Source organism: Halomonas sp. PAMB 3264, assembly GCF_031954245.1.
In the GTDB taxonomy this organism is placed as follows: Bacteria; Pseudomonadota; Gammaproteobacteria; order Pseudomonadales; family Halomonadaceae; genus Vreelandella.
Map to the genome: position 1 here is coordinate 228,074 of NZ_CP134866.1, position 456,959 is coordinate 685,032.

Here is a 456,959-nt window from a genome sequence, read left to right on the forward strand (position 1 = left end):
GTGCGATTTACTCTTCCATATTCTCGGGCGTATAGGTCACGCCGTTGGCGGCCTGGATGGTGCGAATCACCTGCCAGTTATCCTTGTAGTTGATCGGGATGAACTTCTCGACGCCGTCGAACTCCTCGCCAAGCTCGGTGCCGGCGAAGTCGAAGCTGAAAAATGCCTCTTCGATCTTTTCGACCAGATCCGGGTGCAGGTTGTAGGCGTAATTGTAGGAGGTGGTGGGGAAACGGTCGGACTCATAAATTAGGCGTACGTCCTCCTCATCGTAGAGTCCGCGGGCGGCCATGCGCTCGACCACTTCCGAGGCCACCGGGGCGGCGTCATAATCGCGCGCCACCACGCCGAGCATCGACTGGTCATGGCTGCCGGAGTAGACGACCTCGTAATCCTCGTCCGGAGTGACGCCGAGCTCGGGCAGAAGCGCCCGAGGGGCGAGGTTGCCAGAGTTGGAGGTCGGCGAGGTGTGCGCAACGCGCTTGCCCTTGAGATCCTCGACGGTTTCGATGTCGGAGTCGACGTGGGTAAACAGCTGAAGGGTGTAGCCGAACTGGCCGTCGTCGGAGCCCATCAGCGCAAATGGCACCGCACCGGCCAGGTTGACGGCAAAGGGCGTGGGGCCGGTCGAGAAGCCGGCGATATGGAGTCGGCCGCTGCGCATTGCCTCGACCTGGGCGGCGTTGGACTGCACGGCGAAAAAGCGCACGTCGCGCCCGGTCACCTTGGACAAGTGCTCAATGAAGGGCTGCCAGATATCGGAATAGATGGCCGGATCCTCGACCGGGGTATAGGCGAAAATCAGCGTGTCCGGGTTGGCCCATTCGGACTCATCGGCGGGGCGGTCGGCGACCATGTCGCCATTTTCATCGCAGTAAATGGCGTCGAGGTCGCCACGTTCGCACTCGGCAAACGCTATGGATGAGAGTAGCGCAAGAGGCAGTGCCGCCGCCCATGACAGCGCGGGCCTGGAGGAGAGAAGCTTGTTCATGGAAACCTCGGAGGTAGTTTGTTTTTATAAAGACGTGTTACGACGGTTTTTATGACCGGCGCGCACTTTCGAGCGTTATGGCGGCGGTCAGCGCGCTTTTTGGTTTCGTTACTGCGCATTTAATGCTTGTTTTTCGAAAACGACGCTTCTTCAACCTAGGGTTTGTGACAAACATATGTCAAGTACTTTACAGGGCACCTACTACCATTGGCGCAACCGCTATCTGCTGATGCGCCACGGCCATAGCCAGGCCAACGAGCAAGGACTGATCATTAGCTCCCCTGAGCGCGGACTCGACGCCTTCGGGCTTTCCGAAACCGGCGAGCGCCAGCTTGACGAGGTAGTGAAAAATTGGGTCTGGCCGACACCCACGCGCATCGTGCACTCGGATTTTCTGCGCACCACTGAGACGGCGCGCCGGGTGGCGGATGCGCTGGGTGTACCGATAGAGAAAGACGAGCGCCTGCGCGAGCGCTACTTCGGCGAGTTCGAGGGGCAGAAAGCGGCGCTTTATGAGGGCGTCTGGGTGCTCGATGACCGAAACGCCGAGCACGCTGCGCACGGGGTCGAGCCAGTCGCCCGGGTGGCGGCGCGCATGCAGGCAGTGATCGAGGCGTGGGAGGCGCGCGTAAGCGGCGAAACGATTTTGCTGGTCAGCCACGGCGACCCGCTGCAGATACTGCTGACCGCGATAGCCGGCAAACCGCTCACCGGCCATCGCGACCAGACACCGCTAGAGCCTGCCAGCATCACGCTGGTCGACAAAAGCGCCTAGGCTCTGTCTGCAAAGTGCCTGCGCTCGACAATACGGCGTTAAAAATTGGCTCAGAATGCTCATTTACACGGTGTAAACTCCGCTTCTTCGCCAATTTTTGCCTTGTCTTGTCTTCGCTCACCGACTTTTCAGACAGACCCTAGTGGCCGAGGATCTGGCTCAAGAATAACTGGGTGCGCTCGGACTGCGGGTCGTTGAAGAACGGCTCCGGGGCGTTCTCCTCGATGATCTGGCCCTGGTCCATGAAGATCACCCGGTCCGCTACGGTCTTGGCGAAGCCCATTTCGTGAGTCACGCAGAGCATCGTCATGCCTTCCTCGGCGAGCTCGACCATGACATCGAGCACCTCCTTGATCATCTCCGGGTCGAGCGCCGAGGTGGGCTCATCGAATAGCATCACGTCCGGGTGCATGCACAAGGAGCGGGCGATCGCCACGCGCTGCTGCTGGCCGCCAGAGAGCTGGCCCGGGTACTTTTTCGCCTGCTCGGCGATGCGCACCCGCTCCAGGTACTGCATCGCCTCGGCCTCGGCCTCGCGGCGTGATTTTTTCTGCACCCACATCGGCGCGATGCAGCAGTTCTCCAGCACCGAGAGGTGAGGAAACAGATTGAAGTGCTGGAACACCATGCCCACGCTTCTGCGCACCTGCTCGATACGCTTGACGTCCTGGGTGAGCGGTACGCCGCCGACGACGATCTCACCCTGCTGATGCTCTTCCAGATGGTTGATACAGCGGATCATGGTGGACTTGCCCGAGCCCGAAGGCCCGCAAATGACGATGCGCTCGCCGCGCTTTACGTCGAGGTCGATATCACGCAGCACGTGAAAGTCGCCGTACCACTTGTTGACGCCGCGCATCTCGACCATCGAATCCTGAGGTTTTAAAGCTGCTTCACTCATGAGGTTATCCTTGAAAGGGGGCGGCGTTAGCGCTTGTGGCCGGTGTTGAGGCGGCGTTCGAGATACTGGCTATAGCGCGACATGCTGAAACAAAAGATCCAGAACACGAACGCGGCGAACACGTAGCCCTCCAGCGAAAAGCCCAGCCAGCGCGAGTCGGACAGCGCCGCCTGCACGATGCCCAGAAGATCGAACAGGCCGATGATCATCACAAGCGTGGTGTCCTTGAACAGCGATATGAAGGTGTTCACGATGCCGGGAATCATCATCTTCAGCGCCTGGGGCATGACGATCAGCCCCATGCGCTTCCAGTAGGTCATGCCGAGCGCGGCGGCGGCTTCGTCCTGGCCGCGCGGAATCGCCTGCAGCCCGCCGCGGATGACTTCGGCCATGTAGGCGCTTTGAAACAGCGTGATCCCGATCAGCGCGCGGATCAGCCGGTCGACGGAGAGATCCGAGGGCAGAAACAGCGGCAGCATCACCGAGGCCATGAACAGCACGGTGATCAGCGGCACGCCGCGCCAGAACTCGATGAACACCACCGAAAAGCTCTTGACGATCGGCATGCTCGAGCGCCGCCCGAGTGCCAGCACGATGCCGATCGGCAGCGCCCCGATCATACCGACCGAGGCCAGCAGCAGCGTCAGCATCAGCCCGCCCCAGCGGTGGGTCGGCACCCGCGGCAGGTCGAAGTGGCCGCCGTGAAGCAGCACGTAGGCAATCATCGGGAACACCACCAGCGCGAACACCGCCACCCAGCGCTTGAGCGGCAGGCGCGGGATGGCAAGCCAGGCGATCAGCGCGAAAAAGCCGACGAAGACGATGTTGGCGCGCCAAAGCTCCGAGCGTGGGTAGAGCCCGTAGATGAACTGGGTAAAGCGCGCCTTGACGAATACCCAGCAGGCGCCTTCACGGGTGCAGTCTTCGCGCGTGGTGCCGACCCAGTTGGCGTCGATGAACGCCCACTGCACGGTAGGCACCACCAGCAGGTACAGCACGTAGAGCCCGACCAGCGTGAACAGCGTATTGAGCGGGCCGTTGAAGAGATTGCCGCGCAGCCACGCCGCAGGGCCAATGGTGCTTTTCGGCGCCGGGCGCTGGGCGATCATGGTTTTATTGTGAATCATGGAGTGTCATCCTCGCCTAGCGTTCGACCAGCGCCACGCGGGCGTTGAACCAGTTCATGAACAGGGAAACCGTGAGGCTGATGGTCAGATAGACCGCCATGGTCATGGCAATGACCTCGATGGCCTGGCCGGTCTGGTTCAGCGTGGTACCGGCGAACACCGACACCAGATCCGGGTAGCCAATGGCCGTCGCCAGCGACGAGTTCTTGATCAGGTTCAGGTACTGGCTGGTGAGCGGTGGAATGATCACTCGCATCGCCTGAGGCACTACCACCAGCCGCAAAATCAGATTGCGCGGCAGGCTCAGCGCCTGGGCGGCTTCGGTCTGGCCGTGGGAGATCGCCTGGATACCCGAGCGCACGATCTCGGCGATGAACGAGGCGGTGTAGATCGAAAGCGCCAGCCATAGCGCCAGAAACTCCGGAATCACCGTCACGCCGCCGCGGAAGTTGAACCCGCCCAGCGCCGGTACGTCCCAGGTGATCGGCACGCCGGTGGCGAGCAGCACCAGAAGCGGCAGGCCGATGAGCAGTAAAAGCGACAGCCAGTAGGCGGGCAGGCGCTTGCCGGTGGCCTCGTGGCGGCGCTTGTTCCACACTATCAGCGCGATGCTGGCCACGATCGCGACCAGAAACGCAGCGGGAATCAGCCCGAAGCCGGACTCGAACAGCGGCTTGGGCAGGTAGAGCCCGCGCACGTTCAAGAAGATGACGTCGCCAAGCGCCATGCTCTCGCGAGCGCCGGGGAGCGTACGCAGCACCGCGAAGTACCAGAAAAAGATCTGCAAAAGCAGCGGGATATTTCGAAAGGTTTCGATATAGGCGGCGGCCAGCTTGGCGATCAGCCAGTTGGGCGAGAGCCTGGCGATCCCGACGATGAAGCCGATGAGGGTCGCGGCCAGTACGCCAAGCCCGCCCACCAGCAGCGTGTTCAAAAGCCCGACGAAAAAGGTACGCCCGTAGGTGCTCTGCGAGGAGTAGTCGACCAGGCTCTGAACGATGCCAAAGCCTGCGGTGTTGTCCAGAAAGCCAAAGCCCGTGGTGATGCCGCGGGCGGCCAGGTTGTCCTGGGTGTTGCTCACGATGTAGAGCAAAAAGACGGCGACGGCCGCCACCACCAGCACCTGAAAAATGAGCGCGCGCTTGGCGCGATCTCGCCAGAAGGGGGGCTTGTGGCCCCCCGGGCGAGCGGTTGGTCTTGCTGACATGAAGGCGTCTCCGCGATACGGCAGGATCGATCAAACGGCCCGCCGGGCGATGCACGGCGGGCCGGGTATTGCGAGACGCTTAGCGAATCGGCGGTGCGTAGTGGAAGCCGCCCTGGTTCCACAGCGCGTTGACGCCGCGTTCGATCTCGAGCGGGGAATCCATGCCGACGTTTCGGTCGTAGCTCTCGGCGTAGTTACCGACCTGGCTGATGATGTTGTACGCCCAATCGGCTTCAAGGCCCATGCCTTCGCCGTAGTTACCGTCCTGACCCAGGATACGCGCGACGTCCGGGTTTTCGCTGTCCATCATGTCGTCGACGTTTTCAGAGGTGATGCCGTACTCCTCGGCGTTGAGCATCGCGAACAGCGACCACTTGACGATGTTGAACCAGGTGTCGTCGCCCTGGCGTACCACCGGGCCCAGCGGCTCTTTCGAGATGATGTCCGGCAGGATGACCGCGCCTTCCGGGTCGTCGAGCTGGATGCGCAGCGCCGCCAACTGAGAGGTATCGGAGGTCAGTACGTCGCAGCGCCCGGATTGGAAGCCGCCCACGGTCTGCTCGGAGGTGTCGAAAACGATCGGGTCGAACGCCATGTCGTTGGCGCGGAAGTAGTCCGCCACGTTGAGCTCGGTGGTGGTGCCGGACTGAATACAGATCGCCGCACCGTCGAGTTCATCGGCGCCACTGAGCCCTAAGTCGCGGTTGACCATGAAGCCGATACCGTCGTAGAAGGTGACGCCGGCGAAGTTGAGGCCGAGTGTCGTGTCGCGGGTGGTGGTCCAGGTGGTGTTACGCGACAGCACGTCGACCTCGCCCGACTGCAGCGCGGTGAAGCGCTCGACGGCGTTGAGCGAGATGTAGTTGACCGCGTCGGCATCGCCCAGTACCGCGGCGGCCACGGCGCGGCAGATATCGACGTCGAGCCCCTGCCACTCGCCGCTATCGTTGGGGGCGGAGAACCCCGGCAGGCCATCGCTCACGCCACACTGCACGGCGCCTCGTGAGCGCGTATCTTCCAATACGTCCGCCTGAACGCTCGCGACACCGGATAGGGTAAGAGCGCCGGCAGAGGCCAGCAGTACCGCGTTTTTCTTATTGAACATGGTGTTTCCCGTCCTGTTATTTGAATATCGTTATACATGCCGGTAGTGCATGACACCTCTAACGCTAGCAAGGAAGATGCCAGAAAGGACCTGGCGACTCATTCAGCGCTTTTCAACGCAAAAGCGCCAACGTTATGACCAAAGTGGTGGTGTAAAACGGTGCGGAATCGGCTACGCATCGCTCTCTTTTGGTGCGGCTTCCAAACGTTTGTTTGAAATTCGTCGAGCAAAAACAGCCAAATAGCGCCGGCGCGCCTAGCGAATGGGCGGGGCGTACTGCACACCGCCATCTTTCCACAGCGCGTTTAGCCCGCGGCCGATATTAAACGGTGAACCCGTGCCAACGTTGCGATCGAAGGCGTCGGCGTAGTTGCCGACCTGCTTGATGATTTGATAGGCCCAGTCGGCGTCAAGTCCCATGCCCTCGCCAAAATCGCCGTCGCGGCCCAGTAGGCGCATTACCTCAGGGCTTTCGTCATCGAGCATGTCATCGACGTTGGTTTGGCTCACGCCCAGTTCCTCGGCGTTGAGCATGGCATAGAGCGACCACTTGACGATGTTGAACCACTGATCGTCGCCCTGGCGCACCGCCGGCCCCAGCGGCTCTTTCGAGATGACCTCGGGCAGCACCACCGCCATGTCCGGATCACGAAGCTGCATGCGCTGGGCGTAGAGCTGCGAAGAGTCCGAGCTCAGCACGTCGCAGCGGCCCTCCTCGAAGCCGATGATCGACTGCTCCGGGGCGTCGAAGACCACTGCTTCGAAGGTCATGTCGTGGCGGCGAAAGTAGTCGGCCAGGTTGAGCTCGCTGGTGGTGCCGGACTGGGTGCACACCGCCGCCCCGTCGAGTTCGCGCGCGCTTTGCACCCCCAGGTCGCTTGCCACCATGAACGCCTGACCATCGAAGTAGCTCACCCCGGTGAAGTGAAGGCCAAGGGTCGTGTCGCGACTCGAGGTCCAGGTCGTGGTGCGAGCCAGCACGTCGACTTCACCGGACTGGAGCGCGGCGAAGCGCTCGACGGAATCGAGCGGCACGAACTCGACGCGTGCGCCTTCGCCAAGCGCGGCGGCGGCCACCGCCCGGCAGATGTCGGTATCCAGCCCCCGGTAGGTATCCTCGTCGTCCAGCGCCGAAAAGCCGGGCTGGGCGGCGTTGACCCCGCAGCGCAGCGACCCGCGCTCCTTGACCGTCTCCAGCGTATTGGCCTGGGCCAGGCCCGGGAGTAACAGCGCCGCGGCCAGCACGCCGGCCATACCGCTGCATCGATGGAGTTTGTTCATTGTTATTGCTCCCTCTGATTGGAAAGTCGCGCGATCTACAAATACCATCAAAAAGACCGGGCAGTGCCCGGTCTCGTCAACGTTTTGGCCGCTCGATGAGCGTTAGGCGAAGGCGGCGCGCATGAACGGCGGCAGCGCCAAGGCGCCGCGATGAGCCTCTACCGTGTAGTACTGTAGCGGCATTTCGTGGCCTGCGGCAGCCTCTTCACGGAAGGTTTCAACGCTTGCCCCCTTGCCGGCCAGCGTCACGCTCCACCAGCCGGACGGATAGACCGGCTGCGGGAAGGGGAGGGTCGCCACGCTTTCAAACCCTGCCGCCTGCATGTCCGTGCGCAGCTCGCGAATGATCGAGCCCGAGTGATAAAGCGGCGACTCGCTTTGCTGCACCAGCACGCCGCCGGGCTTGAGAATCCGGTGGCAGCGCTTCAAAAAGTCGGTCTTGAACAGCCCTTCCGCCGGGCCGACCGGGTCGGTGGAGTCGATGATCAGGACATCGATGCTTTCGTCCTCGGCGTCATTGACCCACTTCACGCCGTCGGCGAACAGAAGCTCGGCACGCGGGTCACTATTGGACTCGACCAGCGCCGGGAAAAAGCGCTCGGAAGCTTTAGTGACTTCCTCGTCGATATCGATCTGGGTAACCTTCTCGACGCCTTCGTGGCGCAGTACTTCCTTGAGCGTGCCGCAGTCGCCGCCGCCGATGATCACCACGCGCTTCGGGTCTTTGTGAGTAAAGAGCGCCGGATGAGCGATCATTTCGTGGTAGAGGAAGTTGTCGCGGTCGGTCAGCATCACGCAGCCGTCCAGCACCATCAGGTTGCCGTAGGTTTCGGTGGCGTACACCTCGAGGTGTTGATAGTCACTCTGCACGTCCCAAAGCTTCTCGGTGATCTTCATCGAAAAGGCGCTGCCGTGACTGTCGAATACTTCGGTAAACCATTGGTCCTGATTGAAATCGCTCATCGAACGTCTCCGGTGTCGTTCTGGTGATACTGCGGACTGAGTTCGTGAAGCGCCTCCATGAAGGCGCTCACGTTATCCGGGTTGGTAAACTGGCTGATGCCGTGGCCCAGGTTGAATACATGGCCCGGCCCATGGCCGTAACTCTCCAGCACCCGCGCGACCTCGGCGCGAATGGCGGACGGGCGGGCGAAGAGCACGTTGGGGTCGAGATTGCCCTGAAGCGCCACCTTGTGGCCGATACGCGCGCGGGCATCACTGAGTTCGGTGGTCCAATCGAGCCCCACCGCGTCAGAGCCGGCGCAGGCGATGTCCTCGAGCCACTGCCCGCCGTTCTTGGTGAACAGGATCACCGGCACCCGGCGGCCTTCGTGCTCGCGAATCAGACCCGAAACGATCTGCTCCATGTAGCGCAGCGAGAACTCGAGATAGGCGGGCGTGGAGAGCGAGCCGCCCCAGGTGTCGAAGATCTGCACCGCCTGGGCGCCGGCGCGAATCTGGGCGTTGAGGTAGTCGGTCACCGCGTGGGCCAGCGTATCCAGCAGCTGATGCATGGTGTCCGGGGTGTCGTAGAGCATGGTTTTCAGGTGGCGAAAATCCTTGCTCGAGCCGCCTTCGACCATGTAGGTGGCCAGCGTCCAGGGGCTGCCGGAAAAGCCGATCAGGGGCATGCGGCCGTTTAATTCGCGGCGGATGGTGGAGACCGCGCGCATCACGTAATCAAGGTCGCGCTCGGCGTTGGGCACGCTCAGCGCGGCGACTTCTTCCGGAGTGCGCACGGTCTTTTTAAACTTGGGCCCTTCGCCGGTTTCGAAATAGAGCCCCAGACCCATGGCGTCAGGGATGGTCAGAATGTCGGAGAACAGGATGGCCGCGTCCAGCGGGAAGCGCTCCAGCGGCTGCAGCGTGACCTCGCAGGCGAACTCCTGGTTGCGGCACAGATCCATGAAGCTGCCCGCCTGGGCGCGGCGCTCGCGGTACTCCGGCAGGTAGCGTCCGGCCTGGCGCATCATCCACACCGGGGTGCGGTCGACCGGCTCTTTGGCGAGCGCACGAAGAAAGCGGTCGTTGTGCAAGGGAGGGGGAGTCGCAAAGGAAGACATAAACGCCTGCTCTTGAGAAATTTGCCCTATTGTAGGCGAGGTGGTGCACTGTGGGATAGCCGGCTCGGCGCAGGCCGTGAGACCGGCGCGCCTTTTTGATAGACTACCGCGCTTTGATACTCACATCGTTGACGGCTCCAGTCGATTTGCGAGGTAATCCGTGACCATCCGCTTCATTTCCGCTTGTCGGCTCCCCACGCCCTGGGCCACCTTCACCATGCACGGCTTCGAGGACGAGGCGACGGGCAAGGATCATATCGCCTTGACACTGGGCGACGTGACAAGCGATGAGCCGGTGCTGGGGCGCGTGCATTCGGAGTGTTTGACCGGCGATGGGCTTTTCTCGATGCGCTGCGACTGCGGCTATCAGCTCCAGGAGGCGCTCAAGCGCATCGCCGCAGAGGGGCGCGGGGTGCTCTTGTATCTGCGCCAGGAAGGGCGCGGCATCGGGCTTTTGAACAAGATTCGCGCCTATGCGCTTCAGGACCAGGGCGCCGATACCGTCGAGGCCAACGAGCAGCTGGGCTTTGGCGCCGACCTGCGCCGCTACGATCTGTGCGTACCGATGCTCGAGCATCTGGAGATCAAGGCGCTCAAGCTGATGACCAACAACCCGCGCAAGGTCGCCGCGCTGACAAGCGACGGCGTCAACGTCGTCGAACGCCTGGCCATCACCACCGGACTCAACCCGCATAACGAGCAGTACCTGGCCACCAAGGCTGGCAAGCTCGGCCACATGATGGCGCTGGGCGACTTTACCCAGGCCGACAGTGTGGATATCGAACGTAAAAAGTAAGTGATTGATGTTACTTGACTCCCGGGGTGCTTCTGCTCAATCTTGCCTAATGACTCATCAAAAGGCATGACATGACTCAGATACCCCGTCAGCTGTCGATCGTATTGGTGGAAGACGACCCCGGCGATGCCACCCTGATTCAGTACACCTTCAAGTACGATCATCAGGAAAGCGAACTGGTCTGGGTCGAAAGCCTGGCGGCGCTTGCCGATGCGCTTGAACAGGCGAGCCGCCCGCCCGACGTCATTTTGCTGGATCTCAGCCTGCCCGATACCAGCGGTATTCAAACCGTTTTGACGTGTAAACAGACCGTCGGCGCCATTCCTATCGTGGTGCTGACCGGCTACGACGATGCCGAGTTTTCGCTTCAGGTGCTCGAAGCTGGCGCCCAGGACTACCTGATCAAGGGCAAGATCGACGCCGACTCGCTCAATCGCGCCATTCGTTATGCCATGAGCCGCGCCAAGCTGGAGCAGCGGCTGGTGCTGTCCGAGGAGCGCATGGCCGCCGCTATCAACGGCGGTAAGCTCGGTGTATGGGATTGGCTGTTCGATAGCCAGACTTTCATCTACAGCGACCGCTGGCTGGAAACGCTCGGCTATCACCGCGACGATGCTGACCTTCCCTCGGACGCCAACGCCTGGTTCATGCGCGTTCATTCGGAGGATCGTGAACGCATCGAGCTTGCCATCGAGCGCCATGTTCAGGGCGAAAATGCCCACTATGAGTGCGAATTTCGCATGCAGCACCGTAGCGGCCACTGGGTGTGGGTGCTGGAGTCTGGCCATATCGTTAGCCGCGACGCCTCCGGCAAACCGCTTCGCATGGTGGGTGTTCAGCAGGACATCAGTGCGCGCAAGGCCATGGAAGCAGAGCTGACGCGACTTGCCATGCACGACGAGCTGACGGGTCAGCTCAACCGGCGCAGCTTCATGGACCTGGCCGAGCGTGAGCTTGCCCGGGTCAAACGCAAGCCCGGCTACGTCACCTGCATGGTGATGTTCGACCTGGATCGCTTCAAAAGCGTCAATGACCGCTACGGCCACGGCGCCGGCGATGCCGTACTGAAACGCTTTGCCGATACCGTCAGCGCAGAGCTTCGTAAGATGGATGTGTTTGGCCGGCTCGGCGGCGAGGAGTTTGCAGTGATGTTGCCGGATACCGATGTCAGCGGCGCCCAGGTCGCCGCCGAGAAGCTGCGTCGCGCCGTCGAGGCGATGGCGGTACGCGTGCCAAGCTTCGGCGAGCCGCTCAAGGTCACCACCAGTATCGGCGTGGCGGTGTTAAAAAGCAGCGACACACTCCCCGATAGCGCGCTCGCCCGCGCCGACAGCGCCCTCTACGAGGCCAAAAACAGCGGCCGCAACCAGGTGTGTATTAACGTTTAAGACGATTTGGCCGATACGCATTGAAGGACCCTATCATCGAAGGACCTTGTCAATGCGAGGAGTCGGCGTGAACTCACGGCGTGCAGCCAACAAAGTACAAAGAGCGGTCTGGTGCCGTGGGCTTTGGTGCGTGGGTACGTTTTATCCTGTGGCGCTGTACGCCGGTGATGCTGCTCCCCCGAACACGGCGACTTTTTTCTCAGACGATTGGTTGATGGCAGCGCTTCTGGCGGGGCTTGCCGCTTCGCTGTTGCTGCTGGCCTACGTCTACGGGCGAAGCCGTCAGCACCTTCGCATTCTGCGTCGCCAGCAGCAGGCGCTCAACGGCATTCTGTGGGGTACCTCGGCGGGTTCCTGGGAGTGGAACGTCAAAACCGACGAGCTGCATCTCAACGAGCGCTGGGCCGACATGCTCGGCTATACGCTCGAGGAGCTGGCGCCGGTTACGATCGCCACCTGGGAGCGGCTTTGCCACCCGGAAGACCTTGAGCGAGCGCGCCAGGCGCTTTCGACTCACATCGACGGGAGCGCCGAAAGCTACGGCGTCGAGATTCGCCTGCGCCATCGCGACGGGCGCTACCTATGGATCTACTCGCGCGGGCGCGTTCTGGCCCGGGACCCGGAGGGCGCGCCGCTGTTGATGGCGGGTATCCATATCGACATCGATGCACGCAAGGAGGCCGAAACCCAGGCGCGCGTCATCCATGAGCGTCTAACCAAGCTCAGTGCACGCCTGCCCGGCACGATCTATCAGTTCTGGCGGGGCGTGGATGGGTCCATGAGTTTTCCCTACGCAAGCGAGGGCATGAAGGAGGTCTATGGTATTACGCCGGAAGAGGCCAACCGGGACGTTAATAAGGTTTTTGCGATTATTCATCGCGATGATCTGGCAAGTGTATCGGCCAGCATTGAGGTCTCTACCAACACGCTAACGCTTTGGAGCGAGATATTCCGCGTCCATCACCCCGCTAAAGGGCTTTGTTGGATCGAAGGGAACGCCGTTCCTGAGCGGCTAGAGGATGGCAGCACGATGTGGCATGGCTACTTGCGTGACATTACCGAAAGCCACGAGCTGCAAAAAGAGCGCGACGTTTACCGTGAGTCGCTGGAAAAATCCAACGCTGAACTCGAGCACTTCGCCTACGCCGCCTCTCACGATTTGCGCCAGCCGCTTCGCATGGTGACCAGCTACGCCGGGCTTTTAAAGCGCCACCTGGGCGATCAGCTCGACGCCGACGGCCAGACCATGCTGCATTACATGAGCGATGGCGCCAAACGCATGGATGACATGCTGCTCTCGCTGCTGGAGTACTCTCGTATTGGCCGCCAGGGGGAATCCTTCACCGAAGTGGCGCTTCGCGAGACCCTCGATGAAGCGCTGCACTTTCTCGCCCCGGCGGTGGTAGAGGCCAGCGCGACGATCCGCATCGAGGGCGAGTGGCCCAGGCTTCGCGCAAGCCACGATGAAATGACGCGGCTGTTTCAAAACCTGATCGGCAACGCGCTCAAGTATCACGCCGGTGACACGTCAGTCGAGGTGCGCATCGACTGCCTGCGACGTGAAGAGGGGGTTTATATCACCATTGCCGACAACGGCATCGGCATCGACCCGAATCAGATCCCTCGGTTATTCAAGGTGTTTCAGCGTTTGCACGGGCGCGACGAATTCGAAGGCACCGGGGTGGGGCTGGCGCTGTGTCGCAAGATCGTCGAGCGTCACCAGGGCCGTATTTGGGTGACCTCGGCGGGCAAGGGCACGGGGAGCTGTTTTCATGTCGTGCTGGCCGAGGAGGTGGCCGCGTGAAGCGCCTTTTCGTGTCAGGCCGATACGCGCAACTGGCGCTGACTTTTCTGCTCGCTCCGTTGACCGCCTGGGGGCAAACCACCTTCGATGAGTTTTTTCAGAATAGCCCTTCGCCGATGTGGATGGTGGCTGTCGACGATGGCGAGATTGTGCGTGCCAATCCCGCCGCCAAGGCGTTCTATGGCTACCCGAATCTGGAGAAGATGCAGATCGATCAGATCAACACCTTTACACCGGAGCAGCTTCGCGCCGAGATCCAGCTGGCCAGCCGTCAGGAGAGAAACCATCTGATTTTCCGCCATCGGTTGGCAGATGGGTCGACCCGACTGGTCGGCGTTTACACCCAGCCCTATCAGTGGCAGGGCGAAGCCGTGCTGCTCTCCTCACTTTATGACATGAGCGCGGTGGATGGTGTGACCGGTCGGCGCTATGTCGCCACGATCGAAGAGCAGGTCGACCTGCAAACGATGGAACTCGAGCATGCCCGCGAGCGAACGCGCTGGCTCTGGATCGGCAGCGCCCTGGCACAGGGCATCGTGATCGTGCTGCTGGCTCTTGCCCTATGGCGCCTGCGTGGCGCCCAGCGTGAGCGCACGCGCCTGATCGACGAGCTATCGTTTCGCAATCACGAGCTCGAGCGCATCAGCCAAGCCATGGCGCATCACTTTCAGGAGCCCAGCCGCCGCCTGGTCAGTTTCTCCCATCAGTTGAAGCGCCTGCCGCCGGAGGTGCTCGACGACTCCTCGAACGTGGCGGTGGGGTTCATCAACACCCAGGCGCAGCGGCTGAGCGAACTGGTCAGTGACGTGCAGCGCTATTTGAGCCTGGATCAAACGCCCTTGACCCTTGAACGTCTCGACGTCGAGCGCATTATTGACGAGCTTTATCAACGAGACCCACTTCTGGGGCCGCTGCGCGACCAAAAAGCGCTATTGATCGATCATCCGCTGCCCGAGGCCTTTTTCGATCGCAAGCAGCTGGGCCTGATCTTCAAGCTGCTGCTGCATAACGCCTGGCAGTATCGTCAGCCTTCGCGCCCCCTGACGGTCGAAATCAGCGGGAAAGTGGTCAGGGGGCGCGCTCAGTACCGCGTGGCCGATAACGGCCAGGGCATCGCGCCGGAGTATCGCCGGCAGGTGTTCGAGATGTTCAATCGGCTCGTGCCCAATGGAGATGCCTATCCCGGTACCGGGGTGGGGCTTGCGATTTTAGTGAAGCTGCTGCGCAAGGCGGATGGCCAAATAACAATAGAGGATGGCAGGGACGGCGGTGCGTGTTTCGTGTTCGACCTGCCGCTGCCCGGGGAGAAGCGTCAATGAGTGAGCCGTTTGTCGTACTGCTGGTGGAAGACGAACCCGCTGATGTGCACTTGAGCCGGATGGCCTTTCGCGAGGGCCAGATGCTGGTGGAGGTGTTCGACGTCGGCGACGGTGTCGAGGCGCTGGCGTTTTTGCAGCGGGAAGGGCGATATGCCGATGCGCCGAAACCGGATCTGATTTTGCTGGATCTCAACATGCCGCGCATGGATGGCAAGACGTTTTTGAAACGCATCAAAACGATCGAGGCACTGCGCCGGATTCCTGTGGTGGTATTGACCACCTCGGAGGCCGAGGCGGACATTTTCGCCTCCTACGACCTGGGCGCGGCGGGGTTCATCGTCAAGCCGATGGACATCGAGCGGTTCATCGCCTCGATTCGTTCGCTAGAAGAGTACTGGCTAACGCTGGTGCGTCGGCCTGCTTGAGGCCTGCCTCTCAGGCGTTTCGCAGCCGGTTGCCCAGGCAAAACCCCAAAAGCCCGAGCAGCGTGATGCCGAGCGTCGTTTCGAGCGTCGTGGCCCACTTCAGCCAGCGGCTCGAGAGCTCGGCATCGAGCGAGGCGGTCATCGCCTGGGCGCTGAACAACAGCGCGTCGTTGAGCGTGTTCAGCGTTTCGCCTTGTGCGCCTGCCACGCCGGTCACCGCGTAAAGGCCGGCGAAGGCGAGCATCACGACCAGCAGCGTTACCATCACGCGCAGCGGGCTTTCACCAAAACCGGCGACCAGATCGGCGCTGGTGCCCAACAGCCAGCGCAGCGTTGCACGAAAGAGCCCCGGGCGCGTTGGCGTATCCAGCTCTCGCTCGATGCGCCGGCGCCGCCACACCTGGTCCGGGCGTACCGCCCGCGTTTCCAGCCGACGGGCGTGATAATAGGCCCAGCCCGCATCCCGCGTGCTGCCCTTGGCACTCCAGTGGGCCGACAGCGCGCGATAGATATCCGCCGCCTCGCGATGGCGGCGCGACAAATGCAGCGGGGTACGTCGTGGATCGTCGCCCCGGCCGCGCGCCGCCAAATCGGCGTGAAACGCGGCGAAGTCCTCCTCGCGCTCCTGCAACAGCCCGCTTTTGAATCCTTCCTCAATCGCCGCTCGCGGTAGCGCCACGCCGTCGAACACCGCCAGATGCAGCGAGCAGGCGCTGATGTCCGAAGCCTCGAAGACGGTATTCATCCCCAGTCGCGCCCGGTAGAAATCGCAGCCCTTGAGCCGTGCGCGCTTGAAAGAGACGCGCTCGAACTCGGCGTAGCGCAGGTCGCAGTCGATCAGTTCGGCCTGTTGAAACTTCACGTCGCGAAGCTGTGCGTTGGTGAAGGTACAGCGAAAGAGCCGCGCGTCGCGAAAATCGAAGCGTTCGAGTAGCGTGGCGTAGTGCGGATTGCCGAAGTCGACCTCCTCGAGCGCGCACCCGACGAAGTCGACCCAGTCGTTCTGGCGAGCGGCGAGCCGCTCATCGACCTGTGCCGCGCTCAGCCGCTTCACGGAGCGCTTTCCAAACCGAAGTGCTGGCGTGCGATGCGGGCCACCGCCAGCGGGTCGCCATCCTGGAGCGTGGCCAGCGGTGTCGGCAGCGCCACGCCTTCCGGCGCCGGCGTGCCGCGGTCGAGCAAAATCGTCGGGATGCCGAGCTGACGGGCGCCCAGCACGTCATCAAAAGGGTTGTCGCCGACGTAGATGACGTTGTCCGCAGGGCAGTCGAGCGCCTCGAGGGCGGCGCGAAACAGGGCCGGGTCCGGCTTGCAGGCCAACACGTCAGAGCTGAACAGCACGAGCTCGAAATCGTCCCAAAGCCCGAGCATGGAAAGCTCGGCCTCGGTGTAGGCGCGCTGGGTGTTGGAGGCGATGGCAAGGCGAAAATCTGCGGCACAGGCGTCGAGCATCGCGCGCGTGCCCGGCCATAGGCCGATCTCGCGGGTCGTGATCTGACGATAGGTCAGGGCGAGCTCCGAGGCCAGCGCGTCGCGGCGCGCGGCGGGCACGCCTGCCTCGGCAAGCAGCGCCTCCCACACCCGGCGCACGTCGACGTCCGGCGCTTCGCCGCCGGCGGCCTCGAGCTGGCCTCGGGTAATCGCCCAAAAGCGCTGCTCGAGCCTGGGCGCCTCAATGAAGACCTGGCGGTAGCGCAGCCAGTCGGCGAGAAAGGCGAAGGTGCCCGCATCGACGTGGTCACCGTCGAAGACGAGCAGGGTTTTGAAGACGTCGAACAGCAATACGGGCCTGGAGGCGGGCATCGTTGATTCCCTTGAAAGCGAGGCCGTCATTGTAGGTCGGCGCCAAAAGTGTGACCAGCGCCCATCAAACGGGTTAGCCGGTCGGCTCGCTGCCGGCTTTTTCGGCGGCGGCTTTCTCTTGTGCGACGGCGCGGGCCATGGCGGGGCGCTCGAGCTGTGCGGTCATGTAGTGCTCGAGCGTTTCCGGCAGGCGGTACTTCATGCTCTTCGCCCAGCTCAGCGTATGGGCCAAAAACAGATCTGCCAGCGTGAAGTGCTCACCCACCAGATATGTCTGACCCTGATAGCGGCGCTCGAGCGCCTTGAGCGCGCGCGCAAACTCCCAGGCGCACGTAGGGATGACCGCCGCCACCCGGTGCTCTTCGGGCAGTGCGAAGGTGTGCTTGGCGTGATTCCAAAGCGGCTGTTCAAGCTCCGTGGTCACGAAGCAGAGCCACTGGTCGACCTCGGCGCGCCCTTCGGCTGAGTCGGGCAAAAGGGGGGCGTTGCCGTAGCGCTCGGCCAGATAGCGGCAGATGGCGACAGACTCGAACAGCACCAAATCGCCGTCCTCGAGCACTGGGACCTTGCCCTCCGGATGGCGCGCCAGGTGCGCCTCGGAGCGACCTTCACCCTTGTCCAGCGCCACGTGCTGGCAGCGATACTCGACGCCAAGCTCCTCGAGGGTCCAGGCCGCGCGCAGCGAGCGGGAATGGGGATATCCGTAAAGTGTGATCATGGGTCACCTGACTTGAAACAAGAGTGCCAGTGGTTAAAGGGCGATCAGGGAGCGTCGCTGATGTCACCGTAGCCGACAACACTATCCTCTTCGATCCATTCGATCCGGCCGTCGTTATCCAGCCGTACGCCGTAGCAGCTGACGTCGTCGCCGCCGTAGTCGAAGCACATGGTGTCGCCTTCGATACTGGCCTGGCCCGAGTAGCCGTCGCCGACGATTTCACCGTTGGGCAGGTAAATCTCGCTGTACGCCTGGTCTCCCGCCATGGCGCCCTGCACCTGATGGCCCCAGATCAGCTCACGAATTTCGTTGCCGGTCAGGCGCTCGCCGACGGTTTGGGCGAGCGCCTGACCCGCTGAAACGCCGCTAACAATGAGGGCAATAGAAGCCAGTGAAACGGATAGACGCATGGTGAAATCTCCATTGGTCGAACAGTGAGCCGACGCCGCCGGGCGCGACCGATTTAATTCGCCTCGCGCGCGCTTTTGATGCGCTCGAAGGCGTTACTGATCTCGCTGGTGCGCTGCTGGGCCATGTCGCGCATGCTCTCGGGCAGGCCCTTGCTGGCCAGCTTGTCCGGGTGGTTCTGGCTCATCAGGCGCCGGTAGGCCTTTTTGATTTCGGCGTCGCTCGCCTCTTCGCTGACGCCGAGCACCCGGTAGGCATCCTTCAATGAGGCTTCGCTGGTCGCCTGGCCGTTGCTCGCGGCGCGCTCGAGCATCGCTTCGAGCTGCTGAATCTCGGTGTCGCTGCAGCCGATGCCGCGGGCTACGCGCATCATCATCGCACGCTCGTCGTCGTGAATCTCGCCGTCGGCGGCGATGGCGTTGAGCTGTACCTGCAAAAAGATCTGACGCAGCATCGGCTGGCGGCGAGTCAGCTGCCCGACCGTGGCAAGCTCCGCCTCGAGGTCGAAATCGTCGCCGCGCCCGCGCTCGAAGGCGGCGCGCGCCTGGCGGCGCTGGGCGTCGTTAAAACGCATCTGGGTGAACAGGCGCTCGGCGATGTCGCGCTCGCCGTCGCTGACGCGACCATCGGCCTGGCACAGACAGCCCATGACCGAAAACACCGACTCCAGATACCCCTGCTCGATTTGCACGCGGGCGGCCAGCAGCCGGCGCACGGCGCGCTGGGCGATCCAGAAGCCGAAGGCACCGCCCATCAGTAGCCCCACCGGGCCGAACAGGGCAAGGCCCAATAATCCAAACAGCAGCGTCGAAATCGTTAGAAATACCATGGCTCTCTCAAAACGGGTGAAAAAAGGGCGGGCTAAGCGGTTATCCAGCGCCACTATATCGAGAATTGAGAGTCAGTATAGAAGGATTGGTTTCTCTCGCTTGACCTTGTCGGACTTTTGTCCAGACTTTATGAGCTTGATAACGGTCGGCGGCCACGCCAATGGCCGCCCCGAATGCCTTGCCAGGAGATGCGCAATGACCTCGCCCAGCAGCCAAAAGCCTGCCGATAAAAAAGCCCGCGAACACGACCCGGACGTGGGCACGTATCGCAACCCGGCCGGCGGGTGGGGCGCGCTCAAGGCGGTGGGCCAGCATCTTCTGCACAGCCGCTCGCCGGCGACCAACGCTCGTTCGCTGTTGAAGCTCAACCAGCCCGACGGCTTCGACTGCCCCGGCTGCGCCTGGGGCGACCCGGAGCATGGCTCGTCGTTCGAGTTTTGCGAAAACGGCGTGAAAGCGGTGACCTGGGAGGCCACGGCCAAGAAGGTCAAGCGCGACTTCTTCGCCCGCTACAGCGTCACCGAGCTCAAGAGCTGGGATGACTATCGCCTCGAGGATCAGGGCCGGCTGGTCGAGCCCATGGCCTACAATGCCGAGACCGACCACTATGAGCCGATCGGCTGGGACGAGGCGCTCACGCTGATCGCCGATGAGCTCAAGGCCCTGCCCACCCCGGATGACGCGATCTTCTACACCTCCGGCAAGGCGTGTAACGAATCCGCCTACGTGTTCCAGCTGCTGGCGCGTCTTTACGGCACCAATAACCTGCCGGACTGCTCCAACATGTGCCACGAGGCGAGCGGCGTGGCGCTGGGCGATGCGCTGGGTACCGGCAAGGGCAGCGTGCGGCTGGAGGATTTCGAGCACGCCGAGGCGATCTTCGTGTTCGGCCAGAACCCGGGCACCAACCACCCGCGCATGCTGGGGACGCTGCGCGAAGCCGCCGAGCGCGGCGCCATCATCGCCAGCTTCAATCCGCTTCACGAGCGTGGCCTCGAGAAATTCGCCGACCCGCAGAAGCCGCTGGAGATGCTGCACAACGGCAGCCACCGCATCAGCTCGCACTACTTCTGCCCGAAGCTTGGCGGCGACATGGCGGCGGTGCGCGGCATTGCCAAGGCGCTGTTCGAGCGCGAGGCTGGCGGCGAAACGGTGCTCGACCACACCTTTCTCAGCGAGCACACCGAGCAGCTCGAGGCGTACCAGACGCTGGTCGAGGCGACCCCGTGGGGGGCAATTGAGGCGCAGTCCGGCCTCACCCGGGCCGAGATGGAGAAGGCCGCCGAGCTTTACGCCCGCTCGAATGCCACGATCATCTGCTGGGCAATGGGCATCACTCAGCACGAGCACTCGGTGCCCACCGTGCGCGAGATCGTCAACCTGCTGATGTTACGCGGCAATTTGGGCCGGCTCGGTACCGGCACCTCGCCGGTGCGCGGCCACTCCAACGTCCAGGGCGACCGCACCATGGGCATTTTCGAGCAGCCCTCCGACGAGCTTCTGGACGCCCTCGAGGCGCGCTACAAGCGTTCCATGCCGCGCGAACACGGGGTCGATTCCGTGGCCGCGGTCGCCGCGATGCGCGACGCGCCGGGCAAGGTGTTCGTGGGGCTGGCGGGTAACTTCACTCGGGCGATTTCGGATACCTTCGTGGCCGAGGCGGCGATGAGCCAGTGCCGGCTGACCGCGTTCATCAGCACCAAACTCAACAGAAGCCACCTGATCACCGGCGAGAAAGCGCTGATTTTGCCCTGCCTTGGGCGCAGCGAAATCGACAAGACCGGCGGCAAGACCCAGCTGATCACCGTCGAGGACTCCATGAGCATGGTGCACGGCTCCGCGGGTATCAATCGCCCGGCAAGCCGCCATCTGCCTTCGGAAATTGCGCTGTTGACCCAGCTTGGCGAGAAGCTGGTGGGAAGCGAGGCGGTCGACTGGGCGGCGATGCGAAACGACTACGACGTGATTCGTGAGCACGTCGCCGAGGTGATTCCCGGTTTTGACAACTTCAACGAGCGGGTGCGGGTGCCGCGCGGTTTCTGGCTCGGCAACCCCACCGCCGAGCGCACGTTCCCGACCGAAAGCGGCAAGGCCGTGTTCTCCGACGCGCCGCTGCCAAAAGACGTGATGCACCAGCGCATGGCCGCCCGCGAGGGCTGGCTGACGCTTCAGACCATGCGCTCTCACGATCAGTACAACACGACCATCTACGGCTACAACGACCGCTATCGCGGCATCGAAAATGGCCGCCAGGTCGTGTTTCTGAATAAGGCGGACATCGAGCGCCTGGGTGTATCCGCCGGGCAGTGGGTCGATCTGGTGGGCGAATCCGAAGACGGCGTCCAGCGCCGGGTCGAGGGCTTCAAGGTCGTGGCTTACGACACCCCGGCCGGCTGCGCGGCGGCCTACTACCCGGAAACCAATCCGCTGGTGCCGCTTTCCCACAAGGGCGAAGGCAGCCATACCCCGGCGTATAAATCCATCGCCATTCGCCTGGAACCCAGCGCCCGCATTGCCTGATGGAAACACTCGAACGCGCGCTTGAGAACCTGCAGCGCGCCTACCCGGCGCTCGACGCGCTGCAAGCGCTGGTGCTGCTGGCCCTCGATGAGCAGGGCAAGTTAGGGATTTCCAGCGCGCGGCTGTCGCGGCGCCTGGAAATCGAGCACGCGCTGATCCGCCGCGCGCTGGCCGAGCTCGAAGCCCAGGGCTGGGTGCGCCTCACTTCAAGCGGCGGGCCGTCACCGGCGCTGCGCATCGAGCTTGTGCGCTCCTTATCGAACACGTTGACTTAACAGTCGCGCTGGCGTCGCCGCCACCGCCTGCCAGGCTGACGAAAGCGCACTATCTCAAACCCTCGCACACCTCAAAATCCAACAGGGAGTAGGATGATGAACAAACACCCACTGGGCCGCTCCGGCATCGAAATCGCGCCGCTCGCGTTTGGCGGCAACGTGTTCGGCTGGACCGCCGATGAGAAACGCTCGTTCGAGCTTTTGGACCGCTTCGTCGAGCGCGGCTTCAACGCCGTCGACACCGCCGACGTTTACTCGTCCTGGGCGCCGGGCCACGAAGGCGGTGAGTCCGAGACGGTGCTGGGCAAATGGCTCAAGCAGACCGGCAAGCGCGACGACATCGTGCTGATGAGCAAGGTGGGGCTTTGGGAGGCGCGCAAGGGGCTGGGGGCGGCCAATATCGAAGCGGCGGTGAACGACTCGCTCACGCGGCTGAACACCGACTATCTCGATGTCTACTTCGCCCATACCGACGACCAGGATACGCCGCTCGAGGAGACGCTCACCGCGTTCTCGAAGCTGATCGAGGCGGGCAAGGTACGCACGATCGGCGCGTCCAACTACTCGGCCGGGCGCCTGCGCCAGGCGCTGGACGTCTCGAAAGCGCAGGGCCTACCGCGCTACGAGCTGATCCAGCCGCTTTACAACCTCGTCGAGCGCGACAAGTACGAAGGCGAGCTGGCAACGCTTGTACGTGAGCAGGAGATTGGCGTGGTGAGCTACTTTTCGCTCGCCAGCGGCTTTCTCACCGGCAAGTACAAGACGCTGGAAGACACCAAGGGCAGTGACCGCGAGCAGTTTCTCGGCCACTACTTCGATGCGCGCGGCAAGCGCGTGCTGAGCGAGCTTCTGAGCGTGGCCGATGAACTTGGAGTCAAGCCCGCCCAGGTGGCGCTGGCCTGGCTGCTCGCCCGAAACGGCGTCACCGCGCCGATCGCCAGCGCCACGAAGCTCGAACAGCTCGACGATACGCTGGATGCGGTCGAGCTGGTACTTCCCGTTGAGGCGATCGAACGCCTGACGAAGGCGGGCGAGTAGCGCACTCGGCGCGCGTGTAAAACCAGACGCCGCCAGCCGGCAGGCCGCTCTGACGGCCGGTGGTCGTTGGGGCTAGTCGTTTAACGCCGCAAGACGCTTTTCGATCGCCGCCTGAATGCCGGCCGCGTCCAAGGCGCAGTCGCGCAGAAGCTCGTCCGGGGTGCCGTGCTCGACGAAGCTGTCGGGCAGGCCCAGGTGCAGCACGTTGGCCGTTACGTTTTCAAAGTGCAGTAGCTCGCTGATGGCGCTGCCGGCGCCGCCGGCCACCACGTTCTCTTCGAGCGTCACCAGAAGGTCGTGCTCGGCGGCGGCACTCAGCGCCGCGTCGCGGTCCAGCGGTTTGATCGAGCGCATGTTGATATGCGTGGCGCTTAAGCGCTCGGCGACTTCCTCGGCCGGGCCGTTCATGCTGCCAAACGCCAGAAGCGCCACCCTGGGGCCGTCGCCGTCGGCGCGTCGGCGCGTGTCGGCGCGGCCGATGGTTAAGGGCTCCAGGTGCTCGGGCACTGCTACGCCGGGGCCGGTACCGCGGGGGTAGCGCACCGCCGCCGGGCCTTCATGCTGGTAGGCGGCGCTCAGCATGGCGCGACACTCCGCTTCGTCCGCCGGGGCCAGAATCACCATGTTGGGCACGCAGCGCAGAAACGAGATGTCCATGCTGCCGTGGTGGGTCGGGCCATCCTCGCCGACCAGCCCTGCGCGGTCGATGGCAAAGGTGACGTCGAGCCCCTGCACCGCCACATCGTGAATCAGCTGATCGTAGCCGCGCTGCAAAAAGGTCGAGTAGATCGCTACGACCGGCTTCATGCCCTCGCAGGCCATGCCGGCGGCCAGCGTCACCGCGTGCTGCTCGGCGATCGCCACGTCGAAGTAGCGCTCGGGGTACTCCTTCGAGAAGCGGATCAGATCCGAGCCTTCGCGCATGGCCGGGGTAATGCCCATCAGCCGTGCATCATGAGCGGCCATGTCGCATAGCCAGTGGCCGAACACGTTGCAGTACTTCTGCTTGGGTGCGGCCGGGGCGGCGGCGGGCTTTTTCGCCTCGGCGTTGGCACCGCGCGGTTTTTCCAGCTTGGTGATGGCGTGATAGCCGATCTGGTCGGCTTCCGCGGGCAAAAAGCCCTTGCCCTTGACGGTCTTGATATGGAGAAACTGCGGGCCGCTCTGTTCGCGCAGCGCGCTCAGCGTATCGGTCAGCGCTTCCAGATCGTGGCCGTCGATGGGGCCGACGTAGTTGAAGCCAAGCTCCTCGAACAGCGTGGCGGGGCTGACGAAGCCCTTCATGTGCTCTTCGGTACGCTTGGCGAGCTTCAAGGCGCCGGGCAGGTGCGAGAGCACCTTCTTGCTCTCTTCGCGCATCTTGAGATACGGCTTGCTCGACAGCATGCGCGCCAGATACGTCGCCAGGCCCCCAACGTTTTCCGAAATCGACATCTCGTTGTCGTTGAGCACCACCAGCATGTTGGCATCGACATGGCCGGCGTGGGTCAGCGCTTCAAACGCCATGCCCGCGGTCAGGGCGCCGTCGCCGATGATCGCGCAGACGCGGCGGTCTTCGTTTTGCGCGCGAGCGGCCAGCGCCATGCCGAGCGCCGCCGAGATCGACGTGCTCGAGTGGCCCACACCGAAGGTGTCGAACTCCGATTCGGCGCGGCGCGGAAAGGCGGCCAGGCCGCCGTGCTGGCGAATACCGGTCATCGCCTCGCGCCGCCCGGTCAGAATCTTGTGCGGGTAGGCCTGGTGGCCCACGTCCCACACCAGCCGGTCTCTGGGCGTATCAAAGACGTGATGCAGCGCCACGCTGAGTTCGACCACGCCAAGGCCCGCGCCAAAGTGGCCGCCGGAAACGCCCACGCTGTAAAGAAGGTAGGCACGCAGCTCGTCGGCAAGCTCGGCGAGCTGAGCGTCGTTCATGGCGCGCAGGGCGGCCGGGTGATCAATGGCGTCGAGCAAGGGCGTTGCCGGGCGCTCGCGGGAAATCTCGTCGAACAGCTTCATGGGCATGTAGTCACGGTCATTTTTGTACAGACACTGTCGAGACAGCGCTCGTTTAGTGGTCGCGCTCGATCATGTAGGCGGCAAGCTCGATCAAGGGCGCGGCGTCCTCGCCCAGCGCCTCAAGCGCCGTTTGGGCCTCATCGACCAGCTCGCGCGCCTTCTGCCGGGCCCCCTCAAGGCCCAAAAGGCTCGAATAGGTAGGCTTGGCGCGCGCGGCGTCGGCGCCGGAAATCTTGCCAAGCGTGGCCGTATCGCCGGTCACGTCCAGCACATCGTCATGAATTTGAAAGGCTAGCCCAATGGCGCGGGCGTAGCGAGCCAGCGCCTCGAGGCGCGGGTCGTCCTCGTCGACGGCGCAAAGCCCGCCCAGGCGCACCGCGGCTTCGATCAGCGCGCCGGTCTTGTGCGCGTGCATGTGCTTGAGTGCTTCGACATCGGGAAGCCCGCCCACGGCGGCCAGATCCAGGGCTTGGCCGGCCACCATGCCCTGGCGCCCGGAGGCGACGGCCAGGGTGGTCACCATGGCGGCCAGGCGCGGCGGGCGCGGGCGCGCCAACACCTCGAAGGCGAGCGCCTGCAGAGCGTCGCCGGCGAGAATCGCGGTGGCCTCGTCGTACGCCTTGTGCACGGTGGGCTGGCCGCGGCGCAGGTCGTCGTCGTCCATGGCCGGCAGGTCGTCATGGATCAGCGAGTAGGCGTGAATCAGCTCGATGGCGGCGGCCGGGGCGTCGAGCGCTTGGTCATCGGCGCCCAGCGCCTGGCCTGCCAGGTAGACCAGCAGTGGGCGCAGGCGTTTGCCGCCGACCAGCAGGCCGTGGCGCATCGCGGCGTCCAGGCGCGCATCGACGGCGCCGTCGGCCAAAAGCGCCTTCAGGGTGGCGTCGACTCGGGCGCGGCTGATGTCGCGGTGCTCGCTCAAGGAGATGGGGCGCTCGCTTACCATGGGGGCGTATCCTCGGCGTCGTCGGGGGAGGCGCTCGCCGCGGCGTCGGCCGGGCTCTCGAAAGGCGTTATCGTGAGCTTACCGTCGCCGTCTTCGCTCAGCGCGCGCACCTTGAGCTCGGCGCTGTCCAGGCGCTTCTGGGCGTCGCGGGTAAGCTGCACGCCCTCTTCGAACGCGGTCAGCGCCTCTTCCAGAGAGAGTTCGCCTGATTCCAGCCGCTCCACCAGAGTTTCCAGGCGGGAAACCGTGGCGGCAAAATCCTGTGAAGGGGGAGTGGTATCGCTCATTGACCCGTGCCTGCCTGTTGGCGCCCATGCGTTGGGCGGCGAGTGTGCCTGCTATCGAGGCCACAGTATACACCCAGACCCAGAGGTGGTCTGCCCTTGCGCCCGCGGCGCGGCGCCTGCAACGTGCGCCGCGTTCATTTTGAAAACGCACACTTTTCATCCAGCCCAGGCGCCGGGAAAGGCGCGGGCTGTGCTACCATGTCCGCCTTTCATGAACCGATAAACGGCGCGCGTCGCCGACCATAGAGGTTGATTCAGTCATGGCCAAAACGTCCCTGGACAAGAGCAAGATCAAAATCCTGCTACTCGAGGGCGTCCACCAGAGCGCGGTGGACAATTTTCGCAACGCCGGATATGAAAATATCGAGCACCTGCCCACTTCGCTGGACGAAGAGGCGCTGATCGAGAAGATCCACGATGTTCACTTCATCGGCATTCGTTCGCGCACGCAGCTCAACGAGCGCGTGTTCGCCGCGGCCGAGAAGCTGGTGGCGGTTGGCTGTTTCTGTATCGGGACCAATCAGGTCGATTTGAACGCCGCGCTCAAGCGCGGGGTGGCGGTATTTAACGCGCCGTACTCCAATACCCGCTCGGTAGCGGAGCTCGTGCTGGCCGAAGCGATCATGCTGCTGCGCGGCATTCCGGAGAAAAACGCCCGCGCCCACCAGGGCGGCTGGCTGAAATCCGCCGCCAACTCCCACGAAGCGCGCGGCAAGACCCTGGGCATCGTCGGCTACGGCAGCATCGGCGCGCAGCTTTCGGTGCTGGCCGAGTCGCTGGGCTTCAGCGTCATCTATTATGATGTCATCACCAAGCTCGGCATGGGCAACGCAAGCCAGGTGGGCAGCCTCGAGGAGCTTTTGAGCCGCTCCGACGTGGTCAGCCTGCACGTGCCGGATCTGCCCTCCACGCGCTGGATGATCACCAAGAAAGAGATCGCGGCGATGAAACCCGGGGCGATCTTCATCAACGCCTCGCGCGGAAGCGTCGTCGAGATCGAGCCGCTGGCCGAGGCGATCAAGTCCGGTCATCTCAATGGCGCGGCGGTAGACGTCTTCCCGGTCGAGCCCAAGGGCAATAGCGAAACTTTCGAAAGCCCGCTGCGCGGTCTCGAGAACGTCATCCTCACACCGCACATTGGCGGTTCGACCCTGGAAGCCCAGGAGAACATCGGCATCGAGGTGGCAGAGAAACTCACCACCTACTCCGACAACGGCACCACTATCACCTCGGTCAACTTCCCCGAAGTGGCACTGCCCGCACACCCGGACAAGCACCGCCTTTTGCACATTCACGACAACGTGCCCGGCGTGATGTCCCAGATCAACCGCGTGCTCTCGGAAGACGGTATCAACATCTCCGGGCAGTACCTGCAGACCAACGAAAAGGTCGGCTACGTGGTGATCGACGTGGACAAGGCCTACGGCCCCCAGGCGCTGGAGGCGCTCAAGCAGGTCGAGCATACGCTGAAGATTCGCGTGCTCTACTCGGCGCACAATAGCTAAGCCCCGCAGGCTGATCACCGCTTCAAACCGGCCTCCTTCGGGAGGCCGGTTTTTTTATGCACCGTGTGCAGGCGTTACGCCAGATCGAACAGCAGCACATCGGCGCCGGCGGCGTCGGTCAGCTCGAGCGGCTCCGTGGGGTCGAGTGCGGCGGCGTCGCCGGCCCGCAGGCGCGTGCCGTTGACCGTGAGCTCGCCCTTGACCAGGTGCAGCCACGCATGGCGATGGGGCGGCGAGGCGGGCAGGTCGCCGTCGAACAGGCCGGTATACAGGTTGACGTCCTGATGCAGGCTGATCGACCCATCACGGGCGTTTTGCGAAGCGAGCAGGCACCACCGCTGCTCGCGCTCGGCGCGGGGGAAGTGCTTTTGCGCGTAGCTCGGCGCCATGCCGGGAGTGGCGGTTTCGATCCAGATCTGCAGAAAGTGCAGGCCTTGAGTGCTTGAGGCGTTGTACTCGCTGTGGCGCACGCCGGTACCGGCGGACATGCGCTGGACGTCCCCCGGGCGCATGGTTTCGCCATTGCCCAGGCTGTCCTCGTGCGCCATCTCACCGTCGAGCACCCAGGAGATGATTTCCATGTCGCGGTGCGGGTGAGTGCCGAAGCCGTGACCCGGGGCGACGCGGTCCTCGTTGATGACCCGCAGCGTGCGAAAGCCCATGTGCGCCGGGTCCATGTAATTGGCGAACGAAAACGTGTGGTACGAGCGCAGCCAGCCGTGGTCGGCGTAGCCGCGATCTTGAGAGCGGCGAATTTTCATGAAGGTTCTCCGTGTCGATCCAGGGCATTAACCAATGCCGCTCACTATACGCCCGCCGCCGCGCGGGCAAAGTGATGCTTTTCTCTCGATCGCGTCGATAAAATCGATCGATACCCGGCAAGCCCGCTTGATCTGCGTCAATCCGCCAGGCTGCCCTCGGGCAAGGCTTTGCGTTAGAATGGGTGCGTTTTTTGACCCGGTCCGCCCTTTGCGAGGGCGACTACCAGGAGAGTTTCATGACCCAACCTTCCTCGACGGCCCCCATCGTGGTGGCCGCGCTGTATAAATTCGTCACCCTGAACGACTTCGAGGCGCTGCGCGAGCCGCTTAGACAGACCATGGTCGATCACGGCGTGAAAGGCACGCTGCTGCTCGCCCGCGAGGGCATCAACGGCACCGTGGCCGGCTCGCGCGAGGGCATCGACGCGCTGCTCGAGTGGCTGAGTAGCGATGAGCGCCTTGCGGATCTCGACCACAAGGAGTCCTTTTGTGACGAGATGCCGTTTTATCGCACCAAGGTGAAGCTCAAGCGCGAGATCGTCACCCTGGGCGTCGACGGCGTCGACCCCAACGACACCGTGGGTACTTACGTCGAGCCGGAGCAGTGGAACGACGTGATCAGTGATCCGGAAGTGCTGGTCATCGACACGCGCAACGACTACGAAGTGGAGATCGGCAGCTTCGAAGGCGCCATCGACCCCAAAACCGCGACCTTCCGTGAGTTTCCCGAGTACGTTCGCAAGCATTACGACCCGGCCAAACACAAGAAGGTCGCCATGTTCTGCACCGGCGGCATTCGCTGCGAGAAGGCGTCGAGCTTCATGCTGAACGAGGGCTTCGAAGAGGTGTTCCACCTCAAGGGCGGCGTGCTGAACTATCTCGAAAAAGTACCCGAGGAGCAGTCGCTGTGGCGCGGTGAGTGTTTCGTGTTCGACAACCGCGTCACCGTGCGCCACGACCTGAGCGAAGGCGCTTTCGAGCAGTGCCACGCCTGCCGCCGGCCGATTTCCGAAGAGGATATGGCGGATGCGGCTTATGAGCCTGGCATCAGCTGCCCGCACTGCATCGACTCGCTGCCGGAGAAGACCCGCGCGGCGGCCCGCGAGCGCCAGCGCCAGATCGATCTGGCCAAGGCCCGCGGCGAGCCCCATCCGCTTGGCCATGACCAGCGCCAGCGCGCCTGAGCCGCTCTACCCTTTCGATTCTCGTTCGATAGCGCCGGTGGGCGCTATCGGCGTTTTAAACGCCAGAATGGGATTTATTTCCGCAAACGCGACATTCACCTGGCCTCGCGTTATCCTGCTCGTTTTGCGCGGCGAGCGCTGCGCGGCAATCGAGTCAAGGAGAACGTACGGTGAGTGAGGCCAAGCGCAGGTCCGTAGGACGCCCGGCCGGGGCCGCGAAAGCCAGCGGTGGGCACAGTCAGTCGCTGGTACGCGGCTTGACGCTGCTCGAGCATCTGGCGGCAAGCCCGCTGGGGATGGCGCTTTCCGAGCTCGCCGAGACGGCACAGCTGGCGCCTTCGACCACCCACCGCCTGCTTCAGGCGCTGCAGAGCCAGGGCTTCGTCACCCAGGAAGGCGAGCAGGGGCTTTGGCGCATCGACGTCAAGACGTTTCGCATCGGCAATAGCTTTCTCGAGGCGCGTGACGTGGTCGCCACCAGCCGCCCGTTTCTGCGCCGCCTTACCATGGAGACTGGCGAAACCGCCAACCTCGGCATTCGCGATGGCGCCACGGCCGTGTTTCTCGCCCAGCACGAATCCACCCAGATGATGCGCATGATCACCAAACTCGGCTCGCGCGCGCCGCTGCACGCCTCCGGCGTGGGCAAGGCGCTGTTGGCCGGCATGAGCGACGACGAGCGCGCCGAGCTCCTGAAAGGCGATGCGCTGTCGCGCGTCACCCCCAATACCTTCTTCGACCCCGAGGCGATCGAGGCGGAAGTGCGCACCATCCGCGCCCAGGGCTTCGCCTGCGACCGCGAAGAGCACGCCATTGGCCTTCACTGCGTGGCGGCCTGCATCTTCGATGAGCGGCGCATGCCGCTGGCGGCGATCTCCGTGTCCGGGCCGATGGCGCGCATTCCCGAAGAGCGCCTGATGGCGCTGGGGGCGCTGGTCCGCGAGGCGGCGAACAACATCACCGCCCGGCTCGGCGGCCGGCTGCCCTGACATTTCGGCGTAGCCGGATGCTCTCTGCTGGCGTCTGACGCCCGTGTTCAGCCTTTTCTGGGTCGCGCTCTTGAGCGCCACGCTCTTGCCCGGCGGCTCCGAGGTGTGGCTTGCCCGCCAGTGGTGCCAGGGCGAGCCCTGGGCGGCGCTTTGGCTGGTGGCCACGCTCGGCAACACCCTGGGCAGCCTGATCAACGTGGCCCTGGGCCGCTACGCCCGCCGATTCCAGCACCGGCGCTGGTTTCCCGCCTCTTCCGCCCAGCTTGCCCGCGCCAGCCGCTGGTATCAGCGCTTTGGCGCCTACAGTTTGCTGCTGAGCTGGGTGCCGATCATCGGCGACCCGCTCACCGTGGTGGCCGGGCTTTTACGCCTTGAGTGGTGGCGTGCGGTGGCGCTGATCCTGCTGGCCAAGGGCGCGCGCTACGCGTTGGTGCTCGCATTTGCCGCGCAGTGGCTGGCGCCTTACTGCCTTTAATGCCCGCGGCGGATAACTCGCCAAAGGCCGCCCATGTTACCCTGCCACGCGCTGTGTGGGGCGCTATAAAAAGGCGCGGTGCTGGACGCGGCGCGCCTGCCCGCTATGATTTGCATAACGCGGCTAAGCCGTTAGATTGAATACACTACTTCACCCAAAGGGAGACTCCGGTGTGACGCCATCACGTTTACTACCCTGGCTGGGCGTTTGGCTGCTTGCGCTTTTTGCCATGATGAGCCCGGCGCTGGCTCAAACCACGCTTAGCGCCGACGACGAAACTGCCGACTCGCCTCCCTCCTATGAGGCGCTGGCCGACCTGCTCGAAAACGATCAGGCGCGTCAGGAGCTCATCGAACGTCTGCGCAGTGAAGCCTCTTCGCTGCCGGGCGGGCTCGATGCCGAACTCTCGCCGGAAGCCGCCGCCGAAGGGGGCAATCTGGCGCCGGAAGAGGTGTCGCTGCCACGCCAGCTCGCCGAGCTCACCAGCAGCGTGGTGGGCAATATCGGCTCCCAGCTCGAGCAGGCGGCGGGCGTCGTCACCGGAATCTTTAGTGGCCAGGGCGGCAGCACCTTCGACAGCGCGGCCTTCATCACCGCGGCGATCAATCTGGGCATCGTGATCGCGTCCACCTTCATCGTTTTCATGCTGTTTCGGCGGCTGGCGAAGTCGCTGTTCACCAAGCTCAGCGGGTGGTCGCAGCACGGCGAGCGCTCGATCTCGATTCTGCGTCTGATCGGCTGCGTGATCGTCGCCGCGCTGATCGATGCGCTGATCATCGGTGCGGCCTACGTGGCGGGTAATTTGATCGCGACCTTCGCCGTGGGCGAAACCGGCGAGCTCTCCACGCGCGCCTCGCTGTTCCTCAACGCCTTCCTGGTCATCGAGCTGATCAAGGCCGCGTTTCGCATGCTCTTCTCGTCGCGCTATGAAGGGCTGCGCCTGCTGCCCATCTCGGCGAAAGAGGCCGGCTATTGGAACAGCTGGATTGCCCGGCTGGTTGGCATGGTCGGCTACGGCCTGATGGTCGTGGTTCCGCTGATCAACTTCTATATCGCCCCGGCGCTGGGCCAAGCGGTCGGTACGCTGATCATGGTGCTGGCGTTCATCTACGCCGTGGCCGTGGTGCTGAGAAACCGCGTGCGCCTGCGCGACAACCTGAACGGCATGAGCCATCAGAGCACGATGGCGGCGAGCCGCGTCTCCCTGAAGCTCTTTGCCCGTACCTGGCATCTGTTCGCGCTGCTCTATTTCCTGATCGTGTTCGTGCTGGTGCTGGTGCGCCCGGGCGACGCGCTGCCCTTCGTGCTGTTCGCCACGCTCAAGACGCTGGTCGCGGTGGTCGTCGGTATTCTGCTTTCGAGCTTCTTGACCCAGTTCATCGGTCGGCGTATCGAGCTCTCCGATGACTTGCGCCGCAAGCTTCCGATGCTCGAACACCGGCTCAATAGTTACATCCCCAACGCGCTGCGCGTGATTCGCGTCATCATTCTGGTGGCCGTGATCATGGTGGTACTGGATGCCTGGGGCGCCTTCAATCTGGCCGCCTGGTACGCCTCCGAGCGCGGCGTTTTGATCGTGGGTCGGTTGATCAGCATCGCGGTAATTCTCATCGTCTCGCTGGGTATTTGGCTGGCGCTGGCGAGTCTGATCGAGCACAAGCTCAACCCGGAAACCGGTGGCGGCGAGCCCTCGGCGCGGGCCAAAACGCTTTTGAGCCTGTTCCGTAACGCCCTGGCGATCGCCATGGTGACCATCACCGGCATGATTTTGCTCTCGGAAATCGGCATCAACATCGGCCCGCTAATCGCCGGTGCCGGGGTGCTGGGTCTGGCGATCGGTTTCGGCGCCCAGAAACTGGTGCAGGACGTGATCACCGGCGTGTTCATCCAGATCGAAAACGCCATGAACACCGGCGACGTGGTCACGGTGGGCGGTATCACCGGCACCGCGGAGCGTTTGAGCATTCGCTCGGTGGCGATTCGCGATCTCTCCGGTACCTACCACATCGTGCCCTTCTCGAGCGTGGATACCGTCTCGAACTACATGCGCGAGTACGGCAACCACGTAGGCGAGTACGGCATCGCTTACCGCGAGAGCATCGATTACGCCATCGAGCAGCTCCAGCTCGCCTTCGAGGATCTCAAGGCCAGCGAAGAGCACGGCTTCAAGCTCTTGGCGGACATGACCGTGGCCGGCGTGACCGCACTTGCCGACAGCTCGGTGAACATCCGGGTCGTCATCAAGACCACGCCGGGCGATCAGTGGGGCGTGGGCCGGGCCTTCAACCGGCTGGTCAAGATGCGCTTCGACGAAGCCGGCATCGAGATCCCGTTCCCGCACACCACGCTCTACTTCGGTGAGGACCGCGACGGCAAGGCGCCGCCCGCGAACCTGCGGATTCTGGACTCGACCGCCAGGGAGAAGAGCGCGGTGCAAACGCCCCTCTCCGAGGCGACGCCGCCCAGCCAGCAGACCAGCGAGGCGGACCACAAGACGCCGCACCACGACGACGTGGACGACGCCGACGAGACCTGAGTCGTTCAAGGACTCGTCAGTACGACCAGCGGGGCCGCCTTCGGGCGGCCCCGCTGCGTTTGGACTGCTCATGTTTTCCCGGGTTGGGCCGATAACGTCTAAAAGCGGTTCCCATTGCGAGGGCCCGGATCACCTCCATGTTCAGCCTTGTCACCAACGTCTCGTCGCTGACGGCGCAAAAGCATCTGCGCATCAACCAGCAGGCGATGCAAACCTCCATGCAGCGGCTTTCGTCGGGGCTGCGGATCAATAGCGCTAAAGACGATGCGGCGGGGCAGGCGATCGCCAACCGGATGGGCGCGCAGATTCGCGGTATGGACCAGGCCATGCGCAACACCCAGGACGGCATTTCGATGGTGCAGACCGCCGAAGGCACCCTCGATCAGATCAACGACAACCTGCAGCGTATTCGCGAGCTTTCCGTGCAGGCGGGCAACGGCACCTACAACGCGAGCGACCTGCGCTCGCTGCAGGACGAAATCGACCAGCGCCTCGAGGAGATCGACCGGCTCGCCGGGCAGAGTGATTTCAACGGCGTGGGGTTAATGGAAGATAAGACCCTCAACATCCAGGTGGGCGCCAACAGCGGCGATACCATCGGTGTGCGCTTGCAGGCGATGGGCGTGGACGCGCTGGGACTCACCGGTTTCAGTGTGCTCAGAGACAGCGCCACCGACAACCCCACCGGCGTCCTCGATACCGCCCTCGGCAAGCTCGACCGCCAGCGAAGCTATTTCGGTGCAGTGCAAAACCGCTTCGAAAGCGTCATCGAAGGTCTCGACAACTCGATCGTCAATCTCTCCGCCGCCCAATCGCGCATTCAGGACACCGACTACGCCCGCGAGGTCTCACACCTGGTTCGCGCCCAGATTCTCCAGCAGGCAGGCATAGCGATCCTCGCTCAGGCCAATCAGCAGGGGCAGATGATCTTGCGGTTGTTGCAGGGGCTTTAGCATACTGCTGTGCACTAGCCACTCGAGGTCGAGGTGTTCATGCAAACTCCCAATATGGTGTCATCCGATACGATTCGCACGCGTTTTTCGAGCGCCATGTCGGTCATGTATCAGGCAGAGGTGCCTCAGTACGGCACGCTGCTCGAGCTGGTCGTCGAGGTCAATCGCGAAACGCTCGAACACTCGCCAACGCTTCGCCGCCGGTTGCAGGCCCAGGGCGAGCTCGACCGGCTCGATGTGGAGCGCCACGGCGCCATTCGAGTGGGCACGGCCGACGAGCTTGCCACGCTTGCGCGTCTGTTCGCGGTGATGGGCATGATGCCGGTCGGCTATTACGATCTGTCAGAGGCGGGCGTGCCGGTTCATTCGACGGCCTTTCGTCCGGTGGAGGATGAAGCACTTTCGCGCAATCCCTTTCGCGTGTTCACCTCGCTCCTGCGTCTGGAGCTGATCGAAAGCGAGTCCCTGCGCCAGCGCGCGGCTGATATCCTGGCCAAACGCGATATCTTTACTCCCAAAGTGCGCGAGCTGATTGCCCTGTTCGAGGCTCAGGGCGGGCTGGATGACGCGCAAACCGATCAGTTCGTCGAACAGGCGTTGGAGACCTTTCGCTGGCATCAGGACGCAACGGTGGATCTGGCGACCTATCAGGCGCTTTGCGACGAACACCGGCTGATCGCCGATGTGGTCTGCTTTCGCGGTCCGCACATCAACCACCTGACCCCGCGCACGCTGGATATTGACGAGACCCAGCGGCGCATGCCGGACAAGGGCATTTCACCCAAGGCTGTGATCGAAGGGCCGCCGCGCCGGCAAAGCCCGATTCTGCTACGCCAAACCAGTTTCAAGGCACTGGAAGAGCGTATTCGCTTCGAAGGCGATACGGCGGGCACCCATACGGCGCGCTTTGGAGAGATCGAGCAGCGCGGCATGGCGCTGACGCCAAAAGGACGCGCACGTTACGACGAGCTATTGAGGCAGGCGCGCAGCCAGACCGCCGGTCTCGACAACGAAGCGCATCAGCGCGTGCTGGAAGAAGTATTTTCAGCGCTTCCGGATAGCGATGAAGCGATGCGCCGTGAAGGGCTTGCCTACTTCCACTACCATCTGACCGAGGCGGGAAACAGCGCTCGAGCGGTGGGCAAAACCGATGTACAGACGTTGATCGCGCAGGGGCTGATCGAGGCCCAGCCTATCACCTACGAGGATTTTCTCCCCGTCAGCGCGGCGGGCATCTTTCAGTCCAACCTGGGGGAGGGGCAGCAGGGAACGTATCGGGCAAACGCCAACCGCGAGGCGTTCGAAGAGGCGCTGGGCGCCCCCGTGACCAGCGAGCTTGCGCTTTACGCCGAGCGCGAACGCGCTTCACTGGCGTTCGCGCTCGAGCGGTTGGGGGCACGTCTTGCCGAGTGAGCGTCAGTCGATAATTCCCTGCTCGCGGGCCATCGCAAACGCGGCTTGCGGGCCGTTCCAGAGCGAAGGCAGCAGGAACAACGAGACCGGCACGGCGGTGATGACGATGAACTGCTGGAGGGCGGCGATCTGGCCTTCGCGCATGGCCAGAAGCACCGCGGCCATGATTGCCATGATCACGCCCCAGAAGGCGCGCAGAAAGCGGCTGGGCTCGTCGTGACCGGCGCCGACCATGGCGATGGAGTAGCTCATCGAGTCGCCGGTCGTGGCGACGAAGATCGTGGTCAGCAGCAAAATCGCCAGCGCCATCCAGGTGCCGCCGGGCAGCGCTTTGGCCACGGTGAGCGTGGCGATGTCGAACTGGAAGGCCTGCAGGGCATCGCTTAAATCGATCGCGCCGGTCATTTGATAGAAGATGCCGGAGCCGCCGAGCAGCGTGAACCACACCGTGGTGGCAATGGGCGCGATGACCGACACGGCGAGGATCATTTCGCGAATGGTACGCCCGCGGGAAATTCGCGCGACGAAAATCGCCATCAGCGGCGCAAAGGCGATGAACCAGGCGTAGAAGAAGACGATCCACCACTGCATCCACTCCGCCGGGGCGGTTTCCGCGGTCATGGTGACCATCTTGAAGAAGTCGCCAAGATAAGTGCCCATGCCGGCGAAGTAGCTGTTGAACAAAAACAGCGTCGGGCCGAACACGAAGATTACCGCGCCGATGATGAGCGCCAGGATGACGTTGAAGCGGCTAAGAAGCTGCATGCCTTTCTGCACGCCGCTCACCGACGACAGTATGTAGACCACGCCCAGTACGACCAGCACGGCCAGTTTGGTATAGAAGTTGTTGGGCAACCCGAACAGGTCGTGCAAGCCAAAGCTCACCTGGGTTGCCAGAAAGCCGACCGGCCCGACGGTGCCCGCGACCACCGCAATGACGCAGCAGGCGTCGATCAGCCCACCCAGCGGGCCGCGCAGCAAGCGCTCGCCCAGCACCGGATAGAGCAGGGTGCGCGGCTGCAGCGGCTGGCCTTTCACGTAGTGGGCGTGGGCCAGCACGATCGCGGTGAGCGAGCCCAGAATCGCCCAGCCGACGAAGCCCCAGTGGGTGAAGGATTGCGCCAGCGCCCCGGGTACCGCGGCGGGCACGCCCGGGTCGGTGTCGAAGGCCGGCGGCACGACCACGAAGTGGTAAATCGGCTCACCGGCGGCGAAGAATACGCCCCCGCCGGCCAAAAGCGTACACAGAATGATCGAGATCCACTTGAACGTGCTCAATTCTGGTGCATCCAGGTTGCCAATTTTGGCCTTGCCCGCCGGTGACAGCGCAAGGCCGATGGCGATGAAGAAGGTCACCAACATCATGAATTGGAAGTAGGTACCGAACTTGAGCGCGCTCCAGGCGAAGCCCTGGCTGATGGTGTCGGCGACCAGGTTCAGGTCATAAAACGAGAAGGCAAGGAAAGCGACGATAAATCCGATACTTAGGATAAGTACTACGGGGTCGCCTAGCGTAGAACGCCTGCGGCTGTCAGCGTCGTGAGCCGATGGTTTCATCAAGAAGAACACCTTTGGTGGGACGAGAAGAAAACGCGTCAGTGCGTAAATCGCGGGTAAAAAAAAGCGCCATTGGGGAAATGGCGCGAGGACAGGAAACAGTGTTTAGTATACAAGCCGAGTAGACGAAAGTCGAATATGTTTTTCTTTGGTGCGTAAAAAAAGGTTCGCGCACCGTTTGGGCGCGCCCGTGACACGGTGGATCCTTCGTGGCGCACTTCAAGCTTCTGAATTCATTGAGATTACCTAGGTCTGGCAGCGTTGCTGCAACGCTCAGACCATTTTCATTTGTATACAAGGTGCTCTCGATGACTCATCGCAATAGCTCGTTCGGGGTAAAAAAAGCGCTCTGGCTAGGCCACGCCTGCGCACTGGCGCTGGTGCCCTCGGTTACGTTGGCCGACACGCCGATTCGTTTTCAGCTGGATTGGCGCTTCGAGGGCCCGGCCGCGCCTTTTTTGATGGCCGAGGAGAAGGGCTATTTCGCCGAAGAGGGCCTGGACGTACAGATCGATTCCGGCAGCGGCTCGGCCGGGGCGGTCAATCGGGTGGCCTCCGGCGCCTACGAAATGGGCTTTGGCGATTTGAACGCGGTGATCGAGTTTCTGGCTGAAAACCCGGAGGGCCCCGGTGTTCACGGGGTCTACGTGCTCTACGACGGCACGCCCGCGGCGGTCTTTGCGCGCAAGGACCGGGGCATCGACACCCCGGCGGATCTGGCCGGTAAAACCATCGCCGCGCCCACCTTCGATACGGGCTACCGCGCCTGGGACGCCTTTGCCGCGGCCAACGATCTCGCCCCGGACGCAGTGGAATGGCAAAACGTCGATCCCACGCTTCGCGAAACGCTGCTGATGCGCGGCGACGTCGACGCCATTACGGGCTTCTACTTCACCAGCCTGCTGAATCTGGAAGAGCGCGGCATGAGCGAAGAGGATCTGACGATCATGGCGTTCCCCGAGTTCGGCGTGCCGATCTACGGTAATGCCATCATCGCAAGCGACGCCTTCGCCCAGGCGCATCCCGAGGCGGTGGAAGGCTTCTTGCGCGCCTTCAACCGGGCGCTGGCGGAGACGATCGACGACCCCGAAGCCGCGGTGGCGTACGTCAGCGAGCGCGATGGCTTGATCGATACCGCCGTCGAGACCAAGCGTTTGGAGCTTGCCATCGAGAGCGTCATCGACACGCCCTACACGCGCGCCAACGGCGTGGGGGATGTCGACGATGAGCGCCTGGGCCAGGCGATCGAGCTGGTCGCCGACATTTACGATTTGCCCACCGTGCCGACGCCGGAACAGGTGTTTAGCTCACGGTATCTTCCCGCTGCCGAGGACCGGGCGCTGTTTTCGGAGGCCGAGTAATGGGGCAGGCGTTCGTTCACTTTGACGATGTCAGCCTCTCCTATGACGGCGTGGAAAACGCCATCGAGCAGATCGACCTGTCGATTCATGAAGGTGAGTTCGTCGCTTTCGTGGGGCCATCGGGGTGCGGTAAATCGACCTTCATGAAGCTCTGCACCGGGCTCAAAGCCCCAGGTAGCGGCACCGTGAGCGTGGACGGTGACCCGGTGACCGGCCCGCTCAAGATCACCGGCATGGCGTTTCAAAACGCCAATCTGCTGCCCTGGCGCACCACGCTCGATAACGTCCTGCTGCCGCTGGAGATCGTCAAACCCTACCGCCATCAGTTTCGCCGCCGCCGCGACGAGTTCGTCGGCTGGGCGCGCGAGCTTCTGGAAACCGTTGGGCTAAAAGGCTACGAGGATAAATACCCCTGGCAGCTCTCCGGCGGTATGCAGCAGCGCGCCTCGATCTGCCGGGCGCTGATCCACCGGCCGAAACTGCTGATGCTCGACGAGCCCTTCGGCGCGCTCGATGCCTTCACCCGAGAAGAGCTCTGGTGCGTGCTGCGCGATTTGTGGGAGGCGCAGCGCTTTACCGTGGTGCTGGTTACTCACGACCTGCGTGAAGCCGCGTTTCTGGCCGATACCGTCTACGTCATGAGCCGCCGCCCGGGCCGGGTGATCGAGCAGCGCGCGATCGACCTGCCGCGCCCGCGCTCGATCGACTCCACCTACGAAAAGCCCTTTATCGATCTGGTACACGCATTGCGAAGCCGGATCGGCGACGTGCGTGCAAGCTAAAAGGTGTCTTATGAAACGACCGGGTAAAACCACCGAGCGGCTGGCGCCCTGGATCGCCGTGGCAGTGCTGGTGCTGGTATGGGAGGCCGCAGTGCGGCTTTTCGATGTACCAGGCTTCATCTTCCCAAGCGCGCTGGACACCGCCCAGGCGCTCGTCGACTACGCCGGGCCCATCGGGCGTCACTCCTGGCAAACCTTCTGGACCACGCTGATCGGCTTTGGCCTCGGCGTGGCGGTGGGGCTGGTGCTGGGCTTCATCATCGGCTCGTCACGTTTTCTGTATAACGCCTGCTACCCGCTGCTGGTCGGCTTCAACGCCATTCCCAAGGTCGCCTTCGTGCCCATCCTGGTGGTCTGGTTCGGCATCGGCTCGATCCCGGCGATCCTGACCGCCTTTTTGATCTGCTTTTTCCCCATCGTGGTCAACGTGGCCACGGGCCTTGCCACGCTGGAGCCGGAGATGGAGGACGTGCTGCGCGTGCTCGGTGCGCGGCGCATCGACGTGCTGCTCAAGGTCGGCATGCCGCGCTCGCTGCCCTACTTTTTCGCCTCGCTGAAGGTGGCGATCACACTCGCCTTCGTGGGGACCGTGGTGTCGGAAACCGTGGCGTCGAATCAGGGGATTGGCTATCTGATGATGAGCGCCGGCTCGCAGATGCGCATGGGGCTGGTGTTTGCGGGCTTGATCGTGATCAGCGCCATGGCGATGGTGATGTACGAGCTGTTCGCGGTGCTGGAAAAGCGCATGACGGCCTGGGCGCACCGCGGTCAGTAAGGGGGGATGCGTACCGCCTTACCAGCGGTACAGAAGCGAGGCGCTGGTGGTGTTGTCGGTGCGCTCGATGGTATCCGGCGGCGGCTGTGAGTTGTGCTTGATCTCGTGGGACAAGCGCATCGAGATGCGCGGCGTCACCCGAGCGGTCAGGGCGGTGAAGGAGCGTGAAGTGGTGTTTTCCGACGTGTACTCGACGGACATCTCCTGCTCGAAATCCGTGCCCTCGGCGAACCCGAAACGATACGCCAGCGCAGTGTAGGCGACGGCCAGGCGCTGATCGTCGTACTCGCGCGGCCGGTCATTGCGATAGCCCGGGCCCGCCTCGAGCGACAGCGACTGTCTATCGCCTGCAAGCAGCTGGCGCCCGTAGCCGCCGATCACCGAGAGCTGCTGGTCGTAGCCGGCGAAGCGGTCCTTTTCCCAGCGGGCGAAGCCGAACAGATAGTGCGGGCCGTTGAAATCAAAGCGTTCGCGCCCGGCCAGCAGATACTGCTCGGCGCTGGTTTCGCCATCCTTGGTGACGTTTCTGACTTCGCCGCGCAGCGAGTGGGTCAAGTCGCCGGTCAGCCAGGTCAAGCGGGTCTTGCCGATCAGCGTCTGGCTGTCGGTATTGCCCGAAAGATGGGTGAAGCCGAGTTCGGCATCGCCGGTGAAGTTCGGTGAACTGTCATCCGGCGGGGGCGGGGCGTAGAACGGGTTGGCCAGCGCTGCACCAGCCAAGAGCGGCCAGCTCACCAGTACACTGCTTCTCAATAAAGTAAGCACGTTACCTTCTTTTCCAGAATCCACGAAAGCGAACCACGCCCGGTCGCGCAAAAGCGCCATAGATTACCCCGGCTTTGGCCTGCGTGCCATAATGACGCTTTTGCGCCCGCTGAGTTCCCCCCATGACGTTGTCACGGCCTTCGCTTGCCGATTTGAAACCCGGCCAGCGGCCCCGCTCACGGCGCCGCTGGTACAAACGCAGCTTTCGCCTGCAGGTCATGCTGCTGGTGGGACTGTTGCTGGCCGGTATGCTGCTGGCCCAGGGCACGTATCTGAATCACCGCAAGGCCGACATCGTCACCGCCCAGATGGGCGAGCGGGCGCTGGCGGTGGCGAACACCGTGGCGAGCATGCCGAGCATCGTCGCCGCCTTTGACACCGACGACCCGGCGCGCATCATCCAGCCCCTGGCCGAGCGGGTGCGCATGGAAACCGGCGCCCGCTACGTGGTGGTGGGCAATACCCAGTCGATTCGCTACTCCCACCCCGTGCCACAGCGCCTTGGCCAGCGCATGGTCGGCGGCGACAACGACCAGGCGCTTCGCGATGGGCGATCCTACGTCTCCGAGGCGACTGGCACGCTGGGCACGGCGATGCGCGGCAAGGCGCCGATTCGAGACGAGGCGGGCAACATCATTGGGCTGGTCTCGGTGGGCTTTCTGGTCGACCGGGTGGAGATGGATGCGGCGCGCTACACAAGCCTTGGCTGGATGCTGGTGGGCCTGATGATTCTGCTCGGTTTCGCCGGGGCGTACGTGCTCTCCCAGCACTTGAAAAAGGTGATCCTCGGGCTCGAGCCCTACGAGATCGCCCGGCTCGCGCTTGAGAAAGAGGCCATTTTGCAGTCCATCCACGAAGGCATTCTGGCGGTGAACCGGGAAGGAAACATTACACTGGTGAACCAGCAGGCGCGCCGGCTAATGGAGCTGCCCGATGACCAGGCGCTGCTGGGCCAGCCGATTCGCGAGGTGGTGCCCAACTCGAGGCTTTTAGAGGTGCTCAAGCGTGGCGAGCAGGAGTTCGACCAGCAGATGTGGCTGGGTGATCATCCGGTGGTGGTCAACCGCGTGCCGATCATCGACGAGGGCGAGGTCGAAGGGGCGGTGGCGACCTTTCGAAGCCGGCGCGAAATCGTCGATCTATCCGAGGCGCTGACCCAGGCGAGTCGCGATGTCGACATGCTGCGCGCTCAGGCCCACGAATTCTCCAACAAGCTCTACACCATTTCCGGGCTTTTGCAGCTCGGGCGCATTCAGGAGGCGCTCAAGCTGATCCACCAGGAGAGCGAGCGCGCGCAAAAACAGATGAGCTTTTTGATGAGCCACGTGGGCGACACGGTGCTAAGCGGCACGCTTTTAGGCAAGCTGACCCGGGCCCGTGAGCTTGGCGTGGCGCTCGAGATCGACGAGCAGAGCTCGCTCTCTCAGCCGCTGACCCCGAGCGGCCAGGAGGCGATGATGACCGTGGTGGGGAATTTGCTCGACAACGCTTTCTTTGCCGCGCTTCACGGCCCCCGCGCGGATTCACCGACGGTGCGGCTGTTCTTTACCGATCTGGGCGAGCAGCTCGTCATCGAGGTGGACGACAACGGTCCGGGCGTGTCCGCCGAGCACGTCGAGTCGATTTTCAGCGAGGGCTTTTCGACCAAGACCGGCCAGCACCAGGGGTTGGGCCTGGCCCTGGTCGCGCGGCTTTGCCGGCAGTACGGGGAAAGCGTCACACTCGAGGAGAGCGAGCTGGGCGGAGCCTGCTTCATCGCCGTACTGAACCGTTCGCTGTGCGTGCAGGCCGGGCCCGAGCCGCCCGTGGTAGACTGCTAAGCCAGCGCGACGCATCACGTCAGTGCCATAACGACAATATTAATAAAGACAATATTAATAAAGACAACATCCATAACGACATCGACCCTGGAAGCGCTATGGCGGCACACGAGTACGGTATCCTGGTGGTGGAGGACGATTTTCGTATCGCCGATATTCACCGCGCATTCATCGAACAAAACGACGGGTTCAAGGTGGTTGGTCAGGCGCGAAGCGGCATTGAAGCCCGTGAGCAGATGGCGCGCCGCGGCGACAGCGTCGACCTGGTGCTGCTGGATGCTTACCTTCCGGACGTTCAGGGGCTCGAGCTCCTTTGGGCGCTGCGCCGCGATCATGTCCACGTGGAGATCGTCATGGTCACCGCCGCCCGCGAGGTAGAGACCATCAGCGAGGCGCTGCGCGGCGGCGTTTTCGACTACCTCATCAAGCCCGTCGAGGCCGAGCGCATGCAGCAGATGCTGGCGCGCTTTCAGCGCGAGCGGGCCCAGCTCGCCTGTCGCCAGCAGATGAGCCAGGCCGAACTCGATCGCATGCTGGCGCGCGTGCAGCCGCCCGCCCCGCCGGTCGCCGGGCGCAGCCTGCCCAAGGGAATCGACCGCCTGACGCTTCGCGCGATCGTCGAGGCGCTGCAGCACGCCGACCAGCCGCTGGCCGCCGCTCAGGTCGCCAGGGCCATGGGGGCCAGCCGCTCCACCGCGCGGCGCTATCTGGAGTATCTGGTGTCGGTGCACGTGGTCGAGGCGGAATTGGGCTATGGTGATGTAGGCAGGCCCGAACGCCGCTACCGCTTACAGCGCACCAGCACCGAGTATCTCGAAACGCTGTAATGGTTGCCGCCGTTCCCGCCTTCAACGCCTGGGCCGGCGCTCGTGAACACAATGAACAAAATGCCCACAATGCTCTTTTTGTGCATTATGTTCAGAAGCTTGTTGCCAGGTCCTATCCTCTTCTAACGTCTCGCCGTTACGCGTTGCATGATCAGCGCGGTGCATCATCACAATAAGTGCTGCGCACGACTTAATAAGCACCACAACAATAGATCACCTTCAGGAGAGCGCCATGACCCTCACGTCCTCATTCAAGTACGTCACGCTGCTGGCTCTGCCGCTGGCCGCCGCTTCCGTCGCCACCACCGCCGTCGCCTTCGATCCCACGGGTAAGGTCGAGTGCATCGCGCCGTCCGACCCGGGCGGCGGCTGGGACTTCACCTGCCGAAGCGTCGGTAACGTGATGCAGGAGCTCGACCTGGTGCCGGCCAACGTGCAGACCATCAACATGGCTGGCGCCGGCGGCGGCGTGGCGTTTGCCCACGTCGTGAGCAAGCGCGCTGGCGATGACCAGCTGCTGGTCGCCGCCTCTACCGCGACCACCACGCGCCTGGCCCAGGGGCAGTTTCCGGGGCTTTCCGCGGACATGGTCAACTGGGTCGGCGCGTTGGGCGCCGATTACGGCATCATTGCGGTATCGGCAGACTCTGAATACCAAAATCTCAACGACCTGATGGACGCGCTGAAAGAGGACCCGCGCAGCGTTAAATTCGCCGGCGGTAGCGCCCGGGGCGGCTGGGATCATCTCAAGGTGCTGATCGCCGCTCAGGCCGCCGAGGTCGAGAATCTACCGCGCGTCGCTTATTTGTCCTACAACAACGGCGGCGAAGCGCTGACCCAGGTGATCGGTGGCCACGTGGATGCCTTCACCGGCGACATCACCGAAGCCCAGGGCTTCATGGAGTCCGGCGATCTGCGCGTGCTGGCGGTGCTTTCCGAAGAGCGCCTGCCCGGCGAGTTCGCCGACATCCCCACCGCGCGTGAGCAGGGCATCGATGCGCTCGGCCCCAACTGGCGCGGCTTCTACATGCCTGCCGATATCTCCGACGACGCCCTGGCCTACTGGACCGACGCCATGGATACGATCTACGAGAGCGAAGAGTGGCAAAGCGTCATGTCGCAAAACGGCCTGATGCCGTTTCACATGACCGCCGGCGAGTTCGAGGAGTTCGTGCTCAATCAGATCGATGAAATCGAACAAATTTCCCAGGACATCGGGCTGATTCAGTAATGACCTTCAACGACCGCATCTTCGGGGTCCTGCTTATCGTCCTGGCCGTCGCGTACGGCTGGGCCGCCTCGCAGTTTCCCGTACCGTTTGGTGGCGGCGAGGCGGTGGGGCCGGACACGTTCCCCAAGCTTTTGGCCGTGGTATTGGCGATCTCCAGTCTCTACCTGATCGTGCGCCCCGACCCGGATAACGCCTGGCCCTGGAGTCGCACCGGCGTCGAGCTGATCGTCGCCGTGGTGGTGCTGATTCTCTACGCGATGCTCTTGCAGCCGCTGGGCTTCATCATCAGCACGACGCTTGCCGTGGGCACGCTTTGCTGGCGCATGGGCGCACCGTCCGTGAAAGCTTACGTGACCGGGGCTGTGGCCGGGGTGATCGTCTACTTCCTGTTCAGCTACGGGCTGGATCTCGCCCTGCCGCTGGGGCTGCTCTCCTTTCTGGAGGTGAACTGATGGAAACCCTTGGCTTTTTGATGGACGGGTTCGGGGTGGCGCTACAGCCCCACAACCTGATGTTCGCCCTGTTGGGCGCTTTTCTGGGCACCCTGATCGGCGCGCTTCCGGGGCTGGGCCCGGCCAACGGCGTCGCCATTCTGATTCCGCTGGCCTTCAGTCTTGGGTTGGCGCCGGAAACCGCGCTGATCATGCTGACCTCGGTTTACGCCGGGGCGATGTACGGCGGGCGTATCTCGTCGATCCTGCTCAACATTCCCGGCGACGAGCCGGCCATGATGACCTGCCTGGACGGCTATCCCATGGCCCAGAAGGGCAAGGCCGCCGAGGCGCTGGCGATCTCTGCCATCGCTTCCTTCATCGGCAGCCTGGTGGCGACCGTGGGCTTGATTCTGCTGGCGCCGCTTTTGGCCAACTTCGCGCTGACCTTCGGGCCGGCGGAGTACTTTGCGCTGTTCATGCTGGCGTTCGCAACGCTGGGCGGCATCACCGGCAAGAACCCGATCAAGACGGTGGTGGCGGCGTGCCTGGGGCTGATGATCGCGACTGTCGGGATCGATAACACCGGGGTGCAGCGCTATACCTTCGGTGTGCTCGAGCTGTTCGAGGGCGTCGACTTCATCATCGCCATCGTCGGCCTGTTCGCCATTTCCGAGCTTTTGTTCTTCATCGAGGAGCGCGCCGGCGGTGGCAAGGAGAACATGAAGGTCAACAAGCTCGCGCTAAGCTGGCGGGAGATCCGCGAGATTCTGCCCTCGAGCTTTCGCGGCGGGGTGCTGGGCTTCGTCGCCGGCGTGCTGCCGGGTGCCGGGGCGTCGCTTGGAAGTTTCATCAGCTACACGCTGGAAAAGAAAGCGGTTGGCAAGAAAGGCCGCTTCGGCGAAGGCGACCCGCGCGGCGTGGCCGCCCCGGAGGCAGGCAACAACGGCGCCTCGAGCGGCGCACTGGTGCCCATGCTGACCCTCGGTGTGCCCGGTAGCGGCACGACTGCGGTGCTGCTGGCGCTTTTGATTTCGCTGAACATCACCCCCGGCCCGCTGATGTTCACCCAGAACGCCGATATCGTTTGGGGCGTGATCGCGGCGCTGCTGATCGGTAACTTCCTGCTTTTGGTGCTCAACATTCCGCTGGTGGGCATCTTCGTGAAGCTTTTGTCGATTCCGCCGATGTACCTGCTCCCGGTGGTGACGATGGTCGCGTTCGTGGGGATCTACTCGATCAGCAACACGACGTTTGACCTTTACTTCATGGTGGCCTTCGGCGTGGGCGGCTATATCCTGCGCAAGCTGGAAATACCGCTGGTGCCGGTCATTCTGGGACTGCTGCTGGGCCCGGAAATGGAGAAGAATCTGCGCCACGCCATGGAAATTTCCGACGGCGACTGGATGATCCTGTGGGACAGCGGCCTGGCGATCGGTCTGTGGGCCTTCGCCGGGGTGGGGCTGATCCTGCCGTATCTGCTGGGCCCGCTGCTGCGCCGGCGTATGCATAAGCCCATTGAAAAGGGCACGCCGGAGAGCGATTGATCCAGCTGCTCGCAAGGCTCTGAAAGCGGGGCGTCGACACCAGTCGGCGCCCCGCTTTTTTGTGGGGGCCGTGTGTTGAGCGCGAGCGCACGCTAATGGTGCGCGTGATCATAGTGGTGCAGCCTGTTTGCCCGCCGCTGCGAAAACGCCGCGCTCTTTTAGTGCGTAAGGGGTGCGCGCAATTTTAAATCGCGTGTTTAAGTTTATGATTAAAAATGCATAAGTGGTTAATGCTCCGAGGTGGCGCACTCCTTGCAAAGACATTGAGCTAGTGGTCATCGGGCGGCTGCGCTCGATGGGGCTCAATAACAATCCCCGCGCAAGGGGTGCAAGGAGATTCACGTGGTCCATCCAACGCACAATTCGCTCGCCCGCCGTTTCGTCACCTCGCTTCTCGCCGCCGCCGTCATGGGCGCCGGCGCTCAGGCCGTTGCCCAGGAGAGCGACGACCCGATCAAGGTCGGTATCCTGCACTCGCTCTCCGGCACCATGGCGATCAGCGAGTCGACGCTGAAGGACACCGTCGAAATGCTCATCGAGCAGCAGAACGAGGCGGGAGGGCTGCTGGGCCGTCAGTTGGAAGCCGTGGTGGTCGACCCCGCTTCCAACTGGCCGCTGTTTGCCGAGCGCGCCCGCGAGCTGCTGGCCCAGGAAGAGGTGGATGTCATCTTCGGCAACTGGACCTCGGTTTCCCGTAAAGCCGTGCTGCCGGTGGTCGAGGAGCTCAACGGCCTGCTGTTCTACCCGGTGCAGTACGAGGGTGAAGAGTCGTCCGAGAACGTCTTCTACACCGGGGCCGCGCCCAATCAGCAGGCGATTCCCGCCGTCGACTACCTGATCAACGAAGTCGGCATCGAGCGCTTCGCGTTGGTGGGCACCGACTACGTCTATCCGCGTACCACCAACCGCATCCTCGAGGCCTACCTTCAGGACGAGCACGGCGTGGCGGAAGAAGACATCATGGTCAACTACACGCCCTTCGGCCATTCGGACTGGCAGAACATCGTCTCCGAAATTCGCCGCTTCGGTGAAGAGGGCAAGCCCACCGCGGTCGTCTCCACCATCAACGGCGACGCCAACGTGCCGTTCTACCGCGAGCTCGCCAACCAAGGCATCGACGCTGCCGACATTCCGGTCATCGCCTTCTCGGTGGGCGAGCAGGAGCTTTCCGGTATCGACACCGGTCCGCTGGTCGGCCACCTGGCCGCTTGGAACTACTTCATGAGCGTGGATACCGACGAGAACTACGACTTCATCGACGCCTGGATCGCTCACACCGGCGATGAGATGTCGGTGACCAACGACCCGATGGAAGCGCACTACATTGGCTTTAACATGTGGGCCGAAGCGGTGCGCAAGGCCGGCACCACGGATGTCGACGCGATCAAGGACGCCATCATCGGCGTGAGCGTGCCGAATCTCTCCGGCGGCTATGCGGCGATGATGCCCAACCACCACATCACCAAGCCGGTGCTGATCGGTGAAATTCAGGACAACGGCCAGTTCGACATCGTCTGGCAAACACCTTCTACCGTGGCCGGCGACGCCTGGTCCGACTATCTGCCGGGATCGCGCGATCTGATCGCTGACTGGCGCAAGCCACTGGCGTGCGGCAACTTCAACGTCGTCAACGGCACCTGTGGTGGCAGCACCGCAGCGGAAGAAGCCGAAGCGGCGCTGGCCGAGTAACGCTCCCTTCACCCGGGCCGCCGTCGCGGCCCGGGGCACGCCACCTCCCACTGACACTCAAAGGAACAACCCATGAGGCGCTTCCTTTTCTGGGCGTTCGTGTGCCTGCTGGCCGGTTTTCTGCCAAGTGCCGCAGCACAAACCGACGCGCAAGACCGTGACCCCGGCTATTCGCTGCTCGAAACTCTCGACGTGGATTCCTACCGCGACAAGGGCGAGGCGATATCAAGCATCCTGCAAGGCGACGACGAGCGCGCCCGCGGCTGGCTGCAGGCGCTGCTCGACGGCCGCCTGCAGCGCACCGATGACGGCCGCTTCGTCATCGTGCTGAACAATACCGGGCGCAGTTGGCCCGTCGAAGACGCGCTGAGCGGTGAGCCGCTGGGTGAGATGTCGCGCCGCGAGCTCGACCGTATCGGGATCAACAACGCGCTGCGCAATCAGCTTAGAAGCGCGATTGCCGTGGTGGATCTCTACTCGCCCAACGTCGAGCGCCGACGCACCTCCGCCGACCGCCTGCTGGGCGAGGTGGACGATGAGCTTTTCGAGACGCTGACCCCACTGATCGAGGAGGCCGAGGACGACTACGTGCGCCGGCGCCTGGCCCAGGCGGTGGCGATTTACCAAACCGAAAACGGGGAGATGGCAGGGGTCGAGGCGCTGGCCGGAAGCCTGCATCCGCGCGCTCGGGTCGCGCTTAATCGCGCCACCAATGCCGAGAACCCGGCGGTGGCGGACGCCGCCCGCTCAGCCCTTGCAAGCGTCGAGCAGAACTTGAAGATCAACCGCGGCGTCGAGACGCTCTACTTCGGCCTGAGCCTTGGCTCGGTGCTGGTGCTCTCCGCGATAGGGCTTGCCATCACGTTCGGGGTGATGGGCGTGATCAACATGGCCCACGGCGAGCTGATGATGCTGGGCGCCTACACCACGTGGATGATGCAGCAGCTTCTGCCCGGCCAGCCCGGCCTTGCGCTGATGCTCTCGATACCCGCCGGCTTTCTGGTGGCCGCACTGGCCGGTATCGCCATCGAGCGTAGCGTCATTCAGTTTTTGAAAGGCCGCCCGCTGGAGACGCTCTTGGCCACTTTCGGCATCAGCCTGATCCTGCAGCAACTGGTACGCACGGTAATTTCGCCGCTCAACCGCACGGTGATCACCCCGGAGTGGATGAGCGGGTCGCTCGTCATCAATGACGCCCTGTCGCTAACGCTCAATCGCATGTTCGTACTTGGCTTTGCGCTGCTGGTTTTTGTCGGGCTGATGCTGATCATGCGCCGCACGCGCCTGGGGCTCGAGGTGCGCGCCGTGACGCAAAACCGCGCCATGGCGCGCTCGATGGGAATTCGCGCCACCCGGGTGGATATCCTGACCTTCGCACTCGGCTCCGGCGTGGCCGGGCTTGCCGGCGTTGCGCTTTCCCAGCTCACCAACGTGGGGCCAAACCTTGGCCAGAACTACATCATCGATTCGTTCATGGTGGTGGTATTCGGCGGGGTGGGCAATCTCTGGGGCACGCTGGTCGCGGGGCTGTCGCTTGGCGTAATCAACCAAGTCCTCGAGCCCTGGGCGGGCGCGGTGCTGGCCAAGATCATCGTGCTGGTATTCATCATTTTGTTCATTCAAAAGCGCCCGCGGGGACTCTTCCCGCAGAAGGGCCGCGCGGCGGAGGGTTAACCGATGAGCTTTCAGGCAACCTCGAGCCGCTTCTGGCTCGCCCGCCCCTTCACCGAGCGCGCGACGCAAATCTTTCTCGGCGTGCTGCTGGCCGCGCTCGTCATCGTCACCGTGCTGCACGTGGCCGTGCCGCAAGGCCACGCGCTGCACGTGAACGCCTACACGGTGAACCTGTTCGGCAAGTACTTGAGCTATGCGCTGCTGGCCGTGGCGGTGGACCTGGTGTGGGGGTATCTGGGCATTCTGAGCCTGGGCCACGGCGCCTTTTTCGCCATCGGCGGCTACGCCATGGGCATGTACCTGATGCGCCAGATCGGCGATCGCGGCACCTACGGCGACCCGGTACTGCCGGACTTCATGGTATTTCTCAACTGGGATAGCCTGCCCTGGTACTGGCTCGGCTTCGACATGGCCTGGTTTGCGTTTGCCATGGTGCTGCTCGCCCCGGGGCTTTTAGCGCTGATCTTCGGCTTTCTGGCGTTTCGCTCGCGGGTGACCGGGGTGTATCTCTCGATCATCACTCAGGCGCTCACCTTTGCGCTGATGCTGGCGTTCTTTCGCAACGAGATGGGGTTTGGCGGCAACAACGGCCTGACGGATTTTCGCGAGATTCTGGGTTTCAACCTGCGAAGCAGTGACACGCGCCTTGGCCTATTTTTGGCGTCCGGGGTAGCACTGGCGCTGGGCTATCTTCTCTGCCGGGCCATCGTGACCAGCAAGCTTGGCCGAGTCTGCGTGGCCACCCGCGATGCCGAGGCGCGTACGCGCTTCATCGGCTACCGGGTCGAGCGCTTTCAGCTCTTCGTGTTCGTGGTGTCTGCCATGCTCGCGGGTGTGGCCGGGGCGCTTTACGTGCCGCAGGTCGGCATCATCAACCCCAGCGAGTTCTCGCCGCTGTTTTCCATCGAGATCGTGCTGTGGGTGGCGCTGGGCGGGCGGGCCACGCTGTATGGCGCGGTGATCGGCGCGATTCTGGTCAACTACGCCAAGACCGTGTTCACCGGCGTGATGCCGGATGCCTGGCTGTTTGCTCTTGGCGGGCTCTTCGTGCTGGTCACGGTGCTTTTGCCCAAGGGCGTGGCCGGGCTCTTGTCCCACCGTCGCCAACGCGATGCCACCTACTCACCGGAGGCGAGTGCATGAGTTTTTTCGAGTCGCTCAAAGAGCGCGACCGGGTCTTCGATTTCATGACCCCTCAGGCATCCACCGTGGACGTGCGCCACGGCCCGATCCTTTACATGGAGGACGTCACCGTCAGCTTCGACGGCTTCAAGGCAATCAACAAGCTGAACCTGACCATCGATGACGGCGAACTGCGCTGCATCATCGGCCCCAACGGCGCGGGCAAGACCACCATGATGGATATCATCACCGGCAAGACCCGGCCCAATGAGGGCAGCGTTTGGTTCGGTAGCCGGCATAATCTCTTGAAAATGAACGAACCCGAGATCGCAAGTTTGGGAATAGGACGCAAGTTCCAGAAGCCCACGGTGTTCGAGGCGCTCAGCGTGTTCGAGAATCTGGAGCTCGCCATGGCCGCGGACAAGCGCATCTTCCCAACGCTCACCGCACGCATGACCGGTGAGGCGCGCGATCGCATCGACGAGGTGCTCGGGACCGTCGGGTTGGCTGCTCTTCGATTCCAGCCGGCGGGCATTCTCTCTCACGGCCAAAAGCAGTGGCTCGAGATCGGTATGCTTTTGATGCAGCGCCCGCGACTGTTGCTGGTCGATGAGCCGGTGGCCGGCATGACCGAGCAGGAGATGGAGCGCACCGCCGAGCTTCTGACGCGTCTCGCCGGCAAGCAGTCGGTAGTGGTGGTCGAGCACGACATGGGCTTTGTGCGCTCCATCGCCCGCAAGGTGACGGTGCTCCACCAGGGCAGCATACTGGCCGAGGGCAGCATGGATCAGGTCGCAAGCGACCCGAGCGTGGTCGAGGTGTACCTGGGTGCGGACGACGAGGAGGCCGCCTGATGCTCGCGATCGAAAAGCTTAACCAGTTCTACGGCGAAAGCCACACGCTATGGGATCTGGATCTCGACGTGCCGAAGGGGCAGTGCACCTGCGTGATGGGCAGAAACGGCGTGGGCAAGACCACGCTGATGAAAGCGATCATGGGCGAGGTCGCGGTCAAAAGCGGCGCGCTCAAATTTCAGGCGGAAGGCGGCGAGGTCGAGCTGACCCAAAAGGCGATCGAGGCGCGCTCGCGCTTGGGGATTGGCTTCGTGCCTCAGGGCCGGCAGATCTTTCCCATGCTGACCGTCGAGGAGAACCTGCGCACGGGCCTTGCCGCCCGGGGCGACGGGCTGAAGAAGATCCCCGCGCGAATCTATGAGCTCTTCCCGGTGCTCGAAGAAATGAAGCACCGCCGCGGCGGCGATCTCTCCGGCGGTCAGCAGCAGCAGCTCGCCATCGGACGCGCCCTGGTGATCGAGCCCAAGCTCTTGATTCTGGACGAGCCCGGCGAAGGCATTCAGCCCAATATCGTCGCCCAGATCGGCCAGGTGATCCGCCAGCTGATCAAGGAGGACGGCCTGACGGTACTGCTGGTCGAGCAGAAGCTGCCCTTTGCCAGAAAATACGCCGACCGCTTCGTGATCATGGACCGCGGCCGCCCGGTGGCAAAAGGTGAGATCGGCGAATTATCCCAGCAGTTGATCAAACAGCACCTGACGGTGTGAGTTATCCACAATGGGTTTAGTCCACAAATAAAGCGCCCGCCAGATGGTGGGCGCAATTTTATGTACAAGAGCGTCGTTCGTTAGTGCTCTGCCAGTTCGCGGTAGAAGGCCGGGTTATCCTGAATGGTGGCCAGCACCTTGGCCGCCAGCCCTGTTGGATTGCGACGGCGATTTTCCCAGCTTTTGATGGTATCGACACTGGTGCCCATCGCTTGGGCGAACTCGGCTTGGGAAACAGCGAGTATCGCCCGAATCTGTTTGACATCCGCTACTTCGAAACGCGTGACGCGGTCGGCTTGGCGTTTCTGCGTCTTTATATCGACGGCTTCTTCCAGGGAGTTCTTGAGCTCGTTGAAAATACTCACGTTGTACGCTCCTCCTTCAACTGTTTCGTCAGCTTTTTAAGCACCGCTTTTTCGGCGTCCGTCAGGCTGTCCTTGGTGCTTTTGGGATAGGCGAGAATCAGATAAATAGTGTCAAAAGTGGCCAGAAAATAGATGACTCTAGCGCTACCGCTTTTGCCTTGACCCTCTAAAGCCATGCGCACTTTGCGAAGCCCGCCCGTCCCCTGAATCAGGTCGCCCTTGCTTGGCTGGGCGATCAGCGTTTTCTGAAGCTCCTTTTATTCATCGTCCGTGGCCAGCTCGCGAATTTGCCGCGTGAATAGCGAGGTTTCGATGAATTCGATTGCGTGGCTCATTCCAGTAACCCATGGCAATCATCTTTCTTTATAGTGTACTTTGTACACCTTTGGCTAGCATGGTTCAAGGGGAACTCACTACTCGGACAAGCCCAAAGGCGGCTCCACCGGCGCCCGCCGCTGTTTGAAGGCGCGCGTGACCAGCCCGTAGCGCGGCCCGAACAGGAAGGCGAGGATCAGGAACGCGCCGGTCATTACCGCCATCATGCCGCCGATCGAGACGTTCAGGTGCACGGCGAGGAAGTAGCCACTAATGCTCGAGGCGATCGAGATCAGCGCGCCGATGAGAAACATCATCCACAGCCGGTCGGTGAGCAGGTACGCCGCCGAGGCCGGAACGATCGCGAAGGCGATGAACAGCACCGCGCCCACGGCGTCGAACGCCGCCACGGCGGTGGAACTGGTCAGCATCAGGAGCACGTAAAAGAGGATCGTCGGCATGAAGCCGAAGGTCTTGGCCAGCGCCGGATCAAACGTGGCGAGCTTCAGCTCCTTGTAGAAGAGCCCGATGAAGGCGTAGTTGATCAGCGTCATTGCGCTCATCGACACCAGCGCTTGAGGAATGGGGAGGCCAAAAAGCTCGACGGTGTCGAGCCAGACGAAGCCGATTTCGCCGAGCAGGACGGTGTGGGTGTCGATGTGAACGTCCTGGGCATAGAGGTTGAGCAGCAACACGCCGATGGAGAACAGCGCCGGGAACACGAGGCCAATGGCGGCGTCCTGCTTCACTCGCTTGGTGCTGGCGAGCGCCTCGGTGAGAAAAACGGTCAGAAGCCCTGTCAGTGCGGCGCCAATGAGCTGCACCGGGCCGCTTTGCTGTTTGGTCAGTATCCAGACGATGACGATGCCGAAAACGATCGAGTGGCTGATCGCGTCCGACAGCATGCTGTTGCCGCGCAGCACCAGAAAGGTGCCCACCGCGGAAGAGGCGATGCCGACCATGGCGCCGACCAGAATGATCGGCAGCGCCGTGCTGTTCAAAAGCTCTGCGATCATGGCGTGGCCTCCTCGAAAGCGGCGACCACTTCCCGGGCGCGGGCGTGGCCCGACGCGGTCAACGCCACGCCTGCCTTGTTTGACGAGCGGGCAACGTGGCCCTGACGGGTGAGCGTTGCCAGCGTGCGCCGGGCGCTGGGGCTCAGGCGCGGCGGCGTTTGTGGATGCTTGTGAAGGGCGTAGAGCAGCTGCTGGATGTGCAGCTCGCGCTTCTGGCGATAGTGCTTCACGATGCCCCACAAAAGCCCTCGGCCGGGCGCCAGCGCCAGCGACAGCAGCACGATGGCGGTAGCGGTCAGTACGATCAGCGGGCCGGTGGCAAGTCCGCGCGACAGCGTGCTGATGGTGGCGCCCGAAACGCCGCTAATGATGCCAACGCCAGCGGCGATCACCAGCATGCCGCCCAAATGGCGGCTCCACTGCCGCGCTGCTGCGGCCGGCGCCACGATCATCGCAGCCATCAAAATCACCCCGACCATTTGCAGGCCGACCACCACGGCGAGTGCCACCATGGCCGTGAGTACCGCCTCGATGGCCGCCGCGGGCATGCCGAGGGTACGGGCATACTCGGGGTCGAAGGTAACCAGCTTGGCCTGTTTCCAGAACGCGGCGAGCAGCGCGAGGGTGGCCAGCGTAATGGCGCCCATCACCCACAGATCCGAGCGCAGCGTTGCCGCGGCCTGGCCGAACAGAAACGCCTCCAACCCCCCCTGGGCGGCGTTGCGGGTGCCCTGAATGTAGGTGAGCAGCACGATACCCACGGCGAAAAAGAGACTCAGGCAGACGCCCAGCCCGGCGTCGGTTTTAAGCCGGCTTTTACGTGTGAGCAGCAGCATGGTGAGCGCGGCCAGCGTGCCGGTGACCAGCGAGCCGATAATGATGCCGCCCAGATCGCGGCTGCCGGTGATGATGAAGCTCAGACATATTCCCGGCAGTGCGGCGTGGGAGATGGCGTCGCCCAGAAGGCTCTGACGGCGCAGCACCGCAAAGCAGCCCAGCGGCCCGCTGATCAAGCCCAGAAGCGAGGCGCCGATCACCACGTTTTGAAAGGTGTAGTCCGATAAAAGCTCAAGCCAGTGCATGCATCACGTCACTTTGGAGGCGGGGAACATCAGCGATTCGCTGTCGCCGAGCAGGGCGATCTGGCCGCCGTAGGCCTTGCGCAGATGATCGATCTTGAACACGTCGCGCGCCTGGCCGGCGGCGATCACGCGCACGTTCAAAAGCAATAGCCAGTCGAAGTACGTACTCACCGTTTGCAGGTCGTGATGAACGACGATCACCGTTTTGCCTTCATCGCGCAGGCGGCGCAGGATGTCGATGATCGCCCGCTCGGTGGTGGCGTCGACCCCGGCCATGGGCTCGTCGAGAAAGTAGACGTCGGCTTTTTGCACCAGCGCGCGGGCCAGAAACACCCGCTGCTGCTGACCACCGGAGAGCTGGCTGATCTGGCGGTTGGCAAGCTCGCTCATGCCGACCATCGCCAGCGCTTCCATGGCCTCGCTGCGCTCGCGTCGGCCCGGGCGCCGGAGCCAGCCAAGGCGCCCGTAAAGCCCCATCATCACCACGTCCAGCGCCGTGGTGGGAAAGTCCCAGTCCACGCTCGAGCGCTGCGGCACGTAACCCACGCGCTTGCGTTGGGAGGCGTAGGACTTGCCGTGCACCCGCACCTCGCCGGAAAGCGACGGTACGAGCCCCAGAAGGCTCTTGATCAGCGTGCTTTTGCCCGCCCCGTTGGGGCCAACGATGCCCGCCATGACGCCGGCGGGAATATCCAGCTCGATATCCCACAGCACCGGCTGGTTATGATAGCTCACGGTCAGGTTCTTGATACTGAGTGCCGGCTCAGCGTTACCGGTCGTTGTCATCAAACAGTGCCTTTGATCGTCAGGTGTCGAGCTGCCATTCGCTTGCCCAGCCCTCGAGCGCTTGTGGCAGGGGGGCGAGGGAGCCGCCCAGCGCCTCGACGATGTGTTCGGTATTGCGGTAGATCATGCCCATGTAGGTGCCGTCGACGGTGCCGTCGTCGCCCATGGCGTCGGAGTAGAGCTCGCCGCCGACCACGACCTCATGACCTTTTTGGCGCGCCGCGTCGATCACCGCCTGAATGGTGCGCGGGTTGATGGTGCTTTCGACGAATACCGCCGGCACGTTGCGCTCTACCACACTATTGGCCATGTTGCGGATATCGGCAATGCCGGTTTCGGTTTCGGTACTGATGCCCTGGATGCCCTCGACGTCGATATCGTAGGCGCGGCCAAAATAGCTGAACGCGTCGTGGGCGGTGACCAGTACGCGCTGCTCCTCGGCAATGGAAGCGATGCTCTCCTTGACCCACTCGTGCAGCGCGAGAAGCTTGGTTTCGTAGCGCTCGGCGTTGGCCTCGATGGTCGCGGCACACGCCGGGCGCGCCTCGATCAGGGTGTCGCTCAAGGTCGGGACGATGTTCGCCCAGAGCGAGACATCCATCCACAGGTGCGGGTCGACCCCGTAGGCGCCCTGGGACGTGATCAGCGCATCCTCCTCGATCGACGCGGGGGCAACGGCAAGCGTCGGCGTGCGTGTGGCAAAGTTCTCCAGCACCGAGCCAAGCTGGCCCTCCAGCGCATAACCCGAGTAGAGAATTTGCTCGGCGCCGCGCAGCATGGCCACATCGTTGGCGCTGGCCTGGTAGAGATGCGGGTCGACGCCTGGGCCCATCATCGCCTCGACGCTGATGCACTCGCCGCCCACGTTCTGGGCGACATCGGCAATCATGCCGATGGTCGCCACCACGTTCAACGGCGGCTCGTCGGCCAGCGACAGCGAGCTCAGCGGCAGTAGCGCCATAGCGGCAACGAGACGTTGTACGGCCATGATGGATCCTCGCGGTGATCGAAAAGCGGGCGTTTTTTTGCGTCTGGTAAGAAGTATAGCCTTTGCTAAGTTTCCTGCCAGCGGCGCTGCCTGTCAAGCGATGCAAGAGCGAGAAGACGTGCCCCGGCCCCCGGGAAAAGGGCCGGGGAAAAGGATCAAGCGCCGCGTGCGGCGAGGCGGCGCTGCTGCAAAGGACGCACCACAAACCCATCGATGAGCAGCATGACGAGAATCGCCGCGCCGGTCAGCGGAAAGAGCACCCCGCCGCCGACGAGAATCGCCAGAATGCCGCGAAACGCGCGCTTGTCCCGCGGCAGCGGCGGCACGCCCAGCCCGCCTTTCGGGCGACGCTTCCACCACATGACGCCGGCGCTGACGCACAGCAGGATGATCGCCACGCACACCGCCAGAAAGAGCAGCTGATTCGCTCGCCCGAACTGCTGACCCATGTGCACGTTGATGCCGAACTCCAGCCACCGCCCAAGCGGGCCGTAATCGGCGTAGCGCATGTCCACGAGCGGCTCGCCGGAGTAGCGGTCCAGATGCACCACCCGCTGCTGGCTCACATCGTCCGGGTAGACCGAGCCGGAGTAGACGCCGGTCGGGGTAGTGGGCAGGCTGACCGCAAAGCCCGAGTGCAACCCAAGGCGCTCGAAGGTGGCCACGGCCTCGTTCAGGCCGATATCCGCCTGGCCCGTCGACTCGGTCGATTCGGTCGATTCGGGCACTTGCGCCTGCTCCAGCGACCAGCTCGTCGGCGCCTGCTCGCTCAGTTGCGTGCTGGACATTGGCACCTCGGTTCGAACCCCGGCGGGGTAGCCGAAGTTGTTGCCGTTGGCCCACTGGTTCACCTGAGCGCCCCACACGCCGGACCAGGGCATGCCGGTGATCGCCAGAAACAGGATGAAGGCGCCGACGAACAGCCCCGTCACCGCGTGCAGGTCGCGCCAGAAGACACGCTTTTGCGGCGCGCCGCGTACGCTGACCACACCGCCCCTGGCGTTGGTGCGTGGCCACCACAGATACACGCCGGTGAGCACCAGCAAAATCGCGAAGCCGCCGGTGATCTCGATCAGCTTGCGCGGCGTGGCGCCGAAGAGCTTGAAGCTGTGCAACTTTCGCACCGTCCACATGATCGTTCCGCGATCGTCCAGTGCGCCGAGCACGCGCCCGGTGTAAGGGTTCACATACACCGCCAGGCGCTCGTCGTTGGTCGTGCGCACGGTGACTTCCGCCGAGCTCTCCGGCGTGGCCGGAGCCGTGTACTTGAGCGCCGTACCCGGATGCGCGTCGAGGGCAGCGCTCACCTGAGCGGCGGGCGTTTGTACGCTTTGCTGCACCGCGACGCGTTTGACGTCGGCGTGGACGATGGCATCGATCTCGTCCTTGAAGAGATACAGCGCCCCGGTGATCGAGAGGGTGATCAGAAAGGGCAGCACCAGAAGGCCCGCGTAGAAGTGCCAGCGCCAGATGGCGCGGTAGAGATCGAACGGCGTCTTCGCCGCCGATCGGGGGTCGACATGAGCAGTCATTACGGCTCCTGCAGCGCCCGCTCGAAGGGGCGCCCGAGTGATAGCGACACGCACCCGGCGGCCAGGGGCGGCCGTCAGGTCGTCAGAATCGGGTCATGCAAGCTGATGGGTGTCGTCAGGCGAGCGGCGGGGCGCGGACAGGCGCATGCAGGTAGTTGTCGAAGGACGCGAACCCCTGATGCGGCGACTTTGGCCGCGGGGCGTGGTGAACGAATGCCTGCCGCGCAATGGCGGGCAAAAACGCATGAGCCGAGGGAAACTGCTGCCACAGCGAGCAGTAGCCGCACTCGTGAAACCAGGTGAAGATGGGCTCGATCGACGGCTCAGGCGACGTTTCTGGGGCGGCGTGAGAGCGGTGCGCCGAGGATGGGTGGTCGTGGTGCGCGCCGGAGGCGGCGTGTCGATGCGCCTCGTGATGACCGGCCTGGGACTGCGAAATCAGCGGGCCGATCAGCAGCAACAGCATGGCCGTGAGCGCCGCGTAAAGCGCAACGCGGTACCAACGACGATGGGTAAAGCGCTGAAGTGGCAAGATGAGGACCCTTGGCAAGCAAGCCGCGCTCAAGGCGCAGCGCTTTCGATAGCGGGCCTTGAAGTGAAAGCGGCCCGATTAATCGTGCCATGGTAGCGTAAAAACGCTGTCTGTTAAGAGCCCATGGTGTGGCCTTTTGCCTCGGCCCCGTTATCCCGCGGCTTGCGCTTTTGTGGTGCTTATTTAGTCTTGGTGTTCAATTTTGGTGCATTGAGTTAGCGAGGTTTAGGGAGTCTGCCCCGGCAAAGGGCCGCTTGGCCGCCTTTCACCATTTTGGCGCATTACTTGCATTGCTCAGCAATATGAACCAATCGATCAAAAGCGACCGCCTGATGGCGGTACGCGATAGCAACGCACCACCCACACCCTCCGGCCACCGTTTCGACGACCAGCGCCGCTGGGCGGCGTCGCTTGCGCTGCGTTTTGCCCAGCGCGACGGCGCCACGCGCATGACTCAGGCGCGCCACCAGGGCCCGCTTCGCGTGCAGCGCCCGTTCTACCCGGAAGGCCGCGGTGAGGCCTGCCATATCTACGTGCTGCACCCGCCTGGTGGTTTGGTCAGCGGCGATGCGCTGAGCATCGAGGCACAGGTGGAAAAGGGCGCCCACGCGCTTCTGACCACCCCCGCCGCCAACAAGCTCTACAAGGCAGACAGCCAGGGCGTGGCCTGGACCCAGCACACTGCGCTTACCGTGGAGGATGGCGCGGTGCTCGAGTGGCTCCCCCAGGAAACCATCGCCTTCGATGGCTCGAAAGGTGAGCAGCGCACCCATATCGCCCTTCACGGCAGCGCCAAGTGTCTGGGCTGGGAGGTGATGGCGCTGGGCCGCCCGGCCAGTCAGCTTCCGTTCGTGTCCGGGCGCATCGAGCAGCACTTTCGCCTGACGCTGGATGGCAAGCCCCTGTGGCTCGAGCGCCAGCCGCTGGACCCGCTGCACCCGCGTTTCGTCGGCCGTTGGGGCCAGGGCGGCGCCACGGTGCAGGCCACCCTTTGGGCGATAGGACTCGAGGACGGCCCCGCCGCCATCGAGGTGCTGCGCGAGACGCTTGCGGCCGAGCCAAACTGGGCAGTGACGCTTCGCCATGGCGTGCTGCTTTTGCGCTACCTGGGCGGCTCGCGGGTGGATGCCTGGGCGCTTTGCGAGCGGGCCTGGCAGCTTCTGCGCCCGCGCTTGATCGACCGCGAGGCCCACACGCCGCGCATCTGGCTGACCTGACGCTTCATCTTTTTGAGAGGATAACGCCGCATGGAACTGACCCCGAGAGACAAGGACAAGCTGCTGCTGTTCTCCGCCGCGCAGCTAGCCGAGCGTAGAAAGGCGCGCGGTTTGAAGCTCAACTACCCGGAAGCCGTGGCGCTGATCAGTTTCGAGATCATCGAAGGCGCCCGCGACGGCAAAACCGTGGCCGAGCTGATGAGCTTCGGCCGCGAGATATTAACCCGCGATGACGTCATGGAGGGCGTGGCCGAGATGGTCGACGAGGTGCAGGTCGAGGCAACGTTTCCCGATGGCACGAAACTCGTGACCGTTCATACGCCGATCAACTAGCGTTACACCCCTTGGAGGCAGCCATGATTCCTGGTGAGTATCAGTTAAAAGAGGGTGAGATCGAGCTGTGCGCCGGCCGCGAGCGCATCACCGTGGAGGTCGCCAACACCGGCGACCGGCCCATCCAGCTCGGCTCTCACTACCACTTTGCCGAGGCCAATCCGGCGCTTGAGTTCGACCGCGCCAAAACCCGTGGCTACCGGCTCGACGTGGCCGCTGGCACCGCGATCCGCTTCGAGCCGGGTCAGAGCCGCGAGGTCACGCTAATTCCGTTCGTCGGCAAGCGCGAGATCTACGGTTTCCGTGGCGATGTCATGGGTGTGCTGGAAGGAGACACGCAATGACCACGAACAGGATTAGCCGTCAGGCTTACGCCGACATGTACGGCCCCACGGTGGGCGACCGCGTGCGCCTGGGCGACACCGAACTCTGGATCGAGGTCGAGCGTGATGCCACCCACTACGGCGACGAGGTGAAGTTCGGTGGCGGCAAGGTGATCCGCGATGGCCAGGGCCAGAGCCAGCGCGTCGATTCCGCGGTGATGGATACCGTCATCACCAACGCGCTGATTCTCGACTGGTGGGGCATCGTCAAGGCGGATGTCGGCCTGCAAGCCGGGCGTATCGCTGCCATTGGCAAGGCGGGCAATCCTGACACTCAGCCGGAGGTGGAGATCGTCATCGGCCCGGGCACCGAGATCATCGCCGGTGAAGGCAAGATTCTGACCGCCGGCGGCATCGACGCCCACATTCACTTCATCTGCCCCCAGCAGGTGGAAGAGGCGCTGATGAGCGGCGTGACCACCATGCTCGGCGGCGGCACTGGCCCCGCCACCGGCTCGAACGCTACCACCTGTACGCCCGGCGCCTGGCATATCGGCAAGATGCTCCAGGCGGTGGACGATCTGCCCATGAACATCGGCCTGCTCGGCAAGGGCAACGCCAGCCTGCCGGAAGGGCTCGAGGCGCAGCTCGAGGCCGGCGCCATGGGGCTCAAGCTTCACGAGGACTGGGGCACCACGCCGGCGTCCATCGACACCTGCCTGAGCGTGGCGGAGAAGTACGATGTCCAGATCGCGATTCACACCGATACGCTCAATGAGTCGGGCTTCGTCGAGGATACGCTCGCGGCGTTCAAGGAGCGCGGCATTCACACCTACCACACCGAAGGGGCGGGCGGCGGCCACGCGCCGGACATCATCACCGCCTGCTCGCTGGAGTACGTGCTGCCGTCCTCCACCAACCCGACGCGCCCCTACACGGTCAACACCATCGACGAGCATCTGGATATGCTGATGGTCTGCCACCACCTGGACCCGAATATCCCCGAAGACGTCGCCTTTGCCGACTCGCGCATTCGCCGGGAAACCATCGCCGCGGAAGACATCCTGCATGATCTGGGCGTGATCTCGATGATCGCCTCGGACTCCCAGGCCATGGGCCGGGTGGGCGAGGTGGTCTGCCGTACCTGGCAGACCGCGCACAAGATGAAGGTGCAGCGCGGCCTGCTGCCGGAAGACGAAGCATTGGGCGCCGACAACCTGCGCGCCAAGCGCTACATCGCCAAGTACACCATCAATCCGGCGATTACCCACGGGATCAGTCACGACGTGGGGTCTATCGAGGTGGGCAAGCTGGCCGATCTGGTGCTCTGGAAGCCGGCGTTTTTCGGCGTGAAGCCCTCGCTGATCTTGAAGGGCGGGATGATCGCTGCGGCCCCCATGGGCGACCCCAACGCCTCGATCCCGACGCCCCAGCCGGTGCACTACCGCCACATGTTCGGCGCCTTTGGCCGCGCGGCGAGCCAGACCCGGCTCAACTTTGTCAGCCAGGCCGCCATCGATGCGGGAATCAAGGAGCGCCTGGGGCTGCAAAGCGCGCTGTCGGCGTGCAAGAACGTGCGCGGGGTGCGCAAGAAGGACATGAAGCTCAACGACGCCTGCCCGGAACTGACCGTGGACCCGCAGACCTATGAAGTGCGCTGCGACGGCGAGCTTCTGACCTGCGAGCCCGCCACGGAGCTGCCGCTGGCGCAGCGGTATCACCTGTTCTAGGAGCGGTCGCTAGCTGGAGCTACTCCTGCAGGGTGCGGGCTCGCCCTTGTGGGAGCTGGATTCATCCGGCGATGGAAGGCGCTAGCCTTCTCTTGATGAGGTGCCCCCTTAAAGAGGTCGCTAGCTAAAGCTACTCCTACGGTGCACGAACGTATTGTAGGAGCCCGATTTATTAGTGGTCCGACACTTCGGAGATGGAAGGCGTTAGCCTTCCCTTGGTGAGGTGCCACCGTCGGTCGCTAGCTGAAGCTGCTCCTACGGGTGGCTGGACGAGACAAGGCGCGCCACTTATTGAATGGCTAAGAGGTCGATCATGCTGAAACTGATAGAACGGTTAGGCCCCGTGGAAGCGAGCGCCGCCAGCGATACGCTCACGCTGCCCTTCGAGCTGCGCATCCGTGGCCGCCTGAAGGCCGAAAGCGACGCCGGCCAGGCACTGGGGCTGTTTCTCGATCGCGGCCCGGTACTGCGTGACGGCGAGGGGCTGAAAGCCGAGGACGGCACCGTGGTGCGGGTGCGCGCTGCCATCGAGCCGGTGGTCACCGCGCGCGTATCTGCTGGCCTTCCGCTGGCGCGCTTGGCCTATCACCTGGGCAACCGCCACGTGCAGCTGGCGCTGGGCGAAGACGAGAAGGGCGGTTGGGTGCGCTTCCCGCCGGATCACGTGCTGGAGGAGCTGGCAACGCTTCTGGGCGCGCGCCTCGAGCACCATAACGATACCTTCGACCCGGAGCCCGGCGCCTACCAGCAGCTGGGCCATGCTCATGCGCACGACCACGGCCACCACGACAGTGAAGAGGTTGAGGTGGCGCACGAGCACTCTCACGAGCACTCTCACGAACATTCGCATGAGCATTCGCATGAACATGGCCATGACCACACCCATGGCCACTGAGTCCCAAAACGATCTGGCGCTGCTGGGGCTTTTGCAGCTGGTCAGCCCGGCGCTGCCGATCGGCGCCTTCGCCTTTTCCCAGGGGCTCGAGAGCGCGTTTGAGCTTGGCTGGGTGGACGATGAAGAGAGCCTGACCGAGTGGCTGTCCGGCGTGCTCGACGACGGCCTGACCCGCTGCGAGCTGCCGGTGATCGCACGCCTGTTCGAGGCCTTCGAGCGCGGCGACGCCGCCGACGTTGCCGAGTGGGACGCGTGGCTTGCCGCCACCCGGGAAACCGCCGAGCTTGCCGCCGAGGACAGCCGCCTCGGCGCATCCCTCAAGCGGCTACTGGGCAGTCTTGAACTACTGCCCGACGGGAACTTGCTGCCTGATTCGGCCGGTTACGTAACGCTTTTCGCCTACACCGCCTTTACACGTGGCGTAAGCCCGCGTCAAACCCTGCTCGGCTTTGGCTGGGCGTGGCTCGAAAACCAGCTGGCGGTGGCGTGTAAGGCGCTGCCGCTCGGTCACACGGCCGCCCAGCGCATCATCGAGCGGCTGCGCCCGGCAGTCTCCCGCGCCGTGGACCAGGCGCTAACGCTTGATGACGACGCGCTCGGCCCGGTGCTGCCCGGCGTGGCGCTGGCAAGCGCGCTGCACGAAACCCAATATTCCCGATTGTTTAGAAGCTAGCGTTCAGAAGCTGATTCGATTGATACAGGAGAACGAGATGACACACTGTTTACGCGTTGGGGTCGGTGGCCCGGTGGGCTCCGGCAAGACCGCGCTTTTGAAGCAGCTCTGTTTGGCGCTGCGCGATCATTACGATATCGCCGTGGTGACCAACGACATTTACACTCGCGAGGATGCGGATTTTCTGCTCAAGCATAACGCGCTAGCGGCGGACCGTATTCTGGGGGTCGAGACCGGCGGCTGCCCGCACACCGCGATCCGCGAGGATGCCTCGATGAACCTGGCGGCGATCGACGAGCTGCAGGGTCGCCATCCGGGGCTCGAGCTGGTGCTGGTGGAGTCCGGCGGCGACAACCTCTCGGCGACCTTCAGCCCGGAGCTTTCCGATCTCACGCTCTACGTGATCGACGTCTCCGCCGGCGACAAGATTCCGCGCAAGGGCGGCCCGGGTATCACCAAATCGGATCTTTTGATCATCAACAAGATCGACATCGCCGAGCAGGTGCACGCCTCACTCGAGGTCATGGAGCGGGATTCGAAAAAGATGCGCGGCGAACGGCCCTTCGTATTCACCAATCTTTACGACGGTGTCGGGCTCGAGGAGATCATCCGCTTCATTCTGGACAAGGGGATGCTGGAGGAGCGCCGGCCCGAAAGCGCGAGCGCGTAAAAACAGGTCGGCGTACAGGCAATAAAATGGCTGCCCTGGCCAGGCGGTTAAATGGTCAGAGCAGCCCAAACGGTGCGGCATATCCGTGTCCAGGTGGGCCGTTCCTGGCCTCAAGGCTCCCACAGTGAACCTCACGTCTCTCAATCGCCTTAACTCAGGTTAATAAGAGGCGTTTTACACCGCTTGTAGCCTGCTTGATTGCTTAACCAGCGGTTATGAAAGGGCAAATGCACGCTTCAAGGTTTTTTGACAGCGCCCATCTTCAGCTGGCCTGACGCTCGCTTAGCCGCTCGGCGAGCAGCATGGCCGCCTGTTTGGCCACCGGCGAAAAGCTCGTCGCGTCACTCTGCACGCGCTCGGCCAGGCGCTTTTTCATCGCCCGCGCCCAGAAGGTTTCCAGGTGGCGGCAGGTGGCGCTGGCCGCGGTGTCGTCATCGCGCCCGCCGCTCAGGTTAGCGGCGATCTGGTTGACCATGTGAATCAGGTTGTCGTCGTTGTTCGACATGACGTTGCTCCCTTGGAAGGTGCCGCGCTCGGGCGGTGATAGATCACGTGGCGGTGGCGGCGGGCGAAGCCCACGAGCAGCAGCTTCGCCGCCTGGGCCTGGCGCACGGCGAGCGCCGTGGCTGCGGAAACCGCCACCAGCGCGCCGATGCCGGCGCTGGCGCACTTGTGCACCATTTCATAGCTGGCCCGGCTGGAGACCAGCACGAAACCGTTGTCGAGTGCCGCTTTCTCGCGCGCCAGCGCGCCGATCAGTTTGTCCAACGCGTTGTGGCGGCCCACGTCTTCGCGCACGCAGAGAATCTCTCCCTCCAGGCTGCACCAGGCCGCACCATGCACCGCGCCGGTGGCGGCTTTCAGCGGCTGGTGGGTGGAGAAGGCGTCGAGCGCACGGGCGATGGCGGCATCCGTAAGGGTCGGCGCGCGGACCTCGGGAATCGGGCGGATCGCCTGATCGAGCGCCTCGGTGCCACAGAGCCCGCAGCCGGTGCGCCCGGTCATGCTACGCCGACGCTCCTTGAGCGCCATCAGGCGCTCGGTGGCAATCGTCAGGTGAACGGCCAGGCCGTTCACCTCCTCACGGATCTCCCAGTCGTAGCACTCGTGCGGGTGGGCAATGATGCCCTCGGTCAGGCTAAAACCGAGCGCCAGATCCATTAGTTCGTTCGGGCTTGCCATCATCACCGCGTGGGAGATGCCGTTGTAGATCAGCGCGACCGGCACTTCTTCGGCCAGCGCGTCCTCATCGACATCAGCCTGCCAGCCGCTTTGGTGGCGACGCACCTCGACCTGCAGGCGCGTTAGCGCCTGCTCTTCGCGCTCGGTAGCGTTCACGGCGCCTCCTGCTGCGCCTTCGCCAAATGGCGCTTTTGGGTCTGATCGAAGGCGTTGAAGCGCTGCTGCCAGGCGGAGGGCTGGCTGACTTTTTCTACCTGCACGGCGGTCACCTTGTATTCCGGGCAGTTGGTGGCCCAGTCCGAGTTGTCGGTGGTGATCACGTTAGCACCGCTGCCCGGGTGGTGGAAGGTGGTGTAAACCACGCCAGGCTGCATGCGCTCGCTAATGCGCGCGCGCAGCACCGTCTGGCCCGAGCGGCTGGTGATGCCGAGCCAGTCGCCGTCGCTCACGCCGCGAAGCTCGGCGTCACTCGGGTGCAGCTCCAGCACGTCCTCGTTATGCCAGTGCTGGTTGTGGGTCCGCCTTGTCTGGGCGCCGACGTTGTACTGGCTCAAAATCCGCCCGGTGGTCAGAAGCAGCGGGAAGCGGCGGTTGGCGCGCTCTTCGGTAGCCACGTACTCGGTGATCGCAAAGCGGCCAAGCCCGATCGGGAAGTTGAGCGCGTGCATGGTCGGCATGCCCTGCGGGTTTTCGTCGTTGCAGGGCCACTGGAGGCTTCCGTACTGCTCGAGTTTTTCGTAGCTCACCCCGGCAAAGCTCGGCGCAAGCGCTGCGATCTCGTCCATGATCTCGGACGGGTGGGCGTAGTTCATCGGGTAGCCCAGGGCGTTGGCGAGATCCTGAGTCACTTCCCAGTCCTGCTTGCCGGCCACCGGCGGGGTCACCTTGCGTACGCGGTTGATGCGCCGCTCGGCGTTGGTGAAGGTGCCGTCCTTCTCCAGAAAACTCGAGCCCGGCAGCAGCACGTGGGCGAACTTGGCGGTTTCGTTGAGGAAAATATCCTGCACGATCAGGCAGTCCAGCGAGCGCAGGGCGGCTTCGACGTGCTGGGTGTTGGGGTCGGACTGGGCGATGTCCTCGCCTTGCACGTAGAGCGCCTTGAAGGTGCCCTCGATCGCCGCGTCGAACATGTTGGGAATGCGCAGCCCCGGCTCATCGTCAAGCTGCACGCCCCATTTGGCCTCGAAACGGCCGCGGGCGTTGGGGTCCGCCACGTGCTGGTAGCCCGGAAGCTCATGAGGGAAGGAGCCCATATCGCAGGAGCCCTGCACGTTGTTCTGGCCGCGCAGCGGGTTCACGCCCACGCCTTCGCGGCCAATGTTGCCGGTGGCGAGCGCCAGGTTCGCGATGCCCATGACCATGGTCGAGCCCTGGCTATGTTCGGTCACACCCAGGCCGTAGTAGATCGCGCCGTTGGGAACGGTTGCGTAGGTGCGCGCCGCCTGACGGACGGCGTCAGCGGGCACGCCGGTGATGGGCTCAGACGCCTCGGGCGAGTGGCGCTCTTCACTGATGAACGCGCGCCAGCTCTGGTAGGCATCGGTATCGCAGCGCTTGGCGACGAAGTCCTTGTCTTCCAGGCCTTCGGTAATCACCACGTGGGCCAGGGCGTTGACCAGCGCCACGTTGGTACCCGGGCGCAGCGGCAGGTGCTGGGCCTCTTTCAGGTGCGGCGTTTTCAGCAGATCGATGCGGCGCGGGTCAGCGACGATCAGCTTCGCGCCCTGGCGCAGGCGCTTACGCATCATCGAGCCGAACACCGGGTGGGCATCGGTGGGGTTGGCGCCGATCACGATGATCGCATCGGACTTCATCACCGAATCAAACGTCTGGGTACCCGCAGATTCGCCTAGCGTGGTTTTCAGGCCGTAGCCGGTGGGCGAGTGGCAGACCCGGGCGCAGGTGTCGGTATTGTTGTTGCCGAACGCCGCGCGGATCAGCTTCTGCACCAGATAGGTTTCCTCGTTGGTGCAGCGCGAGGAGGTAATACCGCCGATGCTTTCGCGGCCATGCTCGGCCTGAATCGCTTTCAGGCGTTTGGCGGCGAAGCTGATCGCCTCTTCCCAGCTCGCTTCGCGCCAGGGCTGGTCGATGGAATCGCGAATCATCGGCGTGGTCAGCCGGTCCGGGTGAGAGGCGTAGCCGAAGGCGAAGCGCCCCTTCACGCAGGAGTGGCCGTGGTTGGCGTCGCCGCCCTTGTAGGGCACCATGCGTACGAGCTTGTCGCCCTTCATCTGGGCCTCGAACGAGCAGCCCACGCCGCAGTAGGCGCAGGTGGTGACGACGCTGCGATCCGGCACGCCGTGGTCGATTACGCTGTTGTCCATCAGCGTGGCGGTCGGGCAGGCCTGCACGCAGGCGCCGCAGGAGACGCAGTCCGAGTCCATGAACGCCTCGTCCTGGCCGGCGGAAACCTTGGAATCGAAGCCGCGCCCGTCGATGGTCAGCGCGAAGGTGCCCTGCACCTCGTCGCAGGCGCGCACGCAGCGCGAGCAGACGATGCACTTGCTCGGGTCAAACGTGAAGTAGGGGTTGGAGGTATCCCTGGGTTTGTCGAGGTGGTTCTCGCCTTCAAAACCGTAGCGCACCTCGCGAAGCCCGACGCTTCCCGCCATGTCCTGCAGCTCGCAGTCGCCGTTGGCGGAGCAGGTCAGGCAGTCCAGCGGGTGATCGGAAATGTAGAGCTCCATCACGCCCCGACGAAGCTTCGCCAGGCGCTCGTTTTGCGTCGTGACCTTCATGCCCTGAACCACCGGCGTGGTGCAGGAGGCCGGCAAGCCCCGGCGGCCTTCGATCTCGACGGCGCAGAGCCGGCAGGAGCCAAACGCCTCGAGGCTGTCGGTGGCGCAGAGTTTGGGAATGCTGATATCGGCAAGGGCGGCGGCGCGCAGCACAGAGGTGCCTTCCGGCACGCTCAAGGTGATGCCGTCGATTTCGACGCTGACCGAGGCCGCGCCCGGGCGGGCAGCGGGGGTGCCATAGTCCTTGGAAAAATCGACGCTGTTGGCCTGACGCCGTGGATCGAAATGTTCAATCATGAGTGTTCTCCGCTGGCTGGACGCTGGAAGTCCTCGGAAAAGTGCTTGAGCGCGCTCTGCACCGGGAAGGGGGTCATGCCGCCCATGGCGCACAGCGAGCCATCCACCATCGTCTCGCAAAGGTCACCGAGCAGGGCAAGGTTGGCGTCGCGGTTCTCGCCCTTGCGAATGCGGTCGATCACCTCCACACCACGGGTCGAGCCGATGCGGCACGGCGTGCACTTGCCGCAGGACTCTTCCTTGCAGAACTCCATCGAAAAGCGCGCCTGCTCGGCCATGTCGACGCGATCGTCGAACATCACCACGCCGCCGTGGCCCACGCCTGCGCCGACTTCGGCGAAAGTTTCGTAATCAAGCGGCATGTCCCACTGGCTTTCGGGCAGGTAGGCGCACAGCGGCCCGCCCACCTGCACCGCGCGAAGCGGCCGCCCGCTCAACGTGCCGCCGCCAAACTCCTCCATCAACGTACGAAGCGTCGTGCCAAAGGCCAGCTCGATCAATCCGCCGCGCTTGACGTTGCCCGCCAGTTGCAGCGCCAGCGTCCCGCGCGAGCGGCCCATGCCGTAATCGGCGTAGGTCTGGCCGCCTTCGGCCAGAATGAACGGCACCGCGGCGAGTGACAGCACGTTGTTGACCACGGTGGGCCGGCCAAAGAGGCCCTCGATGGCGGGCAGCGGTGGCTTGAAGCGCACCAGGCCCCGCTTGCCTTCCAGGCTTTCCAGCAGCGATGTCTCCTCGCCGCAGATGTAGGCCCCGGCGCCCAGGCGTACTTCCAGATGGAAAGTGCGGCCACTTTCGCGCAGGTTCTCGCCCAGATACCCCGCCGCCACGGCGCGGCTTATAGCCTCATCAAGGATCTCCTTCGCCAGCGGGTACTCCGAGCGCAGGTAGATATAGCCCTGGGTCGCGCCTACGGCGAGCCCGGCGATGGTCATGCCCTCGATCAGCATGTAGGGGTCGCACTCCATCGCCAGCCGGTCGGCGAAGGTGCCGGAGTCACCCTCGTCGGCGTTGCAGACGATGTATTTTTGATCAGAAGGCGCGTCCAGCACCGTCTGCCACTTGATGCCGGTGGGAAACGCCGCGCCGCCGCGCCCGCGAAGCCCGGAGGCCTTCACTTCATCGACGATGGCCTGGGGCGAAAGCGAAAGCGCCGCCTCGAGCCCGGCGAAGCCCCGGTGGTCGCGATAGTCATCAATCGACAGCGGGTCGGTCACGCCGATGCGCGCAAAGGTCAGGCGCTGCTGGCGGGCGAGATAGTCGATGTCATCCACCGGGCCGAGCGCCAGCGGGTGGCTGACACAGCCTTCGAGCAGGCCGCTGTCGAGCAGGCTGGGCACATCGGCGGGCGTGACCGGGCCATAAGCGACGCGGCCTTTCGGTGTTTCGACCTCGACCATCGGCTCGAGCCAGAAAAGCCCGCGGGAGCCGTTACGCACGATATCGATGCCTTCGTGGCGAGCGGCGGCTTCGCGCTCCAGGCGGCGCGCAACGGTGTCGGCGCCCAGTGAAAGCGCGGTGGTGTCGCGGGGAACGAAAACGCGGATGCTCATGCGCTGATCTCCAAAGGCCGGGTTTGCAGCTCATCGACAAGCTCGTCGAAGGCGTCCTGGGTCACGCGGCCGCGGACCTGGCCATCGACGCTGATCGAGGGCCCGCAGGCGCAGTTGCCGAGGCAGTAAACGGCCTCTAACGTGATTTCACGATCCGGCGTGGTCTGGTGATAATCCACGCCCAGGCGCGACTTGGCGTGAGCCTCGAGCGCCCGGGCGCCGACGGACTGGCACGCCTCGGCGCGGCAGATCTGCACCACATGGCGCCCCGGCGGGGTGGTGCGAAAGTGATGGTAAAAGCTGATGACACCGTGGATTTCAGCCTTGGTCTGCTGGAGCGAGGCGGCGATCAGGGGGATCGCGTCGGTCGGGATGAAGCCGAAACGGTCCTGCAGGGCGTGAAGAATCGGCAGCAGCGCGCCGGGCTTGTGTTTGAGCGCGTCGATCTCGGTTTGAATCGACGCCGACGACCATTCTGGAGACGGCTTCATCGTGTCTCTCCCGGTACGGATTGTTTGTTATCAATATGCACGCTGATGCTTATTTGAAATCGATTTTAAAAGGCGTGCACCACGGTCAATGTCACGCTAGCATCAAGCCCATAACGACAAAATATGAAAGATGCTGCCAATGAAGAAAATCACCGTGCTTCCTACCTGGTGCTTTCGTGACGATGCGGGAAACCAGCTGGATTTACAGCTACTTCGCCTTCTGGGCGCGGTTTACCGGCGGGGTAAGTTAACCCAGGCCGCCGAGGACGTGGGTATCTCATACCGGCACGCGTGGAACTTATTGCGCCAGGGGAGTGCGTTTTTCGGCGTGGCGCTGGTCGAGATGCAGCGTGGTCGCGGCGCGCAGCTCACGCCGCTGGGTGAAAAGCTTCTATGGGCGGAGCAGCGCGCGGTGGCGCGCCTGGGCCCGCAGCTCGAAAGTCTCGGCTCTGAGCTGAATCTCGCCATCGCGCGCGAACAGCAGGGCCAGGTGTCGGTGCTGCGCCTGCACGCCAGCCACGGCTTCGCCGTCGAGCTTCTGCCCAAACACCTCACGGCGCTGCCGCTGGACTTGCAGTACTGCAGTCCTCAGGAGTCGCTCGCTGCGCTTAACCGCGGCAGCTGCGACGTGGCGGGCTTTCACCTGCCCCGCGGCGCGGTGGGCGAGCGCATTCGCGCCACCTACCAGGGCCTGCTGAAACCCCAGGAGCATCGGGTGATCGGCTTTATCACCCGCACCCAGGGGCTGATGGTAGCGCCGGGCAATCCGCTTTGTATTCAGGGTGTCGCCTCGCTGACAGCCGAGGGCGTGCGCTTCGTCAACCGCCAGGCCTCTTCCGGCACGCGCTCGCTGCTCGATTGCCTGCTGAGCGAGGCGGAGGTGGCAAGCGTCGCCATTCGCGGCTTCGAAGTCGAGGAGTTCACCCACTCCGCCGTCGCCGCTTACGTGGCCGCCGGCATGGCCGACGTCGGCTTCGGCGTACAGGCCGGCGCCGAAAAGTTCGGCCTCGATTTCATCCCGCTGGCGGTGGAGGATTACCTGCTCGCCTGCCACCACCACGCCCTGAAGGAGCCACGGCTCCAAAGCTTTCTCGAGGTACTCAGCGGCGAAGCATTCCAGCAGGCCGTACAGGCCCTGCCCGGCTATCGCCCGAGCCGCTGTGGCGAAGTGATGGAGGTGGAGAGCGTGCTGGATGTCGATTCGCAAAGCGAGTGAAAGACTTGAGCGGAGTTGGAAAAAGCGCCATTACTATCAGGTGGACCTAACGTCAGGGGGCGTTATGCGAGACAGATTCTCGAGTACGTTAAAGAACAAGAACATGGCGTATATCGCCCCAAAAAATAGGGACGACAGCACGAAAAGCACGCGGCGCGTAGCCTTCATCCTGCTGGAAAACTTTTCGATGATGGCGTTTACCGGCGCGGTGGATGCGCTGGTGACCACGAACTTAATGAAGTCCTCGACGCTCTACGAGGTGCTGGTGGTGGGCGAGCGAGCGGCGACGGTGTCCGATTTGGGCATCGAGGTATCGACGGATATGACGCTTGCGGATTTCGATAGCGCCACGCTGGACGTCGACGTGGTGATCGTTTGCGGTGGGCTGCGCGTCAAGGCCCAGACAACACCGCTTTTGCGCAGCCGGCTCAAGAGCGCGGACGGCCACGGCGCAATTCTGGGTGGGCTCTGGAACGGCGCCTATTTTCTGGCCGAGGCGGGACTGATGAGCGGCTATCAATGTGCGTATCATCCGGACGGCCGGGCGATGATGGCGGAGCAGTTCTGGGATGTGTCGGTGACCAGCCGCAGCTTTATCGTCGATCGGAACCGGCTGAGCTGCGCCGGGGCCAGCAGCTCGCTGAGTATGATGCTCGAAGTGGTTCGCTCCGACTGCGGTAACGCGGTCGTCGGCGCTGTCGAGGAGATGCTCAGCTGCGACAAGGGTCTGGACTCGCCGGATATCTCTACACTTCGGGTCGATCAAAACCACACCCTTCCGGAGAAGCTCAAGATCTCGCTGCAGCTGATGAAGAACAACATCGAAGAGCCCCTTTCGATTGCCGAGATCAGTAACTGGGTGAACATTTCCCGGCGCCAGCTCGAGCGCATGTTTTCGATCTACGTCAGCGCAAGCCCGTCACGCTACTATATGGAGCTTCGCCTGACCCGGGCGCGTCAGCTTCTACAGCAGACCAACAAACCGCTGGCGGAGGTGGCGGTGGCCACGGGCTTCGTCAGCATCTCGCATTTTCGCAACTGTTTTTATCAGCTCTTCGACATCACGCCGGGGCAGTTTCGCAAATCCTGCCAGCAGGGTGACCAAGGCGCCTGAGCGCCGTCGCCGCTTTTTGAACATAAAAAAGGGAGCCCATGTGGGCTCCCTCGACGCGCAGATACTATATGGTCAGTTTCCCGACCAGCCCATGAAAATCGGCACGTACACCACCAGCAGCAAGACGCCGATCAGCCCCAGTAGATAGGGAATGATCGCGCGGGTGATGCGCTCCAGCGGCAGCTGGGTCACCGATGACGCCACGTACAGGTTGATCGCCACCGGCGGGGTGATCATGCCGATCGAGAGCCCCACCACGATGATCAGCCCGAAGTGGATCGGGTCGATCCCGAGCTGTAGCACCAGCGGCAGCAGCACCGGGGTGAGAATGATCAAGGCGCTGGCGGTTTCGATGAACACGCCGGTGAGCAGAATCACCGCAACGACCAGCAGCATGATCACCAGCGGATTGGTGGAGAGCGACAGCACCGACTCGGCGATGGCGCCGGGCACCTGCCAGCTCGATAGCGTCCAACTGAGTACTGCCGACATGGCGATCACCAGCATGATCACCGCCGTGGTCATCGCCGAACGGATCAACAGCCGGTACGCCTGGGCCACGTTCAAATCGCGGTAGACGAATAGCGACACCAACAGCGCGTAGTTCACCGCTACCACGGCGGCCTCGGAGGGGGTAAAGATCCCGGTGAAGATACCGCCCAGAATGATCACCGGGGTCATCAGCCCCCAGCTGGCGGACTTGAAGGTGCGCCAAATGGTGGCAGGCGACAGCGGCGTACCCTTGGGGTACTGGCGCTTGTAAGCCTGCACCAGGGCGATCGCCATCAGCCCCACCCCCATCGCCAAACCCGGTAGAAAGCCGCTCAAGAACAGCTCGGACACCGACTGCTGGGCGATCACCGCGTAGATGATCATCGGCACCGACGGTGGTATGACCACACCGATGGTGCCGCTCGCCGCGATCAAACTCGCTGCGGAGGCCGGTTCATAGCCCTTGCGCTTGAGTTCCGGCACGAGACTCGACCCCACCGCCGCGGTGGTGGCCGCGCCGGAGCCCGAGATCGCGGCGAAAAACATGCCTGCCATGACCGAGACGATCGAGAGCCCGCCGCGCAGAAAGCCCACCAGCGAGTCGGCGAAGCTCACCAGCCGCTCGCTCACCCGCCCCTGGGCCATCAAATCGCCGGCCAGAATGAACATCGGAATGGCGACCAGCGCAAACGAGTTGATGCCCTGGAACATCTGCTGGGTGACCACCATCAGCGGCACGCCGCCCTGGTAGAGCGCGTAGAGCGAGCTTGCGCCGATGGCGAAGGCGATCGGCACGCCCAGCAGCATGAGGAGAAAGAAGAGCCCGAAGAGAAGAAGCGTCATGGTGTCTGCTCTCCCATCGGTTTTCGCGGCTCGCCCTCGAGTACGATTTCGAAAAGATCCACCAGCGCGTACCAGGCCATGAGCGCCGCGCTGACCGGCATCACCGCGTAGACATACGACATCGGCACGCGAAGCGAAGCGGATTTTTGAAAGCTCTGCACCTGCATGTAGCGGTAGCCGATCACGATCAGCGTGATCATGAAAGCGATCACCGCCAGCACGGCGAGAAAGCGCGCCGCCCGGCGTAGCGTGAGCGGCAGGGCGTCGACGGCGAAGGTGACGGCGATATGGTGGCCGCGCTGAAACGCCAGCGTGCCGGCGAGAAAGGTGATCCAGATCAGCAGAAAGCGGGCGACCTCTTCGGTCCAGCCCGCCGCGGTGAAGAACACCCGGGAAACGATCTGCAGCGTGATCACGACGATCAGCGCGGCCATGCCGAGAAACACCACGGGCTTGAGCACGGCGTCCAGGCCGCGCTCGATGGCCCGCAGAACGCTCACCACGGGGTCAAGCAACGAGAGCGACGAAGTCGATGGCGGTCTTGAGGACATGGCGGCTTACTCGAGGGCGGCCTGAATGCGCGGCAGGTAGTCGCCGAACCGATCGCCGTAGCGCTCGTACACCGGCGCTACGGCCTCGCGGAAGGCGTCGATATCCGGTGACTCATTGATCTCCATGCCGGCTTCGCGCAGCGCTGTGAGCTGCTCGGCTTCAGCCTCGGCGTTTTGCGCGCGCGCGTAGGCGGACGCCTCACGAGCGGCGTCCTGCACCAGCGTCTGCACCTCGTCGGGCAGCGCGCTCCACTTGGGCAGGCTCATCACAAACAGCGCCGGGGCGTAGATGTGACGCGTCATGGTGAGATAATCCTGAGTCTCGGCCAGGTCAAAGGCGTAGATGGCGTTGACCGGGTTCTCCTGGCCATCGATGGTGCCCTGCTGAAGTGCGGTCAGCGCTTCGGTCCAGGCCATCGGCACGGCGTTGGCGCCCAGGGTGCGAAAGGTGTCCACGTAGACTTCGTTTTCGATCACGCGCAGGCGCAGCCCGTCCAGATCCGCCGGCTCGTTGATCGGGTTGCGGCTATTGGTGATATTACGAAAGCCGCGCTCGGCAAACGCCAGCCCCTTGAGGTTCACGCCTTCGAGCTTGTCGAGAATCTCCTGGCCGATCTCGCCGTCGAGTACGTCATACGCCTCGTTGGCGGTGGGGAACAGAAACGGCAGTTCGAACACCGAAAACTCGTCGACGAAGTTGGCCACCGGGCCATTGGTGATCACGCCCATGTCCACGGTGCCGATCTGCATGCCTTCCAACAGCGTGCGCTCGTCGCCGAGGCTCGCGTTGGGGAAAATCTCCACGCTGACCGCGCCGTCGCTCTGCTCATCCAGAATTTCCTGAAAGCGCGTGGCGGCGAGGTGGTAGGTGTCGTCGCTATTCACCACGTGGGCCAGGCGCAGAGAGGTTGAGGGAATATCGGCGCTGGCGGTGGCGATGCCGAACAGGCCGGCGGCAGCCAGAACGAGCAGACGGGGCGTGAGACGAGAGGGGGCGTGTTCCACGTGAACTCCTTGAGAGCGCTGTTTTAATCGTTGGAGGGCATTTTTGCCGGGGCACTTTATCATAACGGCGCCAGACCATGCGGAGGCGGCTGGCGCTTGAGCCAACATGGCGTTGGCGGTAGCCTTCATGGCCCCGCACACGTCATCAATGCTTTCGCGGGAGGCGATGACAGGATAACGTTGCATTCGCTTTGGCTAAATTAAAACAGGCGGGCCGGCTTTTCAGGCCTCGCTCGACAGGTAGAGATCATGAACACGCTGATTAACGAGCTTGAAAACATCGTCGGTAAAAAAGGCATTCTGCTGGGAGACGACGTCGCCCAGCGAAGCGTCGACTGGTTCACCAAGGCCCCCTGCGAGGCCATGGCGATCATTCGGCCGCAGACGACGCAGCAGCTCAGCCAGGTGATGGCGGCGTGTCATTCGGCCAAACAGGCGGTGGTGACCCACGGCGGCCTGACCGGCGTCGTGCATGGCGCCGTCGCCAGCCCCAACGAGCTCGTGGTTTCGCTCGAGCTGATGAACCAGATCGAAGAGGTCGACGCGGTAAGCTCGACCATGCGCGTACAAGCGGGCGCGACCCTGCAGCGCGTGCAGGAAGCCGCCGACGATATCGATATGCAATTCCCGCTGGATCTCGGCGCGCGCGGCTCCTGCACGATTGGCGGCAACATCGCCACCAACGCCGGCGGTATCCGCGTGATTCGCTACGGCATGATGCGCCAGCAGGTGCTGGGCCTTGAAGCGGTGCTCAGCGATGGCACCGTGGTCAGCTCGATGAATACCATGCTCAAGAACAACGCCGGGTATGATTTGAAGCAGCTCTTTATCGGCAGCGAAGGCACCCTTGGCATCGTCACCCGTGCGGTGCTGCGCCTGCAGCCCAAAATGCCCAGCGAGCAGACCGCGCTGGTCGCGGTGCCGTCGTTTGAGGCGCTCACGCGGCTTTTGCAGTTCGCCTCAAAAGAGCTTGCCAACAGCCTGAGCGCGTTCGAGGCGCTGTGGAACAATCACTACGCGCTGATGACCAGCGAGGCCACCAAACACGCCGAGATTCTCGCCGGCGACTCGCCCTTCTACGCCATCATCGAAACCCTTGGCGCTGATGAAGAGAAGGACGCCGAGGCCTTTGCCGCGGTGCTCGAGAAGGCGCTGGAAGAGGAGCTGATCACAGACGCGGTGCTGGCGAACTCCAGCACCCAGCGCCAGGGCATCTGGGATATTCGTGAAGACATCGAGACGCTGGTATACGAGCTGAACCCGATGTTCTCCTATGACATCAGTCTGCCGATCGCACACATGGACGCCTACGTCACCACCCTCGAGGAGAAGCTCGAGGCGCAGTGGCCGGGCGTTGCTAAAATCGTGGTCTTTGGTCATCTGGGCGACGGCAACCTGCACATCATGATCACCGTGCGCGACCCGAGCCCGCACAGCCGCCGCGCGGTAGAAGAGATCGTTTACGGCACGCTCAGTCAGTACAGCGGCTCGATCTCCGCCGAGCACGGCGTCGGGCTCGAGAAGCGTGACTACCTGAGCATCTCCCGCACGCCGGAAGAGATCGCGCTGATGAAGCGCATGAAACTCGCGCTCGACCCGAAGGGGCTTTTGAACCCGGGCAAGGTTCTGGCCTGATCACCTCGAGGCGCTTGGAGCCGACAAGGCCACCGCGACGGTGGCCTTTTTTTGTGACGCTGGCGAAAACGCCTACTGGGCGATCGCCTCGCGAATACGCGGCAGGTAGTCACCAAAGCGTTCGCCGTACTGCTCGTAGATCGGCTCGACGGCGCTCTGGAAGGCCTCGATATCCGGCGATTCATTGATCTGCATGCCGGACTCCTTGAGCGAGGCGAGCTGCTCGGCTTCCATGTCGGCGTTGAGCGCGCGCTCGTACTCCGCAGCTTCTTGAGCGGCGCCTTCCAATACCGTTTGAGCCGCTTCCGGGAGCTGGTTCCAGGCGGGCAGGCCCATCACGAAGATCGCCGGCGCGTAGGTGTGGCGCGACAGCGTCATGTAGTTCTGGGTCTCCTCCAGGTTGAAGGAGTGGATCACGTTGACCGGATTTTCCTGCCCGTCGATGGTGCCCTGCTGCATGGCGGTGAGTGCCTCGGTCCAGGCCATCGGCACCGCGTTGGCGCCCAGCGCCCGGAAGGTGTCGGTGTAGACCGGGTTCTCCATCACGCGGATGCGCAGCCCGTCCATATCGTCCGGTGTATTCACCGCGCGCTCGCTGTTGGTCAGGTTGCGAAAGCCACGCTCGGCATAGGCCAGTCCCTTCAGGTTCACGTCCGCGAGCTTATCCAGAAGCTCCTGACCGATTTCACCGTCCAGCACGCGGTAGGCGGCCTCGGGGGAGGGGAAGAGGAAGGGCAGCTCGAATACCGCCATCTCCTCGACGAAGTTGGCCACCGGCCCGTTGGTGATCACACCCATATCGACCGTGCCGATCTGCATGCCTTCGAGCAGCGTGCGCTCGTCACCGAGGCTCGCGTTGGGGTAGATCTCGATATCGACCTTGCCGCCCGTGCGCTCCTCTACCAGCTCCTCGAATTTGGTCGCGGCCATGTGAAAGCCGTCCTGCTCGTTGACCACGTGGGCCAGACGCAGCGTGACCGGGTCCATGTCGTCGAAATCATTGGCGTGGGCGCTGCCCGCCGCCGCCAGAGAGACCGCAAGGGTCAGCGTGCTCAGCGTGAATTTTTTCATGTTATTGGGTTCCCGATGGGTTGCGAAAAGCGTGCCCGTTCAGCATGCCCCAGGGCGCCTCGGGCGGCAATGCGACCCCCGTCTAAAACCGCCCGCCGCTGGACAGCGCCCGCCCACACAGGTAGGATACGCCCCCTACGCGCCCGTAGCTCAGTTGGATAGAGTATCGGCCTCCGAAGCCGAGGGTCGCAGGTTCAAATCCTGCCGGGCGCGCCAGAATTGCTAAAAAGCCCACGACGTTGTCGTGGGCTTTTTTGTGTTTTCCCTTCTCACTCCACCCGACTAATCGCCGCCCGATCCGGATCCACGTACCACTTGAGCCCCAGCCGCGAGTTACGCTCGAGCTCGGCAATCACCTGCGCGCCGAGTAGCAAGATAATGGCGCCAACCTCCAGACTCAGCAGCACGATGATGAGCGCGGCCAGCGAGCCGTAGATGGCGTTGACGAAGGATAGATGCGCGAAGTAGTAGACCAGCAAGAGCCGGACCCCTTCCCACAAAAGCGCGGCGACGAAGCCGCCGATGATCGCGCGCTTTAGGGCGATCTTGACCACCGGTAGAATCTTGTAGACGGCGCTGAAGAGCAGAAACACCCCAAAAAAGCTGATCAGGTTGAGCACCGGCCCGGAGAGACCGGCCAGCGGCAGTTGCTGAGCAAAGAGCGCCAGCGCCAGCGTATTGAGCGAGCTGATCAGCGTGACGACCAGCGTGAGCGCCAATAGCCCCGCGCCGAGTACCAGCATGAAGGCGTAAGGCAGCAGCACCGATACCCAGAGGCGCCGCTGTGGGGTTTCCGAGGTGTGAAAGATCAGCGCCAGCGCGTCTTCGAGCATGCGAAAGGCAAACGAGCTTAAAAGCAGCAGAATCGGAAAGCTCAGAATGCTGATGACATCGCGCGAATCCAGTAGCCCGCGTACCGCGTCCATCACCACCTCGGCGTGCGCTGGGGCCAAGTGGCGTGCCTGCACCGAGAGCACGTTGAGCAGATGCTGCTCGTCCACCACGCGGGTCAGCATCACGCCCAGCAGGGCGAAAAGTGGCACGATGGAAAGCAGGATGTTGTAGCCCACGCCGCCGGCCAGCAGGATGCCGCGGTTGTGCAAAAAGTGCGTGAGCACCCGCCAGGCGAAGGCCGCAAGTCGGGGGATCAGGAGCAGAACGCTCTCGAGCAGTGTGCGATGTCGAACCATAGCGAGCCACGCTCCTTGTGCCCCAAACGGGAAAAAGATGCCGATACGCTGCGCCAGCAAGAGAGAGGCGAGCGCATGCGCTCATCTTACCCGTTTGACGGCGTTGAGCGTTAAAACATTGGTGCGCAAGACAAACGGGTGCGGCCCACGCTCGCGTGGCTAAAGAGATAAACCCGTGCTGGCGGCGGTGGTTACATTACGGGTTGGTCGGCGTTGTGAGAAGGCGCTGAAAACTTTCTGGTGACATGGGCTTGGCCAGGTAGAAGCCCTGTGCCTGGTCGCAAGTGAGCGCCGTCAACCGGCCCAGCTGCTCGGCGGTTTCGATCCCTTCCGCCGTAACGGTCAGGGAGAGCGCGTGGCCCATGCTGATGATGGCGTCCACGATGGCCTGGCTGCTCTGCGACTGATCCAGCCCCATGATGAAGCTGCGATCGATCTTGATGCCGTCGAAAGGGTAGCGGCGCAGGTAGCTCAGCGAAGAGTAGCCGGTGCCGAAGTCGTCCATCGACAGCCGTACCCCAAGCGCCTTGAGCTCGAGCATGGTGGTCAGCGCGGACGTAGCGTCCTCGAGCATGACGTTTTCAGTGATCTCAAGCTCCAGTCGGTGTGCCGCGATGCCGGTTTCCCTGAGCACGCGATCGATACGCTCGACCAGATCCGAGCGCTGAAACTCCACGGCGGAGAGATTCACCGACACGATCAGCGCCTCCTCCCAGGACAGGGCATTTTGGCAAGCTTCTCGCAGCACCCAATCACTGAGCTCGAAGATGAATCCAGTCTCTTCGGCTAAAGGAATAAAACAGGCGGGGCTCAGCAGCTCGCGGGTCGGATGCGCCCAGCGCACCAGCGCCTCGGCGCCCAGCACCGCTTGCGAGAGCGCGTCGTAACGCGGCTGGAAAACGATGCGAAACTCGCCCCGGCAAAGCGCCTGACGCATATCGATTTCCAGCTGCCGGCGCTCCATAAGGCGCTCAGTCATCGTCGGCTCAAAAAAGCAGAAGCGGTTACGGCCGCCTGCTTTTGCCTCGTAAAGCGCAATATCGGCGTAGCGTAAGAGCTCCTCGGCGCTGGAGCCATGTTCCGGGGCGGCGACAACGCCGATACTGGTGCCTATGTTGACCTCGCTGTCGCCGAGGCTAATCGATTGGTTGATCTGCTCGATCATGCGCTGACACAGACGCTCGGCGTGCTCCTTCGTATGGCAATCGGGGGCCACGATGACGAACTCGTCGCCCCCCTGACGTGCGATGAAATCGTTTTCACGAGTGCAGCGGCGGATAGCGCGGGCTACCTCCTTGAGCACGGTATCGCCGGCAGCGTGACCGAACGTGTCGTTAACCGGTTTGAAGCGGTCAAGGTCCAGGGCAAACAGGAACATCGGCTGGCTGGCGCTTGCACTGATGCCAGGGCAGTGATCGAGATAGTCATGTAGGTAGTGGCGGTTCGCCAGTCCGGTCAGCGCATCGTGATGACTGATGTGCTCGATGTGGGCTCTCGCCTCGATTTCTGGGGTGATGTCGCACACGGTGCCCTGATAGCCCTGAAGCCGCTGCGCCTCGCGCACTTCACAGGCGAAGAGTTGGCAATGGCGCCGCTGGCCCTGGCTGTCGCGCAGGTCACAGGCTATCGGCTTGCGTCCAGGCGCGTTGCCGTGTTTCGCCGCAGAGGCAAGCCTGGCAGGGTCGTGGCCGAGCAGGTCACCCAAGGGGCGGCCAATCCAGTCGTGGCACGCAAGGCCAGTGAGTTGCGCAAAGCGCTCGGAGAGATAGGTCAGCGTTTGTTGGGCGTCGGTTTCCCAGATCCAGTCCGATGACGCCTCGGAGATGTTCTTGAACCGCTGCTCACTGATACGCAATTCGTGCTGCGCCCGCTCTATTTTTTCGCTCGCCTGATGAACGCGTCGACGCAGGCGCACGATCAGCAGCGTGGTCAGAACGCCCAGCAGCAACAGCATTGGCAAAAAGCGAACCAGAACCGAGCGGCCCATCGCTTCGCTTTTCCATTGAAAGGTGACACCTTCGCCGATCCCTCTTTGGAGTGCCAGCGAGGGGGAGGGCGCCCGAGTGATACCCGGTACCGCCGCCAGCTCGCGCAGGTTGAAATCCTGCGCGAGCTCCAGAAGGTCGGCCTTGCCCAATATATCGACGAACACCAGGTAGGAGAGCTGATCGAACTGTTGATAAGTGCTGTCCGGCCGGATGACGGCGGCGTAGGTAATGGCGGGAGTGCCGTTGACCGAAAAGTAGGCGTAGGAAATATCATCTTCCAGCGAGGCCGTTTGAGCGCGGTCAAGCAGCGCTACCAAATCGCCCGTGATCCAGTCGCGGGCGGTGACATCGCTGCGGGCGCCGTTGACAACGGCGTAGCGCGTTGCGCCCGTTGGCCCCACAATGAAAACGCCTTCCAGGCCGTACGTCTCAAAGAGCGACGGGCCGATATTGTCGCGCTCGAAGGTCCAGTTCGTATCGATGGTATCCTGGGTATAGCGATAGGCGTCGAGCCAGAACGCGTAGTCCGCCAGTGCCGTGCCGGTCTTGTCCTCGCGGCTCTGGAGCGCTCTTGCGGCGTAGACTTCGCTTTGGCGCACCTGATGAGCATCCAGGGAAAGCGCCAGATAAACGAGCGTTGCTCCCGCTGCCAGAAACAGTGCGCAGATGACACCAATGAATACCCGCGAGGCGCCCCGGGTAGCGGCAGCGTAGTGCGCGTCATTCCTGAAAGGTGTCGATGCGTTTTCGGTCATTGAGCGCTCGGTAACCTGTAAGAAAAGTGAAATGCCCCCGGCCTATTAAATCGACCCGTAACCGACGATCTTTAATTCTGCAAGGCATGAACGCCGCTGTCAGGGACCTGCGCACATGCGTGGCGAAGGGGAAATCCGGGTTGCGGAGTGTGAACAAAATATGAACGTCTGCATCACGCTCGAGTAAGGTAGTGCGCCGTAGAGTGATCACCACTGGATGAGACAGCCCTGCACCAACAGGCATCTTGTACAGCGAAGCGTCATTTCATTGAAAAGGATGATCACCATGAAAAAGACAGCAATCGCCATCGCTATTACCGCTGCCGCCACGCTGGGTCTTGGCCAAGCCGCCATGGCCGACCAGAACGACTATCAGGAAGCGCTCGACCAGGCCGCGTTTGCCGACATGATCCAGCAAGCCGAAAGCGCCGGTGTCGCCTCGTTTCGTGAGCTACAGATCGACGAAGAGCGCGGCACGATGGAGTTTGAAGTCGAAGGCTGGGATGCCGACGGCCAAGCGTTTGAACTGACGCTCAATGGCGAAAGCGGTGAGGTCATGCACGAAATGACCAGCGAGACCCAAGTCGCGCCCTGGGGGCTGGACGCGCAGCAGCTCAATAGCGTGCTCGACCGCGCAAGTCAGGACGGTTTCGACCGCTTCGAAGATATCGATTTGGATGAAGACGGCTCGGTCGAAGTCAGCGGCTTCGACGGCGACCAGCGCGAAATGGAGCGCAGCTACGGCCTTGACGAGTTCAAAGGCGGCCAGTAAACGTCGAGCGTAAATCATAGCGCTGCTTTACGATAGCGCTCTCACCGCCCCGTCGGCTCAACGCCGACGGGGCGGTGGCGTTTTAGAGAAGTACGTTCAAGCGTCGACCGGCACGAGGCGTACTTGGAGGATATCGAAGGTTTCCCATACTCGTCCCAGGGTATAGGGGGGCTGGCCGATCCACTCGTCAAGCACCGAACGATTCTCGAAATTGACGTGAATCGTAGAGCCGATCATGCGCCCTTCGTCATCCAAGCACCTCCCCCAGATGCCTGCCGAGCAGCAGAAACACCTGTACGTGGCTACCGATCGTTCAGGGTGCTGGGTGTATCGGAAAGTCGGGCACAGCCAGCCCATGAAGGATGCACGGGCGTTCATTAAGCGGGTGGAAGAGAAGAGTCCCTTTAATATCCTGACAGTAGTGCTGACCGATAACGGCATGCCTTGGCAATCATCATTTTATGGCCCCCTCAGGAAAGCGACGATAGGTTAAAGAAGCTCCTTTGCTGCTCGCCTCATCATTTCTACTAACCATTGAATACCGGGATCCTGATCACGATAGGCATGCCACTGAATACGTTCTTCAAGCATAGGAATGTCGAAGGGAAGAGGGTGAATATCTATGGGTAATGATTCTTTATAAGTCTCTGCAAGTTGCTCGTGCACAGTGGCAATACGGTCGCTGCCCATAATCAAGTGAGGAAGCGAAGAAAACGTATAGCTGGTTAAAGCGATGTCGCGTTCTATACCCAGTTTTTCAACCCACTTTTGTTCAAACGTTGCAGCTCCAGTCGAAGGTACCATCTTTACATGGCGTGCGCCGCAGTAGCGTGCCAGGTTCATTTCCTGGCCATGATGCCGGCTTTGAGCACACGTTATGCATACGTATCTTTCATTGAAAAGGTGCTCATTAGGATGCTCGGTCGAGAGGAGTGGCTCAGGCGCCACCAACAGATCGGCATCGCCTTTTTCGATCGCTAAGTGAGGTGTTTCAATCTGAGGTAAAAAGCTGAACGAAATACCTGTTGACTTTATATCGATTAGTTCTAGCACCCTGGGGATCAACGTGGACATGACGAAATCCGATAGGATGATACGAAATTTGCGGGTAGATTGACTCGGGTCAAATAAGATATCTGTCGATACTGTAGCCTCTACACGTACCAAAATATCGCGTACAGAGTGCTTCATTGATTGCGCGCGGGGGGTTAGTTCCATTCGACGTCCTACCTGCACAAGGAGAGGGTCATCGAAGTAGCCTCTTAATCTTGTCAAGGCGTTTGACATGGCAGATTGGGTAAGATTCATACGCTCTGCCGCTTGGCTGACCGACTGAAGAGCTAGCATATGGTCCAAGGCGACCAGTAGATTAAGGTCCAACTTGTTGAAATGCATATCTAAACTCAAATTTTATAGTATTTTTAAGGTATTTATGGCGTGCATGGATTGCATGTTTAAAGCTGGTATCGCGAATTTGTGTATCAATTGCATGAATATAAGGCGGGTTGATCATTTGCTCATATGATTAATTAGTCGAATAACGAAGAGTCATTTTTCACCTTTTATCAAAATTTGTAGTTTTCGTACGTAAGGGAGCGGTTTGCCTGCGTAACCATTCCCTAAAATAGGTGCATGCGCCGTCAATATTCTCCGGCCTATAAGGAGGCAAACGGAGTGCAGCATGAAAAAATCAAGGCACAGCGAGTCCGCAGGTGACGTCTCGGTGTGTGAACGCAATGTGAACGTATGCATCACGCGCGAGTAAGTTAGCGCGCCGTAGAGTGCTCTCCACTGAATGAGACAGCCCAGCATCAACAAGCTATCTTGTACAGCGAAGCGTCATTTCATTGAAAAAGGATGGTCACCATGAAAAAGACAGCAATCGCACTCGCTATCACCGCCATCGCCACGCTGGGTCTTGGTCAAGCTGCCATGGCCGAGCAGGACGACTACCAACAAGCGCTCGACCAGGCAACGTTTGCCAACATGATTGAGCAAGCCAACAACGCCGGTGTCGCCTTGTTTCGTGAAATTCAAATCGATGAAGAACGCGGCGCGATGGAGTTTGAGGTCGAAGGCTGGGATGCCGGCGGCCAAGGGTATGAGCTGACGCTTAACGTCGAAAGCGGGGAAGTCATGCACGAGTCGTCTAGCGAGACCCAAGTTGCCTCTTGGGGGCTGGACGAGCAGTCGTCCACCCCGACCCAGGTCGCGCCCTGGGGGCTGGACGAGCAGCAGCTCAACAGCGTGCTCGACCGCGCAAGCCAGGACGGTTTTGACCGCTTCGAAGATATCGACCTCGATGAGGACGGCTCGGTCGAAGTCAGCGGCTTCGATGGTGACCAGCGCGAAATGGAGCGCAGCTACGGCCTTGACGAGTTCAAAGGCGGCCAGTAAACGCCGAGCGTAAATCATAGCGCTGCTTTAGGATAGCGCTCTCACCGCCCCGTCGGCTCGATGTCGACGGGGCGGTGGCGTTTTAGAGAAGTACGTTCACGCGTCGACCGGCACGAGGCGTACTTCGCGGATATCCAAGGTTTCCCAAACCCGGCCCAGGGTATAGGGGTCCTGGCCGATCCACTCGTCAAGCGCCGAACGATTCTCGAAAGCGACGTGAATCGTGGAGCCGATCATTTGCCCTTCGTCATCCAGAATCGCACCGCCGCTTAAAAAGCGTCCTTGTGCGATCAGCTTTTTAACCCCTGCTAAATGCGCCTCACGATTCGCCATTCGGCGTGAAAGGGCGTCTTCATCGGTAAAGTCGTAGGCCGTGATGACATACTGCATGAAGCTTTTCCTCGTTGGATGACTCATTTGAGCGGGCTGCCATGATAAATAAGGTAGCCGCTAGACTGCTGTCTATAATTAGCGTCTGAGTCTAAAACCGTTGCGCTCCATGCAGTAGCGAAGCATTTCCTGCTCTTTTTGCGCTGAGAGATCGCGCATGCCAATTTCATATCGGCATTCGGCAAGAGCGCTTCGAGTGATTTCCTTATCTACACCTTCTTTGTACCAGTGGGGCTTTGAGGGCGTAGCGCAGCCTGAAAGAATGATCACCAAGCCCGCCGCAAAATAGGTTCTTGCGAAACATTTCATGGGTTCGTTTCCTTATTGGAATTTAATTTTTCTCATTAAAAGGTACTATAAAGGTTTCTTCGGATAATTGTCCATTGTGACAACAAGGTCGTTTACGGATAACGGTAAACAAGCGCGCCTGATCCGCACGATGCGAAACGAAGCTACGTGCTGGAGCGAGCAACGGCTTGGCGGACGGCTCACGTGTCGGGCACTTCTCGCCCTATGCGGCGGCGCCAAGGCGAGAAAAAGGGCGATACCTCTTGCGCTTTACTCTTCCGGGTTTGACGCTCTAACAGAAACCGTTAAGGTAATTGTTGACCTTCTGGGGAATCCCGCGCGCTTTAAATAGGGGCACTTGGCGATAGCGTAGCTACCTTCATCCCCGGTGGTCATCTGCTTCGATGAAGGATTACTCACGCTTTAGTATTAAGTTAAGATAAGTCTTTCAGGGTGCACGGGGAGAGTAAAAACCTGCCCTATTGTATCAATTCCTTACGTTGGCAGACGCGATGGAACACCTCGTTTTTCCCCGGATGATCGCCGCCCCATTTAAACTCGCCAGTTCGTTTTTAAGGCCCGCGCCGCCATGTACACACCTAGCCTGCTCTCATTAGATGAATTCCCGGTGGGGTGCCTGGTGACGGATGCGCGGCGCCGGGTGCTTTACAGCAATCAGTACATGATGGAGCAGTATGGCCACTCGCCCGCGGCGCTGGCGGGGAGGGAGCTGTTCGATCTTTTCAGCAAGGCGTCGCAGATTCTTTGTGAGTCGTTCATCGTTCCGGCGCTGGCGCGAGAGGGGCAGTGCGAAGAGATTCGCTTGACGATGAGGTCGCCCAGTGGCCAGAGCCTGCCGGTGATGGTCAGCGCAGTGCACGATGACGCCTGTCAGCGCTGTTTCTGGAGCATCGCCAATGCCCAGCGCTCCGAGCAGCTCTACGTGGAACTGAAGAAGACCCAGCAACTGCTGGAGCAGAAGGTGGCGCTTCTGCGTTCGCTCTCGCACGCCGACCCGCTGACGGGGCTGCCCAACCGGGCAGCCTTGAGCAAACATCTGGATCACAAGATCGACCGCGCCCGCCCGGGGAGCGCCGGTTTCGCGCTGGCGCTCATCGATCTGGACGGCTTCAAGGCGATCAACGACCGCCATGGCCACGAGACCGGCGACAAGGCGCTGCAGCAGGCCGCCAGGCGCTTGGCCGACACGCTGCGCCAGCAGGATCTGGTCGCACGGTTCGGCGGCGACGAATTCGTCGTGGTGCTCGATGGCCGCTTTTCCCGGGCGCTGGATGAGCCGATCTGGAACCGGCTGACGCAACGGCTGGCAGCGCCGCTATTGATCGATGGCGTGTCGCTGAGTCTTTCGGCCAGTATCGGTATCACGTTTTATCCGCAGTCCAACACGCTGGAGCCCGACCAGCTGATTCGCCAAGCGGATCAGGCGATGTATCAGGCCAAGCTGGCGGGCAAGAACCAGGTCTGCCTTTTCGACAGCGACGGCGAGATCGTTCAGAAAGAACGCCATGCCGCGCTTTCAGGCCTCGACGAGGCGCTGGTCGCCGAACAGTTTCGGCTCTTCTATCAACCCAAGGTCAACATGCGAACAGGGGAGGTGCTGGGCGCCGAGGCGCTCATCCGCTGGCTGCATCCCGAGCAGGGCCTGCTGGGCCCGCAGGCGTTTTTGCCGGTGCTCTCGAACACGCCAAGCGGCATTCGGCTTGGGCGCTGGGTGATCATGACGGCGCTGCTGCAAATGCAGACGTGGCGCGAACAGGGCCTGAACCTGAGCGTCAGCATCAATATCGATGGCTACCATTTACAGCATCCGCAATTTTTGCAGGAGCTGGGCACGATGCTGGCGGACGTACCCGAGGTGCCGAAAGCAAATATCGAACTGGAGGTGCTGGAAACCAGCGCGATCGAGGATGCGGCGCAGGCGGCCATGATCATCAACGCCTGCCGCGCGCTGGGGCTCAAGGTGTCGCTGGACGATTTCGGTACCGGCTACTCCTCCCTGAGCCAGCTGCGCGACTTGCCCGTGGATACGCTCAAGATCGATCGCAGCTTCGTGCAGAACATGCTCACTCGCCCCGGCGACTTGGCGATCCTCAAGGGGGTGATCGGCTTTGCCGGCGCTTTCGAGTGCGGCGTGATCGCCGAAGGGGTGGAAACGCTGCAGCACAGTCAAAAGCTGGTGGCGCTGGGCTGCGAAGCGGGCCAGGGCTACTATATCGCCCGCCCCATGCCCGCTGACGAGTTCCCCGGCTGGGTCGAGCGGTGGACACACAGCGAGTTTGATCAAAAGTACGGCACACAAGCGCACGGCACACAGGATAATTGAGGAGTCATTGGGTTTGCTGAACAGGACATCCATCACGGCGCGCAATAACGTGACCGTGACAGGAGAAGGGGCAAAAACGCTCGTGCTGGCCCACGGCTTCGGCTGCGATCAGCGGGTGTGGCAGTACGTCGTGCCCGCGCTTTCAAAGCGCTACACGCTGGTGCTGTTCGACTACGTCGGCTCGGGGCGCTCGCAGCTGTCGGCGTTCAGCCAGGCGCGCTACGCCACGCTGGAGGGGTACGCGCAGGACGTCGTGGAGATCTGTAAGACGCTCGATTTAAGCGACGTTCATTTCGTCGGCCACTCCGTCAGCGCCACGATCGGGCAGCTGGCGGCGCTCGAGATCCCCGAGCGTATTGCCAGCCAGATCATGATCTGCCCCTCGCCCTGTTTTCTAAACGTGGGGCCGGAGTACCAGGGCGGCTTCGAGCGCGCCGATCTCGAAGAACTGATCGAGCTGATGGATCGCAACTACATCGGCTGGGCTCACTATCTGGCGCCGCTGGTGATGGGCCCGGAAAGCTCGGAACAGCTGATCGGCGAGCTCTCGGAAAGCTTCTGCTCCACCGATCCAGTCGTGGCCAAGGTATTCGCCAGGGCGACCTTCTTCGCCGACTACCGGCACCTGCTTCCCCGTGTGACGCCTCCGGCGCTGCTGCTGCAAAGCCAGGTCGACTCACTGGCAAGCCCCGCGGTGGGGCGCTACATGCATGCGCGCATGCCGCAGAGCACGCTCCGGGAGCTACCGTGCGTCGGGCACTGCACTCACATGACCCACCCGGAGACCATCATTCGTGAAATCGATGCCTGGCTTGGTCAGTCTAGCTGAGCAATAGTTCGCCCTCGATGGGCACGAACTCGCTCGCCGCGCGCATCAGCGAGGCGGCGGTGAGGGCGGCCACGCCGTACACTTCGACGCGCTTACCGTGCACCCGGCGAATCTTCTCGGCCAGCAGGTCGAAGTCGCCGTCGCCCGACACCAGTACGATGACATCGGCCCGCTCGGCGTACTCGATGGCGTCGAGCGTAATGCCCACGTCCCAGTCGCCCTTGGCGGAGCCATCGCCGCGCTGAATGAAAGGCTTCAGTTTGACCTCGAAACCGATATGGCGCAGCGCGTTTTGAAACTTGCGCTGCCCCGAATCTCCCTTGTCGGTGGCGTAGCAAAAGGCCGCGACGACCTCGCGATGGGCGCTCGCCCGGCGGTAGAAGGCGCTGTAGTCGAAGTGCTTGCCGAAGGCGTCGCGCGCGGTGTAGTAGACGTTCTGGGTATCCACGAAAAGGGCGACGCGGGTCATGAAAGGCTCGTTTGAAAGAGGGAGAAGGCCCGGACAAGTGAGGCGGGGCGCGTCTGACGTTTCATTATAGCGGCTAGTGCCACCCTTCGAGAAACCGGCCGCGTGGGCGCCTTCAGCAGAGCCGGCGGAAAGCGATGAGCGGTATGTCGCCCTCAGGGTCGTCCACCAGCCGCGCCTCGACGCCGAACAGCGCGCGCAAGAGCGTGGGGGTCAGCACTTCACGCGGCGGGCCGAGCGCCACCACGCGGCCCTCCAAAAGCGCCAGTACCCGGTCGCAGCGCAGCGCGTGAGACAGATCGTGCAGCGCGACCACGGCGGTGATCGGCAGCGCCTTGATCAGCGCCAGAATGGCGAGCTGGTGGTGGATATCGAGATGGTTGGTGGGCTCGTCGAGCAGCATCAGCTGCGGTTGTTGCGCGTGGGCGCGGGCGATGTGCACGCGTTGGCGCTCGCCGCCGGAAAGCGAGGCCCAGAGCCGGTCGGCCAGCGCCTCCATCTCCACCGCGCCAAGTGCCCGGTCGACGGCGGCGGTGTCCTCGGCGCGCCAGTGGCCCAGCCGCCCAAGCCAGGGCGTGCGACCAAGCTCCACCGCGTCGCGGGCGGTGAGCCGCTCGTCGGTGTCCGCCTGCTGCGCTACCAGCGCCATGCGCCGGGCGATCTGGCGCCGGCTCAAGCGCGAAAGCGGCGTACCCTCGAAGCGCACCTCGCCAAGGCCTGGCGGCAAAAGCCCGGCCAGCAGGCGTAAAAGCGTCGACTTGCCCGCGCCGTTGGGACCAATCACGCCCAGGGTTTCGCCGGAAAAGACGTCGAGATCGACGCCGTCGACAAGCCTGCGCCCGGATGCCGAGAAGCTCACGCATTGGGCGCTCAGTAGCGGCGGGGTGGCTTGACTCATTGCCGCCCCCGCACCATCAGGTAGGCAAACGCCGGCGCGCCGACCAGCGCGGTGATCACACCGATGGGCAGCACCTGGCCGGGAATCACCACCCGGGAAACGACATCGCACAGCACCATGAACACCGCCCCGCACAAGGCAGTCGCCGGTACCAGCCGGCGGTGGCGCACGCCGACCAGCAGCCGGCAGGCGTGGGGCACCACCAGCCCGACGAAGCCGATCGCGCCGGTGATCGACACCATCACCGCCGTCGCCAGCGCCGCCGTGCCGATCAAGAGCCCCTTCGTCGCGCGCAGATTCACACCGAGTGAGGCTGCGCTTTCCGCGCCGAAGGCGAAGGCGTCGAGCGAGCGCACCTGCCCAAGCGCCACCGCTAGACTCGCCCCCGCCACCGGCAGCGCCAGCCAGGCGTCCGGCCAGCGCACGCCGGACATATTACCCAGCAGCCAGAACATGATGCCCCGGGCCTGCTCGGCGTTGGCGGAGTGGGCGATGATGAAGGCGGTCAAGGCGTTGAACAGCTGCGCCCCGGCGATACCGGCGAGAATCAGAATGCCCGCGCCGCGCACGCCCTGGCCGCCGCCGGCCAGATGCGCCAGCAGCGCCACGAAGCTGAAGGCGGCAAGTGCCCCGGCGAAGGCGCCCATGGACATCGAGATCATTCCCGCCCCGAGGCCCGCCACGGTCACCGTGACCGCGCCGGTGGAAGCGCCCGCCGAGATGCCCAGCAGGTACGGGTCGGCCAGCGAATTACGTAACAGCGCCTGCAGAATCACCCCGGACACTGCCAGCCCCGCGCCGCAGCACGCCGCCACGACGGCGCGCGCCAGGCGGTAGTGCCACACGATCGCCTCGTCGAGGGTGGAAAGCGGCCGGTCGATCATGCCAAGCTTGCTCGCCAATACGTTCAGCACGGTAGAGAGCGGGATGCGCGTCTCGCCGATCGAGGCGCCGACCAAAAGCGCCGCGATCAAACAAAGCGGCATCAGCCAGACCCACCGCGCGGAACCTGCGCCGATACGTGTCGCCCCCATCAGGACGACAGATCCATCTCGGCCAGCGCCTCGACCAGCGTCTCGAGGGCGTAGATGCTGCGAATCGACGGATCCATGGCGTGGGCGTCGATCTCGACCAGCCGGTCCTGCTCGACGGCCTCGAGCAGCCGGGTGACCGGATCGTTTTGCAGGAATTCGCGTTTCACAGCGATGTCGTCGGCGGGAAAGCGGCGCCGATCCATGCGCGCGGCAGCGATGAAGGTGGGGTCGGCGCGGGCGATGCTCTCCCAGCCCACCGTCGGCCACTCCTGATCAATACGCACCACGTTGTCGATGCCAAGCGTCGTCATCATCCAGTCCGGCACGCTGTTGACGCCGGCAACGTACGGATCGATCCCCAGGTCCGCCGAGGAGTACCAGAACACGCCGCGAAGCTCATTCGATAAATCGAGTGCCTGGGCGGCCTCGATCGCGGCGGTTTCTCGCGCCTGAAGATCGCTCACCGCGCTCTCGCCGCGCTCGGCAACGTCGAAAATATCAGCCAGCGTTTCGATACTCTGGTACACCAGCGCCGGGTCAAACAGGCGTTCGCGGGCGCCATCCATGCTCTGATGGTTGTCCTTGCCCACACACTCGGTGGGCAGCGTCCAGAGCGGCACGCCGGCGTCGTCGAACATCGCGGACGTACCCACGGCGCCGGCCGGGCCGACCATCCACTCGTAGGCAGATATCACCAGGTCCGGCTCTTGCGCCAGCACGCTCTCGAAGCTCGGCGCGTTGTCGGACAACCGCTCGACGTCGGCATTCGCCTCGGCAAACGTCTCGAGCACCGGATTGACCCAGAGCGAGGTGCCCGCCACGTGCTCTTCAAGGCCCAGCAGGTAGAGCATCTCCGTCGGCGCCTGGCCGATGGTGACCACGCGCGCCGGCGCCTTTTCCAGGATGATGTCGTGACCACAGCTTTCGAGCGTTAGCGGGTAGGCGGTGGCGGCCTGGGCGTGCGGGGGCGCGCCCAGAGAGACGCACAGCCCTGCCAGGGCCAGCGCCGGGGATCGCTTCAACATCATGTACACTCCCGTGCATGATCGGCGCGCGTATGGCGCGGCCTGGTTGTGAGGATGCGTCGGCAGGTCTCCTGACTCACGGGTCGTCGCTAGCTCGCCTTCCCGGACGGATGTCCAGTGGCACGTGTGAGCATTGCTCGCCGCCTACAGTTGCGGGGGCAGTTCCGGTTCGCGCGAAGCGCTTCGGATTCCCTATCAAGTTCCGTACGGAACACCGACGCCGGCCATTCTAGAGAGCGCTGCAAAGTAGGGCAATCACGGCCCGCGCCGCGGTGGCGCTCGCCCGGCGCCTTGCCTACGCTGATAGCGACACCAGGGAGCGCGCCCATGACGTATGATGCGAACAAAAGTGATATCCATGACATCGAGCGCTCGCGCTGGGCGGCGGTGCTGGTCGGCATCGGCGCCATGGCGGCGCTCGATGAAATCGTCTTTCACCAGCTGCTGCAGTGGCACCACTTTTTCGACTTTTCCACCCCCGCGTTCGGCATTCTTTCCGACGGCCTTTTGCACGCCTTTGAGCTCTTGGCGGTGGTGGTCGGCGTGTTTCTACTGCTGGAGCTTTCCCAGCGGGGACGCTTGAGCGTGGCCTGGGCGAAGGCGGGGTTCTTTCTGGGGATGGGCGGCTTTCAGCTCTTCGACGGCCTCATCAACCACAAGATTTTACGTCTGCACCAGATTCGCTACGGAGTGGACCCGCTGATGTACGACCTGGTCTGGAATGCCTTCGCGATCGGGTTTCTGCTGATCGGGGCGTGGTTCTGGCGCCGCGCCCGCGTGTTGCCCGCGCGCTGAATGCACGCCGGCCACCCCGCTTCGCCGCTCGACTGGCTGCCGTTTTTACTGGTCGTGCTCGTCACCTGCCAGTATCTGGCGGCGGCCGGGCTTCAGCGGGCGGGCGGGTCTGGCTGGAGCCTCTGGCGCTGCGGCTTTTTCCTTCTTGGCAGCGCACTTCTGGCCATTGCCTTCTGGCCTTCGTTGATGGCCTGGGCGCATGGTGATCTGGTCGGCCATATGACGCTGCACCTTTTGATCGGCATGTTTGCGCCGCTTTTCTGGGTGTTGGCCGCGCCGATGACGCTGCTACTCAAAACGCTGCCCCAGGCGGGCGGGAAATGGATGGTGAGGTTCCTGCACAGCCGTTTCATGCGCCTGGTGACCCACCCGGTCACCGCAACGCTGCTCAACGTGGGCGGCATGTACGTACTCTATTTGACGCCGCTCTACGCCGCCTCGCTGGAAAACTCCCTGCTTCACTACATGATTCACCTGCACTTTCTGCTTGCGGGGTATCTCTTCTGCTGGGCGATCCTCGCCGAGCCCGACGCCTCGCCCCACCGGCTAAGCCTGCGCTTTCGTCTGATCGTGCTATTCGCCGCGATCGCCACCCACAGCCTGCTGGGCAAGCTGATGTACGGATGGGGCTTTCCCCGCGACACCGGCCACACCCTCGAGCACGTCCAGGCCGCCGCCCAGTGGATGTACTACGGCGGCGACTTGGCCGAGGTGTTATTGGCGGTAGTGCTGATGACGTTCTGGTTGCGGCGGCCGGCGGGGCGGCGCGAGGCCCTGCTGGGCTCGCATCCGCAGACCGATTAGGCGATGGGCGCCTCGGCCCTGGACAGCGCCGCGCGGCCCTTGTCCAGATACTCCCGCATCTGCTCCTCGGGCACCATCGAGCCGCCGGTGGCCCAGACCAGGTGGGTGGCCTTGGCGAGGTGGCCGGCAAGGCCGAGGGTGTCGAGCGTGGCGCGGTCGGCGCGGGCCAGGTGCGCGAAGCCCGGCAGGCCCGCGACGGCGGAGGGTTCCAGCGCCAGCTTTTCGTGCTTTTGCGTCAGGGCGACCAGGGCGTAGAGCTCCTCGTCGCTGACGGTGTAGAGCGCGTCGAGCATCGGCTCCATGAGCGTGCCGACGAACGCCGAGGGGCGCCCGACTGCCAGGCCATCGGCGCAGGTGAGATTATCGAGGCCGATATCCTGAACGCTGATGGCGTTGTGCAGTTCGGTGGCCATGCCCAGCAGCATGCAGGGTGACGACGTGGGCTCGGCGAACACGCAGTGCACTGCGTCACCGAAGGCGTGTTTCAAACCGAAGGCGACCCCGCCCGGGCCGCCGCCGACCCCGCAGGGCAGGTAGACGATCAGCGGGTGCTCTGCATCTACCCGAATGCCTTCTGCGTCGAGCTGGCGTGCCAGGCGCCGGGCGGCGACGGCGTAGCCGAGAAACAGCGCCGTCGAGTCCTCATCGTCGACGAAGTGGCAGCGCGGTGTGGCCAGCGCTTCCTCACGACCCTGGGCAACGGCGACGCTGTAGTCGGACGGATGCTCGACTACGTCAACCCCTTTCTCGCGCAGCAGCGCCTTCTTCCAGTGCCTGGCGTCGGCGGACATATGCACCGTGACCTTGAAACCGAGCTGGGCGCTCAGGATGCCGATGCTCAGCCCCAGATTGCCGGTCGAGCCCACCACGATCGAGTGGTGCGCGAACAGCGTTTTGAACGCCGCCGTGGCGAAGCAGGCGTAGTCGTCGGCGAGTGCAACCAGTCCGTGCTCCAGGGCCAGGGTTTCGGCGTGGAGCAGCACTTCGTGAAAGCCGCCTCGGGCCTTGATCGAGCCCGAAATCGGCAGGTGGCTATCGCACTTGATCCAGAGGCTTGCCGGCGCGGAGACCCGCCAGCGCTGGGCGGCGGCGAAGGAGAGTGTATCGGCGCGGTGTAGCGGCGACTCGATGATGCCCCCGGCCGCGGCGGTTTCCGGAAACACCTGAGCGAAGTAGGGGGCGAAGCGCTCAAGCCGTGCGGCGGCTTCGTCGATGTCCGCCGCGCGCAGCGGCAGCGTGTCGCGAACGCTCTCAAACATCGTGCGTTTCGAGTTGACCCAGAAGGTCGCCTCGCGCTGGGTAAGCGCGCGCAGCAGCGGGTCGGTGCCGGCGCGGGCGAGCGTCTGCCAGTGGTCGAGGGCGTGGTCGGCCATACGGTGTCCTTTTGTTCAGTCGGCGTAAGTAAAGCGTCAGGTTCGCGCTAGAACCCCATGAAGCCCTCGGCATTCTTCAGTGGCGCCGCCTCCATCAGATAGTCCAGATCGACCCGGGGGCGTGCCAGCGCGGCGTCGTCCTCGAACAGCGTTTCGAGCTCACGGGCGAAGGCCAGGGTCTCCAGGTCGCTGCCGCGCCGGCCGATGATCTGAAGCCCAAAGGGCAGGCCGCTTTCGTCGCGACCGGTTGGCAGCGTCACTGAGGGGTGGCCGGCTAGCGTCGAGGCGTAGGCCATGGAGAGCCAGTGGTAGTAGCTCTGGGTTGGCTCGCCATCGATCTCGGTGGGGTAGAGTTCGTGCCAGTCTCGCGGGCTGATGGTGGTAGTAGGCGCGAGCACGAAGTCGTAATGCTCGAAAAACGTCTGCCAGTGGCGGTAGAGGTGCTGCTGGTTGGTCAGCGCGCGCACCACGTCGAGCGCCGAGTAGCTTTCGCCCTCGCGCACGTTGTCGCGCACGTTGGGGCCGACCAGCTCCGGGTACTGCTGCAAGAGCTCGCGGTGCATGCCGGAAAAGCAGAGCGCGCGAATCACCGCGAAGGTGTCGTCGGCTTCCGGGCATTCCGGGTGGGTGTCGTCGAGCCGGCCGAACACGTGGCCAAAGCGGGCGAGCTTGTCGCTGAAGCTTCGACGCACGAGTTTTTCGGTCATGGCGAAGCCGAAGTCCGGCGTGAAGGCGACGCGCTGACTGCAGAGATCCACTCGGGGCAGCTGACGAAACGCTGCCGGCGTGTGAACGGCTTGACCGTCGACCACCGGCGTCCAGGGATCGCGGCGGTCCGGGCGAATCATCGTCGAAAGCATCAGCGCGGCGTCCTCCACGGTGCGCGCCATGGGGCCGTTCATCGACATCGGAAGCCAGGCCTGGGCACGGTTGCCCGGCACGAGCCCAGGAGTGGGTCGAAAGCCCACCACGCCGCAAAACGCCGCCGGGTTGCGTAGGCTGCCGCCGGTGTCGGAGCCGGTGGCAAGCGGTGCCATGCCGCAGGCCAGGGCCACGGCAGAGCCGCCGGAGGAGCCCGCGGCGGAGCGAGTCACGTCGAACGGATTGGCGGTCGCACCATAAACGGCGTTGCGGGTGTTGCCCCCGGCGCTCCATTCAGGATTGTTGGTCTTGCCGACCATGAGCGCGCCGGCCTCGCGCAGTTGCGCCACCATCGGGTCGTCGCCCTGGGCGACGTTGTCGGCGTAGATCCGGCTGCCGAAGGTGGTGGGCAGGCCGGTCACATCGACCATATCCTTCACGCACAGCGGCAGGCCATGCAGTGCCCCGAGACGCTCGCCCTGGTCGATGGCGCGCTGGGCGCTCTTCGCGCCCTGGCGCCAGGCGTCGACATCCTGGGCCACCAACGCGTTGACGGCAGGGTTGATCGCTTCGATACGGGCCAGACAGCTCTCGGTCAGCTCCACGGCGGAGAGCTTTTTGGTACTCATCAAACGTCGCGCCTCGACGGCGCTCAGGTCACAGGCATTCATCGATATCGCTTCCTTGTAGCAAAAAATCGGCCGGGCGGCCCGTGTCACGCGACCGGGGCAAAGGCGGTGAAATCCCAGCTTCGCCCGGGCGCGACCTCGATCAGCTGGCGGGTGTAGTCGGCGCGCGGGTTGCCCAACACCTGCTCGGCGGGGCCGTATTCGACCACCTGGCCACGCTGCATCACCAATACGTCATCACAGATCTGAGCGGCGACGCGCAGGTCGTGGGTAATGAACAACACCGCCACGCCTAGACGTTCCTGAATGTCGTCCAAAAGCGCTAGTACCTGGGCCTGCACCGAGACATCCAGCGCCGAGACGGCTTCATCCGCCACGATGACGTCCGGCTCCATCGCCAGCGCCCGGGCGATGGCGATCCGCTGACGCTGGCCGCCGGAAAACTGGTGCGGGTAGCGCTCGATGGCATCCGCCGGCAGACCCACGAGTTCCAGCAGTTCGCGCGCCCGGGCCAGGGCCTCCCGGTACGGCTTGCCGTAGTTGGTTGGGCCTTCGGTCAGGCTCTGGCCGATGGTCAGACGCGGGTTCAGCGAGCGGTAGGGGTCCTGAAACACCATCTGAATGCGCCCGCGATGCGGCTTGAGGCTTCGCGAGCGAAGAGCGGCGATGTCCTGGCCGTTGACGCGCACGGTGCCGCCGGTCGGGGTGATCAGGCGCATCACGCAGCGCGCCAGCGTCGACTTGCCGGAGCCCGACTCGCCGACGATGCCCAGCGTACGCCCGGCCTGGAGCTCGAAGCTGACGTCATTGACCGCGTGGGTGGCCGCGCGGCGCGGTTTCAAAAAGCCCAACAGGCCGCGTTTGGGCGCAAATTCCTTGTGCAGCTCGGTAACACCGAGCACGCGGCGTTCGCTCTTGACGGGGCGGGCGGGGCGCGGGGTCAGGCTGGGCACCGCTTCCAGCAGGCGCCGGGTGTAGGCGTGCTGCGGGCGGCCGAGGATCTGGCGCACCGGGCCGGTTTCCACGATCTCGCCGGTCTTCATGACGCAGACACGGTCGGCGATATCCACCACCACACCCATGTCATGGGTGATGAACAGCACCGCGGTGCCGTGGCGCTCTTGCAGTTCGCGAATCAATTTGAGTATCTGGTGCTGGGTGGTGACGTCCAGCGCCGTGGTGGGTTCGTCGGCGATCAAGAGTCTGGGCTTCAAGAGCAGCGCCATGGCGATCATGATGCGCTGGCGCTGTCCGCCGGAGAGCTGGTGGGGAAAGCTGTGATATATGCGCTCGATATCCGGCAGGTGTACCTGGGCCAACGCGTCCAGCACCTGGGCGAAGCGCTCGGCACCGGATAGCGAGGTGTGACAGGCCAGCACCTCGTCGAGCTGCTTGCCGACGCTCAGCACCGGGTTGAGCGCGGTCATCGGCTCCTGGAAGATCATCGCCATGCGGCTGCCGCGAAGCTGGCTCAGGCGCTTGGGCGTGGCCTCTAAAAGCGATTCGCCGTCCAGAGTGATGCGCCCGCCGGTGGCGATGAGGCTTCGCTTGGGTAAGAGCCCCATGGCGGTCAGCGATGATACCGATTTGCCGGAGCCGGACTCGCCCACCAGACACAGGGTTTCGCCGGCGTGAATGTCGAAGGAGACGCTCTTGAGAATGCGCTTGGGCGTCTTGTCGGTGGTATCGACTATCAGCTGATCGACGCTCAGTACGGGAGGCTCAATTGGCATCTCAACTCTCCTTGCGCTTCATGGTGGGGTCCAGCGAGTCGCGCGCCGCGTCGCCCAGTAGGTTGATCGACAGAATGCACAGCGACAGCAGAAAGCCCGCCCAGAAGATCAGCGACGGCTTGAGCTGAAAGTAGATGCGCCCGTCGGACATGATGTTGCCCCAGGTGGGGATTTCAGAGCTTAGCCCTACGCCCAGAAACGACAGCGTGGCCTCGGTCAGAATCGCCGCGGCGCACACGTAAGTGCACTGCACGATGAGCGGGGCGAAGGTGTTGGGCATCAGGTGGCGCCAGAGAATCGTGCGAGTGGGTGTGCCCATGAGCGTCGCGGCTTCCACGAAGGCCTCTTCCCGCGTGGCGAGCACGTTGGAGCGCACCAGACGTACGATCTGCGGGATCTCCGGTACCGTGATCGCGATCATCAACATCCAGAGATTCGCCGAGGTGAGCGAGACGATGGCAATGGCCGCCAGAATGCCGGGAATCGCCATCAGCCCGTCCATGAAGCGCATCAACACCGCGTCGATGGCGCGAAAGTAGCCGGCAATGAGGCCCAGCGGCAGACCGATCAGAAGTGTGAGCGCCGCCACACCGACGCCGACGGTGAGCGAGACGCGGGCGCCGTACACCACGCGTGAAAAAAGATCGCGGCCGTAGGCATCGGTACCCAGCCAGTAGGTGGCATTGGCCTCCTGTAGCCGGTTGGCGGGATTGATCGCAGTCGGATCAAAAGGGGCGATCAGCGGGGCCAGCAGCGCCATCAGCGTAATGACGATCAAAATGATGGCGGCGATCCACGTGGTGGTGCGCGGGCGCAGGTGCAGCAGTCGAGAGGTCACGGCGTGCAGTGATGGGCGCATGCCGAACCTCCGGGGATAGGTATAGGTGGTCATCAGTAGCGGATCCTCGGATCGGTCACGGCGTAGGAGAGATCGATCAACAGATTGATCAGCACGTAAAGCCCGGCGGTCAGCAGGATGATCGCCTGGATCACGGGGTAGTCCCGTGCCAGCACGGCATCGATGATCAACCGCCCGAGCCCGGGGATGTTGAACACGCTTTCAGTGACCACCACTCCGGAGACCATCAGCGCGAAACCGGTACCGATGACGGTGAGAATCGGCACGCCGGCGTTTCTCAGCGCGTGGCGAAACAGCACCAGCCGCTCGCCCAGGCCCTTGGCGCGGGCGGTGCGGATGTAATCCTCCTTGAGCACTTCGAGCATGCTGGCGCGGGTCATGCGCGCGATCAGCGCGATATAGACCGACGACAGCGTCAGCGCTGGCAGCACCAGGCGGCTGGCGAATTCAGTAAAGCCGTGTTCCAGGCTGCGATAGCCCTGTACCGGCAGCCACCCCAGGTTGATCGCGAACACCTGAATGACGATGTAACCAATCACGAAGACGGGCACGGAGAAGCCGACCACGGAAATCGACATGACGAGATTGTCGATCCAGCTTCCCTGACGCCAGGCGGCGATGACACCCAGGGGCACCGAGATCAGCACGGTGAAAACGATGGCCGCCACCGCGAGGCTAACGGTAGGCGCAAGGCGCTGGGTGATCATCGACAGCACCGAGGTCTGGGAGATCAGCGAGGTGCCGAAATCTCCCTGGAGCATGTTGCCCATCCAGATGACGAACTGGGTGTAGATGGGCTGGTCGAGCCCGAGTGCTACGCGAATGCTCTCCACCTGGGCGGGGCTTGCCATGTCGCCGGCGATGATCACCGCCGGGTCGCCCGGGGCCAGGCGCAGTAGAAGAAAGACGCTGAGCGCGACTACCAGCATTACCGGTATGGCCGCCAGCAGTCGGCGAATGAAGTAACTGAGCATGGGAAACTCCTCACATGGGCAGGCAGAACCCCCCGCCCGCCGGCGGGGGCGGCGGGTCATTCGGCCTTGTGCATGCCCCAGAACACCGGGATGGGGCCGGCGACGACATCGCTTAACTCGTCACGCCAGGAGATCACGTTCTGGAACTGGCCCAGGGGCACGAAAGTGACCTGCTCCATGGCCTGGCGCTGAATATCCTCGGCAAGTGCTTGACGCTCGTCGCCTTCAATCGCGAGAGCAAACTCGTCGAGCAGCGCTTCCATGTCCGGGTCCGTGGGCCAGCCGAACCAGCTATCCTCTTCGCCGGTGCTGATCAAAAGCGGGTTGATGCTCGGCGACCAGAGACTATCCACGCCGAAGTTGGTGAAGATCATGTCCCAGCCGCCGTCGCTCGAGGCCTCGCGGCTGGCGCGCTGGCTGACCAGGGTCTGCCAGTCCATCTGGCGAAGCTCGACGTTGAAGCCGGCGGCTCGAAGCGCCTGGGCGACCACCAGCGGCTGCGGCGTCAGCGTGGCCACATCCGAGGGCTGAAGCAGCACGATGGGCGTGTCGTCGTAACCCGCCTCCTCGAGCAGCGCGCGCGCCTCGTCCAGACTGCCGCCGCTGGTCAGTGACTCGCCGCCGGCCTCACTCGAGAGTGCAGTATTACAGCCGTAGACCGACGCGCAGGTTTCATAAAATCGTGGGTCGCCGACGAGAGCTGCCATCACGTCGTCCTGACCGATGGCGAGCAGCGCGGCGCGGCGGATGCGCTCGTCGTTGAAGGGAGGGTGGAGGAAGTTCATGCGGGCGAGTGTCAGCATGCCGAGCGGGTCGAGCACCTCGGCGTGAATCTCGGGGTTGCTCTCCAGAAGCGGCAGCAGATCGAAGGGCGTGCGTTCGATGTAGTCGATATCGCCGCTGTTGATGGCGTTGACCATGGTCTGCACGTCCGGCATGTGGATCCACTCCACCCGGTCTACAAACACTTCCTTGCTGCCCGCGGTGCCGGAAGGCGCCTCGTCGCGCGGCACGTACTCGTCGAAGCGTTCGTACACCGCCTTGACGCCGGGCTGGAAGGCGTCGCTCACGAAGCGAAACGGTCCGGAGCCGATCTGGTTGGGCAGCGGCTGGCCCGGCTCGATCGAGGCGACCGCCTCGGGCATCATGAACGCGGCCACCGCCGAGGGCTTGGCCAGAAGGCCGATGACATCGCCAAGCGCGGTGGTCAGTTTGAGCTCGACGCGATGATCGTCCAGCGCCGTCAGGCTCTCGAGATGATCGAAGATCAGTGTGCCGCCCGGGTCGAAGCTCGACCAGCGCTCGAGCGAGGCGATGCAGTCCGCCGCGGTCACGGGGCTTCCGTCGTGCCAGGTCAGCCCCTCGCGCAGGGTGAAGGTGTAGGTGAGGCCATCCTCGGAGACCTCCCAGTCCGCCATCTGCGGCTGCGGCGTCAGATCCGCATCCAGCCCAATCAGCGTATCGTAGATCATATAGCCGTGGTTGCGAGCGATGGTGGCACTGCTCGATACCGGGTCGAGTGCGCGCAGCGCCGAGTGCATCACGGCGTTGACGGTGGTGTCGGCGCTGGTTTGTGCGCTGAAGGATAAGGCACTGGCCAAGCCCAAAGCGGTCAGCAGCGTTTTTTTGGGGAAACGGGCAGGGAACGTCGGATTCATCGCAATCTCCATTGGTATTGTTGGCGGCTGGCGATTACCACGTTGATGGTGGGCAGATCGGCGCTTGTTATTGGTGGGGCGCCTTGTCGATCTGCCTCGGGCGGTGCTTCTTTCTCGATACTAGTGCTGGCAAAGCCCATCACGTTAGCGGTATTTTTCGAAAGCGGTATTGCCTTTTAAGCAATACCCGAACCCGTCCCGACCTGGAGGTTTTCAATGAACGAGCGGCTTCTGATCGACCCCGCGCTGCGCTATTTTCTGGAAATCGTGCGCCACGGGTCGATCAACAAGGCCTCCCAGACACTGCACGTGGCGCCCTCGGCGGTCAGCCGTCAGATCGCACGATTGGAGTCGGAGCTTGGCAGCCAGCTCTTCGAGCGCCACCCCGCCGGCATGCGCCTGAGCCCCTCCGGCGAGCTTTTGGCCGCTCATGCGCGCAAGGCGCGTCTGGACGCCGCCCGGGTGATCGAGGAGATCACCGGGCTCGAGGGTATTCAGCGGGGAACGGTGCGCATTGCCAGCATCGAGGGGCTGGCGAGCTATCTTCTGCCTCACGTGATTAGCCTCTACCGCGAAAAACACCACGGCATTCATTTCGACGTCATGGTGACGTCCTCGACGGACGTGATTCAGCGGGTGTGCGAGGGGCTGGTGGATATCGGACTGACCATCTCACCGTCGCCGGAGAAGAACATCAAGGTGGAAAAGCGCGTCATGGCGCCGATTCACGCGGTCATGCACCGCTCGCATCCGCTCGCCGACAAAAAGCAGGTGTCGCTTGCGCAGCTGGGAAGTTTCGATCTGGCGCTGCCCACCGAGAACACCACCATCCGCCAGCTCTTCAACGTCAGCTGCAGCCGTCAGGGACTTCTGATCGAGCCGGTGATGACCAGCAACTTCGTCACGACGCTGGTGCACTTTGCGATGTGCCAGGGCGGCATCACGCTGATCGGTGACGTGTCGATCCGGCATCTGGGTGAGTCCGCCGAGCTGGTGTCGCTGCCGATTCGCGATCGGGAAATGAGCGGACGCACGCTGGAGGTGCAAACGCTTGCCGGGCGCGTGCTGCCCAAGGGCGTGGCGGACTTTCTGGGGGATCTGTGCCAGGCACTGGAAACGCAAACGCCGTAACGCAGGGCGTCACGGCGTCGCTCGCGAAGGCGTTGGTCAGGCGTGGGCTTTGCCCGCCGCCAGCACGTACAGAAATTCAAGCCCCAGGGTCGCGGCGGCAAGCGAGGTGATGTCGCCGTGATCATACGCCGGGTTCACCTCGACCACATCCATGCCGACAAGCTCCATGCCGACCAGCCCGCGAATGACCTTCAATAATAGGTCGGTCGACATGCCGCCGCACACCGGCGTCCCGGTGCCCGGGGCAAACGCCGGATCGAGGCCGTCGATGTCGAGGCTTACGTAGGCCGGGTGGTGGCCGACGCGGGCGCGGATCTTCTCGAGGACGGCTTTCGGACCGTGGTCGTTCACCCAATCGGCGTCCAGCACTTCATACGGATGATTGTGGCGGTCATAGCTTGTCCGAATGCCGATCTGCAGCGAGTGCTCCGGCACCACCAGGCCTTCCTTGAGCGCGTGGTGAAAGATGGTACCGTGATCGAAGCGCGTGCCCTGCTCGTAGGTGTCGGTGTGGGCATCGAAGTGGATCAGCGCCAGCGGGCCATGCTCGCGGGCGTGCGCGCGCAGTAGCGGCAGGCTGATGTAGTGATCGCCGCCGAGCGTCAGCATTTTCTTGCCGGCACCGAGCCAGCGCCCGGCGTGGCTCTCCAGGTTGTCCACCAGGCTTTCCGGCTCGCCGTAGGCGTAGTCCAGGTTGCCCGCGTCAACCACGCAAAGGCGCTCTTCCAGGGCAAAGTCCCAGGGCCAGCGCTTGCCTTCCCAGATCAAATTCGCCGTGGCCTGGCGAATGGCGTTGGGGCCCATGCGCGTGCCGGCGCGCCCCGAGCAGGCGAGATCGAAGGGCACGCCGCTGATCACGACGTCCGCATTACTCGCTTTTGGGTCAGTGGCTTTTTCCACGTTCATGAACGTCGAGATAACATCGCCGAACAGGCTTGGCATGATAGGGGACTGGGCCACTCGCGGGCGCCTCCTCGAAAGGGAGTGAAGGCGAAGACGATAAAAGGTTTTGAGTAATGAATGAAATGAATGTTTAGAATCGGATCATTCGCAATATGAATGGTGATTCGCCATGAAGTTGTTTCGGCATTTCGATCTGAACCTGCTGCGCGTTTTCGTGACGCTCATGCAGGAGCGTCACGTCACTCGGGCGGCGCTAAAGCTGCATCTTTCCCAGCCCGCCATCAGTCACGCGCTCAAGCGGCTGCGCGAAGGGCTCGACGATCCGCTGTTCGTTCGCATCGAGCAGGGCATGCAGCCCACGCCACGGGCCGAGGCGCTGCTGCCGACCGTCGTGCAGGCACTGGCGCTGCTCGAGCAGGGGCTCGCCCCGCCCGCAAGCTTTGCCCCGGCGACCAGCGCGCGCCACTTTACCCTGGCCACCACGGACTACTTCGAGGAGGTGATGTACCCGCTATTTTTGAGCCGGCTGCTCGGCCAGGCGCCGGGGCTGAGTTTCTCGATCGAGCTGATCACGCCTGACGCACTCGACGAGGGTCTGAAAAGCCGCCAGGTGGATATGGTGGTCGGGCTCGATAGCCGCGTCGAGCTGCCTACCGGAGTGGTGAGTACGCCGTGGCTCGATGAGGAGTGGGTGTGTTTGGCCGCGGCAGACAATGTCCAGGTGGGGGCATCGCTAACGCTTGGCGACTTTGCCGCACTTGCCCACGTCGAACTCGCCGACATCAGCGGGCTCGGGTTGGGGCCCATCGACGGCTGCCTGCGTGCGCACGGATTGAGCCGGCGGGTGATCTCGCGCAATCTCAACTATATCGCCGCGGCCCGGGTCGTGGCGCTGACCGGGGCGATCATGACGCTGCCCCGGCACATGGCCGAGCGCTTCATCGCGCTACTGCCGGTGCGCCTGGTCGAGGCGCCGCCGGAGCTTGGCGCGCTGACGCTCACCCTGATCCAGCACGAGCTCTACGCGCGCGAGCCCGCCACGGCCTGGTTGTTCGATGAGCTTCGCGCCTTCGCCGCAAGCCAAACGGCTTCGGGCTGGCCCGATTCTTGCCCGTAACGTTCGGGCCCACGGCATCGAACCCGGTGACGTGTGGCTGGCAGGGCGTGGCTATACGCTTTGCCCGGCGGATGCGGTAGGCTCGAAGGAACGCGTTTTGTATACGAGCGTCGCCACGTCGTTTCACAACGCAATTTCATTTCGATCAGGAGGCGTTATGGCGCTGGATATTGTCGTCATTGGTGCGGGCATGGGCGGGTTGAGCGCGGCGCTGGCCTTCAAACGCCAGGGCCACCGCGTGCAGGTCTTCGAGCGCGTCGAACAGATGCGCCCGGTGGGAGCCGCGATTTCGCTATGGCCCAACGGGGTAAAAGTGATGCATCGGCTGGGGCTGGGCAGCGCCATCGAACAGATCAGCGGCGAGATGACGCGCATGCGCTACCTGAGCCACGAGGGTCACCTGTTAAGTGATTTCTCGCTCACCCCGCTGTATGAGGCGGTGAATCAGCGCGCCTGCCCGATTTCCCGCGCCGCGCTTCAAAAGACCCTATTCGACGCCGTGGGCGCCGAGCATATTCGGCTCGGGCGCCACTGTGTGGATGTTGAAAGCGATGATGAGGGTGTGACGGCCGTGATGGAGGATGGCGAGCGTGTCAGCGCTGATCTGCTGGTCGTGGCCGACGGCACGCACTCAAGGCTTCGCGATAAAATCGTCGGGCAGCGGGTGGCGCGCCAGTACGTGGGCTACGTGAACTGGAACGTGCGCGTGGCGGCCACCGAGGCGCTGGCGCCGCTCGAAAGCTGGGATCAATACGTGGGCGAGGGCAAGCGCGTGTCGCTCATGCCCATGGGGACCGGCGGTAACGACGAAGGGCAGCAGGAGTTTTACTGCTTTTTCGACGTGCCGATGGCGGCAGGCTCGCAAAGTGACCCGAGTCGCTATCGCGACGAGCTAAAGACGCATTTCAAGGGTTGGAGCCCGGCGGTGCAGGCGCTGATCGAACAGTTCGACCCCGCTCGCATGGCGCGGGTCGAGATTCACGACATCGAGCCGCTCGAGCGGCTGACCAATACGCGGGTGGCACTGATGGGCGACGCGGCCCACGGCATGGCGCCGGACCTTGGGCAGGGCGGCTGTCAGGCGATGGAGGATGCCTGGGTGCTGAGCGAGGCCGTCAGCGCCGCGCTTGATGAAGCGCCTGATACCACGACGGCGCTTGCGACAGCGCTCGAACGCTACGACGGCGCGCGCGTCGAGCGGGTTGGGGAGATCGTGGCGCGCGCGCGCAAGCGGGCGGCGATGATTCACGGCGAGAACCCCGCCGAGACCCAGGCCTGGTACGAGGAGCTTGGCCGCGAGGATGGCCACGGCGTGCTCGAAGGGATTCGCAAAACGGTGGCGGGCGGCCCACTTGCGTGACCGCCCGCCGAATTTGCACGATGAACGTGCGTGATGCGCTTGCCTGAGGCTTACATGACGAACTGGACGACGATATAGCCCACCGACAACAGCGTCAGCGTGGCGATCGCCAGCCAGCTCCAGGCATTAATCAGTTTGGAGGGGCGAAGTGATACCGGCACGGTGGCGCCGTTAGCGGTGAAGTGGTTGAGTGCGGCGAGAATTGGGCTCAACAAAAACGCCACCACCATCACGAAATCCATGAACAGGCGAAAGTTGCCCATTAGCGTATAGAGAATGACCGCGGCGAACAGCGAAAGCCCGATCAGCGAGATCAGAAACGCCGGGCTGCCCTCGATCGTGCGCGACTCTTCGGTCGCGCCCACCGGGCGGGTGAAGGTGTACCAGGAAGCACTGATCATGCGCGGGAAGCCGTCGAGCACGGTCAGCAGGGTGGTGAGCATGACAGTAAACGCGGAAATGCCCACGACCACGCCGCTCCACTCGCCGAGTGTGTTGGTGTAAAGGCTGATGACCTGGCTTGCAAAGCCGACCGCGCCGTCCGCCGGGGTAATGCCTTGGCTATGCATGACGCCGGCGCCCATGATCACGAAGCACGCTGCCAAAACGCCGGCGCCGATATAGCCGATGTTGAAATCGATCTTCTCGGCGGTCGTGTCGCTACGCTTGCCCTGGGTTTTATTGCGCGCCTCGGACCACAGCGAGTTCATGACCGCCAGCGTAATGTCCGAAGGCATCAGGCCCAGCACCGCGACCAGCGTCACGAAGGTCGCCACGCTCCAAAGCGGCGAGGCCGCGGTGGCCGGATAAAAGGTCCAGTCCACCAGCGGCAGGGCAACGATGGCGGCCAGTACCGTGGTCACGCTCAAAATCACCACGAACACCTTGTTGACCCAGTCCAGCAGCCGGTAGCCGCCGGCGAAAGTGAGCACGCCGCACAGCGCGATCAGAATCACCGCCACCGTGGGCGGGCTGAGGGTCAGCGGCACGATGCTGCCGGCCAGCCCCGCCGTGGTGATCGCAATGGCGGCGATGATGATCGCGGTGACCGGAATCTGCACCAGCGCGAAGAGCCCCACCACCGAGCGGCCGAAGGTCTGACGGTAGCCTTCGACCAGCGACTTGCCGGTCACGCTGACATAAAACGGGCCGAAGAAAAACGACGGATACTTCAACAGCACCGCGAGCAGAATAAATCCTAAAAGCCCTACGCCGTACTCGGCGCCGGCGCGAGTGGATTGCACCACGTGGGAGGTGCCGATGGCCGCGCCGGCAAACAGAAAGCCGGGGCCAAGCGCGGCCAGGTACTTTTTGGCGCGCGACGGTGAGCGCGCCACGTCGTCACGCAGTGAAGCGGAGTCTTGAGAGGGCATTGGGAGTTCCTTGTGAGCCGGATAACCAGCCAGGCGGTATGATTGTTATGGCCTTCGCTGAGCGTGGCGCTATGGTAGCCTGGCTCGCCTGCGCTTTCATGCCGCATTTGACCATGGTGGTAGATCTGTTAAATATGAAGGGCGCACGCTTCACCCCCTCCTTTCACCCTCTTCAATAGGCCGGCCCATGCTCATCGCACTCGTTTACGGTTTGATCTTCGTCGGCGTCACCGCCACGCTCTATCAGCTTTACGCGGTGAACTACGCCATCAATTTCGACAACGCACAAAAGCTCTCCTCCACCAATCGCGCAAAGCTTGCGCGGCTGGGCGCGGCGGCAGGGCATCGTGGGCGGGGAGAAAATGCGCAAGCGGAAACCTTCGATCACGCTGTTGATGCGACCCTGGGCGAGCACTTCGATAAAACGCTGGCGCGTGAGGCGATCGAAAGCAACGATGAGAACGCCGCACGCGCGCTGCTACGCCGCCACGACGATCTACGCTTTGGCTCACGCGTAAGCGCCCGCATGGGGCCGTTGGGCCGCGCTCATTTGCCCCGGCGCGACTGGCGGGCGCTGTTCATTACGCTGGTGATCATCAATAGCCTGATCGCGCAGTTTTTGGGCGGCATGAGCATCTATACGCTGCTCTACCCGGTGCAAGCGCCGGCGCTTGTCTGGCTCAACGAGCCGGCGATCCTGATGGGGCTTATTTTTTTGCTTCTGCCGGTGAATCATCTGCTCGGTCAGCTGGATTTCTACCTGAACGATCTTTACCGTATTGGCCAGCTCACACGTCAAAAGGGCGCAACAGCGCGTTTCGTCTGAGACGCCTTCATATTAGGCTTGAGAGTGGTTAAGGTAGCAGGCTCATTAAATAGATGAAGACCCTGTTCATGAGCTCAAAACGCTACCCCGAGCAGCGCCTGCTGGCGGCGCGCAAGCTGCACCCGAAGTTCACGCCCGTGGTCTTCGCCTTCTACATGTCCTCGATCATGGCGTTTTTGATGACCATCGTGATCACGGCCGTCAACGCGGGGATGGCCGAGGGCTTCATGTCGCTGGTCTGGCAGGCCTACCAGATAGCCATGCCGGTGGCGTTCGTGTGTATCCTGATCGTGCGCCCGGTAGTCGCCCGGCTGGTGCAGTGGACCGTGCGCTCGGTGTAGCCCGCTGGATGCATCAATCGTTGACCTGCCGCCAGGAGCGCCGACCAAGCGGCGCCTCATTGAGTTCGACGGTAATCACGCCGGTGTCGCCGGCATCCGGGTTGCCGGTGAACAGCGTCTCTTCCCCGTCACCGTTTTTAATGCCCACCAGGCGCTCGCCGCTGCCTAGCTGAAGCCCAACGATCGCATCACCGTTGAGCAAGAGGCCGGTATCGATTTCGCCATCCCTGTTGAAATCGAAGATAGTGCCGCCGCCGCTGCCGCCGCTCTCGGCTACAAGCGAGAGAAAATAGCCCACGCGGCGCACGTTACACGGATTCGTGGTGTCGGGCCGCATGGTTGAAAAACGCACCCGACGGGGCAAGCCGCTCGAGAACGATGGCGAGGCAATGACGCGCTCACCCGCTGGCAGCACCATGCGCCAGCCCAACTGGGTCGTCAGTGGTTTATTGGTCGTGGCACGCACGGTCATACCGCTCTGAGTGCCGGTCGCACTGATTTCTTGCACCAAAAGCTGTCCGGATGCGACTGAAGTCGTGCGACTCTCCTGATCACGAATACCGATCAGCTGCTGCACGCTCTGATCGTTGCCGTCCTGGGTTCTGAAGTAGCTGCCGGTGCCGAAGATGACCATCAATCGGTTATCGGCCCCGCCGCTCAAGGTGACCGCCGGCGCTGATGTGATCGGCTGGGTACGCGCGCCGGTATAGAGTTTGGTGATCGTGCCATTTTGGGTAAGCGGGAAGCGCCACAGATTGCCGTTCAAATCCCCGGCGTAGGCAAAGCGGGCGCCGCCGTTGAACGTGGGCCATGCGGTGACCGTGGGCGTGGCCAGTCCATTGGGGGTATCCAGGCTGCCTTCGCCGGTGTCGAGTCGGGCGACGAGCGCGCCTGTCTGCAGGTCGACTACGTAAAGCGCGGCCTTGTAGCTTGTGCTGTTGTAACCGTTGCCGAAAATGGCCACCCAGCGGCCGTCGCTAAGCTGGGTGATGGTGGGCTCGCTCACGCCGCTGCCAAGCTCCGGTCGGCGAAACTCCCACAGCACGTTTTGCGCGCCCATATTAGTCGGATTGCTCACGTCCAGCGCGAACACTGTACGCCCGCCGGCACCCATGGTGCCGACCGCGATGGCACGTTTATTGCCGTTTGACAGCGTAATTTCCCGCGCCGCGGGGGTGCCATCCATGAAGTAGCGGTGGCTATAGCCCGTGCGGGTCAGCTCGCGAAGCGGGGGGGAAGTGCCTTGGGTAAGCTCGGCGGGCAGGTAGGCGAAAAGTTCACGGCCGGTATTGGCGTTAAAGCCGTGCAGCATGCCGTCGTTAGCGGCGACCAGTAGAAGTGGCGGGCGCGACTCGCGCCCAGGCAGTAGCACCGGGCTTGCGTTGATGATGTCGCCCAACGGCGACTGACGGATGCGCAGTCCGGTCTGGTTAGACCCTTGGAACCAATTGACTTCGGCTTGAGTAAGGCCGCTGGTGCTTGTCGAGAGTAAAGCGCCGGCCTTGCGCTGACCTGTAGGCTGGTGCGAGGTGAGCAGTCGTCGGCTGCCGACCTGTTGCGCAAGCATCGTTTCGGCATCCCAGCGTGGGGTGCGCTGGCCGCGCTCGTTTACAGCGGAGGCGACCAGCCGCCCCGACCAGTCGCCGCTTCGGTAGCCCGCGCTGTAGACCAGGTTGTTGCCTTGCAGGTCGAAGGTGTCGCTACTGACCGCCGAGGCGGTGCTCGACTGCGACGAGCTGATGATGCGACCCAGCACCTGACGCATGACCTGGTTGAGCGAGGCCTCGTCGTTGGCGAAGTAGGCGCGCTCGGTGCCGCCGGCTTTAGCCAGCTCGCCCAACGGGTCGGTGGGTACGCCCGGCAGATTGTTGATGTCCGGCGGCAGGTTGAAGCCCACTACGTAGGTGCGCACCGGGTTAGGCAACGCACTTGCGGTATCGCTGTAAAGGCGGCGAATGGCGTTCTGAGCATCGGTCAGTGCCTGGCTTACGTTATTGCCTAGCGAGCGACCGGTACGGTCTACCGAAGGCAGGCCGTCGGTGAGCCAGATGTTGGCGTTAACCAGGCACTGGCGAGCCGTTGTGTTGCTCATGTTCGGAATCGTAATACCTGATTGGCGCCCCTGCGCGCTGCTAAACGAGGTGCCACTGCTGGTGTTGTTGAGAAAGTAGTCCCGCACGGTGTACATGGTGCCTTCGATAGGCGTTAGACCGGTGGCCAGCAAAGGCCAAGCGGGATCGGTCATCGGGTTCCCGAGGCCGTTCCAATCGTGGCGCTGGGGCTGCAGTTTGGTGAGAATCGACTGCCAGTGTGCATCGTTGATCGAACCGTTCGCGTTCAGCCCGCCGATAGGCACGTGCAGGTAACCAAGCCCGGGCGAAGAGGCGGTACGCCACTCGAGTTGGTTTAGCGCTAGCGAGGCGATATGCGGACCCCAATTAGGGATGCCGCGCTGGCGAAGACTGTCGACCAAAGGGAGATTGTAGGTGCCGACGATGGGAGTGCGCCCTAGAAAACCCGTGTAACCCACGATAACGGGGTCGTCGTACCAGACCCGGTTGGGTTCGACCACGGGCCGGCCAGTGTTATAACCGGCAAATCCTCTGAAGCGCTCGACCACTTGGTCCGAGGTCGCTGTCGAGTTCTGAATACTGTACCAGTACTCTGTCACGTCCCGAGTCGGCACGCCGGTGGAGAACGTCTCCTCGAAGCTATAGCCCGGCACGCCCACGTTGAAGAAGGTGTAGTAGCTACTGTTAGGCAGGCGGGCACGATAGCGCTTGGTCGAGGCGTCCCATGCGCCGGTAAAACCTGGATTGTACCAACCTGGATTGGGGTCGGTGGAGTAACGTGCCGCTAGCGCCCGCTCGGTCAGCCGCCACACCACGGTGCGACCATTGAAAGCGTCGTCGCGGGTGCGGGAAGCCGGGTTCTGCTGATACGCCATCAGCCCCAGGTTGATATCCCCCCGATACCGGTCGATCAGATCACGACCCACCTTTTTCATAATGCTCGATTTGCTCAACGGCGAGCGCGCCCCCGCCGGGCATTGGGACGCGTTGAACGTCGTGAGCTGGCAAGCGGCTAACGTTTCACGATCGCCCAGGGCGTTACCAATCGCTACGCGCCCATCAAGCCCTTCCTGTCCACTCTCGGAGTTGTCCAGAATAAGCAGAATGTTGGGCGGAACCTGGCTGACCACGTTGAGCGGCGCGTTGGAGAGCCCGGTTCTGTCCGCGGGAACCACGTAGTTCTCGTCTACCGTCCCTTCGCCGCCGCTGATCGGCGTAGTCGGCGTAGGGGCGGGCTGGGTGGGTTCCTGCGGCGTCGGCTGGGTCGGCGTGGGCTCTGTCGGTGGCGGCGGGTTGTAGGTCGTACCGCCCCATGCCGGTGCCGTAGCCAGCCACATTAACAGTGCCAGCCAGCGCGTAAGTAAAAGCCGAGTACCGCTATGTTGGGACATGATCGATTACTCCACGCGAACGTAAAAGGCTTCGAGCCTGACGCTGGTATCCGTCAAGCGGCCACTTCCTCGAGCTTCGAGACGATAGAGGACCTCAAGTGTTTCGACCCCTTGGCTGGTAACGCGTGAGCCGATCACTTCGCCGGTTTGCTGAGGCATTTGATACTGCCCTTCGATGGTGGCACTTGCGCTATCTGCCGTGTAGGACGTCCACGTCGCTGGGGGCTTATTGCCTCTTTCCAGTACGCGCTCGGCCTCCTGCAGCGCGGCCTCGGCGGCCTGCAACGCCACGCTGTAATCCTGCTGATTGAGAGCCATGCTTCCCTGAGTCATGGCGCCCTGCATCGACGAGAGGCTCACCAGCGTCACGATCGTGAGAAAGATCAGGCTGAGTATCAGCGCCATGCCGCGCTGGGCCACCGGATAGAAGTCATCGTTTTTCACGACCGATTCCTCAGGTCGATGGTGGTCGTAAATACCTGATACAGGCGTCCATCGTTGGCGGTGAACGGGTTCGAACGGAAGTTACCGGTTTCGATAGTCGTCGGGGTTTGGCGCAAGTCGGTGCGCTCGCTCTGCACGATCAGGCTTACGCGCACCGCGCGTACGTTCTGCCACTCGTTGGCGTCCACGTCATTGACGGTGACGTAAGCATCGTTTTTCAAAAAGCGGGCGCGCAGCGCGACCACGTGGCTGGCGAGCACTTCGTTGACCGGCGTGGCGGTACTCGTATCCAAACGCATTAGCGAGGGTCTATCGGCGTTGGTCGGATCGCGGCCCAGGTAGTAAACGCCGCTGGTCAGCGCGGTCAGTGTGACAGCCTGGTTCTGGGTATAGGGCAAGGGCGCCGCCTGCGCGCTGCCCGCGGGCCAGCCCGTGGTACTTTTTTGTAGCTGGTCGGGCTGGCTGGCCGCATTGAGAAAGAGCTCGCAGCGCTGCGCGCTTTGAAGCAGCAGCATTTGGCCAGCCGCGTTATGAGCGGGCGCGAAGCTGAATGTCTGGTTGGATACGCCCGTAATACGGCCTTTTATCGGTGTGCCCGCCGCGCGATAAGCGATCACTTGAGCGTTGGCGAGGGGCTGCTCAAAGGTACTCGAGAGCGTCGTGTTCTGGGGAGAGGCAAACCCCTGCAGGCCAGGGGCGGGCGCGATGTTCGTCGTGCGCGCAAGGCTTGGAATGCTCACGTTGATCTGGCCCGGCGCGCAGCCACCTCTGAAGTCTGCCTGACGAAGTTCGCGGGCCAGTGTCTCCAGCGCGAAGCGCCCGGTATCCTGCATGTTGGCCAGTGCCGTAGTCACGCGATAATTCTGCTGCGAGGCGATGAACAGCTGGGTGGCACCCAGAATCACCAGCACCCCGATGACCATGGCGACCAGAAGCTCGATGAGTGTAAAGCCTGTTTGTTTTTGGAAGACGCCACGAGCGGTATTCATTTCATAGCTCCGTGACCAGCTCGATCGTGCGTTTGCCGCTCGAGAAAGGATTGTTGAAGCGCACCGCGACGCTGACCTGACCATTCACTTCGATCTTGCCCTCGCCTTCGGGCAGCACCGCCTCGAGGTCGCATATCCACGTGGCGGTATCGTTGGCCACAAGCCCCGGGCCACTGCAGTCTTCGCCAACGTCTTCGTCAAAGTCCAGGTTATAGGCGCTAGCCTCATCGGGGTTGGCGCGAATCCGGTCCATCATGTCCTGAGCCATGTTGGTGGCTTGGGTTTCCAGGTAGGCGCTTCGCTGCTGAGTCAGTGCATTGGTTTGCAGCGCCACCACGCCCAGAAGGCCCACCGACATGATCAGCATGGCCACCAGCGACTCGATGAGCGAAATACCCTGCTGTGTCCGTCTCATATGGCTTCAGCCTCGCATCAGGTCGTGCACGCCCTGGGGGTGTCCTGTACGCGCGAAAGGCCGCTGGGTTCAAGACGGATACAGCGGCCTTTTCCATCGGCTTGCTCACCCAGCCAGATCGATATCCAGACGGTCTCGGGGCGGCTTCGTTGCAAGCGCCCCAAGCTGTTGAACGCCAGCCCCCCCGAAATGGGCTTTTTGGCCGCATCGAGAACTTGAATCTCAAGCCCCCGGGTGGACTGCGGCCAGTAGCGTAGCGCTTGGCTTCCAGACGCGACCTGCCAACCCGCACTCCATCCTTCGGGCAAGGGCGTAAGCGTCACGCTTTGATTGCGGCGAACCGCCTCGCTTCGTGCGTAATTCATGGCGGTCTTGAACTCATTGGTGGCGCTCACGACACGGTTGATCTCGATCATGCGCAGGAAATTGGGAAATCCGACGCCCAGCAGAATCCCCATGAGAGCCAGCGCCACTAAAAGCTCCAACAGCGTAAATCCTTTCAGGTAACGGTTACGGGCCATGGCATACTCGCTATCGGACCGAGCAGAGCCACTGTGCAGAGGGCTGCCATTGATCGATATGAAATAGTTAATTCGCTTCTAGCATTAAAGTACCAGATGAAGATCAAGGGTAGCGTTGAAATACCCGGGGTGAATAGGCCCATTTGCGTCGATACGTTCACTAGCCTTACGGTATCCCGCATTACTGATACCGACTTGTTCATCACCTCTTGACGTCATGTGACCGGGGCAGCCAGTGCGGCCCCGGTTGTCTCAGGTGCTCTCTTTTACCAGGAGAGCGATATTAAAACGCTTCCCACTCCGGTTCGGCCACCGAGGGTTTGGCAAGCGCTTTGGGCGCTGCCGGTGTTTGAGGTGGTATCAATGAAGAGGGTTTGGCCGGGTGCCGGGTTGCGACGTGGGTGGTGTGATCGAGAATGAACTCACCCATCAACCGATCCAGCTGCTCGGCATTTTCACGCATGCCTGCTGCAAGCGAGGCGCTCTGGCTGACCATGGCGGCGTTTTGCTGGGTCATGGTGTCCATTTCCGCTACTGCCGTATTCACCTGCTCGATGCCTGCTGTCTGCTCGCGAGCGCCCGCGGTGATTTCGCCGACCACGTCGGAGACCTGGGTGATGCTGCGGTGAATCTCGCGCATCTGCTGGGCGGCGTGGCGGACGATATCGTTACCCTGCTGGGCGTGATCGACCGAGACGTCGATCAGTGTGCGAATCTCCTGAGCCGCGCTGGCCGAGCGGCTGGCCAGGGTGCGAACCTCGTTGGCCACCACCGCGAACCCACGGCCCTGTTCGCCGGCGCGAGCGGCTTCTACCGAGGCGTTGAGCGCCAGAATGTTGGTTTGAAAGGCGATGGAATCGATCAGTCCGATAATGTCGCTGATTTTCGTCGAGGACTCGCTGATGGAGGCCATCTTCTCTTCCATGCGCGCCATCGACTCGGTGCCCCGCTGGGACGCACTGGCCGCCTCCACGGCGAGTCCGCTGGCCTGTTCGGAGGCCTGGGAGGTATGGGCGACCGTCGAATGAATTTGCTCCATCGAGGCCGAGGTCTCCTGAAGATTGGCGGCCGCCTGGTCGGTGCGCGTGGAAAGCTCCTGGGTGCTATCGGCCATGTCCACGGCGGTGCTCAGCACCGTCTGGGCGTTGTGGCGTACTTCTGAAAGCGTGGCCTGCATGCGCTCGGCGAAGGCGTTGAAGCCCTGGGCCAGATCGCCCACTTCATCCTGGGTATCGACGCTCAAGCGGCGGGTCAAATCGCCCTTGCCCTGGGCGATATCCTTCATGGCCCGTGCGGTGTGCTTGATGGGGGCGAGCGCGCGGCGCGCGGCGAACGCCACCACGATCAGCAGCAGGCCGAACAGCACGACGCCTGCGATCAACAGCGACATCAAAAGCTGGTGGGTGACGCCGGTAAAGACCGACATCGGCACCGTGGTGCCGACCACCCAGGACGTCTCATCGACCGGGCTCCAGATCAGCGTTTTGCGCTCGCCGCTGGGCATGACGATCTCGCCGGTGCCCGGCTGGCCGCTGAGAATATCGCCGCTGAGCGCGCTCAACCCTTCGTAATCATGGGTTTCATCGCCATCGGCGTAGTTGAGTGTGAGCCGGTAATCCGCGTTGGGGTGTGCAATCACGCGGCCCTGGCTGTCGATGAGCCAGCCGTAGCTGCCTTTTCCGACATCGATATCGGTGGTCACGCTCGAGAGGGTATCGAGCGATAGGGCGATGCCGATGATCCCCACGCGCTGGCCCTGCTCGTTAAAGAGTGTTTCCACCATGAGCGCGGCGGGCTCGTTGGTTGCCTTGGAGACGAAGGGGTCGAGCAGCATGCGATCCGCCGTGGCATCGGTCATCAGCGCCTGGAAATAGGGGCGCTCGGCGATATTGAGCACCATCCCTTCCTGGTTGATGGTATTGCCCTGCGCGTCAGAAACGAACAGGGACTCGATCGTGCCGTCGGTTTGATAGCGTTTGGCAAGCCAGTCCACATGTCTCTCCAGCGGTGCGCCCCGGCTCAGGCGCTCGTCCTGGGCGAGTACGTTCAGCCATTTGCGATAGCCGTTCAGCCACTGGCTGACTTCGTCGGCCCGGGCGTCCACCTGACGCATGGCCGTGTTGTCGATCAGCGATGGAATGGCCCGGCTCAACTGGGCTTGAACGATGATGCCCAGCACGATAGCCACCCCGCATAGCGGCAGCGCCACGGCGAACAGCAGCTTTTGGGTCAACGACAGGTGAGAAAGCTTGCGCATTGATGGCCTCGGTTTTTACGACATTATTTGACGGCGTGGTTGTCACGAATCGTTTTACGGCATCGTTTTACGACCGGGGCACAACACGACCTCGTACGCTGGCGAATCGGTCGAGCGGAGAAGCTTGCCCAGGGCTACGGCACCCGTTGTAATAACGACTCACGAGGCGACGACTTTAATAAAAATGTTCGCATTTAATTAAAATGGCGAAATTTTGCATTATGTTATGGGGTTTCGGCGTTTACCTGAGTATCAGGGAAGCGTTTACGGCGACCTGGCGTGTATGCTTGCTCGCTGGACTTAAAAACAACACAACGAGGTGACCTATGGCGCGGGACAAGTGGATAGGGGCTATCGCGATGCTGGTAGTGCTGTGCTGCCTGGTACCCTATACCCTGCTTTCAAACGTGGCGGCCTGGTACGGCAGCTTTCTTTTTTGGAGCGTGGCGGGCGTCGTCGTGATTGCGCTGAACGTGTTCATTACCAAGGGGTTCAAGGAGCACGATCGTGACTGAGTCGATGATCTGGATGGCCATTGCCGCTTATCTTGCGGTATCGGTGATGATCGCCTTTCTCTCCCGCCAGAAGGGCGTGGAGAGCATGTCGGGCTTCTTTTTGGGCAATCGGCAGATGAACGGCTTCGTCTCGGCGCTGAGCTACAGCGCGACGACCTACAGCGCCTTCATGATGGTAGGGCTTGCCGGGCTGACCTACGCCGGCGGCGTGGGCGCGCTCGGTTTCGAGATCATCTACTTCGCCGGGGTGTCGCTGGTGGCGATTTTCGGGCCGCGCTTCTGGGCGGTCGGCCGCGCGTTCGGCTTCGTCACGCCCAGCGAAATGCTCGGTTTTCGCTATCACAGCAAGGCCGTGGCGCTGTCGATGTCGATCGCCAGCTGTATCTTTTTGATTCCCTACTGCGCGGTGCAGCTCGCGGGGGTGGGGTATCTGCTGGAGGGCATGACCAACGGGGCGATCGGTTTTACCACCGGGGTGTTGCTGGCCACCGCGATCGCGATTTTCTTCTCTTATGTGGCGGGCATCCGCTCGGTCATGTGGACCGATTCGCTGCAGGCGCTGGTGATGATCGTCGCCTCGACGCTGGTCGCGCTGTTGGTCATTCAGGCGCTGGGCGGTTTTGGCGAGCTGTTCGATACCCTTGCCCGCGAACACCCTGACGCCTTGACCGTCCCCGGTTCCGGACTTTTCAGCCTGACCACGTTTCTGGGGCTGAGTATCCCGTGGTTTTTCTTTAGTCTCTCCAACCCTCAAGTGAGCCAGCGGCTGTTCATGCCGGCGTCGCTTTCGGCCATGCGCCAGATGCTGATCGGCTTCATGGTGTTTGGCTTCGTTTATACCCTGGTGTCCATCCTATGGGGCTTTTCCGCGCTGACGGCCTTTCCGGGGCTCGAGCGAGCGGATCTCGCCACCCCCACGCTGTTGGGCTCCGACTTCATTCCGCCGCTTCTGGGCGTGATCGTGATGGTCGGTATTCTGGCGGCGGCGGTCTCTACCATCGACTCCATCATGCTGACGCTGGCCTCGATGCTCTCGCGGGACGTGTATGCGCACGTAAAAAATGATGTGAGCGAAAAGCGCCAGCTGCTGGTCGGCAAGTTCGTCGTCCCGGTGATCGCGCTATTGGCGCTGGGCTTTGCCGAGCTTCAGCTCGATTTGATCGCGGTGCTCTCTGTGGCTGCCTCGTCGGGGCTGGTCGCCGTGGTGCCGGCGATCATTGGCGCGTTTTTCTGGCAGCGCGGTACGGCGTTCGGCGCGCTTTTGAGCATTCTGGGCACCAGCGCGTTCGTTCTCACGATGTACGCGACCGGCAACGCGCTTTGGGGGCTACCGGCGGGTATCTGGGGCATCGCCGTCGCAACGCTGTTGTTCGTCGGTGGGAGCCTTTTGACCACGCCCCACGAGCCGTCCCGGGTGGCGTTTTTAGACGCGGTGAACGACGTACTGACCAAAAGACGCTAACCCGCAGTCCTTATACTTTGCGAGAAGCGCCCAAGGCCGCGGGCGATAGGGCTATAGGTGATAGGGCTATGGGTGATAGGGCTATGGGTGATAGATCGATGGGTGACAGGACGACGGTTTAAGCGTCTTAGCCGAAATGCGAATAGTGATGAACGTAATATTACTACATAGTGGCTGGTTTTGAGATTGCGGGTGGTTTTGAAATTACCGGTGCCTGGGTAGATAACACTGCTGGACAACAAGAGGCGGCTCTGTACCGGGCCGCGTTTCGATGCCGCGCCGACGTTTGGCGAGTAGGCGCGGCGGGGCTTTCTCATTCAGGGGAGACGACGAGTGAAAATAGGCGCACTAAAAGAGAGCAGCCGGGGCGAGGCGCGGGTCGCCCTCACCCCGGAGAGCGCGGGGCAGATTCAAAAGCTGGGCCACGAGTGCCTGATCGAGACCGGGGCCGGCGTGGCCGCAGGCTTCGACGATCAGGTTTACCGCGACGCCGGGGTGATGGTGGTCGATACCGCCCAGGCGATTTTCGAGGCCGCCGAGGTCGTGATCAAGGTGCGCGAGCCTTCTGATGAGGAGGCCGAGCGCCTGCGCGAGGGCCAGACGTTGATTTCCTTCTTCTGGCCGGCCCAGAACGAGGCGATGCTCGAGAAGTGCCGCGCCAAGGGCGCGACGGTCATCGCCATGGACATGGTGCCGCGCATCTCGCGGGCGCAGAAGATGGACGCGCTCTCTTCCATGGCCAACATCGCGGGCTACCGCGCGGTGATCGAGGCGGGCAACAACTTCGGGCGCTTCTTCACAGGCCAGGTGACCGCCGCGGGCAAGGTGCCGCCGGCGAAGGTGCTGGTGATCGGCGCCGGCGTGGCCGGGCTTGCCGCCATCGGCACTGCGACCAGTCTCGGTGCCGTTGTGCGCGCCTTTGACGTGCGCCCGGAAGTCTCCGAGCAGATCGAATCGATGGGCGCGGAGTTTCTGTTTCTCGACTTCGACAACGCCCAGGACGGTTCGGAAAGCGGCGGCTACGCCGCGCCCTCGAGCCCGGAATTTCGCGAGAAGCAGCTCGAGTGCTTCCGCGAGCAGGCATCCGATGTCGACATCGTCATCACCACCGCGCTGATTCCCGGCAGGCCTGCGCCGAAGCTCTGGCTCGAGGACATGGTCGCGGCCATGAAGCCGGGCTCGGTAGTCATCGATCTCGCCGCCGAGAAGGGCGGCAACTGCGATCTGACGAAGCCCGATGAGCGGGTGGTGTCTGATAACGGCGTGATCGTGGTCGGCTACACCGATTTTCCCTCGCGCATGGCCACACAGTCATCGCTTTTGTACGCCACCAACATTCGCCACATGCTGACCGACCTGACGCCTGAAAAGGACGGCGTGATCGATCACAACATGGACGATGACGTCATTCGCGGGGCTACGGTCACGCACCAGAATGACGTCACCTTCCCGCCGCCGCCGCCGAAGGTGAAAGCGATCGGCGCGTCCAAGCCCAAGCCAAAGGAGAAAGAGCCCACTGCCGAGGAGAAGAAGGCTCTAGAGACCGCCGCCTTCAAATCCCAGACCAAACGCCAGGCCACGCTTCTGGCCGTGGGCGGGGCACTGATGCTGCTGCTCGGCCAAGTCGCACCGGCCTCGTTCATGCAGCACTTTATCGTCTTCGTGCTGGCGTGCTTCATCGGCTTCCAGGTGATCTGGAAAGTGAGCCACTCGCTGCACACGCCCCTGATGGCGGTGACCAACGCGATTTCCGGCATCATCATTTTGGGGGCGGTGCTACAGATCGGCTCCGGTAGCGCGATCGTCACGCTCATGGCGGCGATCTCGGTGCTGATCGCGACCATCAACATCGTGGGGGGCTTTCTGGTGACACGCCGGATGCTCGCCATGTTCCAGAAATCCTGAGCGGCGGAGAAACGGTATGCTGAGTCAAGGGTTCGTATCCGCCGCGGCGATCGCGGCGAGTGTGTTGTTCATCCTCTCGCTGGGCGGGTTGAGTAATCAGGAAAAAGCCAAGCGCGCCGTCTGGTACGGTATCGTCGGCATGGCGGTGGCAGTGCTGTTCACCGCCTTCGGCCCCGGTATCGGCGGCTATGGCTGGCTGATTCCGATGATCGCGATCGGGGCGGCGATCGGTGCCTATCTGGCGCGCAAGGTCGAGATGACCGAGATGCCCCAGCTGGTGGCGGCGCTGCACAGCTTCGTGGGCCTGGCGGCGGTGTTCGTCGCCTGGAGCGCGGATCTCGAGCGTCGCCGGGTGCTGGCGGCGCGCGCTGCCGACGGCGTGATGCAGGAGTTTTCGGCGTTCGCCGCGCTGGTGGCCACCAAGGCGCCAGATGAGCTGACGTTCTTGCAGGTCGAGGTAGTGCTCGGCATCTTCATCGGCGCGGTGACCTTTACCGGCTCGGTGATCGCGTTCGGCAAGCTCGCCGGCAAGGTCGATGGCAAGCCGCGCCAGCTGCCCGGCGGGCATCTGCTCAACGCGGGTGCGGCGGTGCTCTCGCTGCTGCTGGCCATTTTGTATCTCAACGGCGCCGGCTTCTGGACGCTGTTGGTACTGGCGGGTTTGGCGTTCTTCATCGGCTACCACCTGATCATGGGCATCGGCGGCGCCGACATGCCGGTGGTGGTATCGATGCTCAACAGCTACTCCGGCTGGGCGGCGGCGGCGATCGGCTTCACGCTCTCCAACGACCTGCTGATCGTGACCGGGGCGCTGGTGGGGTCGTCGGGCGCGATTCTCTCCTACATCATGTGCAAGGCGATGAACCGCAACTTCGTCAACGTTATCCTCGGCGGCTTCGGTGGAAGCCAGGGCCCGGCGGCGGAGATCGAGGGCGAGCAGGTGGCGATCGACGCCGGCGGCGTGGCCAGCGCCTTGAACGATGCCGATAGCGTCATCATCGTGCCGGGTTACGGCATGGCGGTCGCCCAGGCACAGAGCGCGGTGAGCGACCTGGTGCGCAAGCTGCGCGCCGCCGGCAAGGAGGTGCGTTTCGCCATCCACCCGGTCGCCGGCCGCCTGCCGGGACACATGAACGTGCTGCTGGCAGAGGCGAAAGTGCCCTACGACATCGTGCTGGAGATGGACGAAATCAACGACGATTTCGCCTCGACGGACGTGGTGATCGTCATCGGCTCCAACGACATCGTCAACCCGGCGGCGCAGGAAGACCCGAACAGCCCGATCGCCGGCATGCCGGTGTTGAAGGTCTGGGAGGCCAAGCAGGTGTTCATCTCCAAGCGCGGCCAGGGCACCGGCTACTCCGGCATCGAGAACCCGCTGTTCTACAAGGAGAACAGTCGCATGTTCTACGGCGATGCGCGGGAAAGCCTGAATACGCTGTTGCCGCTGGTGGACTGAGTTCACCGGGCCGGAACGAAAAACCCGCGATCCAGGATCGCGGGTTTTTTTATGGGCCGCTGTTGACGGACAGCCCTTCAAGGGTAAACGTGACATCGGTCCGAGGCGTTAGAACTCTTCCCACTCCGCCACTTCCGGCTGTGATTTGCGCGACGCGACGGGCTTGGCCGGCGAGGGCAGCGCGGAGGTGCCCTGAGACGCAGAAGGCCCTGCTGAAGCGCGTCCGGTAGAGGAGAGCGCAGAGGCGAACGAAGGCGACTCGTTGCCCAGCACGAACTCGCTCATCAGCCGGTCCAGGCGCTCGGCGTTTTCGCGCATCTGCGCGGCGAGCGAGGCGTTCTGGCTGACCATGCTGGCGTTTTGCTGGGTCATGGTGTCCATCTCTGCTACCGCGGTGTTGACCTGATCGATCCCCGAGGTCTGCTCGCGCGCACTAGCGGCGATTTCGCCCATCACGTCCGTGACCTGAGTGATGCTCTTGTGGATCGCGCCCATCTGCTGGGCGACCGCATCGACGATCTGGTTGCCTTCCTGGGTGTGGCTGACCGAGACGTCGATCAGCGCGCGGATATCCTGAGCGGCGGTGGCCGAACGGCTGGCCAGGGTGCGCACCTCGTTGGCGACGACGGCAAAGCCGCGACCCTGCTCGCCGGCGCGCGCCGCCTCGACCGAGGCGTTGAGCGCCAGGATATTGGTCTGGAAGGCGATCGAGTCGATCAGGCCGATGATGTCGCTGATCTTGTGTGAGGATTCGTTGATCGCCTGCATCTTGGTCTGCATCTGGCGCATCGACTCGTTACCGCGCTGGGAGGCCCCGGCGGCTTCGAAGGCGAGGCCATTGGCCTGCTCGGACGCTTGCGAGGTATGCGCGACCGTCGAATGAATTTCCTCCATCGACGCGGAAGTTTCCTGCAAATTGGCCGCCGCCTGCTCGGTCCGCGACGAAAGCTCCCGGGTGCCATCGGCGATGTCGCCGGCGCCGATTAGCACCGTCTGCGCGTTATTACGCACTTCCAGCAACGTGCCCTGCATGCGCTCGACGAAGGCGTTGAAGCCCTTCGCCAGATCACCCACTTCATCCTGCGTCTTGACCTCCAGCCGGCGCGTCAAGTCACCCTTGCCCTGGGCGATATCCGCCATGGCGCTGGCGGTATGTTTGATGGGCGCCAGCGCGCGGCGTGCAGCCAGCGCCACCACGACCAGCAAGAGCCCGAAGAGCACCAGCCCGACAATCAGTAGCGAAAGCAAAAGCCCGTGGGTCACCGAGGTGAACACCGTCATGGGGATGGTCGTACCCACGACCCAGGACGTGCCGTCGACGGGGTTCCACATCAGTCGCTTGTGCTCACCGTTTGGCATGGTGATCTCGCCGGCACCTGGCGTGCCATCAAGCATTTGCGCACTCAAGGCACTCAGCCCTTCATAGCCGTGGGTCTGATCGCCTTCGGTGTAGTTGAGTGCCAGGCGATATGACTCTTCCGGATGGGCAATGACCTGGCCTTGGCTATCGATCATCCAGCCGTAGCTGCCTTCGCCGACATTGATGTTCGTCGTGATATCGGAAACGGCGGACATGGCCACGGTAATACCCAAAAGGCCGATGCGGTTGCCGCTATCATCGAACACGGTATCGACGATCAGCGCGGTGGGTAGTCCGCTCACCATGGAAACCACCGGATCTGCCAGCAGCGTATCCGCGGTGCCGTCGACGACCAGCTCGCGAAAATAACCCCGCTCGGAAATATCCAGGCGCACGCCGGCGTGAGTCAGCGTATCCCCCTGAGCGTTGGCAAAAAACAGTGACTCGATAGCGCCATTGTCGGGATAGCGTTTGGCAAGCCACTCGAGATGGGAAGAGAGTGGAACGTCTTCGGCCAGCCGCTCATCCTGAGCAAGCGTTGCATTCCAGCTTCGCAGCCCATTGATCCAGCGACCTATCTCGTCGGCACGCGCGTCTACCTGACGAGCGGCAGTATTGTTGATCAGCGACGGTATCGCCTGATTAAGTTGAAAATTGACCACCACGCCCAGCACGAGCGCCACGGCCAGCAAGGGTAACGCGACCGCGAAAAGCAGCTTTTGCGTTAACGAAAGACGAGCAAACTTACTCATTGATATCCCCAGTAGAAAAAAGTCGGGCGCCGCCGAGCCGGCGCGAGCATAGATACATTGTTAGTGTTTTTACTTAACTGATAACGGCGGATCCGTGGGTAACTTGAGCTAAAAGGTCGGCATCTTGCTTTATTTTCGTTTAAAGATCGTTGTTGTTTTTTGGCTTAAAAGTATATTGGCGCTGGAGACAGTGGACTCGATCCAACCGTCGGTACATCTACTCTCATAACACCGCCTTCCTTGTTCATCGATCGTGCCGATATGGTTTATACCGTAATCGGCTCTTTAAGAAGCCTTCTAACCGACTCGGCGGTGAAGGGCGGGCGAGTAAAACGAATACCGGTTGCGTCAAACAGCGCGTTGGCAATCGCCGGAGCGCCGGGCAGCGATGTAGACTCGCCCACTCCGAGCGGCGGCTGGTGGGGCTGCTCAATCATCAAAAGCTGTATGTCGGGTAACTCTGAAAAGCGCAAAATGGGGTAGCTTCCCCATTCACGATTGACCGGCATGCCTTGCTCGAAAGAAACGTACTCCTTGAGGGTGCGGCTGAGCGTTTGAATGATGTTGCCTTGTACCTGATGACGTACTCCCGCCGGATTCACTATCAGCCCAGCGTCTTGGGCGACGTACAAGCGCTCGATGACGATACGACCGCTAGCAGGGTGAACCTTGAGTTCGACGACCCAGGCAGCGAGTGCTGCTCCAAATCCCGGAAACTTGCTGTGCACATACTGGGCGTAGGCGAAACCCCGGCCGTAGTGCCAGCCGTCGTTCGAGCGCGGCGTGCTGAATGCCGGTCGAGCATCCCAATGCGCGCGCTCGGCCAGAGCGCTCACTAGCTCCACCGCTCTTGGATCGTTCAAGTGGCGTACTCGAAAGGTCACCGGATCTTCGCCCGCTTTGTAGGCCAATTCATCGATGGCGCTTTCGTGGGCGAAGGCGTTGGGCATGGCGGAGACGCCTCGTAACCAGGAGGCGCGTACCAGTGTAGGCACGTCGTCTGAGGCGATATAGCGATGGCGGTAGCGGTACGGGGGAACCGAGGTACGATCGCCCATTTGAAACGGTACGTCGCTCGGCGCTTGGGTGCCCGTCAGCAAAAGCGCCAGCGTCGGCGCGTTATTGGAAGGATAGCGGGTAACGAACCGATAGCCTTCAAGTTCGCCGTAGTCATTGATGCCGGTATCGACCTCCATGCATTGAGCCGCGCCCTTGGGTTCCCATAGATGCTCCTGTTCGCGTGTGAGCTGAACGCGCACCGGCTTGCCGACGGCCCGGGAAAGGAGCGCTGCGTCGGCGCCCACATCGTCGGCGCAGTTGCGCCCGTAGCAGCCCGACGCCTCCATGCGGGTCACGGTGATGACGCCTTCGTCCAAACCCATTAGGCGCGACAGATCCGCGCGCAGGCTGTGCGGGTTCTGGGTGCCGGACCAGACTTCGATTTTGCCCTCACGGTAATCGGCCACCGAACACGATGGGCCGATCGAGCCGTGAAGCTGAAAGGGCCAGAGATAACGGCGCTGCACGCGATGCGTTGCCGTGTTTAGCGCCGCGTCTACCTCGCCTTCTTCGAGCAGCACGCGCCGGGTGGCCTTGAGCCCGACAAGTGCCTGCTCGACATTCTCCAGGTCGGGTAACGACTCGGGCGTGCGCCAGGTCACCTTAAGCCGGCGGGCGGCCCTGGCCGCCTGCTCTTCGCGCTCGGCCACCACGCCAACGAAATCGCCGATCACGACGACCTCGATGACGCCGGGCATGAGCTTGACCGAGGCAACGTCGACGGAGATTAGCGAAGTGCCCACGAAGGCCCCGCGGTCATGGCCCGCGTAGGGTGGCCGTATCACCCTCCCATGCAGCATGTCGGGCACACGCACATCATGTACAAAGGTCAGCGCCCCGGTGGCTTTGCCGGGAATGTCCACACGGGCGCAGGAGTGACCCACCAGTTGATAGGTATCGGCGGATTTCAACGGCGCGTTGATATCGAGTTTCAAGGCGTGGCGGGCGCCTTCGAGCAGTGTGGCATACGCTACTGCTGGCAAGGCACCTCCTTCAGTCGTAATGCAACCATCGCGGCAGACCAAAAGTGCACGTTCGACACCGAAATACCGCGTTGCAAGATCCAGCAGGTGTTCGCGCGCTTGAGCGGCGGCACGGCGCAAGGGTTCGGCGGTGATCTGGATGGTGGCGCTGGCAAGCGTTGGGCCCTGATTGGGCACTTCAAAAGGGTTGCCCAGCACCATGGTGACCGCGTTGAGTGGCGTACCGAGCTCCTCGGCGACGATTTGGGCCAGTGCGGTGCGAATCCCCGTGCCTAGATCCACATGCCCGTTGAACGCCAGCACGCGACCATCGGCCAGGATGGCGACGAAGAGCTCCGGCTCGGTCGGTACGAAATCCGAGTGGGTACCCGGTTGGCCGGGCGCCGGTATGGGCGAGGGCAGCGCGTCTCGATAAACGATGAGCAGGTCATTATCGTTCAAGAGTGCTTGACGGTCGTAATGAACGCCACTGTGGTCGTTGCTGCTCAAGGGAGCCTCCCGCGTTATTGTCATTGAAACGCCGTTAAAACCATTATTGAGAACCTTGATGAAATGCTCGGCTGGGGATCAAGGGTTGCTTGCATTTAATAGGAAATTATAATGTACACACCATAAATAGTTGGCATATGTCGTATGTTTGCCTTGCGTGAAAAGAATTTTCTTTATAAGCCCCGGCTTTTCAGTGCCACCGCTTACTTTTCACATCGTTTAAAAATCAACGTTTACTCCAGGGAGTTTGAATGACATCGGATCGTTCAGCGCACGATGGCACACACCACGACCATGCCACGCCATCGCAACAGGGATACGACTTCTCCGAGCAGGTCGGACATTTATTGCGCAAGGCGTATCAGCGCCACATTGCGATCTTTCAGCGTCATACCACCGATAAGCAGCTCACCGCCATTCAGTTCGTGACGCTATGTACGGTCATGGAGCGCGGTCCTAGCTCCTTGACCGATATCGTCAATGCGACGGCCATCGATCCCGCGACCATTCGAGGCGTGATCAAACGGCTCAAGGCACGTGGCTGGGTGAGCTTGAGCACGGATCCTTCTGATCAGCGCAAGGTGATGGTCGTGATTAGCGAGGCGGGTGAGGAGCTGGTGGAAGCGATGGTGCCCAAGGCCAAAGAGACCAGCGACGCCACCATGGCGAACCTCAACCCGGCCGAGCGTATCGCGCTGATGCACCTGCTGGAAAAAATGAATGCCGATACGCTGCCCTAAGACCGCGCTTTGCCTGTCCGCACAGCACTGCGTCACGGTAGCTTCGCTCGCTTGATATCCTTGCCAAGGCGCACCCAAAGCGGGGCCAGTAGCGGCAAGGCGATGGCCAGAATCGATAGGCCGATCAGGCCCAGGGCGATCGGGCTGTGTAGAAACACCTCCCAGGAGCCCCGTCCCAGCAGCAAACTGCGACGCAGGTTCTCCTCGAGTAAAGGCCCGAGAATCAAACCGAACGCCAGCGGCGCGGCAGGCAGGGATAACAGATACAGCACGTACCCCACCGCGCCGAATGCCAACATGATGTAGACGTCCGCCATGCTGCTGCGAATCGCATAGGATCCCACCACACAGAGTAACGCGATGCCGATGAGCAGCGTATGAGAAGGAATGCGCAGCACCCAAGGCAGCCAGCGCATCAGCAAAAGGCCGATGACCAGTGTGAGCAGCAGCGCGATAAAGAATCCGGCGTAAAGGCTCGAGACGAACTCCGGGTTGTTGGCAAATAGCATCGGCCCCGGGCGCAGGCCATGGATCAGCAGTGACCCCATCAACACCGCCGTGATCGCGTCCCCCGGTACGCCCAGGGTCATCATGGGGATCAATGTACCGCCGATGCTCGAGCTATTGGCGGCTTCGGGCGCCACCACACCTTCGATGGCGCCATGGCCAAAGCGCTCCGGGTGTTTGGAAAAGCGTATTTCCTGGGCGTAGGCGATGGCCACCGCAATCGCCGAGCCGGCGGCGGGAACGGCGCCGACCAGCGCGCCAATCAACGAGCCGCGCAGCATCGATGCCCAGCGCTTGGCGATCTGGCCAATTCCGGGCAGCGGCATGGCCGTGGCGCTTGCGTCGACCTCCGGGGTGGGGCGGTGAGTTCCGTGCAAGTGCCTGAGCACCTCGGCAAGACCAAACAGCCCCACGCACAGAGGCACCAGCTCGATGCCGCCTTGCAGGCCGCGCGTGTCGAAGGTGAAGCGCGATACGTCCGTTAAGGCGTCAAAGCCGACCATGCCACATAAGAGTCCGATGGCACCGACCAAAAGTCCGCGCACCGTCGAACCTGGCGAAGCGTAAGCTAAAAGCACCAGACCGAATACCGCGATCGCCGTAAACTCCGGGCTTCTAAAGCTCATGGCGATCGAGGCAAGCAGCGGTGCGATGAGCACCAAAAGCACCAAGCCAACGACCCCGCCAATGGAGGAGGCCACCAGTGCATAGACCAGAGCTTCCTTGGCCCGGCCTGCGCGCGCCAGCGGATGCCCGTCCAACTGGGTGACGATGGCGCCGGGCGTGCCGGGAATATTGATCAAAATGGCCGAGATCGAGCCGCCATAGACACTGGCAACGAAGACACAGAGCAAAAACAGAATGGCAAATGCTGGGTCCATGCCAAAGCTTAATGGCAATAAAATGGCCAGCGCCATGGTGGAGCTTACCCCGGGCAGCGCACCAAGCACGATGCCCAGCAGGGTGCCCAGCACCGCCAGCGTCAACCCCCAGGGGGATAGCAGCGTCGTCAATAGCGCCGTGAAGAAACTATCGATCAGCATAATCGTCTCCTGGCTTGGGCATCATAGCGCCACCCCGAGCAGTGTGATGAAGATAAGGTGCAGCGAAAGCGCGAGCATCGCGGCCATGGTGATACCCACCAGTAGAGCGCGGCGGCGCTTTGCATGGCGGCGATACTCGAGCCAGACCAGCCACGGCGCGGCAAACAGCCAGGCGGCTACCATGAAGCCCAGCCAACTCTCGACGCTTGGCAATACCAGCAGCGAGGCGAGTAGCGCCGCGGCATGGGCGTGGCGGCTGAACGCGGCGTCTGGCGTTTGCCGCTCGGCAGGTGAACGGCGTTTCGACGCCCAGCCGGCCATACCCTTGAGCAACAGCAGCACGCCGCCGAACATAATTAGGCTCAGTATGACCAGTGGTAAAAGCGCCGGCCCCGGGTCGGGGCCTCGGCCCAGGCTATCCAGCAACTGCGGGTTGGTATAAAGGTCGAAAAAACCGGCCAGGGCGACGGTGCTGAACAAGAGCCCGCAGGCCAGGTCGCGCCGTGCAACGCGATCGATACGAGAGGCAAACGAACGCATGGTGTTATCTCCCAAGACAAGACGAACCAGAGCTTGCGTGCTTAGCGCGTCAGCTCGGCATCCACCAACCCGGCGGCTTCGAGAATACCGTAGACCTCGTCGGCGCGGTCACTAAGGTAGCGATTCGTGGCCTCTCGGTCCTTGGGAGCAATCACCAGGCCCACATCGCTGGCTGCTGTTTGAAAATCGTCATCCTCGAGCAGCGTGTAGAAGGCTGAAGCCAAGGCGTCACGGCGCTCATCCGAGACATCTTGAGGCAGGTACAGCATGAAGAAGTCCTCCGCCGTGAAGTCGTAGCCCTGCTCCTGGAAGGTAGGGATGTCCGGGGCGAAGGGATGGCGTTCGGTGGCGGCGACCCCCAGCAGTTTGAGCTGACCCGACTCGTGCTGGTCAGCGAGCAGCGGTATCGGTAAAAGTGCCGACATCACCTCACCAGAAAGCAGCGCCGAAAGCGTCGGTGCGTAGCCCTGATAAGGGATCTTGGTCAGTTCGACGTCGAACTGCGCCTCGAGCATGCTGGCCGCGATAAAGGAGAAGCCGCCGGGGGAATCGTTGCCGTTGATGATCGCACCCGGCGCGCCTTCGAGCATGTCGAGGTAGGCGTCCAGGTCCTCGATGCCAGTGCCACTTCCTACCGCAAGGGCAGCGGGTTCCGGGCCGATGAAGACCAGCGGATCGAGTTCGTCTAGGGGCGTCGCATTAGGGTTCATGTAACTCTGGGCAATGGCATGGGTGCCCATCATCCCCAGGGTGTAGCCATCGGCGGCGGACTCGGCCACGTGGCGAACCCCGGTAGAGCCGGCAGCGCCGGTTACGTTTTGCACCACCACGGGCACGGAAAGCACGCGGCTAGCGTGGTCGGCCATCAGGCGTGCGGCTAGGTCATACGCACCGCCAGCGGGCCAAGGCACGACGAGAGTGAGGGCGCGGTCGGGAAATTCATCGGCCAGGATGCTGGAGCTCAGGGCCAGGCCCAGGGTGGAAGCTACGATCAAGCGGCGAAAGGTCATGTCGGTTACCTATCAAGGGGTCAGGGGGGATCAACGCGAAGCGTTTGTTGTGGTTGTTGGTGAGTGAAGGCGTGCGTTGAGGGGGCTCCTTTTTTTAAGTGGTGAATAATGAGTCGTTGGTCGGAAACGCCCGAAAAATAGCGGTCTCTCGGGCGTTTTGGTCAGCGTTTCTGGAGATGATCGATGGCCGTTTGCCGATCGATGACGTCACCGTACTTGCTGTCGATATCGAACAGGTTCGCCTCGTGTGGGTCCGGGTGGCGGTCGCCCACGCAGTCGCGCACGACCATGACGCGAAAGCCGTATTGCAGCCCGTCAACGGCAGTGGCGCGAATGCAGCCGCTGGTCGAGCAGCCGGTGACGATAATCGTGTCGACCTCCATCGCCACCAGCATCGAGGCAAGCGAGGTGCCGAAGAAAGCGCTGGCGTACTGCTTGGTGATGACCGGCTCCGTCGGCGCGGGCGTCACTTCGTCGCAAAACTCGGCAAACGGATTGCCCGCCACCATGGCGCGCATCACCGGTGATTTCTTCACCCAGACACCACCGTCGATCTGCTCGGGGGCGTGGTAAAGAATGTTGGTGTGGATGATGGGGGTGGCGCTTTGCCGGGCGGCGTCGAGCAGCGCCGGCATATTGGCCACGGCCTCGACCACCCCGGGAGCGTAGAGCGGCGACTCTTCCAGCACGTAGCCTTTCATGAAGTCCACCACCAGCAGCGCTGCTTTCCGCCCGAAGCCAATCCGGCCGTCCCATACGCCCCGGTAGTTGTCCTGAACCGAGCTGTCCTGTGTCGCCATGACCGTTACTCCTGATAAGCGCCCGAGAGCAGCGCCCCGGCGCCGGGCACGATCGGTTCGAGATCCAGCGCCTTGAGCATGGCGTAGGTGGTGGCGATAGCGGCGGTGATCACCGGCTTACCGGTCAGCGCCTCGACCTTGGGCACCGCCGCAAGCGAGGGCATCTGGACACAAGCCGATAGCACGATGGCATCGATGTCGGTCAGATCGAGACTGGCCACGATATCCGGCAGGTTGGCCGGGTCGTGGCGCGCCACGTCCAGGTTATTGGGAATTTCCAGCGCCCGATAATCGACGACCTCGATGTTCTCCTGGCGAATGTAGTCCACCACCATCTCGGTGAGTGGTTTCATGTAGGGCGCCACGACCACCACGCGTTTGGCTTTCATCACGTGCAGGCCGTCGACCAGCGCGCCAGCGCTGGTTACGATGGGCGTATCGCTGTCGTTTTCCTGGGTGCGGGTGCGCAGGCGTTTCTGAGACTCGCGGTGATAGCCCGGCCCCATGGACATGATGGCCACGAGACAGGCGTATCCCATGACGTCTACGGCGGCGTCGGAAAGCTCCAGTGCGCAGCGGTCGGATTCGCCATCCATCGCGGCCAGCTCGTCCTTGCTGACGTTTTTCATGCGCATACGGCTGGAGTGGAACGTGAAACGTTCCGGCCTGATCAACTGACGCGCGGTCAGCATTGCAGGGATTTCCGTCTCCATGGTGATGTTGGAGCTCGGCACGATCTGGCCGATACGGTAGGTCTTGTTATCAGAAGTCATGGCAGCGCTCTCTTAAAGTGAAGTGCCAAGAAAATCGTCGAAGGCGGTGAAGAAGCCCTCGAAATCGTCCCATGGAATCATGTGGCCGGCTTTGTCGGCGGTGGTGATGCGAATCGACGGCAGCAGAGTCTGAATCTCTTCACGATCTTCTGCCTGGATCACTCCCCCCTTGCCTGCACAGATCAAAAGCGTTGGTACCTCGATGCTTGGGAAGTCCTGATGGATATCGACGGTGTGGAACTCCTCGAAGGTCTGCACGATGGCGGGCGTGTAACAGGTATGCAGCCACTCAGCGCGTAGGCGAAGCTGTTCCTCGCTCCAGGTGGGGCAGTAGGTGCGCATGGTGTCGATGTCGGCGCCTTCGGTGCAGTCCTTGATGGAGTCCACGTACCAAGGCAGCTTACTGGGATACTCTCGTCGACCAGGGCCGGAGACCGGCGGGTCGATCAACACCAGCTTGTCGATACCGCTGGCACCCCGATTCATGGCGCGAAGCGCAAAGCGCGCGCCCATGGAGTGTCCGGCCAGAACAACGTTCTTGAGACCCAAGGCTTCGACGAGGGCCACGACGTCATCGGCGCAGGTGTTGGTATCGTAGGCGATCTCTGGGCCGGTCGAGGACAGCCCGCGCCCGCGAACGTCGAGCACGTAGGTATCGAAATGGCGACCCAGCCGCTCAGCCACGAACGCCCAGGTAATGGCGGGGCTGGTGATGCCCGGGATGATCACCAGCGGTTGGCCGGTGCTTGAGGCCTCGCCACCAAAGCGCAGATAGTGCTGACGAATACCGTTGGCGTGAACGTTGGCACCGTACTGATATGTGCTGTTAGAGGTCATGTCGGGCTCTCCTCGTTGGCGGTGTTCGGTGTTTTCAGCGGTGTTTCGAATACGTCGTAACCAAAGACCCAAGCCGGGTCCTCTTCTTCACGAAGCCAGGTATTGTCGTGGGACACCTTTTGCACGCGAGAGGCGCGCTCGAAGCGGTTAGAGCGGTAAAGCTCGAAAGCCGCGTGGTAGTCGTCTGCGCCCACTTCTTCCAGGCAACGCACCAGCATGGCGGCGTCTTCAATGGCCATGGCGGCGCCTTGGGCCATGTGCGGCTTCATGGGGTGGCAAGCGTCTCCCAATAGCACCAGACGGTTGTCGTGCCAAAGTGGCAAGGGGTTACGCTCCAGAAGCGGCCATTTGGTGACCGATTCGGTGCATTCGATCAGCGCTTGAACGGTCGGGTGGTACCCCTTGAAGGCCTCGAACATCTCTTCCTGAGAGCTGTCGACGAAAGACGTGCCGTGGTTCCAATCGGGCTCCGGCACGCCGGTCACGTAGTAGTACTCTTTTTCATCGCCGGTCACGAAATAGACCATCATGTGGCGATCCTCGGACCACCACTTTACGCAGGCTTCGAAATCCAGGTTATACGCCTTGAGCTTCTCGGCAGAGATGATGGCCCGATGGGCGACCCAGCCGCTGTAAATCGGTGCTTCCGTACCCAGTAGCTTTTCGCGAATCTGCGAGTTGACGCCGTCAGCGCCGATTACCAGATCTGCCTCTTCGACCGTACCGTCGGCGAAGGTTAAACGGACCTTGTCGCCGTTGTCGTCGACGTCGGTCACGCGCTTGTCGAAAAAGAGCTGGTCCTGATCAAGAGTGTCGACCATGAGTTCGTGTAAGTCGCCGCGGTGCACGGTGATATAAGACGCCCCGTAGTGCTCCAGGGCGTATTCGCCCAAGGGGATGCGCGACTGATATTCACCGGTCATGCCGTTACGGCTGAACCAGTAATCCGGGTGAGACCCCATGGCATCGAGCTTGTCTTCGATGCCGATGCGACGCATGACCTTCATCACGTTGGGCCCTAAGTGTATGCCTGCGCCCAAGCGAGAAAAGGACGGGGCCTGTTCGTACACCTTGGTGGGATAACCAGCCTGTTGCAGCAAGGCGCCCGCCGCGGCGCCGCCCAAGCCTGCACCAATAACGGCAATGGTGGGTTTATCGTTCATGGAGTCGTTTCCTCGCTTTTTATTGGCGTATGGCTGGCGCCATGAGAGCGCCTAAGGCCTCTTAAAAGTAGCCATTATCTCTTTTTAAATAACGTATACACCATTTATTTTTTGGTCAAGGAAAAACGCACGTCAGTTATCTAAACTCTTCGTATAGTGTGTTTAATTTATAAGTTAATGAATTTAAACATTATTAATTAATTTATAGGTTTTTTTAATTAAGACTTGATTGTAATGCAGCGGGAATGATATACGTTTTATATGCCTTATTTAAGACGTATGCACTGTTAATGCCCAGGCTTTAAAGGTATGCACTTCTATGGTGCCGAGTCGATTTCCCAACCATCGGGTCGGCTTGAAAAAACGCTGCTTTAAAAGCGAATAGCGGCATCGCTTGGCTGCACTAAAACGCAGATCTGCTAAGCAGTAGAGCTTAAGACGCACCACCAACGACAGACGACTTCAACAATAACGATGGTCATCCCCTATGACGCTGAAGTTAAACGTAAATGGCCAGCACCATACATTGGCCGTTTCTCCGGATACGCCGTTGCTGGCCGTTCTGCGCAACGACCTGGCGCTGAATGGGCCGAAGTATGGCTGTGGACTCGGCGAGTGCGGGGCGTGCAGCGTGCTGGTCGACGGCGTCGCGGCGCGCGCCTGCGTATTGACGGTAGCCGCGGTGCAAGGCTTCGAGATCACAACGCTTGAAGGGCTTGCCGAACATCAGCGCCTGGATCCGGTGCAGCAGGCTTTTATCGACGCCCAAGCCGCCCAGTGCGGGTATTGTCTGAACGGTATGATCGTTAGTATTCGCTCGTTGCTTAACCATACCGCCACCCCTTCCGACGAACAGATACTGGCCTCGCTCGATCACAACCTATGCCGCTGCGGTACTCACCTGGAAATTCTGTCGGCGGCGCACCTGGCCGTGGAGCTTGAGGCCGACCGGCGGGGAGGCCTGGATGCGTAAGTCGCTGGGCGCTTCATCTTCAGCACAAAAGACGCTGCCCGCTCAATTGCCCGGGCTTCGTTATGGCGTGGTGATTCGCCCGCCTGCCTATGGCTGGACCGGCGAGCGCTTCGAAAGCGCCCGGTTGATAAGCGTCGATGACACTTCGATTGGTGCTTTGGGGTGCGAGACACGTGTTGTCGTTGAAGGTAATTTTGTCGGGGTGGTCGCAACGACCTTTGAGGCCGCGCGCAATGCGGCCCAGCACCTGGTGCTTCGCTGGGAGAAGCCTGCCTCGGTGGCTAATACGCAGCGCGAAACCCTTCTTGAAAAACAAAACACAGAAGACGCGTTTGCCCGCGATTATGGTTGGCCAAGCCGCTTGCGCTGGGGCGAGATACCGGAATGGGTGATCGCTGAAAGCCGCGACGCTGCATTGAATGTATGGACGCGAACCGCCACCCCCGAGGCGCTGCGCCACGATCTGAGTCTGGCCACATCGGTCGATGGTACGGCGATCACATTGCATGCCCCGGATGGCAAGGCACTGGCTACAGGGCTGGGTCGCCACTGTGGTGACGACGCCGCCGTGGATGCGGCGCTGCTGGCGAAGGCGGTCGGCGCCCCGGTGGCCGTATGGCTTAGCGCGGCGTACGAAGCCGACGTGAAAGCGCTGGGTCGGGCGCAGCGTATGATGCTGAGTGCGACGCACCAAAATGATGCAACCATTTCGCATTATCGGTATCGTCAGGCCTACGCCAACGGCGAAGTCGCGGCCGTTGGGCTACTGCTGAGCGGGCGGGCGACCCTCGGGGCGCAGACCGAACGTAAAACATTGCTTTTTACCCCCTACCGTTTCGAAAAATCGCACCTGTCGGCGCACACCGGTGAGCGGCCCGCGGCCAATATGACGCTTCAGGACGTGCAGCAGACCTTTGCTCGCGAGGCGTTCGTCGATGAGCTCGCCCACGCGAGGGGGGAGGACCCGTTAACGCTACGTTTGGATCACCTGGACGATGACCGGGGTAGCGAGTTGCTTACTTCTGTGGCTCGTCAGGCCGGCTGGCCGAAGAAAGAGCCAGCAGAGCCATCCGCGAGCGACGTCTTGAAAGGGCGAGGCTTGGCCTACGCCCAGCTTCCCGACCGCCACCAGCGCTTGGAAAGCGGTGTGCGCTCCGCTTGGATTGCCGATGTCGACGTCAACCGCGTGACCGGCGATGTCCGGCTGACGCGGCTGGTGGTAGGACAGGATAGCGGCGACGAGGTGGACACGGCACACCTTCAGCAAACCCTCCAGGAGCGGGTGCTGGGCGAATCGCGCGGGCTGCTCGGCCGCGCCCCGACCTTCGATGAGTGGGGTGATGGTCAGACGCCGGAGACTTCTTCAAACGCGCTCGCGACGCGCACGACAGAACTTTCGACGTCATCGTTCTCAAAGCCTGCGGATTCATCCACCTTGCCCTTGGTCCTGGAGGACGCCGAATTTGCCCCCGGCGTCGCCGTTATCGCCAATGCGCTGTTCGATGCCACCGGCGTGCGTTTTCGCGAGCCCCCCTTCACCGCCGGGCGCGTGCGCCAGGCCCTTGACGAACAGGATCCCGAATGTCGAAAAGGCTTACCGCCCGGTGCGAAGCCACCGCGCAAGAAGGCGACTCGGCGGCGCTGGCTCGCGGCGGCGGCGCTGACGACGGTGGCGGGCAGTGCGGTCATGGCTTGGCCGTGGAAAGGAGCGATCACCCCGATCACCCGGCCCGGTGCCAACCTCTACTCTGTCGAGACCATCGAGCGGGGACGGCTGGTTGCGGCGGCGGGCGACTGCGCCGCCTGCCACACGACCGAGAGTGGGGCCACCAATGCCGGCGGACACGCCTTCGAGACCCCCTTCGGCACACTTTACAGCACCAACATTACCCCAGACGAAGCGACGGGCATCGGTAGCTGGTCCTTTGCGGCCTTCGAGCGCGCCATGCGCGAGGGGGTCGGTCGCGACGGGCGCCACCTCTATCCGGCGTTTCCCTACACCGCGTTTGCCAAGACCAGTGATGCAGATCTCCAGGCGCTTTACGCTTACTTGATGGCACAGCCGGCGGTGTCTGCGCCGGCACCGAAAAACGCGCTGACGTTTCCTTTCAATGTGCGTGCGCTCATGGCGCCTTGGCAGGCGCTCTATCATGACCCCACGCCCTTTCAGCCAGATCCTACCCAGAGCGAGCTATACAACCGTGGCGCCTACCTAACCGAGGGGCTTGGACACTGTAGCGCCTGTCATAGCCCGCGCAATGCAATGGGCGCCGAGAAGCAGGGCGAGCAGTACCTGGCGGGCGCCGTAGTAGATGGGTGGGAGGCGCCGGCGCTCAATACACTGTCGCGCTCGCCGGTGGCCTGGAGCGAAAGCTCGCTCTTCGATTACCTGCGCCATGGGCGCTCCGAGCTGCACGGCGTTGCCTCAGGGCCGATGGCGCCGGTGGTAGCCGGGCTCGGCGAGCTGCCAGAGTACGACGTTCGCGCAATTGCCCACTATGTGGCGCAGCAGATGCAAGCGCCGGCCGAAGACGCCTCTTCGGCTCGAGCCGAGGCCCAGCGCTTGACCGCCGCCACGAGCGCTGAGCCTGCAGGCATGGAAGAGGGGGCGCAGCTTTTCCAGGGCGCCTGCGCGGCCTGCCATGTGGATAACGGCGTGCCTGGGTTTACCAAGGCTTCAACCTCGCTTGCACTCAATACCAATCTGCACAGTGACCGGCCTGACAACGTCATTCAATCGATCATGGGCGGTGTACACGATACCGCCGTTCCCGGTACGGGCAGCATGCCTGGTTTCGCCGACAGCTTTAGCGATACACAGGTCGCAACGTTAACGGCTTATCTACGGGCGCGCTTCGCGCCCGAGGCGCCCATGTGGCAACAACTCGAACAACGCGTCGCTGAAACACGCCAACCTCACTAAAACAACACGACCTTTCTTCCTAACGATACAAAACGAGGTGGATCATGAAACGAAGCAAGTGGATATGGGCCGTCTGGCTGGTGGTGCTATTGAGCTGCCTTGTGCCGTACACCCTGCTGACCAATATCAACGCGTGGTACGGCAGCTTTTTGCTGTGGAGCTGTGCAGGGCTCGCCATCATTGTGCTGAATGTTCATATCACCAAGGATTTCGAGGAGCACGACAATGACTGAATCGATGATTTGGTGGTCCATCGGCATTTATCTATTGATCGCGGTCGGTATCGCCTTTCTATCTCGCCAAGGCCCGGCGGAGAGCATGTCGGGTTACTTTCTGGGCAACCGGCAGATGAACGGGTTCGTCTCGGCGCTGAGCTACAGCGCCACCACCTATAGCGCTTTCATGATGGTAGGCCTTGCCGGACTTACCTACGCCGGCGGGGTCGGGGCGTTGGGCTTCGAGATTATCTATTTCGCCGGCGTTTCGTTGGTGGCGATCTTCGGCCCGCGTTTTTGGGCGGTCGGTAAGAAGTTCGGCTTCGTGACCCCCAGCGAGATGCTGGGGCACCGTTATAACAGCAAGCGGGTAGCCATGGCCGTTTCCGTGGCCAGCTGTATTTTCCTGATCCCCTATTCCGCCGTACAGCTTGCCGGTGTTGGCTATCTGCTGGAAGGCATGACCGATGGTGCGATCAACTTCACGACGGGCGTGGTGATGGCGACCGCGATCGCTATCTTCTTTTCCTATATAGCGGGCATCCGTTCAGTGATGTGGACCGACTCATTACAGGCGCTGATGATGATCGTGGCATCGACTCTGGTGGCGTTTCTGGTCATCCAGGGGCTGGGCGGCTTTAGCGGACTGTTCGGCACGCTTCAAGCCGATCATCCTGCCTCGCTCAGCGTGCCGGGATCCGGGCTTTTCAGCTTCGTTACCTTCATGGGGCTATGCATTCCCTGGTTCTTTTTTAGTCTTTCCAACCCGCAGGTGAGCCAGCGCCTGTTCATGCCGTCTTCGCTGCGCTCGATGCGCCAGATGCTGATTGGCTTTTTGGGGTTCGGCTTCATCTACACACTGGTCTCGGTGCTTTGGGGCTTCTCCGCGCTCGCTGCCTTTCCGGGGCTCGAGCGAGCGGACTTGGCCACGCCCTCGCTGCTGGCCTCCGAGTTCGTGCCGCCTTTGCTGGGTGTGATCGTCATGATCGGCATCATGGCCGCGGCGGTGTCGACCATTGACTCGATCATGCTCACGCTAGCCTCGATGCTCTCGCGTGACGTCTATGCCAATGCCAAGCCCGGTGTCGACGAGAAGCGTCAATTGATGATGGGGAAAATCGTCGTACCGATCATTGCACTGCTTGCGCTGGGCTTTGCCGAACTGCAGCTGGATTTGATCGCCGTATTGTCGGTGGCCGCCTCTTCCGGGCTGGTCGCTATGGTGCCTGCGATCATCGGCGCCTTCTTCTGGAAACGCGGTACCGGCGCTGGCGCTCTGGCGAGCGTGGTAGGTACCAGCGTTTTCGTACTTGGCATGTATGCCACCGGTAACTCTCTGCTTGGCCTACCCTCTGGCATCTGGGGCATCGTCGTCTCTACGGTCTTGTTCATTGGCGTGAGCCTCGCCACTCAACCCGACCAGGCTTCCGCAGATGCCTTTCTGGGCGCGATTACCGACGAACTGGGCCGTAAAAAGCGCATGTCGGCTAATACTTCGAGCAGCGCTGACAGCAAAGCCACCGTCTGATGCATTGAACGGGGCTTAACCGCCCTCTGCGCTGACGCAGAGGGCGCACCCTCATCGACGCTCTTCAGGAGGCGTTATGGATCACGCAAGCTTTACCGAAATTTGTATTCACCAATTGAAAATGTCCGGGGTCAAATCTGACGAACGGCTCATCGTGCTCACCCAAGGCAACGAGCGTCTTGATTACGCCGATGCGTTCATGGCCGCCGGCCGGCGCTTGGGCGCCAATATGTATCATATGCGCCTGCCTCCACCCTCCGTGATGGGTGGCTGGAACGTGGGAACCACCGGTCTCGCCGCCATGCCGGATGCCGTTGAAGCGCTGAAAAACTGCGATATGCTCATCGACTGTATCTTTTTGCTTTTTTCACCGGAGCAGATGGCTATTCAGGACGCGGGGACGCGCGTGCTCACGGCGGTGGAACCGCCGGAATTGCTGGCGCGCATGCTGCCTTCCAGGGAGCTCAGAGAGAAAGTCGAGATTGGCGCAGCGATGCTTGAAAAAGCCAAGGTCATGCGCATTACCTCGCCCCACGGCACGGACGTAACCTATAAGTTGAACACTTATCCAACGGTTGCCGAATACGCCTGTACTGATGAACCGGGGCGGTGGGATCACTGGCCCTCGGGCTTTGTGTTCACTGGCGGCGACGATGACGGTGTCGACGGCACGATCGTGGTGGCCCCTGGCGACATTCTATTGCCTCAGAATATGTACGTTCGTGAGCCGATTACCTATACCATCGAAAAGGGTTGGATCACTGATATTCGCGGCGGCTTGGATGCCGAGCTGGTCAAATCCTACATGGAGAGTTTCGACGACAAGCGCGGGCTCGGCATGAGCCATGTGGGCTGGGGGATGAACCCGAATGCCAAGTGGCATCGTATGGTGCCCGGCGAATTTCCCGGCGGTATGGGCATGGAGCCGCGCAGCTTCTACGGTAATGTGATGTTCTCTACCGGCCCCAATAACGAGCTTGGCGGCCCCAACGATACGGCCTGTCATTTGGATATCCCCATGCGAGGCTGTTCGCTGTTTCTTGACGATGAGCCGATCGTGGTTGATGGCGATATCGTGGTCAAGGAAATGCAAATGCCCGGGCGCTGACGCTTGAAGCAGTACGCAAAAGGCACCCAAGGGTGCCTTTTGCGTTTTGAGTACTACCGTTCAGCGCGCCCGCTCCAAGCTCTGCACCGTCAGATCCAGCGCCTTGTACATATCGAGCCGGGCGGACAGGCCGATATCCGGGTGGTTGAGATCATGGGCGCGCTCGGAGGGCAGGATCGGGGCGGTTAGATCGTCGGCGTCGGTGGGTTCGAAATCGAACTCCTCGCCGATCGGCAGGGCGCTGCGGCGTAACAGGATTCGCAGCTGCGCTGGCGTCAGGGTCGGGTCGATCGACATCATGGCTGCCAGCAGGCCCGTCACCAGCGGTGTGGAGTAAGACGTGCCGCAGTGCGGCTCACCCTGCTCGCCCTCGCGGGCCGTGGAGGCGCGCACGCAGGCGGCGGCGGTGATATCCACGCGCATGTCGATGTTCGAGGCGTCGCGCTTGATCGCGTAGCGGACGTCCTCGACGGCGACCTCTTCGCCGCTTCGCTCGTGACCGCCGACCACGAACAGCTGGTCGGTGACGAAGGAGGAGGGCAGGCGGTAGTCGTCGCGCCCGGAGAACGACGAGGCGTTACCCGCCGAGTTCACCACGACCACGTCCGGGTGCTCGCGGCGTAGCCATAAAAAGAACTCCTCGAGCAGCTCCTCATAGCCGTCCATGGCGATGCCGGAGCGCACCAGCGAGTCGACCTCGTCACCGTTGATATCGACGGTCCCCACGCGGTGAATGCCAAAGCTCCAGTTGAGGAGGCGGGCGCCGTCCTCCACCAGGTTGACCGAGGCGGCCACGTTGGCGGTGATGCCGGCATCCGAACCGCGGTCGACGATGACATCGAAGCCGGGGCCGACGCTGTCGAGCCCGCGTAAAAAACCGCTGTTGCCACCCTCGTTCCAGGCGGCGGCCAGAATGCCCGCCACCGTGGTGCCGTGGCCGTCGGGTTCGGCGGCGTCGGTGGCGTAAACGCAGGTGCGCGTTGCGCTCTGGCGGCAGTCGCCCAGGTAATCGGCGAAGTCCGGGGTATCGAAATCGACGTTGCGCTCGATGACGCCGATACGCACGGGGTGGGTGTCGATATCGTCGTGATCCGGATTCAGGCGCCGCTGATAAAAGTTCACCGCGTCCAGAAAACGGTTCGCCGCCCACTCCTGGTCGTGAGCCTCGGGCGGGGGGCTGGCGTCCTGCTCGATACCGTCTTCAGTACTCTCTTCGGCGTTCGACTCTTCCACCACCACGGCATCCACGCTGAGCTCGCTGCCGAGCCTGAGCACCAGCGCGTCGCGGGCGACCAGGTCCTCTACGGGCAGGCGCAGCTGGTAGGTGTTGAGCGGCGGGATCTGGCCGACGACCTCGGCGCCGTACTTCTCGGCCAGTCGCTGCGCCTCCTCCAGGCCGTCGTACTCCTCTTCGATGATCAGGCTGATCAGATCGACGTAGCTTGTGACACCGTCCATGTTCTCGGCGACTTCGTCGTCGGTGGCGGCGATCACATGACTCCCCTGAAGGCTCAGCCAGACCGGGTTGCTTTGACGTTGGCGCTGTTCGAGCCACAGCGGGGCGCTTTGTGTCTCGCCGTCAACCGTGACGCGAAGCCTTTGCCCTTGGCGCTCGATGCGAGAGGGCACAAGGGGTGAACCGCTCAGCATGAGCTGAACGTCATCGTCTTCAAGCCCGCTGGCCACCAGACAAAACGTTTGTGTCGGCTGGCTGAAGCGCTCGCCACAGGGCTGAAGCCTTTCGATGCGAAGCGGGTTCTCGGCGCTGGCGCTCGACGTGCTCACGGTTAGCAGTGCGACCAGGGGTAAAACGGCGTACTTGACGACCATGTCGCGAAATCCTTTACATCCATGAAGGGCAACAGCATAAGCGCGCCGCTTTAACTTAACGTGAACGGTTCACCCGGGGTTAGTCCCAAACGCCGAGCTGGCGCCGGTGAATCATCTGCGCTTGAGTGGCAGTGATTGGTCGAAGCCGTACCTCGGTGCCGGGCAGGCACTGGGCCAGGCGCGCGCAGGCGCTGGGGGTGAGCGCGCCGATGCGCGGATAGCCCCCGATGGTCTGGCGGTCGTTCATCAGCACGATCGGCTGGCCGTCCGGAGGCACCTGGATCGCGCCCAGCGGAATCCCTTCGGAAACGATACCGGAAGGTCCGCTCAAAAGCGGCGTGCCGGTCAGGCGGATGCCCATGCGGTCGGCGCGATCATCCACGCTCCAGCGCTGGTTAAAGGTGTGAAAGAGGCTTTGGCCAGCGAAGTGCGAGGCCTGAGCGCCGAGCACCAGGGAAAGCGGCCCGGGGGTATTCACCGGCAGCACTGCCTTCGAGGGCAGTGCGCGCGAGGCGACCCCGGCGCCGTGCCAGGTCAATCGGTCGCCCGTTTTCAAGGGCTTGCCGTCATCCAGGAGCCCGCCCATCTGTTCGCGCACGGTACAGGCGCGGCTGCCGAGAATCTCGGGGGCATCGAGCCCGCCGGGAAAGGCGAGATAGGCGCGTAGTCCGGTTTTTGGCTGACGAAAGACCAGGCGCTGGCCGGCGCGAAGCTGAAAGCAGGCGTTGGGCGCGAGCGGCGCGTCGTCGAGGCGCGCGTCCAGGTCAGCACCGACGAGCGCCAGCGTCACCTCTTTTTCGGCCTCGAGTGTCAGGTTGCCCCCCAGCACGATTTCGAGCGCGGCGCTGTCCGGGGCGTTGCCGAGCAGCCAGTTGGCCCAGCGATAGGAGATCCAGTCGGCGGCACCGCCCTGGGTCACGCCCAGGTGGCTGACGCCGAAGCGTCCGGTATCCTGTATCAGCGCGAGCGGCCCTGCCTGGCGTACGATCACGCCCTGGTGGTTCGCGTTGTTGCTCACGGGCGCTCCTCCAATGGGGTGCTGTCGCCGCCGGCGGCTTCGAACTCGGCGCGTGTGACGGCCTTGAAGCGCACCTTGTCGCCGGGGCGTAAAAGCGGCTCGCCCTTTTTGGCGTACTCGAACAGCGGCACCGCGGTGCGGCCCAGTATGTTCCAGCCGCCGGGGGAGCGTAGCGGGTAGATAGCGGTTTGGCGCTCGGCGATGCCGACACTGCCCGCCGCCACCCGCTGACGCGGGGTCTTCAGCCGCGGTGTGGCGAGCGCTTCGTCCACCAGCCCCATGAAGCCGTAGCCCGGCGCGAAGCCCAGCGCAAAAACGCAGTAGTCATGAGCGCAGTGACGCTCGATGAGCGCGTCCACCTCTAGCCCGGCGCGCTGCGCCACGAGGGGAAGTTCCGGGCCGACGCTTTCGTCGTACCAGACCGGGATCTCGTGAAGCGTGCCGTTTTGGGACTCCGCCGGTGCCAGATCGGTCAGCGCCTTTTCGATGGCCTTGCGCGCGTCGGCAAATGACAGCCGTCGGCAGTCGTAGTGAACCAGCAGCGTCGTGTAGGAGGGCGTGAGGTCGATCAGAGCGCCGCCCATTGCCTGGCGCAGAGCGCTATCCGCCGCCATGATCCACGCCATGTTGTCTTCATCGATGGTCTCGAAAAGACGCACGGTGATGGCGTCCATGGCGGCGGTTTCAAGACGCGGCCTCACACCGACTCCAACGCGTTGAAGGCCTCGCGAATGGCCCGCACCGCGGCCACGGATTCCGGGTTGTCACCGTGTACGCAGAGCGTATCGCAGGCAAGCGTGAGCGAGGTGCCGTCGCGGGCGGTCAAGGGCTCACCCCTGGCAAGCGCCGTGGCCTGAGCGACGATGGTCGCGCGGTCGTGATGCACGGCGCCTTCCAGACGGCGCGAGGCGAGATGGCCGTTGGCCTCGTAGGCGCGGTCGGCAAACGTTTCGAACCAGAGTGTCACGCCCATTCGTTCGGCGAGCTCGCGCTGACCCCGGGTATCGGCGGTAGACATCACCATGAACGGGAGCGTCGCGTCGAAGGCTTTCGCGGCGCGAAGCGCGCCTTCGAGAAGCGCGAGGTTGGCGGCCATGTCGTTGTACATCGCGCCATGGGGTTTGATATAGGCAAGCTCGGCACCTTCGGCGCGGCAGATGCCGGCTAGCGCCCCTGCCTGGTAGAGAATCATGTCCTCGACCTCGGCGGGCGAGCAGGCCATGGAGCGCCGCCCGAATCCCATCAGGTCCGGATAGCCCGGATGCGCGCCAATGCGCACGCCATGCTCGGCGGCCAGCGCCACGGTGCGGCGCATCACGTGGGGATCAGAAGCGTGGTAGCCGCAGGCGATGTTGGCGCAGTCCACGAAAGGCATCACCTCGGCGTCCAGCCCCAGGCGCCAGTTGCCGAAACTTTCGCCCATGTCGCAGTTGAGCAGGGGGAGGGCCATGATGTCTCCTGTCGCGGTGTTGAAGGCAGTGAATGCCGTTTTGGACGTCTTTCCAATATAGGGGAGAGGCTTTTTTGATTGCCAGCCATTTTTCTGCGAATGCTATCGTATTGAAACGCCGGACAATGCTGGCCAGCGGTGCGAAGCGTTGAAATAACGCACGATATTAGCGCCTACACTGAGAAAACCGGGCTGCCCGCTTGAGCCGCGATATTCACCGCCATGGAATCGACGAGGATTTTGACGAGGGTTTTCGAACCCTTTGGTGCGTTTTATGGCGCGATGCAAGCGAGCTGCCAGACGGCAGTGCTGTTTGGCCTTGATGTTGCATCGATAGCGCATTCACATTCGAGTGTCTGCTTCAAAAACAACGACCCGATAGGGAACAAGAGGAACTCTCCATGCGTATTCGTGCCACCCAATCGCTGCTGCTGATATCTGCTTGCGCCTTCGCCTCGAGTGTACAGGCGGCGCAGTGGACCATGGCGACGCCTTACGGCGATGCCAGCTTCCATACCCAAAACACCAAACAGTTTGCCAAGGATGTCGCCGAAACAACCGACGGTGAGCTGACAATCACCGTTCATAGCGGCGGTTCGCTGGTGGCCCACGGCGAGATCAAACCGTCGGTGCGTCGCGGCACCATCGATGCCGGCGAAGTTTTCCTGTCGGTGCTCTCCAACGATAACCCGATTTTTGAAGTGGATACGCTGCCCGGTGTGGCCGGCAGCTACGATGAGGCCTTTGCGCTTTGGCAGGCAACCAGGCCGATGATCACCGAGCTCTTTGCCGAGGAGGGCCTGATTCCGCTCTATGCCGTTGCCTGGCCGTCTCAGGGGATTTACACCAGCGAGCCGTTGACCGACCCGGCGCAGTTCGAAGGACTCAGGGTGCGCGCACCGAACATCAATACCCAGCGCTTCGTCAGCAATCTGGGCGGCAGCCCCACCGAAACCGAGGAGTCGGACATTCCCACTGCCTTCAGCACCGGCCGAGTGGATGCGATGATCACCTCGAGTTCGACGGGCAACGCCATGACGGCCTGGGACTACGTCTCGGACTACACCGACGCCAACCTGTGGCTGCCGAAAAATATCGTGTTTATCAGCCAGCGAAGCTTCGACCGCCTGGACGAAGAGACGCAAAGCGCACTGATGGACGCGGCGGCCCGGGCCGAAGAGCGGGGCTGGGAGGCGAGCCGTGAAGACAATCAAATGAGCCTCGAAGCGCTCGAGGAGAACGGCATCGCGGTTTCAACGCCCAATGAAGAGGTCTCGGCGGCGCTGCAGCGCGCGGGCGACGCACTGTTCGAAGATTGGCGCTCACGGGCGGATGACGAGGCCGAGCAGGCGCTGAGCGACTATCGTGAACAGGTCGGTCGTGAACAGGCCGGTCGCGAATAAATCGGTCGAGAACAAACCCGTTGAAAGCGAACGGGTCGCTCAACCGACGAGCCAGGCATGAGCTTTACGCCGGTGCCCGGCGTCGGCGTTTTTACGAGGCGCTACGATGGTGTTCAAACTCGATAGGCTTTACCGGCTTGGCGCCTGGGGGGCGGCGGCGTGCATGATCGCGATCTGCACGCTGATCACCTTTCAGGTGCTGTTTCGCCTGCTGGATGCGCTGCTGGTGCTGGTTGGGCAGAGTCGGCTCGGCATCAGTATTACCGGCGTTTCCGAGATGGCGGCGTATCTGCTGGTGGGGGCCACGTTTCTAGGGCTGGCCTACACCTTCACCCACCACGCACACATTCGCGTGACGCTGGTGATTGCCCGGCTGCCTTCACGGCTGCGCGTATGGTTTGAGGTGTTTGGGCTGCTCGTGGCGCTGATCATCAGCGTGATGCTGTGTTACGGGCTGGTGAGCCTCGCCCGCGAAAGCCTTCAGTACAACGATGTCTCGTCGGGCTTTTTGTCGCTGCCGCTGTGGATACCCCAAAGCGTGCTGATTCTGGGCGTAGCACTTCTGTGCCTGGCGCTTCTGGAGGCGCTGCTCATGGCCGTGCACATCGGCGTACGTGACCCGGCAAGCTTTCGCGAGGCGACGGCCACTGACGACAGCGAGATGCACTGATCATGGCTTGGCATTTGTCACGACCCTACCAGGCAGGTTCAAGGCGACGAGCACGCATGATCGAGAACGATACAGAGTGGGAGACGCGCTCGTGCTATCACTCAGCCTGATAACGCTGGTCACGCTCTTTGCGCTGCTGGGAAGCGGCGTTTGGGTGGCCTTTGCGCTCATGGGAACGGCCTGGATCGCGCTGGCGTTTTTCAGCCCCTTCGACCCTAACCCGATACTGGCCTCGGATTTCTGGGGCGCCAGTTACGGCTGGGATTTGACTGCGCTTCCGATGTTCATCTGGATGGGGGAAATCCTCTTTCGCTCCGGGCTTGCCGACAACATGTTTCGCGGCCTCTCGCCCTGGCTGAACCGGCTGCCCGGGCGCCTTTTGCATACCAACATCATCGGCAGCGGCCTGTTCGCCGCCGTCTGCGGCTCCTCGGCGGCGACCTGCGCGACCGTTGGCAAGATGACGCTGCCGGAACTCGAACGGCGCGGCTACGATAGCCACATGGCGATCGGCACACTCGCCAGTGCCTCGACGCTGGGACTATTGATTCCGCCTTCCATCGTGTTGATTGTCTACGGGGTCGTGACGGAACAGTCGATTTCGCGGCTCTTCATGGCCGGCATCGGGCCGGGGCTGATGATTCTGGCGCTGTTCATGAGCTATCTGGTGCTCTGGGCGCTGATCAAGGGGCGCAGGGACGGGTTGACCGGCGCCGATGAAGCCGATATGCCGCTTTCCCAAAAGCTACGCAACACCCTGGCGCTGATGCCGATTCTACTGCTGATCGGCGGCATCATCGCCTCGATCTACGCAGGTCTTGCCTCACCCACGGAGGCGGCGGCGGTGGGCGTGACGCTTTCGATCGTCATCGCGCGCATCAACGGCCATTTCGATCGCCGAATCTTTGCCGATTCGCTGTTCGCCGCGGTGCGTACGGCGTGCATGATCGCCTTCATCATCGCTGGCGCCTCGTTCTTGACCTCGGCGATGGGGTTTACTCAAGTCCCCATGCGCCTGGCGCAGGCGATCGGCGAGATGGGCCTCTCACCGACGCAGCTACTGGTCGCATTGACGCTTTTACTGCTGGTAATGGGATGCTTTCTGGACGGGATCTCGTTGATTCTGCTGGTGACATCGATCATCATGCCGGTCATCAGCGCAGCCGGGTTCGATTTGATCTGGTTTGGTATCTATCTGGTGATCGTGGTGGAAATGTCGCAGATCACCCCGCCGGTAGGCTTCAATCTATTCGTGATCCAGAGCCTGACGGGCAAGGATATTCTCACGATCACACGCGCAACGCTGCCGTTTTTCCTGCTGATGCTGCTGGCCATCGCGCTGATGCATCTGTTTCCCGCGATCGCGCTCTACTTGCCTCGTGTCATGACGGGGTAGTCAGCGTAACGCCTTGATCACTGGCCGTAGATCGACACGCCGCTGCGCCCCGAGCGCTTGATGTAGTACATGCTTTGATCGGCGGCGGCGATGAGCTCGTGTTCGCTTTCGAATACGCCGTCTGACAGGCAGGCGATGCCGATGGACACGGTGATGTAAAGCGGCTTGGTATCGTGGTAGGCCATGGCCTCTTTTTCCAGCAGCGTCATGATGCGCTGAGCGAGGCGCAGCGCGCTCTGCGCCGTTTCATCGGGCATGATGATCAAGAACTCTTCACCACCGTAGCGTCCCGCCACATCGGAGGCATCCACCAGCGCCAACAGCGCCTTGCCAAAGCACTGCAGCACCTCATCGCCGACCCGGTGGCCGTAGCGGTCGTTGAGCGTCTTGAAGTGGTCAAGATCGATGAAAACGACCGACATGGTGCGCTTTTTTTGACGGCACTTTGCAAAGCGCTCCTTGAGCTGCTCTTCGAGCCAGGCGCGATTGGCCAGCTGGGTCAGAGGATCAAGGCGGCTATGCTCGAGCAGGGCGTCATGCTGCTGCTCGAGCTTGTGAAAACGCTGCTGCTGCGCTTCGAGCCGAGCGCTGATGGCCAGCGCGTGCTGAAACAGTAGCTGCTTGGCCTCGCTCAGCACGGCCTGACTGTCGATGGGCAGCGGTACCGCCAGTTTGAGAAGGTCGCTTAAAAGCTCAATTTGCTGATGCATGCGATGAAAAAGCGATTCAAGCAGGGCGACGTGCTCCGACTGCGCCGAGGAGAGCTCAAACAGCAGCGTGGAGAAGGATTGAGGCGCGTTGGGTGACAGCCAGGCATCTGCCAGCGGCCCGGAAAAGCGCACGCACAGCGCCACCGGGTCGTCGGTGAAAACAGTGTCATGGCTTTCGTCGATCATCTGAACCAGGCTCTCTGGAAGCCCCCACTTGGCCGCAAGCCAGGCACCGATGAGCGTATGATCACAGCCAAATCGCTGACGCTCCTCCTTGGCCAATTCCATGTGGGACAGATCACGCTGGGTGTAAAGCGTCGCTGCCTCTTCGGGGTAGGCCAGTTGAAGTGCCAGAATGCCGATATCCTGTAAAAGCGCTGCGGTGAACACCTGCCCCAGGCGCTCAGGGCAGCACTTTTGTGCAAGTTGGCTCGCGATCGCCGCCGAGGCGATCGCTCGCTGCCAGGTCGGCAGAGCGATGTCGCTGGTCTGCTCATCCTTGAACAGCGCAAAGCTCAAAACGGTGGCAAGCGTGGCGTCGGTGCCCAGCCGCTGCGTCGCCTCGAGACTCGTGATGGCGGGGTTGGGCGAGCGCACGTGGTGCGCGGTGTTCGCCACGGCGATCAGGCGCGCCGTCAGGGCCGGATCGTGTTCGATCACCCCGGCATACTCCTTGAGCGAGGCATTGGGCGCGCGCGCGATTTCCAGCACCTGCATCACCACGGCCGGAAGCGATGGGAGCGAGGCGGTCTGCCGTAGTGCTCGGCTTAGAAAACGGGGCAGCTTGTCGGTCAAGGATTGATAAAGCGACTGATTCGGCGCCGAGTGGCTCTTCATTCTTTCTCCATACGCACTGCCTCAGCGCAATAAACGGTTATCATGATTCGTTGACCAAAGCATATACTTTTAGTCGCTTCCCGTCGCCTCGTACGCCTTTTCAATGTGCGTGAAGTGCCTATTTATAGAGTGGAAATCATCAGGGCTAAACGGTAAAAACGTTGTTTCGACTGCGCTAATTCCAAAGGCGGGTTTGCTCATGCAAAAAAAGGATGAGACGGCAGAGACTTTTCGTCCACTGGCGAAAGGATTTGGGCGCGAAGACGCCAGGCGGTTTTATCTTTTAATGGCAGAAAAGCTGGCGCAGCTTTTACACATGGATCATGTGCTGATCGCCGAATATGTGGGCGCGCGTAGCGCCCAGGCCCTTGCCTTCTGGTCACAGGGACAATCCAGCAGTCACTTCACCTACTCGCTCGAGGGCACGCCCTGCGAGACCATCAGTGAGCATGCCCCCTGCCACTATCTGGAAAAGGTGCAGACGCTTTTCCCCCGGGACGAGCTGTTGACGTCGCTCAACGCGCAAAGCTATGTCGGCTTTCCCGTGTTTGGCTCAAACAGCGCGCTGCTCGGGTTCGTGGCAGTACTGGCGAACCGCGCGATTACCTGGGGGGCGTTCGAAAACGACATACTGATGATCGCCGCGGCCCAGCTGGGGACGGAGCTCGAGCGTCAGAAAACCGCGCTCGCGTTGAAAAAAAGCGAGCGGCTCTCCCGGGAAAGCGAGCGACGTTTGAACACGCTGCTTAACCATCTGCCGGGCATGGCTTACCGCTGTCTCAATAATCGCCGCCGTGATCTGCAGCTCGTAAGCCTGGGCGCTCGGGCATTGACTGGCTATTCGATCGAGGCGCTAAAAGCGGGTCAGAGCGTCACGCTGGGCCATTTGATTCATGACGAGGATCGCGAGCGGGTATTTACCGAGCTTTATAACGCGCTCAAGGCGCGTAACCCCTACCGGGTCGTGTACCGGCTTCGCCATCGAGATGGCTGCTACCGCTGGGTATGGGAGCAGGGCCAGGGCGTATTCGATATCCAGGGCGCGACCGTTTGTCTGGAAGGCTTCATTTGCGATATTACCGAGCAGCACGAATTCGAGCGCGTACAAAACACGGTCGTCCAGGTCGCCTCGTCGGTCACCTCACGGGTGAACGGGCACTATTGCCAGCAACTGATCGCCACGCTCATTACGCTGCTGGAGGCGGATGGCGGCTTCATTGCGCTGCTCGATAAGCCGCTGAGCCTTAAAACGCTTGATGCCCAGGCGCTTGACGAGCACATTGGCCGGGCGAGGATCACCACGGAAAGTCTGGTCGTGCGAGGTATTTCGCTACCGGCGCACGCCTTTGGTCTTCGCGGTTCGCCCTGCGAGCGGGTCGTGCGCGACCAGGAGGCGGTCGTTCAGGACAGCGGCGCCATGGCGCTGCCAGCGGTCGAGCTCTGTGCCAAGGCCTGGATCGGGCGGCGGCTCGATAACGCCGCAGGCGAGGCGATCGGTGTCATGATGGTGTTTTACCAGACGCCGCTCAGCGCCAACGCTTTTGCCACCTCGGTGCTGCGAATTCTCTCCAACGGTGCCGCCGCGGAGCTCGAGCGTCAACGCGATCATCGTCGCATCGAGTATCTGGCCTATATCGATACCACTACGGGCCTACCCAATCGGGCCAGGTTCATGGAGCGTTTGGCCGCCTTCGCCGCGCGCGTTCATGCCCTGTCGCTCGTGCTGCTGGATATCAAGGATTTTCGTGAGATTAACGATCTTCACGGTCACGCGGTGGGCGATGAGCTATTGATCGCCGTCGCAAGGCGGCTTCAGGCGGCCGCGCCGTCTGGAGCGTTCATCGCGCGACTATCGAGTAATGAGTTTGCGGTGCTTTTTGATAAAGCGAAGGGCAAGGCGCTCGACGCGACCGCCCTGCAGCTGGAAAACGCGGTGTGTCAGCCCGTATGCCTTGATCACCTAACGCTGTCGATCGGGGTCAATATCGGCCTGGCGCATTACCCCGACACGGTCGAGGCGCCTGACGATCTTTTCAATGCCGCCACCCTGGCGCTGCATCACGCCAAGCGCACGGCCCAGACGCGCTGTCGCTATCAGCCGGCGCTGCGTGTCGATATCCAGCGCCGCCAGGAACTCACCGAGCGGCTACGGCTGGCCATCAGCGAGCAAACGCTGGAGCTTTATTTTCAGCCGCAGCTGGATCTTGTGAGCGGCGAGCTGGCCGGGGCAGAAGCGCTATGCCGCTGGCACGACGTCCAGTGGGGCTTTATCAATCCTTGCGAATTCATCGCGCTGGCCGAAGAGCGTGGGCTGATCAATCTGCTGGGTGAGTGGGTGCTGGCTCAGGCCGCCACCCAGCTAAAAGCCTGGGCGAGTGCGGGCACACCGCTGACGGGGCGCCTGTCGGTCAACGTCTCCGCTCAGCAGTTCGCCAACCCGCAGCTGTTGGAGAAAGTGAAGCGATTGACCCAGGGCGTTGCGCCGCAAGCGCTGGGTCTGGAGCTGACGGAAAGTGCCGTCATGCGCAGCCCGGATCAGGCCGTTTTGACAACGCAAGCGCTGCGCGAGGCGGGCTATACCATTGCCATCGACGATTTCGGCACCGGCTACTCCTCGCTCTCCTACCTGCGCCGCTTTGCCGCGGACGTGCTCAAGATCGACATCTCGTTCGTGCGTCATATCGTCGATAATCCGCAGGACCGGGCCATCACCCAAACCATCATCGATATCGCCAAAACCCTGGGGATCAAGCCGCTGGCTGAAGGGATCGAAAGTGAGGCCCAGGCACGGCTACTCACCGAGATGGGGTGTCACCAGGGGCAGGGGGACTGGCTGGGCGAGCCGCTTGATGGCGATACGTTTGCCCGGCGGTGGCTGGGCGCCTGAGCCAAGCAACGAATAAACTTATTTAGAAAGCTCCAAGCGCCTGACCGATCAGATTGGCGCCCACCAGCAGCATGGCGATGATGACCAGCCGATAGAACAGTACGTCGTTGACGCGACTTTGCAGCCAGAGTCCGCTACGCACGCCTATCCACGCCACGGGCACCAGTAAAAGCGACGCCCAAGCACTGGTCAGGTTGACCTCCCCCAGCCACACGTAAGGCCCCAGTTTGATGGCGTTGACGATGGCGAAGGCCACCGCGCAGGTAGCGATAAAGGTCTCCTTGGCAAGCTTGCGCGGTAAAAGGTACACGTTGAGCGGGGGTGCGCCGGCGTGGGCGATGAAACTTGTGAAGCCGCAGACGCTGGCCGCCGGTAGCGCCCAGCGCGTCGAAATGGGCTTTTTGGCGACGGGCTTGAACAGCATGTACACCGCGAATACCAGCGATAATCCCCCCAGCACCAGCCGCACGCCCTGATCGCTGAGACTGCCGAACAACAGCGTGCCTACCGCCACGCCGATGAAAAGCCCCGGCAGAAAGCGCCACACTTCCGCCATGTCGTGCTTGCCCCACCACGCTTTCACCGCGAACACGTCCATCACCAGAAGCAGCGGCAGCAAAAGCCCCGCCGCCTGGGTCGGGCTGATTACGAGCGCCATCAGCGGCACCGACAGCGTACCAAAGCCGCCGGCAAACCCGCCCTTGGAAACGCCGGTCAGGTAGACCGAAAAAATGATGAACAGCCAGGCGAGAAGTGAAAAATCGGGGAGCATGAAAGCCTTGACGGTTGAGCGCGACCCCAGGATCGCGCGTCCATTGAAAAACGATAAATATGCTATCGGCTCGCCTCGTATGCCAGTACTGCCTTCCAGGCCCCTATTCCAGCTTGGAACGCATGCCGAGACGGCCTGTTCACATCGAATCAGACCCCGCACGTGGCAGGGCCTGAGCGCCTTATTAACGGCGATCGCTTAAAGAATGATCACCGTCGCCAGGCCCAGAAACGATAGAAAGCCCACCACGTCGGTCACGGTGGTCAGAATGACGGCACCCGAAAGCGCTGGGTCGATGCTCAGGCGCTTGAGAATGAGCGGGATCAGTACGCCCGAGAGATTCGCCAGGCTCATGTTAATGAAAATCGCCAGCGTGATGACCAGCGTGATGAGCACCTCGCCAAACCAGAGATACGAGATCGCACCGACCACCAGCGCCCAGACCAGGCCGTTGCTCATGCCGACCCATAATTCCTTGTTGTAGAGCCAGCGCTTGTTGTTCCCGGCCAGCTGACCCAGCGCCAAGCCGCGTATCACCACCGTGAGCGTTTGGCTGCCGGCAATACCGCCCATACTGGCAACCACCGGCATCAAAATCGCCAGCGCCACGATCTGATCCAGCACCGCCTCGAACTGGCCGATGACGAAGGCGGCCAAAAAGGCCGTCATCAGGTTGATGCCGAGCCAAATGCCGCGGCTTTTGGCACTGCGCACGATCGGGGTGAACACCTCCTCCTCATCGCTGACCCCGGACATGTGTTTCAGCGTCATGTCCGCGTCGTCCTGGGTGATTTCCAGCACGTCGGCGGTGTTGAGCTGACCCACCAGCAGACCGTCGCTGTCGCACACCGGCGCGAAGGGGAGTTCCTTAGAGCGCAGTAGCGTCGCGGCATCGCTGATTTTCATCTGATCGTTCAGGGTGAAGAAGTCATCCATGAACTCATCGACGATCGCTTCCTGGGGCTGCTTGATCAGATCGATCAGCGTCACCGTCCCCAGCAGTCGCTTATCCTTATCGGTCACCATGATCTGCTGCGACTCCTCGTCGAGCAGGTGATGAATGCGGATATAGCGCTGCACCGCCTCCAGCGACACCCCTTGCTTCACATTCACCGTTTCCGGATCCATGTAGCGGCCCACGACGTCCTCTTCGTAGGCATGCAGGTTCTCTACCTGGGCGCGAATGTTGTCATCCAGGCTGGCATAAACGGTCGTCTTGACGTCTTCGTCGGCGACCTCGAGCACCTCGGCCACGTCCTGGGCATCCAGCCCCCGGACGAGATTTTCGATATCGCTGACCGACAGGTCTTCCACGTAGTCGGCGCGAATGTCCTCATCAACACTCGCCAGCACCTCACCGAGCAGCGCCTCGGGAATATAGGCCCATAACAGATTGCGGGTTTTGGCAGGAAAGGACTCGAGCAGCCGCGCAATGTCCCACGCGTCGAGCTCGTTAAACAGCGCGCTTAGCGCTTCGGTGTCATCATCGTCGAGGCGCTGCTGCAGATAGAGCAGCTGCTCCTCGGCGTTGGTGTATTTTTCTTCCTCGTCCATAGGGTCCCTCCCTGGGCACTGGCGGGTGGAAGCCACTCACGTCGTGGGCGGATGGCATTCACATCAGTTTATGGCTCGAACGGCTTGAAAGCCATACGGTTTGGGTGATGGGATGCTGAGAATGACGAGAGCGCGAAGAGAGAAGTACCTGAAAACAAAAAAAGCGAAGTGTGCAGCTTCGCTTTTTAAAGAGGGCTTGTGATCGAGGCGTTTGAGCGATGAGTTTTTTAGTCGCGCGGATAGCGCGCTTCGAGTTCGGCGACCTGCTCTGGCGTCAGAATGCGCGGATTTTCACCGCGCAGCAGCAAAAACAGCTTCGCGGTTTCTTCGAGCTCCTCGGTGGCGTAGACCGCCGCTTCCAGATTCTTTCCCGCCACGACCGGGCCGTGATTGGCCAGCAGCACGGCGCTATGCTGGCCCGCCAGGCCGCGCACGGCATCCCCCAATTTTTCATCGCCCGGCACGTGGTAGGGCACCAGCGGCAGTTTGCCTACGCGCATGGCGTAGTAGGCGGTGATGGGAGGAATGCAGTCACAAGGGTCGATACCGGGCAGGCAGGAGACCGCGACCGAATGAGTGGAGTGCAGGTGGACGATCGCACCGGACTGCGGGCGCTCGTCGTACATGGCGGTGTGCAAGAAGTGCTCCTTGGTCGGCTTGTCACCGCTCAATAACTGCCCGTTTTGATCCAGGTGCGATATGCGCGCCGGGTCCAGTCGGCCAAGGCAGGCGTTGGTCGGCGTCATGAGCCAGCCGCCGCTTTCCAGGCGCACGCTGATATTGCCGCTCGAACCCATGGTCAGGCCGCGATCGAACAGTGATTTTCCCAGTGTGCTGATCTGCTCGCGCAGCTGGTTGTGCTCGTGAATACTCATGGCAACACCTCGAAAGCGCGTGTGAAAAAGTCGACGCCGCCGAAATTGCCCGATTTCAAGGCAAGCGAAAGCGGCGCGGCGTGGCCTTCCAGCTGTGCCTGGGTCCAGGGCACGCCCGGGTCGATTTGTTCGCCAATGCGAAGCGCGGTAATTCCCAACGCGGATACCACCGCCCCCGAGGTTTCGCCCCCGGCGACCAGCAGGCGCCCCACGCCCTTGTCGACTAGCGAGACGGCCAACTGGCTGAGCGCTTGCTCAACGAGGTGGCCGGCCTTCGCCACGCCGAGTTTTGCCTGGGCAGTCTTTACTTTTTCCGGGTCGGCGGAGGCGTAAATCAGCACCGGCGCGTTTTGCTCGATACGCGACAGCGCAAAATCATGAGCATCTTGCCAGTGAGTGTTATCCCGTGACAGCGCCAGCGGGTCGATGGCAAAACCGCCTTCTGGAGAACGCGTCAAAAAGTCATCGACCTGGGCCAAAGTGGCGCGCGAGCAGCTTCCCGACAGCACCAGCGCACTGCCGGAGGCAGGCTCGAGCCGGCCGGGCTTGGAAATATCTGCAAGCCAGCCCTTGTGACGATACTGCGCGGGCAGGGCCTGACCTAGCCCAGAGCCACCGGTGACCAGTGGCAAGTCGACGGTGGCACCGGCCAGCGTTTCAAGATCGCTTTCGTCCACGCTATCGCAAATGACGTGACGCACTTCATCAGCTTTCAGGTCAGCCAGGCGCTGGCGCGTGGCTTCCGGGCCCTGGGTCAGTACGGCGCGGTTGATGAGACCCACTGTGTGCGGGGTCTGGCGAGCAAGAACGCGCACGAGATCCGCATCAGTCATGGGCGTGAGCGGATGGTGCTGCATGCCGCTGTCGTTCAAGAGACGATCACCGACGAACAGGTGGCCCTGGTAGACCGTACGACCGTTGATCGGAAACGCTGGCACCATTATGGTCTGCACGGCGCCCAAATGATCGAGCAAGGCATCCGCCACCGGGCCGATATTGCCCTGATCGGTCGAATCGAAGGTCGAGCAGTACTTGAAAAAAATCTGACGCGCGCCCAGTTCGCGCAGCCAATCCAGGGCGGCGACGGAGTCGGCGATGGCCTCCTCTGAGGCGCAGGAGCGCGATTTGAGCGCCACTACGACGGCATCGACATCGGACAGATCAGGCAGCGAGTCCGGCACCCCGATTACCTGCACGCAGCGCATGCCGCCGCGAACCAGGTTGTTGGCCAGGTCGGTCGCCCCGGTAAAATCGTCGGCGATGGCGCCCAGTACGATGGTCATGTTGCTTCTCCTTGAGTCGCTGTGCGGCGCCGTGCGCGTTTGATGAGTGGCATGACGAGCGTAGCTGTCAGCAACACCAGTGCCACCGCCAGCAGCGTGGCACTGATCGGACGATCCAGAAAGATGTCGAAGCTCCCTTGCGACATCGATAGCGACCGGCGCAGCTCGCTTTCGGCGATAGGGCCAAGTACCAGCCCCAGAATGATCGATACCATGGGAAAGTTGATCTTTTCGAGCAGATAACCCATGACCCCAAAGCCTAACATTAGCCAGACATCGAACATGGAGTTACGTACCGAGTAGGTGCCCACCACGCAACACATGATGATAATCGGGCCGAGTGCCGAGTAGGGTACGTTCAGAAGTTTTGTGAACAACACGATGAACGGTTTGGAAAAAAGCAGGATCATGAAGTTGACGATGAAAAGCCCGGCGAATACCGCGTAGATCAAATCGCTACTGGTGAGCATGAACATCGGCCCCGGCTGCAGGCCGTGCATGATGAAGGCGCCCAGAATGACGGCGGTGGTACCGCTTCCGGGAATACCCAGTGCGAAAAGAGGCACCAACGCCCCCATGGCGGCCGCGTTGTTGGCGGATTCCGGGGCTGCGATACCTTCCGGGGCACCCTTGCCGAATTTTTCCGGATGCTTGGACCAGCGCACCGTTTCGCTATAGCTGACCATGGCCGCCGTGCTCGCCCCGATGCCGGGCAGAATGCCGATGATGACGCCGATGATCGAGGAGCGCGACAGCGTGGCGCCGATCTGGCGCAGAATGGGCATATCGAAGATTTTGACCTTCACTTTCGTGAGCGGCTGGTGGCTTTCGTGATCCAGGGTCCGCTTCATGACTTCGGACACCGCAAAAAGTCCCACGATGACCGGAATCAAGCCCACGCCTTCCGCCAGGTTGAGGTTGCCAAAGGTGTAGCGGCTGGTGCCGGTGAGCGGGTCGATGCCGATGGTGGCGATGAAAAGCCCAAGTGCCGCACCGATCAAGCCAAAGATGAGGCGTCCGCCTAATGATGCCACGACGGTCAAACCCAGCACGGCCAGCGCAAAGTACTCCGGCGACGAGAACTTGATCGCCATGTTCGCCAGAAGGGGCGTAAAGATGATAAGTGCGATGGTGCCGACGATGCCGCCAATGGCCGAGCTTAGCACGCCGATCCCCAGCGCCTTGCCCGCTTCACCGCGCTGGGTCATCGGGTAGCCATCGAAGGCGGTCATGACCGCTTCTGGCGTGCCCGGCGCGCGGTAGAGAATGGCGGTGATCAGTCCTGAGAACACCGTAGCCCCATAGATCGCGGTCAGTACCATGAAAGCGGTGGTCGGCTCCATGCCGTAGGTCACCGGCAGTAGTATGACGACCAGAATTACGCCGCTGATACCCGGCAGCGCGCCGCCGATGAAGCCGATGAAAACGGCGGAGGTTAACAGCAGCAGGTTCAGTGGTTGCATCACCACGGCTAACCCGGCCAGGAAATTTTCTAGCATGATCGACTCCCGGAACAATTAAGGGGTAGTGAAGCAGTCTCAGGGCATGGGGATGCCGAGCAGGGAGACGAAGACGCCCTGCATCAGCACGACGGCCACGACCAGCGTGATGGCAATGGTGATCCACGAGCGGGCGCCCAGCAGCAGCGTGCCGGCGAGCGTGAACACCACGCTCGCAATCAAAAAGCCGGCGACCTGCATCAACAGGGTGTATCCGACGGCGGCGGCGATGAACCACCAGTGGCGCGTACGTCCTATCGAGAAGGCACCGCTATTATCGCTGGGACGCTTTTCTTCAATATCGACGTTGGCACGGGCACGGGCACGGGCACGGGCGCGGTCGCGCCAGGTCAGCGCCAGCAGCGCGATACCCAGTACGGACAGAATGATAAGCAGCGTCAGGGGCCAGACCCGCGGGCCGATGAAGGTAGAGACTTGAGCAGAGCTTGGGAATTGCAGGGTGGGGTAGAGCCCCACGACTGCGAGTAACACGATCCCCAGAGCAAAAATAGAGATTCTGGCGTGCATGGTAAATCCTGAGCGGACATGGGAAGACCGGCCTCGAAAGGCCGGTCCTTGATGCGAATGAAGAGTGGCGCGTCAGGCAAGCCTGGGCGCATCACTCGTTTTCAAGCAGGCGCGAGTAAAGCGTGAAGTTGTTTTCCAGACGCTTGCGGTACTCATCACCGTTCATCCAGCCTTCGCGATAGTCGAGATTGACCCGCTCGGCGTACTCCTGGTATTCCTCGGAGTCGTAGACCTCCTTGAGGATCTCTTCCAGACGCGCAACGATCGGCTGTGGCGTTTCAGCGTTGACGAACACCGCTCGGTCGTTGCCGTCGGTCAGATCCCAGTTGTGCTCCATCGTGGTCGGAACGTCCGGGTAATCCTCGAGGCGCTCATCGCTGAAGACCAGAATGGGGGCCATTTGACCTGCATCGATATAGCTCAAAAGCGGGCTGAGCGATGTCGTGGTGGCGTCGATATTGCCGCCCAGTACGTTGGCCGTTGCATTGCCCGTGCTGTCGTAGGGAATGAAGTTCATGTCCAGACCCGAGGCATCCGCCAGCGAGAGAAACGCCATGTGATCGGGACTTGCGGTGTGCGTCCCGCCAACCGTGACCTCGCCCGGATTTTCCTCGGCGTACTGTTTGAATTCCTCGAAGCTCTCGAACCGCTCCGGGTTAACGAACAGGGCCATGACATCGGACTGCATACGAGCAACGGGGGTCAATTGATCCAGACCCACCGGGTTTTGACCCGCCGCCAGAGAGGTAATGAACGTTGTCGAGGCAAAGTCCAGCGTATGGCCATCGGGGTCACCGTTCGCCGCGCGCTGGTGGGCAAGCGCACCCGAGGCGGCTGGCAGGTTGATGACAGTGATGCGTGCACCGTCTACCGCCTCTTCGAACATGGGGCGAACGACGCGGGCGAAGTTATCGGTGCCGCCGCCGGCGCCGGCGGCCACCAGAAACTGGATGGCCTTGCTGGGATAGGCCTCTGCCTCTTCATCAGCCTGAACGGTAGTGACAGTTCCCACGAGCGCGAGGCCAAGGGCAGCGTGCTTGAAACGAAGTTGAGTCGGCATGTTTTTCTCCAAAGCGGTTATTGTTGCTTTTAGCGGTTATCTACATGGAACAAGGGCAGCAAGGATCGCTACCCCGATGGCGATTCGGAAGGTTATCCGGCAAACAGCTCGTCCTGCTTGAGGCGAAGTTCCTTCAGCTTGCTCTCCGGTAGCTCCACATCGGTCAGCGTGATCGGTTGGCCAGCATCGATATCACGGATGATTTTTGCACCGGGAAGCAGATAAAACGGTACGTTGGCACTACCGGCCAGCGCTTCGGCGGGATGAATTTCCGGGCGCAGACCTTCGATGTGGCGGTGATGACCCTTCATTTCGAGCAGCTGACCGGCGGCGATGGCCTGAGTGGCGCGCGCCGTCAGATCGAACTTGGGCGTGGTGGCATTACCGCCGCCCGAGGGCAAGCCGTTGAGTACCGCATCGAGAAGCGAAATGGGGGCTTCGAGACCCAGTAGGTGGCGCGGCAGATACACCATGGCGCTATCGCCGCTTTGGCTCAACACGTGGCCCTTGTCGCGAAGCAGTTGCCAGACGTGGGGATCCTCGCAGCGCACCACCACGAAAACACCGCCGGCAAAGCTCAGCTCATCCGGGCGGCGCAGACAGTTGAACACCTCCAAACGTCGATTGCCTCGAAGGACACCGCCGTGAGCCTCGGTATCCAGCAGCGTGGGCACTTCGATGGTACGCAGCACCATGGCATGAAATTCGGGTAGGTCGGGCTGCAGGCCGGTGGCGTTGGCCACGTTGACCATTTCGCATAGATCCGGCACTGAGATTTGGGGAATGTCCGAGAGCACATCGCTGCGTGCGCTGACCGTTGCGCGAGCATCGTTTTCATCCAGTGCCCAAAGCGAGGTCATGTCGGCGGCGCTGTACTCGTTTCCATTGCAGGTGACCGTTGCTTTCGCTTCATCCCAGATGAAGTCGTACTCGCTACTCTTGCCAGCCGAAATAATTTCAAACCCAAGCGTTTCAGCCCAAGTCAATAGACCGACCAAAAGGCTGGGCTGGTCACCATCGAGAGGAGTGAAAAGCACGCCGTGCTGTTGAGCCAAGCGCGTAAGATACGGTCCGACGACCGATTCGGTTTCCTTGGTGGCGATACCGACATGTTTACCCGCCAGAATCGCGCTCTCGGCATACCGTGCGCCCACATCCGGAATGCCGGTCGATTCGACGAGGATGTCGAAGGGTAGCGTTTGCACAGTATGGAACGCCGCGGTCGCTATAAAATGCCCTTTCGACCACGCGCTTTCAGCTTCTTCACGAGAATGGCATACCATTATATCGGCGGCATCAATGCCCGCATGTTCCAAGGCTTCCTTGGCTCGTTCGGGATTGATATCGATGGCGATGCGCGCCGAAAGATTTTTCATCTTACGTGCCTGGCGCAATACGCCGCGGCCAAAGTCGCCGGCGCCCGCAATACAAGCCTCTACGGTATTGTCGCTTTCAAAATGGTTCAAGTAATTCATGGGTAAAAAGCAGTTCCTGGCGCAGGGCCGTGAGTAGAGGTAGTGCAGCATGGCGCTTTTTAAGCATTCGGCCACGCGGCAAACGATAATAGGATGGGAAGAATTTAGTGGTATACCATTTGGAAGGTCAACGACACGGGACTTCTACTTTAGTCGCTATTTATTTTTATGATATGTAAGTTTATGAATATACTGGTGAATTAAAAAAGCGCTAGGTGTATTGGTTTTATTTGAAAGGTAGTTTTTGGTATGCCAATCTTACCCATTGCCAACAACCGTGAATAACGCCATGGAAGAGACCGCTCGGACGACGCACGCTGGCCTGGTTGAAAAGGTGGCTCACTACCTGCGCGAGCACATCGTGATGGATCATTTTCAGCCGGGTCAGCGCCTGCCCGAGCGTACACTCGCCGTCGAGCTGAATGTGTCGCGTACGCCGCTGCGCGAAGCGCTGAAAATCCTGGCGGCCGAGGGTCTTGTGGTGATATCACCGAACCGGGGCGCCGTAGTGGCCGATGTCAGTGCCTCTGACATGAAGGAAAAGGCGTATGTTTTAAGCGTACTGGAGCAAGCGGCGGCGGAACTCACTTGCGCGGTGGCAACCGATGACGACATTGCCGAATTTCAAGCGCTGCATTACGAGATGAAAGCAGCGTTCGTGAGGCGGGACCGGCAGAACTACTTTCGCTTGAACCAGGATATCCACAACCGGATCGTATCGCTTTCAGGTAACTCGACGCTGATCGATATGCACGCGAATTTGAGTCGTCAGCTGTACCGTGTTCGCTATCTGTCGAATCAAAGAAACGAAAAGTGGGCCACCGCCATGGAGGAGCACGAAGCGATTCTGGCGGCGCTGGAGGCGCGCGACGGCAAGCGAGTCGGAGACGAGTTGCGTAACCACTTGGGGAAAACCTGGGTCAAGTACGCCAACGGTGAGCCGGTCGAGCATTCCGGTCAATAGTTTTCAAGTCAAGCGTTGTAAGGTTTTCGTCAACTGTCTAAAGGGCCGGGTTTGCTTGGTAGTGCTCTATAAAAAGTTCACGAAAAATGCACAGTCATTCAATAGGCGTTTACAGCGTCAACCGGGACTTTTTCGATGTGTATCTCATGGTCGGCCTTGGCCTGCTGGGCTTTTTTCTGAACCGTTTCGGGTTTGGCGTGGCACCGGCGGTAATCGGTTTGATACTGGGGAACGTGGCCGAAACCAATCTACGCCGTGGGCTACAGGTTTTCGACGGCGACTGGACACCGTTCTTTACCCGCCCGGTCAGTGTGGCGTTACTACTTCTGGCGGTGGTGTTTTTGGTGATGTCGCTGCGCAGTTCCTGGAAATCCGCGCCATCAAGTTGATCGAGAATAGGGAGTTTATGTCATGGCAAAGCAAAACCTGGTAGTTGTTCACGAGCTGTATCCGGAACTGATCGAGGTGTTGGGCGCATCCTATAACCTGACGCACTTTACCCGCTTGTCCAGCGAGCAGGACAAGGCCGATTTTGAGCAGGCCATGGAGCACGCGGACGCCTATCTTGGCTCGAACGTGAAATTTACCGAGGCGCTGTTGGATAAGGCGCCCAACCTGAAAGTGGTCGCCAGTGTCTCGGTCGGTGTCGATAGCTATCCCATCGAGGCGATGCATCAGCGCGGAATCGTATTGACCAATACGCCGGATGTGTTGACCGAGTCGACCGCAGACACCGGTTTTCTGCTGATGATGATGGCCGCGCGGCGTGCCGGTGAAATGCTGCGCAAGGTGCGCAACCACGAGTGGACCTCGTCGCTGGCGCGCCGTGACTTCGGTGTCGATGTGCACGGTAAAACGCTGGGCGTCGTTGGGATGGGGCGCATTGGCCAGGCCGTTGCCAAACGAGGCCACGACGGCTTTGGCATGCAGATCAATTACTATAACCGCTCGGCCAAACCCGACGTGGAAGAGACGCTGCAAGCGCAGCGCGTTGATCTGGACACCCTGTTTCGGGAGTCGGATTTCATCTGTGTGACGATCCCGCTGGATGCGCAGACCGAGGGGTTGATCGGCCAGGAGCAGTTCGCGCTAACCCGCCCGCACGCCGTGTTTGTAAACATTTCACGCGGCAAGGTCGTGCGCGAAAGCGAGCTGATTGCCTGTCTGCAGGATGGCACGCTGCACTGTGCAGGTCTGGATGTCTACGAAAAAGAGCCGCTCTCTACAGAGTCTCCGCTCATGGCGCTGGACAACGCGGTCTGCTTGCCCCACATCGGCTCCTCCACGTTTCAAACGCGAAACGCAATGTGCGATTTGGCTGCGGACAATGTCAATCGCGTGTTGAGCGGCGAGCAGGCGGTGACGGCTGTATAAGTGACTCGCGGCTTGTTGACTCGCTCGGCTCATGCGCCGAGCGAGCAAACCCCTCGATTTTGCGGCTACGAGCGCTAACCGGTTCTGGTTCGATCAGCGTTTAATCACCAGGCACAAAAAAAGCACCCGAAGGTGCTTTTTTTGTGGGGTGTTGGTGGAGGCGGCGGGAATTGAACCCGCGTCCGCCAGCACTCGCCCATTGGCTCTACATGCTTAGATTTCGTCTTTTGCTTTAGCGCGACTGGCTCCGACGATCAGGATCCAGCTACGCGAGCCTTCTAAGGTTTAACGGTTGACGAGAAGACACCGCCAACCGCGGTCCTATCAGCTTTAGCTCATATCCCCTTGGCGATGAATAGGCACATCACCGCAGGGCCAGACAAGAAGCTAGCAGGGTTTAAGCTGCCAGCGCGCCTTGAGCGTAGTTTTCGTCGTTTGCGACTATTTTTCGTGATGTGGTATTTACGAGATACATCACGCTCTCGGCATGCACCGCAGGGTTTGTCACCGGCGTCGAAACCATGTCGCCCCCAGAACTGAGCATTCTAACGTGCTCAACGTGAATTGACCAGCTACGCGCGGTTATGTTCCCGCATGATTCGTCCTTTTTGACGATTCCAGTCGCGATCCTTTTCGGTGGCACGCTTGTCGTGCAGCTGTTTACCGGTCACCAGCGCCAGCTCGCACTTGACCATGTTGCGCTTCCAGTAAAGCTTCAGCGGTACGCAGGTGTGGCCCTTGTCCTGAGTGACCGAGAAGATCTTGGCGATCTCCTTGCGGTGAAGCAGCAGTTTACGCGTGCGGGTCGGGTCGGCGATCTCGTGAGTGCTGGCGGTGTTGAGCGGCATGATGTGACTACCAAGCAAAAACGCCTCGCCGTTACGCACCAGAATGTAGGTATCGGTGAGCTGCGCTTTACCCGCGCGCAGGCTTTTGACTTCCCAGCCGGCCAGCGACAGACCCGCCTCGAAGGTTTCGTCGATATGGTATTCGAACCGCGCCTTCTTGTTTTGAGCGATCACGCTGCTGCTGGGGCCCTTGGTCTTGCCTTTCTTAGTGGCCATGAAACCTCATCGTTAATCTGTCGGTAGCCCCCCTTCGTTATTGGGGGAGGCGTGGTACCATTCAAGGTCTGAAATAATGTTTCCCATGATACGCTGTGGGCACTGTGAAGTCAGCGGAGAGGTCAATGCCAACCGTTAATCGTTCCGCCCTGGTGCGGCACACCCCCCAACAGATGTTCGATCTGGTCAATGACTTCGAACACTACCCGGAATTTTTGCCCGGGTGCCGTCGTGCCCGATTGCTCGAGCGCGACGAGTCGCACCTGATCGGAGAGATGACGCTGGGTCGTGCTGGCGTCGAACAAACCATCACCACGCGTAACGATCTTTACGCACCAGAGCGTATCGAACTTTCGCTCGTCGACGGGCCGTTCAAGCGCCTGAAAGGGCGGTGGTTATTCACCCCCATGGGAGAAGACACCTGCAAGGTTAGCCTGGAAATGGAGTTCGAGTTTGCCAATCGGCTGCTAGGCATGGCTTTTGGCAAGCTGTTTCAGCAAATTGCCGGGCAGTTGGTCGATGCATTCACCAAGCGCGCGGATGAACTCTATGGCCGCTGAGCAGCTGTTCGCCGTTGAGGTGGCGTTTGCCACGCCAGCCAAACAGCACCTGGTCGTGGTCGAGGTCACACCCTACACCACCGCCCGCGAAGCGGTGATGAAAGCCAACCTCCCGACACTATTTCCCGAGCAGTCAGAAGACGTGTTTGCTCACGCTCCCCTGGGTATCTTCGGCAAGGCGCTACGCGAGCCGCAGCGCCACACGCTGAGTCCGGGGGATCGCATCGAAGTGTATCGCCCGCTCGAGATCGACCCGAAGGCCGCCCGCCTGGCGCGTGCCGAGCGCCAGGCAAGGCGGTAGCCTTTCTTACTCCGTCACGATGACCGGGGTTGGCTCCGGTGTGGCGGCGGGTGTGGCCGCCGGTGCGTTCTCCGGGGTGGGCGTCGGCGTTTGCTGGTTCGGCGTCAGAAGCGGCATGACCGGGTCCGTGGTCTCCAGCGCCGGGCCGGCGCCGCGATTGGCACTGATCGACGGGGAGCGGGAGAGATCGCCCTGCTGCTCAATGTTAACGAGTCGACCTGTGTCATCGAAGGTCAGCGTGACGCGGCGCTGCTCCACCCCAGCGTAGGCCTTGTCCAATCGGTAGACGTAGTCCCACTCGCGGGAGTCGAAAGGCGCCTCCAGAAGCGGGCGTCCCATTACGTAGGTGACCTGCTCCTGGGTCATGCCCGGCTGTAGCTGGCTGACCATTTCCTGGGTCACCAGATTGCCCTGGGGGATGTCGCGCTTGTAGACGCCGACGTAGCTGCAGCCGCTGACGACGGTCAGGGCAACGGAAAGCGTAATGATACGAGTCAATTTTTGCATTTGGTCCTGTTCTTCACTATCGTGGTTTCGGTCGATGATACCCGACCTAACCTGTTACTGCGAAGAGCAACCATGGCCGATCAGAACCATGAACTACGCAAAGCCGGGCTAAAAGTGACCCTGCCGCGTGTCAAGATCCTGCAGATTCTCGAAAATGCTTCGGGCCAACACCACCTTAGCGCAGAAGAAGTGTATAAAACACTCATCGATGCGGGCGAGGATGTGGGGCTTGCGACCGTCTACCGCGTACTGACTCAGTTCGAGTCGGCGGGCCTTGTGATTCGTCACAATTTCGACGGCGGCCATGCGGTTTTCGAGATGACCCAGGAAGACCACCACGACCACATGGTGTGCCTGGAAAGCGGTGAGATCATCGAGTTCGTCGATGAGGTCATCGAACGGCGTCAGCAGGAGATCGCCGAAGAGCACGGTTTCGAGCTGATCGACCACGCGCTGGTGCTCTACGTGCGTCCCAAAGCCTGATACGCACAGTACTTTCGGCCGTATAACAAAAACGGTGCACGCCAAAAAACGCCCCTGCCGCGATCGCGGCAGGGGCGTTTTGGTTTTTATCGAACGTCGCTTTTCAGTGCGGTGGGCGCTGGCTGGCGTTGAGCATTTCGCGGGCGTGGGCCAGCGTCTGCTCCGAGAGTTTGACCCCGCCCAGCATGCGCGCCAGCTCGCTCACCCGCCCTTTTTCATCGAGCAGCGCCATGTGCGTCAGGGTGCTGTCGCGTTTGGCCTGCTTTTCGATATGCAGGTGCTGATGCGCCTGGGCGGCCACCTGGGGCAGGTGGGTAACGGTCATCACCTGGCCCTTTTCACCGAGCCGGCGCAGCAGTTGGCCGACGATTTCGGCCGTAGCGCCAGAGATGCCCACATCCACTTCGTCGAACACCAGACTCGGGATGGTGGAGTGGCTGGCCGCGACCACCTGGATGGCCAGACTGATGCGTGAAAGCTCACCGCCAGAGGCGACCTTCGTCAGCGGCCGGGCGGGTTGGCCAGGGTTGGCGCTGATCAAAAACTGTACCTGATCCAGCCCGTCCTGAGCGGGCGTTTCGCGGCTCGAGACGGCCACCTCGAAGCGCGCCTTGCCCATGGCCAGAAACGCGAGCTGCTGCTGCACTTCCTTGCCCAGTTTGCCGGCGGCTTTTTGACGCGCCTCGGAAAGCGCCCTGGCGTCCTGACGGTAGCGCTCACGGTATTCGGCGACCTGACTGCTTAGCGACTCGAGGTCTTCATCGCTTGCCTCCAGCTGGGCCACTTCGCGGGCAAGCGACTGGTGCAGCGCGTAGAGCTCCTCCGGGGCGACGTGATGCTTTCGCGCGATGCGGTGCACATCCGTAAGGCGCTCGTCGACCCACGACAGGCGCTCCGGGTCGAGCTCGGTGACACTGGCAAAGCGGGCGAGCTCGCCCGTGGCCTCTTCGACCTGAATGCGGGCGTCCGAGAGCATCGCTAGCGTGTTGGCCAGCACGCCCTTGTCGCTGCCAGGCAGGGCGCTGAGCCGGGCATAAGCCTGATTGAGTAGCGAAAGTGCGCCGCCGTCATCGCTTTCGCAGCACTCCACGGCGAACTGGGTTTCACGCAGGGTCTCCTCGGCGTGGGCAAGCGTCGACTGCTCCTCTTCGAGCACCTCGAGTTCACCTTCGCCCAGCGCCAGCTGGTCGAGCTCCTCGACCTGGTAGCGCAGAAGCTGGCGGCGCGCTTCGACTTCGCTCCCCGCTTCGCTGCGCTTTTTAAGCCGTGCGCGGGTCGCGCGCCACTCCTTGAAGGTTTCGGCCAGCGCCTGGCGTTTACCCTTGAGACCGGCGTAGTCGTCCAAAAGCGCCAGGTGAGTCTCTTCGCGCATCAGCGCCTGGTGGGCGTGCTGGCCGTGGACCTGAATCAGCAGCTCGCCAAGCGTCTTGAGATCGGCAATGGTCGCCGGCTGGCCGTTGATCCACGCCTTGGAGCGGCCGCTGGCGGTCACCACGCGGCGAAGCAAGCACTCCTGAGAGGAGAGTTCGCGCGCCTCGAGCCACTCGGCGGCGGCGGGCAGGCGGGCAATGTCGAAGTTGGCCGAAAGGTCGGTGCGTTCGCGGCCGTGGCGCACGCTCCCCGCGTCGGCGCGCTCGCCCAGGCAAAGCCCCAGGGCGCCGAGCAGGATGGATTTACCCGCCCCGGTCTCCCCGGTGATGGCAGTCATGCCGTCGGTCAAATCGAGTTCCAGACGGTCAACGATGGCGTAATCCTGAATGACGAGCTGAGTCAGCATAGGGCCTCCCGGGCAGGGCTCTATAGAAACTGGATGCTTATACAATGATTGTTGTTTTATACAGTAGTCGATAACTCACTTCAATGCCCCTCTTGAGATGCCAAACAAGGCCCCCATATAGCGTGCATACGCATTAATGAACCCGTTTAACTCACACACTTTATTTCAACCAGCGGGCGCTTACGCGCCGCGACCGCATTCAGGAGTACGGCATGGCGAAAGAACCGCAAACCCCGATCGATGACGAGCTGGCCCGCCAGGAGCAGGACGCCGAAGTAACCGAGCAGGCCGACGAAGAGCGCCTGATCGAAGGCGATCTCGAAGGTGTACTGGACGATGAGTCGCCGCTGGGTACCGAAACGTTCGACGAAGGCGTGAGCAACCCGGAAGCCGAGGTGCTGGCGGCCCGCGTCGAGGAGCTCGAACAGAGTCTTTCCGAGGCGAAGGATCAGTCGCTCAGAGCGTCTGCCGAGGCCCAGAACGTGCGTCGCCGCGCCGAAGCGGAAGCGGAGAAGGCGCGCAAGTTCGCTCTCGAGAAGTTCGTCAAGGAGCTGCTGCCGGTGGTGGATAGCCTGGAAAAAGCGCTGGACAGCATGCAAGAGGATGCCTCTGACGCGCACCGTGAAGGTGTGTCCATGACGCTCAAGATGCAGCTCGACGTGCTCAACAAGTTCGGCGTCGAAAGCGTCGAACCCAGTGGCGAGCCCTTCGACCCGCAGGTTCATGAGGCCCTGACCATGGTGCCCAACCCGGAACTCGAGCCCAACACGGTAATGGAAGTCGTGCAGAAGGGGTATTTGCTCAACGGACGCCTGGTGCGCCCGGCGATGGTCGTGGTCAGCCAGAAAGCGGGCTAGTCGAGTTGGGGGATAATGCAAATTCCCCCCTTGAAAAGTTCACGGCGGCCCCCAGATAAAGGCCAACCCGCGGTAATCACCGCAGACCGATTGCAACAGTTTTTGTCACCACCGAATTCGAGGTTTTTGCTATGGGACGTATTATTGGTATTGACCTGGGCACCACCAACTCTTGCGTGGCGGTTCTCGACGGCGACAGCGCCAAGGTCATCGAAAACGCCGAGGGCGGCCGCACCACTCCCTCCATCATCGCTTACACCGATGACGGTGAAACGCTGGTCGGCCAGTCCGCCAAGCGCCAGGCGGTCACCAACCCGGAAAACACCCTGTACGCCATCAAGCGTCTGATCGGCCGTCGTTTCAAGGACGACGTCGTTCAAAAAGACATCAAGATGGTGCCGTACAAGATCGCCGAAGCCGATAACGGCGACGCGTGGGTCGAAGTCAAAGGCAAGAAAATGGCACCGCCGCAGGTCAGCGCGGAAGTGCTCAAGAAGATGAAGAAGACCGCCGAAGACTACCTCGGCGAAACGGTCACCGAGGCGGTCATCACGGTGCCAGCTTACTTCAACGACAGCCAGCGCCAGGCCACCAAGGATGCCGGCCGCATCGCCGGTCTCGACGTCAAGCGCATCATCAACGAGCCGACCGCTGCGGCCCTCGCCTATGGCATGGACAAGTCGCGCGGCGACAAGACCATCGCGGTCTATGACTTGGGTGGCGGTACCTTCGATATCTCCATCATCGAAGTGGCCGACGTCGACGGTGAAACCCAGTTCGAAGTACTCGCCACCAACGGCGACACCTTCCTGGGCGGCGAAGACTTTGACCTGTCACTGATCAACTACCTGGTCTCGCAGTTTAAGTCCGACAGCGGCATCGATCTGTCCGGCGACAACCTGGCCATGCAGCGCCTGAAAGAAGCCGCCGAGAAAGCCAAGATCGAGCTCTCAAGCGCCCAGCAGACTGACGTGAACCTGCCTTACATTACGGCAGACAACACCGGTCCCAAGCACTTGAACGTGAAAGTGACCCGCGCCAAGCTCGAGTCACTGGTCGAAGAGCTGGTTCAGCGCTCGCTCGAGCCGTGCAAGATGGCGCTGAAGGACGCCGGTCTTTCTGCCTCTGAAATCGACGACGTCATCCTCGTCGGCGGTCAGACGCGCATGCCGCTGGTTCAGCAGAAAGCCGCTGACTTCTTCGGCAAGGAAGCACGCAAGGACGTCAATCCGGACGAAGCCGTGGCCGTGGGTGCCGCGATTCAGGGCGGTGTACTCGGTGGCGACGTCAAGGACGTGCTGCTGCTCGACGTGACCCCGCTGACGCTGGGTATCGAGACCCTTGGTGGCGTCATGACGCCGCTGATCGAGAAAAACACCACCATCCCGACGAAGAAGACCCAAACCTTCTCCACCGCGGATGACAACCAGACGGCCGTGACCATTCACGCCGTGCAGGGTGAACGTAAGCAGGTTTCGCAGAACAAGTCGCTCGGTCGTTTCGATCTGGCCGACATTCCGCCGGCGCCGCGCGGCGTGCCGCAGATCGAAGTGGCCTTTGATCTGGACGCCAACGGCATCCTGAACGTCTCCGCGAAGGACAAGGCGACGGGTAAAGAGCAGTCCATCGTCATCAAGGCCTCGAGCGGTCTGTCGGACGAAGAAGTCGAGCAGATGGTGCGCGACGCCGAAGCTCACGCCGACGAAGACAAGAAGTTCGAAGCCCTCGTGCAGCTACGTAACCAGGCCGACGGCATGATTCACGCCACGCGCAAGACGCTGGAAGAAGCCGGCGACAAGGCGACCGATGAAGAGAAGCAAAACATCGAAACCGCCATCAGCGACCTGGAAGCCGCGGTGAAAACCGACGACCAGGACGACATCCAGAAGAAACTGGATGCGCTGACCGAGGCCTCTGGCCAGCTCGCGCAGAAGATGTATGCCGAGCAGGCAGATGCCTCTCAGGCTGCGGAAGGTCAGGAGGGCGAACAGGCCCAGTCCAAGCCGGAAGACGACGTTGTCGACGCCGAGTACGAAGAAGTCAACGACGAGCAGAAGAAGCAGTAACCGCTCTTTCTGTAAGGATCGCAGCAACGCGGGAGCCAGCTCCCGCGTTGCTGTTTCCAGGACCAAAACGATGATCACGGTTCGTACCGTCAAGAGCATACCCTAACCAGGAGGCGTAGGACCCATGTCCAAGCGCGATTACTACGAAGTCCTGGGTGTCGAAAAAGGGGCCGATCAGAAAGAGATCAAAAAGGCCTACCGCCGCCTGGCGCAAAAATTCCACCCTGACCGTAACCCGGATGACGAAACCGCCGCCGAGAAATTCCGCGACGTATCCGATGCCTACGAAGTACTCAGCGACGAGCAAAAGCGCGCTGCCTACGACCAGTTCGGCCATGCCGGCGTCGATGGCCAGGGCGGTGGCGGCTTTGGCGGCGGCGGTGGCGGCGCGGGGGATTTCAGCGATATCTTCGGCGACGTGTTTGGCGACATTTTCGGCGGTGGCGGCGGGCGTCGTCGTGGGCCCAACGCGCCGGCGCGCGGCTCGGATCTGCGCTATAACCTGGAGCTCGATCTGGAAAACGCGGTCGCTGGCACCACCGTCGACATTCGCGTTCCGCGCCATATCACCTGCGATCGCTGCGATGGCGACGGCGCCGAACCCGGCACCAGCAAGGACACCTGTCCGACCTGTCAGGGCATGGGCCAGGTGCGCATGCAGCAGGGCTTTTTCGCCGTGCAGCAGACCTGCCCGACCTGTCACGGCTCCGGCATGCAGATCAAGGTGCCGTGCCACAAGTGCAACAGCGAAGGCCGCGTGCGCGAAACTCGCACGCTCTCGGTCAAGATTCCGCCCGGCGTGGATACCGGCGACCGCATTCGCTTGAACGGCGAAGGCGAATCTGGTGTGAACGGCGGCCCGGCTGGCGATCTTTACGTGCAGGTGGCGATCAAGTCGCACCCGATCTTCCAGCGCGACGGCAAGCACCTGCAGTGCGACGTGCCGATCAACTTCGTCGACGCCTCGCTCGGCGGCGAGCTGGAAGTGCCCACACTCGACGGCCGCGTGAAGCTCAAGATTCCGCCGGAAACCCAAACCGGCCGGCTGTTCCGCCTGCGCGGCAAGGGCGTGAAGCCGGTTCGCGGCGGCGCCCCGGGCGATCTGCTCTGCAAGGTCGTGATCGAAACCCCGGTGAATCTGAACGAAGAGCAAAAGGACCTGCTACGTCAGCTCCAGAAAAGCTTCGACGACAGCAACAGCCACAGCCACTCGCCGAAGAAAACCGGCTTCTTCGACAGCGTGAAGAAGTTCTTTGAAGAGATGAAGCCGTAGGAGCATGCCTGCATGCCCGTCGCGACGGTGCAACTGTTCCGCTAGCGTCGCGATACGTTCGCCATTAGCGTACTAAGTCCCCGGTGCCCACCGGGGACTTTTTTGTTTTCGAGGAAGTCGGTCATGACTGGATTACAGGATCGCCCGGGGCTGGGCATTTTCTTACGCGTGTTGTCAGGCGTGATGTTCACCGGCATGTTCGTGTGTATCAAGGCGGTGAGCGAGGCGGTGCCGGTGGGCCAGTCGATCTTTTACCGCTCGCTGTTCGCGCTGATTCCGATCGTGATCTTTTTGGCGATTCGCCGGGAGTTTCCTCAGGGGCTTGCGACCCGGCGCCCGCTTGGGCATCTGTTGCGCTCGGGATTGGGAGCGGCGGCGATGTTCTTCTCGTTCTCGGCGGTGGCGTTCTTGCCGGTGGCGGAAGCCACACTTCTGGTGCAGCTCTCACCGATCTTCATGGCGGTGGGGGGCGTGCTGCTGCTGGGCGAGAAATTTTCGCTCTATCGCATGGGGGCCATCGCGCTGGCGCTGGCGGGCATGGCGGTGCTGGTCGTGCCGGAGCTAAGCGCGGGCAGCGGCGATGGGCGGCTTTTGGGCTACGCGCTGGGCACCGCCGGGGCGCTCTTGACGGCGGGCGCGCTGCTCACCATTCGGCATATCTCGCGCACCGAAACCGCCGGCTCCATCGCGTTTTACTTCATCGTGGTGTCGTCGCTGGCGGGGCTTGCCACGTGGCCGCTGGGCTGGGCCGACCTGACCGAGACCGAGTTCGCCCTGCTGGTGCTTTCGGGGCTGTTTGGCGGGGCGGGGCATATCGCCATGACGCTGGCGTTTCGATACGCCGAGGTGTCGAAGCTCGCCCCCTTCGAGTACGTGGCGCTGGTCTGGCCGATCGCCGCGGACTGGGTGCTGTTCGGCATTCCCATCTCCAGCGGTTTCATTTTGGCGCTGCCGCTGATGCTGGCCGGCGTGGCGCTGGCCTCGCTCGAAGGCCGGCGCTTCAAACGGCCTCTTCGACGATGAGCTGGGGGCGGCCCTTCGAGCAGGGCTCGATGCGCGCCGCCACCCGGTAGACCTGGCGCAGAAGCGCCGGGGTGATGACGTCCTCGGTGGCACCGCAGGCGATCAGGCGGCCATAATCCAGCACCATGGCGGCGTCGGTGAAGCGCAGCGCATGATTCAAGTCGTGAAGCGCGACCAGAATCAGCATGCCGCGCTCGTCGGCCAGCCGTCGCAGCACGGTGAGCAGGTTGATCTGGCGGTTCAGGTCCAGCGCCGAGGTGGGCTCGTCGAGCATCAGGATTTCCGGCTCCTGCACCAGGGCCTGGGCCGCACTCACCAGCTGGCGCTGGCCGCCGCTCAAATCCCCGATATCGCGCCCGCCGAGCGAGGCGATGCCGAGCTCGGCAAGCGCCCGGTCCACCTGCTCGAGATCCTCCGGCTGTACCTTCAGGCTTCGCCCCTGCATGCGCGCCAGCAGCACCGATTCATACACGCTCAGCACCGCTTTCGCGCCGGTGTCCTGGGGCATGTAGGCCACCGGGCGCTCGGCGGTTGTCTCTTCGATGCTGACCGTGCCGTCGCCTGCCACCAGCCCCAGAATACGGCGAAACAGCGTCGACTTGCCTGCCGCGTTGGGGCCCAGCAGCGCGACGACCTGGCCGCCGTGAAAGCGGGGCGTGGAGATGTCTTCGACGATGGTGCGCCGCCCGTAGCGGGCCGATACGCCGTCAAGCGTGAGAGTTACCATGAGCGAGTCACCATGACGTCTTCTTGTGGTTGAGCACCAGAAACAGGAAAAACGGGATGCCGACCAGTGAAGTGATAATGCCGATCGGAATGATCGTGCCGGGGATGATGAGCTTGGAGATCACCGAGCCCACCGAGAGAATCAGCGCGCCGCACAGCGCCGAGCCCGGCAGGAAAAAGCGCTGATCCTCGCCCAGCAGCATGCGCGCGATGTGCGGCCCGACCAGCCCGATGAAGCCGATGGTGCCGACGAACGCCACCGCCACGGCGGAAAGAAGCGACACCAGTACCAGCACTTCCAGGCGCAGTGAGCGCGGCTTGACGCCCATGCTTTCAGCCTTGGCGTCGCCCAGGCGCATGGCGGTCAGCGCCCAGCCGTGGCGCGCCAGAAGCGGCAGGATGGCGGCCAGTATGCCAAGCGCAATCCAGAACTTGGGCCAGGTCGCCTTGGTCAGGCTGCCCATGGTCCAGAACACCACCGCGGCCACCGCTTCCTGGCTGGCGAAGAATTGGATCAGCGCCATGAGCGAGTTGAAAATGAACACCATGGCGATGCCCAGCAGCACGATGGTTTCCACCGTGACGCCGCGCTTGAGGCTCAGTGCGTGGATCAAAAACGCCGTGAACATCGCCATCACGAAAGCGTTGATCGGCACCACGAACTCGATGGAGGCGGGCACGATGGCGACGCCAAAGGCCAAGCCCAGCGCGGCGCCGAAGCTCGCGCCGGCGGAAATACCCAGCGTAAAAGGGCTCGCCAGCGGGTTGCTCAGAATGGTCTGCATCTGCGCGCCGGCCACTGACAGACTCGCGCCCACCACCAGCGCCATCAGCGCTACCGGCATGCGAATCTCCCAGAGAATCACCCGCGCCTGGTCGCTGACGCTTCCCGGCGTCAGCAGGGCGGCGATGACTTCCGTGAGGCTGTAGCGCGCAGGCCCAAGCGCCAGATCGACGCACAGGCTGAAAAACAGGGCGACCACCAGCGCTGCAAGGATCAGCTGGCGGCGCACGACCTGGCTTTTATAGTGGCTGCGCCCCTGGGTCGTCGGCGCGGCCACGGCGCTGTCACTCATCATTCAGGGACATCCAGTAGCCGGGTTCATAATCGATTGGTAGAAAGCGCTCGTGAAGCTCTTCCATGGTCGCTTCCGGGTCGAGATCCTCGAACAGCTCTGGATGCAGCCACTTGGCCAACTGCTGGATCGCGACGAAGTAGTAGGGGCTGTTGTAGAACTGGTGCCAGATGGCATGCACGTTGCCGTCCGCTACCGCCTGTACGCCGGTCATGGCGGTGCGCTCGGTCAATGCTTCGAGCTTGTCGCGCGCCGCGTCCATGTCGGCACCCGGGCCCATGCCCACCCAGGCGCCGCCGGGCACGTAGGCGTCCCAGTTGCCGCCGGTCACCACCACGTGTTCCGGGCTTGCAGCGATGATCTGCTCCGGGTTGAGCGTGCCGAAGCTGCCGGGAATGATACCGTCGGCGATGTTGCTGCCACCGGCGAGCTCGACGTACTCGCCGAAGTTGCCGGGCCCGAAGCTCATGCAGCACTCGTCGGAGTAGCCGCCGGCGCGGTCGATGAACACGCTCGGCCGCGCCGGGTCGGCCTCATCGATAACGTCCGTTACGCGAGCGAGCTGCTCCTCGGCGAAGTCGATGAACGCCTCGGCGGCAGCGTCGTCGCCCATGATCTGGCCGATCAGGCGCATCGAGGGAATGGTGTGGGCCACCGGGTCTTCGCGGAAGTCGACGTAGACGATCGGGATATCGAGCTGGGCGAGCTTGTCGTCGTAGCCGGCATCTTCGGTGGCGGCCTTCGCTTCGAGGTTCATGAAGACCACGTCCGGCGAAAGCGAGGCGGCCTGCTCTACATCAAATGTGCCGTCCTTGAAGCCGCCGAAGGTGGGAATGTCGGTCATCTCGGGAAAGCGCTCGGCGTAGCGGGCATAGTTGTCCGGGTCCGCCTGGGAGAAGTCCTCGCGCCAGCCCACCACGTGCGTGAACGGTGCCTCGGGCTCGAGCAGGCCCAGCAGATAGATTTGACGCCCTTCGCCCAGGATGACGCGCTCGGCGGGGCCCTCCAGGCTAACGCTGCGCCCGGCAATGTCGACCACCTCGATGGGGTCGGCCAGAGCCGGCAGAGCGCCAAGCGTCGTGGCCAGCGTCAGCGACGTTAATAGGCCCGACGTTAAAACCGTGGACTTTGAAAAAGTGACGTTCATGGGCGGGTTCCGAAGAGTGAGTAAGGATGACCCCAACAGTCGTTCGACGTTCCGGATGGTTCGGCAAACTGGGTATGATTCGCATTTACATGGCGGCATTATCGAGAAATCTTGTGAAGCTGTACAGGGTCTGGCACGAAACTGTTCTGAATGGCGCAACGAATCGTTGCGCGCCCGCCAGTAGGCTCGGCGTGTATCGAAGGCGGTGAAATTGAGATAATGTGAATGTTTCTTGTTAAAGGAGAGCTGCATGCCGATTTCTCGCGCCGAAATTGCCACCCAGTCCGGTGGACGCCTGATCAACCGCCTCTGCAAGCACTGGTCGCACAAGCTCGAGGTCGAATACACCGAAAGCGATGCCAGAATCGTCTTTGCGGAGAAGGGCACCTGTCTGATGCACGCCGACGCCGACAAGCTCTCGGTGTCTATTGAAACGCTCGATGAAGCCTCTCTCGACCAGCTCGAAGGTGTGGTCGAGAACCACCTCGTGCGTATGGCGAAAGACGAGACGCTGGAAATCGTCTGGGAGAACTGAGTCCGGCGTCGAGCGCCTCTGATATACTCGCGCCATTTCACCCAACCGGGCCGCGCGCCCTCAAGGAGATTACATGACGCGAGTCGCTATCGTGGGCGTTGCCGGGCGCATGGGCCGCACGCTGGTCAGCGCCGTGAATGAAGATGCCGGCGCAACGCTTGCCGGCGGTATCGTCGAGCCGGGAAGCTCGCTGACCGGCGCCGATATCGGCGAGCTTGCCGGCACCGGTAAAAACGGCGTCGCCGCCGTCGACTCACTCGATGCGATCAAGGACGATTTTGACGTGCTGATCGATTTCACCGCCCCGCAGGTGACGCTTTCAAACCTTGCGTTCTGCGCCAAGCACGGCAAGGCCATCGTGATCGGCACCACCGGCATGAACGATGACGAACTTGACGCGCTCGATGGCTACCGCGACCGCGTAGCGATGGTGTTTGCCCCCAACATGAGCGTGGGCGTGAACCTGACGCTGAAGCTTCTGGAAACCGCCGCCCGGGCGCTGGGCGACGAAGGCTACGACATCGAGGTGATCGAAGCGCACCATCGCCACAAGGTCGACGCGCCGTCCGGCACCGCCATCCGCATGGGCGAAGTCGTCGCGAAAAGCCTCGACCGCACGCTCAAGGAGCACGGCGTGTTCGAGCGCGTCGGCCAGTGCGGGCCGCGCAGCGACACCGAGATCGGCTTTGCCACCGTGCGCGCCGGCGACATCGTTGGCGAGCACACGGTGATGTTCGCCACCGAAGGCGAGCGCATCGAGATCACCCACAAGGCCTCGAGCCGCATGACCTTCGCCAAGGGCGCGGTGCGCGCTGCGCGCTGGGTAGCGGGACAACCGGCCGGTCGCTTCGATATGCAGGACGTGCTGGGGCTGGCGGACGTTTGAGCCGTCATGGTGGCCAAAAGGGCTAGCCCGGGCGGCGAAAATGCTGTAACATTCCAAAAATTTTGGCCGGGCGATAGACATGTGAGCAAGAACTAAACGGCAAAGCGCTGCGCTTGTTGCACTGGCCTCACTTGAAAGCCGTTCGTATCACATGGCCCTGCCACGCAAGAACAACAAGCGGGATGAAACCGATTTTTACATTGTCGGCTTCGTCCCGCTTTTTTACGACCCGACGTTTGCCCGCAAACGCCGACACCGGATCGCCGAGCCTGCGCCCACAGGCTCCCACCAGCATGGGAGAACGAGCCTTGAATAACCCCGCATTGAGCAAACCCGCAATACTGGCCCTGGAAGATGGCAGCGTGTTCCACGGCATTGCCATCGGCGCCGACGGCGTTACGAGCGGGGAGGTGGTGTTCAATACGGCCATGACCGGCTACCAGGAAATTCTCACCGACCCCTCCTATACCCGCCAGATCGTCACGCTCACCTACCCGCATATCGGCAACACCGGCATCAACGCCGAAGACGTGGAGTCCGCCTCCATCGCCGCGGCGGGCCTGGTGATTCGCGATCTGCCCCTGATGGCGAGCAGCTTTCGCAGCCAGCAGAGCCTGAGTGAGTACCTTGAGAGCCAGAACGTGCTGGGGATCGCCGAGATCGACACCCGCCGCCTGACGCGCATTCTGCGCGACAAGGGCGCACAGAACGGCGCGATTCTGGCAGGCGCTGAGGCCGAAGGTGACGACGCCGTCGAGCGAGCGCTGGCGGCCGCGAAGGCGTTTCCGGGGCTCAAGGGGATGGACCTTGCAAAGGAGGTCTCCTGCAAGGAGGCCTATGAGTGGAGCGAAGGCGAGTGGACCCTGGGCGCGGGCTACGCCGATACCACGACCATTGAGCGCCCCTACCACGTGGTGGCGTTTGATTACGGAGTGAAATTCAACATCCTGCGCATGCTGGCCGCTCGCGGCTGCCGCCTGACGGTGGTGCCGGCGCAAACCCCGGCGCAGGAGGTGCTGGCGATGAACCCGGACGGCGTGTTCCTGGCCAACGGCCCCGGCGACCCGGAGCCCTGCGACTACGCCATCAAGGCGATTCAGGAAGTGCTCGAAACCGACACGCCGGTGTTCGGCATCTGCCTGGGCCACCAGCTGCTGGCGCTGGCAAGCGGGGCAAAAACGGTGAAGATGAGCCATGGCCACCACGGCGCCAACCACCCGGTGCAGGATCTGGACACCGGCACGGTCATGATCACGAGCCAGAACCACGGCTTCGCCGCGGACGAAGCGACGCTGCCCGCGAACGTGCGCGCCACGCATCGCTCGCTGTTCGACGGCACGCTGCAGGGCATCGAGCGCATCGACCGCCCGGCGTTCAGCTTTCAGGGGCACCCGGAAGCGAGCCCCGGCCCGAAGGACGTGTCGCCGCTGTTCGACCGCTTCATCGACCTGATGCAGGCGCGCCGCTGATCCATCCGGCGCTTTAACCGTTTATTTCGCTGCTCATCGCCACTTTTTTGCGGGAACCGTTATGCCCAAGCGTACCGATATCAACACCATTCTCATCATTGGCGCCGGCCCGATCGTCATCGGCCAGGCCTGTGAATTCGACTACTCCGGCGCCCAGGCGTGCAAGGCGCTGCGCGAGGAAGGCTTCCGGGTCGTGCTGGTGAACTCCAATCCGGCCACCATCATGACCGACCCGGCCATGGCGGACGCCACCTACATCGAGCCGATCACCTGGCAGGCGGTGGAGAAGATCATCGAGGCGGAGAAGCCCGACGCCATCCTGCCCACCATGGGTGGCCAGACCGCGCTCAACTGCGCGTTGGATCTGGAAAAACATGGCGTGCTCGAAAAGCACGGTGTCGAGATGATCGGCGCCAACGCCGACGCCATTAATATGGCCGAAGACCGCGACCTGTTCGACCAGGCGATGAAGCGCATCGGCCTCGAGTGTCCGAAGGCAAAAGTCGCCCACACCATGGATGAAGCCTGGGAGATTCAGGCGGAGCTCGGCTTTCCGACCATCATTCGCCCCTCCTACACCATGGGCGGCTCCGGCGGCGGCGTGGCGTACAACAAGGAGGAGTTCGAGGAGATCTGCACCCGCGGGTTCGAGCTTTCCAACAACCATGAGCTCTTGATCGACGAGTCGCTTTTGGGGTGGAAGGAGTACGAGATGGAGGTCGTTCGGGACAAGAACGACAACTGCATCATCGTCTGCGCGATCGAAAACTTCGACCCGATGGGCGTGCACACCGGCGACTCGATCACCGTGGCCCCGGCCCAGACGCTGACGGATAAAGAGTACCAGATCATGCGCGACGCCTCTCTGGCGGTGCTGCGCGAGATCGGCGTCGAAACCGGCGGCTCCAACGTCCAGTTCGGCATGGACCCGCAAACCGGGCGCCTGGTGGTCATCGAGATGAATCCGCGGGTCTCGCGCTCGTCGGCCTTGGCCTCCAAGGCCACGGGCTTCCCGATCGCCAAGATCGCCGCGAAGCTCGCCGTCGGCTACACCCTGGACGAGCTGCAAAACGACATCACCGGTGGCGCGACCCCGGCCTCCTTCGAGCCGTCCATCGACTACGTCGTCACCAAGATTCCGCGTTTCACCTTCGAGAAGTTCCCCCAGGCCAACGACCGCCTGACCACCCAGATGAAGTCGGTTGGCGAGGTGATGGCGATCGGCCGCACCTTCCAGGAATCCCTGCAGAAGGCGCTGCGTGGCATGGAGACCGGCAACGACGGCCTCGACCCGATTTTCGAGCAGTTCACCGATGAGGCGATGGCGCAGATCAAGGGCGAGCTGCAGGCCGCTGGCGCCGAGCGCATCTTCTTCGTGGCCGACGCGATGCGCGCCGGCATGAGCGTGGAAGAGGTCTTCGCGCTGACCAACATCGATCGCTGGTTCCTGGTTCAGCTGGAAGACTTGATCCTGACCGAGAAGGCGGTGGCCGAGCGTAACCTTTCCGACTTCACTGCTCAGGAGCTCTACCGCCTCAAGCGCAAGGGCTTTGGCGATGCGCGGCTGGCCAAACTCCTCAATGTCAGCGAAAAGGCGTTCCGCCAGGCCCGCCAGGCCGCGGGCATTCGCCCGGTCTACAAGCGGGTCGATACCTGTGCGGCCGAGTTCGCTTCCAGCACCGCCTACATGTACTCCACTTATGAGGAGGAGTGCGAAGCAGACGTATCCGATCGCCAGAAGATCATGGTGCTCGGCGGTGGACCGAACCGCATCGGCCAGGGCATCGAGTTCGACTACTGCTGTGTTCACGCGGCGTTTGCCATGCGCGACGACGGCTATGAAACCATCATGGTCAACTGCAACCCGGAAACCGTCTCCACCGACTACGACACCTCGGATCGCCTCTATTTCGAGCCGGTGACCCTCGAGGACGTGCTCGAGATCGCGGACAAGGAGAAGCCGGTCGGCGTGATCGTCCAGTTCGGCGGCCAGACGCCGCTGAAGCTCGCCCGCGAGCTCGAAGCCGCCGGCGTACCGATCATCGGCACCACGCCGGATGCCATCGACCGCGCCGAGGATCGTGAGCGCTTCCAGCAGATGATCGACAAGCTGGGGCTCAAGCAGCCGCCCAATGCCACTGCGCGCAGCTTCGACGATGCCTTCGCCAAGGCCGAGACCATCGGCTACCCGCTGGTGGTACGGCCAAGTTACGTGCTCGGCGGGCGCGCCATGGAGATCGTCTACGACGCCTCCGAGCTCGAGAACTACATGACCAACGCGGTGAAGGTCTCCAACGACTCGCCGGTGCTGCTGGATCACTTCCTGAGCGCGGCGGTCGAGGTCGATATCGATGCGGTTTCCGACGGTGAGCAGGTCGTAATCGGCGGCATCATGCAGCACGTCGAGCAGGCGGGCGTCCACTCCGGTGATTCCGCCTGCGCGCTGCCGCCCTACTCGCTGCCAGCGGATGTGCAGGACGAGATGCGCGATCAGGTCAAGCGCATGGCGGTCGAACTCGGCGTGAAGGGGCTGATGAATGTGCAGCTTGCCTGGCAGGACGGCGAGATCTACGTCATCGAGGTCAACCCGCGCGCCTCGCGTACCGTACCGTTCGTGTCCAAGTGCATCGGCACCTCGCTTGCTCAGATTGCCGCGCGCTGCATGGCCGGCACCACACTTGCCGCCCAGGGCTTCGAGCGCGAAATCGTGCCGCACTTCTACAGCGTCAAGGAAGCGGTGTTCCCGTTCAACAAGTTCCAGGGCGTCGACCCGATCCTTTCGCCGGAGATGAAGTCCACCGGCGAGGTAATGGGTTCCGGCGAGACCTTCGCCGAGGCGTTCTTCAAGGCGCAGCTTGGCGCCGGCGAGGCGATTCCGGCCCTCGACGGCCCGCGCAAGGCATTCCTTTCCGTGCGCGAGCCGGACAAGGCAGGGATTATCGAAGTCGGGCGTTCTCTGCTAACATTGGGCTTCACGCTATGTGCCACCCGCGGCACGGCCGCCGCACTCGAAGCGGCCGGTCTCGAGGTCGAGCACGTCAACAAGGTATATGAAGGTCGCCCCCATATCGTCGATTCGCTCAAGAACGACGAGATCGCCTATATCGTGAACACCACCGAAGGTCGTCAGGCAATCAACGACTCTTCGATCATTCGCCGTACTGCTCTCGCGCGCAAGGTGCCCTATGCGACCACTTTGGCGGGCGCCAATGCCGTTTGCATGGCGCTGGAGTACGGCCGGGAGATTACGGTGCGGCGCCTTCAGGATTTGCATGCAGGAGCGAGTCAATGAACAAGGTCCCGATGACCGTCGCGGGCGAAAAAAGCCTTCGCGAAGAGCTCAATCACCTCAAGGGCGAAGCGCGCCCTACGGTGATTGCGGCCATCGCCGAGGCGCGTGAGCACGGTGATCTCAAGGAGAACGCCGAGTATCACGCCGCCCGCGAGCAGCAGGGCTTCATCGAAGGGCGCATTCAGGAGATCGAAAGCAAGCTCTCCGGCGCCCAGGTGATCGACGTGACCAAACTGCCCAAAACCGGCAAGGTGATCTTTGGGGTGACCGTGTCGCTTTTGAATCTCGATAGCGACGCCGAGGTGACCTACCGGATCGTCGGCGAGGACGAAGCCGACATCAAGTCCGGGCGCATCTCGGTCACCTCACCGATCGCCCGCGCGCTGATCGGTAAGGAGGAGGGCGACGTGGTGGTGGTGAAAACGCCAGGTGGCGACGTCGAGTACGAAATCGAAAGCGTCGAGCACATTTAGCTCGCTCGAAGGCCGGCGCGCAAAGCGCCGGCCCACGAAAAAGCCCGAAGAGCATGACTCTTCGGGCTTTTTTGATGCCGCCAGGTTTTGCCAGGGCGGTGCTTGCCGGTGCGACGCGGCGCCGAGCAGGCGTTAGTGGCGGCCGTGATGGTTCTCGAAGCGGGTCACGTTGGAGAGCTTCGGGTTGGCCTTCGGGTTGTGGCGATAAAACAGCGCCATTTTGCCGATGGTTTGAATGAGTTCGGCGCCGCCTTCGGTGGCAAGCTCCTGAATCATCGCTGCGCGGTCGTCCCGCTCGGGCAGGGCCAGCTTGACCTTGATCAGCTCGTGGTCTCTGAGCGCGCGGTCGAATTCGGCGAGCAACGTCTCGGAGATGCCGTTTTCAGAGACCGTCACGACAGGGTTCAGGTGATGGCCAATGCTGCGAAATGCTTTCTTTTGTGCCTGTGACAAGCTCATGGTATCTTGCGGTATCCCGGTTTGCGCTTAACGCTCCATCTTACGGTGAAACGCCGTCGAGTGAAAGCGCCCCTCCCGGCACTTTCTCACATTCACCCTTCACGCCCAGATATAGACGCCCCATGCAGCAAAAGCCCCCAGGTCAAAAACGCGCCGCCAGCAAGACCAGCGCCAGCTGGATGAAGGAGCATTTCGACGACCAGTACGTCAAGCAGAGCTGGCAGGACGGCTACCGCTCCCGGGCAAGCTACAAGCTTCTGGAGCTCGACGAGAAGGACAGGCTCTTTCGTCCCAACATGACGGTGATCGATTTGGGCGCCGCCCCCGGCGGCTGGAGCCAGGTCGCCGCCGAGAAGGTCGGCATCGACGGCGTGGTGATCGCCTCCGACATTCTCGAGATGGACGCTTTGGCCGGCGTGGACTTCGTTCAGGGCGATTTCACCGAACAGAGCGTGCTGAACGCGATCCTCGAAAAGCTCGGCGACCGCCGGGTGGACCTTGTGATGTCGGACATGGCCCCCAATATGAGCGGTATGGCCGCCATCGACCAGCCCCAGGCGATGTATCTGGTCGAGCTCGCCCTGGAACTTGCGCGAGAAACCCTGCCCAAGGGCGGTACGTTTCTGGCCAAGGTGTTTCAGGGCGAGGGCTTCGATGCCTACCTCAAGGAGCTCAAGGGGTCGTTCGACCGCGTGGTGACGCGCAAGCCCGGTGCTTCCCGTGCACGCTCTCGGGAAGTCTACTTCCTGGCCCAGGGCTTTCGCGGTTAACGCCCGTAATACGAAAAACTTATCAAGGCGATTGCCGAGCCGGCAGGCGCAAAGCGTGTCACACTGCTCAAAAGCGGGATGGCACGGATGGCCCAAAGTCGAACGTGCTTTGGCAATGGTTGAACGTAGTACTCTAGTGTAAGGTCTGAGTATCGACGGTTAACTGACGGATTCTTGTAATGAGGGTAGCCCCTTGAACGATATGGCGAAGAACCTGATTCTGTGGTTGGTCATTGCGGCCGTGCTGCTGACAGTGTTCAACAATTTCAGTACGGAAAGCGCACCTCAATCCACCAACTACTCTCAGTTCGTGCAGCAGGTGCAAAATCAACAGGTCCGCAGCGTGACCATCGACGGCTACACCATTCAGGGTGAGCGTACCGACGGTTCGCAGTTCCAGACCATCCGGCCGGCAGCGGAAGATCCGAAGCTGATGGATGACCTGTTGAGCAACAACGTCACCGTGGTGGGCAAGGAGCCTGAGCAGCAGAGCATCTGGATGCGCCTGTTGATCGCCAGTTTCCCGATCCTTTTGATCCTCGCCATCTTCATGTTCTTCATGCGCCAGATGCAAGGCGGTGCTGGCGGCGGTAAAGGCGGGCCGATGAGTTTCGGCAAATCCAAGGCCAAGCTGCTCTCCCAGGATCAGATCAAGACGACCTTCGCCGATGTCGCCGGCTGCGACGAGGCCAAGGAAGAGGTCGAAGAGCTCGTCGACTTCCTGCGTGACCCGACCAAGTTCCAGCGTCTGGGCGGCACCATTCCACGCGGTGTGCTGATGGTGGGCCCGCCGGGTACCGGTAAGACGCTGCTGGCAAAATCAATCGCTGGCGAAGCGAAAGTGCCGTTCTTCTCGATTTCGGGTTCCGATTTCGTCGAGATGTTCGTGGGTGTCGGTGCCTCGCGCGTGCGCGACATGTTCGAGCAGGCCAAGAAACAGGCGCCTTGCATCATCTTCATCGACGAGATCGACGCCGTGGGTCGCTCGCGCGGCGCCGGCATGGGGGGCGGTAACGACGAGCGTGAGCAGACGCTCAACCAGCTGCTGGTGGAAATGGACGGCTTCGAGGCCAACGAAGGCATCATCGTGATCGCCGCGACCAACCGCCCGGATGTGCTCGACCCGGCGCTTCTGCGCCCGGGGCGTTTCGACCGTCAGGTGACGGTTGGTCTACCCGATATTCGTGGCCGTGAACATATCCTTGGCGTTCACCTTCGCAAGGTGCCGCTGTCGGACGACGTCAAACCCGTCATCATCGCCCGGGGGACGCCTGGCTTCTCTGGCGCTGATCTGGCTAACCTGGTCAACGAGGCGGCGCTGTTTGCCGCGCGTCGCAACAAGCGTCTGGTCAGCATGGAAGAGCTCGAGCTTGCCAAGGACAAGATCATGATGGGCGCCGAGCGCAAATCCATGGTCATGACCGACAAGGAGAAGCTCAACACCGCCTATCACGAATCCGGCCATGCGATCATTGGTCTGGTGATGCCCGAGCACGACCCGGTCTACAAGGTGACGATCATTCCGCGCGGACGCGCCCTGGGTGTGACCATGTTCCTGCCCGAGGAGGATCGCTACAGCCTGTCGCGCCAGCAGATTATCAGTCAGATCTGCTCGCTGTTCGGTGGCCGTATTGCCGAGGAGATGACGCTGGGTGCCAACGGCGTGACCACCGGTGCCTCCAACGACATCAAGCGGGCAACCGAACTGGCCCACAACATGGTCGCCAAATGGGGGCTTTCCGACGAGATGGGCCCGATCATGTATGACGAGGACGAGTCACACCAGTTCCTCGGCGGCCCCGGGCAGGGCGGCAGCAAGCTGAAATCCGGCGAAACCACCACGCGTCTGGACAAGGAAGTACGCAAGATCATCGACGACTGCTACGAGCAGGCGCGCCAGATTCTGCACGACAACCGTGACAAGCTGGACGCCATGACCGAGGCGTTGATGAAGTACGAGACCATCGATGCCAGTCAGCTCAAGGACATCATGGAAGGCAAGGACCCGCGTCCGCCGGAAGGCTGGGACGACGGTGACTCCTCTGGTGGCGGTACCCCGGTAGGTGGCGACAAGCCGCAGCCCAAAGCCGACGAGCCGGACACCCACGCTTCCGACGACGACAGCGAAGAGGATGACGACGAGCCGCGCCGCCGCCCGTCCGACCCGCTGGGCGGCCCGGCTGGCCCCTGATCAAAAGAGCCGGTTCATCATCGAGGCGCCCCGCGGGGCGCCTTTTTTTTGCTATGCTGAGCGCCCTCGAGCCGCAACGTTTTTATTTACAGGCTGTGCCATGAAATCAACTACCCCAGCGCTCTTGCCCGAAGCGGCGTCGTCACTGCAGTGCGGTCGCCATCGGCTGGATCTCTCCTTTCCCCGCGTCATGGGCATTCTCAACGTCACGCCCGACTCCTTTTCCGATGGCGGCCGTCACGTCGCGCTCGACGATGCGCTGCGCCACGCCGAACAGATGCTCGCCGAGGGGGCGGCCATGATCGACGTGGGCGGTGAGTCGACCCGGCCGGGGGCCGAGGCGGTGCCCGAGCAGGAGGAGCTCGACCGGGTCGCGCCGGTGGTCGAGGCGCTGGTGCGCGAGCTCGACGCGCTGGTCTCCGTCGATACCAGCAGCGCCCTGGTGATACGCGAGTCCGCCGCCCGCGGGGCGAGCATGATCAACGACGTGCGCGCGCTGGAGCGCGAAGGGGCGCTGGCCGCCGCCGCGCAGAGCGGGCTACCGGTTTGTCTGATGCATCGTCAGGGCGAGCCCCAGGCGATGCAGCACGCCCCGCACTATGAGGTGCCCGTCGAGCAGGCCGTCGCCGAGTTTTTGAGCAAGCGTGTAACCGCCTGCGACGCCGCCGGGCTGCCCCGTGATCGACTGCTGCTCGACCCGGGCTTTGGCTTTGGTAAAAGCGTCGAGCACAATCTACGCCTTTTGAACCGCATGGATGCACTCGAGGCGCTGGGGCTGCCGCTGCTGGTCGGCATGTCGCGCAAGAGCATGATCGGTAAGGTGCTCGGCCGTCCGGTCGAGGAGCGCCTGTTCGGCGGGGTGGCGCTGTCGGCGATGGCGGTCGAAAGAGGCGCAAAAATACTACGAGTGCATGATGTCGGCCCCACCGTGGATGCCGTTACCATGGCGTGGGCAGTTTTACAGGAAGGCTGCGAGCCGTCGATCAACAAGGAACACCTCTCATGACACGACGTTATTTCGGTACCGATGGTATTCGTGGCACGGTGGGCGAGGCGCCCATCACCGCCGATTTCATGCTCAAACTCGGCTGGGCGGCAGGCCAGGTGCTGCGCCGCGAGAAGGGGCGCACCCGCGTGCTGATCGGCAAGGACACCCGCATCTCGGGCTACATGTTCGAATCCGCCTTGGAGGCCGGGCTTTCCGCCGCCGGCGTCGATGTCTCGCTTTTAGGCCCCATGCCGACACCGGGCATCGCGTACCTCACCCGCACCTTTCGCGCCGACGCGGGCATCGTTATCTCCGCCTCGCACAACCCCTTCGCTGACAACGGCATCAAGTTTTTCTCCGCCGAGGGCAAGAAGCTTGCCGATGAGGTGGAGGACCGCATCGAGGCGATGCTGGACGCACCGCTCGACACCGTGGGCGCCGGCCAGCTTGGCAAGGCCGCACGGATCGACGACGCCGCCGGGCGCTATATCGAGTTCTGTAAGTCGACGCTGCCGGATCGCTTGAGCCTGCATGGCTTGAAAGTCGTGCTCGACTGCGCCCACGGCGCGACCTACCACATTGCCCCGAGCGTGTTTCGCGAGCTGGGCGCCGAGGTAAGCGTCATCGGCTGTGCGCCGGACGGACTCAACATCAACCGCGACGTGGGCTCGACCCATCCAGCGGCGCTGCGCGCGGCGGTCATTCAGCAGGGGGCGGATCTGGGGATCGCTTTTGACGGTGACGGCGACCGCGTGCTGCTGGTCGATGCCGACGGCCGCGAAGTCGATGGCGACGACATTCTCTATCTGATCGCCCGCGACCGCTTCGACCGCGGCCTGCTACAGGGCGGCGTGGTGGGCACGTTGATGAGCAACTTCGGCCTCGCCATGGCGCTGGAAAAGCTCGGCATTCCCTTCGAGCGCGCCAAGGTGGGTGACCGTTTCGTCATGGAGAAGATGGCCGCCAACGGCTGGGAGCTGGGTGGCGAGTCGTCTGGCCATATCGTTTGCGCCCACGCGCAAACCACCGGTGACGGCATCGTCTCGGCGCTGCAGGTGCTGGCGCTGATGATGCGTGAGCAAAAAACGCTGGTGACGCTGTTACGTGAGTTCGAGAAGGTGCCCCAGGCGCTGGTCAACGTGCGCCTGCCCGCCGGCACCGATGCCAGGGACGTCATGAAGGCGCCGGAGCTCGACGCGGCGGTAAGCGGGCTCGAGGCGGAGCTTGGCGACCAGGGGCGGGTGCTGCTTCGTCCGTCGGGTACCGAGCCGTTGATTCGCGTGATGGTCGAGGGGCGCTCGCACCTGGATGTCATGGGGCTTGCCAAAAACCTCGCCCAGCGCGTCGAAGCGCTGCTGGCCTGACGCGACGATTCACCAGAAAAGGCCCTGATGTTGACAGCGGTTGTCTTGACAGGGCCGCTCCTATACCATTTCGCCCCACCTTGAGAGAGGACAACGAATGCGCACACCATTGATCGCCGGTAACTGGAAGATGAACGGCTCCACGTCGTTGATCGAGGACTTTGGCCGCAAATTTGCCGATGCGACATTGTCCGAGGCGGTCAGGGTCGTGGTGATTCCGCCTTTTCCCTACCTGGAGGCGGCCCGTCAGGCGTTTCGCGATACGCCGCTCGCGCTTGGCGCGCAGACGCTCAATCCGGCCGATTCCGGGGCGCATACGGGCGAAGTCAGTGGTCGCATGCTGACCGAGCTCGGCGCTACCTACGTACTGGTTGGCCACTCTGAGCGCCGCGAGCTCTACGGGGAAAGTGATGAGCAGGTGTTCGACCGCTTGCTTGCCGCGCTGAGCGTGGGGCTCGTGCCGATCCTGTGCGTGGGCGAATCGCTTGAAGAGCGTGATGCTGGACGGACCATGGACGTGGTGCTGCGCCAGGTAGGTTACGCCATGGCAAGGCTCGACCCCGAACAGCGTCAAAAGGTCGTCATCGCCTATGAACCCGTTTGGGCCATCGGTACCGGGCGTACGGCGACCCCGGAGCAGGCTCAGGAAGTGATGGCCGGCATCCGCGCCTATCAGGCAGAATTCAATACCGCGCTTGCCGAGCAGCTCACGCTGCTTTACGGCGGCAGTATGAATGTAAAGAACGCGGCTGAGTTACTTGCCCAGCCCGATATCGACGGCGGTTTGGTGGGCGGCGCTTCGCTCAAAACCGATGATTTTTTCGCTATTTGTCAGTCAGCAGGATAACGCCATGCAAGTTGCAATTTTAATGGTTCACGTGGTCATCGCGATCGCGCTCGTTGTACTTATTCTGCTTCAGCAGGGTAAAGGAGCCGATGCCGGCGCCTCCTTTGGCGGTGGTGCATCGCAAACCGTCTTTGGCTCGCGCGGTAGCGGTAACTTCCTGTCGCGCACCACCGGCGTTCTGGCCGCGGGTTTTTTCGTCACCTCGCTGGCGCTCGCCTACTACGCGACCCAGGCGGGACAGTCGCCAGAGGCCGGTATTCCGGACTCGCGTTTGATCGAGCAACAACAAAGCGTGCCAACGCTTGACGAAGGCTCGGAAAGTGTGGATAATGCAGCGCCAGTGCTAGAGGGAAACGGCGAGTAAGTAGTTGAGCCGCTTTCATTTAGCCTCCCCTGATGCCGAAGTGGTGGAATTGGTAGACACGCTATCTTGAGGGGGTAGTGACCTTACGGTCGTGCGGGTTCAAGTCCCGCCTTCGGCACCAACGAGATACCTGTAACGGGTTCTCAGCGTTCGACGCAGCTGGCAACAGATGTCGTTTGAGCGAGCAGTATCTGCGGCGAGAAAGGCGCTTGACGAAAGCAGTGCAAGTCGCTAGTATCGTCCAGCTTGATTGATGCGGGGTGGAGCAGTCTGGTAGCTCGTCGGGCTCATAACCCGAAGGTCATCGGTTCAAATCCGGTCCCCGCTACCATCTTCTACAAACGGTGTATGCGCAGCGACGTTTTCAGAATGCTGGCAACCACATCTCACCGGTTTGTCGAAATGGTTTTACAGGTTTCTTTTAAAAAGCCCCTTCCTGTGAAGGGGCTTTTTGTTAGTAGCGCCTTTGCATCGCGGCGCTTTTGACAGTTTAAGAGTAGCTTTTTGCGAGCCAAGCGTGTCTGGCGTGCCGGCAGGGCCGGGCGGTCGAAGACACATTTTCAGGTAACGCCAATCAGCCACCTAGCTTTTCTCATGACTCCTGGCCAGGTGCCTGATGCAACGGCTAAAGGAGCTTCGTCTGTGGCCACGAAACATGCAGCGCTGCACGCGCTGGTCGAGCCCGTTGTTGCCGCCATGGGCTTTGAGCTATGGGGCATTGACCATCTTTCTCAGGGCAAGCACTCCCGGCTTGTGATCTATATCGAGCGTGAAAGCGGCGTCAGCGTCGAAGACTGCGCCGATATCAGCCGCCAGGTCAGCGCCGTTTTGGACGTCGAAGACCCGATTCCTGGCGAGTATCGCCTGGAAGTCTCGTCGCCGGGCATGGCGCGTCCCTTGTACACTCTGGATCATTTTACGCGCTTTCAGGGCCACCAGGTCGCGCTCAAGCTGCGCACCGCCTTCAGTGGTCGGCGCAAGTTTCAGGGCCTGCTTGCCGGGGTGGAAGGCGACGAGGTGTTGCTTCAGCTTGACGACGAAGAGTACTGCTTTCCCATCGAAAGTATCGATGCTGCACACATTGTCCCGCAGTTCGACGACTAGGCTCGACGATTAAAAAAACGGCGGCCCCCCGGTTTGGGCGAGGCATAAAGGACAGGTTTACTGGCGAGGCATACGCATGAGTAAAGAAATTTTAATGGTCGTTGACGCGATCTCCAACGAGAAAGGCGTTTCGCGCGACGTCATTTTTGAGGCGGTCGAAGCGGCGCTTGCCAGCGCCTCACGCAAGCGTTTCGAACACGAAGAAGCCAACGTGCGCGTATCGATCGATCGCCGCAGCGGTGACTACGATACCTACCGTTTCTGGACGGTGGTCGAGGACGACGAGTTCGAAACCCCGGATTACGAAATCAAGCAGACCATCGCCGAGCAGCGCGATCCGCCGCTGGCGTTGGGTGACATCGTCGAAGAGAAGATCGAGAACGCCGTCTTTGGCCGTATCGCCGCGCAAACCGCCAAGCAGGTCATCGTGCAGAAAGTGCGCGAAGCCGAGCGCGCCGAAGTCGTGCGCCAGTACGCCGACCGCGAAGGCGAGCTGGTCGCCGGTATCGTCAAAAAGACCACTCGCGATGGTTTGATCATCGATCTGGGCGAGAACGCCGAGGCGTTTTTGGCGCGTAACGAAATGATCCATGGCGAACGCTACCGCATGAACGAGCGGGTACGGGCGCTGCTGGTCAAGGTCGACGCCGACGCGCGCGGTGCCCAGCTTCAACTCTCGCGCACCAATCCGCAGTTCATCATCGAGCTGTTCAAGATCGAGGTGCCGGAAATCGCCGAGCAGCTCATCGAGATCAAGGGCGCGGCGCGCGATCCGGGCTCGCGGGCCAAGATCGCGGTCAAGACCAACGACCGGCGCATCGACCCGGTCGGCGCCTGTGTCGGCATGCGCGGTTCGCGCGTTCAGGCGGTCTCCTCGGAGCTGCAAAACGAACGCGTGGATATCGTGCTGTGGGACGATAACCCGGCTCAGTTGGTCATCAATGCCATGGCCCCGGCGGACGTCGCCTCCATTCTGGTGGACGAAGACGCCCACGCCATGGACGTCGCCGTCGCCCAGGACAACCTCGCCCAGGCCATCGGCCGCAGCGGTCAGAACGTGCGCCTGGCCTCGGAGCTCACCGGCTGGCGGATCAACGTCATGACCGAGGACGAAGCCGAGTCCAAGCGCGAGCAGGAAATCGATAGCCTCGTGGACTCCTTCGTTCACCACCTGAGCGTGGACGAAGACGTTGCCCGCCTGCTGGTCGAAGAAGGGTTCACGACGTTGGAAGAAGTCGCCTACGTGCCGCTTGAAGAGATGCTCGAAATCGAGGAGTTCGATGAAGAGCTGGTCGAAGAGCTGCGCGCACGTGCCAAGGACGAGCTACTCACCATGGCGATCGCCTCGGAAGAAGCACTCGATGGTGCGCAGCCGGCGGACGATCTGCTTGAAATGGAGGGCATGGAGCGCCATCTGGCCTTCATTCTCGCCAGCAAGGGCATCGTTACCATGGAGGATCTCGCCGAACAGTCTGTCGACGATCTGGTCGATATCGAGGAGTTAGACGAAGCGCGCGCAGCGGCACTGATCATGACTGCCCGTGCGCCCTGGTTTGAAGACGATAGCGAAGCGGCTTCGAACACACAGTAAACAGGTCACGGGCTTGGAGGGTCACAATGTCGGATATGACAGTTAAAGATTTTGCAGTAAAGGTGGGCCGCGACGTGCCCCGCTTGCTAGAGCAGATGAAAGAGGCGGGACTCAAGCACGCCTCGGAAAGCGATGCGGTGTCCGAAGAGGACAAGCAGACGCTCTTGAGCTTTTTGAAGAAAAGCCACGGCGGCAGCGACACCGCCGATGCGGGTAAAAACCGGATCACTCTGACGCGCAAGACGCGCAGCCGCATCAAAACCGGCGAGCGCGGCAAGACGATCGAAGTTCAGGTCAGAAAGAAAAAGACCTACGTCAAGCGCGCCGAAGAAGAGAAGCCGAAAGCCCAGGAGCCGGTCCACAGCGGCCCGCGTCAGCTGGTCGGTGACATGGCCGAAGCCGAAGCCGAGCGCAAGGTGCAGCAAGCGCGTGAAGCCGAAGAGCGCGCCGCCGCCGAAAAAGCCCGCGCTGAAGAAGCCGAGCGTCAAAAGCAGGCCGAAGCCTCCAACAAAGCCGTCGCTCCCGAGATCGACGTGCCGGAGCTTCAGATCGACGACAGCGCGCCCTCGGAAGAGATGCCTCCGGCACCGCCGAAGGAAGGCCGTACCGACCGTCGCACCGCGCCGCCGAAGAAAGCCGCGGCGAAGAAGAAGGGGCGTGACGAGGACGATGATCGCGGCGATCGCGAAGAGCGTAAGCGTGGCGGCGGGGCCAAAAAGGCCAAGCGCTCCGAACGCCGCGGCGGCCGCCGTGGCCCGGGCGGCAGCGGCAACGGCAAGCACGGCTTCCAGAAGCCGACGCAGCCGATCGTGCGTGAAGTCTCGATCCCCGAGTCGATCAGCGTTGCCGAGCTTGCCGACAAGATGTCGATCAAGGCCAACGAAGTGATCAAGGCCATGTTCACCATGGGCGCGGCCGTGACCATCAACCAGACCATCGATCAGGACACCGCCGCGATCGTCGTCGAGGAGATGGGCCACAAGGTCAAGCTGGTCAAGGACGATGCGCTCGAAACCGAAATGATCGAGGGTATCTCCTACGAAGGTGAAGAGATCACTCGTTCGCCGGTCGTGACCGTCATGGGGCACGTCGACCACGGTAAGACGTCTTTGCTCGACTACATTCGTCGTGCCAAGGTCGCCACCGGCGAAGCCGGCGGTATCACCCAGCACATCGGTGCCTACCACGTGGAAGACAACCACGGCGGCGTCACCTTCCTGGATACTCCGGGTCACGCGGCGTTTACCGCCATGCGTGCTCGCGGTGCCAAGGCGACCGACGTGGTGATCCTGGTGGTGGCGGCGGACGACGGCGTCATGCCGCAGACCATCGAGGCGATCGAGCACTCCAAGGCCGCCGAAGTCCCCATGGTCGTGGCGGTGAACAAGATCGACAAGACCGGCGCGGATTTCGACCGTATCCGTAACGAGCTCTCCCAGCACGGCGTGATTTCCGAGGACTGGGGCGGCGATACACAGTTCGTTCACGTTTCCGCGAAAACCGGTGATGGCATCGAAGAGCTGCTGGAAGCGATCCAGCTGGTCTCTGAGGTGCTCGAGCTCAAGGCCGTTCCGTCGGCGCCTGGTAAGGGTGTGGTCGTCGAATCGCGCCTGGACAAGGGCCGCGGTCCGGTCGCCACGGTGCTGGTACAAAACGGCACGCTCAAGCGCGGCGACATCGTGCTGGCCGGCCTGCACTATGGCCGCGTGCGCGCGCTGACCAACGAGCTCGGCCAACAGGTCGAGGAAGTGGGTCCGGCCATGCCTGTGGAAATTCAGGGCCTGGACGGTACGCCGGACGCCGGTGATGACTTCATGGTCGTGGCGGACGAGCGCAAGGCGCGCGAAGTGGCCAACTTCCGTCAAGGCAAGTACCGCGAAGTACGCCTGGCGCGTCAGCAGAAAGCCAAGCTCGAGAACATGTTCAGCCAGATGGGTCAGGACGAAGTGGCCAAGGTCAACATCGTACTGAAGGCCGACGTGCAGGGCTCGCTTGAAGCGATCCGTGGGGCGCTCGAAGAGCTCTCCACCGATGAAGTTCAGGTGGCCGTGGTGTCTTCCGGCGTGGGTGGTATCACCGGTACCGACGCCAACCTGGCGCTCGCCTCCGAGGCGATCGTGGTCGGCTTCAACGTCCGTGCCGACGCCGCTGCCCGCGAGATCATCGAACGTGAAGGTCTGGATCTGCGCTACTACAGCGTCATCTACCACCTGATCGACGAGGTCAAGCAGGCGATGAGCGGTATGCTCGCGCCGGAGTGGAAAGAAGAGATCGTTGGCGTTGCCGAAGTTCGCGACGTGTTCCGCGCGCCGAAGATCGGTGCGGTAGCCGGCTGTATGGTCGTCGAAGGCACCGTGTCACGCAGCAAGCGTATCCGCGTACTGCGTGAAAACGTGGTCATCTATGAAGGCGAGCTCGAGTCGCTGCGCCGCTACAAGGACGACGTGCAGGAAGTTCGTAACGGCGTCGAGTGTGGTATCGGCGTGAAGAACTACAACGACGTCCAGGTCGGCGACAAGATCGAAGTCTTCGACCAGGTCAAGGTCGAGCGCACCCTGTAAGGGCCGCGAGGAGCAATCATGCGCGAATTCAAGCGTACCGACCGGGTAGCCGACCAGCTCCAGAAGGAGCTGGCGGTACTCATCCAGCGTGAAATCAAGGACCCGCGCCTTGGCATGGTGACGGTCAGCGGCGCGACCGTCAGCCGCGATCTGGGCTACGCCGACATCTACGTCACCCTGTTGGGTGAACAGGCGCCCGAGCGTATCAAGGAGAACCTGCAGGTGCTCAAGCGCGCCAGCGGTTTTTTGCGAAGCCAGATTGCCAGGCGCATCCAGCTTCGCCATGTACCGGAGCTGCGCTTTCATTTCGATGAAAGCGTGGTGCGCGGTCAGCAGCTCTCCTCGCTGATCGACGAGGCGGTCTCCACTGACCGCGCGCGTCAGGGTGAGGAAGGCGAAGACGCCCAGGACGAGGAGCCGCGCTAATGGCGCGTCGCCGCAAGGGGTTGCCGGTCAACGGCGTGATGCTGCTGGATAAGCCCAAGGGCCTTTCCAGCAACCACGCGCTACAGCGCGTACGTCGTCTGTTTGAGGCGCAAAAGGCGGGGCACACCGGTACCCTCGACCCTATGGCGACGGGCCTTTTACCGATTTGCCTGGGCGAGGCGACCAAGTTTTCCGCCCACCTGCTGGAAGCCGACAAGATGTATCGTACCCGAGTCGAACTCGGGGTGATGACCGATACCGGCGACGCCGAAGGCGAGGTGCTGGAGCGTCGCGACGTGCCCGCGCTCACCGAGGGCGATATCGAGGCCGCGATCGCGCGCTTTCGTGGAGAGATCGACCAGGTGCCGCCGATGTACTCGGCACTCAAGCACCAGGGTAGAAAGCTCTACGAGCTTGCCCGGGAAGGCAAGGAGGTCGAGCGCAAGGCGCGGCGCGTGTGCATTCACGAGGCGCGCTTGATCGGCTTCGACGGCGCGGCCTTCGAGCTCGAAGTAAGCTGTAGCAAGGGCACCTACATTCGAACGCTGGCCGAAGATATCGGCGCGGCACTCGGGTGTGGCGCCCACATCAGCGCCTTGAGACGGCTCAGGACCGGGCCGTTTGATAGCGAAGCGATGTGGACGCTCGAGGAGATCGAGGCGCTCGCCGATCAGCCCACCCGCGAGGCGAAGCTCATGCCCGTGGACGTGCTGGTCGACCATTTGCCGGCGCTGACGGTAGACGATACCGGTCACCAGCGTCTTTCTCACGGCCAGCCCGCGGCGCTCGACGCCACGGCGCTGGGCCTGGAGAATTTGGCACGTCTTTATCACGCCGACGCGTTTATCGGGCTCGGCGTTGTAAAGGGGCCGCAGGAAGTGGCCCCGAAGCGGCTGTTGAGTACGGTCGCTCGTTCGTAAATTCGTCGGAGAATCGTTGCAAGGATGCGGCGATCTGCGCGAAAATAGCCTTGAGACTGCAAATATGCGTGGTCTCACCCATTCAATGTTAAGCATATTGCTGACTGGAGAGACAGATGGCACTAACCGCTGAGAAAAAGGCCGAGATCGTCAACGAATACGGCCGCGGCGAGAGCGACACCGGTTCCCCCGAAGTGCAGGTTGCCCTGCTGAGCGCCAACATCAACGGCCTGCAGGACCACTTCAAAACCAACAAGCAGGATCACCACTCCCGTCGTGGTCTGATCCGGATGGTAAACCAGCGTCGTAAGCTGCTGGACTACCTCAAGCGCAAGGATTTCGAACGCTATCAGTCTCTGATTCAGCGTCTGGGCCTGCGTCGCTAAGACGCTTTGCCGCTCTTTGGGGTGGCAAGCGCTGCGTGCAGTCGAAACGGGCCGCCTTCTGGGCGGCCCGTTTTTTTATGCCTGTACGGTGCGCGGCCTATTTCGGGTTTCTGGTAGCCGTTGACGGCGACAGCGCCTAGAATAGTGGCAGTCAAAACGACCCCAGAAAAGACAAGTAGCTATTTCATGTTAAAGGAAGTCGCCGTGAATCCGGTAAAAAAGACGTTTGAGTTTGGTCGCAGCACCGTCACCCTGGAAACCGGGCGCATCGCCCGCCAGGCAAGTGGTGCCGTCATGGTCACCATGGATGACACCGTGGTGCTGTGCACTGTGGTGGCAAAGAAGGAAGTGAACCCCCATCAGGCGTTCTTCCCCCTGTCGGTGCATTACCAGGAAAAGACCTACGCGGTCGGCAAGATTCCCGGCGGTTTCTTCAAGCGTGAAGGGCGCCCCACCGAGAAAGAGACGCTCACCTCGCGCCTGATCGACCGGCCGATTCGTCCGCTCTTTCCGAAGGGCTTCATGAACGAAGTGCAGGTGATCTGTACCGTTCTCTCCACCGATCGTAACCACGACCCGGACATCGCCGCCATGCTCGGCACCTCGGCGGCGCTTTCGATCTCCGGCGTGCCGTTCAACGGCCCGATCGGCGCGGCGCGCGTCGGCTTCAGCGAAGAGCAGGGTTACTTTTTGAACCCGACCGTCGAAGAGCTCGCCACCTCCGAGCTCAACATGGTCGTCGCCGGTACCCAAAACGCCGTGCTGATGGTCGAGTCCGAAGCCCAGGAGCTACTCGAAGACGAGATGCTCGGCGCCGTACTTTACGGCCATCAGGAGATGCAGGTCGCCATCAGCGCCATCGACGAGCTTACCCGGGAAGCCGGCAAGCCGCGCTGGGAGTGGCAGGCTGCCCAAGAGAACGCCGCGCTCAAGAGCGCCATGGCCGAGCAGTTCGAAACGAAGGTGGGCGAGGCCTACCGCATCACCGACAAGATGGAGCGCCAGGACGCGCTGGCCGGGCTGAAAGAGCAGGCCATCGAAGCGCTGGGCGCCGTCGAAGGTGAACCGGTCAATGACAAGTTCGACCGCGACGAAGTAAAGGGTGCCTTCTCGAGCCTCGAGAAGCGCGTGGTGCGCTCGCGCGTGGTGAAAGGCGAGCCGCGTATTGACGGCCGCGACAACACCACCGTGCGTCCGCTTTCCATCGAAGTCGGCGTGTTGCCCAAGACCCACGGCTCGGCGGTGTTCACTCGCGGCGAAACCCAGGCGATCGCGGTGGCCACCCTCGGCACGCTGCGCGACTCACAGCTGATCGAGTCGCTGGAAGGCGAGCGCAAGGACCGCTTCATGCTGCACTACAACTTCCCCCCCTACTCGGTGGGCGAAGCGGGCTTCATGGGCGGGCCGAAGCGCCGTGAAATCGGCCACGGCCGTTTGGCGCGCCGTGGCGTGCAGGCGATGCTGCCGTCCGAAGAGGAGTTCCCCTACACCATTCGCGTGGTCTCCGAGATCACCGAGTCCAACGGCTCGAGCTCCATGGCCTCGGTGTGCGGCTCCTCGCTGGCACTGATGGATGCGGGCGTGCCGCTGAAGGCGCCGGTCGCCGGTATCGCCATGGGCCTGGTCAAGGACCCGGAAGGTTACGCGGTGCTGACCGATATCCTGGGTGACGAAGACCACCTGGGCGACATGGACTTCAAGGTCGCGGGTTCCGAAGAGGGCGTCACCGCTCTGCAGATGGACATCAAGATCGAAGGCATCAACGAAGAGATCATGGAGACCGCGCTGCAGCAGGCCCACCATGCGCGCATCGCGATCCTCGAGCAGATGAACGCCGTGATCAACCACAGCCGCACCGAGGTGTCCGAGAACGCCCCGTCGATGGCCACCATCAAGATCGACCCGGAGAAGATTCGCGACGTCATCGGCAAGGGCGGCGCCACCATTCGCAAGATCTGCGAAGACACCGGCGCGTCGATCGATCTCGACGATGATGGCACCGTGCGCATCTACGCCGAAGACAAGAAAGCGGCCAAGGCCGCGATCGATACGGTACTGGCGATCACCGCCGAAGCCGAGATCGGCAAGCTCTACAACGGCAAGGTGGTTCGGATCGCCGACTTCGGCGCGTTCGTGAACATCATGCCAGGCACCGACGGGCTGGTACACATCTCGCAGATCGTTGCCGAACGCGTCAATAACGTGCGCGACTTCCTCAACGAAGGCGACGATGTGGTGGTCAAGGTCCTCGATATCGACAACCGCAACCGCGTGAAGCTCTCCATCAAGGAGATCACCGAGGAAGAGAAGGCGGCCTTTACCGCTGAAAGCGAAAACGCCGCCGAGTAATTCTCGCCGCGGTGCTCACTCCGCCCCCGCAGCCCCTGGCTGCGGGGGCGGAATCGTTTGGATACGCAGGACAGGAGAGGGCATGGAGCAGCAAGCAAGGTGGTGGGCGGTCATCGCGGTCATGAGCGGCATATTTCTACTGGTGACCGCCGAGCAGTTGCCGATCGGGTTGCTCTCCCAGGTCGCGTTGGATCTGGGCGTTACCGAGGGCACCGCCGGGCTGATGGTCACGGTGCCCGGGGTGGTGGCGGCGCTCTCGGCACCGCTTCTGCCGGTGGCGGTGGGGCGGCTCGACCGGCGGGTGATGCTCACCGGCCTGATGATCATCATGACGCTTGGAAGCGTGCTCTCGGCGATGGCGGAAAGCTTTATGCTACTGCTGGCCGCACGTGCGCTGATCGGCATGAGCATCGGCGGTTTTTGGGCCATCGCCGGCAGTATCGCACCGAGGCTGGTGCCCGAGGAGAAGGTCGCCCGCGCGATGACGATCATTTTCGGCGGCGTGACCGCGGCCTCGGTGCTCGGCGTGCCGCTGGGCACGCTGCTGGGTGATATCAGCAGCTGGCGCTGGGTGTTCGGCGGGCTCGGCGCTTTTAGCCTGCTGACCGCCGGGCTGATCTGGTTGTGGCTGCCGACGCTGCCGCCTCGCGAGCCGGTACGTCTTGGCATGCTCTTCCAGCAGGTGTTCAACCGCGGCGTGCGCGTTGCGGTACTCACCACTGCCTGTGTGGTCGTGGGCCACTTCGTCGCCTACACCTTCATCAGCCCGATTTTGCAGAACATCAGCGGCATCGAACAGCGCAATGTCAGCACGCTGCTGTTGCTCTACGGCGCCGCCGGCCTCATCGGCAACGTGGTGGCGGGCATGAAGGCCGCGCGCAACCCCTACGCCGCCGTGCTGGCCATTCCGGTGCTGTTGCTGCTGGTAGTGGCGAGCTTTCCGCTTCTGGGCACCCGTCCGATCAGCGGCGTTCTGCTTTTGATGGTGTGGGGGGCGATCTTTGGCAGTATCTCGGTGAGCATTCAGACCTGGATACTGCGTACCGCGCCGAATACCGAGGCGGCCACCGCGCTGATGGCGTTCGTGTTCAACATGTCGATCGGCCTTGGGGCGCTGATCGGCGGACGAGTGGTCGACGCCACCAGCCTGCCCACCACCATGTGGGCCGCCGCGGCGCTGTTTCTGGTCGGCGTGGTGCTAGTCGGGCGCACGCCGTCGCGGCTGGTCAACGGGGGGCGGATTCGCTGATCCGCACGTGCAGGCAATAGAAAACCCCGCTTTCAAGCGGGGTTATTTGTTTTATCTGTACTGGCACACTGTCAGTTGAGGCCAGAAGTGACCCGTAGCGAGGGTCTTTCGCCAGGGAGGGCGAAAGTAGCGTACAGGGACGTATTCACAGCGCCCTCGCGTAGGGTCGCTTCTGGCCGGAGCACAGAAGCTTAAGGACGCTCGATCGCCAGCGCCACGCCCTGACCGCCGCCGATGCAAAGAGTGGCGAGGCCCTTTTTGGCATCGCGGGCGATCATCTCGTGAATCAGCGAAACCAGTACGCGACAGCCCGAGGCGCCGATGGGGTGGCCAAGGGCGATGGCGCCGCCGTTGACGTTCACTTTCGAGACGTCCCAGCCAAGCTCCTTGTTGACCGACATCGCCTGAGCGGCAAAGGCTTCGTTGGCCTCGACCAGGTCCAGGTCCTCAAGGCTCCAGCCCGCTTTCTCCAGGCAGCGCCGGGTCGCCGGTGCCGGGCCGATGCCCATGATCGCCGGATCCACGCCGGCGTTGGCGTAGGCCTTGATACGTACCAGCGGCTCGAGTCCCAGCTCTTTCGCCTTCTCGGCGGAGCAGACCATGACCACCGCGGCGCCGTCGTTGAGCGACGAGGCGTTGCCCGCCGTCACGGTGCCATCCTTCTTGAACGCGGGCTTCATGCCGGCGAGCTTCTCGGCGGTCACTTCGCGCGGATTCTCGTCGGTATCGAACACGATCGGATCGCCCCGGCGCTGGGGGATTTCGACCGGCACGATCTGGCTTTTGAACTTGCCTTCCTTGATCGCGTTGGAGGCGTTCTGCTGCGACTGGGCAGCGAATTCGTCCATCTGCTCGCGGGTGATGCCGTACTTCTCGGCCAGATTTTCTGCGGTGATGCCCATGTGGTAGTCGTTGAAGGCATCCCACAGGCCGTCATGCACCATGGTGTCGATCGCCTTCCAGTCGCCCATGCGCTGACCATTACGCGAATTCGGCAGCACGTGGGGAGAAAGCGACATGTTCTCCTGGCCGCCGGCAATGATCAGGTCGGCGTCGCCGCAGAGAATCGCCTGGGTCGCCAGATGAACGGCCTTGAGACCGGAGCCGCACACCTTGTTGATGGTCATCGCCGGGACGGAGTCCGGCAGCCCCGCCTTGATCGAGGCCTGGCGCGCCGGGTTCTGGCCCACGCCCGCGGTCAGCACCTGACCGAGCAGCACTTCGTTGACCTGCTCCGGTGGGACGCCGGTGGAGGCGAGGATGTCCTTGATGACGTATGAGCCGAGATCACTTGCAGGAATACCCGCGAGCGAGCCGCCGAAGCTACCCACCGCGGTGCGCCGCGCGGCGACAATGACCACTTCTTGCATGACAGAACTCCCGATATGAATAAGGCCGTGGGCCTGTGAACGCGCTCGTTTGTTTCAAGCGTTAGCTGTTTCAAGCGTTTGGTTATTTTAAGCGCCTGATTGTTTCAACCTGGTTGTTTCAAGCGTGTTCTTTCAGCATAGGGAAAGTTGTGCGTTGCGACAATACGCCTTTGGCTCGCGCGCCGCCGGGTTGAGTAGGCTATTGGCCCAGCGTGACGCGGACGTTGTCGATCAGCCGCGCCGGGCCGAGCTTGGCCGCGGCCAGCAAAATGGCCTCGCGCGTTTGCGGGGTGACCGGGCCGAGCTCGGCGCTTTTGAGCTCCACGTAGTCCGGCGCAAAGCCGGCCGCCCCGAGCGCCTCAATCGCCCGGTCCAGCACGTTGGGCGCCGGCTCGCCACGCTCGAGTGCCGCCCTGGCCGACATGAGCGTTTGGTAAAGCGCCGGGGCGGTGGCGCGCTCGGCCTCGCTTAAATAGCCGTTGCGCGACGACAGTGCCAGCCCGTCCTCGGCACGCTGAGTCGCCACGCCGAGAATCTCGATTGGCAGGTGCAGATCCGCCGTGAGCTTTCGAATGACCGCCAGCTGCTGGTAATCCTTCTCGCCGAACAGGGCGATGTCTGGCTGCACCAGGTTGAACAGCAGTGTCACGACGGTCGCCACGCCATCGAAGTGGCCAGGGCGTGCGCCTCCGCAGAGCCCTTCGGACACCAGAGGCACCTGCACGCGGGTCTGGCCCTCTAGCCCGTTGGGGTAGAGCGCGGCGGCGGACGGGGCGAACAGCAGGTCGCAGTCGGCCTCAGTAAGTTTGACCTGGTCCGCTTCGAGAGTGCGCGGGTAGGCGTCGAGATCTTCGCTGGGGCCGAACTGCATCGGGTTGACGAACAGACTCGCCACCACGACATCGGCGTGGCGGCGCGCGGTTTCCACCAGCGCCACGTGGCCGGCGTGAAGATTGCCCATGGTGGGCACCAGCGCAATGCGCTTGCCGGCGCGGCGGTGCTGGGTCAGCGTGGCGCGTAAATCGCCCAGGTCGTGCAGTGTGCGCATGATGAAATCGCCTGACAGTGAAGCTGAAAAGTTAACAATGGGGCAAGGCCGCGTTAGAAGCAGTGCTCGGCGGCGGGAAAAGCGCGGCTTTTCACCGCCGCGTGGTAGCGCTCGAAGGCCCCCGGAATGCTGTCGGCATCCATCATGAAGTTTTTGACGAAGCGCGGGGTATGGCCGTGGGTGACGCCGAGCACGTCGTGCATTACCAGTATCTGCCCGTCGGTATCGGGCCCGGCGCCGATGCCGATCACCGGCACCGACAGCGCCTCGGTCACGGTCTTGCCAAGGCTTGCCGGCACGCACTCGAGCAGGATGATCGAAGCGCCAGCGTCCACCAGCGTTTTGGCATCGTCGAGGATTCGCTTTGCCGTCGCGCCGTCGCGCCCCTGTACCTTGTAGCCGCCGAGCTTGTGCACGGTTTGCGGCGTTAGCCCCAGATGCGCGCACACCGGCACGCCTCGGCGAGTCAGCTCGCGCACGCCCTCGGCCATCCACGCCTCGCCTTCGACCTTGACCATCTCTGCGCCGGCGCGCATCAGCCGCCCGGCATCCTTCAAAAGGCTCTCAATCGTGGCATTGCTCATGAAGGGCACATCCACCATCAACAGGCTCTCGCCCTTGCCGCGGGCGGCGCACGCGGTGTGGTAGCAGATGTCGTCGACGGTTACGGGAAGGGTACTGGTATGGCCTTGCAGCACCATGCCCAGCGAGTCGCCCACCAGCAGCACCTCGATACCGGCGCGGCTGGCCGCACGGGCGAAGGAGGCATCATAGGCGGTCAGGCAGCTAAACGGCTCGTTGGCGCGCTTCAGGGCGCCGAGCGTGCTGAGGGTAACGGGTTTCATGGCGAGCTCTCTGTCCTGGGGAGCGCTAGGGCACTCGTCGGTTCGCAATAGAGAGCCCGATTGTTACTCGGGAAAGCGCGCGGTGTCGAGCGGGCAAAAGGTCTAGCCCCGACTGTTTCCGATCCTTTGAAGGCCGGGGTCATCGAGGCGTTGGAGCCAGTGGTCGGGCGCTTGCTCGAACACGGCGAGCGAGGGGTCGAGCTCTTGTAACGGCACCAGCACGAAGGCGCGCTCACGCATGTGCGGGTGCGGCACCTTCAGGCGTGGGTGCTCGATGCGGGCATCGTCGAAGAGCAACAGATCCAGGTCGAGGGTGCGTGGGCCCCAGTGCTGGAGCCGACGGCGGCGGTGGCGCTGCTCGAGGGCCTGAAGCTGATCCAGAAGCGCAAGGGGCGAAAGCGTGGTCTCGAGTTCGACGACCGCGTTGACGAAATCCGGCTGATCCTGCGGCCCGACCGGGCGGCTCGAGTAGAGCGACGATGCGGCCTTGACGGACGTCAGTGGCAGCTCGTCAAGCTCTTTCATCGCCAGGCTTACCTGGCGCACCGGCTCATCGAGGTTGCTGCCAAGGCCAATATAGGCCCGCGCGGTTTGTAGGCCACCCATTAGTCAGGCTTGCGCGACGGCTTGCGACGCTTCTTGCGCCGCCGGTCGCCCTGGCTTGCCGGGTCGCCGCCGACCTTTTGCAGAAGACGGCGCTGTTCGTGCTCGTCGCCCTGCTGGAACGCTTCCCACCAGTCGCCCAAGCCGCGGGGAATCTCGCCGGCCTGCTCGCGCAACAGCAGCAGATCGAAGGCGGCGCGAAAGCGCGGATGTTCGCGACTCTGGAACGCGCGCTTGCCGCGGCGCTGGGGCAGGCGCGCCTGGAGCTCCCAGATCTCACGCATCGGCATGCCGAAGCGTTTGGGAATCGAGATGTGCTGGAGCTGGCGCATGACCACCTGTTGGGACGCGGTTTGCAGCGCGGGAACCGCGGGCATGCCCTCGTTTTCAAGCGTAGCGGCGCGAAGCGCTACCGGCCCCCACAAAAACGCGGCGAACAGAAACGCCGGGGTGACGGGGCGGTCGTTGGCGATGCGCTGGTCGGTGTTTCTCAGCGCCTGCTCGATCAGCGTTTCGACCCAGGCCGCGTCCGCCATCGCCTCTTCGGCTTCCGGGAAGAGCATGCCGAACAGGCCGTAGTGGCTGAGCAGTTGGAACGTGAGCAGCCCCTGGCCGGACATGAAAAGCTTGAGCGCTTCATCGAACAGCCGCGCCGGCGGTATCTGCAACAAAAGCGGGGCGAGATCGTACATCGGCGCTTCGGTGTCCGGGGCGATCTCGAAGCCGAGCTTGGCGGCAAAGCGCACCGCGCGCAGCATGCGTACCGGGTCCTCGCGATAGCGGGTCGCCGGATCGCCGATCAGGCGCAGCGTGCGCGCGTTGATGTCGCCGATGCCGCCGGCGAAGTCGTGGATCGAGAAGTCGGCGATGCTGTAATAAAGCGCATTGACGGTGAAGTCGCGACGCAGCGCGTCCTCTTCGATGCTGCCCCAGACGTTGTCGCGAAGCAGCAGCCCATCGTCGGACTGCTGAGCGATATTGTCGCCGTGCTCGTCCTGAGGCTTGCCGCGAAAGGTCGTGACTTCGATGATCTCGCGCCCGAAGCGTACGTGAACGATGCGAAAGCGCCGGCCGATCAGCCGCGAGTTGCGGAAAAGGTCGCGCACTTGTTCCGGCGTTGCGTTGGTGGCGACGTCGAAATCCTTGGGCGTTTCACCCAGCAGCGCATCGCGAATGCAGCCGCCGACCAGGTAGGCCTCAAAGCCCGCGCCGTCCAATCGATAAAGAACTTTCAAGGCGGCATCGCTGATCTGCTTGCGCGACACAGGGTGCTCGGAGCGGGGGATGACTTGGGGCGTCAGGGCCTCGACGGGGCTGTCTGGGGAATCGAGCAGCTTTTTCAATTGCTCTCCCGAACCAGGTAAAAAACGGGTAAGTCCTCTAAACATGCGATGGTATCGACTCGCAGTTAAAACGTAGGGTATTTAACAAAAGATTTGGTAAATGATAAGTCGACGAGTGTAGCCGACCCCCAACGCCTTGCAAAGCATTGAAACCAGGATTGCCTAAAACCACCGCGGGTTGGCGGGCGGATCGCAGCGTTTTAAAGCCTTTTAGGGCGATATTTGCGACATGATCCTCGATGCAACGTAAAAAAACACAGGGGCCAGACGCGGAAAGGGGAGGCCAAGTGGGCCTCCCCTGTCAATTCGTTTAGTTCAGCATCCATGCTGCTGTTTTTCTTCATGATGGCACATCGCCCTGAATACGCACCGCAGTCAAAAACTGTACTTGTTAGGCCTCGTGTAGCGAGCCTTGACCGCCTCGTATTCAAAACAATAATCCAACCGCGAACTTTTCTCTCCCGGCGAGTTGTTATTGGCTCCGGGGGTGTACGGCTCGAAACGCTTGTTGTTGTTCGTCGTCTCTTGCGTACGTCGCGTCCATTTTCGGGCTTTGCTATCGATTGTTGTTATTGTTGCGCCATTCTCAGCGCCAGCACTTTTGAGACATTAGCCCGTTGTTGTTGTTAGTGCCTTGTCTCACCCTCGCCCTGTTGTTTTTGTTGTGGCGAGGTTTTCGCGGTACGGCTCGTTGTTATTGTTATGAGCGCTATCAAACCGCTGCCCGATTTATTCTTCTTGCCGAGTAATACTGCACCTGCCGTGCCACTTGTTGAAAAAAAGTGCTATTTCATCGGCTTGTAAAATTTCAGAAAATTTTGGGCGGGCCAGGCGAGTGAAGTGTTACCTGCAAAACGGCGTTTTTTAACCCTGGATGTGTGGGAAGGTAACAGGGGGTGAAACCGAAATTCAGGATATTTCTTTTTCAAATCAGGCTATTGGACGTTAGTTGTAAGCGATGTAGCGCGGTTCCAGGAAGGCGCCGCCTTCAGGCCTGATCCGGGCGCCTGGCGGTCTTTTTGCGCGGAATGCCCAGCCGCTGGCGCCGCTCCCACAGGTTTTTGCGGCTGATGCCCAGTTTTTGTGCAAGCTCGGTTTCGCTCATCTGATCCTGGTGCTCCAGTACGAAATGCTGGAAGTAGTCCTCGAGCGACAGATCCTCTTCGTCCTCGAGCGCTTCCTTTGCATCCGGCGCAGCGGGCGCCGGCGCCGAGCGGTGAGTCACCGGACCAAGGCCCAGATCGTCCGGGTGAATCAAATGGCCCTCGGCGAGAATCACGCCGCGCTCCAGCGCGTTTTCCAGCTCGCGCACGTTGCCAGGCCAGGGGTAGTCCTGCAGATCCTGGCGCGCGGCTCGGGAGAGCCGTAGGCCCTGGCGTTCGTGGCGCTTGCAGGCCTTCTCCAACAGGATGTCGGCGATTTTCAGCACGTCCTCGTCGCGCTCGCGAAGCGGAGGCAGGGCGATCTGCATGACGTTCAAGCGGTAGTAAAGGTCCAGACGAAACTCGCCGCTTTTGGACAGCGCGCGCAGGTCGCGGTGGGTCGCGGTGATCAGGCGTATATCGACATGGCGGGTTTCGACGGAGCCGATCTTGCGGATTTCGCCCTCCTGCAGCACGCGAAGAAGCCGCGCCTGGGCATCCAAAGGAAGCTCGCCGATTTCGTCGAGAAACAGCGTGCCGCCGTCGGCGGCTTCGACCAGCCCCGTGCGGGCGGCGCTGGCCCCGGTGAAGGCGCCTTTTTCGTGGCCGAACAGCTCGGATTCGATCAGCGTTTCGGGAATCGCGGCGCAGTTGACGCAGATCAAGGGGGCCCTGGCGCGCTTGCTCTGCTGGTGAAGCGCTCTGGCGACCAGTTCCTTGCCGGTACCGGACTCGCCCTGGATCAGCACGCTGACGTCCGCCGGCGCGGTCTTTTTGATGCGCGTGTAGACGTGCTGCATGGCGGCGCAGTCGCCGATCATCATGGACTGGGTGCCGCGTTCGTCGGTGATCGAAGGGGCGCTGCCCGAGGCCATCGCGCGCTTGTGCAGAATGCCCTGAACGGTTTCGAGCAGTTCGTCGTGATCAAAGGGCTTGGCGACGTAGTCCACCGCGCCGAGCTTGAGCGCCTCGATGGCCGAGCGCATGCTGGCGTAGCTGGTCATCATCAAAACCGGCGCCGGGGCGGCGGCCTCGATCAGCGCGGTGCCCGGGGCGCCGGGCAGGCGCAGGTCGCTAATGATGAGATCGAACTCCGATAGGGCATGCGTTTGGGCCTGCTCGACGCTGTCTGCCTCGACGACCTCGAACTGGCTTCGCTCCAGAAGGCGCTTCAGGGCGCTGCGAATAATCGCTTCGTCTTCAACAATCAGTATCCTGGCCATGTGAGGGTCGATCATCCTGTTGGTAAAGCGGCAGCCACAGCGTGATGGCGGTGCCGCGCGATTGTCCGCTGGGGGGCGAGGCGCACTCGATCCGGCCCTGGTGTTCGCTGATGATTTGGTACGCCACCGACAGCCCAAGCCCGGTGCCTTCCCCCGGCGCTTTGGTGGTGGTGAAGGGCTCGAACAGGTGATCCTTCACGCTCGGCGCAATGCCCTCGCCGTCGTCGGTCACCCGCCACCATACGAGCCCGTTTTGCTCGCCGGCCTCGACGGTGACCCGCCCCGGCGTCTGGCAGGCGTCGCGGGCGTTACCCAGCAGGTTCACCATCACCTGGGTCAAGCGCTGGCGATCCCCCTGGACCATGAGCGCGGCCGGGCAGGCGTTCTCAAAAGTGACATCCTCGCCCGAGCGGGCCAGATGGATCAAGTGCAGCGCATCGTCGGTGATTTGGTTCGGTGCGACCGGCTCGGCAGGCGGGGCCAGCGCCTGGCGCCCGCCGTGGGCGAAGCCGACCAGTGAGTTGACGATCTTGCTCACGCGCTCGGTCAGCGTCTGGATATGGTCGGCAGTTTCCAGCAGCGCCGGGTCGTCGGTGTCAAAGCGCAGGTTCTGCGCCAGCGACGAAATCCCGGTGATCGGGTTGCCGATCTCGTGGGCAACCCCGGCGGCGAGCTGGCCGATCGAGGCAAGCCTTGCGGCGTGCACCAGCTCCTCTTCCAGCCACTTCATTTCGGTGTGATCCTCGACGAGAATCACGCTTCCGCCACGGCTATCGAGTCCGCTCAACGCCGCCTTGTGCAGCGTAAGAAAGTGATCGCGGCCGTGCAGATTGACCGGCTGTTTATAGAGCGGCGCGCCGGTGGCGCTGAGCGCCTGGGCCAGCAGCGCCGGCCAGGGGGCGGGCAGGCTGTCTCGATGGGCACCGATGACGCTTTCGCCGCTGATGCCGGAAAGCTCGGACAGCGCCTGGTTCCAGAGCGTGAGTTCGTCGTCGTCGCCGAGTACGCAGAGCCCGACCGGCAGGTAGGCGAGCGTCTGGCGGTGGTGGCGGCGAAGCCCATCGAGCTCGCGGGCAAGGCCGGTGAGCCGCGAGCGGTAGGCCTCGAGCCGGCTCTCGACGAAGTGGATGTCGTCGGTGCCCGGTGTGTCGTCGTGGCGGTAGGGCAGGTAGCGGTCGACGATGTCGCGGGCCACCGACGGGCCCATTAGCCCGGAAAGGTTCGCCTGAATGCGGTCGCGCAGCCGGCGCAGGGCGTAGGGACGGCGCTCCTCCGGGCCGAGGTTGAGCGCCTTGAGCGCGCGAGCGACCTCGCGGTCGGCGGCTTCGTCGCCCAGCGCCTGGGCCAGCGGTGCGTGGAAGTCGCGGGCGCTGGCGGCTTCCAGCGGCAGACGCTTGGAGCGGATCACCGCGTCCACCGAGCAGGCCTCGGCGGCGCTGCGCTCGCCTTCCGAGGTGCGGGTGAAAAGCGACACCACGATCAAAAGCACGATGTTGACCGAAAGCGAGATCAGCGTGGTGGTGTACCAGTCTGGCGCATCGGGAGGCATCAGGTCGCTGAAGACCAGCGCCGGCAAGGGGGTGCTTACCAGCAGCGGCAGCCAAAGCCCCCAGAGCCAGATCAGCGCGCCGCCAATGAGGCCTGCGACCATACCGTTGCGGTTGGCGCCGGGCCAGTAGAGCAGCGCCAGCATCCCCGGTAGGCACTGGGCGATGCCGACGAACGCGGCCAGCCCCAGATCGGTCAGGGTGTGATCGCGGCTGATGCCTTCGGCAAAAAGCCAGCCGCTGGCCACCACCGCCACGATCAGCGCGCGGCGAAGCCACAACAGCCAGCCGTAGAGGTTGCTGCGCGCCTCCGGCGGCCGGGCGACGAGCACGCCGTGGTTGAGCACCATGCCCGAAAGCGACAGCGCCATCATGATCATGGTACCGCTGGCCGCAGCAAGCCCGGCGACAAAGGCGAGCGCACCAACGCCCCAGTGGCTCGAAAGCAGATAAGCGGCGTACGCGGGCAGCGGTATGTCGCTTGCAACCGACTGCGCCGCCCACCACACCAGCGGCACCGGTAGCGCCAGCAGCAGTAGATAAAGCGGCAGCGTCCAGCTCGCCTGCAACAGCGTATGGCGCGACAGGTTCTCGGCGAAGGTGATCTGAAAAAGATGCGGCATCATGAAGGCGCCCGCGAAGAACAGCAGCAGCAGCGTACGCCACTGGGCGGATTCGAGCCGGGGGGTGGCGGCCTGTAGCGCGGCTCCCGGGCCGTCGAGCCACTGCTGCAGATCCTGGGGGCCGCTGAACACCCACCAAAGCGCCACGCCGCCGAGTGCCAGCATCGCCGCGAGTTTGATGAGTGATTCCAGCGCCAGGATGCCCAGCAGCGTGTCGTGACGGTGCTGGTGGCGGTGGCGCGCGCCGCAGAGAATCGCGCCGAGCGCGATAGCGGCGCAAAACAGCAGCGCGATACCGTCGCTGTGGCGGCTTTGCGTCAGCTCAAAGACCGCCTCGCTCAGGGTTTTGACCTGAATGCCCAGAAGCGGCAGCACCGCTAAAAGGCTCAACAGCGTGACCAGCGACCCCACCCAGCGCGAGCGAAAGCGAAACGCGAACAGATCGGCGATCGAGGAGAGCTGGTAGGTGCGGGTGATGCGCTGGATCGGCACCAGCAGCACCGGGGCGAGCAAAAATGCACCGGCCGCGCCCAGGTAGTAGGCGAGATAGCCAAAGCCTGCCTTCGAGGCGAACTCGATGCTGGCGTACACCGCCCAGGCGCTGGCGTAGATGCCGAGTGCCAGGGTATAAACCAGCGGATGGCGCGTCACGCGTACCGGGATCCGCCCGCGCTCGATCGCTACCCCGCAGCCGAGCAAAAACGCGAAATAACCAAGGCCCAGGCCGAGAACGACGATCAGCTCAGCGCTCATCCAGCTTCCTTTTCTGCTCGAGCCACAGCGTCAGCGCGATCAACGCGCCCCAGATCAAAAACGGCCGGTACCACACGGTGCCCGGCTCGTTCCAGCCGCCCATCAGCACCGGCGACAAAAGATAGCCACCGAACACCAGAAACAGCAGCAGACGATAGACGTACATGTCACCTCTCTTCTTGGTACGCGTCGGGGGCGGGGCGCTCGCGAGCAGGCGCTATGCGCTCGACGCGCCAGTGCGCCACCGCCCAGGCGAGCTGCTCGGCGGGCGCGGCGCCCTTGAGCTCGACGGGCGGCGCCTGGTCGAGCGTTTCGATCGCCTGGAAAAGCTGGCGGGCGATGGCGACCGGCTCGCTTGCAAGCGCCGGCGCCAGATTCTGCTTGGAGAGTTTCTGGCCATCTGGCGACATCACCAGCGGCAGGTGCAGGTAGCGCGGCACCGGGTAGCCAAGCGCGCCTTGAAGCTGCATTTGCCAGGGCGTGTTGTCGAGCAGATCGACCCCGCGCACGATATCGCTGATGTGTTGATCGGCGTCGTCTACCACCACGGCGAGCTGGTATGCCCAGAGGCCGTCCTTGCGCTTGAGCACCACGTCGCCCAGATCCGCCGGGTCGAAGCGCTGCGCGCCAAGTAGGCGGTCCGGCCATATGATCGGGCGCTGGCCGAGATCGGTTCGAAGCCGCCAGGCGATGGGTTTGCCTGGCTCGCGAAGTCCATCGCGACACCAGCCGGGGTAAATGGGGTGCGTCTGCCACTGCTTGCGCGAGCAGCTGCACGGGTAGCTCAGGCCCTGTTGGCGAAGGCGCTCGAGTGCCGCCTGATAGGCGTCGCTGCGCGCACTTTGCCAAACGATGGGGCCGTCCCAGTGCAGGCCGAACGCCTCGAGCTGGCGCAAAATGGTGGTGTCGGTGCCCGGCGGGCAGCGCGGCGGGTCGATGTCCTCGATGCGCACGAGCCACTGCCCGCCCACGGCGCGGGCGTCCAGGTAGCTTCCAAGCGCGGCCACTAACGAGCCAAAGTGCAGCGGGCCGGAGGGCGTGGGCGCAAAGCGGCCCCGGTAGTGAGAAAAAGTGGTCATGAGGGGCATGATGCGGCAGGTGAAATGACCCGGCAAGCCATAAAAAAGCGGGCACCCATGAGGGTGCCCGCTTTCAGGACATCGAGGCGGTGCTTAGCCGCCGAGCTGCTTCTCCTTGAGCTCGGCAAGCGTCTTGCAGTCCACGCAGAGCGTGGCGGTGGGGCGCGCTTCCAAACGGCGAATGCCGATCTCGACGCCGCAGGCCTCGCAGAAGCCGTAGTCGTCCTCGTCGATGTTCTCGATGGTCTCGTTGATCTTTTTCAAAAGCTTACGCTCGCGGTCCCGGGTGCGCAGCTCCAGGCTAAAGCCCTCTTCCTGGGTCGCCCGGTCGGCGGGGTCGGCGTAGTTATTGGCGTCTTCCTGCAGGTGGCGCACGGTGCGGTCCACCTCTTCCATGAGGTCCTGCTTCCAGTTGAGCAGCAGCTGGCGAAAGTGCGCAAGCTGCTTGTCGTTCATGTACTCTTCACCCGGCGCCGGCTCGTACGGAGTGAAGGATGTGGACGCTTCCGGTTTTTGTTCCGCTACAGACATGGGAGTGCCCCTTGCTCGAGTGACTGTGTTCCATCGCGACAACACCACGATTTCACGCCAAAGGGATGCTTGTTTAGCCTAAAATGCATCGCCATGCAAGCACAACCGGCTGTCTACGACGAACGTCTAATTTCTTAACGCACTTTACTACCTCTCATCGATAGAGCGCTCAAGGAGTTTAAATGGGCTGGAATCCCCGCCTCGACCAGGTCGCGCCGTTTCGCGTGATGCACCTGCTGGAAATGGCCCAGGCCCGCGAGGCCCAGGGCTTTGACGTCATCCATCTGGAAGTGGGCGAGCCGGACTTCCCCACGCCTGCGCCGATTCTGGCCGCCGGTCAGGCTGCCCTGGCCGACGCGAAAACCCGCTATACCCCCGCCGCGGGATTGCCGGCGCTGCGCGAGGCGATTAGCGGTCACTACCGGGATCACTTCGGGGCCGAGGTGGATCCGGCGCGCATCATCGTCACCCCCGGCGCGTCCGGAGCGCTGCTGCTTGCAAGCCAACTGCTGGTAAGCCCTGGCGACCGGGTGTTGATGGCAGACCCGAACTACCCCTGCAACCGCCACTTCATGGCGCTGGCCGGCGCCGAGGTAGACGCCATCCCGGTCGGCGCCGACACCGGCTGGCAGCTCGATGCCGGGCTGGTCGAGCGTCACTGGCAGCCGGCCACGCGCTTGGCCATGCTCGCCACGCCGTCAAACCCCACCGGCCACACCCTGAGCCGGGCGGGGCTTGCCGGCGTGTGCGAGGCGGTGGCGGCTCGCGGCGGCGAGCTTCTGGTCGACGAGATCTATCAGGGGCTCAACTTTGACGGTGCGCCGCTTTCGGCCACGGCGCTTTCAAGCGAGGCATTCGTCGTCAATAGCTTCTCGAAGTACTTTGGCATGACCGGCTGGCGCTTGGGTTGGCTGGTGGCGCCTGAGCGCGCGATCGAGCCCTTGACGCGGCTGGCCCAAAACGTCTTTCTGGCGGCATCCACGCCCGCCCAGCACACCGCGCTTGCGGCCTTCACGCCTGAGTGCCGTGAGGAGCTGGAGCGTCGCCGCGCCGTGCTGAAAGAGCGCCGCCGAGTGCTGCTAGACGGTCTGGCCTCGCTGGGTTTGGCGCCGGACGTGGCGCCCCAGGGCGCGTTCTACGTGTGGATCGATATTTCGCGCTACAGCCGCGATAGCCAAACGTTTTGCCAGCGGCTGCTCGAAGAGGAGAACGTGGCGATCACGCCGGGCATCGATTTCGCCGTTGAGGGCGGCGAGCGCTTCGTGCGCATCGCCTTCACCGCGGACGTGGCACGCCTGGAGGAAGCGCTGGTGCGCCTGGCCCGCTTCGTGGCGCGCGCATGATTTACCATGACGCCCTGGTGCCGGGCATCCTGCTGCGCCGCTACAAGCGCTTTTTTGCCGATGTGCGGCTGGACGACGGCCGCGAGGTGACTGCCCACTGCCCCAACACCGGCTCGATGAAAAGCGTCAACGTGCCGGGGTGTCGGGTGTGGCTCTCGCCAAGCGACAACCCCAAGCGCAAGCTGGCCTGGACCTGGGAGCTGATCGAGCTGCCGGAGGCGAGCGGCCAGGTGGCGCTTGCCTCGATCCACACCGGCCGCGCCAACCGCATCGTCGAGACGGCGCTCGAGGACGGTAAGCTCGACGCGCTGGCCGGGTTCGATACGCGCCGCCGCGAGGTGACGGTCGACGACTCGCGGCTCGACTTTCTGCTCGAGGACTCAAGGAGCGGGCGCCGCGCCTATCTCGAGGTCAAGCAAGTGACGCTCCTTGAGGACGACGGCCACGGCTACTTTCCGGCCTCGGTCAGCACCCGCGGACTCAAGCATCTTCAGTCGCTCGAGGCGCTGGCGCGGCGCGGCGAGCGCGCGGTGCTGGTGTTTTGCGTGGCGCACCAGGGCATCGACGATGTCGGCCCGGCCACGCACATCGACCCGGCCTACGCCGCGGGCTTGCACGCGGCGGTGGCGCAGGGGGTGGAAGTGCTGGCCTACGGTATCGGCATCGGATGGGAGGCGAGCGCGCCGACATCGATCTTCATCGAGCGCGCCCTGGACGTGCGCCTTTAACGTCGACGGACGCGGAAGATGGCGATCTCACCAAAGAGGTTGGGCCACCACTTGGACGTCCAGTGGCCGCGATGCTCACCGACACCCACGGCGCGGTCGACGATCACCAGCCCCTTCTCGCGACACAGCTGCTCGAAGTCGTTGAAGGTGGAGAGGTGAATGTTGGGCGTGTCGTACCAGGCGTGGGGCAGCGACTTCGACACCGGCATGTAGCCGCGCAGGCCCAGATACACCCGGTGGCGCCAGTAGGCGAAGTTCGGAAAAGTGATGATGCCTTCGTTGGCCACCCGCAGCATTTCGTCGAGCATCTTGTCCGGTCGGCGCAGCGCCTGCAGCGCCTGGGTCATGATCACCTGGTCATAGCTCTGGTCGCAGAAGTTGCCAAGGCCATCGTCCAGGTTGTGCTCGATCACCGAGACGCCGCGCGCCACGCACGCGGTGATGCCCGCCGGGTCGATCTCCAGGCCATAGCCGGTCACCGCTTTCTCGCGGCCCAGGCGCTCGAGCAGCGCGCCGTCGCCGCAGGCCAGATCCAGCACGTGCGCGCCTTTGGGAATCCAGTCGAAAATCTGCTCGAGGTCGGTGCGCATCATGACCGGGGCTCCTGGCGAGTGGCATCGAGCCCGAGCTCCTCGGCGGCGCGCGCCATGAAGGCGCTAAACAGCGCCTCGTAGCGCGGCTCGGGCAGCAAAAAGGCGTCGTGGCCGTGGGGGGATTCGATGTTGGCGTAGCTGACCGGCTTGCCCGCGTGAATCAACGCATCGACCAGCTCTTTTGATCGCGAAGGCGGAAAGCGCCAGTCGGTGGTGAAGCTGACGATCAAAAACGGGCACTGCGCCGGCGCTACGGCCCTGGCCAGCTCGCCGCCGTGCAGCGCCGAGGGGTCGAAGTAGTCCAGCGCCTTGGTCATCAACAGATAGGTGTTGGCATCGAAGGCGGTGGAGAAGGCGTCGCCCTGGTAGCGCAGGTAGGATTCGACCTGAAACTCGACGTCGAAGCCGAAGTTGAGATCCTCGCTACGCAGATCGCGGCCGAACTTGGTGCCCATGGCGTCTTCGGAGAGATAGGTGATGTGACCCACCATGCGCGCAAGCTTCAAACCCCGTTTGGGCACCGTGTCGTGCTCGGCGTACCAGCCGTCGAAAAACTCCGGGTCCGAGCGAATCGCCTGGCGGGCGACCTCGTTGAAGGCGATGTTCTGCGCCGAGAGTCTGGGCGTGGCCGCGATGATCACCGCGTTGGCGACCCGCTCTGGATGGGTGATCGTCCACTGCAGCACCTGCATGCCGCCCAGGCTTCCGCCGACCGCCGCCGCCCACCGCTCGATCCCCAAGTGATCCGCCAGGCGCGCCTGGCTTGCCACCCAATCGCTCACCGTCACCATGGGGAAGTCCGGCCCCCACTGACGGCCGGTGTCCGGGTTGTGGCTAACGGGCCCGGTGCTTCCGTGGCAGCCGCCCAGGTTGTTCAGCGATACGACGAAAAAACGGTTGGTGTCGATCGGCTTGCCCGGGCCGATGTGCGCGTCCCACCAGCCGGGCTTTTTATCGTCCGGATGGTGGTAGCCCGCGGCGTGATGGTGGCCCGAAAGCGCGTGGCAGATCAGCACGGCGTTGGTGCGCTCGGCGTTCAACGTGCCGTAGGTCTCGAAAATCAGCTCGTACGCCGGCAGCACCCGGCCGCAGGCGAGCGGCAGCGGCGTGTCGAAGCGGGCCACGTGGGGTGTGACCAGCCCGACGGAGCCCGGCGGGTAGTCGCGCCCGGGGCGCGTATCCAATTCAGGCATCAATGGCGTCAATCCTGCAAAATCCGGGTGAAGGCGCTCACAGCCCGACCAGCGCGCCGGGCGCGCCCGCCTGGCGAATCAGCGAGCCCACGACGAGTCCATCGATCAAATTGATGGCGATGAACACCACGATCGGCGAGAGATCGATCATGCCCAGCGGCGGAATCACCTTGCGCACCGGCGCCATGATCGGCTCGACCAGCTGCATCACCAAAAGCGCGCCCGGGTGGCTTGCGTTGGGCGCCACCCAGCTCAGAATGATCATCACGATCAGGGCGAAGAAGTAGATCTTCAAAATGGCGTTGGCAAGGGACGCGATGCCGGCGATGACCAGCTGCACCACCGGCGGCATGCCCAGGCCAAACAGTATGAAAATGGCGATGATGCTGACCACCTTCAGCACGAACGCCGCCGCCAGTGTGGCCAGATCGAAGCGCCCGGCCACCGGCCCTAAAAAGGCCTGGAAGGGCCCGACCACCGGCTGGGTGATCTTGACCACCGACTGGCTCATCGGGTTGTAGTAGTCCGCGCGCGAGGCCTGCAGCAGAAAACGCAGCATTAAAAGAAATAAATAGATGTTGATGAGCGTGTTGACGATCATCAACCCGGCGCTACCCACTTGGCTGCCCATTGCTTGCGTCTCCGTTGCGTTAAGTCGTGCTGAGTGTGGAAGGTTTGGCGCCGCTTAGTGGCCGCGCAGCTCGCGGGCCATGTCATCGGCGCGGTCGGCGCAGGCCTGCATGGCGGCCTTGATCGTTTCACGCAGCTTCGCCGACTCCATGTGCTCGATCGCCCGTTCGGTAGTGCCGCCGGGCGACATGACGTTGCGCTTGAGCGTGGCCGGGTCGTGTTCGCTTTGCGCGGCCATGGTCGCCGCGCCCAGCGCGGTTTGAATCGCCAGGCGCCGCGCGGTCGCCGCCGGCAGCCCCTGGGCCACTGCGGCCTCTTCCATCGCCTCGAACATCAAAAAGAAGTAGGCCGGGGCGCTGCCGGATACCGCGGTGACCGCACTCAAGAGCGCTTCGTCTTCGACCCATTCGACGATGCCTACCGCTTCCATGAGCTCGCCGGCCAAGCGGCGCTGGTCGTCACTGACGTTGGCGTTGGCGTAGAGACCGCTGGCGCCGACGCCAACCAACGAGGGCGTGTTGGGCATGCAGCGCACCAGCGCCGTCTCGCCGCCAAGCCAGCCGTCGATTGTAGCGGCTTCAAGGCCCGCAGCAATCGAAATGACCAGCGGCTTGCTTGCCTGTACGGTTTCTCTCAGCGCCGCGCATACGTCCTGCATGATCTGCGGCTTGACCGCGAGGATCACCACGTCCGCATTTTTGACCGCCTCGAGGTTGTCGGTATGGGTGTGAATGCCCAGGGTCTCGCGAAGCGGCGCAAGCTCCTCCTCTTTCGGCGCGGTGGCGGTGATCTGTGCCGCGGAAAAGCCGCTGTCGAGCAGGCCGCCGATGATCGCCTTGGCCATGTTGCCCGCGCCGATGAAGGTAATGTTGTTCGCCATTAATGATGCTCCTGATTGAATAAAAGTGGCCGCTCGCAGCGGTTACCGTGATCGAGTACCTGGATTCACGCCTGAACGCGGGCGCCAAAAATCGCGCTGCCCAGGCGTACCAGCGTCGCGCCTTCGAAAACGGCGGCTTCCAGATCGTCGCTCATGCCCATGGAGAGCGTATCCAGCGCCGCGTCGGGCAGTGCGGTCTGCAGTTCACCCAGTAGCGCCTTGAGCGCGGCGAAGGGTTCGCGCTGGCGCTTGGGGTCATCACAGGGTGCGGGAATCGCCATGAGCCCGCGCAGCGAAAGACGTTCGAGAGTGGCGATCTCCCTGGCGAGTGCCAGCGCGTCTTCCGGTGCGACGCCAGCCTTGCTCGCCTCGCCGCTAATGTTCACCTGCAAACAGACGTTGAGCGGGGGGAGATGTGCGGGGCGCTGCTCATCGAGTCGCCTGGCGATCTTTTCGCGCTCGACGGTGTGCATCCAGTCGAAGTGCTCGGCCACCGCCCGGGTCTTGTTGGACTGCAGCGGGCCGATGAAATGCCACTCGATATCGTCGAGATCCGCAAGCTCGCGCTGCTTGTCGAGCGCCTCCTGCAGGTAGTTTTCACCGAAGGCGCGCTGGCCGTGCTGCCAGGCCTCGCGCAGCATCGCGGCGGGTTTGGTCTTGCTCACCGCCAGAAGTCTGGCGCTGCCCGCCGGGCGATCGGCGGCGTCGAGCGCCCGCTCCAAACGCCGGTGGGCGGCGTCAAGCGACGTGCAAAGCGCGATCTCTGCCATACTGAAGTACCTTTAACCGCCAGGGAAGTGAGATGGATATTACCGAACTGCTGGCATTCTCGGCAAAACAGAATGCCTCCGACCTGCATCTGAGCGCCGGTTTGCCGCCCATGATTCGCGTCGATGGCGATATTCATCGGCTCAACGTCCCCGCCATGAGCCACGAACAGGTGCTGTCGCTGGTTCACGCCATCATGAACGACCGTCAACGCCAGGAGTATGACGAGCATCTGGAGATCGACTTCTCCTACGCCTTGGCAGAGGTCGCACGCTTTCGCGTCAACGCCTTCACCCAGGGGCGTGGCGCCGGGGCGGTGTTTCGCACCATCCCAAGCCAGGTGCTGTCGATGAAAGCGCTGGGCCTGGGAGAGGTATTCGAGCGCCTGGCAATGCTGCCGCGTGGGCTGGTGCTGGTCACCGGTCCGACCGGGTCGGGCAAGAGTACGACCCTGGCCGCGCTGATCGACTACATCAACGAATACCGCTATGAGCACATTCTCACCATCGAAGACCCGGTGGAATTCGTGCACGAAAGCAAGAGCTGTCTGGTCAATCAACGCGAAGTGCACCGCGATACCCACAGCTTCGCCAACGCCTTGAAAAGCGCGCTGCGTGAGGATCCGGACGTGATCATGGTGGGGGAGCTTCGCGATCTCGAAACCATTCGGCTGGCGCTGACCGCGGCGGAAACCGGGCACCTGGTCTTCGCCACGCTGCACACCACCTCGGCGGCGAAGACCATTGATCGCATCATCGACGTTTTCCCCGGCGAGGAGAAAGCCATGGTGCGCTCGATGCTATCGGAGTCGCTGCAGGCGGTCGTCGCCCAGACGCTGTTAAAGCGCGAAGGCGGCGGGCGCGTGGCGGCCCACGAAATCCTGATCGCCACCTCGGCGGTGCGCAACCTCATCCGCGAGGACAAGGTGGCGCAGATCTACTCGGCGATGCAGACCGGCGTCAATCTCGGCATGCAGACCCTCAACGCTTCGCTATTAAAGCTGGTCAAGGAGGGCGCGGTCAGCTTCGAGGAGGCTCAGACCCGCGCCCAGGGCGCGCTTACTCCGCCCCGCGACTAACTCAGGCTCAGCGCGCGTAGATCCCGCCGAGCACGCGGGGGCCACGCGCGCCGGTCACCGAGGGCAGGTTGCCGGGCAGGTTTTCCAGCCGCCGGTGGGCCAGCCAGCCAAACGCGCCGGCTTCGATCCAGTCCGCCGGCCAGCCGTACGCTTCTGGCGAACTCAACGTCGCACGCGGCAGGTGATGGCCCAGTCTCTCCATCAGGTGGGCGTTGTGGGCACCGCCGCCACCGGTGATCAAATTGACCCGTGTGGTGCTGGGTAAAAGCTCGCCGATGGCGCGGGCGACGCTTACCGCGGTCAACTCGGCAAGCGTGGCCTGCACGTCGGCCGGGTTCTCATCGCCATTAAGCCTTTTGAGCAGCCACTCGAAATGAAACAGTTCGCGCCCGGTGCTCCTCGGCGGCGGCTGGCGGAAAAAAGGCTCGTCGAGCAGCCGGTCGAGCAGGGCGGTATCGATGCGCCCGCTTTTCGCCCAGGCGCCGTTTTTATCGAAGCGCTCGGTCGCTCCCTTTGAGCAGTGGTGCGCAAACCAGGCGTCCATCAGCACGTTGGCCGGGCCAGTGTCGAAGCCGATGACCGGCTCGTTGGGGGCGCCGGGAAGCCAGGTGACGTTGGCGATGCCGCCGAGATTCAGCACCAGCTGCTCGGCCCCGGCCGCCGAAAAAAGCGCCTGATGAAAGGCCGGGGCAAGCGGCGCGGCCTGCCCGCCGGCGGCGAGATCACGCCGGCGAAAATCCCCTACCACGGTGATGCCGGTAAGCTCCGCCAGAAGGCTCGGGTTGTCGAGCTGCAGCGTATAGGCCGGGCCTTCGGTGTGGCCTTGCGGAGCGTGTTCGATGGTTTGGCCGTGGCTGCCGATGGCGCGAATTTCCTCATTTGAGACGCCGGCCTTGCCGAGCAGCGCCTGAACCGCTTTCGCCTGCAGCGCGCAAAACTGCGTCTCGACGCTTGCAAGCTCGGCAAAGCGCGCCTGATCCGAGTGGCACAGCGTTAGTAGTGCCTGGCGCATCGGCTCGGGCATCGGCTCGGCGTGGGTCTCGAGCAGTCTGGGTGCGGCCGTGGGGGCGATGGCCACCAAAGCGGCGTCGATGCCGTCGAGGCTGGTGCCGGACATCAGCCCGATATAGAGCAGCGTGTCCGGCGCCGGGGGCGTCTTCATGGGTGAATCCATGGGTGTATCCAGAGTAGTGAAGGCTCAACCGGTGTCGATTGGCGTGATAACATTGGCGGCTATCGATCGTTTCCGCCCCGAACGGGCAAAGCTTACCAGTGGAGAGAGGCAATGAGTGAGGTGGATCAGGCGCTAGCGCTGCTGTCGCGCGGCACACACGAAATTCTGGTCGAGGACGAGCTGCGCAAAAAGCTCGAGTCCGGCCGCAAGCTGCGCATCAAGGCAGGCTTCGATCCCACCGCACCGGATCTGCATCTGGGCCACAGCGTTTTGCTCACCAAGATGCGCCAGTTTCAGGACCTGGGCCACACCGTCATCTTTTTGATTGGCGACTTCACCGGACGTATCGGTGACCCGACCGGCAAGAACGTGACGCGCAAGCCGCTCACCGAGGCCGACGTCAAGGCCAACGCCGAGACCTATAAAGAGCAGGTGTTCAAGATCCTTGATCGGGAAAAGACCGAGGTGCGCTTCAACGCCGAGTGGTTTGGCGAAATGGGGGCGGCCAAAATGATCGAGCTGGCCGCGCAAAGTACCGTGGCGCGCATGCTCGAGCGCGACGACTTCGAGAAGCGCTACAAGGCCAATCAGTCGATCGCCATTCACGAGTTTCTCTATCCGCTGGTACAGGGCTACGACTCCGTGGCGCTCGAAGCGGATGTGGAGCTGGGCGGCACCGACCAGAAGTTCAATCTCCTAATGGGGCGCGAAATCCAGAAGCACTTCGGCCAGGAGCCTCAGGTCGTCATCACCATGCCGCTGCTCGAAGGGCTGGACGGCGTGCAGAAAATGTCGAAGTCGCTGGGCAATTACGTCGGCGTCGATGAGTCACCGGGGTCGATGTTCAACAAGCTGGTCTCCATGCCGGACAGCCTCATGTGGCGCTACTTCGAGCTTCTGTCGCTGAAGTCCAACGAGGAGCTCGAAGCGCTCAAGCAACGCGTCGAGCAGGGTGCCAACCCGCGCGACATCAAGATGGAGCTCGCCCGCGAGCTGATCGCCCGCTACCACGGCGACGAGGCCGCGGCCAACGCGCACAAATCCGCCGGCAACCAGCTGGCCGATGGCGAACTGCCGGAAGACCTGCCGGAGGTCGAGGTCGACTTCGAAGGAGGGGAGGCGCCGATCGCAAGCGTTTTGACCCGGGCGGGGCTGACCAAAAACAGCGCTCAGGCCAAGGACATGCTCAAGAATGGCAGCGTGAAGGTCGACGGTGAAGCGGTCGCGCCCAGCACCATGCTGACCACGAATAAGGCCTACGTCATCCAGGCCGGTAAGAAGCGCTACGCTCGTGTCACGCTCAAATAACGCTTTTTGAAAAAAGCCCTTGCGCTCGCCGCATCAAATCCGTAAAGTACGCATCCGCTGCCGGGGACGCCAAGCGTTTCCAGCGGTGGATGAAGGTGAAAACCTTCGGTTTGTCAGGAAGTTAGAGCACTGTTCGGCAGGTTTGAATGGCTCGCTTCACTCGCTGAAATCAGCGGTTGACAAATTCACCGGAATGCGTAGAATACGCCTTCCTCGACGGGCAAGCGGTTCAGGTCATCGAACGGTTCGTCGAAAGCTCTTTAACAATTTGATCAGGCAATTCATGTGGGCGTTTGCCGATGAGGGTGACAAGTCACCTTATATCAAGGCAGACGAACACAGCGATACCCTTCGAGGTATCACGGTAAATTCGTTTGAACCTTGAGCCAGGATTGATTCGCCTCTGCGTCATGTCGTCGTATGTGGGGCAGGCAAGAATCACACTGATTTTAAACTGAAGAGTTTGATCATGGCTCAGATTGAACGCTGGCGGCAGGCTTAACACATGCAAGTCGAGCGGCAGCACGGGAAGCTTGCTTCCTGGTGGCGAGCGGCGGACGGGTGAGTAATGCATGGGAATCCACCCGATAGTGGGGGATAACCTGGGGAAACCCAGGCTAATACCGCATACGTCCTACGGGAGAAAGGGGGCTTTGGCTCCCGCTATCGGACGAGCCCATGTCGGATTAGCTAGCTGGTGAGGTAACGGCTCACCAGGGCGACGATCCGTAGCTGGTCTGAGAGGATGATCAGCCACATCGGGACTGAGACACGGCCCGAACTCCTACGGGAGGCAGCAGTGGGGAATATTGGACAATGGGCGAAAGCCTGATCCAGCCATGCCGCGTGTGTGAAGAAGGCCCTCGGGTTGTAAAGCACTTTCAGTGGGGAAGAAGGCCTGCCGGTTAATACCCGTCAGGAAGGACATCACCCACAGAAGAAGCACCGGCTAACTCCGTGCCAGCAGCCGCGGTAATACGGAGGGTGCAAGCGTTAATCGGAATTACTGGGCGTAAAGCGCGCGTAGGTGGCTTGACAAGCCGGTTGTGAAAGCCCCGGGCTCAACCTGGGAACGGCATCCGGAACTGTCAGGCTAGAGTGCAGGAGAGGAAGGTGGAATTCCCGGTGTAGCGGTGAAATGCGTAGAGATCGGGAGGAATACCAGTGGCGAAGGCGGCCTTCTGGACTGACACTGACACTGAGGTGCGAAAGCGTGGGTAGCAAACAGGATTAGATACCCTGGTAGTCCACGCCGTAAACGATGTCGACCAGCCGTTGGGTGCCTTGTGCACCTTGTGGCGAAGTTAACGCGATAAGTCGACCGCCTGGGGAGTACGGCCGCAAGGTTAAAACTCAAATGAATTGACGGGGGCCCGCACAAGCGGTGGAGCATGTGGTTTAATTCGATGCAACGCGAAGAACCTTACCTGCTCTTGACATCCTGCGAACCCGGAAGAGATTCCGGGGTGCCTTCGGGAACGCAGAGACAGGTGCTGCATGGCTGTCGTCAGCTCGTGTTGTGAAATGTTGGGTTAAGTCCCGTAACGAGCGCAACCCTTGTCCCTATTTGCCAGCGCGTAATGGCGGGAACTCTAGGGAGACTGCCGGTGACAAACCGGAGGAAGGTGGGGACGACGTCAAGTCATCATGGCCCTTACGAGCAGGGCTACACACGTGCTACAATGGCCGGTACAAAGGGCAGCGAACTCGCGAGAGCAAGCGAATCCCGAAAAGCCGGTCTCAGTCCGGATCGGAGTCTGCAACTCGACTCCGTGAAGTCGGAATCGCTAGTAATCGTGGATCAGAATGCCACGGTGAATACGTTCCCGGGCCTTGTACACACCGCCCGTCACACCATGGGAGTGGACTGCACCAGAAGTGGTTAGCTTAACCCTCGGGAAAGCGATCACCACGGTGTGGTTCATGACTGGGGTGAAGTCGTAACAAGGTAGCCGTAGGGGAACCTGCGGCTGGATCACCTCCTTAAACGATGCGTCATCCTCGCGGTAAACGTCCACAATGAATTGCCTGATCAAGTGATAGAGCAAACGGTTTGGCACGATCCCCTCTTGGGTCTGTAGCTCAGTTGGTTAGAGCGCACCCCTGATAAGGGTGAGGTCGGCAGTTCAAGTCTGCCCAGACCCACCAGATTCCCGTAATGCCCGCATTAAAAAGCTCTTCGTATGGTGGTCTGTACGTTGTTGCGTTTTGTTGTGTCTCACGGAAATTGATGGCAAGAGGTGAAATTGCAAAACGATGGGGCCATAGCTCAGCTGGGAGAGCGCCTGCCTTGCACGCAGGAGGTCAGCGGTTCGATCCCGCTTGGCTCCACCATTATCTCGTTGCCGTGTTGTTGTACCGTTTGTTGTTTTGTGATCATTGACAAGGCAGGGTTTTAAAAGCCGTCTTGTCACTGTTCATCGAACAGTCGCTCTTTAACAATGTATATCATGCTGACAGTATCGAATGACGATACGGTGACATGGGCTTCGGCTCCTGTGATCGTGACGTGATCTCGATACGCAATTGTTTTGTGATACGTCTCAAGCGTATCCGGCAATCGTTGTCATTGCGGGCCCGGACTCCTTCGGGTTATAGGGTCAAGCAATGAAGCGCACACGGTGGATGCCTAGGCAGCCAGAGGCGATGAAAGACGTGGAAGCCTGCGATAAGGTTCGGTGAGGTGGCAAACGACCTGTGACCCGAACATCTCTGAATGGGGAAACCCACCGACCACAAGGTCGGTATCGTATCCTGAATACATAGGGATACGAGGCGAACCGGGGGAACTGAAACATCTAAGTACCCCGAGGAAAAGAAATCAACCGAGATTCCCCCAGTAGCGGCGAGCGAACGGGGACCAGCCCTTAAGTTGTGCAATCGATAGGCGAACAGTCTGGGAAGTCTGACCATAGCGGGTGATAGTCCCGTAGCCGAAATCCGAGCACAGTGAAATCGAGTAGGTCGGGGCACGAGAAACCCTGATTGAAGACGGGGGGACCATCCTCCAAGGCTAAATACTCCTGGCTGACCGATAGTGAACCAGTACCGTGAGGGAAAGGCGAAAAGAACCCCGGCGAGGGGAGTGAAATAGATCCTGAAACCGTGTGCGTACAAGCAGTGGGAGCAGACTTGTTCTGTGACTGCGTACCTTTTGTATAATGGGTCAGCGACTTATATTCAGTGGCGAGCTTAACCGAATAGGGGAGGCGTAGAGAAATCGAGTCTTAACTGGGCGACCAGTCGCTGGATATAGACCCGAAACCGGGCGATCTATCCATGAGCAGGGTGAAGGTTGAGTAACATCAACTGGAGGCCCGAACCAGGATCTGTTGAAAAAGATTTGGATGACTTGTGGATCGGAGTGAAAGGCTAATCAAGCCCGGAGATAGCTGGTTCTCCTCGAAAGCTATTTAGGTAGCGCCTCACGTATCACCACCGGGGGTAGAGCACTGTTTCGGCTAGGGGGTCATCCCGACTTACCAACCCGAGGCAAACTCCGAATACCGGTGAGTGCAGCGTGGGAGACACACGGCGGGTGCTAACGTCCGTCGTGAAAAGGGAAACAACCCGGACCGTCAGCTAAGGTCCCCAAATCCTGGTTAAGTGGGAAACGATGTGGGAAGGCTCAGACAGCCAGGAGGTTGGCTTAGAAGCAGCCATCCTTTAAAGAAAGCGTAATAGCTCACTGGTCGAGTCGGCCTGCGCGGAAGATGTAACGGGGCTAAACCAGGTACCGAAGCTACGGGTTCATCCTCTGGATGAGCGGTAGAGGAGCGTCGTGTACGCCGATGAAGGTGGATCGAGAGGTCTGCTGGAGGTATCACGAGTGCGAATGCTGACATGAGTAACGATAAGGGGAGTGAAAAACTCCCCCGCCGGAAGACCAAGGGTTTCTGTTCGATGCTAATCAGAGCAGAGTGAGTCGGCCCCTAAGGCGAGGCCGAAAGGCGTAGTCGATGGGAAACGGGTCAATATTCCCGTACCGGACATGATTGCGATGGGGGGACGGAGAAGGCTAGGTGAGCCGGGCGCTGGTTGTCCCGGTGAAAGCAGGTAGGCTGAACGCTCAGGCAAATCCGGGCGTTCAAGGCCGAGATGCGAGACGAACTGACCACGGTCAGGAAGTCACTGATGCCACGCTTCCAGGAAAAGCCTCTAAGCTTCAGATCATGTGCGACCGTACCCCAAACCGACACAGGTGGTCAGGGTGAGAATCCCAAGGCGCTTGAGAGAACTCGGGTGAAGGAACTAGGCAAAATGGTGCCGTAACTTCGGGAGAAGGCACGCCGGCGTAGGGTAGAGGGACTTGCTCCCCGAGCCCGAACCGGCCGAAGATACCAGGTGGCTGCAACTGTTTAGTAAAAACACAGCACTCTGCCAACGCGCAAGCGGACGTATAGGGTGTGACGCCTGCCCGGTGCCGGAAGGTTAAGTGATGGTGTTAGCCCTCGGGCGAAGCTCCTGATCGAAGCCCCGGTAAACGGCGGCCGTAACTATAACGGTCCTAAGGTAGCGAAATTCCTTGTCGGGTAAGTTCCGACCTGCACGAATGGCGTAATGATGGCCACGCTGTCTCCACCCGAGACTCAGTGAAATTGAAATCGCCGTGAAGATGCGGTGTACCCGCGGCTAGACGGAAAGACCCCGTGAACCTTTACTATAGCTTCACACTGGATACTGATGTTGCCTGTGTAGGATAGCCGGGAGGCTAGGAACTCCGGACGCCAGTTCGGAGGGAGCCACCCTTGAAATACCGGCCTGGCATCATTGGTGTTCTCACTCCGACCCGTTATCCGGGTCGAGGACAGTGTGTGGTGGGTAGTTTGACTGGGGCGGTCTCCTCCCAAAGAGTAACGGAGGAGCACGAAGGTACCCTCAGCACGGTCGGACATCGTGCAATGAGTGCAAGAGCATAAGGGTGCTTGACTGCGAGACAGACACGTCGAGCAGGTGCGAAAGCAGGTTCTAGTGATCCGGTGGTTCTGTATGGAAGGGCCATCGCTCAACGGATAAAAGGTACTCCGGGGATAACAGGCTGATACCGCCCAAGAGTTCACATCGACGGCGGTGTTTGGCACCTCGATGTCGGCTCATCACATCCTGGGGCTGAAGTCGGTCCCAAGGGTATGGCTGTTCGCCATTTAAAGTGGTACGCGAGCTGGGTTTAGAACGTCGTGAGACAGTTCGGTCCCTATCTGCCGTGGGCGTTGGATGTTTGAGAAGGGCTGCTCCTAGTACGAGAGGACCGGAGTGGACGCACCTCTGGTGTTCCGGTTGTCACGCCAGTGGCATTGCCGGGTAGCTATGTGCGGACGGGATAACCGCTGAAAGCATCTAAGCGGGAAGCCCCCTTCAAGATGAGACATCCCCGAGGCCTCGAGCCTCCTGAAGGGCCCAGCGAGACCAGCTGGTTGATAGGCACGGTGTGGACGCACCGCAAGGTGTTGAGCTAACGTGTACTAATGGCCCGTGAGGCTTGACCCTATAACACCCAAGGGGTTCGGCCCGCAGTGACAACGAAGCAGGAACCGGATACGCACGAGCATGAAGCGAAAGGCTTCATGTCGAACGAGACGATCACGAAACCGTCAGCCGATATACATTGAAAGTTACGCCTGACGACCATGGCTTGCGTGAACCACCCGATCCCTTGCCGAACTCGGAAGTGAAACCGCAACGCGCCGATGGTAGTGTGGGGTCTCCCCATGCGAGAGTAGGTTATCGTCAGGCACCTATTCGAAAAAGCCCCGAGCACTCTGTGTTCGGGGCTTTTTTTTATGCGTGGAAAAAAGAAGGGAAAAGGCCCGGAAGGCAGGGTGCCTGCCGCCCGGCCCCGGCCCCGGCGGCGCGGTGCGCCTCATCGCTGGCTGACGCCTGCTCCTACAGGACAATCGCGCCCCGATCGACTGCAGGAGCCCGATTCATTGGGTGATGGCGGCTCAGCCGCCCGGGTGGGATTTGCTGCCACCGTGCCTGCTGTCCACCCAAGCGACGCGTTGCGCCACATCGCTGGCTAGCGCCTGCTCCTGCAGGGCAATCGCGCCCCGATCTACTGTAGGAGCCCGATTCATCGGGCGATTGCGCCTGCAGGTGACTTGGATCGTCATACCGAAGCCGGCCATGCGCCACAGCGCGTTTCAGCGGCCGGCAATGGCGCTGGGATTTGTGCTTTATTGGCGAACGCGCTAAAAGAGAGCGACACTCCCCAACGAATGTTACGCCCATGCGCTTGCACGCCGATCAAGGTTTGCTTCTACTCATCGATTTTCAGTCGCGGCTGTTGCCTGTCATTCCCGGTGCGGAGCAGGGCATTCGTGAAGCCGGGTGGCTGGCTGGCGTCGCCTGTGAGCTCGGCATGCCGGTATGGCTGACCGAGCAAAATCCGGCTCAGCTCGGCCACACCGAGGCGTCGCTAACGCAGGCGCTGGGTGAGTATGCGGTGTGGGAAAAGCAGCACTTCAGCATTACCGAGGAGCCCGCGTTCATGCGTGCGCTGGAAAAAACAGGGCGGCGACAAATCGTGCTGTGCGGTACGGAGGCGCATATCTGCGTGCTGCAAAGCGCGCTGGGGTTTTTGGAGGCGGGATTCGAGGTGTACTGGCTGGTGGAGGCCACATTAAGCCGGCGCCCGGCAGAGGCCGAGCTTGCAAGAGCGCGTGCCGGCCAGCACGGCGCGGTGAGCATAAGCGCCGACATGGCGGCTTACGAGTGGCTCCACCGCTGCGACACCGCGCTTTTCAAACGCATCCACCGTCAGTTTTTGAAGCCGCGCGCCGGGCGCGCGCTTTCGTTTACGGGCGATCCTTTTCGCGGCGCGTAAAGACCAGCTCGCGCTCGTTTGAGGCGGCCTTGTCGAAGCCGTACCCCGCCACATCGAACGCCTTGAGCGCTTCTGGCGAGTTGACCTGCTCGCGAATGATCCAGGCACTCATAAGCCCGCGCGCCTTCTTGGCGTAGAAGCTGATGATCTTGTAGCTCCCGTTTTTCTCATCCTTGAATACCGGCGTTACAATCTCGGCGTCAAGCTTTTTAGCGTCGACCGCCTTGAAGTACTCGTTGGAGGCCAGGTTGACCAGTACGTTTGATCCGCTCTCATCAATCGCCTCGGCAAGTGCCGGCGTCAGAATCGGTTTCCAGTAGGCGTAAAGATCCTTGCCCGCGGCGTTGGGCAGTTTGGTGCCCATCTCCAGTCGGTAGGCCTGAATCAAATCCAGCGGGCGCAAAAGCCCATAAAGCCCGGAGAGAATACGCAGATGTTTCTGCGCGAAGCGGTTATCCGTTTCGCTGAACGACTCGGCCTCGAGCCCGGTATACACGTCGCCCTGAAACGCCTGGGCCGCCGGCTTGGCGTTGTCCAGCGAAAACGGCGGCTGCCACTCCTTGAAGCGTGCAGCGTTGAGCCCGGCAAGCTTATCGCTGATGCCCATTAGCTCGCTGATCTGCTGGGGGGAGTAGTCGCGCAGAATATCGATCAGCGGCTGGCTCTGCTCGATAAAATCCGGCTGTGTAACGTTGTCCGTCGTAGGTGGCGTTTCAAAATCCAGCGTTTTGGCTGGTGAAATGACGCTTAGCATCGCGAGCTCCTTGAGCGCGGCGTATAAAAGAGATAATAGCGGCCCATGATACCAGGCCCCGGCGAGTGCCGGGGCTATGGCGTTGATAGTCAAAGCGTTCGCTTGGCGGGGTAGGGCTCAGGGGCTTGGGTTGGAGATGCGCTGATGGATCGCGTCGATGCCTTCGAGCACCTCGTCATCGAGCTTGAGCGCTTCGCTTTCGAGGTTGGCTTCAAGCTGCTCCATGGTCGTCGCGCCGATGATGTTGCTGGTCAAGAACGGCCGCGAGTTGATGAAGGCGAGCGCCATTTGCGCCGGGTCCAGCCCGTGCTTCTGGGCCAGCGCGACGTACTCCTGAGTTGCCTGCTCTGCCTGGGGCGAGGTGTAGCGCTTGAAGCGCTCGTAAAGCGTCAGCCGACCTTTGGCAGGGCGAGCGCCGTTCAGGTACTTGCCCGACAAAACGCCGAAGGCCAGCGGCGAGTAGGCCAGAAGGCCGACGTCCTCGCGGTGAGCGATTTCGGCAAGGCCGACCTCGAAAGAGCGGTTCAGCAGGTTATAGGGGTTTTGTATCGAGGCCACGCGGGGCAGGTCGAACTCCTCGGCCAGTTGGAGCATGCGCATCACGCCCCAGGGCGTGTCGTTGGAGACGCCGATGGCGCGCACCTTGCCCGCATCGACCAGCTCCTTGAGTGCGCCAAGCGTCTCTTTCAACGGTGTGGCATCTTGATCATCGGCGGCGGTGTAGCCAAGCTGACCGAAGAAGTTGGTTTTGCGCTCGGGCCAGTGAAGCTGATAAAGATCCACGTAGTCGGTTTGAAGGCGCGCAAGGCTTGCATCGATCGCCTCATGAATGTGGGCGCGGTTCATGCGCGAGCCGCCGCGAATATGCTCGACGCCGGGGCCAACGATCTTGGTCGCCAGTTTGATGTCGTCGCGGGCGCCGCGCGCCTTGAGCCAGCTGCCCACGTACTTTTCGGTCAGGCCCTGGGTCTCGGCCTTGGGCGGAACCGGATACATTTCAGCGGTGTCGATAAAATTAATGCCGAACGCCACGGCGCGGTCGAGCTGTTCATGGGCCTCGGCTTCGCTGTTTTGCTCACCATACGTCATGGTGCCCAAACACAGGCGGCTGACATCGAGTCCGGTTCTGCCAAGTGGACGGGTCTGCATTCTTATCTCCTGGACGGCGTAAAGGGGCCTAACGGGCGGACTTCAACGCCCGTGCGGCGATGGCGTCAGAGCATGTTAGCGACCCCCGCTTCAACCGGCAAATGAAGGGGGTTGAGTCAAAGCGAAGGCAGGCGTATGCTTGCCAGCCCATTTGCCGACCCAGGGTCGGTTTTCCGTAGGGTTAGCCATTCAGGTGGTTGGCTAGCTAAAGCTTTCAACAGATAGGCAGGGTGGTTTGCCATGCCGCAGGCATCATCTTTGTTTATTCGGCTCGAGTTTCGTTTGGCCGAACAGCTGTTTCGTTCCCGGTGGTTGCTTCCCCATTCGCCCCGCACTCAGCGTTTGACCATGCGCCTTTACAAGCGCTGCGCCGAGGCCGGGCATCCGGATGCGCTCTCCACCTACGGCCAGATGCTGTTTCACAAAAGCCGTTCGCCCCAGGACAAGGCGCGGGGTGCGCGCTACGTGCTGGAAGCTGCTCAGGCCGGCGACGTTCAGTCGCAGTACCAGGCGGCGCGCATTCACGAGCACGGCTGCGTTCAGTACCCGTGTCGCGAGGATTACGCGGTGACCTGGTACGCCCGCGCTGCCCAAAAGGGCCACCGGCTTGCCGCTGAGCGCCTGTCGCGCGCCTATGAGCGCGGCGAGCTGGGGCTTGGCATCGACCGCGAGCGCTCCGCTTACTGGGAAAGCATTGCCAACCCCACCCAGGTGGTAGCGGCATGACGGTAAAGCGATGACACACTCTGCAGGTGAGCCGCTGCCGACCGTACTGGATATCGAAGCCTCGGGCTTTGGTCGCGGAAGCTATCCCATCGAGATCGGCCTGGCCCGCGCCGATGGGAGCTGCTGTGCGTTTCTGGTACAGCCGCTTGACGAGTGGACGCACTGGGACCCGAAGGCGGAGCTTCTGCACGGCATTTCGCGCGAGCGGCTTTTTCAGGAAGGGTACCCGGTGCGCCAGGTCGCCTGCTGGCTCAATGACGAGCTTTCCGGGCTTGGCAAGGCCTACAGTGACAGCTGGGGCTACGACAACACCTGGCTTTCACTGCTGTTCCATCACGCCGGCATGCTGCCGCGCTTTCGCCTCGAGGCCCTGCGGATTCTGATGACCGAACCCCAGCAGGCGCTTTGGAGTGAGACCAAGGAAGCGATCATCGGCGACCAGCCCATTCAGCGCCACCGGGCCGGCGACGATGCGCGCCTGCTTCAGCTTACCTTCGAGCGCACCCGCGCCGATATTCAGGGCGTGAGCACCAGGCCCTCTTGAGCGTTTCTCTCAACGCCTATCTAAGCTCGCTCTCCAGCGCCTCGATGAGCGCTGTCGGGGTAGCCGCGTCCATCAGCATGGCGCGGGTGGCCGGCGCTAGAAAACCGTGCTCGACGGTGTTGTCCAGAAAGGCCAACAGCGGCGCGTAGAAGCCTTCGGTATCCAGCAGCGCCAGGGGCTTTTCGTGCAGGCCCAGATACCCCCAGGTCCAGATTTCGAACAGCTCTTCGAACGTGCCGATACCGCCGGGCAGCGCCACGAAAGCGTCGGCGTGGGCCGCCATGGTGGCCTTGCGCTCGTGCATGTTGGCGACCCGAATCAGCTCGGTCAGCCCGAAGTGGGCCTGCTCGCGTTCGACCAGATGGGTCGGCATCACGCCGATCACCTCGCCGCCGGCCTCGAGAGCGGCATTGGCCAGCGCCCCCATGAGCCCGACGCGCGCGCCGCCGTAGACCAGGGTGTGGCCGCGCGTCGCCAGGGTTTCGCCAAGCGATCGGGCCGCTTGCATGAAGGCGGGGCGTTGGCCCTCGCGCGAGCCGAGATAAACGCAGATGCGCGACATGGCGTGATTCCTGTAATGCAGTGGTCTATGGGAAGAGAAGAGAGCGCTAGACGTGGCGGTCGATCTGGTAGTGCTCGTCCATCCAGGCGCCGATCACGTTGTGGCTGCCCAGGTGATGGGCGTACTGGGTGTGCAGGCAGCGTATCTGCTGCCAGTTGCTGATGCCGCCGATGCCGCGCTCGGTGAGCACCTCACGATAGCCAAGACGCTCAACCTCACTGCGCTGCGACTCGCTCATGAACGACCAGCGCGCGGCGACGTAGTCACGGTGGCTTTGGCGGTAGCGCTCCAGAAACTCGGGCTCTTCCTGCAGGCGCTGCTCCAGCGACTTGATCACCCCGACCGCCTCGACCCGCGAGATTTCGATCTTGAGCACGTCCGAGCAGAGCCAGTACAGCGTGGGGAAGGGCTTGCCGTCGACGATCGGCGCCATGCGCAGCGCCAGGGGCGTGCCGTGTTCGTCTTCGGCGGCGACGGCTTCGATACCGCGGGGCGCCCGGCCCAGCTGTCGGGTGATGATCTCAAGCTGGTGCTCGGTGGGGGCGTGGTCGGTACGGATTACCATCAAAAAATCTCTTAGCGTTGCTCGTCTCGAACAAATTTATTGGAGCGGCCCACGGCGCGGAAAAAGCAGCGGTTGAGCTGCTCCGGGGAGGCGACGTAGGACCAGGTGCGCTCGCAGTACTCGGCGGCGCGCGCGATCAGCACGTCATACAGACGATTGAACGGGGCATCATAATCGTAGGGGTCGGCGCCGAACAAGCGGATATGCGGGTAGTCGGCGAAACGCTCCACGAAATAGCGCTCCAGGTCCGCCTCCACGGTCTTGTGTCTGGCCGTGTTGTCCGGCTCGAGCCAAAGGTTGTAGCGTATGGCCATGGTCTCTCCTGCGCCCGGCGGGCGGTGGATCAGGCGGGCGCGTCCTGCAGGTGCGCCTCCAAAGCGGCTCGCAGCTCGCCTTCGATGGGCAGCGCGCGCTTGGCCTGATGATCGTATTGCAGCATGACGGTGTGGCCCACGTTGGTCAGTTTACCCAGCTGATGCGCTTCCTGAGTCACCGTGAACGAGCTGTTGCCCAAGCGCGTCAGGTAGGTACGTAGTTCGACGGGGTGACCGTAAAACAGTTCAGCACGGTAGTCGACTTCCATGCGCGCCATCATCAGGCGCCACTTTTTGGGGTCGAGATCCGGCGTGAACAGCGTGAACAGGTCGTTGCGCGCAAGCTCGAACCAGGCGGGCAGGCGCGTGTTGTTGATGTGGCCGAGCGCATCGGTGTCGTAAAAAGCGGGGTCGATGGTGCGTGTGAACATGGGCGTCCCTTCTACAGAGTGGAATACCTGGCATAGATGTCTGGTCGCGTTTGGTCAAACGCCGGGCCTTGCTTTGAGCCGGCGTGCGCTCCACCAGCGTTGAAGCTTCATCCAGCCAAGAAGCCAGAGCGTTGCGACCAGAAAGCCTGCCAGCGTTCCCGGCACCAGCCCCCAGGCGTCGTAAGTATAGGAAACGCACAGCGCATAGCTCCAGAGCGAGCCAAGCCCCATGGGGTAGTGCTTGATGACCGTGGCGGTCGGGGCGGGCCCCTGGCTCAGATGAAGAATCAGCAAAAAGGGCAGCATGGTGATCGGAAAGGCGGCCAGCGTCCCCGCCCAGGCGGTCGGTACCCAGTGAGCCAGCGTGGTAATGACGAAAATGATCGCCGTTGCCAGTAGCGCGCGCGCGAAGAGCGCCCGCCAGGAGAACGGCGCTCGGGCGCTCGCCACGCTGTCGGGAATACGCCGAAACAGAAGACTGAACACCACGATGGCGCACAGCGTTACAAGCGTGCCGGAGAGCCGCGTGAAATCGAACCGAGCAAGCACCAGGCTCACGGCGAACCAGGCCGCAAGGCCCCCGCAGGTTCCCAGCAAGACGCCTCTCATACCGGGCTTTCGCCCGCAAAGCCAGTAGCCCGCGCCGAGTGCCATGGTGGCGGTAAAGCCTGCCAGAGTATGGACCGCACTTTGCGCGGCGTAGAGTGGTGAGATTTCAAGGCCAATGAAAAAAAGCGCCAGCGCCGTGCCCAGCGGATAGCCCGCCAAAAGCCCCGCGACCCGGGGGCTCACGCGCACCGCGATGACGCCCAGGCCCAGCACCATACTTACCGAGGCGGCAATCTTGGCCAACTGCCAGCTGAGAGGAACTTCCAGCATTCTCGATTATCCTTATACGTATTAATGATGTTTAAGTTCCGTCGTTCAGGAGATCCAGGCTTCGTGGATACCGCGTCCTCATCCGGCCATTCGCTGTCGCCGCCCGCCAAACCGGCGCAGTGCGAGCTATGCCATCGAGCCGCAGCGCTCACCAAGCACCACCTGATTCCCCGTACGCTGCACAACAAGCCGCGCTATCGAAAACGCTACAGCCGCGAGGAGCGCCTGACCGCCATTGCCTGGCTTTGCCACCCCTGCCACAAGCACCTTCACCGGCTTTACAGCGAGCGCGAGCTGGCCGACCGCTTTCCAAGCGTCGAGTCGCTGGCCCAGGACCCGGACATTCGTGCCTTCGTCGAGTGGCTGTCCACCAAGCCCGCCGGATTCAAGCCGAAATCGCCGGTGCGCAAGCGCTAAGCGCAAGCATCGATGCGCGTCGCCAGCGGGTCGGCGCTGCCACTCTGCACTCCATGGTCGTTTATATTCGCGGCGCGTCATATAAGCACTTTGTATACAGGCGGGCGAAAAGCCGGAAACGAACAGCCGGCAGTAAAAACGAGGAGCATGAAGACGGGGTAATGAAAACGAAGAGACACGCCGGATCCACCGGCGCGGCGGGTTAGATCAGGCGCAGGCCCTGCTGGTCGCGCCAGGCCGCGTCGAGCGCCTGCTCGAGAGGGGCCTGAAGGTGGGCGGGCAGGGCGGCGCGAGCGGCCTCTTGTGAATCGAACGCGCGGTTCTTGAGCCAGCAGTAGGCCCAGGCGCACGCCTCTTCATCGCTTTGCGGCGTCGGGCGGGCAGGCATCTGATTGAGCAAAAAAACCGCGGTGCGCGGTGCCCAAAGCGGCATGGTGCCCTCGGTGTCATCGCTCCAGCGCTCGAGATCCCGCCCGCTGGGCGTGGCGTCCGGCGTGCCCAGCTTGGCGACCCGCGCGGTTTCCGCCAGAATGAGTGCCAGCTGGTCGGCATCCGCCTGACCCAGCGAGCGCCACTGGCGTAAAAGCGCCGCCAGTCCCGCGCGCATCCTGGTGTAAAAGTCGTTTTGCGCCATGCTCGTCGTCAATCCTTTCGCAATCAGTGAGAACTCTCATGGGCTTCGATTTTGCCACGCCTGTCGAGCGGCGCCACCCCGAAGGGGGCTACTCGTCACAAAAATGGCACCGCTACGGCGCCGACATCCTGCCGCTGTGGGTGGCGGACATGGACTTTCGTTCGCCGCCGGCGGTGATCGAGGCGCTCGAGCGCCGCGTCGCCCACGGCGTGTATGGCTACGGCGAGGTGCCCGAAACGCTCAAGAAGACGCTTTGTGATTGGAGCGCAACACACTACGACTGGCCGATCGAGGCCGAGTGGCAGCACTGGCTGCCCGGCGTGGTGCCCGCACTGCACTTCGCCACGCTGGCGCTGACAAAGCCCGGCGACGCCGTGCTCACCGCCACACCCATCTACCCGCCGTTTCTGGCCGTGGCCGAGCGTACCGGGCGCGTGAGTCAGCAGGCAAGACTCGCCGAACCGGTTGGCCCCGGCGAGCCCTGGCGGCTCGATCTCGAAGCGTTGGAAGCTGCCATCACGCCAGAGACGCGCCTGCTGCTCTGGTGCCACCCGCACAACCCGACCGGCCGCGTCTGGCGTCATGAAGAGCTTGAAGGATTGGCCGAGCTGGTCGCGCGCTTCGATCTTTTCGTGGTGTCCGACGAGTTGCACTGCGATCTTCTGCTCGAGGAGGGTGCGCAACACCGCCCGTTGGCCGCACTGTTTCCGGAGCTCGCCCGGCGCACGATCACGCTCTGGGCGCCGTCCAAGACCTTTAACCTGGCAGGGCTCTCGAGCGCCTGCGCGGTGATTCCGGACGCCACGCTCCGCCAGCGCTTTGTCATGGCCTGTAAGGGGTGGCTTCCGGAGGTGAACGTGTTGGGGCTGGTGGCCGCCGACGCCGCCTATGGTCAGGGCGAGCCCTGGCGCCAGGCGCTGCTCGAGGTGCTGCGCGGCCACCGCGACATGCTAAAGCAGTGTGTTGCCCGCTGGCCCGGGGTGAGTCTAAGCGTCCCGGAGGCGACCTATCTGGCGTGGCTCGACGTGCGCCGGGCGAATCTGGGCGATTCGCCCTATCAAGCGCTCAAGGAGCAAGCGGGAGTGGCGCTTTCCGACGGAGCGGCGTTTGGCCGCCCCGGCTTTCTGCGCCTGAATTTCGGCACCACGGGCGCCGAGCTCGAAGCGGCGCTTTTGCGGCTCGACGCGGTGCTCGGGCCCGCGGCTCAGTAGAGCAGCGCGAAGAGCTTGCGACGGTAGGCCACGGTCAACGGATGATCGGCGCCGAGGGCGTCGAACACCTGCAACAGCGTCTTGCGCGCGGCGTCATCGTTATAGGCGCGATCGGACTTCATCAGCGTCAGAAGCCCTTCAAGGCCCGTATCGTAGTCGCCGTCGGCGACCTGACGCAGGGCGCGCTGGTAGCGCGCTTCGCTGTCGTCGCGATCCCCCAGGGCGGCGATTTCCTCGGCGGTGAGGGCCTGCTCGCTGAATTCGATGCTGGCGCGTACGCCGCGGGCGGCTGCTCCTTCGCGCTCTTCCGGCGGCAGGTTGTCGAGCACGCTGCGTGCCTCGTCGCGCTGGCCCTCGGCCACCAGCACCTTCGCCATGGCTACCTGGTAGGCGTGGTACTCCGGGTACTGGGTGATCAGCGTCTGGTAGATTTCCCTGGCGGTGGCGGTATCACCCTCGGCCAGCGCCGCTTCGGCCTGCTCTTCGGGCGTGGCCGGTGCATCCTCCGGGGCCTGAATGTAGCGCCCGAGCCACTCACGCACCTCTTTTTCCGGCAGCGCCCCCTGGAAGCCATCGACCAGGCCGCCCTGGCTTACGAGCTTGACGTCCGGCACCGAGCGCACGCCGAGCTGTGCGGCGATCTCCGGGTTGGCCTGAGCGTCGAGTTTGGCCAGCAGGAAGGCGCCGCCGTACTCCAGCGCCAGCTTTTCGAGCACGCTGATCAGCTGCTGGCAGGGCTCGTTGGCCGGCGAGTAGCTGTCGAGCAGCACCGGTACCTGGCTCGAGGCTTCCAGCACTTTCTGAATGTTGGCCGCGCTCAGCTCGATGATCACATCGTCGCGGGCGACGGCGGGCCGGCTGCCGCTGGCGGCAGTGTCGGCGGCGGGTTCGGCCGTCAGCGTATTTCCGGTGCGGGGATCAATAATCGACATGTCACGTTCTGCGCTCTGCTAGGGAAAGAATAAAACAAGCATGGCACATGATATTAAGGCGGGGAGGGCGTTATTCAAGCGGTGCCGCGCAGGCAACGACACCGCAAAGGTGTGACCGGTTATTGGCGGGCGTCGAGCTCGGCCTGCATGTCGTCGATCATGGCGTACATGTCGTCACATAGCGCTTGGGAGGGCTCGTGACCTGATCCTGGCTCCATCAGTTCGAGCTCATCCTGATGGCGAGAAAGTACGTCCTGAACGCCGCCGGCGCTGGTGATCGCTTCCATGTCAGCGGTGAGCTCCTCGGCAGTTTTGCCCTGCTGCATCTGGTTGGCCGCGTAGGCTTCCAGCTGGTCGTACACGTTCTGGTTGGCGGCCATCAGCGCCTCGGACGAGCACGCCTGGCTTTGAGCGAAGGCGCCCTGGGTGGTCAGGGCCGCGGCCAGGCTCAGAAATAGGGCGAATTTTTTCATGAAGACACATCCTTTATAGGTAGAGCGTTGCGCTCAAGAGACACTCTCAAGTGGGAGTCGTTCCCGTAATGACGTCATTTGAACGGGAAACGCCGGCAGCACCGCTTGGAAAAGCGCCTGCCCCTCTGGTGAGGTCAGCGTCAATGGCGAGGTGACGGGGCGGTCCTCGACCAGCCGCCCGGCGCCCATGACCAGTACCCGTGAGCAGAAGCGCTCGACCAGACGAAGATCGTGAGTGACGAACAAGAACGCCACGCCGACGTCGCGCTGCAAAGCGGTGAACAGCTCCAGCATCTGGAGCTGCAGGTGCAGGTCCAGATTCGAGACCGCTTCATCCAGCACGATCAGCGACGGCCGGGGCGCCAGTGCCCGTGCGATACACACGCGCTGAAGCTGACCGCCGCTGAGTTCGAACGGGTAGCGGCGGGCAAACCGGCGGGCCAGGCCGACGGCGTCGAGAAGCTCCGCCACCCGGGCCGGCTGCTGGGCACGGTCCAGGTCGGTGAGGTGAATCAGCGGCTCACTGATGATATCGCTCACGGTGAGGCGCGGGTTCACCGCGTTCTGCGGATCCTGAAACACCATTTGCACCTGGCGGCGAAACGCCTGCCAGCCGGGTTTGTCGAGACTGGATAACGCGTTGCCTTGAAAACGCACCGTGCCCAGGCTTGGCGTTTCGAGTCCGGTGAGCAGGCGCGCCAGGGTGCTCTTGCCGCAGCCGCTGCGCCCGAGAAGCCCCAGGGTTTCGCCCGGTTCGATCTCAAGCGACACCTCTGACAGCACGGGCTGGGCCGGTCGACGGCGCAACAGCGACCGCCTCGGGGAGTAGCCGTGAGAGACGCCTTCGGCGCTTAAAAAACTCATATGACCAGCCTCATGACGGTGCCTGCCGATGCGGGTAGAGCGCCAGGTGCGCCTCGACGAGCGCCCGGGTAACGACGTGCTGCGGGCGCTCAAAAAGCGTTTCGACCGGTGCGCTCTCCACCAGCCGGCCCTGATCCATCACCAGCACCCGGTCGGCCAGGCGCGCCACCACGCCCATGTCGTGGGTGATCAGCAAAAGCCCCAGCCCAAAGCGCGTACGCAGATCGGCGAGCAGATCGAGAATGTCGCGCTGGTGGATGACGTCTAAATCCGTGGTCGGCTCATCGGCGAATAGAAACGGCGCCTCGCTTGCCAGCGCCAGCGCAATCATCGTGCGCTGGAGCATTCCGCCGCTCATTTCAAACGGATAAAGCTTCAACAGCCGCTCGGGCTCCTCGAGGCCCGCATCCAGCATCGCCTGGCGGCTACGCGGCCCGCGCGCCTTTCTCGCCACGCCCAGCGCTTTGAGCGTTTCATCGAAGTGGCTCTTGAGCGTGCGCACCGGATTGAAGGCGCTGCGCGGGTTTTGCATGATCGAGGCGACCACCCGCCCGCGCAAAAGCGACGCGGCGATCGGCATACCGTCGAGGTGGACTTGGCCCGCGCGTTTGATCGTACCGCTGGGCAGAGCGTCGAGGGCCGCGGCGCAGCTTAGCGACTTGCCCGAGCCGCTGGCGCCGACCAGCGCCACCACTTCGCCGCGCTCGAGAGTGATCGAGACATCGTCGACCAGGCGCTCGTCGCGGGTGTCGACGGTCATGCCTTCAAGGGCCAGGGTGCGGTGCGTGGGCGGCGCGTTCAATGCGTATGCTCCCGTTGAAGTTGAGGGTCGAGGCGGTCGCGCAGCGCGTCGCCCAGCAGGTTGAAGGCCATTACGCTCACAAACAGCGCCAGCCCCGGCCAGAGCATCAGCATCGGCTCGGTCCAGACGAACTGGCGCGCATCCGAGAGCATCACGCCCCACTCCGGCGTGGGGGCGGCGACCCCGAGCCCGAGAAACGACAGGCCCGAGACGTGCAGCATGATGTGGCCGATATCGAGCGAGGCGAGCACCGCCAGCTGTGAAAGTGTGGATGGCAGCAGGTGGCGGGTAAAGATGCGCAGCCGCCCGGCGCCGGCCATGCGCGCGGCGCTGATGTAGTCGCGATGCTTGAGCGACAGCACCACCGAACGCACAATCCGCGCGTACCAGGCCCAGTGGGAGAGGGCGATAGCGAGTATCACGTTGGTAAGCCCCGTGCCCAGCATGCCGATCATGAACAGCGACAGCACGAAGGTGGGAAAGGTCAGAAAGATATCCGTCAGGCGCATGGTGATCTGATCGAAGCGCCCGCCGATGACCCCGGCGCTGCCGCCCACCACGATGCCCAGCGCCAGCAGCAGCGAAAGCGTCACGGCGACCACGCCGAGCGAGACCCGCGTGCCCTCCAGAAGCCGTGCGAGAATGTCGCGCCCCAGGTGGTCGGTGCCGAGCCAGTGCGTGGCGCTCGGCGGGGCGAGGCGCTCGGAGAGCGTCACGGCGTTGGGATCAAACGGCGAAAGTCCGGCGCCGAACAGCGCCACGAACACCAGCCCCGCCACCAGCGCCAGAGCGATGCAGGTGGTCAGGCGCGCCTTGGGCAAGCGCCCCCGAGATGGAGAATGAGACGACGGCGAGAACGATGCGCTCGAAGACCTCACTGCACGCCCTCCCTGGAAATACGAATGCGCGGGTCGGCGGCGGCGTAAACGATATCGACGATCAGATTGCAGACCACGAAGATGGCCACCATCAGCAGCGTGAAGCACTGGATGACCGGGTAGTCGCGGTTGAAGATCGCCGATACGGCGTAGCGCCCCACGCCCGGCCAGCCGAAGATGCTCTCGATGATCAGCGTGCCGCCGATCAGCTCGCCGACGTGCATGCCGGTGGCGGTGATGATCGGAAGCAGGGCGTTTCTCAGCACGTGGCGGCGCTCCACCTCGCGCTCGCCAAGCCCGCGCAGGCGGGCGTACTGCACGTGGCGCTGGCTTCCCACCTCCAGCATGCTGGCGCGCAGCATCCGCGCGTTGATCGAAAGCGACATCAGCGAAATCGCCACGGCCGGCAGCACCAGGTGCGCGACGCCGCCGCGGCCCATCGGCGGAAGCCACCCCAGGGTCACCGAAAACAGCAGCACCAGCAGAAAGCCAAGCCAGAAGTTGGGCATCGATACACCAAAAAAGGCGATCAGGCGCACGACGAGATCCGGGGCGCGGTGATGGTGGCGCGCCGCCCAGCGGCCGAGCGGAATCGATACCAGCAGCGTCAGCACCAGCGCGACGCCGGCAAGCTCGAGGGTCGCCGGCAGAAAGTGCAGCATGTCCTCGAATACCGGGCGCTGGGTAGCATAGGAGACGCCGAAATCGAGGCGCACTGCGCTTGAAAGCCACTGAGCGTACTGAGTGATCAGCGGCTGGTCGAGGCCGAGCGCCACCCGCGCGTGCTCGAGCGCCTGGGGCGTGGGCGGCACCTGGGAGAGGCGCAGGTAGTCCATCGCCGGATCCGACGGCCCGAGACGCAGCAGCAAAAAGATGATGATGGACGCCGCCAGCAGTAGTAGCGGCAGCAATAAAAGCCGCTTGAGGATGAAACCGGCCATCAACGCCCGGCCTCGGGGGTGAACCGATCAAACGGAATTTCGCTGGCCATGGCGCCAAAGTGGATCTCACCGACCGTCGGCGAAGCGACGGCGAGCACGCTGGCGTAGGTCAGCGGCAGATAGACGGCGGCTTCGTGCAGGCGGGTCAAAAGCGTCTCGTAAAGCGCCTGGCGCTGCGTCTCGTCGGTCGAGATCAGAATCTCGCCGATCAGCGCGTCGATCTCGGGTTTGTCAGAAAGCCCCAGCTGCGCCTGGTAGTCGGCGTGGGCGGGCGCGCGCATGGCGCTAATAAACGCGTGGGGGTCAAACGGCGCGCCCCAGGTCCGGTTGAAGATCATTCCAAAGCGCCCGTCGCGCTGGCGGGCGTAGACACTGCTCTCCTCCTCGCCGATCAGGCGAACCATCATGCCCAGCGCGGAAAGCTCTGCCTGGATGATTTCCGCGGTGGATTTCGACACCGCATCGTTGCCCACGAACACCAGGTCGATCTGCAGCGGCTCGCCCTCCTTCATGCGCACGCCGCGGTCCATGCGCCAGCCCGCTTCATCGAGCAGCTCGGCGGCGCGGTCGGGATCGAACGCGTAGGGGGTAAGCCCTACATCGGCGTAGGGCACGCCGGGGGCGAATAGCGTGTCGGCGACCTGCTGCGTGCCGTAGAAAACGCCTTCGGCGATGCTGGCCTTGTCCACCGCGTGATTGATCGCCTGGCGTACGGCCAGCTCAGCCGTCGCACCACGCTGGCTGTTCAGCGCCAGCATCAGGGTTTCCGTCGGCTCGGAAAGCGCCGTCGTGTAGTGCTCGTCCTGGGAGAAACGGGTAAAGGTGTCCGGCGAGATCAAGCCGTTGGGCCCGTAAATCAGGTCGATCTGACCGGTTTGAAGCGCCAGCGCCCGGGTGTTGGGATCGACGATCACGCTAACGTTTACCTCGTCAAAGGCCGGTGCTTCGCCCCAGTAGGCGTCGTTTTGCACGAAACGGTCGAACTCGCCCAGACGTGTCTCGTCGAGCTGCCAAGGGCCGGTGCCAATCGGCGCGCTCACGCCGGCGGTAAACGTGCCGTCGATCAGCTGCGACGGGGCGATAAAGCGAAACGGGCGGGGCAGCGCCAAATCCTGCAGTAACGGGTAGTAGGGCGCGCGCAGGTTCAGCTCGACGCGAAACTCGTCCAGCGCGCGAACGCTTTCGATCTGCTCGGTCAGCCCAAGCCAGGCGTGGCGCTCGCGGTGGGCCAGAATCGCGTCGAAGTTGGCCACCACCGCCGCGGCGTTGAAGGGCTCGCCGTTGGAGAAGGTGACGTCGTCGCGCAGCGTAAAGGTATAGGTGCGCCCGTCGTTAGTGACCTCCCAGCGCCTGGCAAGCCAGGGCGCCACGGTGCCGTCGGCCTGGTAGCGCACCAGCGGTTCATACACCATCGCCTGGGCGAACATCTGGTTGGGCGTATAAAGGTGCGGGTTCAGCGCGCCCACGTTGCTTGGCCAGGAAGCGTCGAGCCGCGATTCGGCCGCGGCCGGGCCGCTCGCCCCCAGCGTCAGGGAGAGTGCCAGAAGGGCGCCTAGAGCTGCGCGCATGATCACCTCGGTTCGCTCGAGCAGTCGCCCGAACAGTGTGCATAGTCAGTATGAAGAATTGCGAAAATTATCATACTTTCCCGCCGAGGCGTAGGCAGGTGCCCGCTCGCAGCGTTTCAGAACGAGCGGGTGCCGCGCTAGCTTGTCTGGCCGCAGCGCTCGATCTCGTCGGCGATCTGCTCGAGCAGTGCCGGGTAGAGCGACGCATCCAGCGGAAGGCCCACGCCCAGCGGGTCGAGCACGCCGGTGTAGACCGCGGTGTCGCCAAAGACGCTTTCGACAAGCTGGGCGTTGAACTGCGGCTCGCTGAACACGCACTGGATGTTCTCCTCTCGTACCAGCGTTTGCAGCGCCTCGATGCGCGCCGGGCTGGGCGCGGAGGCGTCACCCAGCGAGATCGCCCCGGCAGCGGGCACGTCGAAGGCCTCCTCGAAGTACTGGTAGGCGTCGTGGAAGACGACGTAGCGGGTGTCGTGGTGCTTGGCCAAGCGCTGATCGAGGCGCACCTCAAGCTCGACGAGCGCCTGTTGGCCCTGTTCGGCGTTGGCGCGGTAGTCGTCGGCGTTGTCCGGATCGAGCTCGCTTAGCTGCTCGGCGATGGCACCCAGCCACTGGCGGGCGTTCTCGGGCGAGAGCCAAGCGTGGGGGTTGGTGCCCTCGTGGCTGTGGCCATGGTCGTGAGCGTGCTGGTTATCATGCTCGTGCTCGTGCTCGTGCTCGTGCTCGTGCTCGTGCTCGTGCTCGTGCTCGTGCTCATGGTCATGGTCATGAGAATGCTCATGATCGTGTGAGTGTTCATGACCGTGAGAATGATCGTGGCCGTGACCGTCGCTGTCGCCGAGGGCGAAGGTGGCGCCGTCGCGGTACTCGAGGACCTGCGTGCCCGGGGCCTTTATCAGCTCGATATGGCGCGCATCGGAGGCGAGGTTGTCGATCGGCCCTTCGAGCCAGGGGGTGAGGTCGTTGCTCACCCAGACCACCAGGTCGGCGTCGTCGAGCGCCTTGGCCTCCGAGGGGCGCAGCGAGTAGCCGTGGGGCGAGGCGCCGGGCCGGATGAAAAGCGCAGGCTCGCCGTGTTCGCCCAGCACGGTGGCGACCAGCGACTGCACCGGGGGAATGTCTACCGCAACGCGGGGAGCGTCGGCGGCAGCGGCCAGAGGGAAGGCCAGCAGCAGGGGCCAGGATAAACGCGTAGACAGCATGGTGTGCTCCAGAGAGTCATCGAGGGTGGGTCAGGTGACGGCCTTTTACCGACAGCGGCAGGGAAGGGTCGTCAAGACTCGATAGACATGTTATAACATAACAATATTTTACAAGACGATGCTACCGATGGAATTAGCTCCCAATACCCCGGACGACGTGCTGGTAAGCATTTCGCACCTGAGCGTGCGTTTCGGAAGCGAGTTCGTGCTCGAGAACATCGACCTGACGCTCTATCGCCATCAGATACTCACGCTGATCGGCCCCAACGGGTCGGGCAAGTCGACGCTGGTCAAGACGCTGATCGGCGCGGTCAAGCCCGCCACTGGCAGTGTGCGAGTCGGCGCAGGGCTGCGCATCGGCTACGTGCCCCGGCGCCTGCATCTCGACCCGACGCTGCCGATGACGGTCAAGCGCTTTATCAACCTGCCGCACCGCCAAGCCCCGGCGGCGGTCGAGCACGCCCTCGACGAGGCCGGCGCCGGGCATCTTCTGCAGGCGACGATGAGCCATCTGTCCGGCGGCCAGTTCCAGCGCGTGCTCTTGGCGCGGGCGCTTCTGACCCGGCCGGACATTCTGATTCTGGATGAGGCCACCCAAGGGCTCGACCAGCGCGGCACGGCAGAGTTCTATCGCCGTATCGAGGCGGTGCGCCAGCGTTACGGCTGCGCCGTGCTGATGGTCAGCCACGACCTGAACGTGGTGATGCGCACCGCCGACCACGTCGTCTGCCTGAACCGCACCCTGTGCTGTCAGGGCAAGCCCGAGCGGGTGGCGGCGTCGCCGGATTACCAGGCGCTGTTTGGCGAAACGCTTTTCAACCGCGAGGGTGCCGATGCATTCGCGCTTTACCGTCATCACCCGGGAGAGGTCGCCGATGCTGGATGATTTCATGGTGCGCGCCACCCTTGCCGGCGTGCTGGTGGCGCTGGCGGCGGCCCCGCTTGGCTGCTTCGTCGTCTGGCGGCGCATGGCTTACTTTGGCGACGCCACCGCCCACGCCGCGATTCTGGGCGTAGCGCTTTCGCTGCTCATGGATATATCGATCTTTGCCGGGGTACTGGCGGTGGCGCTGGTCATGGCCTTCGGGGTGTCGATGCTCAGCGGGCGAGGTGTCGGCATGGATACGCTGCTCGGTGTGGCCGCCCACTCGGCCCTGGCGGTCGGGCTCGTGGCGGTGTCGTTTCTCTCCGGGGTGCGCATCGACCTCAACGCCTACCTGTTCGGCGACATTCTGGCCGTGGGTAGGAGTGATCTCTGGGTGATCGGCGGCGGCGCGGCGCTGGTGCTGGTGCTTCTGGGCTGGCGCTGGTCGTCGCTTCTGATGGCGACGATGAGCCGCGAGCTTGCCTACGCAAGCGGCATCGACCCGCGCCGCGAACAGCTCATTCTGACCCTGGCGCTGGCCATGGTGGTGGCCGTGGCGCTCAAGGTCGTGGGCGTTTTGCTGATCACGGCGCTTTTGATCATTCCGGCGGCAGCGGCGCGCCCGTTTTGCCGCACCCCGGAGGCCATGGCAATCGGCGCCACCGGCGTGGCGCTCACGGCGGTGACCGGCGGCCTTAAAACTGCCTACCTGATGGATACGCCCACCGGCCCCACCATGGTAACGCTGGCCGCCGCGCTGTTTCTGGCGGCAACGCTTGCAAGCCAGGGTCTGCGCCTCGTTCAACGCCTGAAGGCGAGTGCCTGACGGCCGCCTTGATTCCCCAGACACTCAAACACCGGAGATCGTCATGACGTTACAACAACAAGCCACTGATTCACGCCTGCCCGATCACGCCGCGGCGGACGCCGATATCAGCGTGCTGCCGCGCATCTTCGACGAGGCGATCAACATCGCCGTGTTTGAGCGCGCGCTGCCGGCGGATATTGCGCTGAGCGCGAAGGCCCAGTGTCAGACCGAACGCGCCTGGCAATTTGGCTGGCTGGGAGAAATCAATGAGGCCTTCACCGAGGATCTGCGCCGCCACCTGCCGGCCCCGGAAGCCGGCGAGGCGCTGATCGAGGATATCGCGACCGTCGCCTCCGCCGTGGCTTTTCTGTTCGAGACCGACACGGTCGGCGTGCGGCTGAGGCTTTTGAACAGCGCCATGTGCCCGCGCTTTCACTGCGACAACCTGGCGGTGCGATTGGTCACGACCTACGTGGGCCCGGGCAGCGAGTGGCTGCCGGAGCACGCCGTCAACCGTCTGGGGCTGGGCGCGCCCCGCGCTGATCGCCCGGAGGTCGCGGCCGACCCGCACGCCGTTCAGTGTCTGGAGTGCGGCGATATCGCGCTGATCAAGGGCAGCGGCTGGATAGGCTGCGAAGAGCGCGGGCTCGTCCATCGAAGCCCGGCGCTTGCAGGCGGCGAAAAGCGCCTCTTGTTAACCATCGACCCGGCCTGAGCCATGACGACACCACCCTTGATTCCCGTCAACGTGCTCACCGGCTTTCTGGGTAGCGGCAAGACCACGCTGCTCAACCGCTGGGTGCGCCAGACGTCCATGGATAACACCCTGGTGGTGATCAACGAGTTCGGCGACATTGGCCTCGATCATCAGCTGATCACCCAAAGCGACGAGCAGGCCGTGATCGAGATGAGCAGCGGCTGTCTGTGCTGTACGCTGCGCGGCGACTTGAGCCGCACCCTGCGCGAGGCGCTCGAGGATCTCGAGGTGCGGGGCAAGCCCGCCCCAGCGCGCGTGGTGATCGAAACCTCGGGGCTGGCGCTGCCGACCTCCCTTTTACAGCTTTTGATGACCGATGCCTGGCTTGCGCACCGCTTCAAGCTCGACAGCGTCGTGTGCTGCGTGGATGCGGTCAACGGCGAGGCCACATTGGACGCTCATGAGGAGTCGCGCCAGCAGGTCGGCGTGGCGGACAAGCTCCTGATCACCAAGACCGATCTCGCCGAGCAGGCGAGGGTATCCGGGCTTGCCAACCGGCTCGCTCGGCTCAACCCGACCGCCGAGCAGTGGCAAGTGATCGATGGCAAACTCTCCGCGAGCCTGCTGGTGGGCGCCGGGCTTTACGCCGACGGCGGCTATCAGGTCGACCAGTGGCTCAAGGCCGGGCGCTACACGGTCAGCGCCGCCGCACCCCACGCGGGCACCGCGATTTCCTTAAGCCCCGGCCCTGTCACGGCGCACCACTCAGGCGATCTCCACCTCCACCACATCGACTCGATCCGCGCCTTCTGCTTCACCGTCGAGGAGCGCATTGCCCCGGACACGCTGGAGAACTGGCTGGACATGCTGATATCGCTGATGGGCGACAAGATGCTGCGCATCAAGGCAGTAGTGCACCTGAGTGACCGCGACGCGCCGCTGGCGATTCACGGCGTACAGCAGGTCTTCCATCCGCCCGGGGAGCTTCCTCTCGAGTGCGTTTCGGATCGCGTCTCGCGGTTCGTGTTCATCACCCAGCACATCGCGCCGGAGACGGTGGCCGAGATGTATCACTTCTTTAGCGCATCGAAAGAGAGCGCCTGACGCGCGCCGCGCTCAGTGCACGACCTCGGCGCGCGGGGTCTTGAAGCGCGCCCGGTAGGCGGTGGGAGTGAGCGCGTAGCGCCTGGCGGGCACTGTGTGTCTCCGCTCGTCCGAGCTGAAGCCGGCCTGACTGCTCCATCGTTCAGACACAAAAAAGCCGATTCTCGAAAGAATCGGCTTTTATATCAAAGATGGTAGCGGGGACCGCTGACTTTAAAAAAGAGCGAACCGATGACCCTCCTGTACTTATGAAGAGCTGAGCCCGCTGAGCTACTCGTCTGCTTCACCGTTCAGGCATAAAAAAAAGCCGCTACCTTTCGGTAATGGCTTTTTTATCGAAGATGGTAGCGGGGACCGCTGACTTTAAAAAAAGAGCGAACCGATGACCTTCCTGGACCTATGAAGAGCTGAGCCCGCTGAGCTACTCGTCTGCTTCACCGTTCAGGCATAAAAAAAGCCGCTACCTTTCGGTAACGGCTTTTTTATCGAAGATGGTAGCGGGGACCGGATTTGAACCGATGACGGTTATGAGACTGATGATATAAAGACATTTATTTTGTCCTTAAATGGTTAAAAATGACTTTAAACCTTATGATAGGGCGGTTTTCGGCAAATACCGCTTCTGGACGTAAGGGTTATTAATGACACGAGAAGACGTAGGAGATTGTCACAGTCAGCAGCTGGAAGCAGTGACCGTAAGTCTCGGAAAGCGGTACCGCAAGCTAATAGCATGGGCGCACGAGGAGAATTTACTTGATGTTCTCCAGGTCATTTATCACGCCCTAGGACTAAGCCCCCGCAATGACGCGATTGCCAATCTTGTAAGGGAATGCTCTCACCCTGAATCGGTCGAGACTCTCTCGCTTTGGGCGGGCGACCCGATAGTCGATGAACTTCAGCAGTTTGTTAACCATTTTAATGCATCGCCAGACACCTCACGTGACTATTCACAGGTACCTCATGTCGGCACGGTAGAACAAAACAAACGTCAGTTTCAGGAAGGGGGCGTAAAATGTCGGGTCCCGTATGATTAACAACTTTTTTATCAAATAACTCCGGTCGCCCAGCCTGCCACTCCTTCATCGCTGTCATCGGTGATTGGTGATGCAGCTCCTTCTGCGGGATGTGGTGATTGTACAGCCAGGCGTAGCGTTTGAACGTCTGTTCCAGGTCCTCGCCCGAGGTATAACGTCGGGTCGCCAGCACATCGCTGATGCGACCATTGAACCGCTCGACCATGCCGTTCGTCTGTGGCCTTCCCGGTCTTATCAGGCGATGTTCGATACCATGGGCCTGGCACTCCTGGTCGAAGAGGTGGCGGCCGCTGGGCTGGCGCTCACCTGCCCGCGTGAAGCGATCAGTAAACGACTTGCCGTTGTCAGTGAGCACCGTATGGATCGTGAAGGGAGCCTTCTGTTTCGCACGCTTCATGAACGCTTTGGCATCCCTGGCAGACTGGCTGCACCTGACCTCCAGATAGACCCAGCGTGTGGCACGGTCGATGGCGACGTACAGGTAGCGCTTCTGATCCTCGTCGGGCATACGGGGCAGGTGCTTGATGTCGATATGCACATACCCGGGCTCGTAGTGCTTGAAGAGCTTGTATCGGGGCTTGCCATCATCGCCGGCGTCCTGACGAGCCAGTTCTGCCAGTGTCGGCACCTCGCGCCGCGAGAGCATGCGATGCAGGGCCGAGCGGGACAGCCGAGGGGGTCAGGAACTCGCGTGCTACGACGAGGAGATCATTCAGGCCGAGGCGCAGGAATTCACGAGCGGCGATCAGCACCTCCTCCTGCTCGGACGAGAGGGTGGCCAGCAGGTTGTGACGCGTGTGCGGTCGGTCATGGACATCGTCGCGGTACCGCCAGCGCAGAATGGTCGCGGGTGATACGCTATACTGGCGGGCCAGCTCGCTATCCGTAATGCTGGAAGGCGCTGCCTGGATCTCGGCCCGGATCTTCGGTGTCGTCGTCGCTTGTTTATGCAGCTTGATGTTCATGAGCCTGCTCCTGGATGAAGTGCTTTAGAAGCTCTCTCGCTGTCAGCAGAGGATAACTTCTATAGCTCATTTGATCATCCGGGACCCTACAGCTATCGAACGCCGGCTTGTGATGAGAGGCCATTTCCCAAATGACACCATAGACAGCGGATTGCGCTGAGGCGGGGACAATATCGCATTTGCCTGAGCCGTGACCTTCGCGCTGATGAAACGGAAGACGGTAAGCTGGCAGCTAATATAACTTTCAGGTATGTCTTGGCATACGGACGGTGCACCTTGAGCTAGCTTTCAGACAGGTTGTTAATTATTGTCTGCTGATATGTTGAATGGTATGGTGAAACCTAGCACTGGTCTATTGCTTTAAAGATATACGTAAATCGGCCACGGATAAATATAAATACCCCGCCTGCCAATCAATTGGACTCAAAACGCGGATGCCTAAGTCACTACATAAAACCTTAGTTAGCTGGATAGGGGGCAATGATCTAAAAGCTGTGGGCCATGAGCCTGCTGGTCCAATATGGTCTACTCTGAAAAATATCCAATTTGACGCAGTCAAATTACTTTATGCCTATCCATACGAGCAGGTGGCGCCTTACATTGCTTTGCTCGAATGTCATACTGACATCGCAATAGAAGCATGTGAGGTAAGTCTCAGTTCTCCTGTCAATTTTGGGGAAATTTACTTGGCGGTTGAGCCTTGTCTAGCCAGGCTTGCGTCAAAAGGCACAGAGATATCTATTCTCCTAAGTCCTGGTACACCGGCAATGCAGGCAGTCTGGATCTTATTAGGAAAAACTAAGTTTTCGGCTGTCTTCTATCAGTCTTCTCTTGAGAAAGGGGTAGAGAAGGTAAGAATACCCTTTGAGCTTGCCGCTGAGTTTGTCCCTTCCATTTCTGTAATCTCAGATAATAAATTTCGTGCCCTGGCGGATTCTCGGGTACCCATTAATGCAGCATTCGATAATATCGTCACCCAGAATCCGAGCATGCTTTTGCTTAAACAGCAAGCGCAGATGCTCGCTGAACGCCATGTACCAGTTCTGATCTATGGTGAGACAGGGACAGGAAAAGAGTTATTTGCCCGTGCCATCCACAATGCCAGTCCGCGTCGCGAGAAGCCATTCATCGCATTAAATTGCGGAGCCATTCCCGAAGAGCTAATTGATTCGACTTTGTTTGGTCATAAGAAGGGGGCCTTTACGGGAGCGGTTGCAGATCGTTCTGGTGTGTTCCAACAAGCAGATGGAGGTACTTTATTTCTCGATGAATTTGGTGAGCTATCACCACAGTCGCAGGTTCGGTTACTTCGCGTATTGCAGGAAGGTAGATTAGTCCCAGTGGGTAGTGACGCAGAACACCCTGTAGATGTGCGCATTATCACAGCTACACACCGCAATCTTATGGAGGCGGTCGCAGGAGGCCAGTTTCGGGAAGATTTATTTTATAGGGTTGCTGTGGGTGTTTTGCACCTTCCCCCTCTTCGCGCCAGGCAGGGGGATCTTTCGCTGCTCGCAGACGTGGTACTTAAAGCACAAGGGGGGCAAGACTCAGTATTTCTCGGTAAGAAACTTTCTGCTGAGGCAAAAAAAGTTATTCTCCAGCACTCGTGGCGGGGGAATGTCCGGGAGCTTCAATCAACTCTTGTACGTGCAGCGCTATGGAGCTCGGGAGAAAGCATAACTGGTCCAGAGATGCGCCAAGCATTATTCATTATGCCAGAGAGAGGGCCTGGACTTCTTAATCATAATGTTACACAAGGCATTGATTTGAATGTTTTAATGGCGGATTTGGCCGCTCATTATATACGGGATGCGATGGCTCATACTGCCCAGAATAAAACAAAGGCTGCAAAGCTTCTTGGTTTGAAGAGCCAGCAGACCTTGAGCAATTGGATGATGAAATACGGTATTGAATAAAACTGGCACAGTCCTTGCTTTTGTGACAAGGGGTGGCATAAGAAGAGTGTCTTTTATGAAGTCGGTTAATTTTGAGTTTCTTCGGCCAAAGTATGATGTCTTAGCAAAATTGGGTGGTTTGGCAGAGGCTGTCCTATACGTAGATCCTGGTAGTGCCTTAACTAGACTAAGGAGCTTGGCTGAGGAGGTGACGAAGACCATCTATAAGGAAGAGTCTCTGCCCAGGCTGCCTCAAGCCAGTTTCTATGAACTAGTGAAAAATTCAGTCTTTGCGGATTGCGTCGACAAATCGCTAATCCACCAGCTTAACTTTCTCCGAGTCCAGGGTAATGACGCAGCCCATGGAGCTGAGGGTGATCTTCGCAGTGCCAAAATGGCGCTTACGACGGCACATCAACTTGCTGTCTATATGGCGCTCACTTACTGTGGTTATCAGAAAGAGGACTTGCCCTCTTTCCAAGAAATTCTGGATCCGACTAACAATCTTCTTCAACTGAAAAAGTCCGTTTCCAGCTATGAAAAAGATCTTAAGAAGCAGCAAGAAGAACTTCAACGAGTCATGGACGAGCTGGACCGCGAGCGAACCAAGCAAGCCGAAGCTTTCAAACAACCAGCCGAATCGGAGCAGCAGGCGCGTAAACAGCGAAGCCAGCAGACAGCAAACTCCCTCCAATGGAACGAAGCCAAGACCAGAGCTCAGCTGATCGACGCGATGTTGGTGAAAGCGGGATGGGACGTTGGCAATCCTGCCCAGGTTGGGCAAGAAGTAGAGGTAAAGTTCCCCGATAATCCATCAGGGAAGGGCTATGTAGATTATGTGCTGTGGGGCGAGAATGGGCAGCCGTTGGCGCTGATCGAGGCTAAGAAGTCCGGAACGGTTAATCTTCAGGCTGGCCGCGAGCAGGCTCAACTGTACGCCAATTCTTTTGAGTATATGGGGTTCCAGCGCCCGGTCATCTTCTACAGCAATGGCTATGAAACCTTTATCTGGGACGACCACCAGTACAACGCTTATCGCCCAGTCTATGGATTCTACAGTAAGGAAAGCTTGGAATACCTGATTTACCAGCGCCATTATCGCGCTGCCGAATTGGAGCGCTTCAATCCGGAGCTCAAGATTGCAGACCGCCCTTACCAGATCGAGGCCATCAAAACAGTAGCAGCGCATTTCCAGAATCAACGGCGCAAAGCGCTAATCATTCAGGCAACCGGTACGGGCAAAACGCGCGTGGCCATTGCTCTCGCGGAGCTTCTGTTGCGAACTGGCTGGGCCAAACGGGTTCTGTTTCTTTGTGACCGAAAAGAGCTGCGTGTTCAAGCTGATGATGCGTTCAAGCAAAACCTGCCGAGTGAACCGCGCTGCATCATCGGTGAAACCCGCCAGATTGACGAATCAGCACGCATCTACATCGCCACCTATCCCGGAATGATGAACCGGTTTGCTCAGCTGGATGTGGGCTTTTTCGATCTGATCATCGCCGATGAAAGTCACCGCAGTATCTACAACAAATATCGCGATCTGTTCGATTACTACGATGCCTTGCAGGTAGGTCTTACCGCGACACCGGTCAAGTTCATCAGCCGTAACACCTTCGACATTTTTGATTGTGAAACCACAGACCCAACGTTCGAGTTTGGGCTGGATGCGGCGATCAACAACGAACCACCGTACCTGGTACCGTTCCGGGTAAAGGACCTGACCACCGAGTTTCTTCGTGATGGTATTCACTACACCGATCTGACGCCCGAGCAACAGCAACAGCTGGAAGAGGATTTGGGCGAGGAAGAGGCCCGCAATACCCGGATTGCCGGAAAAGACATCGGTCGAAAAATTTTCAGTGAGGAAACAGACCGAGTCATCCTGGAAAACCTGATTAAAAACGGTATCAAAGATGAAACCGGGTCACTGGTTGGGAAAACGATCATCTTCGCCCAGAGGCAAGACCATGCAGAACACCTCGAAAAACTGTTCTGCAATATGTACCCGCAGTACGGCACCAAGGTGTGCAAGGTCATCCATAACGACATTTCCCACGTGGATAGCCTGATTAAGGAATTCAAAAAGCCGGATAACGACTTCCGCATTGCCATCTCAGTAGACATGCTGGATACCGGCATTGATGTGCCGGAAATCGTCAACCTCGTTTTTGCCAAGCCTGTTAAATCTTGGGTGAAGTTTTGGCAAATGATTGGCCGAGGCACACTCCTGCGGCCGAACCTGTTCGGCCGCGGACAGGACAAAACGGAATTCCTGATTTTCGATCACTATGGAAACTTTGATTTCTTTGATGAGGAATACAAAGAGCCAGAGGACACTAGTAGTAAGTCACTCCTGCAATCGACTTTTGAGGAACGGCTGGCTTTTGCACAAGTGGCCCTGAAGCGCAATCATGCCGCAGGCTACGATGTGAGCGTGCGTCTTCTCAAGGAAGATATCAATGACTTGCCTGATGAAAGTATTGCCGTTCGCAGGAATTTGCGAGTGGTACACCAGCTTCAACAAACGGACCTTTTAGACAAGCTGGAGGCTAGAACACAACACCTGCTAGCAGAAACTATTGCACCGCTAATGTCCAGCCGAGTACTCCGGGACAAGCACGCGTCAGCTCGACGTCACCCCCTGATTGAGTAGCGCTACACTTTAGAGTCCGATCCTATGCGTAAGGAGATTGGACATGAAGAAGCGTTTCAGCGAAGAACAGATCATCGGTTTTCTGGGCGAAGCCGAAGCAGGACTGCCCATCAAGGAGCTATGCCGTCGGCACGGTTTCTCAGAAGCCAGTTACTATCTATGGCGCAGCAAGTTTGGCGGCATGAGCGTCCCCGATGCCAAACGACTCAAAGAACTCGAAGCCGAAAATGGGCGCTTGAAAAAGCTGCTCGCGGAGTCGCTACTGGAAATGGAGGTCACTCGGGAGGCGCTGAGAAAAAAGTGGTGAGTGCCCCGGCACGCCGAGACGTGGTGCGCTTTATGGTGTCACGTGGTCTGAGTGAACGCCGAGCGCTCCGTGTCATCCATATGAGTGCCAGTGCATTGCGCTATCAATCGGCCCCTGACCGCAATGGGGCATTGCGTGAACGCATTACGGCCCTGGCCCATCGGCATCGTCGCTATGGCGCTGGCATGATCTACCTGAAGCTGCGTCAAGCCGGTGAACAGGTCAATCATAAGCGCGTCGAACGCCTCTACGCGGCGGCTCGATTGCAGGTAAAGCGCCGCAAGCGCAAGAAGGTTCCTGCGTCTGAGCGAAAGCCCCTTGGCCGTCCTTGTGCCGCCAACCAGGTCTGGTCAATGGATTTTGTATTTGACCGTACGGCAGAAGGACGCGTGATAAAGAACCTCACCGTTGTCGACGACGCCACCCATGAAGCCGTGGCGATCGTACCTGAACGGGCCATTGGCGGCCTGTCGTTAACACGGATTCTGGATCATCTGGCTATACAACGTGGCCTGCCAAGCGCCATTCGTACGGATAATGGAAAGGAGTTCTGCGGACGCGCCATGCTGACGTGGGCTCATCAGCATGGTGTCGCCCTGTTTTTAATCGAACCTGGAAAACCCAATCAAAACGCCTACATCGAATCGTTCAATGGGCGTTTTAGAGACGAATGTCTAAATGAGCACTGGTTCACCAGCCTGAATCACGCGAGGATCATCATCGAGGCGTGGCGACGGGAATACAACGAAGAAAGACCGAAGAAAGGGCTTGGAGGGTTAACGCCTTCCGCCTATGCCGAGCAACTGGTGTTAAAACACGATAAAGTAACTTCAGACTCTAAACCCGGGTGCTACTGAAGATGGGGTGACGTCGATGTGATGGTAAGAAAAATTACTCATGCGTAAATAACTCTATTTTTTGTTCCTCTTCCTTCTGTGCATGTTTTTTACAGCCAATTGAAATATATAGAATTTTAATTCTTGGCATGCTTCTCGCTATATGGTTGGAAGCAATTCAAGTGAAGGTTTTTCAAGGAGATTTATAGATGTCAGAACTAAAAAAATTCCAGGTACAAAACGCTCGTCCTCTGCCTGTTATCGTGTTGGCGGATACTAGTGGGAGCATGTCGGTGGACGGAAAAATTGAGGCATTGAATCGAGGCTTGAAAGATATGGTCGCGAGCTTTGCGAGTGAGAGCCGTCTGCGAGCCGAGATAGAGATATCTGTCATAGCATTTGGTGGTGATAGCGCTGAAATGATTTTACCGCTCACCCCTGCTCATCAAATAGGGGGGATTGCCCAACTTGAAGCAACTGGTATGACACCGCTTGGCGGTGCTCTTAAGATCGCCAATGAGTTAATTGAAGATAAAGAGAGCATACCGTCACGAGCTTATAAACCAGTTGTGATTCTCGTCTCTGATGGTTATCCGAATGATGATTGGCAAGGGCCATTTCAGCGCTTTGTGAATGGTGAGCGTACTGCCAAGGCAACTCGGTTTGCTATGGCGATTGGTTCGGATGCGGACGAATCCATGCTGGGTGATTTTGCGAATGACCCGGAAGCACCGTTATTCCGTGCGGAGAATGCTCGTGATATTCATCGGTTTTTCCGGGCAGTCACCATGAGTGTCAGCGCACGCAGTCAGTCGGCTAAGCCAAACCAGTCAGTACCTCTGCAAATTCCAGCTGCTGATGACGAAGACTGGGAATTCTGATGATGCTAGTAGCTGCTGGTGCTTCGGTAAAGGGGCCAGCCCATGAACAGGATGGTTCTCCAAATCAGGATGCTGTTTCCGTACATGGGTGTGGCCGAGGTCGCTTTATTGCAGTGGCCGATGGCTTGGGAAGCCGGTGTTTAAGCCATATTGGCTCGCGTCGGGCGGTCGAACTGGCTCGTGAGCTTATGCTCGACCGAAGCAACCCTGTATGCAGTGCAGATGCCCCAGTGCGGCTCAGTCAGCGTTGGCGAGAAGCATTTTTTGGTGGTTATAACGACTATGAAACCACCTGCCTCTGGGCATGGGTTGACGGTCGTGGGCAGGGCCTGGTTGGGCAGGCTGGAGATGGCCTGGCCCTCATACGAAGCCAAGGCAGATTCCGGATATTAACAGCCCAGAAAGATGGGTTCGGCAATCAGACCACAACGCTCGCCCAGGCTGATGTAAAAGGAGCGGCCAGTTCTGACGTCATGCTGAGCTTACCAGGCGACGGTGTGCTGCTAATGACAGATGGAATCTCTGATGATCTCATTCCAGAGCAGCTAGAACCCTTTTTCAATGCGATTTATCGGCGCCAGCAGCGCAGCAGCAAGCGGCGAATGAAGCGCTGGCTCGAGAGCGAGTTACAGCAATGGTCCACACCACGCCATGGTGACGACAAAACCATCGCAAGCATTTTCAGAATGGATTGAGCACATGAGTACAGCAGCCAAACAAAAAGCGCCTCGCGTTGTTCAGGATACTAAGGGAGCTAGTTATCAGCTTGTTCAGAAGATGAGTCAGGGCGGGCAGGGTGTCGTCTATCGAACTAGTCATCCTCAGGTCCTGGTCAAAGGCTTCACGAATAAAGATGATCAGGCGATAGGGCGCTGGCGTCGGCAAATCGAGTGGCTGGTGCGCCAGGACTTTGGCGGGCTAAAACTCGCCAAGCCTTTGATTATGCTATCTCCGCCTCGAAATGGTTACGTTATGGAGCTTATGGATGGCTTGGTCCCACTGCAGAGCCTTCTTGATAGCTTCATTGAGGCTGGAGATGAGTCTTCTGAAGACTACCTCAAGCAGGGCGGGCTTCGCAGACGTGTGCGTATTCTTTGCCAGCTGGCGAGAACACTAAATCAGCTGCACTCAAAAGGTATGCTTTACGGCGACCTCTCGCCGTCCAATATCTTTGTCTCTGATGATCCTAAATATGCTGAAACCTGGCTGATCGACTGTGACAATATCAGTCTTGAATCACACAGTGGTATTACCCTGCATACGGTTGATTACGGTGCTCCTGAGGTTGTGAGGGGTGACTCACTGCTTTCAAGCCTCACTGACTGCTGGAGCTTCGCAGTCATTGCCTACCAATTATTGACTCACAATCACCCGTTTAAAGGCGACTTGATTAATGATGGTGAGCCAGAAGAAGAAGAGGCCGCCTTGCGTGGCGAGTACTCCTGGATTAACCATTCCGAAGATTTCGACAACGAGTGCACTGGCAATCTGCCTATACAGTTCATCGAACATAGCCGCCTGCCCGAGCTATTTCGGCGTTGCTTTGAGGATGGGCTTGCGAATCCCGGAGAACGTCCCTTGATGGCGGAGTGGTTAGAAGCTTTGAGTGAATGTGATGAGCGAATGGTGAGTTGCCGAGGCTGCGGTGGTCATAACCTTTTACCCGCTAATTTTCATAAGGGGTTTGGGGCGGAGTGTTTCTTCTGTCCGTCGGTTATTGATGAAAGTTTAGTGTTGTTTGAGGAATTTATTGTCCCAAAGCCTGAAAAAGGCGCTGTTCCGGGATTGGATGACTGGATACCCACTGGCCGGAAGGTTGTCCTGCAATCTGGTGATAAACGCGAGCTTAAACGCCTGATGCCAACATTCAGCTATGACCGTTGGCCTGAAGATCATTTGAAAATTGAATATTCGGAGCACGGGCTTGGGATTCACCCTTTACCTGAAGGTATATTAAACCTACAGCGGCAAAGTAAAACCAAGCTATTGGACCGTTACCAGGGGCTCAAAGAAGAACTACGTGGTAAACACGATGCTCCCTACTGGATCCATGTCGGCGAGATGGATGAACAACATATTGTTTGGCAGTTCAGGTGGTGATGGTTCATGAATTTTAAAGATTTTCCTCTTTTTTCAGAAGATCTGCTCACGTTAACCAGCAAAGAAGACATGAGCCGTTTTCGACCTGGACACAAAATTCAGTTGCAGCCATACAGCGATAACTGGATGGCGGTTCAGGGAGATGCACGTGTAATTGTTAACTGCAACCCAGTTGATCGGATCCTGTTTGAACGACTTGCTCAGCGAGATCAAGTGCAATGGTTGTTAACGACAACGCGTAAAGGGCAATTGCTAGTGCAGTATTGCGCTCCAGTAGAAGTCACACCAATGGATCTGGAACTTGGACTTGATGAGTTAATCGTTGAAGACCTGTATAGCAAGCGAGAGATTGGTGGCAACAATATTGAGCTCGCATGTCGTTGGTTTGAATCCCAGTTTGTGGTGGATGCGGAAGGCGAGTACTGGCTTACCATTGCGAAGTTTTCGAACCGAACTGCTAAAGGTGGTTTTCAGCTGTTGGGAAAAGGTTGGCGAGCAGATGTTGAGCGCAGAGATGAAGGTGCTTTACTTATTAAGAGAGTAACTCGCCACAAGGGGAATGACAGTGCGTTCTCTTTGCTGACGGGAGATTTTACGTTCGTGGATGCATCCGTTGCGGCTGTTCTGAGCAGCGGTTCTCAGCAAGCGATTCTAGATGCGACATTGCGCGATAACGAAAGCTATTTAGAGTTATGGAATTTATACAATGACAAGGAATGGCAGAACGCTCTGAAACAGGCGGAGACATTGCGGTCCCTGCGATTTGTAGACTGGGAGACCTTTGAAGATGGGCGAGAGAACGCTTGGCGCCTGATTCCGCGGACACCCGATGATTATCGAGAGTTTCGTGATCGTTGGACGGGCCTTGATCTGTCATCGAACACCCAAGTAGATATTGGTATTAACCCACCAGACTGGATGGAAGAGTTGACAACAGATGAGAGCGAAAGTGCTTCTGCGAACACGCCGCGAGGTACGATCGTTTTCAAATCTGATCACGTGATTTTCAAGCCAGCCTCCAATCGGAAATCTGTTCGGCCTCGGGAGAAAGAGGGCTGGTTATACCTGTCATTGGCGGGGCACCGCACCGCGGGTAAGCGTCGGCTTGCAGCCAAGCAATCCATTGATTCCGGAAAGCGTTTGCCTCAATTGAAATGGCTCTTGGAGGGTGTCGCTGTTCCAGCTGCTCGCAGAAGGCGAATTGATGGGCTCACACCCTACGCCAAAGAGACATTTAAGGGTGGAAAGCCGACAGAGAAGCAGATCCAGGCTTTGGATGCTGCGCTGAATACTCCTGATTTGGCAATCGTTATTGGCCCTCCTGGTACCGGTAAAACTCAGGTGATTGCTGCCTTGCAAAGGCGTCTGGCAGAGGAATCCCAGGATCAGAATCTCTCAGGACAGGTTTTGATAAGCAGCTTTCAGCATGATGCTGTTGATAACGCTTTGGACCGAAGTGATGTCTTAGGGCTGCCCGCCACCAGGATTGGGGGGAAGCGTGGTTCTGGTGACGACGAAGCTTTGATTGTCCCTTGGTTGGAGAGGCAAACGAGCTATCTCCAGGAGAAAGTTGCAACGGAGTACGAAAAGTATCCTGAGCTTAAAAAGCTCAAAGAAATATCCGAGACCATGGCCTTCATCCGCGTGGCTGGGTATGAGCCTTATCGCCTTGCTGAGGAGCTTGAGAAAATTCTGGCTGGGGTGAAGGCACTGGAGGCCCACGGACTAATCATTCCCCCCAGTATAGAAGCGCAACTGGGAGATTATATAAATGAATTATACAGGAGTCATCAAAGTACACAGAACAAGGTAGAGCGGAGCCACTCTGTGCTACGTAAAATCAGGGCTCTGAGGGAGACTGAAACGTCGTTTTTGGACGATGGTCCAGACCGAGCCTGGGATTTGTTGAGCTGGTTAAAACGAAATGCTCCACGAGCTGACGGAGAACTTCTCTCATTTCTGGAGCAGATTGCTGATACAGAGCAGGTGGATCAGTCAGGCTTGAAGCAACTGGTTGGTTGGAAGAATCGGCTATTGGATCTTTACTTGCCGGACTATCGTCCTCCAGAGCTGAGATTCCGAATCAATGATAAAGGATTGGAGTTGCTGAATGATTTAGAGAGGCTTATTGAGAGTAAGGTCCAGAAGCGTAAGCAAGGTGTTGCCTGGGTGCTTGAGCAGCTCTCGGATAGTCTCAACTTTGACCGACAGGCGGCTCAATCCGTTGTTGATGAGTATTCTATGGTGGTCGGTGCCACCTGCCAGCAGTCTGCTGGCCAGCAAATGGCTAATCTAAAAGCAGTGGCTGGGTTTGATAGTTCTGAAATAGAGTTTGAAACGGTGGTAGTAGATGAGGCCGCACGTGCTAACCCGTTGGACTTGTTTGTTCCGATGGCGATGGCCAAGCGGCGTATTGTTTTGGTGGGCGATGATCGTCAGTTACCGCATATGCTCGAGCCTAACATAGAAGGGCAGTTGCAGGAGGAACATGACCTTACGGAACAGCAACTTGCAGCATTTCGATCAAGTTTGTTTGAGCGACTGAGAGTCAAGCTTCAGGATCTTGAACGGCAGGACACTATACGGCGAGTTGTGATGCTCGATACCCAGTTTCGTATGCATCCTGTTCTGGGGGATTTCGTGAGCAAACATTTTTACGAGGCGGCAGGGCTTGGAAAGTTGCAGTCTGGCCGTAGTGCGGAGGATTTTGCTTTTTCGGAAATGTTCCTGAGTGGCATGCAAGAGCTGCGTCAGCATTATCAGGGGCATGTTTGCCAGTGGATTAATGTTCCACTGGCAGAAGGCAACGCTGTCAAGAGAGGAACCAGTCGCGTTAGGGAAGTAGAGGCTGAGCATGTCGTGACAGAAGTTCGGCGGGTAATGGAGGCCGGAGGAGAGTCCGTTTCTGTTGGTGTTATTACGTTCTATGCCGCTCAGCGGGATTTCATCATGGAAAAAATGGCGCAAACGAAAATTGACGGAAAACCTCTGATGGTTAAGCAAGAGAGCGGGTACGAACCTCACGATGACTTCAAGTGGACGAAAAAACAGAACGCAGATGGCTCTTACAGTCAGGAAGAGCGGCTGAGGGTGGGATCAGTGGATGCCTTTCAGGGGAAAGAGTTTGATGTGGTGCTATTATCCTGCGTTAGAACCTACCAACCAACGCAGCTTGCAAAGATTCAGTGGGATGATGACGCTGCCAGGGAAGAACAACTGAACCGTCAGTTTGGATTTTTACGGTTACCAAATCGAATGAACGTGGCAATGAGTCGTCAGCGACAAATGTTGGTTTGCGTTGGTGATGCCAACCTCGCTACTAATCCTGTTGCCAAAGAAGCTGTTCCCGCGCTGGCCGCCCTCTACGAGCTTTGCGGAGGTGATCATGGCAGCCTTCGTTGAAACGGGGACCTACCTAAAATTCAGTGACCGACCCAGGTCAAAATCAAGGCCGGTTCTTTGGCCGGTCTTGGTTCATCGTGTTCTTTATCCTGAGCCCAGACAGCCCGAGTTGAACTTGTTTCAGCGAGCGGTTCTGGGGTTAGTCAGGGCCAAGCGCGTCAAACAGGATGATATTGCTGCTTTGACCGGCTTACACCCTGAACTGATCGCTCTGATCGTTGCACAAGGGGTCAGTAATGGTTGGCTAACCTCTGACGCAAATGGCCTGACTGAAAAAGGACATAGGTTGCTGGATGATGAAGAAGACGAGTCGACGAGTCTCAAGGCTGGTTTCCTCATTCAGGATGCGATAACCGGCTATTTCTGGCCACGAATGGTGACCAAGCTTGAACAGATTGAGCCTGTGGATCCGCAAGCCAAGTTTCCGGAGTTTTCTGTCAATAGGCGGACAGGTCATATTTTCCGGCCTTATCTAGCTAGAGCCAAGAAGCAAAGTCTTCCTGACTTGGACAACGAGCTGCTGGCCCGAGCCTACCGTGACTATCGGAAAGATTATCGAGCAAGTCAGCAACTAGGGGGAGTGCATTCATCTGAGTTTTTTCGTTTGCAAGGCGTACAGCGTCTGGATGCTTCTCCTGAGGCTGCTAGGATCGTTGTTTGGGTGACGAGTGATGACGAAGGAGATGAACTCTGGTCGGTCAAGGATCCACTCGGGCTTAGGGCGGGCGCATGGTGGCTTGAGGAGCCTGTCAAACAGTTGCTGGGCTCTGACACAAAACTTCGGAGTTTCTTAGCACCGCTGATTGGTATTCCTGATGCAGGGACGCTGACAAATGATGAGTGGCTGAGAGAGCTTCAAAAGAGAACCGAGCTGGATATTTTGATTGAGTTCCCTTGGATAGAGGCTCAGCCTGATATCAGGCGGTATTTCGCAAGGTTATTGAAGTGGAGACGCAAAATTGAATCGGGTTCGACTTGGGATTCTGACTTGGAGGCCGCCCTGGGGGACTGTCAGAAGCTCCTAGAGGTTGTGATGCAGTGGATAATCAAAACGTATCCGGCAAATGTTGGGCAGATACCTCCAGCTAAAAAACTGGATTGGAAGTTGAATGAGCGGCTGCTTGGTGCACTTGGTATTCCATCTTTTACTGAAGATGTCGTTCGAACACTGGCGCGGCAGGATTTGTGCCAGGTTATACGTGCATGCCAGAACCCTTCAAGCTCTCTCAAAGCACTGCTTTTCGCGGCGGGAATGGGGACACTCACTGACGATCAGCACCCGCTAAAAGTTTTGCAGGATGAGAACTTACAAATAGTGCAGTTGTTAGATCTGGCAGACCTTCGCAACCAAAGTAGCCACGGCCAAAGTAAATTTAAAAAAGGCAAGGTCGAAAAGATCACTCAGGATGTCGTGTTAGAACACATTGAGTATGCACTGAGTTTCACGGAATGTTTTAAGGACTGGATGTAATGGCTAAAAAGAACGGAAACAAGCGTAATCCCTCACAGGTGGCACCGGGAGCTCCGGCCGCAATTTCTCGTCAGGCCGCGTCACTGGAAAAGCTTGGGCCAATCTGGTCAGCTTCGTTTGAGAATGCATCAAAAATTTATCAAGCCACTGGTTCAAACATTGATATTGACGTTGATAAAGAGTCGGTCGATAAGGTCCTTGATTCGCTTCGGAAGATTGAAGAGTCAGCCACTGTAGCGCGATGGATTGAGCGATTCGCAGAGGTGTGCAAAGAGCTCAGCAAGTATCAGGACAAGCTTAATGAGGAATATCTCCAACGCTGGGATCAGGCCAGTAAGCTCGGTGAAGAAAATGATGCCGAAAACAAACGACTGCAAGACGAAGCCGAACGCATCGAAGCGGACAGGGCTGCCTTGGAGCAACGAATCAATGATGTAGACAATGTGGTGCTTGAGCTAGCCAACAAGAAAAATGAGTTGCTGATCATGGAACGGTCCCTCAGGCAGAGAGAGGCGAACGCTGAGGCAGGGTTTGCAGAGGAGAATGAGAAAGCACTGAGGCAATTGGAAGAGCAGCAGCGGCAACTGACGATCCAGAGAGAGTCTGATATTGAGGATTTTCAGAATCGGAAGAAAGCTTTAGCGGAAGAAATCAGGCAGGCCGAGCGGCAGCTAAATGAAATCAAGCATAGTTGCTCTGAGGCAGAAGCCGAACGAATCAAGTTGCTCGATGAGAAAGGGGATGAACTCCGACAAGAGAAGGCAAGGCTCAGTCGTGACAGAACCAGGCTAAATCGAGAGTGGTCAGAACTAAAAACAGAGCAAACCGAGCTAGAAGAACGTGTAACTGAGGAAATGGAAGCCGAGCGCAGTGGATTTGCTCTTGATTTGGCAAAGGTATCCGGACAAAGGGAAAAGGCTTGGGAAAAAGTTCAGGAGCTACAGGAGCGGTTGTATGAGCTTCAGGAGTTGGGTGCCGCGCTGGGCAACCGTTCTCCAGTAGAACTACTTGAGACTTTAGAGAAATTGACGGCTGAAAATCGCGATCTAAAAAGACAGTTGGAAGTCTCAGACACATCTGAGTTGCAGCGAGACAACCAAACTTTACGAGACAAAGTCTCAGACCTGGAGCGAGACATTGCTGCTCTGCGCCCGGAACTGGACGAGGCGCGCAGGGAGTTGAGTGTGAAGCGCGTAGCTGCAACGGAGCTTGAGGCTATCGCTCGCGAAAAGCGGGTTCTCGAATCTCACAAAAACACGCTGGCGGTCCACATTGACGATCTTGAAACCCGTATTGATCAGTTGACCAATGCGCAAAAGGCTAAAACAGCGTTCCCGGCGATGTCGATCATGGACACTGACAAAGCATTCCAGGCCAGCATCGAGCTTGAGCATGTCCCAAATTTGAAGTCCTTTGCAGAAGAACTTCAGCACCGTATTGCCCGAGCTGAAAAGAATGTGGAGCTATTCTATCCGATTGAGGATATCAGGCTGCTTCTCGGTGGTTTGGCTATGAGTCAGTTACACGTGTTCCAAGGAATTAGTGGCACGGGTAAAACGAGCCTTGCGAAGGCCTTTGCAAAGGCCATAGGAGGGTTCTGTCAGGACATAGCCGTGCAGGCAGGCTGGAGAGATCGCGATGATTTGCTGGGTCATTTCAACGCCTTTGAGCGCCGTTTCTACGAAAAGGACTGCTTGCAAGCTCTATACAAGGCACAGACCCCTCGCTGGCAAGACTCTTGTAATGTGATCCTGCTTGATGAGATGAACCTCTCTCGACCAGAGCAATATTTCGCAGAATTCTTGTCCGCTCTTGAAAAAAATAATCCGGCTGAGCGACTAATCAGCCTTTCTGAAACAGCGTTGCCCGGGGCACCAAGGATGCTGATGGATGGTCGTCAGATTCTTGTTCCAAATAACGTTTGGTTTATCGGTACGGCAAACCATGACGAGACGACGAATGAGTTGGCAGACAAGACGTATGACCGCTCTCATGTGATGACGCTACCAAAGCAGGAACACAGTTTTGAGATAAGGGATCACCAGCCTGCGAGCTACTCCTTTAGATCGTTACAAACCGCTTTTGATAACGCCTGTAAAGAGCATGCATCGTCTGTCAAAAATTTGCTCGGTAAGCTGACCGGTAATGAGTTTACAAGACAGCTTGAAAATGACTTTGGCCTGGGTTGGGGTAACCGCTTTGAGAAGCAGGCGCTTCGGTTTGTCCCAGTGATGATGGCATCAGGCGCCACTAGAGGAGAGGCCTTGGATCACCTGCTCGCAAGCAGAATAATGCGGCAGGGTAAGGTGACTGGTCGATTTGATGTAAGTGCAGACTCTGTCCGCAAACTCATGGATTCTTTGGAAGCGTTCTGGAACCACTCGAGCCTAGAAAGCGTTCCAGTGACCTCACTTGAGCTCTTAGAGAAAGATATCAAGCGCAAGGAAGGTGGTTTTTGATGTGGGTGGATCGGCTGACAGGGCAGCGTATTGGGCATTTGCCCGAAGTTATTGAATCTGGTCGTTATCTAGCCGAGATAGTGACCAGTGATCAATCCACTGTGAACCTGGGAGCGAGCGGGCTATTAGTCGATGATGGGAGCGAAATTGCTCTGGTTGATGGCCAGCGAAAATCTATCAGGCTACCGGACAAGGCTCTAGCCCAGAAGGTGGAGTTATTCGAGCGTATCCTAGAGACAATTGACTCAAGCATTGAGGACGAGATTGAGCTGGTATCTCCGTTGATGCCCGAAGGTGTGGTTGATAATGATAGCCATTTGAACTCATTTGACTCGAAACTGCTCACTATCATCGAGGCAGGGCACCTTCATCAAATATCGATGAGACCAAGACTGGATCTGTATTATGAAGAGGAGGTTACCGATGTTGCGAGGGCGAAGAAATTAGCCAGGGGAGCCTTAGTTCATCTGGCCTCGCATTCTGAATGCTGGCAACGTCAGACCTTGACCGGAGTGATACCCAAGAGAGTGAAAGCCCGGTTCAGCGATGACGATTTTAATATTTACGAGAACCGTGTGTATGCAAGATTGCTCGACAAGATAGATCAGTATTTGAGTAAACGAGTCGGCACGCTCAGGCAAATTCAGTCGGCGGTAAGTGAGGCGTTAGAGTTTTACGGAACTAATGATCGGCATCATCGCCTGACAGAAGAAATATGCAGGCTTTGGGGAAAAGCCTTTACGCAGGATTCAACCAGCAAAGCGTCCGAACAGCTCTCGAAGACGCTTGACAAGCTTGAGAATGCACTTGGAATAATTCGAGGTCTTAAGCAGAGAGGCCTTTACCTGCTGGTGAGTCGCTCCGCACAGATTGGAGATGGACTCCACCTTACAAACATTCTGAGTCATGATCAGCACTATCGCCATTTGCCTATCCTTTGGAACGAATTGAGAAATATCGTCGGTGGCAAAAGGATAACGCCTGATGAAAGAAGAGAGCGAAATGAGGGACTAAATCGAGCTTACTCAAAGTATGCAGGGCTTGTACTTCGCCATGCTTTGACTCCTTATCTCGGAGTAAAGCTTTCATCAACTTGGGCAGGATTTAATCTTGAGCTTAAGCAGGTAGGATTCAATTGGCAGCTTCTCGTATCAACAGCTGATACACTCAGTGAAGAGCGAGTTTTGCTTGAGGTTGTTCCTTGGATGGGGTTTGTGGGCCGTCCAGTTGATTTCTATTCCTTGCAAAATGAGAAGCAGAATTATCAACCATTACGAATGTTAGCCTGGCCCAACCTGTGTGAAGATAGTTTGCATTCTAACCAAGCTGTTGCTGAGGGTGCCTGGGTGCTACTTTCGCCATTTGATTTGTACGGTGTAGAGAGGTTTGGTTATTTAGTTGATAAACTTTTGCAGAGAGAGCTGGTTTCAGATTATGGACGAGCGCTTATCAAGATTCCTGCTAAGACAATTGGGGTAGCTGCTCAATTGTCAGGGCTAGAGGTGAGTGCAGAAAAACATGAAATAAAAGTTCTTGATGCGCTAGCACCTGCCGATTTTGCAAAGATCGAGCGTTCTTTGGTTAATGAAAATGCTCTTGAACAAGCCTGGAAGTTTAAAAAGCGGCATGAAGAAATAATGGAATTACAGAAATGTCCTATATGCTCAGGGTTTGTCAAGCTAAAGTGTCAGAAGTCTACTGGATTTAGTATAGATTGCACTAACTGCAAAACACAAAGGTATTTACGTACTAAAGGCGAGGGTCAAGAATATGAGCAAATTCTTTCTGGGAATGCCGAGTTTAAGAAAGTTGGAAGGAGAAGTTTTATATTTGAAATATAGAGCAGTGACGCAGCTGCTTGAACCCAACTGCTGATCAGGTTATGAATTATTGATCAGGTTGATAGTAGTCTAGCTTACCCTGTGTTTTTGGCTGGCAATGAAGGTAATGACCTTAGTACCAAGCATGTCGGTGGCGGTTTGGCGATACCTAGGCGTTGGTTAGCAACACAGTTATTCATGTGTACGAAGTCTCGGTGATTTTTAAACTTAAGTCGCATCTTGATAAATCATATTTTACTATTGATTCAGCGACGTCACCCCATCTTCAGTAGCACCCGGGTTTAGAGTCTGAAGTTACTTTATCGTGTTTTAACACCAGTTGCTCGGCATAGGCGGAAGGCGTTAACCCTCCAAGCCCTTTCTTCGGTCTTTCTTCGTTGTATTCCCGTCGCCACGCCTCGATGATGATCCTCGCGTGATTCAGGCTGGTGAACCAGTGCTCATTTAGACATTCGTCTCTAAAACGCCCATTGAACGATTCGATGTAGGCGTTTTGATTGGGTTTTCCAGGTTCGATTAAAAACAGGGCGACACCATGCTGATGAGCCCACGTCAGCATGGCGCGTCCGCAGAACTCCTTTCCATTATCCGTACGAATGGCGCTTGGCAGGCCACGTTGTATAGCCAGATGATCCAGAATCCGTGTTAACGACAGGCCGCCAATGGCCCGTTCAGGTACGATCGCCACGGCTTCATGGGTGGCGTCGTCGACAACGGTGAGGTTCTTTATCACGCGTCCTTCTGCCGTACGGTCAAATACAAAATCCATTGACCAGACCTGGTTGGCGGCACAAGGACGGCCAAGGGGCTTTCGCTCAGACGCAGGAACCTTCTTGCGCTTGCGGCGCTTTACCTGCAATCGAGCCGCCGCGTAGAGGCGTTCGACGCGCTTATGATTGACCTGTTCACCGGCTTGACGCAGCTTCAGGTAGATCATGCCAGCGCCATAGCGACGATGCCGATGGGCCAGGGCCGTAATGCGTTCACGCAATGCCCCATTGCGGTCAGGGGCCGATTGATAGCGCAATGCACTGGCACTCATATGGATGACACGGAGCGCTCGGCGTTCACTCAGACCACGTGACACCATAAAGCGCACCACGTCTCGGCGTGCCGGGGCACTCACCACTTTTTTCTCAGCGCCTCCCGAGTGACCTCCATTTCCAGTAGCGACTCCGCGAGCAGCTTTTTCAAGCGCCCATTTTCGGCTTCGAGTTCTTTGAGTCGTTTGGCATCGGGGACGCTCATGCCGCCAAACTTGCTGCGCCATAGATAGTAACTGGCTTCTGAGAAACCGTGCCGACGGCATAGCTCCTTGATGGGCAGTCCTGCTTCGGCTTCGCCCAGAAAACCGATGATCTGTTCTTCGCTGAAACGCTTCTTCATGTCCAATCTCCTTACGCATAGGATCGGACTCTAAAGTGTAGCGCTACTCAATCAGGGGGTGACGTCGAGCTAACAAGAGCAGGGTCCGGTAGAGTTTAAATTTCCTGTAGTGTCACTGCGCTTGCACGAAGGTGAATACGGCAACTTGGTATGTCGGCTAGATCTAGGGGCTCAGCAATCACCTCGTGGATTGTTGGGGTACGCCTATGAGGGGAGGCATGGGCGATATATAACCATGCGGGCACTATTCGTTTGTCATGGCCAAATTCTAACCCAATCCGTACTAGGTCGAAAACCTCGGTTGTACGGCCACTCGGTGTCCAAGCGAGCGGGGCTGTTCGGTGATCAGGCTTGGTTACGATTAGGGGACGGGTAAGTTCCAAATTGATCGTTCCGGGATAGCAACCCTTGATTTCGGGGAAACTCTGGCTGATGAGGGGGAGCTGACGGACCAAGGTTCCGGAGGCTACTCCCAAGCCTGGAATGATTTGTGCTTGGAGCGCAAGAAGTTGGCTAGAGCTAGTTTTAGGCTCCAATAGCTTATCCAGGCCAGCAATAACCTCCTCGACTTTAAATGAGTTCATGTCCTTCTTTCCTGAACGGTGATAACGGTGTACGTCTTGGTGGCTGTAGACTACTAAGGTTCTCGCCGAGGCCGGTGGTAGCCACGGATTGTGTTCAGTTCCCATGGTCGGGTAGATAGCGACCAGTCTGGTTTCTAACCCAACCGCCATGTGTACGATGGCGGTGTCGACAGTGACCACCACCTGCGCACAGCTTATGTATCCCGCCGCGTCCCCGGGCGTGGCCAAGTCTTGAAGAGCACGGACATTTTCACGAGTGACTTCAGCCTCCAAATTGTTTGCATCTGATCGGGAACCAGGGCTGCAGAGGATCCCAACTGACTTGTCTGGATAGGCGTCGGCTACGGCGCGCAACAACAGCACCGCTTTGGTAAAGGCTAAGCTCTTGTCGGGACGGCTCGCATAGGGATTTACCAGTATCTGTGGGGCACTGGAAGTGTCATAAATCCGGGACGTGCGGGGAATGATGTACTTGCGCTCGACTTCGTTTACGCCCAGATCTATGAGTACTTTCTCGAAGCGTTCGGGAAAATCTAGGCCAGCCGTAGCGGCACCAAATTTGCGGTTGACACATCGCAAACCGTCATCAAAAGAATAGACACATGCCGGTCGCAGTAAGCGTAAAAATAAAATCTCTACCGGCTTGATTCTGCCAACTAAGTGAACCACGACATCCACATGGCCAAGTTGTCGCGCCATTTTAAAGAGTTTTACTGGGCCTGGATTTGCATCAGTGACGATGACGCGGTCTACTCCAAAATCCTGTAAATGTAGTGGCGCAAGTTCTGTCACCGTCAACACAGTTACCCGAGCATTCAGCTTGCGTACCTCCCGAAAGAAGAAAGACGAAACTATAGCATCACCAAGTTTGGCGTCCCACCTGGGGACTATGATATGCAAAGGGTCGGGAGAAGCCACCGCCACCGGAAATCTATCCGCTAAACAGCGAGCTAAAAAGCGCGCGACCAACTGCCCGGTTTTCTGTAGTGTCGACATATTGATCTGGGGCGCCTTCTTTCACAATTTGGTGATGTTGGTGAGAAATGCTCGGTAGCCGCAAGTAGTGCTCGCGGGCTAAAAAACCTAGATATATCGCTTCCATATTTCGTATGTACTGTTATGAACAAGTCTAGGGTCACTGCCGTTTATCAATGAACCTACTAAGGCCAAAGCCCATACCGCAGAGCAGAGATAGATAAAGAGTGCAGCGATTCTAAGTTAAATAACAATAAAATTGCATCTACCAACATGCTTTAATCCCGTACTGAAGGCCACTAGCAAGCTGTTACGGTAGGCGGCCTCAAGTTCCAAGTGCAACACTATTGTAGCGTGCTCGGGCCGGCGACAGCTTTCTTGAGCACCTCGGCGTAGACCGACAGATCCGTGCCTTTTGGCAAGTACTGTCTCAATAGACCGTTGGTGTTCTCATTGGAACCCCGCTGCCATGGGCTATGCGGGTCGGCAAAGTAGATTGCTGTCCCCGTCTTCTGAGTGATCTCGGCATGCTTCACCATCTCTTTGCTCTAGTCATAGGTCATCGATAGGCGCAGGGAGCGCGATACCTCATTGAGCTTGTCGCTAAAGCCGACGGCCGCTGCTGTGGCCGTGATGCCGTCCACTTTCGCCAGGATCACCAGACGCGTGGTTCGCTCTACCAGCGTACCGACGGCAGAGCGGTTGTTGGCACCGATGATGAGATCACCCTCCAATGGCCAAGCATCAGGCGGTCTTCAATCTCAGGGGGCCGCAGGTGAATGCTCACCAAGTCAGGAATCTGTGGTCGCCTATCCTTGCCGCGGCTGCGGGGGCGACGTTTACCGTTACCCTGGCGCAAGCAGGCAATCAGTTCCTTCTTGAGCGAGCCGCGCGGCATGAAATAGAGCGCATTGTAGATGGCTTCGTGCGAGACGTGGCGGTCAGTATTATCAGGAAACAGACGCTGCAGTGTGCGGGCTATTTGTTCAGGTGACCAGTACTTGCGCAGCAGGTAGACCACCAGCTCAAAAAGCTCACCATTGAGAGGTAGCTTCGGGCTACGACGAGGCCGACAGCGGGTCAGCCGGGCGCGATGTCCAGCGAGGCTGGCGTCATACGCTCTGGCGGGGCTAACAGTATGACGAACCAGTTCTCGTGAAATAGTGCTAGGCGCACGCCCTAACTGACGCGCAATGGAGCGAATCGAGTGGTGACCCTGCATCAGCATGATGGCAGCTCGGTCTTCAGCAGAAAGATGGCGATAACAATGAGTCATGGCAATACCTTACCTGATAGGTTAGGTGTTGCACTTGGTCATTGAGACTGCCTTCAAAGAATGATGATCGGTGCAACTGATGTCGCTCTGTATGAGTCTACTTCTTTTGCTGATAAATAAAAGTCGCCATGCGTTAGCGTCGGCGGCAGGCTAATGCTTCTACTCTCTGGGGCTATTGTGTCTGCAACATAGACGTTTCTGGCCGCCAGAAAACGTTTTGCCCAATCCGGCTAAAGCCCCACTGGCTTTTACTACGAAACGCACGCTGTTGGTTATCTGTCATGGCGCTTTGCCCATCTGCATCACGAATGTAACGAGCAAGTGTCATGGCGGCTGGCTGGCCATAACGCGCGCCCGGGGAAGCGCATGTCCAGATATGGCGTAAGGTCATCGCAATATCAGGCTCATGTTGGTCTAAATAGGCAAGGCCATAGGCACACGCTTCTAGCGTAAACGCATCGTGGCTACAGAGCTTCCACGCCGCGTTAGGCTTGCCTTTCGAGTCGTATGTATACGTCTTACCAATATCGTGCAACAGCCCCGCTACAAAGCACGTTTCCTGCATCAGGCGCGGCATAGCTGGCTCATTTAAGCGCAGCATGGCAACAGCATTATTCGCGACGTTCAGCGAATGCTCTAGCAGCCCACCTGGATAGGCGTGGTGGTAGGTCACGCTGGCGGGTGCATTCAGAAACGCCTCGATACGGTCCTTACGTTCCAATACCCGTGTTAAAAAACTGCGTAAGTGCTCCGATTGCAGAGACTGTACGGTCTTCACTAATTGATCGAACACCGCTGGTGCGGGGGCGTACACACGTGGTAGCGATTGTAGCGTGTCCAGTGAGTGGACTTCCTCACGGGTCGCCTTGCGGAACTCATCAAGTAGGAATTGGCCCGATAAGCACTTTATTCCTGATGCAGTAACAAAATCCAAATGGCCAATGCGCTCAGGAACGTGTGTCTTTGCTAAATTCAGCATTGCGATACGATCACCTTCGCAGTCGCTTAGCCGAAGCTTTAGAAAAGGCGTTTTTGCATTGTCGAACTCCACCACGCGCCCCGTAAGGCGATAAGTGCCAGTAAAAGTGCGAGACAGGTGTGCTGGAGCTTGTTGATTAGGCCGTTTCATGGCAGTGCTCCTTCTCGGGCTTGGTGGACGTGGCATTGCCTAATAAACGCTCGAAAGCAGAGCCGTCCATACGTGTGGCATTAGGCACATAGCGCGAATAGACCTTAAACAGCATCTCGGTTGAGCTGTGTCCTAACATCCGTGCCACCCACTCTGGATTCTCACCCGAGGCTAGAAACAGCGTCGCGGCAGTATGGCGCGTTTGGTACGGGCGGCGTTTCGTCAACCCAAGCGACCTCAGCAAGGGATACCACACGCGCTTCGTCACGTTATTGTGATCAAGCAGCTGCCCCAGTTGATTGCTGAACACGTACTGGCTCATACGCCCGGTGGCCGCATACTGCGTTTTTAAGGCGTCGTATACCGGACCAAACATGGGAATTTCACGCTGCGAGCCATCGGTCTTGGTGTATTCGGTCTCGCCGTTGATTAACGTCTCGCGCACTAAGATTTCCCTCTTTGCGAAATCTACATTCTTCCACTTCAATCCATCGACCTCACCGGTACGCATACCAGTAAAAAAGCGCACCGTGTAGTAGTTACGATAGTCGGGGCGCACGTTATCAATGATGCGGTGGACTTCATGGAGCGAGAAGGGCTCGATGTGGGTCTTCTGTAGCTTTAACGGTTTGATATTTTTGTAGGGCGTCTCGAAATCGAATCGCTCGGCGGCCTCATCCAGCACCATGCGCAGAATGGTCATATGGCTGTTGATAGTCTTTGGCGATACTAGCCCTGTGGTGCCTCGTCCCTTGCGCTTGGCCAGCTTGGCGCGAAACCCCATGATGTCGGCCTTGGTGATATCACCAATGGGCTTTTTACCGAATGCGGGCTTAAGTGAGCTATCCAAGATCGAGTTCACGTTACGCACATGAGAAGAGCGCCACTGGATCTTGCTCTCTTCAAACCACTGCTCGGCAAAGTCGTTGAAGAGTGGTGTGTCCAAAACCGCTGCATCTTGATGCTCAGTGGTGGTAGGCGCTGGCTGGTGGCCCTTCAGTTTCTGTAAATTGCTGCTGTTAGGAAAGAACTCAGCATATTTGAATTCTCCAAGCAGCATTTTTGCTTTCATACGCTGTAACAGTAGCTCCAGCTGTTTACGATTTTTTGCGTTATCGTCAAGCAGGGTCTGCTCACGAAAACGCTGGCCGTCAAACCGAAAGTCGATAAAAAGCTTTTTGCTTTCTTTGCGTGCACGCACCTTACCCATGGCAGACTCCCCCATTAGCCATCGGTATGGCGACTTGTTGTTGGCGAGGTGTCGCTTGCAGCATTTCTTCTTGAATAGTTTCCCAGATATACAGGATTTTCCGACGACCAAAGGGGCGGATGTAATGGGTGCCTTCGATAAGCACGCTGTCTTTGAGCTGCTGGCGGATGGTCCGTGCATCGTATTTGATACGTGAGGCGAGTTCTTCCGTTGTCAGAAAAGTGCAGTCCATGAGACTATCTCCTCATGCGGTGATCATTTGATAATATTTTTAATCGCTCGATTAGGAATATATACAATCAAATGATTATTTAAATCACTTTTTGATAATTTTTATGATCAATAATAGAGAAAACGATGATTCGGTATCACTTAAAAGAGCTGATTGCTGAGAAGGAATTTGCCGAGCGGCGCAGAATTACGATCGGGGAGATAGCGAAAGAAACGGGCATAAACCGGATGACGTTATCGAAAATTATCAATCACCCCGGTCACAGCACTGTGACAGATAATCTAGATAGGCTTTGCTACTACTTTGATTGTGAGATCGAACAGCTAGTGACTCACATCAAGGAACCTAGTTCAGAATCTGCATCCTAACTCGGTAAGCAGGAAAAGAAGGAGAGGCTGAATAAATTGTTCGGTGCCTGAAGGTCGCCGCTTTTTTCACCTACCGATAGGCATTTTTTAAAATGGGCACGGTGTGGGCACAATTTGGGCACAGAGCTTTTGGGAATGACAGGCAACAAAAAAGGCAGATCAGTAAGTAACTGATCTGCCTTTCGAAATATTGGTAGCGGGGACCGGATTTGAACCGATGACCTTCGGGTTATGAGCCCGACGAGCTACCAGACTGCTCCACCCCGCATCAACGTGAGGCGTATTCTACATAAGTCTGAGAAGGAGTCAATCATCGAGTGCGATAAATCGATACGCCATGCGTGGATTCATCGTGCTGCAACATTGGGGGAGTAACGCTATGCTTTCCATGACGCAACGGGCTTTCTCAACTTCAATGAAACCGGCTCGGTGCGCAGGAGCAAAAGATAACAACACGTGCGTGCCAAACGCTTTGCGGTGGCACCAATCCGAAGTGGCTTGCACCACGTCTTGTGTGGCTCGGATGCAGGTCATTTGTCATTTCAGGGAGGTAAACAATGGCTAATCAACCCCAGGTGGCGTGGGTGACGGGTGGAACAGGCGGGATCGGCACGGCCATTTGCCGGTCGCTGGCCGAGGCGGGGTATTTGGTCGTCGCCGGTTACCGTAACCCGGAGAAGGCAAAAACGTGGCTCGAGAGCCAAAAAGCCGACGGCTTCGACAACATGGCGCTTTCCGGCGTCGATCTTTCGGATTACCAGGCGTGCCTGGACGGCGCCCAAGAGATCGCCGATACCCATGGCCCGATCAGCGTGTTGGTCAATTGCGCCGGTATCACGCGCGACGGTACGCTCAAGAAGATGGCCCGGGAGCAGTGGAGCGAGGTGATCGATACCAACCTCAACAGCGTCTTCAACACCTGCCGCAGCGTGATCAACCCAATGCTCGAGCAGGGCTACGGGCGCATCATCAATATTTCATCGATCAATGGGCGAAAGGGGCAGTTCGGCCAGGTCAATTACGCCGCGGCGAAGGCAGGTATGCATGGGTTGACCATGTCGCTGGCCCAGGAAACCGCTACCAAGGGCATCACGGTCAACACCGTGTCGCCGGGCTATATCGCCACCGATATGATCATGGAGATCCCTGAGAAGGTGCGCGAAGCGATTCGTGAAACCATCCCCGTCAAGCGCTACGGCACGCCGGAGGAGATCGGCCGGCTGGTGGCGTTTTTAGCCGATGAGCAGTCGGGATTCATTACCGGCGCCAATATCGATATCAACGGCGGCCAGTTCATGGGCTGATACGCCTTGGCCTACCGCTGACACTCAGCCGCTTGAATACGACGTAAAAAAAGGAGGCCACAAGCCTCCTTTTGAGTTTCCCCTTTCCCGTGTGCAACGCATCTGTCGCGCTGCTCTCCTGACGCCTCAAGCGTGGGGCGGGCGCGCAAGCCGACTCAGCAGCGCGTCGAGCTCACCAACCTCCCGGTCCCAGACGTCGCCGGGCACCGGCCCCAGCGCCATGAGTGCTGCCAGCACGCTGCGTGTCTCTTCGGCCTGGCTGCGCTCACCGCCCAGACCATCGTTCAAACGCTCGACCTGAATGGCCAGGCGAAGCGGCTCGTCTTCGGGTTTGACGCTGCCCAGCGCCAAAAGCGAGAGATGTACGCGAAGCCGTGCCACGCCCTCTTCGACGGTTCGACGGCTCTGCTCCGGAGCGCTGATCGCCGCGCATCGAGCGGCGTTGCGGCGCTGGTGCGCGTCCAAAAACGCTCCGGTCGGCGGGGTCGCGAGCACCTGCGCCGCCTCGACGGCGTCGTTTTGCTGCGCTTCAAACGCGCGCTGGTCCGCGCTCAGGTGGGCTTGAGTCAGCGGCATGAGCGCGTGCCACTGCGCGACGGTATCGGCCACTTCCAGGCGGCTCAACCGCTCGCGCCGGGCGCGCAGAATACCGCTCAGGCGGCGCTGCATGCCCTCGCTTCGCCGGTTGCGCGGCAGCGATTCGAGCTGCTGGGCGCGCTGGATAAACGCTTCGAGCGCTTGGGCCTCGCGGGCGTTTTCCGGCTGCCAGGCGTCCATTTCGTCGATCAGGGCCTGCATGGCGTCGAGCTTTTGCTGCGAGCGCGCCGACTGTTCGCTCTTGTGCGCGTCGCGCTGGGCAAACAGCTGATCGCAGGCCCCGCGAAAGTGCTTCCAAAGCGTTTGCTCCTCGCCCTTTGGGGCCCGGCCCAGGGTACGCCACTGCTGCTGAAGCGCCTTGGTGCGGGTGGTACGCTCGTGAATGGGGCGCTCGGTGGCATGCAAAAGCGCATTCACCTCGTCGATCAGCGCGCGCTTTTGCGCGGCGATCTGCTCGGCGCGCTGGTCGATCAGCGCCTGCAGCCGATGGCGCACCTTGCCAAAGCGCCGGCCGACCGTTTCCGAGGCTTCCCGCGGGATGGGCGTGTATTCGCGCCACTGATGCCGGGCGCGATCGCGAATTTCGCGCAGCACGTCCGGGTCGGCGTTGTCGGCGGGCTGCTCGCACAGGGTTTCGAGCTGCTCGCAAAGCGCTTCGCGGTGGCGAAGATTGGCCTGACGCGTCTGCTCGAGGGTTTCCCGCCAGGGCGCCAGGCGTTCGTGAATGCGCTCGGAGGCGGCGCGAAAGCGCGTTGAAAGCGCCCGGCTGGCCGCGGCGTCGCCAAGCTCCTTCCACTCCTTGACCAACTGGCGATGGCGGCGGTCCAGCGCCGCGTCCGCCATCGCCGGCGCCTCGGCCAGCGTCTCGATGCTCGAGGCGAGCTGCTCGCGCTTGGGCCCGGCGACGAAGCCGCGCCAGTCTCTAAGCTCCGCCAGCTGCGCGCCCAGCTGCTTCAACCGCGCCTTGAGGGGTTTGGCCTGGGCGCTGTTCAATGCGTCGATCGAGGGCTTGAGGCGTTGGTGAAGCCGGCTGGCGCTTTTGAACGCGCCGCGCTCGAGCATGTGCTCGAAACTGTCGAGCTCGGCGGTCAGCGCCTCGAGTGAAGGCGCTTTTTGTGTTTGCTCGCCGGCTGGCTGTTCCAGCGCCAGAAGTGCCTGGGCGCGCTGTAAAAGCGCTGGCTTGGAAAGGTCCTTGGGCCAGGCAACGCGTTTGACTCGATCCTCGAGTGTCGCGGGGTCGTGGTCGGCGAGTCCTCGCTCGACATCGGCCTGGTGCGTCTGCCAGCGCTGCCAGGCTTCTGTGACGCGCTCATACGCGGCAAGCGCCTGGGTGTAGCGCGCCTGGGTCGTCTCCGGCGGTGCGTGAAGATCCGACAGCGCCTGCCAGCGCTGGCCCAGCAGCTGGCGCTGGGCGCGCAGGCTGTCGATGTCCTGAAGTGTCACGGCCTCGGCGTGGACGAGCCCGTTCAGCGTCTCCTCCAGCCCGGCGAGCAGCTGATCACGAGTCGTTTCGATCTCTTCGCGGTGCACCTGGCGCTCCTGGCGCGCCTGCTCCTGGGTTTCGTGATCGTTCAAGGTCTTGCGCGCGCCGAGCAGCGCCTGATGAAAGCGCTCCTCTTCGCGGGGGCCGGGCGGATGGTCGAGCTTTCGCCACTCGCGCTCCAGATGACGAAGGCGGCCGCCGTAAAGCGGCTCCCAGGGCGCGCGGGCGTGCTGCTCAAGTTTTTCCAGCAGCTCTTCGCGGCGCGTCGTTTGCTGATCGAACCACTCGTTGTCGTGACGAAGCCGTGAGAGCTTTTCGCGCGCCAGGCGCATGACGTTGCGATCGCGGCGCGCCTGTTTCAACAGCGTCTTCAAACTCGCTTCGCTGTCGAGGCGCTCGGCGGCGCGCTTGCGCACGCTCGCCACACCGTTGTTGCAGGCCTGATAGATCAGATCCTCGTCATCAACGAGCCGCTCCAAAGCGGTCAGGCGAAGATCGAGGTTGTCGCCACGCAGCGCAATCTCATTGAGCAGTGCCGTGTTTGAAAGTGAGTCGACCAGCCGGCTGCGCGTATAAAGGTCGGTCTGGCCTTCCCGGCCGGTCAGGCGCTCGATCACGGCCTCGCGCCAGCCGGGAACGTGCTGGCGCTCGGGGAGCCGGCTGGTCAGCGTGTCGAGGTCCCCCAGCGCCAACAGGGCGGCCAGCTCAACGGTGGGGTCCGGGTCGTCGACCAGCGTTTTCAGCGCGTCGCGCTGATCGGGCTGCTGCGGGTCCAGCGTTTCGAGAGCCTGGCGGCGAATCTCGGCGTTGGGGTGCTGCCACCGAGGCGCGAACAAGCGTCTTAACAGTCCGTGCATGAATCTTCCTGCAAGAGGTGCATCGCGTGAAAAAAATCAGCCATCGGTGCTTTGGTAGTTGCAGTCACCGTCGCTGTCGCTTAGCTTTGCCAGTGGCAATGTGCGCTGGCCGCAAGAGGTGGGCGAGCCGTCGCATTCCAGCGCGTACCAGCGCTAAGTTTATCTTACCTGAACATGACATGGAGTTCGGCCATGAGCCTCAACGCCGATAGTGCCGACAACGCCTTTACCTTTAAAGGCGGCATGCTGCCCATGACCGTCATGGAGTTGAGCAGCGCCGACCCCGAGCAGATCAGGCGTCAACTGGCCGGCAAACTCTCCCAATCTCCCGCCTTCTTCCAGCATACACCGGTTGTGCTGGGCGTGGAAAAACTCGATGAGCCGCACCTGGCGCTGGAGCGTATCTGCGCGGTGTGTCGCGATCACAAGCTTTTGCCGGTCGCGGTGCGCGGCGGCCCTGAGCCGGTGCGCCAGTCGGCCTGGGCGCTGGGGCTTGGCTGGTTTGCGCCGGTCGAAGAGGGGCGCTCGCGGGCACTTGAAAGCGTCGAGCGCACCGATGCAGGATCTCATGAGACGGCTTCGGCCGAGGTCGAGCGCGAAACCCCGCACGAGCCGGTCGCGGTTGCCACGCGGCTTTTTCGCGGCACCGTGCGCTCGGGCCAGCAGGTTAGCGCCGCCGAAGGCGATCTGGTCGTGATCGGCGCGGTCAACGCCGGCGCCGAGGTGCTCGCGGCGGGCAGCATTCATGTTTATGGCGCGCTACGAGGGCGGGCGCTGGCGGGCATTCACGGCAATACCCACGCCGGCATTTATTGTCGCGAGCTCGAAGCGGAGCTTCTATCCGTGGCCGGCAACTACAAGCGCCTCGAGGACATCGACCCGAAGCTTTTGGGGCTGGCCGCGCAGGTGCACTTCAGTGAAGAACAGCTCGAGATCAAACGTCTGGCCTAGGGTGTGGCTGGTACGATTGACGTAGCGACGTGGCGGGCGCTTTTCGATAGAGTAGCGATACAGGCGACGTCACCGGATTGACACCGATATGTGCGTTGCGCGCGATGACGATAAGAAGAGGCGCCGCGCGATTCAACGACCTCTTAAAGGATATAACTCTTGGCCAAAATTATCGTAGTGACCTCAGGTAAAGGGGGGGTCGGTAAAACCACCAGCGCGGCGGCCATCGCCACCGGGCTTGCGCTGCGCGGCAAAAAGACCGTCGTCATCGATTTCGACGTGGGTCTGCGTAACCTGGATTTGATCATGGGCTGCGAGCGGCGCGTGGTGTACGACCTGGTCAACGTCATTCAGGGCGAGGCGGCGCTCAACCAGGCGCTGATTCGCGACAAGCGCGTGGAGAATCTGTTCATCCTGCCGGCGTCTCAAACCCGCGACAAGGACGCGCTGACTCAGGAAGGCGTGGAAGAGATACTCGAGCAGCTGCGCGGTGATTTCGACTTCGTGATCTGCGACTCACCCGCCGGCATCGAGCGCGGCGCGCAGCTCGCCATGTACTTCGCCGACGAGGCGGTGGTGGTGACCAACCCGGAAGTCTCCTCGGTGCGCGACTCCGACCGCATCCTCGGGCTTTTGGGCTCCAAGACCCGCCGCGCCGAGCAAAGCCAGGACCCGGTGCGCGAGCACCTTTTGATTACCCGCTATAACCCGTCGCGCGTCACCTCCGGCGATATGCTCACCCTGGAAGATATTCGCGAGATTCTCGCCATCAATCTGCTGGGGCTGATTCCGGAGTCCGAGGCGGTGCTGCGCGCCTCCAACCAGGGCGTGCCGGTCACCCATGACGGCGCCAGCGATGCAGGTCAAGCCTACGCCGACACCGTGTCGCGCCTGCTTGGTGAAGATGTGCCGCTGCGCTTTCACGAAGTACAACGCAGGAGTCTTCTGGGCCGCATGTTTGGAGGAGGTCGGCGATGAAACTGCTCGAATTCCTGAAGCGCGAGCGCAAGAAGTCCGCCTCGGTGGCCAAGGAGCGTTTGCAAATCATCGTAGCTCACCAGCGCAGCCAGCGCGGTCAGCCCGACTACATGCCGATGCTCGAGCGCGAGCTTTTGGAAGTGGTGCGCCGCTACGTCCACGTCGCCGACGATGCCATCCAGGTATCGCTCGATAGCGAAGACAACTGCTCGGTGCTCGAACTCAACGTGACCTTGCCGCGCGATTCTTGAGTGGTTGGTCGTGAGCGGTGAGCGGTGAAGGGCAAGGCGTGAGCGGTTGAGGGTAAGTCGTGAGTAACGGGCGGGCGTAAGCCGGGAGAACGGTGGAACTTTTGTGTTCACCGCCGTTGTTGTAGGGTGGCGGGATACGTCCACGGGAGTATCCGCACATGGCGCCAGCCAACGCCGCCCCTGCCAGTTTTCTTTGGCACGATTACGAAACTTTCGGCGCCGACCCGCGCCGCGACCGACCGGCGCAGTTCGCCGCGATCAGAACCGACGCCGACTTCAACGAAATCGGTGAGCCGGTCGAGATCTACTGCAAACCCGGTGACGATGCGCTGCCGCACCCGGCGGCCTGTTTGATCACCGGTATCACCCCGCAAAAGGCCCGGCGTCACGGCCTGCCCGAGGCCGAGTTCGCCGGGCGCATCCAGGCGCTGATGAGCGAACCCGGCACCTGCGTGGTGGGCTACAACAGCCTGCGCTTCGACGACGAAGTCTCGCGTCATCTGTTCTACCGTAACTTTCTCGACCCCTACGCCCGCGAGTGGCAAAACGGCAACTCCCGTTGGGATTTGATCGACGTGGTGCGCGCCTTCTACGCGCTGCGCCCCTCTGGCATCACCTGGCCCAAACGCGACGACGGCGCCCCGAGCTTCAGGCTCGAGGATCTGACCGCGGCCAACGGCATCGAGCACGCCGGCGCCCACGACGCCCTGGCGGACGTGCGCGCCACGATCAGTCTGGCGCGGCTTCTCAAAGCCCAGAACCCCAGACTGTTCGACTACCTGCTCGGTCTTCGCGGCAAGCGCGCCGTGGCCGCCCAGCTGGATGTCGCCAGCGCCAAACCGGTGCTGCACATTTCCAGGCGCTACCCGGCCAGCCGCGCCTGCAGCGCGCTGGTGATGCCGCTGGCCGAGCACCCCACCAACCCCAACGGCGTGATCGCGTTTGATTTGAGCGCTGATCCGAGTGCGCTTACTTCATTAAGCGTCGAGCAGATTCGTGAGCGGGTGTTCGTCAGCCATCAGGATCTGGCGGAAGGGGAGTCGCGCATTCCGCTCAAGGTGATCCACATCAACCGCTGCCCGGTGGTGTTTCCCGCCACCGCGCTCAAGGACGTCGAGGGGCCGAAAAAGGGCGAGTACGGCGATATCCAGGCGCGGCTGGGCATCGATGTCGACCAGTGCCGCGCCCACTGGAAGACGCTTCGCGATCAGGGCACGGTGATTGCCGAAAAGGTCGCCAGCGTGTTCAGTGCCGGCTTCGAGGACGGGCCCCAGGACCCGGATTTGATGCTCTACTCGGGCAGCTTCTTCTCGGGGGCGGATCGCCAGCAGATGGAGCGGGTGCGCGAGACGCCGGCCTGGGATCTAGTCGGGGCGCGCTTTGCCTTTCAGGATCCGCGGCTCGAGGAGATGCTGTTTCGCTTTCGCGCGCGCAACTACCCGGACACCCTGGAAGGCGAGGAGCGCGAGCAGTGGGAGGCGTTTCGCTGGGCGCGGTTGAACGACCCGGCGGTGTCCGGCTTTACGCTCAAGGCCTTCGCTCGGGAGATCGAGCGCTACAACCAGCAGAGCCTGACCGACTACCAGCGCCAGATTCTCGAAGAGGTGGTGATGTTCGTCGAAGCGATGCTGCCCGCCCAGGCGTTCGACGCCTGAGCGGGCGCGGCTCACACTAGCGCGCCGCGTCGTCCTGGGGGAAGGGGTCGAGCGTGGCGCGGTAGGCGGCCACGTCGCTTGGCGTGTCACCCGGATCGAAGCGCACCTCCAGCACGTGGGCCATCAGCGACGGCCAGCTGTCGCGTACATCATCAGCGCTGACCTTGAGCACCGCTTCGGCCATTTGCGCCTGGCGGTCGAAGCGCACCGGGTCCAGGGCGGTGGCCTGCCAGTAGCGGCTGGCCATGCTGGAAAGGCTCGTGTCGCGCTGCTCTAGCCGGCGCGCCACGGCCTGGCGGTGAGGTGCTAGCGCCTCGTCATCGAGGGTTTCCAGCGCCTCGGCGGCCTCTTCCAAAAAGCGTTCGATGCGTGCGGCGATGTCGTCGCTGTCGACGTCCGCCGACTGCACCAGAAAGGCGATCCCCGGCGCCTCGAGCAGCGGTGAGTAGCTGGCGTTGACGATATAGCCAAGCTGCTGCTCGGTGCGAAGCGCCTGGTAGAAATCGGTATCCAGCCACTGAGCGATGACTCTGAGCGTTGCCTGTTCGCGCTCGCTTTGATCGCGCCCCTGCACGTAGCGAAGCGCCAGCGACTCGTCTCGAGCGCTATCCGGACGCAGTATCGTATCTCCCTGCTTGACCGAGAGCGGCGTGAGTTCAATGATCTCATCGCGGGTCAGGCGCGGCGTCAGCGCGTTGCGAAGCGTCTCGGCCTCTTCCCGGGCCTGCGCCTTTGTCAGGTTACCCACCGCCATGGCGTCGACGTAAAGCCCACGCAAAAAGCGTTGGCGGAAGTCCTCCAGGTGGTGGCGGTCGAGGTGCTCGCTCGCCTCGAGCAGCGTGCGACTTCCCCACTGCGGAGACAACAGCGCCTCGCCCACCAAACGGCTGGCCTGACCATAGAGCGATGCTTGGGGGGCATTTTGCCACTCGCGCGTGAGCTGGCTGCGCACGCGCTCGAAGCTGTCCTCGGTGATCTCGGCGGTCTTGAGTTGCTCGATGGCCTGCTCGATGAACGGCGCCTGGCCGTCACGCCAGCCGGAAAACGCCAGCGTGATGCCACGCGCGTGCGGGTAGGCGCTGAAGGAGTGCCCGGCGAGCCAGGCCGGGTACAGCGCGCTACTGAGGCTGTCGTTGAGCCAGCCGGACAGCAGCCGCGTCAGCACCGCTTCCTCGGCGGAGTAGCTTGCGCTTGGGTGCTGCAGGCTGATCCGCCACTCCACGCTTGGCGTATTGAAGCGGCTGTCCTGCATGTGCCAGGCGGTGAAGGAGGGCGTCTGCATCAGCACGCCAGGCGCCTCGTCCTGGCCCGGCTCCAGCGTCAGGTCGCTGGCAATGAACGGGTTGGGCTGGGCAAGCGCAAGCCCGGACAGCGCCTGGCCTGTGGTGTCCGGCGCGTCGAGGCGCGCCCACCGGGTATCGAACCAGGGCGAGGCGGTGTCGCCCTCGACGCTTTGATCCGAGTAGACGCGAATCATGTTCTCCGGCGTCAGTGCCTCCAGGTAGGTTTGCTGCGCCGCGCTATCCATGCCGTCCATGCGGTAGGCAGCGTACTGCACGTCCTCCACCGGGTAGCGCGACAGGCTCATGGAAAGCCGGGTCGCCTCGCTTTGCGGGTCGCCGTGCTGCTGGAAGCGAAACGCCTGCTCGGCAAGGGCGGCCTGCTCGTCATAACGCCAGGTGTCGATGCCTTCGCGGCGAATCTCGTCGATGGCGGCGAAGAGTGTGGCCTGCACGTCCTCCAGCCGCTCGGTACCCTCCTTGGTCAGGCTGATCGAGACCGTGAACAGCGCGTGCTCGCCGTCGCCGCGCCCGACCCCGGCAGAGAGGCCAAGCGCCAGGCCCGCTTCGCGCAGTACGGCGAGCAGACTGCCTTCGCTTTCGTCGCCGAGCAGATGCGCGATGAGCTGCGCCGGCTTGGTGCGGTACTCGTCGACCGGGTCCGGCACGGGGAAGTAGAAGTTGACCCGGCGGCGATCCTCGAGCGACTGACGCTCGAGATACGTCGGAAGCTCGTCGCTCAGGACGAGCGGCGCGTCGATGGTCGGCGCCGAGAGGTCGTGGTCCGGGATGTCGGCAAAGCGCTCGGCGACCCATTCCTCCAGCGTATCCAGCGGCTGCGGGGCGACCACGGCCAGATTCATGACGTTGGCATCGTAGTGCTGGTGGTAGAACTCGATGATGCGATCGCGCAGTGAGGCTTCGCCTTCTGCGGGGCTGGCCAGGGTTTCGCGGCTGCCCACGGCGAAGCCGGTGGTGGCGTTGTCCGGGTTCAGCACCTGGTCGAGCACGTCGCTTTCGCGGCGGGCGTCATCGCGAATGCGCGCCATGTACTCGGAGTGGATGATGTTGCGCTCGCTTTCGAGCTGGTCGGCGTTAAACAGCGGCGAGAGAAAGAACGCGCTGAAGCGGTCGAGCGCGCCGGGCAGCGCCTCGGGGTCGACATCGAAGAAGTAGTTGGTGTCCTGCTGCGCGGTGAAGGCGTTGTGCGAGCCCGCGTTGTTGGCGATGTAGCTCTGGTAGGCGTCCGGCTCCGGGTAGGGTTCGGTGCCCAGAAACAGCATGTGCTCGAGAAAGTGGGCAAGGCCCAGAAGATCCTCCGGGTCCTGGGCGCTGCCAACGCGCACGTTCATCGATGCGGCGGCCTTGTCGGCGTCGGGGTCACTCACCAGTAGCGCCTGCAGACCGTTTTCCAGGGTCAGTACCCGGTAGTCGCGGGCATCGAAGGGGCTGGTGATGGGCGTGGAGGCCTTTGCGACCTGGGGCGGTTCGGCCCAGAGCATCGGCGCGTACAGGCACGTGCCGAGCAGCGCGCCGGTCAAGGCGTCACGCAGGGAGACGCGAGAAAAAGGGTCGCTTGGTAACATTGAAACTCCGTTGTCGAGATACGGCTAAGGGGCGCTCCACCGCAGCATGGGCCCCTGCGGATGGGCGCAGGCGGCCGACTGATTGGCGGGACTATTGACATGCTTTGATACCGGAAACGCGCCCAACAGTTCCAGCGGTGCCGGGGTCATCATCGCCTGAAGCGTCTCCGGCGGGCTTTCGGGGTCAAGCCAGGTCTCCAGCTGGGAGGCGTCGATGACCAGCGGCAGGCGGTCGGTCAGCGACGACAGACACACGTTGGCGGGCACGGTGATCAGCGCGGTAGAGTCGGTAAACGCCGTGAGCGTGGTGTGATAGCGACACCACAGCGCGCCGAGCAAAAGCGGCGCGCGGTCGGTGGCGGTGACCAGATAAGGCTGTTTACCGCCGTGACGCGGCTGCCACACGTAGAAGCCGGTGACGGGAATGACGCAGCGCCGGGCGTTGAAGGCTTCCTCGAACATCGGCCGGGCGGCGAGCGACTCCGCGCGGGCGCAGTGCGGGGCGTGGTCGAGCACCTTGAGCCAGGGCGGCGTCAGCCCCCAGAAAAGCGGCTCGTGGCGATAAACGCCCTGCACCATACGGATAGCCGAAATCGGCTGGCGCGGGGCCAGGTTGGGCGAGGTAATGAACGCGTCGTGCTGATCAAGCGATGGCACCATGCGCGAAAGCGAAAGGCGCTGCACGTGTAGGCGTCCCGTCATGCCGGCCTCCTTTGTCACCCGGGGATAAAACGCATTAGAGCCAGACGACAAGAATACGCTTAAAGTCGTCATATAGTATCGAAAACAGTGTTCGATGTGGGGTATCCTGTCTTATATTAACCCTTCCTCAAACTCAAGTGCGCTGAGGCTTTCGCCTTTTTGCATGATTTCAAGAGACCGCCATGGCCCGTCCCAGACAGCACGCGCCCGACACCCTTCATGCGCAGGTCATGCAGGCCTGCGATGAGTGGTTGGCCACGCGGCCGGTGCACGGCCTATCGCTGCGTGCGCTGGCCCGGGAGGTGGGGTGCGCGCCGAGTACGCTGCTCAAACTCTACGGCAGCTTCAACAATTTGCTCCAGCACGTCAACGTCGACACCCTGGCGCGGTTGCAGCAAACCATCGAAAGCCTTGCCGAGGACGAGCCCGAGCCCTGGCTTCGCGCGCTGGCCCACGCCTACTGGCGCTTCGCCGAGCAGGGCTGCTACCGCTGGCAGCTGTTGTTCGACTACCCCCTGGCCGAAGAGGGCGAACTCGACCAGCGCCAGAGCGATCTGATCGAGGCGCTCTTTACCCAGGTAGAGTCATCGCTCACCCGCTATCAGCCGGCGCTGGACGACCAGGAGGCGCGGCGACTCGGGCGCACTCTGTGGGGCAGCGTGCATGGGCTAGTGCAGCTTGGCCTGAACGAGCGGTTGGGCTACTGGCAGGGCCAGCAGCTCAAGGTCGACGAGCTGCTCGATCAGCTGATGAGCACGGTGCTGGCCGGGCTTCGCGCTCAGGGAACTGATGGTGAAGGAGTGGGCGCTCAAGGGCGGGGTGCATGAAACGACTGGTCAAACCGGTGCGCTTCGTGCTGCGCCACGCCATTTATATCACCATGCGCGCAAGCTATCGGCTGCGCGTTCATGGCCGCGAGCACCTGCCCGCCAGGGGCGCAGCGCTGGTGGTGTGTAATCACGTAAGCTTCATGGATGCACTGGTGCTGGGCGGCGCGAGCCCCCGGCCGCTGCGCTTCGTCATGGATCAGCCGATCTATGACTCGCCCTGGCTCAAGTGGTGGTTTTTGTTGGTGGGCGCGATTCCGGTCGAGTCCGAGCGGCGTACCCCGGCCGGGCTCCGGCGTACGCTTGGAAAGATCAGCGAAGCGCTGCGCGACGGCGAAGTCGTGATGATTTTTCCCGAAGGGCGGCTAACGCCGGACGGTGAGGTACAGGCATTTCGTCGCGGGCTCGAAACGATGCTCTCGCGAGACAACGTGCCGGTCGTGCCCGCCGGGCTTGCCGGGCTCTGGGGCTCCTGGGCGTCGCGCTGCAATGGCCCCGCTTTCAAAAAGTGGCCGAGGCGTTTTCGCGCGCGGGTACAGGTCACCTTCGGCCCGCCGATCTTGGCTCAGGAGGCCCAGAACACCGCCCTTCGTCACTACCTGCAGGCGCGCGTCGTAGCGCTGAAGGCTGCCGGCGAGCAGGATATCGCCCGCCGCGAACAGGCGGGCGAGAAGAGCGTGCAGTCGCGCAACAAGTAGTCTTGCAAAAAAGTCGCGTCAGCCGGTAGCGCTGGGTCGTCGGCCGGGCGTACCTAGCGACGCTGCAGGCGCATCAGCGGCCAGCAGCGTGCCGAGGTGATCAGGTTGTCGCGAATCTCCAGAATCTCCATGCGCGTGCCGCCAATCTGCAGCGACGCGGGGCCTTCCGGAAACGCTTCCAGATGCTCGAGAATCAGCCCGTTGAGCGTCTTGGGGCCGTCGGTGGGGAGCTGCCAACCGAGCATCTTGTTGATCTCGCGAATGTTGGCGGTGCCTTCGATCACGTGGCTGCCATCGTCCTGCTGGTGAATCTCCTCGTCCTCGGAGACGTCGGTGGTGAACTCGCCGACGATCTCCTCGAGAATGTCCTCCAGCGTCACCAGCCCTTCCACATCGCCGTACTCATCGACCACGATGCCGATGCGCCGCTTCTGCTTTTGAAAGTTCAAAAGCTGCGTATGAAGCGGGGTCGATTCCGGAATGAAGTAGGGCTCGCGCGCCTCCTGCACCACCGCCGCCTTGGTCACTTCCTCCTTGGAGAGAAAGCGCGCGGCGTTGCGCAGGTGCAGCATGCCGATGATGTTGTTGATATCGCCCTTGTAGACCGGAAGCCTGGTGTGCTGGCTGGTGCGAATCTGGGCGAGAATCTCCTCCAGCGAGTCGTCGAGATCAATGCCCAGCACCTCGTGGCGCGGCACCATGATGTCGTTCACCGTGACGTTCTCGAGATCGAGAATCGACAGGAGCATGGCGCGGTGGCGATAGGGAATGAGCGTGCCCGCCTCGTGGACCACGGTGCGCAGCTCGTCGCGGGTCAGGCTGTCGCCGCCGTTTTCCACGCTTTTGACACCCACCAGCCGTAAAAGCCCGTTCGAGACCGCATTGACCAGCCATACCAGCGGGTACAGAAGCTTTAAAAGCGGCTCCAGCGCCATCGAGGAGGGGTAGGCGATGCGCTCGGGTTTGATCGCCGCGTAGGTTTTGGGCGTCACCTCGGAGAAGATCAAAATGGTGATGGTCAAAAGCGCGGTGGAGATGGCCGGGCCCGAGACGTCGCCGAAGAAGTGAATGGCGATGATGGTGGCGATCGAGGCGGCCAGGTTGTTGACGAAGTTGTTGCCGATCAGGATGACACCGATCAGCCGGTCCGGGCGAGTCAGAAGACGCATGACCCGTTTGGCGCGGCGGTCGCCGCTGCCGGCCTGGTGGCTGAGTCGATAGCGGTTGATCGACATCATGCCCGTTTCAGAACTCGAGAAGAAGGCAGATAGCAGTATCAACAAGGCCAGCAGGCCAAACAGTAATCCCAGTGGGAAATCGTCACTCAAGTCGAAGGTTCCTTTGTGGCGTATCAAACTCGTTGTAAAAGGGTGGGGGGTGGCTGTCAAGCGCACCCCCATCGGCACTAGCGCGCGAGAATGATTTCCAGCACGAATTTACTGCCAAAATAGGCCAGCACCAGCAGCAAACAGCCGCCCAGCGTCCAGCGCACGGCGCGCATGCCGCGCCAGCCAAAGCGGTGGCGCCCGACCAAAAGAGTGGTGAAGATCACCCAGGCCGCGATCGACAGCACCGTCTTGTGCATCAGATGCTGGGCGAAGAAGTTGTCCAGAAAGATCAGGCCGCTGGCGATCGACAGCGTCAACAGCAAAACGCCGGCCCAGACCAGCTCGAACAACACGCGCTCCATGGTGGTCAGCGGCGGCAGCGACTGCACGATGCCGCGAATGTGGTGATGCCGGAGCGCCTGGTTTTGAAGCCCGACCAGCACCGCCTGCACCGCCGCGATGGCCAGCACCGCAAACGCCAGCGCCGAGCTTGCCGCGTGCAGCAAAATGCCCGGCGTAAGCCCGGTGTGGCTGCCCTGGTTGGGTAGCCAGGTGGCGAAGATCAGCGCCACCCCGGCGAGCGGAAACAGTGCGATGGCGGCGTTCAACACCGGCTTGAAGAGGCTGGCGATCAGCACCACGTTCACCGCCACGGCCATCAACAGTGTGACGCTGGTGGTAAAGCCGGGCAAAAGCCCCGGCGCTTCCCGAAGCAGCATCACCACCACAGGGATATGCAGCAGAAGCCCGATAGCGCCCAGAAGGCGCACCATGCCCCGGCGCGGTGGCACGCGGCGAACCAGAGTCATGCCCTGCCAGATGGCCGCGGCGATATAGAGTACGAAAGCGATGGTCGCGAAAGGCAGCGCCTGCATGATGCTATCCGTGCGCATGTTGCGCATAAGTGATGAGGAAACGACGCGAGAACGTGGTCGAGAACGTGGTCATGAGCGATGGCCACGAGCGACCAAAGAGCCTAGAGACTAGCGTCTACTATAACCAATCGTAAAGCGTCGCACAGCAGCGCAACGCGAAGAGCCATAGAGACTCACGCGCTGAGCGCGTATAATCGAGCCAACACACGTCCGGCGGCGTCTACGCCCGGCGACAGCGACAAAGGCAGAGGCCCCATGTTCCAGAATTTGAGCGAGCGTCTTTCCCAGACGCTGAAGTCGATCAAGGGTCAGGCGCGCCTGACCGATGACAACATCAAGGAAACGCTTCGCGAGGTGCGAAAGGCCTTGCTCGAGGCGGACGTGGCGCTTCCCGTCGTCAAGGCGTTCATCGAGCGTGTGCGCGAGCGCGCCGTCGGCCAGGAAGTGTCCAAAAGCCTTTCGCCGGGCCAGCAGTTCGTCAAGATCGTCCAGCAGGAGCTCGAGGCGATCATGGGCGAGGCCAACGAAGGCCTTAGCCTGAAAGGCTCGCCGTCGGTCGTGCTGATGGCCGGTTTGCAGGGCGCCGGTAAGACGACCTCGGTCGCCAAGCTCGCCCGCTATCTGCGCGAGCGTGAGAAGAAAAAGGTGCTGGTGGTGTCGGCGGACGTTTACCGCCCGGCGGCGATCGACCAGCTCGAAACGCTAGCGAAAGAGGTCGAGGTCGACTTCTTCCCGTCGAGTTCGGATCAAAAGCCGGTCGATATCGCCAACGCCGCGATCAAGCACGCCAAAATCCAGTTCCATGACGTGGTGCTGGTGGATACCGCCGGGCGTCTGGCCATCGACGAAGCGATGATGGCGGAGATTCAGGCGCTTCACAAAGCGATCACGCCAAGCGAGACGCTGTTCGTCGTCGACGCCATGACCGGCCAGGACGCGGTCAACACCGCCAAGGCCTTCCACGAAGCGCTGCCGCTGACCGGCGTGATCCTGACCAAGGCCGACGGTGACGCCCGCGGCGGTGCCGCGCTGTCCGTGCGTCACATCACTGGCAAGCCGATCAAGTTCATGGGTGTGGGCGAGAAGGTCGATGCGCTCGAGCCGTTCCACCCGGACCGCGTCGCCTCGCGCATCCTCGGCATGGGCGACATGCTCTCGCTGATCGAGGAAGCCGAGCGCACCGTCGATAAGGACAAGGCCGCCCAGCTCGCCAAAAAAGTGAAAAAGGGCGACGGCTTCGATCTCGAGGACTTCCGCGAACAGCTCCAGCAGCTCAAGAAGATGGGCGGCATGGGCGGGCTTCTCGGCAAGCTCCCCGGCATGGGCCAGATGGCCGAAATGGCTCAGGGCCCGGGTCCGGAAAAGGAGATGGGCAAGCTCGAGGCGCTGATCAACTCCATGACGCCCAGGGAGCGGCGCTCGCCGGACATCATCAATGGCTCGCGCAAGCGGCGCATCGCCGCTGGGGCGGGGCTGGACGTACCGGCGCTTAACCGCCTGCTCAAGCAGCACAAGCAGATGCAGAAGATGATGAAGAAAGCCGGCAAGAAGGGCGGCATGCAGAAGATGATGCGCGGCATGTCCGGCATGATGGGCGGCGGTGGCCCGGGCGGGCCCGGCGGCCCCGGTGGAATGGGCGGCATGGGTGGCCCCGGCGGCATGCCCTGGCGCTAGGCTAAAGCGTCTGGCCCCTGACCCCCAACCCCAGAGCGAATGACGAGAGCGCCCGCCGGTGATCCGGCGGGCGCTCTTGCGTTGGGGTATCGCTTACGCGCGCAGGTGGCGCCGGTACACGCTCACGCCCTGCGGCCCCCAGTGATGGAGGGGGTAGCTGAAGGGCACCGGCTGCGGGCTCGGCGCCTCGATACTGCCCGGGGTCAGGTGGTACTCGAACGCCGGGCTACCCGCCACCCCCACGTGGTGCGCGCCCCAGTCGGTATGAAACGGCTGATGGATGTGACCACACAGAATCCTCACGGAGCGACCCGCCAGCAGTTCGGCGAACCGCTCGCACCCCTCGATCAGACTGAACGTATCCCAGTGCGGGTGGCCGGTCTGAACCGGCGGGTGGTGCATGACGATCACCGTCGTCCCCTTGCTTGAGGCGAGCTCGCCTTCCAGCCAGTTCAAACGCTCGGCGCAAAGTGCCCCGTGGGGCGCCCCCGGCACCACCGTGTCCAGGCCCAAAAGCGTCACGCCGGGAAGCGCCACCCGCGCATTCAGAAACGGCCCCGGCACCAGCCCCGTCAGCCGGCTGCCGAGCCCCTCGCGCATCGCGCCGCGCCGGTCGTGGTTGCCGGGCACCGCCAGTATCGGCATTGAGAGAGGGGCGAGCAGCACATTCAGCCGCCGGTAGTCCTCTGGCGTGCCGCCGTCGGCCAGATCGCCGCTAATCGCGACGATGTCCGGGCGGGGGGCGAGGGCGGCGATATCCGCCACCAGCGCTTCGAGCACGCGCGCGATATCGCCGCGCGCCTCGCCGGTCTCGGAGCGTTCGGTGAAAAGATGAAAGTCAGAAAGGTGGGCGATCAGCATGAAGTAAAGACTCGGGTAGGCACCGGCCTAGCGGCCGATGCGGGACAGCACGTCCGCCTTGAGAAAACGCTCGATGACGAGCATGAAGCCGATGGACGGAATCAGCAGAATCAGCGCGGTGATGGCGGCCACCTGATAGTTCCCGCCCATCGAGGCGTTGAACATCAGAAGTGGCAGCGTGGTGATTTCCGGCGCGCCGACGAAGAACGTGCCGGTGAATTCGTCGACGCTGTCCAGAAACACGAAGATCGATGCGGCGAGCAGCCCCGGCAGGGCCTGGGGCAGCGTCACATCGAAAAACGCGCGCAGCGGTGAAGCCCCCAGGTTGCGCGCCGACTCCTCCAGCGAGCGATCCACCGCCGAGAACGCGGCGGTCGCGATCCACACCGCGTAGACCAGCCCCGGCAGCGAGTGCACCAGCACCACGCCGATCAGCGTGCCGTTTAGCCCGAGCTGGTGAAAGATCGCCGCGATGTTGACGAAGATCGGCAGGTTGGGAAACGCCTGGGGCAGCAAAAATAGCAGCATGATGGCGTGGCGCCCGGGCAGCGCCAGCCGCGCCAGGGCGTAGCCCGCCGGTACCGCCAGCGCCATGGAGAGCGCCACCGCGGAGAACGCGACCAGCACGGTATTGAACAGTGAGCTCCAGGCGCCGGCGCGGGGGCGAAAGACCCGCGCCCAGAAATCGAAGCCCCACTGGGTGGGCAGCGTGTGGGGGTAGAACCACTGCTCGGCGAAGGCCCAGAGCCCGAGATTCAAAAGTGGGCCGAAGACGACGAAGGCTAAAAGCCCGAGCGCAAGCCCAAGGCTCAGCTGTGAAACGAGACGCGAGGCGTTCATTGGCGGGCCTCCCGGGCAAGCGTCAGACGTAGATAGATCCAGGCGGTCACGGCGGTCAGCGCATAGGAGAAGAGCCCCAGGGCGTTGGCCACGCCGTAGTCGCCGTAGTAGGTAATGCGGTGCGCCATCATCGAGGTCATCATGGTGGGGTTGCCGGACAGCAGCATCATCGGCACCGACAGTACCGAGAGCATCGCCACCAGCGAGAGAATCAGCCCGACCCAGAGCGTCGGCGCGGCCTGGGGCAGCACGATCTGAAACAAGCAGCGCAGCCGCCCGGCGCCCAGATTGCGCGCCGCCTCGCTGTGGCTCTGATCGATGGCCGCCATCGCGCCGGCCAGCAGCAGGGTGACGAAAGGAATCTGCTTCCAGGCGAAGGTCACGATCAATCCGCGCCAGTCCAGAAAGCTCTGTGCGCTCTGGGCGCTCATGAGCCCGGCCTCGATCAGCGCGGTGTTCATCATGCCGTTGGTGGAAAGAAACGAGCGCGACAGCTGCCCGGCCACCACGAAGGGGATGAACAGCGGCCAGCGATAGAGCCAGCGCAGGGCGCGCACCGCCCAGGGCGTGGCGCCGAGCGTCAGGTAGCCCGCGATGGCGACCGAGCAGGCCGCGATGAGCGCCAGCGCCCCCAGGCTTACGCCGATGGAAAACGCCACGTCGCGCCCGTAGAGCGTGAGCGCGCGCGTCAGATGATCGAAGGTGAGCCCGCTTTCATCGGTAAAGGCGCTCGCCAGCGAGCGCACCAGCGGCAGCGCATATAGCAGCACCACCGCGGTCATGGCCGGAAACACCAGCAGCAGCCCGAGGCTCGGTACCAGGCGCCGTCGCGGCGGCGTGCAGGATGTGGCAAGAGAGGACGAAGTCATGAGGGTCGCTCGTCAACGTGAAGGGGGCGAGACGCCCCCGGTGGCGGGTCGGTGCCGGCTCAGCGGCTGACTTTCTGCTCGTAGGCTTCGAGAATGGCGCGGAAGTAGTCGCCCTGGGGCATCGAGCGCCCACGGCTGGCCAGCGTCTCTGGCGAGACATCGGCGTAGAGCGCGTCCCACTGCGCCTGGCTCAGCTCGTCTTTCACGTGCTCGGCGTCGATCCCCGGAAACCAGTTGAACTCACCGACGATGCCTTCGGCCTGTACCTCGGGGCTGGTGGCAAGCGCGATGAACTCGGCGGCAAGTTCGGCGTGCTCGGCGCGTTCGGGAATGACGTAGTACATCGGCTGGCCAGGCATGCCGGGTTCGGGCAGCAGCAGGCGGAAATCCGGGTTCAGGCGCCCGTCGGCTTTCCAGGTGTAGTACATGTCCATCCACACCGGGCCCATGCTGATCTCGCCGCGGTTCATGGCATCCAAAGTGCCGGCGTTGCCCGGCGTCATGGTGACATCGGCATTGAACGCGCGAAGCCCCTCGAGCGCATCGCTCCAGCGCGCCTCGGCATTCTCCTGCCAGGGGCCGTTTTGCAGGGTGTCCGCCATGTCGGTGAAGGCGTACATCCAGCCGAACACGAAGCCGACGCCGGCCATGCCGCCGGTGATGCCGTTATAGCCGAACGCGCCCGGGTGCTCGGTCACCCACTCGGCAAGCTCGGCGTAGCTTTGCGGCGGCTCGGCCAACAGCGCCGGGTTGTAGGCCAGCGCGATCTGGCTCTGAAACATCGGCATCACGTAGCCCTCGACGTCCACGCCGAGCGCGTTTTTCGCACTCTCGCCGGTGGCCAGCGCGGCGGTGTCCAGCTCATCGGTGTAGCGGCGCAGCAGACCCTCTTCGACCATCTGCCCGGCCATGCGCTGATGCAGGACGGCGACGTCCACGTCCCAATTTTCGCTGTCGCGCTGAGCGCTGATGGTTTCAAAGATCGCCTGGCTGCCCGCATCGCCTGGGCCGGTGCCGAGGGCGCGCACGGTGACATCCGGGTGGCTCGCCTCGAAGCGCGGGGCGAGGAACTCGTTCACGTAGGCGACCATGTTGTCGTCGCCGGCGGTGAAGACGTTGAGCGTGGTGTCGGCACTCGCCTGGCCGGTCACCGCGGCAAGCGCGAGCGCCAGTGGCGCGATACGAAAGAGGGGCGAGCGAAGGGCGTTTTCACGGGATGTGTTCATGCGGTGTGCTCCTGACGGTGGGCGGTGGATAGATAACGCTGGTGCGTGTCGAAGGGCATCAGCGCCTTCTCGGGAACCTGCAGGGTGACGAAGCGCCCCGGTGGCAGCGGCGCGGCGGCGGTGGCGAAGAGCGTCGTGCCCAGCACATCGACGCTGACCTGATAGCCGTCGCCGGTGTAGACGCACTCGATGACCTGGCCTTGGCGGCGCAGGCCTTGATCGAGTGCGGTCTCGTCGATGCGAGCATCGCGGGTGCGAAAGCCAAGCGTCGCGGCGCCGGCACGCATCAAGGGGTCCTGTGCCGTGCATGCAACGGTGTTGTCCACGCCCAGAAAGCGGGCGGCGTCCAGATCGGCGGGGGCTTCGTAGAGGGTGGCGGGTGGGGCCACCTGAACGATTTGGCCTTCGCGCATCAGCACGATCTGATCGGCCATCTGCAGCGCTTCTTCCTGATCGTGAGTCACCATGACGGTGGTCAGCCCGAGCGATTTCTGCAGGCGTCGAAGCTCCCCGCGCAGGCTTCGCCGAATGGCGGCGTCGAGATTCGAAAGCGGCTCGTCCAGCAGCAGCAGCGGCGGGTCGATGATCAGCGCGCGCCCCAGCGCAATGCGCTGGCGCTGGCCGCCGGAAAGCTGGGTGACCGAGCGTGCCTCGAAGCCACCAAGCGCCAGCCGCTCGAGCATTGCCGCTACCCGGCGCTGGCGCTCGAGGCTTGGCACGCCGCGAAGCTTCAGCGGGTAGGCGAGGTTCTCGCCCACGCTCATGTGCGGCCACAGCGCGTAGGATTGAAACACCATCGCGGTCTCGCGCTTCTCCGGAGCAAGCGCTGCGATCGAACGCGTGCCAAGGCGAATGTCGCCGTCGCTGATCGGCGTGAAGCCGGCGATGGCGCGCAAGAGCGTGGTCTTGCCACAGCCTGACGGCCCCAGAAGACAGGTGAAACTGCCCGGTGCCACGTCGAGCCTGATGCGCTCGAGGATGCGGCGTTGTTTGAGGTCGACCGTCACGTCGCGCAGAGTGAGAGCATTCATCGACACTGGCAGGCTCCTCGCCAAACGGGTATTTTGAAAGCGCGTGCAAAAAAGTGATGAGGCGATCCTAAAACGTCACTGTGACGCTTTGATGTCGCTCGCATGGCGCTGCTTTTTTATCGCGCGCGCTCTTTATCCACGACCAGGCAGAAGGTGCGCCATGACACAGCAAAAGCGCCGCGTGACGGCGGACGACGTGGCGGCGGCGGCGGGGGTCTCTCGCGCCATGGTGTCGCGGGCGTTCACACCCGGGGCGTCGGTGTCGGTGAAAAAGCGCGAACACGTGCTGGGCGTGGCCGCCGCGCTCGGCTATCGGCCTAACCTGATCGCCCGGGGCTTGACCGGGCAGCGCACCGGGCTGGTCGCGGTGGTGGTCGGCAGCGTCTCGAAGCCTTATGAGGCCTGGCTTCTGGAGCACCTGCTGGCGGCGTTGACCGAGCGCGGCTATCAGCCGCTGCTGCTGCCCGCCGGGGGCAACAACATGAGCGAGATGATTCACCACGCGCTCTCCTATCAGGTGGAAGGCGCGATCGTGGCGGCGGGCTCGGTGAGCCCGGACATCGCCACGCTGTGTCGCCGAAGTGGCGCCCCGCTGGTACTGATCGGGCGAGTGCTCGACAACTGTCAGGCCGATGCGGTGTGCTGCGACAACCAGGCCGGCATGGCGGCACTGGTGAACAGGCTCTTGAGCCAGGGGCGCCGGCGTCTGGCTTGGCTTGGCGGGCGCGCGGACGCCTTCTCCCACCAGGAGCGTCTGAGCGGCGCCGAGCGCGCGCTGGCAAGCGCCGGGCATTCGTTCGTGGCCCGCGCCCAGGGCGACTTCTCGCTGGAAAGCGGCGTCCTCGCCGCCACCGAGCTCTTGCGCTCGAAAACCGCTATCGACGCCATCGTCTGCGCCAACGACGCCATGGCCCTGGGAGCGCTCGAAGCCGCCCGGCGGTTGGGTATCGAGGTACCCAGGGCGCTTGCGGTGACCGGCTTTGACGACGTGCCGAGCGCGGCCTTTGGGCTCTGCCCGCTGACGACCGTCACCAATCCGGTAAAAACGACCGCTTCTGAAGCGCTTCGGCTGCTGGAGCGGCGCATGGCCACGCCCGCGGCCGCGGTCAATGTCGTTCGCGTGGCCGGGTCGCTCGTCGTGCGCGACAGCGCCTGACGAAAGGCCCTCGAGCCGTGCGATGAAAAACGCCGGGAACGAGGCTGGGCGCGGTTGACGCCCTGCGAGTTTTCTGGCTGTCAGGCTTTCCAAGCAGGCCGCATTTGCGTAGAATGCGGCCTCTTCATGCGTGGGTGTTGGCAAGCGGGGCGTCGAGTGCGCCGTCCGAGCCTGTCGCCTGGGCGTGAAAAAAGGTACAAAACGGCCTGCTGATAGTATCGCCAGGCGCGCGCTGTATCGCGGAAGTTGTGCCGGAAAATAGTCCGGAAAACAGCATGATGAGTGTTCTGATGGCGATGTCGCCATGCTCCACTCTCGTAACCTCAACCGAAGGATAGTTATCGTATGGTTACCATTCGTTTGGCACGTGGTGGCGCCAAGAAGCGTCCCTTTTACCACCTCACCGTCACCGACTCGCGTAACGCCCGTGATGGCCGTTTCATCGAGCGCATCGGCTTTTTCAACCCGGTAGCCCGTGGTCAGGAAGAGCGTCTGCGCGTCGATCTGGACCGCGTCGTGCATTGGCAAAGCCAGGGCGCACAGCTCTCTGGTCGCGTTGCCGAGCTGGTGAAAGAAGCACGCAAGCAGGCGTAAGCCTGAACGTTCGTCGATGACGAACAGGGATACGGTTCGTAGGATGGCGGTTTTGTGGTAATGCACTGTAGGAGCACGGGCCAATGACGCGTTTAGACGCCGGCCAGACAGACGAGCACGTGGTGCTCGGCAAGCTGACCAGCCCCCACGGGGTAAAGGGTTGGCTCAAGGTATACTCCTACACAAGTCCTATCGACAGTATCCTGCAGTACCCGGAGTGGTGGGTTCGCCAGGGGGATACCCTGACGCGAATGCCGGTCATTCAGGGGCGCCAGCAGGGCAAGGCGCTGGTGGTGCAGCTCGAGGATGTCAACGACCGAACGGCCGCCGAAGCGCTGGCCCAGGCCGAGATCCTGCTGCCCAAGAGCGTGCTGCCGATACTGGCGGATGATGAGTACTACTGGCACGAGCTCGAAGGTTTGAACGTCTTCACTCGGTCAGGCGAGCGCCTGGGGCAGATCAGCTATCTGTTCGAAACCGGCGCCAACGATGTCATCGTCGTACGCGGCGATAGCGAGGCCATCGATAAGCGCGAGCGGCTGCTGCCGTATCTGCCCGATGACGTGGTGCTCGATATCGACCTCGTCGAGGGCCGTATGATCGTCGATTGGGACAGCGAATTTTGAGCGATCCAACGCTTCAGAACGCGCCCTTTGAAAGCGAACGCGGTGAAGAAGCACCCGCCCTGTGGTTTGGCGTGGTATCGCTTTTTCCCGAGATGTTCGACGCGCTCACCGGCCAGGGGGTCGTGGGTCGGGCCGTCGAACGGCGCCAGATCGAACTCGGGTTCTGGAACCCGCGCGACTACGCCACCGACAAGCATCGCAGCGTGGACGACCGACCTTACGGCGGCGGCCCCGGGATGCTGATGAAAGTCGATACGCTGCGCGCATCGATCGCCGATGCAAAAGCTCAGGGGCTTTCGCGGACAGGGCGAGTGCCAAAGGTGATCTATCTTTCGCCCCAGGGACGAAAGCTCGATCAGCCGGGCGTCGAGGCGCTGGTGCAAGGCGGCCCGCTGGTCGTGGTTGCCGGGCGCTACGAAGGTATCGACGAGCGGGTGGTGGAAAGTGACATCGACGAAGAGTGGTCGATCGGCGACTATGTGCTGAGTGGCGGTGAGCTGCCGGCCATGGTACTGATCGACGCAGCGGCAAGGCTGATTCCCGGCGTGCTGGGGCATCAGGACTCCGCCATCGAGGACTCGTTCAACGACGGTCTGTTGGACTGCCCGCACTACACCCGGCCGGAAGTCATCGACGGGAAGCGGGTGCCGGATGTGCTGCTAAGCGGCCATCATGGCGCGATCAAGCGCTGGCGGTTGAAGCAGTCGCTTGGGCGCACCTGGCAGCGTCGGCCCGATCTGTTGGCCGGACGCACCTTGAGCGCCGAGCAGCAGCGTCTGCTTGACGAGTTCATCGAAGAAAACGCCCTGCCCCACGGGTAGGCCAGGGCGGCGGTGCAGGGCTTAACGCACCTGCGTCACCCATAACGACTCCCGCGTGGCTCGTTTCGAGCGCCGGGATCACGGTTTGCCCCTTCCACAACTGCGTGGCAAACCATTACGTTATTCAGGAGTAAGACATGAGCAGCAAGAACAAGGTGATCCAGGCGATCGAAAACGAGCAGATGAGCAAGGAAATTCCGGGCTTTGCACCGGGCGACACCATCGTCGTTCAGGTCAAGGTCAAGGAAGGTACTCGCGAGCGTCTGCAGGCCTTCGAAGGTGTGGTCATCGGCAAGCGTAACCGTGGCCTGAACTCCGCGTTCACCGTGCGTAAGATCTCTCACGGTGTGGGCGTCGAGCGTACCTTCCAGACCTACAGCCCGCTGGTCGACTCCATCGAAGTCAAGCGCCGCGGTGACGTACGTCAGGCCAAGCTCTACTACCTGCGTGAGCGCAGCGGTAAGTCGGCCCGTATCAAGGAAAAGCTGGCGTAATCGCGGCTTTTTGCGGGCGCGTTCGCGCCCGGGTACACAACCCCGTCTCCGCTTTGCGGGGCGGGGTTTTTTTATTGGCTGCGCGCCGGGAGTCTGGCCTTGAACGACATCGATGTGTTTTTGGACGCCCTGTGGCTCGAGCAGGGCGCAAGCGAGCATACGCTGTCGGCCTACCGGCGCGATTTGATCGCCTGGCAGACGTATCTCGAACGCTTCGATGAGACCCTGCTGGCGCCAGACCCCGCGCGCTTTTCCGCCTGGCTCGACGAGCGCCAGCAGGCCGGCTATCAGCTTCGAAGCAACGCCCGGCTTTTGTCGTCGCTTCGAAGCTTCTACCGCTGGGCGCAGCTCGGTGGTCACATCGACCACGACCCGCTGGCCGAGGTGGCGCTGCCCCGGGTGCGCCCGAGCCTGCCCAATACGCTCGAAGAGGAAGAGGTCGACCGGCTGCTGCTCGCCCCGGACACCGCCACCGCGCTCGGGCTTCGCGACCGCGCCATGCTCGAACTCTTGTACGCTTGTGGGCTGCGTGTTTCGGAGCTCGTGGGGCTTTCCAGTGACGCGGTGAACCTGCGCCAGGGCGTGGTGCGGGTGCGCGGCAAGGGCGACAAGGATCGGCTGGTGCCAATGGGCGACGAGGCGGTAGGGTGGCTCGAGGAGTATCTGGCGCGCGGCCGGCCCGCGCTGATGGCGGACGTGACTCGCCCGGCGCTGTTTCCCGGCCGCGGCGGCAACGCCATGACGCGACAAACCTTCTGGCATCGGATTAAAATTCACGCCGTCACGGCCAATATCACCCGCTCTTTATCGCCGCATACGCTGCGCCACGCGTTTGCGACGCATTTATTGAATCATGGGGCCAATTTGCGGGTCGTACAGCTGCTTCTTGGACACAGCGACCTGTCCACGACGCAAATTTACACGCACGTTGCCCAGGCGCGTCTGGAGCAGCTGCACGCCGATCACCATCCACGAGGTTGAATATCATGCGTCAACGCACGACGTTATCATCACGCGCCGGGTCGCGCTCACGGCTTGCGCCGTTTTTGCTGGTGGGCGCGGCGCTTCTGCCCGCCACCGCTCAGGCCGACGCCGAGCGCCTGGCCGAGTCGCTCGAAGTCAACGGCCAGCCCATGCCCGTCGAGGACGTCCTCGAAACGCCCATGGAAGGCATCTACCAGGTGCGTCTGGAAAACGGCGAGTCCTTCTACGCCAACGAAGACGGCAGCTACTTTCTGGTCGGCGATCTTTATCAGAACGCCGAGCAGGGCCTGGTGAACCTGACCGAGCAGGCGAAAAACCAGCAGCGCATGGCCGCGCTCGACGCGGTGCCGGCGTCCGAGCGCTTCGTCTATCGCGGCGTGGACGAGCCCCGGGCGACCGTGGTGGTCTTCACCGACCCGACCTGCCCCTACTGCGAGCGGCTGCACGAAAGCGTGCCGGAGCTCAACGAGCGCGGCATTGCGGTGCACTACCTGGCCTTTCCGCGGGCAGGCATGGACAGCGACGCTGCCAGAACACTGGAGCGCGCCTGGTGCTCGGATAATCGCAGCGAAGCGATGACGCGCGCCCAGAGCCGTGAGAGCGTGAGCGGCGAGATCTGCGACAATCCGGTGGCGGATCAGTACCAGCTCGGCATGCAGCTCGGCGTCACGGGCACGCCGGCGATTATTTTGCCCGATGGGCAGCTGGTGCCGGGATTTGTTCCGCCGGATCGGCTGGTCGGCATGTTAGGCTTGGATGACTGACGTAAACGATTAAAATGCCGCCACGGGTGGCGCACGCCAAACTCAACTATCAAGACGCCGCACCCTAGGGTGCGAAGCTAGAGGGGAAGTATTTTGAAACCGGTAAGAGTAGGCCTTTGTGGTTTGGGAACCGTCGGTGGCGGCACGTTCAACGTTTTGATGCGCAACGCGGATGACATTGCTCGCCGCGCCGGCCGTCCGATCGTGATCGAGCAGGTCGCCCATCGCAGCATTCATCCCGACTGCGACATTACCGGCATCAACGCCACTACCGACGTGTTCGAAGTGGCGACCAACCCCAACGTCGACGTACTCGTCGAGCTGGTCGGCGGCTACGACGTCGCCCGCGAGCTGGTGCTCACCGCCATCGAAAACGGCAAGCACGTGGTCACCGCCAACAAGGCGCTGATCGCCGTGCACGGCAACGAAATCTTCCGCGCCGCGCATGAGAAGGGCGTGATCGTGGCGTTCGAGGCGGCGGTGGCGGGTGGTATCCCGGTGATCAAGTCGCTGCGCGAGGGCCTGGGCGCCAACCGCATCGACTGGGTGGCGGGTATCATCAACGGTACCGGCAACTACATTCTGACCCACATGCGCGACGAAGGGCGGGCATTCGAGGACGTGCTCGCCGAAGCCCAGGCGCTGGGCTACGCCGAAGCCGACCCGACCTTCGATGTGGAAGGCATCGACGCCGCCCACAAGCTGACCATTCTGGCCTCCATTGCCTTTGGCGTGCCGCTTCAGTTCGAGAAAGCCTTCACCGAGGGCATTGCGCGTATCACCGCCGAGGACGTCGAGCAGGCGGACAACCTGGGCTACATCATCAAGCATCTGGGCATCTGCAAGCGCACCGACAAGGGGCTCGAGCTTCGCGTTCACCCCACCCTGATTCCGAAAGAGCGCCTGCTCGCCAACGTGCACGGCGTCAAGAACGCCATCGCCGTGATGGGCGATGCGGTCGGCCCGACGCTTTACTACGGCGCCGGCGCCGGCGCCGAGCCGACCGCCTCGGCGGTGGTCGCGGACATCCTCGATGTCGCCCGCGACATCACCACCGACCATCACTACCGCGTGCCGTATCTCGCCTTCAGCGGCATCGAAGACGATATCAACGATCTGCCCATCATGCCGATGGAGGAGATCACCACGGCCTACTACCTGCGCCTTCTGGCGGTGGACCGCCCCGGCGTGCTGGCACGGGTCGCCACCATTCTGGCCGAGCAGGGCATCTCCATCGAAGCGCTGATTCAGAAAGAGGCCACCGAAGGCGAGCTCGTTCCGATCATCCTGCTGACGCACCGCACCCGGGAGAAGCAGATGAACGAGGCGATTCGCGAAATCGAGGCGATGGCCGATATTGCTGGCCCGGTCACGCGTATCCGCGTGGAGAGCCTGGACGAAGGGGAGTAGTCACATGCGCTATATCAGCACGCGGGGCCAGGCCCCCGCGCTCTCGTTCGAGGAAGTGGTGCTGACCGGCATGGCCAGCGACGGCGGGCTTTATGTGCCGGAAACGCTGCCCACGTTCTCACAGGAAGAGCTGGCGGCGATGGCCGGGCTCTCCTACGCCGAGATCGCCTTTCGCGTCATGAAGCCGTTCGTCGGCGGCGAGATCGACGACGCTACCTTCAAGCGTCTGGTGGAGGAGGCTTACGCCACCTTCAGCCACGACGCGGTGGTGCCGCTCAAGCAGCTCGACGCCAACCACTTTTTGCTCGAACAGTTCCACGGCCCGACGCTGGCGTTCAAGGACGTCGCGCTGCAGCTTCTGGGGCGTCTGCTCGATCACTTCTTGAAAAAGCGCGGCGAGCGCGCGGTGATCATGGGCGCGACCTCCGGGGACACCGGCTCGGCGGCGATCGAGGGCTGTCGCCACTGCGACAATTTGGATATCTTCATTCTGCATCCCCACAAGCGGGTATCCGAGGTGCAACGTCGCCAGATGACCTCGGTGCTGGCCGATAACGTCTTCAATATCGCCATCGAAGGCAATTTCGACGACGCCCAGGCGATGGTCAAGGCGAGCTTCGCCGATCAACACTTTTTGCAGGGCACCCGGCTGGTCGCGGTCAACTCGATCAACTGGGCGCGCATCATGGCCCAGATCGTCTACTACGTGGCCGCCGGCGTCGCGCTCGGCGCGCCGCACCGCGAAGTGAGCTTCTGTGTGCCCTCGGCGAATTTCGGTAACGTGTTTGCGGGCTACACCGCTTACAAGATGGGGTTGCCGGTGAAGCAGTTCATCATCGCCACCAATGCCAACGACATTCTGCACCGTACGCTTGCCGCCAACGACTTCTCCAAAAAGGAGCTCGAAGCGACGCTGGCGCCGTCGATGGACATCGTCGTCTCGTCGAACTTCGAGCGGCTATTGTTCGACGCCTACGAGCGCGACGGCAAGGCGGTCGCGGCACTGCTCGAGCGCTTCCAAAAAGAGCCGACGGCGCTCGCCGAGGCCCCGCTTGCGCGGCTGCGGGAGAAGTTCGCCAGCCACAGCGTGGATGACGCGACCATTCTGGAAGTGATCCGCGAGGCGCATCACCGCACCGGCGAGATGCTCGACCCGCACACCGCGACCGGCTACCGGGCCGCCGAGCGCGAACGCGCCGACAGCCACACACCGGTGATCACGCTGGCCACCGCTCACCCGGCCAAGTTCGCCGAGGCCGTGGTCAAGGCGGGCTTTCAGGGCGTGGCGCTGCCGACCCACATGGACGACCTGCTCGAGCGCGAAGAGCGCTACGCGGTGCTGCCGGCCGAGCTTGAAAGCGTCCAGCAGTTCGTGATCGATCATCGTCGCAAGCACTGATGGTTGATGTGAGCGACGCCATCGCAACGCTTTCGCAAAACGACAGCCGGCCCCGCTTGACGCCTCGTCCGTTGGACGAGGCGGTTTACGCTCGCGCCCAAAAAGAGGGCCTCTCCGAGCTGCAGTCAAGGCTTCTGGCCTCGCGCCTGCCGGGCTACACCGAGCCGCTTGCGCCGCTGGTGTCGCCGAGCCTTCGTTATCTCGCCCATCCGGCGCGTTTGGCCCACGGCAGGCGCGGCGCCGAGCGTATCGCCAAGGCCGTCGCCGAGGGCGAGTCGATCGGCATCCTGACCGACTACGACGTCGACGGTATCACCTCTCACGTGGTGATTCGGCGCACGCTGGTCGAGCTTTTTGGCGTGCCGGAAAAGCGGCTTCACAGCCTGATCGGCCATCGCATCAACGACGGCTACGGTATCAGCCTGCCGCTGGTCGAGCGCACGCTGGCGCTGTCGCCGCGCCCGAGCGTGGTGATTACCGCCGACTGCGGAAGTAGTGACGAGCCGCGGATCGCGCGCTTGAAGGAGGCGGGCATCGACGTGGTGGTGAGCGATCACCACGCGCTGCCCCAGGCGGGGCCGCCGATCTCGGCATACGCCTGTATCAACCCGACGCGCGAGGACTGCGACTATCCGGACAAGACCATCGCCGGCTGCATGGTGGCGTGGCTTTTGATGTCGCTGGCCCGCGGCGTGCTGATCGAGTGGGGCGTTTTGAACGAGGCCACGCCCAAGCTTTCGCCCTGGCTCTCGTACGTGGCGCTGGGGACCGTGGCCGACTGCGTCTCGCTCGGCGCAAGCCCCGCCAACCGCGCGGTGGTCAGCCACGGGCTGACCCTGATCAACCGGATGGACGCCGCCTGCTGGCGCGCCATGGCAGCAAGGCTCGGGGCGGACAGCGTGCCGTTCAACGCCGAGACGCTGGCCTTCCAAATGGGCCCGCGCATCAACGCCCGCTCGCGCCTCGATGACCCCTACGCGGCGCTTCACTATATGCTGGCCGAAAGTGACGCGGTAGCCAATCGCCAGCTCGAGGTGCTGGATCAGGACAACCAGTCGCGCAAGGCGATCGAGGCGGACATGGCCGAAGAGGCCAAGCGCCTGGCGCTGCCGGCGATCGAGGCCGGCGAGCCCGCGGTAGTGGTATTTCTCGAAGACGGCCACGCCGGCGTGCAGGGCATCGTCGCTTCCCGCCTGGTGCAGGCGTACGGGCGCCCGGCGGTGGTACTGACCAAAGCCGCCGCACCCAATATGCTCACCGGCTCCGGGCGCTCCATCGATGGGCTTCATCTGCGCGACGCCCTGCAGCGCACTTTTGAACTTGCCCCCGAGGCGCTGCCGCGCTTTGGCGGGCACAGCGGCGCGGCGGGGGTGGGCTTGGCGCTCGAGCAGCGCGAGGCGTTCAAGGCGGCGTTTCTACAGGCCGTGACCGAGCAACTCGGTAGCGAACCGCGCACCCCGCAGCTTTACACCGACGGCACGCTCGATCCCGCCCAGCTAAATTTGGCGACGCTTGGCGAAATCGATGCGCTGGGCCCGTTTGGCCGCGAGTTCGAGGCGCCGCTGTTTCAGGGCGACTTCATCGTCGAGTCGCTGCGCCCGGTGGGCGGCGACGGCGTGCACCTGATGCTGGAGCTCTCGAGCGGCCCGGTGACCTGCAAGGCGATCTGGTTTCGCGCCCTGACGCCCGGGGAGCTGCCCGCCTTCGGCGTCGGCGATACGCTGACCTGCGCGTTCAAACTCAACCGCAACCGCTGGCGCGGGCGCGAGTCACTGCAGCTGATGGTCGAGCACGCCGAGATCATATAAGCGCCTGGCGACGCGGCCGTAGTATCAACAAGGACATAAAAGGGACGCACTCATGCGCGTGGAAGACCTGCCCCAGGACCCGCATACCCTGGTCGAAGACGCCATCGCGATGCTGCTCGGCACGCTGTTCGTGGCGCTGGGGGTGACGTTCTATACCCACGCGGTCCTGCTCACCGGCAGCACGGCGGGGCTGGCGCTTTTGTTGAACTACATGACCGGCTGGGGCTTCGGCGTCTGGTTCTTCGCCATCAACCTGCCGTTTTACTATCTCGCGATCAAGCGCATGGGCTGGAGTTTTACCCTGCGCACTTTCATTGCCATCGGTCTCGTGTCACTTTTCTCCGAGCTGACCGGCGAGTGGGTGGTCTTCGAGAGCGTACCCACGCTCTACGCCGCGCTGATGGGCGGGGCGCTGATGGGTCTTGGCATGCTGATGCTCTTTCGCCATCGCACGAGCCTGGGTGGCATCAACATCCTCGCGCTCTACCTGCAGCAGCGCCATGGCCTGCGGGCGGGCTACGTGCAGCTTGGCGTCGACTCCGTGATTCTCGCCGTCGCGCTCACCCAGTTGCCGCTGGATCGCGTCGCTTACTCGGTGCTGGGCGCGCTGACGCTCAATCTCATCATCGCGCTCAACCACAAGCCCGGGCGCTATATCGGCGTGAGCTAGGCCGCGCCTGGTTCTCGTAACGGCGGGCCAAAACTTTAGCCCCAGCGGGGGCGATTTCCCCCGGCGCTTTCAACGCTGCGCTGTGTTTTCATGGCGGCATTAAAACCGTGCCTACGAGTTTGAGAAAAGCCGTTCGGCGCGCATTAAAATGCTCGTACGACTAATGGATAGCCCCGAAAATAAATAAAACGAGCGTTTGCCTCTTGAACCCGCGCCCGCATTGGGCGAAAACTAATCACTGGAACACAATAATAAGGCGGGCGAGTCGTAGTGCCTGCCGGATCATTCGAAAACGAGGCTCACTATGCATAACAACGTAAAAAAACTCGCGCTGGTGTCCGCCGTTGCGGCGGCGGCCTTCGCAAGCCAGGCCAACGCCGGGGGCTACCAGATCAACGAGCAGAGCGTCAGCGGCCAAGGTTATGGGCACGCCGGACGCAGCTCCAACGTCAACGACGCCACCATCGTTTACGGCAACCCGGCGGGCATGTCGTTTCTCGACCGCGCGCAGATCACCGCCGGCGGCACGTACCTGAACCCGAAAACCGACATCAGTAACGTTCAGGCCAGCCGCACGCTGGACTCGGGCGTGGCGACCGGCGGCGCACCCAACGGCGTTCAGGTGCCCGTGGGCGGTATCCCCGGTACCAACGAAGGCGACATGGTGCCCGGCACGCTGGTGCCGTTCGCGTTCTACGCGCATCCGGTCAACGAGCGGCTGGCGTTCGGCTTCGGCGTCTACGCCCCGTTTGGCTCCAAGACCGAGTACGAAGGCTCGTTTCAGGGCCGCTACTTCGGTGACTACACCGAAGTGGTCGTGCAGTCGGCGCAGCCGACGGTCTCCTACCGCTTCAACGACCAGTGGTCGGTGGGTGCGGGCGTTACCTACAACAAGGTCGACGGTGAGCTGCGCCGCCAGCTGCCTTCCGGCCCGGCGTTCAGCGCCGCCACCGATATCGACTCGCGCGTCGAAGGCGACGACGAGGCCTGGGGGTATAACCTCGGCGTGATCTATCAGCCGGTCCCGGAGACCACCTTCGGTCTGACCTACCGCTCCAAGGTCGACTACACCCTGGAAGGCGATTTCTCCGCGACCGACCCGCTGGGCAACGTGGTGCGCGCCGACTCAAACGCCTCGCTCGATTTGACCACGCCGGAGACGGTCAACTTCTCGCTGACCCAGCAGATGAGCGACCGACTCAAGCTGATGTTCGGCGCCTCCTGGGTACGCTGGAGCCAGTTCGACGAGATTCGCGTCACCGGCACCGGCGGCGGCGTGATCACTCAGGAGCAGCAGGACTACTCCAACGCCTGGGCGTTCGCCACCGGCGGTGAGTACCAGCTCACCCCCGAGCTTGCGCTGCGCGCGGGCGTCACGCTCGACTTCACGCCGACCAATGACGAGTTCAGAAGCGTGCGCATTCCCTCCGATGACCGGCGCATCTTCTCACTGGGCGCGGGCTGGACGCCGATTCCCGATTTGACGCTGGACGTGGCCTACTCGTACCTGACCGAACGCGGCACTTCCGTCGAGCAGTCGCGCCAGGACCTGCTGGCAAGCCCGGCGACTCGCGGTATCCCGGTGGGCGGGGCGACCTACTCGGCGGACTACAAAAACGAAGCTCATGGCTTTGGCGCGCAGCTGACCTACCGTTTCTAATCGTTGCCTGTTCGCCCATCGAAAACCCGGCTCCGGCCGGGTTTTTGCGTGTGCGGGCAGGGCGGTAGATGCACCCACCCCCCGCTTTCGTTACACTAGGCGCCCATTAATGCATCGGTTTCGTTTGTCGGGTCAGCGGCCTTGCGCCGCCCCCGTGCTCAGCGAGCGCCCCGACCAACGACCACCCCATTTGAGTACCCTGGCGGTACTGATCAGATCAAGGCGCGACCCATGTTGGAAACCAACCCGATTCACACCCAAATCAAGGACCTGTCTGAGCGGACAGACGTTCTTAGGGGGTACCTTTGACTATGCTGAGAAGAAGGATCGGCTAGAAGAGGTCACCCGCGAACTCGAGGACCCGAACGTCTGGAGCGACCCGGAGTACGCCCAGAAACTCGGCAAGGAGCGGGCAACGCTTGAGACCATCGTCGCCACTATCGACGAGCTGGACCAGGGGCTTGGCGATAGCCGGGATCTTCTGGAGCTGGCCGAGATGGAGGAGGACGAGAGCACCGTCGAAGAGGTCAAGCGCGAACTCGACACTATGCAGGCGTCGCTCGAGCGGCTCGAGTTTCGCCGCATGTTCGCCGGCGAGATGGACGAAAACAACGCCTACCTCGACATTCAGTCCGGCTCCGGCGGCACCGAAGCCCAGGACTGGGCGAATATCCTGCTGCGCATGTACCTGCGCTGGGCCGAGCATCACGGCTTCAAGGCCGAGATCATCGAAGCTTCCGCCGGCGAAGTGGCGGGCATCAAGTCGGCCTCGGTGCATATCCAGGGCGATCACGCCTTTGGCTGGCTCAGAACCGAAACCGGCGTTCACCGGCTGGTGCGCAAGAGCCCGTTCGATTCCGGCGGTCGTCGCCACACGTCCTTCGCCTCGGTGTTTTTATCGCCGGAAGTCGACGACAGCTTCGAGGTCGAGATCAACCCGTCGGATCTGCGCGTGGACACCTACCGCTCCAGCGGCGCCGGCGGTCAGCACGTCAACACCACGGACTCGGCGGTGCGGATCACCCACGAGCCGACCGGTATCGTCGTTGCCTGCCAGAACCAGCGCAGCCAGCACGCCAACCGGGACTTCGCCATGAAGCAGCTCAAGGCGAAGCTCTGGGAGCACGAGATGCAAAAGCGCAACGCCGCCAAGCAGGAAGCCGAGGACTCCAAGGCCGACATCGGCTGGGGCAGCCAGATCCGCTCCTACGTGCTCGACGACCAGCGCATCAAGGATCTGCGCACCGGCGTGCAGTCCAGCAACTGCGACAAGGTGCTCGACGGCGATCTGGATCAATTTATCATCGCAAGCCTCAAGCAGGGTTTGTAATCTTTTTTGGGTTCGATCATTCAAGGGTGTCTGATGGCCAACCAGGACGCGTCTTCTGCGGAAAACGAAAATCATCTGATCATGGAGCGCCGCGGCAAGCTCGCCGCGCGCCGCGAAAGCGCCGCCACCACCGGCAAGAGCGCCTTTCCCAACGACTTTCGCCGGGATAGCCTGACCGTCGAGCTGCAAACGCAGTTCGGTGACAAGGACAAGGCGGAGCTCGAGGCGCTGGATCATCAGGCGGCGGTGGCCGGGCGCATCATGCGAAAGCGTGGCCCCTTCATCGTCATTCAGGACGTGGCCGGTCAGATCCAGCTCTACGTGGATAAAAAGGGCCTGCCCGCCGAGCTTCTGGAAGACATCAAGAGCTGGGACATCGGCGATATCGTCGCCGCGCGCGGCCCGGTGCATAAATCCGGCAAGGGCGATCTCTACGTGATGATGGTCGATGCCCAGCTTCTGACCAAGAGCCTGCGCCCGCTTCCTGACAAGTTTCACGGCCTGACCGACCAGGAAGCGCGCTATCGCCAGCGCTACGTCGACCTGATCATGAACCCGGAGTCGCGCAAAGCGTTCGAGACCCGCGCTGCGGTAATCAGCGCGATGCGCCGCTTTTTCGAGGACAAGGGCTTCATGGAGGTGGAAACCCCCATGCTGCAGCCGATCCCCGGCGGGGCCACGGCGCGCCCGTTCATCACCCACCACAACGCGCTGGGCATGGACATGTACCTGCGTATCGCCCCGGAGCTTTATTTGAAGCGGCTGGTGGTGGGCGGCTTCGAGAAGGTCTTCGAGATCAACCGCAATTTCCGCAACGAAGGTCTCTCGACCCGGCACAACCCCGAGTTCACCATGGTCGAGTTCTACTGGGCCTACGCCGATTACAACGACCTGATGGACATGACCGAGGCGATGCTGCGCGCCACCGCCCAGCAGGTGCTCGGTACCACCACGCTTAACTATCAGGGCAACGAATACGATTTCGGCGCGCCGTTTCGCCGCCTGACGCTCAAGGATTCGATTCTCGAGTACGGTGACGGCATCGATGCCGCTGAGCTCGAGTCGCTTGAAGGCGCCGTGAAAGTCGCCGAGCGCGTGGGCGTGAAGGTGAAGCCGAGCTGGGGGCTGGGCAAGGTCCAGACCGAGATCTTCGAGGAGGTTGCCGAACATCGCCTCGATCAGCCCACCTTCATTACCCAGTACCCGGCGGAGGTGAGCCCGCTGGCAAGGCGCAGCGACGCCGATCCTTTCGTCACCGACCGGTTTGAGTTTTTCGTGGGCGGGCGCGAGATCGCCAACGGCTTCTCCGAGCTCAACGATGCCGAGGACCAGGCCGAGCGCTTTCGCGAGCAGGCCGCCGAGAAGGACGCGGGCGATCTGGAGGCGATGTACTATGACGCCGACTACGTGCGGGCGCTGGAGTACGGCATGCCGCCCACGGCGGGCGAGGGCATCGGGATCGACCGGCTGGTGATGCTGTTCACCGACAGCCCCTCGATTCGCGACGTACTGCTGTTCCCGGCGATGCGTCCGGAAGTCGAGTAAAAGTTGGTAAGGGCGCGTTTTAGCGCCCATAATGGTCAACGTTTCGACGGCGAGGAGAATCCCATGAAACTGCTTAACCGCTCCGCTCTGAGCGTCAGGCCGACCCAATCCTTTCTGGATTGGATCAACGCGCTGGAACCCACCATGGGAGACGACGACCTGACACTGGACGACGTCGAACGTGAAAGTACCATTTACCTGATCCCCGAGATGGACACCCCCGAGGCGCTCGAGACCTTCGTGCACGAGCGCTGCGTGGAAATTCTCGAAACCGAACTGCGCGCCTGGGAAGAGGACGAGCGTCAGTGGCCCGAGACGCTGGACTGGTCACTGTTCCAGTCGTTTTTGCGCGTCGAGCACAGCTACCTGGCGATCGATCTCGACGATGAAACGGCGCTTGAAATTTCCGATGTCGACGACGCGCTGCTGCTCGACAACGACCCGGCCTGACGCTTTCGCAGAACGTACGTTTTTCGAAACCGGCTTCGGCCGGTTTTGCCGTCAAGGCCCTGCAAAAAAGCCCGGCAAAAAAGCGCTGTAAAAAAAGCGCTGTAAAAAAGCCCTGCAATAACGTCCTGCTCGAAGTCCTGCCCAGGGAGCGCTTTACTCAAACGCAGGCCTGCCTTAAGGAAGCCTTGCTCCATGCGACTGTTCGAAACCCGCCCAGGCGACGACGGCCTGCCCGGCCGTGAACGGGCGCTGGCGCTTCTGGCGCTGATGACCGGTACCACCATGGCGGTAATGGATACCACCATGGTCAATTTGGCGCTGCCCACCATCGCAGAGGATCTGGGCGCCTCCGCCTCGCGCTCGGTGTGGATCACCAATATCTTTCAGGTCGTGTGCGCGGCGTTCTTGCTGGTGTTTGCGGGGCTTAGTGAGCTGATCACCCGGCGCCGGCTCTATCTGCTGGGTCTGGCCATCTTCGTTGGCGCCTCCATCGGGGCGGCCCTCTCCCGACATCTTGAGACGCTCTTGGTGTTTCGGGCACTCCAGGGCCTGGGCGCGGCGGCCACGCTCTCCATCGGCCCGTCGCTTTATCGGATGATCTTTCCGACCCGGCTTTTGGGCAGTGCCCTGGGTCTGAGCGCGCTGATCGTCGCCGCCGGCTACTCCGCCGGGCCCACGGTGAGCGGGGCGATTCTCTCTTTTGCCGATTGGCCCTGGCTTTTTGCGCTGAACGTGCCGCTCGGGCTCTGCTCGCTCTATTTTGCCGCCACGGCCTTGCCTCGCGAGACGCCGCGCTCGGGCGCCTTCGATATCGCCGGAGCGCTTTGCTCGATCGTGATGCTGGCGAGCTTCTTTCTCTCGATGGACGCGCTGGGTCATGCCGAGCCGTTGGCGGCGCTCGCCTGGGCCGGGCTCTGCCTGATCGCCGCGACGCTGTTCATTCGCCGCCAGCGCCGGGCGCGCTATCCGCTTTTACCGCTGACGCTCTTTAGCGAGATGCGCTTCACCCTGGCAGTCTGTACCTCGGGGCTTGCGTTCATCGGCCACGGGCTGACGTTCGTCGCGCTGTCGCTTTTTTACCAGAACCAGATGGGGTTCTCGCCGCTCGAAACCGCCTGGCTCTTCACCCCGTGGCCGCTTGCCATCATGGTGGTAGGGCCGCTGGCCGGGCGCCTTGCCGACAAGGTCAACCCGAGCATCCTGTCGAGCGTGGGCCTTGGCTTTCTGGTGGTCGGGCTGATGGCGCTGGCGTTAGTGGATGAGACCACCGGGGCGGCGGGCAGTCTCTGGCGTACGGCGCTGTGCGGGATCGGCTTCGGGCTTTTCCAGCCGCCCAACAACCGCGAAATGATGGCGAGCCTGCCGCCGGAGCGCAGCGCCAACGTCTCCGGCATGATGAGCACGGTACGCACCGTCGGCCAGTCTTTCGGCGTGGCGGTGGTGGGCGCGGCGCTGGCGCTGGGGTTTTCGGTGCAGGTCACGCTCTGGTTCGGCGCTTTCACGACGCTTTTGGCGCTGGCAGCGAGCCTTTCGCGGGTGTCGCTTGCCGGGCGCGCACTCGTTGAACGGCGGGCATCGTCGAGGCCTCGGTAAGGGCGTACAATGAAGCCGTCCACACACCGAGGAGGCCTGTCATGACGTTGCAGACACAGATCGAGCAGAAATTAACGGCGCTTTCGCCGGACGTGCTGCGCGTAGAGAACGAAAGTCACCTGCACAACGTGCCGGCCAATTCCGAAACCCACTTCAAGGTGACGCTGGTCTCTGACAGCTTCGAGGCGATGATGCCGGTCAAGCGCCATCAGCAGATCTATGCGCTGCTCGCCGACGAGCTCGGCGGCCCGGTCCACGCGCTGGCGATGCACCTTTATACACCTGAGGAGTGGGCTGCGCGCGGCGGCGAGCGGCCCAATTCTCCGAACTGTCGTGGCGGCGAGAAGTGACCCCGGAAGCCAGCCGACGCCACTACCTGGACGCCATGGGCATCACCGCCTGGGCGTGCCGCTATCAGCTGCCCAACGCCCTGGCGACCGAGGCCTGCGAGTGGGAAACGCCAGAGAAAACCGAGCCGCGCCAGGCGCTGCACGCGCTGCTCGACGAGCCGCAGAAAGCCCCCGCTAGGGCCCCGGAGAGCGCCCCGAGCGCGCCACCCCAGGAAGCGCCTTCGAGCGCGCCGCCCAAATCCGCGCGAGCGCTGCTGGGCGATATCGCCCCACCCGCTCGGCCGGCGCTGGAACCCGCCGCCGCGCCCGCCACTCCACAGAGCGAGCCTGCGGCGCGCGCCGAGCCGGTCGTGTTCACCCTGACCTGCGCCTGCATCGACGGGCGCTGGCTCAGCGTACATGCCGGAGAGTTGGGCCCCACCGAGCGGCGCCTGCTTGCCAACATGCTTATCGCCGCCGGCGCCCCGGCCGGCACCACGCCCACGTTCACCGTTTTCAAATGGCCGCCGATGGCCGGCGCTTTCGCCTCGGACGACCCGCTTGCCGAGGCCCGGGAAGGCGTGGCGGCGTTCATCGCCGGCGCCGCGCAGCGCCAGGGGTGGCACCTCGAGCGGCTGCTTTATTGGGCGAACGCGCCGACGCAGGACGAAGGCGAGGATACGCTCGCTCGGGTACTGGCGTTTGAAGGCGATTACAGCCGCACCCTCGAACTTCCCGTGTGGCGCGCTCCGGCGCTGGGCTCGTTGTTTGACGCGCCCGCCAAGCGCGCGCTCTGGCCAAAGCTTTTGAAACTGACTCAAAGCGGTCCGACGTGATACGACCGCTTTCGACGGGTGACCTTGCGGCGCTGGTCGCGCTGGAGGCGGATGCGCAAAGCGGCGCGAGCGCGGCATCGCTTGCGCGCGCATTAGAAGATGAGGCGATGATCGTGCTGGGAGCGTGGCAAGAAAAAGCGCTGGTCGGCTACGCGCTGCTTGCAAGGCTGCCGTTCGAGGCGGAGCTGCAGGCGATCGGCGTGGCAAACGGGCAGCGCGGTCAGGGCATCGGCGGCGCGCTTTTGGAGACTGTGCTGGCGCATGCCCGCACGTGGCAAAGCGAGCGCACGCTGCTCGAGGTGCGCGCATCCAATCACTCAGCCATCAGACTTTATAAGGCGGCGGGGTTTTGCGTGGACGGTCGGCGGCGCAACTACTATTCGCCCGGCGCCCCGGCGGCCGGCGCTCCGGCGGCCAGCGATTCGGCGACCGGGCGAGAGGACGCGCTGCTAATGTCGCGCGCGCCCTGACGGTTGGCTCAGGCGCTTTCGGTGGCGCTTTCCTCGAACTTCGACAGCACCCCCTGCAGGCGGCGCTCCCACTCTTCGCGCTCCTGCTTGTACTCGGCGTTTTCGCGGCGAAGCTCTTCGTTTTCGAGCTTCATCAGCTCCAGCGCTTCGACGGTATCGGTGACTTTCTGTTCCAGCTGATTGAATAGTTCAAGGCTCATGCCGACCTCCAAAAACGGGGCAGAAAGGCCTGCCCCCGGTAAATGACGCGTTGAGCGTAACGCCACGCCGACTATTGGGCAAGCGCGCCGCGCCGGTAAAGCCTCGCGCTGGTTTCTCCGGCGCTGGTTTCGCGGTGAAGCTCCCAGGTGGCAGGCACCTCGACGGCCAAATCCCGCTCGGTTTCGAGATAAATGAACGCCTTTGGCGAAAGCCAGCCGTTCTCCAGGGCCTGGCAGCACGGCCCGGCCAGGCCCTTGTGAAAGGGCGGGTCGAGAAACACCAGCTCATACGTGCTCGGTGCGCTCGCCAGGAACGCGCCGGCCTCCATGGTCACGACCCGGGCGTTGGCCGCACCGAGCGTGGCCAGGTTCTGCTCGATCAGCCCGGCCACGCGCGGGGTCAGCTCGACGAAGGTCGCCTCACGAGCCCCCCGGGAGAGTGCCTCGATACCCAGCGCTCCGGAGCCTGCGAACAAATCCAGGGCGCGCTTGCCGGCAAGCGCCGGGCCCAGCCAGTTGAACAGCGTTTCGCGCACCCGGTCCGGCGTTGGGCGAAGCCCTGGGTGATCCAGTACGGGAAGCTGGCGGCGGCGGTAATCACCGCCGATAATACGTAGCTTGCCGGACGCTTTGGACGTCTCGCGCGACGCGGTGGTTTTGCGTGTAGAGCGTTGTCGTTTCATGGCGCCGATTGTAGCGGGGTCCGTGTCCAAAGTCCTGGCCGGCGGTGTTAGGATGGGCACAATGTTCACCTTTTTTAGTTGGATACCTCCATGTTCGGTTTCTTAAAACGCAAGAAAAAGCAGGATTCGCAGCCCCAGGACGAGCGCAAACGCGACGAGGTGGGCCTGGGCGACGCGAAGGACGAGAGCGCCGAGCGCGAGCCCGCACTAAGCCCGGTCGTGACAGAGGCGCCGGTTGAGGAGCAAGCCGAGCCGGCGCCGCGCCCCAGCGAGCCGGACGGCGAGCCGGGCCCGGAGAAGCCCGAGATAGAGCCCGAGGTCGAACCCGAACCCGAGCAGCCCGAAATCGAGCCTGCGCCGGAACCCCCCGAGGTGGAGCCGGAACCCGAAAAGCCCGAGGTCGAGCCCGATAAAACCCCGGAAGTCGAGCCGGAACCGGCACAACCCGAGGTTGAGCCCGAGATCGAACCGGCGCCTCAAACGCCGGAAATCGAGCCCGAACGTCCGCCCGAGGTAGCGCCCGAACCCAGCGCACCGGAAGTCGAGCCTGCGCCCAGCGCGCCTGAAATCGAGCCGGGGCCGAGCGCGCCCAGGCCCTCGCCCCAGGACAAGCCGGTCGCGGCCAGGGAGGAGAAAAAAGAGGAGAAGAAGGGGTTCTTCGCTCGGATCAAATCCGGGCTCGGCAAGACCCGGGCGAATCTGACCGACGGGCTGGCGGATCTCTTTCTGGGCAAAAAGCAGATCGACGACGAGCTTTTGGAGGACCTCGAGACCCAGCTTCTGATGGCGGACGTGGGGATCGAGGCGACTACCGCGATCATCGAGCGCCTTCAGGCGCGGGTATCGCGCAAGGAGCTCAATGATCCCGCCGCGCTTTACAAGGGGCTGCAGGAAGAGCTCGGGCGGATGCTCGAGCCGGTGGCCAAGCCGCTCGATTTCGACAAGCAAGGCGACGGCCCTTTCGTTATTCTGGTGGTCGGGGTAAACGGCGTGGGCAAGACCACCACCATCGGCAAGCTCACCCAGCGCTTTCAGCGCGAGGGTAAAAGCGTGATGCTCGCCGCCGGCGATACCTTTCGCGCCGCGGCCGTTGAGCAGCTCAAGGTGTGGGGCGAGCGCAACGACGTGCCGGTGATCGCCCAGCACACCGGCGCCGACAGCGCCTCGGTGATTTATGACGCGGTGTCGGCAGCCAAGGCCCGCGGGGTCGACGTGCTGATCGCCGATACCGCCGGGCGGCTTCACAACAAGAGCCACCTGATGGAGGAGCTCAAGAAGGTTCACCGCGTAATGCAAAAGATCGACGCCAGCGCCCCGCACGAGGTGATGCTGGTGCTCGACGCCGGGACCGGTCAGAACGCCATCTCCCAGGCCAGCACCTTCAATGAAGCCGTTCCGATCAGCGGCATCACGCTGACCAAACTCGACGGCACCGCCAAGGGCGGTGTGATCTTTGCCCTCGCCAAACAGCTCGAAACGCCGATCCGCTTCATCGGCGTCGGCGAAAGCCTCGACGACCTGCGCCCGTTCAGCGCCAACGATTTCGTCAACGCGCTGTTCGATCAGCCCGAGGGCGCAACGCGCGGATGATTGCGTTCGAGCACGTCGGTAAGCGCTACGGCGGCCGTTTCGAGGCGCTGGCGCATCTCAATTTTCACGTCGCCCCTGGCGAAATGGTGTTTCTGACCGGCCACTCCGGGGCGGGCAAGAGTTCGCTTTTACGCCTGATCATGCGTCTGGAGAAACCCAGCCGCGGGCGCGTAGTGGTCGCCGGTCACGACATCGCCAAACTCCACGCAAGCCAGGTACCGTTTTATCGGCGCCAGATCGGCGTGGTGTTTCAGGACCACCAATTGCTGTTCGACCGCAGCGTGTTCAAAAACGTCGCGCTTCCGCTGGAAATTCAGGGCCTCGAGCCGCGCGAGTCCGCACGCCGGGTACGCGCCGCGCTCGACAAGGTGGGTCTTTTGCACCGCGAGAAGGCGCTGCCGGTGGAGCTCTCCGGCGGCGAGCAGCAGCGCGTGGGCATCGCCCGCGCCGTGGTCAACAAGCCCGCGCTGCTGCTCGCCGACGAGCCCACGGGGAATCTCGATCCGCATCTGTCCGCCGACATCATGGGCCTGTTCGAGGACTTCAACCGCATCGGTACCACCGTCATGATCGCAAGCCACGACCTGGCACTGATCGCCCGTTTGCGCCACCGCATTCTGCGCCTGCGCGATGGGCGCCTGATCGGCGACGAGGGGGCGGTATGAAGCGCCCCACACCGCCGCCCTCGGAGCCCCGCGGCGCGGCCACCCGGCGCAGCGGCGCGGTGAGCCGCCGTGGCGCACCGGCGGGCAAGGCCGGCAAGGCCGGCAAGGCGCCGGTACCGCCTGCGCCCAAAAAGCCGCGCCCGACGGGCCCGGGGTTCGGCAGCCGGGCGCGCGCCTGGGGGCGCCACCATCGCGCCATGCTCGGCGATAGCCTCTACCGGCTGGTGCGCCATCCGCTGGGTAACCTGCTCACCATGCTCGCCATCGCGATCGCCCTGGTATTGCCCGCCGCGCTTTGGCTGACCCTGGACAGCGCCCGACTGCTGGACGCCGAGCTCGACGAGAGCGCCACGCTCACCGTGTATCTACAAACCGACGTAGGGCCGGCCGAGGCCGAACGCATCGAACAGGCGGTGGGCGCCGAGGCCGGCGTTTCGCAAACCCGGCTGATCAGCGCCGAGGAGGGCATGGCGACGTTCCAGCGCTCGCTGGGCATCGATGACACCCTGATGGGCCTTACGGAGAACCCGCTGCCGGCGAGCATCGTGATCAACCCGCAAAGCGTCGAGTCCGCGTCCATGGAGGCGCTTGCCGGGCAGCTCGAGCAACTTGCCGGGGTGGACGAAGTGCGCGTGGATTTGGCGTGGGTGGAGCGGCTTCGTCATCTGGCGGACCTGGGCCGGCGCGTGGCGCTGGCGCTCGGCGTGCTGTTCGGCTTCGGCGTGCTGCTGGTGGTGGGCAACACCATACGGCTATCGGTGGAGAGCCGGCGCCGGGAGATCGAGGTGGTCATGCTGATCGGCGCGACCCACGCTTTCGTGCGTCGCCCGTTTCTGTACAGCGGCGCCTGGTACGGCGTTGGTGGGGGCGTGATCGCGCTCCTTTTGCTGGCGCTGGGCAACCACTGGCTCTCGCTTCCGGTGGCGGCGCTGGCGGCGAGCTACGGGGCGAGCTTCAGCCTGCCCCAGCTCGACGTGACAGGCTCTACAATTTTGCTATTCTGCAGTACACTATTGGGCTGGCTGGGCGCATGGCTTGCCGTGTCGCGCCATCTATCCAGCATTCGCCCGCGCTGAGTCGGTTTTGAGCGGGCGCGTTGCCCGACCGGTTATTGGTCGGGATACCTTGAACCTTATACTTTAGTTACTGTCTTAGTGATTACTCCGACACGCTATGTCGATCGTGAACCGCACACATTGGCTCATGTTGATGACGATAGCAGGTCGACCAGGATAGGTGACAAGGAGACCATCTGCATGAGCACTAGTCTTCTACCGGTGGGTCAGCTGTCTCCAGGCAACGACCTGGGCGGTTACATTCAAGCGGTCAACGGCATTTCCGTTCTGACCGTCGAGGAGGAGCAGGCGTTGGCGCGCCGGCTCTATGACGAGGGCGATCTCGAGGCGGCGCGGCGGCTAGTCATGTCGCACCTGCGCTTTGTGGTGCATATTGCGCGCAGCTACTCGGGCTATGGCTTGCCTCAGGCCGACCTGATTCAGGAAGGCAACGTGGGCCTGATGAAGGCGGTCAAGCGCTTCGACCCCAATCAGGGCGTGCGGCTGGTCTCTTTTGCCGTGCACTGGATCAAGGCCGAAATTCATGAATTCGTGCTGCGTAACTGGCGCATCGTCAAGATTGCGACCACCAAGGCGCAGCGTAAGCTGTTCTTCAACCTGCGCAGCGCGAAAAAACGCTTGGCCTGGTTGAACAACGATGAAGTCGCCGCCATCGCCAAGGATCTCGACGTCAAACCCGAGATCGTGCGCGACATGGAAGGGCGGCTGTCGGCGTTCGATGCGGGCTTCGATGCCTCGCCGAGCGATGATGAGGACAGCCCCTACCAGGCGCCGGCGCAGTTTCTGGACGATGCCACCCTCGACCCGGCGACTCAGCTCGAGGACAGCGACTTCGAAGAGGACTCCACGCGCCGCCTTCAATTGGCGCTGGGCGAGCTCGACGACCGCTCGCGGGATATTCTGCAGCGTCGCTGGTTGACCGACGACAAGTCGACGCTTCACGATTTGGCCGACGTGTACGGCGTGAGCGCCGAGCGGATTCGCCAGCTCGAGAAGAACGCCATGAAGAAGCTTCGCGCGAAAATGGGCGACACGCTCGCCGCTTGATGAGAATCGACCCAAAACGAAAAGCCCCGGCAGTCGCCGGGGCTTTTTCATGTCCGCACGTTCTGGATGGGGCGGTCAGGCGGACAAGGCGCTCTCTTTCAATAACCCGGAGGCGATCAGTGCCCACTGGTCGTCCCAGTACTCGGTCGGGGCGCGCTTGAAGTCGCTGCGCACGTACTGCGAAATGCGCCCTTCGGCCTGGGCGATCAATAAATTCGCCGCCGCCGAGGCGGTGATGGTCGTGCGTCGCCCTTCGCGAATTTCCGCCTCGCGCAGAATCTGCTTGAGCTGAGTCTCCAAACGCTCGAAGAGCTGGTGCACCCGCTGTCGGAGCCTGGCCGTCTCGCCGGTGAGCACGTCGCCACCGAGCACCCGGGCAAGCCCGGGGTTCTTCTCGGCAAAGCCCAAAAGCAGCGACAGGATCGTCGCGCAGCGGCGCTCGGCGTCGGGGATGTCCTCGAGAATGCGCGTGATGCGCGCGAAGACGCTCTCCTCGATGTAGTCGATCAGACCTTCGAACATGCGCGCCTTGCTCGGAAAGTGGCGATACAGCGCCGCCTCGGAGACGCCGACCTGGCGGGCCAGCGCGGCGGTGGTGATGCGCTTGCCGCTGTCCTCTTCGAGCATGATGGCCAGCGCCTGCAGGATTTGTTCGCGCCGGCGCGGTTTATTGTCATCGCTCATGTGCCATCCCCTTGCTTTAGCCAGCGTCGCTGATCAAGGTGCCGACGCCCGCCTTGGTGAAGATTTCGAGCAAAATGGCGTGGGGCACGCGGCCATCGACGATCTGGGCGCTGACCACGCCCCCTTTCACGGCGTCCAGCGCGCAGCGAATCTTGGGCAGCATGCCGCCGTAGATGGTGCCGTCCTCGATCAGCTCGTCGACCTGAGCGGTGGTCAGCCCGGTGAGCACCTGGCCTTCGCTGTTCATCAGCCCCGCCACGTTGGTCAAAAGCATCAGTTTCTCGGCGCCGAGCGCCTCGGCGAGTTTGCCGGCGACCAGGTCGGCGTTGATGTTGTAGCTGTGGCCTTTGTCATCCACGCCGATCGGCGCGATCACCGGGATGAAATCGCGGGCGGCGAGCATTTCGATCAGATCGGTGGAGATCGACTCCACCTCGCCGACGTGGCCGATATCGATGATCTCTGGAGCGGTCATCTCTGGCGTCTTGTGCTCGACCTTGAGCTGGCGGGCGCGAATCTGGGCGCCGTCCTTGCCGGTCAGACCGATCGCCTTGCCGCCGCTTTGGTTGATCAGGTTGACGATGCTCTTGTTGACCAGCCCCCCGAGCACCATCTCGACCACATCCATGGTCTGGGCGTCGGTGACGCGCATGCCGTTGACGAAGCGCGACTCGATGTTGAGCTTCTCCAAAAGGCTTCCGATCTGCGGGCCGCCGCCGTGGACCACCACCGGGTTGATGCCGACTTCCTTCATCAGCACGATGTCGCGGGCGAAGGAGTTGATCAGGGTGTCTTCGGTCATGGCGTTGCCGCCGTACTTGACGACGACGGTCTTGCCGGAGAACTGCTGGATATAGGGAAGTGCTTCTGACAGCACCTCCACGACGACCCGCGGGTCGCGACTGTTTGGATTCATTGGATTATCCCTTGGCTTGTCTTTTTTTACGGCGCGTTGGGCGCGCTCTATGATGTCGGCTCGGCAATCACGGCGATGTCCAGATCAGGCGCGGTGCGGGCCAGCGCCCGGGCAAAGCGCGCCCTGATCCTGGCAAGTGCGGCGTCGCTTTCCCCTTCGAAGCGAAGCACCAGCGCCGGCGTGGTGTTCGATGCCCGGCAAAGCCCGAAGCCATCGCTATAGTCCACCCGAATGCCGTCGATCGTGGTCTTGATACCTTCGCCGAAGTCGCCATCTCTGGCAAGCGCTTCCACCAGGCCGAACTTTTCTTCATCGGCGACCGCGACGTTGATTTCCGGGGTGCTGATTTCCTGGGGAAAGCGCGCGAACAGCGCCTCTGCACTCTCGCTTTGCCCGCTCAAGATTTCCAAAAGCCGGGCGGCGGCGTAGAGGCCGTCGTCGAAGCCGTACCAGCGCTCCTTGAAGAAGATATGCCCGCTCATTTCGCCGCCCAGCAGCGCGCCGGTTTCGATCATGCGCGATTTGATCAGCGAGTGGCCGGTGCGCCACATTTCCGGCTCGCCGCCGGCATCAATGATGGTGTGGGCGAGGCGGCGGCTGCACTTGACGTCGAAAATCACGCCGGCCCCCGGGTGGCGGTCGAGCAGGTCGGTGGCGAACAGCGCCAGCAGATGGTCCGGGTTAATGATGCGCCCGCTTTGAGTGACCACGCCCAGCCGGTCGCCGTCGCCATCGAAAGCCAGCCCGATATCCGCTCCCTGTCGTTTGACCTCGTCGATCAGCGCCGTAAGGTTTTCCGGCTTGCCCGGGTCCGGGTGGTGGTGGGGAAAGCGCCCGTCGATTTCATCGAAAAGCGGCGTGACATGAACGCCCAGGCGCCGGATCAGCTCGGGCCCGAGTTCGCCGGCCACGCCGTTGCCGCAGTCCACCACGGCGTGCAGCGACCGGGCCACGGTGACGTCACTGGTTGCGCGTGCAAGATACGCCTCGCGCACGTCGACCTCGCGGTACGTGCCGCGGCCCTCGGCCAGCTCGCCGCTTTTGATGCGCTCGTAAAGCGCGGTGATGCTCTCATTGGAGAGCGTTTCGCCGCCGAGCACGATCTTGAAGCCGTTGTACTCAGGCGGGTTGTGGCTGCCCGTGATCATCACCCCGGAGCGGCTGGACTCAAGCGTATGGGTGGCAAAATAGAGTGTTGGTGTGGGCACCCGGCCGATGTCGATGACGTCGACGCCGGCGCGCAGTAGCCCTGCCACCAGCGCCTGGTGGAGTCTGGGCCCGGAGAGGCGCCCGTCGCGGGCAACGATCACCGCGCGCTCGCCCCTGGCCGCGGCCTCGGAGCCTGCCGCTTGGCCGATCAGCGCGGTCGTGGCCTCGGTCAGGGTGTCGTCCACGACGCCGCGGATATCGTAGGCGCGAAAGATGGAGGCGGGTACCGTCATGAGCGTGTCCTGAAGTCAGCCAAAAGGAAGAAGCTAGCCGCGCCCGGTGCTGCCGAAGCCGCCGGCGCCGCGCGCGCTGTCGTCGAAGCGCTCGACGATCTCGAGCGACGCCTGCACCACCGGTACCAGCACGTACTGAGCGAGCCGCTCGAAGGGGGCGATGGTGAAGCTCGTCTGGCCGCGGTTCCACACCGATATCTTGAGCTCGCCCTGGTAGTCCGAATCGATCAGCCCCACCAGGTTGCCGAGCACGATGCCGTGCTTGTGGCCAAGCCCCGAGCGCGGCAGGATCATGCCGGCAAGGCTTGGGTCACCGATATGGATGGCAAGGCCGGTACCCACGAGTTCGCACTCGCCGGGGGCAAGCGTAAGGGGCGCATCCAACAGGGCGCGCAGGTCCATGCCTGCCGCGCCCTCGGAGCCGTAGCTCGGTAGATAATCCAGCATACGCTCGTCGAGCACCTTGCACTTCAAGGGGGTGTGGCTCATTACATCGTTTCCGCGGTTGAGTCGATCAGTGAAAGCGCCTTGCCGACGATCAGGCGGGCAAGGGCGGTCTTGGGTTGGGGCGCAGCACTTTGCTGGTCAACATCTGCGCCGGCGCGCCAGATTAGCAGCGCGGCGTTGTCATCGCTGCCAAAGCCGAGGCCCGCGTGGGAGACGTCGTTGGCCACTACCATGTCGAGGCGCTTGCGTGACAGCTTCTCGCCGGCGTAGTGCGCCACGTCTTGCGTTTCGGCGGCAAAGCCCACCACGAAGGGGCGCGTCGGCGCGTCGAGCGCGGCGACGTCCGCGATGATGTCCGGGTTCTTGACCAATGTCAGGGTCAGCGTGTCGACACCTTGAGTCTTTTTGATCTTGTGCTCGGCGGGGTGCTCGGCGCGGTAGTCCGCCACCGCCGCGCAGCCGATGAAAAGCGCGGCACTCGGCGCCAGACGTAGCGCCTCATCGTGCATTTGCCGGGCGCTTTCGACGTCGATGCGCTCAACGCCGGCCGGGGTGGCCAGCGTGACCGGGCCGCTGATCAGCGTTACCCGACAGCCCGCCTCGACGGCGGCGGCGGCAAGCGCGTAGCCCATCTTGCCGGAGCTTTGGTTGGTGAGGTAGCGCACCGGGTCGAGCGCCTCCCGGGTGGGGCCGGCGGTAATCACCACGTGGGGGCGCTGTGCATCCGGCGTATGCGCCGCCGGCGTTAGGTGCCGCGCCAGGGCGTCGACGATCTCTTCGGGCTCGCTCATGCGCCCGGGGCCGACGTCGCCACAGGCCTGCTCGCCGGCGGCGGGGCCGATCACCTGCCAGCCGTCGTGATCGAGCTGAGCCGCGTTTCGTTGGCTCGCCGGATGGCGCCACATCGCCTGGTTCATCGCCGGGGCGATCAGCCGTGGCGCCTCGCAGGCAAGACTCAGCGTGGTGAGTAGGTCATCGGCCAGGCCGTGCACCAGGCGCGCGATCAGATCCGCCGTGGCCGGCGCGATCAACAGCGCATCCGCCCAACGGGCGAGCTCGATATGGCCCATGCCGGCTTCCGCCTGCGGGTCCAGAAGGGAGGTGCGCACGGCCTCGCCGGAGAGCGCTTGCAGGGTCAGCGGGGTGATGAACGCCTGGGCGCCGTCGGTGAGCACCACGCGCACCTCGCCGCCGGCCTGCTTGATCAGCCGGATGATCTGGGCGCTTTTATAAGCGGCAATGCCGGCGCTGACGCCTAGAAGGATGCGTTTGCCCGCCAGCGCCGCGTGCGGGAAGGCCTGGGTCGACGCCATACACGCCTCCTGAATGAAACGCTTTAAAAGCCGGGCTACTGCCCGCCGTGAAGGGGCTCACCATACCATTTGGGCGCCGGTTTTGGCAGGTTCGCTCGCGGGCTTCTAGGCTAGGTATAGTGAGCGCTGACCGCGCACATCGACACAATAACGATACGCAAGGGGTAGGCGATGGGCATCAATCACTGGCCGGAGGGCGAGCGCCCCCGGGAGAAGCTTTTAACGCTGGGCGCTCAGGCGCTGTCGGACGCCGAGCTTCTGGCGATCTTTCTGCGCGTTGGCGTCAAGGGGCGCTCGGCGGTGGATCTCGCCCGCGACCTGCTCACCCGCTTTGGCGGGCTCAGGCCGTTTCTGGAGTCCGATGAGCGCGCCTTTTGCCAGGCCCATGGGCTGGGCTCGGCGAAGTTCGCCCAGCTACAGGCAACGCTTGAGCTCTCGCGGCGCCACCTGGCCACCCAGCTCGCCCGGGGTAACGCGCTGACCTCGCCGTCACTCGTGCGCCACTATCTGCGCTCGCAGTTGAGGCATCTGGGCCATGAGGAGTTCGCGGTGCTTTTTTTGGATACTCAGCACCGAATCATTCGCTATGAGGCGCTGTTTCGCGGTACCCTAGACAGCGCATCTGTCTACCCTCGCGATGTCGCCAAGCGCGCCCTGGAACTCAATGCGGGCGCGGTGATTCTGGCTCACAACCACCCCTCCGGTGTAGCCGAACCCAGCGATGCCGATCGACGCATCACCGAGCGTCTGACCCAGGCACTGGGGCTTTTCGACGTGCGGGTACTGGATCATTTCGTGGTGGGGGATGCGGATGTCATCTCTTTTGCCGAGCGCGGCTGGCTTTGAAAAAGTCGGCGTTTTACCGTTCAAAAGGGCCTTTTTGACCCTTCAGGCACGCTTTTGCTTGCCGCTGATCGGATGCTCTGGTATAAAGTGCCACCTTTAAACTTGGGTTGAATAACGGATTCGGGTACAGCCAGGCCATCGCGGCATCGACTGACTCCCTCCCTTCCGGTTTGCCCGACAGTTTTGAACACTCAGGCTTATACCCTGGCCAAGCGGTTGGAGGCTCTCATGTCCAAAGTATGTCAGGTTACCGGCAAGCGTCCGGTAACTGGTAATAACGTTTCACACTCCCAGCGTAAGACACGTCGTCGTTTCTTGCCGAACCTGCACACGCACCGTTTCTGGGTCGAATCCGAGAACCGTTTCGTGAAGCTGCGCGTCTCCTCCAAGGGCATGCGCATCATCGACAAGAAAGGTATCGAGACCGTGTTGGCCGACATCCGCAAGCGCGGCGACGCCATCTAAGCTCGTTTTCAGCTATTATTAGCGACGCATTTTGGGAGATTGAACCATGCGCGATAAGATTCGTCTGGTGTCCAGCGCCGGTACCGGCCACTTCTACACCACCGACAAGAACAAGCGGAACACCCCCGACAAGTTCGAGTTCAAGAAGTATGATCCGGTGGTTCGCAAGCACGTCATCTATAAGGAAGCCAAGATCAAGTAATTTCGATTACGCTGATCGGCTTTCACCGCAGGCCTGGCCTGCCGAAAACCCGGCCCTAAAAGCCGGGTTTTTGCATGCATGGCCCCTGCGCCGCCGGATAGTCATCTGCGCTCGCTACGCTACCCTTGCCTGACGTCAACTCTCACAGGACCCCGTCATGCCCGAGCTGCCCGAGGTCGAAACCACCCGTCTGGGAATCGCGCCTTACGTCGAGGGGCGTGAAATCGTTGAGGTGCGCGTGCGCAACCGCCGCCTGCGCGTGCCGGTACCCGAGGACTTCGAGCAGCGCTTGATCGGCGCCCGGGTGGGATGCGTCACGCGCCGGGCCAAGTATCTGCGCCTGCCGCTGGCCTCGAGTGAGGGCGAGGGTACGCTGCTATGGCACCTGGGAATGTCCGGCAGCCTGCGCATCGCCCGTGTCGGGGATCTGCCCAAAAAGCACGACCATGTGGATCTTGTGACCGGTGAGGGCTTCGTGCTTCGCTATCATGACCCGCGCCGTTTCGGCTTCGTCGACTGGCAGCAGGGCGATGGCACCGAGGATACGCGTTTGGCCCACCTGGGCCCGGAGCCCTTGAGCGAGGCCTTCGACGGCGCCTGGCTCTACCGTCTCTCGCGGGGCAAGCGCATGGCGGTCAAGCCGTTTTTGATGGACAACCGCGTGGTGGTCGGAGCGGGTAACATCTACGCCGCGGAGGCGCTGTTCCTCGCCGGCATCGACCCTCGCCGCGCTGCCGGTCGCATTTCGAAAGCGCGCTTCGATCGATTGGCGCTGGCGGTCAAGGACGTGCTGGCCGCCGCCATTACGCAAGGCGGCACCACGCTTCGCGATTTCGTCAGCGGTCAGGGCGAGCCTGGCTACTTCGCTCAAAAGCTCAACGTCTACGGGCGTCAGGGCGAGCCTTGCCGGCGCTGCGGGCAGCCCTTGAAGCGTATCGTTTTGGGCCAGCGGGCGAGTGTTTTCTGCCCGGGATGTCAGCGCTAAACTCATTTTCACGCTTTGCCGATGTTTTTGGAGAAACCAGTGACCCAACGCCTGCGCTTGAATAAAAATGCCGACCGCCGCCTCAAGGCGGGGCATCTATGGATCTACTCCAACGAGGTGGATACCAAAGAGACGCCGCTCAAGGAGTTTGGCGCCGGCGAGGCCGCGCTGATCGAGGCCTCCAACGGCAAGGCCATTGGCGTGGCCTACGTGAACCCGCACTCGCTGATCTGCGCGCGCATCATGTCTCGTGACCCGGAGATGCGCCTGGACCGGTCGCTGTTCGTGCACCGCTTCAACCAGGCGCTGGCGCTGCGCGAGCGCATGTTCGCTCAGCCGTTCTACCGCCTGATTCACGGCGAGGGCGACCTGCTGCCGGGGCTGATCATCGACCGCTTCGGTGACGTGCTGGTGGTACAGCTCAACACCGCCGGCATGCAGGCGCTGGCGGACGAGATCGTCGATGCGCTGGAAAAAGTCGTCAAACCCGAAGTGATCGTGTTTCGTAACGACACCGGCGGCCGCCGTCAGGAGGGGCTCGAGGCCCAGGTCGAGGTGGTCAAGGGCGTGCTGCCCGACGAGGTCGTGATCGAGGAGAACGGCGCGCGCTTCGTGGTGCCGGTGCTTAACGGTCAGAAGACCGGCTGGTTCTTCGATCACCGCGTCAACCGCGCTTGGCTCAACGGCCAGGTGGCGGGCAAGCGCGTGCTGGACGTGTTCAGCTACGTCGGCGGCTGGGGCGTTCAGGCGGCGGCCAGCGGCGCCAGTGAAGTGCTCTGCGTGGACAGCTCCGGGGCGGCGCTCGAGCAGGTTGCGCGTAACGCCGAGCTCAATGGCGTGCATGAGCAGGTGGCGGTGGGCGAAGGTGACGCCTTCGAGGCGCTGGCCGCGCTCAAGGCGGATGGCGAGCAGTTCGACGTGGTGATTCTCGACCCGCCGGCGTTTATCAAAAAGCGCAAGGACATCCCCAACGGCGAGCGCGCCTACGCGCGGCTCAACCGCGAGGCGATGCGCCTTCTGGGCCGCGATGGCCTGCTTCTTTCGGCATCCTGCTCGATGCACCTGGCCCACGACCGGCTGGTCGACGTGGTGCGCGGCGCGGTGCGCCATCAGGACCGCCACGGCCAGGTCATTTTCCAGGGCCATCAGGGGCCGGATCACCCGGTGCACCCGGCGATTCCCGAAACCGCCTACCTCAAGGCGCTGGGCGTACGGGTTTACCGCGACTGATCGACGATGGGTTAGCCAATACGCGTAAGGAGTCAGTATGGAGTGGGCACTGCCAGCGCCGTACGTCATGGCCATCACCGTCGAGGCGAGCGCCATCGACGCGTTTGGTCACGTCAACAACGGCGAGTACCTGCGCTGGGTCGAGCGGATCAGCTGGGCCCACTCCGAGGCGCTGGGCCTCGATCTTGCCCGCTACCGCGCGCTCGACCGGGCAATGGTGGTGCACCGCCACGAGCTCGACTACCTCGCGCCCGCCTTCGAGGGCGAGGCGCTCGTACTGGCGACCTGGATCGTCGAGTGCGACCAGCGCCTGAGCCTTACCCGGCGATTTCAGCTCAAGCGTGAGCGCGACGGTAAAATGCTGCTCAACGCCCGCACGCGTTTTGTGTGTGCCGCGCTCTCCACCGGGCGGCCTCAGCGCCTGCCCGAGGAGTACCGGCGCATCTACGGCGCGGCGGTCGTGAGCGAGCCCGCAGCGAAGGGATAAGGCGTAAAGCAGCGCGCGGCTAAAGCGGATTTTTCTGCCAGCGCGCGGTTTGCGCCACAATTTTCTTCTGAAAAACGCCTTTACCGGCGTTTTTCTCGTTTTAAGGCCGTGCGCTGGCAGCGCCTTTCGACTGTGCTGTAATGAAGTAACGTTCATTGACGCTCATTGAGAGGCCCGCCATGCAGATCGCCGTCCCAAGGGAAATCAAGAATCACGAATACCGCGTCGCGCTTACCCCCAGCGGCGCCCGAGAACTTGCCGGGCGCGGTCACACGGTGTTCGTGCAGGCCGGTGCCGGTGAAGGCGCCGGATTTCAGGACGGCGATTATGAAGCGGCGGGGGCGCATATCGAGGCGGACGTCGAGGCGCTTTGGCAAAACGCCGAGCTGATCCTGAAGGTCAAGGAGCCGCAGGCTGAAGAAGTTGCCCGGCTGACCCCGGCGCATACGCTCTTTACCTACCTGCACCTGGCGGCGGAGAAGTCGCTGACCCAGGGCTTGATCGACCGCGGCGCGACCTGTATCGCTTATGAAACCATCATCGACGGCAAGGGCGGGCTTCCGCTGCTGGCGCCGATGAGCACGGTGGCCGGGCGCATGGCGGTGCAGGCCGGCGCCCATAGCCTGGAGAAAGCCCAGGGCGGGGCTGGGGTGCTGCTGCCCGGCGTGCCCGGGGTGGCACCGGGCAAGGTCACGGTGATCGGTGGCGGCGTGGTGGGTGAAAACGCCGCGCGGATGGCGCTGGGCCTCGGCGCCGACGTGACGATTCTGGATCGCTCCCTTGCCCGTCTGGGCGAGCTCGATGATCGGTATCAGGGCCGCATCAAAACCGTCTACTCCACGGCGGATGCGCTGGAAGAGGCGGCCAAGCGCTCGGACATGATCATCGGCGCGGTGTTGATTCCAGGCGCGGCGGCGCCGAAGCTGATCACCCGCGCCATGCTCGCCGACATGAAGCCGGGAAGCGTGCTGGTGGACGTTGCCATCGACCAGGGCGGCTGCTTCGAGACCAGCAAACCCACCACTCACGCCGAGCCGACCTATCTCGGCGACGGTATCGTCCACTACTGTGTCGCGAACATGCCCGGCGCCGTGGCGCGTACCTCCACCCAGGCGTTGACCAACGCCACGCTGCCTTTCGTACTGGCATTGGCCGACAAGGGCTGGCAGCAGGCGCTCAAGGACGATGCCCACTTCGCGCCGGGGCTCAACGTCCACGCCGGAAAGGTCACCTATCGAGCGGTGGCCGAGGCGTTTGGGCTCGAGTACGTGAGCAGTGAGTCGCTGATCGACCCCTGAGCGGGCGCCGCTTTCAAACCGAAAGGGGCTCAATAGTGCGGGGGCAGATCGTCTTCCAGACGGTAGGCCCCGCCGTCGGTATGATCGCTCGACACCTGGTGCTGCTCGCGCAGTCGGTCGCGCATAAGGGTGTTCATTCGTTCGAGTTTTTCCAGCTGCTGCGCCTGGCTTGCGATCGTCTGGTCGAGGGTGTCCAGCCAGTGCTCCTGATAGGCGAGCTTGCTCTCCAACGCTTCGAGCCGGCGGCCGAGCTCGGCGGGCGATAATTCGTTTGTCATGATAAGATCGAAACCTTGTAGTGTATGCTCGGTAGGGTTAGCCCGCCTTTTGCGCGACATAAGTGATATTGCTCGAATATTTATCGCCAAAGTGGGGGGTTGCTATAATCTCGCCGCGTATTTTCCTTTGTTTGTTACTCATACAACAAGAGAGCTTTTTATATCCATGAACCCAAAAGTTGTTGTTCGCTGTTTATTGATCAGTGTGTTACTCGCCGCGCCCACGCCGCTGCTGCTGGCCGGTCTTGTGCATCTCACCGACGCCCCGCTCGCCGAGCAGTGGCTTTCCGAGCTTGCCATCATCGGTACGACCGGTGTTTACGTGGCCGTGGCCCTGGGGAGTTTTATCGTACTGCTGGTCGGCACGCTGGCCGCGGCGGCGTTCGCGCCTCCGGTGGTCGTTAGTGGCGAAACGGTTCGCGCCAAACCCGCCCCGCGTCCCGCGGAGCCGGTCGAGGAGGAGCCGGCGGAAGTGATCGACCCCAACGACGGGCGCGAAGAGGGAGAAGTGAAGTGGTTCAATACCAACAAGGGCTACGGTTTCATTACCCGCGATAACGGCGAGGACGTGTTCGTTCACTTTCGCGCCATACGCGGGCGCGGGCCGCGCATGCTCGCCGAAGGGCAGATCGTGCGCTACCACGTGATTCAAAACGATCGCGGCCTTCAGGCCGACGACGTGAGCATCATCGAGTCCTGATCGCTTCCCGCTTCAAACCACTGGCCCCGCAATCGCGGGGCCAGTGGCGTTTTGGGGCAGGCAAAAACGAGAAGCGCAGGCTAGCGCCCGGAATCCGGCCAGGCAATACGCTGGGCCTCGCCCGTTGGCCGCACCTGCCAGAACGCGTCCGGGTCATCCCCCGGGCTCCAGCCGCCGAGCGAGCAGCGCACCTCGACGCCCAGCGCCGGCGCCGCCGCCGTGGCGCAGGCCTGATCAGTAGGCCAGGGCGTGTGGGCGCTGTCGAACCAGAGACTCGCGAAGCCGTCGGCGGCGTTCTCCACCAGCAGCACCGGCACCGCGACGCCGTCCTTCAGCCCCTGGCTTTTCCACTTGTTCTTGCCCGCCGGGCGTAGCGCCGGCGCCGCGATGGTGTCGAAAAGCCAGGCGTTGAGCGCCTCGAACTCGACCTTGGCCAGGTACACCTCGATATCCGGAAAGCGCTCGCTCATCGTGTTGGCTCCCGGCCGTTTTCCTCAGTGAATAGCGCCTGCAGGGTAGCCTCGTAGATCCGGCTCAGCTCATCGAGATCGGCGGCGCGCACGCGCTCGTTGACCTTATGGATGGTGTCGTTGAGCGGGCCGAGTTCGACCACCTGGGCGCCCAGGGTCGCGATGAAGCGACCATCCGAGGTGCCGCCGCTGGTCGAAAGCGCCGGGCGCTGTTTGGTGATCGCCTCCACCCCGGTCATCACCGCGTCCACCAGCGCGCCTTCGGCGGTGAGAAACGGCTCGCCGTTGAGCGTCCAGTCGATGTGAAACTCGAGCCCAAAGCGCTCGAGAATCGCTTCGGTGCGCGCCTTCAGCGCCTCATGGGTGACTTCCGTGGAGTAGCGGAAGTTGAACACCACCTCGATCTCGCCGGGGACCACGTTGGTGGCGCCAGTGCCGGCGCGAAAGTTGGAGATCTGAAAGCTGGTCGCCGGGAAGAAGTCGTTGCCCGCGTCCCAGTGCTCGCGGGTCAGCGCCTCGAGCGCCGGCAGCGCCTGATGGATGGGATTGCGCGCCAGGTGCGGGTAGGCCACGTGGCCCTGTATGCCCTTGACGTGAAGCACGCCACCCAGTGAGCCGCGTCGGCCGTTCTTGATCACGTCGCCAAGCGTGGCCGTGGAGGAGGGCTCGCCGACGATGCAGTAGTCCAGGCGCTCGTTGCGTTCACGCAGATGTTCGACCACCGCGCGGGTGCCGTCGATGGCCGGGCCTTCCTCGTCGGCGGTGATCAGAAACGCGATACGCCCATCGTGATCCGGCGTGTGGCCGACAAAGCGCTCGACGGCGGTGATCATCGCCGCCAGGCTTCCCTTCATGTCCGACGCGCCCCGGCCGCACAGCATGCCATCGTCGTCGATGCAGGGCGAAAAGGGCGGAAACTCCCAGCTGGTGTGCGGGCCGCTGGGAACGACATCCGTGTGGCCGGCAAAGGCCAGCACCGGGCCGTGATGGCCGCGTACCGCCCAGAAGTTTTCCACATCGCCAAAGGGCAGGCGCTCGACATGAAAACCGAGCGCCTCGAGGCGCTCGATCATGATCGTCTGGCAGCCTTCGTCGTCCGGCGTGACCGAGGCGCGGCCTATCAGGTCGAAGGCGAGCGCGAGCGTGGGCGAGAGCCCCTCGGGCTCAGTTATGGGCATGCAGCGCCTCGTTCAGCGCCACGGCGCTCTTGTTGGTCAAGCATTCCACACGGCCGTTTTGCGAGTTGCGGCGCAAGAGCAGGTCGTTCTGGCCGGCCAGTTCGCGACCAGAGACGGTCTTGACCTCGTTTTTCTGATCATCGAGCAGCGTGACCTTGGTGCCGGCAGTGATATAGAGCCCGGCTTCGACGGTGCAGCGGTCGCCCAGCGGAATGCCGATACCCGCGTTGGCGCCGATCAGGCAGCCTTCGCCCACCTTGATGACGATGTTGCCGCCGCCAGACAGCGTGCCCATGGTGGAGCAGCCGCCGCCGAGATCCGAGCCTTTGCCGACGAACACGCCCGCCGAGATGCGGCCTTCGATCATGCCCGGGCCTTCGGTACCGGCGTTGAAGTTCACAAACCCTTCGTGCATCACCGTGGTGCCTTCACCCAGATACGCCCCAAGACGGACGCGGGCGGTATCACCGATACGAATGCCCGCGGGCACCACGTAATCGGTCATTTTGGGGAACTTGTCGACACAGTCCACGGAGAGCGGTTGGCCGGCCAGCCGCGCTTTGAGGCGACGCTCGGGCAGCTCTTCGATGTCGATGGCGCCTTCGCTGGTCCAGGCGATGTTGCGTAGAAGGCCGAACATGCCGGTCAGGTCGAGGCCGTGGGGTTTGACCAGCCGGTGCGAGAGCAGGTGCAGCTTGAGATACACCTCCGGGGCACTTTGCGGGGCGTCGTCGGTATCGATGAACATGGCCACCAGCGGGCGCTGACTGTCGGCAAGCGAAGCGGCAACGCTTGCCTGCTCCGCGTGGCCGGCATCCTGAAGCGCCTGGCTCAGGCGCTCGCAGTCCTCGGGCAGAAAGCTCACGGCTTGGGTGCCGGCGGGGGCGTTTAGCGCCTTTTGCGCGGCGCTGACCAGGCTCTCGGCGGGTTTGAAAAGCGGGGCCGGGTAGTAGATTTCCAGCCAGTCGCCTTGCGTGTTTTGCGTGCCGATTCCAAGCGCGAAGCTCAGCATAAAGCGTCTTCCTTTCCGGTTAAGTCGTCGTGAGTAAAAAGCGTTGCCATTATCGGCCACGATCAGTGGCCGATCATTGGGTTACTGAGTGATGTTGTCGTAATCACCCTCTTGATAACCCACCACGAAGTGGTGGCTATCGAGCTCCAGAAGCGGGCGTTTCAAGAGCGTGGGATGTTTGAGCAGAAGCTCGCGGCCAGAGGTCGCATCCAACCCCTCTTTTTCCTCGTCCGGCAGCTCCCGCCAGGTCTTGCTGCGCTTGTTGATGGCGTCCAGCAGCGGCACCTGCTCGAGGATGTGCTCCAGAAGGCTTGCCGACAGGCCATCCTTGCGAAGGTCGTGGGTCTTGAAAGCCAGGCCTTTCTCGTCCAGCGCCTTGCGCGCCTTGCGGCAGGTATCGCAGTTATCGATGATGTAAAGCGTCAGCATAAAGCCTCCTGTCGTTGCTCTGATGGTCGTGCGTTCGCCGGCGTGTCACCGCGTTTCGTTCGCGTGGTCAAAACCAGCCGGGTCAAAACCAACATAGCCAAAATATCGCGATTGCAAAACGCCTAGCCGCGCTCGATCAAGCGGCGAAGACGGCGCGCGGCTTCCAGGGTCGGTTCGAGCTCGGCGACCAGCGCCAGGCGCAGCCGCCCGGTGCCCGGGTTGTGGCCATGTGCGTCCTCGCGGCCCATCAGGCTGCCCGGCAGGACGCTGACGTGCTCTTCGCTGAACAGGCGCTTCGTGAAGGCGATGTCATCGCCGCCGGGCACCGCGGGCCAGAGATAGAAGCTGGCCTCGGGCGTGGGGAAGTCCATCACCGGGGCGAGCACCTCGGTCACCGCCTGGAATTTCTCGCGGTAGGCGTCGCGGTTGGCCAGTACGTGAGCCTCATCCTGCCAGGCCGCGATCGAGGCACGCTGCACCGGCAGCGACATGGCGCAGCCGTGGTAGGTGCGATAGCGCTTGAAGGGCGTGAGAATGTCGGCGTCGCCGGCGACGAAACCGGAGCGAAGCCCGGGCAGGTTCGAGCGCTTGGAGAGCGAGTGAAACACCACGCAGCGGCGATAGTCATCGCGGCCAAGCTCGGCGCAGGCCTGCAGCAGTCCCGGTGGCGGCGCGGCTTCATCGAGATAGAGCTCGGAGTAGCACTCGTCGGAGGCGATGATGAAGTCGTGCTCGTCGGCGAGCGCGATCAGCGCCTTGAACTCGGCCATCGAGGTGACCGCGCCGGTGGGGTTGCCCGGCGAGCAGAGAAACACGATCTGCACGTCCTGCCAGGTCGCGGCGTCCACCGTGGAAAAATCCGGGCGAAAGCCGTTCTCGGCGCGGCAGTCGAGGTACAGCGGCGTGCCGCCGGCCAGCAGCGTGGCGCCTTCGTAGATCTGATAGAACGGGTTGGGCACCGCGACCTTCGCGGGCCGGTTTCGATCGAGCGCGGCCTGCACGAAGGCGAAGATCGCCTCGCGAGTGCCGTTGACCGGCATCACCTCGCGCTCCGGATCAAGCCCCGCCAGCCCGAAGCGCCGCGTGGCCCAGGCGCTGATCTGCTCGCGCAGCTCGCCAAGGCCGTTGGTCGCCGGATAGCGCGCCATCTCGTCGAGACTTTGTGCCAGCGCGGTGAGCGCCGCCGGGTAGGGTGCATGCTGGGGCTCACCGATGGTCAGAGCGATATGCTCGAGGCCCGTGGGGGCGACGAGCCCCTTTTTGAGCGTGGCCAGCTTCTCGAACGGATAGGGGTGCAGGGCGTTGAGATCAGAATTCATGGCGTGTCCGTTGATGGGCGGGCCGCAGCGGCGTGGGAGCGAGGCGCGATAAAAGAGGCCTCGATTATAAGCATGCCCACTGACCACCTCAAACCCGCGTTGCGCACTCAAGCGATCCCCTGGTGCTCCACTGACTCAAACGCTGAGCACCTCGATCAGCCGGCTTCGAAGCTTTTGCTGGCGCGCCGGGTCGGTGAGCGGCTCGCCGGCCTTGGTGGTGATGAAGAACACGTCCTCGACCCGCTCGCCGAGCGTGGCGATCTTCGCCGTGGAGAGCGCAATGTCCTGCTCCATGAAGATGCGCCCCACGCGTGCCAGAAGCCCCGGGCGGTCGGGAGCGGTCAGCTCCAGGAGCGTGCGCTCGTTGGCCGGGTCCTGCTCGATCAGCACCTCGGTCGGTACCTTGAAGTGCTTGAGCTGGCGCGGCGTGTGGCGCGTGACGATCTGCGGATAGTCGTCGGGGTCATCGAGCTCCTCCACCAGGTGGCTGCGCATCTCCTCGATCGCGCCGGGCTCGCGAATCGGCTGGCCGTGGCTGTCGAGTACGATGAAGGTGTTGAGCGTCCAGTCGTTATGGGAGGTGGCGATGCGCGCGTCGTGGATCGAAAGCCCCAGCTGCTCCATCGCCGCGGCGGTGGCGGCGAACAGATCGTCCACCGAGCGGGTGTGGATGAACACCTTGGTGCCGCCTTCGGCCATGTCCAGGGTGGGCGCGCTGATCAGCACCAGCGGAAGCTTCGAGCCCTCGTGGGCGAGAATGCCCTGCGCCTGCCAGACGATTTCGCTCGGCGCGTACTGCAGAAAGTAGTCCTCGCCCAGCGTCTCCCACAGCGTGTCGATGCGCGCGCTCTCCACGCCCACATTGGAGAGCAGTGAACGCGCCTCCAGGCGGGTTTCGCGAATCCAGTCGTCGCGGTCCGGCGGGTTCTTGAGTCCGCGACGCAGCGCGCGCTTGGTCTCGGCGTGGAGCTGGCGCAAAAGCGATGCCCGCCAGCCGTTCCAGAGCGTCGGGTTGGTGGCGTTGATGTCCGCTACGGTGAGTACGTACAGGTAGTCCAGCCGGATTTCGTCGCGAACCGCCAGCGCGAAATCGCGAATCACGTCCGGGTCGCTGATATCACGCTTTTGCGCGGTCATCGACATCAGAAGATGGTGCTCGACCAGCCACTTCGCCAGGTTGGTGTCGTGGGGCGAAACGTGGTGACGCTGACAAAAGTGCTCGACATCGACGGCGCCGATCTCGGAGTGATCGCCGCCGCGGCCCTTGCCGATATCGTGGAAAAGCCCGGCGATCCAGAGAAGGTCGAGTTTGGGCAGCTGGTGAATCAGCGTGGCCGCCACCGGGAAGTCCGCTTTGGCGTCGGATTTGCGAAAGCCGTGCAGAAACTTCAAAAGCCGCAGAGTGTGGGCGTCGACGGTGTAGATATGAAACAGGTCGTGCTGCATCAACCCCACTGCGCGGCCGAACTCCGGCAGGTACTTGCCCAGAATCCCGTAGCGGTTCATGCGCCGGAGCTGGCGCGGGACGTTGCCCGGCGCGCGAATGATCGACATGAACAGGCGCTGGTGGTGCGGGTCTTCGCGGTAGTGGTCGTCGATCTGGTGGCGGTGATCGCGAATCAGACGAATGGTGTCGGCGCGCACCCCTTCGATGTGCTCGTGTCTGGCCATCAGCAGAAACAGCTCGAGCATCGCCTCGGGATGGTCGCGAAACAGCGTTCTCGAGCGGGCCTGGATGTAGCCGCCCCGGGTCTCGAAGCGCTCGTTGAGCGTGACCGTTTCGAGCACTTCCTTGCCGCGCAGGATGACCTCGTCGAAGTGCTGCAGGAGCATGTCGTTGAGCCCGGCCAGTGCCGTCACGTGGCGGTAGTAGCGCTTCATGAACTGCTCGACGGCCAAGCGCTCCGGCGTATCCTTGAAGCCGAACATCTCGGCGATGGTGCGCTGGTGATCGAACAAAAGCCGGTCCTCGGCGCGGTCCGTGATCATGTGCAGCGCGTAGCGCACCTGCCACAGGAAGGCCTGGCCCTGGCTCAGGATTCGAAGCTCGGCGTCGTTCATGAAGCCGTTGGCGACGATGTCGGCGTACTGTTCGGTATCGAAGTGGCGCTTGGCGACCCAGCCGATCATCTGAATGTCGCGAAGCCCGCCTGGCGAGCTCTTTAAATTCGGCTCCAGGTGATACTCGGAGTTGTTGTAGCGGTAGTGGCGGCTGATCTGCTCCTGCCACTTGGCCTCGAAAAAACGATCCGCCGGCCACAGGTGCTCCGGGGCCAGGCGCTCGCGCATCTTCTGCCGTAATCGCTCGGGGCCGGCAATCAGGCGCGACTCGAGCAGGTTGGTGATCACCGTGACATCCTCGGCCGCCTCGCGCTCGCAGTCGCTCAGCGAGCGCACGCTGTGGCCGATCTCAAGGCCGATATCCCAAAGAAAGGTGATGAAGGCGGTGAGCGGCTCGCGGTAGGCGCTGTCGTCGTCGTGCTCGAGCAGCAGCAGTAGATCGACGTCGGAGTGCGGGTGCAGCTCGCCGCGGCCGAACCCGCCCACGGCGATCAACGCGATGCCGTCATCCGGCCACTCGAAGCGCTCCCAGGCCATGGCCAGCAGCTGATCGAGATACCAGGCGCGCCCGCGCACCAGATCACGAATGTCGGCGCCTGCGCGAAAGCGCTCGTCCAAACGCGCCTGAAGCTCCTTGAGGGCGGCCTTGAAGGGCGCGATCGGCGAGCGCGTACCGGCAAGCTCGGTGCGAAACGCCGCCAGGTCGAAAAGCGTCGCGTCCGGCTCGAACCGGTGGTGGTGGAGAAGCATCAGTTGAGGAAGCTAAGGTCTTCGTCGCTGCGCGCGGTCAGCACGTCAACGCCGTTTTCGGTGACCAGCAGCGTGTGCTCCCACTGAGCGGAGAGACTCTTGTCCTTGGTCACCGCGGTCCAGCCGTCGCGCAGCACCTTGGTCTTGTAGCTGCCGACGTTGATCATCGGCTCGATGGTGAAGCACATGCCGGGCGCAAGCGCGATGTCGGCGGAAGGCGCATAGCCGTCGTAGTGGAGAAACTGCGGGTCTTCGTGGAAGCCGGCGCCGATGCCGTGGCCGCAGAAGTCGCGCACCACCGAGTAGCCGTTGGCTTCGGCGTGTTTCTGGATCGCGCGGGCGAGTTCTGATAGGTGAACGCCGGGCTTGACCAGCGCCATGCTCTTGTAAAGGCACTCCTGGGTCACGCGGCAAAGGCGCTCGCCCTGGATGGTGTCGCCGATGATGAACATCATGCTGGAGTCGCCATGGTAGCCGTCCGGCGTCTTCACGGTGATGTCCAGGTTCATGATATCGCCATTCTTGAGCGTCTTGTCGAAGTCCGGAATGCCGTGGCAGACCACGTGGTTGATCGAGGTGCAGGTCGCGTGACTGAAGCCGTGATAGTTCAAGGGCGCCGGTGTCGAGCCCAGCTCGTCGACGATATACGCGTGACAGCGCTTGTCGATCTCGCCGGTGGAGACGCCGGCAACGACATAAGGGGTGATCATCTCGAGCACGCTGGCAGCCTGGCGGCCGGCTGCGCGCATTTTTTCGATTTCTTCCGCTGTCTTGATAGGAACGTTCATGACTTCTCGATATGGCGGGTTGGGTCGGTAGTGCACGCCGGGCGTGCAAACCCCGAAGGGCGACTTCATCTTGGCAATGATATATGGTATAAAGCCGCGCGCTTTCCTGCAATCGCCATCCCGCAATCGCCTTTTTTCGGCGCGCGGCGCGGCGAGTATGCCGGTCGGCGCCCATACAGAGTCTGCGGCACTGCCATAAGGCTCATACAGCAAGCCTTGAAAACACACATGCACCGGCACATGGTCCCGGGTGCCGTTAGCCTCGAAAGGCGCTTTGACAGCGCTGAGACTATCGGTCGGATCCATGGGGTGCGTGGAGGCCTAACCCGAGTTTCAGGAGTTTTACCATGGCTCACGTCAATATGCGTGATCTGCTCAAAGCAGGCGCTCACTTCGGTCACCAGACCAAATACTGGAACCCGAAGATGAGCAAGTTCATCTTCGGCGCGCGCAACAAGATTCACATCATCAACCTCGAGCACACCCTGCCGGCGCTGAACGAAGCGATCGATGTGGTCGAGAAGATGGCGGCGTCCAACAACAAGATCTTGTTCGTTGGCACCAAGCGCAGCGCCAGCAAGGTCATTAAAGAAGAAGCCAATCGCGTCAACCAGCCGTTCGTCAACCATCGCTGGTTGGGCGGCATGCTGACCAACTTCAAGACCATTCGTCAGTCCATCAAGCGTCTGCGCGAGCTTGAGACCATGCACGAAGACGGCACGTTCTCGAAGCTGACCAAGAAAGAAGTTCTGATGGCCACGCGCGAGCAGGAGAAGCTCGAGCGCTCCATCGGCGGTATCAAGAACATGGGCGGCCTGCCGGACGCGCTGTTCGTGATCGACGTTGATCATGAGCGCATCGCGATCAACGAAGCCAACAAGCTGGGTATCCCGGTCATTGGCGTGGTCGATACCAACTCCAACCCCGATGGCGTGGACTACGTCATTCCGGGTAACGACGACTCCATCCGCGCGATCCAGATCTACGTGAAGGCGATTGCCGACGCGTGTGGCCGTGCTAAAGAAGGTCGTCCGGACGAGTTCGTTGAAGTGACCGACGAGCAGGCTTCCGCCGAAACTGACGCCGCGGCCGAGTAACACGGCCACGGTGGATGCGGCGGGCAGTTGAGCCGCATCGCGTGAAGGGGGCTTTGGCCCCCTTTTTCCCGCTTGGCGGGCCGATTACGCCGGGCTCCTGCGCCGGCATACGCACTACAAACGACTGTCTGTGTTGATCAATCTGTTTTGATCACGCAGTGACATGAAGCGGTCAACACGCCTTGTGTATACTTTGTAGCGCGTCCAACTCTCAAAAATCCTTTCAGAGGTGAATTTCTCATGGCAGCTATCAGCGCCTCTCAGGTTAAAGAACTGCGCGAACGTACCGGTCTTGGCATGATGGAGTGCAAAAAAGCACTCACCGAAACCGATGGTGATATCGACGTAGCCATCGAGAACCTGCGTAAGAACTCGGGTCTCAAGGCCGCGAAGAAAGCCGACCGTGTCGCCGCCGAAGGTGCCGTGGTTACCCGCGTCGCCGACGACGGCAGCTACGGTGTAATGGTCGAGATCAACTCCGAGACCGACTTCGTGTCGCGTGACGACAACTTCATTAGTTTCGCCAAGACAGTCGCTGACGCATTCTTCGCCGCTAAAAGCGACGACGTGGCCGCGGTCACCGAAGGCGAGATCGAAACCGCGCGCGAGCAGCTGGTTCAGAAAATCGGTGAGAACATCGGTGTGCGTCGTGCCGTGGTCGTCAACGCCGTTGAAGGCGGTCTGGTCGGCGAGTACGTCCACGGCGGCCGTATCGGCGTACTGACCGTGCTGACCGGCGGTAACAGCGAAACCGCGAAAGACGTCGCCATGCACGTTGCGGCCATCAACCCGAGTGTTTCTCACCCGGAAGATATGCCCCAGTCGGAGCTCGACGAAGAGAAAGCGATCATCCTGGCCCAGCCCGACATGGCCGGCAAGCCCGAGCAGATCGCCGAGAAAATGGTTCAAGGCCGCCTGAAGAAGTACCTGGCCGAGAACAGCCTGACGCAGCAGCCCTTCGTCAAGGACCCCAACCAGACCGTGGCCGAGTTCGTGAAGGCCGCCGGTGGTGAAGTGGTCAGCTTTACGCGCTTTGAAGTAGGCGAGGGCATCGAGAAAGAAGAAGTCGACTTCGCCAAGGAAGTTATGGAACAGGCTGGCCGTCGCTAAGGTCAGAGGTTTCAGTTCGATGATGGCGTGCGCGCAAGCGCACGCCATCGTGTATCCGGCCCTTGCGTTTTGCGCGCGGGCTCGCCCGCGCAACGCCGGGGCCGGCTGCCCACCCTTGCCTTCCACTCAGGAGAGATGCCCATGTCACGTGATGTTCAAGACGCCAGCCCCATTGCCGGCAAAATGGACAAGTCGAAGTCCAAGTACAAGCGGATTCTTTTGAAGCTCTCTGGCGAGGCGCTGATGGGAGAGCACGATTTCGGGATCGACCCGGCGGTGCTTGATCGCATGGCGCTGGAGATCGGCCAGCTGGTCGGCATTGGTGTACAGGTCGGCATCGTGATCGGGGGCGGGAACCTGTTTCGCGGCGCGGCACTCAATGAAGCGGGCATGGATCGGGTGACCGGCGATCACATGGGAATGCTGGCAACGGTGATGAACGCGCTGGCCATGCGCGACGCTTTGGAGCGCTCCAATATTCGCTCCAGAGTGATGTCAGCGATTCCCATGAGCGGCGTAGTCGAGCACTACGACCGCCGCACGGCGATCCGTTATCTGACCTCGGGGGATGTGGTGCTTTTCTCCGCCGGCACCGGCAATCCGTTTTTCACTACCGACTCCGCGGCGTGTCTGCGTGGCATCGAAGTCGATGTCGACGTGGTCATTAAAGCCACCAAGGTGGACGGTGTGTACAATAAGGACCCGGTCAAGTACCCGGACGCGGTCAAGTACGACCAGCTCAGCTACGACGACGCGCTGGAGCAAAAACTCGGCGTGATGGATTTGACCGCTATCTGCCTGGTACGGGACCATGACATGCCGGTACGGGTATTCGACATGAACAAGCCTGGCGCCCTACTCAATCTTGTCGTAGGGGGCAAGGAAGGCACGCTGATAGACAGAGGATAAACACGTGATCAACGACATCAAGAAAGATGCCGAAACGCGCATGAAGAAAAGCGTCGACGCGCTGCACACCAACTTCAACAAGATCCGTACCGGGCGCGCGCACCCGAGCATCCTGGATGCGGTCACCGTCGACTACTACGGTGGCCAGGTGCCGCTGAACCAGGTGGCGTCGGTCAACGTGGAAGATGCACGGACCTTGACCGTCACGCCCTGGGAGCAGCCCATGGTGCCAAAGATCGAAAAAGCGATCATGACCGCGGATCTGGGCCTTAACCCGTCAAGCGCCGGCAACGTGATTCGCGTGCCGATGCCGATGCTGACCGAAGACACGCGCAAGAATTACATCAAGCAGGCGCGCGCCGAGGCGGAAACCGCACGTGTTGCGATCCGCAACGTGCGTCGCGACGCCAACGGTGATTTCAAGTCGCTCTTAAAGGACAAGGAGATTACCGAGGACGATCAGCGCCAGGGCGAAGACGAGATCCAGAAGCTGACCGACAAGTACATCGCCGAAATCGACAAGGCGCTGACGGCCAAGGAACAGGACCTGATGCAGGTCTAGTCTTGTCTTTTTATTACGCCCGGGCGCCATGGCGCTCGGGCGACGGTATGGCTCATTTATGACTGAACGTTGGTGCAAGACCCCATGACGTCTCCGCAGTTTCCGACTCAGGCGCCAAGCGCTGCCAAGCCTTCTCACGCCGGCGGGGCGACCCCCTTGCACATCGCCATCATCATGGACGGCAACAACCGCTGGGCGCGTGCGCGTGGGCTTTCCGGCGTTCGCGGCCACCGCGCCGGCGTCGAGGCGGTGCGCGCGGTCATCCAGCGCGCCGCCGAGCGCGACGTGAAGACGTTGAGTCTGTTCGCTTTTTCCAGCGAGAACTGGAAGCGCCCGGCCGCCGAGGTCAACGCGCTGATGGAGCTTTTTTTGATGGCGCTCAAGCGCGAAGTCAAAAAGCTTCACGAGCGCAATATTCGCCTCTCGGTGATCGGCGAGCAGCAGGGCTTCTCTAACGCCATCCAGAAGCATATCCAGCGCGCCGAAGCGCTGACCGCCGACAATACCGGCATGCACCTGGTGATCGCCGCCAACTACGGCGGCCACTGGGACATCGCCCGCGCCAGCCGCGCGCTTGCCGAGCAGGTGGCGGCGGGTACGCTCGACCCGGCCGATATCGACGAGACGCGCCTCGATCAGGCGATGAACATCGGCGAGGTGCCGCCGGTGGATCTGTGTATTCGCACCAGCGGCGAGCAGCGGCTCTCCAACTTCCTGCTCTGGCAACTGGCCTATGCCGAGCTCTACTTCTCCCCCCTGTTTTGGCCGGACTTCGGTGCCCAGGCGTTCGATAGCGCGTTGAACGAATTCTGTTCCCGGCGCCGACGCTTTGGCATGACGGACGAACAAATAGAGGCGCAAGGTGCTTAGACAGCGGATCATTACCGCAGCCTGGTTGGCCCCGTTAACGCTGATCGGTCTGTTTGGACTCACAGGCGGTGCCTTTGCCCTGTTCACCGCGGTGATCGTGCTGCTGGGCGCGTGGGAGTGGACCAATCTGGCCGGCATCGCCGGGCGCGCCCGGCGCCTGAAGCTGGTCGCGCTCATGGCGCTGTTCATGGCGGCGATGTGGGCGGGCGGCTTCGCCTACGCGAGCTGGCCCTTGTGGCTTGCCGCGATCGGCTGGGTGGTCAACTTCTACTGGGTAGCGAACTACCCGGAAAAGCGCCAGCAATGGCATGGCCGCGCCGGCCGTCTGGCCATCGGCTTCTGGGTGTTGCTGACCTGCTGGGTAGGCTTTAACGTGCTGCGCGAAAGCGGCGGCGTATGGCTTTTATTCGTGCTGCTTTTGGTATGGAGCGCCGACATCGGCGCCTACTTCGCCGGTCGGCGCTTTGGCAAGCGCAAGCTCGCCCCGCGCGTGAGCCCGGCCAAGTCCTGGGAGGGCGTGTATGGCGCGCTGGTCGCCACGTGCCTGCTGGCGGTAGGCTTTGCCTTCTGGCAACCGATGGGCATGGCCGGCGGCGTCACGCTGGTCGCGATAACGGCACTGGTCACCTTCGTTTCGGTGCTGGGGGATCTGTTCGAGAGCATGCTCAAACGCTTTCGCGACATCAAGGACTCGAGCAACCTGCTGCCGGGTCACGGCGGCGTGCTCGATCGTGTCGACAGTCTGACCGCGGCGGTTCCGGTGTTCGCGCTGTTCTATTCTGAAGTGCTCAGCGTTCAGGTGGCCGCACTATGACGTCGCCCGCGCTGCAGCGCGTCACCGTGCTGGGCTCGACCGGCTCGATCGGCAAGAGCACGCTCGACGTCATTGCTCGCCACCCGGAGCGCTACCGGGTGTTCGCGCTGGCCGCCCACACTTCGAAAGAGGCGCTTTTTGAGCAGTGCCAGGCGCACCACCCGGAGGTAGCGGTACTGGCCGGCGCTGACGACGCCGCCTGGCTTGCGCGGGCGCTCGAGGACGCGGGGCTTTCCACCCGGGTGAGCTTTGGCGCTGAGGCGCTGTGCGCCGTGGCCCGGGACGAACGGGTAGATACCGTGATGGCGGCGATCGTTGGGGCGGCCGGGCTCATGCCGGCGCTGGCTGCCGCCGAGGCGGGCAAGCGGATACTGCTTGCCAACAAGGAGGCGCTGGTGATGAGCGGGGCGCTGTTCATGGACGCCGTCGCGCGCTCGAACGCCACACTGTTGCCCATCGATTCCGAACACAACGCCATTTATCAGTGCCTGCCGGCCGAGCATCGCGGCGGGCTCGCGCGCCACGGCGTTCGAAAACTTCTATTGACCGCCTCCGGCGGGCCGTTTCGCCAGTGGAGCGCGGCGGACATCGACGCCGCCACGCCAGAGCAGGCCTGCGCACATCCCAACTGGTCGATGGGGCGCAAGATTTCCGTGGATAGCGCCACGCTGATGAACAAGGGCCTGGAGCTGATCGAGGCGTGCTGGCTGTTCGACGCCCACCCGGACCACATTCAGGTGGTCGTGCACCCGCAAAGCGTGGTCCACTCCATGGCCGCTTTTGATGATGGCTCGGTGATCGCCCAGCTCGGCAATCCCGACATGCGCACGCCCATCGCCTATGGCCTGGCGTGGCCGGAGCGGATCGATTCCGGTGTCGAAACGCTCGATCTTTTCCAGATCGCGCGGCTCGATTTCGAAGCGCCGGACGAGGTGCGCTTTCCCTGCCTTCGCTTGGCGCGGGAGGCGATGCAGCAGGGCGGGGCGGCGCCGGCGATTTTGAACGCCGCCAACGAAGTGGCGGTGGAGGCGTTTTTAAGCGGCCAGCTGCGCTTTGGCGGCATTGCCGAAGTAGTGGCCGGCGTCGTCCAGGCCCCGCACGCGCACCGTGCGGATAGCGTCGAGGCGATTCTGGTCGCCGATCAGTGGGCGCGAGAGCAGGCAAGCTTGCTGCTCGAGACCGCGCGTTCCAGCGAGAACCAGACCGGCGGGTAAGCGGCCGAAAGGAGGCGCGCGTGGGACTATTACAGAACGTGTTGGCGGTCATCGTCGTGTTGGGGCTTCTGGTCACCTTTCACGAGTTCGGCCACTTCTGGGTCGCCAGACGCTGCGGCGTAAAGGTGCTGCGCTTCTCGGTGGGCTTTGGTAAACCCTTCTGGTCGACGACCGACCGTCATGGCACCGAGTTCGCCGTGGCCGCGATCCCGCTGGGCGGCTACGTCAAGATGCTCGACGAGCGCGAAGCGCCCGTGCCAGAGGAGCAGCTGGGTCAAGCCTTCAATCGTAAAAGTGTCTGGGCGCGCATCGCCATCGTCGCCGCCGGGCCGCTCGCCAATTTTCTGTTGGCGCTGATCGCCTACTGGGCGCTGTTCGTCGCTGGCACCACCACCGTCACACCGCTTATCGGTAACGTCGCCCAGGACTCGCCGGCGTATGAGGCGGGCCTGCCGGAAGGCGCCGAGATCACCGCGATTCAGGCTGATCCCATGCGCTCCTGGGAGGAGATCAATTTAAAGCTCGTTTCGCTGATCGGCTACAGCGGCGAGCTCGCCTTTAGCGCGCGGGAAACCGCATCGAGCCCTGCGCGCACCTATTCACTGCCGGTACAAAACTATCTCGCCCGCCAGGATCCCCCCCAGCCGCTGCAAAGCCTGGGCCTCACGCCCTGGCGCCCGCCGGTGCCCGCGGTACTCGGCCAGGTGCTCGACGATGGCGCCGCCGCTGGCGCCGGTCTTGAGCCCGGCGATCGGATTCTGGCGGTCAACGACACACCGGTCGAGAACTGGATGGCGTTCGTCGGCATCATTCGCGAAAGCGCAGGGCAGCCGCTTTCGGTGCGCATCGAGCGCGGCGGTGCGCCGTTGACGCTGTCGCTGACCCCGGAAAGCAAACCACTGGAGAACGGCGCCGAGGTTGGGTACATTGGCGCAGGGGTAGAGCAGGTCGACTGGCCCGAGGAGCTTACCCGTGAGATCCGCTATGGGCCGCTCGAGGCGGTGGGGCAGGCGTTTTCGCGCACCGGTGAAATGATCGTTTTGACGGTCGATGCGATCCGCAAGATGCTGGTGGGGCTCATTTCGCCCTCCAACCTCTCCGGGCCTATCACCATCGCCCAGATTTCCGGTGACTCCGCCCGCGCGGGAATGGAAGCGTTCGTCGGCTTTTTAGCGTACCTTTCCATCAGTCTCGGCGTTTTGAACCTGCTGCCGATTCCGGTGCTCGATGGTGGGCACTTGCTTTATTATTTTATCGAGATCGTGCGGGGTCGCCCGGTTTCAGAACACACCCAGGCAATGGGGCTGCGTATCGGGCTCGCCATGGTGGGGACGCTAATGATCATGGCGCTCTACTTCGATCTGATGCGCCTTTGGTAATGACGCGTGTAGCGCGTGGGATGCCTTGTCATCCGCCTGCACAAATGTATATGGTGCCTGTTTAACAACCGGCAGACCAACGCGAGCGAACTGACTGCATGAAAATCAAGACCCTTGGAATGGCGGCACTCCTGCTGGCGGCGTCCAGCAGCGCCCAGGCACAATCCTTTGACGTTTCGGACATTCGTGTGGAAGGACTGCAGCGGGTATCTGCCGCCTCGGTCTTCAATGCCTTTCCCGTCAGCGCCAACGACCGCGTCAGCGAGCAGGAGCTGGCCGCCGCCGCGCGCAACCTGTTCGCCACCGGCCTGTTCGAAGACGTGTCGCTGGTTCGCGAAGGCGACGTGCTGGTCATCCAGGTCGTCGAGCGTCCGACCATCGCGCGGCTGAACATCACCGGCAACAGTGAAATCGCCGATGACGACCTGCGCCGCGGCCTGCGCCAGTCCGGGCTTTCCGAGGGCCAGGTGCTGCAGCTCTCCACGCTCGAGGAGATTCAGCGCGAGCTCGAAGGCGTCTACCAGTCCCAGGGGCGCTACAACGCCTCCATTCGCACCGACGTTCAGGAGATCGACACGGGCCGCGTGCAGGTCAACATCAACGTCGACGAGGGCGACGTGGCGACCATCCGACAGATCAACATCGTCGGCAACGAGGATTTCGATGACGATACGCTGCGCAGCGTTTTCGAACTCGAGGACCGCCCGGGGCGCTTTTTCGGCTGGTTCTCCAACGATGAATACTCGCGCGAGGCGCTCGCCGGTGATATCGAGCGGCTGCGCTCGTTCTATCTCGACCGTGGCTACGTCAACTTCGACGTCACCTCGACCCAGGTGTCGATCGGCCCGCAGCAGTCCGAGATCTACATCACGCTGAACGTGGACGAGGGCGAGCAGTTTCGCGTCGGCGACATTCGCTTTGCCGGCGACCTGCAGATCAGTGAGAGTGAGGCGCGACAGCTTCTGGAAGTGCAAAGCGGCGACGTGTTCTCTCGCGCCGATGTCAACGCCTCCACCGAGGCGCTACGAAGCCGCCTGGGTGCTGAAGGCTTCGCCTTCGCCGAGGTCCGTGGCGTGCCGGAGCAGACCGGAAGCAACGACACCGTCGATCTGGTGATCGCCGTCGATCCGGGCCAGCGCGCCTACGTTCGCCGTATCGAGTTCTATGGCAACACCACCACCCAGGATGAAGTGCTGCGCCGTGAGATGACCCAGATGGAGGGGGCGCCTGCCTCCACCGAGTCGATCACCCAGTCGCGTCAGCGCCTCGAGCGTTTGGGCTTTTTCAGTCAGGTGGAAGTGGACACCCAGCCGGTCCCCGGTCAGCCGGATCTTTTGGACGTGACCTACAACGTCGAAGAGCAGCCCTCGGGCTCGGTGTCGGCAAGCGTGGGTTTCTCGCAAAGCGCGGGTATCATCTACGGCGTGGGTCTTGCTCAGAACAACTTCCTCGGTACCGGTAACCGCGTCAACGTCGGCGCCCAGCGAAGCGACACCTTCACCAGCGTCAACTTCGCCTTCACCGACCCCTACTGGACGCTGGACGGCATTTCGCGCGGCTATAACGTGTTCTATCGCGAAACCGACTACGCCGACTCGGACATCTCGACGTTCTCGACCGACGCCTATGGCGCCGGCATCAATTTCGGCTATCCGGTCAGCGAGCTCTCCAGGCTCAACTTCGGCGCCAGCGTCGAGGATCTGACGATCAAGACCTACTTCGACACCGCCTCGGAAATCCGCCGCTACGTCGAGGACCAGGGCGAGGACGCACAGAGCCTCAAGCTTACGGCCAGCTGGACGCGCAACAATTTGAACCGCGGCATCATGCCCACCGCCGGTAGCTACCAGCGGCTGTCGCTGGAAACCGGCGTGCCGGGCAGCGACGCTCAGTACTACAAGGCCCGCGCTCGCGCCCAGCAGCTCTTCCCGATCAACGAGGAAGAGACCTGGGCGCTGAAGTTCACCGGTAACCTCGGCTACGCCGATACCCTGGGCACTAACGACCCGTTCCCGTTCTACGAAAACTTCTACTCCGGTGGCCTTGGTTCGGTGCGCGGTTTCACCTCCAACACCCTGGGTCAGCGCACCACGCCTGCCCGCGAAGGCGGCCGTGATCGTACGCTGGGCGGTAACGTGTTGGTCGAGGGCAGCGCCGAGGTGCTCTTCCCGCTGCCCTTCGTCGAAGATCAGCGCTCGATCCAGACGTCACTGTTCTTTGATGCGGGTAACACCTTCCTCGACTCCTGCTACGACGTGCTGGACGAAGACGCCGGCCGCCAGCGCTGCAGCTCCGGCGTCGATCTGGGCGATCTGCGCTACAGCGCAGGTATCGGTCTTTCCTGGCTGACGCCGGTAGGCCCGCTGACCTTCAGCGTGGCCGAGCCGCTCAATGATGAAAGCGGCGACGATACCCAGTTCTTCCAGTTCTCGTTGGGACAAACGTTCTAATACGGCCGTCGGCCGCCGGGAGTGCCCCGGCGGTTTGGCGCGGGCCAGCTTAACAAAGGAGTGAGTATGCGTAAATTGACGGCCGCCGCGTGTCTTTTCGGGGTCATGGCACTACCGGCCTACAGCGCCGAAGTCGCGGTGCTCGACTGGCGCGCGGCGCTGATGAATACCCAGTCCGCGCAAACCTCGCTGAGCCAGCTGGAAGGCCAGATCGGTAGCCAGCAGCGTGAGGCCCAGGCGCTGGGTAACGAGCTTCAGCAGCTTCAGCAGCGCCTGCAAAACGAAGGCGAGACCATGGGCCAGGCCCAACGCGACGCGTTGATCAGCGAGCTCCAGCAAAAGGGCAGCCGTTTCGAGCAGCTGCGCCGCGAGGTGCTCCAGGCCCAGCAAAACTCCGAGCAGCAGTTTTTGCAAAGCGCCGAGACCAAGCTCGAGCAGGCGGTAGAGCAGGTGCTGGCGCGGCGCAACATCGACGTGCTGGTCGAGCCCCAGGGCGTACTGCACTCCTCGACGGATCTGCCGAACGTCACCAACGAAGTCACGCAGATTTTCGACTCACTCTAAATCAAACGATGGGGGTGCGCCACGGCCGCACCCGCGCACTTGTGGGCTCTTATGACGCACGCTTCTCACACCATCACGCTGGCCGATATCGCCCGCCACCTGGATATCGACGTCGACGGCGACGCCGACCAGCCCATTCGAGGGCTGGCGACGCTCAAGGAGGCCGAGCCCGACCAGATCGCTTTTCTGGCCAATCGCGCCTACCTCAAGGATCTGGCCAGCACCCGCGCCGCGGCGGTGCTGCTCCACCCGGAGCACGGCAAAAACTGCCCGGTGCCCCGGCTCGAAACGCAAAACCCCTATCTCGCCTACGCCAGGGTTTCCCAACTTTTTGACCCGCTCGTCGCCCGCGATACGCCCGGCATTCACGCCACCGCGGTGGTGGCCGACGACGTGGTGCTGGGGGATGGGGTATCGATTCAGGCCAACGCCGTGATCGAGCCCGGGGTAACGCTGGGGGACCGGGTCGTCATCGGCGCCGGTAGCGTCGTCGGTGCGGACAGCGCGATCGGCGAGGGCAGCCGACTGCACGCCAACGTCACCGTCTGCCACGGCAGCGTGATCGGCAAGCGGGTGATCCTGCAAAGCGGCTGTGTGATTGGCGGCGACGGCTTTGGCTTCGCCCACGACGGTGCCGGCTGGCACAAGATCGCCCAGCTCGGCGGTGTGGTGCTGGGCGATGATGTCGAAGTCGGCAGCTGCTCGAGCATCGACCGTGGGGCGCTGGGCGACACGCTGATCGGCAATGACGTCAAGATCGACAGCCAGGTCCAGATCGCTCACAACGTCATCATCGGCGATCACAGCGCGCTGGCGGGTTGTGTCGGTATCGCCGGCTCCACCCGGGTGGGCAAGCACTGCATGCTCGGCGGCGGGGTCGGGCTCTCCGGGCATCTCACCCTCTGCGACGGCGTGCAGGTCACCGGCATGAGTCTTGTGACCAACTCCATCACCGAGCCTGGCGTCTACTCCTCGGGCACCGGGGCGATGAACAATACCCAGTGGCGCAAGAACGCCGTGCGTTTCAAACAGCTCGACGATATCGCCAAGCGGTTGAACAAGCTGGAGAAAAATCATCGCAGTGAGTAGGGCATCAGGTTAACGATGCCAGGCGGTGGTTCTTTGCCCGGGTGCAAGGGTATAATTTCGCACCTTTTGCCGGCAGGAGTACCGGCCTTTACCTGATGCGCAGTCGGGTTTTTTGTCTTTTTCGAGGTCGTCACGATGGTTATGGATATCAACGAAATTCGCGAGTACTTGCCCCACCGCTACCCGTTTTTGCTGGTGGATCGAGTCACGCAGTTGACTGTGGGTGAATCCATCGTCGCGTTCAAGAACGTCAGCATCAACGAGCCCTTCTTCAACGGCCACTTTCCCCATCACCCGATCATGCCCGGCGTGCTGGTGATCGAGGCGCTGGCCCAGGCCTGCGGTATCCTGGGTTTCAAGACCGTCAACAAGCGGCCCGCCGACGGCTACGTGTACTACCTCGTCGGTAGCGACAACGTGCGTTTCAAGCGTCCGGTCATGCCCGGCGACCAGCTTCGCCTGGAGGCGAACGTGATCAAAGGCAAGCGCGGCATCTGGAAGTTCGCCTGCCAGGGCACCGTGGATGGCGAACTCGCCTGCGAGGCGGAAATCATCTGTGCCGAGAGGAAGGTCACTTGATACATCCTACCGCACTGGTCGACCCGACCGCCCGCCTGGCCGATGATGTCGAGGTCGGCGCGTTCACGGTGATCGGCCCGGACGTCGAGATCGGCGAGGGCTCCGTCATCGGCCCCCACGTGGTGATCAAGGGGCCGACGGTGCTGGGTAAGCGTACGCGCATCTTCCAGTTCGCCTCCGTGGGTGAGGAGTGCCAGGACAAGAAGTACGCCGGCGAACCCACGCGCCTGGTGATGGGGGACGACAACGTCGTGCGCGAAGGCGTGACCCTTCACCGCGGCACCGTACAGGATCGCAGCGAAACCACCATCGGCTCGCGCAATCTGTTCATGGCCTACGTCCACGTCGGCCACGACTGCGTGATCGGCGACGACTGTATCCTCGCCAACCAGGTAACCCTGGCCGGCCACGTCGTCGTCGGCAATCACGCGATTCTCGGCGGGCTCTCGGCGGTGCATCAGTTCTGCCACTTCGGCGACTACGCCATGGCCGGCGGCGGCTCGATCATCACCAAGGACACGCCGTGTTACATGATGATCAACGGCAACCCCGCCGAGGCGCGCGGACTCAATCTGGTGGGGCTCAAGCGCCGCGGCTTTAGCCGCGAGGCGATCAGCGCGCTCACCGCCTCCTACAAGCTGGTCTATCGCCAGGGGCTGACCGTCGAGCAGGCGCTCGAAGAGATGCGCAGCCGCTTCGATCTGGCGGAAGTCACCCACTTCGCCGACTCGATCGAGCGCTCCACCCGCGGCATCGTTCGCTAGCCCCCATTTTAAAAGCGCGCCCGGCTCGGCCGGCGCGCTTTGTTCAACGCCACAGGAAGATCGAGCATGACGCTTGCGCGCGTATACCTCGTCGCCGGCGAGCTCTCCGGCGATCAGCTGGGCGCCGGGCTGATGCGCGCGCTGCGCGCCCGTCACCCCGGGGTCGAGTTTCGCGGTATCGGCGGACCCAACATGCAGCGCGAAGGCCTCGAGAGCCGCTTTCCGTTGGAGACCCTCTCGGTGATGGGGCTGGTCGAGGTGCTCAAGCATCTGCCGGCGCTCATCCGGGTGCGACGTACGCTGTATGATGAGGCGCTGGCCTGGCAGCCGGACGTCATGATCGGTATCGATGCGCCGGACTTCAACACGGGACTCGAGCTCAAGCTGCGCCAGGCGGGTATCAAGACCGCTCACTACGTCAGCCCTTCGGTATGGGCCTGGCGTCAGGGGCGGGTGAAGAAGATTGCCCGCGCCGTGGACGCCATGCTCACGTTTTTGCCTTTCGAGGCCGACTTCTACGCGCGCCATCGGGTGCCCGTCGCTTTCGTCGGCCACCCGCTGGCCGACGAAATGCCGCTCACCAACGACCGCGTCGCGGCCCGTCAGGCGCTCGGCCTCGAGGCCAGCATCCCGGTGCTGGCGGTGCTGCCAGGCTCGCGGGCCAACGAAATCCGTTTTATGGGCGCAACGTTCATGGAGGCCCTCATTACGCTCTGCGCGCGCCATGAAACGCTTGGCGTAGTGATTCCCGCCGCCACCGAGGCGCGCTTTGACGAGCTCACTGCGCTTCTGGCGAGCTACCCGGCGCTCAGGGGCCGGGTGACGCTGACCCAGGGCGGCGCCCGCGAGGCGATGGTCGCAAGCGATGCGGTGCTCTTGACGTCCGGGACCGCCGCGCTGGAAGCGATGCTTTGTCATCGGGCGATGCTGGTGGCCTACAAGATGGCCCCGGCGACCCACTGGCTCGCCAAAAAGCTGGTCAAGACGCGCTGGATCTCGCTGCCCAACCTGATCGCCCAGGAGGATCTGGTGGCTGAGCTCATTCAGGACGAGGCCACCAGCGAAATGATTGCCACAAGGCTCGACGCGCTGTTGAGCGACGCTTCCGCCCGTCAGGCGCTGGAGGCGCGCTTTGCGCAGATGCACGCAGGGCTTCAGCGCGGTGCCAGCGAGCGCGCCGCGCGCGCGATCGAAGCCGTCGCGAAAGGCGCGGCGCTGCCCGACACCGTCCAGGAGACTCATGGCTAAAATATCTCGCGACGCTCATCCGCCGCTCGTCATCTCCTACACCGGCACGCTGCTGGCCGGGGTCGACGAGGTCGGGCGCGGGCCGCTGGTCGGCAGCGTGGTTGCGGCGGCGGTGATTCTCGACCCTGAGCAGCCGATCGAGGGGCTGGGAGATTCCAAGACGCTGAGCGCCAAAAAGCGCGAGGCGCTGGATGCGCTCATTCGCGAGTCGGCGCTTGCGTTTTGCATCGCCGAGGCGAGCCCGGCGGAGATCGATGCGCTCAATATTTTTCACGCCACGCACCTGGCCATGCGCCGGGCGATTGACGGGCTCGCCCCGTCGGCCGAGTATCTGCTGGTGGACGGCAACCGGCTGCCCGGTCACGCGCTTCCCGGCCAGGCGGTGGTGAAGGGCGACGCGCGCCACCCGGCCATCGCTGCGGCGTCGATTCTCGCCAAGGTGGCCCGCGACGCCCAGATGCTTACGCTCGATGCGCGCTACCCGCAGTACGGTTTCGCCCGTCACAAGGGCTACCCGACCAGAGAGCATCTCGCGGCGCTCGCCGAGCACGGGCCGCTTTTGGAGCATCGACAAAGCTTTGGGCCGGTCAAGCGCCAGCAGGCGCCGGCGTAGGCACACTCATCTATCTAGTGGTGAACCTCTTATGACGTCTCCCTTCGTTCATCTTCGGGTGCACAGCGAATACTCCCTGGTCGACGGCCTGGTAAAGCTCAAGTCGCTGGTCAGTACCACCGCTGCCCGCGCCATGCCGGCGCTGGCGCTGACCGACGAGACGAACCTGTTCGGGCTGGTGAAGTTCTACAAGGCCGCCCAGGGGGCGGGGCTCAAGCCGATCATCGGCAGTGACCTGTGGCTTGCCAACCCGCATGACGAGGCGCACCCGTACCGCATTACGCTGTTGGCGATGAACGACGTCGGCTATCGCAACCTCACCGAGCTGATCTCGAAGGGCTGGAGCGACGGCCAACGCCAGGGCCGCGCGATTCTCGACAAGCGTTGGGTGCTCGCGCAGAGCGAAGGACTGATCGCGCTCTCCGGCGGGCGTGAAGGCGATATCGGTCGCCACCTGTTGAGCGATCACGAGCGCGAGGCGCGGGCGCTTTTAGAGGAGTGGCAGTCGGCGTTTCCCGACCGCTTTTATCTCGAGCTGATCCGCACCGGGCGCTCGCTGGAAGAAGCCTGCGTTCACCAAAGCGTTGCGCTTGCCGTCGAGACCGGCACCCCCGTGGTCGCGACCAACGACGTGCGCTTTCTGGAGCGCGACGACTTCTGGGCGCACGAGACGCGGGTAGCGATCGGCGAGGGCAAGGCACTCAACGACCCCCGCCGCGAACGGCGCTATACCGAGGAGCAGTATCTTAAAAGCCCGGAAGAGATGGCGGAGCTGTTCTCGGACATCCCTGAGGCGCTCGAGAACAGCGTGATGATCGCTCGGCGCTGCAGCGTCGACGTACGTCTGGGCGAGATATTCCTGCCCGAGTTCGGCATTCCCGAGGGTATGACCCAGGACGAGTTCTTCAGAAAGGTCTCCCACGACGGACTGACCGAGCGCCTCGACTTTCTGTTCCCGGTGGATCGCTACCCGCGTGACAGCGACGAGTATAAAGCGATCGATGCGCGCTACCGTGAGCGGTTGGAGTTCGAGCTCAACGTCATCATCCAGATGGGTTTTCCCGGCTACTTTTTGATCGTGATGGACTTCATCCAGTGGGCCAAGGACAACGACGTGCCGGTTGGGCCGGGGCGCGGCTCCGGTGCAGGCTCCTTGGTGGCCTATGCGCAGAAGATCACCGATCTCGACCCCATTGGCTACGATCTGCTGTTCGAGCGCTTCTTGAACCCGGAGCGGGTCTCGATGCCCGACTTCGACGTCGACTTCTGCATGGAGAAGCGCGACCGGGTGATCGAGTACGTGGCGGACCGCTACGGGCGCAACGCCGTGTCCCAGATCGTCACCTTCGGCACCATGGCCGCCAAGGCGGTGGTGCGCGATGTCGCCCGCGCCCAGGGCCGGCCCTACTCGCTTGGTGACAAGCTCTCCAAGCTCATCCCCTTTGAAGTCGGCATGACGCTTGGCAAGGCGATCGAGCAGGAACCGGCGCTCAAGGAGTTCATCGACACCGACGAGGAAGCCGAAGAGATCTGGGAGATGGCGCTCAAGCTCGAGGGCACCACCCGCGGTACCGGCAAGCACGCCGGCGGCGTGGTCATCGCCCCGACCAAACTCACCGACTTCTCGCCGCTTCTGTGCGACGAGGACGGCTCGGGGCTGGTGGTGCAGTTCGACAAGAACGATATCGAGGAGGCGGGGCTGGTCAAATTCGACTTTCTGGGCCTTCGAACGCTGACGATCATCGACTGGGCGCTGGAGATGGTCGACAAGGTGCGCGACGCCGCCGGCCAAGGGGCTCTCAACATCGACGCCATTCCGCTCGATGACGGCAAGACGTTTGAAATGCTCAAGCGCGCCGAGACCACGGCGGTATTCCAGCTCGAATCCCGCGGCATGAAGGAGCTGATCAAGCGGCTCTTGCCGGATTCGCTCGACGACATGATCGCCCTGGTGGCGCTGTTCCGGCCAGGGCCTTTGCAATCCGGCATGGTCGACGATTTCATCAACCGTAAACACGGCCGCGCGGAAGTCTCTTATCCACACCCGGATTACCAGCACGAGCTGTTGAAACCGGTGCTTTCGCCCACCTACGGCATCATCCTGTATCAGGAGCAGGTGATGCAGATCGCCCAGGTGATGGCCGGCTATAGCCTCGGTCAGGCCGACATGCTGCGCCGGGCGATGGGCAAGAAAAAGCCCGAGGAGATGGCCAAGCAGCGCGCCGGCTTCATGGAAGGGTGCGCGGCCAACGGCATCGACAAGGATCTGGCGGGCAACATCTTCGACCTGGTGGAGAAGTTCGCCGGCTACGGCTTCAACAAGTCGCACTCCGCCGCCTACGCGCTGGTCTCCTACCAGACCGCGTGGCTCAAGGCGCACTACCCGGGGCCGTTCATGGCCGCGGTCATGTCCACCGAGATGGACAACCTCGATAAGGTGGTGCCGCTGATCGAGGAGTGTCGCAATCTCAAGCTCACCGTGACGCCGCCGGACGTCAACGTGGGCGGCTACAAGTTCACCGTCGATGTGGAGGCCCGCGTGGTCTACGGGCTCGGGGCGATTCGCGGCGTGGGCGAAGGCCCGATCGGGGCGATCGTCGCCGCGCGTGAGGAGGGCGGACCGTTCAAGGATCTGTTCGACTTCTGCCGGCGCATCGACCCCAAACGCATGAACAAGCGCACCCTCGAGGCGCTGATTCGCTCCGGGGCCCTCGATAACCTCGGCCCCAACCGGGCGGTGCTGTTCGCCGCCATGGAGGACGCGCTCAAGGCGGCGGCGCAGAGCCACGCCAACCAGAACCTGGGGATGCTCGACATGTTCGGCGACGCCTTCGCCCCGGCCGAGGAACAAGAGGCGAGTGACGTCTACACCGAGTACCGCCACGCCCGGGAGTGGTCGGATCGCGAGCGCCTGGCCGGCGAGAAGGATACCCTTGGGCTCTACCTCACCGGTCATCCGATCGACGAGTACGAGCGCGAGCTCAAGCGCTTCGTCTCCACGCGCATCAGCGAGCTCAAGCCCTCCTGGGAGCCGCAGCGGGTGGCGGGGCTGGTGGTAGCGATGCGTACCATGAAGTCCAAACGCGGCGACACCATGGCCTTCGTCACCCTCGATGACCGTACCGGGCGTATCGAGGCCTCGATCTTTGGCGAACTGTTCGAGCAGCTTCGAGGCCAAAGCCTCGACGGGCAGGTGTTGATCGTCGAAGGCGATGTCTCGAGTGATGACTTCTCCGGTGGGCTCAAGCTTCGCGGCAAGGAGGTCACGCCGATGGTGGCGGCCAGACTCAAGTACGGCCAGGGCGTGGAGATCGCGCTGGACGCGAGCAAAATCAACGGTCGGCTGGTCGAGAGTCTGCGTGACTGCCTGAGCCCGTATCGCGACGAGGCCGGGCTTCCGGTGCATCTGCACTACCGCCATGAAGAGGCCACCGGGTGGCTTTCGCTCGACGAAAGCTGGAGTGTGACGCCCAGCGACGACCTGCTGCAGACGCTTCGCGACGTCGAAGGCCAGGTCGGTATCCAGCTGCGCTACCGCTAGCGTTTGGCGCGCGCGCCTTGCGCGCGCCGGCCCAGGTGCGATAATGCACGTTTGACGATATTTTCATCACGACATTTTCACTCAAGCTTCTTTTCACAGGACGCTTACAGGCAGAGCCGATGAATCCCAACTATCTCGATTTTGAACAGCCCATAGCAGAGCTTCAGGCAAAAATTGAGGAGCTGCGCTTGGTAAGCTCCGACAACCAAGTCAATCTTTCCGACGAAATTACCCGGCTCGAAGAGAAAAGCCGCAAGCTGACCGAGTCGATCTTCAAGGATTTGACGCCCTGGCAGGTGTCGCAGATTTCGCGCCATCCGCAGCGCCCCTATCCGCTGGACTACTTTGCCTCCATCTTTACCGACTTCGACGAGCTCCACGGCGATCGCAACTTTGCCGACGACGCCGCGCTGGTCGGCGGCGTGGCGCGTCTCAATGATGCCCCGGTGATGGTGATCGGCCATCAAAAAGGCCGCGACGTAAAAGAGAAGGTGCGCCGCAACTTCGGTATGCCGCGCCCGGAAGGCTACCGCAAGGCGTGCCGACTGATGGAGATGGCCGAGCGCTTCAAGATGCCGGTGCTGACCTTCATCGACACCCCCGGCGCCTACCCGGGTATCGACGCCGAAGAGCGCGGCCAATCCGAGGCGATCGCCTATAACCTGGCGGTGATGTCGCGGCTGAAAACGCCGATCATCTCCACCGTGGTAGGCGAGGGCGGCTCCGGCGGGGCGCTGGCGATCGGCGTATGCGATGAGCTGCACATGCTGCAGTACTCCACCTATTCGGTGATCTCGCCGGAAGGTTGCGCCTCGATTCTCTGGAAAAGCGCCGAGAAGGCCTCCGAGGCCGCCCAGGCGATGGGCATTACCGCCGAGCGCTTGAAGGAGCTCGGTTTCGTCGACGAGCTGATCAAGGAGCCGCTGGGCGGTGCCCACCGCCACCCGGCCACTACCGCCGAGCGCATCAAGCAGGCGCTGAGTGATAGCCTCGAGCGCCTTGAGCGGCTGGATACCGATACGCTGCTTGCGCGCCGCTATGAGCGCCTCATGAGCTATGGCGCCCCGGCCGCCTGAGCCGCTTACCCCGCTTGAACGGCTGTTGACCGACGCCCTGGCGCACACCGCGCCGGGGCGCTCTGTTTGGGTGGCGCTCTCCGGCGGGCTCGACTCCACGCTGCTGCTCGCCCTGGCCGCCGACGTATGTCAGCGCGCCGGGCGAGAGCTTGCGGCGCTTCACGTCAACCACGGCCTGCAGGCCGCCGCCAGGGATTTCGAGGTTCACTGCCGCACGCTGTGTGAGTCGCTCGGCGTGGCGTTGGAGGTGGCCCATGTGGACGTCGCGCTCAACGGCGAGGGCCTGGAAGCCGCTGCCCGCGCCGCCCGCTACCGGGCGTTTGAGACCCACGTCCCACAGGGCGATACGCTGTGGCTCGCCCAGCACCAGAACGATCAGGCCGAAACCTTTCTGCTCGGCGCGCTCAGAGGCAGCGGCGTGCGGGGGCTGGCGGGCATGCCCGAAAGACGCCAGTGGCGGGGCCGTACGCTGGTGCGCCCCTGGCTCGAGCGGCCGCGTGCCGAGCTCGAAGCCGCCGCCTGGGCGCGCTCGCTTGACTGGTATGACGACCCGACCAACGACGATCTTGCGCTTTTGCGCAACCGGCTACGCCACCGCGTACTGCCGGCGCTTGGCGCGAGCGGCCCCAGGATGCTGGCGCGCAGCGCGCGGCTTGCCGGCGAGGCCGACGCACTGCTTTTTGACTACGCCGTGCAGGATCTTGAAGCGCTCTCCCGCGGGCCGGGCTGTCTCGAGGTCGAGGGGCTTCGCGCGCACTCTCCCGCCCGCCAGCGGCTATTGATCCGCACGCTGTGCCAAACGCTCGAGCTTCCCACGCCGCCGGCAGCGCGGCTGGAGAGCCTGCTCGAGCAGCTCGGCGCGGCCGACGATGCCCGGGTTCATCTGCGCTGGCCCGGGGCCGAGGCGCGGCGCTGGCGCGGCGGGCTCTATCTAATGGCGCCGCGCCAGGCGCTGCCGGCGTGGCAGGCGAGTTGGAACGGTGAAGAGGGGATCGCCACGCCGCTGGGGCCTCTTGGGCTCAAACTCTGCCCGGCGCGGCAGGTGACGCTGCGCTTTCGCCGGGGTGGCGAGGTGATCGATCTGGCCGGGCGCGGGCGGCGCGATCTCAAGCGCCTGCTGCAGGAGGCGGGGCTTCCGCCCTGGCGGCGCGAGGGCGTGATCGTGGTGATGGAGGGAGAGCGCTGTCTGGCCGCACTCGCCGGGCCTGACCGGGTCACGCCAGACCGGGTCACGCCTGACCGGGTGCTGTTCCAGGCCCGCGATGTCACGTTGATCGCGCTAAATGAGCTTTAGCGAGAATCCGGCGGCCTGAAGCGCGGCCTGCTCCTGCTCGAGATCAGTGCTTAACAGCGTCGGCTCGTCGCTTGCCGGCAGCGTCACGGTCAGTGTCTGCTCGCTTGCCGTGATAGTCGGCGTGGCCGGCGGCTCTTCCGGGCGCGAGTGGTTGAGTAGTACCGCCAGGCGCAAAAGGCGCGCAAGCTTGGTACAGGCGTCGCGCTGCGCCGCGGGCAGCGACTGCCACTCCTTGACCGGAAACTTGCGCCGGTGGGCGCGAACGAGCTGCGCCAGAAGCTGCTGCTCCGGGCGCGAAAAGCCGGCCAGATCCGAGTGTTCGAGCAAATACGCGCCGTGACGATGAAACTGGCTGTGAGAGATCGCAAGGCCGATCTCGTGCACCAGACACGCCCACTCCAGAAAATGGCCCTGCTCCGGGGTGAGCCGCCAGGCGCGGCTCACCTGTTCGAACAGCGCCCGCGCGGTATGGGCCACGTTATCGGCCTGGCGCACATCGACATCGTAGATCTGCTGCAGGTTGGCAAGCGTGCTGGCGCGAATGTCCTCGGCGGTGTTGCGCCCGGCCATGTCGAACAGCACGCCCTCGCGCAGCGCACCGTCGGCAAAGCGCATCTCTTTTAGATCGAAGGCTTCGAAAATCGCGCTCAGGATCGCGATGCCGGCGGGGAAAACCCGGGCGCGATCCTCTTTGAGACCATCGAGGACGACCTTATCGAGACTTTTGCACTTGATTAGCCGGTCGCGCAGCTTCCTGAGCCCCGCGCGGGTGATCATGCCCTCCTGCGGCGTATCGCCGTAGGCATGGAGCACGCTGGCGGCGGCCTTGATGGTGCCGCTCGAGCCCACCGGGTCATCCCAGCCGAGCTTTTGATAGGGGCGCTGAATGTTGGCGAGCTCGGAAAGTGCGGCGAGCTCGGCGCGGCGCATGCGCTTCTCGGACAACTCGCCGTCGGGAAAGTAGCGGCTCGTGTAGGTCACACAGCCCATGCGCAGGCTTTCGAGGGCTTTGGGCTCAAACGCCTCGCCGATGATCAGCTCGGTGGAGCCGCCCCCGATATCGACGATCAGCCGGCGACCGTTTTCTGCCAGCGCGTGGGCCGCGCCCAAATAGATCAGGCGCGCCTCTTCGCGCCCGGCGATGATTTCGATGGCGTGGCCAAGCTGTGCTTCGGCCTGATCGATGAAATCCTGGCTGTTATGGGCGTCGCGCAGCGCGTTGGTACCGACGATGCGCAGATTGGCGGCGTCGATGTCGCTAAGAAAGGGGGCGAAGCGGGCCAAACACTCGAGCGCGCGCTGCATGGCCGCCTCTTCGAGATAGCCGTTATCGTCGAGCCCCGCTGCCAGCTGAACCTTTTCGCCTAGCCGTGCGACCACCTGAAGGCGCTCGTTGACGTAGTTGGCCACCAGCAGGTGGAAGCTGTTCGAACCAAGGTCGATGGCGGCGAGCCGGGTCGGCTGCGAGCCCTCCGCGGCGGGGGAGGCATCGGGCTCGGCGAGCGGGGTGTCCTGTAACATGGGCGTTCCTTCCAATGGGCTAAGGCAAGGTTGCGTCGCCGGCCAGCCGTTGTCAATTGCTCGGGGCTTGCGTTTAGGCCGGCGCTTGACTACCATCGAGCTACTGGCCTGCTCCCGGCTGGCCTGTCGGTCTCGATGCGTTGATCCAAACGCACGGCGAATCGGCAGGAGTGACTCGACCAGCGTCGCCTCACGTCCACTCGGAAACTTCCAACTGGCCTGATTTCCAAGTCGTCAGAACCCGTTGATACCGCCCACTCCTTGAGCGGATCACAAAGCAGCTTCCACGAACCTTCGAGTCAAGCAGCCCCTGCGCTATAGAAAGCCGGGTTCGCCGCCGTTTGACTTGTCTAGCGGGACCTGAACGCACCACTGGGCGGACTCACTACGCCTCCTGTCTTATTCCCGGCGCCCGGCGCCTGGCTTTCATGAGCAACGTTCTTACACACCGATGAATCTCACTGAACTCAAGCAAAAATCCGTTCCCGAGCTGCTCGATATCGCCCGCGAAATGGGGATCGACAACCTGGCTCGCTCGCGCAAGCAGGACATCATATTCGCTATCCTCAAAAAGCACGCCAAGAGCGGTGAGGATATCTACGGCGACGGTGTGCTGGAAATTCTCCAGGACGGCTTTGGCTTTCTAAGAAGCGCCGACAGCTCCTATCTCGCCGGGCCGGACGACATCTACGTGTCGCCGTCACAGATTCGTCGCTTCAACCTGCGTAAGGGCGACTCGATCTCCGGCAAGATTCGCCCGCCCAAAGAGGGCGAGCGCTACTTCGCGCTGTTGAAAGTCAGTCAGATCAATTTCGATCGCCCGGAAAACGCCAAGCACAAGATTCTCTTCGAGAACCTGACGCCGCTGTTTCCCAACGATCGGCTGCGCATGGAGATCGGCAACGGCTCGACCGAAGATCTGACCGCGCGCATCATCGATTTGACCGCGCCGATCGGCAAGGGGCAGCGGGGCCTTCTGGTGTCGCCGCCGAAAGCCGGTAAGACGCTGATGCTGCAAAACATCGCCACCTCGATCACGCGCAACAGCCCCGAGTGTCATCTGATCGTGCTGTTGATCGACGAGCGCCCGGAAGAAGTGACCGAAATGGCGCGCACCGTGCGCGGCGAAGTGGTTGCCTCCACCTTCGATGAGCCGCCAGCGCGCCACGTGCAGGTCGCCGAAATGGTGATCGAAAAGGCCAAGCGTCTGGTCGAGCACAAAAAGGACGTGGTGATTCTGCTCGATTCCATCACCCGCCTGGCGCGCGCCTACAACACCGTGGTGCCGAGCTCCGGCAAGGTGCTGACCGGCGGTGTCGACGCTCACGCCCTGGAGAAGCCCAAGCGCTTTTTTGGTGCCGCGCGTAACATCGAAGAGGGCGGCAGCCTCACCATCATCGCCACAGCTCTGGTCGATACCGGCTCCAAGATGGATGAAGTCATCTTCGAAGAGTTCAAGGGCACCGGCAACATGGAAGCGCACCTCGACCGCAAGCTGGCCGAAAAGCGCGTTTTCCCGGCGATCAACATTCGCCGCAGCGGCACGCGTCGCGAGGACCTTTTGGCCTCGGAAGACGAAATGCAGCGCATGTGGATTCTTCGCAAGCTTTTGAACCCGATGGAAGACACCGCCGCCACGGAGTTTTTGATCGATCGCTTGAAGGATACCAAGACCAACATCGAGTTTTTCGAAGCGATGAAGCGTCGCTAGGCGCACCTCGCTAGGCGCACCGGTCCGGTAAGGCGATAGCCTGTCAAGGCGATACTTCGGGGGAAGGTTTTGAAATATAACGACTTGCGCGATTTCATCAAGGCACTCGAAGCGCGCGGTGAGCTCAAGCGGGTAACGGTCGAGGTGGACCCGTACCTGGAGATCACCGAAATCTGCGATCGCACCCTGCGTGCCGGCGGCCCGGCGCTTTTGTTCGAGAACGTCAAGGGCCACGATATGCCGCTTCTGGGCAACCTGTTCGGCACTCCCACCCGGGTGGCGCTGGGCATGGGCCAGGAGTCCGTCGAGGCGCTGCGCGAAGTCGGCAAGCTGCTGGCGTTTTTGAAAGAGCCGGACCCGCCCAAGGGCCTGAAGGACGCCTGGGAGAAGCTGCCCATCTTCAAGCAGGTGCTGAGCATGGGGCCGAAAAGCGTCAAGCGCGCCCCGGTGCAGGAGGTCGTGTTCGAAGGCGACGAGGTCGATCTGAACCGGCTTCCGATCCAGCACTGCTGGCCCGGCGACGCCGCCCCTTTGGTCACCTGGCCGCTGGTCATCACCCGCGGGCCGCACAAGAAGCGTCAGAACCTGGGTATCTACCGCCAGCAGAAGATCGGCAAGAACCGGCTGATCATGCGCTGGCTGTCGCATCGCGGCGGCGCGCTCGATTTTCAGGAGTTCCAGAAGGAGCACCCCGGCGAGCCTTTCCCGGTGGCCGTGGCGCTCGGCGCCGACCCGGCGACCATTCTGGGCGCGGTGACGCCGATTCCGGATTCGCTCTCCGAGTATGCCTTCGCCGGATTGCTTCGCGGCTCGCGCACCGAGCTCGTGGCGTGTCATCACGCGGACCTCGAGGTACCGGCCTCTGCCGAGATCATCCTCGAAGGCTTCATCTACCCGGACGACATGGCGCCGGAAGGCCCCTATGGCGATCACACCGGCTACTACAACGAAGTGGATACCTTCCCGGTCTTCACCGTGACGCGCATGACCCAAAGACGCGATGCGATCTATCACTCGACCTACACCGGCCGGCCGCCGGACGAGCCGGCGATCCTGGGTGTGGCGCTCAACGAAGTGTTCGTGCCCATCCTGCACAAGCAGTTTCCCGAAATCGTCGACTTCTACCTGCCGCCGGAAGGGTGCTCCTACCGCATGGCGGTGGTGACCATGAAAAAGCAGTACCCCGGCCACGCCAAGCGCGTAATGATGGGGGTATGGAGCTTTCTGCGCCAGTTCATGTACACCAAGTTCGTGATCGTGCTCGACGACGACGTGGACGCGCGCAACTGGGAAGACGTGATGTGGGCGATCACCACGCGCATGGACCCGGCCCGCGATACGGTCATGGTCGAGAATACGCCGATCGACTACCTGGATTTCGCCTCGCCGGTCTCCGGGCTCGGCTCCAAGATGGGCCTCGACGCCACCAACAAGTGGCCCGGCGAGACCGACCGCGAGTGGGGCACGCCCATCGTCATGGATGACGCGGTGAAGACTCGGGTCGACGAGCGCTGGGAGTCGCTGGGGATCGGTATCGAGCGCCCGCCCTCGCGCCACGGCTAAGCGAGCGTTTCAGGGTTTTATGCAAGGTTTTAAAAGCGCCAGATTTAAAAGCGTTGAGTTTTCAAAAGAGGCTGTCATGAGCACGAGCACCCAGACCCCCACGCGGGAAGCGATCATCTGCCGGATCACCGACGTTCGAGCGCTCAACCCGGACGTACTCGGGGTGACGCTGGAGGGCGACCCGGACGCGATCAGTCACCTGCCGGGCCAGTACCTCGAGCTCAAGCTCGACGCGTCCACCTGGGTGCCGTTCTCCATTGCCAGCCATGGGCGCGGCGACGGCGTGATCGAGCTGCACATCCAGCACCGCCCGGAGCGGGAGAACTCCGCCCGACTGCGCGAACTGCTGACGCTCTCCGGCGAGCTCACCATCCGCCTGCCCGGCGGCGAGTGCGTGCTCGACGTGCAAAGCGAGCGCGCGCTGTTGTTGATCGCCGCCGGTACCGGATTCGCCCAGATGAAAGCGATCGTCGAGGCGGTGCTCGACGAGCAGCCGGGGCGCGCCGTGTTCATCTGGTGGGCGGCCCGCGAGCATCGAGACCTTTACGCCGAACACCTTGCCAGCGATTGGGCGGCGCGTTTCGACAACGTTCATTTTCACGCGGTCACCGAACTCGAGCTCGAAAAACCGCTGACTAACGCGCCGCGCATCGCCCACTTTCAGGGGCGTATCACCGAGGTGCTCGAGCGTGCGCTGCCGACCCTGGCCATCGAAAATGAACCGGTGGCGGTCAACGAGTGCGATATCTATCTTTCCGGCTCGCCGGGCATGGTCTACGCCTGCGTCGACGTGCTCGAGGCTCATGGCGCCCGGCCGGAGAGGCTCTACTCGGACGTGTTCGCCTACGCCCCGCGCCCGACGAGCTAAACGACATTCGATGCGTAAAGAGTATTGCCATTGACGGTTTTGGCAGGCAGGATAAAGCCATAACGCTGGTTCGCCCATTGAATAACACACCGGATAACACCATGACGCTATCGCCTCGCTCACTGATAACGCTTTCGCTGCCTCGCGCGGCGGGCGTTTTCGCGTGCGCGTTGGGCTATGGCTTTTATTGGTTTGGATCCGGTGTGCCCTGGGCTCGCGACTAGCCAACCCAGCAGGCACACCTTCCAGGGTGCCTGCCGACAGCAAAAGCCCCGGCGGGACACCCGCCGGGGCTTTTGCGTTTTTATACGGTTATAAAACCGGATTCACGTAACGTTTCAAGGAGAGACACCATGACCGCTTACCGCAACGCTTTTATCGCTCTCTATTCGGGTAATTACCAGGCCTGGCGATTTAGCGGCGCGCGGTCGGTGCAGGTAGCCACCTCCGACCGGGCCCGTTTGGGTGGCACCCTGAATGACCGATGTCCCTTGACCGTGAGATAACGCCATGAACGCCCCAGTAACGACGACCCGTACTGCCCAGCCCGCCACCACCACCGAGAAAGGCGCTACGCCCTTGCCGCTGCCCGGCGAGCTTTTGGAGCGCATCCACGTCGATGCCGCACTCGAAAGCCGCCTCGATCGCCAGCGCCAGGCGGTGCAGCGCATCCTGACCGGCGAGGATTCCCGCCTGCTGGTGGTGGTTGGGCCCTGCTCGATCCACGACCCGGATGCCGCGCTCGAGTACGCCGACCGCCTCGCCGCGCTCGGCGACGAGCTCAGCGAGCGCGTGCTGCCGGTAATGCGTGTTTACGTCGAGAAGCCGCGCACCACCGTGGGCTGGAAGGGCCTGGCCTACGACCCGGATTTGAACGGCGCCGGCGACATGGCGAAAGGGGTGACCCGCTCGCGGGAGCTGATGCACGCTGTGGCCTCCCGGGGCCTTCCGGTGGCCACCGAGCTTTTGCAGCCGATGCTCGCGCCGTACCTGGAAGATCTGTTGAGCTGGGTGGCGATCGGCGCGCGCACTACCGAGTGTCAGCTTCACCGCGAGCTTGCCAGTGACTTGCGCGCTGCGGTGGGCTTTAAAAATGCGACCAGCGGCGACGTACAGGTGGCGATCGACGCCATGCAGGCCGCTGCCCACCCGCACCAGCGCTTCGCCCAGAATGCGCAGGGCCGCCCGATCATGCGTCAAAGCGCCGGCAACCCACATACGCACGTGGTGCTGCGCGGCGGCCACGGTGAACCCAACTACCAGTCCCACCACGTGCGCCAGGCGATCCAGACCCTGCAGGCGGCGGGGCAGAACCCGCGCCTGATGGTCGACTGCAGCCACGCGAACGCGCGCAAGGATCACCGCCGCCAGAGCGAGGTGATGCTCGACGTTCTCGACCAGCGCCGCGCGGGCGAGGCGAACCTGGTCGCACTGATGCTCGAAAGCCACCTGTTCGAAGGCAAACAGGCGCTAAACCCCGGCGCGATGCGCTATGGCGTCTCGATTACCGACGCCTGCGTGGGCTGGGACACCACCGAGCACCTGTTGAAAACCGCCGCCGAGCGGCTAGCTTGACGCCTTGATGCTCCGGGACTCGCCTGATTCGCTTCGTGTTCGACGCGGATCAGCGCGGTGGCTACTTCTTCGTCCGTTTGAGACCGGCAGTACGCCATTGGTCTAGTTGTTGGGTAGTGGAAACGTATTACATTGAACAGGATGTACGATGTCATACGTTTTTCTCGAAGGATCAGGAATCGATACCCATCATGCACCAGACAACCAGAATGGCAGGGATATTTCTAATGGGCGCGACACTTCTCGGAACAGGCCTGACGGCTCAGGCGAACACCTACGTCTACGTTTCCAATGCCGATGACGGTGCGATTACAAGCTATATCCTGGACCGCGCGGCGGGTACGCTGGAACCACTGGAGACGACCACCGCCGGCGAAGGCGTCATGCCCATGGCGGTCAGCCCCGACCGGCACTACCTGTACGCCTCCGTGCGCAGCGAGCCTTTCCGAGTGCTGACGTATCGAATCGACAGGGAGACGGGAGCGCTGAGCCAGCAGGGTAGCGGCTCCCTGCCCGCCAGCATGCCCTATATCGAGTCGGACCAGAGCGGGGCCTATCTGTTTTCCGCGTCCTATTCCGACAACCTCGTTAGTGTCAGCCCCATCGATGAAAACGGCGTCGTAGGAGACGCTCAGCAAACCGTCGAAACCGGCCGCAATGCGCACGCGATCCACGCCTCGCCGGACAACCGCTACGCCTTTGCCTCCAACCTGGGGGATGACCGGCTCGCGCAATTTCGCTTTGACGCCGAGACCGGACGGCTGGAGTCGAACGACCCAGACGCCGCCGGTACGCCGGACGATACCGGCCCGCGTCATTTCGTCTTTTCTCCCAATGGCCGCTACGTCTACCTGCTCGGCGAATTTTCGGGGGCCGTCACGACCTACGCGTTCGATGCCAGCAACGGCACGCTGACCCAGGTATCGGACGAGCCGGGTATTGTCGAGTCGCTGAACCTCGACCAGGGCATGGCGCGTGAAGCGATACCCGAGGGCGATGATACGCCGCGTATATGGGCAGCCGATATTCAGGTCACACCGGACGGGCGCTACGTCTATACGTCTGAGCGAACCAGCAGCGTTATCAGTACGTTCGAAGCTAACCCCGATACCGGCGAACTCACCTACCTGAATTATCTCGAGGTAGAGAGTCAGCCGCGCGGCTTCCAGATCGATGAGACGGGGCGCTACATGGTCGTCACCGGTCAGCGTGACGACCGCGTCGGCCTGTACCGGATAGACCCTGAAAATGGCGAGCTCACCCGTATCGATGACGCGCCCGCCGGTAAGAATGCCAACTGGGTCGAGATCGTTTCCTTCGAGGGATAGGGCGGCCGTCACGATCGATGAACGGGTGTCGGTTGAATCACCCCAAAAAAGAAGATCACGCCATGACTTGTATGCCGTGGCCACTCTCTTATGATAGTGGCTATTTAACGGAGACAAGGCATGGCCTTTACCCTGCAAGCGCAAGACCCAAACCGCTACCGGCGCAAGGCGCGCATGATCAGCGTCATGATGGTCGGCCAACTGATTATTTTCAGTATGCTGTTTTCGCTGCTGTTGAGCTCGGTGATGGAAAGTAGCCTTTGGGCTCACGGTTTGGGAATCGCGCTGGGGCTTTTGGCTACCAGCGCGCTCTTTGCGGGTCTCAAGGAGCGGCCGTGGATGGGCGAAATCAGCTACGTCTGGCAGCTTAAAAATCATCTTTCGCGTATTCAGGGCTACCAGGCGTCGCTCGAGCGTGCGGTCGATGAGGACAATCGCGCCGCTCTCGATGTTTTAAGTTTCTACCACGAAGGCGTGGATCAGGTGGCCGCACTCAACGGCAAAGCGCCGGATCCTGCGCGCGTGGCACAAAAAGAGCGCGTACTGGAACGCCGCCAGGCGCTGGCGCTACCGGATCGCGTGACGGTCTTCGACCCCCACGATTTGAGCGCATTCACGCGCCGCTAGTCTCTTCAGGATGAACCCTTTTTTCATCCGCCCTTTTAAACGCCGATCCTGATAAAATTAGCCCTTCCTAAAAAGGCGTTACAGGGAACTTCAATGCTCGATTCAACACCGCTCAAGGCGCTTGGCGCCGCTTGCCTGGGGCTGTGGCTCGTCGGCTGTGCGACGTCGCCGGACAGCCAGCCGCCGCGCCCGGTGGCCAACAATTCCGCACCGCTGCTGCCGTCGTCGCTTTTCCCCGGCAGCGCCGAGCGCTTCCGGGCCTGGCACTGCCAGCCCGCCCATCAGGATTTGATCAGCGCGGACAACGACCAGGTGCTCCGGCTCTGGTCGCTGCACGGGGCCTGGCGGCTGCCTCAGGCGGTGGTAGCCAGCGGCGCGCGCTATCAAGATGGTGAAATCAGTTTTTGGGAGCGCGGCGACACCGCGCGGGTCGAAACGCCCCGCGGCCAGCTCGCCTGCAGCGCCGGTGGCGAGCGCCGGGCGATGACTCGGGCCGACAACCCCGGCGTGATGTTCAAGGCCGTTGGGACGGCGCCGGCCTGGGCGCTCACGCTTGCCCACGATACGCCAACCCTGACCGTTCAAGCCGGCGATAATCCGCCAGAGCGGCTGACCTACATGATCAGCACGCTGGATAACGACGCCGGCCGGGTGGTGCTGGAAAGCGCCGACGTGGCGCCGTTTTTCCGCGTGCGCATCGACGCCGGCGCCTGTTTTGACAAGACAAGCCGTGCACCGTACCCGGCCCGCGTGACCCTCACCTACCAGGGCGAGCAGTATAGCGGCTGCGGCCAGGGCATCGCGCCGGACTAATCCGTCAGGCCATCGGGCCGGCAGGCGTAGCGTTCCACGGGAACGCGCCAGCTTTGCTCGATGAAATCGCTGGCGCACAGCGCCCCCTGGTTGCCTGCAATGCGGGCAACGAGGTGTGACAGCGTCTGTGCATTGAGTCCACGCTGTGAGGGGCGCTGCTCGCTTTCAGCCACGGCCTGCCACTCGCCGTCCTCGCGCGTGGCCAGAGTGAAAGTGAACGGGTGAAAGCCTGGAAAGCCCAGCCGCAGGTCGGTGGCGACGAGCGTTTCGACGCCGTCGACCGACTCAATCTCATAACGCAGAAACGCGCCGCTGAACCAGGTCAAGCGCTGGCCAAGTGGGCCGGACAGCGCTACTGGCTCCAGCGGTTCGCGCTGGCGCTGGAACGCCTCGAGGCGCGGGGCGCTGTCGTCGTCGAACACGCTGACCAGTCCTTCAAAGTAGCGCTCTCCCTCGACGGCCGTGGCGCGCCACAGCAGAATGTTGAACGGCGTGGGTTGGACGATCAGCGGCGCAGCATCGAGCCCGCGCGCCTCGAGCGCTGGTGCCAGGCGTATCTCGACCGACCACTTCATGCCCGCCGCCATCAGCAGATAGGCACACGACAGCGCAAGGCCAAGCGCGCAGTAGTGCACCACGCGGCGCGAGACGCAGGCGGCGACGAGGCCGCCCAACAGCGCCAGGCTGTAAAGCGGGTCGATGATGAACACGACCGGCCAGGCGACGGGCGGCGTATCCAGAGGCCAGAGCAGCTGCGTGCCGTAGGTGGTGAGCGAGTCGAGCAGCGGGTGAGTGATCAAGATCAATGTGAAAAAACACCACCAGCGGGCAAGGGATGCTCGGCCCGCAAGCGCGTAACGGCTCAAAAGGGCGAGCAGTGTCCCCAGGCCCGTCAGCACGAACAGCGAGTGGCTGAACCCCCGGTGCTCGGTGACGTTGGCGATTGCATCGCCGTAGTCCAGCGCAACGTCCAAATCCGGCAGGGTGCCCAACAGCGCGCCGACCACCACCGCCTTGCGACCAAGGCGTCGGCCCATGACGGCGCCGCCCACTGCGGCGCCCAGCGCCGCCTGCGTAATCGAATCCACGGGGTTTCCTTTATGGCCTTCGAGAAAGGCTGGTTAAAAAAAGCTTAAGCTTAGCACCGCGCCGATGCGCCGCACGGTTTCTTCTTTTGAGAGGCGTTTGCATGATGCGCGCTCAAGGAAAAGCGCGGTGCCGCTTCATGAATTGCCCAATCGCCGCTATTCTGTTCCCGTTATCGTTTCAACTCGTGCTCGAAGGAGGGAATCTTATGCAGTTTCTACACACCATGGTACGCATCAGCGATATCGATGCCTCGCTTCACTTCTACTGTGACCTGCTGGGGCTCGAGGAAGTGCGCCGCAAGGAGAGCGAAAAGGGCCGCTTCACGCTGATCTTTCTGGCGGCGCGAGACGACGTGGGGCGCAGCGAGCGTCTGAGCGCCCCGGAGCTCGAACTCACCTATAACTGGGACCCGGAGGAGTACGCCGGCGGGCGCAACTTTGGCCATCTGGCCTTTCGCGTCGACGATATCTACGCGACCTGCGAGCGGCTGCAGAACGCCGGCGTCACCATCAACCGCCCGCCGCGCGATGGCCACATGGCGTTCGTGAAATCCCCGGACGGCATCTCCGTCGAGCTTTTGCAAAAAGGGGACGCCTTCGAGCCCCAGGAGCCCTGGGCTTCCATGGATAACAGCGGCAGCTGGTAAAGGACGTTATCGGTGAAAAAACATATTATTGGCGCGCTTGCCGTCAGCGCGGCGCTGCTGTTGAGCGCGTGTAGCAGTGGCCCGGTTCAACAGGGCGGGTCGGCACCGGTCGCCAGTGGCGGGACGCTTTCGGGCCCGCTGGTCGGCACGCGCTGGAATCTACTGCTGATGGGGACCGACGAGCGCCTGTCGATGCCGCAAACGGCGTTTTTCCAGATTGGCCGCGACGGGCGTATTACCGGAAGCGACGGCTGTAACAACTTTCAGGGCAGCGTGAGCCTCGGTGAGAGTCAGCGCATCGAGGTGGGCGAGCTTTCCACCACGCGCATGGGCTGCGCCGAGCTCGATGATGCTCGCCGCGTGACCGGTATGCTCGAAACCGCCTACCGCTACCTGATCGATCACGACCGGGTGGTCTTTTTTGGTCCGGACAGCCGCGTGTTGGGCGGCTGGCGCAAGGCCAACTAACGCCGACCGGGTGGCCGATGTTTTGTCGTCGGATATAAATGTACGCCAGGCACGAAGTAGTGAAGGCGCGGCGCGGTTTTTTTGCTAAATTCGCGATTGGGTTCGGTTTTCATCAGAGACGAGTAACGATGGCCTGCGTACATTTTATCGGTGGTGAAAAGGGGGGCGTGGGCAAATCGATGACCGCGCGAGTGCTCGCGCAGTACTACATCGACCACGACCGGGCATTCATCGGCTTCGATGGCGATGCCTCTCACAAGACGTTCTCACGCTTTTACGCGGACTACGCCTCACCCGTGATCGTCGGTGACGACGAGAGCATGGACGGCGTGCTGATGGCGGTGGAGGCGGATCCCGAGCGCGACCTGATCATCGACCTGGCCGCGCAGTCGTCTCAGGCGTTGGGCCGCTGGCTCGATGAAACCGATGTGTTCGCGCTGCTCGGCGAGCTCGGTGCACGCGTGCAGTGGTGGCACGTCATGGATGATGGCGCCGACTCGGTGGCGCTGCTGCAAACGCTGTTGAAGCGCCTTGGCGATCAGCCGGTGAGCGTGGTGGTGGTTCAGAACCTGGGCCGTGGCGAGAGCTTCGAGCGTTTTCGCCAAAGCGAGGCCTGCCGCCAGGCGCGGGCTCAAGGCGCGCAGCTGATCGAGCTGCCAAGGCTTCACGCCAAGCTGACCCAGAAAATCGACTTCAACGACAGCAGCTTCTGGGCGGTGGCCAATGATCGTCGCCTGATGAACATCGCTGAGCGTCAGCGCATGAAAGTGTGGCTGCGCCAGGCCTATCGCGAGCTCGATGACGTGGTGGCCCCAAGCCCTGAGCCGGCATCAAATACCGGGGAAGCGTAGATGCAAGGCGCCCAGCCCGCCCTTGACCGGGCGCTGCTCGAGGCCATCGATGAGCTCGCCCGGGAGGCGGGCCAGGTGATTCTTTCGGTCTACCGCCGGGAGATCGACGTCACGCTGAAAGCGGATCAAAGCCCGCTGACCGAGGCGGACCTTCGCGCCAACGAGGTGATCCTGGCGGGGCTTGCCCGATTGACGCCCCAAACGCCGGTGCTTTCTGAAGAGAGTGTGGAGCGCTTTGAAGGGCCGGGGGTGGAGGGCACCTACTGGCTAGTCGACCCGCTCGACGGTACCCGGGAGTTCATCAAGCGCAATGACGAGTTCACCGTCAACATCGCCCTGATTCATCAAGGCGAGCCAGTGCTTGGGGTGGTGGTGGCCCCGGCGCTTGGCAAACGCTACCTGGCCGGGCGTGGGCTGGGCGCGTTCAAGGTCGAAGGCGAGGGCATCTGGCAGCCGATTCGCTGCGCCGAGTTCGATGCGGCCCGGGGCTATCGGGTGCTGGGCAGCCGCTCGCATCAGGACCCGCGATTGAAGGCCTGGCTTGGCTCGCTCGGTGAGTGTGAGCTCACCCCGCTTGGAAGCTCGCTCAAGGCCTGTCTGATCGCCGAGGGGCGGGCGGATGTCTACCCGCGCTTCGGGCCGACCAGCCTTTGGGATACCGCTGCCGCCCAGGCGGTGGTGGAGCAGGCCGGCGGGATGATCGTCGATGAAGCCGGTGAAGCGCTTGGCTACCACACGCCGGCAAGGCCTTTGAACCCCAGCTTTTTCGTCTGGAGCCAAAGCGCGCGCGAGCACTTTAACGCTTGACAAGCGCTGGCACGACCGGGGCAGGTGTGATAGGCTACGCCATCCTCTCAGGCAGCTAAGACAGAAAAAGCGTGGGAACGAGCGGGCCAAGGCTTGCCGTTACACGTTTGGCAGAGCAAAAACGCCTGCAAAATCAGTTGGTTGTTTAGGTAATGTCGAGCTTGGCGTTAGTCACTCGACAACATATAGTTAATTCGTTGCCGTTCAGGCAACCTTTATTCTCCAAGGAGATACCAGTGGCGAACAGCAAGCAAGCTCGCAAGCGCGCCCGCCAGGCCGAGACACGTCGTGCCCTGAAATCCAGCCAGCGCAGCATGGTCCGCACCTACATCAAGCGTGTGATCAAGGCGATTCACACCGGCGACCATGGCAAGGCAATGGAAGAGTTCAAGCAGATGCAGCCGGTCGTCGACCGCATCGCTGACAAGGACGTGCTGTCCAAGAAAAAGGCCGCTCGTCTGAAAAGCCGCTTGAACAAGCGAATTAAAGCGCTGGCAGCGTAAGCCGGCAGCGTCTTGAAAAAACCGGCTACGGCCGGTTTTTTTGTGCCTGTATACGTCCAGGGATAACGCGATGACGGACTCCTCTCCCCAGCAAGCCGCGGCCCCCCGGCGCACTCTGATGCGCTCGGGGCTGATCGTCAGCGCCATGACCATGCTCTCCCGGGTCATGGGGCTGGTCCGCGACGTCGTGGTGGCCACGTTTCTCGGCGCCGGCAGCGGGGCGGATGCGTTTTTCGTCGCCTTCAAGATTCCCAACTTTCTGCGTCGGCTGTTTGCCGAAGGCGCGTTCAACCAGGCCTTCGTGCCGGTGCTCTCCGAATATTCGACGCGGCAAAACCGCGAGGAGATCCGCGAGCTCTTGAACGCGGTAGCGGGAAGTCTTACCGCGCTGCTGGCGCTGATTACCGCGCTGGCCATGCTGTGCGCGCCCTGGCTGATCTGGCTGTTCGCGCCGGGCTTCGGCCGCGACCCGGAAAAGCTCGCGCTCACTGCGGACATGCTGCGCCTGACCTTTCCGTACCTGTTGCTGATTTCGCTGACCGCTTTTTCTGGCTCGGTGCTCAACACCTGGAACCGGTTCGCCGTGCCGGCGTTTACGCCGGTGCTGCTGAATCTCTCGCTGATCGGGGCGGCGCTTTTTTTGATGCCGCTGATGGAAGAGCCCGCCATGGCCCTGGCCTGGGGCGTGCTGATCGCGGGGTGCGCCCAGCTCGTTTTCCAGGTACCGTTTCTCTACCGGCTGGGGCTTCTGCCCACGCCCTGGCCCAACTTCGCCCACGACGGGGTGAAGCGCATCCTGAAGCTGATGGCGCCGGCGCTGTTTGGCGTGTCGGTTTCGCAGATCAACCTGCTGCTGGACACCGTGCTGGCCTCGCTTCTGGCCGCGGGCAGCGTCTCCTGGCTCTACTACTCGGACCGTCTGGTGGAACTGCCGCTCGGGGTGTTCGGCGTGGCGATCGGCACGGTGATTCTGCCGGCGCTCTCCAAGCGCCACGCGGAAAAATCAGGCGGCCACTTCGCCGCCATGCTCGACTGGGCGATTCGCGTGGTGCTGCTGCTGGGCGTGCCGGCCGCGCTTGCGCTGGTGGTGCTGGCGGAGCCGTTTTTGATCACGCTGTTTCACTACGGCGCGATGACCGACAGCGACATCCAGATGGCCGCCATGAGCCTTCGCGCCTACGCGGTGGGGCTCGTCGCGTTCATGCTGATCAAGGTGCTGGCGCCGGGCTTTTTTGCTCGCCAGGACACCAAAACGCCGGTCAAGGTCGGCATCGTTGCCATGGTCGCCAACATGGTCTTCAACCTGCTGTTGATATGGCCGCTGGCCCATGCGGGGCTGGCGCTGGCAACGGCGCTGTCGGCGTTTCTCAACGCCGGGCTTCTGGGCTATCTGCTGTATCGCGAAAAGGTGCTGGTGTTTCAGCCCGGCTGGGGGCGCTACGCGATCCAGCTCATCGGCGGAAGTGCGCTCATGGGAGGCGCGCTCTATCTGCTTACGCCGCCCTGGCAGGCGTGGCTCGATTTTAGTCTGTGGACGCGAATTGGTTGGGTGGCGGGATTGATGGCGCTCGGCGGCGGGCTCTATTTTGCCTGGCTTGCCGCCTGGGGGCTGCGCCTTCGCCACTTCCGGCTTTCAAGCTGAGTGAGGCGGCGCAATCGTAACTGCACCTTCACCGCGCGTTCGTTATAATCAAGGGCTTTGTTGACACAAAAGCATCTTCACCCACGCGGTGACTGGCACGCTTCAACCGAAAGAGGGGCCATGCACGTTATACGAGGTCTGCACAATCTGGGCGCAAGCGAGAGCGGCTGCGTGGCGACGATCGGTAATTTCGACGGCGTGCATCGCGGCCATCAGGCGATCATGGAGCAGTGCCGCGAGCACGCCGCGCGCCTGGGTCTGCCGCTGACGGTGGTAGTGTTCGAGCCTCAGCCGCGGGAGTACTTCGCCGGCGAGCAGGCCCCGCCCAGGCTTACCCGTCTTCGCGAAAAGGTGCGCCTTTTGGGCCAGCACGGCGCCGAGCGGGTGCTGTGTTTGGCCTTCAACGACGCCCTTCGAAGCCTGACCGGGCGTGAGTTCATCGATCGTGTTCTGATCGAAGGGCTCGGCGTGAAGCACCTGGTGGTGGGTGACGACTTTCGCTTCGGCTGCGACCGGCGCGGCGACTTCGCGCTGCTCAAGGCGGTGGGCGACGAAGAGGGCTTCGCCGTCGAGCACACGCGCACCTTCACGATAGAGGGTGAGCGCGTCTCGAGCTCCCGGGTGCGCACGATGCTCGCCAGCGGCAACTTCGCCGCCGCCCAGTGTTTATTGGGCCGGCCCTATTCGGTGTCTGGGCGCGTAGTGCGCGACCAGCAGCTTGGGCGCACCATCGGCGCGCCCACGGCGAATTTGCCGCTGTTGCCGCAGCCGCTGACCCTGCGCGGGGTGTTCGCCGTGATCGCGGAGCTTGCAGACGGCCGCCGTTATTCGGGGGTGGCCAACGTCGGCTTTCGCCCGACCGTCGGTGCCAAGCGCCCGACCCTCGAGGTGCACCTGTTCGACTTCGAAGGCGACCTGTACGGGCAGCGGCTCACCGTTTACCCCTGCGCACGACTGCGCGGCGAGGTGAAGTTCGACGACTTCGACGCGCTCAAGGCGCAGATTCAGCGCGACCAGGCGCGCGCGCGACGCTATTTTGCCCCCGGCGAGACTGCCTCGGCGGGCGCCGCAGGCACCGCTGAGGCGGATGTCACATCATCGGTTTCGAGCGCGCCTTTTGACGGCGGCGCGCTCGAGGCCTGGCTGGCTTCGGCCCCGCTCGGGCGAGAGGCCGCTTCTTCTGATTTCTCTTCGGCGGGCGACGCCGAGGCTAACGACGGCTGACCGGACCTATGGACTACAAGCACACGCTCAATCTGCCCGATACCGATTTCCCCATGCGCGGCATGCTGCCCAAGCAGGAGCCGGGGCGGGTTTCCAAATGGCAGGACATGGATCTCTACCAGCGCCTGCGCGATGCCCGCGCAGGCTCCCCGCTGTTCGTGCTGCACGATGGCCCTCCCTACGCCAACGGCAGCATCCATATCGGTCACGCCGTCAACAAGATCCTGAAAGACATCATCGTCAAGTCGAAGAACCTCGCCGGCTTCGATGCACCTTACGTGCCGGGCTGGGACTGCCACGGCCTGCCCATCGAGCACAAGGTCGAAACCACTCACGGTAAGCATCTCTCGCCGGAAAAGGCCCGAGAGCTCTGCCGCGAATACGCCGGCGCTCAGATCGAAACCCAGCTCACCGATTTCGTGCGTCTGGGCGTGATCGGCGACTGGCATCACCCCTACCGCTCGATGGACTTCGTCAACGAAGCCGGCGAGATCCGCGCGCTTGCCGAGATGGTCGAGGCGGGTTACGTGTTCAAGGGCTTGAAGCCGGTCAACTGGTGCTTCGACTGTGGCTCGGCGCTCGCCGAAGCGGAAGTCGAGTACCAGGACAAGAAGTCCGACGCCATCGATGTCGCCTTTCCGGTGGACGACGCGGACAAGCTGGCCGCGGCCTTCGGACTGGAGGCGCTTTCCAAGCCCGCGGCGGTGGTCATCTGGACCACCACGCCCTGGACCATTCCCGCCAACCAGGCGCTGAACGTCCACCCGGAGTTTACCTACGCCTTGGTCGACACCGGCGAGCGCCTGCTACTGCTCGCCGAGGAGCTGGTCGAGAGCTGCCTCGAGCGCTTTGGTCTGGAAGGTGAGGTAATCGCGACCGCGAAGGGCGAAACGCTCGACCTGATCGACTTCCGCCATCCGCTTTTTGATCGCCGCTCGCCGGTGTATCTGGCCGACTACGTCGAAAGTGAGGTCGGCAGCACCGGGATTGTCCACTCCGCGCCGTCCTACGGTGTGGACGACTTCAACACCTGCCGCGACTACGGCATGGAGTTCGACGACATGCGAAACCCGGTGCAGAGCAACGGCGTCTACGTCGATGATCTGCCGATGTTTGGCGGGGAGATGATCTGGAAGGCGAACCCGAAGATCGTCGCCGCACTTGCGGATGCCGGCGCGCTGATGGCGCATACGCCGATCACCCACAGCTACATGCACTGCTGGCGCCACAAGACGCCGGTGATCTACCGCGCCACGGCGCAGTGGTTCGTGGGCATGGACATCGAAGGCCGCGACGGCAAGACCCTGCGCGAAAAGGCGCTCGAGGGTATCGAAGCCACCCGGTTCACACCAAACTGGGGCCAGGCGCGGCTTCACAGCATGATTGCCCACCGCCCGGACTGGTGCATCTCGCGCCAGCGCAACTGGGGCGTGCCGATTCCGTTCTTCCTTCACCGCCAGACCGGCGAGCTTCACCCCAACACCGTGGGCCTGATGGAAGAGGTCGCCAAACGCGTGGAAGAGGGCGGCATCGACGCCTGGTTTGGCATGGACGCTCTAGAGCTTCTCGGCGCCGAGGCCGATGAGTACGAGAAAATCACCGACACGCTGGACGTGTGGTTCGACTCCGGGACCACCCACCGCCACGTGCTCCGAGGCTCGCACCCGCACGGTCATGAGTCCGGCCCGCGGGCGGATCTGTATCTCGAAGGCTCGGATCAACACCGCGGCTGGTTCCACTCATCGCTTCTGACCGGCTCGGCCATCGACGGCCACCCGCCGTACCGCGAGCTTCTGACCCACGGTTTCACCGTCGACGCTCAGGGGCGCAAGATGTCCAAATCGATCGGCAACGTGGTCGCGCCGCAAACGGTGATGGACAAGCTCGGCGCCGACATCCTGCGTCTGTGGACCGCGTCCACCGACTACTCCGGCGAAATGGCGGTGTCCGATGAGATACTGAAGCGCACCGCCGACGTTTACCGGCGCATTCGCAACACCGCGCGCTTTTTGCTGGGTAACCTGACCGGGTTCGAGCCGAGCCGCGACATGGTGGCGTTCGACGACATGATCGCGCTGGATCGCTGGATCGTCGACCGCGCCGACCAGCTCCAGGCGCGCATCCAGACCGCGTATGACGAGTACCGCTTCCGCGACGTCTATCAGCAGGTGCATGACTTCTGCGCCCGCGATCTGGGTGGCTTCTACCTGGATATCATCAAGGATCGCCAGTACACCACCCAGGCGGATTCGCTGGCGCGGCGAAGCTGCCAGAGCGCGCTGTATCACGTGATCGAAGCGCTCTCGCGCTGGGTCGCGCCGATTATCTCCTTCACCGCCGAGGAGATCTTCGAGCATATCCCGGGTGAGCACGGCGACAGCGTGCTGCTCGAGACCTACTACGAGGGGCTCACGCCGCTTTCCGACGATGCCGAGATGGGCCGCGAGTTCTGGGAGCAGGTGCTCGAGGTCAAACAGGCGGTCAACAAGCGGCTGGAAGAGGCGCGCGGCGAGGGCACCATCAAGGGCTCGCTGGATAGCGAGGTAACGCTCTATGTCAGCGACGAGCTCGAGGCGCTGCTTGCGCGCCTGGGCGACGAGCTGCGCTTCGTGCTGATCACCTCGAACGCGACGCTCAAGCCGCTGACCGAGGCCGAGGCGGGCGCTCACAGCGAGCTCGAGGGATTGAAGGTCGCCGTGGCGCCGAGCCCCTATGAGAAGTGCGAGCGCAGCTGGGAGCGCCGCCCGGACGTGGGTAGCCACCCGGAGCACCCGACGCTTTGCGAGCGCTCGATTTTGAACCTGCCGGACGGCCCTGGCGAGGTCCGCCGCTATGCCTAACGCAACTCAAGCGCCGGCGGCGGAAAGGGCGCCGATGCGCCGGCCGCTGCGCTTTTTATGGATCGCCGCGGCGGTCATCGCGGTCGATCTGTTGACCAAGTACTGGCTCAGCCACGCGCTGGATTACAACGCGCCGGTGCAGGTACTGCCGTTTTTCGATCTGCGCCTGATGCACAACTTCGGCGCGGCGTTCAGCTTTCTGGCCGACCACCCGGGCTGGCAGCGCTGGTTCTTCGCCATCATTGCGGTCGGCGCGAGCGTCGCGCTGACCGTTTGGCTTTCGCGCATCCGCCGCGATGAAAGAATTCTGGCCGTGGCGCTGCCCTTGATCATCGGCGGGGCGCTGGGCAACCTGTACGACCGGCTGGTGCACGGCTACGTGGTCGATTTTCTCTCCTTCCACGTCGCCGGCTGGTACTACCCGGCGTTCAACGTGGCCGACATGGGCATCGTGATTGGCGCTGCGCTGTTGATCTGGGAGTCGATCATGGGCGATCGGCGGCGCAAAAAGGCCGCTGTCAACGAAACCACCCACTAGCGAGAAGCGCATGGACTACGTCATCGACGAGGGTATGGAAATTACCCTGCATTTCACCCTGAAGCTCGAAGACGGCACGGTGGTGGACTCGACCAAAGAGAAAGCCCCGGCCACCTTCGTCTTCGGCGACGGCAATTTGCCGCCGGGTTTCGAGCACCCGATCAAGGGGCTCGCACCGGGGCAGAGCGGCACGTTCGAGATCACCCCGGAGCACGCCTTTGGCCAGCACAACGCGCAGAACATCCAGACGCTCAAGCGCGCGGATTTTGGCGACGAAGAGCCGGAGATCGGCATGGTGATGTCGTTTGCCGACAAGGCGGGCACCGAGCTTCCCGGCGTGGTCAAGACCATCGACGGTGACCGGGTCGAGGTGGACTTCAATCATCCACTGGCCGGGCGTACACTGACCTTCGAGGTCGAGGTGCTCGAGATTCGCCCCGCGACCACTCACTGACCCGCATCGCCCGCGCACGCGTCGATCGAACGCGATGAGCCGGGCGCTGTCTCAATGCATCAAGAGCCGCGAGCCACTATTCACTCAGCGATGCGCTCACGCATCAAGGCGCTACCATGAACGCACCCGAAACCGAGTCTCAAACGACGCCGATCACCATTCAGTTGGCCAATCCTCGCGGCTTCTGCGCCGGGGTGGATCGTGCCATCGACATCGTCAACCGGGCGCTCGACGTGTTCGGCCCGCCGGTCTACGTGCGCCACGAAGTGGTCCATAACAAGTTCGTCGTGGATTCGCTTCGAGAGCGCGGCGCGGTGTTCGTCGAAGAGCTCGACGAGGTGCCGGACGACGTCATCGTGATCTTCTCCGCCCACGGTGTCTCCCAGGCGGTGCAGGAAGACGCCGACCGGCGGGGCTTGAAAGTGTTCGACGCCACCTGCCCGCTGGTGACCAAGGTGCACATGGAAGTGCTGCGCTACGCCAAGCGCGGCCAGGAGTGCATTTTGATCGGCCACGAAGGTCATCCCGAGGTCGAGGGCACCATGGGCCGCTACGATACCTCTTTTGGTGGGCGCATTTACCTGGTCGAGGATGAGGAGGACGTGGCGAAGCTCGACGTGGCCGACCCGTCGACGCTCTCGTTCGTGACCCAAACGACGCTGTCGATGGACGATACCGCGAAGGTGATCGACGCGCTGCGCGACAAGTTCCCCGAGATCCAGGGCCCGCGCAAGAACGACATCTGCTACGCCACGCAAAACCGTCAGGACGCGGTGCGCGACTTGGCGGCGCAAAACGATCTCATTCTGGTGGTGGGCAGCCCGAATAGCTCCAACTCCAACCGCCTGCGCGAACTCTCCGAGCGGATCGGCACGCCGGCTTATCTGATCGACAACGCCGATCAGATCGAGGGCCACTGGCTCGACAACGTTTCGCGTATCGGTGTGACCGCTGGCGCCAGCGCGCCGGAGGTGCTGGTCAAGGGCGTGATCGAGCGGCTCAAGTCGCTCGGGGCGACGGACCCCTCAGAGCTTGCCGGCCGTGAAGAGACCATCGTGTTCTCGATGCCCAGGGAGCTTCGTGATCAGGTGATCGCAAGCGGCTAATGCGTTCAACGCCCGTTTTAGCCATACTTAAGGTATGGGCTAACTAAAACGAGGCGACTCCGTGACCAATCGTTTTGACCCACGCGCCGGCGCCACGTTGCGCCCGCGCGGTTTCACCCTCATCGAAGTACTCATCGTGGTAGCGATCGTCGCGATCCTCGCGGGCATCGCCTATCCAGGCTATCAGCGCTATACCCAGAACGCGCTTCGCACCGATGCCCAGGCCGGGCTTTTGAGCGCCGCCGCCGAGCTCGAACGCTGCTACGCCCGTCTCTACAGCTACGACAACGGCTGCGCCATCCCTGATACCTCCCCCGATGGCCACTACGACATTCTACGAACCCCCGGCAATACGAATGCGCAGGCGCCGGACTACGATGGTGGTTTTCTACTGACGGCCACGACCGATGAGAACGACGGCTGCAGTGAGCCGCTTACTCTGAACGCGCTCGGCGAGCGTCACCCCGAACGGTGCTGGTGAATGAGCACCGGTCAGCGTGGCTTTGGGCTCGTCGAGTCGCTGGTCGCGCTGCTGGTGCTCTCGCTTGGGCTGGTCGCCATGGCCGCGCTACAGTTGAAGTCCCTGCAGGGTGCCCACGAAGGGTACCAGCAAGCGCTTGCAAGCGTTGCCGCGCTGGATGCCCAGGAGCGGCTCTGGGCTGAGTACCGTCGCGCGCCGGCCTGCGCCGACATGGCTATCGGTCAGGTCGAGCGCCGCTGGCGCCAGTACTGGTTCGATGAGGACGAGGCGCTGCTTGCCGGTGACGCCCTGGGCGCGATAGAGCGTCAGGGCTGCGCGTTTATGATCACCGTGACGCGCGTGTCGTTTGTCCCTGCGACGTATCGGCTCGAGCTGCCTGCCCGGTCGGCGGAGCGCCCATGAACGGGCAGCGAGGTTTGACGCTGGTGGATGCGCTGGTCGCGGTGGCGCTTTCCAGCGCCGTGGTGCTTGGCGCCGGGCGGCTTTTGCTGTCGAGCTTTCACACCTTCGAGCAGGTGGACCGGCTGGGTCGCCAGCAGCAAACTCTCATTTATACCGCCACGGCCATGGCCGACCGGCTGCGGCGCCCGAGTGACTTTAGCGCGCAAACCGCAGCGGCTTTTCGCCTTGTGTGTCGCGGCGAGCCGGGTGAGTGTCGCTGTACCGTGCAGGACCGCGAAGAGGCCCAGCCGCTGGTCTCGTTCGACAGGCTCGGACCAGGCGCCTGCGCGCAAACCGGTGCACTGGTCGAACCCGTTCAAAACGGCGTGTTTCGCGTCGCCCTGCCGCTTGGCCCCAACGGGCAGCGGGTTGCCTTTCATGTCACTCAGCGCCCATTTGGGCTGGCGAGTACCGATGCGCTGCGCTGAGACTACCTCCGTCCTTGGCCGCCAGCGTGGTGCGGCGCTGGTGGTGGTCATGGTCGTGTTGACCGGCGCGCTGATGCTCGGCCTCGTGGGCGTTCAGTCGGCGCTGGTCGACCAGCGCCAGGCCGCCAACTACCGCGCCGCGCTCAAAGCGCACATGCGCGCCGAAACTGCCGCCGCGAGAGCGCTTTCCGCCGTTGATACGCTCGACTGGCACAATGCCCCCGGGCTCGAACCGGGTCAAAATGTTCGCTGGCCGATAGTCACCGCACACCCCACGGCGGTGCATCGCTGTGTCGAGGGTTCGTGTCTTTATCTGCCCGTGATGCGGGGCGCCGAGCGCTGGGTGCTGGCACTTGGCGTGAGCCGCGCGAGTAACGGGGAGCTTGCCGCACACAGTGCGCCGATACTGCTGCGGGTCGACGAAGAGCGCGAGCCCGGGGCGACGTTTTCGTGGGATTGAGTGTACAATCGAACCACTTTCGAATTTTTATGACGCTGGATCGATCACACCATGAGCAACGCCAAAACCCGTGTGCTGACCGGGATTACCACCTCCGGCACGCCCCATCTGGGCAACTACGTCGGCGCCATCAAACCGGCCATCGAGGCAAGTCAGGATCCGAACGTGGAGCCGTTCTACTTCATGGCCGACTACCACGCGCTGATCAAGTGCCAGGACCCCAAGCGGGTGCAGCAGTCGCGCCTGGAGATCGCCGCGACCTGGCTGGCGCTGGGCCTCGATACCGATAACGCGGTCTTCTACCGCCAGTCGGACATTCCGGAAATTCCCGAGCTCATGTGGATGCTCTCCTGCGTCTGCGCCAAGGGGCTGATGAACCGTGCCCACGCCTATAAAGCGGCGGTGGCGGATAACGAGGAAGCGGGCAATCAGGACGCCGATAAAGGCGTGACCATGGGGCTGTTTGGTTACCCGGTGCTAATGGCGGCGGATATCCTGATGTTCAACGCCCACAAGGTGCCGGTCGGGCGCGACCAGATTCAGCACATCGAAATGGCGCGCGACATCGCTGGACGCTTCAACCACCTTTATAAAGGCAATTACTTCGTTCAGCCCGAGGCGGTGGTGGACGAAAAAACCGAAGTATTGAAGGGCCTGGACGGGCGCAAGATGTCGAAAAGCTACGACAACACCATTGCGCTGTTCGCCCCGGAGAAAAAACTCCAGAAGCTCGTTCGCAAGATCAAGACCAACTCGCTGGAGCCTGGCGAGCCAAAGGACCCGGACACCTGCACGCTGTTTCAAATCTACGCGGCCTTCGCAAGCGCCGAGGAAGCGGCTGCGATGCGCGAGCAGTACGCTGCCGGCATCGGCTGGGGCGATGCCAAAAATCAGGTGTTCGACTACCTGAATGCACACCTGCAAGCGCCCCGCGAGCGCTACTCGGCGCTACTCGAAGACCCGGGCCATATCGAAAATGTATTGCAAAAGGGCGCCGAGCGCGCCCGCGAAGAGGCCACGCGCACCATCGAGACGCTGCGCTCGGCGATGGGGCTGGGGCGCTTTAGCTAAGCGTATCACCGCCCGAATATCGCGCAAGCGATAGGCTCTGCCGCCAGGCAGGGCCTTTTTTAGCGCCGTGCCTAACCGTTTCGTGGCGCATAAGCTACAGTCAGGCGACAAGGATGCCGTGAGTCGGGCGCTTTTCGTCCTATGGGGCAACGCATTGACAAGGAATGAGTAAATGCAATCGACGTACCGTCATCAAACGTTTACCGAAAAAGCCATGATCGTACTGGCGCTGGCGGTCGTGGCGCTGGTGCTCTGGAAACTCGTGGGGTTGCTGCTGCTGATCTTCGGCGCGGTGGTCGGGGCCTGTATTCTGCAAACCTGCATGAATCCGCTGCTCGATCGAGGTATGCCGCGCTGGCTGGCGCTATTGATCGTGGTGGTCGGCCTGATACTGCTGCTGGCCGGTATCAGCCTGGCCTTTGGCTCTCAGGTGACCTCGGAGCTCGAGTCGCTGACGTCGCTGCTGCCCGACGCCTGGCAGCAGCTTAGAGAGCGCCTTCAGGATACGCCGCTGGAACCCTTGATGGACAACGCCGGCGAGCGCGCCGGGTCGATGTTCGAAAACGGCATCGCGCAGTTCGGCATGGTGGTGGTTTCCATGGGCGGGAGTCTGGTGAACTTTTTTGCCCTGTTCGTGGGCATGATCTACTTCGCTGCCCAGCCGCAGGTGTATCGCCACGGACTGCTGCTGCTCGCGCCGATCAAGAGTCGCGACAAACTGGCCGGTGCGCTGGATGCCAGCGGCAAGGCGCTGCGACATTGGCTCGGTGGGCAGCTGATCGCCATGGCAAGCACCGGTTTTCTGGTCGGGGTGAGCATGTGGTTGATCGGTGTGCCGGCCCCACTCGGGCTTGGGCTGATTGCCGGGGTGCTGGATTTCGTGCCGCTGGTCGGGCCCTTGATCGCCGCGGTGCCGGCACTTTTGCTCGCCTATACGGTCAGTCCCCAAACCGCGCTGTTCGCGCTGATCGCTTACGTGATCATCCAGCAGATCGAGGGCAACGTGCTGCAGCCGCTGGTGCAGCAGCACGCGGTAAGCCTGCCGCCGGCGATGCTGCTGTTTTCGCTCTTCGCTGCCAGCACGCTTTTCGGCGTCGCTGGGGTGCTCCTGGCCGCACCGCTGACCGTAATCGGTTTCGTGTTGATCAACGAGCTCTACGTTCAGCGCGAAGAGGGTGATCACAATCCTGTCGAGTAGGCCAGCGCGCTACCCGGTTTTATAATCAGCGCTTGCAATCAACGCTTAACCATCGAGGGTGCCTCATGTCGACCACGTCTGCCTCACCGGAGGCCGAAAAACTCTCCAACAAGTACCGGGTGCCGCTGCTCGCCATGGCGGCGACGGTACTCGGTGCGCTATTGATCGGCGTGTTCTTTAGCGCCAATACCGGGCTTTTGATGATCATCGGCGCGCTGTTTGGCGTCGTGCTCTACCACGCCGCCTTCGGTTTCACCGCGGCCTGGCGGGCCTTCATCACCGAGCGCCGCGGCCGGGGCTTGCGCGCTCAGATGGTCATGCTCGCCATTGCCGTCGTGCTGTTTTTCCCTGCCCTCGGCGCGGGGTCGCTCTCCGGCACGCCGGTGGCCGGTTTCGTTGCGCCCATCGGCGTGTCCGTGGTGGTCGGCGCGTTCATTTTCGGGCTCGGCATGCAGCTCGGTGGCGGCTGCGCCTCGGGAACGCTCTTCACCGCCGGCGGCGGCAACGCGCGCATGCTGATCACGCTGCTGTTTTTTGTGGTCGGCTCGGTGATCGGCACCGCCCACTTCGCCTGGTGGCAGAGCCTGCCGGCGTTCGCGCCGGTATCGCTGGTGGAGGTCGCGGGCCCGAGCGTAGGTATCGCCATTAGCCTGGTGATCTTTGCCGCGATCGCCGCGACCACGCTGGTGCTGGAGCGCCGCCGCCACGGCCAGCTCGAAAGGGCGCCGGCGGTGACCCGGCCGCTGCGCGAGCGTTGGCTGGCAGGACCCTGGCCCTTGTATGCCGGGGCCGTAGCGCTGGCGCTTTTGAACTTCGCCACGCTGGCGCTTGCCGGCCGTCCCTGGGGCATCACCTCGGCCTTCGCGCTGTGGGGGGCGAAGGTGTTCGAATTCATCGGCGGCGATGTCAGTCAGTGGGGTTACTGGCAGTCCGCGTCCAACGAAGCGGCGCTCAACGCCAGCATCTTTTCGGACATCACGACGGTCATGAACATCGGCATCATGCTGGGGGCGTTGGCGGCGGCGCATCTGGCCGGGCGCTTCGCGCCGAACTTCAATATCCCGATTCGCTCGGTGGTGGCGGCGATTCTCGGCGGGCTGATGCTTGGTTACGGCGCGCGGCTCGCCTTTGGCTGCAACATTGGCGCCTACTTCAGCGGCATCGCCTCGGGTAGCCTGCACGGCTGGGTCTGGATGGCAGCCGCCTTCGCCGGCAACATGCTGGGGGTCAAAATGCGGCCACTGTTTTTCGCCGGGGTAGAAGGGCGCAAGCCGAAGGCGAAAACCGCCTGACGCTAACTGATTGATGTCTCGTGCCTCGCTAAAAAAGCGAGGCATTTTTTTGCGCCAGATGGGTGCGCGTGCCACCTTTGTCGTAGTAGCGTGGTACATTACGCCGTCATACTGTAAACGCTTGATATTGCTGCGCTGCAGCAGTAATGGACGAGAAGAGAGCCCCATGACTGAAAGCAAACGCCCCTTGTACATTCCTTACGCCGGTCCTTCCCTGCTCGAGATGCCGCTATTGAACAAAGGCAGTGCGTTTACTCAAAAGGAGCGACTCGCGTTCAACCTGATTGGTTTGCTGCCGCAGAAGGTCGAGACCATCGAGGATCAGCTCGAGCGCAGCTACCGCCAATACCAGCAGTGCCATAACGATCTGGACCGCCACATTTTCCTGCGCGCGATCCAGGATGACAACGAAACGCTCTACTTCCGGCTGGTATCCGAGCATCTCGAGGAGATGCTGCCGATCATCTATACGCCGACGGTCGGCAAGGCGTGTCAGGAATTTTCCAATATCTATCGCAACCACCGGGGGCTTTTTATCAGCTACCCGGATCGTGAGCACATGGACGACATCCTGCGCAGCGCCACCAAGGACAACGTCAAGGTGATCGTGGTCACCGACGGCGAGCGCATTCTGGGCCTTGGTGACCAGGGCATCGGCGGCATGGGCATTCCGATCGGCAAGCTGGCGCTTTACACCGCTTGCGGCGGGATCAGCCCGGCCTATACGCTGCCGATCATGATCGACGTGGGCACCAACAACCAGGCACTGCTGGACGACCCGATGTACATGGGCTGGCGCCACGAGCGGGTCGGCCAGGACGAGTACGACGCCTTCATGGCGGACTTCATCGCCGCGGTCAAGCGCCGCTGGCCCAACGTGCTGCTGCAGTTCGAGGACTTCGCCCAGGCCAACGCCGTGCCGCTTTTGGAGCGCTACCGCAACGAGCTTTGCTGCTTCAACGACGACGTCCAGGGCACCGCCTCGGTGGTCGTGGGCACGCTGATGGCGGCCTGCCACGCGCGTGAAGAGAGTATCGCCAAACAGCGGGTAGTCTTCGTCGGTGGCGGCTCCGCCGGCTGCGGCATCGCCGAGCAGGTCGTGGTCGCGATGCAGGCCGAAGGGCTATCGGAGCGCGAAGCGCGCGAGCGGATCTACGTCATCGACCGCGACGGATTGATGACCTCGGATCAGAGCTGGCAGCGTGATTTCCAGCGCCGGCTGGCCCACGACCCTTCGCTGGTCAAGGACTGGAACGGTCAGGGGCTCGAGGAGACCATTGCCCGAATCAAACCGACCGTGCTGATCGGCGTGTGCGGCCAGCGCGGTATCTTCACCGAGCAGGTGGTGCGCACCATGCATGCCGGCTGTGAGAATCCGGTGATCATGCCGCTCTCCAATCCGACCTCTCAGGCAGAAGCGTTGCCGGAAGACGTGATTCGTTGGACCGATGGCCAGGCGCTGGTCGCCACCGGCAGCCCCTTCGCGCCGGTGGTGCACAACGGGCGCACCTACGCGATCGCCCAGTGCAACAACGCCTACATTTTCCCCGGCATTGGCCTTGGCGTGGTCGCGGCGAAAGCCCACCGCGTGACCGACGAGATGCTGATGAGCGCCTCCCGGGCGCTGGCGCGCGAAGCGCCGCTGGTCAAGGAGGGCAAAGGGGCGCTTTTGCCGCCGCTGTCCAGAATCCGCGAGATCAGCCAGTCGATCGCTTTTGAAGTGGCCGCTACCGCCCAGCATAACGGCGTGGCGCTGACCACCAGCGGCACCCAGCTTCGTCACGATATCGAAAGCGCGAGCTGGGACCCGGACTACCGCGAGTACCGCCGTCGCGCCGTTTAAACCTTCACGCCGCGCAGGCCCCCGCGCCGCTGCCCTGGCAGCGGCGCTTTTTTAGGGGCGAAAAAAAACCCCCACCAGGGTGGGGGCATGCAAGCATTGGGTTCATCTACTGCTTAGGCTGCGCCGATCATCTTGCGCAGCACGTAGTGAAGAATACCACCATGGCGGTAGTACGCCAGTTCGTTCACCGTATCGATACGGCATTTCGCCTCGAGGGTGCGCTCACCGTCGCCGTTTTTGATCGTGACCTTCACGTTCGAGCCCGGGCTCAGATCGGAAAGGCCCTCGATCGATACCTCCTCATCGCCGGTCAGCCCCAGGCTCTGGCGGCCTTCGCCTTCCGGGAACTGTAGCGGTACCACGCCCATGCCGATCAGGTTGGAGCGGTGAATACGCTCGTAGGACTCCGCCAGCACCGCACGTACGCCGAGCAGGCGCGTGCCCTTGGCGGCCCAGTCGCGGCTGGAACCCGTGCCGTACTCCTTGCCGGCGATCACGACCAGCGGCGTGCCTTCTTCCTGATACTTCATGGCCGCATCATAAATGGCCATCTGCTCGCCGCTCGGCACGTGGCGGGTTTCGCCGCCGACCACGCCGTCGAGCATCTCGTTTTGAATACGCACGTTGGCGAAGGTGCCGCGCATCATCACCTCGTGGTTGCCGCGCCGCGAGCCGTAGGAGTTGAAGTCCACCGGCTTCACACCATGCTCCTGCAAATAGCGCCCGGCGGGGCTGTCCGGCTTAATCGAACCCGCCGGCGAGATGTGGTCGGTGGTCACCGAGTCGCCCAGCATCGCCAGCACCCGGGCGTTTTTGACGTCTTCGGTGGGCTCGGGTTCGCGGCCCATCCCCTCGAAAAACGGCGGGTGCTGAATGTAGGTGGACTCCGGCCATTCGTACACCTGACTTTCCGGCACGTTGATCGCTTTCCAGGTCTCGTCGCCTTCGAACACCTCGCCATACTCCTTGCGGAACATGTCGGTGTTGACCTTCTCGACCGCCTCGGCGATTTCGGCCTGGGAGGGCCAGATATCCTTCAGATACACCGGGTTGCCGTCGCCGTCATCGCCAAGTGGTTCATCGACCAGATTGCACTGCACGTTGCCGGCCAGGGCGTAGGCGACCACCAGAGGCGGTGAAGCGAGCCAGTTGGTTTTCACCAGCGGATGCACACGGCCTTCGAAGTTGCGGTTGCCCGAGAGCACCGAGGCCACGGCCAGGTCGCCTGAGTTGATCGCTTTTTCGATCTCCTCGGGCAGCGGGCCGGAGTTGCCGATACAGGTGGTGCAGCCGTAACCCACCAGATTGAAGCCCAGCGCGTCCAAATCCTCGTTCAGGTTCGCCGCGGCCAGGTAGTCGGTGACGACCTTGGAGCCCGGCGCCAGGGAGGTCTTGACCCAGGGTTTGGTTTCCAGACCTTTCTCTCGCGCCTTGCGCGCCAGAAGGCCGGCGGCCATCATCACGCTCGGGTTGGAAGTGTTGGTGCAGGACGTAATCGCGGCGATCACGACCGCCCCCGGGTTCAGGCGGAAACTCTGGCCGTTGTAGGCCACGTCCTGGCTGTCGTTGTGCTCGAAGCTTCGTTCGAGGCCCACCGCGGTCTGGCCACCTTCCGAGGAGAACTTGCCGGTTTCGGTGTTTTGCTCGAGCTTGCCGTCGTCTTCCATCACCTTGTTGAAGGCGTCGGGCAGGTTCTTGAGCGATACGCGATCCTGCGGGCGCTTGGGTCCGGCCAGGCTCGCCTCGACGGTGCTCATATCGAGGCCCAGGGTGTCGGTAAAGACCGGCTCGTCGCCGGGTTCGCGCCACAGCCCCTGCTCCTGGCAGTACGCTTTGACCAGCGCGATCTGGTCGTCTTCACGGCCGGTCAGGCGCATGTAGTTCAGGGTTTCGTCGTCCACCGGGAAGAAGCCGCAGGTCGCGCCGTACTCCGGCGCCATGTTGGCGATCGTGGCGCGATCCGCCAGCGGTAGATCCTTCAGGCCGTCGCCGTAGAACTCGACGAACTTGCCGACCACGCCTTTCTTGCGCAGTATTTCGGTGACGGTCAGCACCAGGTCCGTTGCGGTAATGCCTTCCTGCAGCTTGCCTTCGAGCTTGAAGCCGATGACTTCGGGAATCAGCATCGACACCGGCTGACCCAGCATCGCGGCTTCCGCCTCGATGCCGCCCACGCCCCAGCCAAGCACGCCAAGACCGTTGATCATGGTGGTGTGCGAGTCGGTGCCGACCAGCGTATCGGGGAAGGCGTAGGTTTTGCCGTCTTCTTCCTTGGTCCAGACCGATTTGCCCAGGTACTCCAGGTTGACCTGGTGGCAGATACCGGTGCCCGGTGGGACGACCTTGAAGTTGTCGAAGGCCTGCTGGCCCCAGCGCAAAAACTCGTAACGCTCGCGGTTGCGCTCCATTTCGATCTCGACGTTCTCATCGAACGCCGTGGCATGACCGAACTCGTCGACCATGACCGAGTGGTCGATGACCAGATCCACCGGCGAAAGCGGATTGATGCGCGCCGGGTCCTCGCCGAGCTTTTCGACCGCGTCGCGCATCGAGGCCAGATCGACCACGCCGGGCACGCCGGTGAAGTCCTGCATGAGAACGCGTGCCGGACGGTAGCCGATTTCACGGCTCGATTTGCCCTCTTTCTGCCAGTCGACCAGCGCCTGCAGATCGTCGTTGTCGACGCTTTCGTCGTCGCCGAAGCGCAGCTGGTTTTCCAGCAGGATTTTCAGGGTCTTGGGTAGCCGTTCAATATTGCCAAGCGACTCGGCCGCCTTGGGCAAGCTGTAGTAGGCGTAAGAGCGGCTGCCTACCTCCAGGGTGCTGAGCGTATCGGGGATCTTGCTCATTCCATGCTCCTCTACTTGATGGCTGGGCGTTTTTAGGTTTTTGCAGTGCCACGGTAAGTCATGTTCAGGCCTTAAATTAACACACGTTGGGTGGCGCTCTGTTGGCACCTGGCCTGTTCCACCGCGATGGGTCGTTGTGTAAAGCCTAGCTTATTAATGGTACTTGTTAATGGTACATGGGCATTTTAATCCGGCCTTTCAAGCGCGCGGCACCCAATGGATGAGCGTGGGCCTTGTAATCGCTTGTACTCGACGCCATTTCAGGCAGACTCTCTTGTCTGGTTTTCGACCGCTACCAGCGCATGGTTGGTAGGGTGATCGGTTTTATCGAGATTTATAGGTGGTGTCATGGAAACGCGTCATGAACGTTTGATCATTCTCGGCTCCGGGCCTGCCGGGTACACTGCGGCGGTTTACGCCGCTCGCGCCAACCTGAAACCGGTGCTCATCACCGGGCTACAGGCCGGCGGACAGCTGACCACGACCACCGACGTGGACAACTGGCCCGGGGAAGCCGAGGGCATTCAGGGCCCGGCGCTGATGGAAAAAATGCAGGCCCACGCCGAGCGCTTCAACACCGAGGTGCTGTTCGACCATATCAGTGAAGTCAGCCTGAGCGAAAAGCCTTATACGCTTAAAGGCGATAGCGGTACCTACACCTGCGACGCGTTGATCATCGCCACCGGCGCCAGCGCCCGCTACCTGGGGCTGCCCACCGAGCAGCAGTTCATGGGCCAGGGCGTTTCCGCCTGTGCGACCTGCGACGGTTTTTTCTATCGCAATCAGGAAGTCGTGGTCGTGGGCGGTGGTAACACCGCGGTAGAAGAGGTGCTCTATCTCTCCAACATCGCCTCCAAAGTGACGCTGGTACACCGTCGCGATACGCTGCGCGCCGAGAAGATCCTGCAGGACAAGCTGCTCGAGAAAGTCGAGGCGGGCACCATTGCGCTCGAGTGGTTCCAGCAGGTCGACGAGGTGCTGGGCGACGGTAGCGGCGTGACCGGCGTGCGCTTGAAGTCCACGCTCGACGGCACGACCAAGGAGCTTCACGCGCCGGGGCTGTTCATCGCCATCGGCCATAGCCCCAATACCGGCATTTTCGAGGGACAGCTTGCGATGAAGGGCGGCTACATCACCGTCAATTCCGGGCTCGAAGGCAATGCCACCGCGACCAGCGTGCCCGGCGTATTCGCCTGCGGCGACGTGATGGACCATATCTACCGCCAGGCGATCACCTCGGCGGGCAGCGGCTGCATGGCGGCCCTCGACGCCGAGCGCTATCTGGACGGCATCGCCTGATCAAAAGCAGTCCGGGCGCTGCTCGTTGACTCGGAGCCGGCCGAGCTGGCTCAGTACGAGCACTCGGCCGGTGTCGGCGCCGTTACATAGATAAAACGTTCCGTTGAAGCCGCTGGTGTGGCCCAGCGGCGTGTAGCGTACCTGCCGCCAGCCCCGGTTGTAGGTGATGTCACTGTCAGGATGCGTGGGAAAGATGCGTACCACGCGCCGCGACGCATGCCCCCCATCGAGCGCGGTTTCGATGACCGCCAGCGGCTGGCTCCAGTCATTGCTGCACTGGCGCGCGTGGGTGATGGGGCAAAGTGTGACGGTTCTTCGCTTTGTGATCGCCGTATTACGCGCCAGGGAAAACGCGCGCTGAAAACGATTGATCTCGCTTTTGAGCGCCACGGCGTGGCCAAGGGCTTGAAGATGAGAGGACGCCCCGTGGGCCAAAATGACGGCGATGAGCAGCGCGACGACCAGCTCCAGCAGGGTAAAGCCGCCTGCCGCGGGTGAGCGCTTAAGCAAACGAGGCATGAGTCGGCCCTCCCGAGGCGCCGAGTGTCCTGAGGCTAGATTAATGAGCCTTCGAATCAAAGAAGGTAGGCGCGAGCGCAGACGCGTGTAGGAAATAAGGAACGGGTATCGTGAGCGATTTCTTGATTGTGGGCGGCGGGGTCATCGGCATGATGACCGCGCTTCAATTGGCGGACGCCGGCCAGACGGTCTCGATCGTCGAGCGTGGCGTGTGCGGCCAGGAGGCGTCCTGGGCGGGCGGCGGTATCGTCTCGCCGCTTTACCCCTGGCGCCACGGGCCGGCGATCTCGACGCTTTCGCGTTGGTCGGAAGGCGCCTACCCCACGCTTGCGCTGCGCCTGCTGGAAGAGACCGGGATCGACCCGGAGTATCGTCAGAAAGGGCTTTTGTACCTGAGCGTCGAGGACGATGAGGCGGCACTCAATTGGTCGCGCGAGTTCGGTAAGCCCCTGGAGCGCGTCAGCCGCGCCTTCGTGGCCGACAAGGAGCCCCAGGCCGCCGCAACTGAGCGCGCGCTCTGGATGCCGACGCTTGGCAGCGTGCGCAACCCACGCCTGGGTCAGGCGCTGCGCGCCCGGCTTGAGGCCATGAAAGGCGTGACGCTTTATGAGCATCAGCAGGTAGGCGGGCTGGTCGTCGAGCACGGCCGGGTGACGGGGATCGAAACTCGAGAAGGGCATCGACGGGCGCAGCGCGTGGTGCTCTGCGCCGGGGCCTGGACGGCGGCGCTTCTGGCGCCGCTTGGCATCGAGCTTCCGGTGCGCCCGGTCAAGGGGCAGATGATCGCCTATCGGGCGCCGAGAGGGCTCGTCGAGCGCGTCGTGCTCAAGGATGGGCGCTACATCATTCCCCGAAATGATGGCCTGCTGCTGGTGGGCTCGACGCTCGAGGAGGCCGGCTTCGACAAGAGCACTGATGAAGCCGCCCGGGCGTCGCTCGTTCGAAGCGCCGAGGAGATCGTGCCGGCGCTCGCCCACTATCCGGTAGCGCACCACTGGGCGGGGCTACGGCCGGGCTCACCCAACGGGCTTCCCTTTATCGGCGCGGTTCCGGGAGTCGCCTCGCTTTATATCAACGCCGGGCATCATCGCAACGGGCTGGTGCTGGCGCCGGCCTCGACGCACCTGCTGGCCGATACGCTGCTTGATCGCGCGCCGCTGATCGACCCGACGCCCTTTGCGCCGACCGAGGAGCGGCTGGCGCTTTAGGCGGGGTCGTCTTTCTTCTGCTCCTCTATGTAGCGCTCTCGATGGGCGCTTGAGCAGAACCACTTCTCATCGAAGCGCAGCGCTTCGTTTTCCGGCACGTGCACCTCGCACCAGCGACAGCGCACCATGGCGCCGCCTTCGACGCGCTTGGGCGTTTCGTTCTTTGCCAATTTGTGCTGGCGGTACCGGCCGTAGAGCTTCAGGCCCACATAAAACACCAGCGCAAAAATAAGTAGCCGAATGATCAACAGGTTCATCCTTTTATCGCTCCCAGCGGGAAGGGGGTAACCGGGGGCGCCCTTTGCCAGCGGCGAGCGCTTGCGGGACAATGCGGGCGACCCGGTACGGTTTGGAGGCGAGTGAGCGCTGAGCCTTGGCGCTTCGCGTCCAAACGGTATGTTTCAAGGATTCTCAAGAGATTTTACCCCCCATGCAAGAGTTAACGCTGGTCATGGCCCAACTCGACCCACTGGTCGGGGATATTGCCGGTAACGCCGCCAAGGCAATCGAAGCGGTGCGCGAGGCGCGTATCGAGCACCGGGCGGACGTGGTGGTCTTTCCCGAGCTGTTTCTGACCGGCTACCCGCCGGAGGATCTGTTGTTGAGAGCCTCGATGGAGTCGCGCCTTGAAAAGGCCCGGGCGACCATGGCCGAGAAAGTCGCCCGCGACGTGCTGGTGATCATCGGCTACCCGGGCGTGAGAGACGGTAAGCGGTTCAACCTGGCCGGGGTGCTCTATAACGGGCAGTGGCAGGCGGAGTACGCCAAGCAGGCGCTTCCCAACTACCAGGTGTTCGACGAGCAGCGCTACTTCACCGCCGGGCGCGAGCCGCTGGTATTCGAGCACAAGGGCGCCCGGCTTGGGCTTTTGATCTGCGAGGATCTGTGGGAGAGCGCGCCGATCGAGGCGGCCAAAGAGGCCGGCGCCGACGTGCTGGTGACGCTCAACGCCTCGCCCTTTCATCAGGAGAAGCCCAGCGAGCGGCTGGCGCTGTTCGAGCAGCGCGCCCGCGCGGTCAGCCGGCCGATCGTCTACGTCAATACCATTGGCGGGCAGGACGAGCTGGTGTTCGACGGCGGCTCGAGCGTGATCGACGCCGACGGGGCGCTCAAGGTGCTCGCCCCTTACTGGCAGGCCGGACTGATGCCGGTGCGCTTTGTCGAGTCTGACGGCGCGTGGGCACCGGAAGCCGGTGAGATCGAAGAGGCGGTGTCACCAGAGGAGAGCCTCTACTGCGCGCTGGTCACCGGGCTTCGCGACTACGTCAACAAGAGTGGTTTCCAGGGCGTAGTGCTGGGGCTTTCCGGCGGTATCGACTCGGCGCTGTCACTGGCGATCGCCGTGGACGCGCTCGGCCCGCAGCGGGTGCAGGCGGTGATGATGCCGTATCACTACACTGCGGACATCTCGAAAGAGGATGCCGCGCAGCAGGCCGAGATGCTCGGCGTCGACTATGACGTCATGCCGATCGCGCCGATGGTCGAGGCGTTCACCCGGACGCTTGCCGAGAGCTTCGCCGGTGCCGAGCGTGACACGACCGAGGAGAACCTGCAGTCGCGCTGTCGCGGCGTGCTGCTCATGGCGATCTCCAACAAGAAAGGGCTCATGGTGCTCACCACCGGCAACAAGAGCGAGATGGCGGTGGGCTACGCCACGCTCTACGGCGACATGGTCGGCGGCTACAACGCCATCAAGGATGTTTACAAGACCTGGGTATACAAGCTTGCGCGCTGGCGCAACACGCAGTCGCCGGCGGTCCCCGAGCGGGTCATCGAACGCCCCCCGAGTGCCGAGCTCGCCCCGGATCAGCAGGATAGCGATTCGCTTCCGGACTACGACGTGCTCGACGCGATTCTGTTGCGCTACATCGAAGGCGACATGAGCGCCGAGGCGATCATCAATGAGGGCTTTACCGAGGCCGACGTCTATCAGGTGGTCAAGCTGGTGGACCGCTGCGAGTACAAGCGCCGCCAGGCGCCGGTCGGCGTGCGCGTCACCGCCCGAGGCTTTGGCCGCGACCGCCGCTACCCGATCGTCAACGGCTGGCAGCCTGGTGACTGACTAGTCGCGTGGTAAGCGGCCCTCGATCATGAAACAAGCCAGGCACTGCCTGGCTTGTTTGTATCCAGAAGCGGTGAGGGTTAGAAACTCTCCCAGGCGGGCTCCGCAGGGCGCTGAACGAGCGGTTTGGAAGCCGTGTTGCGAGTCGCTGGCAAGGCCTTGGCGGTTGAGGCCGGCGCGGTGGAGGCCTGGGTCGAGGCAGGGAGTTTGAACGTCTGCATGGCGTTGATGAGCTCCCGCGCATTGTGGCGCAGCGTCGAGGAGGCACTGGCGCTTTCGCTGACCAGGTGGGCGTTGTCCTGGGTCATTTGATCCATTTCGGAAACGGCCTGGTTGATCTCGCGCACCCCGGCGCTCTGCTCGGCGCTGGCGCTGCTGATCTCGTTCATGATGACGTTGACCCGCTCGATGGCGCTGATGATCTCTTCGGTGGACTGGCGCGCAAGGCTTGCGCGCTCGTTGCCGTGTTTGACGCGCTCGAGGTTTTTCGAAATCAGCGCGTTGATCTCTTTGGCTGCGCTGGCGCTTCGCTGGGCGAGATTGCGCACTTCGCTGGCCACCACCGCAAAGCCGCGGCCGTGTTCGCCGGCGCGTGCCGCTTCTACCGAGGCGTTCAGCGCCAGAATGTTGGTCTGAAAGGCGATCGCATCGATGGTCGCGATGATGCCGGAAATCTCCTGGGAGCTTTGGTCCAGTTCGTTCATGGTCGCGGTCATTTCGCGAACCGCCTTGCCGCCCTGGGCGGCGGTGGCGGTTGCCTGCGTCGCTTCCTGGCTTGCCCGTTCGGCGTTGTCGGCGTTCTGGGTCACGGTGCTGTTGAGCTGCTCCATGGCAGCCGCGGTTTGGGCCAGAGCGCTTGACTGCTGCTCGGTGCGCGAGGCGAGGTTGGTATTGCCTTCGGCGATCTGCTCGCTGTTGCTGGCCACCGCCTCGGCACAGCCGCGCACTTTCAATACGATCTCCTCGAGCTGCCCGGCCATGGCCACTTGCGAGGCCATGATGCCGCGTTCGCGTTTCGTGTGGCGCTCGCTTGCCACGGCCAGATTGCCGTTACCGATCGCGTTGGAAAACGCCTGGACCTCGAAGGGCTCGGCACCCAGTTCGCTCAGCAGCTGGCGCGACAGCCAGAATGCCATGAGCCCGCCGATGATCAGCGCCAGCAGGGTCAAGCCGAGCATGAGGTTTTGAAAGCTCGCGGCGGCGTGGCGGGCGTGGTCGGTGGTGACGTTGTTGAGCCGCTCCTGCAGGTCGATGAACTGATTGATGCGCGACAGCCACTCGGCGTACGCCGGCCCCGCCCGTTCGATCAAAAGCGTTTGCGCCTGGGCGAAGTCGCCTGCCCGCCGTGCGCCGACCACCGCGTCGGTCAGCTCGAGCGTTAATGCCTGCTGCGCCTGAACGCTTTCGATAATACGCGCTTCCTCTGCCGGCCCTGGGTAGTCGCGGGTGATCTTTGCCATTTCCTGAGAGGCGTTCAGGTAGTTGTCCTGAAGCCGCCGCATTTCGCTACTCAGGTCGCGGTACTGGTTGTCCGTGGCGGTAATGACGAGATCGCGAAGGGCAATGGCTCGGTCGTGAACGCTGCCGCGCCAGTCAATGGCATGGCGCTGCTTGACGGCATTGACGTCGTTGATCTCGGCCAGGTCACGATTGATCTGGCCCACTTGATAGATCCCGATGGCGGTGAGCGCGGCAAGAAAAAAGAGCAGAATCGAGAAAGCGATGGTGAGGCGGGTGCTGATTTTTAGCTGGCTTCGAGCGGGCATGCGTACAATTCCCTTGTAGCGATGGCTGTTATTGGCTGATGCAATACTAGATCGATGTACAAATATTGCATAAGCTTTTTTGATCTTTTTTTATTAGGGGTAGTTAAAAAGTGCTAGCCAAGAGGGCCGCCAGAAATTTCTGGGTAACGGCAAGAGGCTCAACGTTCGCCCACAAAAAAAGCCCCTGACCGGCGCTTGGCCGTTCAGGGGCTTTATCGTGTGCTATCAGCGCAGGGATTAGCCGTGCTTGGGCACGAAACGTCCGCCGCGAAGCTGCTCGTGATTGGGGTCGTTTTCACGCAGCACCGCGAGCACTTCCTCGGCGCGGTCGTTCATGCCCAGGCCCTGGTAGCCTTCGATCATGGTGGCCAGGGCGTCGCGGGTGGCGTTGGCTTCGGGGAAGTTTTCGATTACCCAGCGTCCGCGCTCGACGGCGGCAAGATACGCGCCGCGGCGCAGGTAGTAGTCCGCCACGTGCAGCTCGTGCTGAGCCAAAAGCTCACGCAGATAGACGATACGCTGCTGGGCATCCGGGGCGTACTCGCTTTGCGGGAAGCGCTGGATCAACTCGCGGAAATCGTTGTAGGCATCCCGCGAAGCGCCGAGGTCCCGCTTGGAGATGTCGATCAGGCGCAGCCGCTCGAGGCTGAAACGCCCGGCCTGCCAGGCAGAGAGCCCGCGCAGGTAGTAGGCGTAGTCGACCTGAGGATGATCCGGCTGCAGGCGGATGAAGCGGCTGGCCGCGGCGCGCGCCTCTTCCCAGTTGCCGTTTTCGTAGTAGGCGTAGATCAGCTCGAGCTGGGCCTGCTCGGCATGGGCGCCGAAGGGGTAGCGGGTATCCAGCGCTTCCAGGCGGTCGATGGCGATGGGGTAGCGGTTATCTTCAAGCGCGGTGCGAGCGAGCTCGTAGAGCTCGCGCTCCTGAACGTTGGAGAACTCGCCCTCATCCTGCTCGGCGGCGTCGTCGTTGTTGCTGTTGCTGGCACAGCCGGCTAGTAGAGCAAGGCTCAAGGCTACGGCGCCAAAGCGGTGGGCAGTGGAGAAAACGCGCATCATCATCCTCGTTGCAAACAAGCCTCAATCACCGAAAAGCGAAGATGGCCATAAGTAGAAATGGTAGAATAGGTCGCAATTGGCCCACTATAAAACACCTTGGCGCAAAACGCAGGCATCACCGCGTTTTGCCGCTCGGGTCTGCGTCCTAAGAGGTTCTGCATGTCGCACATCATCGAAGCCACACACCAGGTGCCCGCCACGCTTGCCGGCGCTCGCCTGGACCAGGCGGCGGCGGAGTTGTTCAGCGAATACTCCCGCGAGCGCTTGAAAGCGTGGATCAATGGCGGCGAGCTGACCGTGGACGGCGAGACCGCCAAACCCAAGGCAAAGCTCCACGGCCTCGAGACCCTGCGCCTTTGCGCTACCCTCGAGGAGGATACGCGCTTCGCCGCCCAGGAGATTCCCCTCGATATCGTGTTCGAAGACGAGGCGGTCATCGTGCTCAACAAGCCCGCGGGCATGGTGGTGCACCCGGCGGCGGGCAACCCGGACGGCACGCTCTTGAACGCGCTGCTGTTTCACTGCCCGTCGCTGGCCGAGATCCCCCGGGCGGGGATCGTTCACCGCCTTGATAAAGACACGACCGGCCTGATGATGGTGGCCAAGACTCTGACCGCCCAGACCCGGCTGGTCGAACAGCTGCAGGCGCGAAGCGTTTCGCGCCAGTACGATGCTATAGTGATCGGCAAGCCCGTATCCGGGGCCACGATCGATGCACCAATCGGCCGCCACCCGAAGGATCGCAAGCGCCAGGCCGTGACCGCCTCGGGCAAACCCGCCGTCACGCACTACCGCGTGGTCGAGCGCTTTCGCGCCCATACCCACGTGCGCTGTCAGCTCGAAACCGGGCGCACCCACCAGATTCGCGTACACATGGCCCACGCCCGCTACCCGCTGATCGGCGACCCGCTCTATGGCGGGCGGGCGCGCCTTCCGCCGGGCGCCGGCGAGCAGTTGAAGGAGATTCTGCGCGAGTTTCCCCGCCAGGCGCTGCACGCGCGCAAGCTGAGCTTTATTCATCCGGTCAGCGAAGAGCCCATGACGTTTAGAGCGTCGCTGCCCGACGAGCTCTTGATGCTGCTGGATTACCTGCGCGACGACAGCGAGACCAAACGATGAGCGATGCCATCGACCTGCACCCGAGTAAGGTAGTGCCGGATTGGCCGGCGCCGGACAACGTTCGTGGCTTCGTCACGACCCGCGAAACCGGCCCTAGCCAGAACGACTTCGCCGCCTTCAATCCGGCCAGCCACGTTGGCGATCATCCGGATCACGTGGCGCTTTGCCGGCGCCTGCTGCAAAAAGAGGTCGGCGACGACCGCCCGCTGTTGTGGCTCGATCAGATTCACAGCGCCCGCGTGCAGCAGAGCTTTCAAGCGAGCCCGCCTAAAGCGGACGCCTCGATCGCCACGACCAGCGAGTACGCCTGCGTGGTGCTCACCGCCGACTGCCTGCCGGTGTTCTTCTGCAACCGCCAGGGCAGCCAGGTAGCGGTGGCCCACGCCGGCTGGCGCGGGCTTGCCAGCGGCGTGCTGGAGGCGACGGTCGCGGCGATGAACTGCGACGCCAACGATATTCTGGTGTGGCTGGGGCCGGCGATCTCCAACGCCCAGTTCGAGGTCGGCCCGGAGGTGTATGGCGCCTTCGTCGGTGCCCATCCGGAGAGCGCGGACGCCTTCGAGCACAGCCCCTACCGGCTCAACCACTACATGGCCGACCTCTACCGGCTGGCGCGCTTTCGCCTGGCGACTCTGGGCGTTCACCACATCAGCGGCGGCCACTTCTGTACCGCCTGCGAATCGCGCTTTTACTCCTACCGCCGTGACTCGGGGCGCACCGGGCGCATGGCCAGCGTCATCTGGCTCGCCAACGAACCGGCGTGAGTGAATCCGAATTTAACCCTGCATGAGCTCTTGAAAGCGCCCTGAATCGGCACCATTTAATTTGTCAAGCCAAACCTTCTGGCAAATTGAAACCGTTCAGGGCCACGCCGCGCGTCCAAACGCGCGGCCACCCCGGGAGAATGCCATGCGATTCGATAAATTCACCGCGAAGCTCCAGTCCGCCGTTGCCGAGGCGCAGTCTCTGGCTGTCGGCCAGGGCCATAATCAGCTCGAGCCCGTTCACCTTCTGCTTTCCCTGCTCGATACCCGCGACACCGGGATCAAGGCGCTCATCGACAAGACCGGTGGGGCGAGTTCGCGCCTGCGCGACGCGCTCAAGCGCCTGCTCGAGGATCTGCCCAAAGTCAGCCAGTTCGATGGCAATGTGCAGCCCTCGCGCGATCTGGTGAAACTTTTCAACCTCACCGACCGCGAAGCGCAAAAGCGCGGCGACCAGTTCATCGCCAGCGAACTCGTGTTGCTCGCGGCACTTGAGGCCGGCGGCGCGGTGGCGAAGGCGATGAAAGAGGCCGGCATCGAGCGCAAGAATCTCGAAAGCGCGATCGAGAGCCTTCGCGGCGGCGCGAGTGTGAGTGATGCCAACGCCGAGGATCAGCGTGAGGCGCTCAACAAGTACACCCTCGACCTCACCCAGCGGGCGCTTGAAGGCAAGCTCGACCCGGTGATCGGCCGCGACGACGAGATTCGCCGCACGATTCAGGTGCTCCAGCGGCGCACCAAGAACAACCCGGTATTGATCGGCGAGCCCGGCGTGGGCAAGACCGCCATCGTCGAGGGGCTGGCCAGTCGTATTGTCGATGGCGAGGTGCCGGAAGGGCTGAAGGACAAGCGCGTGCTGTCGCTGGACATGGGATCCTTGCTGGCTGGCGCCAAGTTTCGCGGCGAATTCGAAGAGCGCCTGAAATCGGTCCTCAAGGAGCTTGCCCAGGAAGAGGGCCGAGTGATCCTGTTCATCGACGAGCTGCACACCATGGTCGGCGCCGGCAAGGCCGACGGCGCGATGGACGCCGGTAACATGCTCAAACCGGCGCTTGCCCGCGGCGAGCTGCACTGCGTGGGCGCGACCACCCTCGATGAGTACCGCAAGTACATCGAAAAGGACGCCGCGCTCGAGCGCCGCTTCCAGAAGGTGCTGGTCGACGAGCCCTCGGAAGAGGACACCGTCGCCATTTTGCGCGGTTTGAAGGAGCGCTACGAGGTGCACCACGGCGTGGCGATCACGGATTCCGCGATCATCGCCGCGGCGAAGCTCTCTACCCGCTACATCACCGACCGCCAACTGCCGGACAAGGCGATCGATCTGATCGACGAAGCCGCCTCGCGCATCCGCATGGAGCTCGATTCCAAGCCCGAATCGATGGATCGCCTCGACCGGCGCCTGATCCAGCTCAAGATGGAGCGCGAGGCGCTCAAGAAAGAGACCGACGAAGCCACCAAAAAACGCCTTGAGGCGCTGAACGATCACATCCATGATCTGGAACGCGAGTACGCCGATCTCGACGAGATCTGGAAGGCCGAAAAAGCCAGCATTCAGGGCGCCGCCCAGTTCAAGGCCGAGCTCGAGCAGGCGCGCCTGGATCTCGAGCAGGCGCGTCGCCAGGGCGATCTTGGTCGCATGTCCGAAATCCAGTACGGCAAGATTCCCGAACTCGAGAAGAAGATCGCGGAAAGCGGTGAAGGCGAAACCGATACCGCCCATCACCAGCTGTTGCGCTCCAACGTGACCGAAGAGGAGATCGCCGAGGTCGTTTCGCGCTGGACCGGCATTCCGGTGTCGAAAATGCTCGAAGGTGAGCGCGACAAGCTCCTGCGCATGGAAGAGGCGCTGCACGAGCGCGTGATCGGCCAGGAGGAAGCGGTCGAGGCGGTGGCCAACGCGGTGCGCCGCTCGCGGGCCGGCCTTGCCGACCCGAACCGGCCCAACGGTTCGTTTCTGTTTCTCGGCCCGACCGGGGTGGGCAAGACCGAGCTTTGCAAGTCGCTGGCCAACTTCCTCTTCGATACCGAGGAGGCGATGGTGCGTATCGACATGTCCGAGTTCATGGAGAAGCACTCCGTGGCGCGGCTGATCGGCGCGCCTCCCGGCTACGTCGGTTATGAGGAGGGCGGCTATCTGACCGAAGCGGTGCGCCGCAAGCCCTACTCGGTGCTGCTGCTCGACGAGGTGGAAAAGGCACACCCGGATGTGTTCAACATTCTGCTGCAGGTGCTCGAAGACGGGCGGCTGACCGACGGCCAGGGCCGCACGGTAGATTTTCGTAACACCGTGATCGTGATGACCTCGAACATGGGTTCGGACATCATCCAGCGCATGGGCGGCGAGAACAGTGACGACGCCGGCTATGAAGCGATGAAGGACGCGGTGATGGACGTGGTCGGCAACCACTTCCGCCCAGAGCTCATCAACCGCATCGACGAAGTAGTGGTCTTCCACGCCCTGGGGCAGACGCAGATTCAGGCGATTGCGTCTATCCAGCTCGAGCGCTTGAAGGCGCGCCTTGCCGAGCACGGTTTGAGTCTCCAGGTCAGCGACGAGGCCATGGCGCAGCTCGCGGTCGTCGGTTTCGACCCGGTGTTCGGGGCGCGGCCGCTCAAGCGGGCGATCCAGAGCCGGATCGAGAACCCGCTGGCCCAGGACCTGCTCGCCGGCAAGTACGCACCGGGCGCGACCATCCACGTCAGCGCCGAGGAGGGCAAGCTGGTCTTCGCCTGATAGCACGTGATGTGATCGACCGACCCCGCCGGCCAGCCCGGCGGGGTTTTTGTTTTGGTGCACCCGCCCCGGTTTGGGGCGATGAAAGGTTGACAGGCAAGAGGCGCTATTGGAATCTTGTGGGTTCCTGATTTGCGGACGCGGACCCCACGGGTAACCCCCTATCCCCGCGTGAAGGGTAGGCTTTCGCCTTTACCCGCCGAAGGACTTCCGGGCTCAAGTCAACCGCTTGGCCTGGCCAACGCCCCGACGCGGTGAACCGCCGTGAAAGGACGCCGTTTCAACACGGCCTCCGATGAGAGTGCTGGCCCTAACCGGGCCGTATGCCAGGGTTTGGCATCAGGTGTCGGCATCGCCGGCAGCGGCATACCGCCGCACTCGACCCCGCAGCCATCTGCGGATCGCACTCGAGACCTTTAGGGGAGAATTACTGTGGAACTGCTTTCCGGCGCAGACATGATCGCCCGCTTCTTGAAAGACGAGGGCGTCGAATACATTTATGGGTACCCCGGTGGGGCGGCGCTACATATCTATGATGCGCTCTTCCGTCAGGACGATGTCAAACATATTCTGGTGCGCCACGAGCAGGCGGCGACCCACGCCGCCGACGGCTACGCCCGCGCCTCCGGTAAGCCCGGCGTGGTGCTGGTGACCTCCGGGCCCGGCGCGACCAACGCCGTGACCGGCATCGCCACCGCCTATATGGACTCCATTCCCATGGTCGTGCTGTGCGGCCAGGTCATGAGCCATTTGATCGGCGAAGACGCTTTCCAGGAAACCGATATCGTCGGCGTGACCCGCCCGATCGTGAAGCACAGCTTCTCGATTCGTCACCCCTCCGAAATTCCGGACGTGCTGAAAAAGGCGTTCTATCTCGCCTCGACCGGCCGCCCGGGCCCGGTGGTGGTCGATATCCCGAAGGATATGACCGCGCCGACCGAGCGCTACGAGTACGCTTACCCGAAAAAGGTCAAGCTGCGCTCTTATAACCCGGTCAGCCGCGGCCACACCGGGCAGATCAAAAAGGCCGTCGAGCTGATGCTCAAGGCCAAACGCCCGGTGTTCTATACCGGCGGCGGCGTGGTCACCGGCCGTGCCAGCGAAGGTTTGACGGATCTGGTCAAGAAACTCGGCTTTCCGATTACCACCACGCTCATGGGCATCGGCGCCTACCCGCAAAGCGACAAGCAGTGCCTGGGTTGGCTCGGCATGCACGGCTCTTATGAGTCCAACATGGCGATGCACCACGCGGATTTGATCATTGCCATCGGTGCGCGCTTCGACGACCGGGTGACCAACAACACCTCGAAATTCTGCCCCACGGCGAAAATCGTTCACGTCGACGTCGACCCGAGCTCGATCTCCAAGACCGTGCGCGCCGACGTGCCGATCGTCGGCCCTGCCGCCGGCGTCATCAACGAGATGATTAGTCTCGTTCAAGGGCGCACGGTGGAAAACACCGACGCGCTTAACGAGTGGTGGGAGAAGATCGACGGCTGGCGCCTGGATCGCGAAGGCAAGCTCTATGAGCCGTCCAACGCCGGCGAGGCGCTCAAGCCTCAGGAAGTGGTCGAGGCAGTTTGCCGCGTGACCCGGGGCGAGGCGTTCGTCACCACCGATGTCGGCCAGCACCAGATGTTCGCCGCTCAGTACTACAAGTTCGACAAGCCCAACCGGCTGATCACCTCCGGGGGATTGGGTACCATGGGCTTTGGCTTCCCGGCGGCCATGGGCATCAAGAAGAGCTATCCGGATGATGACGTGGTGTGTATCACCGGTGAAGGCAGCTTTCAGATGATGATGCAGGAACTCTCTACCTGTAAGCAGTACGGGGTAGGGGTGAAGATCGTCAACCTGAACAACCAGTCGCTCGGCATGGTGCGCCAGTGGCAGGACTTGAACTACAAGTCGCGCCACGCCCACTCCTATATGGAGTCCTTGCCGGATTTCCATCTTCTGATCGAGGCCTACGGTTTTACCGCGATTACCGTGACCACGAAAGAGGAGCTGGAGACGGCACTGGCCCGCGCCTTCGAGGACAAGCACGAACTGGTGTTCCTCGATATCAAGGTCGACCCCTTCGAGCACGTCTATCCGATGCAAGTGCCGCTTGGCGCGATGCGTGACATGCTGCTGTCCAAAACGGAGCGTACCTGATGCGTCATATCATCTCGATTCTTCTGGAAAACGAACCGGGTGCGCTATCACGTGTGGTGGGCTTGTTTTCTCAGCGTAACTTCAACATCGAAACGCTCAACGTTGCACCCACCGAAGACCCGTCGCTCTCACGGCTGACGGTCACCACGGTGGGCGATGATCGCGTGATCGAGCAGATCACCAAGCACCTCAACAAGCTGATCGACGTGGTCAAGCTGGTCGATTTGACCGAGGGTAACCACATCGAGCGCGAGCTGATGCTGGTGAAAGTGAAAGCGCTGGGCGCTGCCCGCGACGAGGTCAAACGCACGGTCGACATCTTCCGCGCCCAGGTGGTGGATGTGACGCCGAGCCTCTACACCGTGCAGATCACCGGCGACGCCGCCAAACTCGACGCGTTCCTGCAGGCCATGGCGCCGGTGGGCATTCTCGAAGTGGCGCGCACCGGGGTGTCCGGTATCGCTCGGGGCGACAAGGTGCTGTCGCTCTAGCGCTCGCTCTTCGCCTGCGTTTAAAAGCCGCCCCCAAGGGCGGCTTTTTTGTCAGCGCTTTGCAGGCATGGCGGTGTGGTAGTTATCGCACTCTACCGACGTTTGAGCCAGGCTGTTGCGATAGCCGCAATCGCGGTAGCCGCCGGCCGGGTAGCGTGTAGAATGAAAACCGGACTACAAACGATTTCAGATTAGGGATGACGCACATGACTCAGGATGCTCACGATCAAGAGCCAGGACATACGCCGCCGCCTTACAAGCCCGACCGCGACAGCGACTCGGTGAGCAACGAAGACCTCGCTACGGCATTTCTACGTGAAACCGAGGTGGTCGAAGAGTCCGTCGAGGACGGCAAAAAAATTCGCCGCAAGGGGATTTACCTGCTGCCCAACCTCTTTACCACCTCGGCGCTCTTTTCCGGCTTCTTTGCCGTGGTGGCCGGCATTAACGGCGACTTCAGCTCGGCGGCTATCGCCATTTTCATCGCCATGGTGCTCGATGGGCTGGACGGGCGCGTGGCGCGCATGACCAACACTCAAAGTGCTTTCGGCGCAGAGTACGATAGCCTCGCCGACATGATCTCGTTTGGCATGGCGCCCGCGCTGGTAGCCTTTAGCTGGATTTTGCAGGATATCGGTAAGACCGGCTGGGTCGTTGCCTTTCTCTACGTGGCCTGCGCCGCGTTAAGACTGGCGCGCTTCAACGTACAGATCGGTAGCACCGACAAGAAGTGGTTCATCGGCCTGCCGAGCCCTTCTGCGGCGGCAGTTGTGGCGGCCAGTGTCTGGACCTTTCACAGCTTCGACGCCGACGCCTTTGGCTTCAAACTTCTGATGCTGGTACTGGTCGGCGCGGCGGGCATTTTGATGGTCAGCAATATCCGCTACTACAGCTTCAAGGAGCTCGACTTCAAAAAGCCGGTGCCATTTGTCGTACTGCTGGCGGTGGTACTCGGTTTCGTGATGATCTCGGTAGAACCGTCCGCGATGCTGCTACTGCTGTTCGGTGCCTATGTGCTTTCCGGCCCGGTACATGCGGTTATGCGCAAGGCTAAAAACGGCCGTAAAAAAGGGCGTGCCTGACACGGCTGTATGACACCCTGATGACGGCACGCATCTTTTTGAAAAAAGCGCTTGCGCTCGCCGCATCAAATCCGTAAAGTACGCATCCGCTGCCGGGGACGGACAACGTTTCCAGCGGTGGATGAAGGTGAAAACCTTCGGTTTGTCAGGAAGTTAGAGCAATGTTCGATTGGTTTGAACGGCTCGCTTCACTCGCTGAAATCAGCGGTTGACAAATTCACCGGAATGCGTAGAATACGCCTTCCTCGACGGGCAAGCGGTTCAGGTCATCGAACGGTTCGTCGAAAGCTCTTTAACAATTTGATCAGGCAATTCATGTGGGCGTTTGCCGATGAGGGTGACAAGTCACCTTATATCAAGGCAGACGAACACAGCGATACCCTTCGAGGTATCACGGTAAATTCGTTTGAACCTTGAGCCAGGATTGATTCGCCTCTGCGTCATGTCTTCGTATGTGGGGCAGGCAAGAATCACACTGATTTTAAACTGAAGAGTTTGATCATGGCTCAGATTGAACGCTGGCGGCAGGCTTAACACATGCAAGTCGAGCGGCAGCACGGGAAGCTTGCTTCCTGGTGGCGAGCGGCGGACGGGTGAGTAATGCATGGGAATCCACCCGATAGTGGGGGATAACCTGGGGAAACCCAGGCTAATACCGCATACGTCCTACGGGAGAAAGGGGGCTTCGGCTCCCGCTATCGGACGAGCCCATGTCGGATTAGCTAGCTGGTGAGGTAACGGCTCACCAGGGCGACGATCCGTAGCTGGTCTGAGAGGATGATCAGCCACATCGGGACTGAGACACGGCCCGAACTCCTACGGGAGGCAGCAGTGGGGAATATTGGACAATGGGCGCAAGCCTGATCCAGCCATGCCGCGTGTGTGAAGAAGGCCCTCGGGTTGTAAAGCACTTTCAGTGGGGAAGAAAGCCTGCCGGTTAATACCCGTCAGGAAGGACATCACCCACAGAAGAAGCACCGGCTAACTCCGTGCCAGCAGCCGCGGTAATACGGAGGGTGCAAGCGTTAATCGGAATTACTGGGCGTAAAGCGCGCGTAGGTGGCTTGACAAGCCGGTTGTGAAAGCCCCGGGCTCAACCTGGGAACGGCATCCGGAACTGTCAGGCTAGAGTGCAGGAGAGGAAGGTGGAATTCCCGGTGTAGCGGTGAAATGCGTAGAGATCGGGAGGAATACCAGTGGCGAAGGCGGCCTTCTGGACTGACACTGACACTGAGGTGCGAAAGCGTGGGTAGCAAACAGGATTAGATACCCTGGTAGTCCACGCCGTAAACGATGTCGACCAGCCGTTGGGTGCCTTGTGCACCTTGTGGCGAAGTTAACGCGATAAGTCGACCGCCTGGGGAGTACGGCCGCAAGGTTAAAACTCAAATGAATTGACGGGGGCCCGCACAAGCGGTGGAGCATGTGGTTTAATTCGATGCAACGCGAAGAACCTTACCTGCTCTTGACATCCTGCGAACCCGGAAGAGATTCCGGGGTGCCTTCGGGAACGCAGAGACAGGTGCTGCATGGCTGTCGTCAGCTCGTGTTGTGAAATGTTGGGTTAAGTCCCGTAACGAGCGCAACCCTTGTCCCTATTTGCCAGCGCGTAATGGCGGGAACTCTAGGGAGACTGCCGGTGACAAACCGGAGGAAGGTGGGGACGACGTCAAGTCATCATGGCCCTTACGAGCAGGGCTACACACGTGCTACAATGGCCGGTACAAAGGGCAGCGAACTCGCGAGAGCAAGCGAATCCCGAAAAGCCGGTCTCAGTCCGGATCGGAGTCTGCAACTCGACTCCGTGAAGTCGGAATCGCTAGTAATCGTGGATCAGAATGCCACGGTGAATACGTTCCCGGGCCTTGTACACACCGCCCGTCACACCATGGGAGTGGACTGCACCAGAAGTGGTTAGCTTAACCCTCGGGAAAGCGATCACCACGGTGTGGTTCATGACTGGGGTGAAGTCGTAACAAGGTAGCCGTAGGGGAACCTGCGGCTGGATCACCTCCTTAAACGATGCGTCATCCTCGCGGTAAACGTCCACAATGAATTGCCTGATCGAATGCTGTTGATGAGCAGTGACAAGCGCTGTGTTTTCACACACTGAAAGAAAAATCCCTTGGGTATTTTGGGTCTTTTTTCCAACGTGAAGAACGCTTGTCACTGCTTATGGCAGTCGCTCTTTAACAATGTATATCATGCTGACAGTATCGAATGACGATACGGTGACATGAGCTTCGGCTCCTGTAATCGTGACGTGATCTCGATACGCAATTGTTTTGTGATACGTCTCAAGCGTATCCGGCAATCGTTGTCATTGCGGGCCCGGACTCCTTCGGGTTATAGGGTCAAGCAATGAAGCGCACACGGTGGATGCCTAGGCAGCCAGAGGCGATGAAAGACGTGGAAGCCTGCGATAAGGTTCGGTGAGGTGGCAAACGACCTGTGACCCGAACATTTCTGAATGGGGAAACCCACCGACCACAAGGTCGGTATCGTATCCTGAATACATAGGGATACGAGGCGAACCGGGGGAACTGAAACATCTAAGTACCCCGAGGAAAAGAAATCAACCGAGATTCCCCCAGTAGCGGCGAGCGAACGGGGACCAGCCCTTAAGTTGTGCAATCGATAGGCGAACAGTCTGGGAAGTCTGACCATAGCGGGTGATAGTCCCGTAGCCGAAATCCGAGCACAGTGAAATCGAGTAGGTCGGGGCACGAGAAACCCTGATTGAAGACGGGGGGACCATCCTCCAAGGCTAAATACTCCTGGCTGACCGATAGTGAACCAGTACCGTGAGGGAAAGGCGAAAAGAACCCCGGCGAGGGGAGTGAAATAGATCCTGAAACCGTGTGCGTACAAGCAGTGGGAGCAGACTTGTTCTGTGACTGCGTACCTTTTGTATAATGGGTCAGCGACTTATATTCAGTGGCGAGCTTAACCGAATAGGGGAGGCGTAGAGAAATCGAGTCTTAACTGGGCGACCAGTCGCTGGATATAGACCCGAAACCGGGCGATCTATCCATGAGCAGGGTGAAGGTTGAGTAACATCAACTGGAGGCCCGAACCAGGATCTGTTGAAAAAGATTTGGATGACTTGTGGATCGGAGTGAAAGGCTAATCAAGCCCGGAGATAGCTGGTTCTCCTCGAAAGCTATTTAGGTAGCGCCTCACGTATCACCACCGGGGGTAGAGCACTGTTTCGGCTAGGGGGTCATCCCGACTTACCAACCCGAGGCAAACTCCGAATACCGGTGAGTGCAGCGTGGGAGACACACGGCGGGTGCTAACGTCCGTCGTGAAAAGGGAAACAACCCGGACCGTCAGCTAAGGTCCCCAAATCCTGGTTAAGTGGGAAACGATGTGGGAAGGCTCAGACAGCCAGGAGGTTGGCTTAGAAGCAGCCATCCTTTAAAGAAAGCGTAATAGCTCACTGGTCGAGTCGGCCTGCGCGGAAGATGTAACGGGGCTAAACCAGGTACCGAAGCTACGGGTTCATCCTCTGGATGAGCGGTAGAGGAGCGTCGTGTACGCCGATGAAGGTGGATCGAGAGGTCTGCTGGAGGTATCACGAGTGCGAATGCTGACATGAGTAACGATAAGGGGAGTGAAAAACTCCCCCGCCGGAAGACCAAGGGTTTCTGTTCGATGCTAATCAGAGCAGAGTGAGTCGGCCCCTAAGGCGAGGCCGAAAGGCGTAGTCGATGGGAAACGGGTCAATATTCCCGTACCGGACATGATTGCGATGGGGGGACGGAGAAGGCTAGGTGAGCCGGGCGCTGGTTGTCCCGGTGAAAGCAGGTAGGCTGAATGCTCAGGCAAATCCGGGCGTTCAAGGCCGAGATGCGAGACGAACTGACCACGGTCAGGAAGTCACTGATGCCACGCTTCCAGGAAAAGCCTCTAAGCTTCAGATCATGTGCGACCGTACCCCAAACCGACACAGGTGGTCAGGGTGAGAATCCCAAGGCGCTTGAGAGAACTCGGGTGAAGGAACTAGGCAAAATGGTGCCGTAACTTCGGGAGAAGGCACGCCGGCGTAGGGTAGAGGGACTTGCTCCCCGAGCCCGAACCGGCCGAAGATACCAGGTGGCTGCAACTGTTTAGTAAAAACACAGCACTCTGCCAACGCGCAAGCGGACGTATAGGGTGTGACGCCTGCCCGGTGCCGGAAGGTTAAGTGATGGTGTTAGGATTCGTCCGAAGCTCCTGATCGAAGCCCCGGTAAACGGCGGCCGTAACTATAACGGTCCTAAGGTAGCGAAATTCCTTGTCGGGTAAGTTCCGACCTGCACGAATGGCGTAATGATGGCCACGCTGTCTCCACCCGAGACTCAGTGAAATTGAAATCGCCGTGAAGATGCGGTGTACCCGCGGCTAGACGGAAAGACCCCGTGAACCTTTACTATAGCTTCACACTGGATACTGATGTTGCCTGTGTAGGATAGCCGGGAGGCTTGGAACTCCGGACGCCAGTTCGGAGGGAGCCACCCTTGAAATACCGGCCTGGCATCATTGGTGTTCTCACTCCGACCCGTCATCCGGGTCGAGGACAGTGTGTGGTGGGTAGTTTGACTGGGGCGGTCTCCTCCCAAAGAGTAACGGAGGAGCACGAAGGTACCCTCAGCACGGTCGGACATCGTGCAATGAGTGCAAGAGCATAAGGGTGCTTGACTGCGAGACAGACACGTCGAGCAGGTGCGAAAGCAGGTTCTAGTGATCCGGTGGTTCTGTATGGAAGGGCCATCGCTCAACGGATAAAAGGTACTCCGGGGATAACAGGCTGATACCGCCCAAGAGTTCACATCGACGGCGGTGTTTGGCACCTCGATGTCGGCTCATCACATCCTGGGGCTGAAGTCGGTCCCAAGGGTATGGCTGTTCGCCATTTAAAGTGGTACGCGAGCTGGGTTTAGAACGTCGTGAGACAGTTCGGTCCCTATCTGCCGTGGGCGTTGGATGTTTGAGAAGGGCTGCTCCTAGTACGAGAGGACCGGAGTGGACGCACCTCTGGTGTTCCGGTTGTCACGCCAGTGGCATTGCCGGGTAGCTATGTGCGGACGGGATAACCGCTGAAAGCATCTAAGCGGGAAGCCCCCTTCAAGATGAGACATCCCCGAGGCCTCGAGCCTCCTGAAGGGCCCAGCGAGACCAGCTGGTTGATAGGCACGGTGTGGACGCACCGCAAGGTGTTGAGCTAACGTGTACTAATGGCCCGTGAGGCTTGACCCTATAACACCCAAGGGGTTCGGCCCGCAGTGACAACGAAGCAGGAACCGGATACGCACGAGCATGAAGCGAAAGGCTTCATGTCGAACGGGACGATCACGAAACCGTCAGCCGATATACATTGACAGTTACGCCTGACGACCATGGCTTGCGTGAACCACCCGATCCCTTGCCGAACTCGGAAGTGAAACCGCAACGCGCCGATGGTAGTGTGGGGTCTCCCCATGCGAGAGTAGGTTATCGTCAGGCACCTACACCCGAAAATCCCCCGTCTCGTTGAGGCTGGGGATTTTTTTGTGCGCGGAAAAAAGCAGGAGAGCCGGTGGCCGGCTGGGTGGCCGGTGACCACCCCGGCGGCGCGGTGCGCCGCATCGCTGGCTAAAGCCTGCTCCTACGGACAATCGCGCCCCGATTTACTGTAGGAGCCCGATTCATCGGGCGATGGCGGCGACAGCCGCCCAGGGCCCGGGGTTGGGTTTGCCATCGTGCCTGCCATTCACCCAAGCGGCGCGGTGCGCCGCATCGCTGGCTAAAGCCTGCTCCTACGGGACAATCGTGCCCCGATCTACCGTAGGAGCCCGATTCATCGGGCGATGGCGGCGACAGCCGCCCGGGGTTGGGTTTGCCATCGTGCCTGCCGTCCACCCAAGCGGTGCGCCGCGTCGCTGGCTAAAGCCTGCTCCTACAAGAGCGGGTTGAAATGGCTATCACCAGTTAACGACAAATGCTTTCCAACGCTTCCATCAGGCTATCCATTTCATCATCGGTGCCGATGGTGATGCGCAGGAAGTTGCCCAGAATATCCGTGTTGAAGTGGCGTACCAGAATGCCGCGCTCACGAAGGCCGGCGAAGAGCTGGGCGCCTTGAAAGTCGGGGTGCTGCGTCAGCACGAAGTTGGCTTTTGACGGCAGTACCTCAAAGCCGAGCGCCTCGAGGCGTTCGCGGGTGCGTTCGCGAGTGGCGATCACATGGTTGCGGCAGGCGTCGAAGTGCGCCTGATCCTTGAGCGCCTCGATACCCAACACACTGGCCAGGCTATCCACCGGGAAGGAGTTGAAGGAGTCCTTGACCCGCTGCAGCCCATCGATCAGCGCCGGCGAGCCGATCGCGTAGCCCAGCCGTAGGCCGGCAAGGCTTCTTGATTTGGAGAACGTACCGGTCACCAGCAGGTTCGGGTAGCGTTTGATGAGCGCAACGGCGCTATCGGCGCCGAAGTCGACGTAGGCCTCATCGACCAGCACCACGCGATCCGGTACCCGCTGTAGAAGTGCCTCGATGTTCTCGAGCGAGTGGGCGTGGCCGGTAGGCGCGTTGGGGTTGGCCAGGATGACGCCGCTGCGCTCGGCGCTCGCGGTCAGGGCGTCGAGGTCGACTTCCCACTGGGCGTTGAGCGGGTGCTGGCGAAGTTCGATCCCGTACAGTTTGGCGTAGACCGGGTAAAAGCTATAGGTAATGGCCGGCGCATCGAGCGGCGCGCCGTGGCAGAAAAAGGCCTGGAACGCGAAGGCCAGCACCTCATCGGAGCCGTTGCCGACAAACGTCTGCTCCAGGTCGACGTCGAACGTATCGGCCAGCGTCTGTCGAAGCGCGCGTGAGGTCGGGTCCGGGTAGAGGCGCAAGTGGTCGGTGGCGTAATCGCGCAGCGCCTGACCCACGCCCGGGGCCGGCGGATAGGGGTTTTCATTGGTGTTGAGCTTGATCAGACGCTCGACGGGCTGTTCGCCGGGCACGTACGGGGTCAGCGACCGGACGGCGGGGCTCCAGAATTGGCTCATGAGGGACACCTGGTGGCTCTTGCAAGGAGCATTATGGTGGCCCGAGCCACGATCAAGCGCAAGACGCATCCATGACTATTACAGGCGGCTGTTTTGTCTGGCGATTATTTGACATGAATGCAACGCATCGAGGGGTGGGCGTCGCACCTTGTAGCGGTTATGCTGTCATAAGCGCACGAAAGAAATGTATGTCCAACACGATAAGGAGACACCCAATGCAATTTCGGAGTTTGCTAGCCGGTTCGGCTATGTTGGCACTACTGGCGGGCTGCGCATCGGGCCAGACCGATCAGCAGGGCCAGGACGCTCCCGCCATGAGCGCGTCTCAGGCCACCTATCAGGGAACGCTGCCGTGCCGCAACTGTGATGGCATCGACCTCAACGTGACGCTGGAAGGTGAAGAGACCAGCGCCCCGCAGGAGCGGACGTTCGACCTGACGGCAAGCTATCGTAACCATCCCCAGACCCCGCCGGACGAAAACTACTCCGGTAACTGGGAAGTGCTGACCGGCACGCCGTCGGATTCCAACGCAACCGTTTATGAGCTGACGCCCAACGGCGATGGACAGATCTACTACTTCCAGAAAATCAGCGAACAAACGCTCGAGTTGATCGACCCGGAACGTCGTCGCTTCGAGAACGGCGAAATGCTGCAGCTGCAGCGCCGGTAAGCGCTCAAGCGATGAGCGTCACGGCATACGCGCCGTGAGTGTGAAAGGCGGCCCTGAGCCGCCTTTCGTGTATTTGCCCGGCACCTTGTAGCGGCCGCCGGGCGGCAAGCAAGACAGGAGCAGCGCGGCGTGGCCAAAGTCAAAAGCGCCTATGTGTGCACCGAGTGCGGAGCCGAATACCGCAAGTGGCAGGGGCAGTGCTCGAGCTGCCAGGAATGGAATACCCTGAGCGAGGTGCGCCTGGCGAGCGCCCGGCCCGGTGCCGGGGCGCCCGCTCAGGGTCGAAGCGGCTACGCAGGAGATCTTTCCCGTGACGTGGTCGATCTGAGCAAGGTCGATTTGAGCGAGGTGCCGAGGCTAAGCTCCACCTTCGCCGAGTTCGACCGCGTGCTGGGCGGCGGGCTCGTGCCCGGCTCGGCGGTGCTGCTGGGCGGAAACCCGGGGGCGGGCAAGTCGACCCTGCTGCTGCAAACCGCCTGCAAGCTCGCTCAAACGCGGCGCATCATGTACGTCACCGGTGAGGAGTCGCTTTCCCAGGTCGCCATGCGCGCCCACCGCCTGCAGCTACCCACCAGCGGGCTCAAGATGCTGGCCGAAACCAGCGTCGAAACGATTCTTGCCGTTGCCGAGCGCGAAAAGCCGGAAATACTGGTGATCGACTCGATCCAGACCATGCACCTCGAGGACATTAGCTCCGCCCCCGGCGGCGTGGCACAGGTGCGCGAATCCTCGGCCGCGCTCACCCGCTTTGCCAAGCAGAGCAACACGGTACTGCTGCTGGTCGGCCACGTGACGAAAGACGGCACCCTGGCCGGCCCCAAGGTGCTCGAGCACATGATTGATGCCTCGCTTCTGCTCGAAGGCGGCGCCGACTCGCGCTTTAGAACTCTACGGGGGCAGAAAAACCGCTTCGGCGCGGTGAACGAACTGGGCGTGTTCGCGATGCTCGAGCAGGGCATGAAAGAGGTCAAGAACCCCAGCGCGATCTTTCTCTCCCGTCAGGAAGAGCAGGCGCCGGGGAGTCTGGTCATGGTGGTGTGGGAAGGCACGCGGCCGATTCTGGTCGAGGTGCAGGCGCTGGTGGACGAGTCGGCGCTGGGTAATCCGCGCCGTGTGGCGGTGGGGGTCGATCAGAACCGACTGGCGATGCTGCTCGCCGTGCTCAACCGCCACGGCGGGCTCTTTACCGGCGACCAGGACGTGTTTCTGAACGTGGTCGGCGGCGTCAAGGTGCTGGAAACGAGCGCCGATCTTGCGGTACTGCTGGCTGTGGTGTCGAGCCTGCAAAACCGGGCGCTGCCGAAGGAGCTGGTGGTGTTCGGCGAGGTGGGGCTGTCCGGCGAGATTCGTCCGGTACCCAGCGGCCAGGAGCGCATTTCCGAGGCCGCCAAACACGGCTTTTTACGCGCGATCGTGCCGAGGGCCAACGCGCCGAAGCAGCCGCCCAAGGGCATGGAAGTCATCGCCGTGGATAAGTTGAGCGATGCGCTGGAAGCGCTTTAAGCTGTACTACGCTTAAATGGAAAACAACGACCTATCGACGATCACGCGGGCAAACGCGACGACCGGTGGGTTTCAAGGAGAGACGCCATGAGTTCGATTCGACTGACCCAATATAGCCACGGCGCCGGCTGCGGCTGCAAGATCGCCCCGGACGTGCTCGACAGCATTCTGGCCAAGGCGGGCCCGAGCGCCGGCCACAAGCAGCTCATCGTGGGCAACCAGGGGCGCGAAGACGCTGCCGTGTTCGATTTGGGCGATGGCCGGGGCATGATCTCGACCACCGACTTCTTCATGCCGATCGTCGATGACCCCTTCGATTTCGGGCGTATTGCCGCGACCAACGCGATCAGCGATATCTACGCCATGGGCGGTACGCCGGTGATGGCGCTGAGTATTCTGGGCTGGCCGGTCGACAAGCTTGCCCCGGAGATCGCCGGCGACGTGGTGGCCGGTGCCCAGGGCGTGTGCCGCGAGCACGGCGTGGCGCTGGCCGGCGGGCACTCCATCGACTCCACCGAGCCCATTTTTGGCCTGGCGGTGAACGGGCTGATCCAGCTCGACCAGCTCAAGCTCAATAGCGGCGCCAAACCCGGCGACCTGCTCTTTCTGACCAAGCCGCTCGGCGTGGGCCTTTTGACCACCGCCGAAAAGCGCGGCCTGCTGGAAGCGGGCCACCATGGCCTGGCCCGCGAAACTATGCTCAAATCCAACCGCATCGGCGTGGAGCTTGCCAAAGTGAAGGGGCTCAACGCCATGACCGATGTCACCGGGTTTGGTCTGGCCGGCCATCTCAGCGAGATCTGCAGTGCCAGCAACGTCATGGCGCAGATCGATTTTCGCCGGCTGCCGCGCCTTGCCGAGGCCGAAGCCTACCGCCGCCAGGGCGCGGTGCCCGGCGGCACGCTCAGAAATCACGAAGCGCTGGGTGGGCAGCTCAAACCGATGGACGAAGCGCACTGGCAGTGGCTGTGCGATCCCCAAACCTCCGGCGGTCTTCTGCTCAGCGTCGACCCGGCCTGGGAGGATGACGTGGAGCGCATTGGCCGCGAGCACGGGCTCGATCTTCAGCCCTTCGGCACCATGAAGGCGCGGGAAGGCGATGCACTGATCGATGTGGTCGGCTAGATGAGAAATGACGTACCCGCCACGACCCAGCTGATTCACAAGGGCACGCCGCTGATCGACGTGCGCGCGCCGGTCGAGTTTGCTCAGGGGAGCCTTCCTGGTGCGGTCAACCTGCCGCTGATGGTCGACGAGGAGCGCCATCAGGTCGGTATCGCCTACAAGGAGCACGGCCAACAGGCGGCGATCGCCCTGGGCGAGCGGTTGGTCAGCGGCGCGGTCAAGCGGGCGCGTATTGCGGCCTGGCGCGAGTATCTGTCACGCCACCCGGACGCGCTGATCTACTGCTTTCGTGGCGGCCTGCGCTCGCAGATCGCCACGACATGGCTTGCCGAGGAGGGCGTCGATGTGCCCCGGGTTGCGGGGGGCTGGAAAGAGATGCGCCGCGCACTTTGCGAGCGTATCGATCAGGCCGCCGAGCAGCCCATGCTGGTGGTGGCCGGGCTGACCGGTTCTGCCAAGACCGTACTGATCAACCGTCTCGAAAACGGCATCGACCTGGAGGCCTGTGCCAACCACAAGGGCTCGGCGTTTGGCCGCCAGGTCGAGGCGCCCACGACGCAAATCGATTTCGAGCACACGCTTGCAGTGCAGCTGCTGGACCGCCCCGGTAAGCTGGTGATGGAGGATGAGTCGCGCCAGATCGGCAATGCCAACATTCCTCTCACTTTCTGGCACGCGATGGAAAAAGCACCACGCATTCGCGTCGAGATGCCGCTGGACTGGCGTCTGGATCAGCTTCGCCATGATTATATCGAAGCGCTAGAGGCGGCGTTCGTGGCGCGGTTTGGCGCCGAGGAAGGCCGTGCGCGCATGAAAGAGCAGCTTTCCAATAGCCTGAAGCGGCTAGCCAAGCGGCTGGGTAATGCGCGCCTGCAGCGCCTTCAGCGGTTGCAGGCGCTGGCGTTCGCTGCCCACGACCTGGGCAACACCCAGGCCCACGAAGCCTGGCTTGGCCCGCTTCTGACCGAATACTACGACCCGCTCTACCGTTATCACCTGGAGCGGCGCCAGAGCGCCCCGGCGGAGCTTCATGTGGGCGACTGGGAGAGCTGCCTGGACGCCGCCCGTCAGTGGAGCGCCTAGGCGCGGGCCAGCCACTGCAGCATGACGCGATCAAGTAGCGGTGCCAGGCCGTGAAAGCGCTTGGGGGTTTCCAGAATGGCCGCTTCGCTTTGCAGATAGCGTTGGCCGGCGGCCGTGGCCGGCGCGGCGGGCGGGTGCGCGAAAAGCTCGGCGGCACTTTGGGCGGTGACCTCGAAGTGACACAAAAGCCCCACCACTCGCCCGGCATCCCAGGCAAAGCCCTGAAGCGGGGCGGCGTCACTGCCGCCCAGCGGCAGGGCGGCATCCGGCAGGCTGAACACGTAGCGGTGCCACATGAACGCCTCGAAGCGCTCGGGAAGATCGAACGGGCTTTCCGGGGCAAGCGTAACGCCGTGCCAGCCGGTTTCCGGGTAGGTGCCCGGGGCGATTACCGCCTCCAGCGCCTCGGCAATCCACAGCGCCCCCAAACCGATGCCGAGCACCGGACGCTGGCCGTCCAGGTAGCGGTTCAGGAGTTTTTTCTCCGCTCTGGACCAGGCGGGCGGGGTTTGAATCAACTCCTCCGGGCCGTCGAGCACGATGAGCGCATCGCACTCGCCGGGGCGCGGGGTCAGCTCGCCGTCGAACAGATGAAAAACCGTGTAGCTGTGGCCCATGCTGTCGAGCCAGTCGGTCAGGCGGGCGGGGCCGTGGTGCGGGCCGTGCTGTAGTAGATGAATATGCATGGTAATCTCCTCGCCGGCCGTCGTCGCGTCAAAGTCGCGTTTGCGAATGTGCGACGATAACGTATCGCCTTGTCTTCACCAATACCCTTTTCACCCCTATAAAGGCTCAGGAAATCAACATGGTGGCCAAACCCTCTGGATTTTATCAGCTTCTTCAGACGCTTCCGCTGAACGCCCAGCAGGCCTTCATGGCCGCGCTTTGTGAGCGCCTGATACCCAACTATGCGCTGTACGTGCAAACCACCGGCCAGGGCGACAGCCACACGCTCAAGACCGTGCTGAGCCTTGTGTGGGAGCGCTTGCAGGTACCCGGCGCGAGTATCGATTTCGCCCGCCAGGCCGAGAAGCTTGCCGAGTGCGAGCCACCGGAAGACGACGACAGCTTCGGCGCGCGGCGCGCGCTGGATGCGGTGGTCGCGGTGAACGCGCTGCTCGACACGCTACAGGGGGACGCCGGAGAGGCGGTGCTGGATGTCAGCCGCACCTCGCGGGCCGGCGTGCGCGCCTTCATCGAGCTGACCGAAGGCGAAGTAGACGCCCAGAAGCTTGCGCTGATCATTCGCGACCACCCGCTCATGGAGGACGAAAACGACTTTCAGGACGCGGTGCTCGAGGCGGTCAGCGCACCGCTCGACAAGGCCGCGCTCAAGGAGCTGCGTGTGCTCGGGCGCAACGGCGGCGTCAGTAATTTGGGGCTCAGCTTGGGCGACGACGCCTGACATCCAGGCCGAAAGGCGCTCTGACGCAAGGCAAACGGCCCGGAGTGCTTCGGTTGCAAGGGCTCCGGGCAGAAGTGTAAGACGACGATATTAGGCGATGATATGAGCCGCGCGCTAAAGGCGCATTTCGATGCCGCGCTCGGCCATGTAGCGCTTGGCTTCCGGAATGGTGTATTCGCTGAAGTGGAAAATGCTCGCCGCCAGTACCGCGTCGGCGCCGCCTTCGATCACGCCATCCACCAGGTGCTGCAGGTTGCCCACCCCGCCGGAGGCGATCACCGGTACGCTCACCGCCTCGGAAATGGCGTGGGTTACGCCCAAATCGAAGCCGCTTTTGGTGCCGTCGCGGTCCATGCTGGTTAAAAGCAGCTCGCCGGCGCCGAGGGCCACCATCTTTTTTGCCCACTCGACGGCATCGAGCCCGGTAGGCTTACGCCCGCCGTGGGTGAAAATCTCCCAGCGCGGCGGCTCGCCTTCACCGGACACCTTCTTGGCGTCGATGGCGACCACGATGCACTGGCTGCCGAAGCGCTCGGCGGCCTCGAAGACGAACTCCGGGTTGGTCACTGCGGCGGTGTTGATCGAGACCTTGTCAGCGCCGGCGTTGAGCATGGTGCGAATGTCGTCACAGCTGCGGATACCGCCGCCCACGGTGAGCGGAATGAACACCTCGCCGGCGATGCGCGAGACCATGTCGACGGTAGTTGCGCGCTCGTCAGAGCTTGCGGTGATATCCAGAAAGGTGATTTCGTCGGCGCCCTGCTGGTTATAGCGCTTGGCGATCTCCACCGGGTCGCCAGCATCGCGAATGCCGACGAAGTTCACGCCCTTCACGACGCGGCCGGCGTCGACGTCCAGACACGGAATGATGCGTTTGGCCAGACTCATGTTCGACCTCCGGTCAGTTCATCGCTCAGGCGTTGGGCTTCACGCACGTCCAGGCTCCCTTCGTAGATGGCGCGGCCGGTGATCGCTCCGAGGATGCCGCTGTCGGCGACGTCGCAAAGCGCCTTGATGTCGTCGAGGTTGGTCACCCCACCGGAGGCGATCACCGGAAGGCCGCCTTCGCGGGCAAGCTCGGCGGTGGCGTCGATGTTCACACCCTGCATCATGCCGTCGCGAGCGATATCGGTGTAGACGATGCTGGAGACGCCGTCACCGGCGAAGCGCTTGGCAAGCTCGGTGGCCTTGATGGTGGAGACTTCCGCCCAGCCGTCGGTGGCCACGAACCCGTCCTTCGCGTCGAGCCCGACGATGATGTTGCCGGGAAAGGCGCGGCACATCTCGCCGACGAACTCGGGCTCCTTCACCGCCTTGGTACCGATGATCACATACGAGACGCCGGCGCTTAAGTAGTGCTCGATGGTCTCGGCGCTGCGAATACCGCCGCCGATCTGGATCGGAAGGTTCGGGTAGGCACGGGCGATGGCGGTGACTGCGTCGCCGTTGACCGGCTTGCCCTCGAAGGCGCCGTTGAGATCCACCAGGTGCAGGCGGCGCGCGCCGGCCTCCACCCAGCGTCCGGCCATGGCGACCGGGTCGTCGCCGTAGGAGGTCGAGTCCTCCATGCGGCCCTGCTTCAAGCGTACGCACTGGCCGTCTTTGAGATCAATGGCGGGAATGACTAGCATGGTGAATCCTCTCAGGGCGTCCAGGTAACGAAGTTTTCGAGCAGGCGAAGACCGGCCCGCGCGCTTTTTTCCGGGTGAAACTGCACGGCGAAGGTGGCATCGCGTCCGATAGCGACGTGCGCCTTCACATCGCCATATTGGGTCGTGCCGAGCACGTGGCCATCCGTGGTGGCGTTGACGTAGTAGCCGTGAACGAAGTAGAAACGCTCGCCATCCTCGATGCCTTCCCACAGCGGATGGTCGTGGTGCTGGGTGAGCCGGTTCCAGCCCATGTGGGGCACCTTCAGGCGCTGCTCATGTTCGTCGCGCATATCAAGCGGGAAGCGGTCGACGCTGCCCTGAAAAAAGCCCAGGCAGTCGACGCCGCCGTTCTCCTCGCTTTTCTCCATCAGCATCTGCTGGCCCACGCAAATGCCGAGCAAGGGCTTGGCCTGGCGGGTCAGGATGTCATCGACCAGACCCCGGAGTTCGGTGCGCTCGAGCTCGCCGATACAGTCGCGAATCGCGCCCTGGCCTGGCAGCACCACGCGGGTGGCGCCCAGAATGCGGCGGGCATCGCGGGTGATGATGACGTTTTCGTGGGTTACGTGTTCAAGCGCCTTGGCCACGGAATGCAGATTGCCCATTCCATAATCGATAACGGCAATGGTCATGTTGCGCTCCTTACAGGGGTGGGCGAATAACGGTGGGCGAGGGCGTACGGCGAGAAGCGGCCGGCATCAAAGCGTTCCCTTGGTCGAGGGCATTTTTCCCGCCATGCGCGGGTCCTCGGCAAGCGCCATACGCAGCGCCCGGCCAAAGGCCTTGAAGATAGTTTCCGCCTGGTGGTGAGCGTTTTCGCCCTTGAGATTGTCGATATGCAGCGTGACCCGGGCGTGGTTGACGAAGCCGTGGAAAAACTCGCTGAACAGCTGCGTGTCCATCGCCCCGATCATTGCCCGGGTAAAGGTGGCGTTCATGAACAGCCCCGCGCGGCCGGAAAAGTCGACCACCACGCGCGAAAGCGCTTCATCGAGCGGCACGTAGGCGTGACCGTAGCGCACGATACCCCGCTTGTCGCCCACGGCCTTGTCGAACGCCTGGCCGAGCGTAATGCCCAGATCCTCGACCGTGTGGTGGGCGTCGATGTGCAGGTCGCCGGTGACGTCCATGGTGATGTCGATCATGCCATGACGCGCGACCTGATCCAGCATGTGATCAAGAAACGCCACGCCAGACTCGCCCTTCAAATGGCCTTCGCCGTCGAGGTCGATGGTCACGGTGATCTGCGTTTCGTTGGTGTCACGGCTGACCGTGGCAGTTCGCGCTGACATGTTGCATCTCCTGCGCTTGCGCGCATAGTGGGGCGGCGAGGCGTGAACGTCCACGCCCGACCTTGGACATAATAGCGAGCCAAACGGCCATTATAGAGAATCGATGACCCCATCCGCTACAATGCGCGAAAGGTCGCCGATTTCAGCGGGCAGGGCGGCGCAAACGCAGCCAGGAGGATTGAGCATGCCGGTGACGCTTTTGTATGTCGATCAGACCCGCTGGGAGACGGACGATGCCGTACGCCAGGAGCTTTCGCGTATCTATGCCGACGCTCCCCGGGAGCGGCTACGCACCCGGACGGTCGCGCCGTTCATCGATCAGCATCTGGTCCAGTCGCCGCGTCAGTTCTTCGCCTGCGCCCGGTTCAACGGCCATCTGCTGGGCGCGGTGGCCATATATGAAGCCGATGATCGTGCCTGGTGGCTTTCCGAGCTTTGCGTGAAAAGCTCCGCCAGGCGGCGTGGCGTCGGCTCCCGCCTTATGGCACTGTTGGGCGAGCAGGCAAAAGAGGATGGTCGCACGCTTCGTATCGATGCCGGCTCGCTGCCGCTGGCCGATCGTATCCTGCTGTCCAAAATCGGCTATCGGCCTTTTTCCGCGCCACCGGCGGCCGGTAGCGGCGCCTTGAGTGACAGCGGTATTCATGAGTATGTCGAGCTAGACCCACAAGGGAACGGGTGATGAAACAGTTATTGCGTATTTTGCTAGCCGCGGTCGGCATTCTGGCCATGGTGGCCGTCGCCGCCGTGGTGTATGTCACCACCTTTTTGGATCCCGAGGATTTCAAACCGCGCCTGGTCGAGGTGGTCGAAGAGCAAACCGGGCTCAATCTGGCGTTGGAAGGGCCGATCACCTGGTCGTTCTACCCGCGCATCGGCGTCAGCGTGTCCCAGGCGCGCGCCTGGCTTCCCGAGCAGCCCGTCGAGGATACCTCGTTCGCCGCCGTGGACAGGGCCGAGGTCAGCGTTGCCTTTGCACCGCTTTTACGCGGTGAAATCGCCATCGACGGCCTGACGCTGGACGGCGTGCGCCTGAATCTTGAGCGAGACGCAAGTGGAGAGGGCAACTGGCAGCCGCTCGTGGAGCGCTTGGCCGAGCAGAACAGTGAATCTGCCGAAACCGTGCTGGCGCCGGCCAGCGCCGGGCCCCACGTCGACGCGGGCAGCCTCTCGGTGGTGCTCAACATCGCAAGCGTGGAGGTGCGAAACGCCGACATTCGCTATCGCGATGCGCCCAACCAGGCGCTCTGGCGGCTGCAGTCGCTCGATATCAACGGCAGCAACGTCAACCCGTCGCGCGCGTTTCCGCTCAAGGCGATGTTTACCCTGACCCGGCACAATCGCCTGGACGCCGAAGCGCTCGAGCGCACCCCGGCCTTTACCAGCGAGATGAGCCTGGAGACCCGCGTGCTGCTGGGCCTGAACGATGAACGCGTTACCTTCGAGGACTTCCAGCTCTCCACCCGCTCGACCACCGCAAGCGAGGAAGAACCGCAGCAGCTCAGCCTGAAAGCCGCCGAAATGATCGCCTGGCTTGGCGAGCAGCGCTTCAGCGTCAGCGACGGGGTGATCGAAACCGGCCTGCGCCACTCGGAGAACTGGCAGGGAGGGCTGGCGATGGCGCTGGCGTTCGCCCTGGACGGCGACTGGGGCGCGCAAACCGCACAGCTTCGCGACGCCGAGCTCACCGGCCCCGATAACTTGCGCCTGAGCGGCCATCTCAACGTCGAACAGTTTTTGGACGCCCCGCAGTATCAGGGTCAGCTCAACGCCGCGCCCTTCACGCTGCGCCCCTGGCTTTCGCGCATGGGCGTGTCGCTCAATACCGCCAGCGAAGCCGCGCTGAGCGATGTCGCCATGACCAGCCCCGTCGAGGGCGACCTGGAGCAGATCACGCTGCCCCAGCTCTCTTTAGTGCTCGATGACAGCACCTTTACCGGTGAGCTGGCCGCGGCGCTGGACGGCAGCGCCTTGCGCTTCGATCTTTCCGGCGATCACCTCGATCTGGATTATTATCTGCCGGGGCCGGTCACCGCCCAGCAGGCGAGCCACGGCCTCATTCGCCGTGCCGTTGCCCAGGAGGCAAACCCGCTGCTGCCCCAGGCGTGGCTCGCTGCGCTGGATCTGGAAGGCGACTTGGAAGTGGACCGGCTCACACTTGCCGGGCTCACCTTCGATGACACCCGGTTGTCGCTTCGCGGCGAGCAGGGCCTTCACCGGCTGACCGGCTTCGAGTCGCGCTTCTACGATGGCACGCTGGAGGCGACGGGCTCGATCGACGCCCGTGAGCCGGTGCTGGCGTGGCAGTTCGCGCCCGCCATCAGTGGCGTACAGGTGGCGCCCATGATCGAGGCATTCAGTGAAGAACCGTCGCCGATTCGCGGGCGCTTCAACCTGCAGGGCGAGCTCACCACGCGCGGTAACACGCGCGACGTGCTGACCAGCAATCTCAACGGCGAGCTCGACGCGCGCCTCGACAACGGCGCCATTTTGCAAACCAACATTTCGCAGCAGGTGTGCGAGCTCGTCGCCAAACTCGAAGGCGAGGGCACGCTGCGCGACTGGCAGCCGGATACCCGCTTCGATCGCTTCGACGCCACCTTCAACGTGCGCAACGGCGTAGTGACCAGCGACGACCTGATGGTGACGCTGCCGGGTATCGACATGCAGGGCAGCGGCGAGCTGAACCTCACCAGCATGAACTTTCTGACTCATGCCAACGCCCGACTGGTGGATACCGCTGACGCCGCCTGCAACGTCAACCCGCGCCTTCAGGCGCTGGCGCTGCCGGTGCTCTGCGAGGGCCATCTCGATGACGACAAGTCCCAGTGGTGCCGGCTCGACCGTGACGCCTTCCAGGCCTCGGTCGTGTCGCTTCTGCAGGACGAAGCCGGCGCGCAGATCGAAGAGCGCCTTGGCGAGACCCTCGACGAACTGAACGACCGCCTCGGTGAAGAGAACGTGCGCGAGCTGCGTAACGGCATTCGCAACCTCTTCGACTGATCCCGCTACTCTTTGGGAGCGCCGGCCTCTGGGCCGGCGCTTTTTTTCCTGCCCTGCCCGCGGAGTGTTTTCACCCCATGGCCGATACGCCGACGCCGTGTTTAACGGCCCCTGAATTTCAACGCCGGCTGCTGGCCTGGTTCGACCAGTACGGCCGCCATGATTTGCCCTGGCAGTCGCCGCGCAGCGCCTACCGCGTGTGGGTCTCCGAGATCATGCTGCAGCAAACCCAGGTCACTACCGTGATTCCCTACTTCGAGCGCTTCATGGAGCGCTTTCCCACGCTAAACGCGCTGGCCAACGCCGACCAGGATGAGGTGCTGCACCTGTGGACCGGGCTTGGCTACTACGCCCGCGCCCGCAACCTGCACAAGGCCGCTCAAACCGCGCGTGACGAGCACGGCGGCGAGCTGCCCGTCGAGAGCGTCGAGGCGCTCATGGCGCTGCCCGGCATTGGTCGCTCGACCGCGGGCGCCATCATCGCCCAAAGTCAGGGCACGCGCGCCGCCATTCTGGACGGCAACGTCAAACGCTCGCTATCCAGGCTTCACGCCGTGCCCGGCTGGCCCGGAAAGCCCGCCGTGGAGCGTACGCTTTGGCAGCTGGCCGACTACTTCACCCCTAATGAGCGCCTGGCCGACTACACCCAGGCGATCATGGATTTCGGCGCCACGCTCTGCACCCGCGCCCGGCCGGACTGCGTGATCTGCCCATTTGCTGATGTGTGCGCCGCCTATAAAGAGGGCGCGCCGCAGCGCTATCCCGAGTCCAAGCCGAAAAAGACCCTGCCCACCCGTGACACGCTGATGCTGATACTGCGCGACGAATGGGGGCGCGTGTGGCTCGAACAGCGCCCACCCTCTGGCCTCTGGGGCGGGCTCTGGAGCCTGCCCCAGTTCGACGATCGCGCCGCGCTCAGCGACTGGCTGGCCACCTTTACCGACAGTGCGATCATCGAGCCCGCGCTTCCTGACTTCACCCATACCTTTAGCCACTTTCGTTTGGTGATCACCCCGCAGCCGGCGCGATGCGCAGGGCTTAACGGTGTGCGCGAGAAGGGCGTCTGGTTCGACCCGCTGGACCCGCCGGCGCTGGGACTGGCCGCACCGGTCAAATCGCTTTTAAAACAGCTCGCGCCGTTTTCGCTTGATCCCACCCCGGGGCCCTGACCCATACTCGGGGGCAACTCACCCATCAAGGAGCACCTTCATGAGTAACACCGTATTTTGCCGCAAGTACCAGCAGGAACTACCGGCCCTCGCCTTCCCACCACTGCCTGGCAAGAAGGGCCAGGAGATTCAGGCCACGGTTTCGCAAAAAGCCTGGGAGGAGTGGCAGGCGCTGCAGACCCGCCTGATCAACGAAAAGCACCTCAACATGCTCGAGCCGGAATCGCGCCAGTACCTGATGACGCAGATGGAGCGCTTTCTGGATAACGAACCCACCGATCAGGCCGAAGGCTACGTGCCGCCCAGCCAGCCCTGAAGGCCGCTCAAGCGCCCGCTGCGCGGGCGTTTGCTGCCACCGGCAGGCCAGGGCGAAAAGCGCGGGGTGTGCCATAACCTCGTGAACGGAAAGAAAGTTTCACAAAGGTGTTGACGAAAAGCGGCGTTTTTAGTTTAATACGCACCGTTGGCAGCGGCCAGATAGCTCAGTTGGTAGAGCAGGGGATTGAAAATCCCCGTGTCGGCGGTTCGATTCCGTCTCTGGCCACCACACTGCTGGGGTATCGCCAAGTGGTAAGGCACCGGTTTTTGGTATCGGCATTCCCAGGTTCGAATCCTGGTACCCCAGCCATTGCCAACAAGATTTCTTGTTGACTGACTCGCTTCACGCAAGCCAGTCAAATGTTCAAGAAAACGCGAAGCGCCGACATAGCTCAGTTGGTAGAGCAACTGACTTGTAATCAGTAGGTCCCGGGTTCGACTCCTGGTGTCGGCACCATTAAACAATGGTTAAAAGCTGAAACGTTAAAGAACATGATCAAGCCGCCCTTTGGGGCGGCTTTTTCGTATGTGGATTTCTCTTCATATCGCTAATTTCCTGGTGATTATCAGACGCCGTTTTCCGATGGTGACAGTCAAAGGTTACCTCTGCCAGCTCCCCTGCGTATAAAGATTGGCTTGAGTTCGATTTGCCAGAAAATTTGCGGTTCGAGTAGCGTGAGCAGGGCGAGCTACTCTTGAAAACCCTACAATCGCTCTACGGTTACATATGGCGGACTTCCAGCTATCAGTACTGAAACCGAGGCTATACAGAACGACATAATAAAAAGAGGTGTGAATGGATTTCGTGAATGCCACTGCGTTGTTATGGCCAGCGGTACTATGGATACCCACTATTTTTGTTTTCGTCGTCTTGATGAAACTAATGCTGGCTGGCCTGTCATCCAAAAGAACCGGCTCCATTTCTGACAGGAAAACGTCAAGGTCACAAGCGCTCTTGAAAAAAGGCGGAGCCTATCACAAGAAAGGCGCCTTAATGTCGCCCAGTGAGCAGGACGTATACAGGGTGCTGGTCAGTACCTATGGTGCGGAGTGTTACATTTTCGCTCAGGTTCGAGTGGTCGACGTCATAGAGCCCAATTCCAAAAAGTATCGGTCCAAAAGTAGCGCGTACCTGGCCTTATTCAGACAGATCTCTCAATGGCATTTCGACTATGTGATCTGCAGCAAGGAAGATTTCAGCATCCTGTATGTCATGGAGCTGGACGACCCAAGCCATGAACGGCCGGATCGGCAGAGAAGGGATAGAATCCTCGAGTCAGTATGCGCTGACGCGGGCGTCGAATTAAAAAGAATGTGGCTGGATTATCGTTCCCGAAAGATCAAGGTTCACAGCAGCCGCTAGCCCTATTTGATCCGAATGCTGATGTGATTCCTTGCCAACCAGATCATGCACTTCGAGCACCACGATACCGACAGTGCAGCTCATAAACCGCCCGAGCCAGCGCCTCATCCGGCCCGCTGACCGGCACCTTCGGCGCTACTTGCTCGATGGTCAGCGGCGCCACTGGCGGACTTTCGAGTTCCCACTCTTTGTGCCAAGCAGCAAGCTGTTTGGAAGAGCTGGCGTAGACGATGGGGCCAAGGCCGGCCCAGGCGTGGGCGGCGGCGCACATGGGGCAATGCTCGCCGGAGGTGAACACGGTGGCCCCATGTCGTTCGCGCTCGCTCAAGTGCTGCGCGGCCCAGCGGGCCAGCTCGAACTCCGGGTGTTGGGTGGCATCGCCACTGTTGATGCGATTTCGGGCCTCACGCAGTACAACGCCTTGCGCATCGGCGAGCACCGAGCCGAAGGGCTCGTCGCCGGCCTCGAGGGCCTGCTCGGCGAGGGCAACGGCGCGCTGGAGTAACTGATGGCGCTGGGTGGCATTCATGGAAAGCTCCTGTTTGAACGGGTCATTAGGCCAAGCGTAGCACCTGAGCATCGGCATGATGGGAAGGTGTCGATTTCGACCCGCGCGCCGGTATATTTCGACTATCTTTCATGTTCCACCGCGAGCCTTGCGGTGGCGGCTCCCCAGGTAGCTGGCCGCATGTGGCCAAGGCGTTGAGGGGCTTGTGGCGAACAGGACGTTTACCCCATCGATCAAAAGGAATCGAATATCTCATGACTCAGACACCTACTCCTGAAACCCTGATCCAGCGTAGCGTCGAGCTGGCGCTGGAGAACGTCGACGCGGGCGGCAAACCCTTTGCCTGCATCGTGGTGGATCGTGAATCCGGCGAGATCGTGCATGAGGCGACCAATCAGGTGTCGCAAAGCGGGGATCTCACCGCGCATGCCGAAATCACCGCCATCCGTGAGCTGGCCGCCAAGGGAAGAACCGACCTGAACGGGTGCGATGTCTACATTACCGCTTACCCGTGCCCGATGTGCCTTGGGGCGCTTTACTATGCGGCGCCGGAGCAGGTGTACTTTGCCGCCACGCGCGAACAGGAAGGCGAGCACTACGAGGATGGCGGCCGCTACATGACGCTCGCAACGTTCTATGACGAGTTCGCCAAACCCATCGCCCAGCAGAATTTGCCTTTTACGCAGATGAAAGTCGAGGATCCTACGGCGCCGTTTCGGCGCTGGACCCATCGCCATCAAAGCTGAGAAATCATGCAGTCGCTAAAAATTCAGTGGCGTGTTCGGCCAAACCTGAGCGGCAGGCGGGCACGTGCTTTAACGCGGGCGTTACGCTGCTGAATGGAGTGCTGGTGCTGGCTGCCGCCGGGCAGGTAAATGATGCGGGGCGGCTGGACGGAGGCGGACTGAATCGAGGCGCGGGCGCTGACCGGCGTTGCCTGAATGATGCTAAGGCCGTTGGGATTGACGGTTTCAGAACGCCCGTTCGCGCAGGGGCTGTCCTGAAAGGTGGTGTGGCCATCCCGCGCGGTGCATTTGAACAGCTCTGCGTGAACGGGTAGGGCAACAAGCGTCAGCGCGGATAGCAAAAGCGTTCTTTTCATTGTACATCGCCGCTAAGAAAACATTGGTCCGGCTAGAGTAGCAATAAAACGCCAAATCGCGCTAGCGACCTCGCTGGCGTATTGCCCACACTCCCAGCGCCAGCAGAAAACAGCCCGCCGCCGGCGCCAGTACGTCGAGTACCGAGTCCAGGTGCCAGCCCGTGACGACGCCTTCAAGCACACCCACCGGCTGGGTCTGGCCCCACTCCCAGCCGCGCGCCACGGCCAGTTTGTATTCGTGCTGAGCAATTTCGCGGCCCAGAAACACCGCCACGGCCAGCGCCCCGGACACCCACAGCGTGACGCGGGGCAGCAGGGCAAGCAGAAGCTGAATGCCAAGGCCGATCAGCACGTGTTCCAGGTGGCTCATGTTCATAAGACAACCGTTAATGGGCAGGCAGGTTCGAAACCTTGAGTGAAACGCGCACGGTGCGACACAGGACACAAGCTTGATGATCGGGTACGCAACTGGATGTGTGTGCTGATCGAGCGCTACCAAGTGTAAAAAAACCGGCTCCTGACGGAGCCGGTGAGCATGGCGGGCTAGAGCATCGAAGAGGTTAAAGCGCTTCGATCTTGGCCTTCTGCTCTTGCAACAGCGTTTTAGCGGACTGGAACTCGGCGAGCTTGCCGCGCTCTTTTTCGATGACAGCGGCGGGCGCCTTGGCGGTGAAGCCTTCGTTGGAAAGCTTCTTCTCGATACCGCCAATCAGCTTGTCCTGCTTGTCGATCTCCTTGTTCAGGCGCGCAAGCTCCGCGTCCTTATCGATCAGATCCGCCATCGGCACCAGCACTTCCATATCGCCGACCAGCTGAGTGGCGGACAATGGCGCCTCGGCGGGGTTGGCAAGCCAGGTGACGCTTTGAAGCTTGGCCAGTTTCGAGAGGAACAGGCGGTTGCTCTCGAGGCGCTCGGCGTCCGTCGGCTGGCCCTTGGTCAGCAGCACGTCCAGCGGCTTGCCCGGGGCGATGTTCATCTCGGCGCGGATGTTGCGCACGGCGATGATCACACCCTTGAGCCACTCGATGTCGCGCCCGGCCTGCTCGTCGATCTTGTCTTCATTGGCTTGTGGCCAGGCTTGCGTCATGATCGAGGCGTCGCCGCCCGGATGACGGCCGGCCAAGGGCGCGACGCGCTGCCAGATCTCCTCGGAAATATAGGGCATCATCGGGTGCGCCAGGCGCAGGATGGTTTCGAGCACGCGCACCAGGGTGCGGCGGGTGCCGCGCTTGGACTCGGCGCTTGCGGCTTCGTCCCACAGCACCGGCTTGGAAAGCTCCAGGTACCAGTCGCAGTACTCGTTCCAGACGAACTCGTAAAGCGCCTGGGAGGCGTGGTCAAAACGGTACTCGTCCATCGCTTTGGTGACCTGGGCCTCGGTTTTCTGCAGCTCGGAGATGATCCAGCGATCGGCTAACGAGAGCTCCACCGGCTCGTCCGCAGCGCCGCAATCCTCGCCTTCGGCGTTCATCAGCACATAGCGCGAGGCGTTCCACAGCTTGTTGCAGAAGTTGCGGTAGCCGTCCAGCCGGTTCATATCGAACTTGATGTCGCGCCCGGTGGTCGCTTGCGACAAAAACGTGAAGCGCAGCGCATCGGTGCCGTGGGGCTCGATGCCGTCCTTGAACTCCTCTTTCGTCGCCCTGGCGATCGCCTTGGCTTTCTGCGGCTGCATCATGTTGCCGGTACGCTTTTCCAGCAGCGCGTCCAGGCTGATGCCGTCGATCAGGTCGATCGGGTCGAGCACGTTGCCCTTGGATTTCGACATCTTCTGGCCCTGGCCGTCGCGCACCAGGCCATGCACATAGACGGTCTTGAAGGGCACCTCTCCGGTGAACTTGAGCGTCATCATGATCATCCGGGCGACCCAGAAGAAGATGATGTCGAAGCCCGTCACCAGCACGCTGGTGGGGTGGAAGGTCTCGAGCTCCGGGGTCTTCTCCGGCCAGCCCAGCGTGCCAAACGTCCAAAGGCCCGAGCTGAACCAGGTATCCAGCACGTCCTCGTCCTGGGTTAGAGTGACGTCTGCAGTTAGGCCGTGCTTCTCGCGGGCTTCCGCTTCGGAGCGCGCCACGTAAACGTTGCCCTGCTCGTCGTACCAGGCGGGAATGCGGTGGCCCCACCAGAGCTGGCGCGAGATGCACCAGTCCTGCAGATCGCGCATCCAGGCGAAGTACATGTTCTCGTAGTTCTTCGGCACGAACTGGATATCGCCGTTCTCTACCGCCTCGATCGCAGGCTTGGCCAGGCTTTCGACCGCCACGAACCACTGGTCGGTCAGAAGCGGCTCGATGACATCGCCCGAGCGGTCGCCAAAAGGCAGGGTGTTGTTGACGCTTTCCACCTCGACCAGCAGGCCAAGCGCGTCCATGTCGGCGACGATCTGCTTGCGCGCTTCGAAACGATCCAGGCCTGCGTATTTGGTGGGCAGGGTGGCGTCTTCGTCCGGCTGGGGCTGGCCCTTGAGGTCGAAGATCTCGGCGCGCTCGAGGATCGTGGCGTCCCTGGAGAAGACGTTGATCAAAAGATGGTTCTGGCGCTTGCCGACTTCGTAGTCGTTGAAGTCGTGGGCCGGCGTGATCTTGACGCAGCCCGAGCCTTTCTCCATGTCCGCGTGCTCATCGGCGACGATCGGAATGCGCCGGCCGACCAGCGGAAGCTCGATGAACTGGCCGACCAGTGAGGCGTAGCGCGCGTCGTCCGGGTTCACTGCCACGCCGGTATCGCCTAAAAGCGTTTCCGGGCGGGTGGTGGCGACGACGATATGATCCTTGCCGTCGGCGGTTTGCACGCCGTCGGCCAGTGGGTAGCGGAAATGCCAGAAGCTGCCCTGCTGCTCCTTGTTTTCGACTTCCAGGTCGGAAATCGCGGTGTGCAGCGTCGGGTCCCAGTTGACCAAACGCTTGCCGCGGTAAACCAGCTTCTCCTCGTGCAGACGCACGAAGACTTCCTGCACCGCCTTGTAGAAGCCCTCATCCATGGTGAAGCGCTCGCGCGGCCAGTCAACGCTGGCGCCCATACGGCGCAGCTGACGGGTAATGTGGCCGCCAGACTCTGCCTTCCACTCCCAAATCTTGTCCGTGAACGCCTCGCGCCCGAGATCATGGCGCGTCTTGCCCTCTTCGGCGGCGACCTTACGCTCGACCAGCATCTGGGTCGCAATCCCCGCGTGGTCGGTGCCCACCTGCCAGAGCGTATTGTTGCCCTGCATGCGTTTCCAGCGCGTCAGGGTATCCATGATGGTGTCCTGGAACGCGTGGCCCATGTGCAGGCTTCCGGTCACGTTGGGTGGCGGAATCATGATGGAGAAGGGCGCCCCCTGGCCTGACGGCGCGAAGCGGTTGTCCTCCTCCCAGCGCGCGTACCAGCGGGTTTCGATCTGTTCGGGTTGGTAGGTCTTTTCCATGGAGCGACTCACAAACGATGCGTCCCAAAGGGAGCGCATGAAATTCGGATGGGGCGAAAAAATGGCGACAAGTATAGCGCGATCGAGTACCGCGCGTCAGGGGAGCAGCGCATGACCGTGTTGTTACCAGGCGTTGTTTTACATCTCGGGGCCGTTTTTGACCTCGGCAAGCGTTTGCTCGATTCGCTCGATGCTGGGCAGGCCCGTTTGCAGCTCGGTGGGGAGCGATTCCAACAACTTGTATTCGGCAATGCCCATCGGCTGGGATTTATCGCTCAGCGCGTATTCGGCGACGACCTTGTTCTTACTCTTGCACAGCAGCAGGCCGATGGTCGGCGCATCCAGCTCGGTTTTTACCTGGCGGTCGACCGCGGTCAGGTAGAAGCCGAGCTGCCCCAGGTGTTCTGGTTTGAACTTGCCTGTCTTGAGCTCGATGACCACGTAGCAGCGAAGCTTCAAGTGATAGAACAGCAGATCGAGGAAGAACTCTTCTCCGCCAATATCGAGTAGCACCTGGCGACCGACGAAGGCAAAACCCGCGCCCAGCTCCAGCAGGAATTCGGTGACGTGGCGCACCAGCGCCTCTTCGACGTCGCGCTCCTGAGACTCGGCTGACAGACCGAGAAAGTCGAAGCGATACGGGTCTTTCAGCGATTCCCGGGCCAGGTCCGACTGTGGCTTGGGCAGGCTCGCCTCGAAGTTGGTCACCGCCGCTCCCTGGCGTTCCAGCAGGCGGGTTTCGATCTGCATGACCAGTACGTTGCGTGACCAGCCGTGCTGAATCGCCTCGTAGGCGTACCAACATCTGCTTTCCGGGTCGGATAGCTTTTCCAGTAGGGCCAGCTGATGATACCAGGGCAATTGTGCAAGCACCTCTTGCACAAACGCGGGCTCCGGCCAGGCCTCGGCGAAGGCACGCATGTATTTGAGGTTACGAGGTGAGAAACCTTTCATTTCCGGAAAAGCCGCCCGCAAATCGAAAGCCAGCCGCTCGATCACCTTTGCGCCCCAGCCTTGCTCTGCCTGGCGCTCGAGAATGTCGCGGCCGATTTGCCAGTAAAGCTGTATCAGCTCGCGATTGACCGCAAACGTCGCTCGCTGCTGTGACGCATGAATGCGCTGTTTCAGCTCGGCGAGCCAGTCACCGTAGCCCTCGGGCGGGGTGATCAGGGAAACGGGCTTATCACTCATGGTGGTTCTCTCCGGTATCAGCCGATCTTGTGCGGCACTGCCTCATGGCCAAGCTCCTTGTAGCGCTGCCAGCAGGCGCGTTTGGCGATGAGCACCTGCTGGTGCTGGTTGATGATCTCGGCAACTCTTGTAAAGCGCTCGATGCCCGCGGGGATATCCGGGTGCAGGTTCAAAAGCGCGGTCTCTTCGCGGGGCGAAGGCAGCTCATTGAAGCCGAGCGTGATGGGGACGCTGTCGGCCAGGTCGCTGCCTTCGATCGCGTGGGGCAGGTAGGCGTCATCACGGAAGGTCCACAGCGCCTCGTCGGCCTGTTCGGCAAGCGTTTGATCCTCGCAGTGCAGGTGCAGCCGGTAGCCCTTGCGGTGGATGGTCTCGGCCAGCTTGCAGGCAAAGGCGAGCCGCCCCTCCAGGGTGGTGTCCTGAAGTATGTAGAAGTCGATTCGCGCCATGGGGCTTCTGCCTTGCAAGGGTCGTCGGTAGAAGTGAAGCGCCGCCGCGCGAGGCGGCGGCGGGAAGGGCTACACCAGTTGGGTCAGCCAGCCGTGCTTGTCGTCGCTGCGGCCATACTGAATGTCCAGCAGCGCCTTGCGGATGCGCATGGCCACTTCACTACCGCCGTCGCCCTGAACGCGAATACGCTCCTGCTCGGTGACCAGCTCGCCCACCGGGGTGATGACCGCGGCGGTGCCGCAGGCGAACACTTCGGAGATCTCGCCGGATTTGGCACCGTCGCGCCACTCGTCGATGCTGATGGGGCGCTCCTCCGGCGTCAGGCCCATGTCTTTAGCAAGCGTGAGGACCGAGTCGCGGGTCACGCCTTCAAGGATGGTGTCGGTCAGGCGCGGGGTGACCAGGCGGCCATCCTTGTAGACGAAGAACAGGTTCATGCCGCCAAGCTCTTCGAGCCACTTGCTCTCGGCGGCGTCCAGAAACGCGACCTGGCCGCAGCCGTGGCTTTCGGCTTCCTTTTGCGCGGCAAGCGAGGCCGCGTAGTTGCCGCCGCACTTGGCAAAGCCGGTGCCGCCGGGGGCGGCGCGCTTGTAGGTAGACGACAGCCAGATCGAGACCGGGTTCACGCCGCCCTTGAAGTAGGAAGCCGCCGGCGAGGCGATGACGTAGTAGTCGACCTCGTGGCTCGGGCGCACGCCGAGAAACGCTTCCGAGGCGATCATGAACGGGCGCAGATAGAGGCTGCACTCGTCGGCGTCGCTTTGCGGCGTCGGCACCCAGGCGCTGTCCTGGGCGAGCAGCGCCTGAATCGAGCCGATGAAGTCCTCATCCGAGAGCTCGGGCAGGGCCAGGCGGCGGGCGCTACGGCGCAGGCGCTCGGCGTTTTTCTCCGGGCGGAAGGTCCAGACCGAGCCGTCGGCGTGGCGGTAGGCCTTGATGCCCTCGAAGATTTCCTGGCCGTAGTGCAGCACCGCGGCGGCCGGGTCGAGAGTGAGCGGCCCGTAGGGGCGCACCTGGTGGCCGTGCCAGTCGGCGTCGACAGTCCAGCGGACGTGGGCCATGTGGTCGGTGAAGTGGCGGCCGAACCCCGGGTTTTGAAGAATGCTTTCGCGAATGTTCTCCGCCGTGGGCAGGTTGGACGGCAAAATTTCGAAACGATTGGCTGAACTGGCAGTGGGCACGGCGTGTGGTCTCCGCAAAATACCCCCGCAGGGGCTGACATTAAAAGAGGGAAGGCGCCCGGGCTTGCGGGCGCCTCATGGCATTCAGGTTTAACGGTTGTGGCCTTGAAAGGCAACCGCTAGGCGATCGAGGCGGGTTATTTCACCCCGATTTCGATCTGGGCATCGGTTTCGCGATCCAGCAGGTACTGGGTCAAAAGCCCAACCGGACGGCCGGTGGCGCCTTTCTGTTTGCCCGAGTGCCAGGCGGTACCGGCGATATCCAGATGCGCCCAAGGGAAGTGCTCGGCAAAGCGGGAGAGAAAACACGCCGCGGTGATCGTACCCGCCGGGCGCCCGCCGATGTTGGCCAGATCCGCGAAGTTGGAATCGAGCTGCTCCTGGTACTCGTCCCAGAGCGGCAGCTGCCAGGCGCGATCCCAGGCGCCGTCGCCGGCCTCCAGCACATCGAGAGCCAGATCGTCGTCGTTGGATAAAAGCCCGGTGGCGTGGTGACCAAGTGCCACGATGGCGGCCCCGGTGAGCGTGGCGATATCGATGACGCTGGCAGGCGTGAAGCGCTCGGCGTAGGTGAGCGCGTCGCACAGTACAAGCCGGCCTTCGGCGTCGGTGTTGAGCACTTCCACCGTCAGGCCCTTGAGCGTTTTGACGATGTCGCCGGGCTTGGTCGCCGCGCCGTCGGGCATGTTCTCGGCGGCGGCGACGATGAACACCGCGTTGATCTTCGGCTTGATCTCAAGTACCGCCTTGACGGTGCCGAATACGCCGGCCGCGCCGCCCATGTCGAACTTCATCTCGTCCATGCCCTCGCCGGGCTTGAGCGAAATGCCACCGGTATCGAAGGTGATGCCCTTGCCGATCAGCACGTGCGGCGCCTCGTCGGCCTCTTCCGCGCCCTGGTAGCGCATCACGATCAGCCGCGAGGGCTCCACGCTTCCCCGGCCCACGGAAAGAAGCGCGCCGGCGCCGAGCGCCTCGAGCGCTTCTTCATCCAGAATTTCGACCGACAGGGCGCCTTTTGAGTCTTTACCGAGCGTCTCTGCCTGCTCGGCCAGGTAGCGCGGCGTGCAGACGTTGCCCGGGAGATTGCCCAGCGTGCGCGTGAAGTTGATGCCCTGGCCGATGGCCGTGCCGACTCGCGCGCCGTATTGGGCGCTTTCCACCTCGGCATTGTCGGTGACGATCAGGTGAAGGGCGGTCAGCGTCGCCTTCGGTGCCGGCTGGGATTTGAACTGATCGAAGCGGTAAAGCGCGCGTTCGGCGGCCTCCAGCGTCTTGCGTGCCTTCCAGGCGGTGTCGCGCTCGAGTGTCACGTCGGTAAAGGCCACGCTCGCATCGTCGATGGGCAGCTTGACCAGTGCGGTCATGGCGGCGTCGAGCGCCTTGAGAAAGGCCGCTTCCTGGCACTTTTCGCGTGCGCCAAGGCCCACCAGCAGAAGCCGCTCGGCGCCCAGGCCCGGGGCAAAAGGAATTAGCTGAACGTTACCCAGAGCCGCATCGAAGTCGCCGCGTTCGAGGAGTTGACCGATCAGCCGCTCGCTCGCGTCGTCGAGTTTCGCCACACACGGCAGTAACTCGCTATCTTTATAGACAGGCAGCACCAGGCAGGCCGTCTCGGCTTTGGCGGGATTGGCCGTTTGAACGGAAAATTCCATGACGTCTCCAACAAGACAAGCATCGAGGGATTCGCGATAATACCGCGATCGTATATCGCTATCGTACGCTGGATTAGTGTACCCAAGCCATGAGCGCATTGCATGGCAACCTTGCTGGACTGGCCGGAGAGCGCGTTGATTTTATTTCGGTACTTGACTCGTGAAGTGTTACTCACCATGTCGGCGGTCGCCGGCATCTTGCTGCTGGTCATCATGGGTAGCCGCTTTATTCGCTACTTCGCCGATGCCGCCGAAGGCGACTTCCCGGTTACCATTCTGGGCAGTTTGATGTTCTATCACCTGCCGGGGTTCATGGAGCTGATTCTGCCGCTGGCGTTCTTTCTCGGCATTCTGCTCGCCTACGGCCAGCTCTACATGAACAGCGAAATCACCGTGATGGTCGCCTGCGGCATGAGCCCCACGCGGCTTTTGCGCGTGACGCTCTTGCCGGCGTCGATCGTGGCCATTCTGGTCGGGCTTTGCAGCCTGTGGCTGACCCCGGCGGGCTCGCTTTTGACCGAGGCGACCATCGAAGAGCAGCAGAGCCGGCTGGACGTCTCGGTACTGGCGCCCGGGCGCTTTCAGTCCTTTGGCAGCGGGCGCACCGCCTATATCAGCGGCTTTAGCGATAACGGCAACCGGATGCAGGAGGTGCTGGTCCACGAGCAGGCCCAGGCCGAGGAGGGCACGCACAGCTACGTGACTCGGGCGCGCTCGGGATATCAGGAAACCAGCGTCGATACCGGCAGCCGCTTTCTGGTGCTGGAAGAGGGCGAGCGCTACGGCGTCACCCCCGGCTCGCGCGCAGCGGAGCGGCTGGTGTTCGATCGCTATACGCTGCGTCTTGGCCTGAGCCGCGATCGTCAGGAGCTCGACTCGCTGGAGTTCGCCACTACGCCGGAACTTTGGCGCGACCCTGACCCCCGCGCCCAGGCGCAGTTTCAGTGGCGGGCCGGGCTTCCGCTGATGGTGTTCGTGCTGGCGCTTCTGGCCCAGCCGCTTGCTCAGGTCAATCCACGCCAAGGGCGCTTTGCCAAGCTCCTGCCGGCGGTCTTTTTATACGTCGCCTATTTGAGCCTGCTGCTGGCCGCAGTAGACGCGATCGGAAGTCAAACGCTTGCCGCCGCGATCGGCGTGTGGCCCATTCACGGGCTGTTCTTGCTTCTGGGGGGCCTTTTGATCTGGCGCTCGCAACGTAAAGGAATGCGCTAATGCTCGGTGCCTTGAACCCTTTCGATCGACTGGATCGCTACATTGCCCGTAACGTGTTGGGCGCCATCATCATCGTGCAGTTCGTATTGTTGGGCCTCGATATCACGATCGCCTACATTGGCGATCTCGGTGACACCCAGGGCAACTATTCGGCGCTGGACGTCCTGGTCTATCTGGGCATGCGCCTGCCCTGGCGGTTTTATCAGTACGCGCCGGTGGCGGTGCTCATCGGCGCGCTGATTGGCCTGGGCACCATGGCCTCGAGCAACGAGCTGACCGTGATGCGCGCCGCCGGGCGCTCGCTGGGGCGCATTTTATGGGGCGTGATGAAACCGGTGCTGGTAGTGGTCGCGGTGGTGCTTCTGGTGGCCGAGTTCGTCAGCCCCCGCACCGAACAGTTCGCCGAGGCCTGGCGACTGGAGCAGCGCCAGGGTGAGGGCACAATGCTGCAAAGCCGCAGCGGTTGGCAGTTCGAAGGCGACAGTGTCTACCGCTTTGGCGCGATTCGCGCCGACGACGTGGTGCTCGATTTGACCCGCTACCGCTTCGAGGATCGCCGCCTCGTCGAGGCCACCCGCGCCGCTCGCGCCAGCTGGGAGCAAGGGGCCTGGCAGCTCGAAGGCGTCAACACCACGCGTATTTTCGAGGACCGCACCGAATCCGAGTATGTTGATCAGATGCCGTGGGAGACGGATCTGACCCCGACCCAGCTCGAACGCCTTTTGCGCGACATCGAAAGCCAGGCGCCCAGCGAGCTGTGGGCCTACGCCAACTTCCTGCAAAGCCAGGGCCAGAGCGCCGAGCAGCCGCTGCTCTACTTCTGGCAGAAGGTACTGATGCCGCTCACCATGGGGTCACTGGTACTGATCGCCGCGTCCTTCGTGTTCGGCCCGCTGCGCACCGTCGCCGCCGGCACGCGGGTGTTCTACGGGGTCGTCACGGGGCTGGTGTTCAAGTACGTGCAGGATCTACTGGCGCCGGCCTCGAGCATTTTCGGCTTCTCGCCGGTGTGGGCGGTGCTGGTCCCGACGCTTGCCTGCGCCGTGGTTGGACTCTTCTTTCTACGCCGCAACGGCTAGCGCTCGAAAATCTGCACATGCCGGGCCGTTTTGGAAGCGGTTCGGCTTTTTTTTTGCAACTTTTTTCTCCTGCCGGGGGCTAACTTCCTGTATTGACGGTACTAAAAATGGCCGGTTAAAAACCGCTACTAAAGAGCACTGGTTGGCACTTGATAACTCGTATGCGAATCATTTACATTCACTCCATGCTTTTATCGAGGTGATGCCATGTACGTATGTGTGTGCAAGGGAGTGACCGACCACCAGATTCGCCGGGAAGTCAGCGACGGGGCGCGCAGCTGGCGCGACGTGCGTGAGGCCACCGGTTGCGCGACCCAGTGCGGCAAGTGCGCCTGCCTTGGAAAATCGATTACCCGCGAAGCGCTTCAAATCGAGCGCGAACAGGCCGATATGGGTCTTGCTTACGCCGTATGACGCGAATCACTATTGTTTGATTTGCTTTTAGCAAACGTTTGATTTACTTGAATTTTTAAAGGCCTCGTCTATACTCTCACTCAACTGGGAGTACGCCCTTCGTGTCGCTGCTCCTTTACCAACGTAACTGCTTGATTGATCGAAAAACCTTTGACGACAAAAAAGCGGTTCAGCTAAATAAAGGTGATACATGAAAGGCGATCCCAAGGTCATCCAGCATCTCAATATCGCGCTCGGCAACGAACTGGTGGCGATCAATCAGTACTTCCTGCATGCCAAAATGTACAAGGACTGGGGCCTCAAGGCGCTGGCCAAGTGGGAGTACGATGAGTCCATCGAAGAGATGCAGCACGCCGACAAGATCATCGAGCGCATTCTGTTTTTGGAAGGCATCCCGAATCTGCAGGACCTGGGCAAGCTGCACATCGGTGAAAACGTCAAGGAAATGCTCGAGTGCGATCTCAAGATCGAACACGACGGCCGCAACGATTACATCGAAGCGATCACTTACTGCGAAAGCGTGAAGGACTACGTGACTCGCGACATGCTGCGCGACCTGCTGGCCGATGAAGAAGAGCACATCGACCACATCGAAACCGAGCTCAGCCTGATCGACAAGGTCGGCATCCAGAACTACATCCAGCGTCAGATGCACGTGGCCGGCGACCAGTCCTACGAGTAAGTCGCGGCCGCCGCTAAACATAAAAAAACCCCGAACCTGGTTCGGGGTTTTTTTGTGGCATCCTTTTTACTTGGATGAATCGACCTGTTCGATCTGAGCACCGGAGTTGGGCTTGGCGCCGCCAAGCGATGGCTCCTGACCCAGCGGCTCGGGTGTATTCTTGATGGAGTACTGGCTTCGGCCATCAAGCGATGGACCTTCGCCCCAGCGGCCCTTGGGTGCGTCCTTATCCAGCAGGGTGTTCAGGTAGTAGTAGGAGTGTTCGGTCGCTTCATGCTCTTCCGGCGTCGAGTTGGGAATCGGCAATTGCGCTTGCATGCCGCCAAGCTCCTCGACCACCGCCAGCCACTGCTGCTGGTGGTAAGTATCCCGAGCAATCAGAAACGACAGGAAGTCCTTCATGCCGTGGTCGTCGGTCCAGTTGTAAAGGCGTGTGGCGAGCACACGACCACCGGATTCGGCGGCGACGTTGGCCATCATGTCCGCGCCGATATTGCCGGTAGCGTAGACGTGGCTCATGTCGAAAGGCACACCGTTGGCATTGACCGGCATGGCGGAAAGCCCGGACGAAAGCAGATGGCGTGGGTTGGCGCCACCCAGAATGGCGTTCATGACCGGGTCCTTGGCGGTTTCTTCCTGATAGGAAACCGGGGCGCCTTCCAGATTGAGCGCAACCGCATGACCCAGCATCTCGATGTGTGAAAGCTCTTCGGTGGCGGTGGACATCAACATGTCCCGAATGCGGTCATCACCGCGGGCGCCCATGGCCTGGAAAAAGTACTGCATGGCCACGCGAATCTCGCCTTCAATACCGCCGATCGCCTGTTGAAGCAGCATCGCGAACTGGGGGTTAGGTTTATCAACCTTGACCGGGTATTGCAGCTTAGAGGAATGATGAAACATGTTACTCTCCTTAGTAGTTTGCCAAGGGGGTCCTTGATGATTACTCCTGATAAGTTGTTCAATAAAAACAAAATTTGATTTTTTATTAAAAACCCATGATTTGGAGCAACTGGCTTTGGCGTTTCGTCAGAATGAATACTTGTTACCTTTAATAACTTAGCATATAAATAAATATTTAAGATAAATAAGCCGTTTTATTGGGTTAAAGTTTTTTATTCGATTTAAAATCAGTAACTTATAAATATTTACTTTTTGATGTCTCTATGATTCATGCACATCTTCAATTATTCTTTTTTATTTATTTTATTAGTGATAAGTTTCAACGATGTAACGAAGAAAGTTAAGCAACGTTAATAGTTATCTATTAAATATATTGATTTAAGTTAAGTAAAGGCGAGGCTGGAGGGAAGTAAGCTGCGGGCCTGGAAAGAGAAGAGAAAGCTCTTTGAAAGCCCCTGAAAATAAAACCCGCCCGACGGGATCATCCGTCAGGCGGGTTCGGGTTCGTGTAAAGGTTAGCGGTTTTGCGCGGCGAAGGCGTCAGATCCCTCGAATGCGGCTACCGGCTCATCCACGGTGAACGTGGCGCGGCTCAGGCGGCGTACACGCTTCATGAACAGCGCGATGCATACCAGCGTGCCGAGCGCGGCCACGACGTAGCTGATCTGCAGCGGCAGGCCAAAACCGATCGGCGCGAAGGCCAGGTACGTAAAGGTTGCCATGGTCATGAACACGGCAGGAATCGCCGTAATCAGGTAGGGCTTGCGCGACAGCACCAGGTACATGGTGCCCACCCATAGCGCGATGACCGCGGTGGTCTGGTTAGCCCAGGAGAAGTAGCGCCACAGCAGGGTGAAGTCCATGTGGGTCAGCGCATAGGAAATGACGAACAGCGGCAGGGCGATCATCAAACGCTTGGCGATTGGCTTTTGTCCGATCTTCAGATAATCCGCGATGATCATGCGCGCGCTGCGAAACGCGGTGTCGCCGGAGGTGATCGGCAGTACGATGACGCCCAGGATGGCGAGCGTGCCGCCCACTGCACCCAGCATGACGGTAGAGACTTCGCTTACGACCGCGGCGGGACCGCCGGCGGCCAGCACGTCGGACAGCGACTGATCGCCGTAGAACAGGCTCATGGCGGCGGCAGCCCAGATCATGGCGATCACGCCTTCGGTGATCATCATGCCGTAGAAGATGCGGCGGCCGCTGATTTCGTTCTCTGTGGTGCGCGAGATGATCGGCGTTTGGGTGGCGTGAAAGCCGGAGAGCGCGCCGCAGGAGATCGTCAGAAACAGCAGCGGGAAGATCGGCGCGCCGTCCGGGTGCATGTTCTGGAATGAAAGCTCGGGAATCGGCGCGCCGGTGACGACCAGGCCGATGCCGATACCGGCGGCGCTAAAGAGCAGCAGCGCGCCGAAGTAGGGGTAGATACGCCCGATCACCTTGTCGATCGGTAGCAGCGTGGCGATCAGGTAGTAGGCGAAGATCGCCATTGTAATACCGACCAGCGACAGTGAGGTCATGTTCGCCAGAAGCGTGGCCGGCGAGGTCACGAACACCGTGCCCACCAGCAGCAGCAGCAGCAGGGCAAAGCCGTTGACCACGTGCTTCATCGCCTTGCCAAGGAACTTGCCCGCCAACTGCGGCAGGTGCGCGCCGTGGTTACGAATCGAGATCATGCCGGTCAGGTAGTCGTGTACGGCGCCGGCGAAGATGCAGCCGATCACGATCCAGACGAACGCCACGGGGCCGTACAAGGCGCCCAGAATCGGGCCGAAGATCGGGCCCACCCCGGCGATATTGAGTAGCTGAATGAGCGAGTTGCGCGTGGGGTTCATCGGCACGTAGTCGATGTTGTCGCGCATGCTAAAGGCCGGTGTCGGACGCTTTCGGTCGGCGACGAACACTCGATCCACGAACTTGCCGTAGGTGAAATACCCGACTATTAGCAGCAGTATCGAGGCGATGAAAGTGATCATTGGGGTTACCCGGTGGTGGTCGGTGGCGAGGGGGAGATCGCGCGGGCGCTCGACCCGCGTGTCCAAACCCGCTGAATGTATCTGGTCGTGCGTGGATACGCTCTACGACTTTAGTTTCCCTTCGGACAGATTGACCCTTTGAGTGCCCACAAAAAAACGGGCAGCCGTTGGGCTGCCCGTTTGTCATGCGCGCCAGGCGCGGGTCGCTTTCGATCAAAAAGCGGCTGGGGTGACGCCACACAGCATGCGCGCGCCGCCGCCGCCCAGATGCGGCTCGTCCTCATAGGTGTCGCCGCCTTCATGGATGATCAGCGCGCGGTCGGTCATGTCGTCCATGCTCAGGCGCGGCGCGAGTACCGGCAGGTTGGCTTCGCCGTCCTCGTTCACCGTCAGCACCGGCAAATCGCCCAGGTGGCCGTCACCATAGGGGCCCTGGTGGGTCTCGGTGCTTTCCGGGTCGTAGTGGCCGCCGGCGCTCTGGGCCGCGGTCATCTCGCCATCGTCATTTTCGGCGGGTTCGCAGCTTGGGTTCTGGTGCAGGTGGAAGCCGTACACGCCGGGCTCGAGCCCGGTAAGGGAGGGCGTGAGCATGACGCCGCCGAATTCGGAGCTTTCGATGGTCACCGTACCCGTGGCGTCCTGAACGCCTTCAGCGGTGACGTCGTGCATGTTCACTTCCAGCGTACCGCCTGAGTTACTGTCGGTGTCCGTATCGTTGGTCTGGGCCTGGGCGGTCGTTGCCAGCAAAAGCGCGGCGGCGATACCGGTCAAGGGGGTCACTAAACGCATGTCGTCTCTCCTTTCCTGTTCCGTGGAAGCCCCGAAACGGGGTATATGAAAGGTAGCTTCTCAAGCGCGCGGACGCCAACGACGAGCACTAGTGACAACCGCCGGTGAAGCCGCGACAATGGCGCCACTTTTTTCGCGGGGAAGGCCATGGCGGCGCTACGCATTCTTTATCAGGACGCGCATCTGGTGGCGGTGCACAAGCCCGCCGGGCTTTTGGTGCACCGCTCCAAGCTCGCCCGGGGCGAAACCACCTTCCTGCTACAGACGCTGCGCGACCAGCTGGGCCAGCGGGTTTACCCGGTTCACCGGCTGGACCGGCCGACATCCGGCGTGATGGTCATGGCGCTCTCTTCCGACGCCGCCAGCAAGCTAAGCCTGGCGTTCAACGAGCGCGAGGTCGAAAAGCGCTATCTGGCGGTCGTGCGCGGCAAGGCGCCCCTTGAGGAGACGCTCGACTACCCGCTGCGCGAAGAGGACGGCAGCCGCCCCAAGGCCGAAATGCCCGCGCTCAAGGCGCGCACCGACATCCAGCGTCTCGACAGTGTGGAGCTTCCGGTGCAGGTGGACCGCTACCCGGTGGCGCGCTACTCGCTGGTGCAGGCCAGGCCGCTCACTGGGCGGCGCCACCAGATTCGCCGGCACCTGTCGCGCCGGGGCTATCCCATCATTGGCGATGCCAAGCACGGCAAGAGCGTACACAACCGTTTTTTCGCCGATGAGCTCGGCGCGCCGGGGCTGTTGCTCGCCGCCACCCAGCTCTGTTTCGATCATCCTTGCCAGCCGCTGCGGCTGTGCATCGACTGCGCGCTGGAGCCGGCGATGGCGGCGCTGTTCGAGCGCCTTGGCTGGGCGGGGCACCTGCCGCGGGACCGCGTGCGCACCGCCCCCGTCACGCCCATCGCCGATACTCCGCCCTGACCCGTTCATTACAGAGAGCCCTGCATGTCCATTGACGCCTCCATCGCCCCTGCTTCGGACGACGCTTCTGACTACGATTTCCGTTTTGGCGGCATTCGCCGCCTTTACGGTCAGCGCGCGGCCGATGCCTTTCGCCGCGCCCACGTGGTCGTGGTGGGCGTTGGTGGGGTAGGCAGCTGGGCGGCGGAGGCGCTGGCGCGCTCCGGTCTCGGCACGCTCACGCTGATCGATCTCGACGATGTGTGCGTTTCCAACGTCAATCGCCAGCTGCACGCCCTCGATGGCACCATCGGCCGGCCCAAGGTCGAGGTGCTGGCCGAGCGCTGTCGCTTGATCAACCCCAATATCGAGATCATCGCCGATACCGCGTTTGTGACGCCGACGAACCTGGCTGAACGCATTCCCGAGCGTGCCGATTACGTGGTGGATGCGATCGACAGCGTGATCGCCAAGGCCGCGCTGATTGCCTGGTGCAAGCGGCGAAAGCTTCCGATCATCGTCACCGGAGCGGCCGGCGGGCAGACCGACCCCACCCGTATTCAGGTGGCCGATCTCACCCGCACCGAACACGACCCGCTGCTCGCCAGGGTGCGCGCGCGCCTGCGCCGGGATTTCGGCTTCTCACGTAACCCCAAGCGGCGCTTCTCGGTGGCCTGCGTCTACTCCGACGAGCAGCTCGTCTACCCGGGCGCTGACGGCGAAGTCTGCCTGCAAAAGCCCGGCAGCGGCGACGCCACCCGACTGGATTGCGCCTCGGGATTTGGCGCCGCCACCTTCGTCACCGGCACCTTCGGCTTCGTGGCCGCCTCGAAAGTGCTCGAACGGCTGGCCAAAAACGCCCGTCTCGACGTCAACACACCACCCGGAGAGAACGCCCCATGAACTCGCCCGCTCCCGGCATCTACCGCCACTATAAAGGCGCACTTTACGAAGTACTCGGCACCGCGCAGCACAGCGAAACCGAGGAGCCGCTGGTGGTCTACCGGGCGCTTTACGGCGAGTACGGCCTGTGGGTGCGCCCACTCGAGATGTTTATCGAAACCGTTGAGGTGCAAGGCCAGCAGCAGCCGCGCTTCGCGCTCGAAAAAGCGTTTTGATCCCCACGCGCTTGGCCACCATCCTTTGCCTGATAGGAGCCCGCATGAACACGTTTCAGCATTCACCCGCCGCTTTTGAGGGCCAGCCGGAGGTGGCGGGCTTTTACGACCCGCGCACCGGTAGCGTTCAATACGTCGTCAGCGACCCGGCCACGAAGGCCTGCGCGATCATCGACCCGGTGCTGGATTTCGACGAGAAATCCGGCGCTACCGCCACCCACCATGCCGATGAGCTGCTCGATTACGTGGCCAAACATGCGCTTCACGTCGAGTGGATTCTGGATACTCACCCCCACGCGGATCACTTCTCCGCGGCGCAGTATTTAAAGGGAAAGACCGGCGCGCCGACCGCGATCGGCGAGCACGTCACGAAAGTGCAGGCGCTGTGGAAGAAGATCTATCACTGGCCGGAGATGCCCGCAGACGGGCGTCAGTGGGATTGGCTCTTTGCCGACGGCGATACGTTTCAAATCGGTGAGCTAACGGCGCGGGTCATGCACTCGCCGGGCCATACGCTGGCCTCGATCACCTACGTGGTGGGCGACGCGGCGTTCGTTCACGACACGCTTTTTCAGCCGGATTTCGGTACCGCCCGGGCGGATTTTCCCGGCGGCGACGCCCGCGCGCTGTGGCACTCCATTCAACAGATTCTGAGCCTGCCCGACAAGACTCGGCTGTTCACCGGTCACGACTATTGCCCGGGCGGCCGCGCCCCGGCCTGGCAAAGCAGCGTGGCCGAGCAGCGCGAGCATAACCCTCATTTGGCGGGTCAAGGCGAGGCGCAGTACGTCGCATTTCGCCAACAGCGTGACAGCGAACTGCCCATGCCCAGGCTGATTCTCCACGCCCTCCAGGTCAATACCCTGGGCGGGCGCCTGCCCGAGCCGGAAGCCAACGGCAAGCGCTATCTGAAAATTCCGCTCGACGCGCTGGGTGAGGGGAGCTGGAGCTAGCGCTTGCTCGAGTGGCTACTGCGCGTGCAGCGTGATACGCGTAAGCTCCGACGGCTTGCCCAAACGTAGGGCGAAACCGGGCCAGAGCGCGGTGCCGCTGTTGAGGTAGAGCGTCATGCCGTCGAGTTCGTATTTGCCTGACACAAAGCCCTCATTGGCACGCGCCACGAGCCGGTCGAACCCCACCATCATGCCGCCGTGGGTGTGGCCGGAAAGCTGCAGATCGACGCCCCGGGCAGCCGTATTGCGCGCGTTGCGCGGCTGGTGGTCGAGCAGGATGACCGGGGCGCCTGCCGGCGCGCCTTCGAGCGCTTGGGTCACGTCCGGCCCCGTATAGCCGTGCCCGGCGGCGGAGATGTCGTTGACCCCGGCCAGTACCAGCGCGGCGTCGCCGCGTTCGATCACCGTGTGTTCGTTGGCGAGTGCTTGCATACCGAGCGTCTGGTAGTGCGCCATCCACTCGTTGGCGCCAAAGTAGTACTCGTGATTGCCGGAACTGACGAATACGCCGTCGAGGGCTGAAAGCGAGGCAAGCGGGGCGACGTCGTCACGGCGCGCTTGCAAGGTGCCGTCGATCAGGTCGCCGGTGATCAGGATGACGTCCGCCCCGAGCGCGTTGGTTTTCTCGACCACGTCCTCCACCCAGCCCACCTGGAACAGCCGGCTGATGTGCAGGTCGGTCAGATGCACGATCTCATAGCCCTCGAACGCCTCTGGCAGCCCGTCGATGGCGATATCGACTTCCTTGAGCGGTGGCACCCGCGCCGCCTGGCTTACGGCGAAGGCGGCCACCCCCAGCGCCACCAGGCTGAGCGCGTAACGAAGCGCGCCGGGGATACCGAGACGGCGCCGTTTGATCAGCGCCAGCACCAGGGTGATCGCATCGACTGCGAGCTGCATCAGTGCCAGAAAGAGCATCGCCCCAAACAGCGTATTGACGAGCAGCACCACCGCGCGCGGCACCTCCGGCGAGAACATGCTGCCAAAGGCGAGCTGGGTTAGAAGGTGATGTTGCGAGACGAGCAGCAGCAGCGCCGAGAGCGTTATTTTGCTCCAGCGCGGCCACGGGAGCGGCGCCAGTACCCGGAGAATCACGATCAGGCAGGGCAGTGAAATCAGCAGATGAAACATGAGTGATTCTCGTGGTGGCGCGTTAGGGCGTGCCAGCAAACCACGAAATCAACGCCTTGGCAAAAGCCTCGATGCCTGCCGCATCAACGCCCGCTATCAGGCTTCGTTTTCGGTGGCCTGTAAAAGCGCCGCCGCGCTTTGTCCGGCGACGGCGCCCAGCACGACGGCGCTCAATAGACCGTTGCCCGAGAGATAGCCGCTATCGCCGGCGCCGGAAACGCCCCGCGCTGCGCCGCCGCCGGCGAACAGGTTGGGCAGCATCCGGCCTTGGGTATCCAGCACTCGTGCCTGGGTATTCACTTCGAGTCCGCCCTGGGTATGAAACAGCGCCCCGGTCACGCGGACGGCGTAGTAAGGCGGTGACAGCAGGTTGGCGGGCTCGAAAACGCGGCCGAACGTGTCCGGTGTCTGCGTTCGGGCGTGGCGATGCATGTCGTCGACGGCCGTCTCCAGCGCGGCGAGCGGCAGGTCGAGGCAATTGGCCATGGCATTTAGCGTGTCGAAAGCGCGTATCGCGCCGGCCTCGAAGGCGTTACGGTAATCCTCGAATTCAAGCGCGTTTTCATGAATACGGCCGTCGAAAATATTCCAGGCAACGCCCTCGGGCTGGGCGAGGACGTTGGCGGCCTGCTCGGAGTAGCCGCCGTGTTCGTTGGAGAAGCGCTCACCCAGCACGTTGACCTGCATGCCGCCCTGCATCATCAGTGCCCAGCTGATCAAAATCTGGTGCGGGGTGGCAAGCGAGCCGTGGCCCTGGCAGGCGGCGAGATCCTTCGTGCTTGCGCCCATCGCCTCGCCCCAGAGCAGCGCATCGCCCTGGTTGCCCTCGTGGCCGTAGTAGAGCGCCTCCTTGAGCGACGGGATATGGCGCTTGACCAACTCGGCATTGCCGCCGTAGCCGTTGCAGGCCAGGATCAGGGCATCGCAGCCGATACGCTCACGACTGTCGCCCGGGCGTGTGATCGTTACGCCGCGCACCCGTTGGGCCTCGTCCACGTGCAGGTCCTCGACCCGCGCTTGGGTGAGCATATCCACACCGGCACGCTCGGCGGCGTTCAAAAGTGCGCCCATCAGCTCCTCGCCGGTGCGCCG

At 62.1% G+C, this 456,959-nt stretch carries 407 protein-coding genes, 9 tRNA genes, 6 rRNA genes, 1 other RNA gene, 4 pseudogenes and 1 riboswitch (1 of these 428 cut by a window edge); of the genes and pseudogenes, 243 read left to right on the forward strand and 184 right to left on the reverse strand.

From position 1 onward, the window contains the following. Positions 1-7: 7 nt before the first annotated feature. Complete coding sequence (gene phnD / locus RN347_RS01035) at positions 8-991, reverse strand: phosphate/phosphite/phosphonate ABC transporter substrate-binding protein (RefSeq protein WP_311959424.1); 984 nt, start codon at positions 989-991, stop codon at positions 8-10. Between the two features lie 175 nt (positions 992-1,166). Here phnD and RN347_RS01040 point away from each other — a divergent pair, with 175 nt between their 5' ends. Then, entirely contained in the window at positions 1,167-1,766 is a 600-nt protein-coding gene (locus RN347_RS01040) for a histidine phosphatase family protein (RefSeq protein ID WP_311959426.1), read from the forward strand. Positions 1,767-1,905: 139 nt separating this feature from the next. On the opposite strand, the gene RN347_RS01045 is transcribed toward RN347_RS01040, so the two are convergent. The 7 genes from RN347_RS01045 to hemE all read right to left on the reverse strand — a co-directional run bounded on the left by RN347_RS01045 (position 1,906) and on the right by hemE (position 9,450). After that, entirely contained in the window at positions 1,906-2,634 is a 729-nt protein-coding gene (locus RN347_RS01045; RefSeq protein ID WP_263587362.1) for an amino acid ABC transporter ATP-binding protein, read from the reverse strand. Positions 2,635-2,693: 59 nt separating this feature from the next. Then, positions 2,694-3,794, reverse strand: a complete 1,101-nt coding sequence (locus tag RN347_RS01050) for an amino acid ABC transporter permease (RefSeq protein WP_311959427.1) — start codon at positions 3,792-3,794, stop codon at positions 2,694-2,696. A gap of 16 nt (positions 3,795-3,810) precedes the next feature. Then, positions 3,811-5,001 (reverse strand): amino acid ABC transporter permease, encoded by a 1,191-nt coding sequence (locus RN347_RS01055; RefSeq protein ID WP_311959429.1) that lies wholly within the window; start codon positions 4,999-5,001, stop codon positions 3,811-3,813. A gap of 79 nt (positions 5,002-5,080) precedes the next feature. Further along, positions 5,081-6,106 (reverse strand): amino acid ABC transporter substrate-binding protein, encoded by a 1,026-nt coding sequence (locus RN347_RS01060; protein WP_263585462.1) that lies wholly within the window; start codon positions 6,104-6,106, stop codon positions 5,081-5,083. Between the two features lie 255 nt (positions 6,107-6,361). Then, a complete protein-coding gene (locus RN347_RS01065; RefSeq protein ID WP_311959431.1) occupies positions 6,362-7,387 on the reverse strand; it encodes an amino acid ABC transporter substrate-binding protein in 1,026 nt (341 codons plus the stop codon). A 102-nt stretch (positions 7,388-7,489) separates the two neighbouring features. Further along, positions 7,490-8,350 (reverse strand): polyamine aminopropyltransferase, encoded by an 861-nt coding sequence (gene speE, locus RN347_RS01070; RefSeq protein ID WP_263585460.1) that lies wholly within the window; start codon positions 8,348-8,350, stop codon positions 7,490-7,492. Next, positions 8,347-9,450, reverse strand: coding sequence for a uroporphyrinogen decarboxylase (hemE, locus tag RN347_RS01075; RefSeq protein ID WP_263585459.1), 1,104 nt, complete (start codon positions 9,448-9,450; stop codon positions 8,347-8,349). Before hemE ends, speE begins: the two co-directional genes overlap by 4 nt. Before the next feature lie 160 nt (positions 9,451-9,610). Here hemE and ribA point away from each other — a divergent pair, with 160 nt between their 5' ends. The 5 genes from ribA (at position 9,611) to RN347_RS01100 (ending at position 15,182) form a co-directional block, all read left to right on the forward strand. Further along, positions 9,611-10,246 (forward strand): GTP cyclohydrolase II, encoded by a 636-nt coding sequence (ribA, locus tag RN347_RS01080; RefSeq protein WP_263585458.1) that lies wholly within the window; start codon positions 9,611-9,613, stop codon positions 10,244-10,246. A 71-nt stretch (positions 10,247-10,317) separates the two neighbouring features. Beyond that, a complete protein-coding gene (locus tag RN347_RS01085; RefSeq protein WP_311959434.1) occupies positions 10,318-11,634 on the forward strand; it encodes a diguanylate cyclase in 1,317 nt (438 codons plus the stop codon). Positions 11,635-11,848: 214 nt separating this feature from the next. Beyond that, positions 11,849-13,438: a PAS domain-containing protein gene (locus tag RN347_RS01090; protein ID WP_311959437.1), complete on the forward strand. Its 1,590-nt coding sequence runs from the start codon at positions 11,849-11,851 to the stop codon at positions 13,436-13,438. Further along, entirely contained in the window at positions 13,435-14,757 is a 1,323-nt protein-coding gene (locus tag RN347_RS01095; protein ID WP_311959439.1) for an ATP-binding protein, read from the forward strand. Before RN347_RS01090 ends, RN347_RS01095 begins: the two co-directional genes overlap by 4 nt. Continuing rightward, a complete protein-coding gene (locus RN347_RS01100; RefSeq protein ID WP_263585454.1) occupies positions 14,754-15,182 on the forward strand; it encodes a response regulator in 429 nt (142 codons plus the stop codon). Before RN347_RS01095 ends, RN347_RS01100 begins: the two co-directional genes overlap by 4 nt. Positions 15,183-15,192: 10 nt before the next feature. On the opposite strand, the gene RN347_RS01105 is transcribed toward RN347_RS01100, so the two are convergent. The 5 genes from RN347_RS01105 to djlA all read right to left on the reverse strand — a co-directional run bounded on the left by RN347_RS01105 (position 15,193) and on the right by djlA (position 18,940). After that, complete coding sequence (locus tag RN347_RS01105; RefSeq protein ID WP_311959442.1) at positions 15,193-16,236, reverse strand: pentapeptide repeat-containing protein; 1,044 nt, start codon at positions 16,234-16,236, stop codon at positions 15,193-15,195. Then, the gene (locus RN347_RS01110; RefSeq protein WP_311959444.1) at positions 16,233-16,985 is read right to left on the reverse strand and encodes an HAD family hydrolase; all 753 of its coding nucleotides are present in this window, start codon (positions 16,983-16,985) and stop codon (positions 16,233-16,235) included. Before RN347_RS01110 ends, RN347_RS01105 begins: the two co-directional genes overlap by 4 nt. Positions 16,986-17,058: 73 nt before the next feature. After that, a complete protein-coding gene (locus tag RN347_RS01115; RefSeq protein ID WP_311959445.1) occupies positions 17,059-17,703 on the reverse strand; it encodes a glutathione S-transferase family protein in 645 nt (214 codons plus the stop codon). A 44-nt stretch (positions 17,704-17,747) separates the two neighbouring features. Next, on the reverse strand, positions 17,748-18,113 hold the full coding sequence (locus RN347_RS01120) for a hypothetical protein (RefSeq protein WP_311959446.1): 366 nt from the start codon (positions 18,111-18,113) through the stop codon (positions 17,748-17,750). A gap of 53 nt (positions 18,114-18,166) precedes the next feature. Continuing rightward, positions 18,167-18,940 (reverse strand): co-chaperone DjlA, encoded by a 774-nt coding sequence (gene djlA, locus RN347_RS01125; protein WP_263585449.1) that lies wholly within the window; start codon positions 18,938-18,940, stop codon positions 18,167-18,169. A gap of 196 nt (positions 18,941-19,136) precedes the next feature. Between djlA and RN347_RS01130 the strand changes: the two genes are divergently transcribed. The 3 genes from RN347_RS01130 (at position 19,137) to RN347_RS01140 (ending at position 22,774) form a co-directional block, all read left to right on the forward strand. Then, a complete protein-coding gene (locus tag RN347_RS01130) occupies positions 19,137-21,461 on the forward strand; it encodes an FdhF/YdeP family oxidoreductase (RefSeq protein ID WP_311959448.1) in 2,325 nt (774 codons plus the stop codon). Then, positions 21,461-21,736, forward strand: a complete 276-nt coding sequence (locus RN347_RS01135; protein ID WP_311959450.1) for a helix-turn-helix domain-containing protein — start codon at positions 21,461-21,463, stop codon at positions 21,734-21,736. The genes RN347_RS01130 and RN347_RS01135 overlap by 1 nt, the downstream gene beginning before the upstream one ends. Before the next feature lie 96 nt (positions 21,737-21,832). Further along, positions 21,833-22,774 carry an aldo/keto reductase gene (locus RN347_RS01140; protein ID WP_311959452.1) on the forward strand — a complete coding sequence of 314 codons (942 nt, stop codon included), beginning with the start codon at positions 21,833-21,835 and terminating at the stop codon, positions 22,772-22,774. 72 nt (positions 22,775-22,846) lie between these two features. Here the strand turns inward: RN347_RS01140 and dxs are convergent, their stop codons facing one another. Genes dxs through RN347_RS01155 form a run of 3 tightly spaced genes read right to left on the reverse strand, consistent with a single transcriptional unit; the run spans position 22,847 to position 26,002 of the window. Then, the gene (gene dxs, locus RN347_RS01145) at positions 22,847-24,778 is read right to left on the reverse strand and encodes a 1-deoxy-D-xylulose-5-phosphate synthase (RefSeq protein WP_311959454.1); all 1,932 of its coding nucleotides are present in this window, start codon (positions 24,776-24,778) and stop codon (positions 22,847-22,849) included. Positions 24,779-24,824: 46 nt separating this feature from the next. Further along, positions 24,825-25,715 carry a farnesyl diphosphate synthase gene (locus tag RN347_RS01150; protein ID WP_311959456.1) on the reverse strand — a complete coding sequence of 297 codons (891 nt, stop codon included), beginning with the start codon at positions 25,713-25,715 and terminating at the stop codon, positions 24,825-24,827. Beyond that, positions 25,709-26,002, reverse strand: coding sequence for an exodeoxyribonuclease VII small subunit (locus RN347_RS01155; protein ID WP_311959458.1), 294 nt, complete (start codon positions 26,000-26,002; stop codon positions 25,709-25,711). The genes RN347_RS01150 and RN347_RS01155 overlap by 7 nt, the downstream gene beginning before the upstream one ends. A 260-nt stretch (positions 26,003-26,262) precedes the next feature. Here RN347_RS01155 and serA point away from each other — a divergent pair, with 260 nt between their 5' ends. Next, the gene (gene serA / locus RN347_RS01160; protein WP_263585442.1) at positions 26,263-27,507 is read left to right on the forward strand and encodes a phosphoglycerate dehydrogenase; all 1,245 of its coding nucleotides are present in this window, start codon (positions 26,263-26,265) and stop codon (positions 27,505-27,507) included. 74 nt (positions 27,508-27,581) lie between these two features. Here the strand turns inward: serA and RN347_RS01165 are convergent, their stop codons facing one another. After that, positions 27,582-28,268: a pirin family protein gene (locus RN347_RS01165; protein ID WP_311959461.1), complete on the reverse strand. Its 687-nt coding sequence runs from the start codon at positions 28,266-28,268 to the stop codon at positions 27,582-27,584. Between the two features lie 236 nt (positions 28,269-28,504). Here RN347_RS01165 and RN347_RS01170 point away from each other — a divergent pair, with 236 nt between their 5' ends. From RN347_RS01170 to RN347_RS01195, 6 genes are all read left to right on the forward strand, one after another. After that, entirely contained in the window at positions 28,505-29,452 is a 948-nt protein-coding gene (locus RN347_RS01170; protein ID WP_311959463.1) for a rhodanese-related sulfurtransferase, read from the forward strand. A gap of 170 nt (positions 29,453-29,622) precedes the next feature. Further along, complete coding sequence (locus RN347_RS01175) at positions 29,623-30,441, forward strand: IclR family transcriptional regulator C-terminal domain-containing protein (RefSeq protein ID WP_263585439.1); 819 nt, start codon at positions 29,623-29,625, stop codon at positions 30,439-30,441. 43 nt (positions 30,442-30,484) lie between these two features. Continuing rightward, entirely contained in the window at positions 30,485-30,916 is a 432-nt protein-coding gene (locus RN347_RS01180; RefSeq protein ID WP_311959465.1) for a YqaA family protein, read from the forward strand. Positions 30,917-31,088: 172 nt separating this feature from the next. Then, on the forward strand, positions 31,089-33,452 hold the full coding sequence (gene ybiO / locus RN347_RS01185) for a mechanosensitive channel protein (RefSeq protein ID WP_311959467.1): 2,364 nt from the start codon (positions 31,089-31,091) through the stop codon (positions 33,450-33,452). Positions 33,453-33,589: 137 nt separating this feature from the next. Continuing rightward, positions 33,590-34,405: a flagellin gene (locus tag RN347_RS01190; RefSeq protein ID WP_311959469.1), complete on the forward strand. Its 816-nt coding sequence runs from the start codon at positions 33,590-33,592 to the stop codon at positions 34,403-34,405. Positions 34,406-34,444: 39 nt separating this feature from the next. Beyond that, entirely contained in the window at positions 34,445-35,818 is a 1,374-nt protein-coding gene (locus RN347_RS01195; protein ID WP_311959471.1) for a VOC family protein, read from the forward strand. A 3-nt stretch (positions 35,819-35,821) separates the two neighbouring features. Here the strand turns inward: RN347_RS01195 and RN347_RS01200 are convergent, their stop codons facing one another. Then, a complete protein-coding gene (locus tag RN347_RS01200) occupies positions 35,822-37,375 on the reverse strand; it encodes a BCCT family transporter (RefSeq protein ID WP_263585434.1) in 1,554 nt (517 codons plus the stop codon). A gap of 308 nt (positions 37,376-37,683) precedes the next feature. Between RN347_RS01200 and RN347_RS01205 the strand changes: the two genes are divergently transcribed. From RN347_RS01205 to RN347_RS01215, 3 genes are read left to right on the forward strand one after another with little or no spacing between them, the layout of a single operon-like run. Then, positions 37,684-38,736, forward strand: coding sequence for an ABC transporter substrate-binding protein (locus tag RN347_RS01205; protein ID WP_311959473.1), 1,053 nt, complete (start codon positions 37,684-37,686; stop codon positions 38,734-38,736). Next, positions 38,736-39,518, forward strand: coding sequence for an ABC transporter ATP-binding protein (locus RN347_RS01210; protein WP_263585432.1), 783 nt, complete (start codon positions 38,736-38,738; stop codon positions 39,516-39,518). Before RN347_RS01205 ends, RN347_RS01210 begins: the two co-directional genes overlap by 1 nt. A 10-nt stretch (positions 39,519-39,528) precedes the next feature. After that, the gene (locus tag RN347_RS01215; RefSeq protein ID WP_263585431.1) at positions 39,529-40,293 is read left to right on the forward strand and encodes an ABC transporter permease; all 765 of its coding nucleotides are present in this window, start codon (positions 39,529-39,531) and stop codon (positions 40,291-40,293) included. A gap of 18 nt (positions 40,294-40,311) precedes the next feature. On the opposite strand, the gene RN347_RS01220 is transcribed toward RN347_RS01215, so the two are convergent. Next, positions 40,312-41,058: a DUF481 domain-containing protein gene (locus RN347_RS01220; RefSeq protein WP_311959477.1), complete on the reverse strand. Its 747-nt coding sequence runs from the start codon at positions 41,056-41,058 to the stop codon at positions 40,312-40,314. A 122-nt stretch (positions 41,059-41,180) separates the two neighbouring features. On the opposite strand from RN347_RS01220, the gene RN347_RS01225 reads away from it, so the two are divergent. The 10 genes from RN347_RS01225 to urtE all read left to right on the forward strand — a co-directional run bounded on the left by RN347_RS01225 (position 41,181) and on the right by urtE (position 52,960). After that, positions 41,181-42,878, forward strand: a complete 1,698-nt coding sequence (locus RN347_RS01225) for a sensor histidine kinase (protein WP_311959479.1) — start codon at positions 41,181-41,183, stop codon at positions 42,876-42,878. A 98-nt stretch (positions 42,879-42,976) separates the two neighbouring features. Beyond that, entirely contained in the window at positions 42,977-43,705 is a 729-nt protein-coding gene (locus RN347_RS01230) for a response regulator (RefSeq protein ID WP_263585428.1), read from the forward strand. Between the two features lie 232 nt (positions 43,706-43,937). Next, entirely contained in the window at positions 43,938-44,936 is a 999-nt protein-coding gene (locus RN347_RS01235) for a tripartite tricarboxylate transporter substrate-binding protein (protein WP_311959482.1), read from the forward strand. Further along, entirely contained in the window at positions 44,936-45,388 is a 453-nt protein-coding gene (locus RN347_RS01240; protein ID WP_311959484.1) for a tripartite tricarboxylate transporter TctB family protein, read from the forward strand. The genes RN347_RS01235 and RN347_RS01240 overlap by 1 nt, the downstream gene beginning before the upstream one ends. Then, positions 45,388-46,914 (forward strand): tripartite tricarboxylate transporter permease, encoded by a 1,527-nt coding sequence (locus RN347_RS01245; RefSeq protein ID WP_311959486.1) that lies wholly within the window; start codon positions 45,388-45,390, stop codon positions 46,912-46,914. The genes RN347_RS01240 and RN347_RS01245 overlap by 1 nt, the downstream gene beginning before the upstream one ends. 408 nt (positions 46,915-47,322) lie before the next feature. Continuing rightward, positions 47,323-48,603, forward strand: coding sequence for an urea ABC transporter substrate-binding protein (urtA, locus tag RN347_RS01250; RefSeq protein ID WP_311960867.1), 1,281 nt, complete (start codon positions 47,323-47,325; stop codon positions 48,601-48,603). A 72-nt stretch (positions 48,604-48,675) separates the two neighbouring features. After that, positions 48,676-50,277 carry an urea ABC transporter permease subunit UrtB gene (urtB, locus tag RN347_RS01255; RefSeq protein ID WP_311959488.1) on the forward strand — a complete coding sequence of 534 codons (1,602 nt, stop codon included), beginning with the start codon at positions 48,676-48,678 and terminating at the stop codon, positions 50,275-50,277. Between the two features lie 3 nt (positions 50,278-50,280). Then, positions 50,281-51,420: an urea ABC transporter permease subunit UrtC gene (gene urtC, locus RN347_RS01260; RefSeq protein ID WP_311959490.1), complete on the forward strand. Its 1,140-nt coding sequence runs from the start codon at positions 50,281-50,283 to the stop codon at positions 51,418-51,420. Then, positions 51,417-52,253, forward strand: a complete 837-nt coding sequence (urtD, locus tag RN347_RS01265) for an urea ABC transporter ATP-binding protein UrtD (RefSeq protein ID WP_311959492.1) — start codon at positions 51,417-51,419, stop codon at positions 52,251-52,253. The genes urtC and urtD overlap by 4 nt, the downstream gene beginning before the upstream one ends. Next, positions 52,253-52,960, forward strand: a complete 708-nt coding sequence (gene urtE, locus RN347_RS01270; RefSeq protein WP_311959494.1) for an urea ABC transporter ATP-binding subunit UrtE — start codon at positions 52,253-52,255, stop codon at positions 52,958-52,960. The genes urtD and urtE overlap by 1 nt, the downstream gene beginning before the upstream one ends. Before the next feature lie 80 nt (positions 52,961-53,040). Here urtE and nadS read toward each other — a convergent pair whose 3' ends face one another. The 8 genes and pseudogenes from nadS to RN347_RS01310 all read right to left on the reverse strand — a co-directional run bounded on the left by nadS (position 53,041) and on the right by RN347_RS01310 (position 59,576). Beyond that, entirely contained in the window at positions 53,041-53,325 is a 285-nt protein-coding gene (gene nadS / locus RN347_RS01275) for a NadS family protein (protein ID WP_311959496.1), read from the reverse strand. After that, positions 53,322-53,660, reverse strand: a pseudogene (locus RN347_RS17095) (type II toxin-antitoxin system RelE/ParE family toxin). Before RN347_RS17095 ends, nadS begins: the two are co-directional and overlap by 4 nt. Positions 53,661-53,738: 78 nt before the next feature. Next, entirely contained in the window at positions 53,739-54,656 is a 918-nt protein-coding gene (locus RN347_RS01285) for a metal ABC transporter permease (protein WP_311959500.1), read from the reverse strand. Next, positions 54,653-55,738, reverse strand: coding sequence for a metal ABC transporter permease (locus tag RN347_RS01290; RefSeq protein ID WP_311959502.1), 1,086 nt, complete (start codon positions 55,736-55,738; stop codon positions 54,653-54,655). Before RN347_RS01290 ends, RN347_RS01285 begins: the two co-directional genes overlap by 4 nt. Positions 55,739-55,741: 3 nt before the next feature. Then, complete coding sequence (locus RN347_RS01295) at positions 55,742-56,524, reverse strand: metal ABC transporter ATP-binding protein (RefSeq protein ID WP_311959504.1); 783 nt, start codon at positions 56,522-56,524, stop codon at positions 55,742-55,744. Between the two features lie 19 nt (positions 56,525-56,543). After that, positions 56,544-57,512: a metal ABC transporter solute-binding protein, Zn/Mn family gene (locus RN347_RS01300; RefSeq protein WP_311959506.1), complete on the reverse strand. Its 969-nt coding sequence runs from the start codon at positions 57,510-57,512 to the stop codon at positions 56,544-56,546. Between the two features lie 155 nt (positions 57,513-57,667). After that, entirely contained in the window at positions 57,668-59,044 is a 1,377-nt protein-coding gene (locus tag RN347_RS01305) for a PepSY domain-containing protein (RefSeq protein ID WP_311959508.1), read from the reverse strand. A 115-nt stretch (positions 59,045-59,159) separates the two neighbouring features. Beyond that, positions 59,160-59,576 (reverse strand): DUF2946 family protein, encoded by a 417-nt coding sequence (locus tag RN347_RS01310; protein WP_311959510.1) that lies wholly within the window; start codon positions 59,574-59,576, stop codon positions 59,160-59,162. 302 nt (positions 59,577-59,878) lie between these two features. Here RN347_RS01310 and RN347_RS01315 point away from each other — a divergent pair, with 302 nt between their 5' ends. The 7 genes from RN347_RS01315 (at position 59,879) to ureG (ending at position 65,417) form a co-directional block, all read left to right on the forward strand. Beyond that, on the forward strand, positions 59,879-60,793 hold the full coding sequence (locus tag RN347_RS01315) for an urease accessory protein UreD (protein WP_409365764.1): 915 nt from the start codon (positions 59,879-59,881) through the stop codon (positions 60,791-60,793). A gap of 30 nt (positions 60,794-60,823) precedes the next feature. Then, entirely contained in the window at positions 60,824-61,126 is a 303-nt protein-coding gene (locus tag RN347_RS01320; RefSeq protein ID WP_263585412.1) for an urease subunit gamma, read from the forward strand. Between the two features lie 23 nt (positions 61,127-61,149). Continuing rightward, positions 61,150-61,470 carry an urease subunit beta gene (locus RN347_RS01325; protein ID WP_311959512.1) on the forward strand — a complete coding sequence of 107 codons (321 nt, stop codon included), beginning with the start codon at positions 61,150-61,152 and terminating at the stop codon, positions 61,468-61,470. Then, on the forward strand, positions 61,467-63,179 hold the full coding sequence (ureC, locus tag RN347_RS01330; RefSeq protein WP_311959514.1) for an urease subunit alpha: 1,713 nt from the start codon (positions 61,467-61,469) through the stop codon (positions 63,177-63,179). Before RN347_RS01325 ends, ureC begins: the two co-directional genes overlap by 4 nt. Positions 63,180-63,492: 313 nt before the next feature. After that, on the forward strand, positions 63,493-64,074 hold the full coding sequence (gene ureE / locus RN347_RS01335; RefSeq protein WP_311959516.1) for an urease accessory protein UreE: 582 nt from the start codon (positions 63,493-63,495) through the stop codon (positions 64,072-64,074). After that, on the forward strand, positions 64,052-64,747 hold the full coding sequence (locus tag RN347_RS01340) for an urease accessory protein UreF (protein ID WP_409365786.1): 696 nt from the start codon (positions 64,052-64,054) through the stop codon (positions 64,745-64,747). The genes ureE and RN347_RS01340 overlap by 23 nt, the downstream gene beginning before the upstream one ends. Before the next feature lie 37 nt (positions 64,748-64,784). Then, the gene (gene ureG / locus RN347_RS01345; protein ID WP_311959518.1) at positions 64,785-65,417 is read left to right on the forward strand and encodes an urease accessory protein UreG; all 633 of its coding nucleotides are present in this window, start codon (positions 64,785-64,787) and stop codon (positions 65,415-65,417) included. A gap of 262 nt (positions 65,418-65,679) precedes the next feature. Here the strand turns inward: ureG and RN347_RS01350 are convergent, their stop codons facing one another. From RN347_RS01350 to RN347_RS01370, 5 genes are read right to left on the reverse strand one after another with little or no spacing between them, the layout of a single operon-like run. Beyond that, entirely contained in the window at positions 65,680-65,922 is a 243-nt protein-coding gene (locus RN347_RS01350; RefSeq protein WP_311959520.1) for a formate dehydrogenase subunit delta, read from the reverse strand. Next, positions 65,898-66,755: a formate dehydrogenase accessory sulfurtransferase FdhD gene (gene fdhD / locus RN347_RS01355; protein WP_311959522.1), complete on the reverse strand. Its 858-nt coding sequence runs from the start codon at positions 66,753-66,755 to the stop codon at positions 65,898-65,900. Before fdhD ends, RN347_RS01350 begins: the two co-directional genes overlap by 25 nt. Next, the gene (gene fdhF, locus RN347_RS01360) at positions 66,752-69,637 is read right to left on the reverse strand and encodes a formate dehydrogenase subunit alpha (RefSeq protein ID WP_311959524.1); all 2,886 of its coding nucleotides are present in this window, start codon (positions 69,635-69,637) and stop codon (positions 66,752-66,754) included. Before fdhF ends, fdhD begins: the two co-directional genes overlap by 4 nt. Further along, on the reverse strand, positions 69,634-71,190 hold the full coding sequence (locus tag RN347_RS01365; RefSeq protein ID WP_311959526.1) for an NADH-ubiquinone oxidoreductase-F iron-sulfur binding region domain-containing protein: 1,557 nt from the start codon (positions 71,188-71,190) through the stop codon (positions 69,634-69,636). Before RN347_RS01365 ends, fdhF begins: the two co-directional genes overlap by 4 nt. Then, a complete protein-coding gene (locus RN347_RS01370) occupies positions 71,187-71,681 on the reverse strand; it encodes a formate dehydrogenase subunit gamma (protein ID WP_311959528.1) in 495 nt (164 codons plus the stop codon). The genes RN347_RS01365 and RN347_RS01370 overlap by 4 nt, the downstream gene beginning before the upstream one ends. 139 nt (positions 71,682-71,820) lie before the next feature. Here RN347_RS01370 and RN347_RS01375 point away from each other — a divergent pair, with 139 nt between their 5' ends. Together RN347_RS01375 and RN347_RS01380 are read left to right on the forward strand one after the other, a co-directional pair. Then, complete coding sequence (locus RN347_RS01375; RefSeq protein ID WP_311959530.1) at positions 71,821-72,897, forward strand: substrate-binding domain-containing protein; 1,077 nt, start codon at positions 71,821-71,823, stop codon at positions 72,895-72,897. Positions 72,898-73,000: 103 nt separating this feature from the next. Then, on the forward strand, positions 73,001-74,011 hold the full coding sequence (locus RN347_RS01380; protein WP_311959532.1) for a GlxA family transcriptional regulator: 1,011 nt from the start codon (positions 73,001-73,003) through the stop codon (positions 74,009-74,011). Positions 74,012-74,083: 72 nt separating this feature from the next. Here RN347_RS01380 and RN347_RS01385 read toward each other — a convergent pair whose 3' ends face one another. From RN347_RS01385 to RN347_RS01395, 3 genes are read right to left on the reverse strand one after another with little or no spacing between them, the layout of a single operon-like run. Then, positions 74,084-75,346: a TRAP transporter large permease gene (locus RN347_RS01385; RefSeq protein WP_311959534.1), complete on the reverse strand. Its 1,263-nt coding sequence runs from the start codon at positions 75,344-75,346 to the stop codon at positions 74,084-74,086. After that, entirely contained in the window at positions 75,343-75,897 is a 555-nt protein-coding gene (locus RN347_RS01390; protein WP_311959536.1) for a TRAP transporter small permease, read from the reverse strand. Before RN347_RS01390 ends, RN347_RS01385 begins: the two co-directional genes overlap by 4 nt. A gap of 6 nt (positions 75,898-75,903) precedes the next feature. Further along, the gene (locus RN347_RS01395; protein ID WP_409335778.1) at positions 75,904-76,902 is read right to left on the reverse strand and encodes a TRAP transporter substrate-binding protein; all 999 of its coding nucleotides are present in this window, start codon (positions 76,900-76,902) and stop codon (positions 75,904-75,906) included. Between the two features lie 249 nt (positions 76,903-77,151). Between RN347_RS01395 and RN347_RS01400 the strand changes: the two genes are divergently transcribed. After that, positions 77,152-78,537, forward strand: a complete 1,386-nt coding sequence (locus tag RN347_RS01400; protein ID WP_311959538.1) for an FAD-binding oxidoreductase — start codon at positions 77,152-77,154, stop codon at positions 78,535-78,537. Between the two features lie 72 nt (positions 78,538-78,609). Here the strand turns inward: RN347_RS01400 and RN347_RS01405 are convergent, their stop codons facing one another. Next, positions 78,610-79,608: a TRAP transporter substrate-binding protein gene (locus tag RN347_RS01405; protein ID WP_311959540.1), complete on the reverse strand. Its 999-nt coding sequence runs from the start codon at positions 79,606-79,608 to the stop codon at positions 78,610-78,612. Positions 79,609-79,747: 139 nt separating this feature from the next. Between RN347_RS01405 and RN347_RS01410 the strand changes: the two genes are divergently transcribed. Further along, positions 79,748-79,824: transfer RNA gene (locus RN347_RS01410), tRNA-Arg, on the forward strand. Between the two features lie 53 nt (positions 79,825-79,877). Here RN347_RS01410 and RN347_RS01415 read toward each other — a convergent pair. Both RN347_RS01415 and RN347_RS01420 read right to left on the reverse strand, forming a co-directional pair. After that, positions 79,878-80,798 carry a YihY/virulence factor BrkB family protein gene (locus tag RN347_RS01415; RefSeq protein ID WP_311959542.1) on the reverse strand — a complete coding sequence of 307 codons (921 nt, stop codon included), beginning with the start codon at positions 80,796-80,798 and terminating at the stop codon, positions 79,878-79,880. A gap of 196 nt (positions 80,799-80,994) precedes the next feature. Beyond that, the gene (locus tag RN347_RS01420) at positions 80,995-83,541 is read right to left on the reverse strand and encodes an EAL domain-containing protein (protein ID WP_311959544.1); all 2,547 of its coding nucleotides are present in this window, start codon (positions 83,539-83,541) and stop codon (positions 80,995-80,997) included. 286 nt (positions 83,542-83,827) lie between these two features. On the opposite strand from RN347_RS01420, the gene RN347_RS01425 reads away from it, so the two are divergent. After that, the gene (locus tag RN347_RS01425; RefSeq protein ID WP_311959546.1) at positions 83,828-84,313 is read left to right on the forward strand and encodes a PepSY domain-containing protein; all 486 of its coding nucleotides are present in this window, start codon (positions 83,828-83,830) and stop codon (positions 84,311-84,313) included. Positions 84,314-84,409: 96 nt separating this feature from the next. Here the strand turns inward: RN347_RS01425 and RN347_RS01430 are convergent, their stop codons facing one another. The 3 genes and pseudogenes from RN347_RS01430 to RN347_RS17100 form a co-directional block, all read right to left on the reverse strand. Continuing rightward, entirely contained in the window at positions 84,410-84,550 is a 141-nt protein-coding gene (locus RN347_RS01430; RefSeq protein WP_311959548.1) for a hypothetical protein, read from the reverse strand. A gap of 252 nt (positions 84,551-84,802) precedes the next feature. After that, positions 84,803-85,531 carry a LysR substrate-binding domain-containing protein gene (locus RN347_RS01440; protein ID WP_311959550.1) on the reverse strand — a complete coding sequence of 243 codons (729 nt, stop codon included), beginning with the start codon at positions 85,529-85,531 and terminating at the stop codon, positions 84,803-84,805. A gap of 36 nt (positions 85,532-85,567) precedes the next feature. Further along, positions 85,568-85,708: pseudogene (locus RN347_RS17100) on the reverse strand (LysR family transcriptional regulator); the annotation flags it as partial. 471 nt (positions 85,709-86,179) lie between these two features. On the opposite strand from RN347_RS17100, the gene RN347_RS01445 reads away from it, so the two are divergent. After that, complete coding sequence (locus RN347_RS01445) at positions 86,180-86,710, forward strand: PepSY domain-containing protein (RefSeq protein ID WP_311959552.1); 531 nt, start codon at positions 86,180-86,182, stop codon at positions 86,708-86,710. Between the two features lie 96 nt (positions 86,711-86,806). Here the strand turns inward: RN347_RS01445 and RN347_RS01450 are convergent, their stop codons facing one another. Together RN347_RS01450 and RN347_RS01455 are read right to left on the reverse strand one after the other, a co-directional pair. Further along, positions 86,807-87,100, reverse strand: coding sequence for a YciI family protein (locus RN347_RS01450; RefSeq protein ID WP_311959554.1), 294 nt, complete (start codon positions 87,098-87,100; stop codon positions 86,807-86,809). Positions 87,101-87,178: 78 nt separating this feature from the next. Continuing rightward, on the reverse strand, positions 87,179-87,409 hold the full coding sequence (locus tag RN347_RS01455) for a hypothetical protein (protein ID WP_311959556.1): 231 nt from the start codon (positions 87,407-87,409) through the stop codon (positions 87,179-87,181). A 568-nt stretch (positions 87,410-87,977) separates the two neighbouring features. Here RN347_RS01455 and RN347_RS01460 point away from each other — a divergent pair. Then, positions 87,978-89,732, forward strand: a complete 1,755-nt coding sequence (locus RN347_RS01460) for an EAL domain-containing protein (protein WP_311959558.1) — start codon at positions 87,978-87,980, stop codon at positions 89,730-89,732. A gap of 13 nt (positions 89,733-89,745) precedes the next feature. Continuing rightward, positions 89,746-90,561, forward strand: coding sequence for an alpha/beta hydrolase (locus RN347_RS01465; RefSeq protein ID WP_311959560.1), 816 nt, complete (start codon positions 89,746-89,748; stop codon positions 90,559-90,561). On the opposite strand, the gene RN347_RS01470 is transcribed toward RN347_RS01465, so the two are convergent. From RN347_RS01470 to RN347_RS01485, 4 genes are all read right to left on the reverse strand, one after another. Next, positions 90,554-91,030: an NYN domain-containing protein gene (locus RN347_RS01470; RefSeq protein WP_311959562.1), complete on the reverse strand. Its 477-nt coding sequence runs from the start codon at positions 91,028-91,030 to the stop codon at positions 90,554-90,556. The two genes, RN347_RS01465 and RN347_RS01470, sit on opposite strands and share 8 nt — an antisense overlap. Before the next feature lie 112 nt (positions 91,031-91,142). Further along, positions 91,143-91,925, reverse strand: a complete 783-nt coding sequence (locus RN347_RS01475) for an ABC transporter ATP-binding protein (RefSeq protein ID WP_311959563.1) — start codon at positions 91,923-91,925, stop codon at positions 91,143-91,145. Then, complete coding sequence (locus tag RN347_RS01480) at positions 91,922-92,959, reverse strand: iron ABC transporter permease (protein ID WP_311959565.1); 1,038 nt, start codon at positions 92,957-92,959, stop codon at positions 91,922-91,924. The genes RN347_RS01475 and RN347_RS01480 overlap by 4 nt, the downstream gene beginning before the upstream one ends. Beyond that, entirely contained in the window at positions 92,959-93,987 is a 1,029-nt protein-coding gene (locus RN347_RS01485) for an ABC transporter substrate-binding protein (RefSeq protein WP_311959567.1), read from the reverse strand. Before RN347_RS01485 ends, RN347_RS01480 begins: the two co-directional genes overlap by 1 nt. Before the next feature lie 40 nt (positions 93,988-94,027). Then, a riboswitch (cobalamin riboswitch) is annotated at positions 94,028-94,218 on the reverse strand. A 93-nt stretch (positions 94,219-94,311) separates the two neighbouring features. On the opposite strand from RN347_RS01485, the gene RN347_RS01490 reads away from it, so the two are divergent. Together RN347_RS01490 and RN347_RS01495 are read left to right on the forward strand one after the other, a co-directional pair. Continuing rightward, positions 94,312-94,779, forward strand: a complete 468-nt coding sequence (locus RN347_RS01490; protein WP_311959569.1) for a DUF2243 domain-containing protein — start codon at positions 94,312-94,314, stop codon at positions 94,777-94,779. Next, positions 94,780-95,583: a cytochrome c oxidase assembly protein gene (locus RN347_RS01495; RefSeq protein WP_311959571.1), complete on the forward strand. Its 804-nt coding sequence runs from the start codon at positions 94,780-94,782 to the stop codon at positions 95,581-95,583. Here RN347_RS01495 and RN347_RS01500 read toward each other — a convergent pair. Genes RN347_RS01500 through RN347_RS01525 form a run of 6 tightly spaced genes read right to left on the reverse strand, consistent with a single transcriptional unit; the run spans position 95,580 to position 103,670 of the window. Continuing rightward, a complete protein-coding gene (locus RN347_RS01500) occupies positions 95,580-96,956 on the reverse strand; it encodes a D-serine ammonia-lyase (RefSeq protein ID WP_311959573.1) in 1,377 nt (458 codons plus the stop codon). The genes RN347_RS01495 and RN347_RS01500 overlap by 4 nt on opposite strands. Before the next feature lie 47 nt (positions 96,957-97,003). Beyond that, complete coding sequence (locus RN347_RS01505; RefSeq protein ID WP_311959575.1) at positions 97,004-98,488, reverse strand: amidase family protein; 1,485 nt, start codon at positions 98,486-98,488, stop codon at positions 97,004-97,006. A 44-nt stretch (positions 98,489-98,532) separates the two neighbouring features. Then, complete coding sequence (locus tag RN347_RS01510) at positions 98,533-100,179, reverse strand: ABC transporter ATP-binding protein (RefSeq protein WP_311959577.1); 1,647 nt, start codon at positions 100,177-100,179, stop codon at positions 98,533-98,535. A gap of 1 nt (position 100,180) precedes the next feature. Then, positions 100,181-101,038, reverse strand: a complete 858-nt coding sequence (locus RN347_RS01515; protein ID WP_263585378.1) for an ABC transporter permease — start codon at positions 101,036-101,038, stop codon at positions 100,181-100,183. Between the two features lie 32 nt (positions 101,039-101,070). After that, positions 101,071-102,012 carry an ABC transporter permease gene (locus tag RN347_RS01520; protein WP_263585377.1) on the reverse strand — a complete coding sequence of 314 codons (942 nt, stop codon included), beginning with the start codon at positions 102,010-102,012 and terminating at the stop codon, positions 101,071-101,073. A 56-nt stretch (positions 102,013-102,068) separates the two neighbouring features. After that, positions 102,069-103,670 carry an ABC transporter substrate-binding protein gene (locus RN347_RS01525; RefSeq protein ID WP_311959580.1) on the reverse strand — a complete coding sequence of 534 codons (1,602 nt, stop codon included), beginning with the start codon at positions 103,668-103,670 and terminating at the stop codon, positions 102,069-102,071. Positions 103,671-103,886: 216 nt separating this feature from the next. Between RN347_RS01525 and RN347_RS01530 the strand changes: the two genes are divergently transcribed. Further along, positions 103,887-104,801 carry a LysR family transcriptional regulator gene (locus RN347_RS01530; RefSeq protein WP_311959582.1) on the forward strand — a complete coding sequence of 305 codons (915 nt, stop codon included), beginning with the start codon at positions 103,887-103,889 and terminating at the stop codon, positions 104,799-104,801. Between the two features lie 36 nt (positions 104,802-104,837). Here the strand turns inward: RN347_RS01530 and speB are convergent, their stop codons facing one another. After that, complete coding sequence (gene speB, locus RN347_RS01535; protein ID WP_311960808.1) at positions 104,838-105,743, reverse strand: agmatinase; 906 nt, start codon at positions 105,741-105,743, stop codon at positions 104,838-104,840. Between the two features lie 130 nt (positions 105,744-105,873). Between speB and RN347_RS01540 the strand changes: the two genes are divergently transcribed. Together RN347_RS01540 and hpxO are read left to right on the forward strand one after the other, a co-directional pair. Continuing rightward, positions 105,874-106,821 (forward strand): LysR family transcriptional regulator, encoded by a 948-nt coding sequence (locus tag RN347_RS01540; protein WP_263585374.1) that lies wholly within the window; start codon positions 105,874-105,876, stop codon positions 106,819-106,821. A gap of 157 nt (positions 106,822-106,978) precedes the next feature. Beyond that, positions 106,979-108,181, forward strand: coding sequence for an FAD-dependent urate hydroxylase HpxO (gene hpxO / locus RN347_RS01545; RefSeq protein WP_311959585.1), 1,203 nt, complete (start codon positions 106,979-106,981; stop codon positions 108,179-108,181). 50 nt (positions 108,182-108,231) lie between these two features. Here the strand turns inward: hpxO and RN347_RS01550 are convergent, their stop codons facing one another. After that, complete coding sequence (locus RN347_RS01550; RefSeq protein ID WP_311959587.1) at positions 108,232-109,554, reverse strand: divalent metal cation transporter; 1,323 nt, start codon at positions 109,552-109,554, stop codon at positions 108,232-108,234. A gap of 187 nt (positions 109,555-109,741) precedes the next feature. Here RN347_RS01550 and RN347_RS01555 point away from each other — a divergent pair, with 187 nt between their 5' ends. Further along, on the forward strand, positions 109,742-110,380 hold the full coding sequence (locus RN347_RS01555; protein ID WP_311959588.1) for a hypothetical protein: 639 nt from the start codon (positions 109,742-109,744) through the stop codon (positions 110,378-110,380). A gap of 68 nt (positions 110,381-110,448) precedes the next feature. Then, on the forward strand, positions 110,449-110,721 hold the full coding sequence (locus RN347_RS01560; RefSeq protein WP_263585370.1) for a DUF2798 domain-containing protein: 273 nt from the start codon (positions 110,449-110,451) through the stop codon (positions 110,719-110,721). A gap of 13 nt (positions 110,722-110,734) precedes the next feature. On the opposite strand, the gene RN347_RS01565 is transcribed toward RN347_RS01560, so the two are convergent. The 6 genes from RN347_RS01565 to RN347_RS01590 form a co-directional block, all read right to left on the reverse strand. Then, the gene (locus tag RN347_RS01565) at positions 110,735-114,184 is read right to left on the reverse strand and encodes a PilC/PilY family type IV pilus protein (RefSeq protein ID WP_311959591.1); all 3,450 of its coding nucleotides are present in this window, start codon (positions 114,182-114,184) and stop codon (positions 110,735-110,737) included. A gap of 6 nt (positions 114,185-114,190) precedes the next feature. After that, positions 114,191-114,628 (reverse strand): pilus assembly PilX N-terminal domain-containing protein, encoded by a 438-nt coding sequence (locus RN347_RS01570; protein WP_263585368.1) that lies wholly within the window; start codon positions 114,626-114,628, stop codon positions 114,191-114,193. Then, positions 114,625-115,617, reverse strand: a complete 993-nt coding sequence (locus RN347_RS01575) for a PilW family protein (RefSeq protein ID WP_311959593.1) — start codon at positions 115,615-115,617, stop codon at positions 114,625-114,627. Before RN347_RS01575 ends, RN347_RS01570 begins: the two co-directional genes overlap by 4 nt. A 1-nt stretch (position 115,618) precedes the next feature. Then, positions 115,619-116,032: a type IV pilus modification protein PilV gene (pilV, locus tag RN347_RS01580; protein WP_311959597.1), complete on the reverse strand. Its 414-nt coding sequence runs from the start codon at positions 116,030-116,032 to the stop codon at positions 115,619-115,621. Between the two features lie 17 nt (positions 116,033-116,049). Further along, a complete protein-coding gene (locus tag RN347_RS01585) occupies positions 116,050-116,553 on the reverse strand; it encodes a GspH/FimT family pseudopilin (RefSeq protein ID WP_263585365.1) in 504 nt (167 codons plus the stop codon). Between the two features lie 283 nt (positions 116,554-116,836). Next, entirely contained in the window at positions 116,837-118,810 is a 1,974-nt protein-coding gene (locus RN347_RS01590) for a methyl-accepting chemotaxis protein (RefSeq protein WP_311959603.1), read from the reverse strand. Between the two features lie 326 nt (positions 118,811-119,136). Between RN347_RS01590 and RN347_RS01595 the strand changes: the two genes are divergently transcribed. From RN347_RS01595 to RN347_RS01610, 4 genes are all read left to right on the forward strand, one after another. Continuing rightward, complete coding sequence (locus RN347_RS01595; RefSeq protein WP_263585363.1) at positions 119,137-119,325, forward strand: hypothetical protein; 189 nt, start codon at positions 119,137-119,139, stop codon at positions 119,323-119,325. Further along, positions 119,318-120,787, forward strand: coding sequence for a sodium:solute symporter family protein (locus RN347_RS01600; protein WP_311959607.1), 1,470 nt, complete (start codon positions 119,318-119,320; stop codon positions 120,785-120,787). The genes RN347_RS01595 and RN347_RS01600 overlap by 8 nt, the downstream gene beginning before the upstream one ends. A gap of 333 nt (positions 120,788-121,120) precedes the next feature. After that, positions 121,121-122,692: a Re/Si-specific NAD(P)(+) transhydrogenase subunit alpha gene (locus RN347_RS01605; RefSeq protein ID WP_311959610.1), complete on the forward strand. Its 1,572-nt coding sequence runs from the start codon at positions 121,121-121,123 to the stop codon at positions 122,690-122,692. Between the two features lie 16 nt (positions 122,693-122,708). Continuing rightward, a complete protein-coding gene (locus RN347_RS01610; protein ID WP_311959613.1) occupies positions 122,709-124,151 on the forward strand; it encodes an NAD(P)(+) transhydrogenase (Re/Si-specific) subunit beta in 1,443 nt (480 codons plus the stop codon). Between the two features lie 108 nt (positions 124,152-124,259). Here the strand turns inward: RN347_RS01610 and RN347_RS01615 are convergent, their stop codons facing one another. Continuing rightward, positions 124,260-126,263, reverse strand: a complete 2,004-nt coding sequence (locus tag RN347_RS01615; protein ID WP_311959617.1) for a methyl-accepting chemotaxis protein — start codon at positions 126,261-126,263, stop codon at positions 124,260-124,262. Between the two features lie 266 nt (positions 126,264-126,529). Further along, on the reverse strand, positions 126,530-128,794 hold the full coding sequence (locus tag RN347_RS01620; protein WP_311959620.1) for a molybdopterin cofactor-binding domain-containing protein: 2,265 nt from the start codon (positions 128,792-128,794) through the stop codon (positions 126,530-126,532). 251 nt (positions 128,795-129,045) lie between these two features. On the opposite strand from RN347_RS01620, the gene RN347_RS01625 reads away from it, so the two are divergent. After that, a complete protein-coding gene (locus RN347_RS01625) occupies positions 129,046-129,534 on the forward strand; it encodes a MarR family winged helix-turn-helix transcriptional regulator (protein ID WP_263585357.1) in 489 nt (162 codons plus the stop codon). 32 nt (positions 129,535-129,566) lie between these two features. Here the strand turns inward: RN347_RS01625 and RN347_RS01630 are convergent, their stop codons facing one another. From RN347_RS01630 to RN347_RS01660, 7 genes are all read right to left on the reverse strand, one after another. Further along, positions 129,567-131,084 (reverse strand): tripartite tricarboxylate transporter permease, encoded by a 1,518-nt coding sequence (locus RN347_RS01630; protein ID WP_311959623.1) that lies wholly within the window; start codon positions 131,082-131,084, stop codon positions 129,567-129,569. 21 nt (positions 131,085-131,105) lie between these two features. After that, positions 131,106-131,624, reverse strand: a complete 519-nt coding sequence (locus RN347_RS01635) for a tripartite tricarboxylate transporter TctB family protein (RefSeq protein WP_311959625.1) — start codon at positions 131,622-131,624, stop codon at positions 131,106-131,108. Between the two features lie 41 nt (positions 131,625-131,665). Next, the gene (locus RN347_RS01640) at positions 131,666-132,634 is read right to left on the reverse strand and encodes a tripartite tricarboxylate transporter substrate binding protein (RefSeq protein ID WP_263585354.1); all 969 of its coding nucleotides are present in this window, start codon (positions 132,632-132,634) and stop codon (positions 131,666-131,668) included. Between the two features lie 161 nt (positions 132,635-132,795). Next, positions 132,796-133,434, reverse strand: a complete 639-nt coding sequence (locus RN347_RS01645; protein ID WP_311959628.1) for an isochorismatase family protein — start codon at positions 133,432-133,434, stop codon at positions 132,796-132,798. A gap of 5 nt (positions 133,435-133,439) precedes the next feature. Next, on the reverse strand, positions 133,440-134,207 hold the full coding sequence (locus tag RN347_RS01650; RefSeq protein ID WP_311959630.1) for an Asp/Glu racemase: 768 nt from the start codon (positions 134,205-134,207) through the stop codon (positions 133,440-133,442). Positions 134,208-134,219: 12 nt separating this feature from the next. Further along, positions 134,220-135,044 carry an alpha/beta hydrolase gene (locus tag RN347_RS01655; protein WP_311959632.1) on the reverse strand — a complete coding sequence of 275 codons (825 nt, stop codon included), beginning with the start codon at positions 135,042-135,044 and terminating at the stop codon, positions 134,220-134,222. Beyond that, the gene (locus RN347_RS01660) at positions 135,041-136,207 is read right to left on the reverse strand and encodes an FAD-dependent monooxygenase (RefSeq protein WP_311959635.1); all 1,167 of its coding nucleotides are present in this window, start codon (positions 136,205-136,207) and stop codon (positions 135,041-135,043) included. Before RN347_RS01660 ends, RN347_RS01655 begins: the two co-directional genes overlap by 4 nt. A gap of 487 nt (positions 136,208-136,694) precedes the next feature. Here RN347_RS01660 and RN347_RS01665 point away from each other — a divergent pair, with 487 nt between their 5' ends. The 5 genes from RN347_RS01665 (at position 136,695) to RN347_RS01685 (ending at position 142,954) form a co-directional block, all read left to right on the forward strand. Next, a complete protein-coding gene (locus RN347_RS01665) occupies positions 136,695-137,180 on the forward strand; it encodes a (2Fe-2S)-binding protein (protein WP_263585350.1) in 486 nt (161 codons plus the stop codon). Further along, a complete protein-coding gene (locus RN347_RS01670; protein WP_311959638.1) occupies positions 137,173-140,103 on the forward strand; it encodes a c-type cytochrome in 2,931 nt (976 codons plus the stop codon). Before RN347_RS01665 ends, RN347_RS01670 begins: the two co-directional genes overlap by 8 nt. A gap of 44 nt (positions 140,104-140,147) precedes the next feature. Then, complete coding sequence (locus RN347_RS01675) at positions 140,148-140,336, forward strand: hypothetical protein (protein ID WP_263585348.1); 189 nt, start codon at positions 140,148-140,150, stop codon at positions 140,334-140,336. Beyond that, on the forward strand, positions 140,329-141,846 hold the full coding sequence (locus RN347_RS01680; protein WP_263585347.1) for a sodium:solute symporter family protein: 1,518 nt from the start codon (positions 140,329-140,331) through the stop codon (positions 141,844-141,846). The genes RN347_RS01675 and RN347_RS01680 overlap by 8 nt, the downstream gene beginning before the upstream one ends. A gap of 76 nt (positions 141,847-141,922) precedes the next feature. Then, positions 141,923-142,954, forward strand: a complete 1,032-nt coding sequence (locus tag RN347_RS01685; RefSeq protein ID WP_311959641.1) for a leucyl aminopeptidase — start codon at positions 141,923-141,925, stop codon at positions 142,952-142,954. Positions 142,955-143,014: 60 nt separating this feature from the next. Here the strand turns inward: RN347_RS01685 and RN347_RS01690 are convergent, their stop codons facing one another. From RN347_RS01690 to RN347_RS01705, 4 genes are all read right to left on the reverse strand, one after another. Beyond that, positions 143,015-144,784, reverse strand: coding sequence for a S8/S53 family peptidase (locus RN347_RS01690; RefSeq protein ID WP_311959643.1), 1,770 nt, complete (start codon positions 144,782-144,784; stop codon positions 143,015-143,017). Between the two features lie 79 nt (positions 144,785-144,863). After that, positions 144,864-145,802, reverse strand: coding sequence for a biotin-dependent carboxyltransferase family protein (locus tag RN347_RS01695; protein WP_311959645.1), 939 nt, complete (start codon positions 145,800-145,802; stop codon positions 144,864-144,866). After that, on the reverse strand, positions 145,799-146,503 hold the full coding sequence (locus RN347_RS01700) for an allophanate hydrolase subunit 1 (protein ID WP_311959647.1): 705 nt from the start codon (positions 146,501-146,503) through the stop codon (positions 145,799-145,801). The genes RN347_RS01695 and RN347_RS01700 overlap by 4 nt, the downstream gene beginning before the upstream one ends. Then, positions 146,500-147,252 carry a 5-oxoprolinase subunit PxpA gene (locus RN347_RS01705; protein ID WP_263585342.1) on the reverse strand — a complete coding sequence of 251 codons (753 nt, stop codon included), beginning with the start codon at positions 147,250-147,252 and terminating at the stop codon, positions 146,500-146,502. The genes RN347_RS01700 and RN347_RS01705 overlap by 4 nt, the downstream gene beginning before the upstream one ends. A 401-nt stretch (positions 147,253-147,653) precedes the next feature. Here RN347_RS01705 and RN347_RS01710 point away from each other — a divergent pair, with 401 nt between their 5' ends. The 3 genes from RN347_RS01710 (at position 147,654) to RN347_RS01720 (ending at position 150,721) form a co-directional block, all read left to right on the forward strand. Then, positions 147,654-148,655, forward strand: coding sequence for a TRAP transporter substrate-binding protein (locus tag RN347_RS01710; protein WP_311959650.1), 1,002 nt, complete (start codon positions 147,654-147,656; stop codon positions 148,653-148,655). A gap of 106 nt (positions 148,656-148,761) precedes the next feature. Next, a complete protein-coding gene (locus RN347_RS01715) occupies positions 148,762-149,325 on the forward strand; it encodes a TRAP transporter small permease (protein ID WP_263585340.1) in 564 nt (187 codons plus the stop codon). Between the two features lie 91 nt (positions 149,326-149,416). Beyond that, positions 149,417-150,721, forward strand: coding sequence for a TRAP transporter large permease subunit (locus RN347_RS01720; protein ID WP_311959653.1), 1,305 nt, complete (start codon positions 149,417-149,419; stop codon positions 150,719-150,721). Positions 150,722-150,738: 17 nt separating this feature from the next. On the opposite strand, the gene RN347_RS01725 is transcribed toward RN347_RS01720, so the two are convergent. Beyond that, a complete protein-coding gene (locus tag RN347_RS01725; RefSeq protein WP_311959655.1) occupies positions 150,739-152,268 on the reverse strand; it encodes a diguanylate cyclase in 1,530 nt (509 codons plus the stop codon). A gap of 286 nt (positions 152,269-152,554) precedes the next feature. Here RN347_RS01725 and RN347_RS01730 point away from each other — a divergent pair, with 286 nt between their 5' ends. Then, positions 152,555-155,155, forward strand: a complete 2,601-nt coding sequence (locus RN347_RS01730; protein ID WP_311959657.1) for an EAL domain-containing protein — start codon at positions 152,555-152,557, stop codon at positions 155,153-155,155. Positions 155,156-155,177: 22 nt separating this feature from the next. Here RN347_RS01730 and RN347_RS01735 read toward each other — a convergent pair whose 3' ends face one another. The 8 genes from RN347_RS01735 to RN347_RS01770 form a co-directional block, all read right to left on the reverse strand. Further along, positions 155,178-155,927 carry a sulfite exporter TauE/SafE family protein gene (locus RN347_RS01735; protein WP_311959659.1) on the reverse strand — a complete coding sequence of 250 codons (750 nt, stop codon included), beginning with the start codon at positions 155,925-155,927 and terminating at the stop codon, positions 155,178-155,180. Between the two features lie 198 nt (positions 155,928-156,125). Then, positions 156,126-157,481, reverse strand: a complete 1,356-nt coding sequence (mgtE, locus tag RN347_RS01740) for a magnesium transporter (protein WP_263585335.1) — start codon at positions 157,479-157,481, stop codon at positions 156,126-156,128. 227 nt (positions 157,482-157,708) lie between these two features. Next, entirely contained in the window at positions 157,709-158,356 is a 648-nt protein-coding gene (otnC, locus tag RN347_RS01745) for a 3-oxo-tetronate 4-phosphate decarboxylase (RefSeq protein ID WP_311959662.1), read from the reverse strand. Next, positions 158,353-159,639: a 3-oxo-tetronate kinase gene (gene otnK, locus RN347_RS01750; protein WP_311959664.1), complete on the reverse strand. Its 1,287-nt coding sequence runs from the start codon at positions 159,637-159,639 to the stop codon at positions 158,353-158,355. The genes otnC and otnK overlap by 4 nt, the downstream gene beginning before the upstream one ends. Further along, positions 159,636-161,138: a tripartite tricarboxylate transporter permease gene (locus RN347_RS01755; protein WP_311959667.1), complete on the reverse strand. Its 1,503-nt coding sequence runs from the start codon at positions 161,136-161,138 to the stop codon at positions 159,636-159,638. The genes otnK and RN347_RS01755 overlap by 4 nt, the downstream gene beginning before the upstream one ends. Positions 161,139-161,177: 39 nt before the next feature. Next, positions 161,178-161,666: a tripartite tricarboxylate transporter TctB family protein gene (locus RN347_RS01760; RefSeq protein WP_311959670.1), complete on the reverse strand. Its 489-nt coding sequence runs from the start codon at positions 161,664-161,666 to the stop codon at positions 161,178-161,180. 91 nt (positions 161,667-161,757) lie between these two features. Next, positions 161,758-162,726 (reverse strand): tripartite tricarboxylate transporter substrate binding protein, encoded by a 969-nt coding sequence (locus RN347_RS01765; protein WP_311959673.1) that lies wholly within the window; start codon positions 162,724-162,726, stop codon positions 161,758-161,760. Positions 162,727-162,818: 92 nt separating this feature from the next. Beyond that, the gene (locus tag RN347_RS01770; RefSeq protein ID WP_311959677.1) at positions 162,819-163,931 is read right to left on the reverse strand and encodes a flagellar biosynthesis protein FlgA; all 1,113 of its coding nucleotides are present in this window, start codon (positions 163,929-163,931) and stop codon (positions 162,819-162,821) included. 3 nt (positions 163,932-163,934) lie between these two features. Here RN347_RS01770 and RN347_RS01775 point away from each other — a divergent pair, with 3 nt between their 5' ends. The 4 genes from RN347_RS01775 (at position 163,935) to RN347_RS01790 (ending at position 166,539) form a co-directional block, all read left to right on the forward strand. Beyond that, the gene (locus tag RN347_RS01775) at positions 163,935-164,207 is read left to right on the forward strand and encodes a hypothetical protein (protein ID WP_311959680.1); all 273 of its coding nucleotides are present in this window, start codon (positions 163,935-163,937) and stop codon (positions 164,205-164,207) included. Between the two features lie 283 nt (positions 164,208-164,490). Then, a complete protein-coding gene (locus tag RN347_RS01780; protein WP_311959684.1) occupies positions 164,491-165,165 on the forward strand; it encodes a GntR family transcriptional regulator in 675 nt (224 codons plus the stop codon). 86 nt (positions 165,166-165,251) lie between these two features. Beyond that, entirely contained in the window at positions 165,252-165,554 is a 303-nt protein-coding gene (locus tag RN347_RS01785) for a tripartite tricarboxylate transporter permease (protein WP_311959687.1), read from the forward strand. Positions 165,555-165,576: 22 nt separating this feature from the next. Further along, on the forward strand, positions 165,577-166,539 hold the full coding sequence (locus RN347_RS01790; RefSeq protein WP_311959690.1) for a D-glycerate dehydrogenase: 963 nt from the start codon (positions 165,577-165,579) through the stop codon (positions 166,537-166,539). 152 nt (positions 166,540-166,691) lie between these two features. Here the strand turns inward: RN347_RS01790 and ssrA are convergent. Together ssrA and smpB are read right to left on the reverse strand one after the other, a co-directional pair. After that, positions 166,692-167,071: a transfer-messenger RNA gene (gene ssrA / locus RN347_RS01795) on the reverse strand. A 40-nt stretch (positions 167,072-167,111) separates the two neighbouring features. Then, complete coding sequence (gene smpB / locus RN347_RS01800) at positions 167,112-167,603, reverse strand: SsrA-binding protein SmpB (protein WP_263585323.1); 492 nt, start codon at positions 167,601-167,603, stop codon at positions 167,112-167,114. A 125-nt stretch (positions 167,604-167,728) separates the two neighbouring features. Here smpB and RN347_RS01805 point away from each other — a divergent pair, with 125 nt between their 5' ends. Both RN347_RS01805 and RN347_RS01810 read left to right on the forward strand, forming a co-directional pair. Next, on the forward strand, positions 167,729-168,163 hold the full coding sequence (locus tag RN347_RS01805; RefSeq protein WP_311959694.1) for a type II toxin-antitoxin system RatA family toxin: 435 nt from the start codon (positions 167,729-167,731) through the stop codon (positions 168,161-168,163). Continuing rightward, the gene (locus RN347_RS01810) at positions 168,153-168,464 is read left to right on the forward strand and encodes an RnfH family protein (RefSeq protein ID WP_311959698.1); all 312 of its coding nucleotides are present in this window, start codon (positions 168,153-168,155) and stop codon (positions 168,462-168,464) included. Before RN347_RS01805 ends, RN347_RS01810 begins: the two co-directional genes overlap by 11 nt. Before the next feature lie 6 nt (positions 168,465-168,470). Here the strand turns inward: RN347_RS01810 and RN347_RS01815 are convergent, their stop codons facing one another. Continuing rightward, complete coding sequence (locus RN347_RS01815; protein ID WP_311959701.1) at positions 168,471-168,971, reverse strand: outer membrane protein assembly factor BamE; 501 nt, start codon at positions 168,969-168,971, stop codon at positions 168,471-168,473. A gap of 72 nt (positions 168,972-169,043) precedes the next feature. Here RN347_RS01815 and fur point away from each other — a divergent pair, with 72 nt between their 5' ends. Continuing rightward, the gene (fur, locus tag RN347_RS01820; protein ID WP_263585319.1) at positions 169,044-169,454 is read left to right on the forward strand and encodes a ferric iron uptake transcriptional regulator; all 411 of its coding nucleotides are present in this window, start codon (positions 169,044-169,046) and stop codon (positions 169,452-169,454) included. Between the two features lie 103 nt (positions 169,455-169,557). Here the strand turns inward: fur and recN are convergent, their stop codons facing one another. Then, entirely contained in the window at positions 169,558-171,231 is a 1,674-nt protein-coding gene (recN, locus tag RN347_RS01825; protein WP_311959704.1) for a DNA repair protein RecN, read from the reverse strand. A 212-nt stretch (positions 171,232-171,443) separates the two neighbouring features. Between recN and grpE the strand changes: the two genes are divergently transcribed. The 4 genes from grpE (at position 171,444) to RN347_RS01845 (ending at position 176,450) form a co-directional block, all read left to right on the forward strand. After that, positions 171,444-172,088 (forward strand): nucleotide exchange factor GrpE, encoded by a 645-nt coding sequence (gene grpE / locus RN347_RS01830; RefSeq protein WP_311959706.1) that lies wholly within the window; start codon positions 171,444-171,446, stop codon positions 172,086-172,088. A gap of 131 nt (positions 172,089-172,219) precedes the next feature. After that, positions 172,220-174,154 carry a molecular chaperone DnaK gene (gene dnaK, locus RN347_RS01835; RefSeq protein ID WP_263585316.1) on the forward strand — a complete coding sequence of 645 codons (1,935 nt, stop codon included), beginning with the start codon at positions 172,220-172,222 and terminating at the stop codon, positions 174,152-174,154. Between the two features lie 124 nt (positions 174,155-174,278). Further along, positions 174,279-175,427: a molecular chaperone DnaJ gene (dnaJ, locus tag RN347_RS01840; RefSeq protein ID WP_263585315.1), complete on the forward strand. Its 1,149-nt coding sequence runs from the start codon at positions 174,279-174,281 to the stop codon at positions 175,425-175,427. A gap of 123 nt (positions 175,428-175,550) precedes the next feature. Further along, the gene (locus RN347_RS01845) at positions 175,551-176,450 is read left to right on the forward strand and encodes a DMT family transporter (RefSeq protein WP_263585314.1); all 900 of its coding nucleotides are present in this window, start codon (positions 175,551-175,553) and stop codon (positions 176,448-176,450) included. Here RN347_RS01845 and RN347_RS01850 read toward each other — a convergent pair. From RN347_RS01850 to RN347_RS01860, 3 genes are read right to left on the reverse strand one after another with little or no spacing between them, the layout of a single operon-like run. Continuing rightward, positions 176,428-177,177, reverse strand: a complete 750-nt coding sequence (locus tag RN347_RS01850) for an ABC transporter ATP-binding protein (protein ID WP_263585313.1) — start codon at positions 177,175-177,177, stop codon at positions 176,428-176,430. The genes RN347_RS01845 and RN347_RS01850 overlap by 23 nt on opposite strands. Before the next feature lie 7 nt (positions 177,178-177,184). Continuing rightward, on the reverse strand, positions 177,185-178,252 hold the full coding sequence (locus RN347_RS01855) for an iron ABC transporter permease (RefSeq protein ID WP_311960809.1): 1,068 nt from the start codon (positions 178,250-178,252) through the stop codon (positions 177,185-177,187). Next, positions 178,245-179,399: an ABC transporter substrate-binding protein gene (locus RN347_RS01860; RefSeq protein WP_311959710.1), complete on the reverse strand. Its 1,155-nt coding sequence runs from the start codon at positions 179,397-179,399 to the stop codon at positions 178,245-178,247. The genes RN347_RS01855 and RN347_RS01860 overlap by 8 nt, the downstream gene beginning before the upstream one ends. Before the next feature lie 250 nt (positions 179,400-179,649). Here RN347_RS01860 and RN347_RS01865 point away from each other — a divergent pair, with 250 nt between their 5' ends. Both RN347_RS01865 and dapB read left to right on the forward strand, forming a co-directional pair. Next, on the forward strand, positions 179,650-179,934 hold the full coding sequence (locus RN347_RS01865; protein ID WP_311959712.1) for a DUF2218 domain-containing protein: 285 nt from the start codon (positions 179,650-179,652) through the stop codon (positions 179,932-179,934). A 73-nt stretch (positions 179,935-180,007) separates the two neighbouring features. Continuing rightward, the gene (gene dapB, locus RN347_RS01870; RefSeq protein ID WP_311959714.1) at positions 180,008-180,820 is read left to right on the forward strand and encodes a 4-hydroxy-tetrahydrodipicolinate reductase; all 813 of its coding nucleotides are present in this window, start codon (positions 180,008-180,010) and stop codon (positions 180,818-180,820) included. Positions 180,821-180,947: 127 nt separating this feature from the next. Here the strand turns inward: dapB and RN347_RS01875 are convergent, their stop codons facing one another. Continuing rightward, a complete protein-coding gene (locus tag RN347_RS01875; protein WP_311959716.1) occupies positions 180,948-181,115 on the reverse strand; it encodes a hypothetical protein in 168 nt (55 codons plus the stop codon). 28 nt (positions 181,116-181,143) lie between these two features. Here RN347_RS01875 and carA point away from each other — a divergent pair, with 28 nt between their 5' ends. The 3 genes from carA (at position 181,144) to greA (ending at position 186,054) form a co-directional block, all read left to right on the forward strand. Beyond that, positions 181,144-182,289 carry a glutamine-hydrolyzing carbamoyl-phosphate synthase small subunit gene (gene carA, locus RN347_RS01880; RefSeq protein WP_311960810.1) on the forward strand — a complete coding sequence of 382 codons (1,146 nt, stop codon included), beginning with the start codon at positions 181,144-181,146 and terminating at the stop codon, positions 182,287-182,289. A gap of 61 nt (positions 182,290-182,350) precedes the next feature. Continuing rightward, entirely contained in the window at positions 182,351-185,581 is a 3,231-nt protein-coding gene (gene carB, locus RN347_RS01885; RefSeq protein ID WP_311959718.1) for a carbamoyl-phosphate synthase large subunit, read from the forward strand. Continuing rightward, entirely contained in the window at positions 185,578-186,054 is a 477-nt protein-coding gene (gene greA / locus RN347_RS01890) for a transcription elongation factor GreA (RefSeq protein ID WP_252108378.1), read from the forward strand. The genes carB and greA overlap by 4 nt, the downstream gene beginning before the upstream one ends. A gap of 132 nt (positions 186,055-186,186) precedes the next feature. Here the strand turns inward: greA and RN347_RS01895 are convergent, their stop codons facing one another. Continuing rightward, positions 186,187-186,513, reverse strand: coding sequence for a YhbY family RNA-binding protein (locus tag RN347_RS01895; protein ID WP_311959721.1), 327 nt, complete (start codon positions 186,511-186,513; stop codon positions 186,187-186,189). A gap of 122 nt (positions 186,514-186,635) precedes the next feature. On the opposite strand from RN347_RS01895, the gene rlmE reads away from it, so the two are divergent. The 16 genes from rlmE to RN347_RS01975 all read left to right on the forward strand — a co-directional run bounded on the left by rlmE (position 186,636) and on the right by RN347_RS01975 (position 203,623). Next, positions 186,636-187,283, forward strand: coding sequence for a 23S rRNA (uridine(2552)-2'-O)-methyltransferase RlmE (gene rlmE, locus RN347_RS01900; RefSeq protein WP_263585306.1), 648 nt, complete (start codon positions 186,636-186,638; stop codon positions 187,281-187,283). 193 nt (positions 187,284-187,476) lie between these two features. Beyond that, a complete protein-coding gene (gene ftsH, locus RN347_RS01905) occupies positions 187,477-189,474 on the forward strand; it encodes an ATP-dependent zinc metalloprotease FtsH (RefSeq protein ID WP_311959724.1) in 1,998 nt (665 codons plus the stop codon). Positions 189,475-189,574: 100 nt separating this feature from the next. Then, positions 189,575-190,480 (forward strand): dihydropteroate synthase, encoded by a 906-nt coding sequence (gene folP / locus RN347_RS01910; protein ID WP_263585304.1) that lies wholly within the window; start codon positions 189,575-189,577, stop codon positions 190,478-190,480. Continuing rightward, entirely contained in the window at positions 190,477-191,826 is a 1,350-nt protein-coding gene (gene glmM, locus RN347_RS01915) for a phosphoglucosamine mutase (RefSeq protein ID WP_311959727.1), read from the forward strand. The genes folP and glmM overlap by 4 nt, the downstream gene beginning before the upstream one ends. A gap of 97 nt (positions 191,827-191,923) precedes the next feature. Beyond that, positions 191,924-192,673, forward strand: a complete 750-nt coding sequence (gene tpiA, locus RN347_RS01920) for a triose-phosphate isomerase (RefSeq protein WP_263585302.1) — start codon at positions 191,924-191,926, stop codon at positions 192,671-192,673. 4 nt (positions 192,674-192,677) lie between these two features. Then, positions 192,678-193,037 carry a preprotein translocase subunit SecG gene (gene secG / locus RN347_RS01925; RefSeq protein ID WP_252108387.1) on the forward strand — a complete coding sequence of 120 codons (360 nt, stop codon included), beginning with the start codon at positions 192,678-192,680 and terminating at the stop codon, positions 193,035-193,037. A gap of 34 nt (positions 193,038-193,071) precedes the next feature. Next, a tRNA-Leu gene (locus RN347_RS01930) sits at positions 193,072-193,158 on the forward strand. Positions 193,159-193,291: 133 nt separating this feature from the next. Continuing rightward, a tRNA-Met gene (locus RN347_RS01935) sits at positions 193,292-193,368 on the forward strand. A 311-nt stretch (positions 193,369-193,679) separates the two neighbouring features. Continuing rightward, positions 193,680-194,141 (forward strand): ribosome maturation factor RimP, encoded by a 462-nt coding sequence (rimP, locus tag RN347_RS01940; protein WP_252108389.1) that lies wholly within the window; start codon positions 193,680-193,682, stop codon positions 194,139-194,141. Positions 194,142-194,217: 76 nt separating this feature from the next. After that, the gene (gene nusA / locus RN347_RS01945) at positions 194,218-195,732 is read left to right on the forward strand and encodes a transcription termination factor NusA (RefSeq protein WP_252108391.1); all 1,515 of its coding nucleotides are present in this window, start codon (positions 194,218-194,220) and stop codon (positions 195,730-195,732) included. 26 nt (positions 195,733-195,758) lie between these two features. After that, positions 195,759-198,293: a translation initiation factor IF-2 gene (gene infB, locus RN347_RS01950; RefSeq protein WP_311959732.1), complete on the forward strand. Its 2,535-nt coding sequence runs from the start codon at positions 195,759-195,761 to the stop codon at positions 198,291-198,293. An 18-nt stretch (positions 198,294-198,311) separates the two neighbouring features. Next, positions 198,312-198,719, forward strand: coding sequence for a 30S ribosome-binding factor RbfA (rbfA, locus tag RN347_RS01955; protein ID WP_311959734.1), 408 nt, complete (start codon positions 198,312-198,314; stop codon positions 198,717-198,719). Then, on the forward strand, positions 198,719-199,639 hold the full coding sequence (gene truB, locus RN347_RS01960) for a tRNA pseudouridine(55) synthase TruB (RefSeq protein WP_311959736.1): 921 nt from the start codon (positions 198,719-198,721) through the stop codon (positions 199,637-199,639). The genes rbfA and truB overlap by 1 nt, the downstream gene beginning before the upstream one ends. 116 nt (positions 199,640-199,755) lie before the next feature. After that, positions 199,756-200,025 carry a 30S ribosomal protein S15 gene (gene rpsO, locus RN347_RS01965; protein WP_074397689.1) on the forward strand — a complete coding sequence of 90 codons (270 nt, stop codon included), beginning with the start codon at positions 199,756-199,758 and terminating at the stop codon, positions 200,023-200,025. A 186-nt stretch (positions 200,026-200,211) separates the two neighbouring features. Further along, positions 200,212-202,374, forward strand: a complete 2,163-nt coding sequence (pnp, locus tag RN347_RS01970; RefSeq protein WP_263585298.1) for a polyribonucleotide nucleotidyltransferase — start codon at positions 200,212-200,214, stop codon at positions 202,372-202,374. An 82-nt stretch (positions 202,375-202,456) separates the two neighbouring features. Next, positions 202,457-203,623 (forward strand): MFS transporter, encoded by a 1,167-nt coding sequence (locus tag RN347_RS01975; RefSeq protein WP_311959742.1) that lies wholly within the window; start codon positions 202,457-202,459, stop codon positions 203,621-203,623. Positions 203,624-203,814: 191 nt separating this feature from the next. Here the strand turns inward: RN347_RS01975 and RN347_RS01980 are convergent, their stop codons facing one another. From RN347_RS01980 to dksA, 10 genes are all read right to left on the reverse strand, one after another. Further along, entirely contained in the window at positions 203,815-204,993 is a 1,179-nt protein-coding gene (locus RN347_RS01980) for an acetyl-CoA C-acetyltransferase (RefSeq protein WP_311959744.1), read from the reverse strand. A 199-nt stretch (positions 204,994-205,192) separates the two neighbouring features. Then, positions 205,193-206,041 carry a pantoate--beta-alanine ligase gene (gene panC, locus RN347_RS01985; protein WP_311959748.1) on the reverse strand — a complete coding sequence of 283 codons (849 nt, stop codon included), beginning with the start codon at positions 206,039-206,041 and terminating at the stop codon, positions 205,193-205,195. Between the two features lie 53 nt (positions 206,042-206,094). Beyond that, complete coding sequence (gene panB / locus RN347_RS01990; RefSeq protein WP_311959753.1) at positions 206,095-206,886, reverse strand: 3-methyl-2-oxobutanoate hydroxymethyltransferase; 792 nt, start codon at positions 206,884-206,886, stop codon at positions 206,095-206,097. Positions 206,887-206,988: 102 nt separating this feature from the next. Then, positions 206,989-207,492 (reverse strand): 2-amino-4-hydroxy-6-hydroxymethyldihydropteridine diphosphokinase, encoded by a 504-nt coding sequence (gene folK, locus RN347_RS01995; RefSeq protein ID WP_311959757.1) that lies wholly within the window; start codon positions 207,490-207,492, stop codon positions 206,989-206,991. Next, the gene (pcnB, locus tag RN347_RS02000) at positions 207,492-208,877 is read right to left on the reverse strand and encodes a polynucleotide adenylyltransferase PcnB (RefSeq protein WP_263585292.1); all 1,386 of its coding nucleotides are present in this window, start codon (positions 208,875-208,877) and stop codon (positions 207,492-207,494) included. Before pcnB ends, folK begins: the two co-directional genes overlap by 1 nt. Positions 208,878-209,820: 943 nt before the next feature. Beyond that, positions 209,821-211,197: a sigma-54 dependent transcriptional regulator gene (locus tag RN347_RS02005; RefSeq protein ID WP_311959762.1), complete on the reverse strand. Its 1,377-nt coding sequence runs from the start codon at positions 211,195-211,197 to the stop codon at positions 209,821-209,823. Then, positions 211,175-214,120 (reverse strand): ATP-binding protein, encoded by a 2,946-nt coding sequence (locus RN347_RS02010; protein WP_263585290.1) that lies wholly within the window; start codon positions 214,118-214,120, stop codon positions 211,175-211,177. The genes RN347_RS02005 and RN347_RS02010 overlap by 23 nt, the downstream gene beginning before the upstream one ends. Then, positions 214,110-214,286 (reverse strand): hypothetical protein, encoded by a 177-nt coding sequence (locus RN347_RS02015; protein WP_263585289.1) that lies wholly within the window; start codon positions 214,284-214,286, stop codon positions 214,110-214,112. Before RN347_RS02015 ends, RN347_RS02010 begins: the two co-directional genes overlap by 11 nt. 1 nt (position 214,287) lies before the next feature. After that, positions 214,288-215,199 (reverse strand): tRNA glutamyl-Q(34) synthetase GluQRS, encoded by a 912-nt coding sequence (gluQRS, locus tag RN347_RS02020; RefSeq protein ID WP_311959765.1) that lies wholly within the window; start codon positions 215,197-215,199, stop codon positions 214,288-214,290. A gap of 93 nt (positions 215,200-215,292) precedes the next feature. Then, entirely contained in the window at positions 215,293-215,730 is a 438-nt protein-coding gene (dksA, locus tag RN347_RS02025; RefSeq protein ID WP_263585287.1) for an RNA polymerase-binding protein DksA, read from the reverse strand. A gap of 182 nt (positions 215,731-215,912) precedes the next feature. Between dksA and RN347_RS02030 the strand changes: the two genes are divergently transcribed. After that, on the forward strand, positions 215,913-217,073 hold the full coding sequence (locus tag RN347_RS02030; protein ID WP_311959768.1) for an aminotransferase class I/II-fold pyridoxal phosphate-dependent enzyme: 1,161 nt from the start codon (positions 215,913-215,915) through the stop codon (positions 217,071-217,073). Continuing rightward, entirely contained in the window at positions 217,070-217,801 is a 732-nt protein-coding gene (gene sfsA / locus RN347_RS02035; protein ID WP_311959770.1) for a DNA/RNA nuclease SfsA, read from the forward strand. Before RN347_RS02030 ends, sfsA begins: the two co-directional genes overlap by 4 nt. Here sfsA and metW read toward each other — a convergent pair. From metW to RN347_RS02060, 5 genes are all read right to left on the reverse strand, one after another. Beyond that, complete coding sequence (gene metW / locus RN347_RS02040) at positions 217,798-218,391, reverse strand: methionine biosynthesis protein MetW (RefSeq protein WP_263587354.1); 594 nt, start codon at positions 218,389-218,391, stop codon at positions 217,798-217,800. The genes sfsA and metW overlap by 4 nt on opposite strands. Continuing rightward, a complete protein-coding gene (locus RN347_RS02045) occupies positions 218,391-219,587 on the reverse strand; it encodes a homoserine O-acetyltransferase (protein ID WP_311959773.1) in 1,197 nt (398 codons plus the stop codon). The genes metW and RN347_RS02045 overlap by 1 nt, the downstream gene beginning before the upstream one ends. A gap of 37 nt (positions 219,588-219,624) precedes the next feature. Continuing rightward, positions 219,625-220,218, reverse strand: coding sequence for a YggT family protein (locus RN347_RS02050; RefSeq protein ID WP_311959775.1), 594 nt, complete (start codon positions 220,216-220,218; stop codon positions 219,625-219,627). Positions 220,219-220,272: 54 nt separating this feature from the next. Next, positions 220,273-221,097: a pyrroline-5-carboxylate reductase gene (proC, locus tag RN347_RS02055; RefSeq protein ID WP_311959777.1), complete on the reverse strand. Its 825-nt coding sequence runs from the start codon at positions 221,095-221,097 to the stop codon at positions 220,273-220,275. 65 nt (positions 221,098-221,162) lie between these two features. Further along, complete coding sequence (locus tag RN347_RS02060) at positions 221,163-221,867, reverse strand: YggS family pyridoxal phosphate-dependent enzyme (RefSeq protein WP_311959779.1); 705 nt, start codon at positions 221,865-221,867, stop codon at positions 221,163-221,165. Positions 221,868-221,899: 32 nt separating this feature from the next. Here RN347_RS02060 and RN347_RS02065 point away from each other — a divergent pair, with 32 nt between their 5' ends. Next, the gene (locus tag RN347_RS02065; RefSeq protein ID WP_263585280.1) at positions 221,900-222,943 is read left to right on the forward strand and encodes a type IV pilus twitching motility protein PilT; all 1,044 of its coding nucleotides are present in this window, start codon (positions 221,900-221,902) and stop codon (positions 222,941-222,943) included. Positions 222,944-222,950: 7 nt separating this feature from the next. Here the strand turns inward: RN347_RS02065 and RN347_RS02070 are convergent, their stop codons facing one another. Then, a complete protein-coding gene (locus RN347_RS02070; protein ID WP_263585279.1) occupies positions 222,951-224,105 on the reverse strand; it encodes an anhydro-N-acetylmuramic acid kinase in 1,155 nt (384 codons plus the stop codon). Positions 224,106-224,228: 123 nt separating this feature from the next. On the opposite strand from RN347_RS02070, the gene tyrS reads away from it, so the two are divergent. From tyrS to RN347_RS02105, 7 genes are all read left to right on the forward strand, one after another. After that, positions 224,229-225,425 carry a tyrosine--tRNA ligase gene (gene tyrS, locus RN347_RS02075; protein ID WP_311959784.1) on the forward strand — a complete coding sequence of 399 codons (1,197 nt, stop codon included), beginning with the start codon at positions 224,229-224,231 and terminating at the stop codon, positions 225,423-225,425. A 451-nt stretch (positions 225,426-225,876) separates the two neighbouring features. Beyond that, positions 225,877-227,411: ribosomal RNA gene (locus RN347_RS02080) — 16S ribosomal RNA — on the forward strand. Positions 227,412-227,496: 85 nt separating this feature from the next. Beyond that, positions 227,497-227,573 (forward strand) — tRNA-Ile (locus tag RN347_RS02085). 110 nt (positions 227,574-227,683) lie between these two features. Next, a tRNA-Ala gene (locus RN347_RS02090) sits at positions 227,684-227,759 on the forward strand. A gap of 264 nt (positions 227,760-228,023) precedes the next feature. Beyond that, positions 228,024-230,912: ribosomal RNA gene (locus tag RN347_RS02095) — 23S ribosomal RNA — on the forward strand. A 130-nt stretch (positions 230,913-231,042) separates the two neighbouring features. Continuing rightward, positions 231,043-231,158 (forward strand): 5S ribosomal RNA (gene rrf, locus RN347_RS02100). Together the 16S, 23S and 5S rRNA genes with 2 tRNA genes alongside form the textbook arrangement of a ribosomal RNA operon. A gap of 493 nt (positions 231,159-231,651) precedes the next feature. Continuing rightward, positions 231,652-232,248 (forward strand): isochorismatase family protein, encoded by a 597-nt coding sequence (locus RN347_RS02105; RefSeq protein ID WP_311959786.1) that lies wholly within the window; start codon positions 231,652-231,654, stop codon positions 232,246-232,248. Here the strand turns inward: RN347_RS02105 and yaaA are convergent. Continuing rightward, positions 232,220-233,002: a peroxide stress protein YaaA gene (yaaA, locus tag RN347_RS02110; RefSeq protein ID WP_263585276.1), complete on the reverse strand. Its 783-nt coding sequence runs from the start codon at positions 233,000-233,002 to the stop codon at positions 232,220-232,222. The genes RN347_RS02105 and yaaA overlap by 29 nt on opposite strands. Before the next feature lie 117 nt (positions 233,003-233,119). Next, positions 233,120-234,151: an NADP(H)-dependent aldo-keto reductase gene (locus RN347_RS02115; protein WP_263585275.1), complete on the reverse strand. Its 1,032-nt coding sequence runs from the start codon at positions 234,149-234,151 to the stop codon at positions 233,120-233,122. Positions 234,152-234,391: 240 nt separating this feature from the next. Here RN347_RS02115 and RN347_RS02120 point away from each other — a divergent pair, with 240 nt between their 5' ends. Together RN347_RS02120 and RN347_RS02125 are read left to right on the forward strand one after the other, a co-directional pair. Beyond that, positions 234,392-234,877, forward strand: a complete 486-nt coding sequence (locus RN347_RS02120) for a tetratricopeptide repeat protein (RefSeq protein ID WP_263585274.1) — start codon at positions 234,392-234,394, stop codon at positions 234,875-234,877. Positions 234,878-234,887: 10 nt separating this feature from the next. Then, entirely contained in the window at positions 234,888-235,421 is a 534-nt protein-coding gene (locus tag RN347_RS02125; protein ID WP_263585273.1) for a hypothetical protein, read from the forward strand. Positions 235,422-235,437: 16 nt separating this feature from the next. Here the strand turns inward: RN347_RS02125 and RN347_RS02130 are convergent, their stop codons facing one another. Genes RN347_RS02130 through RN347_RS02150 form a run of 5 tightly spaced genes read right to left on the reverse strand, consistent with a single transcriptional unit; the run spans position 235,438 to position 238,172 of the window. Continuing rightward, the gene (locus RN347_RS02130) at positions 235,438-235,983 is read right to left on the reverse strand and encodes a TIGR00730 family Rossman fold protein (RefSeq protein WP_311959788.1); all 546 of its coding nucleotides are present in this window, start codon (positions 235,981-235,983) and stop codon (positions 235,438-235,440) included. Between the two features lie 46 nt (positions 235,984-236,029). Continuing rightward, complete coding sequence (locus RN347_RS02135; RefSeq protein WP_263585271.1) at positions 236,030-236,548, reverse strand: DUF501 domain-containing protein; 519 nt, start codon at positions 236,546-236,548, stop codon at positions 236,030-236,032. Between the two features lie 11 nt (positions 236,549-236,559). Continuing rightward, the gene (locus tag RN347_RS02140; protein ID WP_252109432.1) at positions 236,560-236,862 is read right to left on the reverse strand and encodes a hypothetical protein; all 303 of its coding nucleotides are present in this window, start codon (positions 236,860-236,862) and stop codon (positions 236,560-236,562) included. A 29-nt stretch (positions 236,863-236,891) separates the two neighbouring features. Next, positions 236,892-237,293: a thioesterase family protein gene (locus RN347_RS02145; RefSeq protein ID WP_263585270.1), complete on the reverse strand. Its 402-nt coding sequence runs from the start codon at positions 237,291-237,293 to the stop codon at positions 236,892-236,894. A 54-nt stretch (positions 237,294-237,347) separates the two neighbouring features. Next, positions 237,348-238,172 carry a hypothetical protein gene (locus RN347_RS02150; protein ID WP_311959794.1) on the reverse strand — a complete coding sequence of 275 codons (825 nt, stop codon included), beginning with the start codon at positions 238,170-238,172 and terminating at the stop codon, positions 237,348-237,350. 63 nt (positions 238,173-238,235) lie between these two features. Between RN347_RS02150 and RN347_RS02155 the strand changes: the two genes are divergently transcribed. Beyond that, the gene (locus RN347_RS02155; protein WP_311959796.1) at positions 238,236-238,589 is read left to right on the forward strand and encodes a hypothetical protein; all 354 of its coding nucleotides are present in this window, start codon (positions 238,236-238,238) and stop codon (positions 238,587-238,589) included. A gap of 202 nt (positions 238,590-238,791) precedes the next feature. On the opposite strand, the gene RN347_RS02160 is transcribed toward RN347_RS02155, so the two are convergent. Then, the gene (locus RN347_RS02160) at positions 238,792-239,223 is read right to left on the reverse strand and encodes a hypothetical protein (protein ID WP_263585267.1); all 432 of its coding nucleotides are present in this window, start codon (positions 239,221-239,223) and stop codon (positions 238,792-238,794) included. Between the two features lie 38 nt (positions 239,224-239,261). Between RN347_RS02160 and RN347_RS02165 the strand changes: the two genes are divergently transcribed. Further along, positions 239,262-240,434 (forward strand): PatB family C-S lyase, encoded by a 1,173-nt coding sequence (locus tag RN347_RS02165; RefSeq protein WP_311959799.1) that lies wholly within the window; start codon positions 239,262-239,264, stop codon positions 240,432-240,434. Here the strand turns inward: RN347_RS02165 and RN347_RS02170 are convergent. The 8 genes from RN347_RS02170 to RN347_RS02205 all read right to left on the reverse strand — a co-directional run bounded on the left by RN347_RS02170 (position 240,428) and on the right by RN347_RS02205 (position 248,094). Next, the gene (locus RN347_RS02170; RefSeq protein ID WP_311959801.1) at positions 240,428-241,366 is read right to left on the reverse strand and encodes a tetratricopeptide repeat protein; all 939 of its coding nucleotides are present in this window, start codon (positions 241,364-241,366) and stop codon (positions 240,428-240,430) included. The genes RN347_RS02165 and RN347_RS02170 overlap by 7 nt on opposite strands. 119 nt (positions 241,367-241,485) lie before the next feature. After that, complete coding sequence (locus tag RN347_RS02175; protein WP_263585264.1) at positions 241,486-241,839, reverse strand: hypothetical protein; 354 nt, start codon at positions 241,837-241,839, stop codon at positions 241,486-241,488. Between the two features lie 33 nt (positions 241,840-241,872). Then, positions 241,873-242,703 carry a nickel import ATP-binding protein NikE gene (gene nikE / locus RN347_RS02180; protein ID WP_311959803.1) on the reverse strand — a complete coding sequence of 277 codons (831 nt, stop codon included), beginning with the start codon at positions 242,701-242,703 and terminating at the stop codon, positions 241,873-241,875. Positions 242,704-242,713: 10 nt separating this feature from the next. Beyond that, the gene (locus tag RN347_RS02185) at positions 242,714-243,505 is read right to left on the reverse strand and encodes an ATP-binding cassette domain-containing protein (protein ID WP_311959805.1); all 792 of its coding nucleotides are present in this window, start codon (positions 243,503-243,505) and stop codon (positions 242,714-242,716) included. Next, a complete protein-coding gene (gene nikC, locus RN347_RS02190; RefSeq protein ID WP_311959809.1) occupies positions 243,502-244,326 on the reverse strand; it encodes a nickel ABC transporter permease subunit NikC in 825 nt (274 codons plus the stop codon). The genes RN347_RS02185 and nikC overlap by 4 nt, the downstream gene beginning before the upstream one ends. A 53-nt stretch (positions 244,327-244,379) precedes the next feature. After that, a complete protein-coding gene (gene nikB / locus RN347_RS02195) occupies positions 244,380-245,324 on the reverse strand; it encodes a nickel ABC transporter permease subunit NikB (RefSeq protein WP_311959812.1) in 945 nt (314 codons plus the stop codon). After that, entirely contained in the window at positions 245,324-246,892 is a 1,569-nt protein-coding gene (gene nikA / locus RN347_RS02200) for a nickel ABC transporter substrate-binding protein (protein WP_311959814.1), read from the reverse strand. The genes nikB and nikA overlap by 1 nt, the downstream gene beginning before the upstream one ends. A gap of 137 nt (positions 246,893-247,029) precedes the next feature. Next, complete coding sequence (locus tag RN347_RS02205) at positions 247,030-248,094, reverse strand: metal ABC transporter solute-binding protein, Zn/Mn family (protein ID WP_311959816.1); 1,065 nt, start codon at positions 248,092-248,094, stop codon at positions 247,030-247,032. Between the two features lie 127 nt (positions 248,095-248,221). Here RN347_RS02205 and RN347_RS02210 point away from each other — a divergent pair, with 127 nt between their 5' ends. The 4 genes from RN347_RS02210 to RN347_RS02225 are packed head-to-tail and all read left to right on the forward strand — an operon-like array spanning position 248,222 to position 251,568. Next, positions 248,222-248,980, forward strand: a complete 759-nt coding sequence (locus RN347_RS02210) for a metal ABC transporter ATP-binding protein (protein ID WP_311959819.1) — start codon at positions 248,222-248,224, stop codon at positions 248,978-248,980. Continuing rightward, positions 248,970-249,785 carry a metal ABC transporter permease gene (locus RN347_RS02215; RefSeq protein ID WP_311959821.1) on the forward strand — a complete coding sequence of 272 codons (816 nt, stop codon included), beginning with the start codon at positions 248,970-248,972 and terminating at the stop codon, positions 249,783-249,785. The genes RN347_RS02210 and RN347_RS02215 overlap by 11 nt, the downstream gene beginning before the upstream one ends. Positions 249,786-249,828: 43 nt before the next feature. Then, on the forward strand, positions 249,829-250,482 hold the full coding sequence (locus RN347_RS02220) for a DUF1826 domain-containing protein (RefSeq protein ID WP_311959823.1): 654 nt from the start codon (positions 249,829-249,831) through the stop codon (positions 250,480-250,482). Between the two features lie 3 nt (positions 250,483-250,485). Then, positions 250,486-251,568: a GTP-binding protein gene (locus RN347_RS02225; RefSeq protein ID WP_311959825.1), complete on the forward strand. Its 1,083-nt coding sequence runs from the start codon at positions 250,486-250,488 to the stop codon at positions 251,566-251,568. A gap of 12 nt (positions 251,569-251,580) precedes the next feature. On the opposite strand, the gene RN347_RS02230 is transcribed toward RN347_RS02225, so the two are convergent. Together RN347_RS02230 and RN347_RS02235 are read right to left on the reverse strand one after the other, a co-directional pair. Continuing rightward, complete coding sequence (locus RN347_RS02230; RefSeq protein ID WP_311959827.1) at positions 251,581-251,718, reverse strand: hypothetical protein; 138 nt, start codon at positions 251,716-251,718, stop codon at positions 251,581-251,583. 765 nt (positions 251,719-252,483) lie between these two features. Continuing rightward, positions 252,484-253,567 (reverse strand): annotated as a pseudogene (locus RN347_RS02235) (IS481 family transposase). Between the two features lie 434 nt (positions 253,568-254,001). Between RN347_RS02235 and RN347_RS02240 the strand changes: the two are divergent. The 10 genes from RN347_RS02240 to RN347_RS02285 all read left to right on the forward strand — a co-directional run bounded on the left by RN347_RS02240 (position 254,002) and on the right by RN347_RS02285 (position 271,415). After that, positions 254,002-255,486, forward strand: a complete 1,485-nt coding sequence (locus tag RN347_RS02240) for a sigma 54-interacting transcriptional regulator (RefSeq protein ID WP_311959829.1) — start codon at positions 254,002-254,004, stop codon at positions 255,484-255,486. A gap of 55 nt (positions 255,487-255,541) precedes the next feature. Beyond that, positions 255,542-258,118 (forward strand): DEAD/DEAH box helicase family protein, encoded by a 2,577-nt coding sequence (locus tag RN347_RS02245; RefSeq protein WP_311959832.1) that lies wholly within the window; start codon positions 255,542-255,544, stop codon positions 258,116-258,118. Between the two features lie 43 nt (positions 258,119-258,161). Further along, positions 258,162-259,282, forward strand: a protein-coding gene (locus tag RN347_RS02250) for an IS3 family transposase (RefSeq protein ID WP_311958820.1) whose coding sequence is annotated in 2 segments (ribosomal slippage) — positions 258,162-258,420 and positions 258,420-259,282 — 1,122 coding nt in all. Because the reading frame shifts where the segments join, the coding sequence is not laid out codon by codon here. A 188-nt stretch (positions 259,283-259,470) separates the two neighbouring features. Beyond that, positions 259,471-260,142 carry a VWA domain-containing protein gene (locus RN347_RS02255; protein ID WP_311959834.1) on the forward strand — a complete coding sequence of 224 codons (672 nt, stop codon included), beginning with the start codon at positions 259,471-259,473 and terminating at the stop codon, positions 260,140-260,142. Beyond that, on the forward strand, positions 260,142-260,837 hold the full coding sequence (locus RN347_RS02260; RefSeq protein WP_311959837.1) for a PP2C family serine/threonine-protein phosphatase: 696 nt from the start codon (positions 260,142-260,144) through the stop codon (positions 260,835-260,837). Before RN347_RS02255 ends, RN347_RS02260 begins: the two co-directional genes overlap by 1 nt. 4 nt (positions 260,838-260,841) lie before the next feature. Further along, a complete protein-coding gene (locus RN347_RS02265; RefSeq protein WP_311959839.1) occupies positions 260,842-262,242 on the forward strand; it encodes a protein kinase domain-containing protein in 1,401 nt (466 codons plus the stop codon). Between the two features lie 6 nt (positions 262,243-262,248). After that, a complete protein-coding gene (locus RN347_RS02270; protein ID WP_311959842.1) occupies positions 262,249-265,644 on the forward strand; it encodes an AAA domain-containing protein in 3,396 nt (1,131 codons plus the stop codon). Further along, on the forward strand, positions 265,628-267,115 hold the full coding sequence (locus RN347_RS02275) for a hypothetical protein (protein WP_311959844.1): 1,488 nt from the start codon (positions 265,628-265,630) through the stop codon (positions 267,113-267,115). The genes RN347_RS02270 and RN347_RS02275 overlap by 17 nt, the downstream gene beginning before the upstream one ends. Continuing rightward, positions 267,115-269,574, forward strand: a complete 2,460-nt coding sequence (locus tag RN347_RS02280) for an AAA family ATPase (RefSeq protein ID WP_311959846.1) — start codon at positions 267,115-267,117, stop codon at positions 269,572-269,574. The genes RN347_RS02275 and RN347_RS02280 overlap by 1 nt, the downstream gene beginning before the upstream one ends. Further along, positions 269,574-271,415, forward strand: coding sequence for a hypothetical protein (locus tag RN347_RS02285; protein ID WP_311959848.1), 1,842 nt, complete (start codon positions 269,574-269,576; stop codon positions 271,413-271,415). Before RN347_RS02280 ends, RN347_RS02285 begins: the two co-directional genes overlap by 1 nt. Before the next feature lie 265 nt (positions 271,416-271,680). On the opposite strand, the gene RN347_RS02290 is transcribed toward RN347_RS02285, so the two are convergent. From RN347_RS02290 to RN347_RS02315, 6 genes and pseudogenes are all read right to left on the reverse strand, one after another. Continuing rightward, a protein-coding gene (locus tag RN347_RS02290) for an IS3 family transposase (RefSeq protein WP_311958820.1) occupies positions 271,681-272,801 on the reverse strand; the annotation gives its coding sequence in 2 pieces (ribosomal slippage) (positions 271,681-272,543 and positions 272,543-272,801; 1,122 coding nt in all). Positions 272,802-272,896: 95 nt separating this feature from the next. After that, complete coding sequence (locus RN347_RS02295) at positions 272,897-274,381, reverse strand: glycosyltransferase family 9 protein (RefSeq protein WP_311959851.1); 1,485 nt, start codon at positions 274,379-274,381, stop codon at positions 272,897-272,899. 323 nt (positions 274,382-274,704) lie between these two features. Next, positions 274,705-275,636: pseudogene (locus tag RN347_RS02300) on the reverse strand (IS30 family transposase). A gap of 172 nt (positions 275,637-275,808) precedes the next feature. After that, the gene (locus RN347_RS02305; protein WP_311959854.1) at positions 275,809-276,765 is read right to left on the reverse strand and encodes a TraI domain-containing protein; all 957 of its coding nucleotides are present in this window, start codon (positions 276,763-276,765) and stop codon (positions 275,809-275,811) included. Continuing rightward, positions 276,752-277,975, reverse strand: a complete 1,224-nt coding sequence (locus tag RN347_RS02310; protein ID WP_311959856.1) for a tyrosine-type recombinase/integrase — start codon at positions 277,973-277,975, stop codon at positions 276,752-276,754. The genes RN347_RS02305 and RN347_RS02310 overlap by 14 nt, the downstream gene beginning before the upstream one ends. Then, the gene (locus tag RN347_RS02315) at positions 277,968-278,207 is read right to left on the reverse strand and encodes a hypothetical protein (protein WP_311959859.1); all 240 of its coding nucleotides are present in this window, start codon (positions 278,205-278,207) and stop codon (positions 277,968-277,970) included. Before RN347_RS02315 ends, RN347_RS02310 begins: the two co-directional genes overlap by 8 nt. A gap of 125 nt (positions 278,208-278,332) precedes the next feature. Between RN347_RS02315 and RN347_RS02320 the strand changes: the two genes are divergently transcribed. Then, on the forward strand, positions 278,333-278,575 hold the full coding sequence (locus RN347_RS02320; protein WP_311959862.1) for a helix-turn-helix transcriptional regulator: 243 nt from the start codon (positions 278,333-278,335) through the stop codon (positions 278,573-278,575). A 191-nt stretch (positions 278,576-278,766) separates the two neighbouring features. Here the strand turns inward: RN347_RS02320 and RN347_RS02325 are convergent. Continuing rightward, a tRNA-Met gene (locus tag RN347_RS02325) sits at positions 278,767-278,843 on the reverse strand. Between the two features lie 289 nt (positions 278,844-279,132). On the opposite strand from RN347_RS02325, the gene phbB reads away from it, so the two are divergent. Beyond that, positions 279,133-279,879, forward strand: a complete 747-nt coding sequence (gene phbB, locus RN347_RS02330) for an acetoacetyl-CoA reductase (RefSeq protein WP_263585238.1) — start codon at positions 279,133-279,135, stop codon at positions 279,877-279,879. A gap of 126 nt (positions 279,880-280,005) precedes the next feature. Here the strand turns inward: phbB and RN347_RS02335 are convergent, their stop codons facing one another. Next, positions 280,006-282,816, reverse strand: coding sequence for a DUF349 domain-containing protein (locus RN347_RS02335; RefSeq protein ID WP_311959868.1), 2,811 nt, complete (start codon positions 282,814-282,816; stop codon positions 280,006-280,008). 192 nt (positions 282,817-283,008) lie between these two features. Here RN347_RS02335 and minC point away from each other — a divergent pair, with 192 nt between their 5' ends. The 4 genes from minC (at position 283,009) to sbcB (ending at position 286,651) form a co-directional block, all read left to right on the forward strand. Then, complete coding sequence (gene minC / locus RN347_RS02340; protein ID WP_263585236.1) at positions 283,009-283,767, forward strand: septum site-determining protein MinC; 759 nt, start codon at positions 283,009-283,011, stop codon at positions 283,765-283,767. Between the two features lie 159 nt (positions 283,768-283,926). Then, a complete protein-coding gene (minD, locus tag RN347_RS02345) occupies positions 283,927-284,745 on the forward strand; it encodes a septum site-determining protein MinD (protein WP_263585235.1) in 819 nt (272 codons plus the stop codon). Next, complete coding sequence (gene minE / locus RN347_RS02350) at positions 284,742-284,996, forward strand: cell division topological specificity factor MinE (RefSeq protein ID WP_252109457.1); 255 nt, start codon at positions 284,742-284,744, stop codon at positions 284,994-284,996. Before minD ends, minE begins: the two co-directional genes overlap by 4 nt. Positions 284,997-285,154: 158 nt before the next feature. Continuing rightward, on the forward strand, positions 285,155-286,651 hold the full coding sequence (gene sbcB / locus RN347_RS02355) for an exodeoxyribonuclease I (RefSeq protein ID WP_263585234.1): 1,497 nt from the start codon (positions 285,155-285,157) through the stop codon (positions 286,649-286,651). A gap of 16 nt (positions 286,652-286,667) precedes the next feature. Here sbcB and RN347_RS02360 read toward each other — a convergent pair whose 3' ends face one another. Then, positions 286,668-289,517: an insulinase family protein gene (locus RN347_RS02360; protein WP_311959878.1), complete on the reverse strand. Its 2,850-nt coding sequence runs from the start codon at positions 289,515-289,517 to the stop codon at positions 286,668-286,670. 24 nt (positions 289,518-289,541) lie between these two features. Continuing rightward, on the reverse strand, positions 289,542-290,219 hold the full coding sequence (locus RN347_RS02365) for an SOS response-associated peptidase (protein ID WP_311959881.1): 678 nt from the start codon (positions 290,217-290,219) through the stop codon (positions 289,542-289,544). Between the two features lie 182 nt (positions 290,220-290,401). Here RN347_RS02365 and RN347_RS02370 point away from each other — a divergent pair, with 182 nt between their 5' ends. Together RN347_RS02370 and RN347_RS02375 are read left to right on the forward strand one after the other, a co-directional pair. Beyond that, a complete protein-coding gene (locus RN347_RS02370) occupies positions 290,402-291,046 on the forward strand; it encodes a TetR/AcrR family transcriptional regulator (RefSeq protein ID WP_263585231.1) in 645 nt (214 codons plus the stop codon). Beyond that, positions 291,043-291,744, forward strand: a complete 702-nt coding sequence (locus tag RN347_RS02375) for a 1-acyl-sn-glycerol-3-phosphate acyltransferase (RefSeq protein ID WP_311959886.1) — start codon at positions 291,043-291,045, stop codon at positions 291,742-291,744. The genes RN347_RS02370 and RN347_RS02375 overlap by 4 nt, the downstream gene beginning before the upstream one ends. A 53-nt stretch (positions 291,745-291,797) precedes the next feature. Here RN347_RS02375 and RN347_RS02380 read toward each other — a convergent pair whose 3' ends face one another. Together RN347_RS02380 and RN347_RS02385 are read right to left on the reverse strand one after the other, a co-directional pair. Further along, entirely contained in the window at positions 291,798-293,072 is a 1,275-nt protein-coding gene (locus tag RN347_RS02380; RefSeq protein ID WP_263585229.1) for an HlyC/CorC family transporter, read from the reverse strand. A gap of 77 nt (positions 293,073-293,149) precedes the next feature. Then, positions 293,150-293,947 carry an inner membrane protein YpjD gene (locus RN347_RS02385; protein WP_263585228.1) on the reverse strand — a complete coding sequence of 266 codons (798 nt, stop codon included), beginning with the start codon at positions 293,945-293,947 and terminating at the stop codon, positions 293,150-293,152. Positions 293,948-294,202: 255 nt separating this feature from the next. Here RN347_RS02385 and ffh point away from each other — a divergent pair, with 255 nt between their 5' ends. Beyond that, entirely contained in the window at positions 294,203-295,621 is a 1,419-nt protein-coding gene (ffh, locus tag RN347_RS02390) for a signal recognition particle protein (protein ID WP_263585227.1), read from the forward strand. Positions 295,622-295,714: 93 nt separating this feature from the next. Here the strand turns inward: ffh and RN347_RS02395 are convergent, their stop codons facing one another. Genes RN347_RS02395 through RN347_RS02415 form a run of 5 tightly spaced genes read right to left on the reverse strand, consistent with a single transcriptional unit; the run spans position 295,715 to position 300,448 of the window. After that, positions 295,715-296,482, reverse strand: a complete 768-nt coding sequence (locus RN347_RS02395; protein WP_311959890.1) for a metallophosphoesterase — start codon at positions 296,480-296,482, stop codon at positions 295,715-295,717. Positions 296,483-296,509: 27 nt separating this feature from the next. Beyond that, entirely contained in the window at positions 296,510-297,322 is an 813-nt protein-coding gene (locus tag RN347_RS02400) for an ABC transporter permease (protein ID WP_263585225.1), read from the reverse strand. Then, entirely contained in the window at positions 297,319-298,191 is an 873-nt protein-coding gene (locus RN347_RS02405; protein ID WP_311959895.1) for a sugar ABC transporter permease, read from the reverse strand. Before RN347_RS02405 ends, RN347_RS02400 begins: the two co-directional genes overlap by 4 nt. A gap of 59 nt (positions 298,192-298,250) precedes the next feature. Beyond that, positions 298,251-299,417 carry an extracellular solute-binding protein gene (locus RN347_RS02410; RefSeq protein ID WP_311959898.1) on the reverse strand — a complete coding sequence of 389 codons (1,167 nt, stop codon included), beginning with the start codon at positions 299,415-299,417 and terminating at the stop codon, positions 298,251-298,253. Beyond that, complete coding sequence (locus tag RN347_RS02415; protein WP_311959900.1) at positions 299,414-300,448, reverse strand: ABC transporter ATP-binding protein; 1,035 nt, start codon at positions 300,446-300,448, stop codon at positions 299,414-299,416. The genes RN347_RS02410 and RN347_RS02415 overlap by 4 nt, the downstream gene beginning before the upstream one ends. A 160-nt stretch (positions 300,449-300,608) precedes the next feature. Here RN347_RS02415 and RN347_RS02420 point away from each other — a divergent pair, with 160 nt between their 5' ends. From RN347_RS02420 to RN347_RS02510, 19 genes are all read left to right on the forward strand, one after another. After that, positions 300,609-301,604 (forward strand): LacI family DNA-binding transcriptional regulator, encoded by a 996-nt coding sequence (locus tag RN347_RS02420; protein ID WP_311959902.1) that lies wholly within the window; start codon positions 300,609-300,611, stop codon positions 301,602-301,604. A 345-nt stretch (positions 301,605-301,949) separates the two neighbouring features. Then, complete coding sequence (gene rpsP / locus RN347_RS02425) at positions 301,950-302,198, forward strand: 30S ribosomal protein S16 (RefSeq protein WP_007111767.1); 249 nt, start codon at positions 301,950-301,952, stop codon at positions 302,196-302,198. A gap of 83 nt (positions 302,199-302,281) precedes the next feature. Then, positions 302,282-302,824 carry a ribosome maturation factor RimM gene (gene rimM / locus RN347_RS02430; protein ID WP_311959919.1) on the forward strand — a complete coding sequence of 181 codons (543 nt, stop codon included), beginning with the start codon at positions 302,282-302,284 and terminating at the stop codon, positions 302,822-302,824. A 59-nt stretch (positions 302,825-302,883) separates the two neighbouring features. Beyond that, positions 302,884-303,645: a tRNA (guanosine(37)-N1)-methyltransferase TrmD gene (trmD, locus tag RN347_RS02435; RefSeq protein ID WP_311960811.1), complete on the forward strand. Its 762-nt coding sequence runs from the start codon at positions 302,884-302,886 to the stop codon at positions 303,643-303,645. 137 nt (positions 303,646-303,782) lie between these two features. Then, positions 303,783-304,139, forward strand: coding sequence for a 50S ribosomal protein L19 (rplS, locus tag RN347_RS02440; RefSeq protein ID WP_263585219.1), 357 nt, complete (start codon positions 303,783-303,785; stop codon positions 304,137-304,139). A gap of 99 nt (positions 304,140-304,238) precedes the next feature. Further along, entirely contained in the window at positions 304,239-305,120 is an 882-nt protein-coding gene (gene xerD / locus RN347_RS02445; RefSeq protein WP_311959921.1) for a site-specific tyrosine recombinase XerD, read from the forward strand. Between the two features lie 5 nt (positions 305,121-305,125). Next, positions 305,126-305,887 carry a DsbC family protein gene (locus RN347_RS02450; protein ID WP_311959923.1) on the forward strand — a complete coding sequence of 254 codons (762 nt, stop codon included), beginning with the start codon at positions 305,126-305,128 and terminating at the stop codon, positions 305,885-305,887. A 93-nt stretch (positions 305,888-305,980) separates the two neighbouring features. Beyond that, positions 305,981-307,297, forward strand: coding sequence for a homoserine dehydrogenase (locus RN347_RS02455; RefSeq protein WP_263585216.1), 1,317 nt, complete (start codon positions 305,981-305,983; stop codon positions 307,295-307,297). A gap of 4 nt (positions 307,298-307,301) precedes the next feature. Continuing rightward, positions 307,302-308,696 (forward strand): threonine synthase, encoded by a 1,395-nt coding sequence (gene thrC / locus RN347_RS02460; RefSeq protein WP_311959926.1) that lies wholly within the window; start codon positions 307,302-307,304, stop codon positions 308,694-308,696. A gap of 8 nt (positions 308,697-308,704) precedes the next feature. Next, complete coding sequence (locus tag RN347_RS02465) at positions 308,705-310,504, forward strand: single-stranded-DNA-specific exonuclease RecJ (protein ID WP_409365765.1); 1,800 nt, start codon at positions 308,705-308,707, stop codon at positions 310,502-310,504. A 52-nt stretch (positions 310,505-310,556) separates the two neighbouring features. Further along, positions 310,557-311,174: a YitT family protein gene (locus RN347_RS02470; RefSeq protein WP_311959932.1), complete on the forward strand. Its 618-nt coding sequence runs from the start codon at positions 310,557-310,559 to the stop codon at positions 311,172-311,174. A gap of 304 nt (positions 311,175-311,478) precedes the next feature. After that, complete coding sequence (locus tag RN347_RS02475; protein WP_263585212.1) at positions 311,479-312,834, forward strand: OmpP1/FadL family transporter; 1,356 nt, start codon at positions 311,479-311,481, stop codon at positions 312,832-312,834. Between the two features lie 231 nt (positions 312,835-313,065). Next, a protein-coding gene (gene prfB / locus RN347_RS02480; RefSeq protein ID WP_409335780.1) for a peptide chain release factor 2 occupies positions 313,066-314,164 on the forward strand; the annotation gives its coding sequence in 2 pieces (ribosomal slippage) (positions 313,066-313,140 and positions 313,142-314,164; 1,098 coding nt in all). Between the two features lie 33 nt (positions 314,165-314,197). Further along, complete coding sequence (gene lysS, locus RN347_RS02485) at positions 314,198-315,709, forward strand: lysine--tRNA ligase (protein ID WP_311959937.1); 1,512 nt, start codon at positions 314,198-314,200, stop codon at positions 315,707-315,709. Between the two features lie 63 nt (positions 315,710-315,772). Further along, on the forward strand, positions 315,773-316,159 hold the full coding sequence (locus RN347_RS02490; protein ID WP_311959941.1) for a hypothetical protein: 387 nt from the start codon (positions 315,773-315,775) through the stop codon (positions 316,157-316,159). A 192-nt stretch (positions 316,160-316,351) separates the two neighbouring features. Continuing rightward, positions 316,352-317,752 (forward strand): MFS transporter, encoded by a 1,401-nt coding sequence (locus tag RN347_RS02495; protein ID WP_263585209.1) that lies wholly within the window; start codon positions 316,352-316,354, stop codon positions 317,750-317,752. 41 nt (positions 317,753-317,793) lie between these two features. Beyond that, positions 317,794-318,102, forward strand: a complete 309-nt coding sequence (locus RN347_RS02500) for a BolA family transcriptional regulator (protein WP_263585208.1) — start codon at positions 317,794-317,796, stop codon at positions 318,100-318,102. Beyond that, positions 318,099-318,917, forward strand: a complete 819-nt coding sequence (locus RN347_RS02505; protein ID WP_311959950.1) for a hypothetical protein — start codon at positions 318,099-318,101, stop codon at positions 318,915-318,917. The genes RN347_RS02500 and RN347_RS02505 overlap by 4 nt, the downstream gene beginning before the upstream one ends. After that, positions 318,914-319,387 (forward strand): GNAT family N-acetyltransferase, encoded by a 474-nt coding sequence (locus RN347_RS02510; protein WP_311959954.1) that lies wholly within the window; start codon positions 318,914-318,916, stop codon positions 319,385-319,387. Before RN347_RS02505 ends, RN347_RS02510 begins: the two co-directional genes overlap by 4 nt. Before the next feature lie 8 nt (positions 319,388-319,395). Here the strand turns inward: RN347_RS02510 and zapB are convergent, their stop codons facing one another. Beyond that, a complete protein-coding gene (gene zapB / locus RN347_RS02515; protein ID WP_263585205.1) occupies positions 319,396-319,587 on the reverse strand; it encodes a cell division protein ZapB in 192 nt (63 codons plus the stop codon). 71 nt (positions 319,588-319,658) lie between these two features. Then, positions 319,659-320,270 carry a 16S rRNA (guanine(966)-N(2))-methyltransferase RsmD gene (gene rsmD / locus RN347_RS02520; protein WP_311959960.1) on the reverse strand — a complete coding sequence of 204 codons (612 nt, stop codon included), beginning with the start codon at positions 320,268-320,270 and terminating at the stop codon, positions 319,659-319,661. Positions 320,271-320,360: 90 nt separating this feature from the next. Between rsmD and ftsY the strand changes: the two genes are divergently transcribed. The 4 genes from ftsY to rpoH all read left to right on the forward strand — a co-directional run bounded on the left by ftsY (position 320,361) and on the right by rpoH (position 324,648). Beyond that, on the forward strand, positions 320,361-321,860 hold the full coding sequence (gene ftsY / locus RN347_RS02525) for a signal recognition particle-docking protein FtsY (RefSeq protein WP_311959962.1): 1,500 nt from the start codon (positions 320,361-320,363) through the stop codon (positions 321,858-321,860). After that, positions 321,857-322,525, forward strand: coding sequence for a cell division ATP-binding protein FtsE (gene ftsE, locus RN347_RS02530; protein ID WP_263585202.1), 669 nt, complete (start codon positions 321,857-321,859; stop codon positions 322,523-322,525). The genes ftsY and ftsE overlap by 4 nt, the downstream gene beginning before the upstream one ends. Then, complete coding sequence (gene ftsX, locus RN347_RS02535) at positions 322,522-323,601, forward strand: permease-like cell division protein FtsX (RefSeq protein WP_311959966.1); 1,080 nt, start codon at positions 322,522-322,524, stop codon at positions 323,599-323,601. The genes ftsE and ftsX overlap by 4 nt, the downstream gene beginning before the upstream one ends. 180 nt (positions 323,602-323,781) lie before the next feature. Beyond that, entirely contained in the window at positions 323,782-324,648 is an 867-nt protein-coding gene (gene rpoH, locus RN347_RS02540; RefSeq protein WP_263585200.1) for an RNA polymerase sigma factor RpoH, read from the forward strand. A 75-nt stretch (positions 324,649-324,723) separates the two neighbouring features. Here rpoH and slmA read toward each other — a convergent pair whose 3' ends face one another. The 5 genes from slmA to coaBC are packed head-to-tail and all read right to left on the reverse strand — an operon-like array spanning position 324,724 to position 329,450. After that, a complete protein-coding gene (slmA, locus tag RN347_RS02545) occupies positions 324,724-325,332 on the reverse strand; it encodes a nucleoid occlusion factor SlmA (RefSeq protein ID WP_263585199.1) in 609 nt (202 codons plus the stop codon). A 16-nt stretch (positions 325,333-325,348) separates the two neighbouring features. Beyond that, entirely contained in the window at positions 325,349-326,248 is a 900-nt protein-coding gene (argB, locus tag RN347_RS02550; protein ID WP_311959970.1) for an acetylglutamate kinase, read from the reverse strand. Positions 326,249-326,295: 47 nt separating this feature from the next. Further along, positions 326,296-327,690, reverse strand: a complete 1,395-nt coding sequence (locus tag RN347_RS02555; RefSeq protein ID WP_311959973.1) for a phosphomannomutase/phosphoglucomutase — start codon at positions 327,688-327,690, stop codon at positions 326,296-326,298. 33 nt (positions 327,691-327,723) lie between these two features. Next, positions 327,724-328,179, reverse strand: a complete 456-nt coding sequence (dut, locus tag RN347_RS02560; protein ID WP_311959975.1) for a dUTP diphosphatase — start codon at positions 328,177-328,179, stop codon at positions 327,724-327,726. Further along, complete coding sequence (gene coaBC / locus RN347_RS02565; protein ID WP_311959977.1) at positions 328,179-329,450, reverse strand: bifunctional phosphopantothenoylcysteine decarboxylase/phosphopantothenate--cysteine ligase CoaBC; 1,272 nt, start codon at positions 329,448-329,450, stop codon at positions 328,179-328,181. The genes dut and coaBC overlap by 1 nt, the downstream gene beginning before the upstream one ends. A gap of 171 nt (positions 329,451-329,621) precedes the next feature. Between coaBC and radC the strand changes: the two genes are divergently transcribed. The 7 genes from radC to ald all read left to right on the forward strand — a co-directional run bounded on the left by radC (position 329,622) and on the right by ald (position 334,963). Continuing rightward, on the forward strand, positions 329,622-330,296 hold the full coding sequence (gene radC, locus RN347_RS02570; RefSeq protein ID WP_252109492.1) for a RadC family protein: 675 nt from the start codon (positions 329,622-329,624) through the stop codon (positions 330,294-330,296). 228 nt (positions 330,297-330,524) lie between these two features. Then, positions 330,525-330,761 (forward strand): 50S ribosomal protein L28, encoded by a 237-nt coding sequence (gene rpmB / locus RN347_RS02575; protein WP_038481085.1) that lies wholly within the window; start codon positions 330,525-330,527, stop codon positions 330,759-330,761. 46 nt (positions 330,762-330,807) lie between these two features. Then, positions 330,808-330,963, forward strand: a complete 156-nt coding sequence (gene rpmG, locus RN347_RS02580) for a 50S ribosomal protein L33 (RefSeq protein ID WP_227391162.1) — start codon at positions 330,808-330,810, stop codon at positions 330,961-330,963. 157 nt (positions 330,964-331,120) lie between these two features. Further along, entirely contained in the window at positions 331,121-331,948 is an 828-nt protein-coding gene (gene mutM / locus RN347_RS02585) for a bifunctional DNA-formamidopyrimidine glycosylase/DNA-(apurinic or apyrimidinic site) lyase (protein ID WP_311959992.1), read from the forward strand. A gap of 21 nt (positions 331,949-331,969) precedes the next feature. Next, entirely contained in the window at positions 331,970-333,178 is a 1,209-nt protein-coding gene (locus RN347_RS02590; RefSeq protein ID WP_311959994.1) for a class I SAM-dependent rRNA methyltransferase, read from the forward strand. 37 nt (positions 333,179-333,215) lie between these two features. Continuing rightward, the gene (locus RN347_RS02595) at positions 333,216-333,665 is read left to right on the forward strand and encodes a thioesterase family protein (protein WP_263585192.1); all 450 of its coding nucleotides are present in this window, start codon (positions 333,216-333,218) and stop codon (positions 333,663-333,665) included. Positions 333,666-333,844: 179 nt separating this feature from the next. Next, a complete protein-coding gene (gene ald / locus RN347_RS02600) occupies positions 333,845-334,963 on the forward strand; it encodes an alanine dehydrogenase (RefSeq protein ID WP_311959996.1) in 1,119 nt (372 codons plus the stop codon). A gap of 29 nt (positions 334,964-334,992) precedes the next feature. Here the strand turns inward: ald and RN347_RS02605 are convergent, their stop codons facing one another. Continuing rightward, entirely contained in the window at positions 334,993-335,241 is a 249-nt protein-coding gene (locus RN347_RS02605; RefSeq protein ID WP_263585190.1) for a SlyX family protein, read from the reverse strand. A 166-nt stretch (positions 335,242-335,407) separates the two neighbouring features. On the opposite strand from RN347_RS02605, the gene RN347_RS02610 reads away from it, so the two are divergent. Next, on the forward strand, positions 335,408-335,941 hold the full coding sequence (locus tag RN347_RS02610) for a cold shock domain-containing protein (RefSeq protein ID WP_311959999.1): 534 nt from the start codon (positions 335,408-335,410) through the stop codon (positions 335,939-335,941). Between the two features lie 80 nt (positions 335,942-336,021). On the opposite strand, the gene RN347_RS02615 is transcribed toward RN347_RS02610, so the two are convergent. The 7 genes from RN347_RS02615 to map all read right to left on the reverse strand — a co-directional run bounded on the left by RN347_RS02615 (position 336,022) and on the right by map (position 343,948). Beyond that, positions 336,022-336,411, reverse strand: a complete 390-nt coding sequence (locus tag RN347_RS02615) for a hypothetical protein (protein WP_311960001.1) — start codon at positions 336,409-336,411, stop codon at positions 336,022-336,024. Next, positions 336,408-337,589, reverse strand: coding sequence for a succinyl-diaminopimelate desuccinylase (gene dapE / locus RN347_RS02620; RefSeq protein ID WP_263585188.1), 1,182 nt, complete (start codon positions 337,587-337,589; stop codon positions 336,408-336,410). The genes RN347_RS02615 and dapE overlap by 4 nt, the downstream gene beginning before the upstream one ends. Continuing rightward, positions 337,576-338,601 (reverse strand): 2,3,4,5-tetrahydropyridine-2,6-dicarboxylate N-succinyltransferase, encoded by a 1,026-nt coding sequence (dapD, locus tag RN347_RS02625; RefSeq protein WP_311960004.1) that lies wholly within the window; start codon positions 338,599-338,601, stop codon positions 337,576-337,578. The genes dapE and dapD overlap by 14 nt, the downstream gene beginning before the upstream one ends. An 81-nt stretch (positions 338,602-338,682) precedes the next feature. After that, on the reverse strand, positions 338,683-339,030 hold the full coding sequence (locus RN347_RS02630) for a Spx/MgsR family RNA polymerase-binding regulatory protein (RefSeq protein WP_311960006.1): 348 nt from the start codon (positions 339,028-339,030) through the stop codon (positions 338,683-338,685). A gap of 122 nt (positions 339,031-339,152) precedes the next feature. Further along, on the reverse strand, positions 339,153-340,349 hold the full coding sequence (dapC, locus tag RN347_RS02635) for a succinyldiaminopimelate transaminase (protein ID WP_311960009.1): 1,197 nt from the start codon (positions 340,347-340,349) through the stop codon (positions 339,153-339,155). A gap of 135 nt (positions 340,350-340,484) precedes the next feature. Next, positions 340,485-343,160, reverse strand: a complete 2,676-nt coding sequence (locus tag RN347_RS02640) for a [protein-PII] uridylyltransferase (RefSeq protein ID WP_263585184.1) — start codon at positions 343,158-343,160, stop codon at positions 340,485-340,487. Further along, on the reverse strand, positions 343,160-343,948 hold the full coding sequence (gene map / locus RN347_RS02645) for a type I methionyl aminopeptidase (RefSeq protein ID WP_311960015.1): 789 nt from the start codon (positions 343,946-343,948) through the stop codon (positions 343,160-343,162). The genes RN347_RS02640 and map overlap by 1 nt, the downstream gene beginning before the upstream one ends. A 347-nt stretch (positions 343,949-344,295) precedes the next feature. Here map and rpsB point away from each other — a divergent pair, with 347 nt between their 5' ends. The 18 genes from rpsB (at position 344,296) to tilS (ending at position 365,121) form a co-directional block, all read left to right on the forward strand. Then, a complete protein-coding gene (gene rpsB / locus RN347_RS02650; RefSeq protein ID WP_263585182.1) occupies positions 344,296-345,045 on the forward strand; it encodes a 30S ribosomal protein S2 in 750 nt (249 codons plus the stop codon). Positions 345,046-345,285: 240 nt separating this feature from the next. Next, on the forward strand, positions 345,286-346,155 hold the full coding sequence (gene tsf, locus RN347_RS02655; RefSeq protein WP_263585181.1) for a translation elongation factor Ts: 870 nt from the start codon (positions 345,286-345,288) through the stop codon (positions 346,153-346,155). 141 nt (positions 346,156-346,296) lie between these two features. Further along, entirely contained in the window at positions 346,297-347,064 is a 768-nt protein-coding gene (pyrH, locus tag RN347_RS02660; protein WP_263585180.1) for a UMP kinase, read from the forward strand. A 4-nt stretch (positions 347,065-347,068) separates the two neighbouring features. Continuing rightward, complete coding sequence (frr, locus tag RN347_RS02665; protein WP_252109508.1) at positions 347,069-347,626, forward strand: ribosome recycling factor; 558 nt, start codon at positions 347,069-347,071, stop codon at positions 347,624-347,626. Between the two features lie 84 nt (positions 347,627-347,710). Next, entirely contained in the window at positions 347,711-348,496 is a 786-nt protein-coding gene (gene uppS / locus RN347_RS02670; protein ID WP_311960018.1) for a polyprenyl diphosphate synthase, read from the forward strand. After that, positions 348,489-349,310 (forward strand): phosphatidate cytidylyltransferase, encoded by an 822-nt coding sequence (locus tag RN347_RS02675; RefSeq protein ID WP_311960020.1) that lies wholly within the window; start codon positions 348,489-348,491, stop codon positions 349,308-349,310. Before uppS ends, RN347_RS02675 begins: the two co-directional genes overlap by 8 nt. Beyond that, positions 349,307-350,524 (forward strand): 1-deoxy-D-xylulose-5-phosphate reductoisomerase, encoded by a 1,218-nt coding sequence (gene ispC / locus RN347_RS02680; RefSeq protein ID WP_311960022.1) that lies wholly within the window; start codon positions 349,307-349,309, stop codon positions 350,522-350,524. The genes RN347_RS02675 and ispC overlap by 4 nt, the downstream gene beginning before the upstream one ends. A gap of 20 nt (positions 350,525-350,544) precedes the next feature. Continuing rightward, on the forward strand, positions 350,545-351,903 hold the full coding sequence (rseP, locus tag RN347_RS02685; protein WP_311960024.1) for an RIP metalloprotease RseP: 1,359 nt from the start codon (positions 350,545-350,547) through the stop codon (positions 351,901-351,903). A 98-nt stretch (positions 351,904-352,001) separates the two neighbouring features. Continuing rightward, on the forward strand, positions 352,002-354,353 hold the full coding sequence (gene bamA, locus RN347_RS02690) for an outer membrane protein assembly factor BamA (protein WP_409335781.1): 2,352 nt from the start codon (positions 352,002-352,004) through the stop codon (positions 354,351-354,353). Positions 354,354-354,419: 66 nt separating this feature from the next. Further along, positions 354,420-354,917, forward strand: coding sequence for an OmpH family outer membrane protein (locus RN347_RS02695; protein ID WP_263585175.1), 498 nt, complete (start codon positions 354,420-354,422; stop codon positions 354,915-354,917). A 51-nt stretch (positions 354,918-354,968) separates the two neighbouring features. Next, entirely contained in the window at positions 354,969-356,006 is a 1,038-nt protein-coding gene (gene lpxD / locus RN347_RS02700; protein WP_311960026.1) for a UDP-3-O-(3-hydroxymyristoyl)glucosamine N-acyltransferase, read from the forward strand. A gap of 135 nt (positions 356,007-356,141) precedes the next feature. Further along, positions 356,142-356,585, forward strand: a complete 444-nt coding sequence (gene fabZ / locus RN347_RS02705) for a 3-hydroxyacyl-ACP dehydratase FabZ (protein ID WP_263585173.1) — start codon at positions 356,142-356,144, stop codon at positions 356,583-356,585. Further along, complete coding sequence (gene lpxA, locus RN347_RS02710) at positions 356,582-357,349, forward strand: acyl-ACP--UDP-N-acetylglucosamine O-acyltransferase (protein ID WP_311960029.1); 768 nt, start codon at positions 356,582-356,584, stop codon at positions 357,347-357,349. Before fabZ ends, lpxA begins: the two co-directional genes overlap by 4 nt. A gap of 66 nt (positions 357,350-357,415) precedes the next feature. Next, a complete protein-coding gene (lpxB, locus tag RN347_RS02715) occupies positions 357,416-358,597 on the forward strand; it encodes a lipid-A-disaccharide synthase (protein WP_311960031.1) in 1,182 nt (393 codons plus the stop codon). Further along, complete coding sequence (gene rnhB, locus RN347_RS02720) at positions 358,590-359,210, forward strand: ribonuclease HII (protein WP_311960033.1); 621 nt, start codon at positions 358,590-358,592, stop codon at positions 359,208-359,210. The genes lpxB and rnhB overlap by 8 nt, the downstream gene beginning before the upstream one ends. A gap of 31 nt (positions 359,211-359,241) precedes the next feature. Continuing rightward, positions 359,242-362,751: a DNA polymerase III subunit alpha gene (dnaE, locus tag RN347_RS02725; protein WP_311960035.1), complete on the forward strand. Its 3,510-nt coding sequence runs from the start codon at positions 359,242-359,244 to the stop codon at positions 362,749-362,751. A 119-nt stretch (positions 362,752-362,870) separates the two neighbouring features. After that, positions 362,871-363,827: an acetyl-CoA carboxylase carboxyltransferase subunit alpha gene (locus RN347_RS02730; protein ID WP_263585168.1), complete on the forward strand. Its 957-nt coding sequence runs from the start codon at positions 362,871-362,873 to the stop codon at positions 363,825-363,827. Beyond that, positions 363,808-365,121: a tRNA lysidine(34) synthetase TilS gene (gene tilS, locus RN347_RS02735; protein ID WP_311960037.1), complete on the forward strand. Its 1,314-nt coding sequence runs from the start codon at positions 363,808-363,810 to the stop codon at positions 365,119-365,121. Before RN347_RS02730 ends, tilS begins: the two co-directional genes overlap by 20 nt. Here the strand turns inward: tilS and ppx are convergent. Continuing rightward, positions 365,107-366,642, reverse strand: coding sequence for an exopolyphosphatase (ppx, locus tag RN347_RS02740; RefSeq protein ID WP_263585166.1), 1,536 nt, complete (start codon positions 366,640-366,642; stop codon positions 365,107-365,109). The two genes, tilS and ppx, sit on opposite strands and share 15 nt — an antisense overlap. 451 nt (positions 366,643-367,093) lie before the next feature. Here ppx and rho point away from each other — a divergent pair, with 451 nt between their 5' ends. The 7 genes from rho (at position 367,094) to RN347_RS02775 (ending at position 375,127) form a co-directional block, all read left to right on the forward strand. After that, entirely contained in the window at positions 367,094-368,353 is a 1,260-nt protein-coding gene (gene rho / locus RN347_RS02745) for a transcription termination factor Rho (protein ID WP_252109522.1), read from the forward strand. A gap of 69 nt (positions 368,354-368,422) precedes the next feature. Continuing rightward, a complete protein-coding gene (gene ubiD, locus RN347_RS02750) occupies positions 368,423-369,916 on the forward strand; it encodes a 4-hydroxy-3-polyprenylbenzoate decarboxylase (protein WP_311960040.1) in 1,494 nt (497 codons plus the stop codon). Between the two features lie 76 nt (positions 369,917-369,992). Further along, positions 369,993-370,784 (forward strand): NAD(P)H-flavin reductase, encoded by a 792-nt coding sequence (locus RN347_RS02755; RefSeq protein WP_263585164.1) that lies wholly within the window; start codon positions 369,993-369,995, stop codon positions 370,782-370,784. A gap of 510 nt (positions 370,785-371,294) precedes the next feature. Then, on the forward strand, positions 371,295-372,359 hold the full coding sequence (locus tag RN347_RS02760; protein ID WP_311960042.1) for a 3-deoxy-7-phosphoheptulonate synthase: 1,065 nt from the start codon (positions 371,295-371,297) through the stop codon (positions 372,357-372,359). Between the two features lie 209 nt (positions 372,360-372,568). Further along, entirely contained in the window at positions 372,569-373,687 is a 1,119-nt protein-coding gene (locus RN347_RS02765; RefSeq protein WP_311960044.1) for a beta-propeller fold lactonase family protein, read from the forward strand. Between the two features lie 120 nt (positions 373,688-373,807). Further along, positions 373,808-374,314 carry a DUF3087 family protein gene (locus RN347_RS02770; protein WP_311960047.1) on the forward strand — a complete coding sequence of 169 codons (507 nt, stop codon included), beginning with the start codon at positions 373,808-373,810 and terminating at the stop codon, positions 374,312-374,314. Between the two features lie 93 nt (positions 374,315-374,407). Continuing rightward, on the forward strand, positions 374,408-375,127 hold the full coding sequence (locus RN347_RS02775; protein WP_311960050.1) for an MliC family protein: 720 nt from the start codon (positions 374,408-374,410) through the stop codon (positions 375,125-375,127). Here RN347_RS02775 and RN347_RS02780 read toward each other — a convergent pair. Beyond that, positions 375,124-376,215, reverse strand: coding sequence for a metal-dependent hydrolase (locus RN347_RS02780; RefSeq protein ID WP_311960052.1), 1,092 nt, complete (start codon positions 376,213-376,215; stop codon positions 375,124-375,126). The genes RN347_RS02775 and RN347_RS02780 overlap by 4 nt on opposite strands. 206 nt (positions 376,216-376,421) lie before the next feature. On the opposite strand from RN347_RS02780, the gene gloA reads away from it, so the two are divergent. The 19 genes from gloA to RN347_RS02875 all read left to right on the forward strand — a co-directional run bounded on the left by gloA (position 376,422) and on the right by RN347_RS02875 (position 394,509). Then, the gene (gene gloA / locus RN347_RS02785; RefSeq protein ID WP_263585158.1) at positions 376,422-376,862 is read left to right on the forward strand and encodes a lactoylglutathione lyase; all 441 of its coding nucleotides are present in this window, start codon (positions 376,422-376,424) and stop codon (positions 376,860-376,862) included. Positions 376,863-376,874: 12 nt separating this feature from the next. Beyond that, complete coding sequence (locus tag RN347_RS02790; protein ID WP_263585157.1) at positions 376,875-377,330, forward strand: META domain-containing protein; 456 nt, start codon at positions 376,875-376,877, stop codon at positions 377,328-377,330. A gap of 128 nt (positions 377,331-377,458) precedes the next feature. Then, complete coding sequence (locus tag RN347_RS02795) at positions 377,459-378,181, forward strand: mobilization protein (RefSeq protein ID WP_311960055.1); 723 nt, start codon at positions 377,459-377,461, stop codon at positions 378,179-378,181. Beyond that, entirely contained in the window at positions 378,182-378,988 is an 807-nt protein-coding gene (gene cysQ / locus RN347_RS02800; protein ID WP_311960057.1) for a 3'(2'),5'-bisphosphate nucleotidase CysQ, read from the forward strand. A gap of 236 nt (positions 378,989-379,224) precedes the next feature. Next, positions 379,225-379,491 (forward strand): 30S ribosomal protein S20, encoded by a 267-nt coding sequence (rpsT, locus tag RN347_RS02805; protein ID WP_263585154.1) that lies wholly within the window; start codon positions 379,225-379,227, stop codon positions 379,489-379,491. Positions 379,492-379,561: 70 nt separating this feature from the next. Further along, entirely contained in the window at positions 379,562-381,133 is a 1,572-nt protein-coding gene (gene murJ / locus RN347_RS02810; protein ID WP_311960060.1) for a murein biosynthesis integral membrane protein MurJ, read from the forward strand. Positions 381,134-381,253: 120 nt separating this feature from the next. After that, positions 381,254-382,357 (forward strand): bifunctional riboflavin kinase/FAD synthetase, encoded by a 1,104-nt coding sequence (ribF, locus tag RN347_RS02815; RefSeq protein ID WP_311960063.1) that lies wholly within the window; start codon positions 381,254-381,256, stop codon positions 382,355-382,357. Positions 382,358-382,365: 8 nt separating this feature from the next. After that, entirely contained in the window at positions 382,366-385,197 is a 2,832-nt protein-coding gene (ileS, locus tag RN347_RS02820) for an isoleucine--tRNA ligase (protein WP_311960066.1), read from the forward strand. Continuing rightward, a complete protein-coding gene (gene lspA / locus RN347_RS02825) occupies positions 385,190-385,735 on the forward strand; it encodes a signal peptidase II (protein ID WP_263585150.1) in 546 nt (181 codons plus the stop codon). Before ileS ends, lspA begins: the two co-directional genes overlap by 8 nt. Positions 385,736-385,745: 10 nt before the next feature. Further along, positions 385,746-386,189 carry an FKBP-type peptidyl-prolyl cis-trans isomerase gene (fkpB, locus tag RN347_RS02830; RefSeq protein ID WP_263585149.1) on the forward strand — a complete coding sequence of 148 codons (444 nt, stop codon included), beginning with the start codon at positions 385,746-385,748 and terminating at the stop codon, positions 386,187-386,189. A gap of 116 nt (positions 386,190-386,305) precedes the next feature. Beyond that, positions 386,306-387,295 carry a 4-hydroxy-3-methylbut-2-enyl diphosphate reductase gene (ispH, locus tag RN347_RS02835; protein ID WP_311960072.1) on the forward strand — a complete coding sequence of 330 codons (990 nt, stop codon included), beginning with the start codon at positions 386,306-386,308 and terminating at the stop codon, positions 387,293-387,295. A 61-nt stretch (positions 387,296-387,356) separates the two neighbouring features. Then, positions 387,357-387,776, forward strand: coding sequence for a type IV pilin protein (locus RN347_RS02840; RefSeq protein ID WP_311960074.1), 420 nt, complete (start codon positions 387,357-387,359; stop codon positions 387,774-387,776). Next, positions 387,777-388,178, forward strand: a complete 402-nt coding sequence (locus RN347_RS02845; protein ID WP_311960076.1) for a prepilin-type N-terminal cleavage/methylation domain-containing protein — start codon at positions 387,777-387,779, stop codon at positions 388,176-388,178. It begins immediately after the preceding gene. Further along, positions 388,175-388,645 (forward strand): prepilin-type cleavage/methylation domain-containing protein, encoded by a 471-nt coding sequence (locus tag RN347_RS02850; protein ID WP_311960078.1) that lies wholly within the window; start codon positions 388,175-388,177, stop codon positions 388,643-388,645. The genes RN347_RS02845 and RN347_RS02850 overlap by 4 nt, the downstream gene beginning before the upstream one ends. Beyond that, on the forward strand, positions 388,632-389,105 hold the full coding sequence (locus RN347_RS02855) for a hypothetical protein (protein WP_311960080.1): 474 nt from the start codon (positions 388,632-388,634) through the stop codon (positions 389,103-389,105). Before RN347_RS02850 ends, RN347_RS02855 begins: the two co-directional genes overlap by 14 nt. A gap of 51 nt (positions 389,106-389,156) precedes the next feature. After that, positions 389,157-390,176: a tryptophan--tRNA ligase gene (locus RN347_RS02860; RefSeq protein WP_263585144.1), complete on the forward strand. Its 1,020-nt coding sequence runs from the start codon at positions 389,157-389,159 to the stop codon at positions 390,174-390,176. A gap of 172 nt (positions 390,177-390,348) precedes the next feature. Next, a complete protein-coding gene (locus RN347_RS02865; protein WP_263585143.1) occupies positions 390,349-391,374 on the forward strand; it encodes an AI-2E family transporter in 1,026 nt (341 codons plus the stop codon). A gap of 65 nt (positions 391,375-391,439) precedes the next feature. Further along, on the forward strand, positions 391,440-392,666 hold the full coding sequence (locus RN347_RS02870; RefSeq protein ID WP_263585142.1) for a YeeE/YedE family protein: 1,227 nt from the start codon (positions 391,440-391,442) through the stop codon (positions 392,664-392,666). Between the two features lie 166 nt (positions 392,667-392,832). Continuing rightward, entirely contained in the window at positions 392,833-394,509 is a 1,677-nt protein-coding gene (locus RN347_RS02875) for an NAD-dependent malic enzyme (protein ID WP_311960083.1), read from the forward strand. Between the two features lie 113 nt (positions 394,510-394,622). Here RN347_RS02875 and acnA read toward each other — a convergent pair whose 3' ends face one another. Then, positions 394,623-397,358, reverse strand: coding sequence for an aconitate hydratase AcnA (acnA, locus tag RN347_RS02880; protein WP_263585140.1), 2,736 nt, complete (start codon positions 397,356-397,358; stop codon positions 394,623-394,625). A 348-nt stretch (positions 397,359-397,706) separates the two neighbouring features. Between acnA and trxB the strand changes: the two genes are divergently transcribed. Next, complete coding sequence (gene trxB, locus RN347_RS02885; RefSeq protein WP_311960085.1) at positions 397,707-398,657, forward strand: thioredoxin-disulfide reductase; 951 nt, start codon at positions 397,707-397,709, stop codon at positions 398,655-398,657. Here trxB and RN347_RS02890 read toward each other — a convergent pair whose 3' ends face one another. Continuing rightward, entirely contained in the window at positions 398,658-399,176 is a 519-nt protein-coding gene (locus tag RN347_RS02890; RefSeq protein ID WP_311960087.1) for a GspH/FimT family pseudopilin, read from the reverse strand. It abuts the gene before it with no gap. Between the two features lie 110 nt (positions 399,177-399,286). Between RN347_RS02890 and thiO the strand changes: the two genes are divergently transcribed. Further along, on the forward strand, positions 399,287-400,384 hold the full coding sequence (gene thiO / locus RN347_RS02895) for a glycine oxidase ThiO (RefSeq protein WP_311960089.1): 1,098 nt from the start codon (positions 399,287-399,289) through the stop codon (positions 400,382-400,384). On the opposite strand, the gene RN347_RS02900 is transcribed toward thiO, so the two are convergent. Then, the gene (locus RN347_RS02900) at positions 400,381-400,641 is read right to left on the reverse strand and encodes a PP0621 family protein (protein ID WP_263585136.1); all 261 of its coding nucleotides are present in this window, start codon (positions 400,639-400,641) and stop codon (positions 400,381-400,383) included. The genes thiO and RN347_RS02900 overlap by 4 nt on opposite strands. 173 nt (positions 400,642-400,814) lie before the next feature. On the opposite strand from RN347_RS02900, the gene RN347_RS02905 reads away from it, so the two are divergent. Continuing rightward, on the forward strand, positions 400,815-402,446 hold the full coding sequence (locus tag RN347_RS02905; protein WP_311960092.1) for an NAD+ synthase: 1,632 nt from the start codon (positions 400,815-400,817) through the stop codon (positions 402,444-402,446). A gap of 80 nt (positions 402,447-402,526) precedes the next feature. Here the strand turns inward: RN347_RS02905 and RN347_RS02910 are convergent, their stop codons facing one another. Continuing rightward, a complete protein-coding gene (locus RN347_RS02910) occupies positions 402,527-404,212 on the reverse strand; it encodes a methyl-accepting chemotaxis protein (RefSeq protein WP_311960094.1) in 1,686 nt (561 codons plus the stop codon). 237 nt (positions 404,213-404,449) lie between these two features. Continuing rightward, the gene (locus tag RN347_RS02915; RefSeq protein ID WP_311960096.1) at positions 404,450-405,265 is read right to left on the reverse strand and encodes an outer membrane protein assembly factor BamD; all 816 of its coding nucleotides are present in this window, start codon (positions 405,263-405,265) and stop codon (positions 404,450-404,452) included. Between the two features lie 162 nt (positions 405,266-405,427). Here RN347_RS02915 and rluD point away from each other — a divergent pair, with 162 nt between their 5' ends. The 9 genes from rluD to rrf (RN347_RS02960) all read left to right on the forward strand — a co-directional run bounded on the left by rluD (position 405,428) and on the right by rrf (RN347_RS02960) (position 419,102). Further along, entirely contained in the window at positions 405,428-406,387 is a 960-nt protein-coding gene (gene rluD, locus RN347_RS02920; RefSeq protein ID WP_311960099.1) for a 23S rRNA pseudouridine(1911/1915/1917) synthase RluD, read from the forward strand. Beyond that, positions 406,384-407,151: a peptidoglycan editing factor PgeF gene (gene pgeF / locus RN347_RS02925; RefSeq protein ID WP_311960101.1), complete on the forward strand. Its 768-nt coding sequence runs from the start codon at positions 406,384-406,386 to the stop codon at positions 407,149-407,151. The genes rluD and pgeF overlap by 4 nt, the downstream gene beginning before the upstream one ends. Before the next feature lie 145 nt (positions 407,152-407,296). Beyond that, positions 407,297-409,885 (forward strand): ATP-dependent chaperone ClpB, encoded by a 2,589-nt coding sequence (gene clpB, locus RN347_RS02930; protein WP_311960103.1) that lies wholly within the window; start codon positions 407,297-407,299, stop codon positions 409,883-409,885. A 432-nt stretch (positions 409,886-410,317) separates the two neighbouring features. Continuing rightward, the gene (locus RN347_RS02935) at positions 410,318-412,042 is read left to right on the forward strand and encodes an acetolactate synthase 3 large subunit (protein WP_311960105.1); all 1,725 of its coding nucleotides are present in this window, start codon (positions 410,318-410,320) and stop codon (positions 412,040-412,042) included. After that, positions 412,042-412,533, forward strand: a complete 492-nt coding sequence (ilvN, locus tag RN347_RS02940) for an acetolactate synthase small subunit (RefSeq protein ID WP_263585128.1) — start codon at positions 412,042-412,044, stop codon at positions 412,531-412,533. The genes RN347_RS02935 and ilvN overlap by 1 nt, the downstream gene beginning before the upstream one ends. Positions 412,534-412,739: 206 nt before the next feature. Next, the gene (pssA, locus tag RN347_RS02945) at positions 412,740-413,615 is read left to right on the forward strand and encodes a CDP-diacylglycerol--serine O-phosphatidyltransferase (RefSeq protein ID WP_311960109.1); all 876 of its coding nucleotides are present in this window, start codon (positions 412,740-412,742) and stop codon (positions 413,613-413,615) included. A gap of 483 nt (positions 413,616-414,098) precedes the next feature. Continuing rightward, positions 414,099-415,633 (forward strand): 16S ribosomal RNA (locus RN347_RS02950). Positions 415,634-415,967: 334 nt separating this feature from the next. Then, positions 415,968-418,856, forward strand: a 23S ribosomal RNA gene (locus RN347_RS02955). Positions 418,857-418,986: 130 nt separating this feature from the next. Then, positions 418,987-419,102: ribosomal RNA gene (gene rrf, locus RN347_RS02960) — 5S ribosomal RNA — on the forward strand. Positions 419,103-419,567: 465 nt separating this feature from the next. Here the strand turns inward: rrf (RN347_RS02960) and hisC are convergent. Further along, positions 419,568-420,629 carry a histidinol-phosphate transaminase gene (gene hisC / locus RN347_RS02965; protein WP_311960111.1) on the reverse strand — a complete coding sequence of 354 codons (1,062 nt, stop codon included), beginning with the start codon at positions 420,627-420,629 and terminating at the stop codon, positions 419,568-419,570. A gap of 215 nt (positions 420,630-420,844) precedes the next feature. Between hisC and RN347_RS02970 the strand changes: the two genes are divergently transcribed. The 4 genes from RN347_RS02970 to mnmH all read left to right on the forward strand — a co-directional run bounded on the left by RN347_RS02970 (position 420,845) and on the right by mnmH (position 425,011). Continuing rightward, the gene (locus RN347_RS02970) at positions 420,845-421,300 is read left to right on the forward strand and encodes a copper resistance protein NlpE (RefSeq protein ID WP_263585125.1); all 456 of its coding nucleotides are present in this window, start codon (positions 420,845-420,847) and stop codon (positions 421,298-421,300) included. Between the two features lie 129 nt (positions 421,301-421,429). Next, entirely contained in the window at positions 421,430-422,803 is a 1,374-nt protein-coding gene (radA, locus tag RN347_RS02975) for a DNA repair protein RadA (protein ID WP_252109598.1), read from the forward strand. Between the two features lie 87 nt (positions 422,804-422,890). Further along, complete coding sequence (gene selD / locus RN347_RS02980) at positions 422,891-423,928, forward strand: selenide, water dikinase SelD (RefSeq protein WP_263585124.1); 1,038 nt, start codon at positions 422,891-422,893, stop codon at positions 423,926-423,928. Beyond that, positions 423,929-425,011 (forward strand): tRNA 2-selenouridine(34) synthase MnmH, encoded by a 1,083-nt coding sequence (mnmH, locus tag RN347_RS02985; protein ID WP_311960115.1) that lies wholly within the window; start codon positions 423,929-423,931, stop codon positions 425,009-425,011. Here the strand turns inward: mnmH and RN347_RS02990 are convergent. Beyond that, positions 425,008-425,697: a type 1 glutamine amidotransferase gene (locus RN347_RS02990; RefSeq protein WP_311960118.1), complete on the reverse strand. Its 690-nt coding sequence runs from the start codon at positions 425,695-425,697 to the stop codon at positions 425,008-425,010. The two genes, mnmH and RN347_RS02990, sit on opposite strands and share 4 nt — an antisense overlap. A 119-nt stretch (positions 425,698-425,816) precedes the next feature. Here RN347_RS02990 and RN347_RS02995 point away from each other — a divergent pair, with 119 nt between their 5' ends. Beyond that, positions 425,817-426,416, forward strand: a complete 600-nt coding sequence (locus RN347_RS02995) for a YjaG family protein (protein ID WP_311960120.1) — start codon at positions 425,817-425,819, stop codon at positions 426,414-426,416. Between the two features lie 114 nt (positions 426,417-426,530). Here RN347_RS02995 and hisF read toward each other — a convergent pair whose 3' ends face one another. From hisF to hisB, 4 genes are all read right to left on the reverse strand, one after another. Then, on the reverse strand, positions 426,531-427,304 hold the full coding sequence (gene hisF / locus RN347_RS03000; RefSeq protein WP_263585120.1) for an imidazole glycerol phosphate synthase subunit HisF: 774 nt from the start codon (positions 427,302-427,304) through the stop codon (positions 426,531-426,533). Continuing rightward, positions 427,301-428,047, reverse strand: coding sequence for a 1-(5-phosphoribosyl)-5-[(5-phosphoribosylamino)methylideneamino]imidazole-4-carboxamide isomerase (hisA, locus tag RN347_RS03005; protein ID WP_263585119.1), 747 nt, complete (start codon positions 428,045-428,047; stop codon positions 427,301-427,303). The genes hisF and hisA overlap by 4 nt, the downstream gene beginning before the upstream one ends. Positions 428,048-428,058: 11 nt before the next feature. After that, a complete protein-coding gene (gene hisH / locus RN347_RS03010; RefSeq protein ID WP_311960123.1) occupies positions 428,059-428,700 on the reverse strand; it encodes an imidazole glycerol phosphate synthase subunit HisH in 642 nt (213 codons plus the stop codon). A gap of 66 nt (positions 428,701-428,766) precedes the next feature. Beyond that, positions 428,767-429,360, reverse strand: coding sequence for an imidazoleglycerol-phosphate dehydratase HisB (gene hisB, locus RN347_RS03015; protein ID WP_311960125.1), 594 nt, complete (start codon positions 429,358-429,360; stop codon positions 428,767-428,769). A 184-nt stretch (positions 429,361-429,544) separates the two neighbouring features. Between hisB and RN347_RS03020 the strand changes: the two genes are divergently transcribed. From RN347_RS03020 to RN347_RS03055, 8 genes are all read left to right on the forward strand, one after another. Then, positions 429,545-430,042 carry a GNAT family N-acetyltransferase gene (locus RN347_RS03020; RefSeq protein WP_311960127.1) on the forward strand — a complete coding sequence of 166 codons (498 nt, stop codon included), beginning with the start codon at positions 429,545-429,547 and terminating at the stop codon, positions 430,040-430,042. Next, positions 430,042-432,363 (forward strand): AsmA family protein, encoded by a 2,322-nt coding sequence (locus RN347_RS03025; RefSeq protein ID WP_263585115.1) that lies wholly within the window; start codon positions 430,042-430,044, stop codon positions 432,361-432,363. The genes RN347_RS03020 and RN347_RS03025 overlap by 1 nt, the downstream gene beginning before the upstream one ends. Positions 432,364-432,440: 77 nt before the next feature. After that, positions 432,441-433,532 carry an A/G-specific adenine glycosylase gene (gene mutY, locus RN347_RS03030; protein ID WP_311960130.1) on the forward strand — a complete coding sequence of 364 codons (1,092 nt, stop codon included), beginning with the start codon at positions 432,441-432,443 and terminating at the stop codon, positions 433,530-433,532. A 40-nt stretch (positions 433,533-433,572) separates the two neighbouring features. After that, on the forward strand, positions 433,573-433,848 hold the full coding sequence (locus RN347_RS03035) for an oxidative damage protection protein (RefSeq protein WP_263585113.1): 276 nt from the start codon (positions 433,573-433,575) through the stop codon (positions 433,846-433,848). A 155-nt stretch (positions 433,849-434,003) separates the two neighbouring features. Then, a tRNA-Phe gene (locus RN347_RS03040) sits at positions 434,004-434,079 on the forward strand. A gap of 6 nt (positions 434,080-434,085) precedes the next feature. Next, positions 434,086-434,160: transfer RNA gene (locus RN347_RS03045), tRNA-Gln, on the forward strand. A 71-nt stretch (positions 434,161-434,231) separates the two neighbouring features. Next, positions 434,232-434,307 (forward strand) — tRNA-Thr (locus tag RN347_RS03050). Positions 434,308-434,646: 339 nt separating this feature from the next. Beyond that, the gene (locus tag RN347_RS03055) at positions 434,647-435,213 is read left to right on the forward strand and encodes a DUF2726 domain-containing protein (RefSeq protein WP_311960135.1); all 567 of its coding nucleotides are present in this window, start codon (positions 434,647-434,649) and stop codon (positions 435,211-435,213) included. Positions 435,214-435,256: 43 nt separating this feature from the next. Here RN347_RS03055 and RN347_RS03060 read toward each other — a convergent pair whose 3' ends face one another. Further along, positions 435,257-435,742 carry a nucleoside deaminase gene (locus RN347_RS03060; protein WP_311960137.1) on the reverse strand — a complete coding sequence of 162 codons (486 nt, stop codon included), beginning with the start codon at positions 435,740-435,742 and terminating at the stop codon, positions 435,257-435,259. A gap of 233 nt (positions 435,743-435,975) precedes the next feature. Here RN347_RS03060 and RN347_RS03065 point away from each other — a divergent pair, with 233 nt between their 5' ends. Continuing rightward, on the forward strand, positions 435,976-436,467 hold the full coding sequence (locus RN347_RS03065) for a nucleoside deaminase (protein ID WP_311960139.1): 492 nt from the start codon (positions 435,976-435,978) through the stop codon (positions 436,465-436,467). 23 nt (positions 436,468-436,490) lie between these two features. Here RN347_RS03065 and RN347_RS03070 read toward each other — a convergent pair whose 3' ends face one another. The 7 genes from RN347_RS03070 to RN347_RS03100 form a co-directional block, all read right to left on the reverse strand. Next, positions 436,491-436,823, reverse strand: coding sequence for a DUF4124 domain-containing protein (locus RN347_RS03070; RefSeq protein WP_311960140.1), 333 nt, complete (start codon positions 436,821-436,823; stop codon positions 436,491-436,493). A gap of 61 nt (positions 436,824-436,884) precedes the next feature. Next, complete coding sequence (locus RN347_RS03075) at positions 436,885-437,193, reverse strand: hypothetical protein (RefSeq protein WP_311960141.1); 309 nt, start codon at positions 437,191-437,193, stop codon at positions 436,885-436,887. Positions 437,194-437,383: 190 nt separating this feature from the next. After that, positions 437,384-440,230: a valine--tRNA ligase gene (locus tag RN347_RS03080; RefSeq protein WP_311960142.1), complete on the reverse strand. Its 2,847-nt coding sequence runs from the start codon at positions 440,228-440,230 to the stop codon at positions 437,384-437,386. Between the two features lie 138 nt (positions 440,231-440,368). Next, positions 440,369-441,421, reverse strand: a complete 1,053-nt coding sequence (locus RN347_RS03085; protein ID WP_311960143.1) for a PDDEXK nuclease domain-containing protein — start codon at positions 441,419-441,421, stop codon at positions 440,369-440,371. Positions 441,422-441,438: 17 nt separating this feature from the next. Further along, on the reverse strand, positions 441,439-441,870 hold the full coding sequence (locus tag RN347_RS03090; RefSeq protein ID WP_311960144.1) for a DNA polymerase III subunit chi: 432 nt from the start codon (positions 441,868-441,870) through the stop codon (positions 441,439-441,441). Positions 441,871-441,939: 69 nt separating this feature from the next. Further along, positions 441,940-443,052 (reverse strand): branched-chain amino acid aminotransferase, encoded by a 1,113-nt coding sequence (locus RN347_RS03095; protein ID WP_263585051.1) that lies wholly within the window; start codon positions 443,050-443,052, stop codon positions 441,940-441,942. A gap of 137 nt (positions 443,053-443,189) precedes the next feature. After that, on the reverse strand, positions 443,190-444,707 hold the full coding sequence (locus tag RN347_RS03100; RefSeq protein ID WP_311960145.1) for a leucyl aminopeptidase: 1,518 nt from the start codon (positions 444,705-444,707) through the stop codon (positions 443,190-443,192). A 135-nt stretch (positions 444,708-444,842) separates the two neighbouring features. Here RN347_RS03100 and lptF point away from each other — a divergent pair, with 135 nt between their 5' ends. The 4 genes from lptF (at position 444,843) to bfr (ending at position 448,094) form a co-directional block, all read left to right on the forward strand. Next, complete coding sequence (gene lptF, locus RN347_RS03105) at positions 444,843-445,919, forward strand: LPS export ABC transporter permease LptF (RefSeq protein ID WP_311960812.1); 1,077 nt, start codon at positions 444,843-444,845, stop codon at positions 445,917-445,919. Beyond that, on the forward strand, positions 445,919-446,998 hold the full coding sequence (lptG, locus tag RN347_RS03110; RefSeq protein WP_311960146.1) for an LPS export ABC transporter permease LptG: 1,080 nt from the start codon (positions 445,919-445,921) through the stop codon (positions 446,996-446,998). The genes lptF and lptG overlap by 1 nt, the downstream gene beginning before the upstream one ends. A 207-nt stretch (positions 446,999-447,205) precedes the next feature. After that, the gene (locus RN347_RS03115; protein WP_263585048.1) at positions 447,206-447,412 is read left to right on the forward strand and encodes a (2Fe-2S)-binding protein; all 207 of its coding nucleotides are present in this window, start codon (positions 447,206-447,208) and stop codon (positions 447,410-447,412) included. Positions 447,413-447,602: 190 nt separating this feature from the next. After that, on the forward strand, positions 447,603-448,094 hold the full coding sequence (bfr, locus tag RN347_RS03120; protein WP_263585047.1) for a bacterioferritin: 492 nt from the start codon (positions 447,603-447,605) through the stop codon (positions 448,092-448,094). Positions 448,095-448,160: 66 nt separating this feature from the next. On the opposite strand, the gene RN347_RS03125 is transcribed toward bfr, so the two are convergent. The 3 genes from RN347_RS03125 to sodC form a co-directional block, all read right to left on the reverse strand. Further along, positions 448,161-448,997 (reverse strand): manganese catalase family protein, encoded by an 837-nt coding sequence (locus tag RN347_RS03125; protein WP_311960147.1) that lies wholly within the window; start codon positions 448,995-448,997, stop codon positions 448,161-448,163. Between the two features lie 515 nt (positions 448,998-449,512). After that, entirely contained in the window at positions 449,513-450,979 is a 1,467-nt protein-coding gene (locus RN347_RS03130; protein WP_263585045.1) for a carbon starvation protein A, read from the reverse strand. 213 nt (positions 450,980-451,192) lie between these two features. Next, positions 451,193-451,768 (reverse strand): superoxide dismutase [Cu-Zn] SodC, encoded by a 576-nt coding sequence (gene sodC, locus RN347_RS03135; RefSeq protein ID WP_263585044.1) that lies wholly within the window; start codon positions 451,766-451,768, stop codon positions 451,193-451,195. 147 nt (positions 451,769-451,915) lie between these two features. Here sodC and RN347_RS03140 point away from each other — a divergent pair, with 147 nt between their 5' ends. The 4 genes from RN347_RS03140 to RN347_RS03155 are packed head-to-tail and all read left to right on the forward strand — an operon-like array spanning position 451,916 to position 454,736. After that, positions 451,916-452,686, forward strand: a complete 771-nt coding sequence (locus tag RN347_RS03140) for a pseudouridine synthase (RefSeq protein ID WP_311960148.1) — start codon at positions 451,916-451,918, stop codon at positions 452,684-452,686. Between the two features lie 24 nt (positions 452,687-452,710). Next, on the forward strand, positions 452,711-453,568 hold the full coding sequence (gene tcdA, locus RN347_RS03145) for a tRNA cyclic N6-threonylcarbamoyladenosine(37) synthase TcdA (RefSeq protein WP_311960149.1): 858 nt from the start codon (positions 452,711-452,713) through the stop codon (positions 453,566-453,568). After that, positions 453,565-453,783 (forward strand): DUF1653 domain-containing protein, encoded by a 219-nt coding sequence (locus RN347_RS03150; RefSeq protein WP_263585041.1) that lies wholly within the window; start codon positions 453,565-453,567, stop codon positions 453,781-453,783. Before tcdA ends, RN347_RS03150 begins: the two co-directional genes overlap by 4 nt. Before the next feature lie 44 nt (positions 453,784-453,827). After that, positions 453,828-454,736 (forward strand): MBL fold metallo-hydrolase, encoded by a 909-nt coding sequence (locus tag RN347_RS03155; protein ID WP_311960150.1) that lies wholly within the window; start codon positions 453,828-453,830, stop codon positions 454,734-454,736. Positions 454,737-454,751: 15 nt separating this feature from the next. Here the strand turns inward: RN347_RS03155 and RN347_RS03160 are convergent, their stop codons facing one another. Together RN347_RS03160 and RN347_RS03165 are read right to left on the reverse strand one after the other, a co-directional pair. Next, on the reverse strand, positions 454,752-455,867 hold the full coding sequence (locus tag RN347_RS03160) for a metallophosphoesterase (protein WP_311960151.1): 1,116 nt from the start codon (positions 455,865-455,867) through the stop codon (positions 454,752-454,754). 96 nt (positions 455,868-455,963) lie between these two features. Continuing rightward, positions 455,964-456,959 carry the 3' portion of an FAD-dependent oxidoreductase gene (locus RN347_RS03165; RefSeq protein ID WP_311960152.1) on the reverse strand. The gene runs 420 nt beyond the window's last position, so the window shows 996 of its 1,416 coding nt (coding positions 421-1,416); the start codon falls outside the window, past its right edge; its stop codon occupies positions 455,964-455,966.

What these genes read in the sequence shown, in the direction of transcription:
- hpxO (WP_311959585.1), top strand. Translation starts at nt 106,979, where the DNA reads ATGGCGCTGGATATTGTCGTCATTGGTGCGGGCATGGGCGGGTTGAGC.
- RN347_RS03055 (WP_311960135.1), top strand. Translation starts at nt 434,647, where the DNA reads ATGGATTTCGTGAATGCCACTGCGTTGTTATGGCCAGCGGTACTATGG.
- RN347_RS01865 (WP_311959712.1), top strand. Translation starts at nt 179,650, where the DNA reads ATGCCGATTTCTCGCGCCGAAATTGCCACCCAGTCCGGTGGACGCCTG.
- RN347_RS01110 (WP_311959444.1), bottom strand. Translation starts at nt 16,985, where the DNA reads ATGCCCGCCTCCAGGCCCGTATTGCTGTTCGACGTCTTCAAAACCCTG.
- RN347_RS01120 (WP_311959446.1), bottom strand. Translation starts at nt 18,113, where the DNA reads ATGCGTCTATCCGTTTCACTGGCTTCTATTGCCCTCATTGTTAGCGGC.
- RN347_RS01490 (WP_311959569.1), top strand. Translation starts at nt 94,312, where the DNA reads ATGACGTATGATGCGAACAAAAGTGATATCCATGACATCGAGCGCTCG.
- nikA (WP_311959814.1), bottom strand. Translation starts at nt 246,892, where the DNA reads ATGCGCGCAGCTCTAGGCGCCCTTCTGGCACTCTCCCTGACGCTGGGG.
- otnK (WP_311959664.1), bottom strand. Translation starts at nt 159,639, where the DNA reads ATGACCATCGTACTGGGCGCCATCGCCGACGATTTTACCGGGGCGACC.
- RN347_RS02850 (WP_311960078.1), top strand. Translation starts at nt 388,175, where the DNA reads ATGAACGGGCAGCGAGGTTTGACGCTGGTGGATGCGCTGGTCGCGGTG.
- rpoH (WP_263585200.1), top strand. Translation starts at nt 323,782, where the DNA reads ATGAGCACTAGTCTTCTACCGGTGGGTCAGCTGTCTCCAGGCAACGAC.
- RN347_RS01390 (WP_311959536.1), bottom strand. Translation starts at nt 75,897, where the DNA reads ATGTCCTCAAGACCGCCATCGACTTCGTCGCTCTCGTTGCTTGACCCC.
- rho (WP_252109522.1), top strand. Translation starts at nt 367,094, where the DNA reads ATGAATCTCACTGAACTCAAGCAAAAATCCGTTCCCGAGCTGCTCGAT.
- RN347_RS02145 (WP_263585270.1), bottom strand. Translation starts at nt 237,293, where the DNA reads ATGTTCACACGCACCATCGACCCCGCTTTTTACGACACCGATGCGCTC.
- RN347_RS01115 (WP_311959445.1), bottom strand. Translation starts at nt 17,703, where the DNA reads ATGATCACACTTTACGGATATCCCCATTCCCGCTCGCTGCGCGCGGCC.
- RN347_RS02370 (WP_263585231.1), top strand. Translation starts at nt 290,402, where the DNA reads ATGGCCCGTCCCAGACAGCACGCGCCCGACACCCTTCATGCGCAGGTC.
- RN347_RS01645 (WP_311959628.1), bottom strand. Translation starts at nt 133,434, where the DNA reads ATGGCGACACAGGACAGCTCGGTTCAGGACAACTACCGGGGCGTATGG.
- mutM (WP_311959992.1), top strand. Translation starts at nt 331,121, where the DNA reads ATGCCCGAGCTGCCCGAGGTCGAAACCACCCGTCTGGGAATCGCGCCT.
- RN347_RS01325 (WP_311959512.1), top strand. Translation starts at nt 61,150, where the DNA reads ATGATTCCTGGTGAGTATCAGTTAAAAGAGGGTGAGATCGAGCTGTGC.
- RN347_RS01100 (WP_263585454.1), top strand. Translation starts at nt 14,754, where the DNA reads ATGAGTGAGCCGTTTGTCGTACTGCTGGTGGAAGACGAACCCGCTGAT.
- RN347_RS02555 (WP_311959973.1), bottom strand. Translation starts at nt 327,690, where the DNA reads ATGACGGTACCCGCCTCCATCTTTCGCGCCTACGATATCCGCGGCGTC.
- rimM (WP_311959919.1), top strand. Translation starts at nt 302,282, where the DNA reads ATGACGCGTTTAGACGCCGGCCAGACAGACGAGCACGTGGTGCTCGGC.
- RN347_RS01455 (WP_311959556.1), bottom strand. Translation starts at nt 87,409, where the DNA reads ATGAAATGTTTCGCAAGAACCTATTTTGCGGCGGGCTTGGTGATCATT.
- RN347_RS01425 (WP_311959546.1), top strand. Translation starts at nt 83,828, where the DNA reads ATGAAAAAGACAGCAATCGCCATCGCTATTACCGCTGCCGCCACGCTG.
- lpxB (WP_311960031.1), top strand. Translation starts at nt 357,416, where the DNA reads ATGACGCTTGCGCGCGTATACCTCGTCGCCGGCGAGCTCTCCGGCGAT.
- RN347_RS02360 (WP_311959878.1), bottom strand. Translation starts at nt 289,517, where the DNA reads ATGTTACCAAGCGACCCTTTTTCTCGCGTCTCCCTGCGTGACGCCTTG.
- mutY (WP_311960130.1), top strand. Translation starts at nt 432,441, where the DNA reads ATGGCCGATACGCCGACGCCGTGTTTAACGGCCCCTGAATTTCAACGC.
- RN347_RS01450 (WP_311959554.1), bottom strand. Translation starts at nt 87,100, where the DNA reads ATGCAGTATGTCATCACGGCCTACGACTTTACCGATGAAGACGCCCTT.
- RN347_RS01780 (WP_311959684.1), top strand. Translation starts at nt 164,491, where the DNA reads ATGGAAGAGACCGCTCGGACGACGCACGCTGGCCTGGTTGAAAAGGTG.
- RN347_RS02130 (WP_311959788.1), bottom strand. Translation starts at nt 235,983, where the DNA reads ATGTCGCGCATCTGCGTTTATCTCGGCTCGCGCGAGGGCCAACGCCCC.
- RN347_RS02205 (WP_311959816.1), bottom strand. Translation starts at nt 248,094, where the DNA reads ATGCTGTCTACGCGTTTATCCTGGCCCCTGCTGCTGGCCTTCCCTCTG.
- infB (WP_311959732.1), top strand. Translation starts at nt 195,759, where the DNA reads ATGTCGGATATGACAGTTAAAGATTTTGCAGTAAAGGTGGGCCGCGAC.
- RN347_RS01240 (WP_311959484.1), top strand. Translation starts at nt 44,936, where the DNA reads ATGACCTTCAACGACCGCATCTTCGGGGTCCTGCTTATCGTCCTGGCC.
- RN347_RS01380 (WP_311959532.1), top strand. Translation starts at nt 73,001, where the DNA reads ATGGCGTATATCGCCCCAAAAAATAGGGACGACAGCACGAAAAGCACG.
- dapB (WP_311959714.1), top strand. Translation starts at nt 180,008, where the DNA reads ATGACGCGAGTCGCTATCGTGGGCGTTGCCGGGCGCATGGGCCGCACG.
- RN347_RS01400 (WP_311959538.1), top strand. Translation starts at nt 77,152, where the DNA reads ATGAACACGCTGATTAACGAGCTTGAAAACATCGTCGGTAAAAAAGGC.
- tilS (WP_311960037.1), top strand. Translation starts at nt 363,808, where the DNA reads ATGGCGCCCCGGCCGCCTGAGCCGCTTACCCCGCTTGAACGGCTGTTG.
- phbB (WP_263585238.1), top strand. Translation starts at nt 279,133, where the DNA reads ATGGCTAATCAACCCCAGGTGGCGTGGGTGACGGGTGGAACAGGCGGG.
- yaaA (WP_263585276.1), bottom strand. Translation starts at nt 233,002, where the DNA reads ATGCTAAGCGTCATTTCACCAGCCAAAACGCTGGATTTTGAAACGCCA.
- RN347_RS02365 (WP_311959881.1), bottom strand. Translation starts at nt 290,219, where the DNA reads ATGACGGGACGCCTACACGTGCAGCGCCTTTCGCTTTCGCGCATGGTG.
- RN347_RS01705 (WP_263585342.1), bottom strand. Translation starts at nt 147,252, where the DNA reads ATGGCCCTCCCCCTGCTCAACTGCGACATGGGCGAAAGTTTCGGCAAC.
- RN347_RS01755 (WP_311959667.1), bottom strand. Translation starts at nt 161,138, where the DNA reads ATGCTAGAAAATTTCCTGGCCGGGTTAGCCGTGGTGATGCAACCACTG.
- RN347_RS02125 (WP_263585273.1), top strand. Translation starts at nt 234,888, where the DNA reads ATGACACACTCTGCAGGTGAGCCGCTGCCGACCGTACTGGATATCGAA.
- nusA (WP_252108391.1), top strand. Translation starts at nt 194,218, where the DNA reads ATGAGTAAAGAAATTTTAATGGTCGTTGACGCGATCTCCAACGAGAAA.
- RN347_RS03065 (WP_311960139.1), top strand. Translation starts at nt 435,976, where the DNA reads ATGACTCAGACACCTACTCCTGAAACCCTGATCCAGCGTAGCGTCGAG.
- dapD (WP_311960004.1), bottom strand. Translation starts at nt 338,601, where the DNA reads ATGCTGAGCTTCGCGCTTGGAATCGGCACGCAAAACACGCAAGGCGAC.
- RN347_RS02050 (WP_311959775.1), bottom strand. Translation starts at nt 220,218, where the DNA reads ATGGGCAGCCAAGTGGGTAGCGCCGGGTTGATGATCGTCAACACGCTC.
- RN347_RS02795 (WP_311960055.1), top strand. Translation starts at nt 377,459, where the DNA reads ATGGCCTGCGTACATTTTATCGGTGGTGAAAAGGGGGGCGTGGGCAAA.
- fkpB (WP_263585149.1), top strand. Translation starts at nt 385,746, where the DNA reads ATGGACTACGTCATCGACGAGGGTATGGAAATTACCCTGCATTTCACC.
- RN347_RS01290 (WP_311959502.1), bottom strand. Translation starts at nt 55,738, where the DNA reads ATGCACTGGCTTGAGCTTTTATCGGACTACACCTTTCAAAACGTGGTG.
- RN347_RS03020 (WP_311960127.1), top strand. Translation starts at nt 429,545, where the DNA reads ATGCCGGTGACGCTTTTGTATGTCGATCAGACCCGCTGGGAGACGGAC.
- RN347_RS01775 (WP_311959680.1), top strand. Translation starts at nt 163,935, where the DNA reads ATGGAACGCCGCGGTCGCTATAAAATGCCCTTTCGACCACGCGCTTTC.
- RN347_RS01560 (WP_263585370.1), top strand. Translation starts at nt 110,449, where the DNA reads ATGAGCTCAAAACGCTACCCCGAGCAGCGCCTGCTGGCGGCGCGCAAG.
- RN347_RS02970 (WP_263585125.1), top strand. Translation starts at nt 420,845, where the DNA reads ATGCAATTTCGGAGTTTGCTAGCCGGTTCGGCTATGTTGGCACTACTG.
- RN347_RS02415 (WP_311959900.1), bottom strand. Translation starts at nt 300,448, where the DNA reads ATGAATGCTCTCACTCTGCGCGACGTGACGGTCGACCTCAAACAACGC.
- RN347_RS01660 (WP_311959635.1), bottom strand. Translation starts at nt 136,207, where the DNA reads ATGAACGATAAACCCACCATTGCCGTTATTGGTGCAGGCTTGGGCGGC.
- RN347_RS02400 (WP_263585225.1), bottom strand. Translation starts at nt 297,322, where the DNA reads ATGAACGCCTCGCGTCTCGTTTCACAGCTGAGCCTTGGGCTTGCGCTC.
- RN347_RS02770 (WP_311960047.1), top strand. Translation starts at nt 373,808, where the DNA reads ATGGCCTTTACCCTGCAAGCGCAAGACCCAAACCGCTACCGGCGCAAG.
- RN347_RS01895 (WP_311959721.1), bottom strand. Translation starts at nt 186,513, where the DNA reads ATGAGCTTGTCACAGGCACAAAAGAAAGCATTTCGCAGCATTGGCCAT.
- pnp (WP_263585298.1), top strand. Translation starts at nt 200,212, where the DNA reads ATGTTAAAGGAAGTCGCCGTGAATCCGGTAAAAAAGACGTTTGAGTTT.
- RN347_RS01295 (WP_311959504.1), bottom strand. Translation starts at nt 56,524, where the DNA reads ATGACAACGACCGGTAACGCTGAGCCGGCACTCAGTATCAAGAACCTG.
- otnC (WP_311959662.1), bottom strand. Translation starts at nt 158,356, where the DNA reads ATGAGTATTCACGAGCACAACCAGCTGCGCGAGCAGATCAGCACACTG.
- RN347_RS02595 (WP_263585192.1), top strand. Translation starts at nt 333,216, where the DNA reads ATGGAGTGGGCACTGCCAGCGCCGTACGTCATGGCCATCACCGTCGAG.
- RN347_RS02395 (WP_311959890.1), bottom strand. Translation starts at nt 296,482, where the DNA reads ATGCTGATCGCCCACCTTTCTGACTTTCATCTTTTCACCGAACGCTCC.
- smpB (WP_263585323.1), bottom strand. Translation starts at nt 167,603, where the DNA reads ATGGCCACTAAGAAAGGCAAGACCAAGGGCCCCAGCAGCAGCGTGATC.
- RN347_RS01765 (WP_311959673.1), bottom strand. Translation starts at nt 162,726, where the DNA reads ATGCCGACTCAACTTCGTTTCAAGCACGCTGCCCTTGGCCTCGCGCTC.
- RN347_RS02010 (WP_263585290.1), bottom strand. Translation starts at nt 214,120, where the DNA reads ATGAGCGCTGAGCTGATCGTCGTTCTCGGCCTGGGCCTTGGTTATTTC.
- RN347_RS01505 (WP_311959575.1), bottom strand. Translation starts at nt 98,488, where the DNA reads ATGAATGCCTGTGACCTGAGCGCCGTCGAGGCGCGACGTTTGATGAGT.
- RN347_RS01430 (WP_311959548.1), bottom strand. Translation starts at nt 84,550, where the DNA reads ATGATCGGCTCTACGATTCACGTCAATTTCGAGAATCGTTCGGTGCTT.
- proC (WP_311959777.1), bottom strand. Translation starts at nt 221,097, where the DNA reads ATGGCGAACAACATTACCTTCATCGGCGCGGGCAACATGGCCAAGGCG.
- RN347_RS02255 (WP_311959834.1), top strand. Translation starts at nt 259,471, where the DNA reads ATGTCAGAACTAAAAAAATTCCAGGTACAAAACGCTCGTCCTCTGCCT.
- rbfA (WP_311959734.1), top strand. Translation starts at nt 198,312, where the DNA reads ATGCGCGAATTCAAGCGTACCGACCGGGTAGCCGACCAGCTCCAGAAG.
- RN347_RS03080 (WP_311960142.1), bottom strand. Translation starts at nt 440,230, where the DNA reads ATGGAAAAGACCTACCAACCCGAACAGATCGAAACCCGCTGGTACGCG.
- RN347_RS02470 (WP_311959932.1), top strand. Translation starts at nt 310,557, where the DNA reads ATGCGCGTGGAAGACCTGCCCCAGGACCCGCATACCCTGGTCGAAGAC.
- cysQ (WP_311960057.1), top strand. Translation starts at nt 378,182, where the DNA reads ATGCAAGGCGCCCAGCCCGCCCTTGACCGGGCGCTGCTCGAGGCCATC.
- ftsE (WP_263585202.1), top strand. Translation starts at nt 321,857, where the DNA reads ATGATTGCGTTCGAGCACGTCGGTAAGCGCTACGGCGGCCGTTTCGAG.
- djlA (WP_263585449.1), bottom strand. Translation starts at nt 18,940, where the DNA reads ATGGTATTTCTAACGATTTCGACGCTGCTGTTTGGATTATTGGGCCTT.
- RN347_RS02915 (WP_311960096.1), bottom strand. Translation starts at nt 405,265, where the DNA reads ATGCGCGTTTTCTCCACTGCCCACCGCTTTGGCGCCGTAGCCTTGAGC.
- urtA (WP_311960867.1), top strand. Translation starts at nt 47,323, where the DNA reads ATGGGCGCCGGCGCTCAGGCCGTTGCCCAGGAGAGCGACGACCCGATC.
- RN347_RS02245 (WP_311959832.1), top strand. Translation starts at nt 255,542, where the DNA reads ATGAAGTCGGTTAATTTTGAGTTTCTTCGGCCAAAGTATGATGTCTTA.
- RN347_RS02695 (WP_263585175.1), top strand. Translation starts at nt 354,420, where the DNA reads ATGCGTAAATTGACGGCCGCCGCGTGTCTTTTCGGGGTCATGGCACTA.
- RN347_RS02335 (WP_311959868.1), bottom strand. Translation starts at nt 282,816, where the DNA reads ATGCACGGACTGTTAAGACGCTTGTTCGCGCCTCGGTGGCAGCACCCC.
- RN347_RS01165 (WP_311959461.1), bottom strand. Translation starts at nt 28,268, where the DNA reads ATGAAAATTCGCCGCTCTCAAGATCGCGGCTACGCCGACCACGGCTGG.
- hisC (WP_311960111.1), bottom strand. Translation starts at nt 420,629, where the DNA reads ATGAGCCAATTCTGGAGCCCCGCCGTCCGGTCGCTGACCCCGTACGTG.
- dnaJ (WP_263585315.1), top strand. Translation starts at nt 174,279, where the DNA reads ATGTCCAAGCGCGATTACTACGAAGTCCTGGGTGTCGAAAAAGGGGCC.
- RN347_RS02170 (WP_311959801.1), bottom strand. Translation starts at nt 241,366, where the DNA reads ATGTCGATTATTGATCCCCGCACCGGAAATACGCTGACGGCCGAACCC.
- RN347_RS01040 (WP_311959426.1), top strand. Translation starts at nt 1,167, where the DNA reads ATGTCAAGTACTTTACAGGGCACCTACTACCATTGGCGCAACCGCTAT.
- RN347_RS02615 (WP_311960001.1), bottom strand. Translation starts at nt 336,411, where the DNA reads ATGAGCGAGCGCTTTCCGGATATCGAGGTGTACCTGGCCAAGGTCGAG.
- RN347_RS01855 (WP_311960809.1), bottom strand. Translation starts at nt 178,252, where the DNA reads ATGAGTGACAGCGCCGTGGCCGCGCCGACGACCCAGGGGCGCAGCCAC.
- RN347_RS01190 (WP_311959469.1), top strand. Translation starts at nt 33,590, where the DNA reads ATGTTCAGCCTTGTCACCAACGTCTCGTCGCTGACGGCGCAAAAGCAT.
- RN347_RS01640 (WP_263585354.1), bottom strand. Translation starts at nt 132,634, where the DNA reads ATGACCTTTCGCCGCTTGATCGTAGCTTCCACCCTGGGCCTGGCCCTG.
- lpxD (WP_311960026.1), top strand. Translation starts at nt 354,969, where the DNA reads ATGACGCACGCTTCTCACACCATCACGCTGGCCGATATCGCCCGCCAC.
- RN347_RS02070 (WP_263585279.1), bottom strand. Translation starts at nt 224,105, where the DNA reads ATGAAGACGCCCCCGGCGCCGGACACGCTGCTCTATATCGGGCTGATG.
- RN347_RS01475 (WP_311959563.1), bottom strand. Translation starts at nt 91,925, where the DNA reads ATGAGTCAAGCCACCCCGCCGCTACTGAGCGCCCAATGCGTGAGCTTC.
- RN347_RS01550 (WP_311959587.1), bottom strand. Translation starts at nt 109,554, where the DNA reads ATGCCCTCTCAAGACTCCGCTTCACTGCGTGACGACGTGGCGCGCTCA.
- greA (WP_252108378.1), top strand. Translation starts at nt 185,578, where the DNA reads ATGAACAAGGTCCCGATGACCGTCGCGGGCGAAAAAAGCCTTCGCGAA.
- RN347_RS01975 (WP_311959742.1), top strand. Translation starts at nt 202,457, where the DNA reads ATGGAGCAGCAAGCAAGGTGGTGGGCGGTCATCGCGGTCATGAGCGGC.
- RN347_RS01225 (WP_311959479.1), top strand. Translation starts at nt 41,181, where the DNA reads ATGACGTTGTCACGGCCTTCGCTTGCCGATTTGAAACCCGGCCAGCGG.
- RN347_RS01610 (WP_311959613.1), top strand. Translation starts at nt 122,709, where the DNA reads ATGCTGAGTCAAGGGTTCGTATCCGCCGCGGCGATCGCGGCGAGTGTG.
- RN347_RS01555 (WP_311959588.1), top strand. Translation starts at nt 109,742, where the DNA reads ATGCTCATCGCACTCGTTTACGGTTTGATCTTCGTCGGCGTCACCGCC.
- pcnB (WP_263585292.1), bottom strand. Translation starts at nt 208,877, where the DNA reads ATGTTTAGAGGACTTACCCGTTTTTTACCTGGTTCGGGAGAGCAATTG.
- RN347_RS02240 (WP_311959829.1), top strand. Translation starts at nt 254,002, where the DNA reads ATGCCTAAGTCACTACATAAAACCTTAGTTAGCTGGATAGGGGGCAAT.
- speB (WP_311960808.1), bottom strand. Translation starts at nt 105,743, where the DNA reads ATGCCAAGCCTGTTCGGCGATGTTATCTCGACGTTCATGAACGTGGAA.
- RN347_RS01155 (WP_311959458.1), bottom strand. Translation starts at nt 26,002, where the DNA reads ATGAGCGATACCACTCCCCCTTCACAGGATTTTGCCGCCACGGTTTCC.
- phnD (WP_311959424.1), bottom strand. Translation starts at nt 991, where the DNA reads ATGAACAAGCTTCTCTCCTCCAGGCCCGCGCTGTCATGGGCGGCGGCA.
- mgtE (WP_263585335.1), bottom strand. Translation starts at nt 157,481, where the DNA reads ATGGACGAGGAAGAAAAATACACCAACGCCGAGGAGCAGCTGCTCTAT.
- ilvN (WP_263585128.1), top strand. Translation starts at nt 412,042, where the DNA reads ATGCGTCATATCATCTCGATTCTTCTGGAAAACGAACCGGGTGCGCTA.
- RN347_RS01315 (WP_409365764.1), top strand. Translation starts at nt 59,879, where the DNA reads ATGAACCAATCGATCAAAAGCGACCGCCTGATGGCGGTACGCGATAGC.
- RN347_RS02855 (WP_311960080.1), top strand. Translation starts at nt 388,632, where the DNA reads ATGCGCTGCGCTGAGACTACCTCCGTCCTTGGCCGCCAGCGTGGTGCG.
- bamA (WP_409335781.1), top strand. Translation starts at nt 352,002, where the DNA reads ATGAAAATCAAGACCCTTGGAATGGCGGCACTCCTGCTGGCGGCGTCC.
- zapB (WP_263585205.1), bottom strand. Translation starts at nt 319,587, where the DNA reads ATGAGCCTTGAACTATTCAATCAGCTGGAACAGAAAGTCACCGATACC.
- RN347_RS02175 (WP_263585264.1), bottom strand. Translation starts at nt 241,839, where the DNA reads ATGAAAAAATTCGCCCTATTTCTGAGCCTGGCCGCGGCCCTGACCACC.
- RN347_RS03155 (WP_311960150.1), top strand. Translation starts at nt 453,828, where the DNA reads ATGAACACGTTTCAGCATTCACCCGCCGCTTTTGAGGGCCAGCCGGAG.
- RN347_RS02640 (WP_263585184.1), bottom strand. Translation starts at nt 343,160, where the DNA reads ATGCTTCTCCACCACCACCGGTTCGAGCCGGACGCGACGCTTTTCGAC.
- RN347_RS01635 (WP_311959625.1), bottom strand. Translation starts at nt 131,624, where the DNA reads ATGCGTTCGTTTGCCTCTCGTATCGATCGCGTTGCACGGCGCGACCTG.
- rpmG (WP_227391162.1), top strand. Translation starts at nt 330,808, where the DNA reads ATGCGCGATAAGATTCGTCTGGTGTCCAGCGCCGGTACCGGCCACTTC.
- urtB (WP_311959488.1), top strand. Translation starts at nt 48,676, where the DNA reads ATGAGGCGCTTCCTTTTCTGGGCGTTCGTGTGCCTGCTGGCCGGTTTT.
- thrC (WP_311959926.1), top strand. Translation starts at nt 307,302, where the DNA reads ATGCGCTATATCAGCACGCGGGGCCAGGCCCCCGCGCTCTCGTTCGAG.
- rlmE (WP_263585306.1), top strand. Translation starts at nt 186,636, where the DNA reads ATGCAGCAAAAGCCCCCAGGTCAAAAACGCGCCGCCAGCAAGACCAGC.
- gluQRS (WP_311959765.1), bottom strand. Translation starts at nt 215,199, where the DNA reads ATGACCACTTTTTCTCACTACCGGGGCCGCTTTGCGCCCACGCCCTCC.
- RN347_RS01370 (WP_311959528.1), bottom strand. Translation starts at nt 71,681, where the DNA reads ATGAAGCCGTCTCCAGAATGGTCGTCGGCGTCGATTCAAACCGAGATC.
- dut (WP_311959975.1), bottom strand. Translation starts at nt 328,179, where the DNA reads ATGAGCCACACCCCCTTGAAGTGCAAGGTGCTCGACGAGCGTATGCTG.
- ppx (WP_263585166.1), bottom strand. Translation starts at nt 366,642, where the DNA reads ATGTTACAGGACACCCCGCTCGCCGAGCCCGATGCCTCCCCCGCCGCG.
- tpiA (WP_263585302.1), top strand. Translation starts at nt 191,924, where the DNA reads ATGCGCACACCATTGATCGCCGGTAACTGGAAGATGAACGGCTCCACG.
- hisF (WP_263585120.1), bottom strand. Translation starts at nt 427,304, where the DNA reads ATGAGTCTGGCCAAACGCATCATTCCGTGTCTGGACGTCGACGCCGGC.
- lptG (WP_311960146.1), top strand. Translation starts at nt 445,919, where the DNA reads ATGCTCGGTGCCTTGAACCCTTTCGATCGACTGGATCGCTACATTGCC.
- RN347_RS01050 (WP_311959427.1), bottom strand. Translation starts at nt 3,794, where the DNA reads ATGATTCACAATAAAACCATGATCGCCCAGCGCCCGGCGCCGAAAAGC.
- RN347_RS01085 (WP_311959434.1), top strand. Translation starts at nt 10,318, where the DNA reads ATGACTCAGATACCCCGTCAGCTGTCGATCGTATTGGTGGAAGACGAC.
- RN347_RS02160 (WP_263585267.1), bottom strand. Translation starts at nt 239,223, where the DNA reads ATGGCGCAAAACGACTTTTACACCAGGATGCGCGCGGGACTGGCGGCG.
- RN347_RS01460 (WP_311959558.1), top strand. Translation starts at nt 87,978, where the DNA reads ATGTACACACCTAGCCTGCTCTCATTAGATGAATTCCCGGTGGGGTGC.
- RN347_RS02860 (WP_263585144.1), top strand. Translation starts at nt 389,157, where the DNA reads ATGAGCAACGCCAAAACCCGTGTGCTGACCGGGATTACCACCTCCGGC.
- lysS (WP_311959937.1), top strand. Translation starts at nt 314,198, where the DNA reads ATGGCCAACCAGGACGCGTCTTCTGCGGAAAACGAAAATCATCTGATC.
- RN347_RS02495 (WP_263585209.1), top strand. Translation starts at nt 316,352, where the DNA reads ATGCGACTGTTCGAAACCCGCCCAGGCGACGACGGCCTGCCCGGCCGT.
- hisB (WP_311960125.1), bottom strand. Translation starts at nt 429,360, where the DNA reads ATGTCAGCGCGAACTGCCACGGTCAGCCGTGACACCAACGAAACGCAG.
- RN347_RS01845 (WP_263585314.1), top strand. Translation starts at nt 175,551, where the DNA reads ATGACTGGATTACAGGATCGCCCGGGGCTGGGCATTTTCTTACGCGTG.
- RN347_RS01375 (WP_311959530.1), top strand. Translation starts at nt 71,821, where the DNA reads ATGAAGAAAATCACCGTGCTTCCTACCTGGTGCTTTCGTGACGATGCG.
- RN347_RS03090 (WP_311960144.1), bottom strand. Translation starts at nt 441,870, where the DNA reads ATGGCGCGAATCGACTTCTACATACTTCAGGACACCACCCTGGAGGGG.
- RN347_RS01805 (WP_311959694.1), top strand. Translation starts at nt 167,729, where the DNA reads ATGCCAACCGTTAATCGTTCCGCCCTGGTGCGGCACACCCCCCAACAG.
- RN347_RS02105 (WP_311959786.1), top strand. Translation starts at nt 231,652, where the DNA reads ATGCGCTTGCACGCCGATCAAGGTTTGCTTCTACTCATCGATTTTCAG.
- folP (WP_263585304.1), top strand. Translation starts at nt 189,575, where the DNA reads ATGAAATCAACTACCCCAGCGCTCTTGCCCGAAGCGGCGTCGTCACTG.
- RN347_RS01875 (WP_311959716.1), bottom strand. Translation starts at nt 181,115, where the DNA reads ATGCTGGTGGGAGCCTGTGGGCGCAGGCTCGGCGATCCGGTGTCGGCG.
- RN347_RS03140 (WP_311960148.1), top strand. Translation starts at nt 451,916, where the DNA reads ATGGCGGCGCTACGCATTCTTTATCAGGACGCGCATCTGGTGGCGGTG.
- RN347_RS03160 (WP_311960151.1), bottom strand. Translation starts at nt 455,867, where the DNA reads ATGTTTCATCTGCTGATTTCACTGCCCTGCCTGATCGTGATTCTCCGG.
- RN347_RS01150 (WP_311959456.1), bottom strand. Translation starts at nt 25,715, where the DNA reads ATGGTAAGCGAGCGCCCCATCTCCTTGAGCGAGCACCGCGACATCAGC.
- RN347_RS02065 (WP_263585280.1), top strand. Translation starts at nt 221,900, where the DNA reads ATGGATATTACCGAACTGCTGGCATTCTCGGCAAAACAGAATGCCTCC.
- RN347_RS03130 (WP_263585045.1), bottom strand. Translation starts at nt 450,979, where the DNA reads ATGATCACTTTCATCGCCTCGATACTGCTGCTAATAGTCGGGTATTTC.
- RN347_RS01215 (WP_263585431.1), top strand. Translation starts at nt 39,529, where the DNA reads ATGAAACGACCGGGTAAAACCACCGAGCGGCTGGCGCCCTGGATCGCC.
- RN347_RS01510 (WP_311959577.1), bottom strand. Translation starts at nt 100,179, where the DNA reads ATGCCAATTGAGCCTCCCGTACTGAGCGTCGATCAGCTGATAGTCGAT.
- sbcB (WP_263585234.1), top strand. Translation starts at nt 285,155, where the DNA reads ATGGCGCCAGCCAACGCCGCCCCTGCCAGTTTTCTTTGGCACGATTAC.
- RN347_RS02410 (WP_311959898.1), bottom strand. Translation starts at nt 299,417, where the DNA reads ATGAACACATCCCGTGAAAACGCCCTTCGCTCGCCCCTCTTTCGTATC.
- sfsA (WP_311959770.1), top strand. Translation starts at nt 217,070, where the DNA reads ATGATTTACCATGACGCCCTGGTGCCGGGCATCCTGCTGCGCCGCTAC.
- urtC (WP_311959490.1), top strand. Translation starts at nt 50,281, where the DNA reads ATGAGCTTTCAGGCAACCTCGAGCCGCTTCTGGCTCGCCCGCCCCTTC.
- RN347_RS02910 (WP_311960094.1), bottom strand. Translation starts at nt 404,212, where the DNA reads ATGCCCGCTCGAAGCCAGCTAAAAATCAGCACCCGCCTCACCATCGCT.
- carB (WP_311959718.1), top strand. Translation starts at nt 182,351, where the DNA reads ATGCCCAAGCGTACCGATATCAACACCATTCTCATCATTGGCGCCGGC.
- pyrH (WP_263585180.1), top strand. Translation starts at nt 346,297, where the DNA reads ATGTCACGTGATGTTCAAGACGCCAGCCCCATTGCCGGCAAAATGGAC.
- rluD (WP_311960099.1), top strand. Translation starts at nt 405,428, where the DNA reads ATGTCGCACATCATCGAAGCCACACACCAGGTGCCCGCCACGCTTGCC.
- rsmD (WP_311959960.1), bottom strand. Translation starts at nt 320,270, where the DNA reads ATGAAACGACAACGCTCTACACGCAAAACCACCGCGTCGCGCGAGACG.
- RN347_RS01300 (WP_311959506.1), bottom strand. Translation starts at nt 57,512, where the DNA reads ATGGCCGTACAACGTCTCGTTGCCGCTATGGCGCTACTGCCGCTGAGC.
- glmM (WP_311959727.1), top strand. Translation starts at nt 190,477, where the DNA reads ATGACACGACGTTATTTCGGTACCGATGGTATTCGTGGCACGGTGGGC.
- RN347_RS02320 (WP_311959862.1), top strand. Translation starts at nt 278,333, where the DNA reads ATGATTCGGTATCACTTAAAAGAGCTGATTGCTGAGAAGGAATTTGCC.
- RN347_RS02140 (WP_252109432.1), bottom strand. Translation starts at nt 236,862, where the DNA reads ATGGCCATACGCTACAACCTTTGGCTCGAGCCGGACAACACGGCCAGA.
- RN347_RS01340 (WP_409365786.1), top strand. Translation starts at nt 64,052, where the DNA reads ATGACCACACCCATGGCCACTGAGTCCCAAAACGATCTGGCGCTGCTG.
- RN347_RS01715 (WP_263585340.1), top strand. Translation starts at nt 148,762, where the DNA reads ATGGTGTTCAAACTCGATAGGCTTTACCGGCTTGGCGCCTGGGGGGCG.
- fdhF (WP_311959524.1), bottom strand. Translation starts at nt 69,637, where the DNA reads ATGATTGAACATTTCGATCCACGGCGTCAGGCCAACAGCGTCGATTTT.
- RN347_RS01860 (WP_311959710.1), bottom strand. Translation starts at nt 179,399, where the DNA reads ATGAACGTCACTTTTTCAAAGTCCACGGTTTTAACGTCGGGCCTATTA.
- RN347_RS02590 (WP_311959994.1), top strand. Translation starts at nt 331,970, where the DNA reads ATGTTTTTGGAGAAACCAGTGACCCAACGCCTGCGCTTGAATAAAAAT.
- RN347_RS02030 (WP_311959768.1), top strand. Translation starts at nt 215,913, where the DNA reads ATGGGCTGGAATCCCCGCCTCGACCAGGTCGCGCCGTTTCGCGTGATG.
- RN347_RS01285 (WP_311959500.1), bottom strand. Translation starts at nt 54,656, where the DNA reads ATGATCGCAGAGCTTTTGAACAGCACGGCGCTGCCGATCATTCTGGTC.
- map (WP_311960015.1), bottom strand. Translation starts at nt 343,948, where the DNA reads ATGAACGTTCCTATCAAGACAGCGGAAGAAATCGAAAAAATGCGCGCA.
- RN347_RS01495 (WP_311959571.1), top strand. Translation starts at nt 94,780, where the DNA reads ATGCACGCCGGCCACCCCGCTTCGCCGCTCGACTGGCTGCCGTTTTTA.
- RN347_RS01065 (WP_311959431.1), bottom strand. Translation starts at nt 7,387, where the DNA reads ATGAACAAACTCCATCGATGCAGCGGTATGGCCGGCGTGCTGGCCGCG.
- RN347_RS02060 (WP_311959779.1), bottom strand. Translation starts at nt 221,867, where the DNA reads ATGGCAGAGATCGCGCTTTGCACGTCGCTTGACGCCGCCCACCGGCGT.
- RN347_RS02270 (WP_311959842.1), top strand. Translation starts at nt 262,249, where the DNA reads ATGAATTTTAAAGATTTTCCTCTTTTTTCAGAAGATCTGCTCACGTTA.
- RN347_RS01590 (WP_311959603.1), bottom strand. Translation starts at nt 118,810, where the DNA reads ATGCGCAAGCTTTCTCACCTGTCGTTGACCCAAAAGCTGCTGTTCGCC.
- secG (WP_252108387.1), top strand. Translation starts at nt 192,678, where the DNA reads ATGCAAGTTGCAATTTTAATGGTTCACGTGGTCATCGCGATCGCGCTC.
- rpsP (WP_007111767.1), top strand. Translation starts at nt 301,950, where the DNA reads ATGGTTACCATTCGTTTGGCACGTGGTGGCGCCAAGAAGCGTCCCTTT.
- RN347_RS02845 (WP_311960076.1), top strand. Translation starts at nt 387,777, where the DNA reads ATGAGCACCGGTCAGCGTGGCTTTGGGCTCGTCGAGTCGCTGGTCGCG.
- speE (WP_263585460.1), bottom strand. Translation starts at nt 8,350, where the DNA reads ATGAGCGATTTCAATCAGGACCAATGGTTTACCGAAGTATTCGACAGT.
- RN347_RS01585 (WP_263585365.1), bottom strand. Translation starts at nt 116,553, where the DNA reads ATGGCCCGTAACCGTTACCTGAAAGGATTTACGCTGTTGGAGCTTTTA.
- RN347_RS02775 (WP_311960050.1), top strand. Translation starts at nt 374,408, where the DNA reads ATGCTCGATTCAACACCGCTCAAGGCGCTTGGCGCCGCTTGCCTGGGG.
- RN347_RS02310 (WP_311959856.1), bottom strand. Translation starts at nt 277,975, where the DNA reads ATGGGTAAGGTGCGTGCACGCAAAGAAAGCAAAAAGCTTTTTATCGAC.
- RN347_RS01710 (WP_311959650.1), top strand. Translation starts at nt 147,654, where the DNA reads ATGCGTATTCGTGCCACCCAATCGCTGCTGCTGATATCTGCTTGCGCC.
- RN347_RS02150 (WP_311959794.1), bottom strand. Translation starts at nt 238,172, where the DNA reads ATGCTGGAAGTTCCTCTCAGCTGGCAGTTGGCCAAGATTGCCGCCTCG.
- pssA (WP_311960109.1), top strand. Translation starts at nt 412,740, where the DNA reads ATGACTCAGGATGCTCACGATCAAGAGCCAGGACATACGCCGCCGCCT.
- dxs (WP_311959454.1), bottom strand. Translation starts at nt 24,778, where the DNA reads ATGCCCATGAAGCTGTTCGACGAGATTTCCCGCGAGCGCCCGGCAACG.
- RN347_RS01210 (WP_263585432.1), top strand. Translation starts at nt 38,736, where the DNA reads ATGGGGCAGGCGTTCGTTCACTTTGACGATGTCAGCCTCTCCTATGAC.
- RN347_RS01680 (WP_263585347.1), top strand. Translation starts at nt 140,329, where the DNA reads ATGACTGAATCGATGATTTGGTGGTCCATCGGCATTTATCTATTGATC.
- metW (WP_263587354.1), bottom strand. Translation starts at nt 218,391, where the DNA reads ATGCGCACCGACCTCGAGCAGATTTTCGACTGGATTCCCAAAGGCGCG.
- RN347_RS01815 (WP_311959701.1), bottom strand. Translation starts at nt 168,971, where the DNA reads ATGCAAAAATTGACTCGTATCATTACGCTTTCCGTTGCCCTGACCGTC.
- RN347_RS01515 (WP_263585378.1), bottom strand. Translation starts at nt 101,038, where the DNA reads ATGCGCCCATCACTGCACGCCGTGACCTCTCGACTGCTGCACCTGCGC.
- RN347_RS01305 (WP_311959508.1), bottom strand. Translation starts at nt 59,044, where the DNA reads ATGACTGCTCATGTCGACCCCCGATCGGCGGCGAAGACGCCGTTCGAT.
- RN347_RS01630 (WP_311959623.1), bottom strand. Translation starts at nt 131,084, where the DNA reads ATGCTGATCGATAGTTTCTTCACGGCGCTATTGACGACGCTGCTATCC.
- dnaK (WP_263585316.1), top strand. Translation starts at nt 172,220, where the DNA reads ATGGGACGTATTATTGGTATTGACCTGGGCACCACCAACTCTTGCGTG.
- RN347_RS02385 (WP_263585228.1), bottom strand. Translation starts at nt 293,947, where the DNA reads ATGCAGGCGCTGCCTTTCGCGACCATCGCTTTCGTACTCTATATCGCC.
- panC (WP_311959748.1), bottom strand. Translation starts at nt 206,041, where the DNA reads ATGCGCACACTGCACGACCTGGGCGATTTACGCGCCACGCTGACCCAG.
- hisH (WP_311960123.1), bottom strand. Translation starts at nt 428,700, where the DNA reads ATGACCATTGCCGTTATCGATTATGGAATGGGCAATCTGCATTCCGTG.
- RN347_RS02305 (WP_311959854.1), bottom strand. Translation starts at nt 276,765, where the DNA reads ATGAAACGGCCTAATCAACAAGCTCCAGCACACCTGTCTCGCACTTTT.
- fabZ (WP_263585173.1), top strand. Translation starts at nt 356,142, where the DNA reads ATGGTTATGGATATCAACGAAATTCGCGAGTACTTGCCCCACCGCTAC.
- RN347_RS02115 (WP_263585275.1), bottom strand. Translation starts at nt 234,151, where the DNA reads ATGCAGACCCGTCCACTTGGCAGAACCGGACTCGATGTCAGCCGCCTG.
- RN347_RS02500 (WP_263585208.1), top strand. Translation starts at nt 317,794, where the DNA reads ATGACGTTGCAGACACAGATCGAGCAGAAATTAACGGCGCTTTCGCCG.
- ureC (WP_311959514.1), top strand. Translation starts at nt 61,467, where the DNA reads ATGACCACGAACAGGATTAGCCGTCAGGCTTACGCCGACATGTACGGC.
- RN347_RS01130 (WP_311959448.1), top strand. Translation starts at nt 19,137, where the DNA reads ATGACCTCGCCCAGCAGCCAAAAGCCTGCCGATAAAAAAGCCCGCGAA.
- dapC (WP_311960009.1), bottom strand. Translation starts at nt 340,349, where the DNA reads ATGAATTCTGATCTCAACGCCCTGCACCCCTATCCGTTCGAGAAGCTG.
- RN347_RS01665 (WP_263585350.1), top strand. Translation starts at nt 136,695, where the DNA reads ATGACGCTGAAGTTAAACGTAAATGGCCAGCACCATACATTGGCCGTT.
- RN347_RS01045 (WP_263587362.1), bottom strand. Translation starts at nt 2,634, where the DNA reads ATGGTCGAGATGCGCGGCGTCAACAAGTGGTACGGCGACTTTCACGTG.
- RN347_RS02260 (WP_311959837.1), top strand. Translation starts at nt 260,142, where the DNA reads ATGATGCTAGTAGCTGCTGGTGCTTCGGTAAAGGGGCCAGCCCATGAA.
- RN347_RS01595 (WP_263585363.1), top strand. Translation starts at nt 119,137, where the DNA reads ATGGCGCGGGACAAGTGGATAGGGGCTATCGCGATGCTGGTAGTGCTG.
- RN347_RS01655 (WP_311959632.1), bottom strand. Translation starts at nt 135,044, where the DNA reads ATGACCTCTAACAGCACATATCAGTACGGTGCCAACGTTCACGCCAAC.
- RN347_RS02220 (WP_311959823.1), top strand. Translation starts at nt 249,829, where the DNA reads ATGACGTTACAACAACAAGCCACTGATTCACGCCTGCCCGATCACGCC.
- RN347_RS02135 (WP_263585271.1), bottom strand. Translation starts at nt 236,548, where the DNA reads ATGGTAATCCGTACCGACCACGCCCCCACCGAGCACCAGCTTGAGATC.
- ald (WP_311959996.1), top strand. Translation starts at nt 333,845, where the DNA reads ATGCAGATCGCCGTCCCAAGGGAAATCAAGAATCACGAATACCGCGTC.
- RN347_RS01810 (WP_311959698.1), top strand. Translation starts at nt 168,153, where the DNA reads ATGGCCGCTGAGCAGCTGTTCGCCGTTGAGGTGGCGTTTGCCACGCCA.
- RN347_RS02450 (WP_311959923.1), top strand. Translation starts at nt 305,126, where the DNA reads ATGCGTCAACGCACGACGTTATCATCACGCGCCGGGTCGCGCTCACGG.
- RN347_RS02870 (WP_263585142.1), top strand. Translation starts at nt 391,440, where the DNA reads ATGTCGACCACGTCTGCCTCACCGGAGGCCGAAAAACTCTCCAACAAG.
- dapE (WP_263585188.1), bottom strand. Translation starts at nt 337,589, where the DNA reads ATGCCCATAACTGAGCCCGAGGGGCTCTCGCCCACGCTCGCGCTCGCC.
- RN347_RS02225 (WP_311959825.1), top strand. Translation starts at nt 250,486, where the DNA reads ATGACGACACCACCCTTGATTCCCGTCAACGTGCTCACCGGCTTTCTG.
- RN347_RS02315 (WP_311959859.1), bottom strand. Translation starts at nt 278,207, where the DNA reads ATGGACTGCACTTTTCTGACAACGGAAGAACTCGCCTCACGTATCAAA.
- rplS (WP_263585219.1), top strand. Translation starts at nt 303,783, where the DNA reads ATGAGCAGCAAGAACAAGGTGATCCAGGCGATCGAAAACGAGCAGATG.
- folK (WP_311959757.1), bottom strand. Translation starts at nt 207,492, where the DNA reads ATGGGTGGCCTACAAACCGCGCGGGCCTATATTGGCCTTGGCAGCAAC.
- minE (WP_252109457.1), top strand. Translation starts at nt 284,742, where the DNA reads ATGAAACTGCTCGAATTCCTGAAGCGCGAGCGCAAGAAGTCCGCCTCG.
- grpE (WP_311959706.1), top strand. Translation starts at nt 171,444, where the DNA reads ATGGCGAAAGAACCGCAAACCCCGATCGATGACGAGCTGGCCCGCCAG.
- coaBC (WP_311959977.1), bottom strand. Translation starts at nt 329,450, where the DNA reads ATGGCGTCGACCCAGGCCTTCCCGCACGCGGCGCTGGCGGGCAAACGC.
- RN347_RS01385 (WP_311959534.1), bottom strand. Translation starts at nt 75,346, where the DNA reads ATGACGCTTCTTCTCTTCGGGCTCTTCTTTCTCCTCATGCTGCTGGGC.
- RN347_RS01420 (WP_311959544.1), bottom strand. Translation starts at nt 83,541, where the DNA reads ATGACCGAAAACGCATCGACACCTTTCAGGAATGACGCGCACTACGCT.
- RN347_RS01235 (WP_311959482.1), top strand. Translation starts at nt 43,938, where the DNA reads ATGACCCTCACGTCCTCATTCAAGTACGTCACGCTGCTGGCTCTGCCG.
- RN347_RS01675 (WP_263585348.1), top strand. Translation starts at nt 140,148, where the DNA reads ATGAAACGAAGCAAGTGGATATGGGCCGTCTGGCTGGTGGTGCTATTG.
- RN347_RS01530 (WP_311959582.1), top strand. Translation starts at nt 103,887, where the DNA reads ATGAACGAGCGGCTTCTGATCGACCCCGCGCTGCGCTATTTTCTGGAA.
- RN347_RS02275 (WP_311959844.1), top strand. Translation starts at nt 265,628, where the DNA reads ATGGCAGCCTTCGTTGAAACGGGGACCTACCTAAAATTCAGTGACCGA.
- nikB (WP_311959812.1), bottom strand. Translation starts at nt 245,324, where the DNA reads ATGGCCGGTTTCATCCTCAAGCGGCTTTTATTGCTGCCGCTACTACTG.
- rnhB (WP_311960033.1), top strand. Translation starts at nt 358,590, where the DNA reads ATGGCTAAAATATCTCGCGACGCTCATCCGCCGCTCGTCATCTCCTAC.
- lspA (WP_263585150.1), top strand. Translation starts at nt 385,190, where the DNA reads ATGCCTAACGCAACTCAAGCGCCGGCGGCGGAAAGGGCGCCGATGCGC.
- RN347_RS01405 (WP_311959540.1), bottom strand. Translation starts at nt 79,608, where the DNA reads ATGAAAAAATTCACGCTGAGCACGCTGACCCTTGCGGTCTCTCTGGCG.
- dnaE (WP_311960035.1), top strand. Translation starts at nt 359,242, where the DNA reads ATGACGTCTCCCTTCGTTCATCTTCGGGTGCACAGCGAATACTCCCTG.
- RN347_RS02405 (WP_311959895.1), bottom strand. Translation starts at nt 298,191, where the DNA reads ATGACTTCGTCCTCTCTTGCCACATCCTGCACGCCGCCGCGACGGCGC.
- RN347_RS02475 (WP_263585212.1), top strand. Translation starts at nt 311,479, where the DNA reads ATGCATAACAACGTAAAAAAACTCGCGCTGGTGTCCGCCGTTGCGGCG.
- RN347_RS01440 (WP_311959550.1), bottom strand. Translation starts at nt 85,531, where the DNA reads ATGGAACTAACCCCCCGCGCGCAATCAATGAAGCACTCTGTACGCGAT.
- murJ (WP_311960060.1), top strand. Translation starts at nt 379,562, where the DNA reads ATGACGGACTCCTCTCCCCAGCAAGCCGCGGCCCCCCGGCGCACTCTG.
- rpsB (WP_263585182.1), top strand. Translation starts at nt 344,296, where the DNA reads ATGGCTCACGTCAATATGCGTGATCTGCTCAAAGCAGGCGCTCACTTC.
- RN347_RS01200 (WP_263585434.1), bottom strand. Translation starts at nt 37,375, where the DNA reads ATGAAACCATCGGCTCACGACGCTGACAGCCGCAGGCGTTCTACGCTA.
- pilV (WP_311959597.1), bottom strand. Translation starts at nt 116,032, where the DNA reads ATGAGACGGACACAGCAGGGTATTTCGCTCATCGAGTCGCTGGTGGCC.
- RN347_RS01055 (WP_311959429.1), bottom strand. Translation starts at nt 5,001, where the DNA reads ATGTCAGCAAGACCAACCGCTCGCCCGGGGGGCCACAAGCCCCCCTTC.
- bfr (WP_263585047.1), top strand. Translation starts at nt 447,603, where the DNA reads ATGAAAGGCGATCCCAAGGTCATCCAGCATCTCAATATCGCGCTCGGC.
- RN347_RS01195 (WP_311959471.1), top strand. Translation starts at nt 34,445, where the DNA reads ATGCAAACTCCCAATATGGTGTCATCCGATACGATTCGCACGCGTTTT.
- RN347_RS01565 (WP_311959591.1), bottom strand. Translation starts at nt 114,184, where the DNA reads ATGTCCCAACATAGCGGTACTCGGCTTTTACTTACGCGCTGGCTGGCA.
- RN347_RS01790 (WP_311959690.1), top strand. Translation starts at nt 165,577, where the DNA reads ATGGCAAAGCAAAACCTGGTAGTTGTTCACGAGCTGTATCCGGAACTG.
- RN347_RS03035 (WP_263585113.1), top strand. Translation starts at nt 433,573, where the DNA reads ATGAGTAACACCGTATTTTGCCGCAAGTACCAGCAGGAACTACCGGCC.
- RN347_RS01500 (WP_311959573.1), bottom strand. Translation starts at nt 96,956, where the DNA reads ATGGCCGACCACGCCCTCGACCACTGGCAGACGCTCGCCCGCGCCGGC.
- RN347_RS01470 (WP_311959562.1), bottom strand. Translation starts at nt 91,030, where the DNA reads ATGACCCGCGTCGCCCTTTTCGTGGATACCCAGAACGTCTACTACACC.
- RN347_RS01785 (WP_311959687.1), top strand. Translation starts at nt 165,252, where the DNA reads ATGCACAGTCATTCAATAGGCGTTTACAGCGTCAACCGGGACTTTTTC.
- pgeF (WP_311960101.1), top strand. Translation starts at nt 406,384, where the DNA reads ATGAGCGATGCCATCGACCTGCACCCGAGTAAGGTAGTGCCGGATTGG.
- RN347_RS01320 (WP_263585412.1), top strand. Translation starts at nt 60,824, where the DNA reads ATGGAACTGACCCCGAGAGACAAGGACAAGCTGCTGCTGTTCTCCGCC.
- ispC (WP_311960022.1), top strand. Translation starts at nt 349,307, where the DNA reads ATGACGTCGCCCGCGCTGCAGCGCGTCACCGTGCTGGGCTCGACCGGC.
- RN347_RS03060 (WP_311960137.1), bottom strand. Translation starts at nt 435,742, where the DNA reads ATGAATGCCACCCAGCGCCATCAGTTACTCCAGCGCGCCGTTGCCCTC.
- RN347_RS02045 (WP_311959773.1), bottom strand. Translation starts at nt 219,587, where the DNA reads ATGCCTGAATTGGATACGCGCCCCGGGCGCGACTACCCGCCGGGCTCC.
- RN347_RS01980 (WP_311959744.1), bottom strand. Translation starts at nt 204,993, where the DNA reads ATGCAAGAAGTGGTCATTGTCGCCGCGCGGCGCACCGCGGTGGGTAGC.
- RN347_RS02890 (WP_311960087.1), bottom strand. Translation starts at nt 399,176, where the DNA reads ATGCCTCGTTTGCTTAAGCGCTCACCCGCGGCAGGCGGCTTTACCCTG.
- rpmB (WP_038481085.1), top strand. Translation starts at nt 330,525, where the DNA reads ATGTCCAAAGTATGTCAGGTTACCGGCAAGCGTCCGGTAACTGGTAAT.
- RN347_RS02605 (WP_263585190.1), bottom strand. Translation starts at nt 335,241, where the DNA reads ATGACAAACGAATTATCGCCCGCCGAGCTCGGCCGCCGGCTCGAAGCG.
- RN347_RS02755 (WP_263585164.1), top strand. Translation starts at nt 369,993, where the DNA reads ATGAGCACGAGCACCCAGACCCCCACGCGGGAAGCGATCATCTGCCGG.
- RN347_RS02280 (WP_311959846.1), top strand. Translation starts at nt 267,115, where the DNA reads ATGGCTAAAAAGAACGGAAACAAGCGTAATCCCTCACAGGTGGCACCG.
- RN347_RS01480 (WP_311959565.1), bottom strand. Translation starts at nt 92,959, where the DNA reads ATGGGGGCGACACGTATCGGCGCAGGTTCCGCGCGGTGGGTCTGGCTG.
- RN347_RS01350 (WP_311959520.1), bottom strand. Translation starts at nt 65,922, where the DNA reads ATGTCGAACAACGACGACAACCTGATTCACATGGTCAACCAGATCGCC.
- rpsO (WP_074397689.1), top strand. Translation starts at nt 199,756, where the DNA reads ATGGCACTAACCGCTGAGAAAAAGGCCGAGATCGTCAACGAATACGGC.
- RN347_RS02630 (WP_311960006.1), bottom strand. Translation starts at nt 339,030, where the DNA reads ATGCTGACGCTTTACATCATCGATAACTGCGATACCTGCCGCAAGGCG.
- RN347_RS03070 (WP_311960140.1), bottom strand. Translation starts at nt 436,823, where the DNA reads ATGAAAAGAACGCTTTTGCTATCCGCGCTGACGCTTGTTGCCCTACCC.
- RN347_RS02375 (WP_311959886.1), top strand. Translation starts at nt 291,043, where the DNA reads ATGAAACGACTGGTCAAACCGGTGCGCTTCGTGCTGCGCCACGCCATT.
- RN347_RS03075 (WP_311960141.1), bottom strand. Translation starts at nt 437,193, where the DNA reads ATGAGCCACCTGGAACACGTGCTGATCGGCCTTGGCATTCAGCTTCTG.
- trxB (WP_311960085.1), top strand. Translation starts at nt 397,707, where the DNA reads ATGGAAACGCGTCATGAACGTTTGATCATTCTCGGCTCCGGGCCTGCC.
- RN347_RS02865 (WP_263585143.1), top strand. Translation starts at nt 390,349, where the DNA reads ATGCAATCGACGTACCGTCATCAAACGTTTACCGAAAAAGCCATGATC.
- ureG (WP_311959518.1), top strand. Translation starts at nt 64,785, where the DNA reads ATGACACACTGTTTACGCGTTGGGGTCGGTGGCCCGGTGGGCTCCGGC.
- tyrS (WP_311959784.1), top strand. Translation starts at nt 224,229, where the DNA reads ATGAGTGAGGTGGATCAGGCGCTAGCGCTGCTGTCGCGCGGCACACAC.
- ftsX (WP_311959966.1), top strand. Translation starts at nt 322,522, where the DNA reads ATGAAGCGCCCCACACCGCCGCCCTCGGAGCCCCGCGGCGCGGCCACC.
- RN347_RS01725 (WP_311959655.1), bottom strand. Translation starts at nt 152,268, where the DNA reads ATGAAGAGCCACTCGGCGCCGAATCAGTCGCTTTATCAATCCTTGACC.
- RN347_RS02285 (WP_311959848.1), top strand. Translation starts at nt 269,574, where the DNA reads ATGTGGGTGGATCGGCTGACAGGGCAGCGTATTGGGCATTTGCCCGAA.
- serA (WP_263585442.1), top strand. Translation starts at nt 26,263, where the DNA reads ATGGCCAAAACGTCCCTGGACAAGAGCAAGATCAAAATCCTGCTACTC.
- RN347_RS01615 (WP_311959617.1), bottom strand. Translation starts at nt 126,263, where the DNA reads ATGAGTAAGTTTGCTCGTCTTTCGTTAACGCAAAAGCTGCTTTTCGCG.
- RN347_RS01170 (WP_311959463.1), top strand. Translation starts at nt 28,505, where the DNA reads ATGACCCAACCTTCCTCGACGGCCCCCATCGTGGTGGCCGCGCTGTAT.
- RN347_RS03115 (WP_263585048.1), top strand. Translation starts at nt 447,206, where the DNA reads ATGTACGTATGTGTGTGCAAGGGAGTGACCGACCACCAGATTCGCCGG.
- RN347_RS02005 (WP_311959762.1), bottom strand. Translation starts at nt 211,197, where the DNA reads ATGGCCAGGATACTGATTGTTGAAGACGAAGCGATTATTCGCAGCGCC.
- RN347_RS02165 (WP_311959799.1), top strand. Translation starts at nt 239,262, where the DNA reads ATGGGCTTCGATTTTGCCACGCCTGTCGAGCGGCGCCACCCCGAAGGG.
- hemE (WP_263585459.1), bottom strand. Translation starts at nt 9,450, where the DNA reads ATGTCTTCCTTTGCGACTCCCCCTCCCTTGCACAACGACCGCTTTCTT.
- nikE (WP_311959803.1), bottom strand. Translation starts at nt 242,703, where the DNA reads ATGAGTTTTTTAAGCGCCGAAGGCGTCTCTCACGGCTACTCCCCGAGG.
- tsf (WP_263585181.1), top strand. Translation starts at nt 345,286, where the DNA reads ATGGCAGCTATCAGCGCCTCTCAGGTTAAAGAACTGCGCGAACGTACC.
- RN347_RS03085 (WP_311960143.1), bottom strand. Translation starts at nt 441,421, where the DNA reads ATGAGTGATAAGCCCGTTTCCCTGATCACCCCGCCCGAGGGCTACGGT.
- RN347_RS01540 (WP_263585374.1), top strand. Translation starts at nt 105,874, where the DNA reads ATGAAGTTGTTTCGGCATTTCGATCTGAACCTGCTGCGCGTTTTCGTG.
- fur (WP_263585319.1), top strand. Translation starts at nt 169,044, where the DNA reads ATGGCCGATCAGAACCATGAACTACGCAAAGCCGGGCTAAAAGTGACC.
- RN347_RS01485 (WP_311959567.1), bottom strand. Translation starts at nt 93,987, where the DNA reads ATGATGTTGAAGCGATCCCCGGCGCTGGCCCTGGCAGGGCTGTGCGTC.
- RN347_RS02120 (WP_263585274.1), top strand. Translation starts at nt 234,392, where the DNA reads ATGCCGCAGGCATCATCTTTGTTTATTCGGCTCGAGTTTCGTTTGGCC.
- RN347_RS01760 (WP_311959670.1), bottom strand. Translation starts at nt 161,666, where the DNA reads ATGCACGCCAGAATCTCTATTTTTGCTCTGGGGATCGTGTTACTCGCA.
- RN347_RS02905 (WP_311960092.1), top strand. Translation starts at nt 400,815, where the DNA reads ATGCAAGAGTTAACGCTGGTCATGGCCCAACTCGACCCACTGGTCGGG.
- RN347_RS01445 (WP_311959552.1), top strand. Translation starts at nt 86,180, where the DNA reads ATGAAAAAGACAGCAATCGCACTCGCTATCACCGCCATCGCCACGCTG.
- RN347_RS03125 (WP_311960147.1), bottom strand. Translation starts at nt 448,997, where the DNA reads ATGTTTCATCATTCCTCTAAGCTGCAATACCCGGTCAAGGTTGATAAA.
- RN347_RS01525 (WP_311959580.1), bottom strand. Translation starts at nt 103,670, where the DNA reads ATGAATCCGACGTTCCCTGCCCGTTTCCCCAAAAAAACGCTGCTGACC.
- RN347_RS01060 (WP_263585462.1), bottom strand. Translation starts at nt 6,106, where the DNA reads ATGTTCAATAAGAAAAACGCGGTACTGCTGGCCTCTGCCGGCGCTCTT.
- selD (WP_263585124.1), top strand. Translation starts at nt 422,891, where the DNA reads ATGAGTTCGATTCGACTGACCCAATATAGCCACGGCGCCGGCTGCGGC.
- RN347_RS02730 (WP_263585168.1), top strand. Translation starts at nt 362,871, where the DNA reads ATGAATCCCAACTATCTCGATTTTGAACAGCCCATAGCAGAGCTTCAG.
- clpB (WP_311960103.1), top strand. Translation starts at nt 407,297, where the DNA reads ATGCGATTCGATAAATTCACCGCGAAGCTCCAGTCCGCCGTTGCCGAG.
- RN347_RS01135 (WP_311959450.1), top strand. Translation starts at nt 21,461, where the DNA reads ATGGAAACACTCGAACGCGCGCTTGAGAACCTGCAGCGCGCCTACCCG.
- RN347_RS02210 (WP_311959819.1), top strand. Translation starts at nt 248,222, where the DNA reads ATGGAATTAGCTCCCAATACCCCGGACGACGTGCTGGTAAGCATTTCG.
- minC (WP_263585236.1), top strand. Translation starts at nt 283,009, where the DNA reads ATGAGCCTCAACGCCGATAGTGCCGACAACGCCTTTACCTTTAAAGGC.
- RN347_RS01205 (WP_311959473.1), top strand. Translation starts at nt 37,684, where the DNA reads ATGACTCATCGCAATAGCTCGTTCGGGGTAAAAAAAGCGCTCTGGCTA.
- RN347_RS03100 (WP_311960145.1), bottom strand. Translation starts at nt 444,707, where the DNA reads ATGGAATTTTCCGTTCAAACGGCCAATCCCGCCAAAGCCGAGACGGCC.
- RN347_RS01850 (WP_263585313.1), bottom strand. Translation starts at nt 177,177, where the DNA reads ATGGTAACTCTCACGCTTGACGGCGTATCGGCCCGCTACGGGCGGCGC.
- RN347_RS01520 (WP_263585377.1), bottom strand. Translation starts at nt 102,012, where the DNA reads ATGCTCAGTTACTTCATTCGCCGACTGCTGGCGGCCATACCGGTAATG.
- RN347_RS02215 (WP_311959821.1), top strand. Translation starts at nt 248,970, where the DNA reads ATGCTGGATGATTTCATGGTGCGCGCCACCCTTGCCGGCGTGCTGGTG.
- RN347_RS01365 (WP_311959526.1), bottom strand. Translation starts at nt 71,190, where the DNA reads ATGAGCATCCGCGTTTTCGTTCCCCGCGACACCACCGCGCTTTCACTG.
- RN347_RS01415 (WP_311959542.1), bottom strand. Translation starts at nt 80,798, where the DNA reads ATGGTTCGACATCGCACACTGCTCGAGAGCGTTCTGCTCCTGATCCCC.
- RN347_RS01090 (WP_311959437.1), top strand. Translation starts at nt 11,849, where the DNA reads ATGGCAGCGCTTCTGGCGGGGCTTGCCGCTTCGCTGTTGCTGCTGGCC.
- radC (WP_252109492.1), top strand. Translation starts at nt 329,622, where the DNA reads ATGGGCATCAATCACTGGCCGGAGGGCGAGCGCCCCCGGGAGAAGCTT.
- gloA (WP_263585158.1), top strand. Translation starts at nt 376,422, where the DNA reads ATGCAGTTTCTACACACCATGGTACGCATCAGCGATATCGATGCCTCG.
- uppS (WP_311960018.1), top strand. Translation starts at nt 347,711, where the DNA reads ATGACGTCTCCGCAGTTTCCGACTCAGGCGCCAAGCGCTGCCAAGCCT.
- RN347_RS02765 (WP_311960044.1), top strand. Translation starts at nt 372,569, where the DNA reads ATGGCAGGGATATTTCTAATGGGCGCGACACTTCTCGGAACAGGCCTG.
- mnmH (WP_311960115.1), top strand. Translation starts at nt 423,929, where the DNA reads ATGAGAAATGACGTACCCGCCACGACCCAGCTGATTCACAAGGGCACG.
- RN347_RS01625 (WP_263585357.1), top strand. Translation starts at nt 129,046, where the DNA reads ATGACATCGGATCGTTCAGCGCACGATGGCACACACCACGACCATGCC.
- acnA (WP_263585140.1), bottom strand. Translation starts at nt 397,358, where the DNA reads ATGAGCAAGATCCCCGATACGCTCAGCACCCTGGAGGTAGGCAGCCGC.
- RN347_RS03150 (WP_263585041.1), top strand. Translation starts at nt 453,565, where the DNA reads ATGAACTCGCCCGCTCCCGGCATCTACCGCCACTATAAAGGCGCACTT.
- slmA (WP_263585199.1), bottom strand. Translation starts at nt 325,332, where the DNA reads ATGAGCGATGACAATAAACCGCGCCGGCGCGAACAAATCCTGCAGGCG.
- RN347_RS01140 (WP_311959452.1), top strand. Translation starts at nt 21,833, where the DNA reads ATGAACAAACACCCACTGGGCCGCTCCGGCATCGAAATCGCGCCGCTC.
- RN347_RS01685 (WP_311959641.1), top strand. Translation starts at nt 141,923, where the DNA reads ATGGATCACGCAAGCTTTACCGAAATTTGTATTCACCAATTGAAAATG.
- RN347_RS01245 (WP_311959486.1), top strand. Translation starts at nt 45,388, where the DNA reads ATGGAAACCCTTGGCTTTTTGATGGACGGGTTCGGGGTGGCGCTACAG.
- RN347_RS02875 (WP_311960083.1), top strand. Translation starts at nt 392,833, where the DNA reads ATGACTGAAAGCAAACGCCCCTTGTACATTCCTTACGCCGGTCCTTCC.
- RN347_RS01730 (WP_311959657.1), top strand. Translation starts at nt 152,555, where the DNA reads ATGGCAGAAAAGCTGGCGCAGCTTTTACACATGGATCATGTGCTGATC.
- RN347_RS01230 (WP_263585428.1), top strand. Translation starts at nt 42,977, where the DNA reads ATGGCGGCACACGAGTACGGTATCCTGGTGGTGGAGGACGATTTTCGT.
- recN (WP_311959704.1), bottom strand. Translation starts at nt 171,231, where the DNA reads ATGCTGACTCAGCTCGTCATTCAGGATTACGCCATCGTTGACCGTCTG.
- RN347_RS02990 (WP_311960118.1), bottom strand. Translation starts at nt 425,697, where the DNA reads ATGCATATTCATCTACTACAGCACGGCCCGCACCACGGCCCCGCCCGC.
- RN347_RS01735 (WP_311959659.1), bottom strand. Translation starts at nt 155,927, where the DNA reads ATGCTCCCCGATTTTTCACTTCTCGCCTGGCTGTTCATCATTTTTTCG.
- dksA (WP_263585287.1), bottom strand. Translation starts at nt 215,730, where the DNA reads ATGTCTGTAGCGGAACAAAAACCGGAAGCGTCCACATCCTTCACTCCG.
- RN347_RS01670 (WP_311959638.1), top strand. Translation starts at nt 137,173, where the DNA reads ATGCGTAAGTCGCTGGGCGCTTCATCTTCAGCACAAAAGACGCTGCCC.
- RN347_RS02295 (WP_311959851.1), bottom strand. Translation starts at nt 274,381, where the DNA reads ATGTCGACACTACAGAAAACCGGGCAGTTGGTCGCGCGCTTTTTAGCT.
- RN347_RS02760 (WP_311960042.1), top strand. Translation starts at nt 371,295, where the DNA reads ATGAACGCCCCAGTAACGACGACCCGTACTGCCCAGCCCGCCACCACC.
- ribF (WP_311960063.1), top strand. Translation starts at nt 381,254, where the DNA reads ATGCACGTTATACGAGGTCTGCACAATCTGGGCGCAAGCGAGAGCGGC.
- argB (WP_311959970.1), bottom strand. Translation starts at nt 326,248, where the DNA reads ATGAATCCAAACAGTCGCGACCCGCGGGTCGTCGTGGAGGTGCTGTCA.
- RN347_RS02015 (WP_263585289.1), bottom strand. Translation starts at nt 214,286, where the DNA reads ATGTACGTCTATCGTCTGCTGCTGTTTCTGGTGTTCGGTGGCTATCTT.
- RN347_RS02610 (WP_311959999.1), top strand. Translation starts at nt 335,408, where the DNA reads ATGAACCCAAAAGTTGTTGTTCGCTGTTTATTGATCAGTGTGTTACTC.
- RN347_RS01690 (WP_311959643.1), bottom strand. Translation starts at nt 144,784, where the DNA reads ATGGTCGTCAAGTACGCCGTTTTACCCCTGGTCGCACTGCTAACCGTG.
- panB (WP_311959753.1), bottom strand. Translation starts at nt 206,886, where the DNA reads ATGAAACCCGTTACCCTCAGCACGCTCGGCGCCCTGAAGCGCGCCAAC.
- RN347_RS01650 (WP_311959630.1), bottom strand. Translation starts at nt 134,207, where the DNA reads ATGACTTCTGATAACAAGACCTACCGTATCGGCCAGATCGTGCCGAGC.
- truB (WP_311959736.1), top strand. Translation starts at nt 198,719, where the DNA reads ATGGCGCGTCGCCGCAAGGGGTTGCCGGTCAACGGCGTGATGCTGCTG.
- ileS (WP_311960066.1), top strand. Translation starts at nt 382,366, where the DNA reads ATGGACTACAAGCACACGCTCAATCTGCCCGATACCGATTTCCCCATG.
- RN347_RS02900 (WP_263585136.1), bottom strand. Translation starts at nt 400,641, where the DNA reads ATGAACCTGTTGATCATTCGGCTACTTATTTTTGCGCTGGTGTTTTAT.
- urtE (WP_311959494.1), top strand. Translation starts at nt 52,253, where the DNA reads ATGCTCGCGATCGAAAAGCTTAACCAGTTCTACGGCGAAAGCCACACG.
- RN347_RS02490 (WP_311959941.1), top strand. Translation starts at nt 315,773, where the DNA reads ATGAAACTGCTTAACCGCTCCGCTCTGAGCGTCAGGCCGACCCAATCC.
- ftsY (WP_311959962.1), top strand. Translation starts at nt 320,361, where the DNA reads ATGTTCGGTTTCTTAAAACGCAAGAAAAAGCAGGATTCGCAGCCCCAG.
- RN347_RS01575 (WP_311959593.1), bottom strand. Translation starts at nt 115,617, where the DNA reads ATGAATACCGCTCGTGGCGTCTTCCAAAAACAAACAGGCTTTACACTC.
- urtD (WP_311959492.1), top strand. Translation starts at nt 51,417, where the DNA reads ATGAGTTTTTTCGAGTCGCTCAAAGAGCGCGACCGGGTCTTCGATTTC.
- RN347_RS02995 (WP_311960120.1), top strand. Translation starts at nt 425,817, where the DNA reads ATGGTGGCCAAACCCTCTGGATTTTATCAGCTTCTTCAGACGCTTCCG.
- RN347_RS02420 (WP_311959902.1), top strand. Translation starts at nt 300,609, where the DNA reads ATGACACAGCAAAAGCGCCGCGTGACGGCGGACGACGTGGCGGCGGCG.
- tcdA (WP_311960149.1), top strand. Translation starts at nt 452,711, where the DNA reads ATGTCCATTGACGCCTCCATCGCCCCTGCTTCGGACGACGCTTCTGAC.
- RN347_RS02265 (WP_311959839.1), top strand. Translation starts at nt 260,842, where the DNA reads ATGAGTACAGCAGCCAAACAAAAAGCGCCTCGCGTTGTTCAGGATACT.
- ffh (WP_263585227.1), top strand. Translation starts at nt 294,203, where the DNA reads ATGTTCCAGAATTTGAGCGAGCGTCTTTCCCAGACGCTGAAGTCGATC.
- RN347_RS03025 (WP_263585115.1), top strand. Translation starts at nt 430,042, where the DNA reads ATGAAACAGTTATTGCGTATTTTGCTAGCCGCGGTCGGCATTCTGGCC.
- sodC (WP_263585044.1), bottom strand. Translation starts at nt 451,768, where the DNA reads ATGCGTTTAGTGACCCCCTTGACCGGTATCGCCGCCGCGCTTTTGCTG.
- ispH (WP_311960072.1), top strand. Translation starts at nt 386,306, where the DNA reads ATGAACGCACCCGAAACCGAGTCTCAAACGACGCCGATCACCATTCAG.
- hisA (WP_263585119.1), bottom strand. Translation starts at nt 428,047, where the DNA reads ATGCTAGTCATTCCCGCCATTGATCTCAAAGACGGCCAGTGCGTACGC.
- ureE (WP_311959516.1), top strand. Translation starts at nt 63,493, where the DNA reads ATGCTGAAACTGATAGAACGGTTAGGCCCCGTGGAAGCGAGCGCCGCC.